Consider the following 368,731-nt stretch of genomic DNA (forward strand, 5'->3'; position numbering starts at 1 on the left):
CCCCGCCCCCCGCCGCCCGCCCCCCCCCCCCCGCCCCCCCCCCCCCCCCCCCCCCCCCCCGCGGGGCCCCCCCCCGCCCCGGGGGGGGGGGGGGCCCCCCCCCCCCCCCGCGGCCGCGGACCCGAGCGGGGTCCGCGGCAGCCGTTCCCGGGAAGCGCCCGAGGTTTCTCCGAGGGCGTTCCCGGGGGCGGTGACTCGTGCCACTGCTTGGCTGGAACGGTTTGGGCGAATCGTTTCCGCACCTCCTGAGCAACACGCAACCCCCTCCACCCACCACAACTCCATACCGGCTCGACTCGCACAGCTTTCGCACCACCTCCAAGACACCCACGTCCATGCCGACGTGTTACCCGACCGGAGGAAGCCGTGGCCCACACGCCCAGGTTTCGCAAAGATGCAGTCGCAGTACCGGAGGAGAAGCACCCGGTCGACGAGACCCTGCCTCCTCTGAAGATGTTCACGAGCGGCCTCCAGCACGTGGCCGCCATGTACGCGGGTGTCGTCGCCCCGCCCATGATCGTCGGCCCCGCCGTCGGACTCTCCGCCACCGAGACGGCGTTCCTGATGGGCGCCTCGCTCTTCACCGCCGGCCTCGCCACCCTCCTCCAGACCCTCGGCTTCTGGAAGATCGGCGCCAAACTCCCCTTCGTCAACGGCGTTTCGTTCGCCGGTGTGACCCCGATGATCGCCATAGGCAAGGGGGAGGGCGCGGACGCCATCCCCGTCATCTTCGGCGCGATCATCGTCGCGGGGATCGTCGGCTTCTTCGCCGCCCCGTACTTCGGGAAGCTCGTCCGCTTCTTCCCGCCGGTCGTCACCGGTACGGTCATCACCCTGATCGGCGTCTCCCTGCTGCCGGTGGCCTTCAACTGGTCCCAGGGCGGCAACCGCACCGCCACCGACTACGGCTCGATGAAGAACATCGGCATGGCGGCCGTCACCCTCGTCATCGTGCTGCTGATGCGCAAGTTCCTGCGCGGCTTCCTGCAGCAGATCTCGATCCTGCTCGGCCTGGTGGCCGGCACGCTGATCGCGCTCCCGCTGGGGATGACCAGCTTCGACGCCGTCAAGAACGCCTCCCTGGTGGGCTTCCCCACCCCGTTCCACTTCGGCGCCCCGCAGTTCCAGGTCGCCGCCATCGTCTCCATGTGCATCGTGATGCTGGTGTGCATGACCGAGTCCACCGCCGACATCCTGGCGCTGGGCAAGATCGTCGGCCGGCCGGCCGACGCGAGGACCATCGAGGGCGGACTGCGCGCGGACACGCTCGGCAGCGCGCTCAGCCCGCTGTTCAACGGCTTCATGTGCAGCGCCTTCGCGCAGAACATCGGGCTCGTGGCGATGACCAAGGTGCGCAGCCGGTTCGTCGTCGCCGCGGGCGGCGGCATCCTGATCCTGCTGGGCCTGTGCCCGATGGCCGCCTCCGTCATCGGAGTGGTCCCGCTGCCGGTGCTCGGCGGCGCCGGGATCGTCCTGTTCGGCTCGGTCGCCGCCAGCGGCATCCAGACCCTGGCGGGCGCGGCCATGGAGAAGGGCGAGAACGCCCTGATCGTCGCCGCCTCGGTCGGCATCGGCCTGATCCCGATCGCGGCGCCGGATTTCTACCACGCGTTCCCGAAGGACCTGCTGGTCGTCCTGGACTCCGGCATCAGCACCGGCTGCGTGGTGGCCATCGTGCTCAACCTGGCCTTCAACCACTTCGGTGTCCGGCGGTCCGCCGCCGCCGTACCGGAACCGGTCCCGGCACACTGACCCGGCCCCCGGGGCCGCCCTCGGCCGGTGCGTACGCCACCCACTGCGGGTGTGGCGTACGCACCGGCCGTTCTCCCGTCAGCGGGCGGGATCTCCCGTCAGCCGGCGGGGCCGTCGGTGGACGGAGGGGTCCAGAGCATGAGGTTGCTCATCAGCTCCGCCTGCTCGATGGCGTCGTCCAGTGCGTGGTGGGTGTGCCTGCGGGCGGAGAGCAGTTCGCGCGGCATGCGGCCCTTGACCGCCGCCCGCAGCGGGACCCGCGCCTTGGTCGCGTACAGGGTCTTCATGTCCAGGCAGCCGGAGTGCCCGAAGGGGCTGTCGCCGCCGAAGGTCATCAAGTACCAGTACAGGAAGGTCCAGTCGAAGGAGGCCGGGTAGCCGCACATCACGGGCTGCGCCCCGGCCTCGGCGGAGACCTCCCGTACCCACGCGCGGAACTCCGCCATGGCCGCCGCCGGTTCGGCGCCCTCCCGGAGCAGCCGGTCCCGGTCGAGCCCGCTGACGGCGAGCGCCTCGGGTACGTACTGCTCGCTGATCGGCCGGAGTTCCCGGTAGAAGGTGTCCCGTTCGGGGTCCGCGGCCGTATACGAAGCGCCGTCCTGCCGTCCCGCGACGGCGGCCCCGAAGCTGATCATCGAGTACGGGCCGGGGATCGGGCCGTCGGCTTCGATGTCGACGGAGATGTAGAGGCTGGGGCGTGCGGTACGGGCCGGCATGAGCGCGATCATGCCAGCCCGCGCCGCCGCGCTCATCCGGTTTTGCCGGCGGACGGCACCGCTACGCGGCGGCCTTCGGCCGCGCGGGGGTCCGGGGCGAGGACATCCGGTCCACCACGCGCACGACCATGCGGCGGCTCGCGAACCGCCCGCTCAGGGTCATGATCCGGTTCATGGCCCCGGAGACCACGCTCGGCGGCGGGTTCCTCCGGTCCAGCGCCTTCAGCGCGGTGCGCACGACCTGTTCGGAGGTCTGCATCTTGGTGCCGCCGGCGGCGTTCTCCGTGCCGACCACGTCGAAGAACTCCGTCCTCGTCGCGCCGGGCGACAGCGCCATGACGCGCAGGCCGGTGCCCCGGGACTCCTGCCAGAGGGCCTCGGTGAAGCTGAGGACGAAGGCCTTGGTGGCGCCGTAGACGGCCATGTTCGGGACGGGCTGGTAGGCGGCCGCGCTGGCGAGGTTGACCAGGACGCCCTCGCCGCGGCTGCGCAGCGGGCCGATGAAGGCCCGGCTGATGTCGACGACGGCCATCACGTCGAGGGCCACCTCCTGGCGGACCCGCTGCGGATCCTCCTCGTGGAAGCGCCCGTACGTGCCGAAGCCGGCGTTGTTGACGACGCTGGAGACCGTGATCCCGCGCCGCTCGACCTCGGCGGCCAGCAGCTCACCGCACCCGTCGACGGCCAGGTCCATGGCGAGCGGCTCCACCCTGACGCCGTGCGCCGCGGACAGCTGCGCGGCGAGCGCCTTCAGGCGGTCCTCCCGGCGGGCGACGAGCACGAGGTCGGATCCCCGCGCGGCGAGCTGGCGTGCGAACTCGGCGCCCAGGCCCGAGCTCGCGCCGGTGATCAGGGTGGTCCTGCCTCGGTAGTCGACCGCGTTCACAGTGGCTCCTGCCCATGGATGACAACGTCTGTCTTCACTGTATGCCCGCTTGGCAGTGACTGCCAAGCGGGCAGTAGAGGCCAGCCTGGCGGTCCGCCTATATGCTGGCCCGATGGGGACAACCGCAACGCAGTCGAGCCTGTGGGACCGCTCCCGGCAGGCCGTGGTCGCGAGCATCTTCGACACGGCCATGCGGCTCTTCGCCGAGCAGGGGTACGAGGCCACGACCATCGCGCAGATAGCCAAGGAGGCGGGCATCTCGCAGCGGTCGCTGTTCCGGTACTTCGGTACCAAGGAGGACATCGTCTGCGGCGAGCAGGAGGAGCTCGGCGAGCTGCTGCGTGCGACGGTGGAGGCCCAGCCGGCGGCCGCCACTCCGTGGGAGGCCCTGCGCGCCGGTTTCGAGGTGCTCATGGAGGCGCACGGCGACCCCGGCCGGCTGCTGGAGATCACGACGCTGATCTTCGACACCCCGCCGCTGCGCGCCCGCTACACGCAGAAGCGGCTGCGCTGGCAGGAGTTGGTGCAGCCCGCGGTCACGGCCCGGATGGCCGCCGGGCAGGGCCCGGTGCCGCAGGTGCGCGCCGCGGCGGTGACCGCGACCGTCTTCGCCTGCGTGGACGCGGCCACCGAGGTCTGGGTCCGCAGCGGCGGCAGCGCCGACCTGACCGTCCTCTACGACGAGGCGCTGGCCGCCGTACGGGGCTGACGGCGGCCGCGGGGACGGCAGGGCGGGGACGGAAGTACGGAAGTACGGAAGTGCGGAGACGGGTGCGCGGAGACGGGAAAGGGCGCCCGCGGAGTCTCCGCAGGCGCCCCGGACCCGGAACGCACCCGTCAGGGGGCGGACGTCAGGAACATGCCCGTGTGGTCCGCTCCGGCGGTGTTCTTGCAGCTGGACGCGGAGTCCGCGGGCTGGGCGACGGCGAGGTTCAGGCAGCGCCCGACCGCCAGCTGGCCGAAGTAGTTCGGGTGCATGGACTCCTGGACCAGCCCCTGCGTCTCGCTGCTGTCGATCCAGCGCGCCCACTCGCTCGTCTTCGCCGACGCGGGCGCCGAGCTGCTCACCTGCTTGCTGGCCTTCGCGCACACCTCACGGCCCTGCATCATGTCCCGCAGGTCCAGGAACTGCACGCCCTTGGCGGCGGCAACCGCCTTGAGGCGGCCCGCGATCTGCGGCACGAGCGAATCGCGCGCCCAGTCGGAGTCCCGGTTCCAGAACGGGCAGCCGCCGGTGTTCAGGCGGCTCCAGTCGCTCTGCGTGTACCGGTTCTCGGCCCCGCGCGGGATCGGTGAGGGGTAGGACTGGAGCACGATCCGGTACGAGGAGTCGGTGTACCCGGCGGCCCGCATCACGGCCCGGACCTCGTCGACGGACTTGCCGACGTTCGCCATCACGGCGTCCATCTTCTGGTCGACGCCGTACTGCTGGTCGTCGTAGCAGTAGGAGCCCCACAGGACGAAGTCGAGGGCGCAGTCCTTGATGATGTCGGCGAAGCCGAGGTCGTTGCCGCCGATGGACAGCGCGATGACCTTGACGTTGTCGGTGCGGGCCACGGTGGCGAGCTGATCGGCCTGCGGGGCCTCGCCCTTGAAGGCCACGCCTCCGCTGGAGGCGCGGAAGACGTTCTCGGAAGTCGCCCCGGAGCAGGCCAGGTTCACGGCCACGTCGGCGATGGCCCCGGCGCTCTTGACCTCGGCGGAGTCGGAGCGGTGGCAGCCCCCGGCGGTGCTCCCGTACACCTTGGCGGGGTCGTAGGTGCTCCCGGAGACCCAGGCGCGGTCCGTCCCGGTGCGGTTCCCGCTGTTGGTCAGGCTGTTGCCCTTCCAGCGGCCGGCCTCGCCGGAGATGTAGCTGTCGCCCATGGAGACCACGGCGGTGGGCCCGGTCCCGGGACCGGCCACGGCGGTCCCGGCGGAGCCGGCGACCAGAGCACTGACGGCGAGCGGCAGAACCATCCCGGCCCCCGCGAGTCGTCGCACTCGACTACGGGCCCGGTCCTTGCTGGCGTTGCGGAATCCGATCACGGCGGAACTCCTGCGGTCGGCCATGCCCAAGCCGGAGAGAACTCCGGTGCATGGCTGGGAAAGTGGGGGTACCGCCGGCCGGTGGCATCGGAAAGGTGACACGGCGCGCGTTGTTACCGCTAGGTACAGGAAAGTTACGATGGAGTAACAACCGATCGATCGGTCGGTTCCGGATACGACCACGCCCCCGGCGTCGTGCGACGGCGGGGGCGCAGTGGCGTCGGGAGAGGTGACTACACGGAAGCCAGGGTCAGTTGTTCGCCCACGAGTTCACGGAGGCGATGCCGGGTCTCGGCGTCGGTGGAGTAGATCACCGTGCCGACCATGCCTCGGGTCAGCAGGACCTTGTACGTGTTGCGGATCAGTCGGTCCACGTCGGCATCGCTCGTGGCCTTCTTGAACACGGGATCCTTCGACGCCGTCCGATCGGTCACCCACCGGTCTCCCCGCCACACGAGGTCCGGGCCCAGGATGACGCCGCTCCAGTCGTACTCGAACCCCTGGGCGGTGTAGACGCAGCCGATCTGGCCGAAGCCGGCCGGATCCGTGGCCCACAGGGGCGCCGGGGGAGCGCCGTCGACCGACCGGTCGCCGTATACGTTCCACGGTCGCGCCCAGTCCCCGATGGCCACGTCGGCGGGCAGGGGCCGGCCCGGGACGGTCTTGGTCGTCCACTTCCAGCAGTAGCCGGCCGAGATCCTCGCGCCGTAGTCGTCGCGGCGCCGGGATTCGAGGAACTCCTCCATCTCCCGCGGGCTCTCGGCGACCAGCAGGCTCATCTTGCCGTCCGGCTCCCACCTGACCGGCCCGCCGGCTTCGAGGCCGAGCAGCCGTACCACCCAGGTGAGGTAGGCGTCGCTGCCGCCGCAGCGGAACTGGCTGTCGAGGGGTACGACGCGGCATTCGAGCCCCTTGGCCGCGGCCGCCGCCCGGATGTCGGCCACGGTCCCCATCTCGCCCGGACGCACCACCTGGTGCTCGTCGAGAAGGAAGACGGGGACGCGCGCCACGTCGATCAACTCCGCCACCTGAGGCCTGCCGGTGCGGTGTTCGGCGCGGGTGTAGCGGTTGGCGGACGTCTCCCGGATGCGGTGAGCCTCGTCGCAGATGAGAACGTCGAGGCTGTTCTTCTCCGCCGTCATGAAGCTGTTGAAGTACTTGAAGAGCTCCTGCACCTCCCGCTTGCGTGAACCGGCTACCTTGCGCATCGTCTTGGTGAAGGATTGTGATCCCGTGGCGTGCAGGGTGGGGACGCCCTGCCGGTACATCTCGCCCAGCAATGAGAGCGCGATGACGCTCTTTCCCGTTCCCGGACCGCCCGTGACGATGACGACCTCCTTGTGGTCGGAGCGTTTCGCCCGCTCGACGGCGCCGATCACGGTCCGGTAGGCGACCTGCTGTTCGTCCAGCAGGACGAACCGCTCCCGCTCCCGTACCTCCTCGGCGGCGACCGTCATGAGCTGTACCGACGGACGCGTCTTCCCGGCGAGCAACTCGTCCGCCGCGCGTGCTCCCGACTCGGGTGACAGCCTCGCGCGCAGATAGTCGAGGAATGCCCCGCGGCGGTCGGCCGAAAAGAGCTGTCCGAATCGATCCTCGCCGATCTCGGTGAGGCCCGCCGCGCCGAATTCCGTCGCGTTGTGGAGATACGCCACCCCGTGCAGCCGTTCAGGATGACCGGACAGCGCAGCATTGAAATCCGCGAGATAGCGGCAGTACCGACGGACCTGCTCGATCGGATTGAGCTTCGGGCGGGAATGGGAATCGATGCGGCACAGCATGGGATCGTCGTCGTCAGGGGCGGCCTGGCTCCACTGCTTCAGCTCGACCACCACGTACGAGGGCTCGCCGGTGCTCGGGTGCAGGCCGGCGAGCACGACGTCCGCTCGCTTGCTGGTCAGCGGCAGGCCGTACTCGATCAGCATCTCTACCTGTCCGAGCCCGGCGTCGTTGAGCGCATGGGCGATGACCGGAAGGCTGCGCTCCCACGACCTGGCCTCCGCGGACCCGGGTTTGTGGCCGTGTACGTGGACGAATTGCTCGGTCAGCCGGAAATAGAGAGAGCTGGCGAGAATCTCGGCGGCCACCCCGGCAGCGGAGTCGCGGAACAGCACGGAAAGCCCCCAAGGCAGCACGAAGTACTCGTGCGGGTGGGGGCGTGTCCTTCGGAACTCCGAGGGCGCGGAGCGGAAGCCCGGCGGGCCGCATGGATGTCGAGGCCAACAGTATCGCGGGCACCGAACGTCAGGCCAAAGCCCTCCGGACAGCGAGGGTGCACGTTCTATGATCACCGGGTCATAGCGGATCGACGGGCTTCCGGCCGGACACGCCCCCACCGCGCGGGATTTCTCGTGCCCTGGGGACCTACGTGCTCTTGCTGCAACTCTCCGCCCAGCACCTGCTCCGACTTCATGCCGGTGGTCGGCTGTTGCCGCACATGGCCGCGCGCTGGTTCGAGTTCCGCAAGAAGGAAGCCTCGCCCGGGGAACAGGAGGCCTGGAAGGAGAGCCTGGTCCGCCTCGCCGAGGAACTCGTGGACGCGGGACACGGCGGGGTCCACATGTTCGTGGAATGCCAGCCGGACGGCGTGGACGCACCCGCCGACGTCATCCTGGTCGGAACGCACCCTGAAACGCGTGGGGACTCGCTGCTGATCGTCGAGCTCAAGCGGTGGAATTCCGTGTCCGAGACGGACGATCCGGAGAAGGTGGGCGTTCGCGGATACAAGAAGCCGAAGAAACACCCGAGCGCCCAGGTCCGCGTCCTCGTCGACTATTTCGAGGCCGACTCGGCGGCCCGCGGACTCGCCGTCTCCTACGCGGGGCTCACGTATCTCCACAATGCCACCGATGCCTCGGTGGAGCCGCTGCTCGGGGCCGGCGCGCCGAGAGGGGCGCACGCCCTCTACTTCACGGACGACACCCGCCAAGACCTGCTGGAGGAAGTGGCCGACCGGTTCGCCCGGGAGAGCGGGGCCGCGGCAGCGGGACGCCTGCTCCGGCAACTGGGCCTGCGCAACGCGCCCCTGCTGGAGGCCGTGGCCTTTTCGGAGGGCACCGACACGACCTTCACCCTGAGGGGCGAGCAGCGCACCGTCTGGCGTGATGTGAGCCGGGCCGTGACCCGCGCGAGCGCATCGTCCGACACGTCCGCCGGGCAGGCGGTCTTCCTGGTGAGGGGAGGCGCGGGGACGGGGAAGAGCGCCATCGGGCTCCAACTGCTGCGGCATTTCACCAAGTGCGGGCTGAAGGCCCGGTACGCCACGGGGTCGTACGCCTTCGACGGCTCCCTCAGGGATCTGTTCCGTAAGGACGACGTGCTCTCCGAGGACCAGCTCGCCTACTTCCTCAACTTCGTCGAAGCCCCCGAGCCCCCTCTCGACCTGCTCATCTGCGACGAGGCGCACAGACTGCGGGCGAGATCGGAACGGCAGCACTGGACGGCCGAGCAGCGGGGCAAGCAGCCCCAAGTGGACGAACTGATCCAGGCCGCTCGTGTCACGATCTTCCTCCTCGACGAGAATCAGTCGCTGCGCCGCGACGAGGTGGGCAACAGCGCCCTCATCGCCGAGGCTGCGCACCGGCACGGCCTCGTTCTCGACCCCTACGATCTGCACACCGAGTTCCGCTGCGGAGGAAGTGACAGCTACCGCAACTGGGTGCTGGACCTCTTGGGCATCTCGGGCGAGGCCCCGCAGCCGTGGGCGCCGGACGGACTGATGCACGTCGAGGTCGTGGACAGCGCCGAGGAGCTCGAAGAGATCGTTCTGCGTGAGGAGCGCGACGGCGCCACGGCCCGGATGGTCGCCGGATACGCCTGGCCCTGGAGCGAACCGCATCCGAAGACCAGAGCGCTGCACAAGGACGTCCGCATCGGCGGCTGGCACCGGGCGTGGAACGCCAAGGGAGAGCTGTCCAAGTACGCGGAGGGTGAACCGCCGGCCAAGTACTGGGGGGTGAGACCGCAGGGGATCGGGCAAGTGGGCTGCGTCTACACCGCGCAGGGTCTCGAATGGGACTGGTGCGGCGTCATCATGGGCGACGACATGGTGTGGCGTGAGGGGCGTTGGGTGTTCCGGAAGGGGCGGGCCACGGACCAGGACAAGGAAACCGGGTTGCGGGAGACGAAGAAGCGAGGGTCGATGGACCCGAGGCTTCCCGCGGACCCCGCCGAGTTCGCGCGGCGCGTCCAGAACGCCTATCACGTCCTGCTCACCCGAGCGAGCCGGGCCACGGTCATCCATTCGACGGACGGGCCCACGCAGGACTACCTCAAGGGGCTCGTCGGGACCGTCGACGAACAGGGGCTGAGGCCGACGATCACGGCGCTCTCCGCGGAGGAGCGCTTCGAGCGCATGATGCGGGCGCACGCCGCTCAGCGGGACAGGCGTCGGAGCGGCACCGCGAACACGGACCAGCCGGATCTCTTCGGGTTCTGAAGAGGAGGAAGTGGGCGGCGGGCCGCACGGGCCCGCCGCCGTCCTCACCGGAGTCCGGTGAGGGACGCCGCCAACTGGCCGATCCGGAGCACCAGTTCCGTGGCCAGACCGCCCGCGATACTGAGGGCGAGGTCACGCAACCAGGTGCGCCGGGGGGTCGTGTACTTGACGGGCTCCATGCCTGGCATCTCCTTGAGGGAGTCGGAAGCGGCGGGAAGTCCCCAACCGGGGCACCGGACGTTCCGAGGAACCACGAGCAGCACACCCTCCCGTGAGGGAGGCGAGGCAGCGCCCGCTGACGCTATCTCAAAGTCGGTGGTGGGCGCATCGGTTTTGGCCCCGAACCGGTGCGCGCGCATGCGAAAACACCACCGCCCCCGAGGCCTGGGGCCTGGGGGGCGGTGGTGGGGTTCGGCTGCTGTGCGGGTCAGCCGACCAGTTGGTCGTAGGCGGGGAGGGTGAGGAAGTCCGCGTAGTCCGCGTCCAGGGAGACCTGGAGGAGGAGGTCGTGGGCCTGCTGCCACTTCCCGGCCGCGAAGGCTTCGTCGCCGATCTCGGCGCGGATCGCGGCCAGTTCCCCGGCGGCGATCTCGCGGGTGAGGTCGGCGGTGGCGGTCACGGGTGCGCCGTCGTGCTCGAAGACGACGCCGGCGTTGATCCACTGCCAGATCTGCGAGCGGGAGATCTCGGCCGTGGCCGCGTCCTCCATCAGGCCGAAGATGCCGACGGCGCCCAGGCCGCGCAGCCAGGCCTCGATGTAGCGGATGCCGACCTGGACCGCGTTGCGCAGGCCCTCGTACGTCGGCTTCGCGTCCAGCGAGTCGATCGCGATGAGCTCGCCGGGGGCCACCGAGACGTCCTCGCGCAGCCGGTCCTTCTGGTTCGGCTTCTCGCCGAGGACCGCGTCGAAGGAGGCCATCGCGATCGGGACCAGGTCGGGGTGGGCCACCCACGAGCCGTCGAAGCCGTCGCCCGCCTCGCGGTCCTTGTCGGCCTTGACCTTCTCGAAGGCGATCCGGTTGGCCTCGGCGTCCTTGCGGGACGGGATGAAGGCCGCCATGCCGCCGATGGCGTGCGCGCCGCGCTTGTGGCAGGTGCGGACCAGGAGTTCGGTGTACGCCCGCATGAACGGGGCGGTCATCGTCACCGCGTTGCGGTCCGGGAGGACGAACTTCTCGCCGCCGTCGCGGAAGTTCTTCACGATCGAGAACAGGTAGTCCCAGCGGCCCGCGTTCAGGCCCGCCGCGTGGTCGCGCAGCTCGTAGAGGATCTCCTCCATCTCGTACGCGGCCGTGATGGTCTCGATCAGGACGGTCGCGCGGACCGTGCCCTGCGGGATGCCGACGTAGTCCTGCGAGAAGACGAAGATCTCGTTCCACAGGCGCGCCTCGAGGTGCGACTCCGTCTTCGGCAGGTAGAAGTACGGGCCCTTGCCGAGCTCGATGAGGCGCTTGGCGTTGTGGAAGAAGTACAGGCCGAAGTCGACCAGCGCGCCGGGGACCGGGCGGCCCTCGAACTGGAGGTGGCGCTCCTCCAGGTGCCAGCCGCGCGGGCGCATCACGACGGTCGCCAGCTGCTCGGCGGGCTTGAGGGCGTACGACTTGCCCGTGCGCGGGTCGGTGAAGTCGATGCGGCGCTCGTAGGCGTCGATGAGGTTGAGCTGGCCGAGGACGACGTTCTCCCAGGTGGGGGCGGAGGCGTCCTCGAAGTCGGCGAGCCAGACCTTGGCGCCCGAGTTCAGGGCGTTGACGGTCATCTTGCGGTCGGTCGGACCGGTGATCTCCACACGGCGGTCGTTCAGCGCGGCCGGCGCCGGCGCGACCTTCCAGTCGCCCTCGCGGACCTGTGCGGTGTCCGGGAGGAAGTCGAGGTGGGAGGTGCGGGCGATTTCGGCGCGGCGCTCACCGCGGCGGGCGAGGAGCTCGTCGCGGCGGGGCGTGAACCGCCGGTGGAGCTCGGCCACGAACGCGAGGGCCGCCTCGGTCAGGACTTCGTCCTGCCGGGGCAGGGGCTCGGCGTCGACGATGGCCAGCGATGACGGCGCTGGTGCGGACATATCTGTCACTCCTTCAGCGGCGGTGCCTGGCGGCCGCGGGGAATGCTCGCGCAGGACGGCACGCAGTGCCGTCGGGTGTGGAGAGTTCCGGGATACGGTCGCGGGCGCCGTCTGGGGGTTCAGGGCGCTTCTGACCAGTGGATAGTAATTTCCTTATGGTGGAAGTTCAATGGTTTGTTGATGTCGAGATTCTCTGAGTCGACAGAGTCCTGCCCCCGGTGGCCCTCAGTGCCACCTTCGTCACAGCCCGCTCAACCGCCGCGCGGCCGCCGCTCAAGCCAGTCGTGCCAGGTCGGGCGGGGTGTCGATGTCGAAGGCCTCGGCGATGTCCCCGCACTCCACCAGAGTGAGCTCGTCCGCGTGATCTGTCAGGTGCACCCGCGCGCCCTTGTCTCCCTTCGCCGTCGCCGCGATGTCCGCCCAGCGGTCCGCGCCGAAGAGCACCGGATGCCCGCGCTCCCCGCCGTACGCCGCGGCCACCAGGCTCGCGGGGGAGCGGTACGCCTCCCGGACCCGGGCCACGGCCGCAGCGCCGATCCCCGGCTGGTCGACCAGCGAGACGAGGGCCGCGGCGGCGCCCGTACCGGCGAGGGAGGCGAGCCCGACGCGCAGGGACGAGCCCATGCCCTGCGCCCAGTCCGGGTTGTCCACGACCACGCAGCCGGCCAGGTCCGCCCGCTCGCGGACCTCGGCCGCGGATGCGCCGAGCACCACGTGGAGCGGACCGCAGCCCGCCTCGCGCAGCACCCGTACGGCGTTCTCGACCAGCGGGCGGCCGCGGTACGGGAGCAGCGCCTTGGGGCGCCCGCCCAGGCGCCGGCCGCCGCCGGCGGCGAGGAGCAGGCCCGCGATCACCGGGCGTGCGGTGGAGTGTGTGGTGGGTGGCATGTCAGTGATTCTCGCCCCTGCGGTGCGCTGCGCGGGCGGCGCGCCAAGAGGCGCCGTACGGCGGCCAGGGCGGGCCGAAGGCGCAGCGGCTCGGAGATCCGGTTCTCCGCCGCCGCCGCGAAGGCGCGTTCGTCTCGGTCGGTCAGCTGGGTGTTCATGGCGCTCTCCTTGCCAATCAGGGGCCAATACCGCGAGTCTGGACCCCGATTGGTCTGGTCGGCAGAGCCAATCAGGGGAGGTTGGCATGGCAAACGGGCGAGTCGTCCAGACCGCGGACAGAACCCTCGGCAGTCGCCAGCTCGCGGCGCTGCTGCCCGCCGAGCTGCTGGCCCGCCCCGGCTACCGGTCCCTCGCCGACGCCGTGCGGACGCTGATCCTCGACGGCCGGATCGCCCTGCACGTGCGGCTGCCCGCCGAGCGCGAGCTCGCCGAGGCGCTCGGAGCCAGCCGGGCCACCGTCACCGGGGCCTACGACCTGCTGCGCGAGAGCGGCTACGTCCGCAGCCGGCGCGGCTCCGGCACCTGGACCGAGCTCCCCGAAGGCCACGGCCCGGTCGGCGCGCACCTGCTGGCCGGCTCCGGCGGGTACCTGGCCGACGGGGAACCCGGGATCGACCTGGCCATCGCCGCCCTCGGCGCCCCCGAGGACAGCCTCACCGAGGCCCTCGCCTGGGCCGCGCCCCGGCTCCCCGCCCTCGCCCGCACCCCCGGCTACCACCCCTTCGGGCTGCCCGACCTGCGCACGGCCGTGGCCGAGCGGTTCACCCGGCGCGGGCTGGCGACCCGCCCCGGGCAGATCCTGGTCACGGCCGGGGCCCAGCAGGCGTTCTCGCTGGTCGTGAGCCTGCTGTGCGGGCCCGGAGACCGGGTGGTGACCGAGAACCCCACGTACGCGAACGCCCTCGACGCGCTGCGGCAGGCGCGGCTGCGCACCGGGTCGATCGCGGTCTCCGACGCGGGCTGGGACATGGAGATCGCCGAGTCCACGCTGCGCCAGACCGTGCCGAGGCTGGCCTACGTGGTCCCGGACTTCCACAACCCGACGGGTCTGCTGATGCCGCAGGAGCAGCGGCTGCGGCTGCTGGCCGCGACACGGCGGACCGGGACGTGGCTGGTGGTCGACGAGACCATCGCCGACATCGCCCTGGACGTACCGGCGCCCGCGCCGCTCGCCTCGCTGGCGCCGAGGGGCGGGGCGGAGCACGTGGTGACCATCGGTTCGCTCAGCAAGACCCACTGGGGCGGGCTGCGGGTGGGGTGGGTACGGGCCACCGCGAAGATGATCACGGAGCTGGCGGCGGTGAAGGTGGCCGCGGACATGACGGGCTCGGTGCTGGACCAGCTTGTGGCGCTGCCGCTGCTCGAGGGGCTGGAGCGGACGCTGCCGGCGCGGCTCGCGCAGTTGCGGGGGCAGCGGGAGGCGCTGGAGCGGGCGCTGGAGCGGCACACCCCGGAGTGGTCCTGGGAGCGGGGGCCGGGCGGGCTCTCGCTGTGGGTGGATCTGGGGGAGCCGGTGAGCTCGGCGCTGGCGGAGCGGGCGGGCGCCTGCGGCGTGCACATCGGCAGGGGGGCGCGGTTCGGGGTGGACCCGGGGACCTTCGAGCACCGGCTGCGGATTCCGTACACGCTGGCCGCCGACCGCCTGGACGAGGCCGTACGCCGCCTCGCCGCGGCCTTCCACGACGGGGTCCCGCTGGCTCCGGCGGTGGAGCGGCCGCACTGGGTGGCGTAGCGGGTGTCGTGCGAGCGGGGCGAGGCGCGGCGCGGCCGCACCCCGTAGCGGGGCCCGGCTACGGAGTGCGGATCAGGCGGCGGGAGGTGGCCGCGGCCACGGCCGAGGTGCGGGAGTCGACGCCCAGCTTCGCGTAGATGTGGACCAGGTGGGATTTGACCGTGGCCTGGCTCAGGAAGAGCTTCTTCGAGATCTGCTGGTTCGACAGGCCGTCCGCGACCAGCTGGAGCACCTCCAGCTCCCGCTTCGTCAGCGCCTCCGCCGGCATCCGCATACGGTCCATCAGGCGCAGCGCCACCGCCGGGGCCAGCGCCGACTGGCCCGCCGCCGCCGTGCGGACCGCCGCCGCCAGTTCCTCCGGCGGGGCGTCCTTCAGCAGGTAGCCCGACGCCCCCGCCTCCACCGCCGCCAGGATGTCCGCGTCCGTGTCATACGTGGTCAGGACCAGGACCCGGGGCGCCCCCGGCCGGGCCGTGATCTCGGCCGTGGCCGCCGAGCCGTGCATGCCCGTACCGAACTGGAGGTCCATCAGGACCACGTCCACCGGCTCGGAGGCGGCCAGTTCCACCGCCCGCTCGGCGGTGGCGGCCTCCGCTACCACCGCGAAGTCCGGCTCGGTGTCCAGCACCGCGCGCAGCCCGGCGCGGACCACCGGGTGGTCGTCGGCCAGCAGCAGGCGGATCGTCATCGGGATGCCTCCAGGGACAGCGGCAGGGTGACGGCCACGGCGGTGCCCTGGCCGGGGGAGGACTCGACCGTGAACAGGCCGCCGAGGGTCTCGGCCCGCGAGCGCATGGCGGGGAGTCCGAAGCCCCCCTCGCCGGAGGGGGCGCAGGCGGGGTCGAATCCGGTGCCGTCGTCCACGACGTCCAGCGTCACGGAGGCGTCCATGAAGGTCAGGGTGATCTCGGCGCGGTCCGCGCGGGCGTGGCGCACCACATTGGCCAGCGCCGACTGCGCGATGCGGAGCAGGGCGACCTCGTACGGGGTGGGCAGAACCCGCGGCGCGCCGCTCAGGCAGAACCGCACGCGCGGCCCGGGAGCCGCCGTGCAGAGCCGCTCCAGGGCGGCGGCGAGCGACCCGTGCTCCAGGTCGGGCGGGGTGAGCGCGCGTACGAAACGACGCGCCTCGGCGAGGTTCTCCTGAGCCGCCTCCCGGGCCCGGCCGATGTGCTCCAGGGCCGGGGCGTCCTGCGGAAGCGACCGCTCCGCCGCGCGCAGGAGCAGCTGGATCGAGGAGAGGCCCTGGGCCAGGGTGTCGTGGATCTCGCGGGCCAGGCGTTCGCGTTCCGCCAGGATCCCGGCGTCCCGCTCGGCCGCGGCCAGCTCCGCGCGGGTGGCGATGAGCTCCTCGATCAGCTCGCGGCGGCGTTCGCTCTCGCGGTAGACCGCCTGGTAGCCCAGTACGGTCGCCACCGCCACGGCCCCGCCGAGCAGCGGACCGAGGAAGGCCCCGGGGGAGACCGCGCCGCCCGGCGCGTGCGCCAGGAAGCCGCCGATCGCCGCGCACGCGGTCACCGCGACGGCCGTGACCGCCCAGCGCAGCCGCAGCAGGTGCAGCTCCAGGAAGTACAGCGGGAACGCGATCCACAGCCCGTCGGGGGAGACCACCAGCAGCCCCGCCCACGCCGCGCCGAGCCCGGCCAGCCACACCGCCCCGGCCCGCGGCGAGCGGCGCACCGAGGGGGCCAGCACCCCGGCCGCGTACACGGCGGCCAGCACCGCGCAGGCGGCGACCACCCAGCCGGCGTGCGGCGCGGAGTCGGTGACGGCCCGCCCTGCGGCCAGCGCGAGCAGCCCGCACAGCAGCGCGTGCAGGCACAGGCGCAGCACGCGCGAGACGGGGGTGAGGGGGCGCGGAGCGGGGTGTCGCGGGGTGTGGGCCATGGCCTGAACAGCCTAAACGGGCTCGGGCGGCATCCGGTCAATCGAAAGTTTGATGTGCGGATGCGTCCTTCGATACCAGGATCGCCACCGTGGCGCGATGCCTTGTGCCCACGCGGAAGACCAGGGTGGGGATCATGTTCGTCGCATGGAGAGATCTACGGTTCGCGAAGGGCCGCTTCGCCCTCATGGGCTCGGTCGTACTGCTCATCACACTGCTGGTCGGCCTGCTGTCCGGGCTCACCGCCGGCCTGGCCCGGGAGAACATCTCGGCCGTCACCGGACTGCCCGCCGGCCACCTCGCCTTCGCCGCGCCCGCCGGGGACCAGAAGGTGTCCTTCACCAACTCGCAGGTGTCCGAGAAGGCCTGGCAGGCCTGGCGGGCGCAGCCCGGCGTGAAGTCGGCGCAGCCGCTCGGCATCCGCACCACCAACGCCTCCGCGGGCGCCCGCACCGCCGCGGTCTCCGTCTTCGGCGTCGACCCCGCCGGCCCCCTCCCGCCGCGCGGCGCCGGCCTGTCCCAGGGGCAGGTGGTCCTCACGGAGAAGGCCGCCGCGGAGCTCGGCGGGCTCGCCGCCGGCGGCAAGCTGAAGATCGGCCCGCTGGAGCTGACCGTGGCCGCCGTCTCGGGCACCGCCGCCTACAGCCACACCCCGGTCGTCTGGATGGACCTGGCCGACTGGCAGCGCATCGGCAACCCCGGCACCTCCCTCGACACCCTCGCCACCGTGATCGCGCTCGACACCGACGGATCGGCGGACCTCGCCGCCGGCGACAAGGCGGCGGCCACCAAGGCGCAGACCATCGACGAGGCCCTCGGCGCCATAGGCTCCTACCAGGCCGAGAACGGCTCGCTCCAGCTGATGCTCGGCTTCCTCTTCGCCATCTCCGCCCTGGTCATAGGCGCCTTCTTCACCGTGTGGACGATCCAGCGCAGCGGTGACATCGCCGTGCTGAAGGCCCTGGGCGCCTCCACGCCCTACCTGCTGAAGGACGCCCTCGGCCAGGCCGTCGTCATGCTCGCGATCGGCACCGGGCTCGGCACGGGACTCGCCGCCGGGTTCGGCGCGCTGATCAGCGGGGGCGACGTGCCCTTCGTCCTCGACACCGCGACCGTCCTGGCCCCCGCCGCGATCATGATCGCGCTCGGCGCGCTGGGAGCGGCCCTGTCCATCCGGCGGATCACCGCCGTCGACCCCCTGACCGCCCTCGGGAGCGCCCGATGACCCTGCTCGTGCACGACGTCACGCTCACCTACCCGGACGGCGAGAGCCGGCTCACCGCCCTGGACCGGGTCCGCCTGGAGGTGCCCTCGGGCACCCTGACCGCGGTGATAGGCCCCTCCGGCTCCGGCAAGTCCAGCCTGCTGGCCGTCGCCGCCACCCTGGTCACCCCGGACTCCGGTCAGGTGGTGGTGGCCGGCCAGGACACCGCCCGGCTGAACGCGGCCGAGAAGTCGGCCCTGCGCCGCGAGAAGATCGGCATCGTCTTCCAGCAGCCGAACCTGCTGGCCTCGCTCACCGCGGCCGAGCAGCTCCAGGTGATGGCCCACCTGTCGGGCCGCCCCTCGCGGACGCTGCGCCGCCGGGCGCTGGACCTGCTGGACGCGGTGGGGCTGGCCGACAAGGCCGACAAGCGGCCCCACCAGCTCTCCGGCGGCCAGCGGCAGCGGGTCAACATCGCCCGCGCCCTGATGAACGAGCCGGCCGTGCTCCTGGTCGACGAGCCCACGAGCGCCCTGGACCACGAGCGCGGGGCGGCCGTCCTCGACCTCCTGGTCACCCTGACCCGCGAGCGCTCCACCGCGACCGTGCTGGTCACCCACGACCACGCCCACCTGGAGCGGATGGACCGGACGGCGACGATGACGGACGGCCGCCTGACGCAGGCGGCGCAGCGGGAGTCGGCGTCCGAGGCGGTCCGGGCCGTCTGAGCGCCGTACGCCCACGGCCGGGACCCCGGCCGTACGCGAAGGCCCCGGCCCCCTCGCACCAGAGGGGGCCGGGGCCTTCGTACGTACAGTGCTTCGCGTCCGTACGGTCCTACGCGGGGTTCTGGCTCTGCAGCGCCACGGACAGCTCGGCCGCGACGTTCTGCAGGATCGGCACGAAGGACTCGGCCACGGCCTCGGTCACCCGGCCCGCCGGACCCGAGATGGAGATCGCGGCGGCGGTCGGCGAGTTCGGCACCGACACGGCCAGGCAGCGGACCCCTATCTCCTGCTCGTTGTCGTCGACCGCGTAGCCCGCCTTGCGGACCTGCTCCAGGGCCTCCAGGAAGCCCTCCGGCGTGGTGATGGTCTTCTCGGTCGCGGCCGGCATTCCGGTGCGCGCCAGCAGCGCCCGTACCTCGTCGGCGGGGGTGTACGCGAGCAGTGCCTTGCCCACGCCGGTGGAGTGCGGCAGCACCCGGCGGCCGACCTCGGTGAACATGCGCATGGAGTGCTTGGAGGGCACCTGGGCGACGTAGACGATCTCGTCCCCGTCGAGCAGGGCCATGTTCGCCGTCTCGCCGGTCTCCTCGACCAGGCGGGCCAGGTACGGCCGCGCCCAGGTCCCCAGCAGGCGCGACGCGGACTCGCCGAGGCGGATCAGGCGGGGGCCGAGGGAGTACCGTCGGTTGGGCTGCTGCCGGACGTAGCCGCATGCCACGAGGGTGCGCATGAGGCGGTGGATGGTGGGCAGCGGCAGACCGCTGGCGGTGGAGAGCTCGCTGAGGCCGACCTCGCCCCCGGCATCGGCCATGCGTTCAAGCAGATCGAAGGCGCGCTCAAGGGACTGAACGCCACCGCTGGCGGCGGTGGGCTTCGAGGAAGCGTCGGTGGTGCTGGCGCTGGACGTCGGCACGGCGCGGTCCTTTCGGTGCTGGCAGGCAAGGAAGCAGCCTACCGGTCGGTCGGCGTCGGCCCTAGAGCCGGGTCGAAGCCGTCCCCGCCGGTCAGAGGGGGTTTGTCCGGGTCGCGGACGTCCTCGGGAAGTTACCCGCCCGCCCCCCGGTGGTGGTAGCTACATTCTGGATAGTGAAATCTTAATTCCATCCTGTGGAAACATCCAATTGCGGTACCGGTGTGTCGGTGCTCTGTCCGGTGGCTCTTGACTGGCCCCGGATCGGCGGCGAGACTCCGTCAACAGAACGTTGAATTTCGCTCTGTGGAAGTAGATGGGGAGGTTCCGGCGTGTCCGACGACGTGGAACTGGTACTGCGCTCGACTCGCGTCATCACCCCCGGGGGGACGCGCGCCGCTTCGGTCGCCGTCGCCGCCGGGAAGATCGTCGCCGTACTGCCGCACGACGCCGAGGTGCCGGCCGGCGCCCGGCTGGAGGACTTCGGCGACGACGTCCTGCTCCCCGGCCTGGTCGACACCCACGTGCACGTGAACGACCCGGGCCGCACCGAGTGGGAGGGCTTCTGGACGGCCACCCGCGCCGCCGCGGCCGGAGGCATCACCACGATCCTCGACATGCCGCTGAACTCCCTGCCGCCGACCACCACGGTCGACAACCTCCGCGTCAAGCAGGAGGTCGCCCGCGCCAAGGCGCACGTGGACGTCGGCTTCTGGGGCGGCGCCCTGCCGGACAACGTCAAGGACCTGGCGCCGCTGCACGACGCGGGCGTCTACGGGTTCAAGTGCTTCCTGTCGCCCTCCGGCGTCGACGAGTTCCCCGAGCTCGACCAGGAGCAGCTGGCCACCTCCCTCGCCGAGATCACCGGCTTCGGCGGCCTGATGATCGTGCACGCCGAGGACCCGCACCACCTGGACTCCGCCCCGGTCGTCCCCGGTCCCAAGTACGCCGACTTCCTCGCCTCCCGCCCGCGCGACGCCGAGAACACCGCGATCGGCAACCTGATCGCGCAGGCGAAGCGGCTGGACGCGCGCGTCCACGTCCTGCACCTGTCCTCCTCCGACGCGCTGCCGCTGATCGCCGCCGCCAAGGCCGAGGGCGTCAAGATCACCGTCGAGTCCTGCCCGCACTACCTCACCCTCACGGCCGAGGAAGTGCCCGACGGCGCCAGCGAGTTCAAGTGCTGCCCGCCCATCCGCGAGGCCGCCAACCAGGACCTCCTGTGGGACGCGCTCGCCGACGGCACCATCGACTGCATCGTCTCCGACCACTCGCCCTCCACCGCGGACCTGAAGACCAGCGACTTCTCCACCGCGTGGGGCGGCATCTCCTCCCTCCAGCTGGGCCTGCCGGCCATCTGGACCGAGGCGCGCCGCCGCGGCCGGACCCTGGAGGACGTGGTGCGCTGGATGTCCGCGGCCCCGGCCGCGCTCGCCGGCCTGGCGCAGAAGGGCGCGATCGAGGCCGGCCGCGACGCCGACTTCGCCGTGCTCGCCCCCGAAGAAACGTTCACCGTGGACCCGGCCGAACTCCACCACCGCAACCAGGTCACGGCGTACGCGGGCAAGACCCTGCACGGCGTCGTGAAGTCCACCTGGCTGCGCGGTGCGCGGATCGCCGACCACGGCACCCCGACCGAGCCCACGGGCCTCCTCCTCGAAAGGCAGAACTGACCAGTGGCGATTGAATCCTTCACCGGCAACGCGAACCCGTACGGAGGCGGCGACCCGTACGCGGACTACCGCACCGCGGACTTCCCCTTCACCCAGTACGCCAACCTCGCCGCCCGTGAGCTGGGCGCCGGTGTCATCGCCGCCAACGACGAGTTCTTCGCCCAGCGCGAGAACCTGCTGATCTCCGAGGCCGCGCACTTCGACCCCGAGGACTTCGGCCACAAGGGCAAGGTCATGGACGGCTGGGAGACCCGCCGCCGCCGCGGCGTCTCGGCCACCCAGCCCTGGCCGACCCCCGAGGACCACGACTGGGCGCTCGTACGCCTGGGCGCCCCCGGCGTCATCCGCGGCATCGTCGTCGACACCGCCCACTTCCGCGGCAACATGCCGCAGGCCGTCTCCGTCGAGGCCACCAACTGGGAGAGCGCCCTCGCGCCGACCCCGGAGGAGCTCCAGGGCGACGGCGTGAAGTGGACGACCATCGTCCCCCGCACCCCGGTCGGCGGCCACGCGGCCAACGGCTTCGAGGTGGACGTGGAGCAGCGCTTCACGCACCTGCGCGTCAACCAGCACCCCGACGGCGGCATCGCCCGCCTGCGCGTCTACGGCGAGGTCCTGCCCGACCCGAAGTGGCTCGACGCGCTCGGCTCCTTCGACGTCGTCGCCCTGGAGAACGGCGGCTCCGTCCAGGACGCCTCCAACCGCTTCTACTCCCCGCCGACCAACACCATCAACCCGGGCCGCTCCCGCAAGATGGACGACGGCTGGGAGACCGCCCGCCGCCGCGACAACGGCAACGACTGGATCCGCTACCAGCTGGTGGCCGACTCCGAGATCCGCGCCGTCGAGATCGACACCGCCTACCTCAAGGGCAACTCGGCCGGCTGGGCCTCGCTGTCCGTCAAGTCCGGCGAGGAGGGCGAGTGGACGGAGTTCCTGCCGCGCACCCGCCTGCAGCCCGACACCAACCACCGCTTCGTCCTGGACACCCCGGCGGTCGGCACCCACGTGCGGATCGACATCTTCCCGGACGGCGGCTTCTCCCGCCTGCGCCTGTACGGCTCGCTGACGGAGGCCGGCGCGGCCGCGCTGACCGCCCGCCACCAGGAGCTGGGCGGCTGATCCCGCCCCCGCGACCGCCCCGGGGGCCGACACCCCCGGGGCGTGCACAACAGGCCCGCAGGGGTGCGCCGTTCGACGGCGCGCCCCCGCGGCGTTCCCGGCCGCCGGGCCGCTACCCTTCGGCTGTCGCAGTCACCCGGGGGAGGGCGAGGGCATGGCAGCCGAAGGGCCGCGCACGAGGGAGCAGCGCCGCGAGGACACGCTGAGCCGGTTCGAGAAGGACGTCGACGTCTGGGTGGCCACCGCGGACGCCGAGGGGGTGCCCTGCCTGGTACCCCTGTCCTTCCGGTGGGACGGCGCGACCTTCCTGATGTCGACCGGCCGCAACCTGCCGACCGGACGGAACCTGGCCTCGAGCGGACGGGTGCGGCTGGCTTTCGGCGCGACCCGCGACGTGGTGCTCGCGGAGGGCGCCGTGACCCGGCTGGAGGCTGCGGAGCTCGGGCCCGGCGAGATCGAGGCCTTCGCGGCCCGCACCGGCTTCGACCCGAGCGGCCTCAAGACGCCCTACCCGTACTTCCGGGTCGTGCCGGTGTGGATCCAGGCCTGGCGCGAGGCCGACGAGATCGAGGGCCGTGACCTGATGAAGGACGGCCGCTGGCTGGTCTGAGCACCGCGGGGGCCGAGGACCGCGGCTGTCGGCGGGCCGCCGGGCCGGCGGCCCGCCGCGGGCCGGACCCGGCCTACGCCGCGTGCCCGCCGTCCACCGCGAACTCGGCGCCCGTCACATAGGCGGCGTCCGGGCCCGCGAGGAAGGACACCAGGCCCGCCACCTCCTGTGCGGTGCCGAAGCGACCGAGGGCCGTCAGCGCGCTCTGCGCGGCGGCGTACGGGCCGTCCGCCGGGTTCATGTCGGTGTCCACCGGGCCCGGGTGCACGAGGTTCGCCGTGATGCCGCGCCCGCCGAGCTCCCGCGCCAGCGCCTTGTTCAGGCCGATCAGCGCGGCCTTGCTCATCGCGTACAGGGCGCCGCCGGGGCCGGGGACCCGCGCGGCCATGCAGCTGCCGATGGTGATGATCCGCCCGCCCGAACCCATGCGGGCGGCCGCGGCCTGCGTGGTCAGGAACGCGCCGCGCACGTTGACCGCCAGGACCCGGTCCACATCGGCCAGGGTCAGGGCCTCCAGCGGCCCGAGCACACCGATGCCCGCGTTGTTGACCAGTGCGTCGATCCGCCCCAGGCCCCGTACGGTCTCCTCCACCGCCGCGACCGCCTGCGCCGGATCGCCCACGTCGGCCCGGACCGCCAGGGCGCGCCCGCCGAGCGCCTCGATCTTCCCCGCGACCTCGGCGGCGGCCTCCGCGCCGTGGACGTACGTGAGGGCGACGTCGGCCCCGTCCCGCGCCAGCCGCAGGGCGGTGGCCGCCCCGATCCCCCGGCTGCCGCCGGTCACCAGTGCCACCGTGCCGCTGCTGCCCATGGTCTTCCCCTTTGCTCTCGCCCGACAAGTGGTTGCGGGTTCAATGAAACGAGCGGCGGGGCGAGAGCGCTGGCGGGAATCGGACGTCGCGTTCGTGCGCGTCGCCCCGATGAGTTCCGGGGTGCCCGGGAGTCTGAACACGTGCAGCAGGCACCGGACACAAGGAGCGCAGAGCCATGGGCAAGCTGACCCTCACCACCTTCGTGACCCTCGACGGCGTCATGCAGGCCCCCGGCGGGCCGGAGGAGGACCCCAGCGGCGGGTTCGCCTACGGCGGCTGGCTGGTGCCGTTCAGCGACGAGGGCATGGGGGTGTTCATGAACGAGGTGTTCGACCGGGCCGGGGCCTTCCTGCTCGGGCGCCGCACGTACGACATCTTCGCCGACTACTGGCCGAAGGTGACCGACCCCGCGCACCCGATCGCGAGCCGGCTCAACGGGCTGCCGAAGTACGTCGCCTCGACCACCCTCGAGGAGCCGGCCTGGGCCGGGACCACGGTCATCGACGGCGAACACCTCCAGGCCGAGATCATGCGGGTCAAGGACGCGCTGGAGGGGAGCCGGGAGCTCCAGGTGCACGGCAGCGGGGCGCTGGCCCAGTGGCTGCTGGTGCGGGACCTCGTGGACGAGCTGAACCTGCTGGTGTTCCCCGTCTTCCTGGGCGCCGGGCAGCGGCTGTTCCCCACGGGCGGGCTGCCGACGGCCTTCGAGCTGGCCGCCTCGCGCACGACGCCGAACGGCACGGCGATCCTCACGTACCGCCCGACGGGCCGGGCCACGTTCGGCACCTTCGTCTGACCTCTGACCTCTGACCTCTGACCCGGCGACCGCCCGCCGGGCCCGGGCAGGGGCGGCCCGGCGGGCGGCGGCGCGCCGTCCGCCGGCCGTCCGGGGTCGCCGAGCCGTGAGCGCATGACATGTGTGTGAATTCATGATCACGAATGACCTTGAATGGCTCTCGATGTCCTCCAATGTCGGGCGCATGACCGGAAATTGATGGTTCCAGCACGCAGTGGTCGCAATTAATCTGACCGCATGCCACAACCGGACATCAGCGTGAACGACGCCGACTTCCACGCGGACCCCTACGCCTTCTACGCCCGGCTGCGGGCGACGGGCCCGGTGCACCGGGTCGAGGTCACCGCCGCGGAGTACGCGCCCACGTTCCTGGTCGTCGGGTACGAGGAGTCCCGCCGGGCGCTCAACCACCCGGGTCTGCTGAAGAACTGGACCGGCAGCGGGGTCCTGCCGGGCGTCGCGACCACCGCTGCCAACAGCAACATGCTGGAGGCCGACCCGCCGCACCACACCCGGCTGCGCCGCCTGGTCGCCCGCGAGTTCACCTCCCGCCGCGTGCAGGCCATGCGCCCCCGCGTCCAGCGGATCACCGACGAACTGCTCGACGCGATGGCCGCCCGCCCGCAGCGCGGGGCCGACCTGATCAAGGCCCTCGCCTTCCCGCTGCCCATGACCGTCATCGGTGAACTCCTCGGCGTCCCCGACCTGGACCGCGAGCGCTTCAGCCACTGGTCGAAGGAGGTCCTCGCCCCCACCTCCGTGACCCCGAGCACCACCGCGCACCAGAAGCTCGGCGACTACCTCGCGGAGCTCGTCGAGGCCAGGGCCGAGGAGCCCGGCGAGGACCTGCTCAGCGCCCTCATCCGGACCCGCGACGAGGACGGCGACGCGCTGTCGCCCGACGAGCTGATCGGCATGGCCTTCCTGCTGCTGATCGCGGGCCACGAGACCACCGTCAACCTCATCTCCAACGGCACCCGCGCCCTGCTGGCCCACCCCGACCAACTCGCCGCCCTGCGCGCCGACTACGACGGCCTCCTCGACGGCGCCATCGAGGAGATGCTCCGCTACGACGGGCCGGTGCAGAACACCACCTACCGCTACGCCCGCGAGGACATGGAGCTCGGCGGCACCGCCATCCCGGCCGGCGCCACCGTCCTCGTCTCGCTGGCCGGCGCGGACCGCGACCCCGGGCGGTACGAGGCCCCCGACACCTTCGACATCCGGCGCGCCCCGCAGGGCCACCTCGCCTTCGGGCACGGGCTGCACTTCTGCATCGGGGCCCCGCTCGCCCGCATGGAGGGCCGCATCGCGCTCCGCGGGCTGCTGGAGCGCTTCCCGGACCTCGCCGAGGACCCGGCCGAGGAGGCGCCGACGTACATCGGGGGCAGCCTGATCCGGGGCGTGACCCGGCTCCCGGTGCGCTGGTAGCCGCCGCCCGTGACCGCTTCCGTACCGCCGCCGCCCGCGCCCCCGGCGCCCCTACAGGTCCGGGAGCTCCGTTATCCGCACGGGGCGGCGCTCCCGCCGCGAGACCTCGCACGCCTCCGCGATCCGCAGCGCGACCAGGGCCTCCCGGCCGTCGCACGGGTTGGGCCCCTCCCCGCGCACCAGCTTGACGAAGGCCGCCAGCTCCGCCTCGTAGGCGGGGGCGAACCGCTCCAGGAACCCGGTCCAGGGCTTGCTCGCCGGGGGCGGGCCGTGCGGTTCGGTCGAGGCGATCGGCGTCCGGTCGTCCAGCCCCGAGGAGACCTGGTCGAGCTCCCCGGCCAGCTCCATCCGCACGTCGTACCCGGCGCCGTTGCACCGGGTGCCCGTACAGGTGGCCAGGGTCCCGTCGTCCAGGGTGAGGAGGGCCACGGCGGTGTCCACGTCGCCGAGCTCCCGGAAGACCGGCGGACCCGCGTCGGAGCCGGTCGCGTACACCTCGGTCACCTCGTGCCCGGTCACCCAGCGGACCATGTCGAAGTCGTGCACCAGGCAGTCCCGGTACAGGCCCCCGGAGGTCGCCAGGTACGCGGCGGGCGGCGGCGCCGGGTCGGCGGTCATCGTCCGTACGGTGTGCAGCCGGCCCAGGGCCCCGGAGCGCACCAGCTCCCGCGCGGTGCGGCAGCCCGCGTCGAAGCGGCGCATGAAGCCCAGCTGGAGCACCCCGTGGGCGGCGGACACCTCGCGCAGCACGGCCAGCGTGCGGGAGAGATCGGTGGCCAGGGGCTTCTCGCAGAACACCGGGAGCCCGCCGCGGACCGCCCGCAGCACCAGCTCGGCGTGCCCGTCGGTGGCGCAGGCCACGACCACGGCGTCCACGCCCCAGGTGAAGACCTGCTCCACGGAGGGCGCGGCGGTCGCCCCCAGCCGGTCGGCGAGGCGGGCCGCCCGCGCCGGATCGGCGTCGGCGAGCAGCAGCGAGCCGGCGTCCCGGTGGCGGGCCAGGGCCGCCGCGTGGAAGGAGCCGATCCGGCCCGTTCCGATCACCCCGATGCGCATGCAATCAACGTGACCCCGTCACCGGAGGCTGTCAATCTGTCCGGAGAGGCGATCGATGGCGCAGTTGGCCCGGATGGGCTCGAAGGCCCCGATGGCCGCACATGGTCCACTGTGGCGGATACTGAGCGGCTGGAACCGTAATGACCGCTTTGGCGGCAGCGGATCGCAGAAGACGCAGGACGAGGGAAGGGCACGCAGACGTGGCTAGGGTTCGGACAGGGGTACGCGTCGTGGGCGCCGTGCTCGCGGCGGTACTGGGAGCCTCGCTCGTGGGCTGCAGCAGCACGGGCGGCAAGCGCGCCGAGGACCGGGCGAAGGCCGCGCAGGCGGGACGTCCCGCCGTGTCCACCCCGCGCTGGACCTTCGCGATGGTCACGCACGCGGGCGACGGCGACACCTTCTGGGACATCGTCCAGAAGGGCGCCAAGGAGGCCGCGGCGAAGGACAACATCAACTTCGTCTACGCCCACGACGACCAGGCTCAGCAGCAGGCCCAGTTCGTGCAGAACGCCATCGACCAGAAAGTCGACGGGATCGTGGTGAGCCTCGCCAAGCCCGAGGCGCTCAAGGACGTCATCGGCAAGGCGGTCAAGGCCGGCATCCCGGTGATCACGGTCAACTCCGGATCCGCGCAGTCCGCCGAGTACGGCGCCCTCACGCACATCGGCCAGGACGAGCAGATCGCCGGCGAGGCGGTCGGCACCGAGCTGACCAAGCGCGGCCGGAAGAAGGCCGTCTGCGTCCTGCACGAGCAGGGCAACGTGGGCCACGAGCAGCGCTGCGCCGGGGCCAAGAAGACCTTCGGCGGAACGATGGAGAACCTGTACGTCGAGGGCACCAACATGCCCTCCGTCCAGGCGGCCATCCAGGCGAAGCTGCAGGCCGACCCCTCCGTCGACGCGATCGTCACGCTCGGCGCCCCCTTCGCCCCGACGGCCGTCAAGGCGAAGGACGCGGCGGGCAGCAAGGCGGAGGTCGACACCTTCGACCTCAACGAGTCCGTCGCCCGGGACCTCAAGTCCGGAGCGCTCGGCTTCGCCGTGGACCAGCAGCCGTACCTCCAGGGCTACGAGGCCATCGACCTGCTCTGGCTCCACCGCTACAACGCGGACGTGCTCGGCGGCGGCCGCCCGGTCCTGACCGGCCCGCAGATCGTGACCGCCGACGAGGCGGCCAAGCTGGAGGAGTACATCAAGCGGGGCACCCGATGAGCACGGCAACGGCCGCCGACGAGCGGCTCGCCCCCACCTCCCTGGTCCGCAGGCTGCTCGGCCGCCCCGAGCTCGGCGCGGTCGTCGGCGCGGCCGCCGTCTTCGTCTTCTTCTCCTTCGCGGCCCCGAGCTTCCTGCAGGCCTCCAGCCTCAGCACGATCCTGTACTCGGCCTCCACCATCGGGATCATGGCCTGCCCGGTGGCCCTGCTGATGATCGGCGGCGAGTTCGACCTCTCCGCCGGCGTCATGGTCACCACCTCGGCGCTGGTCAGCTCGATGTTCAGCTACCAGATGACCGCCAACGTGTGGGTGGGCGTCGGGGTGTCCCTGCTGGTCACCCTGGCCATCGGTTTCTTCAACGGGTTCATGCTGACCCGCACCCGGCTGCCCAGCTTCATCATCACGCTCGGCACCTTCCTGATGCTGACGGGTCTGAACCTCGGCTTCACCAAGCTGATCAGCGGCTCCGTCTCGACCAAGACCATCGCCGACATGGAGGGCTTCTCCTCCGCCCGCGCGCTCTTCGCCTCGCAGTGGAACGTCGGTTCCGTCACGCTCAAGGTCACCATCCTGTGGTGGCTGGCCCTGGTGGCCGTCGCCACCTGGATCCTGCTGCGCACCCGCGCCGGCAACTGGATCTTCGCGGTCGGCGGCGGGGCGGACGCGGCCCGCGCGACCGGCGTCCCCGTCGTCAAGACCCGGATCGGCCTGTACATGGGCGTCGCCCTGTGCGCCTGGATCTCCGGGCAGCACATCCTCTTCTCGTTCGACGTGGTCCAGTCGGGCGAGGGCGTCGGCAACGAGTTCCTGTACATCATCGCGGCCGTCATCGGCGGCTGTCTGATGACCGGCGGCTACGGCTCCGCGATCGGCTCGGCCGTCGGCGCCTTCATCTTCGGCATGACCAGCAACGGCATCGTCTACGCCCAGTGGAACCCGGACTGGTTCAAGTTCTTCCTCGGCGCCATGCTCCTGCTGGCGACGCTGCTCAACGCATGGGTCCGCAAGCGGGCGGAGGCGAAGTGACCGTGGGCGCAGTGACCAAGACCGAGGGCCCGGCCCTCGTGGAGCTGACCGACGTCAGCAAGTTCTACGGCAACATCCGCGCGCTCCAGGGGGTCTCCCTGGAGGTCCACGCCGGCGAGATCACCTGCGTCCTCGGCGACAACGGCGCCGGCAAGTCCACCCTCATCAAGATCATCGCAGGGCTGCACCGGCACGACGCCGGCCGCTTCGAGATCGAGGGCGAGGAGACCGTGCTCGCCAACCCGCGCGCCGCCCTCGACCACGGCATCGCCACCGTCTACCAGGACCTGGCCGTCGTCCCGCTCATGCCGGTCTGGCGGAACTTCTTCCTCGGCTCCGAGCCCACCAAGGGCCGCGGTCCCTTCCGCCGCCTCGACGTGGAGCTCATGCGGGAGACCACCCGCGCCGAGCTGCTGCGCATGGGCATCGACCTGCGCGACGTCGACCAGCCGATCGGCACCCTGTCCGGCGGCGAGCGGCAGTGCGTGGCCATCGCCCGCGCGGTCCACTTCGGCGCCAAGGTCCTGGTCCTCGACGAGCCGACGGCCGCCCTCGGCGTCAAGCAGTCCGGGGTGGTCCTCAAGTACGTCGCCGCGGCCCGTGACGCGGGCCTGGGCGTGGTCCTGATCACCCACAACCCGCACCACGCCTACCTGGTCGGCGACCGGTTCGTGCTGCTCAAGCGCGGCACGATGGCGGGCAGCCACACCCGTGACTCGATCACCCTGGACGAGCTCACCCGCCAGATGGCGGGCGGCTCCGAGCTGGACGAGCTGAGCCACGAACTGGAGCGGGTGGCAGAATCAGGACCGGACCACCCGTCCGGAGCAGCCGATCCGGCATCCGGAACCACCGCACCCTGAGGGACGACACGACTCGATGAGCACGTACCGGGACTTCACGCTCACCCACCGGGGGTCGGCGCGAGGCACCGTCCTGCGGACCATCGGGACCCGTGAGCGCCGGTCGCACCTGACCGCCCCGCGCGTCCCGACCGTCGGCATCGACATCGGCGGCACCAAGGTGATGGCCGGCGTCGTCGACGCCGACGGGGTCATCCTGGAGAAGATCCGCACCGAGACCCCCGACAAGTCCAAGAGCCCCAAGGTCGTCGAGGACACCATCGTCGAGCTGGTGCTCGACCTGTCCGACCGGCACGACGTCCACGCCGTGGGCATCGGTGCGGCCGGCTGGGTCGACGCCGACCGCTCCCGGGTGCTCTTCGCACCCCACCTGGCCTGGCGCGACGAGCCGCTGCGCGACGCGCTCCAGTCCCGGCTCGCGGTCCCGGTCATGGTGGACAACGATGCCAACACCGCCGCCTGGGCGGAGTGGCGCTTCGGCGCCGGCCGCGGCGAGGACCACCTCGTGATGATCACGCTGGGCACCGGCATCGGCGGTGCGATCCTCGAAGGCGGCCAGGTCAAGCGCGGCCGCTTCGGGGTCGCCGGCGAGTTCGGCCACATGCAGGTCGTCCCCGGCGGCCACCGCTGCCCGTGCGGCAACCGCGGCTGCTGGGAGCAGTACAGCTCCGGCAACGCCCTGGTCCGCGAGGCCCGCGAGCTGGCCGCCGCCGATTCCCCGGTCGCGCACGACATCATCGCCCGGGTCGGCGGCAACGTCTCGGAGATCACCGGACCGCTCATCACCGAGCTGGCCCGCGAGGGCGACGCCATGTGCGTCGAGCTCCTCGATGACATCGGCCAGTGGCTCGGCGTCGGCATCGCCAACCTCGCCGCCGCCCTCGACCCCTCCTGCTTCGTCATCGGCGGAGGCGTCAGCGCCGCCGACGACCTGCTGATCGGCCCGGCCCGGGACGCCTTCCGGCGCCACCTCACCGGCCGCGGCTACCGCCCCGAGGCCCGCATCGCCAAGGCCCAGCTCGGCCCCGAGGCCGGCATGGTCGGGGCCGCCGACCTGGCCCGGCTCGTCGCCCGCCGCTTCCGCCGCGCCACGCGCCGGCGCGTCGAGCGGTACGAGCGCTACGCGCAGTGGGGCCTGATCGACTCCCCGGCCACCGCGGAGCGCAAGGCCGCGGACCTCAGGGCCGCCGAGGCCGAGGCGGCGGACACCAAGCCCGCGGACACCAAGCCCGCGGACACCAAGCCCGCGGACACCAAGCCCGCGGACACCGGGCCCGCGGACCTCACGGACGGGGAGACGCCGTGACACCGCCCTCCCTGCCCCGCCAGGCGCCCGCCCCCGACGAGGGCGGCGCCCCGCTCCCGGCCGAGGACCGAAAGCACGTCGTCCGGCGCCGCTGGATCACCGCGATCATCATCCTGCTGCTGGTCGGCGTGCCCGCGGGATACCTGGCCGTATCCGCCCAGCAGAGCCGCGAGAGCGGCCGGGACAAGGCCGCCAAGGTCGGCGCGACCAAGGTGCGCCCCGGCTGGCCGTCCAAGGTGCAGCGCAGCATCTACGAGGTGCCGATCCCGCCGAAGGCCTGGCGGGTCGGGTTCCTGGAGACCAACAACTGGCGCACCAGCCGGCTGTACGTGCAGTTCGCGGTCACCCCCGCCGACCTGGACACCTTCCTGGCCGACGTCGGCACCAGCCGGTCCGAGCTGACCCGCGAGGTCTCCATCGGCGCCCACGACGCCGCGATCGCGGGCTGGAGCTGGGGCCCGAACAACGCCTGGTACGGCACCACCCTGGAGCAGCCGAACCCGCGCCCCACCCGGGACGTCACGGTCGACCTCACCGACCCGGCCAAGCCGAGGGTCTACGTGGTGTCAACGGCGACCCCGTAGGTGGCTAGCCTGCTGCCATGAAGCTCACCAAGCGGCTGCACTCCTGTGTCCAACTGGAGAAGGACGGGCGCGTGCTCGTCATCGACCCGGGCGCCTTCAGCGAGCCCGACGCCGGGCTCGGGGCGGACGCCCTGCTCGTCACCCACGAGCACCCCGACCACTTCGACGAGGGCCGGCTGCGCGCCGCCCTCGACGCCAACCCGGCGGCCGCGCTCTGGACCCTGCGCAGCGTCGCGGAGCGGCTGGCCCCCGCCTATCCCGGCCGGGTGCACACCGTGGGCCACGGGGACGCCTTCGCCGCCGCCGGTTTCGAGGTCCAGGTCCACGGCGAGCTGCACGCCGTGATCCACCCGGACATTCCGCGGGTCACCAATGTCGGCTACCTCGTGGACGGTTCGCTCTTCCACCCCGGTGACGCGCTGACCGTGCCCGAGGTGCCCGTGGACACGCTGATGCTCCCGGTGCACGCGCCCTGGAACAAGGTCTCCGAGGTGATCGACTACCTGCGCGAGGTCAAGCCGCGCCGGGCCATCGACATCCACGACGCCTACCTCTCGGACATCGCGCGGCCGATCTACGACAACGCCCTCGCGGCCCTGGGCGGCACCGACCACGGGCGGCTCGCCGCCGGGGACGCCGCCCAGCTGTGACTGTCGGTGCCGGGCGGTAGGTTGGACGGCATGCGTATCGCCACGTTCAACGTCAACTCGATCACCGCCCGGCTGCCCCGGCTGCTGGCCTGGCTGGAGAGCTCCGGCACCGATGTCGTGTGCATCCAGGAGACCAAGTGCTCCGAGGAGCAGTTCCCGCACGAGCAGCTGCGCGAGCTGGGATACGAGTCGGCCGTCAACGCCACCGGCAGGTGGAACGGGGTGGCCCTGATCTCCAAGGTCGGCCTGGAGGACGTGGTCAAGGGCCTGCCCGGCGGCCCCGGCTACGAGGGGGTCGAGGAGCCCCGGGCGATCTCCGCCACCTGCGCGGGGGTGCGCCTGTGGTCGGTGTACGTGCCGAACGGCCGTGAGGTCGAGCACGACCACTACGGATACAAGCTGGACTGGTTCCGCGCGCTGACCGCCGCCGTCGCCGAAGACGCGGCCGGCCCGCGCCCGTTCGCGGTGCTCGGCGACTACAACGTGGCCCCGACCGACGAGGACGTGTACGACCCGGCGGTCTTCGCGGGCCTGACCCACGTGACCCCCGCCGAGCGCGCCGCCCTGGAGGCACTGCGTGCCGCGGGGCTCAGCGACGTGCTGCCGCGCCCGCTCAAGTACGACCGGCCGTACACGTACTGGGACTACCGCCAGCTCGCCTTCCCCAAGAACCGGGGCATGCGCATCGACCTGGTCTACGGGAACGAGCCCTTCACCAAGGCCGTCACCGACGCCTACGTCGACCGCGAGGAGCGCAAGGGCAAGGGCGCGTCGGACCACGCACCGGTGGTCGTCGACCTCGCGCTGGAGGCGTAGCCGGGCGTCGCCCACCGCCGCGGACGGATCCCGCGCGCCCTGTGGCCAGCGCGGGATCCTGGTGCCAGGCTGGTCGGTATGAACATCCCCTTCCTGGACCACTGGCTGAACCGGCACGAAACGGAACGGGGTGCGGGACTCGCCGCCGCCCTCGCGGACGACCCCGAGGGCGTCAACGAGTTGTTCTCGGAATGCGAGATGCTGCGCGCCCAGGCGCGCGCGGCCGGGCTGGAACTCGACGAGAGCCCGGCCTCGTTGGAGGCGCTCGACCAGCTGATGCCCCGCTGGCGCCGGGACCCCGAGGCCGTGCCCTGGCTCGGCAACGACGCGGGCTTCTACCTCGGAACGGTGATCATCCGTACCAAGCTGGGCTCCGCCTGGCAGGTCTGGCCCAACGGCCAGCCGGTGATCCGCCTGGCCTCGGGCCGCGAGCTGAACGTGGTGGAGTCGGGGGTGTCCTGGGCGGTGACCGGCTCCCCGGAGCTCTCCCAGGCCTACGCCGAAGCCTCCGAAGGCTGACCCGTTTGAGGTTTATGTCGCCTTTAGGCGTGTCGAGCGGAAGTGCCCTTCCGCCGCTGGATAGTTTGCGCTGACCTCGACACTCCGACACGTGGGCAGGGCAGCGTATGGCCGTCGATCCGTTGATCGAGCTGCGGGACGTCAACAAGCACTACGGGGCGTTGCACGTCCTCCAGGACATCAACCTCACCGTCGGCCGCGGGGAGGTGGTGGTGGTCATCGGGCCCTCCGGCTCCGGGAAGTCGACCCTGTGCCGGACCATCAACCGCCTGGAGACCATCGAGTCGGGCACGATCCGGCTGGACGGCAAGCCGCTGCCCGACGAGGGCAAGGAGCTGGCGGCCCTGCGCGCCGACGTGGGCATGGTCTTCCAGTCCTTCAACCTCTTCGCGCACAAGACCGTCCTCGCCAACGTCTCCCTCGCGCAGGTCAAGGTCAGGAAGCGCAAGAAGGACGAGGCCGACAAGCGCTCCCGGGAACTGCTCGACCGCGTGGGCCTCGCCGACCAGGCCCCCAAGTACCCCGCCCAGCTCTCCGGCGGCCAGCAGCAGCGCGTCGCGATCGCCCGCGCCCTCGCGATGAACCCCAAGGCGCTGCTGTTCGACGAGCCGACCTCCGCCCTCGACCCGGAGATGATCAACGAGGTGCTGGAGGTCATGCGCCGGCTCGCCGCCGACGGCATGACCATGGTCGTGGTCACCCACGAGATGGGCTTCGCCCGGTCCGCCGCCAACCGCGTCGTGTTCATGGCCGACGGCAGGATCGTCGAGGACCGCACGCCGGAGGAGTTCTTCACCGCCCCGGAGAGCGAGCGGGCCAGGGACTTCCTCTCCAAGATCCTCAAGCACTGAGGGCGGGCCGATGAAGCGCACCCACGGCGCGCGCCCCCGCGCCCGCCTCCGTCTCCTGCCCCTCCTGCTCGTCGCCGCCCTGCTGGCGCTGCTCACCGGCTGCGGCAAGGAGGGCAGTCCTCCGGTCAAGGGCCCGCAGCCCGAGGACCTGCCCGTCTACAAGGTCGCGACCGGCTTCGACCTGCCGCAGTCCCGTACCTGGGAGCGCGCCAAGAAGCGCGGCCGCCTGGTGGTCGGGGTCAAGGAGGACCAGCCGTACCTGGGCGAGAAGGACCCCGCGAGCGGCCGCTACTCCGGATTCGACATCGAGATCGCCAAGATGACGGCGGCCTCGCTCGGCTTCGACCCGAAGGCGATCGAGTTCAAGACCATCGCCTCGGCCAACCGCGAGACGGCCCTGCAGAACGGCCAGATCGACTACTACGTCGGCACCTACACGATCAACGACAACCGCAAGAAGCAGGTCGGCTTCGCCGGCCCGTACTTCATGGCCGGCCAGTCCCTGCTCGTCCGCAAGAACGAGAAGGACATCAAGGGGCCGGGCGACCTCGCCGGCAAGAAGGTCTGCTCCGCCGCCGGCTCCACCCCCTACCAGCGGCTCCAGCGCGAGTACCCGCAGGCGGTCCTCGTCGCCTACGACACCTACTCGGTCTGCGTGGACAACCTGCTGACCTACCAGGTCGACGCCGTCTCCACCGACGACTCCATCCTCCTCGGCTACGCGGCCAAGGTCCCCGAGGAACTGAAGGTCGTGGGCACGCCCTTCTCCAAGGAGCCCTACGGCATCGGCGTCCCGCGGGGCGACAACGCCCTGCGCTTCGCCCTCGACGACGCCCTTCAGGAGCAGGAGGCGAACGGGAACTGGAAGAAGGCGTACGAGGCCACGCTCGGCCTGTCCGGCGTCCCCGCGCCGAAACCGCCCGCCATCGACCGCTACCCGGCGAGCTGAGGGGAGAGCCCACCACCATGTACGTGCTCACGCAGAACTTCTCGCTCTACTGGGAGGGCTTCGTCGGGACCGTCGAGCTCACGGTCTACGCCTCGGTCCTCGCCCTGGTCCTCGGCTTCGTGATGGCCTCCTTCCGCGTCGCGCCCGTCGGCTCCTTCCGGGTCTTCGGCACGGTCTGGGTCACCGTGCTCCGCAACACCCCGCTCACGCTGCTCTTCTTCGCCGTGTTGCTTGGCCTGCCGCGCTTCGGGCTGGTCCTGCCCTTCCAGGTGTTCGCGGTCCTCGCGCTGGGCTGCTACACCTCCGCCTTCATCTGCGAGGCCCTGCGCTCGGGGATCAACACGGTGCCCAAGGGCCAGGGCGAGGCCTCCCGCAGCCTGGGCATGAGCTTCACCCAGACCCTGGGCTCGGTGATCCTTCCGCAGGCCTTCCGCTCCGTCATCCCGCCCATCGGCTCCACGCTGATCGCCCTCGCCAAGAACTCGGCGATCGCCGGCGCCTTCAGCGTCACCGAGCTGCTGGGCACGTACAAGACCCTCAGCGAGCTGGGTTACAACATCATCTGGACCTTCGTCTGGATCGCCGTCGGCTACCTGATCATCACCTTGTCCATCAGCGCGCTCTTCAACGTGCTGGAGAAGCGCTGGGGGATCGCCCGATGACCGCGCACGCGCTCCACGGGGACGTCGAGTCCACCGCCCTCTACGACCTGCCCGGCCCGCAGGCCAGACGCCGGCACTTCTTCTACGGGGTCGCCTCCACGGTGGTGATCCTCGCCCTGCTCGCCTGGATCCTCTACCTCCTCTTCGACACCGAGCAGTTCACCGCCGCCAAGTGGAGCCCCTTCACCTACCAGGGCATCCAGGAGCTGCTGCTCAAGGGGCTGGGCAACACCCTCAAGGCCTTCCTGTACGCCTCGGTGTTCTCGCTCGTCCTGGGCGCGGTGCTCGCGACCGGGCGGCTCTCGGTGCACCGGCCCGTCCACTGGGCGGCCACGCTGTGCGTGGAGTTCTTCCGGGCCATGCCGGTGCTGGTGATGATCTTCTTCATCTTCGTCGCCCTGAAGGTCCAGCCGCTGCCGGCGCTGGTGGCGGGGCTGACCCTGTACAACGGCTCGGTGCTCGCCGAGGTCTTCCGTACGGGCATCAACTCCGTCGACCGGGGCCAGCGCGAGGCTGCGTACGCGCTCGGCATGCGCAAGGCCCAGGTGATGACCTTCGTGCTCGCCCCCCAGGCGGTGCGGGCGATGCTGCCCACGATCATCAGCCAGCTGGTGGTGGCGCTGAAGGACACCTCGCTCGGCTACCTGATCACGTACGAGGAGTTCCTGCACGCGGGCAAGCTGATCGCCTCGAACCTCGACTACGACCTGCCGTTCATCCCCGTCGTCATGATCATCTCCCCGATCTACATCGGGATGTGCATGCTGCTCTCCTGGTTCGCCGGCTGGGTGGCGCGGTTCGAACGGCGCAGCCCGAAGACCGAGGCGGTCGACGTCGCCGAGGCCGGACCCGGAACGGTGCTGCCGGGCGAGCCGCGGTAGCTCCGAAGAGCCGCCCCGCCCGGCAGCAGCCGCAGATCACTGCTCGCGCAGCGGCACCGAGACGTACGAGGGATCGGTGCGCGGCGAGGAGAAGGTCAGCTGTGCGCCGGTGGGGTTGTGCTCGATGTAGAGGGGATCGACGGTGTCGATCACGAGGGCGAGCCGGTGGCCCTCGGGCACGTCGTAGGCGGTGGAGAACAGCTCCAGGTCCACCCCGAAGGCCTGGCCCCGGGGCTTGCCGTGGAAGGTGTACGGGGCGTGGCTGACCAGCTTGCCGATGCCGAGCGGGCCGACGTCGTAGAGGTACGCGACGAACGTGCCGTCCGAGGCGGTGGGGGTGACCGTGGTGTGCAGCCTCACCGTGCCGCGGACGCGGCGGTCGGCGTCTTGGCGCGGGGACTGCCAGACGGCGGCGAAGGCGCGGGGGAGGAGCGGGACGGAGGCGGTCGGGGGCGCCTTGACGAACTGGTCCAGGAGGCTGGACAGGAGGACGACGCCGCCGTCGGCGCCCGAGTCGACGTTCGCGAACAGGTGCTCGCCGTCGGAGAGCGGGAGCTTCTCGGTGCCGCCGGAGCCGACCGACTTCCAGTCCGGGTAGCCCTCGTAGTCCCCGCCGCTGCGGGACTTGATCTGCACCGGGGCCTCGGTGTCCACGCCGTTGCGCTCGCCCTTGAGGTAGCGGTCGAACCAGCGGTGGGCGTTGGTCCAGGTGTCGTTCGGCAGCCCGAGCAGGCCGGTGCCCTCGGCGGTGGCATGGTCGCCGGGGCGGAACTCCAGGCGCTTGGGGCCGGTCAGCTTCTCGTAGAAGGCCGCGTACTGGTTGGGCGGGAAGATGGAGTCGCCCCAGGCGTTGCCCAGCATGATCGCGGCGCCGTTGGCGTTGATCCCGTCGATCTGCTCCGCGGCCGAGCGCTCCTTGCCCCACTCGATCATCTGCGGCTCCCGGTCCAGCCGGGAGCCGAGGAAGTCGCCCAGGATCCGCTCGAGTTCGGGGCCGGGGCGGCCGGTGAGGTAGCCGGAGCCGCCGAGCAGGGCGGCGGCCTGGAGGTGCTGGGTGCGGCCCGAGTAGATCGACTCGATGATGTCGGCCCAGCCGCTGAGCGCGACCACGGCCTTGATCCGCGGATCGTGCGCGGAGGCCAGCAGGCTGATGCCCGCGCCGTACGAGACCCCGCCCAGGCCGATGTGCTGCGCGTCGGCGGGGGTGTTGGCCAGCGCCCAGTCGATGACGGCGGAGACGTCGGCGGTGTCCGGCGGGCCGGCCACCTCGATCTGTCCGCCGGAGAGCCAGAAGCCGCGGGAGGTGTAGCTGACGACGACGTAGCCGTCGTCGGCGAGCTTCTTGGCCTGGGCGACGTATTCGATCTGCGGCACGCCCCAGCTGGTGGGCAGCACGATGAGCGGGTACGTCCGGCCCGCCTGCGCGCCGGCCGGGGTGAAGACGTTGCCCTTGAGGGTGATGCCGCCGGAGCCGGGGATGTCGTGGAAGCGGAGGTCGGACGGGGCCGACGGAGCCGCTGCCGCGGCGGGGGCGGTCGCCGCCCGGGCCTGGTGGGGGGCCAGGCCCAGGGCGGTTGCCGCGAGTACGGCCGCCACGGCGGCCGCGGTGCTGGTGGTGCGGGCGGTGCGGACCATCGATCGCTCCTCGCGTGCGCCGGTGTCAAAGTGACCCGACGGTAACGGGAGGGACTTACCGGAGGTAACCCGCCGGTAAGTTACGCGGTGGTAACGATTGAATGTGCGTCAAGTGCGCGGATCAGCCGTTCTGGGGAGCGGCGCCCGCGCCACCCGCCAGGGCGCTCTTGGCCTTCCACTCGTCCCAGGACAGGTTCCACTCGCCGTAGCCGTTGCCGATGTCGGCCTTGCCCTTGGAGCCGTCGCCCGTGACCTCGACCAGGTCGCCCGGCTGGGTCTCGGCGAACAGGTCCTTCGCGTTGGCGTCGCTCATGCCCACGCAGCCGGAACTGGTGTTGGCGCGGCCGAAATTGCCGGAGTTCCACGGCGCGGCGTGGATGTACATGCCGGACCAGGTGACCCGCATCGAGTAGTCGACCATCTTGTCGTAGGAGTCGCCCAGGCCCACCGTCTGGGAGTCCATCCGGATGGTGCCCTCCTTGGCCATCAGCACCATCTTCCCGGACCAGGAGGCCTTCTGGCCGCCCGGCGTGCCCGCCGAGACCGGGATGGTCTTCACCGTCTGGCCGTCCTCGGTCACCGTCATCTTGTGGGTGTCGAGGTTCACCTGGAGCCGGCGGTCCTTGCCGATCTTGAACTCGGTGTTGTAGTCCTTGACGAACATCCCGCCGCCCTGGCCCGAGTCCACCCCGTTGAGGTTCATCTCGACCTTCACGTCGGTACCGGACTTCCAGTACTCCTTCGGCCGCCAGTCCACCCGGTCGTTCCCGCTGTAGTCCTTGAACCAGCCCCAGGAGCCCTCGGTGTTGTTCGAGGTGGTCACCTTCAGGTGCTTCTCGACCTCGGCCTTGTTCTTCACCGGGTTGTCGAAGACGATCGAGACCGGCTGGGCGACGCCCACCACCGGAGTGGCCTTGCCCGGGTTGATCGTGACCTTGTTCACCTTGTCCGCGGCGACCGTCTTGAACTGGGCGCTCGCGTTCTGGCTGTCGGTGTTCTGCGCCTCGACCTTGTAGTCCGTGCCCGGCGAGGCGTTGCGCTCGGAGGTCCAGGACTTGCCGTCGTCGGCTATCTTCCCGGGCAGTTCGCCGCCCTTGCCGTCGGAAACCTTCACCAGGGCCAGCTTCCCCTCGGTGAGGGTCACCTTCACCGGCTCGCCGGGCTTGGCCTGATCGCCCGTGAGGTTCACGGATATCGCCATGTCCGGCTTCTTCTTCGCGTCCGCCGTGCCGGAAGCGCTCGCGCCGCCGCCCGAACCGCCCCCGCAGGCGGTCAGCGCGGCGGCCATGAGTGCGGTCCCGGCCAGCATGGCGTGGCGACTGCGTGCGATACGGCGTGTGCGGCTCAACGAAACCCCTCCAAGTAATGATCGTTCGCAAATGGAGATGCGGACGGCACGACTTTAGGTTGCACAAACCGCCGAAAAGATCCGACTTTCGGTTGTGACGTGGACCGCAGCGAAACGGTCATCGTCCGGTCACAATCGCCGCGCACGCCGGTCACGGACTCCTGTGAGAGTCCTGTGTGTCCCGCATCCCCGGACGTACAGGAAGGCCGATTTGCCGTGTGCGCACTGCTCGTGAACCCCGCCCAGCGACACCAGTCCCCGGAGCGGGAGCTGAGTGTGCGTCCGATGTCGGTACCGGAATACCAGGGCTTCCTTTTGCGTAACCGGAACGCGAGCTTTCTGCAGTACCCGTCCTGGGCCGAGGTAAAGGACCTCTGGCGCTCGGAAAGGGTCGGATGGCACTACCCCGACGGGCAGATCGCCGGTGCCGGACTGGTCCTCTACCGCCAATTCCCCGGCACCCGGAAATACTTCGCCTACCTCCCCGAGGGCCCCGTCGCCGACTGGTCCGACCCGCACATCGACCGGTGGCTGGACCCCCTCAAGCGCCACCTGCGCGCCGCCGGCGCCTTCGCCGTCCGGATGGGGCCCACGCCCGCCTACCGCCGCTGGGACGCCGCCGCCGTCAAGGCCGCCACCGGAGCGGGCCGGCAGATATCCGACGTGCTCGCCACCGAGGTCGACCCGGTCGGCGCCGCGCTCGCCGACCGGCTGCGCACCCGCGGCTGGAAGCGCTGCGGCGGCGAGGACGACGGCGACGCCCAGCCCCGCCACGTCTTCCGCGTGCCGCTCGCCGGCCGCACCCTCGAAGACCTCTGGTCCGGCCTCAACCAGGAGTGGCGCCGCAACGTCCGCAAGGCCGAGAAGGCCGGAGTGCAGATCGTCCTCGGCTCCGCCGCCGACCTGCCCGAGTTCTACCGGCTCCTGCGCATCACCGAGGAGCGCGACGGCTTCCGCCTCGGCCGCTCGCTCGCCTACTACGAGCAGCAGTACGAGGCCCTCAACGCCGAGGCACCCGGCCGGATGCGCCTCTACCTCGGCGTCCACGAGGGCGAGATCCTCGCCGCGCACACCATGATCGTGGCCGGGAAGCGGGTCTGGTACCAGACCGGCGCCTCCGCCGACCACCGCCGCGAGGTCCGCCCCAGCAACGCGCTCCAGTGGCACATGATGTGCGACGCCCACGACCTGGGCGCCGACGAGTACGACATGCGCGGGGTACCCTCCACCCTTGACCCCGACGAACGTTCTTTCGGGCTGCTGCGCTGGAAGCTCGGCACCGGCGGGCAGGTCGTCGAAACGCTCGGCGAGTGGGAGACCCCCATGGACGGATACGCCAACACGGCGCTCCACAAGGCATTCCAGGCCTACCTGGCCCGCCGGTGACCACCACCGACACCAGAGACGCCACGGGCCCCTCCGCCGGCGGCGCGGTCGGCGCGGCACCGGCGAAGAGCTCGGTGCTGCGCAGCGGCGCCCTCATGGCGGCCGGCTCGATCGTCTCCCGCGCCACCGGATTCGTCCGCTCCGCCGTCGTCGTCGCCGCGCTCGGCACCGGGCTGCTCGGCGACGGCTACGCCGTCTCCAACACCGTCCCGAACATCCTGTACATGCTGCTCATCGGCGGCGCGCTCAACGCGGTCTTCGTCCCCGAGCTGGTCCGGGCCGCCAAGGAGCACAGCGACGGCGGGGCCGCCTACACCGACCGGCTGCTGACCGCCTGCACCGCGGCGCTCCTCGCGCTGACGGCCGTCGCCGTGCTGGCCGCGCCGCTGATCGTCTCCGCGTACACCCCGTACACCGGCAGCCAGGCGAGCACCACCGTCGCGCTGGCCCGCTACTGCCTGCCGCAGATCCTCTTCTACGGGCTCTTCACCCTGCTCGGCCAGGTGCTGAACGCACGCGGCCGGTTCGGCGCGATGATGTGGACGCCCGTCCTCAACAACATCGTCATCATCGGCGTCTTCGGGCTCTTCCTGTACGTCTCCCACGGCGCGGCGGACGGCCTGACGGCCGGCGAGACCCGCCTCCTGGGCCTCGGCACCACCGCCGGCATCGTCGTCCAGGCCCTCGCGCTCATCCCCTCGCTGCGCGCCGCCCGCTTCCGCTGGCGCCCCCGCTTCGACTGGCGAGGCCAGGGCCTCGCCCGCCCGCTGCGCAACGCGGGCTGGCTGGTCATGCTCGTCTTCACCAACCAGATCGGCTACTGGGTCGTCACCCGGCTCTCCACCGCCACCGGGCACCGGGCCGTGGAGGCCGGGCTCGCGGGCGGCGCCGGGTACACCGCCTACAGCAACGCCTACCAGCTGTGGATCGTCCCGCAGGGCATCATCACCGTCTCCCTCGTGACGGCCCTGATGCCCCGGATGAGCGCGGCCGCCGCCGACGGCGACCTCGGGGCACTGCGCCGGGACGTGTCCTACGCGCTGCGCTCCAGCGCCGCGCTCGTCGTCCCCGCCGCCGCCCTCTTCGCGGCCCTCGCGCCCTGGGTGATGGGCAGCGTCTTCGGGTACGGGCGCACCGGCGCCGCCGACACCGAGGTCATGGCGGGCATGCTCATGGCCTTCGCGCCCGGGCTGATCGCCTTCTCCGGCCAGTACGTCCTCTCGCGCGCCTTCTACGCGCTCTCGGACACCCGGACCCCCTTCTTCCTGAACCTGGTCATCGCCGCCCTGAACGCCGGACTGTCGGCCGCCGCCTACCTGCTGCTGCCCCCGCGCTGGGCGGTCACCGGCATGGCCGGCGCCTACTCCGTCGCCCTGTTCGCGGGCCTCGCGGTGACCGCGTACACCCTCGCCCGGCGGCTCGGCCCGCGCGCCGGGACCCGTACCCAGCGCCGCGCCACCGCCGTCCGCACGCACCTGCGGCTGCTGACCGCCTGCCTGCCCGCGGCCGCCGCCGGATACGCGGCCGCCCGGGCCGCCGACGGGCTCGGCGACTTCGCCTCCGTCGGCGCGGGAACCGCGGCGCTCGCGCTCGTCGTCGTCCTCCTCGCCAGGCCGCTCGGCCTCACGGAGATCACCGACCTGCTGGACTCCCTGCGGCGCAAAATCAGCCGTTAGCAGGAGACGGACCCCCGAACCACCTTGGACAATGACCGGATGCCACGCGTACTGCTGATCGAGGACGACCCTTCCATCCGCGAAGGGGTGGGCCTCGGCCTGCGCCGGCGCGGCCACGAGGTGGCCGCCGCCGAAACGGGCGAGGCGGGCCTCGCGCTGATGGGGACCTTCCTCCCGGAGCTGGTCCTGCTCGACCTCATGCTGCCCGGGATGAACGGCGTGCAGGTCTGCCGCCGCATCCGCGAGACCAGCCAGCTCCCGATCATCATGCTGACCGCCCGCGGCGACGACTTCGACATAGTCGTCGGCCTCGAAGCCGGCGCCGACGACTACATCGTCAAACCCGCCCGCACCGAGGTCATCGAGGCCCGCATCAGGGCCGTGCTGCGCCGCCTCGGAGCCCCGGCGGGCAGCCGCCCGGAGGTCGAGTTCCACGGCGAGCTCGCCATCGACCGGGCCGGGCTGGCCGTCGCCAAGAACGGCGAGCGCGTCCCCCTCGCCCCCAGCGAGATCAAACTCCTGCTGCACCTGTCCGCCTCGCCCGAGCAGGTCTTCTCCCGCCAGCAGCTCCTGGAGTACGTGTGGGAGCACAGCTACCACGCCGACGCCCGCCTCGTGGACGCCTGCGTACGCCGCCTGCGCACCAAGGTCGAGGACCCCGACGGCAGCCCCCGCTACATCCAGACCGTGCGCGGCTTCGGCTACCGCTTCGGCCCGCTGTGAGGCGCATCGCGCCGCTCGGGCTGCGCACCCGGCTGATCGCGGCCTTCCTGCTGGTCGCCGCGATCAGCGCGGTGACCACGGCAACGCTGACCTACCAGCAGGCCCGCACGGCGGTGCTCAAGCAGAGCCAGGACACCGCGGTCAGCACCCTGCGCGACCAGATCGAGACCCAGCCCCTCGATCTGCCGCTGGACCAGGCACAGCTCCAGCGGATCGTCACCGATCTGGGCAAGAGGGGAAAGCCGAACCCCTGGAACGTCTTCGGCGAGTACGGCACCCTGCGGGCCTCCAGCACCAGCGCGCCCACCTCCACCGTGGTCACCGAGGAGCTCCGCCGCCAGGTGACGGCCCATCCGCACGGCGCCTTCCAACGGGTGACCGATCCCGCGGGCCGACCGTACCTGGCCGTCGGCATGCCGGCCGTATGGCTCCACCACGACGTCCGGGAACCCACCGGCCTGGTCCTCTTCGCGACGATGCCGCTGACCACCGAGGGCAAGACGGTCGACGCCATGGTCGAAGCCGCCAAGCGCGGCGCCGTCCCGGGCCTCGCCATCGCCGTCATCCCCGCCCTGCTCGCCGCGCGCAGCGTGCTGCGCCCCGTACGGGACATGCGCCGCGCCGCCCAGAGCATGGGCCGCGGACGCCTCGACACCCGGATCGAGGTCCGCGGCTCCGACGAGCTCGCCGGACTCGCCCGCACCTTCAACGAGACCGCCGGCGCCCTCGAACAGTCGGTGGACGAACTGCGGGAGGCCGAGGCCCGGGCCCGCCGCTTCGCCTCCGACGTCTCCCACGAACTGCGCACCCCGCTGGCCGGGATGCTCGCCGTCACCGAGGTCCTGGACGAGGAGGCGGAGCGCCTCGACCCCGACACGGCCGCCGCCCTGCGGCTGGTCAGCGCCGAGACCGGCAAGCTGGCCGTCCTCGTCGAGGACCTCATGGAGATATCCCGCTTCGACGCCCGCGCGGCCGAGCTCAACCTCGACGACGTGGACGTGGCCGAGGCGGTGCGCAAGACCCTCGAGCGCCGCCACTGGGACGACGAGCGGGTGCGCACCGACCTGCCCTCGCAGGTCCGCGCCCGGCTCGACCCGCGCCGCTTCGACGTGGTCCTCGCCAACCTCGTCGGCAACGCCCTCCGGCACGGCGGCGCCCCGGTCCGCGTCGGCGTGCGCACGCAGCCGCGGCCCGACGGACCCCGGCTGCTGATCGAAGTCGCCGACAGCGGGCCCGGCATCGCCCCCGAGGTGCTGCCGCACATCTTCGACCGCTTCTTCAAGGCCGACGCCGCCCGCACCCGCTCCGCGGGCAGCGGCCTCGGACTCGCCATCACCCTGGAGAACGTCCGGCTGCACGGCGGCACCCTGCGCGCCGCGAACGGGGCCGCCGGGGGAGCGGTGTTCACCCTCGACATGCCCCTGGAGGCCGACGCATGACCCGGACACGCGCGGCCGCGGCCGCCACCGCCGTCCTGCTGCTGGGCGGGCCGCTGCTCGGCGGCTGCGGGATCAAGCCCACCGGGGTCATCGAGAGCGGGGCCGCCGGGAAGGTCGTCGTGCCCGGACCCGGGACCAAGGGGACGGTGTACCTCGTGGCGTCCGACGGGCGGCTCTTCCCCATACCCGAGAGGGAGCAGCCCGCGGTGTCGGAGACCGCGCTCCTCATGCGGCTGCTCGTCGGCCCCACCGAAGCGCAGAGGGCCGCGGGCCTGGACACCCGGCTGCCCGTGCTGGACATCAAGAAACAGGGCGCCAGCGCCGGGACGACCATGATCTCGGCGGACACCATCGGGGTCGGCCTGCCGTTCAAGGTCGCCACCCTGTCCGAGACGGCCCGCCAGCAGCTGGTGTGCACGGTGGCCTCCACCGACGCGCGGTACCAGGTGGTCCTGCTCGGCCCGGACGCCGACATCGGCCCCGCCCGCTGCGAAGTCGGCGACTAGGCGGTACAGGCGGTCCAGGCCGTACCGGCCGCCCGGGCGGTCCCCTTGCGGCGGGGCGCGGGCTCGCGCCACCGTGGCCCCATGGACCCCGCCGCGTACGTGCCCGACGTGTTCGACCCCCGGATCTACGGGGCCGGGATCCCGTACGAGGGCTACCGGCTGCTGCGCGACCACCACCCGGTGGCCTGGCAGGAGGAGCCGGAGATCGCCGGCTGGCCCGCCGGCCCCGGATTCCGGGCGGTCACCCGGCACGCCGACGTGGTCCGGGTGCTGCGCGACCACGCCACGTACTCCTCCTGGCTCGGCGCCACCCAGATCCGCGATCCCGACCCGGCCGACCTGCCGTTCCTGCGGCGCACCATGCTCAACCAGGACCCGCGCCGCGCGGCGGGCGACCACGGGCGGCTGCGCCGGCTGGTCTCCCGCGCCTTCACCCCCGCCCGCGTCGACGCCTTCGCCGGCCGGGTCCGCGAGCGGGCCCGTACGCTGCTGGCCGCGGCCCGGGACGGGGCCGAGGACGGCGCCGCCGACCTGGTCGCCGCGGTCACCGACGAGTACGCGCTGCTCAACCTGACCGACCTGCTGGGCGTTCCGGAGGCCGACCGGGGCCTGCTGCTGGAGTGGACCGTACGGATCATCGGCTACCAGGACCCCGAGGACGCGCCCGCGCCCCTGCTCGGCCCCGACGGCAAGCCCCTGAACCCGCGCTCCCCGGCCCTGCTCGGCGAGATGTTCGCGTACGCCCGGGAACTGGCCGCCCACAAGCGGGCACACCCCGGCGACGACGTGATGACCGCGCTCGCCGAGGCCGGACTGGACCCGGCCGAACTGGAGATGTTCTTCTTCCTGCTCACCGTCGCGGGCAACGACACCGTACGCAGCGCGGCCCCCGGCGGGCTGCTGGCCCTGGCCGGCGATCCGGACGCGTACCGGCTGCTCGCCGACGGCCGGGTGCCGGTGCAGGGCGCGGTGGACGAACTCCTGCGCGTCCACCCGCCGGTGCTCAGCTTCCGCCGCACCGCCGCCGTCGACACCGAGCTCGCCGGGCAGCCGATCCGCGCGGGGGACAAGGTGGTGGTCTTCCACGCCTCCGCCAACCACGACGAGCGCGTCTTCACCGACCCCGGGCGCCTCGACCTCGGCCGGACGCCCAACCCGCACGTGTCCTTCGGCGACGGCCCGCACGTCTGCCTCGGCGCCCACTTCGCCCGGCTCCAGCTGGGCGTGCTCTACGAGGAGTGGCGCGCGGCCATGCCGGCTCCCGAACTCGCGGGTCAGCCGCGCCGGTTGGTGTCGAACTTCATCAACGGGATCACGCGGCTGCCGCTGCGGGTGTCCGCGCCTGCCGGGTGACGTCCGCCAGCAGGTCGACCACGTCCGGGCCGTAGGCGTCGGAGTTGTTGACCTTCAGCACCACGCAGAAGGAGTCCCCGCGGTAGCGGCGGGCCAGGTCCTTGTGGTGGCGGGCCAGGTAGCGGGCGCCCGCCTGGTTGCTGATCGCGGTCTGCCCGGAGACGAGGAACACCGGGCGGCTGCCCGGCCCGGCCGTCAGGCGGGCCAGCAGCACGTGGTCGATCTGCCCCTTCTGCCAGCGGTACGTCTCCTCGCCGACGTGGATCGCCCCGCGGTCGGGACCGGGGTCGCGGGACAGGTCGACCCGGACGCCCGGCAGCATGGAGGCCAGGTGGGCCGCCGTCCGCGCGTTGGACACCGGCCCGCCCACGCAGAACTCGGCGCGCTCGCCGAAGCCTTGGCGGACGGAGTCGTGGGAGACGATCTGGAGATTGGCGCCGCAGTCCTTGATCAGGGCGGATATCTCCAGCAGCGCGAAGGCGTCGTTGCGGTGCACCGACCCCTCGGTGCCGCCCATCTGCCGGTTGACCACGAACAGGCAGTCGGAGCCGGTGGGCAGGCCGAAGAAGGCCTGCTTGCGGCGCAGGGTACGGCGCCACAGGTAGGTCCGGGTGAACCAGCCGAAGCCGCCGCTGATCGCGGTGGCCACCACCCCGAGCACGATGTTGCGCACGTCGTCGTTCATGCGCCGGATGCTAGCCCGCACCGGGTCTTCCTGACGCGGGGGGTGCCGTGAAGTTACAGTGCCGAGTTCAGGGTTCAGGCCTGTCCGGTGGGCTGTGACAGGCCGTCGACTGGAGGTTCGGATGCGTCGCTCGGCCACACGTCAGTTAGCGCTCGTCGCCCTCGCCGGAGCACTGGTGTCCACCGGCGCGGCCGCCCCGCCGTCGGCGCCGGCCGGCGGCGGTCCCGGTGCTCCGGCCAAGGTGCCGGTCGCCGCCGGGTACGGAGGGGCCGTCGCCAGTGTCGACGCCGACGCCTCGGCCGCCGGCATCGCGGTCCTGCGCTCCGGCGGCAACGCCGTGGACGCCGCCGTCGCGACGGCCGCCGCGCTCGGGGTCACCGAGCCGTACTCGGCCGGCATCGGCGGAGGCGGCTACTTCGTCTACTACGACGCCAAGTCCCGCCGCGTGCAGACCATCGACGGCCGCGAGACCGCGCCCGCGACGGCGACGGAGACCCTGTTCCAGGAGAACGGCGTCCCCATCCCCTTCGACCAGGGCCAGACCAGCGGCCGCAGCGTCGGCGTCCCCGGCACCCCGGCCACCTGGAAGAGCGCCCTGGACGCCTGGGGCACCCGCTCGCTCGGCCAGATGCTCAAGCCCGCCGAGAAGCTGGCGCGCGACGGGTTCACCGTCGACCCGACGTTCCGGGCCCAGACCGAGCTCAACCGGGACCGGTTCAAGGACTTCCCCGACACCGCGAAGCTGTTCCTGCCGGGCGGGGCCCTGCCGGTCGTCGGCTCCACCTTCAAGAACCCCGACCTGGCGGCCACGTACGCCGAGCTGGGCCGCAAGGGCACCGGCGCGCTCTACCGGGGCCCGATCGGCGAGGACATCGTCCGGGCCGTCCGCAAGCCCCCCGTGGACCCGGCCGCCACCCGCGTCGTCCGCTCCGGCGACCTGACCACCGGCGACCTGCGCGCGTACGCCACCAAGCGGCAGGCCCCGACCGAGGTCGGCTACCGGGGCCTCGACGTCTACAGCATGGCGCCCTCCTCCTCGGGCGGCACCACGGTCGGCGAGGCGCTCAACATCCTGGAGCGCACCGACCTGTCGAAGCTGTCCGAGACGCAGTACCTGCACCGGTTCATCGAGGCCTCGCGGATCTCCTTCGCCGACCGCGGCCGCTGGGTCGGCGACCCGGCCGCCGCGGACGTGCCCACGCGGGAACTGCTCTCGCAGCGGTTCGCCGACTCGCGCGGCTGCCTCATCGCCCCGGACCGTACGCTGACCAGCCCGCTGGCCCCCGGCGACCCGCGCCACCCGGCGGCCTGCGGCGGCTCCGGCCAGGCCGCCCCGACCACCTACGAGGGGGAGAACACCACACACCTGACGGTCGCCGACCGCTGGGGCAACGTCGTCTCCTACACCCTGACCATCGAGTCCACCGGCGGCAGCGCGATCACCGTCCCGGGCCGCGGGTTCCTCCTCAACAACGAGCTGACCGACTTCTCCTTCGCCCCGGCGGCCCCCGGAGTCCCGGACCCGAACCTGCCCGGCCCCGGCAAGCGGCCGCGCTCGTCCATGTCCCCGACCATCGTGCTGGAGCACGGGCGGCCGGTGCTCGCGGTGGGCTCACCGGGCGGGGCCACCATCATCACCACCGTCCTGCAGACCCTGATCGGGCACCTGGACCGGGGGCTGCCGCTGGTCGACGCCATCGCGGCGCCGCGCGCCAGCCAGCGCAACCAGACCACCACCGAGCTGGAGCCGGGCCTGTGGAACAGCCCGCTGCGCGCCGGGCTGGAGGCGCTGGGCCAGGGCTTCCGGCAGAACCCGGAGATCGGCGCGGCGACCGGGGTCCAGCGGCTCCCGGACGGGCGCTGGCTGGCCGCGGCCGAGACGACCCGGCGGGGCGGGGGTTCGGCGATGGTGGTCCACCCGTACGGCAAGCCGTAGCGCACGGCCCGGGACTCAGAGGGCGGTGAGGATCCTGGGACCGTCGGCGGTGATCGCGACCGTGTGCTCCACGTGCGCGGCGCGACTGCCGTCGAGGGTCCGCAGGGTCCAGCCGTCGCCGTCGCAGCGGTACTCGTCCGTGCCGCCCGCGATCAGCATCGGCTCGATCGCGAGGACCATGCCGGGGCGCAGCTGCATGCCGCGCCCCGGCCGGCCCTCGTTGGGCACGCCCGGGTCCTCGTGCATGCTGCGGCCCACGCCGTGGCCGCCGAAGTCCTCCATGATCCCGTACCCGGCGGAGCGGCAGACCGTGCCGATGGCGTGCGCGATGTCGCCGATCCGGTTGCCGGGCCGCGCGGCGGCGATGCCGGCCGCGAGGGCCGCCTCGGCGGTCTCGATCAGCCGCAGGTCGGCGGGGCGGGGTCGGCCGACGGTGAAGCTGACCGCCGCGTCCCCCACCCAGCCGCCCAGCTCGGCCCCGCAGTCGATGCTGACGAGGTCCCCGTCGCGGAGCCGGTAGCCGTCGGGGATGCCGTGCACGATCGCGTCGTTGACCGAGGCGCAGACCACCCCGGGGAAGGGCACCGGCGCGAAATGCGGCCGGTAGCCGAGGAACGGCGAGCTCGCGCCGGCCTCGGCGAGCACCGCGCGGGCCGCCCGGTCCAGGTCCAGCAGGGACGCCCCGACGGCCGCCGCCTGCCGCGCGGCGGCCAGGGCGCGGGCCACGACCCGGCCCGGGGCGCGCATCGCGTTGATCGATTCTTCTGTCTTCAGTTCCACCATGCCAATAACTATACCGGTATAACTTTAACGGGATAGTTATTGGGGGGCGGGGTAGGATGGGGCCATGGTCCGTACCCCCCTCACCCCCGAAGAGCGCGAGCGCGGCGAGCGCCTCGGCGCGTTGCTGCGCGAAGCCCGCGGCGGCCGCAGCATGGTCGAGGTCGCGGCGAGCGCCGGACTGTCGGCCGAAACCCTCCGCAAGATCGAGACGGGCCGCGCGCCGACCCCGGCCTTCTTCACCGTGGCCGCCCTCGCCGAGGCGCTCGGACTGTCCCTCGACGATGTGCTGCGCCGCTGCGCGTTCGTGCCGGTCTGACGGTTTCCGCGGGGCGGCCCGAGGTCCTGCCGGGGCCGCGGACCTGCGGTTTCTTTCGGGCGGGGCCGACGGGCCGAACGGCCCAATCGGCGGTGGCGCCGGGCGGGAGCGGGGCAAGCGTGAAGGCGTGTCGACCTCGAACGCTTCCCAACGGCTCGGTTTCGCGCTCCTCGGCGCCCTGCTCGCGACCGGTCTGCTGCTCGCCGCGTGCGCGGCGCCGGACGGGCGCGCGTCCGCCAGGGATCCGGGTACGCGCCCTGCCGCGCCCCGGGGGCCGTCGTAGGCTCCGGGGATGACTCTCGAAGAGCTGAACCGGGGCAAGTACGTCAGCCTGACCACCTTCCGCAAGGACGGCACCCCCGTCGCGACGCCCGTGTGGGCGGTGGCCGACGGGGGTGAGTTGTACGTATGGACGCGCAGCGACTCCTGGAAGGTGAAGCGGATCCGCAACAACGCCCGGGTGGCGGTCAGCGCCTGCGACGTGCGGGGGCGGGTCGCCGAAGGGGCGGCCGTACTGGAGGGCGAGGCGCGGCTGCTGGACGAGGCGGGGCTGGCGCGGGTGCGCAAGCTGATGTCGCGGAAGTACACGTGGCAGTTCTGGGCCGTGGACGTACCGGCCGCGGTGGTCCGGCGCGGGAAGCGCCCGCACACCGCGATCGCCGTCAAGCTTTGAGATTCCCGTAGCCCGCCCGTAACACCGGTGGGATCCAATGCGGGCATGGAGACCGCGACTTCGCAGGCGATCGGTCAACTCTCGGGCTATTTACGCGGGTTGACGCAGAGACTCGATCCGGGGACGGGCTGGTACGGGGAGTTCCTGCGCCGGGATCCGCAGGGCCTGCGGGCCTGCCTGGACGGTGCGGCGATGCCCCCCTGGGACGTGGTGGAGTCGCTGCTCGGGGACCTCGCGGGGGCCAGGGGAGCGGAAGTCGCGGCGCGGGAGAGGGGGTACGCGGTCCGGCTGCGGGCCGTGGCGGTCGCGGTGTGGGACCGGCTGCCGGGCGGGGCGCAGGAGCTCCGGACCCTGCTGGCCGCCGCCGCCGACCAGCGCTCCGTCTCGGAGGCGGCGGCCCGTACCCTCACGGCGCGCCTGGCCGCCGCTGCGGACCCGGCGGAGGCGGAAGCCCTGACCCGGGAACTGGCCTGGATCCAGGACGACACCGCCAGGGCGGCCTCCCGCCACGAGGACCTCGTGTCCCGCCTCGGTGTCCTGCAGACCCCGCCCGGACCGGACTGGTCCGGCGCCCCCCGGCCCGCCGGGGCCGAGCCGTCGGCCGGGGCGTGGGCCGGGGCGGAGGAGGGCGGGACGGTGTCCGGGGTGCCGCGGCAGCGGGAGGCCGGGGAGGAGCGGGTCGATCCGCCCGTCGGACGGGCCGAGGGCCGGTGGCTGCGCGGTGCGCGCCGGGCCGGCGGAGCCCGGTACGCGGGAGCCGCGGCCGCGGCCCCCGCGCCCTTCACCCTGCCGCCCGCCCGGCCGGACGGGGCCGCCGCACCCCGCGGCGCCCGCTTCGCCCACTCCGAGACCCACGCCGAGGCCCGCGCCGAAACCCCCGCCGAGCCCCGCTCCGAGCCCCGCCCCGGGACGCGCGCCGACCCCCGCCGGTCCCGCTCCGGAACGCTCGGCCGCGCCCGCTTCGCCCCGCCGGAGCCGCAGATGCCCGCCGCCGCCCCGGAGCCCGAGGCGCCGGCCGCCGCACCCGCCGTGGACGGGTCGGGCCCCGGCGGGATCGCCGCGGTGATCGGGGAGTTGCTGGGGCTGCGGGCCCAGGGGCGCGGCGGGGAGGCCCACGCGCTGCTCTGCGAGGCCGCCGCGTGGCCCGCCGCCCGGCTGCCCGGGTTGGCCGACGAGTTGGTCCGGGCCGGGCTGGCGGCCGACTGGGCCACGCTGCTCTGGGAGGCGGCCTCCCTCCCGCCCGAGCGGCTCGCCGCGGCCGCCGCCGCCCTCGGCGAGGCCGGCCGGCGCGCCGACTGCGAGGCGCTGCTGCGCCAGGGCGCCGCCCGCCCCGCCGCCGAGATCGCCGAGGCCGCCCTGGCGCTGGCCGGGACCGGCCGCACCCGCGAGGCGGACGCCCTGCTCGGAGCCTTCGTCAAGGTCCGCACCGCCGAGGAGGCGGTCCGCCTCGCCCGCCGCGATCCGCAGTGGTTCACCCCCCGGCTGCTCCGGGCCGCCGAGGCCCTCTCCACCGCGCACCACCGTGACCTCGTACACGCCCTGCGGGTTGCGAAACCGCCCGTCCAATGAGCGGATTCGACCATCGGCTGTCATAACTTGATCGACTCACCCAACCGCGCACGGCGGTCTTGCCCCACGGTGTGACGAGGCCTACGTTCTACTCCCTACGCACACCGTCTACGTGCGTAGAACTCGGCGTTCCCGTCGCGAGGAGCAGCTCATGGCCCAAGTCGTCCGCGCCGCACTCGTCCAGGCCACCTGGACCGGAGACACCGAGTCGATGATCGCCAAGCACGAGGAGCACGCCCGGCGGGCCGCCGCCGACGGCGCGCAGATCATCGGCTTCCAGGAGGTGTTCAACGCCCCCTACTTCTGCCAGGTCCAGGAACCCGAGCACTACCGCTGGGCCGAGCCCGTCCCCGACGGCCCCACCGTCCAGCGGATGCAGGCGCTCGCCCGCGAGACCGGCATGGTCATCGTCGTACCGGTCTTCGAGCTCGAGTCCGAGGGCTTCTACTACAACACCGCCGCCGTCATCGACGCGGACGGCAGCTACCTCGGCAAGTACCGCAAACACCACATCCCCCAGGTCAAGGGCTTCTGGGAGAAGTACTACTTCCGCCCGGGCAACCTCGGCTGGCCCGTCTTCGACACCGCCGTCGGCCGCGTCGGCGTCTACATCTGCTACGACCGCCACTTCCCCGAGGGCTGGCGCGCGCTCGGCCTGGCCGGAGCCCAGCTGGTCTACAACCCCTCCGCCACCCACCGGGGCCTGTCCTCCTACCTCTGGCAGCTGGAGCAGCCCGCCTCCGCCGTCGCCAACGAGTACTTCATCGCCGCGATCAACCGCGTCGGCCGGGAGGAGTACGGCGACAACGACTTCTACGGCACCAGCTACTTCGTCGACCCCCGCGGCCAGTTCGTCGGCGACGTCGCCAGCGACAAGGAGGAGGAACTCCTCGTCCGCGACCTCGACTTCGACCTGATCAAGCAGGTCCGCGACCAGTGGGCCTTCTACCGCGACCGCCGCCCCGACGCCTACGGAGGGCTCGTTCAGCCGTGACCAACCCGATCCCCCTGCACAGCCGCCACCAGGCCGTACTGCCCGACTGGCTCGCGCTCTACTACCGCCGCCCCATCGAGCTCACGCACGGCGAGGGCCGCCACGTCTGGGACGCCGACGGCAACCGCTACCTCGACTTCTTCGGCGGCATCCTCACCACGATGACCGCCCACGCCCTGCCCGAGGTCACCAAGGCCGTCTCCGAACAGGCCGGCCGGCTCATCCACTCCTCCACCCTGTACCTCAACCGCCCGATGATCGAGCTGGCCGAACGGATCGCCGCACTGTCCGGCATCCCCGAGGCGCGGGTCTTCTTCACCACCTCCGGCACCGAGGCCAACGACACCGCCCTGCTGCTGGCGACCGCGTACCGCCGCTCCAACCAGATCCTGGCGATGCGCAACAGCTACCACGGGCGGTCCTTCTCGACCGTCTCCATCACCGGCAACCGCGGCTGGTCCCCGACGAGCCTCTCGCCGCTGCAGACGTACTACGTCCACGGCGCCGTCCGCACCCGCGGCCCCTTCGCGCACCTCGACGACACCGCCTTCACCGCGGCCGCCGTCGCCGACCTCGAGGACGTCCTCGGCCAGGCCCGCGGCGGGGTCGCCGCCCTCATCGCCGAGCCGATCCAGGGTGTCGGCGGGTTCACCGCCCCGCCCGACGGGCTGTACGGCGCCTTCCGCGAGGTCCTGGACCGGCACGGCATCCTCTGGATCAGCGACGAGGTGCAGACCGGCTGGGGCCGTACCGGCGACAACTTCTGGGGCTGGCAGGCCCACGCCCGGAGCGGCCCGCCGGACATCCTCACCTTCGCCAAGGGCATCGGCAACGGCATGTCCATCGGCGGGGTCGTGGCCCGCGCCGAGATCATGAACTGCATCGACACCAACTCCATCTCCACCTTCGGCGGCTCCCCGGTCACCATGGCGGCCGGGGTCGCGAACCTCGCGTACCTGCTGGAGCACGACCTGCAGGGCAACGCCCGCCGCGTCGGCGGCCTGCTCCTGGAGCGGCTGCGCGCCGTCTGCGCCACCGTGCCCGCCGTACGGGAGGTCCGCGGCCGGGGCCTGATGGCCGCACTGGAGCTGACGAAGCCGGGCACCGACCAGGCCGACCCGGACGCGGCCGCCGCCGTACTGGAGGCCGCGCGCGAAGGCGGCCTGCTGCTCGGCAAGGGCGGCGGGCACGACACGAGCGTGCTGCGCATCGCGCCGCCGCTCTCCCTCACCGTCGCCGAGGCGGAAGAGGGCGCCGAGATCCTCGAACGGGCCCTGCACAGCATCGTGTGACCGGAGGCGCCGCACATGTCCATCCGCACCCTCATCCGCGGCGGCCTCGTCATCACGGCCGCCGACGAGCTCCACGCCGACGTCCTCATCGAGGACGGCCGCGTCGCCGCCCTCGCGGCCCACGGCTCGGCCGCCGCCGAGGCCTGGACGGCCGACCGCACGATCGACGCCAGCGGGAAGTACGTCATCCCCGGCGGGGTCGACGCCCACACCCACATGGAGCTGCCCTTCGGCGGGACCGCCGCCTCGGACACCTTCGAGACCGGGACCCGGGCCGCCGCCTGGGGCGGTACCACCACCATCGTCGACTTCGCCGTGCAGAGCGTGGGCCAGGCCCTGCGCCAGGGACTCGACACCTGGTACGACAAGGCCGACGGCAAGTGCTCCGTCGACTACGCCTTCCACATGATCCTCTCGGACGTCAACGAGGGGACCCTGAAGGAGATGGACCACCTGATCGGGGAGGGCGTCACCTCCTTCAAGCTGTTCATGGCCTACCCCGGGGTGTTCTACAGCGACGACGGGCAGATCCTGCGCGCCATGCAGCGGGCCTCCGGCAACGGCGGGCTGATCATGATGCACGCCGAGAACGGCATCGCGATCGACGTGCTCGTCGAACAGGCCCTGGCCCGGGGCGAGACCGACCCCCGCCACCACGGCGAGGTCCGCAAGGTCCTCCTCGAAGCGGAGGCCACCCACCGGGCCATCCAGCTCGCGCGCGTCGCCGGCTCCCCGCTGTACGTGGTCCACGTCTCGGCGGACGAGGCGGTGGCCGAGCTCGCCGCCGCCCGCGACAAGGGCCTGCCGGTGTTCGGCGAGACCTGCCCGCAGTACCTGTTCCTGTCCACCGACAACCTCGAAGAACCCGACTTCCAGGGCGCCAAGTACGTCTGCTCCACCCCGCTGCGGCCCAAGGAGCACCAGGCCGCGCTGTGGCGGGGCCTGCGGACCAACGACCTCCAGGTGGTCTCCACCGACCACTGCCCGTTCTGCTTCCGCGGCCAGAAGGAGCTCGGCCGCGGCGACTTCTCGAAGATCCCGAACGGGCTGCCGGGGGTGGAGAACCGGATGGACCTCCTCCACCAGGCCGTCCTGGACGGGCACATCAGCCGCCGCCGCTGGATCGAGATCGCCTGCGCGAGCCCGGCCCGGATGTTCGGCCTCTACCCGCAGAAGGGCACCATCGCGCCGGGCTCCGACGCCGACATCGTCCTCTACGATCCCCACGCCGAGCAGGTCATCTCCGCCGAGACGCACCACATGAACGTGGACTACTCGGCGTACGAGGGCAAGCGGATCACCGGACGCGTCGACACCGTGCTCTCCCGCGGCGAACTCGTCATCGACCGGCGCGAATACACGGGCCGGGCCGGCCACGGGGTGTTCATCCCCCGCTCCACCTGCCAGTACCTCTAAGGAGCCGTGATGGACTTCGGCCTCGTCCTCCAGACCGACCCGCCCGCCTCCCGGGTCGTCAGCCTCATGAAGCGCGCCGAGCGCAACGGCTTCCGCTACGGCTGGACCTTCGACTCGGCGGTCCTGTGGCAGGAACCCTTCGTCATCTACAGCCAGATCCTCGCGAACACGCAGAAGCTGCACATCGGGCCGATGGTCACCAACCCCGGCACCCGCACCTGGGAGGTCACCGCCTCCACCTTCGCCACCCTCAACGACATGTACGGCAACCGCACGGTCTGCGGGATCGGCCGCGGCGACTCCGCGATGCGGGTCGCCGGACGCAAACCCAACACCCTGGCCCGCCTCGGCGAGGCCATCGACGTCATCCGCGACCTCGCCGAGGGCCGGGAGGCCGAGGTCGACGGCAACCCGCTGCGGCTACCCTGGGTCCGCGACGGCAAGCTCCCCGTCTGGATGGCCGCGTACGGGCCGAAGGCGCTGGCCCTGGCGGGGGAGAAGGCGGACGGGTTCATCCTCCAGCTCGCCGACCCCTACCTCACCGAGTGGATGGTCGGCTCCGTCCGGCAGGCCGCCGAACGGGCCGGGCGGGATCCGGACGCGGTCACCATCTGCGTCGCGGCGCCCGCGTACGTGGGCGAGGACCTGGCCCACGCCCGCGACCAGTGCCGCTGGTTCGGCGGGATGGTCGGCAACCACGTCGCCGACCTCGTCGGGCGCTACGGGGAGCACTCCGGCATGGTGCCGGACGCCCTCACCGAGTACATCAAGGCCCGCGAGGGCTACGACTACAGCCACCACGGACGCGCCGGGAACCCGTCCGCCGACTTCGTGCCCGACGAGATCGTGGACCGCTTCTGCCTGCTCGGCCCGCCCGAGACCCACATCGAGAAGCTGCGGACCCTGCGCGACCTGGGGGTCGACCAGTTCGCCGTGTACGACATGCACGACGCGCAGGAGGCCACCATCGACGCGTACGGGCAGCACGTCATCCCGGCGCTCAGAGCCTGATCCGATCCCCGTCCGACCCGAAGGGGCGTGCGCACATGCCGGATCAACCGACCGCCGACACCGGGGACCGCGTCGAGCTCGCCCCCGGAGAGGTCCCCTCCGACGGCCGCTTCGCCAACCCCGACCTGCTCCCCGTACCGGTCGGGGACCGGCGCTGGACCACGTACAACTTCACGGCCCTGTGGGTCGGCATGGCGCACAACATCCCCTCCTGGCTGCTCGCCTCCGGGCTGGTGGCCCTGGGGATGGACTGGAAGCAGGCCGTCTTCACCATCGCGCTGGCCAACGTCATCGTGCTGGGGCCGATGCTGCTCACCGGGCACGCCGGCCCCAAGTACGGGATCCCGTTCCCGGTGCTGGCCCGCGCCTCCTTCGGGGTGCGCGGAGCCAATCTGGCCGCCCTGATCCGGGCGGCCGTGGCCTGCGCCTGGTTCGGGATCCAGACCTGGATCGGCGGATCCGGCATCTACGTCCTGCTCGGCAGGATCTTCGGCGGCTGGGAGGGGGCCGCGGAGATCGGCGGCCAGCCGTGGACGCTGTGGCTCTGCTTCGCCGCCTTCTGGGTCCTCGAACTCGCCATCATCTACCGGGGGATGGAGGCCCTTCGGCGGTTCGAGAACTGGGCGGCGCCCTTCGTCATCGTCGGCGCGTTCGCCCTGCTGGTGTGGATCGGAGTGAAGGCGGGAGGCTTCGGCGAACTGCTCGACCAGCCCTCCCGGCTCGGCTGGGGGCCGGAGTTCTGGTCGGTGTTCTTCCCCTCCCTCATGGCGATGATCGCCTTCTGGTCCACCCTCTCGCTCAACATCCCGGACTTCACGCGCTTCGGCGCCGGGCAGCGCTCCCAGATCCTCGGCCAGACGCTCGGACTGCCGACGACGATGACGCTCTTCGCGCTGCTGTCGGTGTTCGTCACCTCCGGCTCGGAGGCGGTCTACGGGGCCCCGATCTGGGACCCGGTGGAGCTCGTCGCCAAGACCGACAGCGTCTTCGGGCTGCTCTACGCGCTGGTCACCGTACTGATCGCGACGATCTCGGTGAACATCGCGGCCAACGTCGTCTCCCCGGCGTACGACCTGTCCAACCTGGCCCCGCGCCTGATCGACTTCCGCAGGGGCGCCCTGATCACGGGGGTCGTCGGCGTACTGATCATGCCGTGGAAGCTGACCTCCACCCCCGAGCTCTACATCTTCACCTGGCTCGGCCTGGTCGGCGGCCTGCTCGGCACCGTCGCCGGCATCCTCATCGCCGACTACTGGATCGTGCGGCGCACCCGGCTCTCCCTGCCCGACCTCTACCGGGAGGGCGGGCCGTACTGGTACACGGGCGGCTGGAACATCCGGGCACTGGCGGCCTTCGCGGTCGGCGGCGTGCTGGCCATCGGCGGCTCGCACTCGGCCCCCGGCAAGGGCCCCTTCCCCGAGGAGGGCCTGATCCCCTTCCTGAAGCCGCTCGCGGACTACGGCTGGGCGGTGGGCCTGGCCGCGTCCCTGCTGCTCTACACGGCGCTCATGGGCGGGTCGCGCCCCGGTTCACCCGGGGGCCACCGCGAGTACGGCGGACCGACATGACGACCGGTGCGGTTTGTCAGCCCGGCGTGGTGTGATGGAGGCATGATCGAAGAGTTCCTGGCCCAAGACCTGTCCGCAGTGGAAGAAGCGATCCGCAAGGCGGCGGCGGTCGAGATCATGCCGAGATTCCGGCAGCTCGCAGACCACGAGGTGGACCAGAAGAGCGGTCCGCACGATCTGGTGACCGTCGCCGACCGCAAGGCCGAAGAGCACCTGACGGCCTCCCTGACGCACCTGCTGCCCGGCTCCGCCGTCGTCGGCGAGGAGGCGGTCCACGCCGACCCGACCGTGTACGGGGCGCTGCGCGCCGACGCGCCGGTGTGGATCGTCGACCCGGTGGACGGCACCCGGCAGTTCGTCGCCGGAGACCCGGAGTTCTGCACCCTGGTGGCCCTGGCCCACCGCGGCGAGATCCTCGCCTCCTGGACCTTCGCCCCGGCGCTGGAGGAGCTGGCGACCGCCGTGCGCGGGCAGGGTGCGTACGTCAACGGCGAGCGGATCCACAGCGGTTCGCCGCGGCCCGGCGCCGACCTGCGGGTCGCCATGGCCCACCCGCTGTACACCTCCGCCGAGGACAAGCAGCGGCTGGCCCGGCTCGATGTGCCGGGGGTCGCGGCGCGGCCCTGCGGATCGGCGGGCCTGGAGTACCTGAAGGTGGCCCGCGGAGAGATGGACGGGCTCGCCTTCACCTGGCCCTCGGCGTGGGACCACGCGGCCGGACTGCTGCTGGTCGCCGAGGCGGGCGGCGCGCAGAGCACCGTCGCGGGGGTCCCCTTCCGGGTGGACCGGGACAACGAGCTGCCGTTCGCCGTGGGGCGCGACGAGGCCACGGCCGTCCGGATCCGCGAGCTGCTGCGCGGCGCCTGAGCGGCCCCGCCCGGCCTGCCCGGCCCCGTCCCGTCCGCCCGCTCGCCCCGGCTCGCCGGGTCCGGCCGGGTGCGGGCGGCGGCCGGTGTGGACGGGGCGAATATCCTGGGAGCGAAGCCGCCGCCGGACGAAGGAGTCTCAAGGTGCCGTCGATTCTCGATGCGGTCGTGGTGGGGGCGGGGCCCAACGGGCTGACGGCCGCCGTCGAGCTGGCCCGGCGCGGCTTCTCGGTGGCCGTGTTCGAGGCCGCGGAGACGGTGGGCGGCGGAGCCCGCACCGAGGAGCTCACCCTCCCGGGCTTCCGGCACGACCCCTGCTCGGCCGTGCACCCGCTCGGCATCGGCTCGCCGGTGTTCTCCACCATGCCGCTGAAGCGGTACGGGCTGGAGTGGCTGCACGCCCCGCTGCCCATGGCGCACCCCTTCGACGACGGCACGGCCGCCGTGCTCTCCCGCTCCGTCGCCGAGACGGCCGCCTCCCTCGGGCCGCGCGACGCGGGCACGTACCGGCGGCTGGTGGAGCCCTTCCTCGGCAAATGGGACACCCTGGCGCGGGACTTCATGTCCCTGCCGTCGACCGCCCTGCCCCGGGACCCCGTCACCCTGGCCCGCTTCGGGCTCGCCGGACTCCCGCCCTCCACCTGGCTGTTGAACCGCTTCCACGAGGAACGGGCGCGGGCGCTGTTCGCCGGGCTCGTCGCGCACGTCATCGCCCCGCTGGGCGGGATCGGCACGAGCGCCGTCGGCCTGGTCTTCGCCCTCGCCGCTCACGCCGGCGGCTGGCCCATGCCGCGCGGCGGCTCGCAGTCGATCTCCGACGCCCTCGCCGCGTACCTGCGCGACCTCGGCGGCGCGGTCCACACCGGTTTCGAGGTCAAGCGCCTCGACGACCTGCCGCCGGCCCGGGCCTACGTCTTCGACACCTCGCCGACCGCGCTGGCCCGGATCGCCCGGCTGGGGCGCGCGTACGACGGCTACCGGTACGGCGCCGCCGCCTTCAAGCTCGACTACGCCCTGTCCGGCCCGGTGCCCTGGACCGCCGAGGCCCCGCGCCGGGCCGGCACCGTCCAGATCGGCCCGCGCGCCCACGACATCGACGCCGCCCTCCAGCTGGCCACCGGCGGGCGCGCCCCCCGCAACCCCTTCCTGATCACCGCGCAGCCCAGCCTGGTGGACCCCGGCCGGGCGCCCGAGGGCAAGCACGTGTTCTGGGCGTACGGGCACGTCCCCGCGGGCTGGGGCGGCAACCTCACCGAGGCCGTCGAGCGGCAGATCGAGCGCTTCGCCCCGGGCTTCCGCGACCTGGTGCTGGCCCGCGCCACCGCCGGCCCGCCGGAACTGGCCGCCCGCAACCCCAACTACGTCGGCGGCGACATCGCCTGCGGCGCGGCCTCCGGGCTCCAGCTGCTGCTGCGGCCCAAGCCGTCCCTGTTCCCGTACACGACGGCCCACCCGGCCGTGTTCCTCTGCTCCTCCGCCACCCCGCCCGGCCCCGGCGTGCACGGCATGTCCGGGCACAACGCGGCCAAGGCGGTCTGGCGCCACCTGAGAAGGGCCTCCTGATGGTGCGCATCACCCTCGTCCGGGGCGACATCACGGCCGAGCACGCGGACGCCGTCGTCAACGCGGCGAACTCCTCACTGCTCGGCGGCGGGGGAGTGGACGGCGCCATCCACCGGCGCGGCGGCCCCGAGATCCTGGACGCCTGCCGGGCGCTGCGCGCCTCCCGGTACGGCAAGGGCCTCCCGACGGGCCGGGCCGTGGCGACGACGGCGGGCCGGCTCCCGGCCGACTGGGTGATCCACACGGTGGGTCCGGTCTGGTCCCGGGACGAGGACCGCTCGGAGCTGCTGGCCTCCTGCTACCGCGAGTCCCTGCGGGTCGCGGCCGAGCTGGGGGCCCGTACGGTCGCCTTCCCGGCGATCTCCACCGGCATCTTCGGCTGGCCGATGGACGACGGGGCCCGCATCGCGGTGGAAACGGTCCGTGCGGCCGCCGCGGCGCCCGTGGAGGAGGTCCGCTTCGTCCTCTTCGACGAGAAGGCGTACGCGGTCTTCGAGGCGGCGCTGGCGTAGGGGCCCCGGCGGGTCGGGGCCGGGGGATGCGGCGGATGCGTCCGGATGTGTCGGTGGGGGTCGCTAGGCTTCTGGGATGAGCCTTGTCGACGCCCCCACCGAGACCCCCGATGCCCTCGAGGTGCTGCACCGCGTCTTCGGATACGACTCCTTCCGCGGCGAGCAGCAGCAGATCATCGAGCACGTGGCCGGCGGCGGGGACGCACTGGTCCTGATGCCCACGGGCGGCGGAAAATCGCTCTGCTACCAGATTCCGGCGCTGGTCAGAGCCGGTACGGGCGTGGTGATCTCACCGCTGATCGCGCTCATGCAGGACCAGGTGGACGCCCTGACCGCCCTCGGCGTGCGGGCCGGCTTCCTCAACTCCACCCAGGATCCGTACGAGCGCCAGGCCGTCGAGCAGGCCTTCCTCGCCGGCGAGCTGGACCTGCTCTACCTGGCCCCGGAGCGGCTGCGCACCGAGGGCACCCAGCGGCTGCTCGACCGGGGCACGGTGTCGCTCTTCGCGATCGACGAGGCGCACTGCGTCGCCCAGTGGGGCCACGACTTCCGGCCCGACTACCTCGCGCTGTCGATGCTGCACGAGCGCTGGCCCAAGGTGCCGCGGATCGCGCTCACGGCGACGGCCACCGAGGCCACGCACGCCGAGATCGCGGCCCGGCTGGGGCTGGCCGAGGGCGAGGCCCGGCACTTCGTGGCCAGCTTCGACCGGCCCAACATCCAGTACCGGATCGCCCCGAAGAACACCCCGACCCGGCAGCTGCTGGAGCTGATCCGCACCGAGCACGCCGGGGACGCCGGAGTGGTCTACTGCCTCTCGCGGGCCTCCGTGGAGAAGACCGCCGCGTTCCTCGTGGAGCACGGCATCGACGCGGTCGCCTACCACGCGGGCATGGACTCCCGTACGCGCGCGGCGAACCAGGCGCGCTTCCTGCGGGAGGACGGGGTCGTGGTGGTGGCCACGATCGCGTTCGGCATGGGCATCGACAAGCCCGACGTGCGCTTCGTGGCCCACCTGGACCTGCCGAAGTCCGTCGAGGGCTACTACCAGGAGACCGGCCGCGCGGGCCGCGACGGCGAGCCGGCAACGGCCTGGCTCGCGTACGGGCTCCAGGACGTGGTGCAGCAGCGCAAGATGATCGAGGGCTCCGAGGGCGACGAGACGCACCGCCGCTCGCTGGCCGCGCACCTCGACGCGATGCTCGCCCTGTGCGAGACGGTCGAGTGCCGGCGGGTGCGGCTGCTGGCGTACTTCGGGCAGGCGGCCGCCGGGCCCTGCGGCAACTGCGACACCTGCCTGACCCCCGCCGAGTCCTGGGACGGCACGGTCGCCGCGCAGAAGCTGATGTCCGCGGTGTGGCGGCTGGCGAAGGAGCGGCGGCAGAAGTTCGGCGCCGGCCAGATCATCGACATCCTCCAGGGCAAGAAGACGGCCAAGGTCATCCAGTTCGACCACGACGCGCTGTCGGTCTTCGGGATCGGCGCGGACCTGAGCACCGCGGAATGGCGCGGGGTCGTGCGGCAGCTGCTGGCCTCGGGGCTGCTGGCGGTCGAGGGGGACTACGGGACCCTGGTGCTCACCGACGCCAGCGGCGAGGTGCTGGGCGGGCGCCGCAGCGTGCCGATGCGCAAGGAGGCCGCACCGGCCCCCGCCGCCCGCAAGTCCTCCGGTTCGGCTTCCGGCTCCGGGAAGGCCGGGCGGGTCCCGGTCGACCTGCCGGCGGCGGCCGTGCCGGTCTTCGAGACGCTGCGGGCCTGGCGGGGCGCGACCGCGAAGGAGCAGGGCGTGCCGGCGTACGTGGTCTTCCACGACGCGACGCTGCGGGAGATCGCGACCCGGCTGCCGGGCACGGCCGAGGAGCTCGGCACGATCAGCGGGGTCGGCGAGGCGAAGCTGGCCAAGTACGCCGAGGGGATCCTGGCCGCGCTCGCCGAGACCGGAGCCGCCTCTGCCGCTCCGTCCCCGGCCCCGTCGTCCCCGTCGTCCCCGGCCCCGTCCCGGGCGGCAGCGCCGGAGCCCCCGGCCCCGCATGCCGAAGAGGAACCGCCCTTCGACTTCGACGACACCGACCCGCCCTGGGACGACTGGGAGTAGGCCGGCCCGGAGCCGGGGAGGGGGTTCGGGGGGTCACGCCGCGTCGGCGGCGCGGTCCTCGTCCTGATCCTCCTCCTCGGCCTCGTCGGGGTGCGCGGCGCACGGCGGGCACAGGCGGGTGTACTCCGCCATCACCTCCTCGACCGTCTCCCTCTGCTTGCGCTCGCACGCCTTCTTGCGCGTCTCCTCCTTGCACAGCAGCTCGGCGCGGGCGCCCTCCAGTACGGCGATCGCCTGCCAGCCCTTGAGCACGCACAGCAGCGCCCTGCACAGGCAGTCGACGAACTCGGAGACCGTCTCGAAGCCCCGCCACGCCTGTGTGATGCGGCGCAGCAGCACCAGCAGGCGCGCGTAGAGGCGTACGACATCCTTGCCCAGGACCGCGTCGCAGACGTCCGCCAGCAGCTGGACCGCCTCCGTCTTGATCTTCGCGGCGCGTTCGGGCAGCGCGGTCAGCTCGCCGTCCAGCGCGGTGAAGCAGGCCGCGGCGTTCAGGGTGTCCGCCGTGTAGCGGGCGATGCGCGCCGAGAGCGTCGCGACCGTGTCGTCCCGCCCGACCGTGTCGTCGAACTCGCATCCGCAGTCGTCCACGCAGCAGCCCCAGCCGCCCTGGCACCTGCGGATGTCCTCGAAGACCTTGTCGACGGCCTGCTGCAGGCAGTGGCGCTGCTCGTGGGTGACCCGGCAGCGGATCTGCTCGCGGACCTTGCCGAGCGTCGCCGCCGCCTCGTCCAGATCGGTCTTCGCGGCCAGCCGGGCCTTCGTGTACTCGGTCCGGGCGCTGTTGAACTTCTCCTGGAACTCCCGCAGCTGCGGCAGGTGTTCCTGGGTGACCTCGGCCCGGCGCTGGATGCCCGCGGCGACGCAGGCCAGCTCGTCGATCGCGCCGGGATCGCAGCCGCCGGTGCCGGTCGGGGGGTGGTGCGCGGTGCTGCTCATGGTGGGCTCTCCTGGGTGAGGGGGCAGGCGCACCCGAGTGTGGGCCGGGCGGTGTCACCGGTTCGTCGCCCGGTCATCGCCGCCGCGGGCCCGCGCAACGCGCCCGTGACGGGAGGGGCCGCAGCATCGGCCCATGGCTGGATACCGGGCACTCGCCGCCGTGGGGCGCAGCGTCGTCGCGCTGCTCAACCGGCGCTTCGCCGAAGAGCTCCCGGCGGGGCGCCGCCCGGAGGCCGTCCTCGCCGGACCCGTCGACTTCGACAAGGTGGACACCCCGGGCTCCGTCATCCGCAATCCGGCGGTGTCCGTCTACTGCTACCGCCTGAGCATCGACCGCGAGACCCGGCCCGCGCTGGCGGCGATGGCCGCCCAGGACGGGCTGCCCCGGCTGCCGCTGCGGATGCACCTGATGATCGCCGCCTGGGACCAGTTCGTGGAGGCGGAGCTCGAATGGCTGGGGCTGGTCGCCCGGATCCTGGAGAGCGAGGGCCTGCTCACCGGGCCGCTGCTGCACCCGAGCGGGGACTGGCTCGCCGGGGACTCGGTGCAGATCGTCCCCGACGAGCTGGCGATGGACTCGATGAGCGAGGCCTTCCAGGCGATGACCACCGACTACCGGCTCTGCCTGCCGTACGTTGCCCGGGTCATCCGCATCGACGGCCCGGCCGGGCCCGCCGCGGGCGAGGTCACCGTGGTCGCCGCCGGGTCTTCGACGGTGTCCTGCGCGGGGCCGCTCCGATGACGCCGGGGGCGGGCGGTCCCGGTGGGCCGGAGCGGCGGATCGGCGTGGCGGCGGGCCCGGTCGAGGCCCTGCACCGGCTCGCGCTGGCCGTGCGGCCCCTCGACGCCGGGAGCCGCACCGCGGCCGGGCCGGGGCTGCGCGTGGGCCGCGAGAGCGCAGCCGTACCCGGCCGCCGCCGGCGGAGCGCGCAGGACCTGGTCCGCCCGCTCGAAGGACACGGCGCCACGGGGTTCGTACTGCGCCACACCACCGCGGGCGAGCTCCCCGCCGCCGTGACCGTACGGGTGGAGGACCCCGCCCGGCGCTGGATACCGCGTCGCCTGTCCGTACCGCTGTGGACCCGCGCCGAGGTCTCCGGCGCCGACGAGCAGCCTCCCACCGCAGCCCACGTCCGCGCCGACGCCCGCCTGCTGGTCCCCTGGCTGCTGCCCGGTCCCGCCTATCCCGTACCTCAGGGCACCACCGGCCTGCGGCTGCGCGTCGTACGCCCCGACGCCGCCGCCACCCCCGTGCGCTGGCCGCGGGTGGACGCCTTCGGGCCGGGCGGGGTCCCGCTCGGCTGGGCCCACGGCGACGAGCACGGCCAGGTGCTGCTCCTGATCGACGGGGTCGGGGTGCTCCCGTACCCCGTGCCCTCGCGGTTCGCCGTCGCCCTGCGCACCCACGCCCCCGACCCGCCGGCCGACCTCCCCGCGGAGCCGTCCGGCGATCCACTGGCCGGCCTCTGCGCCGAGCCCGTCGTCCGCAGCGCCAACCCGCCCCGGCCGCAGGACCTCGACAACGCGGTGCTGCGCGGCACCGCCCGCCCGGCCGGATACCGCACCGCCGCGGCCGACACCGTCCGCGCCCTCACCGTCGGCCGGGTGGTCCACGCCGCCGACCTGCCGCACGTCCCCGCCTGACCCGTGACCGAGGAGACCCGTACATGCCCGAGTACCTGACCCCCGGCGTCTACGTCGAGGAGACCAGCTTCCGTTCACGGTCCATCGAAGGTGTGCCGACCAGCACGTTCGGCATGGCGGGGCGCACCGAGTACGGACCCGTTCCCTACCTCCTGCCGGGCGGTCCCACCGTGCTGCCCGGACCGTCGCTGGTCACCAGCTTCACCGAGTACGAACGGGCCTTCGGCGGGCTGAAGATCGGCGAGGAGGACTGCCGGCTCGCCCTCGCGGCGCGGGCCTTCTTCGCCAACGGCGGGCGCCGCCTCTACGTCTCCCGGGTCTTCCCGTTCGTCCGTACGGGCGCCGCCGAGGACGCGCCCCCCGCCGTCGACGCCAACTTCGCCTCCCTGGCCCTCCCGGCCACGGGCACCCCGCTGCTGTACTGGCGGGCCCGCTGGCCGGGCTCCGCGGGTGCCCGGATCGCCGTGGCGGTGACCGTCCGGCGCGGCAAGAACATCCTGATCGCCGGCGGCGACGGCGCGCCCCGGCTCACCGGCGTGCAGGCGGGCGCCGCCGTGGAGGTCGCCCAGCTGACCGGCGGGAACCCGCCCACGGCGCCCTCCCTCCCCGACGGCACACCGCCGGTGGCGGCCAACGTCAGGACCGTCGTCCGGCGCGCCGACGGGGTCCTCGGCTATCTGAAGGGCCAGGACGAGTTCGAGCCCGTCGCGGCCGGAACCGCCGCCTTCCACCTGACGCTGGCCGTCACCGTACGCCTGGGCGAGCGCGTCGACGTGTACAACGAGCTGGAGCTCGACGACCGGCACCCGCGCTCGGTGGGCAACGTGCTCCAGGCCGCCGATCCGGCCGACGAGTTCTCCCTCGTCTGGCTGGACACGGTGAAGCCCGCGCCCGGAGCGCCCCCGCCGCTCCCCGGCGCCCGGCTCGCCGCCCTGCTCGCCCTCGGGCAGCCCGGCGTCCACCTGACGCGCGGCGGCGACGGCCTGGAGCCGACCGCGCAGGACCTGGGCGGCAAGGAGGCCAATCCCGACAGCCTCACCGACCCCGCCCGCGGGCTCGGCGCGCTCGCCGAGATCGACGACATCGCCATCGTCGCCCTCCCGGACACCGTCACCCTGGCCGCCGGCGAGCAGAAGACCGCCGTCGACCTCCTCATCGGGCACTGCGAGAAGCTGCGCTACCGGATGGCGATCGTCGACCCGCCCCGCGACAGCTCGATCTCCGAAGTGCGCCGGTTCCGGGCCCAGTTCGACACCAAGTACGCCGCGCTCTACTACCCCTGGGTGCGGATCACCGACCCGGGCCGGCGCCCCGACCCGGGCGCGCCGCCGCCCGTGATCGACGTACCGCCCTGCGGGTACGTCGCCGGGGTCTACGCCCGCAGCGACGCCGAGCGCGGGGTGCACAAGGCCCCGGCCAACGAAGTCCTCCTCGGCATCGAGGGCTTCACCGCCAACGTGACCTACGACCGGCAGTCCGTCCTCAACCCGGAGGGCGTCAACGCCCTGCGCTTCTTCGAGGGCCGGGCCCGGCGGGTGTGGGGAGCCCGGACGATGAGCTCGGACCCGGAGTGGAAGTACGTCAACGTGCGCCGGCTCTTCATCTACCTGGAGCACTCCATCGAGAAGTCCACCCAGTGGGCGGTGTTCGAGCCGAACAACGAGCGGCTGTGGGCTTCCGTACGGCAGACCGTCGAGGACTTCCTGATCACCGTCTGGCGGACCGGAGCGCTGCTGGGCACCAAGCCCGAGGAGGCCTTCTTCGTCCGCTGCGACCGCACCACCATGACCCAGAACGACCTGGACAACGGGCGGCTGATCTGCCTGATCGGCGTGGCGCCCACCTACCCCGCCGAGTTCGTCGTGTTCCGCATCGGACAGTTCACGGCCGACGCGCAGCGAAGCTGACGCCCCGCAGAACGGGAGACACCGCCCATGGCCACGCGCAACAACCCCTACGGGGCCTTCAACTTCCTCGTCAAACTCGGCGACACCGGCGGCGAGGACCAGATCGCCGGCGGCTTCTCCGACTTCAGCGGAGCCGGCAACGAGGTGAAGTTCTCCGAATACCGCAACGGCAACGACCCCGAGAACCACGTCCGCAAGATCGCCAACACCAACACGACCAACGACGTCACCCTCAAACGCGGCATCATCGGCGACCTGCGGCTCTTCAACTGGATCAAAGCCACCCGCGAGGGCGACCACGACGCCCGCACCGTCACCGTCACCCTCCACGACGAGGGCCGCCGGCCGGTCTGCGCCTGGGTGCTGCGCGCCGCCCAGCCCAAGAAGTGGGTCGGGCCCACCCTCACGGGCAAGGGCGGCGGGGAGGTCGCGATGGAGGAGCTCCACCTCGTCGCCGAACGCATCGACTTCCAGTCGCTGTGAGCCCCGCCGGACCGGGCCTCGGGGCCCCCGGGGTCTACCGGGACGCCCGGCGGCCGGCGCCCGCCTTCCGGCCCGTGCGCCTGGACATCGCGGGCTTCGTCGGCGTGGCACCCCGCGGACCCGTCGACGAGCCGGTCGCCGTGGACCGCTGGGCCGACTACCAGCGGTACTTCGGCGGCTTCGAGGGGCCGGGGCTGCTGCCGTACGCGGTACGGGCCTTCTTCGCCCAGGGCGGGGCCCGGGCCCACGTCCTGCGGGTGGCGCCGCTGCCGCGCGCCCCGCATCCCGCCGCCGAGGAGGCCTGCGCCCTGCACCTGACCACACTGGCCCGCGCGGACGCGCCCGGGGCCGACCCCGGCAGCGGCGCGCCCTGCCCGATCGGGCTGCGCGCCCGCAACGAGGGCGGCTGGGGCGGGCGGCTGTCGGTGCGCTGGGAGTTCACCGCGGCCGGGCAGTTCGAGGCCGCCGCAAGCGGCCGGGAACTGGCCCTGCCCGAGGGCCGCACCCCGCCGGCCGGCTCGGTGCTGCGGGTACGGGGGCCGGGACTGCCCGCCACCGGGAGCTTCTTCCGCGTCCTCGAACTGGCCGAACGGCAGGACGCGTCCGGGCCGCGCGTGCGGGTCGCCGTCCTGGACCGGCCGCCGGGCGCAGGCGGGCGGGCCGGCTCCGGGCGCGCCGCCCGCCCGCTGACGGTCGAGGCCGAGCTCGTCACCGCCACCGTCACCGTGGCCGACGGCGATCCGGCGTACCCCCGCCGGGAGCGGTTCGCGGAGCTCGGGCTGGGCCCGGCGCACCCCCGGTACGCCGCCTCCGTACTGGCCGGCGAATCCCTGCTGGTGGCCCCCGACGGGACCTGGCCCGAGGCGCTGCTCCCGCCCGACGCCCACCTCGGCCCCGCCCTCTCCCGCCCCGTCCGCCCCGGCGCCGACCGCCACGGGACCGTCGGCGGCGACAGCTTCCACGGGCCGGTCCCCGCCGAACTCCTGCCCGTCGGCGGGGTGGAGGGCGCCGAGGAGCTCCTGCCGGGGCAGGTCGTCGGCATGGACCGGATGGCGCTGGTCCCGGAGGTGGCGCTGCTGTGCGTACCCGATCTGCTGTGGCAGTACGGCGAGTCCGTCCCCACCACCGAGACCCCGCCGCGGGAACTCGGCGGCCGCTTCGCGCCCTGCCCGCCGCCGACCGCGCCCATGACCCTGCACCCGGCCCGGCCGCGCGCCCTGCTCCTCGACGGAGCGGCCCAACTGCCGGAGATCCTGCGGCGCCAGCAGCGGCTCGTCGCCCTCGCCGAGCGGCAGCGCCGGTTCGTCGCCCTCCTCGACGTGCCGCCGGGGCTCCCCGTCCGGGCCGTCGCCCGCTGGCGGGCCGCCTTCGACAGCTCGTACGCCGCCGCGTACCACCCCTGGCTCGGGGTCGTCGCGCCCGAGGACCCGGACCGGCAGGCGGTACACGTACCGCCCTGCGGGTTCGCCGCCGGCATCATCGCCGAGCGGGAGCGGAGCCTCGGACTGCCCTGGGGCCCGGCCAACGCCCTGGCCGCCGACGCCGTGACCGCCGCGCAGCGGCTCGGCGCGGCCGACTGCGACGAGCTGCACCTGCTCGGCGTCGACGTGTTCCGCGCCGAGCGCGACGGCTACCGCCTCGCCTCGGCCCGCACCCTCTCCCGGGACCCCGACCACCGCCAGCTCAGCGTGCGCCGGCTGATGACCATGCTCCGGCTCGTGCTGGACCGCCAGGCGCAGGGGCTGGCCTTCGAACCGCACACCCCGCAGCTGCAGGGCGCCTTGCGCGCGGCCGTCGTCCAGCTGCTGCGGGGGCTGTACCGCGGCGGGGCGTTCGCCGGCGGCACCGAGGACGAGGCCTTCTTCGTACGCTGCGACGAGCGCCTCAACCCCGGCTGGTCGCAGGGGCTCGGACGGCTCGTCGCCGAGATCGGCGTGGCCCCCGCCCAGCCCCTGGAGTACCTCGTCCTGCGGATCACGCAGGACGCCGACGGCGCCGTGGCGGTGACGTGAGGTGAGCGTGCCCGAACTCGTACAGACCTTCCGCTTCCGGGTGCGGCTCACCCGCAGCGCCACGCCCGGCCGGACCGCCGCACCCCCGCCCGACATCCCCCGCCCGCCGTCCGAGGCCGGTGCGCCCGGCCCCGCCGCCGTCGCCCCCGGCGCCGCGGACGCGGCCCCCGACCGGCTCGGAGACGGAGGGTTCCAGGAGTGCGCCGGGCTGGCCCTGGAGGCCGACGTGCGCGAGTACCTGCAGGGCGGAGCCAACGACGAGGCCGTACGCCGGGTCGGGCGGGTCAGGCTCCAGCCGCTCGTCCTCAAACGCGGCATGCTCATCGCCGCCGACGGCGGGAGCGCCGACACGAGCCTGTGGGACTGGCTGCACGGCATGGTCGCGGGCGGCGCCCCCGTACCCCGCTACGACGGGGACGTGGAGGTGCTCGACCCGGCCGGCCGGCGGGTGGTCGCGCACTGGACGTTCGTCCGCGGGCTCCCGCTGAAGATCACCGGACCGACGCTCAACGCCAGGACGGGGGAGATAGCCGTGGAGGAACTGCACATCGCCCACGAGGGCCTGCGCCTGGAGCGGACCCCGTGACGGCCCTGGTCCACGCCACCCTGCAGCGGCTCACGGTGACCGCCCAGCCGGGCAAGGACCGGCCGCCGCTGGTCAAGGAGGCCGAGGGCAGCAGGCCGCTGGCCGTGCAGTTCAACCCGGCCACGCTGCGGATCAGCCGCAACAACAACGTGGACCGGGGCGGGGCCACCACGAAGAACCAGAAGGTCCAGCACCCGGCCCAGGAGGGCTCCACCCTCGCCTTCGACCTGGAATTCGACACCGCCGAGCAGCGCGGCGGCGGACGGTACGTGGACGTCCGCCGCTGGACCGCCCTGGTACGGCAGTTCGTCGAACCCCCCGCGAAGACCTCCGACCCGCCGCCCGCCGTCCGCTTCGTCTGGGGCACCCTGCGCTACAACGGCATCGTCACGCAGGTCACCGAGGAACTCGACCACTTCGCCCCCGACGGCACCCCGCTGCGGGCCAAGGTCGGGGTGACCATCGTCGAGCAGAACTTCGCCTACCAGGCGCACGGCGAGGGCCCCGGAACCCGCGACGCCCGCACCGCCACCGAGGCCGGCGACCAGCGCACCGGAGCCGCCCCCGGCACGGCGGGCACCAGCCGGCCCCGGCAGGTGGTCCAGGCCCGGGACGGGGAGTCCGCCCAGCAGCTGCTGTCCCGGCTCGGGCTGGACCCGGCGGCCTGGCGCGGCGCGATGAGCGGGCTCGACAGTCCGCTGACCCTGGCGGCGGGCGCCGCCGTCCAACTGGGCGCGGAGGTCTCGGCGGGGTTCGCGGCCGCCGCCGGCATCAGCCTCTCGGCGGGCTTCGCCGGTGACCCCGCGCCGACCTCGGTCGGCGGCCTGGCCGCCGCGCTGGGCGCCGGCGGCGGACCGGGGGCGGACCCGGCGCTCGCCGGATTCGTGCTCGGCGCGGCGGGCGGGATCGCCGCCTCGGCGGACATCGTGGCGGGCGCCGCCGTGGACCGGGCCACCGCGCGGGCCCGGCAGGGCTTCGAGGTGCCGGACGCGGCGGCGGGCCCGCCCGCGGCGGAGCCGGGCCGCCCGCAGGGACCGGCCGGGTACGCCCCGCCGCCCGCGCTCGACCGGCGCTCCCTCGGCTACGGGCGGGGCGTACCGCTGCGGGTCCGCGCCGACCCCGCGACCCTCGCGGAGGTCCGGGCCGGCGGCGCCCGCGGCCTCGCCGGCCGGGCCCGGCACGAGGAGGTCCCGCCGCCCGACCCGGGAGCCGCCCCGTGGGAGCGGCTGCCGCCCGCCGCGCCCGGCCGGGCCGCCGCCGACTGCGAGCAACGCGGCCGTGACGCGGGCCCGACCACCCTGAGGTGGACACCGCGAGGAGGCCCGCCATGAGCGTGTACATCGGAGAGCTGCACACCGACGTGGTGCCGGCGGCGGGCGGCGCCGCCCCGCCCGCCGCCGGACCCGATCCGGCCGGCGGGAAATGGGCGGCCGCCGAACACCACCGCGAGGCCTGCGAACGAGCCGCCTGGCTCGCCGCCCGCGTCGCGGCGGAGGGCTTCGATGACTGAGGCGGCCATCGCGACCGTGTCGCCCGTCTTCGAGGTCGGGGGCTCCCTGGTCAAGGACCTCGCGCGGGACTGCGTACGCCTGGAGGTCGCCGAAGGGGTCGAAGGACTGCGCACCCTGCGCGGGCACTTCCTCGCCGTCGGCGCCGGAGCCAAGGGCCCCCAGGACCGGCTGCGGCACCTCGACGGCTCCACGGTCGGCCTCGGCAGCGCACTGAAGGTGGCCCTCGGGCCGCCGTCGCGCCAGCGGTACGTCTTCGAAGGCGTCGTCTCCGGCCTCGAACTCGTCCTGGGCGACGGCGAACCGCCGCTCGTCCTCGTCCACGCGGAGGACGCGCTGATGCGGCTGCGCATGACCCGCCGGACGCGCACGTACCACGACACCACCGACGCGGGAGTCGCCGAGGAGGTGGCGCGCGAGCACGGCCTCGCCGCCGACGCGGACGCCCCCGGACCCCGCTACGACGTCCTGCAGCAGCTCAACCAGAGCGACCTCGCGTTCCTGCGGGAACGGGCCCGGCTGGTCCAGGCCGAACTGTGGGCGACCGGCCGCACCCTGCACTTCCGCCCCCGCGGCAGCCGCGGCACCACCCCGCAGACCCTCGTCTACGGCGGCGAGCTCATGTCGGTCCGGCTCTGCGCCGACCTCGCCCACCAGCGCAGCGAGGTGGCCGTCACCGGGTACGACGCCGACCGGCGCGACATCGTCGACGAACGGGCCGGCCCCGAGGTCGTCGAGGCGGAGACGGCCGGCGGCCGTACCGGGGCCAGGGTCCTGGCCCGGGCCCTGGGCCCCGCCACCGGCCTGCGCGTCCGCGAGGCCGCTCTGACCGCCGAGGAGGCCGGGAGCTGGGCGCGCGCCGAAATGCTGCGCCGCGGCCGCCGGTTCGTGACGGTCGCGGGCACCACGAACGGCAGCCCCGATCTCGTCGTCGGCGGCAGGCTCACCCTGCGCTCGGTCGGCGCCCCCTTCGAGGGGGAGGGCTACACGGTCACCCGCATCCGGCACACCTTCGACGCGGACCACGGCTTCCGCACCCGCTTCGACGCCGAACGCTCCAGCCTGAACGAGGTGGTGTGATGGCCCTGCCCGCGCCGGCGGACGGCTCCGCCCCCGGATACTTCGGCGTCTACCCGGCGTTCGTCACCGACATCGTGGACGAGAAGCGGCTCGGCCGGGTGGAGGTGCGCTTCCCCTGGCTCGGCACGGACGGGGACCGCGACGTACGCGCCTGGGCCACGCTCTGCTCCCCGTACGCCGACGACGAGCAGGGCCTGCTGGTGCTGCCCGAGGTGGGCAGCCAGGTCGTCGTCGCCTTCGAGGCGGGCAACCCGCGCCGCCCGTACGTCCTCGGCGCGGCCTGGAACGGCCGCACCGCCCTGCCGCACGAGCCGGAGGAGGCCAACAACCTGCGCGCGCTGCGGTCGAGGACCGGCAGCCGGCTGGAGTTCGACGACACCCGGGGCGCGGCCAAGGTGCGGATCACGATGGCCTCCGGCCACGAGGTGACCCTGGACGACGCCGCCCAGCAGGTGACGATCCGGCACAGCGGAGGCTGCGTGGTGCGGCTGACGCCGACCGCCGTGGAGGTGCAGGCGAACGTGTCCGTCGACGTCAAGGCGCCCATGGTGGCCGTGAACGCCCCGCTGTCCACCTTCAGCGGGCTGGTGAAGTGCGGGACGCTGGTCACCGAGCAAGTGGTGATCTCCCCGGCCTACACCCCCGGCGCCGGGAACATCTGGTGACCGGCGCGGGCGCGTCCGCCGGGCACGGCTTCAAGGTCCTCGCCCCCTGGTACGCCTGCGAGCGCGGGCACTTCGACCGCTTCGACCCCTCGGCACACCCCCCGGTGCTCCAGAAGTACGCCTCCGCCGAGTTCGTACGGGACCTGGTGGCCGATCCGCGCGACTCGCTCCGCTTCGACCCCGACGAGGACGTCTGGTCGTACCCGGTGCCCGTCGCCCTCGCCGACCGCGGTCCGGGCCGGGCCCGGTTCGCCACCCACCAGCTGGTCCGCACCCGGCTGCGCAAGCTCTACCAGCCCAGCCACGAGCGCTTCTACGCGGTCGTCGTCGAGCTCTTCTGCGACCGGCCCGGGCTGCCGCGCCCGCAGTCCGCCGAAGGCCTCGAAGTGGGGTTCGTGATGCGCCGGCGGCACGTGGAGATGGACGCGCCGCCCAAGGTGCTGCGCACGCTCTCCCGCAGGCTGACGGCGGAGCTGCTCGCGGCCAAGGGCCAGGGGGGCCCGGACACCGGCCCGTACCTCTCGGAGGCCCCGGACGTGCTGTGGGCCGATCTCGCCCACCGCACGGCATTCGAGGACGCCCACCGCGAACTCCTCGACCAGGTCGACCTGAAGAAGGAGACCCGCGCCTGGATGGCCGGGGCGGCGGGCGGGCAGTGGCGCAGGCTCGGCGAGCCCCCCGCCCCGGGCCGCCCCCAGGACCGGGAGCAGGAGCTGCCGATGTGGCGGCTGCCCGCCCGCTCCGGCGACTGCGCGCACGCGGCGCCGCCGCCGCCCCAGCGGTCGCTGTGGTTCGGGGTGGTGCCGACCGCCTCCGCCGACCACGACGACCAGGGCGCCCCCAAGCTGGACGACCGCTCCGTCTACGAACTGCGCTGCTTCGTCCGCAGCGCCCCGCGGCCGGGCCACGAGCACTGCCCGCCGCGGACCTCCTGGAGCAGGCCCACCGAGCCCTTCCGGCTCGCGTCGTTCTTCGACCCCGAGGGCACCAAGAACCGGAAGACCTCCATCACCCTGCCCGACTTCCGGGCGGTGGCCGCCCGGGCCGCCGCACCCCCCGGCCCCGGCGGGGTCGCGATCACCAGCCCGCCCGGCTCGCAGCTGTCCTTCGACCCGGGCGGCGGTACGCCGAGCGGCGGCTCGGTGGGCGGCACCACCGCGCGGACCTGCACCTTCGCCCTCGAAATCTTCATGATCGTGGCGTTCTTCGTCTTCAGCCTGTTCCTGCCGATCGTGGTCTTCCTGTTCCAGCTGTGGTGGCTGCTCGCCCTGCGCTTCTGCCTGCCGCCCTCGCTGGAGGCGGCCGCGGCGCTGAAGGCCTTCTTCGACGGCACCAGGACCCTCGCCGACATGGGGCGGGCGGAGACCGAGGCCTTCGACGAACTCCTCGGCGCCAAGGGCGCGGGCGCCCGCCTGAAGGACGCGAGCGACGCCTTCGCCCCGGAGGACCTCGACGACCTCGTGGACCTCGTCACTCCGCCCGCCACCGCCCCTGTCCCGCTGCCGCCGCTGCCGGAGCCGCCGGTGGACGACCCGCTGTGCGAGGGGGGATGAGATGGCGGCTCCGGTACCCGCGGCCCGGGAGCCGGCCCGCGCGCCCGTCCCCGCCCCGACCCCGCGGGCACCCGCGCAGGCCCCCGTACCGGCGCCCGTACCGCCCGCGCCGGGAAGGCTCGCGGGCGAGCTGTCCCGTACGGTCCTCGCCCCCGACGTGCCCGGCGAGGAACTGGCCCTCCAAGGCGGGGCGGCCCTCGCCGTGCCCGCGCCGGTCCAGGAGTACCTGGACCGCAAGGGGGCCGCGGGCGGGCCCGTGCGCGTCCGCCTCGGCACGCTCGCGGCCGGCACCCTGCACCTGCGCAACGGCGCCCAGGGGATCACCACCGGTCCCGGGAGCGGCTTTCAGGCCGTCCCGCTGCTGCACCCCCTGCTGCTGCCGCTGCGCGCCGAGGGCATCGAGCCGGTGCTCGCCCTGCGGGTGCGCGACGGCGTACCGGAGGGGCACGCCTCGGCGAGGGTGAAGGGCGTACTGGCGGACGAGCCCCTCGCCCTGCTCCGCCGGATGGAGACCTGCGCCGAGGCGCTGGGCTGGCACGGACTGAGCGGTCTGCGGCTGGCGGGCGTGGAGAACGAACTGCGGGGCCCGACGCTCTTCGTGAGGGCCGCCGGGATGTCCTTCACGCTCGGCGGCTTCCTCGGCGCCTCCGGGAGCCTGGGGCTGGCCAACGACCTCGTGACCTTCAACGCCGTCGCGAAGGGCACGGTGGCCGGGCTCGGCTCGGTGGAGGTGCCGGTGGTCCGCGGGCCGGACGGGACGCTGTCCGGGAAGGCGATCGTGGACGTGGCGCTGCGCGGGTTCACCGGGCAGGTGACGGCCGCGTTCGCGGCCGGGCTCCTCGACGTGCGGGGGACCGTGCGCTACGCCAACGAGAAGTTCGACGGCCAGGTGACGCTGGTCGCCACCGATGCCAGGACCGCGCGAGAGCTGGCGGAGAGCCGGCTCCCGGCACAGGTGGCCTCCGTGACGGCGGCTCCGGCCGAGTCCGCGGGCCCGCGGCCGGGCCCCCGGGTGGTGGCCGGCTGGGGCTCGGTCGACGTACGGCCGGCGGACTGGCTGCGCGGCGAGGCGCTGGTGGTCGTCGACCACCACGGCGACGTGACGGTGGTCGGCAAGATCGAGCCCAAGATGGACAAACCGCTGTTCGAACAGAAGCACCACGTCAAGCAGTTGGCGAGGTTCGAGGTCCGGGCGGCCTACGGCATCCCGCTGGTCGGCAACGTGTTCCTGTTCGCGGGCATCGGCCTCGAAGCGGTCGCGGACCTCGGCCCCGCGACGCTCGACCGGATGGAGCTCACCGGCACCTGGTCGACCAAGCCGGAGGTGCTCAAGAGCTTCGCACTGACCGGCACCCTCAACATCTCGGCCTACGCGGGCCTGCGGCTCAAGGCCGAGGGCGGCGCGGGGATCCAACTCGTGGGACACGACATCAAGGCGGGCATCGCGCTCGTCGCACTCGCCGGAGTGCGCGGGTACGTGGAGGCCACACCGGTGATCGGCTACCGGGAGGTCGCCGACCCGAAGGCGGGCAAGCACGGGGAGTTCTTCCTGGCCGGGCACATGGAGATCGCGGCCCGGCCCTTCCTGGGGCTCGGCGGCGAGCTCTTCGTCGAACTGGACAGCCCGTGGTGGTCCCCGGCGCCGGACAAGCGCTGGAACTGGCCGCTGGGGCAGCTGGAGTACCCGCTGCCCGGGGAGTTCGGCATCGGGGCGGACGTGGAACACGTCCTGGGCTCGGGGAAGGTCCCCGAAATCACCTTCGGCGAGGTGGACTTCAGCCCGGACAAGTTCCTGACGGACCTGGTGGACGACCACGTCCCCGCCAAGTCGTCCAAGGAGGAGCGGAAGAAGGGGGCCTGGAAGGCCCCGGGCGCCGCCGCGGCCGCCCCCGCCGCGCGGCCCCCGGCGAAGGCTCCCGCGCGGGCCGCCCCCGCTCCCGCCCCGGCCAAGCCGGCGGCGCCCGAGGCGGCGCCCCCTTCCCCGGCCGTCCAGCACCGCTGGCTCGGCGGGCTGCAGGCCCTGGGCGCGCTCGCAGAGAAGTCCCACCGCGATCCGCAGGACGCGGCCGAACTGCGCGACGCCCTGGCCGGGATCAGGAGGACGTACGGCTTCACCGTGCTGGACGCCGAGTTGGCCGGCGGGACATGGCAGGTCACGGCCGCCATGAACCCGAAGACGAAGAAGGTCCCCGCCATCGACGCCGACACCTCGGCCCCCGGGGACACCGGCGGCGTGGTGGGCGTGGACCGCCGCGATCCGAAGGAGCTGCCCGCGTACCGCGGCGGCCGGTACGGCGAGCTGAAGAACCCGAAGACCGGCCTCAACCACGCCGGTACCGAGATCAACCACATTCCGCCGCAAGGCGTCACCAAGAAGATCAGGAACCTCTCCGTCGGCCGCGGCCCCGCGATCCAGATGGACAAGCAGGACCACCGCGGACGCAAGGACTCCGAGGGCAACTGGACCGACCACCCCAGGGTGTTGAGCACGGGCAAGTGGAAGGAGTCCGACGAGCACCGGGCCGGCCAGCTCGAACTGATGCAGGCCGAGAAGTTCAAGGCCGCCGTCCAGATGGACATCAAGGACATCCGGTCCAAGTTCAACACCAAGTACGACGCCGCCATCAACGAGATGAAGCCCGCCCTCCGGGAGGAGGGCTGGTGGTGACCCGGGCGGCCACGGTCCGGGGGAGCACGGCCCCGGGGAGCACGCCCCGGGGGAGCACGGCCCGGGGGGAGACGGTGCGGTGACGGTCCCGGCGGAGCATGGACGCCATGGCAGCATCTGACGCCCTGACATCCGCCCCCGGCGCCCGCGGCCCCGCAGCCCTCTCCGCCGCCGAGGCCCGGCTCGGGACCGGGCTCCGCTTCCCGTTGCGGCCCGGCAACGGGAGCGGCACCGGCAGCGCAGGCGCCGGCGGGGGCGGGCTCGGGTGGGTCGCCGGGGCCGCCGCGATCCGGCAGTCCATCGAGACCGTCCTCGACACCGAGCCCGGGGAACGCGTCATGCGCCCCACCTTCGGCTGCGGGCTGCGCCGCCACCTCATGGCCCCCGACACCCCCGCCACCCGGACCGCGATCGCCGCCGAGATCGCGGAGGCGCTCACCGCCTGGGAGCCCCGGATCCGGGTCACCGAGGTCGCCGTGACCCCGGGGGAGGAGCCCGCCCTCGTCTGGATCGACATCGCCTACGTGCACCTGCTCGACCAGCGCCCGGACAACCTCGTCTACCCCTTCTACCTGCGATAGGGGCCGGGTGACGACGGTATGCCGCTGATCGGACCCATCCTCGACGACCGCACCTTCGAACAGCTCCGGGACGAGCTGGTCAAACGGATCCCGGTCTACGCCCCCGAGTGGACCGACCACAACGCGGGCGACCCCGGCATCGCCCTGCTCGAACTCTTCGCGCACCTCGGCGAGTCCCTGCTCTTCCGCTTCAACCAGATCCCCGACGCCACCAAGGTCGCCTTCCTGCGGCTGCTCGGCGTCCGCCCGCGCCCCGCACTCACCGCCCGCGCCCTCCTCGTCCTGCAGACCGAACGCCCCGAGGGCGTCCCGGTGCCGCGCGGCACCGAGGCCATGGCCGGCGCGGTCGCCTTCGAGACCGCCGGCGAGGTCGTCGCCTGGCCCCTGGAGACCCTCGCCGTCGGCAAGACGCCCGCCCCCGAGGCCCCCGGCCCCGCCGAGATCCGGCGCCGGCAGAACGCCGTCGAGGCCCTGCCCAAGGCGGAGCGGGGGCGGGTGGCCTCCGGGGCGCCCGTCTCCTTCTACGTCACCACCGCCGTCCCCGCCGACCCGCTGGACCCCGACCTGCCGCCCCTGGACGTCAGCACCACGCTCGACCGCTCCCTGTGGATCGCCCTGCTGGCCAAGAACACCACCGACCCCCGCCTGCTGGCCGGCCGGACCCTCTTCGTCGGCGTCGTCCCCGACGAGCGGCTCCCGCGCCCGTACGACCTGCGCGCCCGCGACACCCAGGACCCGACCCGGCTGCGGGCGGGCGACCTCGTGAGCGCCCCGCCCGGCTTCCTCTGGGAACTGTGGAACGGCCCCGACGCCCCGACCGCCTTCACCTCCCTCGCCGTCCTCGGCGACACCACCCGCGGGCTCACCACCGCCGGGGTGGTCTCCCTCGAGCTGCCCGCGGCCTTCCCCACCCATCCCCGGGGCCGCACCGCCCCCGGCGACCTGCACAGCCCGCCCCCGCTCGAGGACGAGAAGGCCGCCGCCCGCGTCCTGGGCTGGCTGCGGGTACGCCGCCCCGCCGGCGAGAACGACGCCATCCACCGCATCCGCTGGGTCGGCGTCAACGCCGTCGGCGCCGTCCAGGCCCGCACCGCCGCACCCGAACTCCTCGGCACCGGCACCGCCGACGCCGGCCAGGTGCTGCGGCTCACCCGGCGCCCCGTCCTCGCGGGCAGCGTCCGCCTGGAGGTCGAGGAAGCCGACGGCTGGCGGCCGTGGACCGAGGTCGAGGACTTCGCGGGAAGCGGCCCCCTGGACCGCCACTACACCCTCGACGCCGAAGCCGGACTCGTCCGCTTCGGCACCCGCTGCCGGGTGCCCCGCATCGGCGAGCGCGTCCGCGTCCTCTCCTACCGGTACGGCGGCGGCGCCGCCGGAAACGTCCCGGCGGGCGCGATCGGCGCGCTCACCGGCGTCGCCGGAATCAAGGCCGCCAACCCCCTCCCGGCCTCCGGCGGCGCCGACCCCGCCTCCCTCGCCGACGCCCTGGAAGCGCTCCCCGCCGAGGTGCACCGCCGCGACCGGGCCGTCACCTGCGAGGACTTCCGCTCCCTGGCCCTCGAAGTCCCCGGCGTGCGCCGCGCCGAGACCCTGCCCCTGCTGCACCCCGACACGCCCGCCCAGCCCGCCGCCGGCGTCGTCAGCGTGCTCGTCTTCCCCTCCGAGGACCTGCGCGACCCCGGCGCCCCGCTGCCCGACCTCGCCCTGCTGCGCCAGGTGGCCGCCCATCTCGCCCCCCGGCGCCTGGTCACCACCGAGCTGTACGTCATCCCGCCCACCTACGTGGACATCGCCGTCTCCGTCGGCATCCGGACCCGGGACGGCTACCAGCCCGACGCGGTGCGCCGCTGGGTCGAGCTGATCCTGCGCCAGTACCTCGCCCCGCTGCCCCCGTACGGGCCCGAGGGCGCGGGCTGGCCGCTGGGCCGGGCCGTGCGCCGCGCCGAACTGGAGGCCGTCGCCGTCCAGGTGGAGGGACTGGAGTACCTGGAGGACGAGCTGCTGCTGGCCCGGCGCTCCGGTACGGGCTGGACCCCGCTGCCGCTCGTGCCGCTGAACCCGTGGGAGGTGCCCCGGGTCGCCGCCGTCACCGTCGTCACCGGCAGCCCGCTGCCCGTCGGCGCGGGCCACGGCTCCCCGCCGCCGCCCCCCGGCGACCCCGTCGTCGTACCGCTCCCCCCGGAGGTGTGCTGATGTACGGCGACCGCGCGATCGGCGTCGTGGCCGACCCGGACCAGTGGGTGCGCTGGCGCCACGAGTCCACCGCCCTCCTCGACGAGGGCGGGGTCTGCCTCGCCTGGGAACCCGAGCCGGAGTCCGGGCCCGACCCCGGGACGGCCGTCCACGGACCCGCCGGACTGGCCTTCGACCGCTGGGGCCGCGCCTACCGCTCGTACCCGCGCGCCGGACGCGTGGAGGCCATCGCACCCGGCAGCGGCGGCGCGGGTACGCCCCGGCACCGGCCCGGCCCGCTGTGCGTCCCGCGCGGGCTCGCCGTGGACGGCGCCCAGCGGCTGTTCACCGCCGAGTCCGGGGCCGGCGCCGTCCACGTCGTCGACCTGTGGGGCGAGCGGCCGCTGCGCCGAATCCCGGTGCGCAGCGCGGCCCGCCCGCACCGCCGCCCCCTCGACGTCACCGCCCACTGCGGGGCGGTGGCCGTCCTCGTCACCCGGCCCGCCGGGATCGTGCTCCTCCAGGGCCGCCGCGGACCGCTGCGCGGGCCCGTACTGCGCCACCCGGCGGGGAGCGAGGGCCTGCGCCCCACCCGGATCGCCGGCCACGGCGGCCACCTCCACGTGCTGTGGACCGGGGCGGCAGGCGGGCACGCCGTCGTCGCCCGCGCCGACGGCACCCGGCCGCTCGCCGTACCCGACGCCACCGACCTCGACCTGACCGCCGACGGGGCACTGGTCGTGGCCCGGGGCCCCGGCCAGCCGTTCCGACGGTTCCGCAGGGACGGCGCGGAGTGGGCGGAGATCGAACCCCTGCGCGCCCCCGGCTACGACGGGGGCGCCATGACCGTCGACCCCGACGGCCGCGTCGCGTTCACCACCGCCGAAGGCCTCGCCCGTACCGCCGGCACCGCCGCCCGCCACACGCCCGCCGGGAGCGTCATCGGCTACCGCCTCGACGCGGGCGAGTACCGCACGCGCTGGGGCCGGCTCTTCCTCGACGCCTGCGTGCCGCCCGGCACCGAGGTCCGCGTCAGCTTCCTGACCACCGACGAGGACACGGTCCCCGACCCGCTGCCCTGGTCGCCGCCCGTGCGCGGGCCGCGCTCCGTGCGCCATCCCGAACAGACCCCTCCGCTGCCCTCCCGGGCCCTGTACGCCGACCGGCTGCCGCCCTCCGCCCCCCTGTTCCGGCGCCCGACCGGCCGCGAACTGCCCTGGACCCAGATCGATCCCGAGGACGGGTTCGAGACGTACGAGGCCCCCGTCCAGGCCCCGCCCGGCCGCTACCTGTGGATCGTGCTCCGGCTCGCCGGCACCCCGCGCCTGACCCCCCGCGTCCGGGCCCTGCGCGTGGAGCGGACCGGACACCGGCTGCCCGCCGCGCTCCCCGGGGCCTGGAGCCGGGACGAGGCCGACGCCGCCTTCCTCCAGCGCTTCCTCGCCCCCGCCGAGGGCCTCCTGCACGAGCTGGACTGCCGCGCCGCCCTGCGCACCCTGCTGCTCGACCCCCGCTCCACCCCGCAGGAGGCGCTCGGCTGGCTGGCCGGACTGCTCGGCCTGGCCCTGGACCGGCGCTGGCCGCCGGCCGCCCGGCGCGAGCTGATCGCCCAGGCGTACGACCTGTTCCGCATCCGCGGCACCGTCTCCTGCCTCGAACGCGTCCTGCGGCTCTACCTCCCGCTGCCCGTCAGCGTGGTGGAGCACTGGCGGCTGCGCGGCCTCGGCGGAGCGGTGCTCGGCGCCGGACCCGGCGGGGCCCCCGCGCCGGCCGTCGGCGGCGCGGCGGGCACGGCCGGCGCGCTGGGCCGGTTCACCGTGGGCGGCACCCGGCCGGGGGAGGACGGCTACACCGCCACCGCCCACCGGTTCAGCGTGCTCATCCCCGCGGACCCGAGCCCCGTCCAACTCGACGTGGTCCGCTCCATCGTGGAGGCCCACAAACCGGCCCACACCCTCGTCGACATCTGCCCGCTCGGTGCGGGCATGCGGATCGGCCGCACCCTGCACCTCGGGCTCACCTCCGTCGTCGGCCCCGGCGCCGCCTGGGGCCCCGCGGTCGTCGGCCGGGTCCGGGTCGGCGAGGACGGCATCGTGGGGGTGCCCGCCGGCGGCTCCCGCGTCGGCGAGAGCACCATCACCGGGGCGGTGCGCGTCGGATGAGCGGCCCCACCGTGGTCATCGAGCGGCTGTCGGCGACCCTGCACCACCACCCCGCCGCGCTCCCGCCGGCCCAAGACCCCCTGCGCGGGCCCCTGCGGCACGCGGTCGGCGGCCCGCTGGAAGCCGCCCTGCGGGCCCTGGACCTGCCCCCCGGCCACTGGTGCCTGGCCCGGCTCGACCTCACCCTCGGCCTCGACCTGGACCGCCCCGATCCGGCGCTCGCCCGTGAGTGGTCCGGGGCGGTGGCCGTCGCCATCGAGCGGACCGTACGCGAGGGCGGCGCGGCCCCGGACGCCCTCGTGCACTACCGGCACGACGCGGACCTGCTCGCCGACGCGGTCGCGGGTCTCGCCGCCGGGCGCCGCGAACGGCTCTGGGCCTGGCGGCAGACGGGGATCGTGCGCCCCGCGGACCCGGCTCCGCAGGCATCGCCGGGCCCTGCGTTGCTGGCCGCCCTCGAACGCCACCCGCGGCTCGCCGCGGCCGCCGTCCTGCGCGCGGCCGGGCAGTGCGGACTCGCCGCGCTGGACCGCGCCCTGGGCCGGGAGGGCTGGCAGCGCCTGGCCGCCCTCGCGGCGCCCGGGGAGCCCGCCGCGGGGGTGCCCGGCCCCGGCACCCGGGCGCTCGCCCGCACCCTGCTCGCCGGATCGCCGCTGGCCGGGCTGGTCCGGGCGTCCCGGCTGCGCCCCGTCGAACCGGTGCTCGCCGCCTGGGCCGTGCTGGTCCTGGCGGAGAGCGACCCGGCCGCGTTGGAGCGGCCCGCCGCCCGGCCCGGCCTGCGCCCCCTCCTGGCGGAGGGCCTGCGCGCCCTCGCGGGCGGCCCCGCGTGGCCGGCGCGCGCAGTGGACCCGCGCATCCGGGAATCGGCGGACGGCGGAGGCGGCGGACGCGGCGGGTGCGCCGGGGACACCGGATGCGCCGGATGTGCCGCGCATGCCGGGTGCGACGCAGCCGCCGATGGCGCCGGGTGCGCCGCGTGCGCCGGACGGTGCACGCGTGACGGGGGCGCCGGACGCCCCGTCGACACCGGGCCTGCCGAGGACGCCGGGCGCCCCGGGCGACGCGCCCGGGACGGCGTGCCGGCATCGGGGGCCGACGGCGCGGGAGCCCCGCCTGGCCGGGACGCGCCGGCGCAAGGACCTCCCGCCGCCGGCCCGGGCCGGCGGGACGCGGAGGGCTCCGGTCCCGGCCCGGGCGCCCTCCCGGCGGACGGCACCGGCGCGCCGGGCCCCGTACGGCCCGCGGGGCCGGGGCGCGGACCTGTGGGCGGCGCCGCCACCGACTGGGCCGGGCTGCTGTTCCTGCTCGCCGCGGCTGCCGGGGCCGGACTCCCGGACCGCGCCCTCGGCGAACCGGCCCTGGCCGAGCGGCCGTTGCCCTGGGTGCTGCACGCGGCCGCCCGCGCCCTCGTCCCCGGCATCGCGCCCGGGGACCCCGCCGCCCTCGCCCTCGCCGGACTCGGCCCCGACCGCGCCGCCGTCCTCCTGCGCGCCCCGGCGGCGACTGCGTACGAGCAGGACGCCGTGGACGCCCTCGCCGCCGACTGGGCGCGGGCCACCGCCGTCCGCCTCGGCGACGAGCGGTACGCGGGCGACCCGTTCGGCGCCGTCGCCGCCGTCGCCCGCCGCCCCGGCCGGATCACGGCCGAGACCGGCTGGATCGAAGCCGTGTTCGCCTTCGCCGACACCGACGTGGGGGTCCGCCGCGCCGGGCTCGACCTCGACCCCGGCTGGATCGGCTGGCTCGGCGCGGTCGTGAGGTACCGCTATGCCTGAGCGCGTCAGCCGCGACCTGTCCCGGCGGGCCGCCGAAGTCGCCGTACGCGTGGCCGAGTTGCTGGAGACGCTGTGCAGCGAGGAGGCGGGCGGCGAGTCCGTGGCCTTCCTGCGCGACTGGGCCGCGAGCGCCGCCGAGCGGGCCGCCGCCGCACCCGGCGGGCGCCCCCCGGCCGACACCCCGCTCGACCGGCTCGTGCACCGGTACGGGCTGGGCTCCCTGGAGACCGAACTCGTCCTGTTCGCCGGGCTCCCCGAGGAACACGAGGGCCTGGCCCGGACGTTCCGGACCATGAGCCCCGGCGGCGCCCCGCACCCCAGCGTGGGCCTGGCCGGCCTGCTGACCGACTGCGCGGCCCGTACGGCCGCCCGTGCGGCGGCCCCCGGCGGCGTACGGGGGCGGGCGCCCGACCGGGTCGCCCTGCGCCGGCTGCTCCACGAGGGCCCGGCCGTCCGGGCGGGCGTGCTCGAACTCGCCGGCGACGGCCCCTTCCACGAACGCTCCCTGACCCTCGCCGACGGCTTGTGGGAGGCCCTCCACGGCTACCCCGCCCGGCCGTCCGCCCTGGAGGAGACCGACCCCGGACCCCCGGTCGCCGGACTCGACGACTGGCTCGAACTCCCCGAATCCGTGCGGGCCGTCGCCGCCCTGCGCTCCCGCGAACCCCGCATCCTGCTGGTCGGCGCCCGCGACGAGACCATCGCCCTCAGCCGCTGCGCGGCCCTCGCCCACGCCGCCGGACTCGGCCTGCTCGCCGCCCGGACCCGCTCCGAAGACCCTCGCGCCATGGGGCTGCTGGGACTGCACGCCGCCGTACGGGGAGCCGTGCCGCTGCTGGTGGTGCCGGCCCCGCAGGGCGGGGCGGCCGGCCCGGTCACCCCCGCCGTCGCCCGGATCCCCGGCCCGCTGCTGGTCTGCGCGGCGCCCGGCACCGTACGCCCCGGCCCGCAGCGGCCCGTACTCACCGTGCCGGTCGGGCCGATCGGTACGGCGGACCGGCGCACCGCCTGGCGGGCGGCGCTGCCCCAGGCGCCGGAGCGCGCCCCCGAACTGGCCGCGCGCCACCCCCTCGACCCGGCGCTCACCGCCCAGGTCGCCCTCGACGTGCACAGCCGCGCCGCACTGGCCCCGGGAGCCGGGCAGGGCGGCGCCGGCCCGGACGTCTCCGGCGCCATCCGGGCCCGGGCGGGGGCGCTGCTGCCCTCCGGGGTCGACCTGCTCAGCCCACGGGCCCGCTGGCCGCGCCTCGTCCTCGGCGGGGAGGCGGACGGCCAGCTGCGGGACGCCGTGGCCCGGCTGCGCCACCAGGCGCTGGTCTTGGACGACTGGCGGCTGCGCGAGGCCGCCCGGGCCGCACGCGGCGTACGGCTGCTGCTCACCGGGCCGCCCGGGACCGGGAAGTCGCTGGCCGCCGAGGTGCTGGCGACCGAGGCGGGCCGGGACCTGCTCGTCGTCGACGGCTCCGAGCTGGTGTCGAAGTACATCGGCGAGACGGAGAAGAACCTCGCCGCCTGCTTCGAGGTGGCCGAGCGCACGCAGGCGGTGTTCCTCCTCGACGAGGCCGACGCCCTGTTCGCCACCCGCACCGAGGTCTCCGAGGCCAACGACCGGTTCGCGAACATGGAGACGGCCTACCTGCTCCAGCGGCTCGACCGGTTCGACGGGCTGGCCGTGCTGACGACCAACCTGCGCCAGAACATCGACGCCGCCTTCATCCGCCGCATGGACTTCGTCGTGGAGTTCCCGCTCCCCGACGAGGCCGGACGGTACCGGATGTGGGAACTGCACCTGCCCCGCCCCCTGTTGGACGCCGACGTGGACCTGGCGGGGCTCGCACGGCACTATCCGGTGCCCGGCGGCTGGATCCGCAACGCCGCGATCGGCGCGGCCTTCCGGGCGGCGGACGACGGGGGAGCGGTCCGCCAGGGCCATCTCGTCGACGCGATGCGGCGCGAGTACGGGAAGGCGGGCCGCCCCTTCCCGGGGGAGCCGGCCGGGCCCGCCGGTGCGGGCGCGGACCGGCGGGCCGCGCGGGCCCTGGACGAGGCGTACGACTTCCCCGCCCCGGCGAACGGCCGGCGTACCCAGAAGGAGAGCTCATGACGGCGCTCGGCTCCGGCGGCACCCCGTGCGGCTGCGGCTGCGGGTCCGCCCCGGACCTGCCCACCGACCCCGCGTACGGGGGCGGGCCCTGCGGCCCCGGCCCCTGCGGCGGGGACGAGCTGCCCGTGAACCCCTTCCTCGCGCTGCGCGTGGCCTTCGGGATGCTGCTCGGCGAGGACGACTTCCGCGTCCTGATGGGCAATCCGCGCGGCAAGCTCATGCTGCACAACGCCTGGCTGCACGGTCCCGGGGTGGTCTGGGGGCTCGGGACCGTCCGGGACGGCGACGAGCTCAGGGTGCTCCCCGGGCTGGCCGTCGACGGGCTCGGCCGCGAGCTCACCCTCGAGGCGGCCTGGTGCGTCTCCCTGACCGCGTGGGCGAGGGACTGGATCGAAGCGCATCCGCCGGGGGAGGAGCCGAAGGACGCGGCGGCGGATGCGCCGGCGGCCGAGGGCTCCGAGCCCGGTCCGCCCCGGCGCCACACCGTCGAGGCCTGGATCCTCGCGGAGTTCGCCTCCTGCCCGGACCGGCCGGTGCCCGCGCTGGCCGACCCGTGCGATGTGACACGCCGGCACGACGACTTCTCGCGGATCGTCGAGACCGCGCGGATCACGATCCGCTCCACCGCCCCCGCCCCCTGGCGCCCGTACCACCGCGTACGGGTCCTCCTCGGGCTCGACGAGGCCGCCCCGGGGGACACCGCCGGACAGGAGGCGCTGCGGGAGGCCGTCGAGGTGGCACGGGTCCCCGCGGACCGGCGGGCGCCGGCGCTGCTCGCGGCCTTCCGCCGGCTGGCCGCCGCGGACGCCACCGCGCTGGCGCCGGAGCGCGCCGAGGGCGACATGTGCCCGCCGTGGGCGCCGGTCGCGGAGGACCACGCCCCCGTCGTACTGGCCCGCCTCGCGGTCGCACTCAGCGAGTACGACGGGTGCGTACGGATCGAGGAGGTGCGCGCCGACCCGTCCGTGCGGACGGCGCTCCTGCCCGCCACCACCGTCCAGGAGCTGGTGTGCGGCCTGGCGCCCGGGATCATCGGAGCCGCCGCCGAGGCGGACGCCGGGGGGCCGCGGCTGATCCGCGGCTCCCTCGCCTGGAGCCGCGAGCACACCGTGCTGAGCTTCGAGGTCACCGCCCCGCTCGCGGCGGGCTCCGCGGAACCGGAGGGCATCGAGATCACCTCGCTCTCCGACTCCGGCCGGGGCTGGGCGAGCGACGAGGTCGCCGGGATCAGGGTGTCGGCCGACGGGCTGCGCGTGAAGGTGGACCTCGACCAGCGGCCCGCGTACGAGACGGTCCGCGTCCGCGTCCGCGGCACCGGGCCCAAGCCCCTGTACGGCCGGCATCCGCGCGCGCCCTTCGCCGGGATGGAGGGCGGCCCGCCGGGCACCGCCGACGAGGGGAACGACGCCGTGGTCACCGTCCATCTGCCGCGCCAGGCGGCCCCGGGGAGGACCGAGCGATGACGACCAGCGAAGCCACCCCCGGGACCGCGCCGACGGCCGGCCCCGCGAGCCCGGCCCCGCCCGCCGCCCCGTCCGCGACCGCCGACGGCGGCATCGACCGGCTCAGCGCGTTCGACGGGCTGTTCCTGCGCGCCGAACACCTCAACCGCATCCAGGACTACGCCCGCGAACTCGCCCTGGCCGTCGGCGCGGCGGGCGGCCCCGGAGTGGTCGAGGGCTACGAGGTCAGCGTCAAGGACGGCACCCTCCGCGTCGGCGGCGGTCTCGCCGTCTCCCCCGAAGGCCGGCCCTTGCGCTCGCAGCGCCTCGTCACGCTCCCGCTGGCCGCCCTGACACCCGGGCCGGACGGTTTCTGGTGGGTCGAAGTGGCCCCCGACTCCCGGCCCTACGGCGAAGCCCCGGTACAGGGCAGCTACTGCGACGACCCCTGCGCCGGTACGGGCACCACCCGGCGCCCCTACCTCGCCGAAGGGGTGCGGATCCAGCTGGCCGAGGGCGTCGAGCCGGGCCTCGACAACCAACTACCCTCCGCCCGGCGGAACTTCCTCGCCTCACGCGTCTTCGGTGCCGAGCGCACCGAGCACTCCCCGTGGCCGTACGGGACCGGCCACGCGCACCTGCCGCCGTCCTGGGCCCCGCCGGCCGCGCCCCCGGGCCGGCCGAGGACCGTGCGGATCGCGGTGCTCCTGCGCGATCCCGGGAGCCCCGACGGGTGGGAGGTCGACATCTGGACGGCCCGGCGCGACCGGGCCGCGGCCCCGCCGCAGCGCTACTGGCAGTCACGGCTCGGGATGCGGCCCTGGGACGCGTACACGGCCCAGATCCTCCAGTTCCAGGACCAGTTGGCGCAGGTGCTGGGCGGCGCCGCCCAGCCGCCCGGGGCCGATCTGGGGCCGCTGCTGGAGCAGTTGGCCCTCATCGGTGAACAGGGCTTCCTCAAGAGCCACACCAAGGACCAGCTGGGCGCGGAGGTGGCCCGGATCGTCACGGGCATCGGCGAGGGCGCCCTGATCCGGCCGCGGGCGGCCGGCGGCCCGTACACCCTGGCGGAGCTGGGCATCGCGGAACTCCCGCCCGCCGGGTACCTGCCGTTCACCCCCGAGCCGGAGCAGGGCGCCGCCCCCGGCGGCGCCGCCGGGGTCCGGGCGCTCCTGGGAGCGCAGGTGGACCTCAGGTACTGCACCTGCGCGCTCGCCGACGTCGCCCGGGCCGTGGAGGAGGCGCGGCACCGGGACCGCATCCGGCTCGACGAGCCCGTCGGCGTGGACGTCCTGCTGCCCGTCGACGACCGGGAGGCGCCGGTCGGCGACTGGGTCGCCTTCGTCAGGAGGGATCAGCGCCACTGCCACAGCCCCGGATGAAAAATAGCACTCGGTGACTGATCGGTGACGGTGCGCGCATAGCATATGCGGTCGGACTTCTATGCAGGAGGACCGCCTATGAACCAGCAGTTCCTCGCGTCACCGGTCCGCGTCCCCGGGCAGGGGGAGCCGCCGGCCCTCCACCTCCTGGGCGGCCCGCGCGTCATCCACCAGGGGAGATGGCTGGACGTGCCGGAAGGCGGCAAGCGCCTCCTCGCGTTCGTCGCGCTCAACGGCGGCCGGGTCGAGCGCCGGCACGCCGCCGGGACGCTGTGGCCGTCCGGCGACGACCTGCGGGCGGCGGGGAACCTGCGGTCCGCGCTGTGGCGGCTCAAGGCCGCCGGCATCGACCTCCTGGACTCCGACAAGTGCTCGCTCGCGATGCGCGAGCACACCGTGGTCGACCTGTACGTCCTGTACGGCTGGGCCGCGCGGCTCATCGGCGGTACCGCCACCGCCCAGGACCTGTCCGCCCTGAAATGGCGTACCGACGCGCTCGACCTGCTGCCCGGCTGGTACGACGACTGGGTGCTGCTGGAGCGCGAACGGGTCCGCCAGCGGCTGCTGCACGCCCTGGAGGCGCTCAGCCGCGAGCTGGCACGGGCCGGCCGGCACGCCGAGGCGGTGGAGTCGGCCCTGCTCGCGGTCAGCGCCGAACCGCTGCGCGAGAGTGCCCAGCGGGCCCTGATCGAGGCCCACTTGGCGGAGGGCAACCTCATCGAGGCCATGCGCGCGTACGACACGTACCGCGCCCTGGTGAAACGTGAGCTCGGAGTGGAACCGGGATGCGAACTCTCCGGCCTGATACGGAACTTCTGCCGCTCCGCCACCCGCACCCGGGAGGTGGCGGCCGCCCGGGTGCGCCGCGCCTGATCCGGGGCCAAGCTGGTGGCATGAGCGACGACCGGCCGGGCCGGCGCAGTACGGAACTGCGCCTGGCCCTCGCGATGCGCGGCGGGGTCAGCCTCGCCGTCTGGATGGGCGGGGCCTGCTGCGAGACGGCGGCGCTGCGCGCGGCGGCGGCCCGCAAGGACCCCGCCCCGGAACCGGGCCTCTACAAGGGGCTGCTGGCCATGTGCGGATACGAGGACGTCGACATCGACGTCCTCGCCGGGACCAGCGCCGGGGGGCTCAACGGCGTGCTCCTGGCCTGCCACCTCGTGTACGGGATGCCCTTCGGGCCGGGAGTGCGGGACGTGTGGCTGCGCCTGGGCGACCTCGAAGGCCTGCTGCGCCGCTCGACCCCCTTCCACGTACCGGCCTCGCTGATGCGCGGCGACGAGGTCTTCTACCGGGAGCTCCGCGGTTCGCTGGGCCGGCTCCTCCAGGAGGCCCCGCCCGACTGGCGGCCCCCGGCCTCGCTCCGGCTGATCCTGACGGCCACGCGGTTGCGCCCCCGCCGCGACCGGGTGCGGCCCACCCTCGGCCGGCCGCTGCCCGTCGGCCGCTCGAACGCCTACTTCCGCTTCCGCCACCGCACCTCGCTGACGGACTTCCCCGTCGACTCCACCGGCGCGGCGCGCGAGGCGGCGCTGAACCGGCTGGCCTACGCGGCCCGCACCTCCTCCTCGTTCCCGGGAGCCTTCGAGCCGGCCCGGGTGTACGTCGGCAACGGCCCGCAGCCGGTGGAGGACCCGCCCCGGGTGGACATGCGCGGGGTCAGCAGCGAGACCGGCTACCCCGACGAGAACCTGAACGGCTGCGCCGAGCTCATGGACGGCGGGCTGCTGGACAACATCCCCGTCGCCTGGGCCGTACGGGCCCTCGCCGGGGCCCCGGTGGCCCGCAAGGCCGACCGCTGGCTGCTGTTCCTCCAGCCCGTGCCGCCGTTCCCGCCCCCTCCCGAGCCGGGAACCAGCCGGCGCGTCACCCGGCTGGTCCGGATCGCGGTGAAGTCCCTGACGGTGAAGACCGGCTCGGAGTCCCTGCGCGACGACGACCTCGAACTGCACGCCGCCGAGGCCGCGGCCCAGCGCAGGCACGCCGCGGCGGGGGTGCTTCCCCCGACCCTCGCCGAGCTCCGGGACACGGCGGAGGCCCGGCGCGGGGCCTACGCCGAACGGGCCGGTGCGGCGGAGGCGCTGCGGCTCATCCGGCTCCTGGAGGACCCGGCGGAGGTGACCGGCCCCGACGCGCTGCCCCTGCCCGCGGGCCCGGGGCCGCTGGAGGCGCTGGACGAGTGCGCGGGGGACGGGTCGGCCGCCCTGTTCGCCCGGCTGCGCGCGGCGTCGGACCGCCTGGCGGTGGCGCCCGACGCGTTCCCCGGGCCCGGGTACTCGCCGCTGGCCCTGGCCCGTACCGTACGGCTGCTCATGGACTGGCTGGAGGCGTACGAGTCCGGCCGGAAGGCGGTGGACACGGAGCCCGGCGGCGCGGGGCCGGCGCAACCGGCGCAGGCGGAGCGGGCGAGGGCGGAGGCGGAGGCGGAGCGGGCCGACGCGGAGGCGGTGGAGGGATACCGGCGGCGGCTGTTCGCCTGCCGCTCCGCCATCGCCACACTGACCGCCGCCCGGGACCGGCTGCTCCTCGACCGCTACCGCACCGCCCTCTCGCGGGGGATGCCGCCCAGCGACGCCACCGCCCCCTACGGCGAGGCGACGCGGCTGCTGGGCTCCCTCATGCCGAAGGGGCCCGCGCCCGGGGACCCGCCCGAGGAGTGGGAGAGGTGGGCGGCGGACCTCGCGACGGCCGTCACCGGCGGGACCCTGCCCCCGGTTCCGGAGCCCGACCCCGCCCCGGGCCCGGGCAGGGTGCCGCAGGGCTTCGCGCGCCTGTGGGAGGGGCTGGCGGAACTGGCCGGGGAGATCGGCCTGCACCTGGTGCCCGACGTCGAGGACTACGAGGCGCTGCACGCGGCCGCGCGCGGCGCCGGCCCGATGAGCGGCGCGCTCGCCTTCGCCGAGGTGCTGCTGGGCCCGCTGCGCCCGGACCCGCTGGCCGAGGCCCCCGACATCGGCTTCCACACCGTCTCGGCGGCGAACACCAGCTGGGCCACCCTCAAGGTGCTGAAGGACGTGGACCGCGACTCCCCGAAGGAGCTGGTCCGGGTCAAGCTCAGCGGCAACCAGCTCAACAACTTCGCGGCGTTCCTCAGCGCCCGCTGGCGGGTGAGCGACTGGACCTGGGGCCGGCTCGACGCGGCGGCCTCCCTCGTGTCGGTGGTCGCCACCGACGAGCGCCTGCGGGACGCGTTCCGGGGTACCGACACCGGCGACCCCACGGCGCTCGGCGAGACGCTCGCCGAGCTGACCGGCCTCGGCCCGGTGTTCCTGGAGCACTGGGCGCAGAACGTGGTCGCCAACGGGGACATGGATCCCCACGACCGGGCACGGGAGGTGCTCACCGCCGTACGCCAGCACGAGATCCTCCACGAGGAGCTGCCGGTCCTCGCCGAACTGAACCGCAAGGGCTTCAAGGGCGGCAACAGGCCCCCGGACACCCCGCCGGACCCGCCCGCCCTCGCCACCCCGGACGAGTTCGAAGCCGCGCTGGACTCCTTCCGCAGGATCGGGGCCGAGGACGTCGGCACACTGCTGCGGGCCCGGGACCCGCGCCGGGCGGCCCTGCGGACCGGGCTCCTCGCCTGGCCCGCCCTCCAGCCCACCGGCAAGGCCGGGGCCCGCCTGGTGCAGGTCGTCCTCGGCGTGCTGAAACCGCTGGTCTACCTGCCGTTCCTGGTCGGGGCGCTGGCCCCGCTGTGGGGACTGGCCGCGGCCGTACTGATGTGGACGGGCATCGCCTTCTGCACCGGCCACTGGTCCTCGCTGCTCGCCCACGTCCCGGTCTGCCTGTACGCCATGGTCGCCCTGGCGGCGCTGGTCCGGCAGTGGATCCGGCCGGTCCGGCTGCGCGTCCCCCTCCTCGTGCTCGCACTGGCCGGCCCGCCCGTCGCCCTCTGGCAGCTGCGCGGCACGCCCTTCCCCGAGGTCGGCGACGGGTACCGCACCCTGATCGTCGGAGCCTGCTTCGCCCTCGCGGCCGCGGCCGTGCTGTACGTCGGCACCGACCGGTGGCGGCTGCTGCCGGGGGCCGCCGTGATCGCGGGCGCGATCGCCGCGCTCGTCCAGTTCGGCCGCCCCGGTCTCGGCGGCTGGTGGGCCGCGCTCGCCCTGTACGCCGTCCTGTTCTGGACCACGTTCGTCCTCCCCTGGCTGTATCCGAGGCAGCGATCCGGGCCGACCTGACGCAGCGCCCCGCGCCGAGGGCTCAGATAGGGTGAATCGGTAGGAATCGGACCCCCCGGGGTGAGGTCGGTGCGGTGGACACATACCAGTCGACGAGCGAGGTCCCGGACCAGCCGGCCGCGGCCGTCGGGTACGCCGGCGTACTCAGCGAGCTGCTGCCGATCGCGCTGTGGCGGGAGGACGCCGACGGGATCATCGTCGAATGGTCGCTGGCCGCCCAGGACCTCCTCGGCCACCGCCCCGAGGACATCCTCGGCCTCCCCGGCACCTCCGTGCTCGTCCCCGAGCCCAACCACGCGCTCGCCGACGACCTGACCCGGCGGGTCCAGGCGGGCGAGACGGTGGTCGGCACCCTCCCCGTACGCCACCGCGACGGGCACCGCGTCACGATGGAGATGTGGATCGTCCCCGCCGCCGACCCGCAGGGCCGCACCGGCGCCATGCTGATCGCCGTGGAGACCTCCGAGGTCCTGCGCATGCGGGACTCGCTCGCCGCCCTGCAGAGCCTGTTCACCCAGTCGCCCATCGGCCTCGCCACCCTCGGCCCCGACCTGCGCTTCCTGCGCGTCAACGACGCCCTGGCCCGGATGAACGGCGTATCGGCCGCCGAGCACGTCGGCAAACGGCTCACCGAGGTCGTCCCCGGCGTCAACGCCGCCGCGCTCGAAGCGACCATGCGGCAGGTCCTGGACCGGGGCACCGCCGTCGTCGACGTCCGCCGCACCGGCCGGACCCCGGCCGATCCCGAGCACGACCACACCTGGTCCTGCTCGTACGCCCCCCTCCTCGACGGCTCCGGCCGCCCGCTCGGCGTGATCGCCTCCCTCATCGACATCACCGAGAGCCAGCACGCCCAGGGCGAGGCCGAGCGGGCCCGCCACCGCTTCGCCGTCCTCGCCGAGGCCGGCACCCGCATCGGCACCACCCTCGACCTCAGCCAGACCGCCCGGGAGATCGTCGAGGTCCTCGTACCCCGGCTGGCCGACTCGGCCGACGTACAACTGCTGGAGACCGTCCTCGCCCCCGACGACGCGGCGGCCACCCACGAGGGCGTCCTGCGCCGCATCGCGGTCGAGTTCCCCGACCCCGAGGCCCCCACCGCCCGGCTGGCACCCGGCCAGACCTTCCAGATCCCGCCCGACTCCGTCTACGAACGGGTCATCGCCGAGGGCCGGGCCATGAACCTCTACCGGTCCGACGTCCACGCGCTGCTGCCCGACCCGCGCGCCGCGGAGCTGCGCGACTACCTCGCCACCCTCGGCTCCGCCCGGCTGATCCCCCTCCTCGCCCGCGGCACCGTGCTCGGCGCGGTCACCGTGACCCGGACGAGAGCGCGCGAGCCCTTCGACGAGCAGGACGCCGTACTCATCGACGAGGTGGTCGCCCGCGCGGCACTCAACATCGACAACGCCCGGATGTACACCAACCAGCGCCGGGCCGCCCTGACCCTCCAGCGCAGCCTCAGCAACAGCGCCCTCCCCGAGGTCACCGGCCTCGAACTGACCGGCCGCTACCTGCCCGCCAGCGACCACGACGTCGGCGGCGACTGGTTCGACGTCATCCAGCTGCCCGGCGGCCGCACCGGCCTGGTCATCGGGGACGTCATGGGCCACGGCATCCACGCCGCCGCCGTCATGGGACAGCTGCGCACCGCCGTCCGCACCCTCGCCCGCCAGGACGTCTCCCCGACCCGGCTGCTGCGCTCGCTCGACGAGGCCGTCGCCGACCTGGGCGAGGACGAGATGGCGACCTGCGTCTACGCCGTCCACGACCCGGCCACCGGCGGCTGCGTCATCGCCCGCGCCGGCCACCCCCCGCCGGCCGTCGCCACGGCCGGCGGGGAGGTCGCCTTCCTCGACGGCCCGCCCGGCACCCCGCTGGGCACCGGCGGACAGGAGTTCCGCACCGAGGAGGTCGCCCTGCCGCCCGGGAGCCTGCTCGTGCTGTACACCGACGGGCTCATCGAGTCCCGCGAACGCGACCTCGACCAGGGCATGGCCCAGCTGGGGCGGGCGCTGCGCGACGCCGCACGGCCCCTGGACGGACTGTGCGACGACATCCTGGCGCAGCTGCTGCCCGGTGCCCCGCAGGACGACGTGGCGGTCCTGCTGGCCCGTACGAGGGCCACCGGCGGCCCCTGACCCGGCGCCGGCCCGGCCGCGCCCCGGGCGCGCCCCGGGCGAATCGTCACGCCGGCCCTCCGGGCGGCCCGGTCACCAGGCCAGGTCCTCCAGCGCCGCCAGGTCCGGCGCGGGCGCGGCCGGCTCCGCACCCCCGGTCAGCGGCAGCTCGGCCCAGATGACCTTGCCCCGCTCGGTGTACCGGGTGCCCCAGCGCTCGGCGTACTGCGCCACCAGGAACAGGCCGCGGCCGCCCTCGTCCGTGGTGGCCGCGTACCGCAGGTGCGGCGAGGTGCTGCTGCCGTCGGAGACCTCGCAGATGAGGCTGCGGTCGCGCAGCATCCGCACCCGGATGGGCGTGTTCCCGTACCGGATGGCGTTGGTGATGAGCTCGCTCAGGATGAGCTCGGCCGTGAAGGCGATGTCCTCCAGCCCCCAGGCGGCCAGCTGCGCCGAGCCCGCGCCCCGCACCCGGGAGACCGCGGCCGGATCGGGCGGCACCTCCCACTCGGCGATCCGGTCCGCCTCCAGCCGCCGGGTGTCGGCGACCAGCAGGGCGATGTCGTCGCTCGGCGCCGGGAACAGCAGCGCCGCCAGGAGGTCGGCACAGGCCTGTTCGGGGCTGCGGCCGGGGTGCGCGAGCGTCTCGGCCAGCAGCCCGAGGCCGGTGTCGAAGTCCCGGTCGCGGTCCTCCAGCAGGCCGTCCGTGAACAGCACGAGCCGGCTCGACTCCGGCAGCCGCAGCTCCACGGCCTCGAAGGGCATGCCGCCCACCCCGAGCGGCAGCCCGCTGGGCAGCTGCGGGAACTCCACGGCGCCGTCCGGCCGGACCAGGGCCGGTCCGGGGTGCCCGGCGCTCGCCATGGCGCAGACCCCGGAGACCGGGTCGTAGATCGCGTACAGGCAGGTGGCGCCGGTGACGCCGGCCGCCTCGCCCGCCCCCTCCGCGGGGTCCCCGGAGCTCCCGGCCTCGTTCTGGTCGATCCGGTGGATCAGCTCGTCCAGGTGCCCGAGCAGCTCGTCCGGCGGCATGTCCAGGGACGAGAAGTTGTGGACGGCGGTCCGCAGCCGGCCCATCGTGGCCGCCGCGTGCACCCCGTGCCCGACGACGTCGCCGACGACCAGCGCCACCCGGGCGCCGGCGAGCGGGATCACGTCGAACCAGTCCCCGCCCACCCCGGCCTTCGCGGGCAGGTACCGGAAGGCCACGTCCACGGCGCTCTGGTCCGGCAGCACCCGGGGCAGCAGGCTCCGCTGCAGGGCCACGGCCGTGGCGTGCTCCCGGGTGTAGCGGCGGGCGTTGTCGATCGAGACGGCCGCCCGGGCCCCCAGCTCCTCGGCGAACGACAGGTCCTCCTCGTCGAAGGCCTCCGGGGTGTCGGCGGCCCGCCAGAAGTTCGCCATGCCGAGGACCACCCCGCGGGCCTGAAGCGGTACCGAGATCAGCGAGTGCAGCCCGTACCCCAGGGCCTGGCGGGTGCCCTCCTCGTCCTGGGCCCGCCAGCCCATCGCCGCGTTCAGATCGGGGGCGAGCACCGCGTGGCCGGCGTCCAGGGCGGCCGCCATCGGCGCCGTCGGCACCACGAACCGGATGATGTCGCCGACCGGCTGCAGCGGCTGGTCGGTGCGCACCCCGCTCATCGCCGCCCGGCGCATCTCCGTGTAGACGCCGCTGCCCCGCGAGGGCTCCTCCCCCTTGAGCACCGGCTCCAGCAGCTCCACCGTCACGAAGTCGGCGAACCGGGGGACGGCCACCTCGGAGAGCTCCTCGGCGGTGCGCACCACGTCCAGCGTGGTCCCGATCCGCACCCCCGCGTCGTACAGCATCTGGAGCCGCTCCCGGGCCACCTCGGCGCGGCCGGAGAGCGCGGCGAGCTCGGTGGTGTCGCGCAGGGTCATGACGCTGCCGGACGGGTGCCCGCCGTACGGCTTGGTCGCGCGGACGTTGACGGCCAGGAGCCGGTCTCCGGCCAGGTGCACCTCGTCCGTGGCGGCCCGCCCGGACACCAGCAGCGCGGTGGTCCGCGGGTCGAGGCCGAGCTCGCTCACGTGGCGCTGTTCGGCGTCGGGCGGCAGGTTCAGCAGCCGCCGGGCCTCGTCGTTGGCCAGCAGCAGCCGCTGGTCGGCGTCGATGATCAGGACGCCCTCGCGCACCGCATGCAGGACGGCCTCGTGGTGCTCGTTCATCCGGGCCATGTCGGCCGCCCCGAGGCCCCGGGTCTGGCGCCGCAGCCGCCCGCTGACCAGGGCGGCGCCGCCCGTGCCGAGCAGCAGCGCGCCGGCCGCGGCGCCGAGCAGCAGCGGAAGCTGACCGGCCACCGCGTCGGAGACGGTGGCGACCTCGATGCCGGTGCCGACCAGGCCGACGACCCTGCCGCTCGCGTCCCGTACGGGGACCACGGCGCGGACGGCGTCGCTCGGAGAGCCCTTGAACACCTCGGTGAAGGGGTGCCCGGCCACGGCGCGCGAGAGGTCGCCGGTGGCCCGTTTGCCGATCAGGTCGGGCCGGGAGTCGGTGTAGCGCAGCCCGTCGAGGGTCATCACGGCGATGAAGTCGACGCCGGCGGCCCGCCGCGCGGCCTCGGCCAGCGGTTGCAGCTCCGCCGTCGGATTCGGCGATCTCAGGGCCGCGGGCAGGCCGGGGGCGTGGGCGAAGGCCTCGGCGGCCGCCAGCGAGCGGTGCCGCGCGTCGCGCTCGGTGCCGTACCGCTCCTGGAAGACGAGGGCGAGCGCGGCGGCGGTGATCAGCAGCATCACGATGACCGCCATGAGCGCGAAGACCTGACCGGCGACGCTGCGGGCACCCCGGGGCCGGCGCGCGGGCAGGCCCGGGCCCTGCCCGGGCGGCTGCCGGGGCGGTGATCCCCTGGGTCGACCCAAACGTCCGGTCATGAGCCATTTCTAACACTGTCACCGGGATTTGGGCGGGGCTGCCGATGTGACGGCAGCCGCGACGCGGTACGCCCGGGGGCTGAGGCCCACGTGGGAGGTGAAGTGCTGGCGGAAGGTGACCTCGCTGGCGAAGCCCGCGCGCCGGGCCACCTCCGGCACCGGGTGGTCGGTGCGCTCCAGCAGCTTGCGGGCCGCGTCCAGGCGGTGGCCGAGGAGCCAGCGGTGCGGCGTGGTGCCGGTCGCGGCGACGAAATGGCGGGCGAAGGAGCGCGGGGACATCCCCGCCCAGCGGGCCAGGGCGGCCACGGACAGCGGCTCGTGCAGACGGAGCAGGGCCCGCTCCCGTACGGCCGCCAGGGCCTCGGCGGTCCGGTCCGCCGCGGGGGTGGGCCGGTCCAGGTACTGGGCGTGGTCGCCGGTGCGGAACGGGCCCGTCACCATGGACCGCGCGATGGCGGCGGCGGCCTCCGCCCCGTGGGCCTGCCGTACGAGGTGCAGGCAGAGGTCGATCCCGGAAGCCACCCCGGCGGAGGTCCACAGCCCGCAGTCCTCCACGTACAGCGGGGCGTCCTCGACGCGTACGGACGGGTGGCGCGCGGCCAGCCGCGGAGCCAGCGACCAGTGGGTCACGGCCCGGCGGCCCGCCAGCAGGCCCGCCTCGGCGAGGATGAACGCCCCGGCGCACAGCGCCGCCACCGGAACGCCCCGGGCGTGCGCCTCCCGCAGGGCGGCGAGGACCGGCCCGGGCGTCGGGTCGGACGGCTCGGCCAGCGCCGGTACGACGACCAGATCGGCCTCGGCGAGCCAGTCGAGCCCCCGGTCGGGGGCCAGGGTGAGCCCGCCGGGCAGCGCGATGGGGCCGGCGTCCAGGGCGCACCGGCGCAGCTCGAAGCGGGGGACGCCGAGCGGGCTGCGGTCGGGGCCCCAGACCTCGGTGATCACGGCGAGGTCGAAGCTGCGGATGCCGGGCTGGACGACGACGGCGACACGATGCATGCTGCCATCTTGGCAGGATCCCATCGGTTCGGGTCCCCGGAGCCGCTGTCGGGGGGCCTGTCCGGCGGAAGATCATGAAGCCATGACGAAGAACGAGATCGCACTCGCCCCCAACGCCGCCCTGCTGGTCATCGACGTACAGAAGGGCTTCGACGACGCGTCGTACTGGGGTCCGCGCAACAACCCGGCCGCCGAGGCGAACATCGCCGCCCTGATGGACGCCTGGCAGGAGACCGGCCGCCCGGTGGTCCTCGTGCAGCACGCCTCGCGGACCGCCGGCTCGGTCCTGGCCGCCGACCACCCCGGCCACGCCTTCAAGGACTTCGTGGCCGACCGGGCGGGGAAGGAGGCCCTGCTGGTCACCAAGACGGTGAACTCCTCCTTCTACGGCACCCCCGACCTGGCCGCATGGCTCACCGCCCAGGGCATCGGCCAGCTGGTGGTGTCCGGGATCCAGACCAACATGTGCGTCGAGACCACCGCCCGGATGGCCGGGAACCTGGGCTACGAGGTCCTCGTCCCGCTCGACGCCACCCACACCTTCGACCTCGCGGGCCCGGACGGGCTGAGCCTGACCGCGGACGAGCTGGCCACCGCCACCGCCGTCAACCTCCAGGGCGGCGGCTTCGCCCGGGTCGTCACCACGGCCCAGCTGCTGGGCTCGTAGTCCCGGAGCCGGACCGGTGCGCGAACGCCGAGGCCCGGCACCCCGCCAGGGGGCGCCGGGCCTCGTACGGCCGACCGGAGGTCAGAGCACCTCGGCGGCGATGTTCGCCGCGACCCGCTCCAGCAGGGGACCCGCGTTCGGGATGGACTTGGCCGGATCGGGCTCCAGGTCCGTCAGCGGGTACGCCTTGCGGATGCCGGCCGCCTCCAGCGCCTCCTGGTCCAGCAGCAGACGGCCGCAGACCGCGACGACCGGCTTGCCCGCCGCACGCGCCGCGGCGGCGACACCGGCCGGCGCCTTGCCGTGCAGGGTCTGCTCGTCCAGCGAGCCCTCACCGGTGATCACCAGCGTGGCGCGCTCCAGCGCCGGCGCGAAGCCCAGCACCTCCAGCATCAGCTCGATCCCGGGCCGGAACGACGCGCCGAGCAGCAGCGCCCCGTACCCGATGCCGCCCGCGCCGCCCGCACCCGGGGCGGCGGCCAAGCGGCCGGCCTCCTCGCCGATCGACTTCTCCAGCACCACCGCGAAGTGCGCCAGCGCCGCGTCCAGCGCGGCCACGTCCTCGGGCGAGGCCCCCTTCTGCGGGCCGTAGACCGCGGGAGCGCCCTTCGGACCGGTCAGCGGGTTGTCCACGTCGCTCGCCAGGACGAAGTCGACCTCCGCGAAGCGCGGGTCGACCCCGGACAGGTCCGCGGACGCCAGTGCGGCGAGCGCGCCGCCGCCCGGACCGACCGGTTCACCGTTCGCGTCCAGGAACACCGCACCCAGCGCCGCCAGCATCCCCGCGCCGCCGTCGGTGGTGGCGCTGCCGCCCACACCGAAGACGATCGAGCGCGCGCCCGCGTCCAGCGCGGCCTTCAGCAGCTCGCCCGAGCCGTACGTGGTGGCCGTCAGCGGGGCGAACACACCCGCCGGCAGCAGCTGCAGCCCGGAGGCCTCGGCCATCTCGACCACGGCGGTGCCCTCGCGCAGCGCGAAAGCGGCCGTGACCTGCTCGCCGAGCGGTCCGGTGACCCGTACCTCCCGGCGCTCGAACCCGGCCGCCACGGCGGCCGCGACCGTACCGTCGCCGCCGTCCGCGACGGGGAGGGTCTCGATCTCCACGCCCGGTACGGCCTTGCGAAGGCCGGCCGTCACCCGCTCCGCGACCTGAACGGCCGTGAGCGAGCCCTTGAATTTGTCCGCGGCGATGAGCACGCGCGCGGTCTCAGTTACTGCTCCGTCCGTCACCTTGCTAATCCCTTGCTATCGAACAGTGCAGTCGCGCCCCCATGAGCCTATCCGGAGGATCCTCCTATGCCCATGGGTGGCCTGGGTCACAGGCGGCGCGCCATCCCCCTAAATAGGGATATACGCCTGCATAGTGTGGCCGCATGAGCGCGGAATCACGGGAAGACGCCCGCCCGGAGGGCGCGGAACCCGCACCGGACCCGGCCGTCGTCACCATCGGGGTGATCGCCGTGCTGGCCGTCGTCGCATGGGCCGCGCTCGGCAAGGACTCCTTCGACACGGCGTCGAGCACCGCGCTGGCCTGGGTCCTGGCCAATTTCGCCTGGCTGTTCGTGATCGCCGCCGACGTCTTCCTCGTCATGTGCGTCGTCCTCGCGATCAGCCGCTTCGGCCGGATCCGGCTCGGCGCCGACGACTCCGAGCCCGAGTTCACCAACCTGGCGTGGATCGCGATGATGTTCAGCGCCGGCATGGGCATCGGCCTGATGTTCTACGGGGTCGGCGAGCCGCTCACCCACTACCTGAACCCGCCGCCCGCCTCTGGGGCGGCTCCGGGCTCCGGCGCCGCCGCCCAGGCGGCCCTCGACTACTCGTTCTTCCACTGGACGCTCACGCCCTGGGCGATCTACGGCATCGCCGGACTCGCCCTCGCCTACGCCACGTTCCGCAAGCGCCGCGGCAACCGGCTCTCCGCCGCCTTCGTCCCGCTACTGGGGGAGGAGCGGGCCAACGGCCGGCCCGGCAAGGCCATCGACCTGCTCGCCGTCTTCGCCACCGTCTTCGGAACGGCGACCAGCCTCGGCCTCGGCGCGCTCCAAGTGGCCGAAGGGCTGCACATCACGGCCGGGATCGAGGACTCCACCGGCGTCGAGCTCATCATCATCGCCTCGCTCTCCGCGGCCTTCGTGCTCTCCGCCTTCTCCGGCCTGCACAAGGGGGTGAAATGGCTGAGCACCATCAACATCGTGCTCGCCGCCGCCCTGATGGTCTTCGTCTTCCTGCTCGGCCCGACCGTCTACGTCCTCGACGTGGTCCCCGCCAGCGTGGGCAGCTACCTGCACGAACTGCTGCCCATGGCCACCCGTACCGGCGCCTTCACCGACAGCGCCTGGCTCGGCACGTGGACGATCTTCTACTGGGCGTGGTGGCTGTCCTGGGCGCCGTTCGTCGGCACCTTCATCGCCCGCATCTCCCACGGCCGCACCATCCGCGAGTTCCTGATCGGCGTCCTGCTCGTGCCCAGCGGCGCCACGGTGGTCTGGTTCTGCGTGATGGGCGGCACCGCGATCCGCCTCGACTCCACCGGCGCGGCCGACCTCGCCGCCAAGGTCAAGGACGGGGCCGAGGCCTCCCTCTTCGCCATGCTGGACGCGCTCCCGCTGGGCACCGTCACCTCGTACGTGGCCATGGCCCTGGTCATGACGTACTTCGTCACCAGCGCCGACTCGGCCTCGCTGGTGATGGGCTCGCTCACCAGCCGCGGCTCGCTGAACCCGCCCACCTGGCTGGTCGTCACCTGGGGCGTGCTGATGGCGGCGGTGGCGGCCGTGCTCCTGGTCGCCGGCGGCCTCAAGTCCCTGCAGACCGCCACCATCCTGGTCGCGCTGCCCTTCGTGATCGTCATGATGCTGCTCTGCTGGGCCCTGGTGAAGGAGCTCCGCGAGGACCCCGGCGCCGGCCCCGCCCGCCACCACGCCCTGCACGGGATGCGGGACGCGGTCACCGCGATGGTCGGCGACGCCGTCCCCGACCGGGCTCCGGCCCGCCACCACCGCCTGCGCCGGCTGGCCGACCCCTCCCGCCGCAACCGCGAGGACCCGCCCCCGCCGGCCGCCCCGGAGCCGTGATCCCGTCCGGTGGGGCGGCTGGGTAGGGTTGGCCGCGTGACCACCACGGACGACTACGCCACGTACATCGCGAGCCTGCCCCGGGTGCTGGCCGGCGCCGCCGCCCTCTACCGGGACGCCGAGGGGCGGGTGCTGCTCGTCGAGCCCAACTACCGTGAGGGCTGGGCCCTGCCGGGAGGCACCATCGAGTCCGACACCGGTGAGTCCCCGCGGACGGCCGCCCGGCGCGAGAGCGCCGAGGAGATCGGCCTGGACCTGCCGCTCGGCCGGCTGCTCGCCGTCGACTGGACGCTCGGCGAGGGCCGTCCGCCGCTGGTCGCCTACCTCTACGACGGCGGTGTGCTCGACGAGGCGCAACTCGCCTCGATCAGGCTCCAGGAGGAGGAACTGCTCTCCTGGCGGCTGGTCGAGCCCGCCGAACTCACCGCGTACCTCCCCGGATCGCTCGGCCGCCGCACCCGGGAGGCCTACCGGGTCCTGGAGTCCGGCGAGGGCACCGCGGAGCTGGAGAACGGCAGCCGCCCGGTCTCCTCGTGACACCGGGCCCACTTCGAGCAGGACAGAATCCTCTGATGATCACGATGTACGCCTGGCCCAGCACCGCCGACGGGCCCGACGCCCTGCCCATGGTCCACTTCACCACCGAGCAGCAGGAGGGCGGCGAAGTCACCCCCGAGGGGACGCCGGTGTGGCTGTTCGACACCGCGATACGCGAGGGCGGCTGGGCCTCGTTCACCGACTTCGAGGGCTGGTCCGCCCCCGCCGCCGGCTGGCAGGCCTTCTACCGCCCCGAGGACGACCTCCTCGCCGTCACCGGCCCCGGCGCCTGCGAGGGCTGGTACCAGGGCAACCTCGGAGCCGACGCGGACTGGGTGGCGGCGGCCACCGCCCAGCAGAGCGTGGTCCTGCTCGCCGCCCCCGTCCAGCACCCCTCCCTGTACGCCTACGCGGTGGAGGCGGGGGCCGCGTTCGCCCTGCTCGTCCCCCTCGCGCTGGTCTGAGCCGCGGCTACGGCGTCTCCGCGCCGGCCTCGAAGGCCAGCAGCCGCACCTTGCGCTCGACCCCGCCGCCGTAGCCGGTCATGCTCCCCGACGCACCGATCACCCGGTGGCACGGGACGATGATGCTGACCGGGTTCTTCCCGTTGGCCAGACCCACCGCGCGCGAGGCGTTCGGCTTGCCGAGCTTCGCCGCGAGCTCCCCGTACGACCAGGTCCGGCCGTACGGAATCCGTACCAGCTGCTCCCACACGCTGCGCTGGAAGGCGGTGCCCTCCAGCCGGACGGGCACGTCGAACTCGGTGAGCTCACCGGCGAAGTACGCGGCCAGCTGCCGCGCGACCTCGGGGAACGGCTCCTCGGTGGCGGCGACCCGCTCCCCGAAGGACTCCTCGGCGGGTCGGTGCCGCTGCCCGACCATGTACAGGCCGCTCAGGACGCCGTCGGTGGCGACCAGGGTGAGCGGGCCGTACGGGCTGTCGACGACGGTGTGCTGCTTGGTGTTCGTGGTGCTGACGTGCGCGGTGCTCATGTCGGAATGCACTCCTCAGACGGGCAGGTGGTTGATGGGGTGGGCATCGGTGGCCCACAGGTACTGCACGGCGTACGCGCGCCAGGGCCGCCAGCCGGCCGCCCGGGCGGTGAGCGCGGCGGGCGTGGACGGCAGCCCGAGCTCCCTCGCGGCCCGCCGGACCCCGAGGTCGGACGGCAGGAAGGCGTCCGGATCGCCCAGCGCCCGCATCGCGATCACCTCGGTGGTCCACGGGCCGAACCCGGGCAGCGCGTTCAGCCGCGCCCGGGCCGCCTCCCAGTCGCTGTCGATGCCGAGCGGGAGCGAGCCGTCGGCCAGCGCGCCCACGAGCGTGGTCAAGGTGGTGCGCCGGCTCGCCGGAAGGGCCAGCGACTGCGGGTCCAGGGCGGCCAGCGCCTGCGGCGAGGGGAAGAGGTGGGTCAGCCCGCCCTCGGGATCGGGATCGGCCACCGGCTCCCCGTACGAGGTGACCAGCCGGGCGGCGTGCGTGCGGGCCGCCGCCGTGGACACCTGCTGGCCGAGCACCGCCCGCACGGCGAACTCCGCCGCGTCGACCGTACGCGGCACCCGCCGCCCCGGGGCCTTGTCCACGAGCGGGGCCAGCAGCGGGTCGGCGCGCAGCTGCCCGTCGACGGCCTCGGGATCGGCGTCGAGGTCGAGCATCCAGCGGCAGCGGCTGATGGCGATGGTGAGGTCCCGCAGGTCGGTGAGGGCCAGCTGGCAGCCGATGTGGTCGGGCTGCGGGCTGAGCGCGACGACCCCGGTGCCGTACGGGAGCCGCAGCGTCCGGCGGTAGGCGCCGGCCCGCCACTCCTCGACCCCGGGGACGGCGGTCGCGGCGAGGTGGCCGAAGAGGTTGTCGGGATTGAGCGGGGCCCGGTACGGCAGGCGCAGGCTGATGCTCCCGGGCACCTTCGGAACGTGCCGGTTCGCCTTCTCGGCCCGCAGGCGCAGCTCGCCGGGGGCGAGCGCGAAGACCTCGCGGACGGTCTCGTTGAAGGTCCGGATCGAGGAGAACCCGGCGGCGAAGGCGATGTCGCCCATCGGCAGCTCGGAGGTCTCGATCAGCAGCCGGGCGGTCTGGGCGCGCTGCGCCCGGGCGAGGGCGAGGGGCCCGGCGCCGAGCTCGGCGTTCAGCTGCCGCTCCACCTGGCGGGTGGAGTACCCCAGCCGCGCCGCCAGCCCCGGTACGCCCTCGCGGTCCACCACCCCGTCCTGGATGAGCCGCATGGCCCGGGCGACGGCGTCGGCGCGGGCGTTCCACTCGGGGGAGCCGGGGGAGGTGTCCGGCCGGCACCGCTTGCAGGCCCGGAAGCCGGCCTGCTGGCAGGCGGCGGCGCTGGGCAGGAAGGTCATGTTCTCGACCTTGGGCGGCACCGCGGGGCAGCTGGGGCGGCAGTAGATCCCGGTGGTCCGCACGGCGGTGAAGAACCACCCGTCGAAGCGGGCGTCCTTCGACTGCACGGCCCTCACACAGCGGTCGGTGTCGGTGTACATGGCTCCAGCATCCCGGCCCGGCCCACGCCGGGCTGGCGGTTTTCCGACATCAAGCGTAGCCCTCCGGGGGTGGCGGGTGGGCGGCCGTCGGGGGCGGGCGGGGCCGGTGGCGGGGCGGGGGGTCGTCCGGGGTAGGCATGATTTATGGCCCCCCAGCGGGAGCGTCGACCTCGCTCGGGATACGGGCCACAAATCACGTTTGACACCCCGGACGACCCCCCGCCCCGCCACCGTCCCCGCCCGGGCAGACCACTCGAAGCCGGCAGGCCGGTGCCGGGGGCGGGGTGGGGCGCTGTCCGGGGTGTAAAACGTGATTTGTGGCCCAGACCTCCGGGCACATGACGCGCCCGCTCGGGGGCCATAAATCATGCCTACCCCGGACAGCGCCCCACCCCGCCCCCGGCGCCGGCCACCCGCCCGGCCACCCGCCCCGCCCCCCCCGCGGCGGCCGTGCAGCCGAAGGCGCCCCGGCATGCGAAGGGCCCCCGGGGTGTGACACCTCGGGGGCCTTCGGGGACTGCGTGCGGCTACGGGAGCTGCGACGCCGCTCGCGCCTCGCGGCGGTTGTGGCGGAAGGTGTTCGCGCGACGGGTCGTCGCGAACAGCGGGATGGTCGCCGCCAGAGCGATCTGCAGCGCGCAGCCCGCCTGGAGCAGCAGCTGACCGCCCGGGGCGTCGAACGCCCAGGCCGCCAGGAGGCCCATGGCCCCGATGATCCAGCTCAGCATCGCCACCGCGAGGACACCCCGCGGCTTGGGGTACTCGACCCGGCTCACCATCAGCCAGGCCACCCCGATGATCGCCAGCAGCGTCGGGACGAACGGCAGCTCCAGCAGCACGATCGAGACGACCGTCAGCGCACCGAAGGGGCTCGGCATGCCCTGGAACATGCCGTCCTTCATGGTCACGCAGCTGAATCTCGCGAGTCTGAGCACCACGGCCAGCAGCACCACGATCGCGGCCAGCGCGGACATCTTCTGCACCGCGTCGTCGGCGACCATGCCGTACACGAGCACGAAGTACGCGGGAGCCAGGCCGAAGCTGATCAGGTCGGACAGGTTGTCCAGCTCGGCGCCCATCGGAGAGCTGCGCAGCTTGCGGGCCACGATGCCGTCGAAGAGGTCGAAGACCGCGGCGAGCAGCATCAGTATCACGGCCGTCGCGGCGCTGTTGCGGGCCATGCCCGACTCGCCGCTGCCGGTGAGGTGCGGGATGAGGATCCCGGTGGTGGTGAAGTACACCGCCATGAATCCGCACGTCGCGTTGCCGAGGGTGAGGGTGTCCGCTATCGACAGCCGCAGCGAGAGCGGCATGTCGTCTTCTGCGGACTCCTCCTCCGCGGCCTCGGGCACCCAGCCGCCCGACGGTGTGGTGGGAGTCTCAGGGTCAGTCACGGTCAATTCGGGTCACCCCCGCGGTGGTGGCCTGTCCGACCTCGACCGCGACCTCGACACCCTCGGGGAGGTAGATGTCGACGCGGGAGCCGAAGCGGATCAGACCGATGCGTTCGCCCTGCTCCACCTTGGTACCGGCCGGCAGGTACGGGACGATGCGGCGTGCGACGGCGCCGGCGATCTGCACCATCTCGATGTCGCCGAGTTCGGTGTCGAAGTGCCAGACAACGCGCTCGTTGTTCTCGCTCTCCTTGTTGAACGCCGGAACGAACCCGCCCGGGATGTGCTCCACGGACGTCACCGTGCCCGCGAGGGGCGCGCGGTTGACGTGGACGTTCAGCGGGCTCATGAAGATCGCGACCCGGGTCCGCCCGTCCTTCCACGGCATGATGCTCTGCACCACACCGTCGGCGGGCGAGATGACCCGACCCTGCGTGATCTCACGCTCGGGGTCGCGGAAGAACCACAGCATGCCCGCCGCGAGAGCGGTGGTGGGCACGGCCACCGCGGCCCAGCGTCCGGACTTGCGGGCCCGGGTGAGGCTGAGCGCAGCGGTGGCGACGGTCGGCAGAAGCCACGGCGATGCTCCGCGTGCGAGACGTCCACCGAGGATGCCGACGCGAGGTGCAGAGGTTTGGCTGTGGGGCATGGATGACCTTCGTAGCGGGTGATTGCCGCGCCGCAAACAGGGGGACGGGACGGCGGCTTTACTGGAATGCTATCGGTTGCACGCAACAACTGGGCAAGCCAGAAGCCGAGTCGATGGCCGCCAGCCAGTGACTGCCAGTGATTCTTTTGCGACGAACCCATGGAGGATCCGCCGCAAAAGGGACTTTCAGCCCTGCAGTCGGTACTCCTCGAGCAGGCGTCGACCGATGATCATTTTCTGGATCTCGGCCGTACCTTCACCGATCAGCAGCATCGGTGCCTCGCGGTAGAGGCGCTCGATCTCGTACTCCTTCGAGAACCCGTAGCCGCCATGGATGCGGAAGGCGTCCTCCACCACCTCCTTGCAGTATTCGGAGGCGAGGTACTTCGCCATCCCTGCTTCGAGGTCGTTTCGTTCCCCGGAGTCCTTTTTGCGTGCTGCATTAACCATCATCGCATGGGCGGCCTCGACCTTGGTAGCCATCTCGGCCAGCTTGAACTGGATGGCCTGGTGCTCCGCGATCGCCTTGCCGAAAGTGTGACGTTGCTGGGCATAAGAGACACCCAGCTCGAACGCACGCTGAGCGACGCCGCAGCCACGCGCCGCCACGTTGACGCGGCCGACCTCGACCCCGTCCATCATTTGGTAAAACCCTCGGCCCGTCTGGCCTCCGAGGACCCGATTGGCCGGAATGCGCAGTCCGTCCATGATCAGCTCGGTCGTGTCGACGCCCTTGTAGCCCATCTTGTCGATCTTGCCCGGGATGGTCAGGCCCGGACGGACCTCACCGAAGCCCGGCTCCTTCTCGACGAGGAAGGTCGTCATCGACTTGTGCGGGGCCGTGCCCTCGGGGTGTCCTTCGTCACTCCGGACCAGGACGGCCACGAGCGTCGAGGAGCCGCCGTTCGTCAGCCACATCTTCTGGCCGTTCAGGACGTACTCGTCACCGTCCTTCACCGCCTTGGACGTGATGGCCGACACGTCGGAGCCCAGCCCCGGCTCGGACATCGAGAACGCGCCGCGCACCTCGCCCAGCGCCATGCGCGGGAGGAAGTGGTCCTTCTGCTCCTGCGTGCCGTGCTGCTTGAGCATGTACGCCACGATGAAGTGGGTGTTGATGATGCCCGAGACGGACATCCAGCCCCGCGCTATCTCCTCCACGCACAGCGCGTAGGTGAGCAGCGACTCACCCAGGCCGCCGTACTCCTCCGGGATCATCAGGCCGAAGAGGCCGAGCTCCTTGAGGCCGTCGACGATCTGCTGCGGGTACTCGTCACGGTGTTCGAGCTCGGTCGCGACCGGGATGATCTCCTTGTCGACGAACTCCCGGACGGTCTTGAGGATCTCCCGCTGGACGTCGGTCAGCCCGGCGGTCTGGGCGAGTCGGGCCATGGCTACTTCCCCTGTTCCTTCAGCTGCGGGCGGCCGGGCTGCTCGCCGCCGCGCTCCTTGATGTACGTCTCGGTCGGGACCATCACCTTGCGCCGGAAGACGCAGACGAGGGTGCCGTCCTGCTTGTAGCCCTTGGTCTCCACGTAGACGATCCCGCGGTCGTTCTTCGACTTGGACGGGGTCTTGTCGAGGACCGTGGTCTCGCCGTAGATGGTGTCGCCGTGGAAGGTCGGCGCCACGTGCCGCAGCGACTCGATCTCCAGGTTGGCGATGGCCTTCCCGGAAACGTCCGGCACGGACATGCCGAGCAGCAGCGAGTAGATGTAGTTGCCCACGACCACGTTCTTGCCGAAGTCGGTCGTGTTCTCGGCGTAATTGCTGTCCATGTGGAGCGGGTGGTGATTCATGGTCAGCAGGCAGAAGAGGTGGTCGTCGTACTCCGTGACCGTCTTCCCGGGCCAGTGCTTGTAGACCGCCCCGACCTCGAACTCCTCGTACGTACGTCCGAACTGCATCGGGATCAGGCCTCCGGGATCTCGAACTTGGTGGTGCGCTGCATGCCCGCCGCGCGGCCCTTGCCCGCGATGACCAGGGCCATCTTGCGGCTGGCCTCGTCGATCATCTCGTCGCCCAGCATGGCCGAGCCCTTCTTGCCGCCGGCCTCGGAGGTGCACCAGTCGTACGCGTCGAGGATCAGCTCGGCGTGGTCGTAGTCCTCCTGGGAGGGGGAGAAGACCTCGTTGGCCGCGTCGACCTGGCCCGGGTGCAGCACCCACTTGCCGTCGAAGCCCAGGGCGGCGGCGCGGCCGGCCACCTCGCGGTACGCGTCCACGTCGCGGATCTGCAGGAAGGGGCCGTCGATGGCCTGGAGGTCGTGCGTGCGGGCCGCCATCAGGATCCGCATCAGGATGTAGTGGTAGGCGTCCGCCGGGTAGCCGGGCGGCTGCATGCCCACGACCAGCGACTTCATGTTGATCGAGGCCATGAAGTCGGCCGGGCCGAAGATGATGGTCTCCAGCCGCGGCGAGGCGGCGGCGATCGCGTCGACGTTGACCAGGCCCTTGGCGTTCTCGATCTGAGCCTCGATGCCGATCTTGCCGACCTCGAAGCCCATCGTCTTCTCGATCTGCGTCAGCAGCAGGTCCAGCGCCACGACCTGCTGGGCGTCCTGGACCTTCGGCAGCATGATGCAGTCGAGGTTCTGGCCCGCGCCCTCCACGACCGTGATGACGTCGCGGTACGTCCAGTGCGTGGTCCAGTCGTTGACGCGCACGACCCGGGTCTTGCCGGTCCAGTCGCCGTTGTTCAGCGCGTCCACGATGGTGTGGCGGGCGCCTTCCTTGGCGAGCGGGGCGCAGGCGTCCTCCAGGTCGAGGAAGACCTGGTCGGCCGGCAGGCCCTGGGCCTTCTCCAGGAAGCGCGGGTTCGAGCCCGGCACCGCGAGGCAGGAGCGGCGCGGCCGAAGGCGGTTCACGGGAGACGTGGGCGTGGTCATGCGGGGACCTCCAGAGGGTCGAGCTTGTTCGCTTTCCGGATCTCGTCGACGATACGGCCGATGATCTCCGTGATACCGAAGTCCTTGGGTGTGAAGACGGCGGCCACACCGGCCGCCTTGAGGGCGATGGCATCGGCGTTCGGAATGATGCCGCCGAGGACGACCGGGATGTCACCCGCCCCCGCCGTGCGGAGGCGTTCCAGCACGTCCGGCACGAGCGCGCTGTGCGAACCGGACAGGATGGACAGTCCCACGCAGTGCACGTCCTCGGCCAGCGCCGCCGAGGAGATCTCCTCGGGCGTCAGCCGGATGCCCTGGTAGACCACCTCGAATCCGGCGTCGCGGGCCCGTACGGCGATCTGCTCGGCGCCGTTGGAGTGCCCGTCCAGGCCCGGCTTGCCGACCAGCAGGCGCAGCCGGCCGGAGCCGAGGTCCTCGGCGGTGCGGGCGACCTTCTCGCGGACGAGGGCCATCGGCGTGCCCTCCTCGGCGGTGACCGCGACCGGGGCCGAGGAGACCCCGGTCGGGGCGCGGAACTCGCCGAACACCTCGCGCAGGGCGTTCGCCCACTCGCCGGTGGTGACACCCGCGCGGGCGCACTCCAGGGTGGCCTCCATCAGGTTCTCGGTCCCGGCCGCGGCCTCCTTGAGCCGGTCCAGGGCCTGCATCACCGTCGGGAAGACGAACGGGTCGCCGTTGCCCTGCCGCTCCGAGGACTCCTGCCGCTCGGCCCGCCAGCGGACGATCCGCTCCACGGTCAGCGCCTCGACGGCCGGGTCGACCGTCATGATGGCGCCGTCCAGGTCGGCCGTCAGCGGGTTCTCCTCGGTCTGCTCGAAGCAGTTCACGCCGACGATCTTGTCCTCGCCGGCCTCGATCCGGGCCCGCCGCTCGGCGTGCGAGGAGACCAGCTGGGACTTGAGGTACCCGGACTCGACGGCGGCCATCGCGCCGCCCATCTCCTGGATCCGGTCGATCTCGGCCAGGCAGTCGACGACCAGGGAGTCGACTTTGGCCTCGATGACGTGGGATCCGGCGAAGATGTCCTCGTACTCCAGCAGGTCGCTCTCGTGCGCCAGGACCTGCTGGATGCGCAGCGACCACTGCTGGTCCCAGGGCCGGGGCAGACCCAGCGCCTCGTTCCAGGCGGGCAGCTGCACGGCGCGGGCGCGGGCGTCCTTGGAGAGGGTGACCGCGAGCATCTCCAGCACGATGCGCTGGACGTTGTTCTCCGGCTGCGCCTCGGTCAGCCCGAGGGAGTTGACCTGGACGCCGTACCGGAAGCGGCGCTGCTTGGCGTTCTCGATGCCGTAGCGCTCGCGGGTGACCTGGTCCCAGATGCGGCCGAAGGCGCGCATCTTGCACATCTCCTCGATGAAGCGGACGCCCGCGTTCACGAAGAACGAGATGCGGGCGACCACTTCGCCGAAACGATCCGCCGGGACCTGGCCCGAATCGCGCACCGAGTCCAGCACGGCGATCGCCGTCGACATCGCGTACGAGATCTCCTGGACCGGGGTGGCCCCGGCCTCCTGGAGGTGGTACGAGCAGATGTTGATCGGGTTCCACTTCGGGATGTGGTTGACCGTGTACGCGATCATGTCCGTCGTCAGGCGGAGCGAGGGCCCGGGCGGGAAGACGTGCGTCCCGCGCGAGAGGTACTCCTTGACGATGTCGTTCTGGGTGGTGCCCTGGAGCTGGGCGATGTCCGCGCCCTGCTCCTCGGCGGCCACCTGGTAGAGCGCCAGCAGCCACATGGCGGTGGCGTTGATCGTCATCGAGGTGTTCATCTGCTCCAGGGGGATGTCCTGGAACAGCCGCCGCATGTCGCCCAGATGGGAGACCGGGACCCCGACCCGGCCCACCTCGCCGCGGGCGAGGATGTGGTCGGGGTCGTAGCCGGTCTGCGTCGGGAGGTCGAACGCGACCGACAGGCCGGTCTGGCCCTTGGCGAGGTTGCGGCGGTACAACTCGTTGGACGCCTCGGCCGTGGAGTGGCCGGCGTACGTCCGCATGAGCCACGGACGGTCTTTCTGGCGCTCTGTCATCTCAGGCGATCCTTATGGCCTTTGAGCCGACTCAGACGATTCAGACGGTTCAGATGTTGCGGAAGCGGTTGATCGCCTCGAGGTGCGTCGCGCGCAGCTCGTGGTCGCGCACGCCCAGGCCCTCCTCGGGGGCCAGCGCCAGGACGCCGACCTTGCCCTGGTGGAGGTTGCGGTGGACGTCGTACGCGGCCTGGCCGGTCTCCTCCAGGGAGTAGACCTTGGACAGCGTGGGATGGATCTTGCCCTTGGCGATCAGGCGGTTGGCCTCCCACGCCTCGCGGTAGTTGGCGAAGTGCGAGCCGATGATCCGCTTGAGGGACATCCACAGGTAGCGGTTGTCGTACTCGTGCATGTAGCCCGAGGTGGAGGCGCAGGTGGTGATGGTGCCGCCCTTGCGCGTGACGTAGACCGAGGCGCCGAAGGTCTCGCGGCCGGGGTGCTCGAAGACGATGTCGATGTCCTCGCCGCCGGTCAGCTCGCGGATGCGCTTGCCGAAGCGCTTCCACTCCTTGGGGTCCTGGGTGTGCTCGTCCTTCCAGAACTTGTAGCCCTCGGCGCTGCGGTCGATGATCGCGGTCGCGCCCATCGAGCGGCAGATGTCCGCCTTCTGCGCGCTGGAGACCACGCAGATCGGGTTGGCGCCGCCGGCCAGCGCGAACTGGGTCGCGTACGAGCCGAGGCCGCCGCTGGCGCCCCAGATCAGGACGTTGTCGCCCTGCTTCATGCCGGCGCCGTTGCGCGAGACCAGCTGGCGGTAGGCGGTGGAGTTGACCAGGCCGGGGGAGGCGGCCTCCTCCCAGCTCAGGTGGCCGGGCTTCGGCATCAGCTGGTTGGACTTGACGAGGGCGATCTCCGCCAGGCCGCCGAAGTTGGTCTCGAAGCCCCAGATGCGCTGCTCGGGGTCGAGCATCGTGTCGTTGTGGCCGTCCGAGGACTCCAGCTCGACCGAGAGGCAGTGCGCGACGACCTCGTCGCCCGGCTTCCAGGAGTTGACGCCGGGGCCGGTGCGCAGCACGACGCCCGCGAGGTCGGAGCCGATGACGTGGTACGGGAGGTCGTGGCGCTTGCTCAGGTCGCTGAGCTTGCCGTAACGCTCCAGGAAGTTGAAGGTCGACACCGGCTCGAAGATCGACGTCCAGACCGAGTTGTAGTTGACCGAGGAGGCCATGACGGCCACCAGGGCCTCGCCCGGGCCGAGCTCCGGGACCGGGACCTGGTCGAGGTGCAGGGACTTGCGCGGGTCCTTCTCACGGGTGGTGAGCCCCGCGAACATCTCCGCCTCGTCCTTGTGCACGGTGATCGCGCGGTACGAGTCGGGGAGCGGCAGGGCCGCGAAGTCGGCGGCCGTTGCGGCCTGCGACTGGATCGCGTCCAGGATGTCCTTCACGGTGTGCCTCCGGCGAGCGCTGAGGGTGCGCTGAGGGATACGCGGGTGCGTGGAACGGGTGTGGTGTGGGTGGTGCTGTGGTGCTGCGATTGCCGTCGGTCCGGCGGAGCTGTGGTGCTGGCGCGACGCCCGTGGTGAGGCGTGCGCGCGGGGCCTGGTGACGCAGGCATCCGGGGCGCGGTTCTGCCGAGTGGGCGTGGACCGCGGGGACATCCGGACGAGATTCAACGTATGGCACCCCGTGTCACTCAGCAAGGCACCGCGTGCCAAAACTTTCTCTCATTTGCCTATTGACCTGCGCAGATGAGCGATGATCGATCAGTGTTACCCGCGAGTAGGGGCAAGTCGGACAAACAAAAGCGGCCGCCCCCGGAACGGGAGCGGCCACTGTGATGTGTGCGACTACTGCTTGTTTCTGAGTGCTTCCTCGATGGTCCGCATGACCTCGTCGAGCGGGGCGTCCGTGCGGGCCACCGTCACCAGCACCTCGCCCTGCGTACGGACCTCCGCCGGTGCGGCCGGGGGCGGGGCCGGGGCGGTGCTCAGGGTGCGGCCCGCGCCGATCCCCGTGCCGAAGGTCTTCCGCACGATCGAGAAGGCGTGGTCCAGCTGCGCCTCCACGTCCCCCTGGCCGCCCGCCCGCAGCCAGCGCCGCAGCACGTGGTTGTGGGCCGTCACCACCGCCGAGGCGGCCACCTCGGCCAGCAGCGGGTCGTCGTTGCCGTCGTGGTGGTCGGTCTCGTCGAAGTGGGCCAGCAGGTAGCGGGTGAACAGCCGCTCGTACCGGGCCACCGAGGCGATCTCCCGCTCCCGCAGCGCCGGCACCTCGCGGGTCAGCCGGTAGCGCTCCACCGACACCGCCGGCGAGGCGGCGTACATCTTCATGACTTCCTTGATCCCGCGGCACACGGTGTCGAGCGGGTGCTCGTGCGCCGGGGCCACGTCCAGCACCGCCTCGGCCCGGGTCAGGGTGTCGTCGTGGTCCGGGAAGATCGCCTCTTCCTTGGAGCGGAAGTGCCGGAAGAAGGTCCTGCGCGCCACCCCCGCGGTCGCGGCGATCTCGTCGACCGTCGTCGCCTCGTATCCCTTGGTCGCGAACAGCTCCATGGCGGCGGCGGCGAGCTCGCGGCGCATCTTGAGCCGCTGTGCGGCCGCCTTGGTGCCGGCCGTGCTCTCCGTGCTGTCGGAGGCCGTGGCGGCGCGGGGCGAGGTCTTGGCGGGCTGGGACATAGAGCGAAAGTACTTCATTTGCGCGGGGGAGCGCGCCTGAGGGGGGTGGGGCAGGGGTGGATGCGGGGGAGGGCCCGCACTGGGCTCGGAAGGTACGGCCTGCCGTGAGGGTGCGGCAGACCCGAGCAGCCCTCCCCACGCATCCGGCTCTGGGGGCACCTGGCCGGAGCGCTGATTACCGGCGGGCGTACTCACGGAATCCGCGGCCGGTCTTGCGGCCCAGGCAGCCCGCCGCCACCAGGTGCTCCAGCAGCGGGGAGGGGGCCAGGCCGGGATCGCGGAACTCCTTGTGGAGCACCTTCTCGATCGCCAGCGAGACGTCCAGGCCGACGACGTCGAGGAGCTCGAAGGGCCCCATCGGGTAGCCGCCGCCCAGCTTCATCGCCGCGTCGATGTCGTCGAGGCTCGCATAGTGCTGCTCGACCATCTTCACGGCGTTGTTCAAGTACGGGAACAGCAGCGCGTTCACGATGAACCCGGCCCGGTCCCCGCAGTCCACCGGGTGCTTGCGCACCTTCAGGCAGATCTCGCGGACCGTGGCGTGCACGTCGTCGGAGGTCAGGACGGTCCGGACCACCTCGACCAGCTTCATCGCCGGCGCCGGGTTGAAGAAGTGCATGCCGATCACGTCCTGCGGACGCGAGGTCACGCGGGCCACCGCGATCACCGGCAGCGAGGAGGTCGTGGTGGCCAGCACCGCGCCCGGCCTGCAGACCTTGTCGAGGGCGGCGAACAGCTCCTGCTTGACCGCCAGGTCCTCGGCGACGGCCTCCACGGCCAGGTCCACGTCGGCGAAGGCGTCCAGCGAGCCGGCCGGGCTGATCCGCTCCAGCGTCTGCGCCGCGTTCTCCGCGGTCAGCCTGCCCTTGGACACCGCACGGTCCAAGGACTTGCCGATCGCGGCCTTCGCGGCGGACGCCTTCTCCTGGCTGCGGGCGGCGAGCACCACCGCGAAGCCGGCCTGCGCGAAGACCTGCGCGATGCCGCTCGCCATGGTGCCGGAGCCGGCCACGCCGACCTTCGCGACCGGGCGGCCCTCGCCCAGCCGGGCCCCGTCCAGCGGGGTCTGCGCGTCGCGGACGATCGTGGAGCTGCCCGGCTCGGCGTACGTGTAGAAGCCGCGCCCGGACTTCTGCCCGGTCAGGCCGGCCTCGGCGAGGTGGCCCAGGATCGGGGCCGGGGCGTGCAGCCGGTCGCCGGAGGAGGCGTACATGGCCTCCAGGACGGTCCGGGCGGTGTCCACGCCGATCAGGTCGAGCAGCGCGAGCGGGCCCATGGGCAGACCGCAGCCGAGCCGCATCGCCGCGTCGATGTCCTCGCGGGAGGCGTACTTCGACTCGTACATCGCGGCGGCCTGGTTGAGGTAGCCGAAGAGCAGGCCGTCCGCGACGAAGCCGGGGCGGTCGCCGACGGAGACGGGCTCCTTGCCGAGCTCGCGGGCCAGCACGGTGACCGCCTCGACGGCCGGCGGGGCGGTCAGGACGCTGGAGACCACCTCGACCAGCTTCATCGCCGGGGCCGGGTTGAAGAAGTGCAGGCCGAGGACGCGCTCGGGGCGCTGCGACTCGGCGGCGAGCCGGGTCACCGACAGGGCGTTGGTGCCGGTGGCCAGGATCGTGTCGGGGCGGACGATCGCGTCGAGCTCGCGGAAGAGGCGCTGCTTGAGCTCGTAGCTCTCCGGGACGACCTCGATGACGAGGTCGGCGTCGGCGGCGGCGGACAGTTCGGTGAAGGTGCGGAAGCGGGCGAGGACCCCTTCGCGCTCCTGCTCGGTGAGGCGCTCGCGGGCCACCGAACGGGCCGTGGCGGCCGCGAGGGCGGCGGTGGCCCGGCGGGTGGCGGCCTCGCTGATGTCGATGCCGATGACCTCGCGGCCTGCCTGGGCGAGGACCTCGGCGATGCCGGTGCCCATGGTGCCGAGGCCGACGACGGCGATGGTCTGGAAGGCGGGCCGGCCGGTGGACTGACTGGACGTGGACGGAAGGTCCATCGCGGGACTCCAGTGGAAGAGGGTGACGACTGAGGGCGCCGCACGGCGCACGACGCGCGACGGGAGAGCCGGCCCGCGAAGAAGCGCGGGGCGGAGAACGGCGGACCCTGTCCCGGGGCCGCGCCGTACACGAAAGGCAGCAGGGGTAGCTGATGCACGGGAGTCGTGGAGCTACCGGACCGACTGATACGGGGCGGCTGCGTCACCAGGCCGGCCTCGTACGTTGGAAGGAGCGTAACCCGCGGGTAACTGCCGCGCCAGAGCGCGGAGATGTGACCTGTACCGCCCAAATGTACCGATCATCGATCATCGATCAGCCATCTGTGGAAACCCGGCGTGGCGGCGGCCGGGCCGCCCTAGGGTGGCCGGGTGAACGACGTGCTGGAGCGCCTGCGAACGGAATCCGGGCAGTCCCCGCGGTACGAGGAGCTGCTCGCGGCGGACCCCGACGCGCTGGCCGCCTCCCTGACCTCCGCCGGCCTGCCCCTGTGGGCCCGCGAACTCGCCGCGTACCGGCTCGGCCTGGCCGGGGACCGGCGGGCCTTCGAGCCGCTGGTGCTGCTCCTCAACCACCGCGACCCGCCGCGCTGCGCGGCCGCCGCCGAGGCGCTCGCCGCCCTGGGCGACCCGCGCACCGCCCGGGCGGCGGCGGCCCTGGCCACCAACACCCTGCGCACGGCCTACGCCCTCCAGCCCGTACGGCTCCTCACGACCCTGCGCGCCCCCGAATCGGCGCCGGTCCTGATGGCCACGCTGTCCCGGCTGCTGTCCCCGCACGAGCCGTACTGGCGGGTGGCCCTGGCCTGCGTGGAGGGCCTGGGCACCCTCGGCGACCCGCGGGCCCGCGAGGTCCTCACCCGGGCCCAGTCCCACCCCCGCCTCGCGGTGGCGGCGACGGCGGCCCTGCGCCTCCTGCGCAGACCGCGCTGAGCCCGCAGGGGCTGCCGAGCCCGCTGAGCCCGCTGAGATGATCAGCCGCATGAGCGACCTCACGAGCAGGCCCGACGACCACCGCGACCACCACCACATCACGCGCGTGTCCGCGCCGGAAGGCGTCTACCCCGGTACGGGCTACAGCCACGTCGCCTGGGGCACCGGGCGGTTCGTCGCGGTCTCCGGCCAGTGCGCCTTCGACGCACAGGGCCGGGTCGTCGGCGCGGGCGACGCCGCCGCGCAGGCCCGCCAGGTGTTCGAGAACCTCCGGCGCTGCCTGGCCGCGGCCGGAGCGACCTTCGACGACGTGGTGAAGCTGACGTACTTCGTCACGGACATCGCCCACCTCCCGGCCGTCCGGGAGGCACGCGACGCCGTCATCCCCGCCGACCGGCTGCCGGCGTCCTCCGCCGTCCAGGTGGCCGCCCTGATCCGCCCCGAGCTCCTGCTGGAGGTGGAGGCCTTCGCCGTCCTGCCGGCCCGGTCACTCGCGGGACACTGAAGCCGCCCCGTCCGGCGTGCGGACGGCGACGGTCTCCCGGCTCCCGCCCTCCGCCCGCCGCGGCGGGACCCCCTCGGGCGCGGCGGCCGGTCGGCGGCGGTTCGCCGCCTGCTGGACCCGCTTGCCCAGGCGCTGCGCGGGCAGCTCGACCAGGCGGTACATCAGGTGGCTCGCCGCCATCAGCACCGTCAGGAAGACCACCGTCCAGGCGATCTTCCCGAGCGTCGACTCGGGCACCGGCGGGACGCCCAGCGGCGGACCGACCGTGCGCAGCAGCGGGAAGTGCAGCAGGTACATCGAGAAGCTGATCGCGCCGAGCCAGGTCAGCGGCTTCGGGAAACGCCGCCCCCGCAGCAGGAAGAAGAGACCGAACAGGATCCAGGCAGCGAGGTAGGAGAGCGACCAGGCCTTCCAGCCGGAGGTCCAGGTGCTCTCCTGGACCCCGTCGCGGTTGTACAGCCATCCGACGAGCACGCCCGCGGCGACCACGGACCCGCAGGCGAGCAGCGCCGGAATCCGGCGGACCCTGCCGTGCTGCGCCCGGTACACGACGGTGCCGGCGAACATCGTCGCGAAGATCATCAAGGTCTCGAACGCGACGGCCCGGCTGTTGAGCACGGCGAGAACCAGGCCCAGTCCGCCGAGCACCAGGGCGCCCGCCGCGGTCGCCCTGCGGTTGCCGCTGAGCACACCCCAGAAGCCCAGGAGCACGATCGGGGTGACGATCAGCAGGAGCAGTCGGACCGAGTCGAGCTGCGCCGACAGGACCTGGGGGGCGAGGGCGGTGCCCATCGCGAGCGCGGCACCGGCGAAGCCGACGGCGATGGGGGCGCTGTGCCGGTGCAGGCCCCGGGTGAACAGGGCGGTGACGAGGAAGTAGAAGACCATCTCGTAGCAGAGCGTCCAGGTGACGTTCATACCGTTGACGACGCCGAGCAGGTCCTGGAGCATCAGGCCGTTCGCGACGAGTGAGGCGAGGTCGTCGCCGGTGCGCAGCAGGGCGACCGAGCCGTCCCCGGCCGGGAGCATCAGGAGCGCGGCGACGAAGGCGACGATGACGGCGGGGTGGATCCGAAAGAGCCGGCCGATCCAGAAGCCCCGGACGTCGCCCCGGCGCTCCAGCGAGGCCGGGATGATGTAACCGCTCACGATGAAGAAGAGCATGACCCCGAACAGGCCGAGGTCGAAGTTCTGCCGGACCGTCTCGCCGAAGGGCAGCATCCGCAGCACCTCGAAGTGGTGCAGGACCACGACCAGGGCGGCGATGCCGCGCAGCGCGTCAAGCCAGCCGAGCCGGCCGCCGGCGGCAGCGGAGCCCGGGGCCGCGGCGGCCTTGCGCCGGCCGAGTGGGGGTACCAGCTTGTTCACCGCAGGGACCCTAGCCCATGTCCGCGCGTCCCGTCCCCGTTCACGAAGGATCGGGGACGGGACGGGCGGAACCTCGGCAAAACGGTATATGCCACTAAGGTCCGATGCCTAGCCGCGGAAGCCCAGGAGGCCGTGGAGGGCCGTGCCGCCGGCCGTCGGGGGGACCGCGCGGGTGGACGTGGTCGGCTTCGGGCCCGGCTGCGCGGGGCAGGTCGCGTCCGAGGCACCGCCCGTCCGCAGGTACGCCGCCACCTTCTCGTCCAGGCACTTGTTGCCGCTGAGCGCGACCCCGTGGTTGCCGCCGCCCTCTTCGACCACCAGCGCCGAGCCCTTCAGCTTCCCCTTCATGCTCAGTGCCCCCTCGAACGGGGTCGCCGCGTCCTCCGTCGCCTGGAGCAGCAGGGCCGGCGGGAGGTCGGCGTTGGTCACGTCCGGCGCCGCGAGCGGCTCCGTCTTCCAGAACGCGCAGGGGGCGTTGTACCAGGCGTTGTTCCAGGTCATGAACGGGGCCTTCGCGTGGGTGCGCCACATGTCCGCGCGCCACTGGTTCCAGTCCTTCGGCCAGGCCGAGTCCCGGCACTGCACCGCCGTGTACACGCTGTAGCTGTTGCCCGCGGAGGGCTCCACCGCCCCGAACCGCTCGTACGCCGCCACCAGCGGCTTCGGGTCCGCCTTCTGCGCGTACGCGGAGAAGGCCTCGGCCAGCACCGGCCAGTAGCCGTTGTAGTAGCCGCCCGGCATGTAGGTGTCCTCCAGCTCCGCCGGACCCACCTTGCCGCCCGCCGGCGCGGCGCGCAGGGCCTCGCGCATCGCGTACCAGCGCTCCTCGACCCCCGCCGGGTCGGTGCCCAGCCCGTACTTCTCGTCGTACTGGGCCACCCACGCCAGGAACGCCTTGTGCCGGGCGTCGAACGCCTGGTCCTGCGCGAGGTTGTCCTCGTACCAGACCCCGCCCGGGTCGACCACGGAGTCCAGGACGAGGCGGTGCACCCGGTCCGGGTGGAGCTTGGCGTACACCGCGCCCAGGTAGGTCCCGTACGAGTAGCCGAAGTAGCTGAGTTTCGCCGCGCCCAGCGCGCCGCGCAGCACCTCCAGGTCGCGGGCGGCCGAGACGGTGCCGATATAGGGGAGCACGTCCGCGTGCTTGGTCTGGCAGGACTCGGCGAAGGACTTCACCCGGTCCAGGTTGGCCTGCTCGGTCTGCGCGTCGAGCGGTACGGAGTCCGGGCGCACGGGGGTGAAGTGGCCGGGCCCGCAGTCCAGGACGGGCTCGCTCTTGCCGACGCCCCGCGGGTCGAAGCCGATCACGTCGTACTGGGCGGCGACGTCCTTCGGCAGCGCGGAGGCGATGAACCCGGCCAGGCTCCGGCCGCTGCCGCCGGGCCCGCCGGGGTTGACGAGCAGCGGGCCCTGCGAGGTGGCGGCGGTGTGCGGGACCCGGGTCAGGGCCAGGGAGATCTGCCGGCCGGCCGGGTGGTCGTGGTCGAGCGGGACCTTGAGGGAGGCGCACTGCAGCGTCGGGTAGCGCGGGGTCGCACAGCCGGTCCAGCGCAGCGCGGCGGGCGCGGCGGGCGCGGCGGCCGGCGCGGCGGCCGTCGGTGCGGCACCCGCCGGGCTCGTGACGACGGCGGCCGCGGTCGCGGTGGCGACCGACAGCAGGACGGCGGCGCGCTTCGTCAGCGGGCCGCGCTTCTTCGCGGGGGTCGCAGGGTTCGCGGGGTGGAGCATGGGGCCTCCCAGCCGAGGGTTCTGGGCGGAATCGTCCCGGAAACCACGCCCGGAAGGCGGGATTGGGCCGCTGATTGGCCCGATGTGATGAGCGTTCAGGGGCCGTACGAGGTCACAGCAGGCTGAGCTGGACCGGCTCGGCGGGCACCGGCCCGGCCGGGTGTTCGGGGACGGGGATCCCGCGGGCCGCGCCCCGCCGGGAGGGGCCGATGCCGAATTCGGCGGCGAGCTCGTGGACTTGCCGGGTGATCTGGCGCTGGTACCAGGTGGGGGCGTACGAGCCGCCCGCGTACATCCGCTCGTACCGTTCGACGAGGTGGGGGTGGTGGGTGCCCAGCCACGCCGTGAACCACTCGCGGGCGCCCGGCCGCAGATGGAGTACCAGGGGTGTCACGGAGGTCGCGCCGGACTCGGCGACGGCCCGGACCGTGGCCCGCAGCTGCTCGGGGGAGTCCCCGAGGAAGGGGATCACCGGGGCCATCAGCACCCCGCACTCGATCCCGGCGTCGGTGAGGGTCCGTACGGCGGCCAGCCGGGCGGCGGGGGAGGGGGTGCCGGGCTCGACGGTGCGCCACAGGGCGGTGTCGGTGAAGCCGACGGAGACGCAGATGCCGACGTCCGCGACCTCGGCGGCCTGCCGCAGGAGGGGGAGGTCGCGCAGGATCAGGGTCCCCTTGGTCAGGATGGAGAAGGGGTTGGCCCGCTCGAGCAGGGCCTCGATGATCCCGGGCATCAGCCGGTAGCGGCCCTCGGCCCGCTGGTAGCAGTCGACGTTGGTGCCCATGGCGATGTGCGCGCCGGCCCACCGGCTCGATGCCAGTTCGCGGCGCAGCAGCTCGGGGGCGTTGGTCTTGACGACGATCTGGGAGTCGAAGCCGATGCCGGTGTCGAGGTCGAGGTAGCCGTGGGTCTTGCGGGCGAAGCAGTAGACGCAGGCGTGGCTGCATCCGCGGTACGGGTTGACCGTCCACTCGAACGGCATGCGCGAGGCGCCGGGCACCCGGTTGAGGACCGAGCGGGCGCGCACCTCGTGGAAGGTGATCCCGCGGAACTCGGGGGTGTCGAAGGTCCGCGTGACGACGGAGGCCGCCCCGAAGAGCGCCCCCGCCTGCTCCGGGGCCCCGGGTCCGTCCGTCAGATTGTCCCAGCGCATGAGCGCCTCCCTCGGTGTCTCGGGGCCCGAGAATAGAACATGTGTTCCCATGATCGTGCGAAGGTCGCCGGGTCGGGAACCGGACAGCCGCGCGTGCGGGGGGTGGGGCGGGGTCCGTGGGGGCGCCGAACGCACCCGCCCCATGACCCACACGCCACGCGGAACCCGTCACCGGCGGAAGCTCCCGGTCGCCGAAACGGACATGTCCGATCAGAACGTGCATCCAGCGCGACGCGAGGCCTGCGGATCCCCTCGCGCGTGACTGTCCGTATCCGATCTAGTGCATGGAGTGACGAATTCCGTATGGTCGTAGCGCTGCCAACGCCCTATCTCTGGAGGATTCGTGGCGAGCTTCCGCATTCGTCTGGCCCTGCTCGGTTCTGCCACCGCTCTCACCGCGGGGGCGCTGGTCCCCGTACAACTCGCCGGGGCGCAACCCGCCGCCGCGGCGAGCTACGAATGGGTCGCCCTGGGCGACTCGTACACCGCCGGGGTCATCCCGGCCGCCGGTGACGTCTTCGAGTACCCCCGCGACGGCTGCGAGCGCACCGACCAGTCGTACCCGCAGGTCATCGACCGCGACTTGGGCTCGCTGATCGAGCTGACCAACGTCAGCTGCGGTGCCGCCACGATCCAGGACGTCACCTTCAGGGCCCAGGAGCCGATCGGGCGGCACCTGCCGCCCGTGTCCGAGGACCCGGACTACCCCTTCCCCCCGGTTCCTCCGCAATCCGAGGCGGTGCGGCCCGGCACCGACGTGATCACCGTCGGCGTGGGCGGCAACAGCCTCGGCTTCGCCGACATCCTCCTCAAGTGCCTCGAACTGGGAGGAGGCAGTGGCGGCGTGGACACCCCGTGCAGGGACGAGCTGGCCGCGAGCATCCCCGGCAAGCTGACCAAGGTGGGCAAGGAGTACGGCGAGATGCTCGCCACGCTCCACGAGAAGGCCCCGCACGCCAGGATCCTGGCCGTCGGCTACCCCACGATCATTCCCGCGGACACCTCCAAGTGCAGCTACAACGATCTGCACCAGTTCCTCTCGATCACCCAGGGCGACCTGGACTGGCTGCGCCGGGACGTCCTCGAACCCCTCAACAAGACCATCGAGAAGTCGGCCGGCGCGCACGGGTCCGCCGACTTCGTCGACCTCTACGACTCCACCCGGCACCACAGCGTCTGTGACGCCGGCAAGTGGGTCGAGGGCGTCTTCGACCACGACAACCGGCCGGCCCTCGTGCACCCCAACGCCAAGGGCCACCGCAACGCCGCCGACCACGTCACATCGGCGATCCTGGACGCCATCGCGCCGCGCTGACGAACGACGCCCCCCGCCCACGGTCCTCCACGGGCCGTGGGCCTACGTCGGCGGGCGCATGCGGAAGTTGTACGTCGCCGGGAGCGGCCGGTGCGTTATGCGGGACCAGACCTCCGACAGGATCTCGTCGCCCTCGCGCAGGTCCGCCAGCTCGAAGCCGTCCTCGAACACCCGGCGGGCCGCGCCCACATGGCCCTCCGCCGCCAGCAGCCGCGCGGCCAGCAGGCGGAACCGCCCCTCCTCGCGGAGCGCCGGCCGCAGCCGGTCCCACACCGCACGCGCCGCCGGCAGGCGGCCGGCCGCCAGCAGCGTCGCCATCGCCTCCCGCCCCAGCGCGGACTCCGCGGCCGTCCACGGCTCCCCGCCCCGGCTCTCCTCGGCCAGGTCCCCGAAAGCCTCGGCGTACCGCTGCGCCGCCCGCGCCGGGTCGCCGGCCAGCGCGTCCGCCACGGCCAGGCAGCGCAGCAGGGGCCACCGCGAGGGCGCCAGCGCCAGCCCGCGCTCCCAGCTGCGCACCGCCTGCGCCACGTCCCCCGCGTGCCACTGGGCCACGCCCAGGTGGTACTCGGTCAGCGGATCCGCCGGAGCCGTCTCCAGCATGTCCCGCCAGTGCGGGGCGACCAGGCTGGGCCCCGGCGGCGCCACCCGCCGCGGGGCGGGGAAGACCCCGGTGCGCCACAGCTCCAGCCAGGGCGCCTGGTCCTCGCCGAGCCCGGCCTCCTCGAACGGGGTGCCGGGCAGTTCGTGGCCGCCGCACAGCACCTCCAGCGCGCCCCAGCCCGAGCCCGCCGCCAGCCGCTCCCCGGGTTCGGTGTCGGCGGACCCGAGCCACGCCCCGTACGCCTCCTCCACCCGCTCCCGGGGCAGGGCGGCCGCCAGGGCCGCCTCCGCGGCGGAGCGGGCCGAGGCCCAGTCGGGGCCGTGCACCGGCCCCGGGTCCGCGGTCAGCGGTCCGTACGCCTCCAGCCAGCTGAACTCCGCCCCCGCCTCCAGCCGTACGTGCTCCAGCTGGGTCCGCGCGAGCCCGGCCTGGATCTCGGCGTAGCCACCGGTGCCGGGCTCGGTCAGCCACTCCTGCCAGCGCCGGCCGCCCTCCCCGGAGCCCCAGACGAACAGCTTGCGCCCGCGCAGCCGGGCCGTGGAGGTCTGGACGAGCCCGCGCCCCTGCGCGTCGAGCGAGGCGATCCACGGCCGGGCCCCGTCCTGGACCTCGTAGAAGAAATCGGCCGGGTACTCGCTGCGCAGCGGATACGTGCGGTCCTCGTCCTCCCAGCGCGGCACGGGGATCCGCCGCAGCGCCCGCTCGTACCCGAAGTGCCAGGCCTCGTCGGCGGGGGCGAGCACGCGGGTGCCGGGATCCTCCGGGACGGCGATGTTGGACCACCAGTACACGGGGGCGGTCCGTTCGTGCGGGTTGCGGACGCGGACGCCGACGTAGAGGAACTCCGAGTCCTCCGGCAGCCACAGGTCCACCTGGAAAGGCAGGTCGCGCAGCCGCTCCCACTCCCAGAGCCGGACCATCACACCCCCGTCGGGCGCCGGTACGAGCGCGGCGTGCAGCGGAGCACAGGAGAGGGTGGTGTGGCCGGTGGCGCCGATGTTCCACTCGATGCCGCCCGAGAACCACGCGCCGTTGAGGGCGAAGTTGGCGGGCTGGAACACCGGGTTGCGGTAGAGGAGTTCACGACCGGTGGGCACGTGCACGAGCGAGTGGACCCGGCCGCCGAGTCCGGGCAGCACGGTGACCCGCAGGTGTGCGTTCTCGATGACCACGGCCTCGAACTCGCGCTCCTGCCTGCGCCGCCGGTACCCGTCGCGCAGCCGTACGGGCAGCAGGGAGCGCAGCGGCTCGTACCCGACCTGCCGGGCCATGTCGCGCGGCAGCCCCTCGCGCGACCGCTCGTCGAGGGTGTGGGCGTCGGCGGGCGCGCGCAGTACGGGCAGCGGGTTCTCGGGGCCCAACGGGGCTGCGGGCAGGATCAGTACGGCGCGGCGGACGGTGGTGGCCATGCAGGAAATGGAACACGCAGGGACGGCCGGTGCACAGGGGTTCCGCGGATCACCACCGGTCAGGATTACGCAAAGCCCTGGCCGGAGCGCTACGCGCCGGGCATCTCGGCGGTGATCGCCCAGCGTTCATGGTCGCGCCAGGACCCGTCGACGAAGAGGAAGTCCGGCGAGAACCCCTCCTTCCGGAATCCGGCTCCGCGGACCAGCGCGAGGGAGGCCGCGTTGCCCGGCTGGATGTTGGCCTCCAGGCGGTGCAGTCCAAGGCCGCCCTCGTCCCCTGCGGCGAAGGCGTGCGCGACGACGAGCCCCAACGCCTCGCGGAACAGGCCCCGCCCGGCGGCGTGCGCGAAGGCGCCGTAGCCGAGCGCGCCGCAGTCGAAGGCCCCGTAGACGATGTTGTTGATGTTGACGAAGCCCGCGATGGCCCCGGTCCCGCGCTCGCAGACCAGGAAGCCCACCCGGCCGGCGCCCTCGATGAGCGGTGTCGCGTACGCCTCGTACTCCTCGGCCGTCGCCGGCGGGGACAGCCAGGGGTGGTGGAGGTGCCGGCTCTCGTGCACGCGTGCGGTGAACTCGGGGCCGTCGGCGAGCCGGAAGGGCCGCAGTCCGACGTGCTCCCCCTCGCGCAGGTACGTGGAATATGACATCCGCCCAGGCTATGAGCTGTGGCAGGCTACCCCGCGTGATCATCGACACGGACACCGAAGAACTGCTGCGCGCGGCGGTACGCAACAACGCCGAATGGTGCGCGGCGGTGAGCGGAGGCGGCACGTTCGCGGCCGACGCGTGGACCAGCGCCCGCCGCACCCCGCCGTACTACCCCGACGGCGTGACCCTGACCCGGTCGGCCCCGGCGGACGCGCTGCTGGCCGGGATGGACACCGCTTCCCCCGGCTGCTCGGTCAAGGACAGCTACGCCGCGCTGGACCTCGCCCCGGCGGGCTTCGAGGTGCTGTTCGGCGCCGAGTGGATCCACCGGCCGGCGCAGGCGCCGGCGCCGGCCGCGTCCGCCCTGGCCTGGACCCGCGTGGCCGATGCCCGGGAACTGGCCGCCTGGGAGGCGGCGTGGGGCGGCGGGGAGGGCACCGGCCTGTTCCACCCGGGCCTGCTCACGCCGGAGATCGCCTTCCTCGCCGGGCGGTCGGCGGACGGGCGCGTCCTCGCCGGGGCCGCGGCCAACCGCACGGGCGCGGTCGTCGGCCTCTCCAACGTCTTCACGGCGGAGGGGACCCCCGACGACGAGGCCTGGGCGGGCGCCCTCACGGCCGTGGCCGAGCTCTGGCCCGGCCATCCCGTCGTCGGCTACGAGTCCGGGGAGGACCTGGACACGGCGCTGCGCCACGGCTTCGCACCGCTGGGCCCGCTCCGCGTCTGGCTGCACACGGCCTAGGCGAACGGCCCGCAAGCCCTGGGGCGGCCCGCCGCCAGCCGCGCTGCTAAAATTGGGTGATTCTGCCCAAATCGGGTTGGGGTGAGTGCATGAGGACCTCCCGAGCGCGCCGCCGCACGGCCCTGCTGGCGCCCTGCGTGGCCCTCCTGATCGCGGGGGGCGGCATTCCGATCGGTGCGGCGGCCCTCGGGATGCCGCGCGCCGACCCGTCGCCCACGCCCGCTCCCGCGCCGACGATGACCGCCCCCGCCCCCACCCGGATCCCCCCGCCCCTGAAGCCCATCCGGCCGGCCGCCTTCCAGGCCGCCGTCGACCGCGCGGCGAAGAAGCTGACGGTGCCCGGCGCGGTGGTGGTGCTGCGTACCCCGCAGGGCACCTACCGGGCGATCAGCGGCACGTCGGAGCTGGGCAAGGCCGAACCACCCGCCACGGACGACCACTTCCGGATCGCCTCCAACACGAAGACCATGACGGCGGCGCTGATCATGCTCCTCGCCCGGGACGGCAGGCTCCGGCTCACCGACCCGGTGTCCGCCTACGTCCCGGGAGTGCCGAACGGCGAACGCATCACCCTCGCCGCACTGCTGAAGATGCGCAGCGGGCTCCACGACTACACCGGCGCACCCGAACTCGCGGCGACGCTGGACGCCGACCCGGGCAAGGCCTGGACCCCGCAGGAAGTCCTGGCCATCGCCTTCCGGCATGCGCCGGACTTCGCGCCCGACGCGTCCTACGCGTACAGCAACACCAACTACGCCCTGCTGGGCCTGGTCGCGGAGAAGGCCGGCGGCCGGCCCCTGGCCCGGCAGTTCCGGGACCGGCTGTTCGCCCCGCTCGGACTGAAGGGGACGTTCCTGCCGGCCGCCGGAGACCGCTCCCTGCCCGAACCCGCCGCGCACGGCTACATGTACGGCGGTTCGGTCTACGCCCTGGGCGACGACCCGTACCCGGCCGCGATGCGCGAGGCGGCGCAGACGGGGAAGCTGCGGCCCGTCGACTACACCCGCCAGAACCCCTCCTACGCCACCGCCGCGGGCGGGGCCGTCTCCACCGCCGACGACCTGGCCACCTGGATCCGCTCCCTGGTGCGGGGCGAGGTCCTGGACCCCGCCTCCCAACAGCGGTGGCTCCGCAGCCCGCAGGCCGAGGACCCGGCGGCGCCCGACGGCCGGACGTACGGCTACGGCATCGCACGGCAGCGCTTCGGCCCGAACGCCGCGATGTACTACCACGGCGGTGAACTGCCGGGCTTCAACTCCTTCATGGGCCACGACCCGGCCAACGACGTCACGCTCGTCATCTGGACCAACCTGACCGTGGCCCCGGACGGCCGCACCACCGCCCAGGCCCTGCTGCCCACCGTGCTCAACCAGATCTACACGGGGCTCGACCTCCCGACGGGCTAGGGGGTGTCCGCAAAGTCCCGCCTGCCCCGCGGCGCTACTTTGCGGACACCCCCTAGGGCCGTTCAGGCTCCGTCGCCGGGTCCGGCTCCAGTGCCAACCGCGGGACGTCCGTCCGCTCGATGCCGAACACCTGCGCGTACAGGGAGAGTTCCGCCTCCAGTGCCCGGACCATGGTCTCCGCCCGCCGGAATCCGTGCCCCTCGCCCTCGAAGGCGACGTACGCGTGCGGCACCGGCCGCCCCCGCAGCGCGGCCAGGAACCGCTCCGCCTGGGCCGGCGGGCACACCGGGTCCTCCAGGCCCTGGAGCAGGACGAAGGGTGCGGTGATCCGCCCGGCGCGGGCCAGCGGCGAGCGCTCCCGGCACCGTACGGCCAGGGTCTGCGGGGGCCCCGCCAGGCCGTCGATGTAGTGGGACTCCAGGTCGTGGGTCTCCTCCGCGAAGCCCAGCAGGTCCAGCACGGGGTAGATGACCGTGCCGCAGGCGTACAGGTCGGTGGCCGCCAGCGAGGCCGCCGCCGTCCAGCCGCCCGCGCTGCCGCCGCGGATGGCCAGCCGGGCCGGGTCCGCGGTGCCCTCGGCGGCCAGCGCCCGGGCCACCGCCGCGCAGTCCTCCACGTCGACGACGCCCCACTGCTCGCGCAGCCGCTCCCGGTAGGCGCGCCCGTAGCCGCTGGAGCCCCCGTAGTTCACCTCGGCCACGCCGATGCCGCGGGAGGTGAAGTACGCGATGTGCAGGTCGAGTACGGGGGGCACGTGGTCGGTGGGGCCTCCGTGCGCCCACACCACGTACGGGGGCAGCTCGTCGGCGGGGGCCCGGCGCGCGGGGTGGTGCGGCGGGTAGACGTGGGCGTGGATCTCCCGGCCGCCGGGGCCGAGGAAGGTCCGGCTCTGCGGTTCCGGGTAGTACGCGGGGTCGACCGGGTCCACACCGGCCGCGCCGACCACCCGCGCGTGCCCGTCCTCGACGTCGAGCTCCACCACCTCGTAGGCGCTGCGGGGGCTGGCCGCGACCCCGTAGACGCGGTTGCCGTGCGCGGCGAGCGTCGGCTGCCAGGCCGTCCACGGCCCGGCGGCGTCCACCAGGTCGCCGCTCTCCGGGTCGAGGACGCCGAGCACGGAGGAGCCCTGGCCGTGCAGGACGGCGACGAGGCCTCCGGGGAGCGGGGCCAGCCAGCTCAGCCCGGGCTTCCACAGCGGGCCCCCGAACTCCTCCTCGCGCGGGCACAGGTTGACGGCCTCTCCGGTCGCCGGGTCCACCCGGTACGGGTTCCACCAGCCGCTGCGGTCGCTGACCGCGAGGAGCTCCCCGCCCGAGGTCCACTCCACCTGGGCGACGGCCTCCTCGGGGCCCCCGAGCACGGTGCGGGCCCCGGTCAGCGTTCCGTCGGGCTTGACCTCGGCGAGGCGCACCTCGGTGCCGTCCCACGGCATCCGGGGGTGGTCCCACACCAGCCAGGCCGCCCGCAGCCCGTCGGGGGACAGCCGGGGTCCGGTGGTGAACCGGTACCGGTCGTCGGTGAGTTCGCGTACGAGGGACCGGTCCTCGGCGGCCGAGCCGTCCAGCGGTACGGCGGCCAGCACCCGGCGCACGTCGGTCGGCGCCGGTCCGGTGAACTCCTCCAGGACGCACCAGACTTCCCCGTCGCGCAGGACGGGGTCCGCCCAGCGCAGCCCGCCGCCGACCGCGGAGACGGGGGTGAGGGGGCGCGGGGCGCCGCCGCCCCCGGGCGCGTCGGGCTCGTACGCGTACATCCGCTGGTCGGCGAAGTGGACGAACACCAACAGCGGCCCGCCCGCAGCCCGTTCGGTACCCGCCCAGGGGCGGCCGCCGTACTCGGTGACCCGGCTGCGGACGTTCCACGGGGCCGGCAGCACCGAGGCCTCCGGGCCGCCGTCGGCGGGCCGGCGCACCAGCGTGCGCCGGCCGCCCTCCGCCGGCCGGGGCTCGGTCCACCACACCTCGGGGCCGACGGTGCCCACGTACTCGGGCCGCCCGTCGAGCGAGGCGGCGACGGCCGCGTCGAGGGGCGAGGGCCAGCTGCCGTAGGGCCCGGTCGGCACCGCCATCACCGGATCACCATCACAGAGTCACCATCACGGGGTCACCATCACAGGGTCCGCAGTGCGTGGTCGAGGACGCGTACGCCGAAGTGCAGGGCGTCGACGGGGACCCGTTCGTCCACGCCGTGGAAGAGGGCCCAGTAGTCGAAGCCGGGCGGCAGCTTCAGCGGGGAGAAGCCGTATCCGGTGATCCCGAGCCGGGAGAACTGCTTGGCGTCGGTGCCGCCCGCCATGCAGAAGGGCACCACGTGCCCCTCGGGGTCGAAGCGCTCCACCGACTCGCGCAGGATCCCGAACGTCCGCCCGTCCACGGGGGCTTCGAGGGCCACCTCGCGGTGGTGGAACTCCCAGGTGACATCGGGGCCGGTGAGCTCGTCGAGGGTGGCGATGAACTCGGCCTCGGTGCCGGGCAGCATGCGGCCGTCGACGTACGCGGTGGCCGTACCGGGGATGACGTTGAGCTTGTAACCGGCGCTGAGCATGGTCGGGTTGGCGCTGTTGCGCACGGTCGCCTCGACGAGGAGGCCGGCCGGGCCGAGCTTGCCGAGGACGGCGTCGAGGTCGAAACCGCGGGCGCGGGGGTCGACCGACAGGCCCTGGAGGGCGGCGAGCCGGGTGATGCACGCGGCGACGGTGGCGGTGAGCCGGACCGGCCAGCGGTACTCGCCGATCCGGGCCACGGCGCCGGCGAGCCGGCTGACGGCGTTGGCGCGGTTGGGCTTGGAACCGTGGCCGGCGGTGCCCTGGGCGGTCAACTTCAGCCAGGCGGTGCCGCGTTCACCGGCCGCGATCGGGTAGAGCGCCTGGCCCGGGCCGTTGTGCACGGTGAAGGCGCCGGATTCGCTCAGGCCCTCCGTACAGCCCTCGAAGAGGTGCGCGTGCCGGTCGGCGAGGAAGCCCGAGCCGTCGACGGCGCTGTCCTCCTCGTCGGCGGTGTAGGCGATCACGATGTCCCGCCGCGGCTTGACGCCCGCCCGCGCCCAGGCCCGTACGACGGCCAGCACCATCGCGTCCATGTTCTTCATGTCGACGGCGCCGCGGCCCCAGACCACCCCGTCGCGGATCTCCCCGGAGAAGGGGTCCACGCTCCACTCGGAGGCCTCGGCGGGGACCACGTCGAGGTGGCCGTGGACGAGGAGGGCCTCGGCCCCGGGGTCGGTGCCCTCGATCCGGGCCACCACGTTGGTGCGGCCGGGCGTGCGCTCCAGCAGGACCGGCTCCGCCCCGGCCGCGGCGAGCCGTTCGGCGACGTACTCGGCGGCGGGCCGCTCGCGGCAGTCGCCGCCGCCCCGGTTCGTGGTGTCGATGCGGATCAGGCCGGAGGTGAACTCGACGGCTTCGTCGAGCGCGAGCCGGTCGACGGGGGACCTCCGGTCCGCCGGGGACTCCTGGGTGACTGCGGGCATGTCAGCCATACTGCTCCTCCACGGCGGCCGAGACGACAGTCGTGACCGCCTTGAAGGTCCGGATCCCCTCGTACATCGTCTCGGTGGTGTACGCGACCCTGCGTTCCCCGAAGCGTTCGACGCCCGGGACCACGGTGGCGGACATCGCCAGGTGCGCGGCGTCGAACTCCAGCTCCACGGTGTACGGACCGCCGCGCACGGGGTCCCGGCGTACGGCCAGGGCCGTGGCCTCCTTGGCGGCGGCCCGGATCTCGGCGGCGGTACGGGCGGGGGTGCGGCACACGGCGGCGTAGCGGGAGACGTGGTCCTTGACGGCGACCTTCATCGCGTCCGGCGCGTAGCCGTCGGCGTCGACGCAGGTCAGGTCGTCGCCGGTGACGAGGATGACGGGTACTCCGTACTCGGCGACGACGTGCGCGTTGAGCAGTCCCTCGCTCGCCCGGGTCCCGTTCAGCCAGACCCCGGTGATGGAGTTGGCGAGGTAGGTGTGCGCGAGGACCCCCTCGGAGCCGGCGCCGGTGTGGTAGCCGACGAACGCGATGCCGTCGACGTCGCCGTGCTGGACCCCCTCGACCATGGTGAGGGTCTTGTGGCGGCCGGTGAGCAGCTCGGCCCGCTCGTCGAGCCGTTCCAGCAGCAGGTTCCGCATGCTCCAGTGGGCCTCGTTGATGAGGACCTGGTCGGCGCCGCCGTCGAGGAAGCCGAGGACGGCCGCGTTCACGTCGGAGGTGAACATGGGGCGGCAGCGCTCCCACTGGGGGGTGCCGGGCAGGACGTCGCCGGGCCAGGTGACGCCCGTGGCGCCTTCCATGTCGGCGGAGACGAGGATCTTCATCGGGCCCCCCGGGCGGTCGGCTGCGCACGACGCGTCACCGCAGGGCGGCCGGCACGGACCAAGGCACCCGGGCGAGCCTGCACGCTGCTTCCGCGCAGGCTTCCAGCCTAGCCGCCGGGGCCCGCTCCGGCCCGGGGCCACGCCCGGGCCGGGGGCTCGCATCGCTCGGGAAATCCACCCGATCCGGTGAGCCGCCCGGCGCGGGAGGCGGGGCGTGCGGCAGGGCCGGCGGAAGGTCCGGCGGCAGATCCGGCGGCAGATCCGGTGCGAGGCAACCGCCTTGCTCAGCCCTCGACTTCGGTGGCCAGGTTGGCCAGCAGGGTGTCGTAGATGCGGCCGAGGCCCTTGGGGGCGAAGGTGCGCTCGAAGAAGCCGCCGATGCCGCCGGCGCCGTTCCAGACGGTGGTGACCACGGCCTTGGACTTGCCCTCGCCGGCCGGGGTGACCACCCAGGTGGTGACCATGGTGGAGTTGCGGTCCTTCTCCACGAGCTGGCCGTCGGTCGGCTCGGTGACCTCCAGCAGGCAGTCGCGCACGCGCTTGCTGGTGGCCTGGAGCTTCCAGTGGACGAGGGTGCCCTCGCCGTCGCCGCCCTCGCGCACCTCGTACTCGCTGAAGTGCTCCGGCAGCAGCTTCCCCCGGGTCCCGGTGTAGTCCGCCAGCGCGTCGAACACGGTCTCCGCGTCGGCCGCGATGATCCGCTCCGTGGTGGCCTCGACCTGCGCCATAGCTGTTCCTCCAGCAGTTGTTTCCGCTCGTCGCGGCAAGCCAACCACCTCCGGGTCACGCGCCCAAATCCGGGGGGCTCCCCGCCCTCCCCGGCGCGACCCGCGGCCTCACTCCGGGAAAGGCTCAGGCCCGGGCCAGGATTTCGCCGTTCAGGACCGAGAACCAGGCGTCCGGGGAGGCGGCCCAGCGGTGCCAGGACCCGGCGATGGCGTCCAGGCCGGCCGCGGTCGCGTGGCCGCCGCGCGTCGCGACGGAGGCGTACGACGAGGCCGTCGTGCGGTCCGCCCAGAGGGAGGACCACCACGCGGTCTCCTCCGCCGTGGCGTAGCACCAGGCCGTCGCCGACGAGGCGACCTCCGTGAAGCCGGCCGCCCGCGCCCAGGACAGCAGGCGGCGCCCGGCGTCCGGTTCGCCGCCGTTCGCGCGGGCCACGCGGCGGTACAGCTCCAGCCACTCGTCCAGGCCCGGCTCGGCCGGGTGCCAGGTCATCGCCGCGTAGTCCGCGTCCCGGGCGGCCACGATGCCGCCCGGCCGGCACACCCGGCGCATCTCGCGCAGCGCCCGTACGGGGTCGCCGACGTGCTGGAGCACCTGGTGGGCGTGGACCACGTCGAAGGAGTCGTCCGGGAAGTCCAGCGCGTGGACGTCCGCGGTGGCGAAGGTGACCGCGTCGGCCAGGCCGCGCCCCGCCGCGTACTCGGCCGCCTGCTTAAGGACGTCCCCTGCCGCGTCGACCGCCGTCACCCGGCCGCCCGGCGCGACCAGTTCGGCCAGGTCCGCCGTGATGGTGCCCGGACCGCACCCCACGTCCAGGACCGACATCCCCGGCCGCAGCTCGCCGATCAGGTACGCCGCCGAGTTCGCGGCGGTGCGCCAGCGGTGCGAGCGCAGTACGGATTCGTGGTGCCCGTGCGTGTAGACGGCGGTTTCCTTCTTCTCCCCGGTGCTCATGAGCCGACTCCTCCTCGTCGTTGAAGCGTTGTGATCACCGTAGGGGATTCGTTCGATGGATGAGATATGCGTTTTGACATGTGGACAACACCCTTGTGGGGCAAGGAGGCCGGGCAGGTCGGTGGCAGGGGGCGGGAGGGGCGAGGACAGTGGGCTCCAGAGATCCGGCCCCCTGGCAGAGGACGGTGAGAGCCATGCCGGACACGCTGCTCGAACAGCACGCCGAGGCCCTGCGGCTCTTCGGCGAGCGGGTGCGTGCCGTCGAGGACGGCCAATGGGGAGCCCCGACCCCCTGTACGGAATGGACCGTTCGCGACCTGGTCAACCACGTCACCGGCGAGCAGCTCTGGATCCCGCCGATGGTCACCGACGGGCGGACCGTCGAGGAGATCGGCGACGCGTTCTCGGGCGACGTGCTCGACGGGGACCCGGCCGCCGCCTGGGAGCGGGCGTCGGGCGCCGCGCACGCCGCGTTCACCGAGCCCGGGGCGCTGGACCGCACGGTCAGGCTCTCGTACGGGCCCGCGCTGGGCCGGGCCTACTGCGCGGAGCTGACCGCCGACTGCGTCGTGCACACCTGGGACCTCTCGCGGGGCATCGGCGCCGACGACCGGCTCCCGGACGGGCTGGTCGAGTTCGCGCTCAAGGAGGTCATGCCGTACGCCGACGGGCTCGCCGCCAGCGGCCTGTTCGCCGCGCCGCTGGACATACCGGCGGGCGCGGACGCCCAGACCCGGCTGCTGGCCCTGGTGGGCCGGAAGGGCTGAGCCACTGCGCCGACCGCCGGGGACGACAACAGGCGTGCCTGCACGAATCGCCGTATAAAGGGCATGGCCGAGCGGGTCGGCGTCACGGGTACGCAACGGGGAAGGCGGGGCGAGGTGTCGGGGATGCAGCGCACGGCCGAGGGCCGCGGTCCGGTCCGCTACGGGCCGCCCGCGCCCCAGCCCGGCCTGCCCGTGCTCCCCGAGCTCACCGCCGCGATCGCCGCGGCCGCCGAGCGGTCCGCCCCCGAGCCCCCGGGCGGCGGGGAGCCCGTACGCGAGGCCGCCTGCCGGCACTGGGGGCGGCGCGGGCTGCCCACCGCGCCGGAGAACGTGGCCGCCGGGCCCGGCGCGCCCGCCCTGCTGCTGGCGCTGCTCGGCGCGTACGGGGGCGACGTGATGCTGCCCCGGCCGTGTCCCGCGTGGTGGACCCCGCAGGTCCGGCTGCTGGGACGGCGGGCCTACCACGTGCCGACCCCCGCCGAGTGCGGGGGCATCCCGGATCCGTACGCCCTGCTGGAGACCGTACGGCGGGTGCGTGCCGAGGGCGGCGATCCGCGCGTGCTGCTGCTGTCGGTGGCCGACGATCCCACGGCCACCGTGCCCCCGCCCGAACTGCTGCGGGAGGCCTGCGAGGCCGCCGGGGACGCCGGGCTGTTCGTCGTCAGCGACGAGAGCTGGCGCGACACCGTCCACCGGCCGCACGAAACCCTGGTCCTGAGCCCGGCCGAGATGCTGCCCGACCAGGCCGCCGTACTCCTCGACCTGTCCGGAGCGCTGCTGCCCGCCGGGTGGCCCGCGGCCGTGGTCCGCTTCCCCGGCACCCCGCGCGGCACCTGGCTGCGGGCCCGCACCCTCGACGTCCTCACCGCGACCGGGGCCCTGGTCGCCGGACCGGTCGCCGGGGCCGCGGCGTACGCGCTCGACGAACCCGACGCCGTCGCCGGGCGCGCCTACGCCGCGGCGGCGCTGCACGGGGTGGTCGCCGCGGCGGCCCACCGGGAGCTGCTGGCCGTCGGCGCGCTGGCCCGGCCGCCGCGGGCCGGGCGCCACCTGTACGCCGACCTGACCCCGCTGCGTGCCGGGCTGGCCCGGCACGGGGTCCGCGACGCGATGGAACTGGAGGACTACCTCGGCGGCCGGCTCGGCGCGCCCACCCCGGGCGGACAGCGCTTCGCCGACGACCTGGGCGCACTGCGGGTCCGCCTCTCGACGGGCCCGCTGCTCGGCGCCACCCCGCAGGAGCGGCTCGCCGCGCTCACCGCGCGCGACCCCCTCGGCCTCCCGCACGTACGGCGCTCCCTGGACCTCCTCGGATCGGTCCTGGCCGGACTGAGCTCCTGACCTGACCGAAACGAGCCCGCTGTGCGGTGAACGGAGAGCTCTTGATGAGGGATCGGACGCAAACCCCCGCACACCCGGGCCACGCGGACGCGGCGCGCCGGGACACCGCGGCCCGCGACGACACCGCGGCCCATGGCGACACCGCGGCCCATGGCGGTACCGCGGCCCATGGCGGTACCGAGGCCCGCGGCGGCACCGCGCCCCGCCCGACGGCCCGCCCGCCCCGCCCCGCCCCCGGCCGTCCGGGCCCCGCCCCCGCCGCGCCGCGGGCGCTGGGGGAGGCGCGGAGCTGGCCGCGGTCCTTCGCCGACCGGCTGACCACCCCGCTGCCCGGGGTGCGGGCCTTCGCCCGGCTCGCGCGCGAGGGCGCGTTCCGGCCCGGCCCCGACGGGCTGCGCGGCATCCCCGACCTCCCGTACGACCCCGCCCCGCTGCCCGCGGCCGGCCCCGGGACGCTCTGCGCCACCTGGGCGGGCCACGCCAGCTGGGTGCTGCGGATCGGCGGTCTCACCGTACTGACGGACCCCGTCTGGTCGCGGCGCATCCTCGGCACCCCGGCGCGGATGACCCCGGTCGGCGTGCGCTGGGAGGAGCTGCCGCCGGTGGACGCGGTGGTGATCAGCCACAACCACTACGACCACCTCGACGCCCCCACCCTCAAGCGGCTGCCCCGGCACACCCCGCTCTTCGTCCCGGCGGGCCTGGCCCGCTGGTGCCGGCGGCGCGGCTTCAGCCGGGTCACCGAGCTCGACTGGTGGGAGTGCGCCGAACTGGGCGGCGTACGGTTCGACTTCGTCCCGGCCCACCACTGGTCGAAGCGCTCGCTGCTCGACACCTGCCGGACGCTGTGGGGCGGGTGGGTGCTGAGCGACGTGCGGTCCGCGCAGACACCGAAGAAGGTGTACTTCGCGGGGGACACCGGATACGGGCACTGGTTCGGCGAGATCGGGCGGCGCCACCCGGGGATCGACCTGGCGCTGCTGCCGATCGGGGCGTACGCGCCGCGGTGGTGGCTGAGGGACGTCCACGCCGATCCGGAGGAGGCCGTCCAGGCCTGCCGGGACGTGGGGGCGCAGCGGATGGCGCCGATGCACTGGGGCACCTTCGTACTGTCGGCGGAGCCGGTGACGGAACCGCTGGAGCGGGTCCGGGCGGCCTGGAATCGCGCCGGTCTGCCCCGCGAGGACCTCTGGGACCTCCCCGTCGGCGGCTCGCGCGCGCTCCGGGCCGTGTGACCCGGCCCCGGCCACCGGGTCCCGGTGCCTACTTGCTCTGCAGGCTCCCCAGCGGGTCGGGGTCGGTCGCCAGGGCGGTGACCGCCGTCTGCCAGCCGGTGTCCGCGGGGTCGAGGGCGCTGCGGAGGTAGGCGGTGGTGAGCCGCTGCAGCAGGGCGACGCGGGCCGGGCTCTCGTCGGTCGTCTCGGCGACCTCCGTCCCCGGGATGCCGCCGAGGGAGTGTTCGGCGCCGAAGAGGGTGAGCAGGCTCTTGTCGGCCGGGCTGTAGGTGTAGGGGTCGGTGAACCAGTCCGGTCCGCGGGTGGACAGCGCGGAGTCGTCCTTGTCGCCGGCGACGATGAGGGCCGGGGCGGTCATCGTGTCGAAGGACGGCTTCAGGAAGGGCAGGTTCTCGGCGGCGAACGGGGTGAGGCTGTCGCCCAGACCGGTCAGGGCGAGCAGGACGCCCGCCGTGACGCGGGGGTCGGACATGTCCTCGCCGGGAACGCCGTCGGCGTCCAGGACCCGCGCGCCGAGCAGCACGCTCGCGCTCTGGGCCCCCCAGGAGTGGCCGGCCACGGCGACGCGGCCGTGGTCCACGCGGCCGCCGAGGCCCGGTACGGCCGCTTCCAGGACCTCGAGTCCGTCGAGCACGAGCGTGAGGTCCTCGACGCGGGTGCGCCACATCCGCGGCGTACGGGGGTCCTCGTGCGGGATGGCGAGCGTCCGGGAGTCGAGGTGGGTGGGCTGGACGACCACGAAGCCCTGGGCGGCCCAGTGGTCGGTGAGCGGGGCGTAGCCGTCCATCGACCAGCCGAAGCCGTGCGAGAAGACGATGACGGGCAGGTCGCCGCCGGTGGCGGGGGCGCTGACGCGGACCTGGAGGTCCTCGCCGCGGCCGTCCGGGGCCGGCAGGAGGACCGGCTTGGCGGACACCACCGTGACGGGCGCGTCCGCGGTCCGGCGGGTGTTCGCGGAGTTCGATGGGGACATGGGAGTGCCTTCCGTTCGGTTCTGCGCGCTCGGGTGCGAGGGGACCGGCCGTCCGTCGCGGACGGCGGGCTGCCTGGTGGGCACCGCCCCGGTCTGCCATCATGGCTGAACCGGAACCTCGCTCCGCTAACGATACGGAGCGCTGTTCCGCTTTGCAAGCCACCGGTTCAGGGAAGGAGTGCCGCGTGAACGACAGCGGCCAGAACACGGGCGGCCCGGCCGCGTCCAAGCGCAAGGACGCCCGGCGCAACCAGCAGACCCTGCTGGACGCGGCCGCCGCCGTCTTCGTCACCTCGGGCGTCGAGGCGCCCGTACGGGACATCGCGGCCGAGGCCGGGGTCGGGATGGGCACGATCTACCGGCACTTCCCCACCCGGGCGGACCTCGTCATCGCCGTCTACCGCCACCAGGTCGAAGCCTGCGCGGAGGCCGGACCGGCCCTCCTGGCGGCGGGACCGACCCCGCACGCCGCCCTCGGGCGGTGGGTCGGGCTCTTCGTCGACTTCCTGGTCACCAAGCACGGGCTCGCCGCCGCGATGCAGGCAGACAACGCCGGCTTCGAGACGCTGCACGCCTACTTCCTCGACCGCCTCGTGCCCGTCTGCACCGAGCTGCTCGACGCCGCCGCCGCGGCGGGCGAGATCCGCTCCGACCTCACCGCCTACCAGCTCATGCGGGGCATCGGGAACCTCTGCATCGGCGCCGAGACCGACTCCCGCTACGACGCGCGCCGACTGGTCGAGCTCCTCGTCGCGGGGCTCCGCGAGCCGCACCGGCCCTGACCGGCCGCTAGCGGCCTCGGAGGCGGCGCCAGAGCGACGGGGCCGCGCTGATCAGCAGGGTCACGGCGACCGCCAGCGCCACCCCCTTCCACGGCTCCGAGAACAGCGAGCCGCCCAGGATGCCGATCAGACCGTACGTCGCCGCCCAGGCGAGGCAGGCCGGGGCGTCGCCGCGGGCGAACCGGCGCAGCGGGAGCCGGGCCAGCAGGCAGGCCAGCATCACCGGGATCCGGCCCGCCGGGACCAGCCGGGAGACCACCAGGACCAGCACCCCGTGCTCGTCCAGCTTCCGCTGCGCCCGGGCCAGCCGCTCGGGCGTCGCCCGCCCCCGCAGCGCCTCCAGCCACCGCGAGCCGCCCCGGGACCGCACCCCGCGCTGCCCCAGCCAGTACAGCGCCAGGTCCCCGACGAATGCGGCCACCGCCGCCACGCCGAACACCAGCAACACCCCGAACGGCAGCGACGGCTGATGGAACGCCACCACTGCCGCCGTGCTCACCAGCGCCCCCGTCGGGATCACCGGCACCAGCGCCCCCAGCGCCACCAGCACGAACAGCGCCGGGTACCCCACCGCCTGCCGGGTGGTCTCCGGCGGCACCTGGCCGGCCGCCGCCGCCACCGCGACCCCGATCCCGTGCCCGATGCCGCGCCCCGGCCCGTGCCCCGTCACGGCAGCCGGACCCGTTCGCCGTGGCCGGGCACCCGTACCGTCACCTTCGGCGCCAGCTGCCGGGCCCGCCGCACGAACTCCTCGCCCGGCGAGTGGAATTCGTGCGGCCGCACCGCGTCCAGCCCGATCGGCCAGTACGTCCCGTAGTGCACCGGCACTGCCGCCGCCGGTGCCAGCGCGGCCAGTGCCCGCGCCGCCCCGCCCGGGTCCAGGTGCCCCGGCCCCAGGTACGGGCCCCAGCCGCCGACCGGCAGCAGGGCCACGTCCACCGGCCCGACCTCCTCGGCCATCGCCTCGAACGGCCCGGTGTCCCCGGCGAAGTACGTCCGCGCCGAGCCCTGGACCACGTACCCGAGCGCCGGCGCGAGACGCGGCCCGAACGGCAGCCGCCGCCCGTCGTGCCGGGCGCTGACCGCCCGCACCCGTACGCCCGCCCGTACGCCGACCTCGTCGCCCGGTGCCACCTCCGTGACGGGCAGTCCGCGCGCCGCCGCCACCCGGGCGAGCCCCGGCAGCGCGCGGGGCGCCCCGCGCGGCACCAGCAGCCGGGTCCCGGGCGCCAGCCGGGCCAGCGAGGGCAGGTGCAGGTGGTCGGCGTGCAGGTGCGACACCAGCACCACGTCCGCCTCGGCCGCCTCCGGCGGGGGCGGCGCCCCGCGCCGCCGCCGCAGGTGCGCGAGGCGCCGGGCGAACAGCGGGTCCGTCAGCAGCCGCACCCCGGAGTCCTCGACCGTGCAGGTGGCATGGCCCCACCAGGTGATCTCCACCGGCACCCGGCCTCCCCGTCGCTCGTGCGTACCCCTGGATCCTGCCCCGCCCGATCGCCCCGAAGCGAAGTCCGCAGCCCCCTCCTCCCGGGCCGCGGATCGGAGTAGGGTCGGGCGGCATGGATGAGCTGCGCGTGGCCGCTATCGCCAGCCTGGCCCCGCTCGAGGATCTGGATGCCGACCCCTTCGCCGTCGACACCCGCAGCCAGCAGGCCATGTGCGCCCGCTGGGCGGCCGAGCAGGGCTACGTCGTGACAAGGACGCTGCTCTTCTACGGACTGCGCGCCGACCACTGCGGGCTCTGGTGCGACGTCGACGCCGGGCAGGTCGACCTGTTCGTCGTCCCCAACCGCCGGGTCCTGGCCCGCGCGCTGCGCTCCGTCGGGGAGTTCACCGCCGAGTGCGAGCGGCGCGGCGTACGCCTGGAGACCGCCGGCCTCGCCGAGCCGCAGTACACCTCCGCCATGAAGGCCGAGGTGCACCGCCGCCTGTCCATGCCGACCGCCGGCTACGACGGCACCTAGCGGGTGTCCGGCGAGCGCGAGCGCCCCGCGCTCCCGGCCGGCTCCGTTCGCACCTCCGTGCGCCACCCCCGCCACCCCGCCGGGTCCGCCGCGCTGTGCGACGCTGGAGGGTGCGGCCGGGACCGCGGGCGGGGCGCGGATCCGGGGGAGACACGAGGCGGTACGGCGTGTGGCGAGGACGGTGGCGGACCACGGGCAGCGCCCTGGTACGGGTGATCCTCGTCTGGGCGGTGTCCACCCTCACGATGCTCGCGCTCGCCGGCATCCTCCCCGACTTCCGGCTCCGGTCCGGCGACGGCGACAGCGTCACCGAGATAGGGCTGACCGCCGCCTGGGGCGCCGGGGCCTTCGGCCTGCTGAGCGCGCTGGTGTGGCCGGTGCTGGTCCGGGCGCTGCTGCTGGTGCCCGCCCTGGTGCTGGGCCTGCTCGTCTTCTTCCTCAACGGCTCGCTGCTCCTGCTCGCCCTCAGCCTGATCCCGTCCGGCCGCGGAGAAGTCGCCCCGGAGACCGCCGTGGTGGTGGCCGCCGTGATGTCCGCCGTCGCCTCCGCGACCTCGACGGCTCTCGCCGTGCGCGACGACGAGGCGTACCGGCGCCGGCTCTACCGGCTCGCCGACCGGCGCCGCCGGCGTACCCGGCTCAAGGGCGCCCCGGGTGCCGGCCCCGGCGCCCCCGGCCTGGTCTTCCTCCAGCTCGACGGGGTCGGGTACGAGACGCTGCGGCACGCGGCCGGCAACGCTCTGATGCCCACGGTGGCGGGCTGGCTGGACGGCAGCCACCGCATCACGGCCTGGCGCACCGACTGGTCCAGCCAGACCGGCGCCAGCCAGCTCGGCATCCTGCACGGCTCCACCTTCGACGTGCCCGCCTTCCGCTGGTACGAGAAGGACACCGGCGAGGTGGTGGTCTGCAACCGGCCCACCAGCGCAGCCGAACTCCAGCGCCGGGCCGTCGCCCGCACCGGGGACGGGGGACTGCTCACCCTCGACGGGGCGAGCCGGGGCAACCTGTTCAGCGGCGGCGCCGACCAGCTGGCCCTCGTCCTGTCGGTCTCGGCGCGGCGGGGCCGGGCCAACCGGTCCCGCGCGGGCTACTTCGCGTACTTCTGCGACCCGGCCAACGCCGTCCGCACCGCGCTGTCCTTCGTCGCCGAGGTCGCCCGGGAGATCGGCCAGTCGCTGCGGGCCCGGCTGCGCGCGGAGCGGCCGAGGGTGGCCCGCGGCGGGCTGTACCCGCTGATCCGCGCCTTCGCGACGGTGGTCGAACGGGACGTCGTCGTGGCGGCGGTGATCGGTGACATGCTCGCGGGGCGCGCCGCGGTCTACGCGGACCTGGTGGCCTACGACGAGGTGGCCCACCATTCGGGGCCGCACGGCCGGGACACCGAGCGGGTGCTGGCCCGGCTCGACCGCAGCCTCGCGCTGATCGCCCGCGTCGCCGAGCACGCACCCCGGGAGTACCGGATCGTGCTGCTCTCCGATCACGGCCAGAGCCCGGGGGAGACCTTCCTCGGCCGGTACGGGCTGACCCTGAAGGACCTGGTCCGCGCGGGCTGCGGGCTGCCGGTCTCCCGCCGGGCCGGCCGCACCCGCAGCGGCGCCGAGGCCCGCGCCGCGGTGCTCGCGGCCCTGCACCGGCCGGTGGAGGAGGGTGCCGGGGCCCACCCGGAGCGGGGGCCGGACCCGGTGGTGCTCGCCTCGGGCAACCTCGGGCTGATCTCCTTCCCGGACGTACGGGGGCGGGCCTCGCGGGAGCGGATCGAGCGGGCGCACCCGGCCCTGCTGGCGACCCTGGCCAACCACCCGGGCATCGGCTTCCTGCTGGTGGACGGGGAGGTGCTGGGCCCGGGCGGGGCGGTGGCCCGCCTCGACGAGCCGGGAGCGGCGCAGGAGCTGCTGGCCCGGTTCGGACCGGGCGCGGAGCAGGCGGTCCGGCGGACCGATGCCTTCCCGCACGTGGCCGACGTCATGGTGAACTCGGCGTACGACCCGCTGACCGGCTCGGTGCACGCCTTCGAGGAGCAGATCGGCTCGCACGGCGGCCTGGGCGGGGAGCAGGGGCGTCCGTTCCTGATGTGGCCGACGGAGCTGTCGGAGCCGGAGCCGGACCTGGTGGGCGCGGAAGCGGTGCACGAGGTGCTGCGGCGCTGGCTGCGGGAGGCGGACGGCCCCCAGGTGCCGCTGGCCCCGCAGGTGATCGCGGCGGCGGGGAACCTCCCGGCGGACCCCGCGGGGCAGTCGGTGGAGGAACCCCGGCCCGCGGGCGGAAATGGCGGAAGCCTTCCTTCCGCAGGGGTGCCCTCACGGGACGAAATCCGCTGATTTTGTGCCGTCTTCACCCTGGTCAACCATGTGTTGACCCTGCCCAGCATGTGAGACATTCCGAGGCGCACCACCGATGACCAGCACCGCAACCCTGCCCGCCGAGACCGCCGCACCCCCGGAGCAGGGCCGCGACCCGCACGCCCGGCGCTTCGGCCTGCCGATCGCGACCTGCCTGGTCATGGGCAACATCATCGGCGGCGGCATCTTCCTGCTGCCCGCCTCGGTGGCGCCCTTCGGCACGATCAGCCTGGTCGCCTTCGGCGTGCTCACCGTCGGCGCGATCGCCCTCGCCCTGGTCTTCGGCCGGCTCGCGCAGCGGCTCCCGCAGACCGGCGGCCCCTACGTCTACGCCCGCGCCGCGTTCGGCGACTTCGCCGGATTCCTCGCGGCCTGGAGCTACTGGATCACCGCCTGGGTCTCCAACGCGGCCCTCGCGGTGGCGGCCGTCGGCTACCTCACCGTGCTCTTCCCGGCCATCGGCGGTCACAAGGCCGCGATGTGCCTGGCGGCCCTCGCCGTGCAGTGGCTCCCGGCGCTCGCCAACCTGGCCGGTACCCGGTACGTCGGGGCCGTCCAAGTGGTCGCCACCGTTCTGAAGTTCGCCCCGCTGCTGCTGGTCGCCGTCGGCGGGCTGTTCTTCTTCGACCCGGCCAACCTCGGCCCGTTCCGGGCCACCGGCCAGAGCCCGGTCGGCGCGGTCTCCGCGGCCGCGGCGATCCTGCTCTTCAGCTACCTCGGCGTGGAGTCGGCCGCCGTCAGCGCGGGCGAGGTCCGCGACCCCGCCCGCAACGTCGGCCGGGCCACGATCCTGGGCACCGTCGGCGCGGCCGCCGTCTACCTGCTGGGCACCCTCTCCGTCTTCGGCCTGGTCCCCCACGACCAGCTGGTCGCCTCGGAGGCGCCCTTCAGCGACGCCGTGAACGCCATGTTCTCCGTGGACGGAGGGGCCGGAGGCACCTGGGGCGGCACCCTCGTCGCCTGCGCGGCCGTGGTCTCGATGCTCGGCGCCCTCAACGGTTGGACCCTGCTCAGCGCGCAGACCCCGTACGCCGCGGCCCGCGACGGGCTCTTCCCGAAGGTCTTCGAGACGAGGAAGCGGGGCGTCCCGGTGGTCGGCGTGATCGTCACCGTCGCCCTGGCCTCCGGCCTGACGATCTACAACTACACGGCCGGCTCGGACGGGGTCTTCGAGATCCTCGTCCTGGTCACCACCTTCACGGCGACCGTGCCGTACCTGCTCTCCACCGCCGCGCAGATCCACTTCCTGCTCTCCGGGCAGGCCGAGCGCGTCCACCGCGGCCGCCTGGCCCGTGACGGGATCCTCGCCGCTCTGGCCTTCGGCTTCTCGATGTGGCTGGTCGCCGGCTCCGGCTACGCGGCCGTCTACCAGGGCGTCCTGTTCCTCTTCGCCGGCGTCCTCGTCCACGCCGCGATGTCCGCGCGCAAGCAGCGGGCCGAGCACCGGGCCGAGAGCGGTGCCGAGCACCGGGCCGCCGCCTGACCTGCGCGGTAGCGTGGAATGGGAGGACACGCAGGGGGCAGTAAGGGGTCGCCATGTCCGCGATCAGAGAGAGCATCGACATTTCCCGCAGTCCCGAAGACGTCTTCGACTACGTGACGGACCCCACGCACCTGCCGGAGTGGCAGGACAGCGCCGTCTCCGCCCGCCCGCTCGACGGCGCACCCGTCCACGTCGGCTCCAAGGTCGTCGTCACCCGGCGCATGGGCAAGCGGGAGTTCCCGATGACCATGCAGGTCACGGAGCTCGACCGGCCGCGCAGCTGGCACATCCAGGGCATCGGCGGACCCGTACGCGGCGATGTGCGCGGCACCATCGAGTCCCTCGAGGGCGGCAGGCGCTCGCGCGTGACCCTGGACCTCGACTTCGAGGGCCACGGCATCGGCAGGGTCATCGCCCCGCTCGTGGTCAAGCCGTACGCCCGCAAGGAGATGCCGCGCAACGAGGAGAAGCTGAAGCACCTCCTGGAGAACTGAACGCGTCCCCCGGGCCGGTCTTGAGACTGGCCCGGGGGACGCGGACGGACTTGCGGACGGTTCGGTCCGGTTTAGTCGAGGTAGTCGCGCAGCACCTGCGAACGCGACGGGTGGCGCAGCTTCGACATGGTCTTGGACTCGATCTGGCGGATGCGCTCACGGGTGACCCCGTACACGCGGCCGATCTCGTCCAGGGTCTTCGGCTGGCCGTCGTTCAGGCCGTAGCGCATCGAGACGACGCCCGCCTCACGCTCGGAGAGCGTGCCCAGGATCGACTGCAGCTGCTCCTGGAGGAAGGTGAACGACACCGCGTCGGCCGGCACGACCGCCTCGGAGTCCTCGATGAGGTCACCGAACTCGCTGTCGCCCTCCTCACCCAGGGGGGTGTGCAGGGAGATCGGCTCGCGGCCGTACTTCTGGACCTCGATGACCTTCTCGGGGGTCATGTCGAGTTCCTTGCCCAGCTCCTCCGGAGTGGGCTCCCGGCCGAGGTCCTGGAGCATCTGGCGCTGGACGCGCGCCAGCTTGTTGATGATCTCGACCATGTGGACGGGGATGCGGATCGTGCGCGACTGGTCGGCCATGGCACGCGTGATCGCCTGCCGGATCCACCAGGTCGCGTACGTGGAGAACTTGAAGCCCTTGGTGTAGTCGAACTTCTCCACGGCGCGGATCAGACCGACGTTGCCCTCCTGGATCAGGTCCAGGAAGAGCATGCCGCGGCCGGTGTAGCGCTTGGCCAGGGAGACCACGAGGCGGAGGTTGGCCTCCAGCAGGTGGTTCTTGGCACGGCGGCCGTCCTCGACGAGGATCTCCAGCTCGCGCTTGAAGGCGGGCTTGTGGTCCTCCTCCTCTTCGAGCTTGTACTCGGAGAAGAGACCCGCCTCGATGCGCTTGGCGAGCTCGACCTCCTGCTCGGCGTTGAGGAGCGGCACCTTGCCGATCAGCTTCAGGTAGTCCTTGACGGGGTCGGCGGTGGCACCGGCCACCATGACCGTCTGCGCCGGGGCGTCGTCCTCGTCGTCGTCGGACAGGACGAAGCCCTGGGAACCGCCGGCCTTGGGGGCCTCTTCCTCGACGTCGTCGACGAGGTCCTCGGCGGCCCAGTCCTCGCCCTCGGCGGCCGGGGTCTCGCCCTCGTCGGCGTCCTTGGCGCTGGTCTTCTTGGCCGCGGCGGCGGTCTTCTTCACCGCGGTCTTCTTCGCGGCGGTCTTCTTGACCGTCCGCTTCTTCGGCTCGGCGACGGCGTCGGCCGTCACCTCGTCCTCGGCGGCCGCGGCCGGCGAAGCGGATATCGCCGCCGCGGTGGCCGGGACCGGGCTGGTGGCCGAGGCCTTGCGCGCACCGATGGGGCGCGGCGCGGCGGCCGCCTTCTTGGTCACGGTGCGGGCGGGCGCGGCGGCCGCCTTGCGGGGCTTCTTCGCGGCAGCCTTCGTGGCGGGGGCGGCGCTGACGTGCAGCGCGACACCCTCCTCGTCCAGGACCTGGTTCAGGCTGCGCAGGACCCGCTTCCACTGGTCCACCGGGATGCGGCCGGCCTCGAAGGCCTGGCGCACGTCGTCACCGTTGATGTGACCCTGCTCGCGGCCGCGCTCGACGAGCGCGACGAGGGCCTCCGATTCGGCGATCTCCGGAGGGAACGTACGGGACGGGCTGAGCGACACAAGGAGCCTCTCGTTGCGAACAGATAGGGAGTGGGCGGGAAATCATCGCGCGGACTCGGGAAACAGACCCGAGGGGGGTCTGTATTCCGGGGCCGCGCGAGGACACCTGTCGGTTCATCGCATGCCCGAGTCGATTCGTTACGCGCTGAATTGAGTGACCTGCGCCACGCTGTGGGCGCGCAACCATTCGGCCGTGGATCCGTCCGCGTCCGCACGCCCTTCTCCGTCAGCCCGTTTTGCGGGCCTCGATGAGGAAACGGGCGGTGTGCGCCACGAACGAGCCGTCACGTTCGATCTGTTCATGGAGCTCGTGCAACCGGTCCCGGTACTGCCCGACCGTGAAGCCGGGCACCATCCAGATCACCTTCCGGAGAAAGTAGATCACGGCTCCGATGTCGTGGAACTCCGTTCGCAGCCTTTCGGAGCGCAGATCCACCACTTCGAGGCCCGCCTTGCGGGCGTCGGCGACCGCGTCGTCGGGGTGCCGGGCGCGCCGGACGTCCTGCGGCTGGGGCCCGAGGAAGTACTCGACCAGCTCGAAGACGCTCGCCGGCCCGACCTGCTGCGAGAGGTACGTGCCGCCCGGCCGCAGGACCCGCGCGATCTCCTCCCACCAGATGGTCACCGGGTGGCGGCTGGAGACCAGCTCGAAGGCCTCGTCGCCGAACGGCAGCGGCGGCTCGTCGGCGTCCGCGACCACGACCGCGCCCAGCGGGTGCAGGAGCCGGGTCGCCTTGTCGATGTTCGGCGGCCAGGACTCGGTGGCCGCCGTCAGCGGGGGCAGCGGCCCGGCCCCGGCGAGCACCTCTCCGCCGCCGGTCTGGATGTCGAGGGCGGAGCGGACCCGGGCGAGGCGCTCGCCGAGCAGCCGCTGGTAGCCCCAGGAGGGGCGCTGCTCGGTGGCCCGGCCGTCGAGCCAGGAGAAGTCCCAGCCGTCCACCGAAACGGACTCGGCTTCCGCGATGAGGTGGTCGAAAGTGCGCGTCATGTCTCGATCGTCCCAGGCGCGGCGCCGGTGATCCACCGGTTTGACCGGATCCACGCACGGGGGGCCGCCGCGGACCACCGCACCCGCCGACGGGGTCCATTAGAGTGGAGGCGGGCCGTGACTGGCGTTCGGGTGGATCACCACCGGGGAGCGGCCCGGCGTACGTCCCCGCACGTACGTCTCCTGCCGCGCGCCTGGGCGAACCGCGAACCCGCGAACCGCGATCCGCAGCGACGCTCAGGAGACCCCGTGACGACTGCCCAGACTGCCTCTGCCCCCGTCTCCGCCGCCGGCCGCGCCCGGCTGATGGACGGCACCGCCCTCGCCCGCCGCATCTCGGAGCGGACCGTCGCCCTTGCGGCGAAGATCACCGAGCGCACCGGCACCGCGCCCTGTCTCGCGACCGTGCTGGTCGGCGAGGACCCGGCGTCCGTGACGTACGTGAAGATGAAGCAGAACCGCTGCGCCAAGGCCGGGATCACCTCGCGCCACGTGGAGCTGCCGGCCGAGACCACCACCGAGGAGCTCGTCGCCGCCCTCACCGCCCTCTCCGAGGACCCGGAGATCAGCGGCATCCTGCTCCAGCACCCCGTCCCGCACCACATCGACGAGCGCGCCGCCTTCGAGGCCATCGCCCCGGGCAAGGACGTCGACGGCGTCACCATGCACTCCTTCGCCGCCATGGGCTTCGGACTGCCGGGCTTCGTCTCCTGCACCCCCGGCGGCATCATGCGCCTGCTCGCCGAGTACGAGGTGGACCTGACCGGCAAGCACGCCGTGGTCGTCGGGCGCAGCGCGATCCTGGGCAAGCCGGCCGGCATGCTGCTGCTGGAGCAGAACGCCACCGTCACCTACTGCCACTCGCGCACGGCGGACCTGCCCTCGATCGTGCGCCAGGCCGACGTGCTGGTCGCCGCCGTGGGCAAGGCCGAATTCATCCGCGGCGAGGACATCAAGCCCGGCGCCGTGGTCCTGGACGCCGGCTACAACGAGGGCAACGTCGGCGACGTCCACTTCGAGTCCGCCGCCGCCCGCGCCTCGCTGATCACCCCGGTCCCGGGCGGTGTCGGCCCGATGACCATCGCCGTGCTGCTGGAGCAGACCGTCCAGGCGGCCGCCGCCCAGGCCGGTCTGGAGCTCGCGGACCTCTGACCCGTGCGCCGCACGCCGCGTACGGACACGCCCCGAGCCCTTCGGCCCGGGGCGTTCCGCGTTCCGGTGGTGTCCGGATTCTTGCGGCCGGAGCCTGACGGGTGCGGGGGAGCTGGCGGTATCTTTGCGCCGGGGCGCGGGATGACACGTGCAACACGTTTCCTGGGGGGAACTGCCGATGGACTTGTTCACGCCACTGGAACTGCCGGGCGGCGCCACCCTGCCGAACCGCCTCGCGAAGGCGGCCATGGAGGAGAGCCTCGCCGGGGCCGGCCAGCTGCCGGACGAGCGGATCGAGCGCCTCTACGGCCGCTGGGCGCGGGGCGGCGCCGGCCTCCTGATCACCGGGAACGTGATGGTGGACCGCCGGGCGCTGACCGCGCCGGGCACGATCGTCCTCGACGCCAGTTCCCCGCTCGACCCCTTCCGCCGCTGGGCCGCGGCCGCCTCCAGCGGCGGCGGCCGGGTCTGGATGCAGATCAACCACCCGGGCCGGCAGGTCGGCTCCGAGATGCCCGGCACGGCTTGGGCGCCCTCCGACATAGGGGTGAGCCTCGGCAAGCACACCAAGCGCTTCGCCCGCCCCACCGCGATGACCGAGGCCGACATCGAGGCCACCGTCGCCCGCTTCGCGGTCACGGCCCGGCGGGCCGAGGAGGCCGGTTTCGACGGGGTGCAGATCCACGCCGCCCACGGCTACCTGCTCAGCCAGTTCCTCTCCCCGCTGGTCAACCGGCGCACCGACCGGTGGGGCGGCAGCCCGGAGAACCGGGTCCGCCTCCTCACCGAGGTCGTCCGGGCCGTCCGCGCGCGGGTCGCCCCCGGCTTCGCGGTCGGCGTCAAGCTCAACACCGCCGACTTCCAGCGCGGCGGCTTCGACACCGAGGACGCGGCGCAGGTCCTCGCGGCCCTCGGCGGCCTCGGCGTCGACCTGGTCGAACTGTCCGGCGGCAGCGTCGAGAGCCCCGCGACCCTGGGCCGCACCGCCGATCTGCGGACCCTCGAGCGGGAGGCGTACTTCCTCTCCTTCGCCGAGCAGTTCCTGGACGCGGCCACGATGCCGCTCATGCTGACGGGCGGGATAGCCCGGCAGGAGACCGCGCGGAGGGTCCTGGAGCGCGGGGTGTCGGTCGTCGGGCTCGCCTCGGCGCTGGCGTTCCGCCCCGACCTGCCGGCGCGCTGGCGCGCCGGGGAGGACGTACGGGTGACGGTGGAGCGGCTGCGCTGGAAGGACCGGGACCTGGCCGGAGCCGCGCTGCTGGCCTTCGTGCGGTTCCAGCTGCACCGGCTGGCGCGCGGACTGGAGCCGCGCCCGGCGGCCTCCCCGCGGGCCACCTTCGCCCTCGACCAGCTCCAGCACTGGCGCCGGGTGCGGGCGTACGGGGCCTGGCTCGCCCGCAACCCCGTCCCGGAGGACCTCCTCGTCGGCTGAGGCCGGCCCGCGCCCGCCGCCGGGCCTTCAGAGCGCGGCCGGGTCCCGGCGCACGGCCGCCACGATGGGGGAGGTGCGGAACTCCCGGGCCAGCGCGGCCAGCGGCCGGGAGTCCAGCCGGTACGGCTCGGGCAGCCCCTGGTCCGCCTCGGCCGTCCGGTCGGCGGCCGCCGCGGCCTCGGTGGCGGCCGCCTCCCGGCGCCGGCAGGCGGCGGCGAGCATGGCCGCGTCGGCCACGACGGAGGCCCGCGCGTCGCACATGCCCTGGCCGAGGGCGGCCTCGTACGCGTCGCCCCGTACGGCCGGGTCGAACCAGCAGGCCAGGGCCAGGATCCCGTCGTCGATCACCGATTCGCGGTGGATCAGCCGGATCCCGATCGGAGACCACCAGGTCAGCGGCACCGTCGTCACGCTCGACGCGGCGAAACCGCGCAGCGCCTTCCACAGCGGGTGCAGCCGCCGGTACCGGCTGAAGTCCCGCCAGGCAGCCGAGCCGCCGACCAGCGGGACGATGAACCCCGAGCCCACCATCAGGGCGGCGGCGGAGGCGAACGGCGGGGCCACGTAGGTGGACAGGCCGTCCCAGTCGCGGCCCGCCCAGCGGGCGCCCACCGCCGCCCATTTCGCGACCAGGTAGCCCAGGTCCAGCGCCCCGCCGAGCACGATCAGGGCCAGTCCGGTGCGCAGCGGGCGCAGCGAGGGGCGCACGCGCAGCAGCCACTTCCAGCACAGCAGGGTCAGCGTGGAACTGCCCACGGTGTGCGCGAGCAGGTAGCAGACGATCATCTCGCGCAGCCAGGGCGTGTTGGCGTAGTACGTGTCCAGGTCGCGCAGGCGCTCCACGGGCGCGTCGCCGATCGCGAACAGGACGACGATGAGCAGGGTGACGGCGCCGAACACGGCCACCGTCAGCCGGGTGGCGCGCCGTACGACGGCGGGCGGACCGCCGCCCCACTGCAGGACCAGGACGATGCACGACCCCGAGAACGCCGTCAGCACGCTGTACACCAGCGGGGCCGAGAAGTTGACGATCCCGGTGACCCGGTTGACGGCGGAGATCGTCGGCGGCGCCGCTAGGAACATGACGAGGCAGCCGACGACGAGCAGGGTGCACACGGCCCGCATGAGCGGCTGGTCCCAGCCCCGGCGCAGGGTCGGCGCCTTGATCAGCAGCGCCAGGATCATCACCGACCCGGGAACGTAGAGGATGAGACCGTCGTTCATCGCGCCTGTCCGACGGGGCCCACCGGGTCGACGGGATCAGCGGGGCCGGCGGGGTCGGCCGGGTCGACGGGGTCGGCCGGTCCGGACGTCCGGTCGAGCCCCGCGACGGCCCGCTCGGCCGCGGTCAGCGGCGGCGCCTTCAGCGCGCCCCGGTCCGAGGCGCGCAGCACGCGCCAGACCACCGAGGGGCGCAGCCAGTACGCGGGCGTGCTGCTCATGGTGATGACCTGGAGGAACGCGGCGGTCAGCGCCTCACGCGTGGTGGCCCCGGTCATCAGCCGGTTGACGTACGCGTTGAGCAGCCCGACACCGGCCCGCGGCTTCATGCCGGTGGCCCCCGGGTACAGGATGTCCTGCGAGGTGGCGAGCTCCCAGGCGGTGGACACCTGCGGGACGAGCGCGCGCTGGGCCTCGCGGCCGAAGGAGGGATGGGCGAGGCCCTGGGTGCGCAGCAGGGTCCGTACGGCCAGCAGCCCCTGCGCGGCGACGGTCATGCCCTGCCCGTACAGCGGGTTGAAGGTGGCGACGGAGTCGCCGACGGCGAAGAACCCGTCGGGCAGGTCGGCCTTCTCGAAGTAGACCCGGCGGTTGGCGGTGCCCTGGGTGACGGCTATGTCGGTCAGGGGCTTCCTGCCGTCGAGGAGCTCGCCGACGATCGGATCGCGCAGCCCCTTGGCGAACGCGACGAACTGCTCGGGGTCCCCGGTGGGCTGGCCGCCGCGGGTGCCGGACAGGGTGGCCTGCCACTGGCCGTTCTCGATGGGGACGATCGTCGCGGTCTGGCCGGGCACGTACACCCGCGGATCGGACTGCACGTTGACGATGGGGAAGCCCATCTCGTGGGCCCCGGCGGGGGCTTCGAAGATGCGGGTCGCGTACACCAGGCCGGAGTCCACCTGGGCCTGTCTGATCCCGCCGACCCCCAGCTCCTGCAGCCAGGCCCGGGCCCGGGAGCCGCGCCCGCTCGCGTCGACCACGAGGTCGGCGGTCACGAGCCGGTTCTGCTCCCCGGGGGCGTCGACGCGGACGCCGGTGACCCGGGCCGCCGTGCCCTCCAGGGCCCGTACGCGGCTCTGCTGGAGCGTGGTGACACCGCGCAGACCCGTCACCCGGGCGCGGACCACCGCGTCGAGGAGGTCGCGGCTGCACGAGATGTTGAACTGCTTCTCCCCGCACCGCGGGATCCAGCCCTGCGCGGTCATGGTGACCAGGTCGGTGGGCAGGCTGCGGCGGATCGCCCCGGCCGCCGTCCACGCCTCGGTGATGCCCGGCAGTATCTTCTCGATGGCGCGCGCCCCGCCCGACCACATCACGTGGACGTGCCGGGCCTGCGGGAGTCCGCGCCGCGGCGCCGGGCTGTCGGGCAGCGTGTCGGCGTCGATGATCGTGACCGTCGCGTGCTCGGCCAGCACGGCCGCCGCGAGCAGGCCGGCCATGCTGCCGCCGATGACGACGGCGTGGCGGGGCGGGGAGGACTGGGTCATCGTGGTGCTCTCTGTCAGGGCCGTGCGGGGGCAGCGGCGCGCGTGAGGTGCGTCGGGAGGGGGAGCGCCGGTCACCGGGGCGTCATCGGTACGCCGCGGGGGCGTGCACTCAACGGCCCCAGCCCAGCGAGGACTTGATGCGCTCGATCGCCTCGGGGAACCGCTCCTCGCGGGGCCCGGGCAAGTACGCCTTCAGGACTTGGCCGAGGTACAGCCCGAAGGTCTCGGCCCGGATCTCCGCCGGGTCCTCCCGGTCGGCGCGAGCGGCCGCCTGCCGGACCACGCTGCCCAGTCCGGTCTCCGAGTGCAGCAGCTCCGCGAGGTCGCCCCGGTCTCCGGTGAGCCGGGCCGCCACGGCCATGCCCGGGCCGTGGCTGTCGCAGGTGCCCTCCTCCAGGTGCCATAACTCGTGGCAGGCGATGACGAGTTGGTGCTCGGGCCGGGTGCGCTCCTCGATGACGAGCAGGTCGCGCTCCTCCATCTCCAGCCACAGCCCGCTGGCCGTGTCGGGCGGGAACCCGGCGAACCGGAACTCCACCGGCCGCCCGCCGCGCCGGCGTCCGTACGCCGCGCACAGGCCCCCGATGATCTCGGCGGCATCGGCCGGCTGCGCCAGACGCGCTTCCGCCAGCAGCTCCCCGCCGAGTTTCCGCATGGTGCGTGTGGTCCTCATGGCGCTCCCCCCTCGGCAGCCTTCCGGTCGTCCGGCACCGCCACGCGGCCCGCGCTCTCGCGTGTCAGCTGCCCCTCACGGGCCAGCAGGTCGTCGAGGTGGTCGGCGAGCGACTTCCAGCCCGCCGGGGAGAGCCGCCCGGCGCGCGTGACGATGCTGCGCACATCGTGCGCCCGCAGGACGGCCAGCATCGGGTTCCCCGTGCTCCGTTCGGCGGTTTCCAGCTCCTGTTCGATCCCGGCCAGGGCGGTGGTGAGCGCCTCGGTGTCGTCGGCGAGCAGGAAGCCGCCGTCGACCCCGTAGAAGCGCTGGATGCCGGCGGCCGCCGCGAGGTTGGGCAGGCCCTCGCCGCGCGCGAGGCGGGTCAGCGACTGCCCCGAGGCGTAGAAGGACTGGGCGATGGCGGCGAGCGAGTGGGCCTGGCCGTCCGGCCGCGGCCGGGTGCGCCGCAGGTGCTCGAACCGCTGGCGGACCTGCTCCTTCAGCGGGAGCCGGGGCGGCGCGCCGTCGAGGGTGAGCCGGATGTCCTGCGGGGGCATGCCCGTCAGGTACGAGAGGTGCCCGAGGTCGGCCGGGGCGCCGGCGCCCGTGGTGGCGAGGGCGTGCTCCACCGCGCACTGGCTGTCGGCGAGGAGGAAGCCGGCGTAGACCCCGAAGAACCGCTGCACGCCCGCCGCGTGGCCCAGCCGGGGCAGTCCGGTGCCCGCGTTGAGGGGGCCGAGGGAGGCGCCCGGCGCCCGGAAGTCCTCCGCGATGGCCGCCAGCGACCACTCCCGGCCGTGCTTGTCGCGGCGGGTGGCCCGCAGCCGCAGGAAGCGCCGGTGCACCCGTATGCAGAGCGGCACTTCGGGCGCGGTCCCGGCCACGACCTGCGGGATGAGGGCGGGCTCGACGCCGGTCAGGCGGCTCAGCCGCTCCGGGCACAGCACCTCGGCGGGGTCCCGCCCGCTGCGCTCGGCCAACGCCGCGACACGGGCCCAGGCGGAGGCCAGGACGGGTCGGTCGGCGGCTGGCACCGTGAGGTTCTCCGTATGTCGAGAGGACGTTCGAGAGCTTCGGCTGGGTGCAGCGTAGCCCTCCGGCCCCCGCCGAAACAGGAGAATCCCAACCTTTCTTGCGATGTGAGTCAAAGAAGGTTGGCAAGCCCGCCCGGCCCCCCAGGGCCATGACTTCGGAGGTAAGCGCAGTGGGAGCGGGCACACGGTGTTGCCCCCAGGTCAGCCCCCAGTTTCAGGGGAGGACCTGCCACAGGGGAGCCAAACTGGGGGCCACGCAGCCGGATTCAGCCCTGGGCGCCACCGGAGGGCGCCCCGCCCCTACCATCTCCGAAGATCTCGTCCATGGCCTGTGCACCATCCCTGATGATTGGCTGAAGCTGCTTGCGGTACACCCGTTCGGTCGTCTGCGTTCCGCTGTGCCCGACCACGAGGGCGATCACCTCGGTTGGAACGCCGTGGGCGGAGAGATGCGATACGCAGCTCGTCCGGAGCATTCGGGTCGTCCACTTCTTGGGATTTTTCACACCGGCCTCACGGAGCAACGAACGGAAGTTCCTCAAGACGTTGGTCGACGTGCGCTGCTTCCCGTTGTCGTCGGGGAAGACCAGTCCTTCCGGACTCCAAACGAGCCCCGCCGCCTCGAACTCTGCCTGCTGCCGACTGCGGTAGTCCCGCATGACCTGGGCGACCTGAAGGGGCATGGCCAGGGACCTGCGGCTCCGTACGGTCTTGGTGTCGCCGCGGCGACGAACGGAACGCCAGACATCGACATGGGGCTTCGCGCCTTCCGGCACCTCCGTGTGTACATGAGCCCAGGTGAGGGGGCGCTCTTCTTCGGTACGCACACCCACCAACAGCGCTAGAACCACGTATGCGTGGATCCAGGTGCCCCTTCTGGCCCGCAGAACCGACTCGGCCTCAGCCATGGAGAGGGAGTTACTCGGCCTCCCCGGACGGCCCTCAGGGAGGTCGACCAGCTCGACCACGTTGCGGTTGGCGCGTCCGCGCTTCCTGGCGTGATTGATGGATCGTCTCAAGATCGAACGAACCTTCTTCAGGGCTTCATCGCCCAGCACTTCAGCTCGCCCCACGAGCCAGTCGTCGACCATGTCGGCGTCAAGCTCTTGCAGCTTGGCGTGCCCAAGCTGGGGGATGACATGGTTCTTCGCCAGGCTCCGGTATGTGGCGAGACTCGACTCATCTCGCCCTCGGAGGCCCTTGGCCAGCCACTCTTCAACGGCCTGACGGACGGTGTAATTCGCGGGAGCCTTGCCCTCCGCGGCCAGTTCGCTCCTCAGCTTTCGGATCTTGGCCCGTACTTCGGTCTTGGTCTTTCCCGACACCTTGGGCCGCCTGCGCTTGCCCGCAGGAGTGAAGCCAAGGGAGACCGCACCGATGTACCGGTTCTTGGACTTGTCCCAGTAGATGGAGTCCGCGCCGTTGGCTGCCTTGCGGGCCGGCGCTCGTTCGTTGTCCATCCGGCACCCTTCGTGCATGACGGAGGGGCCGCACCGACCTCGATGCGGCCCCTCTGTGGGTTCGTTGCTGCTATGCGGCGGCTTCCGCCTCACGCTTGAGGAGTTCGACGTACTCGTCGACGTATTCGGTGGGAACCAGCCGGCGGCGGCCGGAACGCACGGTGCGCAGGCGACCCAGCCGGATCTCCTCGTAGGCCGTGGAGCGTCCGACGCCGAGCAGCTCGGCGGCTTGTTGAACGCTGTGAAGTCGTCTCTCTGGTACGACCATCAATGCCACGTGAAGCGGCTCCTCTCCAGATCGCCGACCGGACGGCTCACCCTCGCCGGACTGGCTGGTGGGCCTCCTGTCCGAGGCTGGGATTTCTGCGTCACCGCGTCACTTGTGTCATCCGTGCGCCTGACCTGGGGTTTTGGGTGACGTAAGGGGTGGGCGTGCGTCATCGGCCTGCGTCACCTGTGTCAGTGGGTGACGCAGGTTGGTGACGCAGGTGACGTGAGGTGACTCAGCCGTGGGCCGTCTGCGTCACCCGCATATTGGCAGGTCAGCGGTGGTTTTCAGGTCGTCGGTGACGCGGGTGACGCAACATCTCCTCTCTTAGGAAAAAGAGAGGGGTTTCTGTTGTGGTGCGGTGCGTTTTCAAGCGAAGTGAGGGGCCGCTGCGCGGCACGTCCTTTGCAGCGGCGGCAAGCCGCCGGACAAGCAAGAGGAGCACGCCGCGCCCGGGGACGGGGTGCTCTTCTTGCCTGTGCAGGGGCCCGGTGGTCGCGCGGGTTAGAACGCTGCTTCCTGCTCGTGAGGCGCCGAGGCGGCCGGCCGTGCCATCTCGATGTAGCGGGCGGCCTTGGTGCGGCCCCAGTCGACGAGTACGCCGCGGGCGGCGAGGGTGGGCTGTAGGCGCTTGAGGCGGTCGGAGAGGACTTTCCCGGTGGTGGGCCACCCTTTGGGCAGGGGCCGGAAGTCCTCGCCGGCGTAGAGCTGGGTGAGAGCGTGCAGCCACTCCGCGGAGGCCATCCGCACTTCCTCGCCCGCTTCGAGGCCGGCGGCGTGCTTGAGGACGGTCTGGGCGAGGAGGTCGCCTTCGATGACGTCGTCGTTGAGGTCATCGAGGCTGGCCCGGTAGGCGGTCAGCGCGCTGAGGCCGGTGGCGGTATCGAGCTGGGCGCAGAGATGGGCGAAGTCGGCCATGCGCAGGTCGGTGGGAGTGTCGGCTTCGGTGGCTCGCACCTTGACGGTGAGGTCGAGCAGGGAGCCGAGGATGACGGGCAGGGCCGGCTTGTACTCCGCCCACAACTCAGCCTCCGTCCGGCGCACCTGGGGCCGCACAAGACGGAGGGGCAGGAGGCGTTCGGCGAGGTCGGGACGGATGACGCCCACGTCGATGCCGGTCAGGAGCAGCGGACGACGGTAGCGGGATCGGACGACGTCGCCATCGGTGAACAGGGCGCGTTTGATGCTCTCGGCGCCGGTGACGATGCAGCACATCAGGTCCGACAGATCCGGCGGCAGGTGCGAGAGGTTGTCCAGGGCAGTAACCCAACCAGCGGCCACGGCCGTGATCAGGTTCTCCTCATCCTTCGGCGCACGGCGCAGGTCACCGGTCATGCCCTCGATGATCCGCACCAGCATCCGCCCGGCGGTCGACTTCCCGGCGCCCTGGGGGCCGGTGAGGAAAGGCGCGGGCACGGGCACGGAAGGCTCCAGGCAGCCGATCAGCCACGCGATGGCGAGGCACTCGCTCTCGGCGTTGGCGAAGTTGCACAGCCGCAGGAGAGCGTCGATGCCCTTGCCGTCGGTGTCCTTCTCTGGAAGGGGGAGTTCACCGGTGAGCTGGGTGCGTCGCCAGCACACCTCTTGCGGGTCGGGCACGCGGATGTCCCAGCCGGTGGGGTGGATGCGTACGGACCGGCCGTCGTCGCGACCGAGGTCGAGCCAGGTCACGCCGTCGAAGCCGGGCGCTACGCGGATGTGGGTGGGCTGTACGTCCTGGCTGAGGGCAAGTGCTTCGATCAAGTCGAGTGCCTCCTTGAGTGCGCTGCCGTTGAATGAGCCGCGGCCGTCGTTGTAGAGGCCGACCATGAGTTCCTGGCGGTGGCTTCCGGTCGTGCCTTGGGAGCGGATGGGGCGGGCGACGGGGTGGCTGTTCTTCTGCGCGTAGACGGTGCCTTCGGTGGTGCGGAAGTACCGGAAGTGGTCCTGCGCGTATTCGGTGATGATCTGGCGGGCCGGGTTCTTCTCTTCCTCGGGCATCGCTACATCCCCAGCGTTGTGCGGGCGTTGGTCCAGGCGTCCTCGCAGTTGCGCAGGGATTCGCCCTTGGCCTGCGCGGCGGTGAACAGCCGCTTGACGTGCGCGTCGGTGAGGCAGCCGCACCCGCCGTGCACGGAGAGCACGGCGAGGAAGGTCCGGTACACGGTGTTGTGGATGCCTTCGGCTGCCTCCTTGATGCGCTGCTCGGCCATGGCGATGCCCCGCTCCAGGTAGGCGGGTGACCGGTGGCGGCACTCCCCGCCCCCGGCCGGCGCGGTCGCGGTGACGATGCCGGGCTGGGTCCGGACCACGCTGGGCTGCTTTACGGCGAGCGCGCGCACGATCTCCGGCAGCGCGGCCATGGTGCCGGTGCCGGGGCTACGCCACTGGGCGTAGGCCATCGTGGACTTCAGGTCGACCCCGGGCCGTACGCCGTTGACGGAGCGGAGGGTGCCTCGGTAGATCCAGTGCTCCCCGCGGGTGGTCGGGACGGTCGTGGTCGTGGGGAGGTTCTGTCGGGCCCAGGCGATCGCGTCGGCGTTGTCGAGGTCCACGACGGTGAGTCCGGCGCCGCCGGGGTGGTAGGCGACGGCCTGAGCCTGCCTCCAGGCGCCGGCCCAAGCCGGGGAGGTGAGAACGTCCGGGTCGGTGGTGGCGGCGGCCCAGGCGTGGCACGGCGCGGCGCACGCGCAGGTGCCCGGGGTCTTCATGTTCGGTCGGCCTCCGCAGGCGTTCTTTCGGCAGGCCCGGCAGTTACCCATGGGGCCTTTGCCCTCCCGTAGCGGCATCACGGGCATTCCCTGCCCGGCGAGCCGGAGCGCGGTGGACAGGAGCCCGGTCGCGGTGATCACGCGGCCACCGCCCCGGACATCGTGCGGGCGAGGAACGCGCGGCCGAGCCACTCGCTGAACGCGGGCGGGATGGCCTCGGTGAGTTCCTCCCGGAGGTCGGTCCAGTGGATGCCCATCGCGGCCTGCATCTCGGGGATGGTGGCCTTGCCGCCGCCGTTGCCGTAGGCGGCGACGTACGGTCCGTCGCGGTACTCGCCGTGGCGCCAGCCGCGTACGTAGCCGCGGTGGCGAACGTGCTTGGGCTTTGCTGTGGTCCAGCCGCCGAGTTCGAAGTTCCGGTGCCTCAGGACGCCAAGGCCGAACATCTCCCCGCACAGGGTGATGTCCTTGCGGACGTCGGCCTTGCCGTCGGGCTGCTCGATCACGTACGGCAGTCCGGACGCGTCCAGGAGCTGGCGGGTAGGGGCGACGAGGTCGATGTGCTTGCCGCCCCAGCCGCGGGACCGGTTGGTGCCCACGGTCAGCGCGCACCTCTTCTGGCAGGGCGGGGAGGCGTGCACCATCGCGTAGCGGCGGATCTCGCCGGACGTGATCAGGTCGGCGAGGACGGTCAGGGCGTTGCCCTGGCGGAAGGTGAAGGGGTAGTTCGGGCGGGGGCGGATGTCGACGCCCTCGACCTCGAACCCGGCCCGTTCGTAGCCCATGCCAGCGCCGCCGGCGCAGGAGTACAGATCGAGGAGTAACGGCCGGTCGCCGTTCGGTGCTCGCCGGATGTCGGTGGGGTGGGTCATGCTGGTCTCTCCAGTTCTCATGGGTTCTGGACGAGAGCAGCCCCGGACTTTGCCGAGACGGGGGCCGCTCTCCTTTTCTGCGGTCAGAGGTTGGGGATGGCCTGGACGATCGCGGTGGCCATCTGGTTGATGGGGCCTGCGGCGCCGGTGGAGGCGAGGAAGAACCCGAACCCGATGGCGGTGAAGGCACTGCCGTAGCTGAGGGATCCGTTGCGCAGGAGGAAGTACAGGACGAGTCCGAAGAGCGCGACGAGCGAGACGGTGATGGCCATGCCGGAATCTCCTTTGACGGTGCTCGGGGTGTGCTGGGAGGCTGCGCGTACTTCGGGCGCTGACAAGCTCGGGGTGTTACCGGTGGCCGTGTCCGCCTGTCGTCAGCTAGACGAGGGGCCCGCCTGATGGCGGACGGCCACCGGCTTTGTGCTGTCCGGGGTCAGCGGGTGCCGGCGCGGTGGATTGCGCGGCTGTGGTTGTGCAGGCGACGGCCGACGCGTAGACGCTTGCCGTGGCCCTTGCAGCGGCGGCAGGGCTTGACCCGCTTGATCTTCCCGGCGCGGTTGACGGTGAGCTTGGCTCCGGCGCCGTCGCACTTGCGGCAGGTGCCGAAGGGGCTGGCCATGCACAACAGGGTGTAACCGGCGAGGGTGGCGAGGATGAGGGCGGTGCTAGCGATGAGCATGCGGGTCTCCTCCCATGGCTGGGGCGTTTCCGGGGCTTTTCGCAGGTGAGCTGCTAGACGCTAGTTCCCTGGTCAGTGGCCTGTTGGGGTGCTAGCGGGGGTGCTAGACCTAGCAGCGGCGGGTGCTAGGTCTAGCACCGTTCCTGGGGGTCAGGCGGCGGCCCGGTCGGCGTCACGGCGGGTGATGGCGGTGGTGATGTCGGCGCGCTTGATGCCGCGCCGGTTCTTGCCCTCGCCCTCGTCGGTCTGGCCCCAGACCTGGCCGGGCTTGATGCCCCAGGGCTTGAGGGCGGCGGTGACGTTCTCGCCCTTCCACCCCGCGTACGCGTCGGGGCGAAGGCCGGTGAGGCGGGCGGCGATCCGCTCGCACCACACCGCGTCCTCGTCGGCCGGGATGACGGTGAGGACGTCGGTGAGGATGTCGAGGCCTGCGGTCGCTTCGGGGCCCTTGCCGATGGCGTGGCCGGTGACGTTGCCGTACTCTTCGCGCATCTTGCGGGCGCGGGCGACGACCTGCTCGGCGGCGACCGCATCCACGAACGCGGAGGCGACGATGCGGGGGTCGTCGCCCTCGCCGGCCATCCAGCAGATGCCGCGGTCGGAGCGGGAGAACATCGTGGCCCGGTACCCGGCCTTGTACATCGAGGTGCCGAGGATCATGTCGTTCGCGGGCTGCCCCATCACCTTGAGAGCGAACCGCAGCACCGCGTTCGCACTGATCCCGGTCGGCAGGGACTTGGCGTCGGGTCGCTGGGTGCCGAACATCCCGACCATGCCGAGGGCGGGGCCGCGCTTGGTGATGTCGGTGCAGATGTCCTCAATCTCCTGGCCGTACTTCTCGTGCTCGAACGGCACCTGACACTCGTCCAGACCGACGATGATCGGATGCAGCCCCAGCGTCTTGTCCGAGGCCAGCTCGGGCGTGACCTTCGACTCCGGGCACCGCGAGCGCGGCAGGGACTTGATGACCTTCGCCCGGCGGCGCAGTTCGTCCTTCAGTTCGCGCAGGGCCTGGACGACGTACTCGATGTCCTCGTCTTCCTCGCCGGCCCGGTAGCGGTGGCAGACCGGCTCCAGCGCGGAGAAGTCGCCGGTGCCCTTGAAGTCGAACGCGTGGATCTCGGCACGCGGGTCGAGGGCGGCGATCAGCAGGAGCAGCCGCATCAGGAACGTCTTGCCCATACGGGGGATCGAGCCGACGACGACCGCGGCGAACATGAGGGTCACGGTCACGTCCCGCATGCGCTGGTCGTTGCCGAACACGACCGGCTTGAACAGGTCGACCTGCCCGGACTTCAGGAGCGGCCAGGCGGGTTTGGTGGTCTCGTTCATCGGCTTGTCCCCGACCCACAGGATCAGCCGTCCCTCGTGCTCGGCCGGATCCGGCGCGGGCCACACGCAGCCGACCTTGCGGCGCAGGCCGGAGGCGAGCGGCTTTCGGGCCTCCATGATGTCCTCGGGGGTCACGCCGTACGGGAGGTCGAGGTCGGCGCGGTAGCCGGGCCCGTCCCTCACGATCTCGGAGGTGAAGCGGAGACCGTTCATGTCGCCGCCCTTTTTGATGGCGGCGGAGATCTTCGCGTTGCCGATGCTGTCCAGCCCTCGCAGGACGATCGAGCCGGTCATCTTCTGCAGCTCGGTCTTCAGCACCGCGGGGCCGATGACCGGGGCATCGGGCTGCTGCCCGGCCAGCCCCAGCAGGAGAACACCCCCGGCGGCGAACGCGTACAGGTAGGCAGGGGCGAGGACGTAGAGCCAGAGGGCGAAGCCGAGACCGAACACGGCGGCGACAAGGGTGACCAGGCCGCGCAGGGCTATGCGGCCCTGGCGGAGCTTGGCCAGGCGCATGTACTGGTCGACGTCTTCGGTACGGACGGCGAAGTCCCGCAGGGGTGCGGCCTCGCGGTCCCACACCCACCGGTTGGTGGAGGCGATGAACCGGCAGGCGCCCAGAGGGGAGCGGATGCCGAGCCGGGCCGCGTAGACCGGGATGCGAACGCCGTGGAAGAGGGCGGCGTAGCCGAGGTTCGCGCTGGCGTGCCGGGCGGTCGCGGCGAAGTCCCGCCGGTTGGTCAGCCATCCGGCCAAGACGGGCTTGCGCTTCTCGTCGCGGACCTTCGGGTCGGGCAGGTTCGGGTTGTCGACCATCTTCGGGATCACCGGCTCGACGTCCTCGTCCGGGACGGCCCGCAGGTGCGTGGTCGGGGAATCGGTCATGCTGTGAACTCCTGCTCTGCCTGACTGGCGGGGTGGGTAGGCCCGGGGCGGCCGGCGTTCTTTGGCGAGAGGGCGGCCGCCCCGGGGCACAGCTACTTGCGGCTCTTCGCCGCCTTGGCGGCGGCGTGGGCATTGCGGGCGGCCTTCGCGGCCGCGGCGACCTCGGCCGCCTGACGGGCCTCGCGTTCACGGGCGCCGTCGATGACCTTCTCGACCTTGCGTTCCAGGTCACCGAGGTGAACGGTCTGGCTGGCGATGCCGCGCTTGGCCATCCGGGCCGTGTACCAGCCGATCTGCGCGACCTCACGAGCGGTGAACTTCGGGTCCTTCGCCACGGTGGGCTCCCTTCGGCGGGCCGGTCTGTCCGGCTCCCCTCACCACCCGGCACGTTGGCCGGGTGGATCGGGCAGCCGTCAGCGCTCCAGCGGCCGCCGCCAGGCGTAGGGCGGGAGCTTGGCAGCTGCCTGGTGCGTGCGGATGGCCGCGTCGTTGGGGGCGTCGGGCAGGGCGTAGACGCGGGCGCCGGTCAGGCTGGCGAGCATGCGGGCACCGTGGTGCTTGCAACCGTCGATCCCGGCACCCGACCGGTCCACCACCGTCACGGCGACCGGGCCAGCACACGGGCTCGGGTCGGAGGGGTGCGCGGCCGGGCAGCGGCCCCCGCTGGTCTCTGCCTCCACCTGGCGGGCGTACCTGGCGGCGAGCTGCTGGCGGAAGGCGTCGGCGACGATCTGGGCGTGGTCGAAGGCCAGCTCCCCGGGCGCCGCCAAAGGCAGCCATCGCACGGCCGCCGCATCGTCGCCGGCCCGGGCGACCGTCCCTGCAGCGACGGTGGCGGCGTAGGCCACGCTCACGTACCGGCCGCGCGGATCCCTGCCCACTCGGTCGTAGACGCCGACCAGCGTCAGCGCATCCGCGTCGACGCGGACTCCGGTCTCTTCGAGCAGCTCCCGAGCAGCAGCGGCCAGGGACGTCTCGCCCGCATCGACGTGTCCGCCGGGCAGGGCGAGCTTCCCCTGGTGGGGCGGCCAGCTCCGCTCGATCACCAGGACCTCATCGCACCGGATGACCACCACATCGGCCGTGTAGCGGATGGTCTCGAACGTCTCACTCATCTCTTCTCCTTGGCGCTGATCGAGGTGGTCAGCCACGCCGGCGGCGGGCAGCGGTGCGGATGTTCTTGGCGGCCTGCGTGCCCTCGGAGCCGCCGACCGACTTCACGACCGTGTGCACGCCCCAGCCCAGTACCAGGGCGAGGAAGGCCAGGAACGCGAGGCTCGCGGCCATCGAGGCCAGGGCGGCCACGAGCAGCGGGCCGAAGTACACCCCGGCCGCGACCGCGCCAGCGCCGACACCGGAACCGAGCGCGATGCGCTGGACGGTCTTGTCGGGCGGGGCCTGGTGGATGTGCTGATGGACGACCTGCGGCCCCGTGTAGGTGGCGGGCAGGCTGTCGGAGTAGATGTGGGTCCCGTCCGGGAGCTGTACGACGCCGGGAGGGCGGACGGGTTCGGGCAGGTAGTTCACGATCGCCTCCCTTCAGGAGGCTTCGAGGTAGGCGCACGGGACGCACATGCCAAGCGAGGTCGGGATGACATATCCGGCGTCGGTGCGGCAGGAGGGGCAGGTGCGGCGGGCGGCGTTCGCCCGGTCCAGGGCTGCCTGTTTGGCCGGGGTCATCGGCCGGACCGGCTTCGCCTGGTCCACGCGGTACAAGAACGCGGCGAGCGGGCCACGCCGGTAGCGGGGGCGCAGAACCTGACCGGCGATGCCCTGACCACCGGGCCGCAGGCCCAGGGCCCGTAACTGCCGGCGCGTGGCGAGTCCGTCCGGGGCGAGCCGCCAGGGGAAGGTGGGGATCCCGTAGCGGGCGCCGGTCGGATCGAGGCAGAGGGTCATCCGGCCACCGCCTCAGCGGCGGCGTTCGCGGCCCGCTCGCCCTTCAATGTCTCGCGCAAGAGGCGGGCCTTGGCCGGGGAGGTGCGCAGGGCCTTGCGGATCCGCTCACCGGTCAGGTCCTCGACCGGCCACGCCTCGGTGATGCTCCGAGCCTCGGAGAGCAACTCTTCCGGGGTGCGGACCGGTCGGGTCGATCGAGCCGACTCCGGTACCCGACCGGTCGCCCGACGCTGCCTCGGCGCTTCGGCCGCAACAGCGACCGGCACCCGGACCTCAATCGGGTTGGCCGTCTCGACAACATCGACCTGCGCCGACTCCTGCACGGGGGGTGGCGTGGGCTCTTCGATCGGAGGTTCGCCCTGCTCAGCCATCGACCGATTTACGGCGATCTGGGCCGATTCTGTGGTGTCGGATTGGATCGGGGGCCGGTGGTGCAGGACCTTGGCGACCAGATCGGAGCCGAAGTAGATCGAGCCGACGGGCAGCGACGTGGCGAGCAGGACCAGGGCCCAGTTCGCCGGATTCCAGTCAGTCAGTCGACCCCAGTCGACCGACCCGCCATGCAGCTCCGGCACCAGACCGTGCACGTAATTCAGGGCCAGCGAGGCGACCGTGTATCCGGCGAGCACCCGCAGCGCGAAGTCACGGGCCTTGCCGGTCAGGACGAGGGCCGCAACCAGCGCGAGGGCCATCAGGCCGTCGACCACGAACGGGTACAGCGTCGCAGCGATGTCGTCGGCGCCGATGGCCCTGGCGATGTCCCGCAGGGCGTTCCAGGAGACCCGGAATGCCATGCCGACCACGACCACCAGAGCGAGCACGAGCAGGCCTTTGGCCTTGCGGTTCACCGGCCGCCCTCCTCGTCGTCGAGGTCGCCCGGCTCCCAGATCCACGACGGCCCCCACCAGTCGCCCTCGTCCAGCGGCTCGGCCGGGGCGGGCGGGGGTGCGGGCGGGGCGCATCGGAAGAGGTCGGCGAGGCGGCGAAGGATGCCCTTCACGCTCCGACCTCCGGGTGGGAAGAGGACGCCGTCTTGGCGGCCAGGTCCAGGCGGGCGGCGAGCAGGCGCCGGCGGGCCCGGCGGATCCGCCGCTCGTCCAGTTCCGTGACCGGACGGTCCAGCAGGGCAATCCGTACGTCGAGCAACTCGACCTCGGCGGAGATGACGGGCATCTCCGTCTCGATCGCGTTCAGTTCCGCGTCCGACGGCTGCAGGCCATCCGACCACGGGGTAACACGGTTCTGAAGTGCAGCGATGGACTCCACGGGTCTTGCTCCTTCGGTAGAGGAACGGGACCCAACAGCAGCCCCGGTGTTCCAGCACCGGGGCTGCACTGCGTTGGGGTGAAGCGGGAGAACTCCGGCTCCCCTCGACCCCGCCCGTACACCGCCGTAGCGGCGGACGGGCAGAGGAGGCAACCGACCGCGGTAAGCGCGGGTGGCATCAGGTGACGCGAGGGGCAACGCCGCTACGCCGGTCCAGCAAGGCGACGGCCCCGGGTCTTAACCGGATCACTTGGAACCTCCAGGGTTGATGGGCACAGGACTCGCACTGCAAGGGGGACTTCGTCCCCACACGCCGGCCGTTGCTCGCGGTCGCCGGGCCACCTCGCCAGTACGGGCCGAACCCCTGTTCCACCTGGCCTTTAGCGGGATTGCAGCGTCCCCGCCCTGATCTCACATCGCGTCGCCCAGCCGTTTCAGGCAAGGCGAAGTGGAGCCCTGTTCCGCGTTCCCCGCAGAACCGATGCAGTACCTCTATTACAGGTACTGCATCGAGTGGCGTCAAGCGGGCCTGCGGAGGTTCATCGCTTTCACGCCGGCACTTCCTGGCGCACCATCAGCATCGGGCCAGGTCAAGGGCGTTGTTTACCCCGCGCGTGGACACGTCGGGGCCTTCTGGCTACCGTCAAGAGCTCCCAAGACGTCCCACTGGGGGGTGTAGATGCCCAACGAACGCTTACGGTCGACCCTGCTCGCGAAGGGGATGACCATCCAGCAACTCGCGGACGCCATCGGCGTCAACGCGAAGACCGTCGAACGCTGGATCACGCAGAGCAAAGTCCCGTACCGGCGCCACCAGTACGCCGTAGCAGCTGAGCTGGACGTCGGCGTCACCACTCTTTGGGACGACGGGCGGGCAGTCGAGTCGTCCGCCGACCTCAGCAAAGCCGAGATCGTGACCATCTACCCCCACAGGCACATGGTGCCGGCGGGGCTGTGGCGCGAGATGTACGACCGCGCCCAAACACACGTTGACGTGCTCGTTTACGCGGGCCTCTGGCTGTCGGAGGACCCGGGATTCCACAAGATCCTGAAGGGCAAGGTGTCGAACAACGCCCAAGTCCGACTCCTGCTTGGGGATCCCGCATGCGATGCCGTCCGACAGCGGGGCATCGACGAGGGACACAGGATCATGGATGGCAAGATCCGCAATGCCCTCATGAACTACCGGCCGCTGCTCACCAGCCACCCGGATATTGGGATCCGGCTACACGACGCGACGCTGTACAACTCGTTGTTCCGAGCCGACGACGAGATGCTCGTGAACACCCATGTGTACGGCATCGGCGCCTACTTGGCCCCGGTTCTTCATCTACGGCGGCTCCCTGGGGGCGGCCTCTTCGACACGTACGCGAATAGCATCGAACAGACCTGGGGACGGGCGCGCCAGGTGACCGACCACGACTTCACTGGAGCATGATCATGGGACGCATCGACTACCTCCACGACCCCGACGCACCGCCCGCCAACAACGTCGTCCCTTCCGTCGTGGCCTTCGTCCAGAACGATGCCGGCGAGGTGCTGATGATCCAGCGCTCCGACAACGGCCGCTGGGCCCTCCCCGGTGGAGGGCACGACGTTGGCGAGTCCATTAGTGACACCGTCGTACGAGAGGTCTGGGAGGAGACAGGCATCAAGGCCGAAGTCCTCGACCTGTCCGGCATCTACACCGACCCCGGGCACGTGATGCTCTACGACGACGGCGAGGCGCGACAGCAGTTCAGCATCTGCTTCCGCGCGCGACCGATGGGCGGGGAGATCCGCACGAGCAACGAGACGACGCAGGTCCGCTGGGTGCCCCCCGCAGACCTGGCCGACCTCGACATCCACTCCACGATGCGGCTCCGCATCCAGCACGCCCTGGACACGACCCGGAGCGTGCCCTACATCGGCTGACCTGTGCCGGCCTTCGCCTCGGAGACCCTGGTGAGTACGCGAACCGTACACAGCAGGATCTCCGGCTCGGCGCGCCGGATGAATTGCCCGATCAGGCTGTCGGGTCCGTAGCGGCCTGCGATCTCATTGATTCGGTCCACGGGGTTCGTAGGGGTGCCGTCCGGCGTGGTGTTCATGTCGCAGAAGCAGAGAGCGTCCGCCAGGTGCTCCTCCTCACGCGGGAACTCGGCTTCCAGTTCCTCCCGCAGGCCTCGCGCTTCCGCCTCCATCCAGGCACAGGAGTGGTGGGCGACGAGCCGTACGACGCGCTCGTCGGCGCCGACGTTCCGGAGGTAGCGGGCGCCGTCGAGCGGGTGGAACCCCGTCTTCGCCAGATCGGGTGCGTACCCGATGTCATGCAGAACGGCCGCGGCCTCCAGCAGCTCAGCATCCGGCCCCAGGATCTCCGCAATGGCTCGCGCTCGCTCGGCGACACCGAGGCAGTGGTTCCAGCGGCGGGGTAGCGGCTCGGCCAGCAGCGATTCCGCGAGTGGATAGGCCCATTCCGTGAGCGTGGCGGTGGTCAAGACTTCGAGTCCTCCTGTGGCGACGGCACGGCCCGGACGGACCGCCGCTTGCCCTGCCCCCCTTCGGTGAGCAGGCCGGCGGCTTCCAACTGAGCCAGTGCCTTGGTGATGGTGGGGCGTGACGCTCCGAGGCGGGCGCTTAGCTCCCCTGTGCTGAGGAAGGGTGCCCCCACTTCCAGGCCCTCAGCTGAAATGAGCTCGGCGATCCTTTCGGAAAGCGGTCGCCGATCCAGGCGCTCCCCAGCACGTACGACGCGCCAACGCGCCCCGGGCACCGGCTCGGCTAGCCCTTCCTGCTGGAGCACTCTGAAGGCGCGGAGGGCTACGCCTCGGCTCACGGCGTACTCATCCATGACTTCCGCCAGCGAAGGCAGCTCGACCACGGCCGGTTCAGCAGCAATTCGCCCCTTGATGCGATCAGCGATCTTCAGGAAGGTCCCGCGAGGGCTGGCCTGGTCCGTCACTCGATCTCCTTGTCTGCCGACAACTGACCCCAAGCGTCGCACGACGAAGGTTCCCAGGGATGCGAGGTCCACCCGTCCAAGGTGGTGGGCAGGTACATACCAGATGCAAGAGGCCCTGAGGCAAGAGTTTCTCTACTTCATCAAGCACCCGGCTGCGCTCCGCTCCGCCGGGCGGGCTTCCCGGCGCCGCTCTGCGCGACGCTCCAGCCTTCGGCCCGCTCCGCGCACGCTCCGCCGACGCCCGCCCCTGCGAGTGGGATAGGCCCAAAGGCATGAGTCGAGCCCTGCGCGCCGGCGCTTCATCGCTCACCGACATGCCTCCGGCGGGGGCGCTCCGACTCCGGGATGGCGGGGGCGCCACTCACGAGTGCCGGCCGAAGGGGGCTGAGGCGGGGGAACTCCCATCCCGTCTGTCATCGACCCAGGGCAAGCCGAGCAGCCACGGCACCGGGCGTCCAGGTCGTACGTCCAGTTGGGCGCTCCACCTGGACGCCCGGCACCGCGGCCGCTCCACGTGCGTGTGGGTCGACGGCAGACGGGATGGGAGTTGGGGGGCTTACTGTCCGGATAACCTGCTGGAGCTTCTCGCGAGTTAACGCGCGAGTGGAATCTTGCTAACCACGCAATGGTCGCACCAGAACGCCTCTTCGGGATCCAGGGTTTCCAGCAGCTCATTTCGATAACAGCCGAGGCAGCGCGCAAAGATGTGGAATTTAACCCGCGCCCGTTTTCTTCTGATCCTCTTCGCCCTCCTTTGTTCCGCAACCTTTTGGCGCTTTTCCCAGTTTCGCCATCCGGATGCCCGATTCCATGCGAACTCCCAGAGCTTAAGCTTCTCCTCCCCGCGGACGCCGCAAGCCTCCACAAAGGACAAAGTAAAGTCCATGCTGGGAATGGAACCCTTTGAGAAGAAGCGGCTCAGGGTGGATTTCGGCAACCTGCCATTTCCGCCCGCGCGTTTATCCAGCTCCGCATAGGAGGGGCTTCCTGCGCGGCGATATAGCGACTGCATTGCATCGTGCAGACTGGCGAAATCGGTCACGTAAGCGACATGATATTCCCGGTGAGGGCCGCCTGCCTCGCGTCTTGCGGATTTCCACAGCCCCTCGGCGACATGCTGATCCGCACCACATGCCTCCGCAAAGGCTAGGAGGACCTTCAGGGTTGGGATGCGCCGGCCAGATGCTGCCCGCCTCATAGTGTCGGGGCTGTAGGCCGCCCCCGCCGCCAAGCGCTCATAGGAGAGCCCGGCACTCTCACGCTGGGATCGGAGCCAGAGCGCGAGAGTGTACCGAGCCGGTCCCGTCTTGGCGATCGGGCTTTCCGACCGCGCCACGGTCAGTTCGAGATCTTGCGCTGGGAACGCCTACTTACGCAGCAGCACGGGATGATGCAGGCGCCCAGCGCGAGGACCTGCGCAGCCAGCTGGGCGGTGTCATAGAGCGCCGGCGATTGGGACGAGTAGAAGCACAGCACGACGACGACCAGCACAAGGATGGCCGTCGACCAGGGAAAGGCACGCAGCCAGGGGCCAACTGACCGTCGGATTGATTTCGTGCGCGGCATGAGAGGTGCTCCTTCGAGGCTGTGGGCTTCAGTCAACTTGGCTGGCACGCAGGGAGGTTGCCGTCTCCCTCGGGCTAGGACTCATTCTGCCAAAGGGCCCAGGTCCGAGGGGCAGAGATCGTCGCCAATCCGCAGATTTGTTCCAGAGTTGGGGGTTGCCGGCTAGCGGCTGGATGACCTCTCACCTTGCCCGAGCCCCAGTTGGCGCCCTCTGCGGCGCCAGGTTTCACGCAGATTCGTTCCATTGCGAGTTGACCGGCGTCCCGTGCTGCGTCAGGCTGGGTCACAGTTGACCGAGGTTGGGCTTCATCTCACCTCGATCCCCGAGGCTGTGGGCTATTCAGACGTCGGGGAACAGGAGGGCAGCGCGTTGCCGCGAGGCTGTCCCCGCTTGGCGGTGCATGCCAGAGGCTGCGGGTGTGCACCGTTTTGCTTTGTCCTCTCTGAGGCGCTGCAGACGTGCACGCGAGACCGCGGACACCAACTGTCTGCTGGAGGAGTCCCTGCTGGGCCTGGCCGCATGTGGCCCATTCGTGGGCTGGGTATCCCCGTTCAAGCCACAGCAACCCCCTGAACTACTGCTACGCCGCGAGCACACGGGGCCTCCGGATCCGTGTGCTGCTCAGCTGGTGCTGTCGGGTGAAAGCACCGTGGATGTGGCGGCGTGATCCGCACAGGCGGCCCACCAGCTGTCGCCGCTGGTGCTGGTGACCAGCACGCTCCAAACGGCGGGGTGGGAGCAGGGAGCCGCCCAGGTGTACTCGCCCCGTGCGGAAGCCGTGCCGACCCTGTGGTGGTCGGATGCCCAGGGGTACTTCTCGCGGAGTTTCATGGCGGACATTGAGGCGGAGGTGCGTACGGCCTCGCTGCCGAACGGGCTGATTCACCCGGGCCGTCTGTGGGCCGGCAGAGGGTGGCTGGGGGTGGCCGGCGACGACCATTGACGGCCCCGCCGGTGCTGGTTGGCGGGCCGGGGGACCGGGGTTTGGCCGGTGGGCCGAGGAAGGCGTGACTTCCTGCGCAACAGGAAGCAGTGGAGGTATAGGCCGGGAGCCAATCGGGGAGCCACCGTAGGCAGCCCAGGGCGGATCTGGGTGGACTGGCATGGACGGTTGGGGCTCGAAACTAGCGGGCGGCGGGGCTTTCCGTGCACGTCCTCGGAGGGGGCTCGTTACTTCGGAGGTAATCGACCCCGGCGCGGTGCGGCGCGACAGTGGGTCCATCGGGTTCCGAGACCGCGCACTCGGCCTCGGAACCCGTCCCACCAGCGCGTTCGACCGTGGGACCGCGATCGCGGCCACGCGAGCGTCCCGACCTCATGGAGGCCGATCCTCATGTCCGCGACCCTGCTCGGCAGCATCGCCCGTACCACCGTCCCGCAGACCGCGCTGCGCCGCTTCCTCGCCCTCGACTGCGTGGTCACCGGCGGCAACGGGCTCGCGTACGCCGTCTTCTGCGCCCCGCTCGGCCGGCTGCTCGGCGTCGGGCAGGGCACCCTGTTCGGAATCGGCCTGTTCCTGATGGTCTACGGGGCCGGCGTCGGCCGGCTGGCCTGGCTCCGCCGGCCCCCGGCCCTCGCGGTGAAGTTCGTCATCGAGGCCAACTGGGCCTGGGCGGCCGCAAGCCTCGTCTCGCTCTTCCTCTGGGCGGCCCCCACCGCCGCCGCCCTGGTGTGGATCCCGGCCCAGGCCCTCGTCGTCGCCGCCTTCGCCTGGTTCCAGCGGCTGGCGCTGCGGGCAGGGGCCTCGGGGGCCTCAGGGGCCCAGTGAACGCAGGTACTTCGCCGTGGCCGCGTCGGCCGGGAGCAGCGTCTCGACGGCCAGCTCGGCGACGGTCACGTCCATCGGTGTGTTGAACGTGGCGATCGAGGACACGAAGGAGAGCAGGTGCCCGTCGTGCTCGATCAGCAGCGGCAGCGCGATGTACGGGACGGCCTCCTCGGGTTCGGCTCCGGCGCCCCCGGGCCGCCGCCCGGCGACCGGGTAGCCGGACACCTCCTCGTACAGCGCGCGCAGCTGCGCCGAGCGGGACAGTGCGATCTGCCGCTCCATCTGGGCCAGCAGGTGCCCCCGCCACTGCGCGAGGTTGCGGATCCGCGGTGCCAGGCCCTGCGGGTGCAGGGTGATCCGCATGGCGTTCAGCGGCGGGACCAGCAGGTGCTCGGGCAGCCCGTCGAGGAGCATCGCGATGCCGCGGTTGGCGGCGACGACGTCGTAGGCGGCGTCCACGACCAGCGCCGGGTACGGCTCGTAGCCGGTCAGCAGCCGCTCCAGGCCCTCGCGCAGGGTCCCCATCGAGGGGTCGTCCAGCGGGGTCTGCGCGTAGTGCGGGGCGTAACCAGCCGCGAGCAGAAGTGAGTTGCGCTCGCGGACCGGTACGTCGAGGTGGTCCGCGAGTCGCAGGACCATCTCCTTGCTCGGCCGGGACCGGCCGGTCTCGATGAAGCTGATGTGCCGGGACGAGGAGTCGGCGCGGCCCGCCAGCTCCAGCTGGCTGATGCCGCGCCGCTCCCGCCAGGTGCGCAGCAGGGCTCCGACGGACGGGGTGGAGGTCATGCCCACGACGTTAGCCGAGGGGCGCACGCGCCGGCTCAGCCCAAGTCGAAGGCGTTGCGCAGGCCGAGCCGGTACCGCCACAGGTCGTGCCGCTTGAAGGACTCCAGCTCAGGGGCCCGGTACATCTCAAGCACCGCGCACCGCGCGGCCGTCGAACCGTCGCGCTCCAGAAGGGCGTTGACGGCGGCCCGGGCGGAGGCGTTGGCGCCCTCCATGGTCGCGAGGTCGATGTCCACGGCCACGTAGTCCCCGCTGAGGAAGAAGTTGGGGATCCGGGTGCCGGCGCCGGGCCGGTTGTGGAAGGTGCCGGTGGGGTGGATCAGCAGCTGGTCCTGGTTGGTCGGGTCCGGGGTGCCGAGCCCGTCCACCCCCGGGTCCAGGAACCACGAGTGCAGGGTGCGGTCCGTCAGCAGGGTCTTCCCCGTGTCGTTGAGGGAGGCCTTCAGCTGCGCCCACACCTCGCGGGCGACCTCCTCGCGGGTGCACTGCTTGGCCGTCTTCCCGTACAGGATCCCCGGCTTGTCCCAGTCCGAGACGTCCACCGACAGGCAGTCCACCGCGACCCCGTCCCCGTAGTCGGCCGGGAAGTCGCGGGACGGCCAGTGCTCGGCCTGCTGGATCGCGGTCAACGACCAGGGGGAGTCGATGCAGTTGAGGTGGCCGTGGACCAGGGGCGCGCGCTCGGTGAGATAGAACTGGATGCCGGTCATCCAGTCGGTCTCCAGCCGGTCGCAGCGGCCCAGCATCGGATCCGCGGCCCGCAGCGCGGCGCTCCAGGTGCGCCGGGCGTGCTCGACCGGCAGCGCGCTGACGTAGTGGTCGGCGGTGACGGTCTGCCGGGCCCCGGCCGGGTCCAAGGCCGTGAACCCGCTCACGCGGCCGTTGCCGTACTGCACCTCCTGTACGGTCCAGCCGATCTTGAACTCCACGCCGAGCGAGCGCAGATGGGCCTCCCACGGATCGATCCACGCCTCGTTGGTCGGCAGGTTGAGGATGCGGTCCGGGGGCCCGTCCGCGCCGCGTCCGAGGGCGTTGAAGACGAAGGCCTCGCCCAGGGTGCCGACGGTACGGGTGGAGGCTTCCTCGGCCTTGGTCGCGACGATGTTGCGGGTGATGCCGACGGCGAGGATCCGCTGGTACTCGTGGGACATCTGTGCGGCCCGCACGAACTCCCACCAGGGGGTGTTCTCCCAGACCTGCTCGCGCCGCTCGTCGCAGCTGGTGAGGAAGACCAGTACGCGGTCGACGAAGTACGCCGTCTCGTGCGGCGGCAGCCGGACCAGGGACTGGAGGATGCCGGTCAGGGCGCGGCGGATCTCGTCGGGCGTCAGCGCGGCGGGGGAGTGGCCGGGCCAGGGGATGGGGGCGCGCAGGTCCTCGCGGCCGGCGGACCGGGCGAACATCATCTCGGGCGGGGCGACGAGGTTGTCCCACACCCCGCGGGCATTGCCGGGGAACGGGATGCGCCGCATCGTGTCGGGCAGGTTGTGGTAGATGCCCGGGATGAAGCGGAAGCCGTGCTCGGCGGGGAGCGGGCGGCGCCCGCCGCGGGCGCTGCCGGGGACGTCCATGCTGCGGGCCTTGCCGCCGAGCGCGCGGCGCTCGTACACGGTGACGGCGTAGCCCCGCTCGGCGAGCTCGTGGGCCGCGGTGAGCCCGGCGACCCCGCCGCCGAGGACGGCCACGCGGCTCCCCGCGGCCTGCTGGGGACGGGCCCGGTCCGGGGCGGGGGCCTGGGCCCGGGCGGGTGCGGCCAGGGCCCCGCCGGCCCCCAGCGCCCCGGCGGTGGCCGCGGCTCCCGCGCCCGCGATGAACGTACGTCTCGAACTGCCCGTGCGCGCCATGAGGAAGCCCCTTCGTCCGGGACGCGTTCGCCCGGCTATGCGTTACCGGCGGTAACTGTCACGTCCGGCGCAGGAGCATAGGGGCGTCGCGGCCGACCCGGAAGGCGCGGAAGTACCCGCACGCACTATGGCGCGAAACCTTCCCTCCACCCTGCGCTGTGGGAACCTTGACCCCACGTCAGAAGTCGGGTCCGAACGGTGAAGGAGCATGCCGATGGCAGACGAGCCGCTTTCGCAGAAGGAGATCGAGGACCGGTTGCGGGAACTCCCCGGCTGGGCCTTCGAGGACGACCGGATCACCCGCACCTACCGGCTGGGCGGCCACTTCGCGGCGAGCGCGCTCGTCGCCCACATCGCCTCGGTCCAGGAGGAGTTGAACCACCACTCCGACCTGACCCTCGGCTACAACACGGTCCGGGTGTCGGTGAACACGCACAGCGCGGGCGACTCCGTCACCGGCGCCGACTTCGCGCTCGCCGAGCGCGTCGAGGCCCTCGCCCCCGCCCACGGCGCGAGCTGACCCACCCGGCGGGCCCCCGCCCGGCCGCGGGCCCGAGTCCGCCGAAGACGTACCGCTGAGGGGCCTCAGGCGGGGTCCAGGCGCCACCACTGGGCGGGGGAGTCGGTGTCCTCGCACTGGCGGACCCCGCCCTCCGCGTCCGCTTCCAGCGGCAGTCCGCTGATGCAGGCGACCAGGGACACCACCCCGGGGTCGTCGAGGTGCTCCTCGACGATCCACTCCTGCGCCCCGAACGCGTTCGCCCGCCACACCTGGACCCGGGTGCCGCTCTCCGTCGACGCGTTCGCGACGTCGAGCCGCTTGTCGTTGTGGAGGCTGACGATGTGCACGATCCCGCCGCCGCTGTGCACCGGCGAGATCCGCCACTGCCGGGCGGCCGGCGGCGCCGGCGGGCCGTCCGGGCCCACCCCCACCCGGCTACTGCCCTCCAGCCGGAGCAGCAGGCCGCTGGCGACGTTGCGGATCCGGTAGACCCCGTCGGGCAGGCTCATCCGCGGCTCAGGCGTCGAAGACGGCCGGGTCCGGGCCGATCCGCCCGGCCGAGGCACCCCGGCCCAGCGCGTCCAGCGAGGCGAGGTCGGCGGCGTCCAGCTCGAAGCCGAAGACGTCCAGGTTCTCCCGGATCCGCGACGGGGTCACCGACTTCGGGATCACCACGTTCCCCAGCTGCAGGTGCCAGCGCAGCACCACCTGGGCGGGGGTGCGCCCGTGCCGGGCGGCGGCCTCGACGACGGCAGGGAGCGTCAGCAGCTCCTTGCCCTGGCCGAGCGGGGACCAGGCCTCGGTGGCGATGCCGAGCGTCGAGTGCACGGCGCGCAGCTCGGCCTGCGGGAAGAGCGGGTGCAGCTCGATCTGGTTCACCGCCGGGACCAGCGGGCTCTCGGCTCCGAGCCGCTCCAGGTCGGCGGGGCGGAAGTTGGACACGCCGACGGCGCGGGCGCGCCCGCTCTCCGCGATCTCCTCGAAGGTCTTCCAGATCGTGAGGAAGTCCTCGCGCATCGGGCGCGGCCAGTGGATCAGGTACAGGTCGAGGTGGTCGAGGCCGAGCTTGCCGAGGGAGTCGTCGAGCGCGCGCAGCACGTCGTCGCGCCGCCAGGTCCGGGAGCGGTCGTTCCACAGCTTGGTGGTGACGAACAGGTCCTCGCGCGGGACCCCGGACGCGGCGATCGCCCGGCCGGTGCCCGACTCGTTGCGGTAGGCGGCCGCCGTGTCGATGCTCCGGTACCCCGCCTCCAGCGCGGCCCCGACCGCCTGCGCGGCCTCGGAGTCCGGGACCTGGAAGACGCCGTACCCGAGCTGGGGCATGAGCGTGCCGTTGTTGAGCCGGATGGCGGGGACGTCGTTCACGTCTGGCTGTTCCCTCGGTTCGACGGGCTGTACGGGCGTACGAGGGGCGACAACCGGCCGCCCCGGCGAGCGTATTCCCGCCGCGGCGGCCCACCCGGACCGGACACACCGTCAGGACGCCCCCAGATAGGCCTCCCGGACCAGCGGATCGGCCCGGATCTCGGCGGGCGCGCCCTCGGCGAGGACCGTTCCGAGGTCCAGGACCACCACCCGCGCGCAGAGCTCCATGACGAAGGCCACGTCGTGCTCCACCAGCAGCACCGCGCACCCCTCCTCCTCGGCCAGCCGGCGGACGACCGCCGCGAGCTGCTCGCGCTCGGGCGCCGACAGCCCCGACGCGGGCTCGTCCAGCAGCAGCACGCGCGGCGGATCGGCCACCGCGCGGGCCAGCTCGACCATCCGGGCCCGGCCGACCGGCAGCCCGCCCGCGTACGAGGCCCCCAGCGCGCCGATCCCGCAGGACTCCAGCACCCGCTCGGCCCGCGCCCGCCGCTCCCGCTCCAGGCGGCGCCGCGCCGGCGTCCCCAGGAGGTCGGCGGCCGGCCCGCCCCCGCCGCCGCGCCACTCCTGCGCGACCAGCAGGTTCTCGGCCACGCTGAGCTGGCCGAACAGCTGCTGCCGCTGGAACGTCCGGCGCATCCCGTGCCGGGCCCGCCAGACCGGGGAGCGGCGGGTGATGTCCGCCCCGTCGAGCAGCATCCGCCCGCGGTCGGGCCGCCGGATCCCGGACAGCACGTCGAACAGGGTCGTCTTCCCGGCCCCGTTCGGCCCGATCAGGCCGCACACCTCCCCGGCCCGGACCCCGAGGTCCACACCGGTCAGCGCCCGCACGCCGCCGAAGCGGACGCTGATGCCCGAGCCCTGCAGCACGTACGGCGGCGCGGTCATGTCGCCCTCCCCAGGTAGGCCGCGGTGAGCAGGTCGGCCTCCACCTCGGCGCGCGGCCCGCACCAGGTGACCCGCCCCCGGGAGAGGTACGCGACGGTGTCGGCGACCCCGAGGATCCCCGCGGCCTTCTCCTCGACCAGCAGCAGCGCCGTCCCGGCGTCCCGCAGCTCGGTGAGCAGCGCGTACACCTCCTCCACGACCCTCGGCGCCAGCCCCATCGAGGGCTCGTCGGCGATCAGCACCTCGGGCGGGCGCTGCAGCAGCGGAGCGAGGGCCAGCATCTGCTGCTCGCCGCCGGACAGGGCCCCCGCGGCCACGCCCCGACGCTCCCGCAGCCGGGGGAACCGCTCGTAGACGCCGTCCCGCGCATCCGCTTCGCGGAGGTACAGCGCGAGGTTCTCCTCGATGGTCAGCGCCGGGAAGATGCCGCGGCCCTCCGGGGCGAGCAGCACCCCGCTCCGGGCCCGCCGCACGGACCCGTCCCGGGTCACGTCCCGCCCCCGTACGAGGACCGCTCCGCTCTGCACGGGCAGGAGTCCGGCCGCCACCCGGCAGGCGGTGCTCTTCCCGGCCCCGTTCGGCCCGAGCACGACGAGGACCTCCCCCTTGCGGACGGCGAGGTCGACCCCGTGCAGGACGAGCCCGCCGTCGTACCCGGCGGTGACCCCGCGCAGCTCCAGGGCGGGCCCGGCGGCGCCCTCCCGCGCCCCGCCGCCTCGCCGCTCCCCCTGCTCCGCCCGGACCACCCGCGCCCCGGGCTCCGGCGAGGCCGGAGCCCCGCCGACGGAGGCCGCGGCCCGCCGCCTCGCCAGCCGCACCGGGACGGCGGCGCAGTACCCGTCGGGATCGTTGGCGAGCGCCAGCCCCGCCAGGCCGAACAGGATCACCGGCAGGTGCGCGGACTGCGTGACGTAGTCCGCCAGGACCCGCGGGGCCACCGCGAAGACCACCCCCGCCACCACCGCGTACTGCGGCCGCCGCACCCCCGCGGCCACCACCACCGCCAGCCACACCAGCCCCGTCATGGCGGTGAAGTCCGTCGCCGTGATGCGGGTGTTGTACGAGGCGACCAGCACGCCCCCGAACCCCGCCAGCCCCGCCGACACCGTGAACAGCAGCAGCTTCGTCCGCAGGACGGACACCCCCGAGGCCATCGCCGCCGCGGGCGCCGACCGCACGGCCAGCATCGCGCGCCCCGAGGGCGAGTTCCGCAGCGCGCTCAGCCCGGCCGCGCACACCGTGACGAGCGCCACCAGCGCCACCCCCAGCGCCCGGTCGTCGCCGAGGTCCACCGGCCCGATCACCGGCCGCGGGATCGACCACCCGGAGTCCCCGTTGCGCAGCCACCGCATCTGGAACAGCACCTGGTCCGCGAGGAACGCCAACGCGAGCGTGGCCAGGGCCAGCGTCCGCCCGCCCAGCCGCAGCGCCGGCAGCGCGACCAGCGCCCCGAGCACCGCCGCCACGCAGGTGCCCACCGCCAGCGCCGCCACGAACGGCCAGCCCCGGCTCATCAGCAGCCCCGCCACCAGCGCGGCCCCCGTCACGAACGTGCCCTGCGCCAGGGAGACCATCGCCCCGAGCCCGGTCACCACCGTGAAGGACATGAACACCAGCCCGAGGGCCAGCCCTTGCGCGAGCAGCCCGCTCCAGAACGGCGTGGTGACGGTGTAGAAGGCCACGGCCAACACCCCGGCGGCCGCCGCCCACACCCCCCAGCGCCGCCCCCACGAAGCCCCCGCCGGATGGTCCACGGGCAGCGGACCCGGGGCGGAGTCCGCCGCCGCGGTCCCCGCCGTGCGCCCCCGCCGGGCCAGCACCAGCAGTCCGCCGAACAGGATCAGGAACGGCACGGCCGTCCGGAACCCGGTGATCCCCGCGGCGAACGAGGCGTATCCGGCCACCAGGTTCTGCAGCACCCCCAGCCCCAGCCCGCCCGCGAACGCCAGCGGCACGGAGGCGAACCGCCCGATCACCGCCGCCGTCGCCGAGACGAACAGGAACAGGGTGAAGTCGTGCGCCGACAGCCCCAGCAGCGGCGTCGCGAGCACCCCCGCCAGCCCCGCCAGCGCGGACGAGATCATCCAGGCCACCGAGGACAGCCGGTCGGCGCTGATCCCGCGCAGCTCGGTCAGCGAGCGGTTGTCCACGGCCGCCCGCAGCTGCAGCCCCAGCCGCGTGTGCCGCATCAGCACCCACAGGCCCACCGCCACCACCGCCGTCACCACCCAGGTGATCAGCTGGTCGGAGTCCACGCCCACCCCGTCGAGCGGCTGCCAGCTCCGGGCGGGGCTCGGCCCCACCCCGGGCAGCCCGAACTGGTTCTCCGCGGGCTTCACCGGTGCGCCCGCCTCCCCGAGCAGCTCGACGGCCCACAGCCCGGCCGCCGGCAGGGCCACGAGCAACCCGATCGTGGCCACGATCTGCGCCGTCTCGCCGACCCGCGCGAGCCGCCGGAACATCAGCCGGTCCAGCCCCCACCCGAGCCCGGGCGCCAGGACGCACACCACCAGCAGGGCCGCCCAGACCGCCGGCCAGCCCAGACCGGAGTGCACCTCGTAGAAGGTCAGGGCGCACAGGTAGGCGGTGGCCCCGTGCGCGAAGTTGAACAGCCCGGACGCCGAGTACGACAGGACCAGCCCGGTGGCCAGCAGTGCGTACAGGGCCCCGGAGACCAGGCCGCTCAGCACGAAGACGAGCAGATCTCCCATACCGCGTCCCCTACTTGAAGGGGATGGGCTGACGGCACGAGAAGGGTACGGAGACCTCGTACGCCCCGCCGCGCAGCTGGACCAGCGCCCCGCAGCCGAAGCTGTCCTTCTGCCCCTTGGGCTCCGAGCGGTCGCCGACGAGCGTGCCGGTGTCGGAGAAGCCCTGCGCGGCGGCCTGGAAGGACTCGACGGTCAGCTCCTTGCCCGCCTTCTGCGCGATGGAGACGAACAGGTCGGCCGACATGTACCCGGTGAGCGTGTGCATGCTCAGCGGGACGTCCTGCCCGCCCGCGGCCGCCTTCACGTCGGCCTTGAACCGGGCCATCTTCGGGTCCGCCGACTCGAACGGCTGGAACTGCAGCAGCACGTGCACCCCGTCGAGCGCCTGCTTGGTGGCGTCCTTGGCGAGCAGCCCGGGGTCGTAGTCGGTCGGGTCGGACAGCAGCCCCTGGTAGCCGGCGCGCTTGAGCGCCGTGAACAGGCCGATGTTGTTGGGGGTCTGCATGACCGAGACGACGGCGTCCGGGGCCTTGCCGTCGTTGCTCTCCAGGATCTCCTTCACGTACGCCGACCAGTCGCTGGGCACCGCCGTCGCGGGTACGGAGGCCTTGGCGTAGGCGACCTTGAACCCGGCGGCGGCGAAGCCCTGCCGGAAGGTGCGGATGCCGAACTTCCCGGCGTCGCTGTCGTTGGCGATGACCGCGACCGACTTGCCCTGCGCGCCGCCGAGGAGCTGGCCGATGCCCTCGGGCCAGGTCTGGTTGAGGGTGCCGCCGGGGGAGGGGACCAGGCAGCCGTTGAACCCATAGATGTACGTGGGCCCGCAGAAGGAGGGCAGGGTGCCCCAGCCGAAGGTGGGGACCTTCTCCTGCTGGAGGAAGTCGGCTCCGGAGAAGGTGACCGAGCTCATCGGCGCGACCGCGAAGACCTTGTCCTGTTGGACGAGCTTGCGGGCGGCGGCCATGTTCTTGCCGGGGTCCTGCCCGTCGTCCTCCGCACCCAGGTAGTCGATCCTGCGTCCGTTGATCCCGCCCTCGGCGTTGGCCCTCAGGTACCGGGCCTTGGCGCCGAGGTCGGTGTCCTTCTTGCTGTAGCCGCCGGCGGAGGTCATGGAGACGATCCCGCCGACCTTGATCGAGTCCGCGGTCACGCCGCGGGAGTTCCCCGCGGCCCCGGGCTTGCCGGGGGAGGAGCCGTTGGAGGCGGAGTTGCAGGCGGAGACGAGCGCGAGCGCCGCCGCCGCGGCGGCCAGGGTGCGGATCGGTCGCAGCATGTGTGGGATCCCCTCCGGTCGGAATCCCCGCATTCTGTGCGTGACCTGACGGATCGTCAATATTCTCGGCGAGAAGAAATGACGGATCGTCAGCTGATTGTCGGCGGGGCCGTGCCGGGCCCGTCAGGGCTGGTAGAGGGCCGCCACCTCCTGCGCGTACGCCTTCTCGATCGCCCGCCGCTTCAGCTTCAACGAGGGCGTCAGCAGCCCCCGTTCCTCCGTGAACTGCTCCGCCAGCACCCGGAAGGTACGGATCGCCTCGGCCTGCGAGACCAGCGTGTTCGCGGCCACCACCGCCCGGCGCACCTCCGCCGTCAGATCCGGGTCGTGGACCAGCTGCGCCGCCGGCAGCTGCGGGCGCCCGCGCATCGACAGCCAGTGCGCGATCCCCTCCATGTCCAGCGTGAGCAGGGCGGCCACGTACGGCCGGTCGTTGCCCACCAGCACGCACTGCGCGACCAGCGGATGCGAACGCACCCGCTCCTCCAGCGCGGTCGGGGAGACGCTCTTGCCGTTCGACGTCACCAGGATCTCCTTCTTGCGCCCGGTGATCGTGAGGTACCCGTCCTCGTCCAGCCGCCCCAGGTCCCCCGTCGCCAGCCAGCCGTCCCGCAGGACCTCCTCCGTGGAGCGCGGGTCGTTCAGGTACCCGGCGAACACGTGGCTCCCGTACAGCCACACCTCCCCGTCGTCGGCGATGTGCACCGTACTGCCCGGGATGGGCCGCCCCACCGTGCCGTACTTCGTCGCGCCCGGCGGGTTCGCGGTGGCCGCCGCGCACGATTCGGTCAGGCCGTAGCCCTCGAACACCGTGATCCCGGCCCCGTCGAAGAACAGTCCGAGGCGGCGGGACATCGCCGACCCGCCCGACATGGCGTGCCGCACCCGGCCGCCCATCGCCTCGCGGACCTTCCCGTACACCAGCTTCTCGAAGAGCTGGTGCTCCATGCGCAGCCCCGCCGAGGGGCCCGGACCGGTCCCGAACGCCTTCTGCTCGCGCGCCTCCGCGTACCGCACGGCGGTCTCGACCGCCCGGTCGAAGGGGCCCGTGCGCCCCTCCGCCTCCGCCTTGCGGCGGGCCGCCGCGAAGACCTTCTCGAAGACGTACGGGACCCCCAGCACGAACGTCGGCCGGAACGCGGCGAGGTCCGGCAGCAACTCGGCCGCCGCCAGCACCGGCTGGTGCCCCAGCTTCACCCGCGCCCGGACCGCCGCCACCTCCACCATCCGCCCGAAGACGTGGGCGAGCGGCAGGAACAGCAGGGTGGAGGGCTGCTCCCCGGGCCCCGCCTGGAAGACCGACTCCCAGCGGGCCACCATCGTGTCGGCCTCGTACATGAAGTTGCCGTGCGTGAGCACGCAGCCCTTGGGGCGTCCGGTGGTCCCCGAGGTGTAGATCACGGTGGCGACGGCGTCGGGCGTCACCGCCGCCCGGTGCCGGTGCACCAGGTCCTCGGCGACCCCGCGGCCGTCCGCGACGAGCGCGTCGACGGCCCCGGCGTCGAGCTGCCACAGCCGCCGCAGGTGCGGCAGCCGCTCGATGACGGACCCGACGGTCATGGCCTGGTCCTCGTCCTCGACGACGCAGGCGGTGCAGTCGGAGTCCTGGAGGATCCAGTGGACCTGCTCGACGGAGGAGGTCGGGTAGACGGGCACGGGCTGGGCGCCGATCGCCCACAGGGCGAAGTCGAACAGGGTCCACTCGTACCGGGTCCGCGACATGACGGCGACCCGCTCCCCGAACCGGACCCCCTGGGCCAGCAGTCCCTTCGCCAGCGCGAGCACCTGCGCGGCGAGCTCGCCGGAGGTCACGTCCCGCCAGACCCCGTCGGCCTTGCGCCCCAGCACCACCCGGCCGGGATCCTCCTGGGCATGGCTGAACACCACGTCGGCGAGCCCGCCGACGGGCGCCGCACCAACGACTGGTGGGACGGTGATCTCGCGCATGCCCCGCTCCTCTCCGCGCAGCGCGGCGACGCTACCCCCACACCCCACCAGGGTTGATCACCGAGCGAAGACCTCCACAAGACCTCCCCAGGGAGGCGCGCAGGCCCGGCGGAAGGGAGACTCCCCGTCCCACCACCCCGGAAACACCGAACGCGGCGCCGATCTTGCGCCGGGCGGGGCGCGGCGGCGCGCGAGCTCAGCGGCCCGGGGCGGCCGGACCTCCCGCGGCGAAGGAGTCCAGCGCCGCGTCGAAGTGGCTGCGGGCCTCCGGGAGCCGGCCGACGGGCGCGGACACCCAGACGTCGTACATGCGCCCGTTCTCCTCCCAGCAGAGGTCGAAGGTGTGCCGGGCGCCTTCGGCGGCGGTGAAGCCGTTCCAGGTGAACTCCCACAGGGCGGCGGGCAGTCCGTTGTGCGTGGTCGGTACGACCGTGCCGTCGCGGTAGCCGGGGTTGGTGGCCGGGCCGCTCGCGTGCGAGAGCCGCATGACGGTGACCGGCCCCTCCGAAGCCGCCGGCTTCGCCTTGACGCCGATCCGGAAGGCCCCGTCCGGGGACACGTAGAAGACGCGCTGGTCGTCGGTGCTCCGCTGGAAGCCGTTCGGCACGGCGAGGCTGAAGCCCTCGGCCTCGGACACCGACCGGTACCCGGCGGGTGCGGGCTTGGCGGACGCGGGCGAGGGCGCGGGCGCCGACGCTGACGCCGTACGGGCTGGCTTGGCGTCGGCGGGGGCGGCCTCGGCGGAGGGGGTGGCCCGGCCCGAGGCGGACGCGGCGGCCGGCGGCGCCTGCCCGGCGTCGTCCTGCGACCTCCCGCCGAGCTGTGAGGTGACGGCCACGGCACCGGCCACCGCGACCGCGAACAGCGCGGCGATCAGCCCCGCCCGCAGGGCCGGCCGGGCCCGCCGCACCGGGGCGGACGGCTGCGCGGCGTGCCCGGCCGGCGAGTGGCCGACCGCGCCACCGGGTCCGCCCGCGCGCCCGCCCGCGTTCGCGCCGGCGTTCCCGGGCGCGTTCCCGTCCGCGTTCCCGGGCGCCGGGGCGCTCTCCCGGGCGCTCTCCGGGCCCGGCCCGGGCACCCGGTCGGCCACGACGGGGACCGTACCGGTGCTCGCGCAGGCCGACAGCAGCCGCTCGGCCGCCGCCGCGTCCATCCGCCGCTCCGGGAGGCGCTCCAGCAGGCCGCGGATGACCGGCGTCAGCGGCCCCGCCTGCGCCGGAGGCCTGATCTCGTCGTACACGACGGCGTGCAGGACCCCGCCGAGCGAATCACGGTGGAAGGGCGACTTCCCGGTGAGCGCCGTGCACAGCAGTACGCCCAGCGACCACAGGTCGGATTCGGGTCCCGCGGCGGATCCCTGCATGCGCTCGGGCGACGTGTACTCGGGCGAGCCGACGAACGCGCCGGTCTCGTTGATGGTGGTGGACCCGGCGAGGCTCGCGATGCCGAAGTCGGTGAGCACCACCCGGCCGGTTCCCGCCTCCAGGAGGACGTTGGCCGGCTTGACGTCCCGGTGCAGCACCCCGCGGGCGTGCGCCGCGCGCAGGGCGCCGAGCAGGGCCAGCCCCGTCCGCGCGGTCTCGGCGGGATCCAGCGGCCCTTCGGCGCCGAGCCGGTCGGCCAGCGAGCCGCCCTCGACGAGTTCCATGACGATGTGGGGGCGCCCCTCGTGCTCCACGACGTCGTGCACGACCACCACGTGCGGATGCCTGACCTGCGCGACGGCCCGGGCTTCCCGCAGGGCGCCCCTGGTCTCCGCGCCCCCGTCGACATGGAGCTCCTTGACGGCGACCGGACGCCCGAGGAGCTCGTCGGAAGCCTGCCAGACGGTCCCCATGCCGCCGCGGCCCAGCCGCCTCTCCAGGCGGTACCGCCCGGCGATCGCGATGCTGCTGCCCGGCCCGTCGTGCGACACGATGTTTCCCCTCCGACCCCGTGCGCCCATGATGCCGCACCGCCGGATCGGCCCCGGCGAACGCGTGCCGGAAACGCAAAAGAACCCCACCGGAGTGGGGTTCCTGCTGGTGTCCGAGGGGGGACTTGAACCCCCACGCCCGATAAAGGGCACTAGCACCTCAAGCTAGCGCGTCTGCCATTCCGCCACCCGGACCAGGTGGTCGGCCCCGGTTTCCCGCGGCGACAAGGACAACAATAGCAAAGGATCGGCGTGCCTCCGACCAGGTATTCGGGCCGGGCCGCTCGCTGACCTGCGGGCATGTCCCCGCGCGGTCGGCGAGACCCTGCGTCTCGCGCGTCAGCGGGCCGGTTCGGCGCGCTCGGCCCTCAACCAGTCGTCGTTGTCCTGCCAGGCATAGAGGGTGGTGCCGTCCATGTAGGCGTAGTAGAGGCCGCAGCGGGCGGTCGCCTTCCCCCGGGCGTCCTTCGGGAACCAGTCCTCCTTGAGCGGGACCTCCTGCGCCTTGGGCCGCGGCTCGGTCGTGCACTCGGCCGGGAGCCGGTCGTCCGGCAGGGTGGCCGTCAGCAGGCGGTCGCCGCCGGTCGTCCGCATCGAGTACCGCACCGACTCCGCCTCGTCCGCCAGCCAGCGCGGGACCGAGGCCCGCGCCGACTTCGCCTCCGCTCCCGTCGCGTACGCGTTCGTCTCCTGGTGGCGGTTCCCGTACCAGTCGGCCGCGGCCGGGAGGGCGACCACGATCGCGAGCCCCACGGCCGAGACGACTGCTGCGGTGGTCAGGATGACGGACCTGCGGATCATGGGGCTTTCGCTTCCCTCGGCGGCGGGCTGACGGCGTTCCCTCATCCTCCGCCCCTGCCCGGGGGCGGCGCGTCCTTCCACCGGGCGGGATCCGCGTACGTCTCAGGTTGTACGGGACGGGGCGCCGCCCGGATGCCGATACCCGCTGGACACCGGGGCCGGCGAGGCGGTCGGATGAGCGCCGCACGTCCGCATCCAGGGGGAGTCACACATGGAAACACCGCAGCGCGTCAGCACGTTGGAGCTCTTCTTCGACCTCGTCTTCGTCTTCACCATCACCCAGCTGACGGTGCTCCTCGCGGACGACATCAGCCTCCGGGGCGCCGGCCAGGTGCTGGTGATCTTCACCGTGCTGTTCTGGATGTACGGGGGCTACGCGCACCTGACCAACCAGGTGCCGCCCGACCGCACCGTGCGCCGGGTGTTGCTCATCCTGGCCATGGGGGCGTTCCTGGTCTGCGCGCTGGCGGTGCCGACCGCCTTCGGGGCCGGCGGGGTGGCCTTCGGGCTCGGGTACCTGTTCGTCGTCCTCGTGCACAGTGCGCTCTACACGCAGGCGCACGGGTCCGGCGTGCTGTGGTTCGCACTGCCCAACGTCCTGTGCGCGCTGGCGGTGCTGGCCGCCGGGTTCTTCGACGGACCGCCCGCCTGGGCGCTGTGGGCGCTCGCCCTGCTGATCCAGTTCGTCGTACCCCAGGTGGTGCAGCGGGCCGCGGCGAGCCGGGTGGAGCCCGACGAGGGGGTGACGACCGTCAGCGACCAGCTGGGCGGCATGAGCGCCGAACACCTCGTCGAGCGGCACGGACTGCTGCTGATCATCGTCTTCGGCGAGTCCGTCATCGCGATCGGCATCGGCACCGGCTCGCTGCCGCTGTCCGCGGGCATCGCCGGGGGCGCCTTCCTCGCGCTCGCCGTCGCGTCGGCGCTGTGGTGGATGTACTTCGTGCGCGACGAGGGCCGGGCCGAGGAGGTCTTCGCCGAGACCGCCCCGGAGAAGCGTTTCAAGCTGGCGATGCTCGCCTACTACTACGCCTTTCTGCCCATGCTGCTCGGGATCGCCGCCTTCGCGGCAGGCGTCAAGAAGACCATCGGGCACCTGGGCGAACACCTGCACACCGGCCCGGCGCTCGCCCTCGCGGGCGGGGTCGCCGTCTACCTCGCCGGGGACCTGGCCTTCCGGGCCGTGCTCGGCATCGGCCCGGCCCGGTTCCGGCTCGCGGCGCTGGTGCTCGTCCTGGCGACGGTCCCGGTCGGTACGGGCGTCGCCGGGCTCTGGCAGCTCGTGGCGCTGGTCGTCGTCCTCCTCGGGACGCTGGGCGCCGAGGTCCGCTGGACCCCCGGCTGCTCGGCCGCGGCTACGGGCAGCGGATGACCTGTCCCGCGTACGAGAGGTTGCCGCCGAAGCCGAACAGGAGGACCGGGGCGCCGGTCGGGATCTCACCGCGCTGGACCAGCTTCGAGAGGGCCATCGGGATGCTCGCGGCCGAGGTGTTGCCGGAGTCGACGACATCGCGGGCGACGACCGCGTTCACGGCGCCGATCTTCGCGGCGAGGGGTTCGATGATCCGCAGGTTCGCCTGGTGCAGGACGACGGCGGCCAGCTCCTCGGGGGCGATGCCGGCCTTCTCGCACACCTTGCGCGCGAGCGCCGGGAGCTGGCTGGTGGTCCAGCGGTAGACGGACTGGCCCTCCTGGGCGAAGACCGGCGGGGAGCCCTCGATGCGGACCGCGTGGCCCATCTCCGGGACCGAACCCCACAGGACCGGGCCGATGCCGGGGTCCTCGCAGGCCTCGACCACGGCCGCGCCCGCGCCGTCACCGGTCAGCACGCAGGTGGTCCGGTCGGTCCAGTCGGTGATCTCGGTCATCTTGTCGGCGCCGATCACCAGGGCGCGGGTGGCGGAGCCGGCGCGGATCGCGTGGTCCGCGGTGGCCAGCGCGTGGGTGAAGCCCGAGCAGACGACGTTGAGGTCCATGACGGCCGGGCTGCCGCCCATGCCCAGCTTGGCGGCGACGCGGGCGGCCATGTTGGGCGAACGGTCGATGGCGGTGGAGGTGGCCACCAGGACGAGGTCGATGTCGTCGGGGGTCAGGCCGGCGCCGGCCAGGGCCTTGCCCGCGGCGTGGAAGGCCAGCTCGTCCACCGGTTCGTCGGGGCCCGCCATGTGCCGGGTCTTGATGCCGACCCGGGAGCGGATCCACTCGTCGTTGGTGTCGACCATCGCCGCGAGGTCCTCGTTGGTGATCACTTTCGCGGGCTGGTAGTGCCCTAGTGCCACCACGCGTGAACCGGTCATGGGCGGGGTCCCCCTTGCTGCGGATGTCAGGATCACCCAGCTTGACCTGCTACTGGTGGGTACAGGTGCACGTGACCCAACAGGATTACCGCCCCTTAATTTGGAGATTCCGGAGGATCTTCCTGCCGGGAGCGCCGGACGACGGCGATCCGCGAGAATGGGCTCGTCAGCTGCACGACGGGGTGCGCGACGAGGACGGACAGAACGGGCGGGCTGATCACCATGGGACGGGTCACCGAGCGCCGTCGTGTCATCCGGGTACGGGGCGGGGCGGCCGGTGTCCGCCCGGACACGCTGGTCGCCGAGGAGCCGCTGGAGATACGGCTGAACGGCAAGCCGCTGGCCATCACGATGCGCACCCCCGGCGACGACTTCGCGCTGGCCGTGGGCTTCCTGGTGAGCGAGGGCGTACTGGGCTCCGCGTCGGACGTACGGGCCGTGAACTACTGCGAGGGGGCCGCGGAGGACGGCACGAACACCTACAACGTCGTCAACGTGCAGCTCGCCCCGGGGGTGGAGGTGCCGGACATCACCCTCGAACGGAACGTCTACACCACCTCCTCCTGCGGTCTGTGCGGAAAGGCCAGCCTGGACGCGGTGCGCACGGCGACCCGCTTCCCGCTCCGGCCGAGCGCGGCCGAGGACGCCGTACGGATTCCCGCCCGGCTCCTGGGCGAGCTGCCGGACCGGCTCCGCGCGGCGCAGAAGGTGTTCGACCGCACCGGCGGCCTGCACGCGGCCGGGCTGTTCTCGCCGGAGGGCGAGCTGCTGGACGTACGGGAGGACGTCGGCCGGCACAACGCCGTCGACAAGATCGTCGGCCGGGCGTTCCGGGCCGGGCTGCTCCCGCTGGCGGGCGCGGTGCTGCTGGTGTCGGGCCGGGCCTCGTTCGAGCTCGCGCAGAAGGCCGTGATGGCGGGCATACCGGTCCTGGCCGCCGTCTCGGCCCCGTCCTCGCTGGCCGTGGACCTGGCCCTGGAGTCGGGCCTGACGCTGGTCGGCTTCCTGCGCGGGCAGGACATGAACATCTACGCGGGCGAGGAGCGGATCGCGCTGTAGCCGGCGGCCGCAGCGGCCGCGGTGGCCACGGCGGTCAGCGGCTGCGCCGGGCGCGGGTCCGCCCCTTCGCGGCGGGTTCGGCCACCGGCTTCGGCGGGTCGATGCGGTGCAGGTCCAGGGTCGCCGGGACCGGCGTGACGCCCGGACCGCCGGACTGCGCCCAGGCGATGACCTCGTCGGTCGCGGTGTCGTCCAGCGCCCAGCCGAACCAGGCCGCCCGGGCACCTCGGCGGCGCGCCTCGGTGGTGGGCTGGACCACGATCACATTGGCCTGCGCGCACGGCCCGAGGCAGTCGCTCGTACGGACGGCCAGCCGGCCCCCCGAGGCCGCGGCGGCCTCGCGCAGCCGGGCCAGCTGGCCCGCGTGGTCCGAGCCGGGGTTCTTGCGGGGGTCCCCGCAGCAGCAGCCGCGGCAGACCACCAGGGTGCAGGGGCGTTCGGCGTGGGCGGCGAGCGGGCGTATCCAGGTCACCGCCGCACGTTACCGGCCCTGCGGTGCGGGGTGTTGGAGCGTCGACGAGACCTCCACCACATGTCCGGCGGGCAGTTCGGGGCCCGTCGCGGGTTCGGCGTCCCCGGCGCGGCGCCGCGCCAGCACCGCGCACACCATCAACTGCATCTGGTGGAAGAGCATCAGCGGCAGCACCGCGAGGCTCGCCTGCGCCCCGAACAGCACGCTGGCCATGGGCAGCCCGGCCGCCAGGCTCTTCTTCGACCCCGCGAACTGGATCGCGATCCGGTCCGCCCGGTCGAACCCGAGCCGCTTCGCCCCGTACCAGCTCACCAGCAGCATGACGGCGAGCAGTACGGCCTCCACCGCCAGCAGCGCGCCCAGGCGCGCGGCGCTGACCTGGTGCCAGACCCCGGCGGCCATGCCCGCACTGAAGGCGGCGTACACGACGAGCAGGATCGAGCCGCGGTCGACGCGGCCGAGGACCTTCTTGTGCCGGACCAGGAAGCCGCCGACCCAGGGGCGCAGGACCTGGCCCAGCAGGAAGGGCAGCAGGAGCTGGAGGACGATCTTGAGGAGGGAGTCGAGGGAGAACCCGCCCCCGCTCCCGCCGAGCAGGCCGGCCGCGAGGAGCGGGGTGAGGACGATCCCGGCGAGGCTGGAGAAGGAGCCCGCGCAGATCGCGGCCGGCACGTTGCCGCGGGCGATCGAGGTGAAGGCGATCGAGGACTGGATCGTCGAGGGGACCAGGCAGAGGAAGAGCAGTCCGCTGTACAGCGGGGGCGTCAGGAGCGTGGGAACGAGTCCGCGAGCGGCCAGGCCGAGCAGCGGGAACAGGACGAAGGTGCAGGCCAGCACGGTGAGGTGGAGCCGCCAGTGGCGCAGGCCGTCGAGGGCCTCGCGGGTGGAGAGCCGGGCGCCGTAGAGGAAGAAGAGCAGGGCCACGGCCCCGGTGGCGACGCCCTCGGCGACCGTGGCGGCGAGACCGCGGGCCGGCAGGAGGGCGGCGACGGCGACGGTGCCGAGGAGGGTCAGGATCCACGGGTCCAGGGGCAGCCGGGCGGGTATCTGCGGGCGGCGCATGTGCGGGGCTCTCCGATGGGTGGCGCGGCTGGGGCCCCCTCATCGTCGCGGGTGCGCGGTGATCGGGAAACCTGCACACCACACTGACTGTCATCTCGTTCCATGATGACAGTGGCACCATGGCAGTCATGGCAGCCATGTACGACCCGGTCCAGCTGCGCACGTTCCTCACCGTGGCCCAGACGCTCAGCTTCACGCAGGCCGCGGGCCGGCTGGGCGTACGGCAGTCCACGGTCAGCCAGCACGTACGGAGGCTGGAGGAGGCGACGGGCCGGCCGCTGTTCCTGCGGGACACGCACAGCGTGGAGCTGACGGAGGACGGCGAGGCGCTGCTGGGCTTCGCCCGGACCATCCTGGAGGCGCACGAGCGGGCGGCGGCCTATTTCACCGGGACGCGGTTGCGGGGCCGGCTGCGGTTCGGGGCCTCGGAGGACTTCGTGCTGACCCGGCTGCCGGAGATCCTGGAGGGCTTCCGGCACGAGCATCCCGAGGTGGACCTGGAACTGTCGGTCGAGCTGTCCGGGACCCTGCACGAACGGCTCGACGCGGGGCGGCTCGACCTCGTCCTGGCGAAGCGGCGGGGGCCGGGGGACGAGCGAGGCCGGCTGGTGTGGCGGGACCGGATGGTGTGGATCGGGGCGGAGGGGCTGCGGGTGGACCCGGACCGGCCGGTCCCGCTGATCGTCTTCCCGCCGCCGGGGATCACCCGGGCCCGGGCGCTGGAGGTGCTGGAGCGCAACGGGCGGGGCTGGCGGATCGCCTGTACGAGCGGCAGCCTGAGCGGGCTGGTCGCCGCGGCCCGCGCCGGGCTCGGGGTCATGGCCCACACCCGGGGGCTCATCCCGCCCGGGCTGGTCCGGGTGGCGGGGCTGCCGGACCTGGGGTCGGTGGAGTTCGCGCTGCTGCGGGGCGCGCGGAGCTCTCCGGAGGCGGAGGCGCTGGCCTCCGCGATCCTCTCCGGCGCGGACCGCCTGACGCGCCCCGCGTGACGGCCGGTGCCGGCGGTTCCGGCGCGGCCGCGGTCAGGTGCTCAGGACCACCAGACCCTTCGCCGTGGGCAGGGCGCCCGGGATCAGCGGGGCGAAGGTGACCGGGAGGGACAGCCGGGGCTCCTCGGATTCCGGCAGGGGGTCGAAGAAGTACGCCGCCTCCGATGCCGTGTCGCTGACCAGGTGGGGATCGGCCGGCGAAGCCGTCGAGCGGGTCAGCGGGGTGCGGAAGAGCATGCGCAGGTGGCGCAGGGTCTCCGGGGCGACCCCGGACGGATGCGGTGCGGGCGCGGCGTCCGCGGCGGCCGGGACGCTCGGGGCGTCCGGCGGGATCGCCCCCGACAACAGCAGCGCCAGGAGGACCGGGACGGCCTTGCGGCGCAGGGCCTCCGTCGCCTCGTGCAGCCGGTGGGCGTGCGTCGCGGGCAGCGACAGCGCGAGGCTCCCGGCGGCGTCGCCGGTCGAGATCGGGACCGCCGAGCAGACCACGCCGGGGGAGTACTCGCGCAGGTCGAAGACCGGCGCCCCCGGAGCCACCGCGTCGAGGGCGGTGAACAGGGCCCGGCTGTCGGTGATCGTCTGCGGGGTCAGCCGGGCCGGCCGGTACCGGGCGACATGGTCGCGCCGCCGGTCGGCGTCGAGCTGCGTCAGCAGGCACTTGCCGACGGCGCTGGCGTGTGCGGCGGCCTTGAAGTCCACCCACTCCCGCACCGGCGGCGTCCCCGGCCCGTCCGCCATCTGGGTGATCCGGACCTCCCCCTCGGCGTACCGGCTCAGGTACACCGCGGCGCCCGCGCTGTCCCGGGCCAGTGCCAGGGTGCGCTGGAGCTGCCCCGGGAGCCCCCCGGCGCCGGAGGCGGCGAGCCGGTCGAGGGCGGGCCCGCGCGCGAAGACCCCCGCGCCCGGCCGGCAGGCGTACTCCTCCTCGCAGAGCATCGCCAGCAGTGGTCGCAGCTCCGCCTCGGCCAGGCCGGACTCCCGCCGCAGCTGGGCGGCCCGGACCCCCAGCGGATGCCTTTCGAGGACCCGTACGACGGCCAGCGCGCGCCGCGCCTGCGCCATGGCCTCGCTCGTCCCCGGGGAGCGGACCGGCTGCCCGGGCCCCGGCGCCACGCGCTGCCTCGGGACGGCGCGCTCCGGCTCCGCCTCCACCGGGGGCGCCGGCCGGAACGCGGCCAGCGCCGAGGGCAGTCCGGGCCTGGGCAGCGGCACCGGGCCCAGATCGGGATCGTCGAGCTGGTCGACGTAGCGCAGCACGGTCGCCTGCGCGCACAGCCGGACCTCGCGCAGATCCCGCCGGCCGCCGGGCCGGTAGCCGCGCCGGCCCAGCTCGCGCGCCCAGAACCGGGCGTCGTGGTGCTCCCCGCGCCGGGAGTGGTCGAGGAAGAGGCAGTACGCGGCGGACGAGGTCCGCGCCCGGCCGGAGCCGGCGGCGAACTGCCACCAGAAGCGGGCCCCCTCGCGCAGCCCGGCCAGGTGCAGCAGGCAGCCGAAGACCACGGCCCCGGCCAGGTCCGTGTGCCCGCTCTCGACGAAGGCCGTGAGCTGCGCCTCCGCCTTCGGGGCGCACACGGCGGCCAGGCAGACGGCCTTGAGGTCGCGCCGGGCGCGTTCGGAGTCGAGCGGGCAGTCCCGCGCGGGATCGCTCCACCCGTACGCGGCCCGGCGGCGCGAGGGCGGCGCGGAGGCCCGCCCCCGGGAGGCGCGCAGCAGCCGGGCCTCGGCCGCGCCCAGGTCGTAGTGCGGGTACCGGTCGCGGACGCCGGCCCGGGTCAGGAACTCGGCCAGGGAGCGGCGGCCGGCCTCGCCGCCGCGCTCCTCCTTGCCCTCACGGCGCCTCATGACTCGGGTGATTCGGCTGAGTCGGGTGCGTCGGGTGATCGCGCCGGGTCGGTGCGGTCCGCGGGGCCGGCCGGTTCCGCGGAGGCGTCGAGCATGCGCGCGAGCCGCCGGTGGGCCTGGCCGAGCTGCGAGCGGACGGTGGCCTCGTCGACCCCCATCACGGAGGCGGCCTCCCCGGGGGTGCACTGGAGCCCGTAGCGCAGCAGCACGGCGTCGCGCTGGCGCTCGGCGAGCCGGGACACGGCGGAGTAGAAGCGGATGGTGTCGGTGAGCACCTCGCACTGCTGATCGGCCCGGGCCTCCTTGAGGGCCGCCTCGAAGGCGCTGATGTCCATCGGCTCGGGTGCGGTCGGTCCGGGCGGCCGGGCGCCGTGGCCGCCGCGCCGCTGCTGCCGGTCGACCAGGCGCTGCTTGAGGATGGTCCAGGCGTAGGCGTCGAGCCGGTCCATGTGGAGCATGCGTAACCACTCGTTCATGATCGAGTCGAAGGTGGCGTCCACCGCGTCCTCGGCAGCCGCGTCGGAGCCCAGCTGCAGGTACGCGAAACGCATGTACGAAGGCCGCCGGTTCGCGTGGAAGGCCCAGTACGACAGGCGTGCCGTCGGGTCCCACTGGCTCATGGGCGTCGGCCGCCGCTGTCGGCTGGGCAGTGGCAGTCCCACGGCCCCACCGGACTCCTCTGGTCCGCCATCGCTCACCGTTCCACCTCACCTCGTCCCCTGTGCGCGGACAGCCTGGCAGTGCGGGCGCACCCGGGGAGCGGAAGAGAGACGTCGAGGGATTACGTTCGGTGATGATCGGCGGGTGACCGACTTCGACCACGCGCGCGCCCACTCCGTGCGTACGCATATGCCGGGGCCAAGGCGGGCCGCCGTGCACCGGCGTACGCCCCGTGGACCGGTGTCCGCGATGATCCGGACCGGCTGTAGCATGGGCCCATTGCGAGGGCCGTGACGCAGAGGTCACCACCCTCGCTTTTGCGTTACACCCACTGACGTCCACCCCACGAAAATGCGGCACGTGGCCTTTCGGCGGTTCGATACGATGAACCGCATCACAATCCGTCACGTCACGTTGTCACCGCATAGATGAAATGGAGCATCCGAGGATGGCTCGACACCTGATCACCAGCGCGCTTCCCTACATCAACGGGATCAAGCACCTGGGCAACATGGTCGGGTCGATGCTTCCGGCGGATGTGTACTCCCGGTACCTCCGCCAGCGCGGCCACGACGTCCTGTACATCTGCGCCACCGACGAGCACGGCACCCCCGCCGAGCTCGCCGCGAAGGAGGCCGGCCTGTCGGTCGCCGAGTTCTGCGCGCAGGCCCACGACGCCCAGAAGGCGGTCTACGACGGCTTCGAGCTGTCCTTCGACTACTTCGGCCGCAGCTCCTCGCGGCAGAACGCCGAGATCACCCAGCACTTCGCGCGCCAGCTGCAGGAGAACGGCTTCATCGAGGAGCGCGCGATCCGGCAGGTGTACTCGCCGGTCGACGGCCGCTTCCTGCCGGACCGCTACGTCGAGGGCACCTGCCCGCACTGCGGCTACGACAAGGCGCGCGGCGACCAGTGCGAGAACTGCACCCGCGTCCTGGACCCCACGGACCTGATCGAGCCCCGCTCGGCCATCTCCGGCTCCACCGAGCTGGAGGTCCGCGAGACCAAGCACCTCTTCCTCCTCCAGTCCAAGCTGCAGGTCGAGGTCGAGGCCTGGGTCGCGGAGCACGAGGAGGAGTGGCCGCAGCTGGCGTCCTCCATCGCCCGCAAGTGGCTGACCGAGGGCCTGCACGACCGCGCCATCACCCGCGACCTGGACTGGGGCGTGCCGGTACCGGCCGACACCTGGCCCGAACTGGCCGCCGAGGGCAAGGTCTTCTACGTCTGGTTCGACGCGCCGATCGAGTACATCGCCTCCACCAAGGAGTGGGCGGACGCCGACCCGGAGAACCGCGACTACAAGGCGTGGTGGTACGAGGCCGAGGACGTGCGCTACACGCAGTTCATGGCCAAGGACAACGTCCCGTTCCACACGGTGATGTTCCCGGCCACCGAGATCGGCACCCGCGAGCCGTGGAAGAAGGTCGACTACGTCAAGGCCTTCAACTGGCTGACGTACTACGGCGGCAAGTTCTCCACCTCGCAGAAGCGCGGCGTCTTCACCGACCAGGCGCTGGAGATCCTCCCGGCCGACTTCTGGCGCTACTTCCTCATCGCCAACGCGCCCGAGTCCGACGACTCGTCCTTCACGTGGGAGCACTTCACCACCACGGTCAACAAGGACCTCGGCGGCACCCTCGGCAACTTCGTCAACCGCGTCCTGACCTTCTCCCGCAAGAAGTTCGGCGACGAGGTCCCTGCGGGCAGCCCGGCCGGCGAGGTCGAGGCCAAGCTGGGCGAGCAGATCGCCGAGCTGCTGGCCGAGTACGAGGGCCACATGGACTCCCTCCAGTACCGCAAGGCCGCGGCCGCGCTGCGCGCCCTGTGGTCGGCCGGCAACGCCTACCTCGACGAGAAGGCCCCCTGGCTGGAGGTCAAGACCGACCTGGACGGCGCGGCGCTCACCCTGCGCACCGCGATGAACCTGATCCACCTGTACTCGGTGGTCTCGGAGCCGTTCATCCCGGCCTCGGCGCGCACCATGCGCTCCTCCTTCGCGCTGGCCGACGACACGACGACGTGGATCAGCCCGGAGCAGGCCAGGTCGCTGGACGCGGTCCCGGCGGGTACGCCGTTCACCGTGCCGCCGGTGCTCTTCGCGCGGATCGCCGAAGAGGACCTGGAGTCGTACCGCGAGCGCTTCGGCGGCACCGAGACCGCCTGACCCTCCGGCTGAGCCAAGGGGCGCGACCTTCCGTGGTCGCGCCCCTTCGCCGTACCCCTTTCGCGTCCCCGCCCCCGCCCCCGTTTCCGCCCCCGTTTCCGTTCGCGGGCGTGCCGGGGTAGGGAAAACCCGACCGCGAAGTGTCCACCTGGATGGGCAGACCCGGCCCGCCGGCGCGGATGGAATGGGCCCATGACCCCTTCCCCTTCCGTGTGCCGGACCGCCGGCTGGTCGGCAGCGGCCGCCTGGGCGCTGTCCTTTCCGCTCGTCTCCTCGCTGGGGCCGCACCGGCTGTGGGGCTGCTGCGCGGCCGTCGGCTACCTGTGCGCCGCCGTTCTCGAATCCCGACGGCCGCGCGCCGCCCTCGCCGCCGCCCTCACGGGCGCGATCGCCGTCCCCCTGCTGTGGCTCGTGCTGAGCGGGCAGGGCCAGTCGGAGGTGATGGTCATCGAACGCTCCGGCCGGCTGCTGCTGGAGACCGGGCGGATGTACGTGGACCGGCCGGCGGGGGTGGCGCAGTACACCCCGTACCTGCCGGCCATGGCGGCCTTCGGCATCCCGCACGCCGTGCTGGGCGGCCCGCTGGGCGATGCCCGCCTCTGGTGCGCGGCCGCGCTGTTGGGCGGCATGTGGGCCGGGCGCCGGCTGCTGGGCGGGCCGCGCTCCCCGTGGCTGCCGCTGCTGGTGGCCTCGCCGGTGGTGGCCCTGCCGCTGGCGGTGAGCGGGGTGGACCTTCCGCTGGCCGGGCTGCTCTGCCTGGCGCTGGCGGCCGCGGGGGCCGGGCGGCCGGTCCTGGCCGGAGCGGTGCTCGCCGGAGCCTGCGCGCTCAAATGGACGGCGCTGCCCGCGGTGGCCGTGGCGGTGGCCCTGCTCGCCGCCTGCCGCGGCCGCCGAGCGGCGTTGCGCTGCGCTCTCGTGGCCCTGCTGGGCTCGGCCGGACTGATCCTGCCCAGTGCGCTGCTCCAGCCGGCGGAGCTCTGGCGGCAGGTCTTCGCCTTCCCGACCGGACGGGCCGAGGTCCCCACCCCGGCGAGCAGTCCGCTTCCCGGGCATCTGCTGGCCGGGCTGGGCTCGTGGGGCTGGTACCTGACGGTGGCCCTGCTCGCGGTGGGCGCCCTCGCGGTGGCGCTCTCCCTGCTGGTGCGTCCGCCGCGCACGGTGGTGGCGGCCGCCGACCGCCTCGCGACCGGTCTCGTCCTGGCCTTCGCCCTGGCCCCCGCGGGCCGCTTCGGATACCTCGCGCTGCCGGTGCTCCTGTCGGTCTGGGCCCGGTCGGCGGCCGTCGCCGCCTCCCCGCGGCAGCGCTCCCTGGTCGTGGCAGGTTCCGCAGGCCGCGATCCGCGAACGGGCCGGCCGGTCAGCCCTCCTCGCCCCGCAGATGGGCCAGCACCGCGAGGACGCGCCGGTTTCCCTCGGTCGGGTCGAGGTCCAGCTTCATGAAGATGCTGCCGGCGTGTTTCACGACGGCGGCCTCGGTGACGAACAGCCGGGCCGCCAGGGCCTGGTTGTTGAGGCCCTCGGCCATCAGGGCCAGCACCTCGCGTTCGCGCGGGGTGAGCCGGGCGAGCGGCCGGTCCGACGCCTGCCGCCCCAGCAGGACCCGTACGACCTCGGGGTCGATGACCGTCTGGCCCGCGGCGACCCGCTCGAGGGCGTCGAGGAACTCCGCCACCTCCCCGACCCGGTCCTTGAGCAGGTAGCCCAGCCCGGCCGGACCGCCCGCCGCCGCACCGGCCGTCAGCAGCTGGGTCGCGTACGCCGTGGCGACGTACTGCGAGAGCACGAGGACGGGCAACGCGCCGTCCCGGGAGCGCAGTTCGAGGGCGGCGCGCAGGCCCTCGTCGCGGAAACCGGGCGGCATCCGGACGTCGGTGACGACGGCATCGGGCCGCTCGGCCTCCACCGCCCGTACCAGTGCGTCGCCGTCGCCGACGGCGGCGAGGACGCGGTGGCCGCCCCGGGTGAGGAGTTCCGTCAGCCCGGCGCGCAGCAGGACCGAGTCCTCCGCCAGGATCAGCCGGAGCACGGCACCTCCACCCGGAGTTCGGTCGGACCGCCCACCGGACTGGACACCACCAGCCTGCCCTGCAACATCGCCACCCTGTCCGCGAGACCCGCCAGGCCCGCACCCGCGCCGGGATCCGCCCCGCCGCGGCCGTCGTCGGTGACGGAGAGAGTCAGCCGGCCCCCGTCGACCCTACCGGCGATTGCGATGCAGGAGGCGCCGCTGTGCTTGGCCGCGTTGGCCAGGGCCTCCGTGACCGTGAAGTACGCCGTGATCTCGACCGGTTCGGGCAGCCGCGGCACGTCCAGGTCGACGGTGACCGGTACGGGATGGCGCAGCGCGACCTCCGCGACGGCCGCCGCGAGCCCGTGGTCGGTGAGCACCTGCGGATGGATCCCCCGTACGAGGTCCCGCAGTTGCTCCAGCGCCCGGCGCGCCTCACCGCGGCCCCGGGCCACCAGCGCGGCCGCGTCGGCTGCCTGCGGCACGCGGCGCAGCTCCAGCTCGGCGAGGCCGAGGGTCATGCTGAGGGCGACCAGCTGCTGCTGCGCCCCGTCGTGCACGTCGCGTTCGATGCGCCGCCGTTCGGCCTCGAACGCGTCCACGAGGCGCACCCGGGAGCGGGTCAGCTCCAGCACGCGGGGGTCCTCCTCGCGTGCACCGAGCAGCAGGCGCGCGGTCTTCACCTGAGCTCCGGCGAGCAGCCCGGACGCGTACGCGGCCAGCACGAGCCCGAACAGTCCGACGGCGGTGCCGCCCAGAGCTTCCAGCGGGCCGGAGACGGCCCTGCCGGGGATCAGCATCACGGTCTCGGGGGCGAGGGCCCACACGACGACCGGGCTCGCGACGAGGATCAGCGAGAAGGCGAGCAGGGCGACGACCCCGAAGCCGGCCGCCCCGAACGCGGGCCCGAGCAGGGCGGCGTACCCGAGCTCCCGCCAGGTGGCCCGCTCGCGCAGCCGGGTCCGCAGCCAGGCGGCCGGGCCGGCCCCCGCGAGCGAGGTGTGCGGATCGGGCACCGGGACCGGCTCCACCCACCGCAGCCGCCACCGCTCCAGGGCGCCGAGCGGCACGCTGCCGGCGACGGCCCCGAGCAGCAGGAGCAGCCCGATCCCGGCCACCGCCAGCACCACACCCAGCCCGACGAGCACCGCCAGCGCGAGCAGGACCCCGTACCCGAGGACCGTCCCGCCGGCGAGGTACGCCCAGCAGCGCCACGGCCACCAGGAGGCGAGGAAACGGACCGGCGTCTTCAGTACCGCCCAGACGGCGACGGGCGGTTCGGCGCCCCGCGGTTCTTCGCACGGCTCCCCGGGGGCGGCGGGTTCGGACATGCGGGACATGCGACCAGCCTAGGGGGTGGCCGATGAGGCCCCCCGGGGGGAGGGCCCGCCGTCCGCGGACAGGGCGTCAGATCGTGGCGCCGAGGACCAGGAAGCCGCAGATCAGCACGAGCAGGACGGCGAGCAGCGGCCATACGAAGCGCAGGTACGTGTCGTAGCCGACCTTGGCCAGGGCCACCCCGCCGATCGTCACGGCCGTGGTCGGGACCCAGAGGTTCATCCAGCCGCTCGCCGACTGCCAGGCGGTGACCACCAGTGCCCGCGAGACCCCGGCGAAGTCCGCGAGCGGGGCCAGGATGGGCATGGCCAGCGTGGCATGGCCGGAGGTGGAGGGGATCAGGAAGGCGAGCGGGAGGTTCACCAGGAACACGATCACCGCGAACAGCCCTGACGAACTGCCCTCGACCACACCCTCGATGGAGTGCAGGACCGTGTCCGTGATCTTCGAGTTGTTCATGATGACGGTCACCCCGCGCGCCAGCATGATGACCAGCGCCGGAGAGATGAAGTCCGCGGCGCCCCGGATGATCGTGGAACTGAGCTTCGCCTCTCCCATCCGCGCCACCAGGCCCACCAGCACCGACGCGCAGATGAACAGCGCGGACAGCTGCGGGAAGGACCAGTCCAGCTCCCAGGAGTACGGGACCGCGTCCGCCTCGCCGGTCAGCGCACCGGACCAGGGCACCACCGAGAAGATCATGAAGGCGAAGACGAGGACGAGCAGGCCCAGCACCGTCCGGTGGAGGCGGGTCAGTTCCGGCTCCACCGCGTCGGCCCCGGTCGCCTTCTGCTCGCGGTCGCCCGGCAGGAACCCGCACAGGGACCTCGCCGGGTCCTTCTGGACGCGCCGCGCGTACCGGACCACGTAGAGGATCGTGACGGGGGTGAGCACCAGCCACATCGCGAAGCGCAGCGCGATGCCGTCGCCGAGCGAGATGCCGGCGGCCGAGGAGGCCACGCCGGTGGCGAAGGGGTTCACCGTGGAGCACAGCACCCCGATGCCCGCGCCCAGCACCGCGGAGCCGACGGCGACCAGCCGGTCGTAGCCGAGGGCCAGCATCATCGGCACCAGCAGCCCGTAGAAGCCGAGGGTCTCCTCCGCGAAGCCCTCCACCGTGCCGAGGACCGAGAAGACCAGCATCACCGCGGCGATCAGCAGCGCGCCCCGCTCGCGCAGCCGGTGGGCGAGGACGGCGATGCCGCGGTCCAGCGCGCCGGTGGCGAAGACGACCGTGATGAACGCGCCGATGGCGAGGACGAACAGGAACACGCCCGCGCTGCCGTAGAGGGCGCCGGTCAGGCTCGGGCCGACCTCGTGGGTCCTGAGGTCCTGGATGCCGTACAGGCCGTTGACGGGGGAGAGGAACAGGTCGTTCAGGCGGTCGGTGAAGCTCTGCGTCCCCTGGACCCGGTGGTAGGTGCCGGAGACGGGAGCGCCGCTTTCGTCGCGGTCGTACTCGCCCGCCGGGACGAGGAACGCCACCGCCCAGATCGCGACGGTGACCAGGGCCAGGATCGTCAGCGCGCTCGGGAAGGCGAACTTCTTCGCGGGCGGCGACTCCTCCTCGGGGACCGGGGGCGCGGTGGGCGGCGTCGTCACCGGGAACCTCCCTCCGCACTCCCGGGCCGATCCTCGGCCGGGTCCGGTTGCGGGCGCCGCCGAGCCGCGCGTCCGCTGCTCCGATCATGGGGCGGGGGCGCCGGGGGTGCGGTGGCGGGATGGGCCGGGCGGGTGAATGATCTCTAAGAGGGGGCGGGAGCCCTTACGCGGACACCTGGTGCTCTACGGAGGTCATCATGGATGTGCTCGTGCTCATCGGCCGTCTGCTGTTCATCGGCCTCTTCGCCTCTTCCGCGGTGAACCACCTGACCAACACGAAGGCGATGGCCGGATACACGGCATCGCGCGGAGTCCCCTTCCCCGCCCTCTCCGTCGTCGTCAGCGGACTGGTCCTGCTGGTCGGCTCGGTGAGCGTGGCGGTCGGTCTGTGGGCGGACATCGGGATGCTCCTGCTGGCCGCGTTCTGCTTCCCGACGGCCTTCCTGATGCACGGCTTCTGGGCCGAGAAGGATCCGCAGGCCAAGATGGCGGACCAGATCCACTTCTTCAAGGACGTGGCGCTCGGCGGCGCGGCACTGGTCATGTTCGCGTTCTTCGCCTACGCGGGCCACGATCTCGGGCTCATGGTCACCGGACCGGCGCTCTCCATCGGCTAGACCCTCTCCGCCGGCCGGTGCGGGCACCGGGCGCTCCTCGTGCCGATGGCTTGAATCAGCCCCTCTGTCGAAGATCTTGACGCGTCTGCGGCGTATCGAACCGCCCTTGTGATCGTTTCTTCAGCCGAAACCCTCACAACGGGAGGACGCGCGGTGACGGCTTGGCAGTACCTCGCCGGAGCGGGCATGGTGGCGGCACTCTGCCCGCTGTACGGCCACGTGGCGATCGCGGACGACGGGACGGGACCCGAGCCCGTGCGCGGCCACGGGGCCCGGCTCGACGTCTGTGTCCCGGGCGGGAAGCCGCGTCCGCCCGCCGCCGTGCCCCCGGCCGCCGTACCGCCCGCCGTGCCGCCCTCGGCGCGGCCCCCGGTACGGGTCCTCGTGCCCGGCGCCGAGCGGCCGACCGTGCACCACCCGGGGCGGGGGCCCGCGCCGGCCGTCGCGGCGCCGGGGGCGGCGCCCTCGCCGACGGCGAAGGCCCGGGCCGGGGAGGCGGAGCCCGCGCCGCCCGCGCCGGATCCGGAGGTCGCTGCCGGGCCGGATCCGGCCGCAGCCGCCGCCCCGCCCCGGGGCGCAGCGGTGGCCGCGCCCGCGACCGCCTTCCACGTGCGTCCGTACCGCTCGATCGCCCTGGAGCGGCGTACCCCGGGCGGGATGTCCACCGTGATGCTCATGGTCGTCGTCACCACCCCGGCCGTGCTCGCCGCCGCCGCGCTGCGGCCGCGTTCCAAGAGCAGCCGCAGCTGAGCCCGACCGATCCACCCGATCCACCCGATCCACCGAACCGTCAACGGGAGAACCCTCGTGTCCGAATGGCTGGTCCTGGCCGTCGCCATGGCGCTCGTCTGCGCCCTCGTCCTCGCCTGCACCGCGCTCCGGCACCGCCGGGTCGCGGAGGACGAGGACACCAGCGAAACCCCCGACGTCATCGAGTACATGACGATGATGGTGGGCGTGGTCTATGCCATCGTGCTCGGCCTGGCCATCGCGGGAGTCTGGGAGGCGCGCGGCGCCGCCGAGGACAGCGTGCGCCGCGAGGCCCAGTCGCTGTACGAGGTCACCCAGCGCGCCGACGTCTATCCGGCCGCCGTCCGCGACCGGATCCGCGGCGAGGTCGACGCGTACGTCTCCCACACCGTCGCCGTGGACTGGCCGCTGCTCACCTCGGGCCAGGGCGCCTCGGCCCAGGGCGCCGACCTGCTCGGCAAGCTGCGCACCGACGTCACCCACCAGAGCCCGGCCAACGAGCTCCAGGCACAGGCCTACCAGCCGCTGCTCGACCACATCGCGGCCGCCGACGACGCCCGGCACTCGCGCATGCAGGCCGACGAGTCCACCCTGCCGAGCGTGGTGTGGTTCGGGCTGCTGGTCGGCGGACTGGTCACGGTGGGGCTGATCTTCACCCTGCAGATCCGCCGGTCCGGGCGGGAGCTGCTGCTGGCCGGGCTGTTCAGCGCGCTGATCGTGTTCCTGCTGTTCATGGTGTGGAGCTTCGACGCACCGTACGGCCGGGAGGGCATCGATTCCGCCGGCCCGTTCCAGGACCTGTTCCCCAAGGTGGCGCTGGCCGCGGCCGAGCGCTGACCGGCCCGGGTGCAGCGGCGGCGTCGGCGAGCCGGCTCAGGCCGGTCCGCTCCCCGACAGCGCCACCTGCCGCCGTACGGCCGCCACCACCGGCGAATGCCGCAGCGCGTGCGAGATCCGTACGAGGTCGCGCGGCCCCCCGAGGGTGTCGAGGACGCTCTCCTCGCTCTCCCCGATGACCGCGCCCTCCGGGTCCGCCGAGCGGGCCTGGACGGCGGCCGCGACCATCGCCGCGTCGGCGACCGCCCGCGCGGTCTCCTCCTGCGCCCCCGCCGCCAGGGCCCGCGCGTACGCGTCCTCGCGGCGGCCGGGGTCGAAGTAGGGGCCGAGGTGCAGGAACCCGTCGTGGATGTCCGACTCGCGCTGGATCACCCGCAGTTCCGCCGGGGCCCACCAGGACATCTGCACGACGTGCGTGCCGCTGGGGGCGCCGATCTGCACCTCGTGCCAGAGCGCGCCGAGGCGCCGGTACGTCGTCCAGGTCTGCCAGCTGTCGGACAGCCGCTGGCACAGCAGCGGCAGGACGAAGCCGATCGCGCTGATCAGCGCGCCGACGGAGGCGAGCGGCGGGGCGATGTAGGTGCTGAGGTCGTCGAGGTCGTGGCCGGCCCAGCGGGCGACGACCGCGGAGATCTTGGTGGCGTCGTAGCTGAGGTTGAAGACGTAGCCCGAGACGATGATCATCAGGCCGATCCGCAGCCAGCCGTGCACCTGGAGGGACCAGCGCCAGCACATGGCCACCATCACGACGGCCGCCACCAGGTGCGCCGTCAGGTAGAGGGCGATCATCTGCTGGATGTAGGGGGTGTTGGCGTAGTACGTGTCGAAGTCGCGCAGCCGCTCGACCGGGGTGTGGCCGAGCGCGAAGAGCACCACCAGCACCACGACGACCCCGCCGTAGCCGAGCATCCAGCGGCGCGAGATGCGCCGGGTCTCCTCGGGCGGGCCGCCGCGCCAGTTCACGATCAGCACCAGGCAGGCGGCGCTGAACAGGGTGATCAGGCAGTAGACGAGCGGGGCGGAGACGTTGGTGATGCCGGTCCACTCGTTGACCGCCTCGATGGTGGGCGGGGCGGCGAAGGTGAACACCGATCCGGCCAGGATCAGCAGGGCGCAGACCGACCGCAGGAGCGGGTCGCGCCAGTTGTGCCGTAGCGCCGGCAGCTTGAAGGCGAGTGAGACCGCCAGGGCGGCTGCCGGTATGTAGTAGTCCTGGCCGTTCAACGGTCGTTCCTGTGCCCCCGGTATCCGAGCGAGGCCTCGATGCGGCCCGCCAACTGATCACGCTGTGCGGGCGCCCGATGGCCGCCGGAGCCGGCGAGCCAGGTCCGGCACCGACTGCCCAGCAGTAAACCGAACGTCTCCGCCTCGGTCTCCTCCGAGACGTCGGCGCGCGTGCGCGCGGCGACGCTCCGGACGGTCTCGCCGAGGTCGGCCCCGTCCGACAGCAGCCGGGCGGCGACGGCGGCTCCGTCGACGTGGTGGCTGCAGTGGCCGGCCTTCATGTGCCACAGCTCGTGGCCCAGGATGACCAGCTGGTGGTCGGGTGCGGTGCGTTCCTCGATGACCACCAGATCGCGGTCCGCCATGTCGAGCCACAGACCGCTGGCCGTCCCCGGCGGGAACGAGGCCATCCGGAAGTCCACCCGGCGGCCGCGGTGTCTGCTCATGCCCTCGCAGAGGGCGGCGTAGAGGTCCACGGGTTCCGCGGGCGCGGTCAACCGGAGCCCGGCCACCAGTTCGCCGCACAACCGGCGCTGCTCTCTGCCTATGCTCACCGTTCTCCCCGTCGGCGCGGATCCGGATCAGGACTCAAGGATCAGACCCAGACTCTCGACCGGGTCATCATTCATTCGGTTTGACGCTTTCGAGAAGCATGTCCAGCCACTCGGTCACCTTGTCCCGGTGTTTGTCGCTGGGCAGTTGGGCCGCGCGCCAGGCGATGCCGCGGACACCGTGGTTCTGCAGGAGTCTTGCCAGCGGATCGCCGGTCGAAGCCGCCGGGGCGGGTACGGTTTCGCGCGTGCGGCCCGCGTAGTCCTGGAGCAGCTGCTGCTCGGTCCGCTGGAGGGCGTCGGTGAGCGCCTCGGCGTCGTGGGCGGTGAGGAAGCCGGCGTGGACGCCGAAGAAGCGCTGGATCGCGTCGCAGTGCTCCATGGTGGGCCGGCGGTCGCCGTTGATCAGGGCGCCCGCCTGCTGGCGCGACATGCCGGCGCCGTCCGCGATCTCCTGCTGCGTGTAGCGGCGTCCGTTCGGTTTCAGCCGGGTGCGCCGGAGCAGGTCGAGGCGCTGGAGGAAGCGTGTCTGCAGGCAGGGCTCGACGGCGGGGCGTCCGTCCAGCAGGGACCTGACAACGTCGGCGGGTACACCGGAGGCCTCGGAGAGGCGGCGCAGGTCGAAGACCTTGTTCAGGTCGTGGCCCATCTTGCCCGCGAGTTCGGCGACGCGCGTGACGGTGGCTGCCAGGGGCGCGTTGGCCACCGCGACGGGAGCCGGGAAGCCGTCTGTCACCAGTGGTTCTCCTAGATCGCGGCGGGGTCGGTACGGGCACATGGTCGGCTTTTGGAATCTAGCCGAGGAGCCGCCGCAGGGCCAGAACTTGCCACAGCTGTGGCGGGAATGAGCTGTCAAGAGGCTGGAATTGCCACGATAGTTGACACTCGAATGAAGTCGGTAGCAGGATCGCCAGAGGAAATTGAAGATCCAGACCGTGAAGAGGGGGAGCTCTCGGTGCCACATCTCGCAGCGGTGCGCCCGTCCGATGGGCTTGCCCGAGCCGGTGAGGAGCGCCTCGCGGGCGAAGAGTCCGCACGCGGCGCAGTGCGGTCGGAGCGACGCAAGGAGATTTTGCGCCAGCGGCGCGAGGAACTGGGCCTGAGCCAGGAAGACCTCGCCGCCCGGCTGCGCATCAGCGTCCGCGCTTACGGCAACTGGGAACGCGGCCTGGTCAAGGAGTGGACCGACCGCAAACTGCTCGCCCTGGCCGAGGCCTTGGAGATGAGCGAGCGGCAGTGCTTCTGGCTCTTCCGCGTCATGGTCGACCGGGACCCGCCGCCGACCTGGCGGGCGGCCGAGGAGAGCCGGCTGCCCCAGGACCCCGCCCAGCGGGACTACCTGTGTGACTACGCGGCGCTCATGGAGTCCGTGCCGTACCCGAGCTTCCTGGTGGACCACCGCTGGGACGTGGCGCTGACCAACTCGGCCTTCGACAAGCTCTTCCAGTCGGTGCGCCCGCATCCGACCGCCCTGCCGGACGACAACTTCCTGCGCTTCGTGCTGTTCCACCCGGACGCCGCGGCCGTGCTGGAGGACCACGAACCGGCCTGGTGCGTACCGCTGCTGGCCCAGTTCGCCGGCGCGCTCGCCGCGGCCCCCGACGACGAGGGCCTGAGCAGCATCCGCCAGGAGGTGGCCCGCGATCCGTTCATGGAGGCGGCCTACCGCTACGGGGTGCCGCACTGGCTGAGCACCCACGGGGCCGACGCCGCCGAGCGCGACGGGGCCGTGCGGACCGTCCGCCACTGGGATCCGCGCTGGGGGCACGTGCGCTGCCGGATGGTGGCCGAATCCAGCCGGATGCTCGACGCGATGGGCCTCACCCGGATCACCATGATCCTCTCGACCCCGCAGGGCGCGGCGGCGGGCCCGGCCGGCATCGGCGCGACCGCCCCGCTCCACCAAGGGCCGCGGCTGCGCGCCGTGCCGTCGCTGGACGACTAGTCGGGCGAGGGACACTGGAGCCCTCCAACACGGGTCGATCACGTGTAGCGGATCGGATGCCACGGATCGTGGCACCGATCGTGGCACGGGCGAAGGGCGGTAGGGCGTGCGGCTGACCATCCTCGGCGGGGGCGGATTCCGGGTACCGCTCGTCTACGGTGCACTCCTCGGCGACCATGCCGAGGGCCGGGTCTCCCAGGTGACCCTGTACGACGAGGACCCCGCCCGGCTCGGCGCCATGGCCCGGGTGCTCGCCGACCAGGCGGCCGCCTCCGGGGCCCCCGACGCCCCGGCCGTCACCGCCACCGGGGACCTCGACGAGGCCCTGCGCGGGGCCGACTTCGTCTTCTCCGCCATCCGCGTCGGCGGCCTCGAAGGGCGCGCCGCCGACGAGCGGGTCGCGCTGGCCGAGGGCGTGCTGGGCCAGGAGACGGTCGGCGCGGGCGGGATCGCCTACGGCCTGCGGACGGTGCCGGTCGCCCGCGAGATCGCCCGCAGGGTGGCCCGTATCGCCCCCGAGGCCTGGGTCATCAACTTCACCAACCCGGCCGGGCTGGTCACCGAGGCCATGGCCGAGGAGCTCGGCGACCGGGTGATCGGGATCTGCGACTCCCCGGTGGGGCTCGGCCGACGCCTCGCCCGGCTGCTCGGCGCGAGCCCCGAGGAGGCCTGGATCGACTACGTCGGCCTCAACCACCTGGGCTGGGTGCGCGGTCTGCGCATCGGCGGCCGCGACGAACTGCCGCGCCTGCTGGCCGACACCGAGGCGCTGGAGTCCTTCGAGGAGGGCAGGCTGTTCGGCGCGCAGTGGCTGCGCTCGCTCGGCGCGATCCCGAACGAGTACCTGCACTACTACTACTTCAACCGCGACACCGTACGGGCGTACACGCAGGCCAAGCAGACCCGCGGGGCCTTCCTGCGCGACCAGCAGCGCGCCTTCTACGCCGAGGCGGGCCGCACGGACCGGCCGGCCGGGGCGGCGCTGGCCGCCTGGGACCGGACCCGGGCCGAGCGGGAGGCCACGTACATGGCCGAGAACCGCGAGGCGGCGGGCTCGGGCGAGCGCGACGGGAGCGACCTGGAGTCGGGCGGGTACGAGAAGGTGGCGCTCGCGCTGATGCGGGCCATCGCCCGGGACGAGCGGGCCACGCTGATCCTCAACGTGCGCGGTCGCGGCGTGCTGTCCGCGCTCGACGCGCAGGCGGTCATCGAAGTGCCCTGCCTGGTCGACGCGAACGGTGCGCACCCGGTGGCCGTGGACCCGCTGCCGCTGCACGCGGTGGGCCTGGTGACCTCCGTCAAGGCCGTCGAGCGGGAGGTCCTCGCGGCCGCCGCCAGCGGCTCCCGGGCGGATGCGGTCAAGGCCTTCGCCCTGCACCCGCTGGTGGACTCGGTCGGGGTGGCCCGACGGCTGCTGGACGGGTACGTGGCCGAGCATCCGGGCCTGTCCTACCTGCGCTGATCCCGCGCCGGCCGGGCCGCCGGGGTCGCCCGTACGGCCCAGTGCGCATGCGGTGGGGCGGGGGCGCTGTGAGAGTGCGAGATGTGACCACTGCCCCCGCCGAAGCCGCCCCCGAGGCCGCGGTGCCTCCCGTGCTCGACCGGCGGCGGCGCAACGTCGTCTTCGGCACGATCATGCTGGGCGTGCTGCTCGCGGCGCTGGACCAGACGATCGTCGGCACCGCGCTGCCCACGATCGTGGCGGATCTGGGCGGCGGGGAGCACATGTCGTGGGTGGTGACCTCCTACCTGCTCGCGGAGACCGTCGCGACGGTGCTGGTGGGCAAGTTCGGCGACCTCTTCGGCCGGAAACTGATCTTCCAGATCTCCGCGATCGTCTTCATCACCGGCTCGTTCCTGTGCGGCCTGGCGAGCAACATGTCCCTGCTGATCCTGTGGCGGGGCGTCCAGGGGGTCGGAGCCGGCGGGCTCATGGTCACCTCCATGGCCCTGATCGCCGACGTGGTGCCGCTGCGTGAACGCGGCAAGTACCAGGGCGCGATCGGCGCCGTCTTCGGGGTCGCGACCGTCATCGGCCCGCTGCTCGGCGGGCTGTTCACCGACCACCTCAGCTGGCGCTGGGCGTTCTACGTGAACGTCCCGATCGCGATCCTGGTGGTGATCGCGGCGGCGCGGACGATCCCCTCGGTGCGGGCGGCCGGCGGAACCCGCATCGACTACCTGGGCATCGCGCTGGTCGCGGTGGGCTCCAGCGCGCTGATCCTGGCCACGAGCTGGGGCGGCAACGAGTACGCCTGGGGTTCCGCGACGATCATCGGGCTCTTCGTGCTCGGCGTCGTGGCCCTGGCCCTGTTCTGCCTGGTCGAGACGCGGGCGCCGGAACCGATGCTGCCGATGCGGCTGTTCCGCAACCCGGTCTTCACGGTCTGCTCGGTGCTCAGCTTCGTGGTCGGCTTCGCCATGCTCGGCGCGATGACCTTCCTGCCGACGTACCTGCAGTTCGTGGACGGGGACTCGGCCACGGTCTCGGGCGTACGGACCCTGCCGCTGGTGATCGGCCTGCTGATCGCCTCCGTCTTCAGCGGGAACGTGACCAGCAAGACGGGGCAGTACCGGATCTTCCCCATCGTCGGCTGCCTGGTGATGGGGGTCGGGCTGTACCTGCTGTCGCGGATGGGCCCGGAGACGGGCGCCTGGCTGGAATCGCTGTACATGTTCGTGCTCGGCGTCGGGATCGGCCTGTGCATGCAGGTCCTGACGATCGCCGTGCAGAACACCGTGGACTACGCCGACCTCGGCACCGCCACATCCGGCGTCACGTTCTTCCGTACGCTCGGCAGCTCGTTCGGCACCGCCGTGTTCGGGACCATCTACGCCAACACCCTCGGCCCCGAACTGGAGAAGGCCGTCGCGGAGGCCGCGCGGGCCACCGGGGAGGACCCGGCGCAGCTGGCGAAGGCGGCCCAGAGCCCGCAGGGGGTGCACGGGCTCGACCCGGCGGCGGCCGCCCCCGTCATCGAGGCGTACACACACGCCCTGCACACGGTGTTCCTGTGGACCGTGCCGGTCGCCGGGGTCGGTTTCGTCGTCGCGCTCTTCCTCAAGCAGGTCCGTCTGCGGGACTCCGCCCGCGCGGCGTCGACGGACATGGGCGACGGCTTCGCCTCACCCGCCACGGCCTCCGGGGACTCGGCCAAACTGCTGGAGCTGGCGGTCGGCAAACTCGTACGGAACATGGGGCCGGAGACGGCGCGGGCGATCGTCAACGCCTCGGACACCCGGCTGGACATCGCCGGCGCCTGGGCGGTGATGCAGGTGGAGATCATGACCCGCACGGTCGGCCACGCGAGCCTCGGGCTCATCGCCTCGCGCCGCGCCCTGCCGCCGGAGGTCCTGATCCCGGTCTTCGACCGGATGGAGCAGGAGGGGTACGTGACCCGCGAGGGCGCCTTCTTCACGCTCACGCCGGCCGGGCAGCGGGAGGCCGCGACGATCTCGAAGGCGTGGGGGGACTGGCTCGGCGACCAGCTGGAGAAGGACCGCGGCCGGCCGCGGAGCGAGGAACTCCGGGCGGCGGCCGACGCGATCGCGAAGCGGCTGCTGGTGGAGGACCTGGGCGAGGGCTACTTCGCGCAGAAGACCCCGGTCGGGGTCTGATGCGGGGCCGGGGCCGGGGCCGGGGCCGGGTCCGGGACCTGGGCCGGGGCCTTGGTCGGGGCCGGATTCCGGCGGACCGCGGCGTCAGTGTCCGGCCGGCCGGCCGCTGGTGATCCGGCTCCACAGGGAGCGGGTGGCGCCGAAACCGCTCTCGTGCACCCAGACGTGGGTGCAGGAGGGGCACTGCAGGTGCAGCAGGCTGCCGGTGTTGGTGAGCAGGTAGCGCCAGTGCGAGGAGCAGGTGCGCCGCTCCTCGCAGGGCGCGCAGCCGCGTGCGTCGTCGCAGCTCGGGCAGGCCACCCAGGCGCGTCGCCCGGGGTCCGCCTGCGGGTCAAGCGGCAGCATGGCCGTCCCCGCGCGGGGCGAGCACACCGGCCTCGACCAGGGCGTCGTGGATCCGCTGCTGCTCGGCGTCGAGGCCGGAGTAGAGCAGGTCGTACGCCGCCTCCTCACCGCGCAGTACCTCGATCGGGTCCCAGTCGGGGCCGAGGGCAGCCATGACCTGGGCCCTCCGGAGGACCTCCTGGGCGGTGAGGTCGACGGTGAAGTCGACCAGCCCGGGGGTGCCCGGGTCGCTGGGGGGTGTGGGGTGGTGTGGGGCCATGCTTCTGAACTTAGGTATGCCTTCCTTCCCCTGGCAAGAGGGGGTGGGAGATGTCACAGCGGGCCGGCGGCTCCCTCGCGGCGCTACGGGGTCGGGTAGTCGTACGAGGGGACGGGCGGCAGGGTCGGGCCCAGCTCGGGGCGCCAGGCGCGCAGGACCGCCACCGAGGGCCCGTAGAGGGCCTCCGGGATCCCGTCCGGGGCGAACCACTGCCAGCGCAGGATCTTGTGCGGCTCGGTGACCTCGGGCGTGCCCGCGGCGGCGCCGGTGACGGCCCCCGCGGTCAGGCGGGTCGTCCCGGCCTCCGGGGAGAGCTGGACGACCAGGATCCGGACGTCCTCGGGGGCCACCCTCAGATCGGTCTCCTCGGCCAGTTCGCGGGCCGCGGCCTGCTCGAAGCTCTCGCCGGGGTCGACCTTCCCGCCGGGCAGCTCCCAGCGGCCGTCGTGCGCCTGGCCGAGCAGTACCCGCCCGTCGGCGTCGGTGACGACGAGGCCGACGCCGACGACGGCGTTGGGCCGGGGGACGGCCCGTACCGGGTGGCCGGGCCGGTCGTCGGGTGTGGTCATCGCTGCGCTCCGCTCTCGTCGCTTTGCCGGTTCGGCAACAGAGTTTGTCAGCCCGGTGGGACGGCCACACCCTCGGCGGTATGGACAACGCAAGGGACGACATGCAGACCGGCTCCTTCGACGTGGTGGTCGTGGGCGGCGGGACCGCCGGACTCGCCGGGGCGCTGACCCTGGCCAGGGCGCGCCGTGCGGTGCTGGTGCTCGACTCCGGCAGCCCCCGCAACGCCCCCGCCGCCCACCTGCACGGCTACCTGGGCCGGGACGGGGCGAGCCCGGCGGAGCTGCTGGCCGTGGGACGGGCCGAGGTCACCGGGTACGGCGGCGAGATCCGCTCCGGTGCGGCCGGCACCGTGCTCGCCGCCGACCGGCTGCCCGGCGGCGGCTTCCTGCTCCGGTGCGCCGACGGGTCCGCGGTCCGGGGCGGCCGGCTGCTCATCGCCACCGGGCTGGTGGACGAGCTGCCGGAGCTGCCGGGACTGCGGGAGCGCTGGGGGCGGGACGTGCTGCACTGCCCGTACTGCCACGGCTGGGAGGTCCGCGACGACCCGGTCGCGGTGCTGGCCACCGGACCGCTCGCGGTGCACCAGGCGCAGATGTGGCGGAACTGGACCGACCGGGTGACCCTGCTGACCCACACCCGGCGGCTCACCGGCGAGGAGCGGGAGCTGCTGTCCGCGCTCGGCATCGCGGTGGCGGAGGGCGAGGTGACCGGCCTGGGCACGGCCGGCGACCGGCTGGCCGGGGTGACCCTCGCCGGCGGCGCGGCCGTGGCGTGCAGGGCCCTCGTGGTGGCCCCGCGGTTCACCGCCCGCGCGGGGGTGGCGGCGAGCCTCGGGCTGCCGGTGGCCACCGTGGAGCGGGCCGGAGCGGCGATCGGCACCTGTCTGGAGGCGGATCCGGCGAGCGGGGCCACCGCGCTGCGCGGCGTCTGGGCCGCGGGGAACGTGGCCGGGCCCATGGAGCAGCTGGCCGGTGCGGCCGCGGGCGGGGTGCGGGCGGCCGTGGCGATCAACACCGACCTGATCGAGGAGGAGGGGCGGCGCGCCCTCGAAGCCCACCGCGCCGCCGGCGGCCCGAGCGTGGACAGGGCCTGATCCGAAGGGCGCGGCCCGGTCCGTCGGACGGGTGTGCGGGTTTCGGCCGGGGCGGGTCCGTGCAGGCTCAGAGCGGTCTGATCTTCGTACCGTTCATCGGCTCAGAGGCTCGGGGGGCTCGCAATGGCACATGTGCTGGTCATCGGCGGAGGTGTCGGGGGGCTGGCGACCGCGCTGCTCGCCGCGCGGTACGGACACACCGCCGAACTGTTCGAACGCGATACGCGCGCACCCGGTGCCGCCCTCGACCGGGACTTCTTCGGCTGGCACCGGCCGGGCGTCCCGCAGGCCGCGCAGCCGCACGCCCTGCTCGGCGCGGCACGCACCGTCCTGCGGGAGGAACTGCCCGACGTCCACGCGGAGATGCTGCGGCTCGGCGCCCGCGAGCGGCACGAGCTGGACTGGTTCGACGTGCGCCCGCCGGCCCGGCCCGGCGACGAGGACCTGGTGATGCTGCAGGCCCGGCGCATCGTGCTGGAGAGCGCCCTGGCCACCGCCCTGCGCGCGGAACCGGGAGCCGTCATGCACCACGGGGAACCGGTGACCGGACTGCTGGCCGAGCCGGCGGGGTCCGCCGTACGGGTGAGGGGCGTGGTCACGCCGGCGGGCGCGTACGGGGGAGACCTCGTCGTGGACGCGGGCGGACGGCGCGGCGGCGTCGAGCGCCTGCTGCCCGCGGTGGGCTGCCGGCCCGCGGTCGTGGAGCGCCACCGCACGGGGCTTGCGTACTTCTGCCGCTGGTACCGGCTGCCGGAGGGGACGCAGGAGGGGCCGCGCCGGCCCTGGGCGGTGACCGGCGGCACGTTCGCCGGGTGCGCCGTCTTCCCGGCGGACAACCGGCTGTTCGCGGTGACCCTGTTCGTCCACACCCGGGACGCCACCCGCTCCGCACTGCGCGATCCCGCCGTGTTCGAGGCGGCCGCGCGTGCCTTTCCGCCCGGTGCGGCCTGGCTGGAGCCGGGCGCCGAACCGCTGTCCGGGGTCCTGGCCACGGCGAGCCTGGACAACCGGTGGAGCGCGCTGGTCGACGGGCGGGGGCCGGTGGTGACCGGGCTGGTGCCGATCGGGGACGCGATCACGCACACCAACCCGACGCTGGGGCAGGGCATCTCGCTGGCGCTGTGGGCCGCGCGCAGGGTGGCCCGTACGGCGCACCAGGACGCGGGCTCGGCGCGGTTCGCCGCCGCGTACCACGCGTGGGCCGTGCGGACCCTGAAGCCGTGGTTCGACTTCCAGGTGGTGGCCGACGCGGCCATCGGGGAGCGGTTCGCGACGCGGCCCGGGCGGCGGACGGAGTCGGCGCGCGCGGTGGCCGCGCTGTTCGAGTGCGCCCTGGAGGACCCCGAGGTGATGCGGGCCCGGGCGCGGGTGCGGCACCTCGTCGAGCCGCCGGAGCGGGCGTACGCGGACCCGCAGGTGCGGGCCCGGGTGGAGCGCTGGCTGGCGGCCCGGCCCGGATACGCGCCGCACGCCGTGGGGCCGGACCGGCGGGAGTGGGAGAGGCTGGTCTACGACCCGGCGGTCGGGCCGAGGACCTCGGCGAGGTCGTAGCCGACGACCTCCTCGAGCTGGGCGTACGTACAGCCCTGCGGTTCGCGGTCGGGCCGCCAGCGGCGGAACTGGGCGGTGTGCCGGAAGCGGTCGCCCTCCATGTGGTCGTACGCGACCTCGCAGACGCGCTCGGGGCGCAGCGGCACCCACGAGAGGTCCTTCTTGCCGGTCCAGCGGCTCTGCGCGCCCGGCAGCCGGGCGCTCTCGTGCGCGGACTCCTCGGCCCAGGCGGCCCACGGATGCCCGGTGGCGTCGTCCATCCGCAGCGGCGCGAGCTCGTCCACCAGCTCGGCCCGGCGCTTCATCGGGAAGGCGGCGCACACCCCCACGTGCTGGAGGGCGCCGTGGGCGTCGTACAGGCCCAGGAGCAGCGATCCGACAATCGGACCGCTCTTGTGGAAACGGAAACCCGCGATGACGACGTCGGCCGTACGCTCGTGCTTGATCTTGAACATGAGACGGGCATCGGGCCGGTAGGGGAGATCGAGCGGTTTGGCGACCACCCCGTCGAGCCCGGCGCCCTCGAACCGCTCGAACCACTCCTGCGCGAGCGCGGGGTCGGTGGTCGCGGGCGCGAGGTGAACGGGGGGCCGAGCGGTGGACAGGGCGTCGGTGAGGGCGGTACGGCGGGCTGCGAGCGGGGTGTCGAGGAAGCCCTCGTCGCCGAGCGCGAGCAGATCGAAGGCCACGAAACTGGCGGGGGTCTTCTGCGCCAGCATGTCGACACGGGAGCGCGCGGGATGGATCCGCTCGGTCAGCCGGTCGAAGTCCAGCCGCCCGCCGTGGACGATGACGATCTCGCCGTCCACCACGCAGCGCGCGGGGAGGTTGTCCTTCAGGGCGGTCACCAGCTCGGGAAAGTACCGGGTCAGGGTCTTGCCGGTGCGGCTGCCGATCTCCAGCTCGTCCCCGTCGCGGTGCACGATGGCCCGGAAGCCGTCCCACTTCGCCTCGTACTGCATACCCGGCGGGATCTTGGCCACCGACTTGGCGAGCATCGGCTTCACGGGCGGCATCACGGGCAGATCCATGTCTTAGATTCTGCGGTGGTACGTCCCGCACCGCCCGGTATGCGCACCGGGCGGGGGCCGCCTACCGTGGCGCACATGGGTGCATCCGGTAATGCCATCGAGCTGGACGCGGGCGGGCGGACCGTGCGGCTGTCCAGCCCGGACAAGGTCTACTTCCCCGAGCGCGGCCTCACGAAGCTGGACGTGGCGCGGTACTACCTGTCCGTGGCCGACGGGATCACGCGCGCCCTGCGCAACCGGCCCACCACCCTGGAGCGCTACCCCGAAGGGGTGGAGGGCGAGTCCTTCTTCCAGAAGCGCGCCCCGAAGAACCTGCCCGACTGGATCCCCACCGCCCACATCGAGTTCCCCAGCGGGCGGTCGGCCGACGAGATCTGCCCGACCGAGCCGGCCGCCGTGCTGTGGGCCGCCAACCTGGGCTGCCTGACCTTCCATCCCTGGCCGGTGCGGCGCGATGACACCGACCGGCCCGACGAACTGCGCATCGACCTGGACCCGCAGCCGGGCACCGACTACCACCACGCGGTGATCTGCGCCCACGAACTGCGCGACGTACTGGAGGACCTGGGCCTGCGCGGCTGGCCCAAGACCTCCGGCGGGCGCGGTCTGCACGTCTTCGTCCCGATCGAGCCGCGCTGGACCTTCACCGAGGTACGGCGCTGCGCGATCGCGATCGGCCGCGAGCTGGAACAGCGGATGCCCGGCAAGGTGACCACGGCGTGGTGGAAGGAGGAGCGCGGCGAGCGGATCTTCGTCGACTACAACCAGACCGCCCGCGACCGCACGATCGCCTCCGCGTACTCCGTGCGCCCGCGCCCGCACGCCCCCGTCTCGGCCCCGCTGCGCTGGGACGAGATCGACTCCGCCGAGCCCCGCGACTTCGACATCACCACGATGGGGGCGCGCTTCGCCGAAGTCGGGGACCTGCACGCGGACATGGACGAGCACGCCTTCACCCTGGACGCGGCCCTGGAACTGGCCGACCGCCACGAACACGACCACGGTCTGGGCGACATGCCCTACCCGCCGGACTACCCGAAGATGCCGGGCGAGCCGAAGCGGGTCCAGCCGAGCCGGGCGAAGCACGAGGACGCGAAGAGCAAGGACGCGAAGAGCAAGGGCGCGAAGGACAAGGGCACGGAGCGCGAGGACTGAGCGCTGTCGGTGGCGGGTGCCATGCTCGTGGGGAGGACGGAAGGAGTACGGGTCATGCTCACGACGGACTACAGGGACGGCTCCCCGAACTGGGTCGACCTCGGCACGCCGGACCTCGACGGCGCCGCCGGGTTCTACACCGCACTGTTCGGCTGGGACTACCGGCCGGGCGGCGAGGAAGCCGGCGGATACGCGATGTTCCAGCGCGACGGCAAGATCGTGGCCGGCGGCATGGCCGTCGCGCCGGAGGAGGTCCGGACGGCCTGGACGCTGTACTTCCAGAGCTCCGACGCCGACGCCACCGCGGCCGCCGTGGTCAAGGCGGGGGGCTCGGTGGCGGTCGCACCCCGGGACGTCCTGGGCCTCGGCCGGATGGCGATCTTCGCCGACCCGGCGGGGGTCACGTTCTCCGTCTGGCAGCCGGGCCGGATCGAAGGCCTCGGCGCGGTGACCGACGTCGGCACCCTGTGCTGGACGGAGCTGTACACGGGCGACGTGCCGGCGGCCGCGGCCTTCTACGGCTCGGTCTTCGGGTGGGAGATCGGCGAGATGCCCTTCGAGGGCGGCTCGTACACGGTGGTCAAGGCCGCGGGCACGCCCGACGAGGCGGCCTTCGGCGGCCTGGTCCCGATCGGGTCCGACCCGGTGGAAGACGCCGAACGGCCCTACTGGACACCGTACTTCGAGGTCGCCGACTGCGATGTGACGGCGGCCAGGGCGGAGGAGTCGGGCGGCAAGGTCCGGCTGTCACCGGTGTTCATGGAGGGGGTCGGCCGCTTCGCGAAGCTGGCGGACCCCTACGGCGCGCGGTTCGCGGTCATCGCCAGCGCTCCCGCACCGGGGGCCTGAGGCCGCACGGCCGGGCGCGGAGCGGTGTTGATCAGTCGTTGATCGGACGTCCATCGGCGGCGATGAGTATCTCCGGCATGTCGATGAACACCGCCACCACTGCAGCGCCCGCCTGGTACGACCTCGCCCTCTGCGCCCAGACGGGCCCGGGCTTCTTCTTCCCGGAGCCCGGCTCGTCCCTGCGGGACGCGAAGCGGCTGTGCGGGGCGTGCGAGGGACGCGCGGCATGCCTGGAGTACGCCCTGGCCAATGACGAGCGCTTCGGCGTCTGGGGCGGCCTCTCGGAGTCGGAGCGTCTCGCCCTGCGCCCGCGCGGCTGACCGGGCCCGCCACCACCGGGCCATCACCACGGGAAACGCGAAACCCTGGCAGGGCGGGGGCCATGCCAGGGTTTCGAGGCGTTGCGGGCCGGTCAGGCCTTGCGGGCGGCGAGACGCGCGGCGCGGGCGGCCAGGCGCTCGTCGAACTTGCGGGCCTCGGAGTCCAGGCCGTTCATGAAGAGCCCGAGCTCCTCCTGGGCCATCCGGCCCTCGGGGCCGAGACCGTCGATGTCCATGATCTTCAGGAAGCGGATCACGGGGCTCAGCACGTCGTCGTGGTGGATCCGCAGGTTGTAGACCCCGCCGATCGCCATCTGCGCGGCCATCCGCTCGAAGCCGGGCATGCCGTGTCCGGGCATCCGGAAGTTGACCACGACGTCCCGCACGGCCTGCATCGTCAGGTCCGGGGCGAGCTCGAAGGCCGAGCCCAGCAGGTTGCGGTAGAAGATCATGTGCAGGTTCTCGTCCTGCGCGATGCGGGCGAGCATCCGGTCGCAGACCGGGTCACCGGACTGGTGGCCCGTGTTGCGGTGCGAGATGCGGGTCGCGAGCTCCTGGAAGGCCACGTACGCCACCGAGTGCAGCATCGAGTGCCGGTTGTCGGACTCGAAGCCCTCCGACATGTGCTGCATGCGGAACGCTTCCAGCTTGTCCGGGTCCACGGCGCGCGAGGCCAGCAGGTAGTCGCGCATCACGATGCCGTGGCGGCCCTCCTCGGCCGTCCAGCGGTGCACCCAGGTGCCCCAGGCGCCGTTGCGGCCGAAGAGCGTGGCGATCTCGTGGTGGTAGCTGGGGAGGTTGTCCTCGGTCAGCAGGTTCACGACCAGCGCGATCTTGCCGATGTCGGTGACCTTGGACTGCTGCGGGTCCCAGGCCTCGCCGTCCTCGAAGAAGCCCGGGAAGTTCCGGCCGTCGCTCCACGGGACGTACTCGTGGGGCATCCAGTCCTTGGTGACCTTCAGATGGCGGTTGAGTTCCTTCTCGACCACCTCTTCCAGCGCGTACAGCAGCTTGGCGTCAGTCCACGCCTCCGAGCTGCCGAGGTGGGGAGAGGTGATTGTCACGGGTGCTCCTGAGGACAAAGCGAAATACCTACGGTTCCGTAGCCTACGAACCCGTAGGTTAAGCGGAGCGTGAGGACCAGCCAAGCCCCAGGCGTTCATATGACCGGTTACGTCCGGTTATCTGCGCAGTTTGAGGGCGCGCGGAAGGGACCCGACGGAGCGAAAGTCGCCCCGGCAGGTGGCCCGCGACACCCGCCTTGACGGCGTTCACCACCAGGACGGGCGTCGCGGCTGCGGAGCCGGCCGCGACGCGGTCCGGCCGCCGGCTCACTCGTGCCAGAGGGCCTCACGCACCTCCTCGGCCGTGGTCGGCTTCAGCTCGCCGTCCAGCAGCAGCCACCGGGTGATCCCGATCGACTCCAGGAACGGCACGTCGTGGCTGGCCACGAGCAGCGCACCCTCGTACGACTCCAGCGCGCCCGTGAGCTGCCGCACGCTCGCCAGGTCCAGGTTGTTCGTCGGCTCGTCCAGCATCAGCAGCTGCGGAGCCGGCTCCGCCAGCAGCAGCGCCGCCAGCGCCGCCCGGAACCGCTCGCCGCCCGACAGGGTACCGGCCGGCCGGTCCGCCCGCGCGCCCCGGATCAGGAAATGCGCGAGCCGCGCCCGGATCAGGTTGTTCGAGGCCTGCGGAGCGAACCGGGCCACGTTCTCCACCACCGAACGGCTCTCGTCGAGCACGTCCAGCCGCTGCGGCAGGAACCGCGTCGGCACGTGCGTGATCGCCTCCCCCGACACCGGCGCGAGCGCCCCCGCGATCGTGCGCAGCAGGGTCGTCTTGCCCGAGCCGTTGCGGCCCACCAGCGCGATCCGCTCCGGACCGCGCAGCTCCCACTCGCCCGCGGCCCGGGCCCCGTGCGCCAGGTGCAGGTCGCTCAAGGTCAGGACCCGCCGGCCCGGCGGGACCTGGGTGGCAGGCAGTTTGATCCGGATCTCGTCGTCGTCCCGGACGGCCTCCGCCGCCTGGTCCAGCCGCTCCTTCGCCTGCGCCAGCTTCTCCGTGTGCATGATGCGGTGCTTGCCGGCCGACTCCTGCGCCGCGCGCTTGCGGGCACCCATGACGATCTTCGGCTCGCGCTTCGAGTCGTACATCTTCTGGCCGTACCGCTTGCGCCGCGCCAACTTCATGTGGGCGTCCGACAGTTCCCGCTTCTGCCGCTGTACGTCGGCCTCCGCGACCCGGACCATCCGCTCGGCCGCGTCCTGCTCGGCGGCGAGCTGCTCCTCGTACGCGGAGAAGTTCCCTCCGTACCAGCGGACTTCGCCGTCGTGCAGGTCGGCGATCTGGTCGACCCGCTCCAGTAGCTCCCGGTCGTGGCTGACCAGGAGCATCACCCCGGACCAGGACTCGACCGCCGCGTACAGCCGGCGCCGGGCCCGCAGGTCCAGGTTGTTCGTCGGCTCGTCCAGCAGCAGGACGTCGGGGCGGGCGAGCAGCAGCGCGGCGAGCCGCAGCAATACGCATTCGCCGCCCGACAGTTCGCCGACGGTGCGGTCCAGGCCGATCCGGGCGAGACCGAGCTGGTCGAGGGTGGCCAGGGCCCGCTCCTCCACGTCCCAGTCGTCGCCGACCGCGGCGAAGTTCGCCTCGGTTGCCTCGCCCGCCTCGATGGCGTGCAGGGCGGCGCGGGTGGCGCGGATGCCGAGTGCCTCGTCGACGCGCAGGGCGGTGTCGAGGGTGACGCCCTGCGGGAGGTACCCGAGGGTGCCGGCCACGGACAACTGACCCTCGGACGGGGTCAGTTCACCCGCGATCAGCTTCAGCAGGGTGGACTTCCCGCAGCCGTTGACCCCGATCAGGCCGGTACGGCCGGGGCCGACGGCCAACTGGAAGTCCTCGAAGACGGGAGTGCCGTCGGGCCAGTCGAAGGACAGGGCGGAGCAGGTGATGAAAGCAGGGGCATGGCTCATGGAGGCCTCCAGGTTGCGTGAGTGGTGCGTGCAACGCGGGGAGACAGCCGACGGTCGGATCCGACGCACAACGGGTCGGATCGGCGGGATCGATGGGATCGGTCGGTGTCTCGAACCTCAGAAGAGCAACGTCCTGCTCCGTTTCGACGGCAATGGGGCGTCTACGAAGCTACGGGCGGCCGGGAGCCGCCCGCAAACGAATTAACCGGGGGAGGACGGGAGATCCGGATTCAGCGCGGGTCGCGCATCAGCTCGGCCAGGCTGTGGTCCATGTCGAGGTACAGGTGCTCCAGCCCCGGCGGCACGACCGTCGCGGCCCGCTCCAGGAACCGGTGCAGCTCGGCCGTCAGCACCAGCACGATCGCCACGCCCTCGGGCGCGTGGAACTCGATCGTGGTCCGGTCGATGTCGTACGGCCGCACCCGCACGTCGCCCCACCCCGTCGGGCGGTCCAGCCCCGATTCGAGGAGCTCGCGGGCGAAGGTCCACGAAACCTCGACGCCCTCCAGGGTGGCGGGAGCGGGGAAGGCCATGCGCACGGCGAAGGGATCCGCGCGGTCGTAGCAGAGCGTGACGGGCACGGTCTCGACCTTCGGGGCGGTGGCGACCAGACGGGCCTGCACGGCCTGCTCGATGACAGTGATCAAGGCTCGCTCCCTTGCGGCGGATCTGCTGCCGGGCATGGGGTGAAGCCCGGCAACCGGATAGACGCCGGAATCGGCAAATCCGTGCATGCGAACTGACGTGAGCTGTGTCACCGATTGGCTGGAACGCGTCCGTTTGATCGCACAGAGTGACGGGTGGAGGGGTGTGGGTGAAGGGGCCTCAGTCGTTGCCGCAGGCCCCGGAGTGGTCGCAGAACGGCTGGTTCCCGCTCACTCCACAGGCGCAAAGCATCGCCCTGCTCTCCCGTCGGACGGTCCCCTCGGGGGTCGTCACGCGCAGATCGCCGCGCATCACCAGCTGGCCGGCGGCTGACCGTACGACCGTGGTCGGCCGGTCCGGCTCCTCGGCGGGCCCCTCGTCGGCGAGCCGGTACTGGAGCGCACCCGAGGGGCATCGGCGGATCACCTCCGCGACCCGCTCCGGCTCGGCGCCGTCCGGCTGTACCCACGGGCGCTTCCCCGAGTCGAACACCTCGGGGAGCCCGCTCACGCATTCGGCGGCGTGCAGGCACCGCCCGGTGTCGTAGGTGACGGTGATGCGCTTGCCGTCGTAGGCCTTGGGTTCCTTGGATGGCATGGCCTCAGCCTAGGAACGCGGGCACCGGGACGCACCCTGGACGCCGAATCCGGTGTGCATTAGCTTCCGGCGCCATGAGACTTCTGGGAGTTGGCATGTGCGCGGCGGCTTTGGCGGTGGGCCTGCTGGCCGCCCCGGCGCACGCGGAGGAACCGGGCGACGTGCAGGGGTTACGGGGCGGGGGCGTGGGCTGGGCCCTGAAGGACACCGGCAAGGACGCCCGCTTCCGCGGGCTGGCGGCCGTCAGCCGCTCCACGGCCTGGGTGGCCGGCACCAAGGGAACGGTGCTGCGCACGGTGGACGGGGGCCGCAGCTGGCGTGACGTCTCACCGCCGGGCGCGGTCGCGGACGGCCTGGAGCTCCGCGACATCGAGGCCTTCGACGCGCGGCGCGCGGTGGCCCTGTCCATCGGGGAGGGGGAGGCCTCGCGGGTGCTGCGCACCGAGGACGGCGGCGCCACCTGGACCGAGACCTTCCGCAACCCCGACCCGCGGGCCTTCTACGACTGCCTCACCTTCTTCGACTCCCGGCACGGGCTGGCCATGAGCGACCCGGTGGACGGCGCGTTCCGGATCCTGTCGACGGAGGACGGCGGCCGGAACTGGGCGGTCCTGCCGAGTGAGGGGATGCCGGCCGCCCTGCCGGGCGAGGCGGGCTTCGCGGCCAGCGGCCAGTGCCTGGTGAACGCCGGACCGCGCGACGTCTGGCTGGCCACGGGCGGCGGCGCCACCGCCCGGATCCTGCACTCGGCGGACCGCGGCCGCACCTGGCGGGTCGCCGAATCGGGCATCCCGGCGGGCGACCCGGCCAAGGGGGTCTTCGCGCTGGCCTTCCGCGACCGTACGACGGGCCTCGCGGTGGGCGGCGACTACCGCACCGGCGAGGCCTCCCCGAAGGCCGCGGCGGTATCGGCGGACGCGGGCCGCACCTGGCGCCCGGCCCCGACCCCGCCACCCGCGTACCGCTCGGGCGCGGCCTGGCTCCCGCACCTGCGCACGGCGGCCCTGGCGGTGGGCCCGACGGGCACGGACGTGACGACGGACGCCGGCAGGACGTGGCGGCCCCTGGCCCCGGGCTCCTTCGACACGGTCGACTGCGCGAGCGACGGCGGCTGCTGGGCGGCGGGCGAGAAGGGCCGGGTGGGGAGGCTGGAGGGGGCCTGAGGGTGCGGGGCTTGCGTAGGCGGGGTCGGGTGAGTCGGGTGTGCCAGCGGAGCGGGACTCGATGACTCGGGGTCGGTGGTGTGTCCGGGGGCGTCCCGTCAGTCCACTGTCCTTCCGTGTCGGGTCGGTCCGTCAAGGGCGCTCCCTGCGGTCGCGTCGCTCCGCGATGGCCTTCGGCCACCCTTGACCGACCGCCCCGCCCCGGAATGCCATAAGACTGCCGGGAAGCCCCCGAAGGAATGGCCGGGAGGTTCACGTTCCAATAGAGGCCCCTGGAGATGCCGACCAGCACACCCTGGGGTCAGGACATCCCCTTCCCGGACCACCATCCCCGGCCATGACCGGGGGCGCCCCAGATCGCTACGCGCTCCACTCGGCCTAGCGTCCGACGACCGCCTGTGGCCGGGCATAGGCCGCCCACGACCGGGATGGGCGTCAGCGGCAGTCGGCTCGCGGCCGAACGGGTCGACGATGGGCGCCGAAGACGTTGCGGCCGGGTCGTCGTGGCGGAGCGTCATAGGGTGGCCGTCGCTCACCGGCGACGGAAGAACGGACGTTCATGGTGTACGAACGACGGGACCGCGCGATCTTTGGTGCCACCTCCGCCACGACCGCCACCCATGACATCGGCCTGCTCGTACTCCGGCTCGTCGTCGGCCTCACCATGGCCGCTCACGGCACGCAGAAGCTCTTCGGCTGGTTCAACGGTCCGGGCTTCACCGCGACCGGCAAGGGCTTCTCGATGAGCGGCTATCCCGCAGGGAATGCCATGGCCGCGATCGCGGGTCTCTCCGAGACCCTGGGTGGCCTCGGGCTCGCCCTCGGCCTGCTCACTCCGCTCGCCGGCGCGGCCCTGACCGGAACCTTCATCAACATCCTGGCCGTTCGGGGCTTGAGTACCTTCTTCGCCCCCAAGGGCGTGGAACTGGAGTCCGTGCTCTTCGCAAGCGTCATTGCCCTCACGCTGACCGGACCGGGCCGCTACTCCGTCGACCACCTGCTCCCCGTCCTACGCGAGTCGCGACCCCGCTACTCCGTGCTCGGACTGGTGCTGGGAGCCGTGGTCGGATTCATCGTCCTGCTCATCCGCGACTGACCCGACCACCTGCGCTCGCGTCTCCAGGGACGCCCATCCCGGTCCTGGGCGGCCTATGTCCGGCCACAGGCGGTCGTCGGACGCTATGCCGAGTGGAGCGCGTAGCGATCTGGGGCGCCCCCCGGTCATGGCCGGGGATGGTGGTCCCGGGAGGGAGGTGTCCGGTCGCCGGGGCTTGGCCGCGTATCGCTGAGGGCCCGTCCCTGAACATGTTCCTCCCGGCCATTCCTTCGGGGGCTTCCCGGCAGTCTTATGGCATTCCGGGGCGGGGCGGTCGGTCAAGGGTGGAGCGCAGCGACATCGCGGAGCGACGCGACCGCAGGGAGCGCCCTTGACGGACCGACCCGACACGGAAGGACAGTGGACTGACGGGACGCCCCCGGACACACCACCGACCCCGAGTCATCAGGTCCTGCCCCGGTGGCCCGCCCCACTCAACCGACCCCGCCCGTGCAAGCCCCGCCTCCCGAAGCCCCCCAGCCCCCTACGCCGCCAAGTTCTCCCGTACCGCCGCCAAGTCCCCCGACGTCTTCGTCGCGATGAACTCCGTGATGCGGTACTCGCAGACGCCGGCCAGGGTGAAGGGGTCCTCTGCCGCGATGCGCTCGATCTCCCCGCGGGAGACGCCCGCGGCCAGGATGATGCCGCCGTCGCGAGGGACCTTGCGGCCCGAGGCGAGGAAGACGCCCGAGGCGTAGTAGCCGTCCAGCCACGCGATGTGGGCGTCCAGCTCGTCTTCGACGGCTTCGATGGGTGCGATGTAGCTGAGCTCCATGACGAACATGATCGCCAGGCTACTCTCGCACCATCATGACGAGTGTGAAGACCCCCGCCGATGAGGCCGAGGCCCGGGCGATACAGGACGAACTGCGCAAGAGTGTGGTGCTCGACGAGGCCGGTCCGCCGCCCGGGCGCGGGCTGGTCGCGGGCGTGGACGTCGCCTACGACGACGAGCGGGACCTGGTGGCCGCCGCGGCCGTCGTCCTCGACGCCGCCACCCTGGAAGTGGTCGAGGAGGCGACCGCCGTCGGGCACGTCAGCTTCCCGTACGTGCCCGGACTCCTCGCCTTCCGCGAACTGCCCACCGTGCTGGCCGCGCTCGACTCGCTCACCGCCACCCCCGACCTGGTGGTCTGTGACGGTTACGGGCTCGCCCACCCCCGCGGCTTCGGCCTCGCCTGCCACCTCGGGGTCGTCACCGGACTGCCGAGCATGGGCGTCGCGAAGAACCCGTTCACGTTCACGTACGAGGAGCCCGGCGCCCGGCGCGGCGACGCCGCCCCGCTGCTGGCGGCCGACGGCGCCGTCGTCGGCCGGGCCCTGCGCACGCAGGACGGGATCAAGCCGGTGTACGTCTCCGTGGGCCACCGGGTCTCGCTCGACACCGCTTGCGCCCACGCGCTCGCGCTGAGCCCGCGCTTCCGGATCCCCGAGTCCACCCGGCACGCCGACTCGCTCTGTCGGCGTGCCCTGCGCGAAGCCTCCTGACCACCCGGCCGGTTCAGCGGGCCGAGGCCACCCGGAACCGGATCCCCGCCTTCTGGAGCCGGTCCAGCAGGGCGTCGCCCATCGCCACCGCCGTGGTGAGCTGGCCGGCCCGCTCCGGCAGGGCGTCGTACGCGAGGCACAGCGCCGACTCCGCCAGCATCTTGGCGGTCTCCCCGTAGCCCGGGTCGCCGCCCGAGACCTCGGTGAACACGCGGCGGCCGCCGCCCTCGCCCACGAAGCGGACGGTGAACCAGCTGCGCGCACGCCGCTCCGCGTCCGGGCCCTGGCCCGCCTCCCAACGGCCCATCAGCCACCGCCGCGCCGCCGGGAGCTGGGCCAGGGCCACCGCTGCGCCGACCGCCGCCGCACCGCCCACGGCGACCGGGAGGTGCTTGACCGAGGCGTACTGCCGATAGCGGAAGTCCGGCCCGTACCGTTCCAGCGCGGCCGCCGAGCGGGTCACGATCCGGTGGTCCAGCGTCGGCAGCGGCAGCGCCCAGGTACCGGTCTCCCGGCTGAACCGCGGCGCGCCCAGGGGCCCCCGTACGCGGCGGTGGAGCAGCCGGGGCTCGTGCAGCCGGCGCTCCTGCGCCGCGGCCAGGGTCTGCGGCCCGCGGCCCATGGCGGTCAGCGCCGAGGCCAGGGTTCCGCCGGAGAAGGTCGCGTTGGAGCGCATGAACCCGTCCACCCGAAGCGGGACGCCCTCCGGCAGCCGTCGCACGGTGAAGTAGGCGCCGAGGTCGGCCGGGATCGAGTCGAAGCCGCAGGCGTGTACGAGCCGCGCGCCGGTCTCCCGGGCCCGGGTGTCGTGCTCGACGTACGTCCGGTCCACGAACTCCGGCTCGCCGGTGAGGTCCACGTAGTCCGTGCCCGCCGCCGCGCAGGCGGCGACCAGCTCCGTCCCGTACAGCACGTACGGCCCGACGGTCGTGGCCAGGACCCGGGTGGAGGCGGCCAGTTCCCGTACGGCCCGGGGGTCCGCGGCGTCCGCGCGCAGCAGCGGCAGCGAGGCGCAGCCGGGGTCGAGCGCGGTCAGCCGCTCGCGCAGCCTCTCCAGCTTCCCGAGGTCGCGCCCCGCGAGGGCCCACCGGCAGTCGGCGGGGGCGTGCGCGGCGAGGTACTCGGCGGTGAGGGCGCCGACGAATCCGGTCGCGCCGAACAGCACCACGTCGTAGGAGCGTTCCCGTTCCCGCTGCCCTCCCTCTTCCACTTCCCCTTGCCCGTGCCGATGCCCGTCCCGTCCGTGCTCCGCTGCCCCGTCGGCGTGCCGAACCTCTTCGTTCATCACGGCTCCTCCCGCTCCTGTCGGTGGCTGAGGCTAACCCGCACGCCCCGAACGCGGAGCAGCGCCCCGGGGGCGGCCTGGACGGCCGTTCCCGGGGCGCTGCGAGTGGCGCGGGGCCGCGGTGGGTCAGTTCTCCTGGTACATCCCGAAGACGTCCACGATGAGGTCGGTGTTGCCGTCGCTCTGGTTCCAGAAGTCGACGACGCCGGTGCCGCCGGTGCTGGCCTGGACCAGGTTCGGGACGGTCTTGCCGGTCGTCCAGTTCAGGGTGGAGGAGGTGGGCGGCGGCGGCGGGCCCGCCGCGTTGTTCTCGTACTCGTCCAGGGTGTTCGGGTCCGGGGAGACCGCGAGGAAGCCGCTGTCCCTGGTGTTGGTCACGGTGGCGTTCAGCACGAAGCCCGTGATGCCGGAACCGGGCTCGGACATCGGCGCGTAGATGTAGTCGCGGCCGCCCAGCGGCCCGTGGACCGGGCTCTCGGGGTCGCGGGTGTCGAGCATCCGCTCCGGGGCGAACGGCAGGTAGGAGCCCTTGCTCTGCGGGCTGTAGTAGCCGACGACGTCGACGATGACGTCGGCCGGGTTCCAGCCGCCGTTGCGGACGCTGATCTTGCCGTCGGGACCGACCGGGACGATCACCGAGTTGGCGATGGTCTGCCCGGTGGTGAAGTTCACGTTGGACGCGGTCGGGGCCTGCTGGCCGCTCGGGAAGACGGTCAGGTGGCCGTCGCTGCGCGGGTTGGTGACGGTCACGTTGAGCGCCACGGCGGTGACGCCGGAGGCCGGGACCTTGCCCAGGCCGGTGATCTGGGTGCTGAAGGACCCGTACCCGGCGAGCTGGCCCTTGGGGGTGCCGGTGCCGCTGCGGGTGTCGACGAACCGCTGCGGCGCCAGCGGGGTGTAGCCGCTGGACGCGGTCTGCGTGAAGTAGCCGGTGACGTCGGCGATGAGGTCGACCGACTCCCAGCCGCCGTTGTAGAGGTTGACGTAGCCGTTCGGGCCGACCGGCACGATGACCAGGTTCGGGACCGTCTGCCCGGGGACGAAGTTGACGTTCGAGGTGCTCGGCTTCTCGTCGCCGTCGGCGAAGGCGGTGACGTGGCCGCCGCTGGTGGTGCCGGTGACGGTGACGTTGAGGACCACCGCGGTCACGCCGGCGGGGATGGAGCCGTTCCCGCCGATCTTCAGGTGCGCGGAGGCGTACGCGGGGACCTTGCTCTTCGGGGCGCCGGTGCCGTTGCGGGTGTCCAGCAGGCGGGTCGGGCCGTACGGGGTGTAGTCCGAGCCCGCGGTCGTGAACGCCACCTCGTTGGTGACCGTGGTGTTGGCGGCCTTGTCCGTCACGGTGACCTTGACGGTGTAGGTGCCGAGCTCCGCGTAGGTGTGCTCGGAGGAGACGATCTGGGTGCCGGAGGCCGAAGCGGTGGTGGTGGCCCCGTCGCCCCAGGCGATGGTGATGTCGAGCGGGGTGGCGGCGCTGGTGACGGAGCTGTCCAGCTCGATCGCGTGCGCGCTCATGGCGAAGGCGTCCAGGCCGACCGCGAGGGTCGGGTTGGCGGCGCCGGCGGTCTCCGCCATGGGAGCGGCCGCGAGCTTGCTCTTGGGGGCCGGTGCGCTCTGCCGGACCGACCGGTCGGCCGGGCTGGAGACCTTGGCGGTGTTCTTCAGCCCGGCCTGCGCCAGGTCGGGCTTGCTGATGCCCTGGGTGTCTCCGGAGTCGGTGCCGGCCGCGTGGGCCATGCCCGGTATGAGAGAAATGCCGGCCGCGAAGACGGCCGCAGATGCTGCGAGTCGGCGGTAGGACACCGAGCCCCCTATGTTCCGTGAGCCCTTGGCCAGGGCTGAAAGCACGCTCAGATTACATAGCTCCTGAGCTTCCGCTTAACGCCCCCCGGGCTCATTTCGCGCGCCTGTGGGAAGCGTCTCGAAAGCGGCACGGAAATCCCGTCTGGCCGCTGTGATCAGGCATTTCGTGTTCTCTGGTCAGTTGTCCGGGTAGGCCCCGAAAAGGTCGTCGGCGAGGCTGATGTCGCCGCCATTCTCATTCCGCTAGGCAGTGGCGCCGGTGGCGCGGTGGCGGGATCCGATGGGTCTGAGGGAAAGGGCGGTTGCCCGCTTACCGGTCCCTGTCGGGGGGCGGCGCTAGCGTGAGGGTCGGGTGTCCGTGCGAGCGGGTGGCTGTGCTGACGGGAGGCGTCGATGAAGGCTGCGGTGCGCAAGTGGGAGGCGGTGCGGGAGTTTGCCCGTGGGCTGCCGGAGGCGGTGATGGAGTTCCCCTGGGGGCCCGAGGACTGCGTCGTGAAGGTCAACAAGAAGATCTTCGTGTTCCTGGGCAGCGTAGACGGCCCGCGACCGCCCGGGCTCTCCGTGAAGCTGAAGGACGAGGCGCTCCACGGCCACGCCATGACCGCGCCCGGGGCGGAGCCGACCGGATACGGGCTGGGGAGGGCGGGCTGGGTCTTCGTACCCCTGGGGGAGAAGGGGGCGCCGGCCCTCGACGTGCTGTGCGAGTGGGTGGAGGAGAGCTATCGGACAGTCGCTCTCAAGCGGCACCTCAAGGAACTCGACGCACGGATCGAGGCGGGGACCGGCGCCGGCCCTGGCGCGCGAAACGAGTCAACCGGCTAAGCGGTTGCTCTTGTGCTGAGTGGAGCGCGTTCCTAGCATCGCTGGTGTTACATCAGTTGTGTCACACAATGGCGCGCGCCACGGATGCTACGGACGCTGGGGGCTCGATGGCAGTGACAGGGAACGTGCCCGGCGGGCCAGGCGGAGGCCCCGGCCCGCTCGCGGGCGTGCGCGTCGTCGAACTGGCGGGCATCGGCCCCGGCCCGTTCGCCGCCATGCTCCTCGCCGACCTCGGGGCGGACGTCGTACGGGTGGACCGGCCCGGCGGCGGCGGGCTCGCGGTGAACCCCGCGTACGACGTCACCAACCGCGGCAAGCGCTCCGTCCTGGTCGACCTGAAGTCCGCCGAGGGCCCCGCCCGCGTGCTGGACCTCGTCGAGCGGGCCGACGTGCTCATCGAGGGCTTCCGCCCCGGGGTCGCGGAACGGCTCGGCGTCGGCCCCGCCGACTGCCACGCCCGCAACCCGAAGCTGGTCTACGGCCGGATGACCGGCTGGGGCCAGGACGGCCCCCTCGCGCACACCGCCGGGCACGACATCGCGTACATCGCCGTCACCGGCGCCCTCGGCATGATCGGCAACCCGGGCGAGCCGCCGGCCGTCCCCGCCAACCTCGTCGGGGACTACGCGGGCGGCTCGCTCTACCTGGTGATCGGCGTGCTCGCGGCCCTCCAGCACGCCCGCACCCCCGCGGGCGCCGGCCAGGTCGTCGACGCGGCCATCGTCGACGGCACCGCCCACCTCACCGCCATGATCCACGGGATGATGGCGGCCGGCGGCTGGCAGGACCGGCGCGGGGCCAACCTCCTCGACGGCGGCTGCCCCTTCTACGGCACGTACGAGACCTCCGACGGCGGGTACATGGCGGTCGGCGCGCTGGAGCAGCAGTTCTACGACACCTTCGTCGAGCTGCTCGGCATCAAGGAGCAGGCCCCCGCCCGCAAGGACCTGGCCCGCTGGGGCGAGCTCCGCGAGGCCGTCGCCGCCCGCTTCAAGACCCGTACGCGCCAGGAGTGGACGGAGGTCTTCGAGGGATCCGACGCCTGCGTGGCGCCCGTACTGTCCCTGCGCGAGGCGCCGCTCCACCCGCACCTCGCCGCCCGCGCCACCTTCACCGACTTCGGCGGGATCACCCAGCCCGCCCCCGCGCCCCGGTTCTCGGCCACCCCGGCCGAGGTCACCTCGGGCCCCGCCCTGCCCGGCGCCCACACCGCGTCCGTGGCCCGCGACTGGGACGTACCGGCCCTGCTCCCGAAAGAGGTCTGATGGAACTGTCCATGATGCTCGACTACGCCGGGGACCCGCGCCGGGCCGCCGACGAGGCGGCGGCGCTGGAGTCGGCCGGGCTCGACGCCGTCTGGGTCGCCGAGGCCTGGGGCTTCGACTCCCCGACGATCATGGGCTACCTCGCCGCCCGCACCGAGCGGATGAAGATCGGCTCGGCCATCCTCAACGTCTACTCGCGCACCCCGGCCCTCGTCGCCCAGACGGCCGCCGGACTGGACGCGATCTCCGGCGGCCGGGCGCTGTTGGGCCTCGGCGCCTCCGGCCCGCAGGTCGTCGAGGGCTGGCACGGCAAGCCGTACGACAAGCCGATCGGCCGGACCCGCGAGACCGTCGAGCTGTGCCGCCGGATCTGGCGCCGCGAGACCATCGACCACCACGGCATCACCGACATGCCGCTGCCGCCCGAGAAGGGCGGCCGGCACGGCAAGCCGCTGAAGATCCTCACCCGGCCGGTCCGCGACGCGGTCCCCGTCTACATCGCCTCGCTCGGGCCCGCCAACGTGCGGATGACCGCCGAGATCGCCGACGGCTGGCTGCCCACCCTGTTCCTGCCCGAGAAGGCCCACGCGGTGTGGGGGAGCGCCCTCGCCGAGGGCGCGGCCCTGCGCTCCCCGGAGCTCGGCCCGCTGCAGACCGTGGCGGGCGGGCTGCTCGCGATCGGCGAGGACGCGGCCGCCGTACGGGACCTCGCGCGCCCGCAGATCGCGCTGTACGTCGGCGGGATGGGGGCGGTCGGCAAGAACTTCTACAACGACCTCGCCGTCGCCTACGGATACGGGGAGGAGGCCCGGAAGATCCAGGAGCTCTACCTCTCCGGCCGCAAGCGCGACGCCGCGGCCGCCGTACCGGACGAGTTCTGCGAGCTCATGACGCTGTGCGGGCCGGAGGGCTACGTACGCGAGCGGGTCGAGGCCTTCCGGGAGGCGGGCGTCACCATGCTCAACGTCACACCCGTCGGAGCCGAGCCGGCCCGGCTGATCGAAACCGTCAAGAGCTGGTTGTAGGGGGTGTCTTGCCGATCAGGCCGGGCTCGTGGTGTCTGGCACGCGCGCTCGCCGCGTTCTCGTCACTCGCCGACGCTCCGCGTCGACTCACTCCTCGGCCTTGCGATCACACGCACCAGACACCGCTCCCTGATCCGGCCCGATCGGCAAGACACCCCCTAGGAGGCCCCGATGCAACGCCGCATCTTCGACGCCGACCACGAGGCGTTCCGCGAAACCGTACGCACCTTCCTCACCAAGGAGGTGCTGCCGCACTACGAGCAGTGGGAGAAGGACGGGATCGTCAGCCGCGAGGCCTGGCGTGCCGCCGGCCGGCAGGGCCTGCTGGGCCTGGCGGTCCCGGAGGAGTACGGGGGCGGCGGGAACACCGACTTCCGCTACGCCGCCGTGATCGCCGAGGAGTTCACCCGGGCCGGGGCGGCCGGGCTCGCGATCGGCCTGCACAACGACATCATCGGCCCGTACCTGACCTCGCTCGCCACCGAGGAGCAGAAGCGGCGCTGGCTGCCCGGCTTCTGCTCCGGCGAGACGATCACCGCCATCGCGATGACCGAGCCGGGCGCGGGATCCGACCTCCAGGGGATCCGGACCAGCGCCGAGGACCGCGGCGACCACTGGGTGCTCAACGGCTCGAAGACCTTCATCTCCAACGGCATCCTGGCCGACTTGGTGGTCGTCGTCGCCAAGACCACCTCCGAGGGCGGGGCGCACGGCCTGTCGCTGCTGGTCGTCGAGCGCGGCGCGGAGGGCTTCGAGCGCGGCCGCAACCTCGACAAGATCGGCCAGAAGGCGCAGGACACCGCCGAGCTGTTCTTCCACGACGTGCGCGTCCCCAAGGAGAACCTGCTCGGCGAGCTCAACGGGGCCTTCGTCCATCTGATGACCAACCTCGCGCAGGAGCGGATGGGCATCGCGATGGCCGGCATCGCCGCCGCCGAACACCTGCTGGAGATCACCACCACGTACGTGAAGGAGCGCGAGGCCTTCGGGCGGCCGCTCTCCAAGCTCCAGCACATCCGCTTCGAGATAGCGGAGATGGCCACCGAGTGCGCCGTCACCCGCACCTTCCTGGACCGCTGCATCGTCGACCACTCCAACGGGGAGCTGGACCACGTTCACGCCTCGATGGCCAAGTGGTGGGCGACCGAGCTCCAGAAGCGGGTCGCGGACCGCTGCCTGCAACTGCACGGCGGGTACGGCTACATGAGCGAATACCGGGTCGCACGGGCCTTCACCGACGGCCGCATCCAGACCATCTACGGCGGCGCGACCGAGATCATGAAAGAGATCATCGGCCGCTCCCTCCTCGGCTAACGCCCGACTTCTCCCCGAAAGGCTTGACCAGTGAGCACCGAAGCGTACGTATACGACGCGATCCGCACGCCGCGCGGCCGCGGCAAGGCCAACGGCGCCCTGCACGGCACCAAGCCGATCGACCTGGTCGTCGGCCTCATCAACGCCCTGCGCGAGCGCAACCCCGGCCTGGACCCCGCCACCATCGACGACATCGTCCTCGGCGTCGTCGGCCCGGTCGGCGACCAGGGCTCCGACATCGCCCGGATCGCGGCCATCGCCGCCGGACTCCCGGACACGGTGGCCGGCGTACAGGAGAACCGCTTCTGCGCCTCCGGCCTGGAAGCCGTCAACATGGCCGCCGCCAAGGTCCGCTCCGGCTGGGAGGACCTCGTCCTGGCGGGCGGCGTGGAGTCCATGTCCCGCGTCCCCATGGCCTCCGACGGCGGCGCCTGGTTCAACGACCCGATGACCAACTGGGACACCGGCTTCGTCCCGCAGGGCATCGGCGCCGACCTCATCGCCACCATCGAGGGCTTCTCCCGGCGCGACGTCGACGAGTATGCCGCGCTTTCCCAGGAGCGCGCGGCCGCCGCCATCAAGGACGGCCGCTTCGCCAAGTCCGTCGTCCCGGTCACCGACCGCAACGGCCTGGTCGTCCTGGACCAGGAGGAGTTCGTCCGCCCCGGCACCACCGCCGACACCCTCGCGAAGCTCAAGCCGTCCTTCGCGGACATCGGCGACCTCGGCGGCTTCGACGCCGTCGCCCTGCAGAAGTACCACTGGATCGAGAAGATCGACCACGTCCACCACGCGGGCAACTCCTCCGGCATCGTCGACGGCGCCTCGCTCGTCGCGATCGGCACCCGCGAGGCGGGGGAGCGCAACGGCCTGGCGCCCCGTGCCCGGATCGTCTCGGCCGCCGTCTCCGGCTCCGAGCCCACCATCATGCTCACCGGCCCCGCCCCGGCCACCCGCAAGGCCCTCGCCAAGGCCGGCCTGACCATCGACGACATCGACCTGATCGAGATGAACGAGGCCTTCGCCGGCGTCGTCCTGCGCTTCGTCAAGGACATGGGCATCTCCCTCGACAAGGTCAACGTCAACGGCGGCGCCATCGCGCTCGGCCACCCGCTCGGCGCCACCGGCGCGATGCTCCTCGGCACCGTCATCGACGAACTGGAGCGCCAGGACAAGCGCTACGGGCTCGTCACCCTCTGCGTCGGCGGCGGCATGGGCGTCGCGACCATCGTCGAACGCCTCTGAACGCCGTCCTGATCCCCCCGACCTCCTCCCCGACACGGAAGCAGCGAGAAACATGAGCGAGTCCACCACGATCCGCTGGGAACAGGACGAGACCGGCGTCGTCACCCTCACCCTCGACGACCCGGGCCAGTCCGCCAACACGATGAACCAGGCCTTCAAGGACTCCATCGCGGCCGTCGCCGACCGCGCCGAGGCCGAGAAGGACTCCATCCGCGGCATCATCTACACCTCCGCCAAGAAGACCTTCTTCGCGGGCGGCGACCTCAAGGACATGATCCGGCTGCGCCCCGAGCACGCGCAGCTCGCCTTCGACACCGGCACCGAGATCAAGCGCTCCCTGCGCCGCATCGAGACCCTCGGCAAGCCCGTCGTCGCCGCCATCAACGGCGCTGCCCTCGGCGGTGGTTACGAGATCTGCCTCGCCTCCCACCACCGCGTCGCCCTCGACGCCCCCGGCTCCAAGATCGGCCTGCCCGAGGTCACCCTCGGCCTGCTCCCGGCCGGCGGCGGCGTCACCCGCACGGTGCGCCTGATGGGCATCGCCGACGCACTGCTCAAGGTCCTGCTCCAGGGCACCCAGTACAGCCCGCAGCGCGCCCTCGACAACGGCCTCGTCCACGAACTGGCCGCCACCCCCGAGGAGATGCTGGCCAAGGCCCGCGCCTTCATCGACGCCAACCCGGAGTCGAAGCAGCCCTGGGACGTACCCGGCTACCGGATCCCGGGCGGCACGCCGTCGAACCCGAAGTTCGCCGCCAACCTCCCGGCCTTCCCGGCCAACCTGAAGAAGCAGCTGAACGGGGCCCCGTACCCGGCCCCGCGCAACATCCTGGCCTGCGCCGTCGAGGGCGCCCAGGTGGACTTCGAGACCGCGCTGACCATCGAGGCCCGCTACTTCACCGAGCTGGTCACCGGGCAGACCGCCAAGAACATGATCCAGGCGTTCTTCTTCGACCTCCAGGCCGTCAACGCCGGCCGCAGCCGCCCGCAGGGCATCGCGCCCCGCAAGGTCACCAAGGTCGCCGTCCTCGGCGCCGGCATGATGGGCGCGGGCATCGCCTACTCCTGCGCCCGCGCGGGCATCGAGGTGGTGCTGAAGGACGTCACCGCCGAGGCCGCCGCGAAGGGCAAGGCGTACTCCGAGAAGCTGCTCGACAAGGCCGTCTCCCGCGGCCGCAGCACCGAGGCCCAGCGCGCCGAGCTGCTGGCCCGGATCACCCCGACCGCCGACGCCGCCGACCTGGCCGGCTGCGACGCCGTCATCGAGGCCGTCTTCGAGGACACCTCCCTCAAGCACAAGGTGTTCCAGGAGATCCAGGACGTCATCGCCCCCGACGCGCTGCTCTGCTCCAACACCTCCACGCTGCCCATCACGGGCCTCGCGGAAGGGGTTTCGCGCCCCGGGGACTTCATCGGACTGCACTTCTTCTCGCCCGTCGACAAGATGCCGCTGGTGGAGATCATCAAGGGTGAGCGCACCGGGGACGAGGCGATCGCCCGCGCCTTCGACCTCGTACGGCAGATCAACAAGACCCCGATCGTGGTCAACGACTCGCGGGGCTTCTTCACCTCGCGCGTCATCGGGCAGTTCATCAACGAGGGCGTGGCGATGGTGGGCGAGGGCGTGGAGCCCGCCTCCGTCGAGCAGGCCGCGGCCCAGGCCGGCTACCCGGCCAAGGTGCTCTCCCTGATGGACGAGCTCACCCTCACCCTCCCGCGCAAGATCCGCAACGAGACCCGCAAGGCCTTCGAGGCCGAGGGCCGCGCGTGGACCGCGCACCCCGCGGACGCCGTCATCGACCGGATGGTCGACGAGTTCGACCGCCCCGGCCGCAGCGGCGGGGCCGGCTTCTACGAGTACGACGAGAGCGGCAAGCGCGCCGGCATCTGGCCGGGGCTGCGCGAGCACTTCGCGAAGCCGGACGCGGAGATCCCCTTCGAGGACATGAAGGAGCGGATGCTCTTCTCCGAGGCCCTGGACACCGTCCGCTGCCTCGACGAGGGCGTCCTGACCTCGATCGCCGACGCCAACATCGGCTCCATCATGGGCATCGGCTTCCCGGCCTGGACCGGCGGCGTGATCCAGTACATCAACGGCTACGAGGGCGGCCTGGCGGGCTTCGTCGCCCGCTCCCGCGAGCTGGCCGCCCAGTACGGCGAGCGCTTCACCCCGCCGGCCTCGCTCGTGGCGAAGGCCGAGCGCGGCGAGACGTACGCCGACTAGCGCGGTGACGCGGAAGGCGGGCCGGTTCCTTCCCGGCCCGCCTTCCGGCCTGCCTTCCCCGCGGCGGCAGCGGGATCACGGCAGGGTCCAGAACTGCCGTGTCACGAGGTAGAAGACGAGAGCCCAGAAACCGAGCGCCGCCGCGACGATGCCGAGGCCGACGAGGTTGGTCCGCAGTGGCGGTGCCTCCGGTGCGGGCCACAGCCACCGCTTCAGGATCCGGTTCACGTAGTAGGGCATCGTGAAGAAGCTCATGACGACGCTCGACAGCAGGTTGCCCACGAGCAGCCCGAGCCAGATCGGCAACTTCAGCGGGGACAGGGCGAGCGCCAGCAGCACGACGGTCGGGTAGAGGCCCACCCAGACCGCGATGGCGGTCTTCGTTTCCGATGGTGGTGGGGGCGCTTCCCTGCCGTTCTCCTCGAAGGCGAACCAGCTGCCGAACGAGTTCTCGATGGTGCTCAGTTTGAAGTCGCTGAACTTCTCCCCCTCGGTGAGCATCCGCCGCCGTTCCTCCGACGTCAGCCAGGCATCGAGGTGTTCGGCGCTGTCGTACCGGTACAGCGTGGTCCATTCGTCCTGAAGGCCCTCGATCGGGCGGAAGATCTCCGTGCCGCGGAAGCCCGGGAACTTGGTCTCCTCCTCGCTCATGGCCCGCTGCCATCGGAGGAAGTCGTCGACGTGGTCCGGGTGGACCCGGTGGGTCACCACCACGGTGACGAGCGGGTCCATGGGCTGGGTGCCGCCGCTGATCACCTGCTGGGTCCCGGGGCCGTCGAAGAACTTCTCCCCGATGTCGAGGAGCCGTTGCCGGGTCGATCCGTTGATCCACGCCTGCAGATGGGCGAACGAATCGAACCGGTAGACGACGACCCAGTCGGGCTGCAGGTCCGTCGGCGGGGTCACCTCGGCGCCCAGGTGCCCGGCGTACCGGGCGGCGGCGGCGTTGACGCCCTCCTGCCACTTCTCGTACTCCTGGTCCATGCCGGGCAGGACCTTGTGGCCGATGATGACCGTGGCCGCGGCATCCGCCTGCTGTCCGGTGGTCATCGTCTCGGGCCCGATCGGGCCGACTGGCTCTCACCCAGCCGGCTGTAGATCCGCTCCGGAGTGAGGGGCAGCTCGCGGTAGCGGACGCCCGTGGCATCGCGGAGCGCGTTCGCCAGCGCGGGCGCCACCGGGTTGATGCAGCACTCCGCCATCCCCTTCGAGTGCATGGCCCCGACGGAGTCGGCGGAGCCCACCAGGAGCAGGTCGGTGCGCGGGACGTCCGCGTAGGCGGGGATCCGGTAGTTGCGCAGGTTCGGGTTGACCACGGCCCCGTCCGCGTCGACGCGGAAGTTCTCCGTCAAGGCGAACCCGATGCCCTGGGCGACACCCCCGTCCACCTGACCGCGGACCTGCTCGGGGTTGATCAGTACGCCGGCGTCGGCCGCGTGGACGCTGTGGAGGATGCGGATCTCACCCGTGATGCGGTGGACGGCGATGCGGAACCCGTGGGTGTTGGAGGTGACGCTGCGCGGTGACCCGTAGGCCTTGCGGGCGGCGGTGAACCGGATGCCGCTGGCCCGGGCCAGGGCGACGAGCTCGGCCAGTGGGACGCGGTCGTCCCCACAGACGACGTGCTCGTCGTCCATCGAGCACATCACGACGTGGACACCCGTGTGGGCGGCGGCGAACTCCAGGATGCGGTCGCGCACGGCGTTGGCCGCCCGGAGGACGGCGTTGCCCGCCACGAAGAGTCCCGCGCTGGCGAAGGCCCCGGTGTCGAATCCCGTGCGGTCGGTGTCCGACTGCACCAAGCGGATCCGCGACGGTGTGGTACCCAGCTGGTTGGCTGCGATCTGGACGTGGGCGGTCGACGTGCCCTCGCCGAACTCGACGGTTCCGACGGCGAGTTCGTAGACGAGGTCGTCGCCGAGGGTGAGCCAGGCTTCGGAGATGTGCTCGGTCGGGGGAGCGGTCTCGTGCATGGAACTCGCCACGCCGGTCCCCACGAGCCACCCGGGGCCGGGGGAGGGCTGGTCGGCCGTCCGGGCGAGCTCGCCGGCCACGAGGTCGATGCACTTGGCGAGCCCGTCCTCGTTGAACATCACGTCGTCGGGGCCGTCGTGCATCCCGACGAGCGGATCGCCGGGGCGCACGATGTTGCGGCGGCGCAGTTCGAGCGGATCCATGTGCAGGGCGATGGCCAGTTCGTCCATCGCGCACTCCACGGCGAAGGCCGGCTGGGTCATGCCGTACCCGCGCAGGGCGCCGCTCGGCACGGTGTTCGTGTAGACGGAGAAGGCGTCGTACTTCTTGTTGGGGCAGCGGTAGATCATGACGGCGGAGCCGCCCGCGTACAGTGTCTCCCCGCCGTGGTTGCCGTAGGCGCCCGTGTCGGACAGGTTGCGGACCTGGAACGCCGTGAGCGTGCCGTCGTTCTTCGCCCCGAGCTTGACCGTCAGCTTCATCGGGTGCCGGGGCGAGGCCGTGGTGAACTCCTCCTCGCGCGTGAACTCGAGACAGGAGGGCCGCCCGGTGTCCAGGGTGGCGAGGGCGACGAGGTCCTCGGAGATGACCTCCTGCTTGCCGCCGAAACCGCCGCCGACGCGCTTGCAGAACACGCGGAGCTGGTCCGGGCGCAACGCGAACAGGTAGGCCAGCTTGACCTTCGCGATCGAAGGCGACTGCGAACTGGTGCGCACGTTCAGCCGGCCGTCCTCCATCCAGGCGATCGAGCCGTGCGTCTCCAGGTGCGCGTGCTGCACGCGCGGTGAGAAGTAGGTGCCCTCGTGGATCACGTCGGCCGCCGCGAACCCCGCGTCGACGTTACCGATGTGCGAGTGGATCTCCAGCAGGAGGTTGTGGACGGAATCCCGTACGAACGGATCCTCCGAGCCGTGCAGTTGGGGCGCCCCGTCGGCCATGGCCTCCTCTGGGTCGAAGACCGCGGGCAGCACCTCGTACTCGACGTCCAGCTTGCGGCAGCCCTCCTGCGCCGCCCCGACCGTGTCGGCGAGGACGACGGCGACGCGCTGTCCGACGAAGCGGACGGTGTCGTCGAGGATGTAGGTGTCGTCCGGATCGACGAGGTGGTCGGTGTGGATCGCCGTGGTGAACCGTTTGCGCGGCACGTCCCGCCAGGTGTAGACGCGTTGCACGCCGGGGACCGCGAGCGCGGCGCTCTTGTCGACCGAGACGATCCGGGCGTGGGCGTGGGGCGAGTGCAGCACCTTGAGGTGCAGCATTCCTTCCATGCGGGTGTCCATCGTGAACTCGGCCCGACCGGTCACCACGTCCTCGGCCGCGGGCGCGCCGACGCTCGTTCCGACGGCCTTGCCCGGAGCGGCCGTCTGCACGTTGGTGACGCCCTTGACGGCGTCCTCGATCGCCCGGTAGCCGGTACAACGGCAGAGGTTGCCCTTCAACGCCCGGGGCAGGTCCGCCTTCTGCTCCTCCGTGAAGGTTGCCGAGGTCATGATCATCCCTGCGGTGCAGAAACCGCACTGGAAGCCGGGGGCGTCCCGGAACCGGCGTTGCACGGGATGCAGGTCGCCGGGCGATCCGAGACCCTCGATCGTGGTCACCTCACGGCCTTCCGCGCGGAAGGCCGGGGTGATGCAGCTGTGCACCGGGATGCCGTCCAGCCATACGGTGCACGCCCCGCAGTCGCCCGCGTCGCACCCCTTCTTGACGCCGAAGTGGCCGAGCGCGCGCAGGAAGGTGCGCAGGCACTGGCCGGGTTCCGGTTCGGCGTCGCAGCTCCGTCCGTTCACGAGGTAGGTCATGCCGGGCCCCCAGCGATGAGTTCGCCGCGGATCTCTTCGGCGAAGTGCCGTGTCAGGTGACGGCGGTGGTCGGGTGTCCCGTTGGGGTCGGCGAACCACACGTCGGCGGGGATGGCGTCGATGCTCTGCCGCAGCGTGTCGGCATCGGGCATGGTGTCGAAGGCGAACCGCACCGGCCGCGTGGTGCCCGCGGTGACGGTGAGCAGCAGATCGGTTCTTCCGGGAGTGCGCGTGCCGATGAGGAACACGGTCGAACGGCCGAGATGGGTCAGGGCGAAGCGGCGGTGCGCGGCACGTTTGCGCAGGGCGTGTGCCGGAATGTCGATCCGCCGCAGTACCTCCCCGGGCACGAGGACGTTGCGGTTGTTCCCGGTCACGAAGTCGAGGGCGTCGACGGTGCGTACGGACCCGCCGGGGGCCCACAACTCGTACCGTGCCTCGAGAGCGACCGTGAGCGTGATCATCGGGCCGGCCGGCAGGGACATGCAGATGTTCCCGCCGACGGTCGCCGCGTTCCAGACCTTGAACGAGGACAGGAACGCCTCGCAGGCCGTCGGGATGAGGGTGCCCGCGGTCCACCCGGCCGGCGGTGCGAAGGCGTACAGGTCGCGGATGGTGCACGTGGCACCGATCTCCAGGCCCGCGTCGCTCGGGACCAAGGGGTCCCACGGCAGCGACGTCAGGTCGATCAGGCGACGCAGGTCGGGCTGCTCCGCGGAGTACAGCCAGGTACCGCCCGCGAGCCAGGCGTCCCCGTCGTGCCAGTCGGAACCCGGCTGGTCGGCCGGCCGCCGCACGACTTCGGTGATGGTGTTGAGGTCCACGGGAACACAGCTCCCTCACGAAGGCGATCGTGAACTGCTCACGGGTGGACCGGCCCGGTACGGAGCTTCTCTTTCACCGTACCCACAACGGACCGGACCCGCTCGGCGGGGCCCGGTCCCCGTCCGGGGTGCACTACGCGCGGGGCTGCTCGTCCGAGACGAACGCCGCCCGCAGCTCCTCCTTCAGCGACCGCTGGAACGCTGTCACCAGCGCCTGCACCACCATCGGCTGCATGTGCGCGGACAGCGCCTTCATCGACTCCACCCGCTCCGGATCGCTCTCGCCCCGCGTGAACGGCCCCCACACCTCGTCCCGGAACAGCGCCGTCAGCTCGTGCGCGGCCGTCCGCGCGTGCTCCAGCAGCACCTTGCGCGCCGCCAGGATCGTCTCGTGCGCGATCGGCACGTCCAGCAGCGCGACCCCCAGCCGCAGCAGCCCCACGTCCACCCGGAACCCTCCGGCGGCCGGCGCCAGTACGTTCATCGCCGTCAGCCGCCGCACGTCGGCGTCCGACAGGCTCCGCCCGGCCCGCTTCTCCAGCTCCTCCCGCGAGACCTCCTGCGGCGCGTCGGGAGCCCAACTGGACACCATCGCCCGGTGGATCGCCAGATCGTGCGCGCTCAGATCGTCCGGCAGCGCGTCCAGATAGCGCTCGATGGCCGACAACGTCATGCCCTGGTGCTGGAGTTCCTCGATCAGCGCCAGCCGGGACAGGTGCTCCGGCCCGTAGTGCCCCACCCGACGAGGGCCGATCACGGGAGGGGGCAAAAGCCCGCGCGTGCTGTAGAAACGAACGGTGCGCACGGTGACGCCCGCCCTGGCCGCCAGCTCGTCGACGGTGAGCATCGGCTCGGGTGCCTGGTCGGCCATCGTCTGCGCCTCGCTCTCTGCTCCACAGCTTGGGTTCAACAGTATTGCTGTCGCACCAACGATGTGAAACGGCCAGGAGCTGCCCATGACCATGAAACTGCGACTGCCCGGACGACCCGAAGAGCTCACGATCCCCGCCCTGCTGGCGCGCAACGCCGCCGAGCACGGCGCTCTCCCCGCCCTCTCCTGGCGCGAGGGCGATGGCTGGACGACCCTCGACTGGACCGAGGTCCGCCGCAAGGTCGCCGTCCTCGCCTCCGGATACGCCGCCCTCGGCATAGAACGCGGCGAACACGTCCTGATCATGATGGGCAACCGTCCCGAGCACTGGCTGACCGACCTCGCCCTCGTCCACCTCGGCGCCGTCCCCGTCACCGTGTACGGGACCTCCGCGCCCGAGCAGATCGCCCACATCGCCCGGCACAGCCGGGCCCGGGTCGCCGTCCTCGAAGGCGCCGGCGAGCTGGCCCGGTGGGAGCCGCTGCTCGCCGACGCGCAGGTGCCTCTGGAGCGGCTGGTCGTGGCCGAGGCCGGCGAGGCGGGTCCGCACCGCACGTACGGATCGCTGCACGCGAGCGGCGCCCGTACGCACCGCCCCGAGGACTTCGAGAAGGCCTGGCGGGAGACCCGCCCCGAGGACCCGCTGACCGTCGTCTACACCTCCGGCACCACCGGCGACCCCAAGGGCGTGCGGCTGACGCACCGCAACATCATGCTCCAGGCCGTCCGCATCGACGGGCGCACGGACCTGCCCGAGCACGCCGAACACATCTGCTACCTGCCGTTCGCGCACATCGCCGAGCGGATCCTCGGCATCTACCTGCCGCTGCTGCGGGCCGCGCACGTCCGGCTCGTCGCCGACCCGGCCGCCGTGGGGGCCGCCGTGCGCGAGCTGCACCCGGTGCAGTTCTTCGGCGTGCCCCGGGTCTGGGAGAAGCTCGCCGCCTCCGTACGGGCGGTGCTCGCCCAGCTTCCGGCCGCGCAGCGGGAGTCCATCGAGGCCGCGAACGACCTCGCCCGCGCGCGGGCCGGGCACCGGGAGCGCGGCGAGCGGATCCCGGCCGCGCTCGAAGCCTCGTACGGCCGGGCGAAGGAGCAGGTGCTGGACCCGCTGCTGGGCCTGGCCGGGCTGGACCGGCTGGTGTGGACGGCCAGCGCCACCGCGCCGATGCCCATCGACGTCGTCCGGTTCTGGGCGGGCTGGGGGATCACCATCATGGACGCGTGGGGGCTCACCGAGACCTCGGGCGTGTGCACGATCAACAGCCCGGACGGCTTCCGGCTGGGCTCGGTGGGGCGGCCGATCGAGGGGCTGGAACTGCGGCTCGCCGAGGACGGGGAGATCCTCACGCGCGGCGCGACCGTCTTCGCCGGCTACCTGCGGCCCGACGGATCGGTGGAGAGCGCGCACGACGCCGACGGCTGGTTCCCGACCGGGGACGTCGGCCGGCTCGACGAGGACGGGTTCCTCTGGCTGACCGACCGCAAGAAGGAACTGATCATCACCTCGAACGGCAAGAACGTCTCGCCGGCCCTGGTGGAGAACACCGTCAAGGAGCACCCGCTGATCGGCCAGGCCCTGGTGCACGGCGACGGCCGTTCCTACCTCGTCGCCCTGCTGGTGCTGGACGGCGAGGTGGCCCCGGCGTGGGCGGCGGCCCGCGGCATCGAGGCCGGCCCGCTCGCCGGGCTCGCGGAGCACCCGGCCGTACGGGAGGAGATCGCCGCCGCCGTCGCGGCGGCCAACGCCCGGCTCAACCGGACCGAGCAGATCAAGCGGTACCGGCTGCTGACCGAGGAGTGGGGCCCCGCCTCCGGCGAGCTCACCCCGTCGCTGAAGCTGCGCCGCCGGGTCGTCCGGGAGAAGTACGGCGCCCTCATCGACGCGCTGTACGCCGACCCGTACGAGGACCCGCACGCCGACCCGTACGAGGGCCCGCACGAGGACCCGCACCGGGCCGGGGAGCAGTAGCCCGAACGGCCCCGTCCGGCGGGCGCGCGGACGCCCGCCGGACGAGGCTGGGAAGATGCCGGAGACCCGTTTCAGCCGCGAGGAGATCCAGTCCCTCGCACGGCTCAGCCCGTTCGAGCTGAAGGACAGGTTCATCCAGCTCGCCCAGGCGGCCCAGGCCGACGAGCCGGGCCAGAAGGGGACCGCCGCCCGCGCCATGCTGAACGCGGGCCGCGGCAACCCCAACTGGATCGCCACCGGCCCCCGCGAGGCCTTCCACGCCCTCGGCTACTTCGCCCTCGACGAGTCCCGGCGCGTGTGGACCGCGGACCACCTCGGCGGGATGCCGGAGCGCCGCGGGATCGGGGAGCGGTTCGACTCGTGGATCCGCCGCCACCAGGCGCTGCCCGGCACCGAGCTGCTCTCCGCGTGCGTCGCGTACGCCCTGTCGCGGTGGGGGTTCGACAAGGACGCCCTCGTCCACGAGCTGGCCGACGCCGTGACCGGCGACAACTACCCGGTGCCGGACCGGATGCTGGTGCACGCCGAGCAGATCGTCCGCGGCTACCTCGACTTCGAGATCTTCGGCGAGCGGCCGGCCGTGGACCGCCTGTCGCTGTTCGCCACCGAGGGCGGCACGGCCGCGATGTGCTACGTCTTCGACTCCCTCGTCCAGAACGGGATCCTCCGCAAGGGCGACAAGATCGCCCTGATGACCCCGGTGTTCACCCCGTACATCGAGATCCCCGGGCTCGACACCTTCGAGTTCGAGGTGGTGAACGTCCGGGCGAGCCTGTTCGCGGAGACGGGCGTGCGCCAGTGGCGCTATCCGCCGGAGGAGGTCGCCAAGCTGGCCGATCCGGAGGTCAGACTGGTCTGCCTGGTCAATCCGAGCAACCCGCCCTCGCTCGCGCTGAGCGACCGGGTGGCGCGCCAGATCAAGGAGATCGTGGCCACCGCCAACCCGCGCCTGCTGATCGTCACCGACGACGTGTACGGCACGTTCGTGCCCGGCTTCCGCTCGCTCGCCGCCGAACTGCCGCGCAACACCGTGCTGGTGTACTCGTACTCCAAGCACTACGGGGCCACCGGCTGGCGGCTCGGCGTCATCGGCCTGCACGAGGACAACCTCGTCGACGAGATGATCGCGGAGCTCCCGCGGGAGGAGAAGGAACGGCTCGCCCGGCGGTACGGCTCGCTCAGCCTGGAGCCGGAGCGGATCCGCTTCATCGACCGGATGGTCGCGGACTCCCGCTCCGTGGCGCTCAACCACACGGCGGGGCTCTCCCCGCCGCAGCAGGCGCTGATGGTGCTCTTCTCGCTGTTCGACCTGCTGGAGGAGGGCCAGGCGTACAAGGAGCGCATCCGCGGGATCGTCCAGCGGCGGCTCGGCCTGCTGCTGGAGGGCGCCGGCATGAAGATCGCCGAAGACGACCGGCGGGCCGGGTACTACGTCGAACTCGACCTGCTGGCCGAGGCGGAACGCGTCCACGGCAAGGGGTTCGCGGAGTTCCTGGAGAAGAACTACGAGCCCGTCGACCCGCTGCTGCGCCTCGCGGAGCAGACCTCGGTGGTGCTGCTGAACGGCGGCGGTTTCGAGGGACCCCAGTGGTCCGTCCGGGTCTCCCTGGCCAACCTCGACGACCTCGACTACCTCAAGGTCGGCCACCACCTGCGGGAGATCTTCGAGGAGTACGCGGCGCAGTGGCGGCGCTCGCAGGCCGACTAGGGCCCTCCCTCGGATCAAGGGAGGACTTTGTACTTCAGCTTGTAGAGGGCCCCTGCGCCTTCGAACTGCTTCTGCAGTTCTCCGTGATTGGCTTCATCGGCCCGGAGGAACACCGTCCCCAGAGAGAAAGAAGTGCCGTTCTTCACCGCGTGCAGGGCGACCTCGACGTCGCCGTCGGCCTCGGCGAACGGCAGGAAGATCTCCATGTCGTCCAGGTTCCACACTTCGCCTTGCTGCACGGTGACCGTGCCCTGGTCGGGCAGGAATTGGACGCCCCCCACTCGGCTCATGACGATCCGGTCCTCCCCGTCCGAGTCCTGGGACTTCACCACGCTGAGCTCGGTGAGCTTGCCGAGGGGAAACGACATGGGATCCTCCAACTGACGTGTAGCGGTACCAGAATCACGGACTCGGCATGGCGAACCGCAGTTCGAATTTGCCTTCGTGGCCCGAAACGTGACTCCGGAAGAGGGCGGGGCACGGAATGTGAGGAAGATGTGCCGGGCGGGGGCGGGGGCGGTTGCGGTGGGCGCCGAGGCACCTGGCAGCTCGTGAGCACCGTCCAGCGCCGTGCCGTGACGATACCGGCCTCCGAGGCGCGGCCGTCGGCTTCGCTCCTCTCCCCATGTTCCCTCTGCAAGACCCTCTCGGCAACCCGCCATCGGCCTGAGGGAAGGGGCGGAGGGAGCCGGCGCTCCCACGCGGGAATTGCCCATCATGTGCAGTGAGTTGCGGGCCTGCCCGCACGGCGTTCATGCCGGTGTTCGTTCTCGTGCAGGCCGTCGGTCAGGTCCGCCCGCCCGGCCCGGGGTGCACCGTGCCGGGTGCCGAACAGGGCTGCCGCGGCTACTCCTTGACGATGTCGACGAGCTCGTGCAAGGAGTCGATCGACCAGTCGGCGGCCGCCCGGACGGCCGGGTCGTCGGCCCACCAGAACCCCCACGGCCCGCGGCGCAGGTGCGCGGTCCGCAGTCCGGCGGCGCGCGCCGGCAGGATGTCGTTCGCCGGGTGGTCGCCGACGTACAGGGTCTCCTCCGCGGGCGCGCCGCTGACCTGCAGCACCCGGGCGAAGAACTCGGGCGAGGGCTTCGCCGCACGCCACTCGCCCGAGGTCGCGACCAGATCCGCGGGCAGGTCCAGGGCGCGCAGCAGAGCCCCCGCGCGCACCGTCTGGTTCCCCGCGACGACCACCCGGACCCCGGCCGCCCGGAGCGCCGCGAGCGCGGGCCGGACGTCCTCGTACAGGTCGGTGTCGTCGAGCCGCTCACCGCGGCCGGCGGCCTCGCGAGCGGCGTACTCCGCGCCCACGTCCAGGCCCGGCCGCAGGAGGCGCAGCGCGTCCGCGTTGTCCCTGCCGTCCACGACGACCGCTCCGACGAGCGCGGACAGGGTGTGTCGCGGCACGCCGAGCCAGTCGGCCCAGGACGCCCAGTAGCGGTCGTCGCGGGTCAGGGTCTCGCCCACGTCCAGGACCACGGTACGCATCACCCGGCCCAGCCTACGGGCCGCCGGGCCCCGGGTGCCGTCGTCCGGCGGCACCTGGGGGAGTGTGGCCTAGCGGCCGATCAGCGGGTAGTGGTCGCTGAGGTTGGTGTACGTGTACGAGGTGCCCCAGCTGGAGACGGTCCAGGGCGCCGACTCCTCCTTGACCACGTTGTTCTCCCAGCCCGCCGGGCGCGCGTTGCCCTTGCGGTACAGGACGTAGTCCAGGTCCTCGCGCGGGTCCGTCGGGTAGCGGTAGTTCGCGATGGAGTTCTGCGCGGTGTCGAACGAGTACGGGTGGCCCGTGCGCGAGTCGGAGTTCGCCAGGTCGGCGTTGGCGAGCATGGACGCGAACTCGGGGGAGCGGGAGTCGACGTTCATGTCGCCGGCGACGATGACCTGCTCGCTCGCCGGGATGTTCTTGCCGTCCAGGAAGGCGTCTATCGCCTTGAACTGGCGGGCGCGCATGTCGGCCGCCTCGCCGGAGCCGCAGCCCGGGTCGGTGGACTGGGCGTGGGTGCCGACCACGTGGACCTTGGTGCCGTTCACGTTCAGCACGACGTAGGCGAAGCCCTTGTTGGACCACCAGTCGGCCCCGCAGGCGTCCTTGTAGACGACCTGCTCCTTGCGGACGATCGGCCACTTGCTGAGGATCGTGACCCCGCCGTCCTCGGGGGTGGTCGAGGAGTACGCGCCGCCCGTGGCGTCCCAGCCGCTCTTGCTGCGGCCGACGATCGGGGTCTGGTACGGGTACTGCGCCGAGGCGTTGGACTTCAGCGCGTCCGAGGCGCCGTTGTCGAAGGCCTCCTGGAGCACGACCACGTCGTGGCCCTGGAAGAAGGACGCCTTGGGGATCTCCGAAGCCCGGTGGTCCTGACCCCAGTTGGGGTAGAGGTTCTTGCTCATCAGGAACGTGTTGTACGTGAGGACGCTGAGCCGGGGGGCAGCGGCGCTCTCCGCGGCCGAGGCGGCCGGCGCACTGGTGGCGGCCAGTGCGCCGACGGCGATCGCCGCAACGGCCGTGGCGGCGGCACGGTTGCGGCGGAGCTTGGTGTGCAGCATGAGGTCTCCATCATTCCTGCAGGGGGGAGATCGACTCCGTCATCCAAGCAGCCGCGGTTACCTCTGGGTAACACCCGTGACAAGACTTTCTGTCCGGGAGCGGACGTCTGGCATTCGCGACCCGAACCTTCAGCACTCGCATACTGGAACCATGAGAGAAACAGAGCTCCCCGCATCCGGGCCGAAGGCCGCGCGCCGCCCCGACCCCGAGCCGCCGGCCCCCGGCGGGGTGCTCTGGACCATCTCCGGCGACATCCGCGCCCTGCTGATGCTCCCCGCCGCCTTCACCATGCAGGTGGCCCACCCCGCGATCGGCGCCGGGGTCGACGAGCACTCCGTCTTCCGCACGGACCCCTGGGGGCGCGGCGAGCGCTCGCTGCGCTCCGTCCAGCTGTGGGTGTACGGCGGGGAGCAGGCCGCCGAGGAGGGCCGGCGGGTACGCCGCCTGCACAAGGAGATCCAGGGCATCGACACCCGGGGACGGCCCTACCACTCCCTCGACCCGGCCTGCTACTCCTGGGTGCACGCCACCGGCTTCCCGATCTACCTCTACGCCGGGCGGTACCTGCTGCGCCGCTTCACCCCCGCGCAGGAGCGGCAGCTGTACCGGGAGTGGCTCCAGGTGGGCCGGATCCTCGGCATACGCGACCGGGACATGCCGCAGAGCATCGAGGAGTACTGGGTCTACTACCGCCGGATGCTGGCCGAGGAGATCGAGCCGACCAAGGTCGCCCGCGAGCTGGTCGCCACCGATGCGCCGCTGCCGAGGCCCGAGGGCGGCTCCCTGCCGGTGCGGCTGCTGCTGCGGCTCACCTGGCCGGTGCTGCGGGCGGCGTTCCTGCGCTTCCGGGCGTTCGTCACCGTGGGGTACATGCCGCCCGAGGCCCGCGCCGCGATCGGGCTGGAGTGGAGCCCGGCCCAGGAGCGCAGGCTCCGGCGGCTCAGCACGGCCGTGCGGCTACTCGTACCGCTGCTGCCGGAGCGCTTGCGCTACCTGCCCATCGCGCGCGCGGCCCGGGCCCGGTGGCGCGCCGGCACCCCCTGAGGGGCGCCGGCGCGCGGGTGTCCGTGCGTACGCAGACCGGTACGTACGCGGATCAGTGCTCGTGGATCGTGTTCGTCTCGGCGATCTTCTTCCAGGACTTCGGCTCCACCGGCTTCGCGGCGGGGGCCTTGAGGGACCGGGCGGCCGGGGCCGCGGCGGCCGGCGGGGCGAACGCCGGCTTGCCCGGGGTGTAGAGCCAGGTCTCGAAGAGCTGAGCCAGCGGCTTGTTCGAGACCTTCTCCGCGTACCGGACGAAGTCCCCGACCTTGGCGTTCCCGTAGGCCCGCTCGGTCGGCCAGCCCTTGAGGATCTTGAAGAACTTCTCGTCGCCGACCTCGTTGCGCAGCGCCTGCAGGGCGATCGCACCGCGGTCGTACACGGCTCCGTGGAACTGGTTGTCCGGGCCCGGGTCGCCCGGCTTGACCTGCCAGAACGGGTCCTCGGCCGGGCGCAGCCCGTACGCCCAGTCGGCGAGCTCCTGGGCGGTGCCCTCGCCCTCCTTCTCCGACCACAGCCACTGGCTGTAGCGGGCGAAGCCCTCGTTGATCCAGATGTCCTTCCAGCCGTCGACGGAGACGCTGTCCCCGTACCACTGGTGGGCCAGCTCGTGCACGACCACCGAGACGTTGGCGCCGTTCGCGAACTGCTTCGGGCTGTAGAACGGCCGGGTCTGCGTCTCGAGCGCGAAGCTGGAGGGCACGTTCGGCACGTACCCGCCCAGGGCGTTGAAGGGGTACGGCCCGAAGACCCCCTCCAGCCACTCGGCGACCTCGCCGGTCCGCTCCACGCTCGCGCGCGCCGCGCCCGCGTTGTCGCCGAGGTCCTTGCTGTACGCGTTGAGGATCGGCAGCCCGTCCGCCGTCGTGCCGGTGGTGACGTCGAACTTGCCGATGGCGAGGGTGGCCAGGTACGTGGCCTGCGGCTTGTTCGAGCGCCAGTTGTAGCGGGTCCAGCCGAGTCGGGAACTCTGCGACTGGAGCACGCCGTTGCTGATGGCCTGCGTGCCGTCGGGGACGTTGACCGAGATGTCGAAGGTGGCCTTGTCGAGCGGGTGGTCGTTGCTCGGGAACCACCAGACGGCCGAGTCCGGCTCCTGCGCGGCGACGCCGCCGTCCGGGGTGCGCTGCCAGGCCGACCAGCCGTCGATCTTGAACTCCGAGGGCTTTCCCGCGTACTTGACGACGACCGACGCCGGCGTGTCCTTCTTCAGCGGCTGGGCGGGGGTCACCTCCAGCTCGTGGTCCCCGGACGTGGCGAACTTCGCCTTGGCGCCGTTGACCCGGATCTCGCTGACCTTCAGGCCGAAGTCCAGGTTGAAGCGGGAGAGGTCCTGCTTGGCGGTGGTCAGGAGGGTGGCGGTGCCCTCCAGCAGGTCCGTCTTCGGCTGGTACTGCAGGCGCAGGTCGTAGTGGGAAACCTCGTACCCGCTGTTGCCGCTGGCCGGGTAGTAGGGATCGCCGATACCCGGGGCCCCTTGGACGGAACTCGCCGCCGACGCCGGGATCACCAGCAGGAGGGAGGCGGCGAGGACGCTCGGGGCGATGACTTTGCGGTGCACGAAGAGCTCCAAGGGGTAGGGAGGCAGTTCTGTTCAACGGCGTGTCGTCCGACCGTATTCACGCCCGTCCCCCTACGTCATGTCCATGGCCCCCGGTGTCACACGATCGCCATTCGGCCGTCACAGGCCGGGGTCCGTACCCCGCGGTCACCGCCCCGAAGAGCCGCGTTCCGATACGCCGACGGCCTTCCTCCGCGTGGTGCACCGCGGAAGAAGGCCGGAAACCGGAGGCCGGCCGGACGCGGCCGGCCGGTCCATGCCGTGTGGCCAGGGCCGTGCGGCTTGGGCCGCAGCCTGGGCCGTGTGGCCTAGATGCCGTTCAGCTTGGACTGCGTGGCGAGGAACTGGGTGCCGATGCCGGTGTCGTTGCTGGAGAAGAGGCCCGACGCGCCGCGCAGGCTGGTCTTCTCCGCCGCCAGACGGCCCATCAGGGTCTTCACCTGCTGGTCCCAGGTGTCCGCCACCTTCTTCAGGCCGGCGGCGGTCTCCCAGCCGTCGAAGCCCTTCTGCGCGGTGCCGGTGTCGGCGTCCGCGTGTTCCGCGGCCTTCTTGGTGTTGGGCTCCAGCTCGGTCTCGATGGTGTTCGCCGCGGCCTTCTTCTGGGCCGGGGTCGAAGCGAAGTCCCCGGAGCCGCCCGGAACGAACGGGCCCATCGGGCCCTTCGGGTTGCCCGGCGCGGCCGGTCCCGTCGGAGCTGTCGGGCCGCTCGGCTCGACCGGCACGTGGTTCAACCGCATGCCGACCTGAAGGTCCGCCACCTGGCCGCCATCCTCTGACATGTTCACGCCTCCCCGTTGAATGTCGGCTCGATCATATGCATGGCGGCCGGGACTCGGTCTACCCGACATACTGAGCGGTCGGTAATCTGACCGGCATGACGATTCCTCCGCGCGCCGCCCGTCACTGTTGGCATGCTGCGATCAACCCGCTGCACGCGACCATCTACTTCTCTCCCGACCTGGGCAAGGAGTTCGCCGCCCTCGGGGTCACCGAGCGGCCCGCCGTGAACCTCGCCTCCCGCTCCGCCGCCATGGGCGCCGTCGGACCCGGCACGGTGACCGCCACCTTCTACAACTACCGCCACGACTTCGTCGCCCGGCACCTGCCCGCCGTCTGGGACACGATCACCCCCGAACAGGCCCTCGACGCCCGGCTGCGCGCCGCCGACGGCACCCTGCGCCGACTGCTCGGCGCGGAGGCGATCGAGTCCCCCGAGCTCGCGGAGGCCGCCGACCTCGCCCTGCGCGCCACCGAGGGCTGCACCCGGCACGCCCGTCCCCTCTACGCCGCCCACGCCGACCTGCCCGTACCCGAGGAGGCGCACCTGCGCCTCTGGTACGCCACCACCCTGCTGCGCGAGCACCGCGGCGACGGCCACCTCGCCGCCCTGCTGCTCGCCGGGCTGGACCCGCTGGAGGCGCTCGTCAGCCACACCGCCACCGGCCGCGGCATGACCCCCAAGTGGATCAAGGCCATCCGCGGCTGGGAGCAGTCCGACCTCGACGCCGCCGCCGACCGGCTGCGCGAGCGCGGGATCCTCGACGCGGCGGGCGAGCTCACCGAGGAGGGCGCCGCCGTACGCGAGCGCCTGGAGGCCGACACCGACCGCCTCGACGCGGCCCCGTACGAGCACCTCGGCGCCGAAGGCCTGGCCCGCCTCGCCGAGCTCGGCGGCGGACTCGTCCTCAAGGCCGTCACCGCGGGCGCCTTCCCCGCGGACGCCTTCGGCAAGGCCTGACGGGTCCGGCGCGGGTCCGGCGCGGGTCCGGGCGGGGTCCTGGCGGGGTCCGGGCGGGGTCCGGGCCCGGCTCCGGGCGCGGGTCTCCCGGCCCCCGTCACCGCCACCTGCCACAATTGGCAGCCTTCCAGTGCAAACGAAGGCAGGCGGGACCCGATCGTGACGATGTCCATCGAAGGCAGGATCGCCGAGGAGCTCGGCGTACGGGAGCGGCAGGTCAAGGCCGCCGTCGAGCTGCTCGACGGCGGCTCCACCGTGCCGTTCATCGCGCGCTACCGCAAGGAAGCGACCGAGATGCTCGACGACGCCCAGCTGCGCACCCTCGAGGAGCGGCTGAGGTATCTGCGCGAGCTGGAGGACCGGCGCGCGGCGATCCTGGACTCCGTACGGGAGCAGGGCAAGCTCGACGCCGAGTTGGAGGCCCGGATCAACGCGGCCGACACCAAGGCCCGGCTGGAGGACATCTACCTCCCGTTCAAGCCCAAGCGGCGCACCAAGGCGCAGATCGCCCGCGAGGCCGGCCTGGAGCCGCTCGCCGACGGCCTGCTCGCCGACCCGTCGGTGGAACCGGCCGCCGCCGCAGCCGCGTTCGTCGACGCCGGCAAGGGCGTCGCCGACCCGGCCGCGGCCCTGGAGGGCGCCCGCGCCATCCTCACCGAGCGCTTCGGCGAGGACGCCGACCTGATCGGCGAGCTGCGCGAGCGCATGTGGGGCCGGGGCCGGCTCGCCGCGAAGGTCCGCGAGGGCAAGGAGGAGGCGGGCGCCAAGTTCGCCGACTACTTCGAATTCGCCGAGCCCTTCACCGCGCTGCCCTCGCACCGTGTCCTCGCCATGCTGCGCGGCGAGAAGGAGGACGTCCTCGACCTCACCCTGGAGCCCGAGGCCCCCGAGGACGCGGCCGCCCCCGGCCCGTCCACGTACGAGGGCATGGTCGCCCGCCGCTTCGGCATCAACGACCGCGGCCGTCCCGGCGACAAGTGGCTGGCCGACACCGTCCGCTGGGCCTGGCGCACGAAGATCCAGGTGCACCTCGGCATCGACCTGCGGATGCGGCTGCGCCAGGCGGCCGAGGACGAGGCCGTACGGGTCTTCGCGTCCAACCTGCGCGACCTGCTGCTCGCGGCGCCCGCCGGCACCCGCGCCACGCTCGGCCTCGACCCGGGCTTCCGCACCGGGGTGAAGGTCGCCGTCGTCGACGCCACCGGCAAGGTCGTGGCGACCGAGGTGATCTACCCGCACGTGCCCGCCAACAAGTGGGACGAGTCCCTCGCCAAGCTGGCCCGCCTCGCCAAGGAGCACGCGGTCGAGCTGATCGCCATCGGCAACGGCACGGCCTCGCGCGAGACCGACAAGCTCGCCGGCGACCTGATCACCCGCCACCCCGAGCTGAAGCTCACCAAGGTGATGGTGTCCGAGGCGGGTGCCTCCGTGTACTCCGCCTCCGCGTTCGCCTCGCAGGAACTCCCGGACATGGACGTGTCGCTGCGCGGCGCGGTCTCCATCGCCCGCCGCCTCCAGGACCCGCTCGCCGAGCTCGTCAAGATCGACCCCAAGTCGATCGGCGTCGGCCAGTACCAGCACGACCTGTCCGAGGTGAAGCTCTCGCGCTCGCTCGACGCGGTGGTCGAGGACTGTGTGAACGGCGTCGGCGTGGACGTCAACACCGCCTCCGCGCCCCTGCTCTCGCGGGTGTCGGGCATCAGCGGCGGGCTCGCCGAGAACATCGTGTCCCACCGCGACGCCAACGGCCCCTTCCGCAGCCGCAAGGCGCTCAAGGACGTGGCCAGGCTCGGCCCGAAGGCGTACGAGCAGTGCGCGGGCTTCCTGCGGATCCGCGGCGGGGACGACCCGCTGGACCTCTCCAGCGTGCACCCCGAGTCCTACCCGCTGGTCCGGGGCATGGCCAAGACGGCCGGCAGCGACGTGGCGGCGCTGATCGGCAACACCGGCGTGCTGCGCTCGCTGCGGCCGGAGCAGTTCGTCACCGAGGCCTTCGGCCTGCCGACGGTGACGGACATCCTGCGCGAGCTGGAGAAGCCGGGCCGCGACCCGCGGCCGGCCTTCAAGACGGCCACCTTCAAGGAGGGCGTCGAGAAGATCGGCGACCTGGCCCCCGGGATGATCCTGGAGGGCGTGGTCACGAACGTGGCCGCGTTCGGCGCCTTCATCGACATCGGCGTCCACCAGGACGGGCTGGCCCACGTCTCGGCCCTGTCGAAGAACTTCGTCAAGGACCCGCGGGACGTGGTCAAGCCGGGCGACATCGTCCGCGTGAAGGTCCTGGACGTGGACATCCCGCGCAAGCGGATCTCGCTGACGCTCCGGCTGGAGGACGAGGCCGACCGCCCGGCGGGCGGCGCTCCCCGACAGCGCGAGGACCGTCAGGAGCGGCGCGGCGGCCGTCCCCCGCAGCAGCGCGGCGGCGGCCAGGGCGGCCAGGGGCAGGGCCAGGGACAGGGCGGCGGCCAGGGCCGGGGTCAGGGCGGCGGCCAGGGCCGGCAAGGACAGCGTCAGCAGGGACAGCGCCAGGGCGGCAGCGGCTCCCCGGCCCCGGCCAACAGCGCGATGGCCGACGCCCTGCGCCGGGCGGGCCTCACCGGCGGCCCCGAGGAGCGCCGCAAGCGCTGAGCAGGGTGCCTCCCGCGGCGTCGCACGCCCGGTTTCCAGGATGGCCGAATAGCCACCCCACCTGGAGACACACCTTGCGAACTGCCGTACATGATCTGTAGGCATGGTGGAACGCCCGTTCGCCGAATGGCGAACGGGCTTCCGTTTCTCTCCTCAGGACCCCACTCCCAGAGGCCGCCTTGAAGGCACAGGACGCCATGCCCACGCCCACGCACGCCTATCGACGCTGCCCGCGAAAGGGTCCGAAGAGGGATCACATGCCCCACTCGCAACCCAGCCTCCGTAAACGGTGCGAGAAGATTCTCAGCCATCTGGAGCTGACACATCCCTTCTCCATCGAAGGGCTGTGCAACCGGATCGCCGAGCAGCGGGGCCGCCCCATCCACCTGCACCCCCTCCCCAAGGAGGCGGCCGAATCAGGGGTGTGCGGGCTGTGGGTGGGCACCGACAGCGTCGACTTCGTCTTCTACGAGGCACAGACCACCGCACTGCACCGCGAGCACATCGTGCTCCACGAGCTCGGGCACATCCTGTTCGGCCACAACTCCCTGGAGGCCGAGGACAACGACGGGCAGGTCCCGGTCGTCCTCGGGCGCACCAACTACACCACCAGCCAGGAGCAGGAGGCGGAAATGCTGGCCAGCATGATCCGCATCCGCACCACGAGCCCCTGCCCGCAGTCGGCCGCCGGGCCCCGCTCCACCCTCGCCTGGCTGGAATCCGCCATGGGCTACGGGCGGGGGAGCCATGGACGCCGCTGACCTCACCGCCTTCGGCGACTCGCTCGCCGTGCCCAGCGTCGTCTGCCTCTGGGCGGCCGTCCTGCTGCGCGCCCCGGCAGCCCTGCGCTCCCCGCAGCAGCGCGGCCTGTGGCTCGCCGTCGCGACCGCCGCCGCCGCGATGACGCTGAACCTCCCGGACATCGTCGCGTACGCGATGCGCGACCCGGACTACGCGCACACCGTCGGCCTCGTGCGCAACCTGATCGGCGTGCTGTCCGCGGGCACCGTGCTCTACTTCGTCGCCGCCGCCACCCGCGGCCGGGCCCTCCAACTCGCCTCCTGGGTGGGGACGGTGGTCTGGCTGACGACCCTGGTGGTGCTGGACACGGCCGCCCCCGCGCACACCGTCCACACCATCCCCCCGCACGGCGACCCTGCGCCCTCCCTCGCGTACTGGCTGCTGCTGATCTCCGCGCACCTCCTCGCCAACACCACCTGCGTCTCGCTCTGCTGGCGCTACAGCCGCCGCACCGAGAGCCGGGGACTGGCCGCCGGGCTGCGGCTGTTCGGCCTGGGCACCGGGCTCGCCGGCGTGTTCTGGTTCGTGTACCTGCTCAAGGCCCTGTTCGGCAGCACCTGGGCGGTGCCCGCCCTGCCGCTGATGATGAACCTGCACGGGCTGCTGCGGGCCGCCGCGATCCTCGTGCCCACCCTGTTCACACTGCGCCGCACCTGCGCCGACATCGCCACCGCCTGGCGGCTGTGGCCGCTCTGGCACGACCTGGTCCAGGCGGTCCCGCACGTCGCCCTCACCAAGCCGCGGGCCGGCCGGGTCGTGGAGCTGCTGTGGCCGCCCGTCCCGCGCAACCTGCTGGTGTACCGCAAGGTGATCGAGACCCGCGACGCGATCCTGATCCTCGGCGAGTACGTCGCCCCGGGCGTTCCGGAGCTGGCCCGCAGCCACGTCACGGGGCACGGGATCCCCGAGCAGCGGCGCACCGCGGCCGCGCTGGCCTGCGTACTGAAGGAGGCGCGGCAGGCGAAGCTCGCCGGCCGGCCCGGGCAGCCGGGGGAGGACGCGGCGTGGGAACTGCCCGCCGCGATGCAGACCTCCGCCGAGGGCGGCGACCTCGACGACGAGGCCCGGTTCCTGGTCGACGTGGCGCAGGCCTACGGAGCGGCGTCGACCTCGGACTTCACCCCGCAGCGCCCGAGCCCGCAGCGCCCGAGCCCGCAGGGCCCGCACACCCCGTAAGGAAGTGACCCTCTCTTGACCACCGTTCTGATCACCGGGGCCAGTGCCGGACTCGGCGCCGCCTTCGCCCGCGGCTTCGCGGCCAAGGGCTGCGAACTCGTCCTGGTCGCCCGCGACAAGGACCGCCTCGAAGCCGTGGCCCGGGAACTCGGCCGGGAGTTCGGCACGGCCAGCGAGGTGCTGCCCGCCGATCTGCTGGACCCGGCGGACTGCGCGGCCGTCGGCGAGCGGCTGGCCGACCGCGAGCGGCCCGTGGACATCCTCGTCAACAACGCGGGCTTCGGGCTGCCCGCGCCGTTCCCGTACAGCCCGGTCGAGGACGAGGAGCGGCTGCTCGACCTGCTGGTGAGGGTCCCGCTGCGGCTCACCCACGCCATGCTGCCCGGGCTGCGCGAGCGCCGCCGGGGCGCGGTGCTGAACGTCTCCTCGGTGGCCGGGCTGCTGCCGACCGGGACGTACGGGGCCGCCAAGGCCTGGGTCACCGCGTTCAGCGAGTCGCTGAGGGTGGACATGGAGCCGTACGGGGTCCGGGTGCTGGCGGTGGTCCCGGGGTTCACCCGCACCGAGTTCCAGGCGCGCGCCGGGATGGACGTCAGCTCCCTGCGCGAGGCCGTGTGGCTGGAGCCCGATGCCGTGGTGGCCAAGGCCCTGCGGGACCTGGCCCTGCGCAGGCCGGTGAGCATCACCGGCCTGCGCTACCAGGCGTACGCGCTCGCCGTCCGGCACCTGCCGCGCGGCTTCGTGGCCGCCCGGCTGGCGCGCAAGCGGCGCGAGCCGCAGCGGTAACGGCTCGCCCCTAGGGGGTGTCGTCAAAGTAGCTTCGTCCGCCCGTGAGGGCGGGGCCGGCGGGGTCTGGTGCGTGCGATCGCAAGGCGGAGGAGAGAGGCGACGCTCGCGTCGTCGACCGACGACAACGCGGCGAGCGCGCGTGCCAGACCCCGCCGGCCAGAAGGGACTTTGACGACACCCCCTAGAGCTCGGTGACCTTGCCGTCCGCGACCTCCAGGCGGCGGGTCACGTGCACCGCGTCCAGCATCCGGCGGTCGTGGGTGACCAGGAGCAGAGTGCCCTCGTACGCGTCCAGGGCCGACTCCAGCTGTTCGATCGCCGGAAGGTCCAGGTGGTTCGTGGGCTCGTCCAGCACCAGCAGGTTCACCCCGCGGCCCTGGAGCAGCGCCAGGGCGGCCCGGGTTCGCTCGCCGGGGGAGAGCGTGGCCGCCGGGCGCAGGACGTGCGCCGCCTTCAGGCCGAACTTGGCCAGCAGGGTCCGTACTTCGGCCGGCTCGGTGTCCGGGACCGCCGCGCAGAAGGCCTCCAGCAGCGGCTCGTCCCCGAGGAAGAGCCCGCGCGCCTGGTCCACCTCGCCGACCAGCACGCCCGAACCGAGCGTGGCCGCACCGGAGTCGGGCACCAGCCGGCCGAGGAGGACGGCGAGGAGCGTGGACTTGCCCGCGCCGTTGGCGCCGGTGATCGCCACCCGGTCCGCCCAGTCGATCTGGAGGCTGGCCGGGCCGAAGGCGAAGTCCCCGCGCCGCACCGCGGCCTCGTTCAAGGTGGCGACGACCGAGCCGGAGCGCGGCGCCGCGGCGATCTCCATCCGCAGCTCCCACTCCTTGCGGGGCTCGTCGACGACGTCCAGCCGCTCGATGGCGCGCTGCGTCTGGCGGGCCTTGGCGGCCTGCTTCTCGCTGGACTCGCCGCGCAGGTTCTTGCCGATCTTGTCGTTGTCGCTCGCCTTGCGGCGGGCGTTGCGGACGCCCTTGTCCATCCAGTTGCGCTGCATCTGGGCGCGGCCCTCCAGGGCCGCCTTCTTGCCCGCGTACTCGTCGAACTCCTCGCGGGCGTGCGTACGGGCCCGCTCGCGCTCCTCCAGATAGGCGTCGTAGCCGCCGCCGTAGAGGTTGATCTGCTGCTGCGCGAGGTCGAGTTCGAGGACCTTGGTGACGGTCCGGGTCAGGAACTCGCGGTCGTGGCTGATGACGACCGTGCCCGCGCGCAGGCCCTTCACGAACCGCTCCAGGCGCTCCAGACCCTCCAGGTCCAGGTCGTTGGTCGGCTCGTCGAGCAGGAAGACGTCGTAGCGGGAGAGCAGCAGCGAGGCCAGACCCGCGCGGGCGGCCTGGCCGCCGGAGAGCGCGGTCATCGGCAGGTCCAGGCTCACGGCCAGCCCGAGCTCGTCGGCGACCTCCTGGGCCCGCTCGTCGAGGTCGGCGCCGCCGAGGTTCAGCCACTGGTCCAGGGTCGTCGCGTACGCGTCGTCCGCGCCCGGGGTCCCGTCGACCAGGCCCTGGGTCGCCGCGTCCAGCGCCGCCTGGGCGGCGGCGACGCCCGTACGCCGGGCCAGGAAGTCCCGTACGGACTCCTCGGGGCGCCGCTCCGGCTCCTGGGGGAGGTGACCGACGGCGGCGGTGGGCGGGGAGAGCCGCAGTTCACCGGTCTCGGGCGTGTCCAGGCCGGCGAGCAGGCGCAGCAGGGTGGACTTCCCGGCGCCGTTGACACCGACGAGGCCGATGACGTCGCCGGGGGCGACGACGAGGTCGAGATCGGCGAAGAGCGTGCGCTCACCGTGCGCGGCGGTGAGGTTCTTGGCGACGAGGGTTGCAGTCATGGTCCGTCGATCCTATCCGCGCCGCGGGCCATGGCCGTAAAGGTGGGATGAGCGTCATTGCGGCCATCGGCGCCGCGTCACACCATGGGGTCATGTCGGTGCGAAACGTGCTCGTCGTCCTCTACGACGGCCTGCAGAGCCTGGACGTGACCGGGCCCGTGGAGGTCTTTGCCGCGGTCGGCCGCTTCCCGGGGCGGGCGGGGGCCGGGTACGCGATCCGTACCGTCTCCCCGGGCGGGGCGCCCGTACGGACGAGCAGCGGGCTCACGCTGGTGCCGGACGGGGACCTGGAGGGCGAGCGGCCGGGCGCGGGCACCACCCTGCTGGTGCCGGGCGGGCAGTACCGGGGGGACTTCGAGCCCCGGCTGACCGAGTGGCTGCGCGCCTACGGGGGTGGCGCGCAGCGGCTGGTGTCCGTCTGCACGGGCGGGCTGCTGCTGGCCGAGGCCGGGCTGCTGGACGGGCGGCGGGCGACGACGCACTGGTACGTGTGCGAGCAGATGGCCCGGGACTACCCCGAGGTGACCGTCGAACCGGACCCGATCTACGTACGGGACGGCCCGGTGGCCACCTCGGCCGGGGTCACGGCGGGGATCGACCTCGCGCTGGCGCTGGTGGAGGAGGACCACGGGAGGGAGGTGGCGCTCGCCATCGCCCGGCACCTGGTGGTCTTCCTGCGCAGGCCCGGGAACCAGTCGCAGTTCAGCGCGCAGCTGGCGGCGCAGACCGCGCAGCGGGAACCGCTGCGGGAGGTGCAGCAGTGGATCACGGAGCATCCGGGCGCGGACCTGAGCGTGGAGGTGCTGGCGGCGCGGGCCAGGCTCTCCCCGCGCCACTTCGCCCGAGCCTTCCAGCGGGAGACGGGGGTGACGCCCGGCCGCTATGTGGAGCGCGTGCGCGTGGAGCACGCGCGGCGGCTCCTGGAGGACACGGGGGACGGGGTGGCCCAGATCTCCCGCGCCTGCGGCTACGGCACCCCGGAGGCCCTCCGCCGCGCCTTCGTGAAGACCCTGGGCCAGCCCCCGGCCGAATACCGGCGCCGCTTCGGCCCCGACCCCGCGTAGACCGCCGCTCGGCGGTCAGACCACCCACTCAGGAGGAAACATGCAGATCGCAGTCCTGCTCTACGACCGGTTCACCGCGCTCGACGCCATCGGGCCCTTCGACACCCTCGGGCGGCTCTCCGGCGCCGAGGTCGTGTTCGTCTCGGAGCGGCCCGGGCCGGTGCGGACCGACAGCGGGGCGCTCGCGCTCGTCGCCGACAAGGGGCTCGACGAGGTGACCCGGCCCGACATCGTCATCGTGCCCGGCGGGCCCCACCCCGAGCTGGAGATGGAGAAGCCCGCCGTCCTGGACTGGCTGCGCTCCGTCGACGCGACCACCACCTGGACCACCTCGGTCTGCACCGGATCGCTCCTGCTGGCCGCCGCCGGTCTGCTCAAGGGGCGGCGGGCGACGAGCCACTGGCTCTACCTGGACCGGCTGCCCGCCTTCGGAGCCGAGGCCACCGGCGAGCGCGTCGTGTACGACGGCAAGTACGTCACCGCCGCCGGGGTGTCCTCCGGCATCGACATGGGCCTCGGCCTCCTCGGCCGCATCGCCGGCGACGAGTACGCCCAGACCGTCCAGCTCATGACCGAGTACGACCCCCAGCCGCCCTACGACGCCGGCTCGCCGGACAAGGCCCCGGCCGAGATCGTGGCGCGGCTGCGCGCGGTCAATCCGCTGGGCGGCCGGTAGTCCGCCCGGCAGTCCTCGCTGTCGTCGCCGAGGCGGTCGCCGCGGCGGTCCAGCCGAAGGACGGCGTACGGCGCTCCAGGAACGCGGCGACGCCCTCCGCGGTGTCGCCGCTCCCGGCCGCCTGCTCCGCCCAGTAACCGTCCCGGTCCGTGCGCCCGTCCGCGAACTCCTTGGCCGCCGCCTGCGTCAGCTGCGAGCGGGTGGTCAGGATGCGGGCGAAGTCCGCGACGCGCTTGTCCAGTTGACCGGCCGGCAGCAGCTCGTTCAGGAAGCCGGCCCGCAGGGCGTGCTCGGCGTCGATCAACTCCGCCGAGAAGAGCAGGTACTTGGCCACGGCAGGGCCGACCAGCGCGGCCAGCCGGCGGGTCGAGGACGCGGGGTAGACGATGCCCAGCTTCGCCGGGGTCACCCCGAAGGAGGCCCCCTCCTGCGCGAAGCGCAGATCGCAGGCGGCGGCCAGCTGGCTGCCGCCGCCCACGCAGAATCCGCGGATCGCCGCGAGCGTCGGCTTCGGGAAGGCGGCCAGGGCCTCCTCCGCCGCCACGGCCAGCGCCTGCGGGTCCTCGTCGCCGGTCAGCGAGGAGATGTCGGCCCCCGCGCAGAAGGTCGGCCCGGCCCCGGTCAGGACGAGCACCCGTACGGCCGGGTCGGCCGCGAGCCCCTCCAGAACCTCCGGGAGCGCCCGCCACATCGCCGCCGTCATGGCGTTGCGCTTGGCGGGATGCGAGATGACGACCGTGGCGACCCCGTCGGCGACCGTGTGCCGGAGGGCTGCCTCCTGCCCCGCTTCCTGCACCTCTCCCGGCGCTGCGTCCTGGGCTGCTTCCTGGGCTGCGTCCATGCGCCGGATGCTATCCCGGCCGGTCGGCCCTGTGATCAAGGGGACTCGGTCCGGGCGGCGCCGGGGGAGGCGGCGCGACCACGGGCGCGACGGCGTTCGCCGCGCCGTTCCTCCTCCGCGTGATCGGAACGTTCTGCTCGCCCGCCCTGTTGTTCGACGGGCCGAGCCCGCTCCTCCGGGCGCGCGGACCCGGCGCATTCCGGGCTTGGTCAGGGAAGACGAGGTCCCGGCGGGCGCGGCCGCCGCGACCGGGCCCGGACATCGCGGCCGAGAAAGGTCCCACAGAAGATCAGGAACGGTCGCACAACTGACGCTGTCATACGCCAACGGTCAGAAAGCGCCCGATTGACGCTGACTTCTGGTCAGGGGTCCGGTCCGGACCAGTCCGCTCCCCACTCTTGACGCGTGGAGACGATCGAGCGTGAAGACGGGGGCCGGAAGATGGATGTCAGCGGGAGCGTCCCGCCAGCCAAGGAGGGGGAGCCGGCGGCCGCCCCGGCCGACCCCCTCGCGTACGAAGGCGTGTGGCGGTTCACCGTGCCCGCTGTAGAAGAATCCGTTCCGCAGGCCCGCCGGGCCGTCCGCGACCTGCTGGGCCGCCAGGGCGTGCCGGCCGACCGGGACCTCGTGTACTCGCTGCTGCTGATCGTCTCCGAACTGGTGACGAACTCGGTCCGGCACGCGGCCCTGCTCTCGCCGGAGGTCGCGGTCGAGGTCGCCATCGGCCGGGAGTGGGTACGGGTGGCGGTCGAGGACAACCACCCGTACCGCCCCAAGGCGCTGGAGGCGGATTTCGGCCAGACCGGCGGCCGGGGCCTGCTGCTGGTGCGCGAGGTCACGCGCGAGTCCGGCGGGGTCTGCGACGTCGAGCACACCTCGACGGGCGGCAAGGTCATCTGGGCGGCCCTGCCGCTCGCCGCACCGGCCCCGCGGTCCCCCGCGGTCTGAAACGACGTACGGGCGGCTACCAGCCCGCGGCATCCCCGGTCAGTTCGCGGATCGCGGGCCGGGCCGCGTCGAGCACGGTCATGAACCAGGCGGAGAACGGCACCTCGGCGTGGCGCTTGGCCAGCTCCTCGGCGGTCACGAACGCGGTGTCCCCGACCTCCTCCGGATCCGGCCGCAGCCGCGACTGCGCGAGTCCCACGAAAAGGTGGTTGTACTCCTGCTCCACCAGGCCCGACGCGGGGTCCGGGTGGTTGTAGCGCACGGTTCCCGCCTCCGCGAGCAGCGAGGGCGACAGGCCCAGCTCCTCGTGGGTGCGCCGGGCCGCCGCCGCGAACGGCGACTCCCCGGGGTAGGGGTGACCGCAGCAGGTGTTCGACCAGACGCCGGGGGAGTGGTACTTCCCGAGGGCGCGCTGCTGGAGCAGCAGGCGGCCCTGCTCGTCGAAGAGGAACACGGAGAAGGCCCGGTGCAGCAGACCGGGCGCCTGATGGGCGGAGAGCTTCTCCGCCGTGCCGATGGTGTTGCCGGACTCATCGACCAGTTCGAGCATGATCGGTTCCTGAGTGCCGGTGCCGGGGGACGCGGTGTTCGCGGCGGTGGCTGGTGTGGTCGGCATACCCATCCTTCGCTTCGGACTTCGGCCTTCAGTCTGCCGTACAAAAGAGGCTTGTCCCCACTTCGGCCATCCGCGCATGTCCGCCCTTGGGGCGTGGTAAGCGGCGGGGGCGGAGCACCCCCGCTCCCCGGGTTTGTGGTATCTCGCCGTGATCGTCAATGATGATCGCGCCGGGGCCGGAAGCCCCGGAATATTCGGCTTATCGGGGAGTAAACGGGTGGTGAACCCCCGCTTCCATTCATCCGATAGCCTCTGCCGACGTGCCGCCGCCCCCGCCGGGGCGCCCGTCCAGTGTTCGCTGCAAGGAGTGAGTCCGTCTGTCGACCGTCATCCTCACCGGCCTGCCGGTCCCCGGATCACCGCTCACCGACGGGCTGCGCTCCCTCGGCTTCGACGTCCGCCCGGCCGCCGGCCCCGAAGAGGCAGCCGCGGCGCTGGCCGGCGTACCCGCCGACCAGCGCGTCGCCGTCGTCGACAGCGCCTTCGTCGGACACGTCCACGCCCTGCGGCTCGCGCTGACCGACCCGCGCTTCGACGCCTGCGCCGTGACCGGCGCCTTCGCCGTCCAGCCGGCCGCCCGCGCGGCCCTGGACAAGGCCGCGGCCCTCCCGGCGGAGGGCGACGGCCCGTACGCGGACCGGCTCGCCGCCGCCGTCGAGGCCGCCGGGACCGCCGTCCAGCACCCCGAGCTCGGCACCCTGGTCGCCGCCGTCCCCGCCACCGAGGCCGAGCGCGCCGCGGCGGACGCCGCCGTCGCCGCCGTGGACGACGAGGCCGTACGCCTGCGCACCGCCGTGAAGTCCCGCGACGGGTTCTTCACCACCTTCTTCATCAGCCCGTACTCGCGCTACATCGCCCGCTGGTGCGCGCGCCGCGGCCTGACCCCGAACCAGGTCACCACCGCCTCGCTGATCACCGCGCTGATCGCGGCCGGCTGCGCCGCCACCGGCGAGCGCGGCGGCTACGTCGCGGCCGGCGTGCTGCTCCTCGTCTCCTTCGTCCTGGACTGCACGGACGGGCAGCTCGCCCGCTACTCGCTCCAGTACTCGACGATGGGCGCCTGGCTCGACGCCACCTTCGACCGCGCGAAGGAGTACTCCTTCTACGCGGGCCTCGCGCTCGGCGCCGCCAGGAACGGCGACGACGTGTGGGCCCTCGCGCTCGGCGCGATGATCCTCATGACCTGCCGCCACGTCGTGGACTTCGCCTTCAACGAGGCCAACCACGACGCCACGGCGAACACGAGCCCGACGGCGGCCCTGTCCGACAAGCTCGACAGCGTGGGCTGGACGGTCTGGATCCGGCGGATGATCATCCTGCCGATCGGCGAGCGCTGGGCCATGATCGCCGTGCTCACCGCGGCCACCACCCCCCGGATCGTCTTCTACGCCCTGCTCATCGGCTGCGCCTTCGGCGCCCTCTACACCACCGCCGGCCGCGTGCTGCGCTCGCTGACGCGCAAGGCCGAGCGCACCGACCGGGCCGCCCGGGCACTGGCCGACCTCGCCGACTCCGGCCCGGTCGCCGAGCTCGCGGGCCGTCTCGTGGGCCGGATGGCGCCCGGGGCCGCGATCGCCGCCGCCGTGATCGGCTCGGTGGCCCTGCTGTGGACGGCCTGGGCGTACGAGTTCGGCGCCCGCCAGGTGGTCATCGCCGCCGTCTTCTACGCCGTGCTGGCCGGAGCGGCCGTCGCCCGCCCCCTCAAGGGCGCCCTCGACTGGCTCGTCCCGCCCGTCTTCCGGGCCGCCGAGTACACCACCGTGCTGATCCTCGCCGCCAAGGCGGACGTGCCCGGGGCCCTTCCCGCGGCATTCGGACTGGTCGCGGCGGTCGCCTACCATCACTACGACACGGTCTACCGCATCCGCGGTGGATCGGGCGCGCCCCCGCGGTGGCTGGTGTGGACGATCGGCGGTCACGAGGGCCGGGTCCTGCTGACCGCGGTCCTGGCCTCCGCCCTGGCGACGCGCGCCGCCGACTTCCCCGTCGCGCTCACGGCCCTGGCCGTGTTCGTGGCACTCGTGGTGCTCGTGGAGAGCATCCGCTTCTGGGTCTCCTCCGGGGCACCCGCCGTACATGACGAAGGAGAACCAGCATGATCGGCCTTGTACTCGCTGCCGGTGCCGGACGCCGCCTGCGTCCCTACACCGACACCCTGCCCAAGGCCCTCGTGCCCGTCGGTCCCGAAGGCGCCGAGGACAGCCTGACCGTGCTGGACCTCACCCTCGGCAACTTCGCCGAGGTCGGCCTCACCGAGGTCGCGATCGTCGTCGGCTACCGCAAGGAGGCCGTGTACGAGCGCCGCGAGGCCCTGGAGGCCAAGTACGGGGTCAAGATCACGCTGATCGACAACGACAAGGCCGAGGAGTGGAACAACGCCTACTCCCTGTGGTGCGCGCGTGACGTCCTGAAGCAGGGTGTGATCCTCGCCAACGGCGACACCGTCCACCCCGTCTCCGTCGAGCGGACCCTGCTCGGCGCCCGCGGCAACGGCCAGAAGATCATCCTCGCCCTCGACACGGTCAAGAGCCTGGCCGACGAGGAGATGAAGGTCGTGGTCGACGGCGCCAAGGGCGTGCAGAAGATCACCAAGCTCATGGAGCCCTCCGACGCCACCGGCGAGTACATCGGTGTCACCCTCATCGAGCCGGAGGCCGCCGAGGCCCTCGCCGAGGCGCTGAAGACCACCTTCGAGCGCGACCCCGACCTGTACTACGAGGACGGCTACCAGCAGCTCGTCAACGACGGCTTCGTCATCGACGTGGCCCCCATCGGCGACGTCAAGTGGGTCGAGATCGACAACCACGACGACCTCGCCAAGGGCCGGACGATCGCATGCCAGTACTGACGAGGCTCATCCCCTCCCCGGTCGTCGTCGACATCAGCCGCGGCGCCATGGACGACCTGGCCGGCCTCCTGGCCGACCAGCGGATCTCGGCGTCCGGCAAGCTGGCGATCGCGATCAGCGGCGGCTCCGGCCAGCTGCTGCGCTCCAAGCTGGAGCCCGTACTGCCGCACGCCGACTGGTACCCGGTCGCCGACGGCACGATCGACTCCGCCGTCAAGCTGGCCGACGACATAAAGGGCCGTCGCTACGACGCCGTCGTCGGCCTGGGCGGCGGCAAGATCATCGACGTGGCGAAGTACGCCGCGGCGCGGGTCGGGCTGCCCATGGTGGCCGTCGCCACCAACCTGGCGCACGACGGCATCTGCTCGCCCGTGGCCACGCTGGACAACGACAACGGCCGCGGCTCCTACGGTGTGCCCACGCCGATCGCGATGGTCATCGACCTCGACGTGATCCGCGACGCCCCGGTGCGGTTCGTCCGCTCCGGCATCGGCGACGCGCTCTCCAACATCTCGGCCATCGCCGACTGGGAGCTCTCGCACAAGATCACCGGGGAGCCCGTGGACGGCCTGGCCGCCGCCATGGCCCGTACCGCGGGCGAGGCCGTCCTGCGCCACCCCGGCGGCTGCGGCGACGACACGTTCCTCACCGTCCTCGCCGAGTCCCTGGTGCTCACCGGCATCGCCATGTCGATCAGCGGGGACACCCGGCCGGCCTCCGGCGCCTGCCACGAGATCAGCCACGCCTTCGACCTGCTCTACCCGGGCCGCTCCGCGCTCCACGGCGAGCAGGTCGGCCTCGGCGCCGCCTTCGCGATGTTCCTGCGCGGCGCCGACGAGCAGGCCGGACTGTTCGTCGAGTCGCTGCGCGGCCACGGGCTGCCCGTACTGCCCGCCGAGATCGGGTTCAGCGTGGACGAGTTCGTCGCGGCCGTCGAGTACGCCCCCCAGACCCGTCCGGGACGCTTCACGATCCTGGAGCACCTCAATCTGTCCACAGCCGAGATCAGGGACGCTTACGCCGACTATGCCAAGACCATCCGTAGCTGAACTCCGGCCCGTCGTTCACCCGCCGGGCGTCAAGGACCGGCGCAGTGGCGAGCACTGGGGCGGTCGCCTCTACATGCGCGAGATCTCCCTGCGCATCACCCGGGTCCTGGTGAACACCAAGGTCACGCCCAACCAGCTGACCTACCTGATGACCCTCGCCGGTGTCCTGGCGGCCCCGGCACTGCTCGTGCCGGGCATCTGGGGCGCCGTACTCGGCGTGGTCTGCGTCCAGCTGTACCTGCTGCTCGACTGCGTCGACGGCGAGGTCGCCCGCTGGAAGAAGCAGTACTCGCTGTCCGGCGTGTACCTGGACCGGGTCGGCGCCTACCTGTGCGACGCGGCCGTCCTCGTCGGCTTCGGCCTGCGCGCCAGCGACCTGTGGGGCACCGGGCGGATCGACTGGCTGTGGGCCTTCCTGGGCACCCTCGCGGCCCTCGGCGCCATCCTGATCAAGGCCGAGACCGACCTGGTCGGCGTCGCCCGGCACCAGACGGGCAAGGAACCCGTCGCCGAGGCCGCCGCCGAGCCGCGCTCCTCCGGCATGGCGCTGGCCCGCCGGGCCGCGTCCGCGCTCAAGTTCCACCGGCTCGTCCTCGGCATCGAGGCCTCGCTGCTCATCCTGCTGCTGGCGGTCTTGGACCAGGTCCGCGGCGACCTGTACTTCTCCCGGCTCGGCGTGGCCGTGCTGGCCGGCATCGCGATGCTCCAGACGGTGCTGCACCTGGTGTCGATCCTGGCCTCCAGCAGGCTCAAGTGACGACGCCGATGCGGCTGGGCGCCGTGATCATCACCATGGGCAACCGCCCCGACGAGCTCAAGGCGCTGCTCGACTCCGTGGCCCGCCAGGAGGGCGACCCGGTCGAGGTCGTCGTCGTGGGCCAGGGCGTCCGGCTCCCCGGTCTGGAGGGTTCGCTGCCGGGCCTGCGCGTGGTCGAGCTGCCCGAGAACCTGGGCATCCCCGGCGGCCGCAACGTCGGCATCGAGGCCTTCGGCCCCGGCGGCAGCGAGGTCGACGCCCTGCTCTTCCTCGACGACGACGGGCTGCTGGAGCGCACCGACACCGCCGAGCTGTGCCGGCAGGCCTTCGCCGAGGACCCCCGGCTCGGGATCGTCAGCTTCCGGATCGCCGATCCGGAGTCCGGCGAGACCCAGCGCCGGCACGTGCCCCGGTTGCGCGCCTCCGACCCGATGCGCTCCTCCCGCGTGACCACCTTCCTGGGCGGCGCCAACGCCGTCCGCACCTCGGTGTTCAAGCAGGTCGGAGCCTTGCCGGGAGAGTTCTTCTACGCGCACGAGGAGACCGACCTCGCCTGGCGGGCGCTCGACGCAGGGTGGTTGATCGACTACCGGGCGGACATGGTGCTGCTGCATCCGACGACCGCCCCCTCCCGGCACGCGGTCTACCACCGTATGGTGGCTCGTAACCGGGTGTGGCTCGCCCGCCGCAACCTGCCTGCTCCGCTGGTCCCGGTCTACCTGGGCGTCTGGCTCCTGCTGACGCTGCTGCGCAAGCCCTCGGGGCCGGCGCTCAAGGCCTGGTTCGGCGGGTTCAAGGAGGGGTGGACCACCCCCTGCGGTCCCCGGCGCCCCATGAAGTGGCGTACGGTCTGGCGGCTGACCCGGCTGGGCCGACCGCCTGTCATCTGACAGGCTCGCGTCTGAGAACATACGTGATCCCGGGACGTACGCGGTCACGGAACATGCATGATCACGGGCCGAGCGCCCCAGGCCCGATGCCACCTTCTGCCGCATCTTGAAGACGGAAAGTTTCAACTTGTGAGTGACACAACCCAGGATGGCGCCCTCGCCACGAGCAAGCCGCCGTCTGAAGACGCCGGGCTGACCCCGGCGGAGCTCGCCAGGAAGTACGGCCTGTCCGTCAGCGGTGCCCGGCCGACCCTGCCCGAGTACGTGCGCCAGCTCTGGGACCGGCGCCACTTCATCATGGCGTTCTCCCGGGCCAAGCTGATGGCCCAGTACAGCGAGGCGCGGCTCGGCCAGATCTGGCAGGTGGCCACCCCGCTGCTGAACGCGCTGGTGTACTACCTGATCTTCGGCCTGATCCTGAACGCGGGCCGGGGCATGGAGAAGGGGGTCTACATCCCCTTCCTGGTGACGGGCATCTTCGTCTTCACCTTCACGCAGAGCTCGCTGATGGCGGGGGTCCGGGCCATCCCCGGCAACCTCGGCCTGGTCCGCGCCCTGCACTTCCCGCGCGCCTCCCTGCCGATCTCCTTCTCGATGCAGCAGCTCCAGCAGCTGCTGTACTCGATGATCGTCGTGGTGGTCGTCACGGTCGGCTTCGGCAACTACCCGAGGCTTTCGTGGCTGCTGGTCATCCCGACCCTGGCGCTGCAGTTCATCTTCAACACCGGTCTCGCGCTGGTCTTCGGGCGGATGGGTTCCAAGACCCCCGACCTCGCGCAGCTGATGCCGTTCATCACGCGTACCTGGATGTACGCCTCGGGCGTCATGTTCTCGATCAGCGGGGCGCTCAAGGAGAGGGACGTGCCCGCGTGGGTCTCGGACGTGCTCCAGTGGAACCCGGCGGCGATCTACATGGACCTGGTCCGGTTCGCGCTGATCGACGACTACGGCCGGGAGAACCTCCCGCCGCACGTCTGGGCCTTCGCCGTCGGCTGGGCCGTCGTGATCGGCCTCGGCGGATTCGTGTACTTCTGGAAGGCTGAGGAGCGTTACGGCCGTGGCTGAGAACTACCGGGGCAACGTCCCCACCGTCATCGCCGACGACGTGCACATCGTCTACCGCGTCAACACCGGCAGCTCCGGCAAGGGCAGCGCCACCGCCGCGCTGAGCAAGATAATGCGCCGGGGCAAGGGCGATGCCCCCGGCGTCCGCCGGGTCCACGCCGTGCGCGGCGTCTCCTTCACGGCGTACCGCGGCGAGGCCATCGGCGTCATCGGCTCCAACGGCTCCGGCAAGTCCACCCTGCTGCGCGCCATCGCCGGCCTGCTGCCCTGCGAGTCGGGCAAGGTCTACACCGACGGCCAGCCCTCGCTGCTGGGTGTCAACGCCGCACTGATGAACGACCTCACCGGTGAGCGCAACGTGGTCCTCGGCGGTCTCGCGATGGGAATGAGCCGGGAGCAGATCCGGGAGCGCTACGACGACATCGTCGACTTCTCGGGCATCAACGACAAGGGGGATTTCATCTCCCTTCCGATGCGCACGTACTCCTCCGGTATGGCGGCGCGCCTGCGCTTTTCCATTGCCGCGGCCAAGGACCACGACGTTCTGATGATCGACGAGGCCCTCGCCACCGGTGACCGCAAGTTCCAGGTGCGTTCCGAGGAGCGCATCCGCGAACTGCGCAAGCACGCCGGAACCGTTTTCCTGGTGAGCCACAACAACAAGTCCATCCGCGACACCTGCAGCCGCGTGCTGTGGCTGGAGAAGGGTGAACTGCTGATGGACGGGCCCACCGAGGAAGTCGTCTCGGCCTACGAGAAGGCGACCAGCGCCTGACCGCGGTCCTCGCCGGCCCCCGTCGCTCCCGAGCGGCGGGGGCTTCGGCATGCCGGCCGACATTCGGTAGCCGAGTGAATACCCGAGAGGCTGCCGCGGCGTTGTACAGCGTAAGCTGGAGCAGTCCTGAATCACGCCAGAGGGGACGATTCCCCGCAGGTGAACGGCCTGGGGTACCCCGGGGAAAGTCCGGCGGCGTGTCCGAAATAGGATGTATTGGGTCCGCAGTGTAGAACGGGAGACGTGACGGCAATGGCTACGGGAATTCTCCGGCCCCCAGGCATTACGGCCGTCCCCCGCGCGGGCGGCGGGCGGTGACCCCCGGGCACGGTATCCGGCCACGGCGGGACGCGGCCCCCTCAGCCCCAGACGCCCGAGCCCAGGCGTACGCCACCCTCGGCAAGGCGCGCTCGGAGAACTTCCCCGTCGCCCCGTCCTTCCTCCCGCGCGCCTGGCGCGACGGCCTCATGGCGGTGTACGGGTACGCCCGCCTGGTCGACGACATCGGCGACGGCGACCTCGCCCCCGGCGGGCACGACGCGGTGCTCCTGGGCCTCGACCCGGCCGCGGCGGACGAACCGCTCGCCATGCTCGACGCCCTCGAAGCCGACCTCCGGCGCGTCTTCGGCGCTCCGGGCGGCCCCCCGCGCCACCCCCTCCTGCAGGCGCTGCGGCCCGTCGTCCGCGCCCACGGCCTCACCCCCGAGCCCTTTCTCGGGCTCATCGAAGCCAACCGCCAGGACCAGCGCGTCACGCGCTACGCGACGTACGGGGACCTCCTCGCGTACTGCGAGCTCTCCGCGAACCCCGTCGGCCGCCTCGTGCTCGCCCTCACCGGCACCAGCACCCCCGAGCGGATCCGCCGCTCCGACGCCGTCTGTACCGGCCTGCAGATCGTCGAGCACGTGCAGGACGTCGCGGAGGACCTCGGCCGCGACCGGATCTACCTCCCGGCTGAGGACATGCGCCGCTTCCACGTGGCCGAAACCGACCTGAAGGCCCACCGCGCCGGCGCGTCCGTACGCTCCCTGGTCGCGTTCGAGGCGGAACGCGCCCGGGACCTCCTGAATGAAGGCACCCCGCTCGTGGGTAGCGTGCACGGCAGGCTCCGGCTGCTGCTCGCGGGCTTCGTGGGAGGAGGGCGTGCCGCCCTGCGAGCCGTCACCGCCGCCGGCTTCGACGTACTTCCCGGCCCGCCCAAGCCCACCAAGAGCGGCCTGATCCGCGAGGTGGCCGCCGTCCTGCGCACAGCGCCGAGAAAGGGGTGAGCCCGACCGTGGAGGGTTCCGCACACACGTCCGCACCGTCCCCGGCGGTCCTGGCGGCGTACAGCTACTGCGAGGCCGTCACCGGCTCCCAGGCGCGCAACTTCGCGTACGGCATCCGGCTGCTGCCCTCCGACAAGCGGCAGGCGATGTCCGCGCTGTACGCGTTCTCCCGGCGCGTCGACGACATCGGCGACGGCACGCTCGCCCCCGAGGCCAAGTTCGCCCGGCTCGAGGAGACCCGCTCCCTCCTCGGCCGGATCCGGGCCGAGGAGATCGACGAGGACGACACCGACCCGGTCGCCGTCGCCCTCGCCCACGCCGCCCGCCGCTTCCCGATTCCGCTCGGCGGCCTCGACGAGCTCATCGACGGGGTCCTCATGGACGTCCGCGGCGAGACCTACGAGACCTGGGACGACCTCAAGGTCTACTGCCGCTGCGTGGCCGGGGCCATCGGGCGGCTCTCCCTCGGCGTGTTCGGCACCGTGCACACCGGCGGCCTCGGCGCGGCCGACGCCGCGCGGGCCGGCGACTACGCCGACACCCTCGGCCTCGCCCTCCAGCTCACCAACATCCTGCGCGACGTCCGCGAGGACGCCGGCAACGGGCGTACCTACCTGCCCTCCGAGGACCTCGCCAAGTTCGGCTGCTCGGACGGGTTCGGGAGCGAGCGGCTGCCCGCCGGAGCCGACTTCGCCGGGCTCGTCCACCACGAAGTCCGGCGCGCCCGCGCCCTGTTCGTCGAGGGCTACCGGCTGCTGCCCATGCTCGACCGGCGCAGCGGCGCCTGCGTGGCCGCCATGGCCGGCATCTACCGGCGCCTGCTCGACCGCATCGAGCGCGAGCCCGAGGCCGTGCTCCGCGGCCGCGTCTCGCTGCCCCCGCACGAGAAGGCGTACGTCGCCGTGCGCGGCCTGTCCGGCCTCGACGCCCGGACCATCTCCCGACAGAGCACGCGGAGGCGGAGCTGATGGGCCCGACGCAGACGCCGCACACCCCGGCGGCGCATCGCACCAGGCCGACGGCCGCCGCGCGGGCCCGCGGCCGGCAGGCAACCCCGGCGCGGGCCGCCGCGTCTCACCGTGCGGGCTCCGCCCGGACGGCCGCCCCGGCGGGCAGTGGGCGTACGACGGGGGAGGCCGCATGAGCGCGACCGAACAGCGTGCCGTCGTCGTCGGCGGCGGGCTCGCCGGCGTGAGCGCCGCGCTCGAACTCGCCGACGCGGGGCTGGAGGTCACCCTGCTCGAAGGCCGCCCGCGGCTCGGCGGGCTCGCCTTCTCCTTCAAGCGCGGCGACCTCACCGTCGACAACGGCCAGCACGTCTACCTGCGCTGCTGCACCGCCTACCGGTGGTTCCTCGACCGCGTCGAAGGCGCCGCCCTCGCCCCGGTCCAGAACCGGCTCGACGTCCCCGTGCTCGACGTCGCCCACCCCGCCGGCCCGCGCCTGGGCCGGCTGCGCCGCAGCGCCCTGCCCGTACCCCTGCACCTGGCGGGCTCACTCGCCCGCTACCCGCACCTCTCGCTCGCCGAGCGGGCGGCCGTCGGCCGCGCCGCCCTCGCGCTGCGCCGGCTCGACCCCGCCGATCCGGCACTGGACGGCGTGGACTTCGCGACCTGGCTCGGCCGGTACGGCCAGAGCCCGCGCACCATCGAGGCCCTGTGGGACCTCGTCGGCATCGCCACCCTCAACGCCACCGCCGCCCACTCCTCGCTGGGCCTGGCCGCGATGGTCTTCAAGACGGGCCTGCTCTCCGAGAACGGCGCCGCCGACATCGGCTGGGCCACCGTCCCGCTCGGCGAGCTGCACGACACGCTCGCCCGCAAGCAGCTCGACGCGGCCGGCGTGCGCACCGAACTGCGCACCCGCGTCACCTGTATCTCCCGTACGCAGGAAGGGAACTGGCGGGTCGACACCGACGGCGAGTCCATCGACGCGGGCACGGTCGTCCTCGCCGTCCCGCAGCGCGAGGCGCACGGCCTGCTGCCGCCCGGCGCCCTGGCCGACCCGGACAAGCTCCTCGACATCGGCACCGCGCCGATCCTCAACGTCCACGTCGTCTACGACCGCAAGGTGCTCAAGCAGCCCTTCTTCGCCGCGCTCGGCTCCCCGGTCCAGTGGGTGTTCGACCGCAGCGACGCCTCCGGGCTGGCCGACGGCGGCCAGTACCTGGCGCTCTCCCAGTCGGCCGCCCAGGACGACATCGACGAGCCCGTCTCGGTGCTGCGCGCCAAGTACCTCCCCGAGCTGGAACGGCTGCTGCCGGCCGCCCGGGGCGCCAAGGTACGGGACTTCTTCGTGACCCGGGAGCGGACCGCCACGTTCGCCCCCACCCCCGGCGTCGGCCGGCTGCGCCCCGGGGCGCGGACCGACACGCCGGGCCTCTACCTCGCCGGTGCGTGGACCGCCACCGGTTGGCCCGCGACCATGGAGGGCGCTGTCCGCAGCGGACTGAGCGCGGCGCACGCCGCACTCGCCGCACTCGGCCGCCACCGGGAGCACCCCCTGCAGGAGGCGGCATGACGACCACCAGCACGACCGCAGCAGCACGTACAGGACACAGAGGAGAGCCAGTGAACCCGGGGAATCCGGCTGTCGAGAACACGGACGCCGGCAACGGCGCAGCCGGGGCGGGCGTCGAGAAGGCGGACACGCTCGCGCTCCTGGAGCGCGGCCGCGCGCTGTCGACCCCCGTGCTCCGCGCCGCCGTCGACCGGCTCGCGGCGCCCATGGACACCGTCGCCGCGTACCACTTCGGCTGGATCGACGCCCAGGGCAACGCGGCCGACGGCGACGGCGGCAAGGCCGTACGCCCCGCCCTCGCGCTGCTCTCCGCCGAGGCGGCGGGAGCCTCGGCCGAGGTCGGCATCCCGGGCGCGGTCGCCGTCGAGCTCGTCCACAACTTCTCGCTGCTCCACGACGACCTGATGGACGGCGACGAGCAGCGCCGCCACCGCGACACGGTGTGGAAGGTGCACGGCCCGGCGCTGGCGATCCTGGTCGGCGACGCGCTGTTCGCCCTCGCCAACGAGGTCCTGCTGGAGCTCGGCACGGTGGAGGCCGGCCGCGCCGCGCGCCGCCTGACCACCGCCAGCCGCAAGCTGATCGACGGCCAGGCCCAGGACATCTCCTACGAGCACCGCGAGCGCGTCAGCGTCGAGGAGTGCCTGGAGATGGAGGGCAACAAGACCGGCGCCCTGCTGGCCTGCGCGGTCTCCATCGGCGCCGTGCTCGGCGGCGCCGACGACCGTACGGCCGACAAGCTGGAGGAGTACGGCTACCACCTCGGCCTCGCCTTCCAGGCCGTCGACGACCTCCTCGGCATCTGGGGCGACCCGGAGGCCACCGGCAAGCAGACCTGGAGCGACCTGCGCCAGCGCAAGAAGTCCCTGCCGGTCGTCGCCGCCCTCGCGGCGGGCGGGCCCGCCTGCGAGGAACTCGCGAAGCTGCTCGCCGCCGACGCCAAGAGCAACGACTTCGAGAACTTCTCGGAGGAGGAGTTCGCGGCGCGCGCCGCGCTCATCGAGGCCGCGGGCGGGCGCGAGTGGACCGCCGAGGAGGCACGCCGCCAGCACGCGATCGCCATCCGCGCCCTGGACGACGTGGACATGCCCCAGCGGGTGCGCGAACAGCTCGTCGCCCTCGCCGACTTCGTCGTCGTGCGCAAGAGGTGACCGCCACCCGAGCAGGGATATGACGCGCGAGTCGCCGGCCGGCGCCGCCTGAGAGCAGCGCCCGGCCGACGGCATACCCCAGCACAGCAGAGGACCACTGCCACGTAAGGGGAAGCCATGACAGCGACGACCGACGGCGCCGGTGCCCCCGGCGCCGATCCGGATTTCACCGCGCCGGACACGGTGCGGGGTGCGCAGGAGGCCGCCGCGCGGGCGACCCGGCACCTGCTGGCCCGTCAGGACGCGGCCGGCTGGTGGAAGGGCGACCTGGAGACCAACGTCACCATGGACGCCGAGGACCTGCTGCTGCGGCAGTTCCTCGGGATCCGGGACGAGGCCACCACACAGGCGGCCGCCCGTTTCATCCGGGGCGAGCAGGGCGCGGACGGCACCTGGGCCACCTTCCACGGGGGACCGCCCGAACTCTCCGCCACCATCGAGGCGTACGTCGCCCTGCGGCTGGCCGGCGACGCGCCCGACGCCCCGCACATGGCCCGCGCCTCGGCCTGGATCCGGGCCCACGGCGGGATCGCCGCCGCCCGCGTCTTCACCCGGATCTGGCTGGCCCTGTTCGGCTGGTGGAGCTGGGACCACCTGCCCGAACTCCCGCCCGAGCTGGTCTTCCTGCCGCCGTGGGTGCCGCTGAACATCTACGACTTCGGCTGCTGGGCCCGCCAGACCATCGTCCCGCTGACCGTGGTCTCCGCGAAGCGGCCCGTCCGCCCCGCCCCGTTCGCCCTGGACGAGCTGCACACCGACGCGCGCCGCCCGTACCCCGCGGCCAAGCGCCCGGCCCCGCTGGCCAGTTGGGAGGGCGCCTTCCAGCGGATGGACAAGGCGCTGCACGTCTACCGGCGGTTCGCCCCGCGCCCGCTGCGCAAGGCCGCGATGGACACCGCCGCCCGCTGGATCATCGAGCGGCAGGAGAACGACGGCTGCTGGGGCGGGATCCAGCCACCGGCCGTGTACTCCGTCATCGCCCTGCACCTGCTCGGGTACGACCTCGGCCACCCGGTGATGCGGGCCGGGCTGGAGTCCCTCGACCGGTTCGCGGTGTGGCGCGAGGACGGTCCCCCCGGGCCCGACGGCCGAGGAAGCGCCCCCGTCCGGATGATCGAGGCCTGCCAGTCCCCGGTCTGGGACACCTGCCTCGCCGCCATCGCCCTGGCCGACGCGGGCCTGGCGCCCGACCACCCGGCGCTGCTGAAGGCCGCCGACTGGATGCTCGGCGAGGAGATCGTGCGCAGCGGGGACTGGGCCGTGCGCCGGCCCGGACTCGCCCCGGGAGGCTGGGCGTTCGAGTTCCACAACGACACCTACCCCGACATCGACGACACCGCCGAGGTGGTGCTCGCGCTGCGCCGGATCAAGCACCCGGAGCCGGCCCGGGTCGAGGCGGCCATCGCCCGCGGGGTGTCCTGGAACCTCGGGATGCAGTCGAGGAACGGCGCCTGGGGCGCCTTCGACGCCGACAACACCAGCCCCTTCCCGAACCGGCTGCCGTTCTGCGACTTCGGCGAGGTCATCGACCCCCCGTCGGCCGACGTCACCGCCCACGTGGTGGAGATGCTCGCCGTGGAGGGCAAGGCGGCCGACCCGCGGACCCGGCGCGGCATCGCCTGGCTGCTCGCCGAACAGGAGCCCACCGGAGCCTGGTTCGGCCGCTGGGGCACCAACTACGTGTACGGGACCGGGTCGGTGGTCCCCGCCCTGACGGCCGCGGGCTTCGCCCCGGCGCATCCCGCGATCCGGCGGGCCGTGCGCTGGCTGGAATCCGTACAGAACGCGGACGGCGGGTGGGGCGAGGACCAGCGCTCCTACAAGGACCCCGAGTGGGCCGGGAAGGGGGCCTCGACCCCCTCGCAGACCGCCTGGGCGCTGATGGCCCTGCTCTCGGCGGGGGAGCGGGAGGGCAAGGCCGTCGAGCGGGGAATCGCGTACCTGGTGGAGACCCAGTGCGGGGACGGCTCCTGGGACGAGCCGTACTTCACCGGCACCGGCTTCCCGTGGGACTTCTCCATCAACTACCACCTGTACCGGCAGGTCTTCCCGCTCACCGCGCTCGGCCGCTACCTGCACGGTGAACCCTTCGCGCCCGGGGAGGCCTGATGGCCGCCGCCGGGGCCGAGGGCCCCGGACCGCCCGCCCCGCTGCTGGTCGCCTGCGCGCTGCGCATCGAACAGGCCGCCCTGCGCAGCGGCGGCGGCCGCGGGGCCGCCCGCCCCGAACCCGGCTGGGCGGTCCTGCGTACGGGCATGGGCCCGCGCGCCGCCGAGCGGGCCGTCGGCCGGGCCCTCGCCGCGCCGGGGATGGGCCGGGCCCCGGTCCTGGCCACCGGGTTCTGCGCCGGGCTGGTCCCGGGCATGAGCCCCGGCGACCTCGTCGTCGCCGAGGAGACCCGGGATCCCCGGGGCACCGTCGCGTGCGAGGGCACCGCCCTGCTCGCCGAGGCGCTGGCCCGGGCCGCTCCGGGCCGGACCGTGCACACCGGCGCACTGACCGGATCCGACCACGTCGTCCGCGGCCAGGAGCGCGCCCAGCTGCGCGCCACCGGCGCCATCGCGGTCGACATGGAGTCCGCGGCCACCCTGTGGACGGCCGTGGGGGCCGCCGCCGATGGCTGGAACCGTCCGGTTGCGGCCGTCCGGGTGATCGTGGACGCTCCGGAGCATGAGCTCGTCCGCATCGGCACGTTCCGCGGTGGAATATCGGCCTTCCGCGTATTGCGTGCCGTACTGCCCGCGTTTTATGACTGGCACCGTTCTTTGCTGCTCCCCAGGAGGTGAGCCAGATGGCCATGCCGCTGCGACAGTCCATCAGGGTCGGGACGTATCTTCTCGAACAGAAGCTCCGCAAGCGTGAGAAGTTCCCGCTGATCGTCGAGCTGGAACCGCTCTACGCCTGCAATCTGGCTTGCGAGGGGTGCGGGAAGATCCAGCACCCGGCGGGCGTGCTCAAGCAGCGCATGCCGGTGGCCCAGGCGGTCGGCGCCGTCCTGGAGTCCGGCGCGCCGATGGTGTCCATCGCGGGCGGCGAGCCCCTGATGCACCCGCAGATCGACGAGATCGTTCGGCAGTTGGTGGCCAAGCGGAAGTACGTGTTCCTGTGCACCAACGCGATGCTGCTGCGCAAGAAGATCGAGAAGTTCACCCCGTCCCCGTACTTCGCCTTCGCGGTGCACATCGACGGGCTGCGCGAACGCCACGACGAGTCCGTGGCCAAGGAAGGCGTCTTCGACGAGGCGGTCGCCGCCATCAAGGAGGCGAAGAGGCGGGGGTTCCGGGTCACCACCAACTCCACCTTCTTCAACACCGACACCCCGCAGACGATCATCGAGGTGCTCAACTACCTCAATGACGACCTCAAGGTCGACGAAATGATGATCTCGCCCGCCTACGCCTACGAAAAGGCCCCCGACCAGGAACACTTCCTGGGCGTCGAGCAGACCCGCGAACTCTTCAAGAAGGCCTTCGCGGGCGGAAACCGGCGGCGCTGGCGGCTCAACCACTCCCCGCTGTTCCTCGACTTCCTGGAAGGCAAGGCGGATTTCCCCTGCACCGCCTGGGCCATTCCGAATTACTGCCTCTTCGGCTGGCAGCGCCCCTGCTATCTGATGAGCGACGGCTACGTGGCGACGTACCGGGAGCTGATCGAGGAGACCGACTGGAGCAAGTACGGCCGCGGGAAGGACCCGCGCTGCGCGAATTGCATGGCGCACTGCGGCTACGAGCCCACCGCCGTCCTCGCCACCATGGGCTCCCTCAAGGAATCCCTGCGCGCCGCCCGCGAGACGGTCTCGGGGAACCGGGAGAAGCAGTGACCGGCTTCGACCTCCGCGCCCTGCTCGACGAGCGGGGCGGGGAACGGTACGAGCTCCACGCGCGCCACCTCAACCACCAGCTGCCCCGCATGCTGCACACGATCGGCTTCGACAAGGTCTACGTACGGGCCGAGGGTGCGCACTTCTGGGACGCCGAGGGCAACGACTACCTGGACATGCTGGCCGGGTTCGGGGTCATGGGCCTGGGTCGGCACCACCCGGTCGTCCGCCGGGCGCTGCACGACGTCCTGGACGCGCAGCTCGCCGACCTGACCCGCTTCGACTGCCAGCCGCTGCCCGGGCTGCTGGCGGAGAAGCTGCTCTCGTACAGCCCGCACCTGGACCGCGTCTTCTTCGGCAACAGCGGCACCGAGGCGGTGGAGACGGCCCTGAAGTTCGCCCGCTACGCCACGGGGCGGACGAGGGTCCTCTACTGCGACCACGCCTTCCACGGGCTGACCACGGGCTCGCTGTCGGTCAACGGGGAGGGCGGCTTCCGGGACGGCTTCGCGCCGCTGCTGCCCGATACGAAGATCGCCCTCGGGGACCTGGCCGCCCTGGAGCGGGAGCTGAAGCGCGGCGACGTCGCCGCCTTCGTCGTCGAGCCGATCCAGGGCAAGGGCGTGCTCGCGGCCCCGCCCGGATTCCTGCGCGCGGCGCAGGAGCTGCTGCACCGGCACAAGGCGCTGCTGATCGCGGACGAGGTGCAGACGGGCCTCGGCCGGACCGGCGATTTCTACGCGTACCAGCACGAGCCGGGCGTGGAGCCGGACCTGGTGTGCGTGGCCAAGGCCCTTTCGGGCGGCTACGTGCCGGTGGGCGCGACCCTGGGCAAGGACTGGATCTTCAAGAAGGTCTACTCGTCCATGGACCGGGTGCTCGTGCACTCCGCCAGCTTCGGCTCCAACGCGCAGGCGATGGCGGCCGGACTGGCGGTGCTCTCCGTCATGGAGGACGAGTCGGTGGTCGCGAACGCGCGCGCGACGGGCGACCTGCTGCGCGGGCGGCTCGCGGCGCTCGTGGACGAGTACGAGCTCCTCCACGAGGTGCGGGGGCGCGGCCTGATGATCGGCATCGAGTTCGGGCGGCCGTCCTCGCTCGGGCTGCGCAGCCGGTGGGCCATGCTCCAGGCGGCCCGCAAGGGGCTCTTCGCGCAGATGGTCGTGGTGCCGCTGCTGCAGAAGCACCGGATCCTGACGCAGGTCTCGGGCGACCACCTGGAGGTCATCAAGCTCATCCCGCCGCTGATCGTGGACGAGGGGGACGTCGACCGCTTCGTCGGGGCCTTCCGCGAGGTCATGGACGAGGCGCACGGCGGCGGCGCCCTGATGTGGGACTTCGGCAGGACATTGGTGAAGCAGGCCGTCGGCGGCGGCTGACGGCCTGCTCCACCTCGCGGGGCCGGCTCAGTCGAGCAGCCGGTCCCGCAGCCGGTCGAGGGTCTCGGGCGCGAGTCCGAGGCCTTCGGCGAGGTACCGCTCGAGCCCGCCCCAGTGTCCGTCGATGGCGTCGAAGGCGGTCGTCAGGTACTCGGCGCGGGCGTCGAAGAGCGGCGCGAGCAGCTCCATCACCTCGGCGGAGCGGGCCTCGGGCACGTCGCTGCCGCGGCGCACGCGGTAGCGGCGGTGCGGGGCGTTGGACTCCAGGTAGTCCGCCACGATCGCCTCGCGCTCGACGCCCAGCGCGAGCAGGGTGACGGCGATCGACAGGCCGGCCCGGTCCTTGCCGGCCGCGCAGTGCATGAGCGCCGGAACGCTGTCCTGCGCGAGGGCGTGCAGGACCCGGCTGTGCTCGGCGGTGCGGTTCTCGATCATCGCGCGGTAGGAGTTGGCCATCCGGGCGGCGGCCTTTCCGTCGCCGAGGAGCCCGCGGAGCTGTTCGACGTCACCGTCGCGGACCATCTTCCAGAATTCCTTGCCGTCGGCCGGATCCGACAGCGGGATGTTGACGTTCCGTACGCCGGGGAGCTCGACGTCGAGCCCCTCCAAAGCGTGGTCGGCGCCGTTGCGGAAGTCGAAGACGGTGTGCAGGCCGAGCGATGCGAGGAATTCTGCATCGGTTTCGGTGGCATGTGCCAGATGTCCGCTACGGAACAGTTTTCCCGGCTTGACCCTGCGCCCGTCGGCGGTCGGGAGGCCGCCCACGTCACGGAAGTTGCGCACTCCGGCGAGCTCGGGCTCCGGTACGGGCTCCGTCCGCGGGGGCCGGGGTATCTGCTGGGTCACGGGAACTCCTCCGCATCGTCATGGTGTGTCCGAATTACACTACTTGGGGCCAACTTGCCATCACCGGAGGCGAGATCGGGCGCGGCCCCGTGAGCCAGATCATACGGTGACCGTGAGTGCCTGATCGTCAAAGTCGAATGGCCCGGCCGGAGGGGTTGTTGGCACCCGGGAATGGACGCAGGGTGACCGGAATTCCGGTGGATTCCCGCTCCTGTGAATCCGTCAGGAAATTCGTGGCTTGTTCGGTGTGGCTCAACTCGATTACCTTCACGATCGATCCGGATGGACCGCCGAATCCTGCCGCCGTCCGGAAACCGCACCCGACTATTCACGCGCGCGGCAGGAGCGGGGGAACCAGGTAGGCCGCTGTTCCCGATCATTCGCATCGGAGCAGCTCGGGGTGAAGCCGTTCATGCTCTGTTCATGTGCGGCCGGACATCTCCAGTCCGAACCCGACAGCTCACCTCGCAGGCGACGGAGAGGAATTCGCCATGCCTGCAAAGGGTAAGCACCGACGTCCCAAGTCCCGTTCCGTGGCGCGCGGCTTCGCCGTCGCGGGCACCGGTGGCGCGGCCCTCGCGCTGCCGCTGCTGGGTGCCGCCGGCGCCCAGGCGGCCGGCGCCCCGGCCGCCGCACCCGCCGCGGCTCCCGTGCAGGCCCCGCAGCTTCCGGCGGCGCTCCAGGCCGCGCCCGCCGCCGCCGAGCAGGGCTCGCCGGCCACGTCGGCCGTCTACACCGTCGTGCCGGGCGACTACCTCTCCAAGATCGCCCAGGAGCGCCACCTCTCGGGCGGCTGGCAGCAGCTGTACGCCGACAACCGCGAGGCCGTCGGCGCCGACCCCTCGCTGATCCACCCCGGGCTGAAGCTGACCCTCGCCGCGAAGGGCGGGGCGGCTCCCGCTCCGGCCAAGGAGGCGGCCCCGGCCCCGGCGAAGAAGTCCTCGGCCTCGGGTGCGGCTTCGGGCTCGGCCTCGCAGGCCAAGGACTCCGCGGACGCCGCCCCGGCCCAGGCCCCCGCCGCCGCGCCCGCCAAGAAGGCCGCCGCCAAGCCCGCGGCCGGTGCGGTCAGCGCCGCCGGCTTCGTCGCCCCCGTCGGCGGCGGCGGGATCTCCACCCAGTACAAGACCCCCGGCGCCATGTGGTCCAGCGGCTACCACACCGGTGTCGACTTCATCGCGAGCTCCGGCACCACCGTCCGCGCCGTCGGCGCGGGCACCGTGGTCTCCGCCGGCTGGGGCGGCGCGTACGGCAACGAGGTCGTCATCCGGCACGCCGACGGCAAGTACTCCCAGTACGGCCACCTGTCCCAGCTCTCCGTCTCGGTCGGCCAGAGCGTCGCCGGCGGCCAGACCATCGGCCTCTCCGGCTCCACCGGCAACTCCACCGGCCCGCACCTGCACTTCGAGATCCGCACCGGGCCGTCCTACGGCTCGGACATCGACCCGCTGGCCTACCTCCGCTCGAAGGGCGTGAGCATCTGACGGCTCCCGCCGTCGGAGAGGCAGCCGGACACGTGGGGCCGGGACCCGAGGGGGGTCCCGGCCTCACGCGCTGTTATTCCGTACCGACCGGGTGGTATAGATCACGGTCCGTCAACCCCTGCCTACGGTGGCGTAGGTCACGTGCCGGGGTGAAGGATGTGTTCTCGTGGCAGCGACGAAGACGACACTCAAGACCATCGGCTCGTACGCGGCGATCGGGGACAGCTTCACCGAGGGTGTGGGGGACCCGGGGCCCGGGGAGACCTTTCTCGGCTGGGCGGACCGGCTGGCCGTACTCCTGGCCGATCAGCGCGAGGAAAACGAATTCAGGTACGCGAACCTGGCCGTGCGGGGGCGCCTCCTCGACCAGATCGTGGCGGAACAGGTCCCCCGGGCCAAGGAGCTCGCACCGGACCTGGTGAGCTTCTGCGCGGGCGGAAACGACATCATCCGGCCCGGCAGCGACCCGGACGCCGTGGCGGAGCGCTTCGAGGCGGCGGTCGCCGACCTCACCGGAGCCGTCGGCCGGGTCATGATCACCACGGGCTTCGACACCCGCGGCGTTCCGGTCCTCAAGCACCTGCGGGGCAAGGTGGCGACGTACAGCGCGCACGTGCGCGCCATCGCCGACCGCTACGACTGCCCGGTGCTCGACCTCTGGTCCCTGAAGTCCGTGCAGGACCGGCGGGCTTGGGACGACGACCGGCTGCACCTCTCGCCCGAGGGGCACACCCGGGTCGCGCTGCGCGCCGCCCAGGTGCTGGGGCTGGAGGTGCCGGCCGACCCCGACCAGCCGTGGCCGCCGCAGCAGCCGCGCGGCTCGGTGGACGTGACCCGGGACAACATCCAGTGGGCGCGGGAGTACCTGGTGCCGTGGATCGGGCGCCGGCTGCGCGGGGAGTCCTCCGGGGACCACGTCGAGGCGAAGCGGCCGGACCTGCTGCCGCTGTAGGTCCCGGCGGGGGACGTGGCGGACGCGAGGGAAGAAGGGGGGCGGGGGGAGGGAAGGGGAGCGGGCGAGAACGGGGGCGCGCGGCGGAATCCTTCGGGGCCGGTGCGCGTTGGCATGGTGGTAGACCGGTATTCCCTACGGCCTCACGACCATCCGCCCCACCCTCCCAGGAGGCGCTTTGACCGGCTCCCGTCCCCTGCGTCCCCGGCTGCGCGCCCTGCGGCCCGAAGCCTTCGGCGCGGATCCGTCCGGCGCCCGCCTGGAGCGGATCCGGCGCTCGCCGAACTTCGCCGACGGCGTCTTCCAGAACCCGGTCGGGGCCCGGACCAGGCCCTCCGGCTCCATGACGGAGTTCGCCAAGATCTACTTCCACAAGGAGCAGCGGACCCGGCGCAATCCGGGTGCGCCGATCCCGGTGTATCCGACGACGCTCGCCGAGCTGGCGAAGCCGCCGGTGAGCGGGTTGCGCCTGACCTGGATGGGGCACTCGGGCGTGCTCGCGGAGATCGACGGACGGCGGGTCCTGTTCGACCCGGTGTGGGGCGAGCGGTGCTCCCCGTTCCCGTTCGCCGGGCCCAAGCGGCTGCACCCCGTGCCCGTACCGCTGGCCTCGCTCGGGTCGGTCGACGTCGTGGTGATCTCGCACGACCACTACGACCACCTCGACCTGCCGACGATCAAGGAGCTGGCCGGGACGGACACCGTCTTCGCCGTCCCGCTCGGCGTCGGCGCGCACCTGGAGCGCTGGGGCGTGTCGCCGGACCGGCTGCGCGAGCTCGACTGGAACGAGGCCACCGAGGTCGCGGGGCTCACGCTGACGGCGACCCCGGCGCGGCACTTCTGCGGGCGCGGACTGCGCAACCAGCAGAACACCCTCTGGGCCTCGTGGGTCGTCGCGGGCGACGAGCACCGGATCTTCCACAGCGGTGACACGGGGTACTTCCCCGGGTTCGCGGAGATCGGCGCTGCGCACGGCCCCTTCGACGCGACGATGATCCAGATCGGCGCGTACTCGGAGTACTGGCCCGACATCCACATGACTCCCGAGGAGGGCATGCGGGCCCACCTCGACCTGCAGGGCGGGATCCCGCACGGCACGATGCTGCCGATCCACTGGGGCACCTTCAACCTGGCCCTGCACCCCTGGGACGAGCCGGGCGAGGGCACCGTCGCCGCCGCCGAGGCCACCGGGGCGGCGATCGCGCTGCCGATCCCGGGCCAGCCGTTCGAGCCGGGCGACGCGGACGCCCCGAGCGAGGCCTGGTGGCGCCCGTTCGTGGCCTCTGCCGCGCCCGTACCGGCGAGTCCGGCCCGGCCGGTCGCGACGGCGCGTCCGCCGGCCGCGGCGCACGAGGAACCGGAGGCGGTCGGCTCGTAGCAGGCGGTCGCGGGGGCGGGAGCGGGGCGCGCGCGGCGGACCACCGCACGGGGTTGTGCGTCCCGTCCGGTCGTCGCGAACGTGCGCCCCCGGCGGATTCGGGCTGTCGTACGAGCGCTCCATCGGGAGCGGGAAGCACCCCGGTGAAGTTCCCCAACTGGCTGTCAGGGGCGGGATCCTGCGGTCTAGCGTGGGTATCCGGTGATCAACACCGTGATCCACACCGGGCCCCGGACAGCTGGGGGCCCGGGCCCCACGTAGAGGACGCCGATGTCCGGACTCCGCGCCGCCCGCCACGCCCCGTCGAGACACGCCGTCACCGGTCCCGGGCGGCAGATACGCCCCCAGCTGCTGCGCGCCGCCCTGCTGCCCACGCTCGCCGCCGGGTTCAGCGGGGCCGCCGCGGTGATCTTCACGCTCCAGCTCGGCGGGGGCGCCGGTGAGCGGGACGCCCGGCTGTGGCCGGTCCTCGCGGGCTGCGCCCTGCTCGTCGTCGGCGCCCTGGCCGCCGCCCTGCTCGGGGCCCAGCGCTCCGCCAAGGCCGTCCGCGACCGCTGCGAGGCCCTGCGCCGCTCCAGCGTGCGCGGACGCCAGGAGCTGCGGGCCGCCGCCGAGCGGCTGGAGCGGGGCGAGCCGCCGGTCCGCCCGGTCCGCGGCGGCCCGACGGCGCCGCCCGCCGGAGGCGACGCCGACCGCGTGGACGAGTTCTGGCTGCTCTCCCAGGAGCTGCGCGGCGCCCGCGAACACGCGCACACCACCCTCGTACGGGTGGCCGGCCCGGCCGCGCCGTCCGACAGCGACCGCAAGGTCGAGGTCTTCGTCAACCTCGCGCGCCGTCTCCAGTCCCTCGTGCACCGGGAGATCTCGCTGCTCGACGAGATGGAGGACACGGTCGAGGACCCCGACCTCCTCAAGGAGCTCTTCCACGTCGACCACCTCGCCACCCGGATCCGCCGCCACGCCGAGAACCTGGCCGTGCTCGGCGGCGCCGCCTCCCGGCGCCAGTGGACCCGGCCCATCGACCTGAGCGAGGTGCTGCGCTCCTCCGTCGCGGAGGTCGAGCAGTACACGCGGGTCAAGGTGGTGCCCCCGGCGGGCGGCACCGTACGCGGCCACGCCGTCGCCGACGTCGTGCACCTGCTGGCCGAACTGGTCGAGAACGCCACGGTGTTCTCCGCCCCCGACACCGACGTGGTCGTGCGTGCCGAGCGGGTGACCGCGGGCATCGCCGTCGAGGTGGAGGACCGGGGGCTGGGCATGCCGGCCGCGGAGCAGCACCGGATGAACGCCCTGCTCGTCGACCCCGACCAGATCAGCGTCCGGCACCTGCTGGCGGACGGGCGGATCGGCCTGTTCGTGGTGTCGGCGCTGGCCCGGCGGCACGGGATCGCCGTCGAGCTGAAGTCCAACATCTACGGCGGCGTGCTCGCGGTGCTGGTGCTGCCGCAGGAGCTGCTGGGGGCGGAGGCGCCGAGCGCCGCCGATGCGCTCGGGGGCTCCCGGGCCACGTCCTGGGGGACCGGGGACGGGGGCGCCGGAATGCCGCCCCTGGAGCCCGTACGGGTGGCCGTGCCGAAGCCGCAGCCGGAGGTACGCAGGGTGCCGGAGCCGGCCGCGCCGACCTGGGCGGCCCCGCCGCCGCCCGCGCCGCGCCCGCAGCCGCAGCCGCAGCCGCGTCCGCGGCCGGATCGCACGGGACCGCATCGCCCGGGCCCGGCGGAGGCGCCGGCCGTCGAGACGACCCTGGACCTCGGCCTCGACCTCGGGCTGGACGCGCCCTCGCCGGACCGGCCCGCGGGCGCGGCCCCGGGCGCGGGGGCCGCCGGACGGTCGGCCGCGAGGCAGGTCGTACGGGAGCCGCTCGTACGGGAGCCGGTCGTACGGGAGCCGCTCGTACGGGAGCCGCTCGTACAGGAGTCGCTCGTACGGGAGCCGGCGCCCGCGGCGCCCGCCCCGGCCTGCGCGTCGGTACCGCCGGCCCCGCCGGCCTTGGCGGTGGTCTCCGTACCGGCTGCCCGGACGGATCCCGACCGGCCGCCCCTGCCCCGGCGCCGGGCCCAGCACCACCTCGCCCCGCAGCTGCGGGACGCCCCCGCCCCGAGGCCCGCCGACACCCCCGAGCAACCCGTGCACGACCCCGGCCTGATGGCCGCCTTCCAACGGGGCTTCGGCCTCGCCCAGTCGGAGAACCAGCCATGACCCCGACCTCTCACCTCAGCAAGGAGCGCACCACCATGGGCGGCGAAGCGGCGACCAAGACCAGCCGGCTCTCGGACCTCGACTGGCTGCTCAGCGGCCTGGTCCAGCGGGTCCCCTACACGCGCAGCGCGGTCCTCCTCACCGCCGACGGCCTCGTCACCTGCGTCCACGGCCTCGACAACGACAGCGCCGACCACCTTGCGGCCCTGGCCTCCGGGCTCTACTCCCTCGGGCGGAGCGCCGGATCCCGGTTCGGGGACGGGGCGGAGGTCCGGCAGGTGGTGGTCGAGCTCGACACCGCCCTCGTGTTCGTGTCGGCCGCCGGGGCGGGCACCTGCCTCGCGGTCCTGGCCGACCGGGAGGCCGACGCCGGCGTACTCGGCTACGAGATGGCGATGCTGGTCAAGAGCGTCCGGCCGTACCTGGCGGCCCCGCCGCGGCGCCCCGTCGGCGACCCGGAGTGATGCGCGCCCGCGCCACGTACGGCATGGGGGGCCCGCGCGACACGCCCTGGCTCGACGATTCGGCGGGCCGGGTGATGCGCCCGTACACGGCCAGCGGCGGGCGGACCCGCCCGGCCGCCGCACTCGACCTGCTGTCCCTGGTGACCGCGACGGGGGTGCGGCCGCGCGGCCCGCTCGGCGCGGAGCACACGCTCGCGCTGCGCCTGTGCGCCGGCTCCGCGGCCGTCACCGTCGCCGAGGTGGCCGGGCAGCTGCGGCTGCCGGCGGTGGTGGTGAAGGTGCTCCTGTCCGACCTGATGGAATTCGGGGCCGTCACGGCGCAGGCGCCGCGGTTCCCGGGCGGCGGATACGTCGCCGCCGACGACCAGAACCTGCTCCGGGCGGTGCTCGATGGCCTACGCCGACGACTGTGACACCCGTCCCGCCCCCGTCCTGCCCGCGACGCTGAAGATCCTGGTCGCGGGCGGTTTCGGGGCGGGCAAGACGACCTTCGTGGGCGCGGTGAGCGAGATCGAGCCGCTGTGCACGGAGGAGCTGCTCAGCGGGCTGAGCGAGGGCCCGGACCCGCTGGAGGGGGTCGAGGCGAAGACGTCGACGACCGTCGCGCTCGACTTCGGGCGGATCACCCTGGACGAGCGGCACGTCCTGTACCTCTTCGGCACGCCGGGGCAGCAGCGGTTCTGGTTCCTGTGGGAGGAGCTGTGCGCGGGCGCGCTCGGCGCGGTGGTGCTCGCGGACACGCGCCGGCTCGCCGACTGCTTCCCGGCCGTGGACTTCTTCGAGCGCCGCGGCATCGGGTTCATCGTCGCCGTGAACGAGTTCGACGAGGGCCACCGCTACACCCCCGGGGAGGTCCGGGAAGCGGTGGGGCTCGGGCCCGAGGTGCCGGTCGTACGGTGCGACGCGCGGCTGACCAGCTCCGGGACGGGGGCGCTGGCCGCCCTGGTCCACCACCTGCTCTTCACGGCGGCGACCGACTCGAGGGACCCGAGGGACCCGAGGGGCTCGACGGGCTCGACGGATTCGGCGGGCTCGACGCGATCATGGAATCTGGACGGGGGAGAACCGAGATGACGTACTACGAGTCGACCGGACACCTGCTGCTCACGCCGGTGGACCGGGAGGCGCCCGCGCGCACCGTCCGGCTGCGCGAACTGGGCCTGGGGGAGCGGGCGGACACGGAGCTCGACGCCTTCGCCCGGCAGGTCGCGGACGTGCTGGCGGCCCCGTACGCGGGGGTCAACTTCATCGGCGAGGAACGGCAGTTCTTCGCCGGGCTGCACCACGCGCCGGACGCCCCGGCGAGCGGCTACCCGGCGCGGGTGCTGCCCCGGGACCACGGGTACTGCCCGCACGTCGTGGTGCGGCGCCGGGCCCTGGTGCTGGAGGACGTACGGGACTTCGCGCGCTTCGCGGGGAACGCGGTCGTGGACGAGAGCGGGATCCGGTCGTACGTGGGCGCGCCGCTGACCGACCGGACGGGGGTGGTCCTGGGCACGGTGTGCGCGGTGGAGCTGGAGCCGCGCCGGTGGGGGATGCAGGGGCTGGCGACGGTCAAGTCCCTGGCGGCGGAGCTGGTGGAGATCATCCACGCGCGGGAGGACGGGCTGCGGGCGGGGTGAGGGGCGGAGCCGTCGCCCGGGGGCGGTTGTCGGTGCCGGGCGCTACGGTCGACGACATCAGCCCGACCGGTTGCAGTGGTGGGAGAGGAGCCGCGGGATGGCCGTGACCGCCGAGGACGTCCGTACGGCCGCGCTGTCGCTCCCGGAGAGCAGCGAGAAGCTCGCCTGGGGCATGCCCACGTTCCGGGTGGGCGGGAAGATCTTCGCCGCGCTCGGTGAGGACGACGCCTCGATCGGGGTGAAATGCCCGAAGGAGGACCGCGCGGAGCTGATCGCCGCCGAGCCGGCGAAGTTCTTCCTCCGGGAGGGCCACGACGACAACTACGCCTGGCTCCGGGTCCGGCTGGCGGCGCTGGAGAGCGCCGCCGAGCTGCGCGCGATCCTGATCGACTCCTGGCTCCAGGCGGCCCCCGAACGCCTGGCCGCGACCCATCCGGAACTGGCCGGTGACGCCGCCCGGGGTGCGGACACCTCCTAGGGGTGTCCGCCCAGGGGTGTCTGCCTAGGGCCGGCGGAACGCGCTGATCCGCTCGCGGAGGGAGTGCGGGTCCAGGCCGTGCGCGGCGGTGTGCTCGTCGATGGTGCCGTAGCGGCGCAGCTCGGCGCGGCCGACGCCGAGGCCGAGGATCCGGTGCGGGACCTCCGTCAGGGCCCTGGCGGCGGCCCCCGTGGAGGTGCCGGCCAGATACGGCTCGACGAGCACGACGTCCGCCGTGCCCCGGCCGACGGCCGCGAGCAGGGCCGCGTCGTCGAAGGGCCGCACGGTGGTCGCGTACAGCACGGTCACGTCCAGCCCCTCCGTCGCGGCGAGCACGTTGTCCAGCAGCGGGCCGACGGCGATGACGACGGCGGCTCCCGGGCCGCCCTCCCGCACGGTCAGGAAGCTCGCGCCGTCCACCGCGCGCGGGGCGGCGTTCGACTGCTGCGAGAGGCGTACGTAGACCTTGTCGTCCCCGGCTGCGTAGGCGTGCCGCAGCAGCGCCTCGGCCTCGTCCGGATGCCCCGGCACATGGACCGTCCAGCCGTCGAGGGTGTCCATCAGCGCCACGTCGCCCGGCGCCATGTGCGTGAACCCGCCCGTCGGCCAGTCGTAGCTGGCGCTCGCGCTGACCAGGACCCCGCCCGTGCCCTGGTGCCCGAAGTCCAGCTTGACCTGCTCGAACGGCCGCTCCACCAGGAAGCTGGCGAAGGTGTGCACGATCGGCCGCAGCCCGGTCAGCGCCAGCCCGCCGCCGACCCCGATCAGCAGCTGCTCCCGGATCCCGACATTGATCACCCGCTCCGGATGGCGCTGCTGCCCGGGCCGGAACCCGTCCATGGTGATCTCGGCGAGCACGAGCGCCAGCCGCGGGTCCTCGTCGAGCGCGCGCGACGTGACGGAGACGAACCGCTCCCGCATGGTGTCCACGATCTTCCAACCCCTCTGCTGCTCTACTGCTTCTTCTCGACGCGGGCGATGACGGCGTGCGGCCGGCCCGGATGCGGTGTGGTGAAGGCGGCGTGCAGCGCCGCGTGGTCCCGGCCGTCGACGGTCACCGCCGACCAGCCGGCGGCCTCGAAGCGGGAGGCGATCCCGCCGCGCCAGCCGTGGGTCGCGGAGTCGTTGTCGATCACCACGGTGTGCAGCCGCTCCAGCCCGGCCGCGCCGGCATAGGCGATGGCCTCGTGGTTGCTGCCCTCGTCGAGCTCCGCGTCCCCGATCAGCACCCACACCGCCGGCTCGTCCAGCCCCTGCGCCCGCAGCCCGAGCGCACTGCCGACGGCGAGCGGCAGCCCGTGCCCGAGCGAGCCGCTGCCGATCTCCACCCCGGGGATCAGGGTGCGGTCCGGATGGTGCCCGAGGGGCGAGTCGTACGCACCGAACCCGCTCAGCCAGTCCACCGGGAGGAACCCCTTGGCGGCGAGCACGGCGTAGTACGCCATCGGCCCGTGCCCCTTGGAGAGCAGGAACCGGTCCCGCCCGGGCTCCTCGGCCCCCTCGGGCTCCACGCGCAGCACCCGGTCGTAGAGCACCCACAGCACGTCGAGCGTGGAATGCGCGGCGGGCGCGTGTTTCTCGGCCCCGGTCATGAGCCCGATGAGCCGGCCCAGATCCTCGTAGCGGAACCCCGTGTCCGCGGTTGCCTGTGTCATGCACCGATCGTGCAACCTCAAGCCCGCTTGAGGTCAAGCACGCCCCGACCCCGCGAAAGGTGCGCGCGACCACCCCGCGAAGTGCGGTATTGTTCTCCTGCGCGTTCACCCCGGGGAAACCCCAGGTCAGCGCGCATCGGGACGTGGCGCAGCTTGGTAGCGCACTTGACTGGGGGTCAAGGGGTCGCAGGTTCAAATCCTGTCGTCCCGACTGTGCTTTACGCACATCGGAGGCCGTTCTCTCATCCGTGAGGGAACGGCCTTTCCCGTGTGTCGGTCCGGGTGGCCGGGTAGGGTCGTGCCACCTGGCGGAGGTGGGAGTGCGACGACGGCGTGACGTCACCCGGTACCGGTACTGGTCCGAGCGCCAGGTCCGCGCGCTCGAGCTGGACAACGGCCTCCGCCTCGCTCGCTCGTGGCGGGTCACCGCGCTCAGGACGCCGGAATCGGCCTTCGGCCTCCCCCTCCCGACGATGGAGCTCGCGGGCTCGGAGGTTCGAGAGCGCAGCCGTCGTCAGGTGGCCGACCGGTTGGCGGCCGCCACGCGACGGCAGACCGCGGTGACCTATCAGGAGCCGCAGCCGGTGTTGTTCGCGACAGGTGTGGGCGCGGTGGCCTTCTCGGCGTTCACCGACGGGCCCGCGAGGGACAAAGGGGTCGTGCTTCACACCCGGACCCGGAGCACTGACGGCCGGCGGGTCGACCTGTGCCTCTTCGGCAGCCTGGACAACACCCTTGACTTCCGCCCCGGCGAAGCGCTGGAAGGAAGCTCGTCATCCGCCTGGTACGCCGTCGCCGAACTCCTGGAGAGCCGCGGCCGACGGAACACCTCGCAGTGGGACGACCACGGCCTCGCCGTCGAGGCGCTGAAGATCGCCCTCAACGACAGGGAGCGTGCGGAGAACCCCGACCACGACGACGCCCCCTGGACGCGCCCGCTCGCGCTCGGCCGCGCCGTCGATGCCGAGTGGTTCGCGGTGATCTACTCCGACATCACCCTCGACCCGGCGCGGTGGCATCTCGACCGCACCGGCCTCGCCGGCACCCGGCGCATCATCGTCGGCGCACCGGTGTGGGTCCGCTCTGCGAGTCCCGACGCCCTGGTCCGGTATGCCGAGGGCCGGCGGTCGGCGCCCGGTCGACGGCCCCGGTGGCGGCGCTTTCTGTCGTCAGGCCAGGATCTCGAAGGTCTGTAGGGCCTGTGGGGGTTCCTCGTGGACTTCCACTCGGGTGACCTTGGCCGTGGGCGGGCCCTGGTGGGTCCAGGCGATCAGGTGGGCCACCGCTTCCGCGGGGCCCTCGAAGGCCGCCTCGACCGTGCCGTCCGGGAGGTTGCGGACCCAGCCCGATACGCCGTACTCGAGGGCCGTGCGGCGGCAGGTGTCGCGGAAGAAGACCCCCTGCACCTCGCCGTGGACGATCACCCTGCTGTGCACCCGTTCCATGGTCCGACCATAGCCGGGCGGAGGCCGGACCGTACGGACCGTGATCGCGTCGTCACGGGACGCCGCTCCCGGGAATCTTCACCCGGTGAAAGTGGAGTGGGCGCGTCCTGTTACATCTCCAGCGGATCTTTGGGTGGTTTTGGTGGCGTTTGGCGGTTCGGGGTGGCGGGGTGCCCGGATCTGTTACTCGATCTTGTGGAGGGGGTGTGGTGATCCGCCGGATTGATCGGAGAGTTCGTGGTGCGCCTTCCCGAATCCCCTCCTACGGGGCGTCAATGCGGTTCGCTGCGTTGGTTGTTCGCGTGCTTTCATCTGTCCGGCGTGGGTCGGGATCCGACCGCGTATTCGAGGAATGATCAGACGACTGAAAGGGTGCGCACATCATGCGTAACGACATCGAGACCCGTGAGATCGCCGACGACGAACTGGACGCGGTTTCCGGCGGTGTCAGCATTTCCGGTGGGCTGCTCGGCGCCGTCACCGGCGACGTCTTCCACGTGGTGAACACGGTCACCTCGCTTCACACGGTCCAGGGCGTGCAGGCCCTGCCCGGCCAGGTCGAGGGCATCGCCGGCGTCCGCGCCGGTGTCGCCGGCCTCTGAGTCGGATGTCCGTGTGAGTGGACCCCGGAGCGTATTCACCGTTCCGGGGTTCGCCGTGTGAACAAGGGGAGTTCGTGCAGTTTCGTCGAAAGGCACTCTCCAAGCTGCAATCGGGTGACGAGCTCGATCTGCCCGTGCGCTTTGCCCGGCCGCAGGGGAAGTTCGTGCTCGGTGTGACCGTTCTCGTCATGGCCGTCCTCGGTGCGTGGACATTCGGCGGATCCGTTTCCGCAAAGCTCAGCGCGCCCGGCATCCTGACGCGCGCCCAAGGCAGTTATCTGCTCCAGAGCCCCTTCTCCGGCCAGATCACCACCGTGCACGCCAAAGAGGGGCAGCTACTCTCCCCCGGGGCGCCCCTGCTCCAGGTCGCCACCGAGCAGGGCGAACGGACCGTGCGCGCCGTGGCCGGGGGGCGGGTGACGAGCCTGGTCGCCAAGACGGGCGCCGTCGTCGCGACGGGGGCGGACCTCGCCGTCCTGGAGCGGGTCACCGCAGCGGACGAGCCGCTGATCGCGGTGTTGTACGTGTCCGGGGGCGGTGGCGCGGAGATCCGCGTCGGGGCCCCCGTCGACCTGGACGTCCAGTCCGTCCCCCGGGAGCGGTTCGGCGTACTGCGCGGGCGCGTCAAGGAAGTCGGGCGGGCGCCCCAGACGCAGGCGCAGATCGGCGGTTTCCTCGGCGACGCCCGCCTCGCCGCGCACTTCGCCCGCCAGGGCAACCCCATCGCGGTGCTCGTGCAGCTCGAACCCGCCACCGCCACCGCCACCGGCTACCGCTGGTCCACCGCGGGCGGGCCCCCGTACCCCCTCGACTCCACGACGCCGGTCACCGGAGCCGTCCACCTCCCGGCACAGCGCCCCGTCGATTGGCTGCTCCCGTGACCACCTCCAACCGCGGCCGCCCGCGCCCCCCGCGCCGCCCGCCCCGTCCCGTACGCACCCCCACCGTGCTCCAGATGGAGGCCGTGGAGTGCGGGGCCGCCGCGCTGGCCATGGTGCTCGGCCACCACGGCCGGCACGTACCGCTGGAAGAGCTGCGCATCGCCTGCGGGGTGTCGCGGGACGGCTCCCGCGCCGGGAACCTGCTCAAGGCCGCCCGCGGTTACGGGCTGACCGCCAAGGGCATGCAGATGGACCTGGCCGCGCTCGCCCGCCTGAGCCCGCCTGCCGTCCTCTTCTGGGAGTTCAACCACTACGTCGTCTACGAGGGCACCGGCCGCCGCCTCGGCCGCCGGGGCGCGTACGTCAACGACCCCGCGAAGGGGCGCCGGTTCGTCCCCATGGAGGAGTTCGACACCGCCTTCACCGGTATCGCGCTCGTCTTCGAGCCCGGCCCGCGCTTTCGCCGCACCGGCCGCAGACAAGGCGTCATGAGCGCCATGCCGGCGCGCCTGCGCGGCACCTCGGGCACCATGCTCGCCGCCGTGCTCTCCAGCCTCCTGCTGGTGGCCGTCGGGGCGACGGTGCCCGCGCTGAGCCGCACGTACATCGACATGTTCCTCATCGGCGAGCAAACCTCCCTGCTGGGCGTGCTGTTCGCCGCGATGGCGGCCGCCCTCCTGCTCACGGGCGTACTCACCTGGCTGCAGCAGGCCAACCTGCTGCGCGGCCGGATCATCTCCTCGACGCTCGGCAGCGCCCGCTTCCTGCGCCACCTGCTCCGGCTCCCGGTCGCCTTCTTCACCCAGCGCAACCCGGCCGACCTCGTCCAGCGCCTCCAGTCCAACGACGCGGTCGCCGAGACCCTCGCCCGGGACCTGGCCGCCGCCGCAGTGGACGCCGTCGTGGTCGTGCTCTACGCGGTCCTGCTGTGGACGTACGATCCGCAACTCACCGTCGTCGGGGTGCTCATCGCCCTGCTCAACCTCGTGGCCCTGCGGATCGTGATGCGGATGAGGGCCACCGGCACACAGAAGCTGCGCGCCGAGAACGCCCGGCTCACCAACACCTCGTACAGCGGCCTCCAGCTCATCGAGACGATGAAGGCCACCGGCGGGGAGAACGCCTTCTTCCGCCGCTGGGCCGGCCAGCACGCCGTCACCCTCGACGTGCAGCAGCGGCTCGGTGTCCCCAGCGCCTGGCTGGCCGTGGTGGCGCCCACGCTCGCCGCCCTCAACAGCGCGCTGATCCTGATGATCGGCGGCCTGCGGGCGGTGGAGGGCCACCTCTCGGTCGGCCTGCTGGTCGCCTTCCAGGCCCTGGTGACCAGCTTCACCGCTCCGATCACCCGCCTGGGCGGCGTGGCAGGGCGCATCCAGGACTTCGCCGCCGACGTCGCCCGGCTCAAAGACGTCGAGAACTTCCCCGTCGACCCCCTCTACCTGCGCCGCGAACCGCTCTCGGGCACCCGCCGCCTCAAGGGACACGTGGAGCTGGACGGCATCACCTTCGGCTACAGCCCGCTCGACGCGCCGCTGCTGAAGGGCGTCTCGCTCGCGGTCGGCCCCGGCCGGCAGATCGCGCTCGTCGGCGGCTCCGGCAGCGGCAAGTCGACCGTCTCCCGCCTGATTTCCGGCCTCTACACCCCCTGGGAGGGCGCCATCCGCATCGACGGGATGCGGCTGGAGGACATCCCGCGCGGCGCGCTGGCCGCCTCCGTCGCCTTCGTCGACCAGGACGTCTTCCTCTTCGAGGGCACCGTCCGCGACAACGTCGCGCTGTGGGACCCCTCCATCACGGACGAGGCCGTCGTCGCCGCCCTCCAGGACGCCGCCGTGTACGAGGTGGTCGCGCGCCGGGCGGGCGGCATCCACAGCCGCGTCGAGCAGGACGGCCGCAACTTCTCCGGCGGCCAGCGCCAGCGCCTGGAGATCGCCCGCGCCTTGGTGCGCCGTCCCAGCGTCATGGTCCTGGACGAGGTGACCAGCGCCCTGGACGCGGCGACCGAGCAGATCGTGATCGACAACCTGCGGCGCCGCGGCTGCGCCTGCGTGGTCATCGCCCACCGGCTGAGCACCGTGCGTGACAGCGACGAGATCGTCGTACTCGACCGGGGCACGGTCGTGGAACGCGGCCGGCACGAGCAACTGCTGGCCGCGCAGGGCGCGTACGCCGCACTGGTCAAGGAGCACTGACGTGGCGACCCCGCAACGGGCCCATCAGGGCCACGCCGTATCGGATCCCGTCGTCGCGGCCCTCGGCGGGCTCGGTTCCGCCGTCGACTGCACGGGCCTGCGCAGCCTGTCCCTGGAGGGGCCGCTCGTCCTGTGGCTCGTCGTCCGGGGCGAGCTGGACCTGTTCGCCGTCGACGCCGCGCAGGCGGGCCACTGGCACTTCCTCGGCCGGCTGGAGTCGGGCGCGCTGCTCCTCGGCCCGGTCGACGGCCCCGCGCACACGCTGACCGGGCGCCCGCTGCAGGGCTGCGTACTGCGCCGCATCGAACTGCGCGAGCTGCACCGCCCGGCGCACGGCGGAGACTGGGCCTGGCCCGGCGAGTACGCCGACCACACCGAGGCCTGGCAGCCCGCGCCCAGCCCCCTGGAGGACGCCTTCGCCCGCGGCATCGGGCGGGGCCTGCGCGTGCTGTACCAGGCCCCGCTGGACGGCGGCCCGGACACCGCCGGCCGGGGCGGCGCCGACGAGGACATCCTCTGGATGCAGATCCCGCCGGGGAGCGTGCAGTACGGCGCCGTGTACGAGCCGTACGAGTCGTACGGCTCGTACGGCTCGTACGGCTCCGGCGAAGGCGCGGCGGGCGCGGCCGGCGCGCTCCTCGTCGACGAGGCCCTGTGGCAGGGCATGGTCGACCGGCAGTACCGGCTGCTGTCCGCGCTGGACCGCCGCATCGAGCAGGACGAACGCGCCCACGCGGACCGCACCGCGGCCGGCATCGAGGCCGGGGAGGCCGCCCGTACCCAGGCGGACCGCGCCCTGCTCGCCTCGATCGGGCGCTCCCCCCGGGGCTCCCGCCGCGCCGCGGGCGACGACGCGACTTTCGCCGCGTGCCGTCTGGTGGCCGCCGAGGCGGGCATCGCCCTGACCGAGCCCGCGGGCGCGGCCCCCGGCGCCGCGCGCACGGACCCGGTCGAACGCATCGCCCTCGCCTCCCGCATCCGCACCCGCCCCGTGAAGCTGGCCGGCCGCTGGTGGCGGGAGTACGGCGGCCCCCTGGTCGGCCGGCGCGCGGACGACGAGGCACCCGTCGCGCTGCTCTGGCGGCGCGGCCGGTACGAGGCCCTCGACCCCGCCACCGGCACCCGCGAGCGTGTCCGCCGGCGCAACGCCGCCGCCTTCGCACCGCACGCCGTCATGTTCTACCGCCCCCTGCCCGACCGGAAGCCGGGCCTGCTGCACCTCCTGCGCTTCAGCGTCCGCGGCAGCGGCCAGGACCTGCGCGGGCTCATCCTGGGCGGGCTCGGAGCCGTCGGCCTCGGCGCGCTCGTCCCCGTGGCCACCGGCCGCGTGCTCGGCACGTACGTGCCGCACGCCGAGGACGGACTCATCGCGCAGACCGCGCTCGCGCTCATCGCGACCAGCGTGGTCTCGGCCGCCTTCATGCTGCTGCAGAACGTCTCGGTCCTGCGGATGGAGGGCCGCATCGAGGCCACCTTGCAACCGGCCGTGTGGGACCGGCTGCTGCGCCTGCCGGTGACCTTCTTCGCAGGCCGCTCCACCGGGGAACTCGCCGCCGCGGCCATGGGCATCAGCTCCATCCGCAGCGTCCTGTCCGGCATCGTGGCGGTGTCCCTCCAGGCGGGCACCGTCGGCGCGATGAACCTGGTCCTGCTGCTCGTCTACAGCGTGCCGCTGGCACTGGCCGCGCTCGCCATGCTGCTCGGCGTCGCCGCCGTCTTCCTGGGCCTCGGGCTGTGGCAGCTCCGCTACCAGCGCCGGCTGATCAGGCTCGGCAACAGGCTGGACAACCAGGCGTTCCAGACCCTGCGCGGACTGCCCAAGCTGCGCGTGGCCGCCGCCGAGAGCTTCGCGTACGCGGCCTGGGCGCGGGAGTTCGCCCGCACCCGCGAGCTGCAGCAGCGCATCGGCCGGATCAAGAACGTCCTCACCGTCCTCAACGCCGTCTACCTGCCGCTCTGCACGCTCGCGATGTTCATGCTGCTGGCCGGACCGGCCCGCGGCAGCATGTCGGCGGCCGAGTTCCTCACCTTCAGCACCGCCGTGACGATGATGCTGGCCTCCGCCACCCAGCTGACCGGCGCACTCCTCTCGGCCGCCGCCGTGCAGCCGATGTTCGAGCAGGTCAAGCCGCTGCTCCAGGAGGCTCCGGAGGTACGGACCGCAGGCATCGGTCCGGGCGTTCTCAGCGGAGCCGTCGAGGTGCAGAACCTCTCGTACCGGTACGCCGACGACGGGCCGCTCGTCCTGGACGGCGTGTCGTTCGCGGTGCGGCCGGGGGAGTTCGTCGCGGTCGTCGGGGCGAGCGGCTGCGGCAAGTCGACGCTGCTGCGCATGCTCATCGGCTTCGACCGGCCGGCCTCCGGCAGCGTGCTGTACGACGGCCAGGACCTGGCCGCCCTCGACCAGGCGGCCGTACGCCGCCAGTGCGGTGTCGTCCTCCAGAACGCGCAGCCGTTCTCCGGGTCGATCCTCGACTGCATACGCGGCTCCGGTGCGTACTCCCTCGAGGAGGTGGCGGAGGCCGCCGCGCTCGCCGGCCTCGCCGAGGACATCGAGGCGATGCCGATGGGCCTGCACACCGTACTGTCCGACGGCGGAGGCACCGTCTCGGGCGGCCAGCGCCAGCGGCTGATGATCGCCCAGGCCCTCATCGGCAAGCCGCGCATCCTCTTCCTGGACGAGGCGACCAGCGCCCTGGACAACGAGGCCCAGCGCGTGGTCATCGAGTCCACCCGCGCCCTGCGCGCCACCCGCATCGTGATCGCGCACCGGCTCTCCACCGTCATGGACGCCGACCGGGTGATCGTCATGGCGGACGGCCGTATCGCCCAACAGGGCCCGCCCGCAGACCTGCTCGCCGATCCGACGGGCCCCTTCCGCGAACTGGTCCGCCGCCAGGTCGGGTGAGCCGCAGGATCGACGGCATCCTCCGCAAGGGCGGCGGCTGATTCCTCGGCTCCGGGCTGATTCCTGCGCCCCGGGCCGATGGCTCAGCCCCGGGCTGTTGGCTCAGCCCCGGGCCGTTGGCTCAGCCCCGGGCCGGTTCCTCAGCCCCGGGCCGGTTCCGTGGCCGCCTGCGCCGGGGTCGGGGTCTGCGGGGTGTGTGCCGGTTCCGCGGCCTGCGCCGCCTCCGGGGACCGCACGCCGCCCCGGCCGGCCACCCGGCCGCCGGCCGGGGACCCGGCCTCCTCCGGGAGGGCGAAGACGCGGAGGAAGAGCTGCGAGAGCGGGCCGATGGCCAGCGCGTACGCCACGGTGCCCACCCCCGCGGTACCGCCGAGGAGGACTCCGGCGGCCAGGACCGTGAGCTCGATCCCGGTACGGACCAGCCGCAGCGAGCGCCCGGTCCGCCGGTGCAGCCCGGTCATGAGGCCGTCGCGCGGGCCCGGCCCGAAGCGCGCGGCGATGTAGAGGCCGGTCGCGACCCCGTTGAGGACGATGCCCGCCGTCAGCAGCGCGGCCTGCGGGGCCGCGCCGTGCACGTCCGGCAGCACCGCGAGCGTGGCGTCCATGGTCAGGCCGACGGCGAACACGTTGGAGACGGTCCCGAGCCCGGGCCGCTGCCGCAGCGGCACCCACAGAAGCAGGACCAGCGCGCCGACGGCCACCGAGACCGTGCCGATGCTCCATCCCGTGAGCTCGGCGAGCCCCTGGTGGAAGACGTCCCACGGGTCCAGCCCCAGACCGGCGCGGACCAGGAACGCGGAGCTCGCGCCGTACAGCGCGAGCCCGACGTAGAGCTGCAGGAGCCGGCGGGGCAGGCGTCGCGCGGGGCGGACGGGGGCGAGGGACACCGGTGGAGCCTTTCGGGGGAGCCAAAGACCGACAGGTCTTACCGTGTGGCATCCCCCGAACGGCCCAACAGGGCCAATCCGAACCAAGTGGCCTTACTTTCGCCGGTTCACTCCGGTGGCGCCCCGGCCTACCGCCTCTCGTGAGAACAGGCACATTTTCGTCCCTTTTAGTCCGAATTGATGAATGCTGGGTTCCGGTCCACACCGACCCACCAGCGCCACCGGCACCGGGAGAGACGAGAGACATGCGACGCGTACACCGCCTGACGATCAACCGGCGGACGGCCCTGCCCCTCGTCGGCGGAGCCGCCGTCCTCGGCTTCGGCGGCCTCTACCTCACCGGTCTGGCCGTGGCGGGCGACGCCATCGCCGACGGCACCCACGTACGGGGCGTCGACATCGGCGGCATGAGCCGTACGCAGGCCACGGCCGCGCTCGACCACGCGCTCGGCCCCGCCGCGGCCGCCCCGATCGAGCTGCGGATCGGCGACCGCGCCGAGAAGGCCGTACCCGCCGCCTTCGGGCTGTCCCTGGACACCGCCGCCACCGTCGACCGCGCCGCGCAGGCCGGATCCGACCCCTTCACCGTGATCGGCCGGCTGCTCACCCCGGCCGAGAACCGCGAGGTCGAGCCCGTGATCCGTACGGACGGCCCCACGAGCACCGCCGAGGTCGACCGGATCACCGCCGCCGGCCGCGACGCCCGCGACGGCGACATCACCTTCGAGGGCGGTACGGCCCGGGCCACCGCCCCCGTGACCGGCATCGCCGTACGGGCCGACCAGGCGGCCGACACCGTACGGGCCGCCTACCTGCGCCCGCAGGCCGGGCCGGTCGCCCTCCCCGTGGACCGCAAGCCCCCGGCCGTGGGGCAGCAGGAGACCGCGCGGGCCCTGAAGGAATTCGCCCAGCCCGCGATGTCCGGCCCGGTCACGCTCAAGGTGGCCGGAAAGACGGTCACGCTCACCCCCGCCGTACTCGGCAAGCACCTGTCGGTCGCACCCGACGCGCAGGGCCGGCTGGTGCCGAAGCTCGACGCCAAGGGGCTGATGGCCGAGCCCGCCGTCGCCCGGCAGGTCGCCGCGGCCACCACCCCTTCCCGCGGGGCCGCCTTCCGCCTGGACTCCGCCGGCCGCGCGGTCGTCGCCCAGGACGGGCGCTCCGGGGTGCAGGTCACCGAGAAGGCCTTCGCCGACGCCGTCGTCCCGCTGCTGACGCGCACCGGCGCCGCCCGCACGGGTGAGGTCGCCGTGACGACGGTCCACCCGCGGCTGACCGCCGAGAACGCCCAGAGCCTCGGCATCAAGGAGAAGATGTCCTCCTTCACGGTCAAGTTCCCGGCCGCGCCGTACCGCACCACCAACATCGGGCGGGCCGTGGAGCTGATCAACGGCTCCGTCGTGATGCCCGGCGAGACGTGGAGCTTCAACAAGACGGTCGGCGAGCGGACCAAGGAGAACGGCTTCGTCGACGGCATCATGATCAACGACGGCCAGTTCGTGAAGTCGCCCGGCGGCGGTGTCTCGGCGGTCGCGACGACCATGTACAACGCCATGTTCTTCGCGGGCGTCAAGCCCCTGGAGCACGGGGCCCACTCGTTCTACATCGAGCGCTACCCCGAGGGCCGCGAGGCCACCGTCGCCTGGGGCACCCTCGACCTGCGCTGGAAGAACGACTCCGGCCACGCGATCTACGTCCAGGCCCAGTCCACCGACACCTCGGTGACCATCAGCCTCCTCGGCACGAAGAAGTACGACGAGATACGCGCGACCCAGGGCCCGCGGACGAACACCACCCCGCCGGCCAAGCGCACGGGCTCCGGTCCGACCTGCGAGGTGCAGACCCCGCTGGAGGGCTTCGACGTCGCCGTCGACCGCGTCTTCGTCCAGGGCGGGCAGGAGGTCAAGCGGGAGACCTACCGCACGCACTACACCCCGCGCGACGAGGTCACCTGCGACGAGCCGCAGGCCTCGAAGGCCCCGGCGGGCCCGGCGAGCCCGAGCCCCTCGCCGGCCCCGACGGGCCCGGCCGCCGCACAGCCGGGCCGCGCCGCCTGACAGCCGGCCGAAGGCGGGGGCCTCCGGTCGGAGGCGTGGGCCTGCGGCCGAAGGCGGGTACCCCTAGACGAAGCCCGCGGGCGGGCGCGCCCGCCAGGAGTGGGCGGGACAGTGCACCACCGACGTCACGTTGCGGTCCCAGTGGGCCCGGTGGCGCCGGGAGGAGTGGGGCGCGCACGGCACGGGAGCCGTGCGCGCCAGTATGAGCAGGGCGGCCGTGAGGGCCGCCAGTTCTATGTGGTCCGGGGCGCCCCGGACCACCTTGATCCGGTGCCGGCGTATCACCAGGTCACCGGCAGGGTCTTGGGCCCCCGGATCAGCGCCCCGGCCTGCCATTCGAGCTGCTCCGGCGGCACGGCCAGGGCGAGCCGCGGATAGCGTTCGATCAGCGTGCTGATGATGATCTCGGACTCCATACGGGCCAGCATCGAGCCGACGCAGTGGTGGGGCCCGTTCCCGAAGGCCATATGGGCGATCGGCCCGCGGTCGAAGTCCAGCGCGTCGGGGTTCGGGAAGACCTCGGGATCGCGGTTGGCCGCGAGGTACGAGGAGTACACCGTCTCCCCGGCCTTGATCGTGACCCCGGCGATGTCCACGTCCCGCGTGGCGATCCGCGGCAGACCGACCCCGCTGCGGTGCGGGATGAACCGCAGCAGCTCGTCTACGGCCTGGGGGATCATCTCCGGCTCCCTGCGCAGCCGTTCGTGGTGCTCCGGATGGGTGAGCAGGGCGTACACCATGTTCGCGCTGTTGTTGCGGACGGCGTGCGCACCGCTCACGAGGATCGCGGTGGCGATGGAGACGGCCTCCGGCTCGGTGATCTCGCCGGCGTCGGCGGCCCCGGCGAGGACTCCGGCCAGGTCGTCGCTCTGCTTCTCCCGCCGCATGGCGAGCAGGGCGACCACGCATTCGCGCACCGTCTTCAGGGCGTCGGTGCTCTTGTCGGGGGCCGGGCCCGGGGTCATGATCACGTTCGCCCAGGAGGTCATGTCCTTGCGCATGTCCTGTGGCATCCCCAGCAGGTCGGCGACGGCCGCGAGCGGGAACGGGCCGTGCAGGTGCTCGACCAGGTCCGCCGGCGAGCCGTGCCGCTCCATCTCGTCCAGGAGGCTGTCGGCGGTCTGCTGCACGGTCGGCCGGAGCTTTTGCATGCTCTTGCCGGTGAAGGCCCGGGCCACCACGCGGCGCATGTCGTTGAGGCGCGGCGGATCGGCGTAGTTCATCGAGGCCTGCTGCGAGGCGATCGCGTGCGGGGAGGAGGCGGTGATCGTGCGGCCGACCAGTTCCGAGCGGCTGAAGCGCGGGTCGGTGGTCGCCGCCTTCACATCGGCGTAGCGCGCCATCAGCCAGGCGGTGCCCTGGCCGAACGGCAGCCGGATCCGGGTGGCCTGTTTGTCCCGCAGGCGGTCGTGCAGGAACGGGTCGAAGTCCAGCGCCTCGAAGTCGTCCAGGTTCCAGCAGTGCACCGGTTCGCCCGAGGCCGGGTCCACCCCGGCGTCCATCTCCGGGTCCATCTCCGGCTCCGGCCTGAGGGCGGTTTGCGGGTCTGACGTCATGGTTCATCTCCCTGCGTGGATGGCACCCCCCAAGGCGCGATTCCGCGGGAAATCGGCACAGCCATCCCTTCCCTCTCGTCACACGCTCCGCTGCCTCCTCCGCGCAGCGTCACCGGATTGGCTCATGGCACCAACGCCGTAGTCCCGCGCGCGCATCCGGCGGAGGTCGATGAGGCTGTGTCAGACACGAAAGGAGAGCCACCCATGGCGACTCTGTGCAGGCCAACGGTGTGCGTGCCCGAGCACGTGATCACGATGGAGCAGACCCTTGATCTGTGCCGGTCCGTGCACGCGGATCATCCGCAGCTCGACCTGGCGCTGCGCCTGATCCGCAACACCGGCGTCGCGAAGCGGCACATCGTGCAACCCATCGAGGAGACGCTCAAGCACCCCGGTTTCGAATCGCGCAACGCCGTGTACGAGGCCGAGGCCAAGGCGCGGGTCCCGGCGGTGGTGCGGCAGGCGCTGGAGGACGCCCAGCTCCGGGCCAAGGACATCGACATGATCATCTACGTGTCGTGCACGGGCTTCATGATGCCCTCGCTGACCGCCTGGATGATCAATGCGCTGGGCTTCCGGACGGACACCCGGCAGCTGCCCATCGCCCAGCTGGGCTGTGCGGCGGGCGGCGCGGCGGTCAACCGGGCCCACGACTTCTGCATCGCCTACCCCGAGGCGAACGCGCTGATCGTGTCCTGCGAGCTCTGCTCGCTCTGCTACCAGCCCGCCGACCTGGAAGTCGGCAACCTGCTCTCCAACGGCCTGTTCGGCGACGGAGTGGGCGCGGCCGTCGTCCGCGGCAGGGGCGGAACCGGCATGGAACTCCACCGCAACAGCTCGTACATCATCCCCCAGACGGAGGACTGGATCATGTACGACGTCAAGTCCACCGGATTCCACTTCAAGCTCGACCGGCGGGTCCCGGGGACCATGGAGCCGCTCGCGCCGTCCCTCAAGGACCTGGCCAAGCTCCACGGATGGGACGCCGCCGCGCTGGATTTCTACATCATCCACGCAGGCGGGCCGCGCATCCTGGACGACCTCAGCAAGTACCTCGGTGTGGCACCCGAGGCATTCCGCTTCAGTCGGGCCACACTGACCGAGTACGGCAACATCGCCAGCGCCGTCGTCCTGGACGCACTGCGCCGAATGTTCGACGAGAACGGTACCGCTGACGCCGCGCGGGGCCTGCTGGCCGGTTTCGGCCCGGGCATCACCGCAGAGATCTCACTGGGCAGCTGGACCTCGGAATGAGGGACCGGGTGAGGGAGGAATCCGAAGAATGCTGAAGGACGGCCCCGCTACCGCAAGGCCACCCATCACGCACTGGCCCACCCCGGCCCTGGACGGGGTCGATTTCGACCCCGTCCTCGCCGAGCTGATGCAGGCGGGTCCGATCACACGGATCCGCATGCCCAACGGAAGCGGGTGGGCCTGGCTCGTCTGCCGCTACGACGACGTGCGCATGGTGGCCAACGATCCCCGGTTCAGCCGCAAGCTGGTCGTGGAACACGATGTCACCCGGCTGGCCCCGCACTTCATCCCCGCACCGGGTGCGGTCGGGTTCGAGGACCCGCCCGACCACACCAGGCTGCGGCGCACGGTCGGCGCGGCCTTCACCACCCCCGGGGTGGAGCGGCTGCGCAGTCGCGCGAAGGAGATGCTCGACGGCTACGTCGACGGGATCCTGCGCGACGGCCCGCCCGCGGACCTGACCGAACGCCTGCTGGCACCCTTCCCGCTCGCCGTCGTGTGCGAGCTGATGGGCGTCCCGGAGGAAGACCGGCCCATGGTCCACGAATGGACCACGCTGATCCTCTCCTCGGCCCAGGGCGTGGAACGCAGCGAGCAGGCGAAGAACGACATGTGCGCCTACCTGGGCGGGCGCATGGGCACCGGGGAAGTGGCCGGCGGCGACAGCGTCATCGGGCTCCTGGTGAAGGCCATCGAGGCGGGCGAGGTCACCGCCGAGGAGGCCACCGGCCTCGCCCTGCTCCTCCAGATCGGGGGCGAGGCCGTCACCAACAACGTGGGCAACATGGTCTACATCCTGCTCACCCGTCCGGACCTGATGGACCGGATGCGCAGCGACCCCGGCCTGCGGCCCTCGGCCATCAACGAGCTGCTGCGCTACATCCCGCACCGCAACGCGGTCGGGCTCTCCCGGATCGCCCTCGAAGACGTCACCGTGGCCGGCCAGCTCATCCGGGCGGGTGAGGCGATCTACGTCTCCTACCTCGCGGCCAACCGCGATCCGGAGATCTTCCCCGACCCCCACGAGCTGCAGCTGGACCGCAGCCCCAACCCGCACGTCTCCTTCGGGTACGGACCCCACTTCTGTCCCGGGAACATGCTGGCCCGCCTCGAATCCGAGCTGATGGTGGACGCCCTGCTCGACCGCTTCGCGGACTTGCGCTTCAGCGTCCCCGTCGGCGAACTGCGCTGGCGGCCGGGGGCCCTCATCCGCGGGCCCGAAGGTCTGCCCGTGACCTGGTCATGACCGCGCACGTCGCCCGCGACGGGCTGCTCGTGCCACCGGGTCACGGCCGCACACTGCACACCGAAGCCCAGCAGGTCACGTTCAAGGTCACCGGGGAGCACTCCACGGTGGCCTCGAGCTTCGAGGTCGTCGTACCGCCGGGGTTCGACGTCGGGGCGCACCTGCACACCCGGAGCGAGGAGCTCTTCTACGTCCTGGAGGGTGAACTCGACGTCATGGCCTTCGAGCCGCGCGTCCGTTCCGGGGACGACTGGCGACACTGGGAGGCGCTCGACGGACGCCAGGTCGTCCGTGCCACGCCCGGAACCGTCATCGTGGTTCCGCCCGGTTGCCCGCACGCCTTCGCGAACCCCACCGGCGAACCGGCCCGGATGTTCTTCCAGGCCTCCCCGCCCCCCGATCACGAGCGGTACTTCGAGGAGCTCCTCGAACTGCTCGACACGAGCGCCACCCCGGATCCCGCGGCGATCCACGCACTCCGGAAGCGCTACGACATCGAACAGCTCACGCCGCTGCGCCACGAGCTGTCCTGACCCCCCCCGCAACACCCCCACACAAACGCACACCATTCTCGGGAGAATTCATGCTGCGCACGCGCCGCAAACTTCGCACGGCCACCTACGTCCTGGCGACCGTGATCGCCGCCAGTGCCTCGATCGCCGCGGCCCCGGCACAGGCCGCCCGCTCCCTGCCGTCCTACTGGTGCTACCTCAACGGTGTCGAGGTGAGGTCCGGTCTGACGGTGGTGAGAGGCACGGAGGGCGTCGACACCATCACGTGCGAGAACGACGTCGAGAACGTCATCATCGACGGCGGCGGCGGCAACGACAACATCCGCGTCAAGGGCATGCTGATCGACGCCCAGGTGCTCGGCGGCGAGGGCGACGACACCCTCCAGGTCAACAACCTCGCCCCGAAGAACGGCAACTCCTCGGTGCGCGGCGGCGCGGGCAACGACACCATCATCACTGCGCTCGTCGTGGGCACGGCCGACCACGGCTCCAGCGTCTACGGCGACCACGGCGACGACAAGATCACCACGGGCAGCGTCATGGGTCAGCCGGGCGAGTACGAGCGCGGCGGCGGCCAGGTCTTCGGCAACGACGGCAGCGACCTGATCCGCACCGGCAACATCGACCTCGGCGGCCGGGTCCTCGGCGGCAGCGAGAACGACGTCATCGAGCCCAAGTCGGTGGGCGCGGAGTCCGCGGGCATCGTCCAGGGCGGTCCCGGCAACGACACGGTCCGCGGTCTGAACGACACGGTCCTGACCATCGGACCCGGCTACGGCCAGGTCGACGGCGGGATCGGGACCAACGCCTGCCGGGTGCGGCACTTCTCGACCGGCGACCGGGTTCGCAGCTCGCTGTCGAACTGCGCGAACACCGAGGCGAGCCCGGCCGTTCCTGCCAAGCCGGCCGACTCCACCGCCCCTGCCAAGCCGGCCGACTCCACCGCCCCTGCCAAGCCGGCCGACTCCACCGCCCCCGCCAAGCCGGCGACCCCCGTGGCCGCCGGCGGCCACTCACCGCGCTGACGGGCGGCGGCCCCCGGGAGCGCCGTGCCGGCGCTCCACGGACAGGCCGCCGGGCAGCATGAACAGGGTCAGCACCGCGCCGACGGCGAAGATGGCCGCCGCTGCCGTGAAGACCGTGTGGTAACCCTCCAGGGCAGCCCGCGCCATCAGGTCCGGCGTGGGCTGCCGGCCCGCCAGTGAGCGGGCGACGGCTCCGGCGGCAAGGGTGCTCATGAGCGCCGTGCCGACGGAGCCGCCCGTCTGTCGCATGGCGTTGACCGTCGCGGAGCCGACCCCCGCGTCCCGCGGGTCGATGCCGGCCGTACCGAGGTTCATGGCGGCCGCCGTGATCAGGCCCATGCCCAGCCCCGTCGCCACCTGACCCGGCAGCACGTCCACGACGTACGGGCCGGTCGCCGTCAGGTTCGTCATCCAGGCCATGCCGCACGCCGAGAGCAGCATGCCGGTGACGATGCGCGGGCGCCCGCCGATCCGGCCGAGCAGCCCCATGTTGCTGCCGATCGCGCCGATCATCGTGCAGCCGGACATCGGCATGAAGGCCAGCCCGGTCCGGGCCGGGCTGTAGCCGCGGGTGTGCTGCAGGTAGTACGTGAGGAACAGGAACACCCCGAACATGCCGACCCCGGTGATGAACACGGCGATCAGCGCCGCCCCCCGGACCCGGTCGAGCACGATCCGCAGCGGCAGCAGCGGGTGCGCGCTGCGGCGCTGCCACCACACGAAGGCGGCGAGCAGCAGCGCGGCCGTGGCCAGGAAGACCGGGCTGTGCCCGGACTCCCAGCCGCGGGGGCCGGCCGTGGCGAGGCCGTAGACCAGGCAGAAGAGTCCGGCCGAGGCGAGGACCGTGCCGGGCAGGTCCAGCCGGGGCGGCGTGGTGGGCGCGGGCCGCTTCAGCAGCAGTGCGCCGCCGGTGACGGCGACGGCGGCGAACAGCAGGTTCACGTACATCGTCGAGCGCCAGCTCAGGTGCTCGGTGAGGAACCCGCCGAGCAGCAGCCCCACGGCGCCCCCGGAGGCGGCGAGCGACCCGAACACGCCGAACGCCTTGGCGCGTTCGGCGGGCGCGGAGAACGTGGTGGTCAGCAGCGAGAGCGCGGCCGGAGCCAGCAGGGCCGCGAACACCCCTTGCAGGGCGCGGGCCGTGACGAGGACCCCGAAGGTGGCCGCGGCGCCGCCCAGCGCGGAGGCCGCCGCGAAACCGATCTGCCCGATGAGGAAGGCCCGGCGCCGCCCGAACTTGTCGGCCAGCCGCCCGCCGAGCAGCAGGAGGCTGCCGAAGGTGATCGCGTACGCGGTCACCACCCACTGCCGCTGGTCGTCGGAGAACCCGAGACCCGCCTGGGCGGAGGGCAGGGCGATGTTCACGATGGTGGCGTCGAGGACGACCATGAGCTGGGCGAGGCCGATGACGCCGAGGATCCACCAGCGGCGCGGATCGGGCGGCGCCGCGGCGTCGGGGGCGGCGGAAGCGGTGCTGGTTCCGGGACGGGTCGGCTCTGCGGACATGGTGGCGCTCTCCATGGGTTCCGCGCGTTCTCGCCGGCGAGAGGGCGTACGCGTATGCGTGGACTGTCTGCTCCGACGATGCGTGAGAGCGCCCCGTCACCCGTGCGCCACGCCATGACGCCGTCCGGATGGACCAGTGCAGCGTTCGTTTCTTCTGCCGTTCTCCTACCGTTTCCCCTTCTTCTTCCCCCTCTTGCGCGGGGCGTCGGCCGGGCGCCCGGCGTGGAGTTCCAGCGGGCCCGTGCCCTCGGCGCGGGCCCGCAGGCAGGCCTCGATCTGGCGCCGCAGGGAGGGTTTGACCAGGGCGCGCAGCTCCCCGGCGGGCACCATCCGCCAGCGCAGCAGCTCGAAGGGGGCGAGCCGGATCCGGCCCAGGGCGGCGGCGTCCAGCACCCCGCCGTCGTAGAGGAAGCGGATGCGGGCCGGGTAGCCGGGCTTGTGGGCCCAGTTGACGCCGAGCAGCCGGCCCGGTGGGAGGTCGAGGCCGAGTTCCTCCAGCACCTCCCGGCGGGCGGCGGCGCGCGGGGTCTCGCCGAGGTCGCTGTCGATCCCGCCGCCCGGCAGGTTCCAGCGCCCGGAGTCGCCGTACGAGGGCTCCACCAGCAGGACCCGGCCCGCCCGGTCGGTGAACACCACGCTGGCCGCCGTGATGGCCTTGGGGCGTGAGGCCCGGTGGCTCGCGGCGTCGAAGGACCCGGCGTGCTCCAGGGCGGTGCGCCGCCGCGGGTCCAGGCCGGCCGGGGAGCCGGGTTGGGGCACGCCGTCGACGAGGTGCGCGAGGGACCCGGAGTACAGGGCGGCCAGACCCGCGCGCAGCCGGGGCGCGATCCGGGCGGGCAGCACCTCGTACGCCTCCTGCGGCGCGAGCCAGCGGGCCGCGGCGGCCTCGTCGTCCGCGGCGGCGAGTGCGCCGGCCTGCTGCGGCGGGAGCGGCCCGACGAGGTGGACGTGGGTGATGAGGGAGCGGCCGAGGGAGCCGGGCCGCCGGGAGTCCACGGCGAGCAGCCGGCCGACCGGCACGGACAGGCCCAGCTCCGCCTCCAGCTCCCGGGCCAGCGCCTCCTCCGGGGTCTCGGTGTCCTCGACGGTGCCGCCCGGCAGTTCCGCGGCCCCCCGGTGCGAGGGCGCCCGTACGAGGACCCGTCCGGCCGCGTCCAGCACGATCGCGGTGGCGGCGACGAGCGGGGACGGCCGGGCGGCGTAGTACAGGCGCGCCTCGTCGGGGGAGGGGGCGCCGGAGGGCCGGCCGGACGGGTCGTCGTACGGCCGGTCGGTCGGACGGTCGGACGGGCGCTCGGGCACTGCGGACTCCCAGGGTCTGGTCGTGCCACCGTACGGGGCGGATCCGCACCCCGCGCGGGCCCGCCGCGCTCGCCGCTCAGGCCCGGGCCAGGAGCATCCCGCCCATCGTGACCATGGTCGCCGCGACGAGCCCGTCCAGCACCCGCCAGGCCGAGGGGCGCGCCAGCACACCGCTCAGCAGCCGGGCGCCGTAGCCGAGGGTGGCGAACCAGACGAGGCTGGCCAGCCCGGCCCCGATGCCGAAGGCCCAGCGCAGGTCGCCGCGGTCGGCCGCCAGGGAGCCGACCAGCAGGACGGTGTCCAGGTAGACGTGCGGGTTGAGCCAGGTCATGGCCAGACAGACCAGCACGGCCCGGCGGCGGGACCCGGCGGTGGCCCCCTCGGTGGCCAGGGCGGCGCCGGGGGTGGGCCGCAGCACCCGGCGGGCGGCGAGGAATCCGTAGGCGATGAGGAAGGTGCCGCCGGCGATGGCGACCACGGTCAGGGCGGCCGGCCAGGCGGTGACGAAGGCGCCGACCCCGGCGACGCCGAGGGCGATGAGGAGCGCGTCGGAGACCGCGCAGATCGCGACCACGGCGAGGACGGCGTGCCGGCGCACCCCCTGCCGCAGGACGAAGGCGTTCTGCGCGCCGATGGCGACGATGAGGGAGAGTCCGGTGCCGAAGCCGGCGAGTGCCGCCGTGATGATGCCGTGTGTCATGCCTCCGACCGTAGGCAGCGGCGTGGTTTCAGTACAGCTAAAGATTTTTACGTACCCTTAGCGTTCGTGATGGACGAGCTACCCCTGGACCAGGTGCGGACCCTGCTCGCCGTGGTCGACGAGGGAACCTTCGACGCGGCGGCCGCCGCCCTGCACGTGACCCCGTCCGCCGTGAGCCAGCGGGTGAAGGCGCTGGAGCAGCGGACCGGGCGGGTGCTGCTGATGCGGACGAAACCGGTACGGGTGACCGAGTCCGGACAGGTGGTGGTCCGCTTCGCCCGGCAGCTGGCCCGGCTGGAACGGGACGCGCGCGCCGAGCTCGGCATGGCGCAGGAGGCGGGCGGACCGGTGCGGCTTCCGATCGCCGTCAACGCGGACTCCCTCGCCACCTGGTTCCTGCCGGCGCTCACGCGGGTGCCGCAGGATCCGCCGGTCTTCTTCGAACTGCACCGGGAGGACGAGGGGCACACGACGGCCCTGCTCCGGGAGGGCCAGGTGATGGCGGCGGTCACCTCCTCGCCGGACCCGGTGGCCGGGTGCACCGTACGCGGGCTGGGGCTGGCGCGGTACCTGCCGGTGGCGAGCCCCGCCTTCGCGGCCCGGTACCTGGCCGGGGGCCTCGAACAGGGCCTGCGCGACGCCCCGGTGATCGTCTTCGACCGGCGGGACGAGCTCCAGGACGGGTTCGTACGGTCGCTGACCGGCGATCAGGACGCCGGGGCCGGGCCGCTGCGCCACCACGTGCCGACCTCGGAGGGGTTCCGCGACGCGGTCGCGGCCGGGCTGGGCTGGGGGCTGGTGCCGGAATCCCAGGCGGAACCGCTGGTGCGCGCGGGAAGGCTGGACCTGCTGCTCCCGCGGCGGCCGCTGGACGTCGCGCTGTACTGGCAGCAGTGGAAACTCGACTCCCCGGCGCTGTCCACCGTGGCGGAGGTGGTCGCGGCCGCGGCGGCCGAGGCCCTGCGCCAGGGCGGCGCCGGCCACCCGGCGGGCCGGGGTCGGTCCTGATCGCCACGGACACCCCCTAAGCTGCGGGTATGGAGTCCTACACGATCGGCCAGGCCGCCCGGCTGCTCGGCGTGAGCGTCGACACGGCCCGTCGCTGGGCCGACGCGGAGCGCTTCCCCACCCGCCGGGAGGGCACGCGGCGCATGGTGGACGGCCCGGATCTGGCCGCGTTCTGCGTCCAGGCCGCCCAGGAGGCCGCCGAGGGCGAGGACGCCCCCTACACCTCGGCGCGCAACGCCTTCCCCGGCATCGTCACCGCCGTGAAGCTCGGCACGGTCGACGCCCAGGTGGAGATCCAGGCCGGCCCGCACCGGGTCGTGTCGCTCCTGACCCGGGAAGCGGTGGAGGAGCTCGGCCTGGAGGTCGGCGCGCAGGCCGTGGCCCGGGTGAAGTCGACGAGCGTCTTCATCGACCGGCTCTGACGGAGCCGGCCGGCGGCGGTGGCAGACTGGCCGCTGATCCGCCGAAGGGAAGTACCTCGTTGTCCATGTTCAGCAACCTGCGCCGGGCCGTGCGTCGCGGCTACCGGCGGGCCGTCGACCTCAGCCACCCCTCCCGCTCCCCGCTCGGCAGCGCGGTGGTCAACTGCGTGGTCTACGTGGACGGCGCGCGGCAGGACGGCTGCGCCGAGGTGGAGGAGGCGCTGCGGCGGGTCCGCAAGACCGGCGACGGGTTCGTCTGGATCGGCCTCCACGAACCGACGAGGGAAGAGCTCGCCGGGCTCGCCGAGCTGTTCGGCCTCCACCCGCTCGCCGTCGAGGACGCGGTGACCGCGCACCAGCGGCCCAAGGTGGAGCGGTTCGACGACATACTCTTCTCCGTCTTCAAGACCGTGCGCTACGTGGAGCACGAGGAGCTCACCGCGACGAGCGAGGTCGTGGAGACCGGTGAGTTGATGGCGTTCACGGGCGACGACTTCGTCATCACCATCCGCCACGGCGGCCACGGCACGCTGGGCCCGGTCCGCGAGAGCCTGGAGGCCGCCCCGGACCAACTGGCCAAGGGGCCCGCCTCGGTGCTGCACGCCATCGCCGACCACGTCGTCGACGACTACGTGGCCGTCACGGACGCGGTGCAGAACGACATCGACGCCGTCGAGACGGCGGTGTTCAGCGAGTACGGCGGCCGGGGCGACGCGGGCCGGATCTACCAGCTCAAGCGCGAACTGCTGGAACTGCGCCGGGCGGTGGCCCCGCTGAGCCGCCCGCTCCAGCACCTGGCCACGCAGCCGATACCGGTGATCCCGGCGGAGGTCCGCGCGTACTTCCGCGACGTCTCCGACCACTTGACCCGGGCCACCGACCAGATCAACGCGTACGACGCGCTGCTCGACTCCATCCTCCAGGCGCACCTGGCGCAGGTGACCGTCGCGCAGAACGAGGACATGCGCAAGATCACGGCGTGGGCGGCCATCGTCGCCGTGCCGACCATGGTCTGCGGGGTCTACGGCATGAACTTCGACAACATGCCCGAGCTGCACTGGACGTACGGCTACCCGATCGTGGTCGGCGTCATGGCGCTGGCCTGCTTCGTCATCCACCGGGGCTTCCGCCGCAACGGCTGGCTCTGACCCGCCGGCATCCCCGCATTCCCTCGCAACACACGTGCCGTGCACGGGTATTGAGCTGTCGCGACCTCTGGTAGTAAAGTTTCCTAACGAAGTCGCCCAAGCCTCAACTTCCCCATGGAGGACTTGTGTTCGCCCCCCACCGCAAGAGAATCGCCCTCAGCGCCCTGCTCGGCGGCGCTCTCCTCGCCGTACCGGTGACCGCCCACGCGACGGCGGCGCCCGGGTCCGCGCCCGCCTCCGCGTCCCCCGCCGCGGCATCGGCGAAGGCCGTCGGCCTCGACGACCCGGCGAAGAAGGACATCGCCATGCAGATCGTCTCCAGCGCGGAGAACTCCTCCCTGGACTGGAAGGCGCAGTACAAGTACATCGAGGACATAGGCGACGAACGCGGCTACACGGCCGGGATCATAGGCTTCTGCTCCGGCACCGGCGACATGCTCGACCTCGTCGAGTACTACACCGACGTCAAGCCCGGCAACGTGCTCGCCAAGTACCTCCCCGCCCTGCGGAAGGTCAACGGCAGCGACTCGCACCAGGGCCTCGACCCGAACTTCACCAAGGACTGGGCGAAGGCGGCCCAGGACGGCGAGTTCAAGAAGGCCCAGGACCACGAGCGCGACCGGGTGTACTTCAACCCCGCCGTGAAGCAGGGCAAGTCCGACGGGGTCGGCGCGCTCGGCCAGTTCATCTACTACGACGCCATCGTCATGCACGGCGACGGCGGCGACTCCACCAGCTTCCGCAACATCCGCAAGCGCGCCCTGTCCAAGGCCAAGCCCCCGGCCCAGGGCGGGAACGAGACCACCTGGCTGAACGCCTTCCTCGACGCGCGCGTCTGGGCCATGAAGCAGGAGGAGGCGCACAGCGACACGAGCCGCGTCGACACCGCGCAGCGGGTCTTCCTGAAGAAGGGGAACCTGAACCTCAACACCCCGCTCGACTGGAAGGTCTACGGGGACTCGTTCCACATCGGCTGAACGGGCCGGTGAGTTCAGGGTGAGTCCGCGGCGTCCCGCGCCGGCCCCAGGGCCCGGCGCGGGACGCCGGCGCGGGACGCCGGCGCGTGTACGTGACAGCGTCTGACAGGGTCGCAGAGCCGTAACGATGTGGGTGTGGATGAGTGCGCTCCGCCGGGGGAGAGGGCCTGCGCGGGTTGCCGCCGAGCGGCTCGGAAGGCTCTCCCGCATCACGAATCGGTCCCTATCGCCCCCGTTTCGTCACCGCGCGTGACCCGGTACGACCAGTGGGTTCCAAGTGGCGCTCGCGGCAGGTGATTTTGGTCCGTGAACCCGGGAAAAGCGGTGATTCCGGCGTGTTGTGAACTGGCTTGACCACCACATAAGCGGGGCATAAGTTCTGCCTCGGCTTGCTCCAGCAGGACGGGCCGACGAACCGTCCTCAGGGGGGACTCATGAACTACTACACCGACGTCCTGAAGAAGTACACCGTCTTCTCCGGCCGCGCCCGCCGCCAGGAGTACTGGATGTTCTTCCTGTTCAACATGGCCGCCGCGATCATCCTCGCCATCGTCGACGGCGCGCTCGGCACCTACCCGCTGCTCTACGGGATCTACGCCCTCGCGGTCTTCCTCCCGAGCCTCGCGGTCGCCATCCGCCGCCTGCACGACACCGGCAAGTCCGGCTGGTGGCTGTTCATCGCCCTCGTCCCGCTGATCGGCGGCATCTGGCTCATCGTCCTCATGGCGACCGAGGGCCAGGCCCAGCCGAACGAGTACGGCCCGAACCCGAAGGCCGTCCACGCCTGAGCAGGCGCGCACGCCTGATCGCCTGAGCGCCGTCCCCCGGCTGGAAACAGCCGCGGGGCGGCGCTCTCGCCGTTTCCCGGGCCCGTCGGGCCGCGGCCGGCCCGGGGGTGACGCGCGTCTCCCCGGGACTCGGGCAGGGGGCTGTCCGGACCGGCCCGATCACGAGATATCTTGATGTCGAGCAATGTTGCAGACGAGAGACGCAGACTGTGGAGCGGAGCATCCGGTGACTGACTCGACCATCATCTACACGCACACTGACGAGGCCCCGGCCCTCGCGACGTATTCCTTCCTGCCTGTGATCCAGGCCTACGCGTCGACGGCCGGTGTGAATGTCGAGACCCGTGACATCTCCCTGGCCGGTCGGATCATCGCCAGCTTCCCCGAGCACCTCGAGGAGGGCCAGCGGATCGCCGATGCCCTCGCCGAGCTCGGCGAGCTGGCGAAGACGCCGGAAGCGAACATCATCAAGCTGCCCAACATCTCGGCTTCGATCCCGCAGCTGAAGGCCGCGGTCGCCGAGCTCCAGGGCCAGGGCTACGCGCTCCCGGACTACCCGGACGACCCGAAGACCGACGAGGAGCGCGAGATCCGCGCCCGCTACGACAAGGTCAAGGGCAGCGCCGTCAACCCGGTCCTGCGTGAGGGCAACTCCGACCGCCGCGCCCCCGCCTCGGTCAAGAACTACGCCAAGGCCCACCCGCACCGCATGGGCGCCTGGACCCCCGAGTCGAAGACGAACGTCGCGACCATGGGCGAGAACGACTTCCGCTCGACCGAGAAGTCCGCCGTGATCGCCGAGGCCGGCACGCTCCGCATCGAGCACGTCGCCGCCGACGGCACCGCCACCGTCCTGCGCGAGTCCGTACCGGTCCTCGCCGGCGAGGTCGTGGACGCGTCCGTCCTGCACGTCGACGCGCTGCGCACCTTCCTGAACGACCAGATCGAGCGCGCCAAGGCCGAGGACGTCCTGTTCTCCGTGCACCTCAAGGCCACGATGATGAAGGTCTCCGACCCGATCATCTTCGGCCACGTGGTCCGCGCCTTCTTCCCGAAGACCTTCGCCCGCCACGGCGAGACCCTGGCCGCCGCCGGCCTGTCTCCGAACGACGGCCTCGGCACCATCCTGAACGGCCTGGGCGCGCTGCCCGACGCCGACGCGATCAAGGCCTCCTTCGACGCCGAGATCGCCGAGGGCCCGGCCCTCGCGATGGTCGACTCGGACAAGGGCATCACCAACCTGCACGTCCCGTCCGACGTCATCGTCGACGCCTCCATGCCGGCCATGATCCGCACCTCCGGCCACATGTGGGGCCCGGACGGCAACGAGGCCGACACCCTGGCCGTCCTCCCGGACAGCAGCTACGCGGGCGTCTACCAGGTCGTCATCGACGACTGCCGCGCCCACGGCGCCTTCGACCCGTCCACGATGGGCTCGGTGCCGAACGTCGGCCTCATGGCCCAGAAGGCCGAGGAGTACGGCAGCCACGACAAGACCTTCGAGATCGCCGCCGCGGGCACCGTCCGCGTCGTCGACGCCGAGGGCAAGACCGTCCTGGAGCAGCAGGTCGCCAAGGGCGACATCTTCCGCGCCTGCCAGACCAAGGACGCGCCGATCCAGGACTGGGTCAAGCTCGCCGTCACCCGCGCCCGCGCCACCGGCGTCCCGGCCGTCTTCTGGCTCGACGAGGGCCGCGCGCACGACGCGCAGCTCATCGCCAAGGTCCGCACGTACCTCGCCGAGCACGACACCGAGGGTCTGACCATCGAGATCCTCTCCCCGGTCGAGGCCACCCGGTACTCCCTGGAGCGCATCCGCCGCGGCGAGGACACCATCTCGGTGACCGGCAACGTGCTGCGCGACTACCTCACCGACCTCTTCCCGATCCTGGAGCTGGGCACCAGCGCCAAGATGCTGTCGGTCGTCCCGCTCATGAACGGCGGCGGTCTCTTCGAGACGGGCGCCGGCGGCTCCGCCCCGAAGCACGTCCAGCAGCTGGTCAAGGAGAACTACCTGCGCTGGGACTCCCTCGGTGAGTTCCTCGCGCTGGCCGTCTCCTTCGAGCACCTCGCGACCACCACCGGCAACGCCCGTGCCCAGGTGCTGGCCGACACCCTGGACCGCGCGACCGGCACCTTCCTCAACGAGGACAAGTCGCCGAGCCGCAAGCTGGGCGGCATCGACAACCGCGGCAGCCACTTCTACCTCGCCCTGTACTGGGCGCAGGAGCTGGCCAAGCAGACCGACGACGCCGAGCTGGCCACCGCGTTCGAGGCGCTCGCCAAGACGCTGGGCGAGCAGGAGCAGACCATCGTCGGCGAGCTCGTCGCCGTCCAGGGCTCCCCGGCCGACATCGGCGGGTACTACCAGCCCGACGCCGCGAAGGCCTCGGCGGTCATGCGGCCGTCCGCGACCTTCAACCAGGCCATCGCGACCCTCGCCTGAGGTCCGATCGTCTTGAGCGATTCCGCCCCGGTCGGCAGCAGTCGACCGGGGCGGACCCGTATGCCGGGGCCCGCGCGCGCGGGAAACCCGGTTGCGGGGAGGCTCGGCCGAGGGCTAGGAAGTCCCCGTGATCCAGGGAACCCTGGCCGGGCTGCGCGCCCGGCACGCCGATGACGTAGCCGTGCTCCACGCCGGGCTGTACGAGGACGTGGCGACGCGCTCGCGCGCCGAGGCCGGGCCGTGGCGTCCGATAACCCCGAGCACCGGCCACTCCCCGTACGAGCCCTCCGCCCCCTCCGAGACCGCGTCGTTCTTCTCGGTGTTCGAGGTCGCCTCCGGATCGCTCGCGGGCGACGCCGCGCTGTGGGGCATCGACACCCACAACCGCAGCGGCCACCTCGGGATCTCCCTGCTGCCCGGCTCCCGCGGCCGCGGCCTGGGCGCGGAGGTCGTGCAGCTGCTGTGCCACTACGGGTTCACCGTGCGCGGGCTGCACCGGCTCCAGGTGGAGACCCTCGCCGACAACGCCGCCATGATCGGCGCCGCGACCCGCGCGGGCTTCACCCTGGAGGGCACCCTGCGGCGCTCGGCCTGGGTGGCGGGGGCCTTCGTCGACGAGGTGATCCTGGGGCTTCCGGTCGGGGAGTGGAAGCGGGTGGCCGAACCGCGCCCGTGACCCCGGGCGGACCCTGGCGTGCCCGGGACGGGTGGGTTGGCGTGCCGCCGGGGATCTGGGGGGAGTACGGGTGGCGCGTCGCAGGAACACGTCCCGGGTGGCCGCCGTGCTCGCCGCCGTCGCCGCCCTGGTGGGCTTCGTCGAGGGGCGGGTCGCCGGGCAGCCCTGGAACGTCCGGATGACGGGCGAGGCCTGCGCCGCCGGGTTCGCGGCGCTCGTCGTGTACCTCTGCGTGCGCTGGTGGGACAGGGCGTTCGGCGCGCGCCCGCGGCCGGGCGAGGTCTGGCTGGCCATGGTGCCGCTGCGCGAGGACCCCGGGCGGCAGCTGCGGCACTACTGCGTGGTCCTGGAGACCGGCTCGGGCGCGGCCCGGGTCGCCCAGATCACCAGCAAGGACAAGGACGGCCGGCGCGACCACATCCGGATCCCGAACCACGGCTGGGACGAGGTCTCGGGCCGCTCCCACTGGGTGGAGATCGGCCGCGAGCCCCGGGTGGTGCCCTACCGCGGGTTCCTCAAGTCCCGGCCGCAGGGCCCCTGCCCGCCGACCGTGTGGGACCAGCTCCGGGCCCGCCTCCCGGCGGCCGTGCCGGCGGCCGTCCCCGCGGCCGCCGGGACGCCCCTGCTGCTGCGGGTCCTGCGCAAGTACCGGGGCTGACGCGCGCCTTCGCGCGTCCCGCCGCCCGGTCAGAGGCGGTGGACGCGTTCCCCCGCGAAGGCCAGCGGGGACCGGCCCGCGGCCAGGATGCGCAGCCCCGGGGCCGCCGTGAGCAGGCGCCGCAGCCAGGCCAGGGCCTCCGGCGCGAGGTGTTCGCTGCCGTCCAGGACCAGCAGCATGTCCCGCTCCGCGAGCCATGAGACGGCGTCCGTCGTCCCGTACGGCGGGAACGGCATGCCCGGTACGCAGCCCAGCGCGGCCGTCAGCTCGCGCACGCCGAAGGGCCGGCCCAGCGCGACGACGGCCGCACCGTCGTAGAAGTTGGACGACAGCCGCTCGGCGATCTCCCGCACCAGCAGGCTCCGGGGCTCCCGGAACCGCCCCGTGATCGTCAGCACCCGCCCCCGCCGGACGGCGGTCAGCAGACGCGACAGTTCGTCGGATGTCGCCGGCAGCGTGCCGGCCCGGCCCGGATCCCTCATCGGCACGATGCCCCCCATTGCATGCGTGTCCCATGCGCGGCCAAGGGTTCTTTCGAGCCGCGTAGCGATGATTATGCGCCAGTTCTGCCGGAAGACCAGGGGAATGTCGGATTCCGGAGAATTCCGGGGGAAGGCCCGCGCCGCCCGCCGGGTGGGCGACCCCGGCGGGCGCGGGCGGCCGTCCTGTGGTCGGATGGTGATCATGGGCCATGATCACGGAGCTCCCTCGGCGGCGGCCGGGACCGTCAGCGGGACCTTCCGCGCCCGGCTGCTGTGGACCATCGGCATCAGCGCCTCGATCACCCTCATCCAGGTCGTCGGCTCCCTGCTCTCCGGGAGCCTCGCCCTCCTCGCCGACGCCGCGCACAGCCTCACCGACGCCGTCGGCGTCTCCCTCGCGCTCGGCGCCGTCACCCTCGCCCAGCGCGCCCCGACCCCGCGCCGCACCTTCGGCTTCTACCGGGTCGAGATCTTCTCCGCCGTCCTGAACGCCCTGCTCCTCCTCGGCATCTTCGTCTGGGTGCTCTACACCGCCATCCGCCGCTTCAGCGAACCCGTCGAGGTCAAGGGCGGGCTGATGTTCGGCGTCGCCGTGCTCGGCCTGGCCGCCAACGGCGTCGGCCTGTGGCTGCTGCGCGACGCCAAGGAGCACAGCCTCAACCTGCGCGGCGCCTACCTGGAGGTGCTCGGCGACGCCCTCGGCTCCGTCGCCGTCATCATCGGCGGCCTGGTCATCCTGCTCACCGGCTGGCAGGCCGCCGACCCCATCGCCTCCATCGTCATCGGCCTGCTCATCGTCCCGCGCGCGTTCGGACTGCTGCGCGAGGCCGCCCACGTCCTGTTGGAGGCCACCCCGCAGGACATGGACCTCGCCGACGTACGGCGCCACCTCCTGGAGGAGCCAGGCGTGCTGGCCGTGCACGACCTGCACGCCTGGACCGTCACCTCCGGCATGCCCGTGCTCACCGCGCACGTCGTGGTCGCCGCCGAGACCCTGCGCGGCGAGGACCACGGCAAGCTGCTCGCCCGGCTCCAGGCCTGCGTGGGCGAGCACTTCGACGTGGCCCACTCCACCCTCCAGCTGGAACCGGAGGGGCACACCGAGGACGAACGGGCCCTGCACGCATGACCTCCGGAGCGGGCGCCCTCACGCCCACCCGGCCCGGTGCGGAGCCCGGGGGAGCGCACCGGGCACGGCGGCGGCCACCACCACCGTCTCCGTCCGACGCGCGCGGTGGCGCTTCAGGTCCTCCTCCCGGTAGCGGCGGGTCTGCGCGTGCCACGTGGCGAGCGCGGCCATCCACTGCTTGAGCTCCTCCGCGTACCGGTCCAGCGCCGCCCGCGCCGCCGCGTCCAGCCCGAAGTCCCGGTACATCGCGGGGAACTCGTTGGCCAGTACGTGCTCGAACTGCTTCATCCGCGAGGTCATCAGGTCGTTCACGACCCCGAGCGCCGTCGGGTAGTCGCAGCCGAAGAAGGTCTCCGTGACCACCAGGATGTTGAGCAGCTCGCCCTCGTACTCCACCTCCTTCTGGTACGAGTACACGTCGTTCATCATCCCCGAGTAGTCGAAGGCGGCCGCCTCCAGCGACTGCATCGCCGCACTCCCGTACACGGCCTCCGGCACGACGTCCATGTGCGCCATCCGGGCCAGCGAGGTCGTCATCGGCGAGCCGAAGGTCACCCGGCGCATCTCCAGGTAGTCCACCGGGTCGGGCACCCGGTGGGCCGCCTGGTTCTCCACCTCCCACAGCCAGCCGTCCAGTACCGCGTCCATCGCCGCCCGGAACATGCGCCGCCCGGCCGGGGCCATCGGCGTGATCGTGCGCAGCCAGACGTCGGCGAGCCCCCGTTCCACCGCGTTCACCGGGGCGGGAGCGGGCGCCCCGGGCTCCAGGGGCATGAGCGCGCGCAGCCGGGCGTCCTGGGCCCTGGCCCCCGCCAGGTCGCGGGTGGCGCCGAAGCGGAGCGGGTAGAGGTCGTCCGCGTACGTGCCCCAGCTCAGCCAGGCCGCGCTGACGTCCAGGTCCTCGGCCGAGGCCTTCGGATCGATGCCCGCCGAGCACAGCGCGAAGTCGTAGTCGACGGCCTTCTCCTCCCACCACAGCCCCTCGTCGAACATCCCCATCGCGCGGTTCCACTCCACCAGCCGCCCGCGGGCGCCCTCCAGGTGCGGGTTGAGCCGCGTCGGGTACGGCAGGTGGAAGTCCGGGATCACCGACGGGCCCACCGGGCGCGGGGCGCGGGTGTGCCGCCGGCGGCGGTCCGCGCCGCCGGTGACCCCCAGCAGCGCCTTGAGGCCGCAGACCGCGCTGCCCAGCCCCGAGGGCCCGGAGGGCAGGCCGGCCCGCCGGTTCATGTAGCGGCTGGAGCGCAGGTGCCACTCGTGGCCGCCGGACTGCCAGTCCTGGAGCCCGCGGGCGTACGTGAGCACCGCGGCGACCTGCTCCGGGGGCAGGCCGGTCCGTACGAACATCGGGGGCAGCTCGGCGAAGAAGGTGTGCTCGAACTGCTGCAGCCGCGAGGTCAGCAGCCGGTTCAGCTGGTCGGCCGCCTCCTGGGTGGAGCACCCGAAGAACGTCTCCAGCACCAGCACCCCGTTGCTGAGTTCGCCCTCCTGGCCGACCTCGCGCTCGTAGGAGAAGAGGTCGTTGCGCAGGTGCACCGAGTCGGCGAAGCAGTCGCGCAGCACGCGCAGCGGCCGCTCGCCGGAGACGGCGGCGGGCACCTCGGCGCCCACCGCGTGCTCGATGAGCCCCGCCGACCAGGGCGCGCCGCCGACCTTGCGCCGCTGCTCCACGTACTCGACCGGATTGGCGACCCGGCCGATGCTGATGTTGTCGAGCTCCCACAGGGACTCCACCAGCAGATTGCGGGTGCTCAGCGAGAAGCGGGCGATCCAGTCCGGCGAATGCCCGGGGACGGTACGGGCCCACAGGTCGGCGAGCCCCGCCTCGACCGGGTTGGCGGGCTCCGGGGCGGGCTCCGGGGTCCGCGCCGCCGCTTCGCGTGCGGGCGCCGCCGCGGGCATGAACAGGGCCAGGCGCTCCAGCGCCGTGCGCCCGCCCTCCCGGTCGCCGCGCCGCTTGAACACCTCCAGGAACCAGTCGTCGAAGAAGAACACCCACACGTACCAGTCGGTGACCAGCGAGAGCATCGCGGCATCGCATTCGGGGTGCGTGTAGGCGCACAGCAGCGCGTAGTCGTGGGCCTCCAGGTCGGCCCGGTCCCAGACGCCGGAGCCCTCCAGCATGCCCATGGAACGGGCCCAGTCGAGGGCGTGGGCGCGGGCGCGGGCCAGGTGGGGGTTGAGGCGGGCCGGATGCGGGACGTAGAACTCGGGCAGTTCGAAGGGCTGCCCGCTCCCTGTGCTGCTGCTCATGCGTCCGCCGCCCTCAGTCCTCGAAGCGCGAGATCTCTACGTTCTCCAGCACCCCGACGGCATCGGGAACCAGGATGGCCGCCGAGTAGTAGGCGGTGACCAGGTAGGAGACGATCGCCTGCTCGTTGATGCTCATGAACCGGACGGACAGCCCCGGCTGGTACTCGTCCGGCAGGCCCGGCTGGTGCAGCCCGATGACCCCCTCGTTGTCCTCTCCGGTGCGCATGACGAGGATCGAACTGGTCCGCTCCTTCGTGATCGGGATCTTGTTGCAGGGCAGCAGGGGCACCCCCCGCCACGCGGGCATCATGTGCCCCTGGAACTCGACCGAGGCCGGGTACAGTCCGCGCCGGCTGCACTCGCGGCCGAACGCGGCGATCGTGCGCGGGTGCGCGAGGAAGTACTGGGAGCCGCGCCGCCGGCTGAGCAGGTCGTCCATGTCGTCGGGGGTGGGCGGGCCGGTGCGGGCGTAGATCCGCTGCTCGTACTCGGCGTTGTGCAGCAGCCCGAACTCCGGGTGGTTGACCAGCTCGCTCTCCTGCCGCTCCTTGAGGGCCTCGATGGTCAGGCGCAACTGCTGCTCCGACTGGTTCATCGGCTGGTTGTAGAGGTCGGCCACGCGGGTGTGGACGCGCAGCACGGTCTGGGCGACGCTCAGTTCGTACTCGCGGGGGCTCAGGTCGTAGTCGACGTACGTGCCGGGCAGCATGACCTCGCCGGTGTGGCCGGCGGACAGGTCCACGGCCTCGCTGCCCTTGCGGCCGACCCGCTCCGCCTCCAGATACGCCTCGGCGTGCCGGCGCAGGGCGGGGGAGCGGCTCAGCGCCTCGTCCCAGTTGCCGCGGTTGTACGTCATGGTCACCACGTCGGTCTGGGCCCGGGCGGTGAACTCCCAGCGGGCGTCCGGCAGCGGGTGGTGGCCGAAGTGGTCGCCGTCGCTGAGGACGCCGAGGCTCGCCTCCTCCCCGTACGCGCTCTCGCCGAGCCGTTCGATGCGGCCGTGCGCGATCAGGTAGATCTTGTCGACGGGCTCGCCGCGGCGGACGATCACGTCGCCCTTGCGGAACTCCTCCTTGACGAACCGGTCCGCGATCGCCTTGACGACCGCGTCGTCGGGGAAGTGCCGCAGCATGCCGAGCTCGCGCAGCATGGGCGGGATGACCCGCAGTTCGGAGCCGGTCTTGACGAAGCTGATCCGCCCGTCGCCGAGGGTGTAGCTGACCGTGCGGTTGACCCGGTACGTGCCGCCGCTGGTCTGGACCCACGGCAGGATCTTCAGCAGCCAGCGGGAGCTGATGCCCTGCATCTGCGGGGCGGACTTGGTGGTGGTCGCCAGGTTCCGCGCCGCGTCCGTGCTGAGGCTCTGGCGGGCGGAGCGGGTCCGCGGTGCGGCGGCGCTGTCTTCGGTCGTCGGGTCGACAGACATGACGGAACGTCCTCTCGGTCGGTCTTCCTTGGTCGGTCTTCCTTGGTCGGCCGGCCTTCCTGGCTCCGGATGGGGCGTCGGTGCCGGTGGCGGCGGTCGCGCACGTCGCGCACGTCGTGTACGGGGTCGATCGGAAGGAGCGGCCCCGCTTGTGCGTGATCCGCCGTGCTCCCGCACGCCACGCTCACCCGGTGTGACCGGGTGCCACCGTGTGCACACGTCTTAGTTAGAGGCAGGGCGGCCCCACCCGGTACACGGGCCCCTGTCCCACCCTGTTGAATCTCCGCACGTGTTGAAGCGCTGGACACACGTACGAGTTGGGCGGTTCTGGATGGCGAAGCGTGACCCCAACGGACGACTCCGCACCCTCCTCACCGAAGCCCGCTGGAGCGGGCAGGACTTCGCACGGGCCGTCAACGGCGTCGCAGCCGAGGCAGGCCTCACCCTGAACTACGACCGGACCTCCGTCTCCCACTGGCTGGCGGGCACCAAGCCGCCCGCGCACGTCGTCGCCCTCGCCGCCGAGGCCCTGAGCCGGCGCACCCGGCGCCGGATCGCCGCCGCGGACACCGGGCTCGCCCGGCCGTCCGCCGGTACCCGCACCGGCGGACGGCCATCCGACGGCGGGCCGGATTTCGGGGTCGGCGCACTGGGCGAGGTGCCGGTGTACTCCTCCGCCTGGCGGCCCCCGCAGGAGCGGCCGGACGGCCCGGAGGCGGCGGGCGCACGGACCGCCGGGCGGATCGGGCAGGACCACGTACGGGCCGCCGAGGCGGTGCTCCCGGTCTTCCGCAACGCCGACATGATGTTCGGCAGCGGCCTCGCCCGGCCCGCCCTGACCGCCTACCTCGCCACCACCGTCGCCCCGTGGCTGCGCGCCGGCGCGCCGCCCTCCGTACGCCACCGGCTGCTGGGCGCCACCTCCCGGCTGGCCTACACCGCGGGGTTCCTCTGCTTCGACAGCAACCAGCACGGGGTGGCCCAGGCCTACTACCGGGCGGCCCTGCGGCTGGGCCGGGAAGCCGGCGATCCGCAGTGCCACGCGCCGGTACTGCGGGCGATGAGCGTGCAGGCCCACCACCTCGGCCACCGTACGCAGGCGCTGGAGCTCGCCCAGGCGGCGGCGCGGGAGGCGGGGCGGCTGCCGACCCTCCAGGCGGCCTTCGTCACCGGGCAGCTGGCCGTGGCGGAGGCCGCCTGCGGGGACCGGCGGGCCGCGGTCTCCCATCTGGCGGGCGCCCAAAGGCTGTTGGAGCGCTCGCAGGGACAGAGCGCGCCGATCGGGGACTACCACCAGGCCGCGCTCTGCCACCAGGAGGCGGAGGCGCTGGCCGCGCTGGGCGACGGCCCGGGCGCCATCGCCGCGCTCGGCGCCTCACTGCGCCACCGGCCGGCCGCGGAGCGCCGGGCCCGGGCCGTCACGGCGGCCCGGCTCGCCGAACTCCACCTGGGCCAGGGGCACCTGGAGCGGGCCTGCGCCGCCTGGCACGAGGTGCTGGACGTCGTACCGCAGCTGGAATCGGCCCGGGTGACGGACGCGCTGCGCCGGATGCAGGGGCGGCTGAGGGCGGTCCGGGCCAGCGGGGTCGTACGGCCGCTGCTGGAGCGGGTGGCCGCGGGGACGTGACGGGACGGGGCGGAACGGGACGTGACGGGACCCGCCGTCGCACACCCGTCCAGAGCTTCAACCGCGCGGGATTTTCAACAGGGCCGCCGCCGGCACGGCTACCCGGACGCCCGGCCCGCGACGCACTGTCGTGCCATGCAGAAGCATCCGCCCGCTGCCTGCCCCGCCCACCCGCCCGACCCCGCCGACCGGTCCCGCGCTCCCGCCCCGTCCGTACCGCCGGCCCCTCCCGTCCCGTCCCGTACGGCGCTGCTGGCCCGGCTGCGCGGGGGGCCCGGCGGCCCCGGCACCGGCAGCCTGCGCATCCGGCCCGCCCTCGCGGCGCCCGCTCTGCCGGTGACCGCACCGGCGGCCGTACCCGCTCCGGGCCCCGCCCGCGGGCCGGCCGCGGGGAACCCCGCCGTCCCCGAGCTGTACTGCCCGCCCCCGCAGCGCGACGACCCGGCCCTCGCGGAGGCGGTCGAGGACCGGCTCATCGCGTGGGCCGAGCAGACCGGGATCTACGCCGGCCGGCCGGGCGACGTACGGGCCCTGTCGATCGGCCGGTACACCATGCTCACCTACGCCCACGTCGAGGACCCGGACCGGCTGCTCGCCCCCGCCAAGTGCACCCTCGCCCAGTGGGCCACCGACGACTACTACTGCGACGACGAGAGCGCCGGCGCCGTCCCCCTCCGGATCGCCACCCACCTGTCCCAGGCCCTGGCCGCCATCGACCCGGCCCACCTCCCGGCCGCCTACGCGCCCCTGCTGGAACAGGCCATGTGCGCCGACCCGGTCCTCGTGGCGCTGCGCTCCAGCACCGAGCACCTGTCCCGGTACGCCACCCGCTCCCAGCTCACCCGCTACCGGCACGAGATGGCCGCACTGTTCTCCGGCTACACCGCCGAGGCGGGCTGGCGGGTATCCGGACGCACCCCGCCCGTCTGGGAATTCCTCGCCGTCCGCCAGGACAACAGCTTCATCCCGACCATGGTGATGCTCGATCCGGCGGGCGGCTACGAGCTCCCCGTCGAGGTGTACGCCGATCCGCGCGTGCGGGGCGCGGTCCTCAAGGCCGCCTCCGCCAGCGTCATCGTCAACGACCTCTACTCCATGCACCGCGAGGACGAGGGCGCCGCCGTCAACTACAACCTGCCCGCCCTGATCGAGGCCGAGGAGGGCTGCTCGCGCGCCGAGGCCGTACGCCGCTCCGCCGACCTCCACGACGAGCTCGTCCACGCCTTCGAGGAGGAGTCGGCCCTCCTGGCCGCGGCCGGATTCCCGCCGCTGGTGCGCTTCCTGGCCGACGTATGGGCCTGGCTCGGCGGAAACCTCGAATGGCACCGCACCACGGCCCGCTACGACCCGGCGGGCCGGGCCCGGGCCGCACCCCCGGCCCCGGACAGCACCCGCAAACCCGGCCCGACACACGGAGGGACCCCGGCATGACCACCCCCGAAGCCACCACCCCCGAGGCCGAAGCGGCGGCCCGGCAGGCCGCCCTCAGCACCGCGGCCGCCCGCAACCTCGCGACCACCACCAAGTCCGTCCCCCAGATGCAGGGCATCAGCTCCCGCTGGCTCACCCGCGTCCTGCCCTGGGTCGACGTCAGCGCCGGCACCTACCGCGTCAACCGGCGCCTGAGCCACGCCGTGGGACGGGGCAGGGTCTCCTTCGTCCAGTCCGGCGCCGACGACGTACGGATCCTCGCGCCCACGCTGAGCGAACTCCCCACCCTCAAGGGCTTCCCCGACCAGGCCGTCTTCGAGGACCTCGCCGTGCGCTTCGTCAAACGCGACCTGCGCGCCGGCGACGTCCTCGTCGAGGAGGGCGCGCCCGTGGAGGAGGTCTTCATCATCGCCCACGGCCGGCTGGAGAAGCGGGCCCAGGGCAAGTACGGGACGACGGACGTCCTCGGCGTCGTCGCCGACGGCGACCAGCTCGGCGACGACGCCCTCGGCCGCCCCGAACCGCGCTGGGACTACTCGGTGCGGGCCGCCACGGCCGGCACCGTGATGGTGCTGCGCTGGCGCGCCTTCCAGGAGGTGCTGGAGCGCTCCGCCGCCCTGCGCGCCCACCTCGAACAGTACGTGGAGAACGGCCGCCGCCCGGTCAACCGGCGCGGCGAGGCCGACATCGAACTCGCCTCCGGCCACACGGGCGAGGCCCTGCTGCCCGGCACCTTCGCCGACTACGACCTCAGCCCGCGCGAGTACGAACTCTCCCTCGCCCAGACCGTCCTGCAGATCCACACCCGCGTCGCCGACCTCTACAACGACCCGATGAACCAGTTCGAGCAGCAACTGCGGCTGACCGTGGAAGCGTTGCGCGAGCGCCAGGAGTGGGAGCTGCTCAACAACCGGGAGTTCGGGCTGCTCCACAACGCCGCCTACGACCAGCGCGTCAACACCTGGTCAGGGCCGCCGACCCCCGACGACCTCGACGAGCTCGTCACGATGCGCCGCGGCACGAAGGTGCTGCTCGCCCACCCCAAGGCCATCGCCGCCTTCTTCCGCGAGTGCAACAAGCGCGGGCTGATCCTCGACAACGTCGAGGTGCAGGGCAGGTCCGTGCCCGCCTGGCGCGGGATCCCGCTGCTGCCCTGCGGCAAGATCCCGGTCGTCGGCGGCCACACCAGCTCGATCCTCGCCCTGCGCACCGGAGAGGAGCAGGAGGGCGTCATCGGCCTGCGCCCGACCGCGATCCCCGAGGAGTACGAACCCGGCCTGAACGTCCGCTACATGGGCATCGACCAGCGCTCGATCATGTCCTACCTGGTCAGCGCCTACTACTCGGCGGCCGTCCTGGTCCCCGACGCCCTCGGGATCCTGGAGAACGTGGACATCGCGGCCCCCCGCTCCTGACGGTTGTCCGGGAGCCGCCGATCGGCTGTACTGCTCTCCAGTCCCGCACTCGGGGCGCCGTGCAGGGGAGGGCACCCACGATGAGTTCACACCGCCGCCGTCGGGGTTTCCGGGGCCGGCCGCTGCCGACCCTGCTCGCCACCGCCTTCCTGCTCGTCGGCGTCTGCGCCGCCGCCGGCATCGCCTGGCACCCGTTCACCGCCGACGCCCGCCAGGGCGCCGCGTCCGCCCCCGTGATCGGCACGCCCTGGTCCGCCGGGCCCGGCACGGGCGCGGGGAGCCCGGAGCCGGCCGCCACCGGCCCGAACCCGACCGCATCCGGCGGGAGCCCGGGCGTCCCCGGCGCCGGCAGCACCCCCGGCGCCGGGGACACCGGAGGCGGACGGTCCGCCGGCGCCCTGCCGTTCGACCTGCCCGGGCCGGCCGCCCTGCGCACCGGCGCAGCCGCCAAGAAGCTGGTGTTCGCGCACTACTTCACCCCGTACCCCCTCTCGCTGGACAACGCGAGCGCGGACGCCGACTACTACACCCGCAACTACCTGAACCCGGCCGGGGAGAACGGCAAGCACGAGCGGTACGGCGGCCTGCTGCGCGACCGGCCGCTGCCCGTCCAGCCCAAGGGCGGCAACTGGGAACGCGCCAACCTCGAACAGGAGGTGCGCACCGCCCGCGCCGCGGGCCTCGACGGGTTCACGCTCGACATGCTCTCCCTGTCCGGGCCGAACCGGGACCGCGCCCAGCTCCTGATGGAGGCCGCGCACGCCGTCGACCCCGGTTTCAAGATCATGCTGATGCCGGACATGACCTCGCTGAACACCGACGACCCCGCAGTGCTCGCCGACGCCGTCGCGGCCCTGGGCAAAGCCCCCGCCGCGCACCGCCTCGGCGACGGCCGGCTCGTCGTCTCCCCCTTCAAGGCCGAGGCGAAGAGCGTCGCCTGGTGGACGCAGGCCCTCGACCTCCTCAGGACCCGGCACGGCATCGGCACCGCCTTCGTCCCGACGTTCCTCGATTACGACGCCAACAGCGCCCGGTTCGCGCCGATCAGCCACGGCTTCTCGGAGTGGGGCAGCCGCAGCTACGTCGGCCAGGAGAGCGCCACCCGCGACGTGCAGCGGGCCCACGGCATGGGCAAGATCTGGATGCAGCCCGTGTCGGTCCAGGACGCCCGCCCCAACCAGGGCGTCTACGACGAGGCCGGCAACACCGCCACCCTGCGCTCCACCTGGACGCACGCCATCGAGGACGGCGCCGACTGGGTGCAGCTCACCACCTGGAACGACTACTCGGAGGGCAGCCAGTTCGCGCCCTCACTGCACAACGGGTACGCCTACCTGGACCTTTCCTCGTACTACCTGACCAAGTTCAAGACGGGCAGCTGGCCGAAGATCGTCCGCGACACGCTGTACGTCTGCGCCCGTACCCAGTTCGCCGCGGCGGACCCCACCGGCGCCCAGTCGCTGGTGATGTCCCTGCGCAAGGGCAGCGCCGCGCCCCGCGACGCGGTGGAGGTACTCAGCTTCCTGACGGCCCCGGCCACCGTCCGTACCGTGGTGGGCGCGGGAGAGGACACGCACGAGGCCCCGGCCGGCCTCCACTCCGAGCTGCTCCCGCTGCGCCCGGGCACCAGCTCGGCGGCGGTGGTACGCGACGGGAAGACCGGCACGGAGGTGGAACTGCCCTACCGGGCGGACCGTACGGTCGACGTCCAGGACCTGCAGTATTACGCCGTCACCAGCGGGCGCGACTAGAGACCGACCGCGGTCGCGGGTGATGATGCGGGCGTCCGCCGCGCCGCACACCCGGAGGTCCCGTGAACCCGACCACGCCGATACACCCCGCCGAGTTCCCCGGCGGGCGGGCCCTGTTCCGGCTCGATCCCGCCGTCTCCCATCTGAACCACGGGTCGTTCGGCGCGGTGCCGATCCCCGTGCAGGAGGCCCAGGCCGCCCTGCGCGAGGAGGCGCACGCCGATCCCGACGCCTTCTTCATCGACGCCCCCGACCGGATCGCCGGAGCCCGCGCCCGCGTCGCCCGGCACCTGGGCGCCGACCCCGACGGCATCGCCTTCATCGCCAACGCCACCGAGGGCGCCAACCTCGCCCTGGACGCGGTCCCGTTCGCCGACGGCGACGAGATCCTGGTCACCGACCACGGATACGGCACCGTCGTCGCGGCCGCGGCGCGCCGCGCCCCGATCACCACGGTCGCCCTCGACCCCCGCCTGCCCGACGAGGACGCCGTCCGCGAGACCGTGCTGGCCGGGCTGACGCCCCGTACCAAGGCGGTGGTGCTCGACCACATCAGCTCGCCCACCGCCCGGCTCATCGCCTCGCCCCGGCTGCTCGCCGAGCTCGCCGCGCGCGGGATCACCACCCTGGTGGACGGGGCGCACGCCCCCGGCATGCTCGCGGACCCGCTCGCCGCGGGCGCCGACTTCTGGTTCGGCAACCTGCACAAATGGGGGTACGCCCCCTCCGGCAGCGCCGTCCTCGCCGTCGCCCCCGCACACCGCGGCCGGGTCCGCGCACTGGTCCCGTCCTGGGAGGACGCGCACGGGTTCCCCCGCTCCGTCGAGAACCGGGCCACCGCCGACTACACCGGCTGGCTCGCCGCCCCCGAGGGCCTGGCCCTGCTCGACGGGCTGGACGCCTCGAAGGTACGGGCCCACAACGCCGCCCTCGCCGCACACGGGGCGGCCCTGCTCGCCGAGCTCCCCGGGCTCACCCCGCTCCCGTACACCGAGGGGCTCGCGATGCGCGCCCTGCGGCTGCCGCCCGGCACCGCCGAGACCCAGCCGCAGGCGAGCGCCCTGCGCGAGCGGATCGCGGCGGACCTGCGCATCCGGGTGCTGATCTGGGCGTGGCCGGGCGGCGGCGGCATCCGTGTCTGCGGGCAGATCTACAACCGGCCCGAGGAGTACGAACGCCTCGCCGCGGAGCTCCCGGCCTACCTCTAGGGGGTGTCGTCAAAGTCCCTTCTGGCCGGCGGGGTCCGCCCTCACGGGCGGAGCTAGCTACTTTGACGACACCCCTAGGGAGCCCCTCAGCCGCGCCGGAGCAGGTACGTGTCCATGATCCAGCCCTTGCGGGCGCGGGCCTCGGTCCGCAGTTCCTCGATCCGGCCGGCGACCTCCGCCAGCTTCCCCGAGACCAGGATCTCGTCCGGGGTGCCGACGTAGGCCCCCCAGTAGATGAAGAGGTCCTGGTCGAGGTGGGCCGTGAAGGCGTGCCGCGCGTCCAGCATCACCACCACGTCGTCCACGTCCTGCGGCCAGCCCGCGGCGAGGCGCCGCCCGGTGGTGATCTGGACGGGCCGGCCGACCCGGTTCAGATTGGTCCGGTGCCGGGCCAGCAGTGCGGAGATGCTGCTGATGCCGGGTACGACCTCGTGCTCGAACGCCACCCGGCCCCGCTCCAGCACCTCGTCGAGGATGGCGAGGGTGGAGTCGTACAGCGAGGGGTCGCCCCAGACCAGGAACGCGCCCGTCTCCCCGTCCGCCAGGTCCTCGGCGACGAACCGCTCGAAGATCTCGGCCCGCGCGCTGCGCCAGCCGTCCACGGTGGGGGCGTACTCGGCCGGGGTCCGGTCGCGGTCCGGGTCCCGGCCCTCCACGAGCCGGTGGCCGGGGCGGGCGTGCGCGTCGAGCATCGCGCGCCGCAGCCCGGTCAGATCCGCCTTCTCCTCGCCCTTCTCCAGGATGAGGAATGCGTCCGCCGCGCCGATCGCCTTGACCGCCTGGAGGGTCAGGTGGTCCGGGTCGCCCGCGCCTATGCCGATCACTGAGAACTTCTTCACGCCGCTATTCTGCCCGTCATGCGTGCCGCCCTGTTCGTCACCTGCGTCAACGACGCGCTGTACCCGCGGACCGGCGTCGCCGTCGTACGCCTGCTGGAGCGGCTCGGCGTCGGCGTGGACTTCCCGGCGGCCCAGAGCTGCTGCGGGCAGCCGCAGTACAACACCGGCTACCGGCGCGAGAGCGAGCCGCTGCTGCGGCGCACCGCCGAAGCCTTCGCGGGCCACCCGTACGTGGTCACCCCGTCGGGTTCCTGCGCCGCGATGGTCCGCACCCACTACCCGCGCATCGGCCGCCAGGCGGAGAGGGAGGGGCGGGGCTCCGGGCTGGCTGCGCTGGCCGAGGACCTCGTACCGCGCGTGTACGAGCTGACCGAGTTCCTGGTGGACGTCCTCGGGGTGACCGACGTGGGCGCGTACTTCCCGCACACCGTCACCTATCACCCCTCCTGCCACGGCCTGCGCGGGCTCGGGCTGGGGGACCGCCCGCGGCGGCTGCTCGCCGCCGTCAGGGGCCTGGAGCTGGTCGAGCTGCCCGGCGCCGAGGAGTGCTGCGGTTTCGGCGGCACCTTCGCCGTGAAGAACCCGGACGTGTCGGCGGCCATGGGCACCGACAAGGCCGCCGCCGCGCTGGGGACGGGCGCGGAGGTGCTCTGCGGGGCGGACAACTCCTGCCTGGCCCACCTCGACGGGATCCTGCGCCGCCGGGGCGACGCGATGCGGGCCCTGCATCTCGCCGAGATCCTGGCCTCGACCGAGGAGGAACCGCTGACATGACCGGCACGTTCGTGGGCATGCCCGCCTTTCCGGCCTTTCCCGCCTTTCCCGATGCGGCCCGGCAGGCCGTGGCGGACCCGGTGCTCCGCGCCAACCTCCACCACGCCACCCACACCATCCGCGACAGACGGGCCCGGGCCGTCGCCGAGCTGGCCGACTGGGACCGGCTGCGCGCGGCGGGCAAGGCCGTCAAGGACCACACGCTCCGCCACCTCGACCGCTACCTCGTCCAACTGGAGCAGGCGGTCACGGCCGCGGGCGGCACCGTCCACTGGGCGGCCGACGCGCAGGAGGCCAACCGGATCGTGACCGGGCTGGTGCTGGAGACGGGCCACCGGGAAGTGGTCAAGGTCAAGTCCATGGCCACCCAGGAGATCGGCCTCAACGAGGCCCTCGAAGCGGCCGGGATCGCCGCGTACGAGACGGACCTGGCCGAGCTCATCGTCCAGCTCGGCCACGACCGGCCCTCGCACATCCTCGTCCCGGCCATCCACCGCAACCGGGCCGAGATCCGGGAGATCTTCGCGGCGGAGATGGGCCGCTGGGGCCGCCCCGCGCCCGAGGGTCTCGGCGACGACCCGCGCGAGCTGGCCGAGGCCGCCCGCCTCCACCTGCGCGAGAAGTTCCTGCGCGCGAAGGTCGCGGTGTCCGGCGCCAACTTCATGGTCGCCGAGACGGGCACGATGGTCGTCTTCGAGTCCGAGGGCAACGGCCGGATGTGCCTCACGCTCCCCGAGACCCTCATCTCGGTGGTCGGCATCGAGAAGGTGGTGCCGACCTTCCGGGACCTGGAGATCTTCCTCCAGACGCTGCCGCGCTCGTCCACCGCCGAGCGGATGAACCCGTACACGACGATGTGGACCGGACTGGGCCCTTCGAGAGGGGCGGACGGCGACGGGCCCCGCGCCTTCCACCTCGTCCTCCTCGACAACGGCCGCACCGACACCCTCGCCGACGAAGTGGGCCGCCAGGCCCTGCGCTGCATCCGCTGCTCCGCCTGCCTCAACGTCTGCCCGGTCTACGAACGCGCCGGCGGCCACGCGTACGGCTCCGTGTACCCCGGGCCGATCGGCGCCATCCTCAGCCCCCAACTGCGGGGCACGGGCAGCGAGGTCGACGCCTCGCTGCCGTACGCCTCCACGCTGTGCGGGGCCTGCTACGAGGTCTGCCCGGTCGCCATCGACATCCCGGAGGTCCTGGTCCACCTGCGCGAACGGGTGGTCCAGGGCGGCCCCGTGACCCGCGAGGGCATCCGCGTACGGATCCGCCCGGCGCGGGGGCACGCCGCCGAGCGGGCCGCGATGCGGGCCGCCCGGCTGCTCCTGGACCGCCCCGGCGCGCTGCGCGCCGGGGAGCGGCTGCTGGCCAGGGCGCGGCGGCTGCGACCGGGCCGGCTGCCGGGGCCCGGGCGGGCGTGGACGGACAGCCGCGCGCTGCCGCAGCTCCCGGCGGAGCCGTTCCGGGACTGGTGGGCGCGGGAGCGGGGAGGGCGGGCATGAGCAGCAGGGACCGCATCCTGGGCCGGATCCGCCGCGCGGTCGCCGACGGCGGCCCCGACCCGGCCGTGCCCCGGGACTACCTCCGGGTCCACGGCGACCGCACCCCGGCCGAGACGGCGGAGCTCCTCGCCGCCCACCTCGCGGAGTACCGCGCGAAGGTCCACCGTACGGACGGGGCCGGGATCGCGCCGCTCCTCGGGCGGCTGCTGGCCGAGCGCGGCGCCCGGACGGTCCTCGTCCCGGCGGGCCTGCCCCCGCACTGGCTCGGGTCGACGGAGGCGACCCGCGTCGAGGACCGACCCGACGCCACCCCGTACGAACTGGACACGGTGGACAGCGTGGTGACCGGCTGCGCCCTGGCGATCGCCGAGACCGGCACGATCGTCCTGGACGGCGGCCCCGCGCAGGGCCGGCGCCGGATCACGCTGGTCCCGGACCACCACGTCTGCGTGGTCCGGGTCCCCGGGCAGGTGGTGGACTCGGTCCCGCAGGCCCTGCCCCTGCTGGACCCGACGCGGCCGCTGACCTGGATCTCCGGCCCCTCCGCCACCAGCGACATCGAGCTCGACCGGGTGGAGGGCGTACACGGCCCGCGCACCCTGGAGGTGATCCTGCTGACCGGACCAGCAGAATGAGTGCCATGTCCGCATACATCGCGCTCACCGCCCTCGTCGTCCGCGACTACGACGAGGCCATCGACTTCTACACCCGTGCCCTCGGCTTCACCCTCGTCGAGGACACCGCGCGCCCCGACGGCTCCCGCTGGGTCGTGGTCCGCCCCGACGGAGCCACCGAGGCGGCGCTGCTGCTGGCCCTGGCCAAGGACGAGGCCCAGCGCTCCCGGGTCGGGGACCAGACGGGCGGCCGGGTCGGCTTCTTCCTCTACACCGACGACTTCGCCCGGGACCACACCCGGATGACGGCGGAGGGCGTCCGCTTCCTGGAGGAGCCGCGCCACGAGGCGTACGGCTCGGTGGCGGTCTTCGAGGACCTCTACGGCAACCGCTGGGACCTCCTCGAGCCCGCGTAGGCCCGGACGGCGCCGGCGCCGGCCCGCCCGCGGTCAGGGGGCGGCCGGCCGGTCCGGCGGGGAGGCGAGCCGCGGCGCCTCGGCTGCCGCGTCGACGGCCGCGCCGGACTCCACCCGCCCGGCCAACTCCCGGGCCCAGCGGACCAGCTCCGGTACGTCGATCCCGTACGAGACCCCGGCCTCTGCCCCTGTCCCCGCCCCGGTCCTGGCCACCGCCCCGCCCGCCGCCCCGGCGCTGGCCCCCGCCCCGGCGCCCGCGTCGGGCCCGGCCAGGGCCGTGGCCCCGCGGCGCAGCAGGCGCGCCCCGCCGACGGCGTTCCCGCGCGCGGCGTGGGTGAGCCCGACCGCCAGCTGCGCGAGGGCCCGCCACAGCGGGGCCTCGGCCTCGGGCCCGGACTTCCAGGCGTCCTCGAACACCTCGTGCGCGTGGAACGGCATCCCGGCGTCCAGCAGCCGCTGCGCCTCGGCCACCGTCTCGGCGGGCGTCCGTACGACCCCCTCTGGCTGCCGCTCCACGCCCGGCTCCCCGTACGCCAGCGGCCGCCCCAGCCCGTCCCGGGGCCGCGCGCTGCGCGCCCGCCCCTCACCGTCCCGATCCCGTGCGTTCACCCCGCCATCCTCCCTGCCTCCGGAAACCCGTGCATGCGCACCCCTCTACGTGGGGTAATGTTCTGCATGTGCCGCCGGGACGGGGAAACCCCAGCTCAACGGCACAACGGGACGTGGCGCAGCTTGGTAGCGCACTTGACTGGGGGTCAAGGGGTCGCAGGTTCAAATCCTGTCGTCCCGACTTTGCTTCATGCAGGTCGGAGGTCGTTCTCTCATCAATGAGAGGGCGACCTTTCGTGCGTCCGGGAGGGCCCCCGTCCGGCTGCGGCTGCCGTCGATGATCACCTCGCGGGACGACGGCGAGTCTGCGTGTGCGAGCCGCCTCGGCCTTCAGCCGGCTCAAGGCCTCCCTCTCCTTCCATCCCTCTCCCTTCCGTCCCTCGTCCGCCGCCTCCGACCGGCTGGATCCGGCCGTTTCGCGGGATGCGGCCCACGGCCTCGCACGGGGCCCGCGGACGGGTGCCGACAACGGTGGCCGGGGACCCGGCGTGGCCGCGCCGGAGAGCACGGACCTGCTGGTTTCGGCCATATTCCGGAGCGTCAACCTCCAAGCGCCGTCCGGATCATGACCTGCTGTCAAGAGCCGCGCGTATAGACGCTAAGATTCCGGGCCGTTGTCATATGATCATTCGCTTTCGATCGTTTGAGGGTTCTGATGGTTCGCGTGGGATCGTCGCCCGGAAGTCCAGGGCCCACCTCACCCGTCGTTTGGGCGCTGCCCGCCCTGCTGACCGCCGCCGCCGCGGTGATCGCCGTGGTGCAGGTGTCCGCACCTGCCCGCACCCCCGTCGCCTGGATGGGAGCCGTCGCCTTCGTGGCCGTCGCGCTGTCCTGCGGTGAGGCCGCCCGGCGCGGCAAGGCGGTCGCCGCGCTGCGGGCGACGGTCGCCGCGCAGGAAGCGGCCCTGCACCGGCAGCAGGCCGAGACCGTACGACTCGCGCAGGAGCTGCTGCCCGACGTCGTGGAGCGGCTGCGCAAGGGCGAGTTCCCCGAGGAGGTGCTCGCCTCCCTGGAGGAGCTCGAAACTCACGGGCCAGGCCTGGCACCGGAGTTCAGGGCGGCCCACCAGGCCGTGCTGCGCTCGGTGCTCGAAGCCGTCGTCGCCGAGGAGGACCTGCGCGACTCCGCCCAGCGCGCCTTCGTCAACATCGCCCGCCGCGTCCAGGCCATCGTGCACCAACAGGCCCAGGAACTGCGGGAGATGGAGGACCGCCACGGCCGCAGCCCCAAGGTCTTCGGCGACCTCCTGCGGCTCGACCACGGCACGGCCCTCATCGGCCGCCTCGCCGACTCCATCGCCGTGCTCGGCGGGGCCCGGCCCGGCCGCCAGTGGAGCAAGGCCGTCCCGCTGTACAGCGTGCTGCGCGGCGCCATGTCGCGGATCATCGACTACCAGCGCGTGGAGCTGCACTCCGTCTCGCAGGTCGCCGTCGTCGGCCCCGCCGTCGAACCGCTCATCCACGCGCTCGCCGAGCTGCTGGACAACGCGACCCGCTACTCCCCGCCGCAGACCCGCGTCCACCTGACCGCCGTCGACGTGAACTCGGGCATCGCCGTCGAGATCGAGGACGGCGGCGTGAGCATGAGCGAGGAGGCCCGCAAGCGGGCCGAGCGCATGCTCCGCCAGGCCCAGCAGGGCATCGACCTCACCGACCTCGGGGAGACCCCGCGCCTGGGCCTCGCCGTGGTCGGCCGGCTCGCGCAGGCGTACGACTTCCAGGTCTCGCTGCGCGCTTCGGCGTACGGCGGCGTCCGCGCCGTGCTGATCATCCCGCAGTCGCTCATCACCACGGCCGCCGCCGCCACCGGCGTCGCCCACGGCATCGGCACCGCCTCGGGCCCCCGTGCCGCCCTGGCGCCCGCCACCGGCCGGGCCGGCGCCGAGTCCGCCGCCCCGGACGTACGGCCGGAGCCGGCGCGCCCGGTCACCGGCCCCCGGATTCCGGCCGCGCCCGACGAGGTACCCGCCGTGACCGAGCGGACCCCTGGCGGCCTGCCGCAGCGCCGTCGCAAGACCCGCGCCGTGGCGCCCGAAGCACCCGCGCCCGCAGCGGGCACCGGCACGGCCGCCGGCGACCGGATCGTGGCGGCCGCCGAGGCGGCCGCGGACCGCGCCGGACACGGGTACGCGGAGGAGACCGGGTACGCGTACGGATCGGGACGCGCGCCCGATCCCGCGCCGGAGCCGCAGCCCGAGGTACAGCCCGGGATGTGGCTGGCCGCCTTCCAGGGCGGCCTGTCGGGGGACAGCCAGACCGCCGCGACGCGGAGCGGCGCAGCAAGCCAGAACACGGATGCCTCGCCGGCCTCGGCGAGCAAGGGGGAACAGCCATGAGCCAGCAGCAGACCAATATGGACTGGATGCTCAAGGACCTGGCCGAGGGCGTTCCGCAGACCCGCCACGTCATCGTGCTGTCCGCGGACGGCCTGCGCATGGCGCAGTACGGGGCGGAGACCGACACCGCCGACCGGCTCGCCGCGGCCTGCGCCGGACTGCAGAGCCTGGCCGGCGCCGTGGCCACCGAACTCCCGGGCAGCAGCGGGCGGATGCGGCTCGTCGTCATCGAGATGGACGGCGGCTTCTTCTACCTGATGGCGGCCGGGGCCGGCGCCTTCCTCGCCGTACTGGCCGACGAGGGCGTCGACGCCGGACTGATGGGCCAGCGGATGCGCGACCTCGTCGCCCGGATCGGAGAACACCTGAGCAGCCCGCCGCGCCGCGACGGGCAGCCGGCGTGAGCAACCCGGGCGGGGACTGGGAGGACGGCACTCCCGAGCGGCTGTACGTGATCACCGGCGGCCGCAGTGGCGATTTAGAACCCAGCCACCTCGACCTCGTCACGCTGATCATCGCCAAGTCGGGGCCCAAGCCCGGGATGCAGCCGGAGCACGCGGCGATCATGCGGTTGTGCCAGTCGCCGCTCTCGCTGGCCGAGATCTCCGCGTACCTCGGCCTGCCGGTGAGCGTGGTCACCGTACTCCTCGGTGACCTGCTCGCCGCGGGCCACGTGCTCTCCCGCCCACCCGTCGCCCCCGCCAAACTCCCGGACCTGGCACTGATTGAGGCAGTCATCGATGGACTTCGAAAGCTCTGACCGGGCCACCGTGCCCCGGCGCGAGGACGCGCTGCCGGCCACGGCCGCCGCCGCAGTCAAGGTGGTGATCGTGGGCGGCTTCGGGGTCGGCAAGACGACCCTGGTCGGCTCGGTCAGCGAGATCCGGCCGCTCACCACCGAGGAGACGATGACCCAGGCCGGGGTCGGCGTCGACGACACGGCGGGGGTGGAGCGCAAGACCTCCACCACCGTGGCCATGGACTTCGGCCGCATCAGCATCAACCAGGAGCTGGTGCTGTACCTGTTCGGCACCCCCGGCCAGGAGCGCTTCTGGTTCCTGTGGCGCGGCCTGTTCGAGGGCGCGCTCGGCGCGGTGGTCCTGGTCGACACCCGCCGCCTGGAGGTCAGCTTCGACGTGATCGGCCGGCTGGAGGAGCGCGGGGTGCCCTTCGTGGTCGCCGTCAACTCCTTCCCCGACGCGCCCGAGCACCCCCTGGAGGAGCTGCGCACCGCCCTCGACCTGCCCGCGTCCGTACCGCTCGTCTTCTGTGACGCGCGCCGGCGCGATTCCAGCCGCGACGTCCTGATGACGCTGATGCGCTACCTGCACTCCCTCGCCGCGACCCCGGAGGCATCGTGAGCACCACCCCCACCCACCAGCCGGGTCCGGCCGCCCCGCCACCCGGCTGCCCCGCCCACCGGCTCTACGGCCCCGAGGCCGAGGCCGACCCCATGGGCCTGTACGAGAAGCTGCGCGCCGAGCACGGCGCGGTGGCCCCCGTCCTCGTCCACGGCGACCTCCCCGCCTGGCTGGTCCTGGGCCACCGGGAGAACCTGGACGTGGCGCGCACCCCGTCCCGGTTCACCCGCGACCCGCGCCACTGGCGGGACCAGCAGGAGGGCAACGTCCCGCTGGACCACCCGCTGACCCCGATGACCGCCTGGCAGCCGGTGTGCCACTTCGTCGACGGCGTCGAGCACGAGCGGCTGCGCGGAGCCCTCACCGAGTCGCTGGAGCGCTTCGACCGGCGTGGTGTGCGCCGGTACGTGAAGCGCTTCGCCGACCAGTTGATCGACGCCTTCGCCCAGTCCGGGAAGGCCGACCTGGTCGCGGACTTCGCCGAGCCCCTGCCGATGCTGGTGATGACCCAGCTCGTCGGGGCGCCGGAGTCCTACGGACCGCGCCTCGTCGAGGCCGCCCGCGACATGATCCGGGGCACCGAGACGGCCCTCGCCAGCAACGAGTACGTCGTGGTCACCCTGCGCGAGCTGGTCGCCGCCAAACGGGAGCAGCCCGGGCGGGACTTCACCACCTGGCTGTTGGAGCACCACACCGCCCTCGGCGACGAGGAGATCGTGGAGCACCTGCGGCTGGTGCTGATCGCCGCGTTCGAGACGACGGCGAACCTGATCGCGAACACCGTGCGCATGGTGCTCACGGACCGCCGCTTCCGCGCGAACCTCTCCGGCGGGCACATGACGCTCCCGGACGCGCTGGAGCAGGTCCTGTGGGACGAGCCCCCGCTCATGACGGTCCTCGGACGCTGGGCCACCGGTGACACGGAGCTGGCCGGGACGCCGATCAAGGCCGGGGACATGCTGCTGCTCGGGCTCGGGGCCGCCAACCTCGACCCCGAGATCCGGCCGGACGCCACCCTGCCCGTCCACGGCAACCGCTCGCACCTGGCCTTCAGCAGCGGCCCGCACGAGTGCCCCGGAGCGGACATCGGCCGCGCCATCGCGGACACCGGCATCGACACCCTGCTGACCCGCCTGCCCGACCTGGAGCTGGCCGTCCGCGAGGACGAGCTCCGGTGGAATTCCTCGCTGATGTCCCGTCACCTGACGGCGCTCCCCGTACGGTTCACCCCGCGCGGCGCCACCGTCACCGGGTCCACGCCCGTTCCCGGCGCCGAGCGGCCGGCCTCCCGGCCGCCGTACGCGCCGCCGCCGGCCTCCCCCGTCGCGGGGGAGCGGCCGGCGGGCCGGGGCTCCTGGTGGGCCCGGCTGCTCGGCCGCCGCTGACCCCGGCGGAACCGGCGGCGCCCGGCAGGGGCCCGGCGCCGCCGCCCTCAGCGCGAGGGCGCGTCGAGCTGCTGCCACCACCAGGCGAGAGCCGGGATCGGCAGCGGCTCGAGGCTCGGGTCGCTGGGTGCGTCGCTCCAGGTGATGTCGAACGAAGCCCCCTCCACGGGCAGGGCGTTGCGGTTGCGCGGGCTGGCGTAGCGCAGGGCGCCGTTGTGGTAGGCGGTGTCGCCCGAGACCCAGTGCTCCACCGAGTCGAGGTGGCGGGCGAGCTGCTCGTCGGCGCCCCGCGCCAGCTGCTCGCGCAGCCGGGCGAACAAGGTCACCGACCGGTCCCGCAGCCCGTACACGGCGGGCAGCGCCTCGGCGGGCGTACAGCCGTGGTGCAGGGCCAGTACGTTGACCAGGTTCTGCTCCAGCGGCTCCTGGTGGTCGTCCTTGTTGTACGAGAACACGTCGTTGTCGCAGGCGACGATGAACCCGGCGGCGTCCGTCAGGGCCTGGACGGGTGCGGAGTACAGCACTTCGCCCGGTACGTGGATCCCGTTCGCCACATCGCACCAGGTCAGCAGGAACCGGGTCGCGCCGACCGAGACGCGGGTCGCCGCGAAGTCGTTGAGCCCGGGCATGACGCCCTGCTCCTCGGCGGCCGTCCGCGCGGCGGCGCCGAGGATCCAGTCCCGGAGCCCCTCGACGAGGCGGTGCAGCTGCTCGGGGGCGAGCATCTCCCGGGTGCGCGCCACCAGGTCGTCCAGCGCCGCCGTGTACGGCCCGGGCGGCAGCAGGCCGGAGCCGGGCACCTCCAGGGTGCGGATCATCCGCGCTCCGTGGTCGGCGACGGCCGCCGTCCGCGCGGGGCCGGAGCCGGAGTCCTGCCAGTCGTCGGCGGCGAAGGCCCAGTAACACCACTGCGAGAAGAGCAGCATCGGCTCGACGTCGCCGAAGGGGACGATCCGGCTGACCATGTCGGCGCTTCGCGTGGCCAGCCCCCAAGCGCGCTCGGTGGCGTCCGGGTAGAGGCCGAAGGCGTCGATCCACGCGACGGACCGCTCTTCGAGCTCGGCCGCCTTGGGATGGATCAGATCCCTCTCGAACGGCCAGTAGAAGGGCGGCAGCGGCCAGCCGATGCGGGAGGGGCGGGTGTTGTCGCCGTACGCGGGGGGCATCGGTCAGCTGCCCCCGCCCAGGCGGAACATCAGCAACCGGGTCTCGAGCGCGTGGTCGCGCCAGATGCGGAACAGCTTGCCGTGCGTGATGGTGGACTCCTGGAGTCGTTCGCGCGACCAGGCGGAGGGGACGCCGGTGCTCTCGACCCGGTCCAGCTCGGCGGTGTTCCAGGCCATGGACTGCACCCAGAACTCGGCGACCCGGTCGGTGACGTCCTCGTCCTGCTCCAGCTCGAAGCCGGCCGCCTCGGCGGCGGTGAGGTACTCGGTGAGGGTGCCGAGGCGCGTCTTGTAGTAGCCGTCGATGAACTCGGTCCACTCGGGCCGGCAGATGAAGTGCTCCTGGATGCCGAACCAGCCGCCCGGCTTGAGCGACTGCGCCACGACCTGGAACAGCCGCCCGCGGTCCATGTAGCCGGAGCTCTCGTTGGCGTACGCGGCGTCGTACTTCCGGTCGGCCGTGAAGGCGTGCACGTCGGCCAGGAGGGGGGTGACGCGGTCGCCGACGCCGGCCTGGCGGGCGAAGTCCTGAATCACGGGTATGTGATCGGCCGCGACGGTGAGCCCGGTCACCGTCGCGCCGTGCTCCTGAGCCCAGTAGAGCGAGCCGCCGCCGACACCGCAGCCGATGTCGAGGACGCTGCCCGGCGGGGTGGCGTACGCGCCCCAACTGCGGGCGGCGTGTTCGACGATGGCTTCCTGGGACTCCACGATGCGGCGCTTGAGCACGCGTTGGGAGACGGTGGTGTTCGGCGTGGCGCCCGGGCCGAACAGGCCCATGTGGAAGTGGACCCGGGGGCCGGGGCCGTACTTGTGGAGGATGTCCGCGGTCTTGCGGCTGTAATAGAGCGGCACTTGGCTCTCGTCGAACTCCTGGCCACCAGCGGGGGTCTGGATGACAAGGTTCCTGTCCATCGATTCTCCGGTCCTGCGGTCGCGTGGGGGTGTTTATCGGCCGCCCCACTCTGCCCGTAAGCGATCGATAAAAGTCATCCATCGCTCGGGTGATGAGCATAACCACAGCTGAAACGGCAACAATTCCGGCCATTTGATGTCACGTCAGGTGTGATCCAGGCGGGTAAGCGGAATACATGTCGCGCCGTCAGGCGGAATGCGGGCAAGGAAGTCGGGTTTGGCGGTGGCCGGACGGCCGACGCGCGCGGAATGGGAACGTGAGTGCGAATTTCGCGGAATCCCGGCCCGAACCGAATGCGCGCTCAGGCGCCCGGCGTCGGCGCCGGCTCCGGCAGCCGCCGGGCCAGGGCCCACGCCAGCAGGGGGAGGACGGCCAGCGGGAGCAGGGCCGTCCGTACGGAGGTGGCGTCCGCGAGGGCGCCGATGAAGGGGCTCGCCAGGCCGCCCACGCTGACCGTCAGGCCGAGCGTGACCCCGCTCGCCGTCCCCATCCGGGTCGGCAGGTAGTCCTGGCCCAGGGTGACCTGGAGCGAGAACGGCACGTACAGGGCCGCGGCCGCCAGCGCCGCGCAGACGTACACCAGGGGGAGGGGCAGGCACAGCACGCCCACGACGGCGGGAGCGGCCGCGGCGTACGCCCGGCGGACGGTGGCGACCCGGCCCCGGCGGGCGGCCAGCCGGCCGCCGAGCAGCGTGCCGCCCGCGCTGCCCGCGAACAGGGCGGACAGGGCCAGTGCCCCCGCGCTCTCGCCACCGCCGCGCTCGCGCACGTACAAGGCGATGAACGTGCTCAGCCCGATGAACGCCACGGACCGGACGACCACCACCAGGCAGAGCCGCAGGAACGCCCGCCGGTCCTCCGGCCCGCGCGCCGCGGCCGACGCCGCCCCCGGTCCCCCTGCCCGCTCCCGGACCGGCTCGGGGCGGTTCAGTACGACGCCCAGCGCGGCCGGGACCGCCAGCAGCCACCAGCCCGCCGGCCCGGGCACCGACAGGGCCCCGAGGACCAGCAGCGGGGCGCAGGCGAAGCCGATGTTGCCGCCGAGCGCGAACCAGCTCATCGCCGTGTGCCCGGGGCCGCCCGCCGCGGTGCGCACCAGCCGGGCGGCCGCCGGATGGTAGGCGGCCACGCCCAGCCCGGACAGGGCCACCGCGGCGACGGTGGCCGGATAGCCCGCGTCCGCGCCGACGAGGGCGATGCCCAGCCCGGCCGCGGCCGTGCTCAGCGGGATCAGCCACGGCATCGCCCGGCGGTCGGCCAGCGCCCCGAACAGCGGCTGGACCACCGAGGACAGCAGCGAGGCGGCCAGCACGATGCCGGACGCGGCGGCGTAGCCGTACGCACGCTCGGAGACCAGGAAGGGGACGAGCGCGGCGACGGCCCCCTGGTAGACGTCCACGCAGGAGTGTCCGGCCGCGTAGGCGGCGATGCGGCGGCGCCGCACGGGGGGTGTCCCCGTGGCGGCGGGCGGCTCGGGAACGGTCTTCGATGAGTTCACCGGTCGAGAATCGCCCGTACCGCGAGCGGCCCGCTTCCGATAAATTGCCCGGTGATGCAGAAAATCCGCCACACCCCCAGGGCTGCGACGAGCATCCGCGCGCTCGACACCCACGTCGGGATCGATCCGCACCGGCACGACGACCACCAGATCGCCTACGCCGGTTCCGGGGTGCTGTCCGTCACCACCGACGCCGGAACCTGGGTGGCCCCCACCACCCGCGCCCTGTGGATCCCGGCCGGGACGGTGCACGAGCACCGCGCCTACGGCCGCACCGACCTGCACTCCGTCGGCCTGCCGACCCGGCTCAACCCGCTCTCCCTCGACACCCCCGCCGTGATCGCCGTGGGCCCGCTGCTGCGCGAGCTGATCCTGGCCTATACGCGGGCCCCGGAGGACGACGGCCCCGAGCGGCGGCGGATGCTCGGGGTCCTGCTCGACCAGCTGCGCGCCGCGCCCCTGCAGCCCCTGCACCTGCCCGCGCCCGCCGACCCCCGGCTGGCGGCGGTGTGCGCCCTGCTGCACGCCGATCCCGCGGATTCCCGCGGGCTGGCGGCGCTGGGCGCGGCCGCCGGTGCCGGGGCGAGCGAGCGGACGCTGAGCCGCCTCTTCCGCTCCGAACTCGGCATGACCTTTCCCCAGTGGCGCACCCAGCTGCGCCTGCACCAGGCGCTGCGGCTGCTCGCCGTCGCCACCCCGGTCACCGCCGTCGCGCACCGCTGCGGCTGGTCCTCCGCGAGCGCCTTCATCGACGTCTTCCGCCGCGCCTTCGGCCACACCCCCGGCAACCACCCCGGCCGGCTGCCGTGAACCGGGTAGGTCGGAATGATCTTTCGCATGCCGGGCCACGCCCCATACTGGCCGGTGTGAAGACCGAAGACGGCGCAGACGACACGGCCCTGTTCACCACCGAGGGCCACACCGGGGTGATCACCCTCAACCGCCCCAGGGCGCTCAACGCCCTCACCCACCCCATGGTGCTGCGGATCACCGAGGCGCTGACGGCCTGGGAGCAGGACCCCGCCGTCGTCCAGGTCCTCATCCGCGGAGCCGGCGAGCGCGGCCTGTGCGCCGGCGGGGACATCCGTGCCATCCACGACGACGCGAAGGCCGGCGGCGACGCCTCCGAGGGCTTCTGGCGCGACGAGTACCGGCTGAACGCGCGGATCGCCCGCTACCCGAAGCCGTACGTGGCCCTCATGGACGGCATCGTCATGGGCGGCGGAGTCGGCCTCTCCGCCCACGGCGCGGTGCGCGTCGTCACCGAACGCTCCCGCGTCGCCATGCCCGAGACCGGCATCGGCTTCGTCCCCGACGTGGGCGGTACGCACCTCCTGGCCCGCGCCCCCGGGGAGCTCGGCACCCACCTGGCCCTGACCGGGGCCGCCGTGGGCGCGGCCGACGCACTGCAGTGCGGGCTCGCCGACCACTTCGTACCCGCCGCCCGGCTCCCGGAGCTGAGCGCGGCGCTCGCCGGCGCACCCGCCCGCGAGGTGCTGCCGCGCTTCGCGCAGCCGCCCGCGCCGGGCGAACTGGCCGGGTGGCGTGCCTGGATCGACCGCTGCTACGCCGCCGACACCGTCGAGGAGATCGTCGAGCGGCTGTCGGCCGAGGGCGATCCGGCCGCCAAGGAGGCCGCCGAGACGATCCTGGCGAAGTCCCCGACCTCGCTCAAGGTCACCCTGGCCGCCCTCCGCCGGGCCCGCGGACTCCGCTCTCTGGACCGGGTACTGGAACAGGAGTTCCGCGTCTCCTGCCACGCCCTGCGCACCCCCGACCTGGTGGAGGGCGTACGGGCGCAGGTCGTCGACAAGGACCGGAGCCCGAGCTGGTCCCCGCCCGGGCTGGCCGACGTCACCGACGCGGACGTGGAGCGGTTCTTCGCCCCGCTCGGAGAGGACCGCGAACTCCGGCTGCCCTGAAGGCCGTCGGCTGCCGACCCGGTCAGCGGTAGCCGCTCACGTCGGCCGGAAGGCCGCGGTCCTGGACCTCGACCAGGTACCGCCAGGCGTCCGGCCGGCTCCCGTCGAGGTCCGTGAACCCGTACGCGCGGGCCAGCTGCGCGCTGGACACCGACTGCCCGTTCCAGCGCGCCACCTCCGGGTCCGCGGCGAGCGCGGCCACGGCCCGCCCGACGTAGGAGGGGGTCTCGGAGATGGCGAAGTGCGGCATCCGCTCCAGCGCGTCCCGCCAGTTCGCCTCGGTCACCCCGAAGTTGTCCAGCATCATCTCCGAGCGCAGCCAGCCGGGCGTCAGCGCCACCGCCGTCGCCCCGCGCGGCCCCAGCTCGTGCCCGAGGGCGAACGCCATGCGCAGCACCGCCGACTTGGCGAGGTCGTAGAAGAACGAGACGCGGTAGTTGGCCGCGTTGTACTCGGCCGTGCCGTCCGTCATCTCCACCACCAGCCCGCCCGGCCGGCGCAGGAGCAGCGGCAGCGCGAAATGGCTGGTGATCGCGTGGGTGTCCACGGCGAGCCGCAGGATCCGCAGCCCGTTGTCCAGGTCGTGCCCCCACACCGTGCCGTCCCACTCGAACAGCTTCTCGCCGCCCCAGATGTCGTTCACCAGCACGTCCAGGCGCCCCTGCTCGGCGTCGATCCGCCCCACCAGCGCCTCCACCTCGGCGGGCACGAGGTGGTCGGCGACCACGGCGATGCCGCGCCCGCCCGCCGCCGTGACCAGCTCGGCCGTCTCCTCGATGGTCTCCGGCCGGTCGTACTCCGAACGGCTGCCGCGGGTGCTGCGCCCCGTCGCGTACACCGTCGCGCCCCGCGCGCCCAGCTGGACCGCGATGCCCCGGCCCGCGCCCCGCGTCGCCCCGGCCACCAGGGCGACCTTGCCTTCGAGAGTCCGCCGCTCATCCGCCATGCCCCGACCCTATGCCGCCGCCGCACGCCGGGCACGGCGCCACGCGCGCCCGGACGGCCCGCGCGAGGGCCCCGCCCATGGCCGGATCGGCGGCCTTTCGACGCGGCCCCGCGGGTGGGTACGACTGGGGTCCCGGACCTGCCCCTGACCCGCGGAGGCGTACGCCCGATGACCACTGCCGGCATGACGAGCTTCGACGAGATCTACGCACTCCCCGACCCGCGGGGGTACTTCGCCCGGCTGGCCCCGTACGCCTACCAGACCCCGGGCCACGCCCAGCCGGTGTTCCGCGCCCTGGCCGGCGAACTCCCCCCGGAGCGGCGTACGGTCCTCGACGTGTGCTGCTCGTACGGGATCAACGCCGCGCTCCTCAACCACGACCTGACCCTCGGCGAGCTGTACGCGCGCTACACCTCGCCGGCGGCGGCCGGGCTGACCACGTCCGAACTCGCTGACCGCGACCGCGAGTTCTACGCCGCGCGGCGCCGCCCCGACGCCGTGCGGGCCGTCGGCACCGACGTCTCGGGCCCCGCCCTGGAGTATGCGGTGGCCGTCGGACTGCTCGACGAGGGGCACCGCGTGGACCTGGAGGCCGAAGAGCCGGGGGAGCGGCTGCGGCGCTCGGCCGCGGGCGCCGGCCTGATCACCGTCACCGGCGGCACCAGCTTCCTCACCGGACGCACCTTCGCCCGCCTGTTCGCCGCCGTAGGCGGGCCCGTACCGGTGGCCGCCTTCGTCCTGCGCACCCACGACTACCGGCCGATCTCCCGCTGCCTGGAGTCGTACGGACTCACCGTCGAGCGCTCCGCCGCCACCCGGCCGCAGCGGCGCTTCACCGACGCGGGCGAGCAGCGGCGCGCGGTGGCCGCCGTCACCGCGCTCGGGGAGGATCCGGCCGGCAAGGAGGCGGCGGGCTACTTCCACACCCGTCTGCACCTGGCCCGTTGACCCTCCCCGACCGGCCGCCCGAGGGCGCTGCCGGAACGGACTTGTCCAACCCGCCCTCCAGGCCGCACTGTTGCCCGAGTCCCGCCCACTCGCCCAGACGGTCAGGAGACCCGGCTTGTCACCCGACAGCGCATCCGCGCCCGCGTACGCCATCGATCCCGCGGGCGGCTGCCCGCACGCCCTCAACGCCCGGCTGCGCGCCCGGGGCGCCGTCGCGGACGTGGTCCTGCCCGGCGGGGTGCCCGGGGCCGTCGTCCTCGGACACGAAGCGCTCAAGGAGTTCCTCGCCCACCCCGACGCGGCCAAGGACGCCCGGCACTTCCCCGCACTCCACGACGGCACCATCGCCCCCGACTGGCCGCTGCGGGTGTTCGCCAACGCCCAGGGCATGCACACCGCCGACGGGGCCGACCACCGCCGGCTGCGCTCCCTCGTCGGCAACGCCTTCACCGCCCGCCAGGTGGAGCGGCTGCGGCCGCGCGTGGAGGAGCTGACCGCCGGACTCCTCGACGACCTCGCCCGGGCGGCCGCCGAGGCCCCCGACGGGGTGGTGGACCTGCGTTCCCGCTTCGCGCTGCCGCTGCCGATGAGCGTCATCTGCGAGCTGCTCGGCGTCGACCCCGAACACCGGGAACGGCTGCACCACCTGTCCCACACGGTGATCATCGCCACCGACACCACCCCCGCCGAGGTGATGGCCGCCGTACGCGAGCTCGTCGAGCTGATGGGCACGATCGCCGCCACCCGCCGGGAGGCCCCCGGCGAGGACCTGACCAGCGCGCTGATCGCCGCCCGCGAGGACGACGGCGACCGGCTCAGCGAGGCCGAACTCAGCGGCACCATGCGGCTGATGCTCGTCGCCGGCCACGAGACCACCCTCAACCTGATCGGCAACGCCGTGCGCGCCCTGTGCACCCACCGCGACCAGCTCGCCCTGGTCCTGGAGGGCAAGGCCGGCTGGTCCGACGTGGTGGACGAGACCCTGCGCTGGGACGCACCCGTCAGCTGGTTCCCCTTCCGGTACGCCGCCCGCGACCTCACCGTCGACGGCACCGTGATACCCCAGGGCACCCCGGTCCTCGCCGCCTACACCTCGGCCGGCCGCGACGAGGCCTTCCACGGCCCGGACGCCGACCGGTTCGACGTCACCCGCCCCGGCGCCGCCCGCCACCTCTCCTTCGGGCACGGCGCGCACTACTGCGTGGGCGCCCCGCTCGCCCGGCTGGAGGCCACCATCGCCCTGGAGCGGCTCTTCACCCGCTTCCCCGACCTCGACCTCGCGGTCCCCGATCCCGAACTGCCGCACCTGCACAGCTTCATCGGCAACAGCGTCGAATCCCTCCCGGTCCGGCTGGCCTAGGGGGTGTCGTCAAAGTAGCTTCGTCCGCCCGTGAGGGCGGGGCCGGCGGGGTCTGGTGCGTGTGATCGCAAGGCGGAGGAGAGAGGCGACGCTCGCGTCGTCGACCGACGACAACGCGGCGAGCGCGCGTGCCGGACCCCGCCGGCCAGAAGGGACTTTGACGACACCCCCTAGGCCGTGTCTTTCGGATCATGCCGGGCCCGCGGCCTTCGGATCGGGCCGGCCGCGGCCCCGGCGTCAGCCGCGGCCTTCGCCGGGCGGCGAGAGCTCCGTGCTCAGCCAGGCCAGCGCCTGCGGATACATCGACGTCCAGGTCTGGAAGTTGTGGCCGCCGGACGGGCGGACCAGGGTCTTGACCCGGACCCCGGTGCCCGCCGCGGCCCGGCTGAAGGCCTCCAGCTGCGCCGGCGGGCTGTCCTTGTCCTGCGCCGAGGTGGCCAGGAACAGCCCGACATCGGCCCCCTTGGCCTGCCGGACCAGCCACAGCGGGCTGTTGCGCTCGCGCAGCACCGGATCGGGCAGCACCTCCGGGTCACCGGCCAGCGGATCCGGGTCCAGGGCCGCCCCCGCCCGGAACACCTTCGGGTACTGGAGCGGCAGCTTGACCGCGCAGAACGCCCCCGTCGAGACCCCCATCAGCCCCCAGCCCCGGGGCTCGCGCAGGGTACGGAAGTTCTTCGCGACGAGGTCCGTGACGTCCTCCGCGAGCCAGCCGGCCACCTTCCGCGTCGGCGTGTTGCTGCAGTCGGTGTTCACCCCGCCGGGGTACACGTCCGGGATCACCACGATGAACGGGTGCGCCGCGCCCAGCCGGACCAGCTGGTCCAGCGTCCCCGGCATGCCGCCCAGATCGATCCAGGTCCGCGGTGACCCCGGATACCCGTGCAGCAGCATCAGCACCGGGAAGCGGGTCTTCTCCGCGCCCGGCGCCCGGTACTCGGGCGGGGTCCACACGATCACCTGCCCGGCGAGTTTCGAATGCGAGCCGCGGAAATAGGTGCTCTGCGTACCGTCCCCGCCCTGGGTGAACTTGGCCCGACCCGGCGGCGGCCCGGTCATCGCCGACGCGTTCTGCGCGTTCTCCGTGCCCAGCAGGTCGTTCCACGAGGAGTAGAGCCCGTAGCTGCCGTTGATCCACGTCGCGATCACCGCGATCGACGTCAGCTGGCACAGCGCGATCATCAGGACCCGCACCGGCCAGCGCACCCACCCCGGCCCGGGGATCCGGTTCCACAGCAGCAGCGCGGCGAGCATGGCGAGCACGGTGACGCCGATGAGGGTGACGAGGAACGACGTACTGGTCAGCTCCACGAGGGCCGGCTCCTGACGTGCGGGTCGGTTTCCCAGGGTGTCCGCATCATGCCTTCCTCCCGGGCCCCGGACGGACACGCACCGGCACCGAGTGCCACCCGGTCGCCCCGTCGGGCACGGTCCCCCTGCGCTCACCCGTCTGCACGGCGCCCGTACCGTCCGTGGCCCGGACCTCCAGGGTGTGCTGCCCCGGCGTCGCCTCCCACACCCAGACCCACTGCCGCCAGGTGTCCTTGCCGTCCGCCGCCCCGAGCCGGGCCTCCTGCCACGGGCCCCCGTCCACCCGCACCTCCACCCGGGCGATGCCCCGGTGCTGGGCCCACGCCACGCCCGCCACCGGCACCGGCCCCTCCTGCGGTGCGGCGCCCGGGCGCGGGGTGTCGATCCGGGACTGCGTCTTGACCGGGCCCTGCTGGGCCCAGGACCGGCGCACCCAGTACGCGTCGTACGCCGCGAAGGTCGTCAGGCGCAGCTCGGTCAGCCACTTGCACGCCGAGACGTACCCGTACAGACCCGGTACGACCATCCGTACGGGAAAGCCGTGCGCGAAGGGCAGCGGCCCGCCGTTCATCCCGACGGCCAGCAGCGCGTCCCGGCCGTCCATCACCGTCTCCACGGGCGTGCCGATCGTCATCCCGTCCACCGAGCGCGACACCAGCTGGTCCGCCGGACCGCCCTGCGAGGGCGGCCGGACCCCCGCCTCGCGCAGCAGGTCGGCCAGGCGCACGCCGAGCCAGCGGGCATTGCCCGCGTACGGGCCCCCCACCTCGTTCGACACGCAGCACAGGGTGATGTCGTGCTCGACGAGCGGGCGGGCCAGCAGCTCGCGGAACCCGAATTCGAGCGGGTTCGAGACGCCCTCGCCGTGGATGCGCAGCCGCCAGGTGTCCGCGTCCACCCGGGGAACCACGAGGGCCGTGTCCACGCGGTAGAAGTCCCGGTCGGGGGTGATGAAGCGGGAGATCCCGGGGACCGGCAGCTGCGCGCCCGGCGGCACCGGCGGCGCGGGCACGGCCGGCTCCGGCAGGACCAGATCCGACCGCGAGGCCGTCGCCCCGGCCGAGCCGTAGGCGCCGAGCCGCCGCCCCGCGTACCCGATCCCCGCCGAGGCCGCGAGGGCCACGGCGACCAGCCGCCCGAAGCCGCGCCGGTCCATCGACCACGCACCGCCCGGCGGCGCGCCCACCGGGCGCGGTCTGGTCAACGCGCCGACCAGCAGGTGGAGCACCGCGGCCGCGGCTGCGCCGCCGACCAGCGAGGGCAGTGCGTCGTGCCAGGTCGCCCCCGGCCGGCTGAGCGCGGCCGCCGCCCCGACCAGCCCGAAGCTGCCGGCGAGCGCGATGCCGGCGGGCAGGTGCCGTACGGCGAGCACCCCGGCGGCGACGGCCACGGCCCCCAGGACGAGGACGATCCCGAGGGCCAGCAGCAGCTTGTCGGCGGTGCCGAACTCGCGGATCGCCCATTCCTTGACGCCCACCGGCGTACGGTCGACGACGGCCCCGCCGACCGCGGTGACCGGAGAGGCCTCCGGGCGGACGGCCGCCGAGGCCAGTTCGGCCACGGCCAGTCCGGCGCAGGCGGCGACCAGTCCGCAGACGGCGCCGCCCAGGACGCGGCGGCGGCGCCCCGGGTCCGCCTTCACACGGGTGGTCATGAGCAAGTCACCGTCCGCCGGGAAGCTGGGCTTCCAGTGTGACTCCGGCCGGGGCGGACCCGCGGCCGGCCACGCCGGTTCGGGTCAGCGCACGGTTTCGGACCGGTGCACCGGCGCCGGCGGCGGCGGCACCCAGCGCCCGGTGCGCGGCGCCTTCACCCCGTACTCCGCCTTCAGCTCGGCCGGGATGGCGTGGTGCATGACCCGCCCCCGGGTCAGCGAGGACAGCTCGAAGCCGGCGAGCAGCGAGCCCGCCTTGTCCAGCGCCCACTCCGCGAGCGGGCTGCTGTCCTCGAGGGTCTCCAGCAGCCCCAGCACCACGGGGACGGCCCTGGCCGCCGAGTCCCAGGGGCTGCGGGGGACCTCCAGCCAGTCGCCGATGGTGTCGCCGACCAGGAAGCGGACGGTGGCCGGGACCATCGGGTCGAAGAGCGTGCCGGGGACCACGTCCTCGTACAGCCGCAGCAGCTGGGAATTGAGGACCACGCCCTCGGGGGAGGGGCCGAGGTGGCGCCGCAGGTAGAGGTCGCAGTACGCGCGGGCCTCGGCGAGGTCCTGCGGTACGGCCGCCATGTCGCAGCCCAGCAGGGCGGCCACGACCCGCCAGGCGTAGTAGTAGGCCTCCGCGCCCTCCTCGCTCATGTGGATGCCGAGCCGGTGCATGGCGTCGAGCACCAGCAGCGAGAAGAAGGTCTGCCCGGCGATCATGTCCTCCTGGCAGATGGGCATGCCGTCCCGCTCCACGTCCCAGTGGCCGCCGTGGCGCAGGTGGTGGCGGACCGCCGCGTGCAGCAGTCGGACCTTCTGGGCGGCCGGGACGAACTTGCTGCCCTGGGCGAAGGAGTCCGTCCGCATGAGGTACGTGACGAACTGGCCGGTGTTGGCCATCCGGCGGGAGGGATACGCGAGCGAGTGCGTCGAGGACAGCAGCCGGGCCATGCGGGGGACGGCGTAGCTGACGGGCATCGCGGCGAACGACAGGCCGGTGTTGATGTGGGCGGCGTTGTCCATGAAGAACAGCCGGGCCTGCTCCATGACGTCCCAGTCGACCCAGGCCGGGGGCAGGGCGGTGGCCTCGAAGTAGCCGCGCGCGGAGGCCGGGAGCCGTTCGGGGAGCGGATCCCCGGCGGTGGTGAAGAACCGCATGAGCGTGTTGAAGTCGCCCACCTCGCCGCGGCGGAACAGGGCGGCGACCGTCTCGTCGGCGAGCGGGTCGCCCTGGGCGGACAGGGCGTCGAGGGCGTCGTCGTCGTAACGGGGGCACGGCGGGGCGGAGGGGTTCTCGGCGGTGGTCACGTGACTCGTCCTTCTCGTGTGTACGGTCGGGCGCCGCGGCTACAGCGAGCGCTCGGCGGCGGTGCCGGCGAGCTCGCGCAGCGCGGACCGCGCCTCCGCGGGCATCGGTACGGCGTCCAGCGCGTCGGCGGCCCGGGCGATGCGCTCCCGGATCATGTCCTCGACCTGCTGCCGGGCCCCGCAGCGCTCCATCAACGCCCGTACGGAGGCGGCCTCTTCGGGGCCGAGGTCGGGCCGGCCGACCAGCTTCGCGAGCAGTCGCCGCTCGTCGGCGTCGGCCGCGGCGACGGTCAGGGCGAGCAGCGCGGTCGGTTTTCCGTCCCGCAGGTCCTCCACGTTCGACTTGCCGGTCCTGGCGGGGTCGCCGAAGGTGCCCAGCAGGTCGTCGCGCAGCTGGAAGGCCTCGCCGAGCGGCAGCCCGTACGCGGAGAAGGCGTCGAGCAGGGCGCGCGGGCCCCCGCCGAGGGTGGCGCCGAGGTGCAGCGGTCGCTCGACCGTGTACTTGGCCGTCTTGAAGCGGGCCACCTCCAGCGACTCCGCCACCCGCGGGAGCGGCTCGGCCCGGGTGCGGAGCACCTCCAGGAACTCGCCCGCCATCGTCTCGCGCAGCAGGGTGGCCCACAGGGGGACGGTCCGGGCCAGGTAGGCGCCGGGCAGCCCGCAGGAGCTGAAGACGTGACCGGCGTAGCCCATCAGCAGATCGCCGAGGATCATCGCGAGGGAGGTGGAGCGCCGCCCGGCGGACGTACGGGCGGCGAAGGCGGCGTGCGCGGTGAGCCGGCCGTGCCGCATCAGGCTGTCGTCGATGATGTCGTCGTGCGTGCACGCGGCCGCGTGCACCAGCTCCATCGCGGCCGCGGCCCGGATCGCCCCCTCGCAGTCGGGCTGCCCCGCCGCCCGCCAGCCCCAGTACAGGTAGGCGGCCCGGATCCGCTTCCCGCCCGCCAGCGAGCGGCGCAACTGCTCGGACAGCGGGGAGAGTTCGACGTGCAGTCCGAGCAGAGCCCGCTCCTCCTCGTCGACCAGCCGGACCAGCACCTCGTCGATGCGCTCCTTGAAGCCGGTGTGGTCATGCACGGGGGTGGCCCTCGGAGGCGACCCGCTCGGCGGCCCGCCGGGCCACGGTCTCCAGGTGGTTCTCCGTGGCCGCGCCAGACCGGCGGGTGGCCAGCTCGCCGCGCTTGCGCAGTTCCACGACCCCGTCGGTGAGCAGTTCCCGCAGGTCGGAGCGGCGCAGTACCTCCTGGGCCCGGTCGGCGGACTGCCGTAACTGGTCGAGGGCCAGATCGGCGACCCCGGCGGCGAGGAGCGCCAGCAGCTCAAGGGTCACGGGCGGGGCGGCGGGTTCGCCGCCCTGTTCCGGTGCGGGCTGCGCGGGCTGCTGCGGGCGTTCCGGCTGTTCGTGCCGTGCGGACTGCCCGGGCTGTGGGGGCCGTTCGTGTCCGGTGTGGGACATGCGCGGTGCACTCCTGTTGGCGTCGGGCCGTGTGAGGGCGTCGGAAGGGGCGGCCGCCGGATGTTCCGACGGCCGCCCCTGGTGGTCGCTCCGGGCCAGTCAACCGAGTGCGCGTCCCGCGCGTCGAACCACCCGGTGGTTTCTCCCTCGCACGGGTCGTGGGATTCCCACGGCCGGGTGATGATCGGCGCATCGTCCGAACGCCACCGTCCGGGGTGGTGTAGGAGGTCAGCGGGCGGCGCCCTCCGAGGACTTGAGGGCCGCCGCGATGTCCGCCGCCAGGGCGTGCGGATCCCCGCTCGGACCGTCCGCCCCGCTCGGGTGCCGGGTGGTGCGCCGGGCCCAGTCCTCCTCGAAGGCGTGCCAGTCGATCTCCCGGGGCGCCGCCCGCCGGACCAGTGACTCCTCCAGGCTCTCGAAGTAGGCCGCCCAGCGGGGCGCGTACAACTCCGAGACCAGGCCGCTCCATTCGCGGTTCGCGTAGTCGTGGAGGAAGCCGCCCTCGCTGGTGCTGCGCCGGCCCCACACGCTGAGGATCGAGCGGGCGTCGTACTCGTACCGGTCCTGCTCGGCCTCGTCCGCGCCCCAGGAGCGCGCCGCCGCCAGCCAGTTGCCGAGCAGGAAGTCGGGATCGCAGCCCGTGATGGCGTCCAACCGGCGCTCGCCGTCGGCCCATTCGGAGGTCAGCGTGCGGAACCGGGCCAGGTCCTCGGCCTCGTACGCCGCCTTGATCTTCGGGAGCAGTACCCGCGAGTGGTTGGCCAGGGCCTGCCGGGCCGTGTCCACCAGGTCGAAGCGGTAGGCGCTCGAGCCGCGCAGCTTCGGATCCACCTTGAGCAGGTGGTCCAGGGCCCGGCGCACCCCGTCGGCCGGGTACCGCATCGACTTGGGGCTCCAGTACGCCGCGCCCACCGCGGTCAGGCTCGGCCGCGCGGTGAACAGGCTGTCCTGGGACTCCGACCACAGGCCCGAGGAGGTGCTGTACGGGCCCGTGCGCAGCTCCTCCCAGGCGGCCGCCGCCTCCTTGTCGGCCCGCCCGTAGCGGCGGGCCGCGAAATCGGCGAACCACTTGCGCTGGTCGATCGGCGAGGGCTCCCAGGCGAGATCGGTGAAGAGGTCGAAGGCGGCCGGATTGGTGCCGGTGGCCTCCGGCAGATAGGCGATGCCCTTCAGCGCGCTGCCGGCCTTGGCCCGCCAGGGGCCGAACCGCTCGATCCACACGGAGGTGTTCGCGCCGATCGTGGTGTGCCCGCCGAAGTTGTAGATCGTGCCCATCGCGTACGGGGCCCCGCCCCAGCGGGCCTCGCGGTCCAGGCGGTTGTACCGGTCGGACAGCCCGTCCAGGATCAGCAGCTTCGAGGTGTCCACCCCGGCGAGCAGCTCCGGCTTCGGACTGTCCTGCCAGCCCAGCACCGCCCACATCGCGCCGGGGTGCGCGGTGTGCAGCGCCTTCTGGACGGCCCCCGCGGCCGCCTTCACGTCGACGGTGCCCACCGTCCCGCCCTCGTGCAGCGGGCTCATCCGGTACATGCCGCTGTCCCCGAACACGGCCCGCTGCTCGGCGTAGTACGAGGCGGCCAGCTTCCCGAACACCGGGGAGGTCGGGTCCAGCCAGTCGGGCCGGTCGAAGCCCGCCCAGTCGCCCTGCGCCACCGTCTTGGCGCCCGCGTTGCGGGCGGCGAAGCCGGGCGGCACCGTCCCGAAGTAGCCGGGCAGCACCGGGGTCATGCCGAGCCCGCGCAGCTGCTCGGCGATCTGCCCGCCGAGCTCGGCGCGCTCCCGCATCAGCCGCTCCGAGACCGGGCCGCCGAAGCCGCTCAGGTTCTGCAGCAGCCACCAGCTCTGGTGGCCGGGGCCGGGGATCCACTCGCGCAGCTCGTCGGCGGAGTAGCCGAAGCCCTGGAGCGCCCGGTAGTAGGGGTACTCGGCGCCGGCCTGGACGAACACCTCGTTGATGCCGTGCAGGGCGAGCAAGTCGATCTGCCGCTGGTGCTGCTCGAAGGTGCGGTACGCGCCCGAGTAGCCGTCGTCGGTGTCGTTGAGGGCGTACCGGTGCGGGACGAGCGCGCTGCGGGTGACCGGCGCGGGTACGGCGGGCAGCCGCGCGGGCAGCATCCCGATGCTGTCGCCGGGCCAGCCGATGTCCGCCCCGGCGACGTGCTGGAGGTACCAGCCGACGCCGGTGAGCAGGGTGGCCCCGGTGGACCCGCGCACGGTGATCGCGCCGGCCGACCCGGACACGGTGAACCGGTCGGCCCCGGCGGCCGGATCGGGTACGAGGGTGAACTGGTCGGCGTGGCGCGGCAGCAGCCGCCGCAGCGCCTCCCGCGCGGGCCCGACGTCGAAGGCCCGGGGCCTGGACGCACCGGGGGAGCCGGGGGAGCCGGGGGAGTCCGGTACCGGTACGGGCGCGCGGCCCCGTACGTCTGCCACGTCGTCGGCCACGTCGGCCAGTGCGGGGGAGCCGGCGCCGAGCAGGGCCACCAGTGCGGCCAGGGCGGCGCGGCGGCGCAGCTGCGCGCGCCGCCGGCGCGGGGGCGGGGAGTTCGTCATCCGATGAGTCACCGATCCGTGGTGTGGCTCGGGTCCCGTGCCGGGGCCCGTGGGTCCGGGTCCGGGCCGTGTCTCTCGGATCGTGGCGGGCCGGCCTGATCCGAGGGACACGGCCTGGTCGTGCTGGGGCGCGGGCCGGGGGCCCGACGGGTGATCGGGGCTGCCGGCCCGGCCCGGCATCAGACGGGCAGGGACCAGGCCTGGTCGACGCGGTGCTCGCCGCAGTCGGCCAGGCGCAGCCGCTCGGCCGGGGCGTCGGGGGTGGCGGCCGCGGCGGGAGCAGTCAGGCACAGCCCGCTCACGTCCTCGACCAGCGCCCCGTCCCGGCGGTGCGTCCAGCGCTGGCCCGGCTCACCGGACGCGCAGCCGGCCAGTTCCACCACGCCGTCCTCGCCCGCCGACAGGCACTTGCCGGTCAGGCGCAGGGTGGCCTCCGGCCCTAGCACCCAGCGCTGGTCGCCGGCCGCGGTGCACGGGGAAAGGACCACCGCGCCCACCCCGGTGGTGTTGACCCCGTCCGCGCACTGCGCCCCGTTGCCGGTGATCTGCCCGGTCGGCCGGGCCTCGCCGCACCCCTCGTGCGGGGTGAGCCGGAAGACCGCGGTGTCGTGCGCGGCCACCTTCCCCGTCAGGGAGGTCGAGACCTCGGTGCTCTTGCCGCTCCACAGGTCCTTGGCGTCGACGGTGCAGGAGTAGAGCCCGATGTCGGTGAGCGGTACGGAGATGTCCCGCGCGGCGGCGGACCGGTTGAGCACGGCGACGGCGCGGTCGCCGTTCGCCAGCGGCCGGGCCAGCACCTCGAAGGTGGCGTTGGCGGAGAGCACCGCGCCCTGGCGGCCCATCGGGTCCTGGTCCAGCGCGATCAGGTCGGTGTTGCCCAGGGCGGCCAGTCCGGCCGGGGTGAGCTTGGAGACGTCGGAGGACAGGATGAACGGGGCCGCCATCATCGCCCACAGGCCCACCTGGCTGCGGCTCTCGGCCGCGGTGAGCCCGGGGGAGCCCGCGATCAGGAAGTCGGGGTCGTTCCAGTTGCCGGGGCCCGCGTACCGGCCGAGCCAGCGGTTGTACCCGTAGTTGCCGAGCACCGAGCTCCACCGGGAGGTCGCGGGCGCGGCGGCGTTGTAGACCTTGATGTCCTTGCCCTCGCGCCACAGCTGGCCGGTCTCCCCGACCCAGCCGAGGACCTTGTGCCAGTCGGAGCCGCCCCACTCGCCCTGCTGGAAGTAGGCGGGTGCCGAGGCCGAGAGCACCATGGCGCGGCCGCTCGTACGCAGGGCCTCGGCGACCGCGTTGTACGCGTCGCGGTACGCCTGCTCCTTCGTCGTCCCGGGCGGCACCCACAGGTTGCAGCCGTCCATCTTGACGTAGTCGACCTTCCAGGACGCGAACTGCCGTGCGTCCCGGGCGTAGTGGTCCGGGCCGCCGCCGTCGGGGGAGCCGCTGCCGGGGTAGCGCTCGCAGGTGAGGGAGCCGGCGTCCTCGTAGATGCCGAACTTCAGGCCCTTGGCGTGCAGGTACTCGCCGAGCCAGGCCATGCCGTGCGGGAACTTCTGCGTGTCGACGACCAGGCTGCCTTCCGCGTCCCGGCTCTTGGTCATCCAGCAGTCGTCGACGGTCACCGTGTCGTAGCCCTTGGCGGCGAGGCCGCTGGAGACGAGCGCGTCGGCGTTCGCGACCACCTTGGCCTCGTCGATGTCGCACATGTAGTGCGCCCAGTTGTTCCAGCCCATGGGCGGGGTGAGCGCGAGCGGGGCGTCCGAGGTCGCGTAGGGCTCGGCCGCCGCGGGGGCGGGGGCGAGGCAGAGGGCCAGCAGGGCGGCTGCGGTCAGGCAGGGGAGCGACGCACGCAGGCGAGGCGGCACGGAGACTCCTTGAGGTGGGGCTGCAGTGCGCTCAGTGCAGCGGTGCGACTACCCTCTGTCAACATAAGTCGATGGTTATGGCTCAATGACCAGCAATATGGCCGTAGTCGACGTCACACGATCGGGGAGGGGTGCGGGCGATACGCCGTCTGTTACAGCGTCTGATACGGTGTATCTCATGCCGAGGAGATCAGCAGCCCTGGACCGTGCGACGCCCGAGGCGATCGCCGTCGCCGCCCTGCGCCTCATCGACGAGGAAGGGCCGAACGCGCTGAGCTTCCGTGCCCTGGCCGACCGGCTGGAGGTCTCCCACGCCACCGTCCAGCGCCGCTGCACCGACCTCGCCGGGCTCCTCGACCTCTGCACCGAGCACCTCGCCGGGCAGCTGCCCGAGATCCCGGCCGGGACCGGCTGGGCCGAGGCCACCGAGGCGCGCTTCACCGCCCTGTACCGGCTGCTCGTCGCGCACCCCGGGCTGCTCGTGCTCCGGGGCGGCCGCCCCTGGCTCGGCCGCCAGCTGCTGGCCCGGCTGGTCGAGCCGGCGCTCGCCGACAGCGTGGCCGCCGGAATGACGCCCGCCGAGGCGATGACCGCGTACCGCCGCATGTACCTGCTCACCCTCGGCAGCGCCGCCTTCGTGGACCACCGGGATCCGGCCGGAGCCACCGCCGCCTCGCGGGCGGCCCTGGCCGCGCTGGATCCGGAGCGGTTCCCCGTGCTCGCGGGCGGGCTGGCCGACGTACTGCCCGCCCTGACCGACCACGAGGTGTACCACGGCGCCCTGCGCCAGCTGATCGAGGCCAACCGGCCCGCCGCCGCCTGAAGCCGCCCGAAGGGGACCCCGTCATGGAACAGCAGCTCGACTACGCCGCCGTACGCGCCGCCGCCGACCGGATAGCCGGATCGGTCCGCCCCGTCGCCGTCGTACCCGCCGCCGAGGGCCTCTGGTACGCGCTGGAGCACCTCCAGCACACCGGGTCCTTCAAGGCCCGCGGCGCCCGCAACTTCCTGGCGGCCCACCGCGACGCCGGCACCCTCCCGGACGCGGGCGTCACCATCGCCTCCGGCGGCAACGCGGGCCTCGCCTGCGCCTGGGCGGCCCGCGCGCAGTCCGTGCGCGCCACGGTGTTCCTGCCCGCCAACGCGCCGCGCGTGAAGGTGGAGCGGCTGCGCGGGTACGGGGCCGACGTACGGCTCGTCGGGGACCGGTACGCCGAAGCGCTGGCCGCGTGCGAGGAGTTCGCGGCGCACAGCGGCGCGCTGAGCAGCCACGCGTACGACCACCCGCTCATCGCGGCGGGCGCGGGCACGGTGCTGGACGAGATCCGGGCCGGGCTGGCGGGGCTGGACACCGTGGTCGTCGCGGTGGGCGGTGGCGGGCTGTTCGCCGGGGTCGCGGCGGCGGCCCGCGAGCACGGCGTACGGGTGGTGGCTGCCGAGCCGGAGAACTGCCGGGCCCTGAACGCGGCCCTGGAGGCGGGCCGGATCGTCGACGTGGCGGTGGACTCGGTCGCCGCCGACTCACTGGGCGCCACCCGGGTCTCGGCGGCCGCGCTGGCCGCCGCGCGGGACGAGGGCGTACGGTCCGTCCTGGTCCCGGACCCGGCGATCACGGCGGCCCGGCGCGCGCTGTGGGAGGAGCACCGGATCGTGGTGGAGGCGGGCGCGGCCACGGCCCTGGCGGCCGTCCGGACCGCCCCGGAGCCGCTGGGTGAGCGCGTGGCCGTCATCCTGTGCGGCGCGAACACCGACCCCGGTGACCTGACGGCCCCCGCGGCCCGGCCTTCGTCCTCCTCTTAGACGTCGTTTCTCTTGGTCAGCTGTCCTGCTGGCGCCCGAGCAAACGGCCCTGCTCCTGCTTCAGGCCCGCGAACCGGTGCCGCGCGTATGCGG

At 73.0% G+C, this 368,731-nt stretch carries 323 protein-coding genes, 3 tRNA genes, 5 pseudogenes and 2 riboswitches; of the genes and pseudogenes, 188 read left to right on the forward strand and 143 right to left on the reverse strand.

Annotated elements, in window-relative coordinates; genetic code table 11:
• The first annotated feature begins 366 nt into the window (after positions 1-366).
• Positions 367-1,752, forward strand: coding sequence for a nucleobase:cation symporter-2 family protein (locus ACFYZS_RS19010; RefSeq protein WP_389013488.1), 1,386 nt, complete (start codon positions 367-369; stop codon positions 1,750-1,752).
• 98 nt (positions 1,753-1,850) lie between these two features.
• Here the strand turns inward: ACFYZS_RS19010 and ACFYZS_RS19015 are convergent, their stop codons facing one another.
• On the reverse strand, positions 1,851-2,468 hold the full coding sequence (locus tag ACFYZS_RS19015) for a 3'-5' exoribonuclease domain-containing protein (protein WP_389013491.1): 618 nt from the start codon (positions 2,466-2,468) through the stop codon (positions 1,851-1,853).
• Positions 2,469-2,529: 61 nt separating this feature from the next.
• Positions 2,530-3,354, reverse strand: a complete 825-nt coding sequence (locus ACFYZS_RS19020; RefSeq protein WP_389013494.1) for an SDR family NAD(P)-dependent oxidoreductase — start codon at positions 3,352-3,354, stop codon at positions 2,530-2,532.
• Positions 3,355-3,466: 112 nt separating this feature from the next.
• On the opposite strand from ACFYZS_RS19020, the gene ACFYZS_RS19025 reads away from it, so the two are divergent.
• Positions 3,467-4,063 carry a TetR/AcrR family transcriptional regulator gene (locus tag ACFYZS_RS19025; RefSeq protein ID WP_389013497.1) on the forward strand — a complete coding sequence of 199 codons (597 nt, stop codon included), beginning with the start codon at positions 3,467-3,469 and terminating at the stop codon, positions 4,061-4,063.
• A 128-nt stretch (positions 4,064-4,191) separates the two neighbouring features.
• Here the strand turns inward: ACFYZS_RS19025 and ACFYZS_RS19030 are convergent, their stop codons facing one another.
• Both ACFYZS_RS19030 and ACFYZS_RS19035 read right to left on the reverse strand, forming a co-directional pair.
• Positions 4,192-5,382, reverse strand: a complete 1,191-nt coding sequence (locus tag ACFYZS_RS19030) for a GDSL-type esterase/lipase family protein (protein ID WP_389013500.1) — start codon at positions 5,380-5,382, stop codon at positions 4,192-4,194.
• A gap of 233 nt (positions 5,383-5,615) precedes the next feature.
• Complete coding sequence (locus ACFYZS_RS19035; protein WP_389013502.1) at positions 5,616-7,496, reverse strand: DNA/RNA helicase domain-containing protein; 1,881 nt, start codon at positions 7,494-7,496, stop codon at positions 5,616-5,618.
• 254 nt (positions 7,497-7,750) lie between these two features.
• Here ACFYZS_RS19035 and ACFYZS_RS19040 point away from each other — a divergent pair, with 254 nt between their 5' ends.
• Complete coding sequence (locus ACFYZS_RS19040; protein ID WP_389013505.1) at positions 7,751-9,820, forward strand: DUF2075 domain-containing protein; 2,070 nt, start codon at positions 7,751-7,753, stop codon at positions 9,818-9,820.
• Between the two features lie 44 nt (positions 9,821-9,864).
• On the opposite strand, the gene ACFYZS_RS19045 is transcribed toward ACFYZS_RS19040, so the two are convergent.
• The 3 genes from ACFYZS_RS19045 to ACFYZS_RS19055 form a co-directional block, all read right to left on the reverse strand.
• On the reverse strand, positions 9,865-9,999 hold the full coding sequence (locus ACFYZS_RS19045; protein ID WP_389013507.1) for a DUF6408 family protein: 135 nt from the start codon (positions 9,997-9,999) through the stop codon (positions 9,865-9,867).
• A gap of 248 nt (positions 10,000-10,247) precedes the next feature.
• Entirely contained in the window at positions 10,248-11,876 is a 1,629-nt protein-coding gene (gene aceB / locus ACFYZS_RS19050; protein WP_389013510.1) for a malate synthase A, read from the reverse strand.
• Positions 11,877-12,149: 273 nt separating this feature from the next.
• Entirely contained in the window at positions 12,150-12,764 is a 615-nt protein-coding gene (locus ACFYZS_RS19055; protein WP_389013512.1) for an NTP transferase domain-containing protein, read from the reverse strand.
• Positions 12,765-13,008: 244 nt separating this feature from the next.
• On the opposite strand from ACFYZS_RS19055, the gene ACFYZS_RS19060 reads away from it, so the two are divergent.
• A complete protein-coding gene (locus ACFYZS_RS19060) occupies positions 13,009-14,496 on the forward strand; it encodes a PLP-dependent aminotransferase family protein (protein ID WP_389013514.1) in 1,488 nt (495 codons plus the stop codon).
• A gap of 58 nt (positions 14,497-14,554) precedes the next feature.
• Here ACFYZS_RS19060 and ACFYZS_RS19065 read toward each other — a convergent pair whose 3' ends face one another.
• Complete coding sequence (locus ACFYZS_RS19065) at positions 14,555-15,184, reverse strand: response regulator (protein ID WP_389013517.1); 630 nt, start codon at positions 15,182-15,184, stop codon at positions 14,555-14,557.
• Entirely contained in the window at positions 15,181-16,383 is a 1,203-nt protein-coding gene (locus ACFYZS_RS19070) for a sensor histidine kinase (RefSeq protein ID WP_389013519.1), read from the reverse strand. Before ACFYZS_RS19070 ends, ACFYZS_RS19065 begins: the two co-directional genes overlap by 4 nt.
• Before the next feature lie 134 nt (positions 16,384-16,517).
• Between ACFYZS_RS19070 and ACFYZS_RS19075 the strand changes: the two genes are divergently transcribed.
• Both ACFYZS_RS19075 and ACFYZS_RS19080 read left to right on the forward strand, forming a co-directional pair.
• The gene (locus ACFYZS_RS19075; protein WP_389013522.1) at positions 16,518-17,606 is read left to right on the forward strand and encodes an ABC transporter permease; all 1,089 of its coding nucleotides are present in this window, start codon (positions 16,518-16,520) and stop codon (positions 17,604-17,606) included.
• Positions 17,603-18,313 (forward strand): ABC transporter ATP-binding protein, encoded by a 711-nt coding sequence (locus tag ACFYZS_RS19080; protein WP_389013525.1) that lies wholly within the window; start codon positions 17,603-17,605, stop codon positions 18,311-18,313. The genes ACFYZS_RS19075 and ACFYZS_RS19080 overlap by 4 nt, the downstream gene beginning before the upstream one ends.
• A 109-nt stretch (positions 18,314-18,422) precedes the next feature.
• On the opposite strand, the gene ACFYZS_RS19085 is transcribed toward ACFYZS_RS19080, so the two are convergent.
• Complete coding sequence (locus ACFYZS_RS19085) at positions 18,423-19,226, reverse strand: IclR family transcriptional regulator (RefSeq protein ID WP_389013528.1); 804 nt, start codon at positions 19,224-19,226, stop codon at positions 18,423-18,425.
• A gap of 329 nt (positions 19,227-19,555) precedes the next feature.
• Here ACFYZS_RS19085 and allB point away from each other — a divergent pair, with 329 nt between their 5' ends.
• The 3 genes from allB to ACFYZS_RS19100 all read left to right on the forward strand — a co-directional run bounded on the left by allB (position 19,556) and on the right by ACFYZS_RS19100 (position 22,628).
• The gene (allB, locus tag ACFYZS_RS19090) at positions 19,556-20,896 is read left to right on the forward strand and encodes an allantoinase AllB (protein WP_389013532.1); all 1,341 of its coding nucleotides are present in this window, start codon (positions 19,556-19,558) and stop codon (positions 20,894-20,896) included.
• A gap of 3 nt (positions 20,897-20,899) precedes the next feature.
• On the forward strand, positions 20,900-22,018 hold the full coding sequence (alc, locus tag ACFYZS_RS19095) for an allantoicase (RefSeq protein WP_389013534.1): 1,119 nt from the start codon (positions 20,900-20,902) through the stop codon (positions 22,016-22,018).
• A 154-nt stretch (positions 22,019-22,172) separates the two neighbouring features.
• Positions 22,173-22,628, forward strand: a complete 456-nt coding sequence (locus ACFYZS_RS19100) for a pyridoxamine 5'-phosphate oxidase family protein (protein ID WP_389013537.1) — start codon at positions 22,173-22,175, stop codon at positions 22,626-22,628.
• Between the two features lie 73 nt (positions 22,629-22,701).
• On the opposite strand, the gene ACFYZS_RS19105 is transcribed toward ACFYZS_RS19100, so the two are convergent.
• The gene (locus ACFYZS_RS19105) at positions 22,702-23,439 is read right to left on the reverse strand and encodes a 3-oxoacyl-ACP reductase family protein (RefSeq protein ID WP_389013540.1); all 738 of its coding nucleotides are present in this window, start codon (positions 23,437-23,439) and stop codon (positions 22,702-22,704) included.
• A 176-nt stretch (positions 23,440-23,615) separates the two neighbouring features.
• Between ACFYZS_RS19105 and ACFYZS_RS19110 the strand changes: the two genes are divergently transcribed.
• Both ACFYZS_RS19110 and ACFYZS_RS19115 read left to right on the forward strand, forming a co-directional pair.
• Entirely contained in the window at positions 23,616-24,236 is a 621-nt protein-coding gene (locus tag ACFYZS_RS19110) for a dihydrofolate reductase family protein (protein WP_389013543.1), read from the forward strand.
• A gap of 237 nt (positions 24,237-24,473) precedes the next feature.
• Entirely contained in the window at positions 24,474-25,667 is a 1,194-nt protein-coding gene (locus tag ACFYZS_RS19115) for a cytochrome P450 (RefSeq protein ID WP_389013546.1), read from the forward strand.
• Between the two features lie 51 nt (positions 25,668-25,718).
• Here ACFYZS_RS19115 and ACFYZS_RS19120 read toward each other — a convergent pair whose 3' ends face one another.
• Together ACFYZS_RS19120 and ACFYZS_RS19125 are read right to left on the reverse strand one after the other, a co-directional pair.
• Positions 25,719-26,369: a Gfo/Idh/MocA family oxidoreductase gene (locus tag ACFYZS_RS19120; RefSeq protein ID WP_389014299.1), complete on the reverse strand. Its 651-nt coding sequence runs from the start codon at positions 26,367-26,369 to the stop codon at positions 25,719-25,721.
• A 12-nt stretch (positions 26,370-26,381) separates the two neighbouring features.
• Positions 26,382-26,723, reverse strand: a pseudogene (locus tag ACFYZS_RS19125) (Gfo/Idh/MocA family oxidoreductase); the annotation flags it as partial.
• 230 nt (positions 26,724-26,953) lie between these two features.
• Between ACFYZS_RS19125 and ACFYZS_RS19130 the strand changes: the two are divergent.
• The 12 genes and pseudogenes from ACFYZS_RS19130 (at position 26,954) to ACFYZS_RS19185 (ending at position 37,043) form a co-directional block, all read left to right on the forward strand.
• Positions 26,954-27,934: a sugar ABC transporter substrate-binding protein gene (locus tag ACFYZS_RS19130; RefSeq protein WP_389013549.1), complete on the forward strand. Its 981-nt coding sequence runs from the start codon at positions 26,954-26,956 to the stop codon at positions 27,932-27,934.
• Positions 27,931-28,962, forward strand: coding sequence for an ABC transporter permease (locus ACFYZS_RS19135; RefSeq protein ID WP_389013551.1), 1,032 nt, complete (start codon positions 27,931-27,933; stop codon positions 28,960-28,962). The genes ACFYZS_RS19130 and ACFYZS_RS19135 overlap by 4 nt, the downstream gene beginning before the upstream one ends.
• Complete coding sequence (locus tag ACFYZS_RS19140) at positions 28,932-29,825, forward strand: ATP-binding cassette domain-containing protein (protein ID WP_389013554.1); 894 nt, start codon at positions 28,932-28,934, stop codon at positions 29,823-29,825. The genes ACFYZS_RS19135 and ACFYZS_RS19140 overlap by 31 nt, the downstream gene beginning before the upstream one ends.
• Positions 29,826-29,841: 16 nt before the next feature.
• Positions 29,842-31,017 (forward strand): annotated as a pseudogene (locus tag ACFYZS_RS19145) (ROK family glucokinase); the annotation flags it as partial.
• Between the two features lie 110 nt (positions 31,018-31,127).
• Complete coding sequence (locus ACFYZS_RS19150) at positions 31,128-31,715, forward strand: hypothetical protein (protein ID WP_389013557.1); 588 nt, start codon at positions 31,128-31,130, stop codon at positions 31,713-31,715.
• A gap of 17 nt (positions 31,716-31,732) precedes the next feature.
• Positions 31,733-32,365 (forward strand): MBL fold metallo-hydrolase, encoded by a 633-nt coding sequence (locus ACFYZS_RS19155; RefSeq protein ID WP_389013560.1) that lies wholly within the window; start codon positions 31,733-31,735, stop codon positions 32,363-32,365.
• A 30-nt stretch (positions 32,366-32,395) separates the two neighbouring features.
• Entirely contained in the window at positions 32,396-33,181 is a 786-nt protein-coding gene (locus ACFYZS_RS19160; RefSeq protein ID WP_389013562.1) for an exodeoxyribonuclease III, read from the forward strand.
• Between the two features lie 78 nt (positions 33,182-33,259).
• Entirely contained in the window at positions 33,260-33,700 is a 441-nt protein-coding gene (locus ACFYZS_RS19165; RefSeq protein WP_389013564.1) for a DUF6278 family protein, read from the forward strand.
• 107 nt (positions 33,701-33,807) lie between these two features.
• Positions 33,808-34,551, forward strand: a complete 744-nt coding sequence (locus ACFYZS_RS19170; protein WP_389013567.1) for an amino acid ABC transporter ATP-binding protein — start codon at positions 33,808-33,810, stop codon at positions 34,549-34,551.
• Positions 34,552-34,561: 10 nt separating this feature from the next.
• Positions 34,562-35,500 carry a glutamate ABC transporter substrate-binding protein gene (locus ACFYZS_RS19175; protein WP_389013570.1) on the forward strand — a complete coding sequence of 313 codons (939 nt, stop codon included), beginning with the start codon at positions 34,562-34,564 and terminating at the stop codon, positions 35,498-35,500.
• Between the two features lie 17 nt (positions 35,501-35,517).
• Positions 35,518-36,162 carry an amino acid ABC transporter permease gene (locus ACFYZS_RS19180; protein WP_389013572.1) on the forward strand — a complete coding sequence of 215 codons (645 nt, stop codon included), beginning with the start codon at positions 35,518-35,520 and terminating at the stop codon, positions 36,160-36,162.
• Positions 36,159-37,043, forward strand: coding sequence for an amino acid ABC transporter permease (locus tag ACFYZS_RS19185; protein WP_389013575.1), 885 nt, complete (start codon positions 36,159-36,161; stop codon positions 37,041-37,043). The genes ACFYZS_RS19180 and ACFYZS_RS19185 overlap by 4 nt, the downstream gene beginning before the upstream one ends.
• A gap of 36 nt (positions 37,044-37,079) precedes the next feature.
• Here the strand turns inward: ACFYZS_RS19185 and ACFYZS_RS19190 are convergent, their stop codons facing one another.
• Together ACFYZS_RS19190 and ACFYZS_RS19195 are read right to left on the reverse strand one after the other, a co-directional pair.
• Entirely contained in the window at positions 37,080-38,678 is a 1,599-nt protein-coding gene (locus tag ACFYZS_RS19190; RefSeq protein ID WP_389013578.1) for a CocE/NonD family hydrolase, read from the reverse strand.
• A gap of 121 nt (positions 38,679-38,799) precedes the next feature.
• Positions 38,800-40,026: an Ig-like domain-containing protein gene (locus ACFYZS_RS19195; protein WP_389013581.1), complete on the reverse strand. Its 1,227-nt coding sequence runs from the start codon at positions 40,024-40,026 to the stop codon at positions 38,800-38,802.
• 285 nt (positions 40,027-40,311) lie between these two features.
• On the opposite strand from ACFYZS_RS19195, the gene ACFYZS_RS19200 reads away from it, so the two are divergent.
• From ACFYZS_RS19200 to ACFYZS_RS19225, 6 genes are all read left to right on the forward strand, one after another.
• Positions 40,312-41,412 (forward strand): lipid II:glycine glycyltransferase FemX, encoded by a 1,101-nt coding sequence (locus ACFYZS_RS19200; protein WP_389013584.1) that lies wholly within the window; start codon positions 40,312-40,314, stop codon positions 41,410-41,412.
• Positions 41,409-43,088, forward strand: a complete 1,680-nt coding sequence (gene murJ / locus ACFYZS_RS19205; protein WP_389013587.1) for a murein biosynthesis integral membrane protein MurJ — start codon at positions 41,409-41,411, stop codon at positions 43,086-43,088. The genes ACFYZS_RS19200 and murJ overlap by 4 nt, the downstream gene beginning before the upstream one ends.
• A 39-nt stretch (positions 43,089-43,127) precedes the next feature.
• Positions 43,128-43,811, forward strand: coding sequence for a response regulator (locus tag ACFYZS_RS19210; protein WP_389013590.1), 684 nt, complete (start codon positions 43,128-43,130; stop codon positions 43,809-43,811).
• Positions 43,808-45,250, forward strand: coding sequence for an ATP-binding protein (locus tag ACFYZS_RS19215; RefSeq protein WP_389013593.1), 1,443 nt, complete (start codon positions 43,808-43,810; stop codon positions 45,248-45,250). Before ACFYZS_RS19210 ends, ACFYZS_RS19215 begins: the two co-directional genes overlap by 4 nt.
• The gene (locus ACFYZS_RS19220; RefSeq protein ID WP_389013596.1) at positions 45,247-45,756 is read left to right on the forward strand and encodes a hypothetical protein; all 510 of its coding nucleotides are present in this window, start codon (positions 45,247-45,249) and stop codon (positions 45,754-45,756) included. The genes ACFYZS_RS19215 and ACFYZS_RS19220 overlap by 4 nt, the downstream gene beginning before the upstream one ends.
• Positions 45,757-45,837: 81 nt before the next feature.
• Complete coding sequence (locus ACFYZS_RS19225; RefSeq protein ID WP_389013599.1) at positions 45,838-47,109, forward strand: cytochrome P450; 1,272 nt, start codon at positions 45,838-45,840, stop codon at positions 47,107-47,109.
• Here ACFYZS_RS19225 and ACFYZS_RS19230 read toward each other — a convergent pair.
• Positions 47,069-47,794: a hypothetical protein gene (locus ACFYZS_RS19230; protein WP_389013602.1), complete on the reverse strand. Its 726-nt coding sequence runs from the start codon at positions 47,792-47,794 to the stop codon at positions 47,069-47,071. The two genes, ACFYZS_RS19225 and ACFYZS_RS19230, sit on opposite strands and share 41 nt — an antisense overlap.
• A 121-nt stretch (positions 47,795-47,915) precedes the next feature.
• Here ACFYZS_RS19230 and ggt point away from each other — a divergent pair, with 121 nt between their 5' ends.
• On the forward strand, positions 47,916-49,730 hold the full coding sequence (gene ggt, locus ACFYZS_RS19235; RefSeq protein WP_389013605.1) for a gamma-glutamyltransferase: 1,815 nt from the start codon (positions 47,916-47,918) through the stop codon (positions 49,728-49,730).
• Between the two features lie 15 nt (positions 49,731-49,745).
• On the opposite strand, the gene map is transcribed toward ggt, so the two are convergent.
• Positions 49,746-50,513 (reverse strand): type I methionyl aminopeptidase, encoded by a 768-nt coding sequence (gene map, locus ACFYZS_RS19240; protein WP_389013609.1) that lies wholly within the window; start codon positions 50,511-50,513, stop codon positions 49,746-49,748.
• 64 nt (positions 50,514-50,577) lie between these two features.
• On the opposite strand from map, the gene ACFYZS_RS19245 reads away from it, so the two are divergent.
• The 12 genes from ACFYZS_RS19245 to recQ all read left to right on the forward strand — a co-directional run bounded on the left by ACFYZS_RS19245 (position 50,578) and on the right by recQ (position 64,388).
• Positions 50,578-50,829, forward strand: a complete 252-nt coding sequence (locus ACFYZS_RS19245) for a helix-turn-helix domain-containing protein (RefSeq protein ID WP_389013612.1) — start codon at positions 50,578-50,580, stop codon at positions 50,827-50,829.
• Positions 50,830-51,121: 292 nt separating this feature from the next.
• Entirely contained in the window at positions 51,122-51,502 is a 381-nt protein-coding gene (locus ACFYZS_RS19250; RefSeq protein ID WP_389013615.1) for a PPOX class F420-dependent oxidoreductase, read from the forward strand.
• Positions 51,503-51,601: 99 nt separating this feature from the next.
• Positions 51,602-53,071, forward strand: coding sequence for a hypothetical protein (locus tag ACFYZS_RS19255; RefSeq protein WP_389013617.1), 1,470 nt, complete (start codon positions 51,602-51,604; stop codon positions 53,069-53,071).
• Positions 53,072-53,222: 151 nt separating this feature from the next.
• Positions 53,223-54,065 carry a nitrilase-related carbon-nitrogen hydrolase gene (locus ACFYZS_RS19260; protein ID WP_389013620.1) on the forward strand — a complete coding sequence of 281 codons (843 nt, stop codon included), beginning with the start codon at positions 53,223-53,225 and terminating at the stop codon, positions 54,063-54,065.
• Positions 54,062-55,357: an aspartate aminotransferase family protein gene (locus tag ACFYZS_RS19265; protein ID WP_389013622.1), complete on the forward strand. Its 1,296-nt coding sequence runs from the start codon at positions 54,062-54,064 to the stop codon at positions 55,355-55,357. Before ACFYZS_RS19260 ends, ACFYZS_RS19265 begins: the two co-directional genes overlap by 4 nt.
• 15 nt (positions 55,358-55,372) lie before the next feature.
• Positions 55,373-56,773: a dihydropyrimidinase gene (gene hydA / locus ACFYZS_RS19270; RefSeq protein WP_389013625.1), complete on the forward strand. Its 1,401-nt coding sequence runs from the start codon at positions 55,373-55,375 to the stop codon at positions 56,771-56,773.
• Between the two features lie 9 nt (positions 56,774-56,782).
• A complete protein-coding gene (locus ACFYZS_RS19275; RefSeq protein WP_389013628.1) occupies positions 56,783-57,784 on the forward strand; it encodes a TIGR03842 family LLM class F420-dependent oxidoreductase in 1,002 nt (333 codons plus the stop codon).
• 35 nt (positions 57,785-57,819) lie between these two features.
• The gene (locus ACFYZS_RS19280) at positions 57,820-59,352 is read left to right on the forward strand and encodes an NCS1 family nucleobase:cation symporter-1 (RefSeq protein ID WP_389013631.1); all 1,533 of its coding nucleotides are present in this window, start codon (positions 57,820-57,822) and stop codon (positions 59,350-59,352) included.
• Between the two features lie 42 nt (positions 59,353-59,394).
• Positions 59,395-60,219 (forward strand): inositol monophosphatase family protein, encoded by an 825-nt coding sequence (locus tag ACFYZS_RS19285; RefSeq protein ID WP_389013634.1) that lies wholly within the window; start codon positions 59,395-59,397, stop codon positions 60,217-60,219.
• Between the two features lie 143 nt (positions 60,220-60,362).
• Positions 60,363-61,781: a phytoene desaturase family protein gene (locus ACFYZS_RS19290; RefSeq protein WP_389013637.1), complete on the forward strand. Its 1,419-nt coding sequence runs from the start codon at positions 60,363-60,365 to the stop codon at positions 61,779-61,781.
• On the forward strand, positions 61,781-62,293 hold the full coding sequence (locus tag ACFYZS_RS19295) for an O-acetyl-ADP-ribose deacetylase (protein ID WP_389013640.1): 513 nt from the start codon (positions 61,781-61,783) through the stop codon (positions 62,291-62,293). Before ACFYZS_RS19290 ends, ACFYZS_RS19295 begins: the two co-directional genes overlap by 1 nt.
• A 76-nt stretch (positions 62,294-62,369) precedes the next feature.
• On the forward strand, positions 62,370-64,388 hold the full coding sequence (gene recQ / locus ACFYZS_RS19300) for a DNA helicase RecQ (protein ID WP_389013643.1): 2,019 nt from the start codon (positions 62,370-62,372) through the stop codon (positions 64,386-64,388).
• A 33-nt stretch (positions 64,389-64,421) separates the two neighbouring features.
• Here recQ and ACFYZS_RS19305 read toward each other — a convergent pair whose 3' ends face one another.
• A complete protein-coding gene (locus ACFYZS_RS19305) occupies positions 64,422-65,327 on the reverse strand; it encodes a hypothetical protein (protein ID WP_389013646.1) in 906 nt (301 codons plus the stop codon).
• Positions 65,328-65,460: 133 nt separating this feature from the next.
• Between ACFYZS_RS19305 and ACFYZS_RS19310 the strand changes: the two genes are divergently transcribed.
• The 22 genes from ACFYZS_RS19310 (at position 65,461) to ACFYZS_RS19415 (ending at position 97,376) form a co-directional block, all read left to right on the forward strand.
• The gene (locus tag ACFYZS_RS19310) at positions 65,461-66,069 is read left to right on the forward strand and encodes a DUF4255 domain-containing protein (RefSeq protein ID WP_389013648.1); all 609 of its coding nucleotides are present in this window, start codon (positions 65,461-65,463) and stop codon (positions 66,067-66,069) included.
• The gene (locus ACFYZS_RS19315; protein WP_389013651.1) at positions 66,066-66,971 is read left to right on the forward strand and encodes a hypothetical protein; all 906 of its coding nucleotides are present in this window, start codon (positions 66,066-66,068) and stop codon (positions 66,969-66,971) included. Before ACFYZS_RS19310 ends, ACFYZS_RS19315 begins: the two co-directional genes overlap by 4 nt.
• 23 nt (positions 66,972-66,994) lie before the next feature.
• Positions 66,995-68,878, forward strand: coding sequence for a phage tail sheath family protein (locus tag ACFYZS_RS19320; RefSeq protein WP_389013654.1), 1,884 nt, complete (start codon positions 66,995-66,997; stop codon positions 68,876-68,878).
• Positions 68,879-68,905: 27 nt separating this feature from the next.
• Complete coding sequence (locus ACFYZS_RS19325) at positions 68,906-69,361, forward strand: phage tail protein (RefSeq protein WP_389013656.1); 456 nt, start codon at positions 68,906-68,908, stop codon at positions 69,359-69,361.
• Positions 69,358-71,373 carry a hypothetical protein gene (locus ACFYZS_RS19330; RefSeq protein WP_389013658.1) on the forward strand — a complete coding sequence of 672 codons (2,016 nt, stop codon included), beginning with the start codon at positions 69,358-69,360 and terminating at the stop codon, positions 71,371-71,373. Before ACFYZS_RS19325 ends, ACFYZS_RS19330 begins: the two co-directional genes overlap by 4 nt.
• Position 71,374: 1 nt before the next feature.
• A complete protein-coding gene (locus tag ACFYZS_RS19335) occupies positions 71,375-71,959 on the forward strand; it encodes a phage tail protein (RefSeq protein ID WP_389013661.1) in 585 nt (194 codons plus the stop codon).
• Entirely contained in the window at positions 71,956-73,290 is a 1,335-nt protein-coding gene (locus ACFYZS_RS19340; RefSeq protein ID WP_389013664.1) for a hypothetical protein, read from the forward strand. Before ACFYZS_RS19335 ends, ACFYZS_RS19340 begins: the two co-directional genes overlap by 4 nt.
• On the forward strand, positions 73,287-73,469 hold the full coding sequence (locus ACFYZS_RS19345; protein ID WP_389013667.1) for a hypothetical protein: 183 nt from the start codon (positions 73,287-73,289) through the stop codon (positions 73,467-73,469). The genes ACFYZS_RS19340 and ACFYZS_RS19345 overlap by 4 nt, the downstream gene beginning before the upstream one ends.
• Positions 73,462-74,547, forward strand: a complete 1,086-nt coding sequence (locus ACFYZS_RS19350; protein ID WP_389013670.1) for a phage late control D family protein — start codon at positions 73,462-73,464, stop codon at positions 74,545-74,547. The genes ACFYZS_RS19345 and ACFYZS_RS19350 overlap by 8 nt, the downstream gene beginning before the upstream one ends.
• The gene (locus tag ACFYZS_RS19355; RefSeq protein ID WP_389013673.1) at positions 74,547-75,212 is read left to right on the forward strand and encodes a phage baseplate assembly protein V; all 666 of its coding nucleotides are present in this window, start codon (positions 74,547-74,549) and stop codon (positions 75,210-75,212) included. Before ACFYZS_RS19350 ends, ACFYZS_RS19355 begins: the two co-directional genes overlap by 1 nt.
• Entirely contained in the window at positions 75,209-76,765 is a 1,557-nt protein-coding gene (locus ACFYZS_RS19360) for a hypothetical protein (RefSeq protein ID WP_389013676.1), read from the forward strand. The genes ACFYZS_RS19355 and ACFYZS_RS19360 overlap by 4 nt, the downstream gene beginning before the upstream one ends.
• 1 nt (position 76,766) lies before the next feature.
• A complete protein-coding gene (locus ACFYZS_RS19365) occupies positions 76,767-79,433 on the forward strand; it encodes a hypothetical protein (RefSeq protein ID WP_389013679.1) in 2,667 nt (888 codons plus the stop codon).
• 107 nt (positions 79,434-79,540) lie between these two features.
• Positions 79,541-80,014: a GPW/gp25 family protein gene (locus ACFYZS_RS19370; RefSeq protein ID WP_389013682.1), complete on the forward strand. Its 474-nt coding sequence runs from the start codon at positions 79,541-79,543 to the stop codon at positions 80,012-80,014.
• A gap of 18 nt (positions 80,015-80,032) precedes the next feature.
• Positions 80,033-82,207, forward strand: a complete 2,175-nt coding sequence (locus ACFYZS_RS19375) for a putative baseplate assembly protein (RefSeq protein WP_389013685.1) — start codon at positions 80,033-80,035, stop codon at positions 82,205-82,207.
• Entirely contained in the window at positions 82,207-84,348 is a 2,142-nt protein-coding gene (locus tag ACFYZS_RS19380) for a phage tail protein (RefSeq protein WP_389013686.1), read from the forward strand. Before ACFYZS_RS19375 ends, ACFYZS_RS19380 begins: the two co-directional genes overlap by 1 nt.
• On the forward strand, positions 84,345-86,123 hold the full coding sequence (locus ACFYZS_RS19385) for a hypothetical protein (RefSeq protein WP_389013689.1): 1,779 nt from the start codon (positions 84,345-84,347) through the stop codon (positions 86,121-86,123). Before ACFYZS_RS19380 ends, ACFYZS_RS19385 begins: the two co-directional genes overlap by 4 nt.
• Positions 86,116-88,227: an ATP-binding protein gene (locus tag ACFYZS_RS19390; RefSeq protein ID WP_389013692.1), complete on the forward strand. Its 2,112-nt coding sequence runs from the start codon at positions 86,116-86,118 to the stop codon at positions 88,225-88,227. Before ACFYZS_RS19385 ends, ACFYZS_RS19390 begins: the two co-directional genes overlap by 8 nt.
• Entirely contained in the window at positions 88,224-89,690 is a 1,467-nt protein-coding gene (locus tag ACFYZS_RS19395) for a hypothetical protein (protein ID WP_389013695.1), read from the forward strand. Before ACFYZS_RS19390 ends, ACFYZS_RS19395 begins: the two co-directional genes overlap by 4 nt.
• Positions 89,687-91,051 (forward strand): hypothetical protein, encoded by a 1,365-nt coding sequence (locus tag ACFYZS_RS19400; RefSeq protein ID WP_389013698.1) that lies wholly within the window; start codon positions 89,687-89,689, stop codon positions 91,049-91,051. Before ACFYZS_RS19395 ends, ACFYZS_RS19400 begins: the two co-directional genes overlap by 4 nt.
• A gap of 78 nt (positions 91,052-91,129) precedes the next feature.
• A complete protein-coding gene (locus tag ACFYZS_RS19405) occupies positions 91,130-91,924 on the forward strand; it encodes a BTAD domain-containing putative transcriptional regulator (RefSeq protein ID WP_389013701.1) in 795 nt (264 codons plus the stop codon).
• A gap of 20 nt (positions 91,925-91,944) precedes the next feature.
• Positions 91,945-95,235 carry a patatin-like protein gene (locus ACFYZS_RS19410; RefSeq protein ID WP_389013704.1) on the forward strand — a complete coding sequence of 1,097 codons (3,291 nt, stop codon included), beginning with the start codon at positions 91,945-91,947 and terminating at the stop codon, positions 95,233-95,235.
• 74 nt (positions 95,236-95,309) lie between these two features.
• The gene (locus ACFYZS_RS19415; RefSeq protein WP_389013707.1) at positions 95,310-97,376 is read left to right on the forward strand and encodes a SpoIIE family protein phosphatase; all 2,067 of its coding nucleotides are present in this window, start codon (positions 95,310-95,312) and stop codon (positions 97,374-97,376) included.
• Between the two features lie 72 nt (positions 97,377-97,448).
• Here ACFYZS_RS19415 and ACFYZS_RS19420 read toward each other — a convergent pair whose 3' ends face one another.
• A complete protein-coding gene (locus ACFYZS_RS19420; RefSeq protein WP_389013710.1) occupies positions 97,449-100,247 on the reverse strand; it encodes a SpoIIE family protein phosphatase in 2,799 nt (932 codons plus the stop codon).
• Positions 100,248-100,265: 18 nt separating this feature from the next.
• Positions 100,266-101,243 carry a GlxA family transcriptional regulator gene (locus ACFYZS_RS19425; RefSeq protein ID WP_389013713.1) on the reverse strand — a complete coding sequence of 326 codons (978 nt, stop codon included), beginning with the start codon at positions 101,241-101,243 and terminating at the stop codon, positions 100,266-100,268.
• Positions 101,244-101,325: 82 nt separating this feature from the next.
• Between ACFYZS_RS19425 and ACFYZS_RS19430 the strand changes: the two genes are divergently transcribed.
• Entirely contained in the window at positions 101,326-101,910 is a 585-nt protein-coding gene (locus tag ACFYZS_RS19430; protein WP_389013716.1) for a cysteine hydrolase family protein, read from the forward strand.
• 81 nt (positions 101,911-101,991) lie between these two features.
• Here ACFYZS_RS19430 and ACFYZS_RS19435 read toward each other — a convergent pair whose 3' ends face one another.
• Positions 101,992-103,140: a glycerate kinase gene (locus ACFYZS_RS19435; protein ID WP_389013719.1), complete on the reverse strand. Its 1,149-nt coding sequence runs from the start codon at positions 103,138-103,140 to the stop codon at positions 101,992-101,994.
• Between the two features lie 143 nt (positions 103,141-103,283).
• On the opposite strand from ACFYZS_RS19435, the gene ACFYZS_RS19440 reads away from it, so the two are divergent.
• Genes ACFYZS_RS19440 through ACFYZS_RS19450 form a run of 3 tightly spaced genes read left to right on the forward strand, consistent with a single transcriptional unit; the run spans position 103,284 to position 105,988 of the window.
• A complete protein-coding gene (locus ACFYZS_RS19440) occupies positions 103,284-104,987 on the forward strand; it encodes a BCCT family transporter (RefSeq protein WP_389013722.1) in 1,704 nt (567 codons plus the stop codon).
• Between the two features lie 36 nt (positions 104,988-105,023).
• Positions 105,024-105,524 carry an NUDIX domain-containing protein gene (locus ACFYZS_RS19445; protein WP_389013724.1) on the forward strand — a complete coding sequence of 167 codons (501 nt, stop codon included), beginning with the start codon at positions 105,024-105,026 and terminating at the stop codon, positions 105,522-105,524.
• A gap of 35 nt (positions 105,525-105,559) precedes the next feature.
• Positions 105,560-105,988, forward strand: coding sequence for a hypothetical protein (locus ACFYZS_RS19450; RefSeq protein WP_389013727.1), 429 nt, complete (start codon positions 105,560-105,562; stop codon positions 105,986-105,988).
• A 7-nt stretch (positions 105,989-105,995) separates the two neighbouring features.
• On the opposite strand, the gene ACFYZS_RS19455 is transcribed toward ACFYZS_RS19450, so the two are convergent.
• The 11 genes from ACFYZS_RS19455 to ACFYZS_RS19505 all read right to left on the reverse strand — a co-directional run bounded on the left by ACFYZS_RS19455 (position 105,996) and on the right by ACFYZS_RS19505 (position 119,599).
• Entirely contained in the window at positions 105,996-106,517 is a 522-nt protein-coding gene (locus ACFYZS_RS19455) for a methylated-DNA--[protein]-cysteine S-methyltransferase (RefSeq protein WP_389013730.1), read from the reverse strand.
• A gap of 15 nt (positions 106,518-106,532) precedes the next feature.
• Complete coding sequence (locus ACFYZS_RS19460; protein ID WP_389013733.1) at positions 106,533-108,014, reverse strand: AlkA N-terminal domain-containing protein; 1,482 nt, start codon at positions 108,012-108,014, stop codon at positions 106,533-106,535.
• A gap of 527 nt (positions 108,015-108,541) precedes the next feature.
• Entirely contained in the window at positions 108,542-109,366 is an 825-nt protein-coding gene (gene pssA / locus ACFYZS_RS19465) for a CDP-diacylglycerol--serine O-phosphatidyltransferase (protein WP_030155141.1), read from the reverse strand.
• A 34-nt stretch (positions 109,367-109,400) separates the two neighbouring features.
• Positions 109,401-110,057: a phosphatidylserine decarboxylase gene (locus ACFYZS_RS19470; RefSeq protein ID WP_030868027.1), complete on the reverse strand. Its 657-nt coding sequence runs from the start codon at positions 110,055-110,057 to the stop codon at positions 109,401-109,403.
• Positions 110,058-110,243: 186 nt separating this feature from the next.
• Positions 110,244-111,449 (reverse strand): acyl-CoA dehydrogenase family protein, encoded by a 1,206-nt coding sequence (locus ACFYZS_RS19475; protein WP_030868030.1) that lies wholly within the window; start codon positions 111,447-111,449, stop codon positions 110,244-110,246.
• A 2-nt stretch (positions 111,450-111,451) separates the two neighbouring features.
• Complete coding sequence (locus tag ACFYZS_RS19480) at positions 111,452-111,964, reverse strand: MaoC family dehydratase (protein ID WP_030155134.1); 513 nt, start codon at positions 111,962-111,964, stop codon at positions 111,452-111,454.
• 5 nt (positions 111,965-111,969) lie between these two features.
• On the reverse strand, positions 111,970-112,944 hold the full coding sequence (locus ACFYZS_RS19485; protein WP_389013738.1) for an HpcH/HpaI aldolase/citrate lyase family protein: 975 nt from the start codon (positions 112,942-112,944) through the stop codon (positions 111,970-111,972).
• On the reverse strand, positions 112,941-114,992 hold the full coding sequence (locus ACFYZS_RS19490) for a protein meaA (RefSeq protein WP_389013741.1): 2,052 nt from the start codon (positions 114,990-114,992) through the stop codon (positions 112,941-112,943). The genes ACFYZS_RS19485 and ACFYZS_RS19490 overlap by 4 nt, the downstream gene beginning before the upstream one ends.
• 49 nt (positions 114,993-115,041) lie before the next feature.
• The gene (gene ccrA, locus ACFYZS_RS19495) at positions 115,042-116,379 is read right to left on the reverse strand and encodes a crotonyl-CoA carboxylase/reductase (protein ID WP_389013744.1); all 1,338 of its coding nucleotides are present in this window, start codon (positions 116,377-116,379) and stop codon (positions 115,042-115,044) included.
• Positions 116,380-116,781: 402 nt separating this feature from the next.
• On the reverse strand, positions 116,782-117,609 hold the full coding sequence (locus tag ACFYZS_RS19500; RefSeq protein ID WP_389013747.1) for a TetR family transcriptional regulator: 828 nt from the start codon (positions 117,607-117,609) through the stop codon (positions 116,782-116,784).
• A 175-nt stretch (positions 117,610-117,784) separates the two neighbouring features.
• Positions 117,785-119,599, reverse strand: coding sequence for a 3-hydroxyacyl-CoA dehydrogenase family protein (locus ACFYZS_RS19505; RefSeq protein ID WP_389013749.1), 1,815 nt, complete (start codon positions 119,597-119,599; stop codon positions 117,785-117,787).
• A gap of 369 nt (positions 119,600-119,968) precedes the next feature.
• Here ACFYZS_RS19505 and ACFYZS_RS19510 point away from each other — a divergent pair, with 369 nt between their 5' ends.
• Together ACFYZS_RS19510 and ACFYZS_RS19515 are read left to right on the forward strand one after the other, a co-directional pair.
• A complete protein-coding gene (locus ACFYZS_RS19510) occupies positions 119,969-120,529 on the forward strand; it encodes a HEAT repeat domain-containing protein (RefSeq protein WP_389013751.1) in 561 nt (186 codons plus the stop codon).
• Between the two features lie 49 nt (positions 120,530-120,578).
• Positions 120,579-121,034 carry a RidA family protein gene (locus tag ACFYZS_RS19515; RefSeq protein WP_389013754.1) on the forward strand — a complete coding sequence of 152 codons (456 nt, stop codon included), beginning with the start codon at positions 120,579-120,581 and terminating at the stop codon, positions 121,032-121,034.
• On the opposite strand, the gene ACFYZS_RS19520 is transcribed toward ACFYZS_RS19515, so the two are convergent.
• The 3 genes from ACFYZS_RS19520 to ACFYZS_RS19530 form a co-directional block, all read right to left on the reverse strand.
• A complete protein-coding gene (locus tag ACFYZS_RS19520) occupies positions 121,017-122,402 on the reverse strand; it encodes an acyltransferase family protein (protein ID WP_389013757.1) in 1,386 nt (461 codons plus the stop codon). The genes ACFYZS_RS19515 and ACFYZS_RS19520 overlap by 18 nt on opposite strands.
• 108 nt (positions 122,403-122,510) lie before the next feature.
• A complete protein-coding gene (locus ACFYZS_RS19525; protein ID WP_389013760.1) occupies positions 122,511-124,130 on the reverse strand; it encodes an alpha/beta hydrolase in 1,620 nt (539 codons plus the stop codon).
• Between the two features lie 112 nt (positions 124,131-124,242).
• Complete coding sequence (locus ACFYZS_RS19530) at positions 124,243-125,283, reverse strand: Rv2578c family radical SAM protein (protein ID WP_389013763.1); 1,041 nt, start codon at positions 125,281-125,283, stop codon at positions 124,243-124,245.
• A 343-nt stretch (positions 125,284-125,626) separates the two neighbouring features.
• Between ACFYZS_RS19530 and ACFYZS_RS19535 the strand changes: the two genes are divergently transcribed.
• On the forward strand, positions 125,627-126,598 hold the full coding sequence (locus ACFYZS_RS19535; RefSeq protein ID WP_389013766.1) for an SGNH/GDSL hydrolase family protein: 972 nt from the start codon (positions 125,627-125,629) through the stop codon (positions 126,596-126,598).
• 42 nt (positions 126,599-126,640) lie between these two features.
• Here ACFYZS_RS19535 and ACFYZS_RS19540 read toward each other — a convergent pair whose 3' ends face one another.
• Together ACFYZS_RS19540 and ACFYZS_RS19545 are read right to left on the reverse strand one after the other, a co-directional pair.
• On the reverse strand, positions 126,641-128,608 hold the full coding sequence (locus tag ACFYZS_RS19540) for a DUF5107 domain-containing protein (protein WP_389013768.1): 1,968 nt from the start codon (positions 128,606-128,608) through the stop codon (positions 126,641-126,643).
• 89 nt (positions 128,609-128,697) lie between these two features.
• A complete protein-coding gene (locus ACFYZS_RS19545) occupies positions 128,698-129,255 on the reverse strand; it encodes a GNAT family N-acetyltransferase (protein WP_389013771.1) in 558 nt (185 codons plus the stop codon).
• Between the two features lie 35 nt (positions 129,256-129,290).
• On the opposite strand from ACFYZS_RS19545, the gene ACFYZS_RS19550 reads away from it, so the two are divergent.
• Positions 129,291-129,998 carry a hypothetical protein gene (locus tag ACFYZS_RS19550; protein ID WP_389013774.1) on the forward strand — a complete coding sequence of 236 codons (708 nt, stop codon included), beginning with the start codon at positions 129,291-129,293 and terminating at the stop codon, positions 129,996-129,998.
• A gap of 89 nt (positions 129,999-130,087) precedes the next feature.
• A complete protein-coding gene (locus ACFYZS_RS19555) occupies positions 130,088-131,404 on the forward strand; it encodes a serine hydrolase domain-containing protein (RefSeq protein WP_389013777.1) in 1,317 nt (438 codons plus the stop codon).
• Between the two features lie 52 nt (positions 131,405-131,456).
• On the opposite strand, the gene ACFYZS_RS19560 is transcribed toward ACFYZS_RS19555, so the two are convergent.
• The 5 genes from ACFYZS_RS19560 to ACFYZS_RS19580 all read right to left on the reverse strand — a co-directional run bounded on the left by ACFYZS_RS19560 (position 131,457) and on the right by ACFYZS_RS19580 (position 137,387).
• Positions 131,457-133,472 carry a prolyl oligopeptidase family serine peptidase gene (locus ACFYZS_RS19560; RefSeq protein ID WP_389013780.1) on the reverse strand — a complete coding sequence of 672 codons (2,016 nt, stop codon included), beginning with the start codon at positions 133,470-133,472 and terminating at the stop codon, positions 131,457-131,459.
• 41 nt (positions 133,473-133,513) lie between these two features.
• On the reverse strand, positions 133,514-134,872 hold the full coding sequence (locus ACFYZS_RS19565) for a M20/M25/M40 family metallo-hydrolase (RefSeq protein WP_389013783.1): 1,359 nt from the start codon (positions 134,870-134,872) through the stop codon (positions 133,514-133,516).
• A gap of 1 nt (position 134,873) precedes the next feature.
• The gene (locus ACFYZS_RS19570) at positions 134,874-135,707 is read right to left on the reverse strand and encodes a M55 family metallopeptidase (RefSeq protein WP_389013785.1); all 834 of its coding nucleotides are present in this window, start codon (positions 135,705-135,707) and stop codon (positions 134,874-134,876) included.
• Between the two features lie 284 nt (positions 135,708-135,991).
• Positions 135,992-136,435: an SRPBCC family protein gene (locus ACFYZS_RS19575; protein WP_366104841.1), complete on the reverse strand. Its 444-nt coding sequence runs from the start codon at positions 136,433-136,435 to the stop codon at positions 135,992-135,994.
• 124 nt (positions 136,436-136,559) lie between these two features.
• Positions 136,560-137,387 carry a methyltransferase domain-containing protein gene (locus ACFYZS_RS19580; RefSeq protein WP_389013788.1) on the reverse strand — a complete coding sequence of 276 codons (828 nt, stop codon included), beginning with the start codon at positions 137,385-137,387 and terminating at the stop codon, positions 136,560-136,562.
• 194 nt (positions 137,388-137,581) lie between these two features.
• Here ACFYZS_RS19580 and ACFYZS_RS19585 point away from each other — a divergent pair, with 194 nt between their 5' ends.
• The 3 genes from ACFYZS_RS19585 to ACFYZS_RS19595 all read left to right on the forward strand — a co-directional run bounded on the left by ACFYZS_RS19585 (position 137,582) and on the right by ACFYZS_RS19595 (position 140,730).
• Positions 137,582-138,154 carry a TIGR03086 family metal-binding protein gene (locus ACFYZS_RS19585; RefSeq protein ID WP_389013791.1) on the forward strand — a complete coding sequence of 191 codons (573 nt, stop codon included), beginning with the start codon at positions 137,582-137,584 and terminating at the stop codon, positions 138,152-138,154.
• Between the two features lie 123 nt (positions 138,155-138,277).
• Positions 138,278-139,495, forward strand: coding sequence for an aminotransferase class I/II-fold pyridoxal phosphate-dependent enzyme (locus tag ACFYZS_RS19590; RefSeq protein ID WP_389013794.1), 1,218 nt, complete (start codon positions 138,278-138,280; stop codon positions 139,493-139,495).
• A 44-nt stretch (positions 139,496-139,539) separates the two neighbouring features.
• The gene (locus ACFYZS_RS19595) at positions 139,540-140,730 is read left to right on the forward strand and encodes an MBL fold metallo-hydrolase (RefSeq protein WP_389013797.1); all 1,191 of its coding nucleotides are present in this window, start codon (positions 139,540-139,542) and stop codon (positions 140,728-140,730) included.
• A 28-nt stretch (positions 140,731-140,758) separates the two neighbouring features.
• Here ACFYZS_RS19595 and ACFYZS_RS19600 read toward each other — a convergent pair whose 3' ends face one another.
• Positions 140,759-141,703, reverse strand: a complete 945-nt coding sequence (locus ACFYZS_RS19600) for an alpha/beta hydrolase family protein (RefSeq protein ID WP_389013800.1) — start codon at positions 141,701-141,703, stop codon at positions 140,759-140,761.
• Positions 141,704-141,888: 185 nt separating this feature from the next.
• On the opposite strand from ACFYZS_RS19600, the gene ACFYZS_RS19605 reads away from it, so the two are divergent.
• Complete coding sequence (locus tag ACFYZS_RS19605) at positions 141,889-142,485, forward strand: TetR/AcrR family transcriptional regulator (RefSeq protein ID WP_389013803.1); 597 nt, start codon at positions 141,889-141,891, stop codon at positions 142,483-142,485.
• 7 nt (positions 142,486-142,492) lie between these two features.
• On the opposite strand, the gene ACFYZS_RS19610 is transcribed toward ACFYZS_RS19605, so the two are convergent.
• Positions 142,493-143,104 (reverse strand): DedA family protein, encoded by a 612-nt coding sequence (locus tag ACFYZS_RS19610; protein ID WP_389014302.1) that lies wholly within the window; start codon positions 143,102-143,104, stop codon positions 142,493-142,495.
• A gap of 47 nt (positions 143,105-143,151) precedes the next feature.
• Positions 143,152-143,928 (reverse strand): MBL fold metallo-hydrolase, encoded by a 777-nt coding sequence (locus tag ACFYZS_RS19615; protein ID WP_389013806.1) that lies wholly within the window; start codon positions 143,926-143,928, stop codon positions 143,152-143,154.
• Positions 143,929-144,041: 113 nt separating this feature from the next.
• Here ACFYZS_RS19615 and ACFYZS_RS19620 point away from each other — a divergent pair, with 113 nt between their 5' ends.
• The 4 genes from ACFYZS_RS19620 to ACFYZS_RS19635 all read left to right on the forward strand — a co-directional run bounded on the left by ACFYZS_RS19620 (position 144,042) and on the right by ACFYZS_RS19635 (position 148,765).
• Positions 144,042-144,446: a hypothetical protein gene (locus ACFYZS_RS19620; protein WP_389013809.1), complete on the forward strand. Its 405-nt coding sequence runs from the start codon at positions 144,042-144,044 to the stop codon at positions 144,444-144,446.
• A gap of 167 nt (positions 144,447-144,613) precedes the next feature.
• A complete protein-coding gene (locus ACFYZS_RS19625; protein ID WP_389013812.1) occupies positions 144,614-146,767 on the forward strand; it encodes a phage holin family protein in 2,154 nt (717 codons plus the stop codon).
• A 76-nt stretch (positions 146,768-146,843) separates the two neighbouring features.
• Positions 146,844-148,271: an amino acid permease gene (locus tag ACFYZS_RS19630; RefSeq protein ID WP_389013815.1), complete on the forward strand. Its 1,428-nt coding sequence runs from the start codon at positions 146,844-146,846 to the stop codon at positions 148,269-148,271.
• A 53-nt stretch (positions 148,272-148,324) separates the two neighbouring features.
• Positions 148,325-148,765 (forward strand): SRPBCC family protein, encoded by a 441-nt coding sequence (locus ACFYZS_RS19635; RefSeq protein WP_389013818.1) that lies wholly within the window; start codon positions 148,325-148,327, stop codon positions 148,763-148,765.
• 71 nt (positions 148,766-148,836) lie between these two features.
• Here ACFYZS_RS19635 and ACFYZS_RS19640 read toward each other — a convergent pair whose 3' ends face one another.
• Entirely contained in the window at positions 148,837-150,429 is a 1,593-nt protein-coding gene (locus tag ACFYZS_RS19640; RefSeq protein ID WP_389013821.1) for an RNA polymerase sigma factor, read from the reverse strand.
• 226 nt (positions 150,430-150,655) lie between these two features.
• Complete coding sequence (locus ACFYZS_RS19645; RefSeq protein ID WP_389013823.1) at positions 150,656-151,417, reverse strand: class I SAM-dependent methyltransferase; 762 nt, start codon at positions 151,415-151,417, stop codon at positions 150,656-150,658.
• A 107-nt stretch (positions 151,418-151,524) separates the two neighbouring features.
• A riboswitch (ZMP/ZTP riboswitch) is annotated at positions 151,525-151,624 on the forward strand.
• Between the two features lie 99 nt (positions 151,625-151,723).
• Between ACFYZS_RS19645 and ACFYZS_RS19650 the strand changes: the two genes are divergently transcribed.
• Positions 151,724-152,569 (forward strand): bifunctional 5,10-methylenetetrahydrofolate dehydrogenase/5,10-methenyltetrahydrofolate cyclohydrolase, encoded by an 846-nt coding sequence (locus ACFYZS_RS19650; RefSeq protein WP_389014305.1) that lies wholly within the window; start codon positions 151,724-151,726, stop codon positions 152,567-152,569.
• Between the two features lie 178 nt (positions 152,570-152,747).
• A complete protein-coding gene (locus ACFYZS_RS19655; protein WP_389013826.1) occupies positions 152,748-154,001 on the forward strand; it encodes an NADH:flavin oxidoreductase/NADH oxidase family protein in 1,254 nt (417 codons plus the stop codon).
• A 27-nt stretch (positions 154,002-154,028) separates the two neighbouring features.
• Here the strand turns inward: ACFYZS_RS19655 and ACFYZS_RS19660 are convergent, their stop codons facing one another.
• The 19 genes and pseudogenes from ACFYZS_RS19660 to ACFYZS_RS19750 form a co-directional block, all read right to left on the reverse strand.
• Complete coding sequence (locus tag ACFYZS_RS19660; protein ID WP_389013829.1) at positions 154,029-155,225, reverse strand: MAB_1171c family putative transporter; 1,197 nt, start codon at positions 155,223-155,225, stop codon at positions 154,029-154,031.
• A complete protein-coding gene (locus ACFYZS_RS19665) occupies positions 155,222-156,709 on the reverse strand; it encodes an NAD(P)/FAD-dependent oxidoreductase (RefSeq protein ID WP_389013832.1) in 1,488 nt (495 codons plus the stop codon). Before ACFYZS_RS19665 ends, ACFYZS_RS19660 begins: the two co-directional genes overlap by 4 nt.
• A gap of 109 nt (positions 156,710-156,818) precedes the next feature.
• A complete protein-coding gene (locus ACFYZS_RS19670; protein ID WP_389013835.1) occupies positions 156,819-157,382 on the reverse strand; it encodes a toxin-antitoxin system, toxin component in 564 nt (187 codons plus the stop codon).
• Positions 157,379-158,398: a hypothetical protein gene (locus tag ACFYZS_RS19675; RefSeq protein WP_389013838.1), complete on the reverse strand. Its 1,020-nt coding sequence runs from the start codon at positions 158,396-158,398 to the stop codon at positions 157,379-157,381. Before ACFYZS_RS19675 ends, ACFYZS_RS19670 begins: the two co-directional genes overlap by 4 nt.
• 266 nt (positions 158,399-158,664) lie before the next feature.
• On the reverse strand, positions 158,665-159,858 hold the full coding sequence (gene xerC / locus ACFYZS_RS19680; RefSeq protein WP_389013840.1) for a tyrosine recombinase XerC: 1,194 nt from the start codon (positions 159,856-159,858) through the stop codon (positions 158,665-158,667).
• Between the two features lie 70 nt (positions 159,859-159,928).
• Positions 159,929-160,126, reverse strand: a complete 198-nt coding sequence (locus ACFYZS_RS19685; RefSeq protein WP_389014308.1) for an excisionase family DNA-binding protein — start codon at positions 160,124-160,126, stop codon at positions 159,929-159,931.
• A gap of 504 nt (positions 160,127-160,630) precedes the next feature.
• Positions 160,631-162,106 (reverse strand): ATP-binding protein, encoded by a 1,476-nt coding sequence (locus tag ACFYZS_RS19690; RefSeq protein WP_389013843.1) that lies wholly within the window; start codon positions 162,104-162,106, stop codon positions 160,631-160,633.
• Between the two features lie 2 nt (positions 162,107-162,108).
• The gene (locus ACFYZS_RS19695) at positions 162,109-162,903 is read right to left on the reverse strand and encodes a bifunctional DNA primase/polymerase (protein WP_389014310.1); all 795 of its coding nucleotides are present in this window, start codon (positions 162,901-162,903) and stop codon (positions 162,109-162,111) included.
• Between the two features lie 50 nt (positions 162,904-162,953).
• Positions 162,954-163,688 carry a DNA methylase gene (locus ACFYZS_RS19700; protein ID WP_389013846.1) on the reverse strand — a complete coding sequence of 245 codons (735 nt, stop codon included), beginning with the start codon at positions 163,686-163,688 and terminating at the stop codon, positions 162,954-162,956.
• An 83-nt stretch (positions 163,689-163,771) separates the two neighbouring features.
• Complete coding sequence (locus ACFYZS_RS19705; protein ID WP_389013848.1) at positions 163,772-163,960, reverse strand: hypothetical protein; 189 nt, start codon at positions 163,958-163,960, stop codon at positions 163,772-163,774.
• A 161-nt stretch (positions 163,961-164,121) separates the two neighbouring features.
• Positions 164,122-164,367, reverse strand: coding sequence for a hypothetical protein (locus ACFYZS_RS19710; protein ID WP_389013850.1), 246 nt, complete (start codon positions 164,365-164,367; stop codon positions 164,122-164,124).
• A 150-nt stretch (positions 164,368-164,517) separates the two neighbouring features.
• Positions 164,518-166,584, reverse strand: a complete 2,067-nt coding sequence (locus tag ACFYZS_RS19715; RefSeq protein WP_389013853.1) for a cell division protein FtsK — start codon at positions 166,582-166,584, stop codon at positions 164,518-164,520.
• A gap of 92 nt (positions 166,585-166,676) precedes the next feature.
• Positions 166,677-166,919, reverse strand: a complete 243-nt coding sequence (locus tag ACFYZS_RS19720) for a DUF6257 family protein (RefSeq protein ID WP_389013856.1) — start codon at positions 166,917-166,919, stop codon at positions 166,677-166,679.
• A gap of 375 nt (positions 166,920-167,294) precedes the next feature.
• A pseudogene (locus tag ACFYZS_RS19725) lies at positions 167,295-167,699 on the reverse strand (NUDIX domain-containing protein); the annotation flags it as partial.
• Positions 167,700-167,727: 28 nt separating this feature from the next.
• A complete protein-coding gene (locus ACFYZS_RS19730; protein WP_389013859.1) occupies positions 167,728-168,111 on the reverse strand; it encodes a DUF6251 family protein in 384 nt (127 codons plus the stop codon).
• A gap of 12 nt (positions 168,112-168,123) precedes the next feature.
• On the reverse strand, positions 168,124-168,483 hold the full coding sequence (locus tag ACFYZS_RS19735) for an RRQRL motif-containing zinc-binding protein (RefSeq protein WP_389013862.1): 360 nt from the start codon (positions 168,481-168,483) through the stop codon (positions 168,124-168,126).
• Entirely contained in the window at positions 168,480-169,331 is an 852-nt protein-coding gene (locus ACFYZS_RS19740; RefSeq protein ID WP_389013864.1) for a DUF2637 domain-containing protein, read from the reverse strand. The genes ACFYZS_RS19735 and ACFYZS_RS19740 overlap by 4 nt, the downstream gene beginning before the upstream one ends.
• Entirely contained in the window at positions 169,328-169,483 is a 156-nt protein-coding gene (locus tag ACFYZS_RS19745) for a hypothetical protein (RefSeq protein WP_389013867.1), read from the reverse strand. Before ACFYZS_RS19745 ends, ACFYZS_RS19740 begins: the two co-directional genes overlap by 4 nt.
• Positions 169,480-169,749 (reverse strand): DUF6284 family protein, encoded by a 270-nt coding sequence (locus tag ACFYZS_RS19750; RefSeq protein ID WP_389013870.1) that lies wholly within the window; start codon positions 169,747-169,749, stop codon positions 169,480-169,482. The genes ACFYZS_RS19745 and ACFYZS_RS19750 overlap by 4 nt, the downstream gene beginning before the upstream one ends.
• Before the next feature lie 679 nt (positions 169,750-170,428).
• Between ACFYZS_RS19750 and ACFYZS_RS19755 the strand changes: the two genes are divergently transcribed.
• Both ACFYZS_RS19755 and ACFYZS_RS19760 read left to right on the forward strand, forming a co-directional pair.
• Entirely contained in the window at positions 170,429-171,187 is a 759-nt protein-coding gene (locus ACFYZS_RS19755; protein ID WP_389013873.1) for an XRE family transcriptional regulator, read from the forward strand.
• Positions 171,188-171,189: 2 nt separating this feature from the next.
• Positions 171,190-171,663, forward strand: coding sequence for an NUDIX domain-containing protein (locus ACFYZS_RS19760; protein ID WP_389013876.1), 474 nt, complete (start codon positions 171,190-171,192; stop codon positions 171,661-171,663).
• On the opposite strand, the gene ACFYZS_RS19765 is transcribed toward ACFYZS_RS19760, so the two are convergent.
• The 6 genes and pseudogenes from ACFYZS_RS19765 to ACFYZS_RS19790 form a co-directional block, all read right to left on the reverse strand.
• Complete coding sequence (locus tag ACFYZS_RS19765) at positions 171,651-172,229, reverse strand: HD domain-containing protein (protein WP_389013879.1); 579 nt, start codon at positions 172,227-172,229, stop codon at positions 171,651-171,653. The genes ACFYZS_RS19760 and ACFYZS_RS19765 overlap by 13 nt on opposite strands.
• Positions 172,226-172,693, reverse strand: coding sequence for a GntR family transcriptional regulator (locus ACFYZS_RS19770; RefSeq protein WP_389013881.1), 468 nt, complete (start codon positions 172,691-172,693; stop codon positions 172,226-172,228). The genes ACFYZS_RS19765 and ACFYZS_RS19770 overlap by 4 nt, the downstream gene beginning before the upstream one ends.
• A 592-nt stretch (positions 172,694-173,285) precedes the next feature.
• Positions 173,286-173,735, reverse strand: a complete 450-nt coding sequence (locus tag ACFYZS_RS19775) for a hypothetical protein (protein WP_389014348.1) — start codon at positions 173,733-173,735, stop codon at positions 173,286-173,288.
• Positions 173,736-173,816: 81 nt separating this feature from the next.
• Positions 173,817-174,029 (reverse strand): annotated as a pseudogene (locus ACFYZS_RS19780) (helix-turn-helix domain-containing protein); the annotation flags it as partial.
• Between the two features lie 2 nt (positions 174,030-174,031).
• A complete protein-coding gene (locus ACFYZS_RS19785) occupies positions 174,032-174,259 on the reverse strand; it encodes a hypothetical protein (RefSeq protein ID WP_389013884.1) in 228 nt (75 codons plus the stop codon).
• Positions 174,260-174,881: 622 nt separating this feature from the next.
• Positions 174,882-175,091: a hypothetical protein gene (locus tag ACFYZS_RS19790; protein ID WP_389013887.1), complete on the reverse strand. Its 210-nt coding sequence runs from the start codon at positions 175,089-175,091 to the stop codon at positions 174,882-174,884.
• A 502-nt stretch (positions 175,092-175,593) separates the two neighbouring features.
• Here ACFYZS_RS19790 and ACFYZS_RS19795 point away from each other — a divergent pair.
• Entirely contained in the window at positions 175,594-176,028 is a 435-nt protein-coding gene (locus tag ACFYZS_RS19795) for a hypothetical protein (protein ID WP_389013890.1), read from the forward strand.
• On the opposite strand, the gene ACFYZS_RS19800 is transcribed toward ACFYZS_RS19795, so the two are convergent.
• Complete coding sequence (locus ACFYZS_RS19800; RefSeq protein WP_389013893.1) at positions 176,014-176,814, reverse strand: helix-turn-helix domain-containing protein; 801 nt, start codon at positions 176,812-176,814, stop codon at positions 176,014-176,016. The genes ACFYZS_RS19795 and ACFYZS_RS19800 overlap by 15 nt on opposite strands.
• 35 nt (positions 176,815-176,849) lie before the next feature.
• Positions 176,850-178,658 carry an FAD-dependent oxidoreductase gene (locus tag ACFYZS_RS19805; RefSeq protein WP_389013896.1) on the reverse strand — a complete coding sequence of 603 codons (1,809 nt, stop codon included), beginning with the start codon at positions 178,656-178,658 and terminating at the stop codon, positions 176,850-176,852.
• Positions 178,659-178,872: 214 nt separating this feature from the next.
• Here ACFYZS_RS19805 and ACFYZS_RS19810 point away from each other — a divergent pair, with 214 nt between their 5' ends.
• On the forward strand, positions 178,873-179,178 hold the full coding sequence (locus ACFYZS_RS19810) for a 4a-hydroxytetrahydrobiopterin dehydratase (RefSeq protein WP_389013899.1): 306 nt from the start codon (positions 178,873-178,875) through the stop codon (positions 179,176-179,178).
• A gap of 65 nt (positions 179,179-179,243) precedes the next feature.
• On the opposite strand, the gene ACFYZS_RS19815 is transcribed toward ACFYZS_RS19810, so the two are convergent.
• The 9 genes from ACFYZS_RS19815 to ACFYZS_RS19855 form a co-directional block, all read right to left on the reverse strand.
• On the reverse strand, positions 179,244-179,669 hold the full coding sequence (locus tag ACFYZS_RS19815; protein WP_389013902.1) for an RICIN domain-containing protein: 426 nt from the start codon (positions 179,667-179,669) through the stop codon (positions 179,244-179,246).
• A 7-nt stretch (positions 179,670-179,676) separates the two neighbouring features.
• Positions 179,677-180,525: an aldo/keto reductase gene (locus ACFYZS_RS19820; protein WP_389013905.1), complete on the reverse strand. Its 849-nt coding sequence runs from the start codon at positions 180,523-180,525 to the stop codon at positions 179,677-179,679.
• A gap of 111 nt (positions 180,526-180,636) precedes the next feature.
• On the reverse strand, positions 180,637-181,413 hold the full coding sequence (locus ACFYZS_RS19825) for an ABC transporter ATP-binding protein (protein ID WP_389013908.1): 777 nt from the start codon (positions 181,411-181,413) through the stop codon (positions 180,637-180,639).
• Entirely contained in the window at positions 181,410-184,124 is a 2,715-nt protein-coding gene (locus ACFYZS_RS19830) for an ATP-binding cassette domain-containing protein (protein WP_389013911.1), read from the reverse strand. The genes ACFYZS_RS19825 and ACFYZS_RS19830 overlap by 4 nt, the downstream gene beginning before the upstream one ends.
• Before the next feature lie 10 nt (positions 184,125-184,134).
• Positions 184,135-185,397 (reverse strand): ABC transporter substrate-binding protein, encoded by a 1,263-nt coding sequence (locus ACFYZS_RS19835; RefSeq protein ID WP_389013914.1) that lies wholly within the window; start codon positions 185,395-185,397, stop codon positions 184,135-184,137.
• Positions 185,398-185,520: 123 nt separating this feature from the next.
• Complete coding sequence (locus tag ACFYZS_RS19840; RefSeq protein ID WP_389013917.1) at positions 185,521-187,344, reverse strand: AMP-dependent synthetase/ligase; 1,824 nt, start codon at positions 187,342-187,344, stop codon at positions 185,521-185,523.
• Positions 187,345-187,540: 196 nt separating this feature from the next.
• Positions 187,541-189,181, reverse strand: coding sequence for a serine/threonine-protein kinase (locus ACFYZS_RS19845; RefSeq protein ID WP_389014313.1), 1,641 nt, complete (start codon positions 189,179-189,181; stop codon positions 187,541-187,543).
• A gap of 185 nt (positions 189,182-189,366) precedes the next feature.
• Positions 189,367-189,454: transfer RNA gene (locus tag ACFYZS_RS19850), tRNA-Leu, on the reverse strand.
• A 144-nt stretch (positions 189,455-189,598) separates the two neighbouring features.
• Complete coding sequence (locus tag ACFYZS_RS19855; protein WP_389013920.1) at positions 189,599-190,060, reverse strand: hypothetical protein; 462 nt, start codon at positions 190,058-190,060, stop codon at positions 189,599-189,601.
• A gap of 211 nt (positions 190,061-190,271) precedes the next feature.
• Here ACFYZS_RS19855 and ACFYZS_RS19860 point away from each other — a divergent pair, with 211 nt between their 5' ends.
• Positions 190,272-191,432, forward strand: a complete 1,161-nt coding sequence (locus ACFYZS_RS19860; RefSeq protein ID WP_389013923.1) for a low temperature requirement protein A — start codon at positions 190,272-190,274, stop codon at positions 191,430-191,432.
• Here ACFYZS_RS19860 and ACFYZS_RS19865 read toward each other — a convergent pair.
• On the reverse strand, positions 191,416-192,357 hold the full coding sequence (locus ACFYZS_RS19865) for a beta-ketoacyl-ACP synthase III (protein WP_053689626.1): 942 nt from the start codon (positions 192,355-192,357) through the stop codon (positions 191,416-191,418). The genes ACFYZS_RS19860 and ACFYZS_RS19865 overlap by 17 nt on opposite strands.
• Positions 192,358-192,579: 222 nt before the next feature.
• Here ACFYZS_RS19865 and fdhD point away from each other — a divergent pair, with 222 nt between their 5' ends.
• Positions 192,580-193,416 carry a formate dehydrogenase accessory sulfurtransferase FdhD gene (gene fdhD / locus ACFYZS_RS19870; RefSeq protein ID WP_389013926.1) on the forward strand — a complete coding sequence of 279 codons (837 nt, stop codon included), beginning with the start codon at positions 192,580-192,582 and terminating at the stop codon, positions 193,414-193,416.
• Positions 193,417-193,450: 34 nt separating this feature from the next.
• On the opposite strand, the gene ACFYZS_RS19875 is transcribed toward fdhD, so the two are convergent.
• The gene (locus ACFYZS_RS19875) at positions 193,451-193,888 is read right to left on the reverse strand and encodes a (2Fe-2S) ferredoxin domain-containing protein (RefSeq protein ID WP_389013929.1); all 438 of its coding nucleotides are present in this window, start codon (positions 193,886-193,888) and stop codon (positions 193,451-193,453) included.
• 9 nt (positions 193,889-193,897) lie between these two features.
• Positions 193,898-194,950, reverse strand: a complete 1,053-nt coding sequence (locus tag ACFYZS_RS19880) for a bile acid:sodium symporter family protein (RefSeq protein ID WP_389013932.1) — start codon at positions 194,948-194,950, stop codon at positions 193,898-193,900.
• 137 nt (positions 194,951-195,087) lie between these two features.
• On the opposite strand from ACFYZS_RS19880, the gene ACFYZS_RS19885 reads away from it, so the two are divergent.
• The gene (locus ACFYZS_RS19885; RefSeq protein WP_389014316.1) at positions 195,088-195,939 is read left to right on the forward strand and encodes a LysR substrate-binding domain-containing protein; all 852 of its coding nucleotides are present in this window, start codon (positions 195,088-195,090) and stop codon (positions 195,937-195,939) included.
• A gap of 342 nt (positions 195,940-196,281) precedes the next feature.
• Here the strand turns inward: ACFYZS_RS19885 and ACFYZS_RS19890 are convergent.
• Both ACFYZS_RS19890 and ACFYZS_RS19895 read right to left on the reverse strand, forming a co-directional pair.
• A pseudogene (locus ACFYZS_RS19890) lies at positions 196,282-197,001 on the reverse strand (IclR family transcriptional regulator C-terminal domain-containing protein); the annotation flags it as partial.
• Between the two features lie 776 nt (positions 197,002-197,777).
• A complete protein-coding gene (locus ACFYZS_RS19895) occupies positions 197,778-198,443 on the reverse strand; it encodes an RNA polymerase sigma factor (RefSeq protein WP_389013934.1) in 666 nt (221 codons plus the stop codon).
• A gap of 446 nt (positions 198,444-198,889) precedes the next feature.
• Between ACFYZS_RS19895 and metG the strand changes: the two genes are divergently transcribed.
• The gene (gene metG, locus ACFYZS_RS19900) at positions 198,890-200,605 is read left to right on the forward strand and encodes a methionine--tRNA ligase (protein WP_389013937.1); all 1,716 of its coding nucleotides are present in this window, start codon (positions 198,890-198,892) and stop codon (positions 200,603-200,605) included.
• Between the two features lie 192 nt (positions 200,606-200,797).
• Positions 200,798-202,045 carry a glycosyltransferase 87 family protein gene (locus tag ACFYZS_RS19905; RefSeq protein ID WP_389013940.1) on the forward strand — a complete coding sequence of 416 codons (1,248 nt, stop codon included), beginning with the start codon at positions 200,798-200,800 and terminating at the stop codon, positions 202,043-202,045.
• Here ACFYZS_RS19905 and ACFYZS_RS19910 read toward each other — a convergent pair.
• The 3 genes from ACFYZS_RS19910 to ACFYZS_RS19920 form a co-directional block, all read right to left on the reverse strand.
• Positions 201,963-202,631 (reverse strand): response regulator, encoded by a 669-nt coding sequence (locus ACFYZS_RS19910; RefSeq protein WP_389013943.1) that lies wholly within the window; start codon positions 202,629-202,631, stop codon positions 201,963-201,965. The two genes, ACFYZS_RS19905 and ACFYZS_RS19910, sit on opposite strands and share 83 nt — an antisense overlap.
• The gene (locus ACFYZS_RS19915) at positions 202,619-203,944 is read right to left on the reverse strand and encodes a sensor histidine kinase (RefSeq protein WP_389014319.1); all 1,326 of its coding nucleotides are present in this window, start codon (positions 203,942-203,944) and stop codon (positions 202,619-202,621) included. Before ACFYZS_RS19915 ends, ACFYZS_RS19910 begins: the two co-directional genes overlap by 13 nt.
• Positions 203,945-204,020: 76 nt before the next feature.
• On the reverse strand, positions 204,021-205,553 hold the full coding sequence (locus tag ACFYZS_RS19920; RefSeq protein ID WP_389013946.1) for a YfcC family protein: 1,533 nt from the start codon (positions 205,551-205,553) through the stop codon (positions 204,021-204,023).
• Between the two features lie 197 nt (positions 205,554-205,750).
• On the opposite strand from ACFYZS_RS19920, the gene ACFYZS_RS19925 reads away from it, so the two are divergent.
• The 3 genes from ACFYZS_RS19925 to ACFYZS_RS19935 all read left to right on the forward strand — a co-directional run bounded on the left by ACFYZS_RS19925 (position 205,751) and on the right by ACFYZS_RS19935 (position 207,757).
• The gene (locus ACFYZS_RS19925; protein ID WP_389013948.1) at positions 205,751-206,170 is read left to right on the forward strand and encodes a DoxX family membrane protein; all 420 of its coding nucleotides are present in this window, start codon (positions 205,751-205,753) and stop codon (positions 206,168-206,170) included.
• A gap of 153 nt (positions 206,171-206,323) precedes the next feature.
• On the forward strand, positions 206,324-206,920 hold the full coding sequence (locus tag ACFYZS_RS19930) for a hypothetical protein (RefSeq protein ID WP_389013951.1): 597 nt from the start codon (positions 206,324-206,326) through the stop codon (positions 206,918-206,920).
• Between the two features lie 57 nt (positions 206,921-206,977).
• Entirely contained in the window at positions 206,978-207,757 is a 780-nt protein-coding gene (locus ACFYZS_RS19935; RefSeq protein WP_389013953.1) for a hypothetical protein, read from the forward strand.
• A gap of 36 nt (positions 207,758-207,793) precedes the next feature.
• Here the strand turns inward: ACFYZS_RS19935 and ACFYZS_RS19940 are convergent, their stop codons facing one another.
• From ACFYZS_RS19940 to ACFYZS_RS19950, 3 genes are all read right to left on the reverse strand, one after another.
• A complete protein-coding gene (locus tag ACFYZS_RS19940) occupies positions 207,794-208,981 on the reverse strand; it encodes an MAB_1171c family putative transporter (protein ID WP_389013955.1) in 1,188 nt (395 codons plus the stop codon).
• The gene (locus ACFYZS_RS19945; protein WP_165937371.1) at positions 208,978-209,535 is read right to left on the reverse strand and encodes a toxin-antitoxin system, toxin component; all 558 of its coding nucleotides are present in this window, start codon (positions 209,533-209,535) and stop codon (positions 208,978-208,980) included. The genes ACFYZS_RS19940 and ACFYZS_RS19945 overlap by 4 nt, the downstream gene beginning before the upstream one ends.
• Positions 209,536-209,602: 67 nt before the next feature.
• Complete coding sequence (locus tag ACFYZS_RS19950) at positions 209,603-210,268, reverse strand: helix-turn-helix transcriptional regulator (RefSeq protein WP_030162198.1); 666 nt, start codon at positions 210,266-210,268, stop codon at positions 209,603-209,605.
• Between the two features lie 336 nt (positions 210,269-210,604).
• Between ACFYZS_RS19950 and ACFYZS_RS19955 the strand changes: the two genes are divergently transcribed.
• The 3 genes from ACFYZS_RS19955 (at position 210,605) to ACFYZS_RS19965 (ending at position 215,095) form a co-directional block, all read left to right on the forward strand.
• Positions 210,605-211,477 (forward strand): helix-turn-helix domain-containing protein, encoded by an 873-nt coding sequence (locus tag ACFYZS_RS19955; RefSeq protein WP_389013958.1) that lies wholly within the window; start codon positions 210,605-210,607, stop codon positions 211,475-211,477.
• 106 nt (positions 211,478-211,583) lie between these two features.
• Positions 211,584-212,939 carry a 6-phospho-beta-glucosidase gene (locus ACFYZS_RS19960; protein ID WP_389013960.1) on the forward strand — a complete coding sequence of 452 codons (1,356 nt, stop codon included), beginning with the start codon at positions 211,584-211,586 and terminating at the stop codon, positions 212,937-212,939.
• A 47-nt stretch (positions 212,940-212,986) separates the two neighbouring features.
• Positions 212,987-215,095: an MDR family MFS transporter gene (locus ACFYZS_RS19965; RefSeq protein WP_389013962.1), complete on the forward strand. Its 2,109-nt coding sequence runs from the start codon at positions 212,987-212,989 to the stop codon at positions 215,093-215,095.
• Between the two features lie 84 nt (positions 215,096-215,179).
• On the opposite strand, the gene ACFYZS_RS19970 is transcribed toward ACFYZS_RS19965, so the two are convergent.
• The 3 genes from ACFYZS_RS19970 to ACFYZS_RS19980 form a co-directional block, all read right to left on the reverse strand.
• Positions 215,180-215,440: a hypothetical protein gene (locus ACFYZS_RS19970; protein WP_389013965.1), complete on the reverse strand. Its 261-nt coding sequence runs from the start codon at positions 215,438-215,440 to the stop codon at positions 215,180-215,182.
• Positions 215,427-215,699 carry a DUF6400 family protein gene (locus tag ACFYZS_RS19975; protein WP_389013968.1) on the reverse strand — a complete coding sequence of 91 codons (273 nt, stop codon included), beginning with the start codon at positions 215,697-215,699 and terminating at the stop codon, positions 215,427-215,429. Before ACFYZS_RS19975 ends, ACFYZS_RS19970 begins: the two co-directional genes overlap by 14 nt.
• Positions 215,700-215,782: 83 nt before the next feature.
• Complete coding sequence (locus ACFYZS_RS19980) at positions 215,783-216,268, reverse strand: NUDIX hydrolase (RefSeq protein ID WP_389013970.1); 486 nt, start codon at positions 216,266-216,268, stop codon at positions 215,783-215,785.
• 80 nt (positions 216,269-216,348) lie between these two features.
• On the opposite strand from ACFYZS_RS19980, the gene ACFYZS_RS19985 reads away from it, so the two are divergent.
• The gene (locus ACFYZS_RS19985; protein WP_389013972.1) at positions 216,349-217,362 is read left to right on the forward strand and encodes an NAD(P)/FAD-dependent oxidoreductase; all 1,014 of its coding nucleotides are present in this window, start codon (positions 216,349-216,351) and stop codon (positions 217,360-217,362) included.
• Between the two features lie 123 nt (positions 217,363-217,485).
• Complete coding sequence (locus ACFYZS_RS19990; RefSeq protein ID WP_389013975.1) at positions 217,486-218,913, forward strand: NAD(P)/FAD-dependent oxidoreductase; 1,428 nt, start codon at positions 217,486-217,488, stop codon at positions 218,911-218,913.
• Here ACFYZS_RS19990 and ACFYZS_RS19995 read toward each other — a convergent pair.
• Positions 218,871-219,944: an ATP-dependent DNA ligase gene (locus ACFYZS_RS19995; protein WP_389013978.1), complete on the reverse strand. Its 1,074-nt coding sequence runs from the start codon at positions 219,942-219,944 to the stop codon at positions 218,871-218,873. The genes ACFYZS_RS19990 and ACFYZS_RS19995 overlap by 43 nt on opposite strands.
• 75 nt (positions 219,945-220,019) lie before the next feature.
• Here ACFYZS_RS19995 and ligD point away from each other — a divergent pair, with 75 nt between their 5' ends.
• From ligD to ACFYZS_RS20010, 3 genes are all read left to right on the forward strand, one after another.
• On the forward strand, positions 220,020-221,099 hold the full coding sequence (gene ligD, locus ACFYZS_RS20000) for a non-homologous end-joining DNA ligase (protein ID WP_389013981.1): 1,080 nt from the start codon (positions 220,020-220,022) through the stop codon (positions 221,097-221,099).
• A gap of 54 nt (positions 221,100-221,153) precedes the next feature.
• On the forward strand, positions 221,154-221,948 hold the full coding sequence (locus ACFYZS_RS20005) for a VOC family protein (protein WP_389013984.1): 795 nt from the start codon (positions 221,154-221,156) through the stop codon (positions 221,946-221,948).
• A 77-nt stretch (positions 221,949-222,025) separates the two neighbouring features.
• Positions 222,026-222,268: a WhiB family transcriptional regulator gene (locus tag ACFYZS_RS20010; RefSeq protein ID WP_389013987.1), complete on the forward strand. Its 243-nt coding sequence runs from the start codon at positions 222,026-222,028 to the stop codon at positions 222,266-222,268.
• 92 nt (positions 222,269-222,360) lie between these two features.
• Here ACFYZS_RS20010 and ACFYZS_RS20015 read toward each other — a convergent pair whose 3' ends face one another.
• From ACFYZS_RS20015 to ACFYZS_RS20030, 4 genes are all read right to left on the reverse strand, one after another.
• Positions 222,361-223,332, reverse strand: a complete 972-nt coding sequence (locus ACFYZS_RS20015) for an acyl-ACP desaturase (RefSeq protein ID WP_389013991.1) — start codon at positions 223,330-223,332, stop codon at positions 222,361-222,363.
• Between the two features lie 267 nt (positions 223,333-223,599).
• On the reverse strand, positions 223,600-225,240 hold the full coding sequence (locus ACFYZS_RS20020; protein WP_389013994.1) for an ABC-F family ATP-binding cassette domain-containing protein: 1,641 nt from the start codon (positions 225,238-225,240) through the stop codon (positions 223,600-223,602).
• A gap of 230 nt (positions 225,241-225,470) precedes the next feature.
• Positions 225,471-225,923, reverse strand: a complete 453-nt coding sequence (locus ACFYZS_RS20025; protein WP_389013997.1) for an SsgA family sporulation/cell division regulator — start codon at positions 225,921-225,923, stop codon at positions 225,471-225,473.
• Between the two features lie 142 nt (positions 225,924-226,065).
• The gene (locus tag ACFYZS_RS20030; RefSeq protein ID WP_389013999.1) at positions 226,066-226,482 is read right to left on the reverse strand and encodes a (4Fe-4S)-binding protein; all 417 of its coding nucleotides are present in this window, start codon (positions 226,480-226,482) and stop codon (positions 226,066-226,068) included.
• Positions 226,483-226,556: 74 nt separating this feature from the next.
• Here ACFYZS_RS20030 and ACFYZS_RS20035 point away from each other — a divergent pair, with 74 nt between their 5' ends.
• Complete coding sequence (locus tag ACFYZS_RS20035; RefSeq protein ID WP_389014001.1) at positions 226,557-227,645, forward strand: WD40/YVTN/BNR-like repeat-containing protein; 1,089 nt, start codon at positions 226,557-226,559, stop codon at positions 227,643-227,645.
• A 559-nt stretch (positions 227,646-228,204) separates the two neighbouring features.
• Positions 228,205-228,741: a DoxX family protein gene (locus tag ACFYZS_RS20040; protein WP_389014004.1), complete on the forward strand. Its 537-nt coding sequence runs from the start codon at positions 228,205-228,207 to the stop codon at positions 228,739-228,741.
• Positions 228,742-229,225: 484 nt separating this feature from the next.
• Here ACFYZS_RS20040 and ACFYZS_RS20045 read toward each other — a convergent pair whose 3' ends face one another.
• A complete protein-coding gene (locus ACFYZS_RS20045) occupies positions 229,226-229,525 on the reverse strand; it encodes a YciI family protein (RefSeq protein ID WP_389014007.1) in 300 nt (99 codons plus the stop codon).
• A gap of 26 nt (positions 229,526-229,551) precedes the next feature.
• Here ACFYZS_RS20045 and ACFYZS_RS20050 point away from each other — a divergent pair, with 26 nt between their 5' ends.
• On the forward strand, positions 229,552-230,229 hold the full coding sequence (locus ACFYZS_RS20050) for an endonuclease V (RefSeq protein WP_389014009.1): 678 nt from the start codon (positions 229,552-229,554) through the stop codon (positions 230,227-230,229).
• 13 nt (positions 230,230-230,242) lie between these two features.
• Here ACFYZS_RS20050 and ACFYZS_RS20055 read toward each other — a convergent pair whose 3' ends face one another.
• A complete protein-coding gene (locus ACFYZS_RS20055; RefSeq protein WP_389014012.1) occupies positions 230,243-231,514 on the reverse strand; it encodes a saccharopine dehydrogenase family protein in 1,272 nt (423 codons plus the stop codon).
• 126 nt (positions 231,515-231,640) lie between these two features.
• Positions 231,641-233,251 carry a PKD domain-containing protein gene (locus ACFYZS_RS20060; protein WP_389014014.1) on the reverse strand — a complete coding sequence of 537 codons (1,611 nt, stop codon included), beginning with the start codon at positions 233,249-233,251 and terminating at the stop codon, positions 231,641-231,643.
• 459 nt (positions 233,252-233,710) lie between these two features.
• Between ACFYZS_RS20060 and ACFYZS_RS20065 the strand changes: the two genes are divergently transcribed.
• From ACFYZS_RS20065 to ACFYZS_RS20090, 6 genes are all read left to right on the forward strand, one after another.
• The gene (locus ACFYZS_RS20065; protein WP_389014017.1) at positions 233,711-234,139 is read left to right on the forward strand and encodes an MmcQ/YjbR family DNA-binding protein; all 429 of its coding nucleotides are present in this window, start codon (positions 233,711-233,713) and stop codon (positions 234,137-234,139) included.
• Between the two features lie 107 nt (positions 234,140-234,246).
• A complete protein-coding gene (locus tag ACFYZS_RS20070; protein WP_389014020.1) occupies positions 234,247-235,404 on the forward strand; it encodes a CaiB/BaiF CoA transferase family protein in 1,158 nt (385 codons plus the stop codon).
• Positions 235,404-236,429: an LLM class F420-dependent oxidoreductase gene (locus tag ACFYZS_RS20075; protein ID WP_389014023.1), complete on the forward strand. Its 1,026-nt coding sequence runs from the start codon at positions 235,404-235,406 to the stop codon at positions 236,427-236,429. Before ACFYZS_RS20070 ends, ACFYZS_RS20075 begins: the two co-directional genes overlap by 1 nt.
• A 171-nt stretch (positions 236,430-236,600) precedes the next feature.
• On the forward strand, positions 236,601-237,743 hold the full coding sequence (locus ACFYZS_RS20080; RefSeq protein WP_389014025.1) for an acyl-CoA dehydrogenase family protein: 1,143 nt from the start codon (positions 236,601-236,603) through the stop codon (positions 237,741-237,743).
• A gap of 30 nt (positions 237,744-237,773) precedes the next feature.
• Entirely contained in the window at positions 237,774-238,988 is a 1,215-nt protein-coding gene (locus ACFYZS_RS20085; RefSeq protein WP_389014028.1) for an acetyl-CoA C-acetyltransferase, read from the forward strand.
• A gap of 52 nt (positions 238,989-239,040) precedes the next feature.
• A complete protein-coding gene (locus ACFYZS_RS20090) occupies positions 239,041-241,212 on the forward strand; it encodes a 3-hydroxyacyl-CoA dehydrogenase NAD-binding domain-containing protein (RefSeq protein ID WP_389014031.1) in 2,172 nt (723 codons plus the stop codon).
• Positions 241,213-241,287: 75 nt separating this feature from the next.
• Here the strand turns inward: ACFYZS_RS20090 and ACFYZS_RS20095 are convergent, their stop codons facing one another.
• The 4 genes from ACFYZS_RS20095 to ACFYZS_RS20110 all read right to left on the reverse strand — a co-directional run bounded on the left by ACFYZS_RS20095 (position 241,288) and on the right by ACFYZS_RS20110 (position 246,680).
• Positions 241,288-242,262: an antibiotic biosynthesis monooxygenase gene (locus ACFYZS_RS20095; RefSeq protein ID WP_389014034.1), complete on the reverse strand. Its 975-nt coding sequence runs from the start codon at positions 242,260-242,262 to the stop codon at positions 241,288-241,290.
• On the reverse strand, positions 242,259-244,985 hold the full coding sequence (locus ACFYZS_RS20100) for a molybdopterin-dependent oxidoreductase (protein ID WP_389014037.1): 2,727 nt from the start codon (positions 244,983-244,985) through the stop codon (positions 242,259-242,261). The genes ACFYZS_RS20095 and ACFYZS_RS20100 overlap by 4 nt, the downstream gene beginning before the upstream one ends.
• Positions 244,982-245,809, reverse strand: coding sequence for an FAD binding domain-containing protein (locus ACFYZS_RS20105; protein ID WP_389014040.1), 828 nt, complete (start codon positions 245,807-245,809; stop codon positions 244,982-244,984). Before ACFYZS_RS20105 ends, ACFYZS_RS20100 begins: the two co-directional genes overlap by 4 nt.
• Before the next feature lie 133 nt (positions 245,810-245,942).
• A complete protein-coding gene (locus ACFYZS_RS20110; RefSeq protein ID WP_389014043.1) occupies positions 245,943-246,680 on the reverse strand; it encodes a MerR family transcriptional regulator in 738 nt (245 codons plus the stop codon).
• Positions 246,681-246,765: 85 nt separating this feature from the next.
• Here ACFYZS_RS20110 and ACFYZS_RS20115 point away from each other — a divergent pair, with 85 nt between their 5' ends.
• Positions 246,766-248,652, forward strand: coding sequence for an AMP-dependent synthetase/ligase (locus ACFYZS_RS20115; RefSeq protein WP_389014045.1), 1,887 nt, complete (start codon positions 246,766-246,768; stop codon positions 248,650-248,652).
• 55 nt (positions 248,653-248,707) lie between these two features.
• Positions 248,708-250,360: a bifunctional aspartate transaminase/aspartate 4-decarboxylase gene (locus tag ACFYZS_RS20120; RefSeq protein ID WP_389014047.1), complete on the forward strand. Its 1,653-nt coding sequence runs from the start codon at positions 248,708-248,710 to the stop codon at positions 250,358-250,360.
• Positions 250,361-250,374: 14 nt separating this feature from the next.
• On the opposite strand, the gene ACFYZS_RS20125 is transcribed toward ACFYZS_RS20120, so the two are convergent.
• The 3 genes from ACFYZS_RS20125 to sph all read right to left on the reverse strand — a co-directional run bounded on the left by ACFYZS_RS20125 (position 250,375) and on the right by sph (position 252,904).
• Positions 250,375-250,728: a hypothetical protein gene (locus ACFYZS_RS20125; protein ID WP_389014050.1), complete on the reverse strand. Its 354-nt coding sequence runs from the start codon at positions 250,726-250,728 to the stop codon at positions 250,375-250,377.
• A 478-nt stretch (positions 250,729-251,206) separates the two neighbouring features.
• Positions 251,207-251,845, reverse strand: coding sequence for an HAD family hydrolase (locus ACFYZS_RS20130; protein ID WP_389014322.1), 639 nt, complete (start codon positions 251,843-251,845; stop codon positions 251,207-251,209).
• A gap of 69 nt (positions 251,846-251,914) precedes the next feature.
• Positions 251,915-252,904: a sphingomyelin phosphodiesterase gene (gene sph, locus ACFYZS_RS20135; protein WP_389014052.1), complete on the reverse strand. Its 990-nt coding sequence runs from the start codon at positions 252,902-252,904 to the stop codon at positions 251,915-251,917.
• 151 nt (positions 252,905-253,055) lie between these two features.
• On the opposite strand from sph, the gene ACFYZS_RS20140 reads away from it, so the two are divergent.
• A complete protein-coding gene (locus ACFYZS_RS20140; protein ID WP_389014055.1) occupies positions 253,056-253,949 on the forward strand; it encodes an oxygenase MpaB family protein in 894 nt (297 codons plus the stop codon).
• A gap of 52 nt (positions 253,950-254,001) precedes the next feature.
• Here the strand turns inward: ACFYZS_RS20140 and ACFYZS_RS20145 are convergent, their stop codons facing one another.
• Positions 254,002-255,507 carry a M1 family metallopeptidase gene (locus ACFYZS_RS20145; protein ID WP_389014058.1) on the reverse strand — a complete coding sequence of 502 codons (1,506 nt, stop codon included), beginning with the start codon at positions 255,505-255,507 and terminating at the stop codon, positions 254,002-254,004.
• A gap of 308 nt (positions 255,508-255,815) precedes the next feature.
• Positions 255,816-256,286, reverse strand: coding sequence for a hypothetical protein (locus tag ACFYZS_RS20150; protein WP_389014061.1), 471 nt, complete (start codon positions 256,284-256,286; stop codon positions 255,816-255,818).
• Between the two features lie 95 nt (positions 256,287-256,381).
• Here ACFYZS_RS20150 and ACFYZS_RS20155 point away from each other — a divergent pair, with 95 nt between their 5' ends.
• The 5 genes from ACFYZS_RS20155 to ACFYZS_RS20175 all read left to right on the forward strand — a co-directional run bounded on the left by ACFYZS_RS20155 (position 256,382) and on the right by ACFYZS_RS20175 (position 262,636).
• Positions 256,382-257,245 carry a hypothetical protein gene (locus ACFYZS_RS20155; RefSeq protein ID WP_389014064.1) on the forward strand — a complete coding sequence of 288 codons (864 nt, stop codon included), beginning with the start codon at positions 256,382-256,384 and terminating at the stop codon, positions 257,243-257,245.
• A gap of 159 nt (positions 257,246-257,404) precedes the next feature.
• On the forward strand, positions 257,405-259,873 hold the full coding sequence (locus ACFYZS_RS20160; RefSeq protein WP_389014066.1) for a Tex family protein: 2,469 nt from the start codon (positions 257,405-257,407) through the stop codon (positions 259,871-259,873).
• A gap of 257 nt (positions 259,874-260,130) precedes the next feature.
• Positions 260,131-260,634 (forward strand): hypothetical protein, encoded by a 504-nt coding sequence (locus ACFYZS_RS20165; protein WP_389014069.1) that lies wholly within the window; start codon positions 260,131-260,133, stop codon positions 260,632-260,634.
• Positions 260,621-261,850 carry an MAB_1171c family putative transporter gene (locus ACFYZS_RS20170; protein WP_389014072.1) on the forward strand — a complete coding sequence of 410 codons (1,230 nt, stop codon included), beginning with the start codon at positions 260,621-260,623 and terminating at the stop codon, positions 261,848-261,850. The genes ACFYZS_RS20165 and ACFYZS_RS20170 overlap by 14 nt, the downstream gene beginning before the upstream one ends.
• A gap of 15 nt (positions 261,851-261,865) precedes the next feature.
• Complete coding sequence (locus tag ACFYZS_RS20175) at positions 261,866-262,636, forward strand: SDR family NAD(P)-dependent oxidoreductase (RefSeq protein ID WP_389014075.1); 771 nt, start codon at positions 261,866-261,868, stop codon at positions 262,634-262,636.
• A gap of 184 nt (positions 262,637-262,820) precedes the next feature.
• Here ACFYZS_RS20175 and ACFYZS_RS20180 read toward each other — a convergent pair whose 3' ends face one another.
• The gene (locus ACFYZS_RS20180; protein ID WP_389014078.1) at positions 262,821-264,458 is read right to left on the reverse strand and encodes an ABC-F family ATP-binding cassette domain-containing protein; all 1,638 of its coding nucleotides are present in this window, start codon (positions 264,456-264,458) and stop codon (positions 262,821-262,823) included.
• Positions 264,459-264,550: 92 nt separating this feature from the next.
• Here ACFYZS_RS20180 and ACFYZS_RS20185 point away from each other — a divergent pair, with 92 nt between their 5' ends.
• Both ACFYZS_RS20185 and ACFYZS_RS20190 read left to right on the forward strand, forming a co-directional pair.
• Positions 264,551-265,522: a GlxA family transcriptional regulator gene (locus ACFYZS_RS20185; RefSeq protein ID WP_389014081.1), complete on the forward strand. Its 972-nt coding sequence runs from the start codon at positions 264,551-264,553 to the stop codon at positions 265,520-265,522.
• Positions 265,523-265,562: 40 nt separating this feature from the next.
• A complete protein-coding gene (locus ACFYZS_RS20190; protein ID WP_389014083.1) occupies positions 265,563-266,198 on the forward strand; it encodes a DJ-1/PfpI family protein in 636 nt (211 codons plus the stop codon).
• Here the strand turns inward: ACFYZS_RS20190 and ACFYZS_RS20195 are convergent.
• The gene (locus ACFYZS_RS20195) at positions 266,176-267,039 is read right to left on the reverse strand and encodes an enoyl-CoA hydratase/isomerase family protein (protein WP_389014086.1); all 864 of its coding nucleotides are present in this window, start codon (positions 267,037-267,039) and stop codon (positions 266,176-266,178) included. The genes ACFYZS_RS20190 and ACFYZS_RS20195 overlap by 23 nt on opposite strands.
• Positions 267,040-267,480: 441 nt before the next feature.
• On the opposite strand from ACFYZS_RS20195, the gene ACFYZS_RS20200 reads away from it, so the two are divergent.
• Positions 267,481-267,987 (forward strand): ATP-binding protein, encoded by a 507-nt coding sequence (locus ACFYZS_RS20200; RefSeq protein WP_389014324.1) that lies wholly within the window; start codon positions 267,481-267,483, stop codon positions 267,985-267,987.
• 16 nt (positions 267,988-268,003) lie between these two features.
• On the opposite strand, the gene idi is transcribed toward ACFYZS_RS20200, so the two are convergent.
• Positions 268,004-268,603 carry an isopentenyl-diphosphate Delta-isomerase gene (gene idi, locus ACFYZS_RS20205; RefSeq protein WP_030159799.1) on the reverse strand — a complete coding sequence of 200 codons (600 nt, stop codon included), beginning with the start codon at positions 268,601-268,603 and terminating at the stop codon, positions 268,004-268,006.
• Positions 268,604-268,920: 317 nt separating this feature from the next.
• On the opposite strand from idi, the gene ACFYZS_RS20210 reads away from it, so the two are divergent.
• The 15 genes from ACFYZS_RS20210 (at position 268,921) to ACFYZS_RS20280 (ending at position 286,125) form a co-directional block, all read left to right on the forward strand.
• The gene (locus ACFYZS_RS20210) at positions 268,921-270,702 is read left to right on the forward strand and encodes a DUF5941 domain-containing protein (RefSeq protein WP_389014327.1); all 1,782 of its coding nucleotides are present in this window, start codon (positions 268,921-268,923) and stop codon (positions 270,700-270,702) included.
• Positions 270,699-271,451 (forward strand): sugar phosphate nucleotidyltransferase, encoded by a 753-nt coding sequence (locus ACFYZS_RS20215; RefSeq protein ID WP_389014089.1) that lies wholly within the window; start codon positions 270,699-270,701, stop codon positions 271,449-271,451. The genes ACFYZS_RS20210 and ACFYZS_RS20215 overlap by 4 nt, the downstream gene beginning before the upstream one ends.
• Positions 271,439-272,500, forward strand: coding sequence for an iron-containing alcohol dehydrogenase family protein (locus ACFYZS_RS20220; protein ID WP_030870806.1), 1,062 nt, complete (start codon positions 271,439-271,441; stop codon positions 272,498-272,500). The genes ACFYZS_RS20215 and ACFYZS_RS20220 overlap by 13 nt, the downstream gene beginning before the upstream one ends.
• Entirely contained in the window at positions 272,478-273,257 is a 780-nt protein-coding gene (locus ACFYZS_RS20225) for a CDP-alcohol phosphatidyltransferase family protein (RefSeq protein ID WP_389014093.1), read from the forward strand. The genes ACFYZS_RS20220 and ACFYZS_RS20225 overlap by 23 nt, the downstream gene beginning before the upstream one ends.
• Before the next feature lie 8 nt (positions 273,258-273,265).
• The gene (locus tag ACFYZS_RS20230) at positions 273,266-274,147 is read left to right on the forward strand and encodes a glycosyltransferase family 2 protein (protein WP_389014330.1); all 882 of its coding nucleotides are present in this window, start codon (positions 273,266-273,268) and stop codon (positions 274,145-274,147) included.
• Positions 274,148-274,276: 129 nt separating this feature from the next.
• The gene (locus tag ACFYZS_RS20235; protein ID WP_389014096.1) at positions 274,277-275,212 is read left to right on the forward strand and encodes an ABC transporter permease; all 936 of its coding nucleotides are present in this window, start codon (positions 274,277-274,279) and stop codon (positions 275,210-275,212) included.
• A complete protein-coding gene (locus ACFYZS_RS20240; RefSeq protein WP_134069770.1) occupies positions 275,205-275,987 on the forward strand; it encodes an ABC transporter ATP-binding protein in 783 nt (260 codons plus the stop codon). The genes ACFYZS_RS20235 and ACFYZS_RS20240 overlap by 8 nt, the downstream gene beginning before the upstream one ends.
• A gap of 332 nt (positions 275,988-276,319) precedes the next feature.
• Positions 276,320-277,255, forward strand: a complete 936-nt coding sequence (hpnC, locus tag ACFYZS_RS20245; protein ID WP_389014333.1) for a squalene synthase HpnC — start codon at positions 276,320-276,322, stop codon at positions 277,253-277,255.
• Entirely contained in the window at positions 277,252-278,223 is a 972-nt protein-coding gene (hpnD, locus tag ACFYZS_RS20250) for a presqualene diphosphate synthase HpnD (protein WP_389014099.1), read from the forward strand. The genes hpnC and hpnD overlap by 4 nt, the downstream gene beginning before the upstream one ends.
• A 172-nt stretch (positions 278,224-278,395) precedes the next feature.
• The gene (hpnE, locus tag ACFYZS_RS20255; RefSeq protein WP_389014102.1) at positions 278,396-279,775 is read left to right on the forward strand and encodes a hydroxysqualene dehydroxylase HpnE; all 1,380 of its coding nucleotides are present in this window, start codon (positions 278,396-278,398) and stop codon (positions 279,773-279,775) included.
• A gap of 50 nt (positions 279,776-279,825) precedes the next feature.
• Positions 279,826-280,926: a polyprenyl synthetase family protein gene (locus ACFYZS_RS20260; protein ID WP_389014105.1), complete on the forward strand. Its 1,101-nt coding sequence runs from the start codon at positions 279,826-279,828 to the stop codon at positions 280,924-280,926.
• A 117-nt stretch (positions 280,927-281,043) separates the two neighbouring features.
• A complete protein-coding gene (shc, locus tag ACFYZS_RS20265; RefSeq protein WP_389014108.1) occupies positions 281,044-283,035 on the forward strand; it encodes a squalene--hopene cyclase in 1,992 nt (663 codons plus the stop codon).
• Positions 283,035-283,712, forward strand: coding sequence for a 1-hydroxy-2-methyl-2-butenyl 4-diphosphate reductase (locus tag ACFYZS_RS20270; protein ID WP_389014111.1), 678 nt, complete (start codon positions 283,035-283,037; stop codon positions 283,710-283,712). The genes shc and ACFYZS_RS20270 overlap by 1 nt, the downstream gene beginning before the upstream one ends.
• A 5-nt stretch (positions 283,713-283,717) precedes the next feature.
• The gene (gene hpnH / locus ACFYZS_RS20275) at positions 283,718-284,746 is read left to right on the forward strand and encodes an adenosyl-hopene transferase HpnH (RefSeq protein ID WP_389014114.1); all 1,029 of its coding nucleotides are present in this window, start codon (positions 283,718-283,720) and stop codon (positions 284,744-284,746) included.
• Complete coding sequence (locus tag ACFYZS_RS20280) at positions 284,743-286,125, forward strand: aspartate aminotransferase family protein (RefSeq protein WP_389014117.1); 1,383 nt, start codon at positions 284,743-284,745, stop codon at positions 286,123-286,125. The genes hpnH and ACFYZS_RS20280 overlap by 4 nt, the downstream gene beginning before the upstream one ends.
• Positions 286,126-286,152: 27 nt before the next feature.
• Here ACFYZS_RS20280 and ACFYZS_RS20285 read toward each other — a convergent pair whose 3' ends face one another.
• Positions 286,153-286,971 carry a tyrosine-protein phosphatase gene (locus ACFYZS_RS20285; protein ID WP_389014120.1) on the reverse strand — a complete coding sequence of 273 codons (819 nt, stop codon included), beginning with the start codon at positions 286,969-286,971 and terminating at the stop codon, positions 286,153-286,155.
• 278 nt (positions 286,972-287,249) lie between these two features.
• Positions 287,250-287,458: riboswitch (cyclic di-AMP (ydaO/yuaA leader) on the forward strand.
• 4 nt (positions 287,459-287,462) lie between these two features.
• Here ACFYZS_RS20285 and ACFYZS_RS20290 point away from each other — a divergent pair.
• From ACFYZS_RS20290 to ACFYZS_RS20330, 9 genes are all read left to right on the forward strand, one after another.
• A complete protein-coding gene (locus tag ACFYZS_RS20290) occupies positions 287,463-288,452 on the forward strand; it encodes a peptidoglycan DD-metalloendopeptidase family protein (RefSeq protein WP_389014123.1) in 990 nt (329 codons plus the stop codon).
• 166 nt (positions 288,453-288,618) lie between these two features.
• Positions 288,619-289,404, forward strand: a complete 786-nt coding sequence (locus tag ACFYZS_RS20295) for an SGNH/GDSL hydrolase family protein (protein ID WP_389014125.1) — start codon at positions 288,619-288,621, stop codon at positions 289,402-289,404.
• Positions 289,405-289,582: 178 nt separating this feature from the next.
• Entirely contained in the window at positions 289,583-290,782 is a 1,200-nt protein-coding gene (locus ACFYZS_RS20300) for an MBL fold metallo-hydrolase (RefSeq protein WP_389014128.1), read from the forward strand.
• Between the two features lie 270 nt (positions 290,783-291,052).
• The gene (locus tag ACFYZS_RS20305) at positions 291,053-292,981 is read left to right on the forward strand and encodes a sensor histidine kinase (protein WP_389014130.1); all 1,929 of its coding nucleotides are present in this window, start codon (positions 291,053-291,055) and stop codon (positions 292,979-292,981) included.
• A gap of 35 nt (positions 292,982-293,016) precedes the next feature.
• Complete coding sequence (locus ACFYZS_RS20310; RefSeq protein WP_030159759.1) at positions 293,017-293,445, forward strand: roadblock/LC7 domain-containing protein; 429 nt, start codon at positions 293,017-293,019, stop codon at positions 293,443-293,445.
• A 23-nt stretch (positions 293,446-293,468) separates the two neighbouring features.
• Positions 293,469-293,858 (forward strand): DUF742 domain-containing protein, encoded by a 390-nt coding sequence (locus ACFYZS_RS20315; RefSeq protein ID WP_389014336.1) that lies wholly within the window; start codon positions 293,469-293,471, stop codon positions 293,856-293,858.
• Positions 293,836-294,519, forward strand: a complete 684-nt coding sequence (locus ACFYZS_RS20320; RefSeq protein ID WP_389014133.1) for an ATP/GTP-binding protein — start codon at positions 293,836-293,838, stop codon at positions 294,517-294,519. The genes ACFYZS_RS20315 and ACFYZS_RS20320 overlap by 23 nt, the downstream gene beginning before the upstream one ends.
• The gene (locus tag ACFYZS_RS20325) at positions 294,516-295,067 is read left to right on the forward strand and encodes a GAF domain-containing protein (protein ID WP_389014136.1); all 552 of its coding nucleotides are present in this window, start codon (positions 294,516-294,518) and stop codon (positions 295,065-295,067) included. The genes ACFYZS_RS20320 and ACFYZS_RS20325 overlap by 4 nt, the downstream gene beginning before the upstream one ends.
• Before the next feature lie 97 nt (positions 295,068-295,164).
• Positions 295,165-295,545 carry an MmcQ/YjbR family DNA-binding protein gene (locus ACFYZS_RS20330; RefSeq protein ID WP_389014139.1) on the forward strand — a complete coding sequence of 127 codons (381 nt, stop codon included), beginning with the start codon at positions 295,165-295,167 and terminating at the stop codon, positions 295,543-295,545.
• A 24-nt stretch (positions 295,546-295,569) separates the two neighbouring features.
• Here ACFYZS_RS20330 and ACFYZS_RS20335 read toward each other — a convergent pair whose 3' ends face one another.
• Together ACFYZS_RS20335 and ACFYZS_RS20340 are read right to left on the reverse strand one after the other, a co-directional pair.
• Positions 295,570-296,466: a transketolase family protein gene (locus ACFYZS_RS20335; protein WP_389014339.1), complete on the reverse strand. Its 897-nt coding sequence runs from the start codon at positions 296,464-296,466 to the stop codon at positions 295,570-295,572.
• Between the two features lie 32 nt (positions 296,467-296,498).
• A complete protein-coding gene (locus ACFYZS_RS20340) occupies positions 296,499-297,200 on the reverse strand; it encodes a transketolase (protein WP_389014141.1) in 702 nt (233 codons plus the stop codon).
• 137 nt (positions 297,201-297,337) lie between these two features.
• Between ACFYZS_RS20340 and ACFYZS_RS20345 the strand changes: the two genes are divergently transcribed.
• Both ACFYZS_RS20345 and ACFYZS_RS20350 read left to right on the forward strand, forming a co-directional pair.
• Positions 297,338-297,411, forward strand: a tRNA-Pro gene (locus tag ACFYZS_RS20345).
• A gap of 262 nt (positions 297,412-297,673) precedes the next feature.
• On the forward strand, positions 297,674-298,396 hold the full coding sequence (locus ACFYZS_RS20350; protein WP_389014144.1) for a hypothetical protein: 723 nt from the start codon (positions 297,674-297,676) through the stop codon (positions 298,394-298,396).
• Here ACFYZS_RS20350 and ACFYZS_RS20355 read toward each other — a convergent pair.
• On the reverse strand, positions 298,370-298,645 hold the full coding sequence (locus ACFYZS_RS20355) for an acylphosphatase (protein ID WP_389014147.1): 276 nt from the start codon (positions 298,643-298,645) through the stop codon (positions 298,370-298,372). The genes ACFYZS_RS20350 and ACFYZS_RS20355 overlap by 27 nt on opposite strands.
• A gap of 383 nt (positions 298,646-299,028) precedes the next feature.
• Between ACFYZS_RS20355 and ACFYZS_RS20360 the strand changes: the two genes are divergently transcribed.
• The 4 genes from ACFYZS_RS20360 (at position 299,029) to ACFYZS_RS20375 (ending at position 305,228) form a co-directional block, all read left to right on the forward strand.
• Positions 299,029-299,247 (forward strand): hypothetical protein, encoded by a 219-nt coding sequence (locus tag ACFYZS_RS20360; protein ID WP_389014149.1) that lies wholly within the window; start codon positions 299,029-299,031, stop codon positions 299,245-299,247.
• 74 nt (positions 299,248-299,321) lie between these two features.
• A complete protein-coding gene (locus ACFYZS_RS20365; RefSeq protein WP_389014152.1) occupies positions 299,322-300,128 on the forward strand; it encodes an HlyD family efflux transporter periplasmic adaptor subunit in 807 nt (268 codons plus the stop codon).
• Positions 300,125-302,320 (forward strand): NHLP family bacteriocin export ABC transporter peptidase/permease/ATPase subunit, encoded by a 2,196-nt coding sequence (locus tag ACFYZS_RS20370; protein ID WP_389014154.1) that lies wholly within the window; start codon positions 300,125-300,127, stop codon positions 302,318-302,320. Before ACFYZS_RS20365 ends, ACFYZS_RS20370 begins: the two co-directional genes overlap by 4 nt.
• A gap of 1 nt (position 302,321) precedes the next feature.
• Positions 302,322-305,228, forward strand: a complete 2,907-nt coding sequence (locus ACFYZS_RS20375; protein ID WP_389014157.1) for an NHLP bacteriocin export ABC transporter permease/ATPase subunit — start codon at positions 302,322-302,324, stop codon at positions 305,226-305,228.
• A gap of 140 nt (positions 305,229-305,368) precedes the next feature.
• Here the strand turns inward: ACFYZS_RS20375 and ACFYZS_RS20380 are convergent, their stop codons facing one another.
• Positions 305,369-306,115: a YitT family protein gene (locus ACFYZS_RS20380; protein ID WP_389014160.1), complete on the reverse strand. Its 747-nt coding sequence runs from the start codon at positions 306,113-306,115 to the stop codon at positions 305,369-305,371.
• Between the two features lie 245 nt (positions 306,116-306,360).
• On the opposite strand from ACFYZS_RS20380, the gene ACFYZS_RS20385 reads away from it, so the two are divergent.
• Positions 306,361-308,172 carry a VanW family protein gene (locus tag ACFYZS_RS20385; RefSeq protein WP_389014162.1) on the forward strand — a complete coding sequence of 604 codons (1,812 nt, stop codon included), beginning with the start codon at positions 306,361-306,363 and terminating at the stop codon, positions 308,170-308,172.
• Positions 308,173-308,235: 63 nt separating this feature from the next.
• Here ACFYZS_RS20385 and ACFYZS_RS20390 read toward each other — a convergent pair whose 3' ends face one another.
• Positions 308,236-308,457, reverse strand: coding sequence for an acyl-CoA carboxylase epsilon subunit (locus ACFYZS_RS20390; RefSeq protein WP_389014164.1), 222 nt, complete (start codon positions 308,455-308,457; stop codon positions 308,236-308,238).
• A complete protein-coding gene (locus ACFYZS_RS20395) occupies positions 308,454-309,728 on the reverse strand; it encodes a cytochrome P450 (RefSeq protein ID WP_389014166.1) in 1,275 nt (424 codons plus the stop codon). Before ACFYZS_RS20395 ends, ACFYZS_RS20390 begins: the two co-directional genes overlap by 4 nt.
• Before the next feature lie 204 nt (positions 309,729-309,932).
• Here ACFYZS_RS20395 and ACFYZS_RS20400 point away from each other — a divergent pair, with 204 nt between their 5' ends.
• The 4 genes from ACFYZS_RS20400 to ACFYZS_RS20415 are packed head-to-tail and all read left to right on the forward strand — an operon-like array spanning position 309,933 to position 313,765.
• Positions 309,933-310,982, forward strand: a complete 1,050-nt coding sequence (locus ACFYZS_RS20400; protein WP_389014169.1) for a type III polyketide synthase — start codon at positions 309,933-309,935, stop codon at positions 310,980-310,982.
• A gap of 28 nt (positions 310,983-311,010) precedes the next feature.
• Positions 311,011-312,228 carry a cytochrome P450 gene (locus ACFYZS_RS20405; RefSeq protein WP_389014172.1) on the forward strand — a complete coding sequence of 406 codons (1,218 nt, stop codon included), beginning with the start codon at positions 311,011-311,013 and terminating at the stop codon, positions 312,226-312,228.
• Positions 312,225-312,761, forward strand: a complete 537-nt coding sequence (locus ACFYZS_RS20410; RefSeq protein WP_389014175.1) for a cupin domain-containing protein — start codon at positions 312,225-312,227, stop codon at positions 312,759-312,761. The genes ACFYZS_RS20405 and ACFYZS_RS20410 overlap by 4 nt, the downstream gene beginning before the upstream one ends.
• A 50-nt stretch (positions 312,762-312,811) precedes the next feature.
• Positions 312,812-313,765 carry a hypothetical protein gene (locus tag ACFYZS_RS20415; RefSeq protein ID WP_389014178.1) on the forward strand — a complete coding sequence of 318 codons (954 nt, stop codon included), beginning with the start codon at positions 312,812-312,814 and terminating at the stop codon, positions 313,763-313,765.
• Here ACFYZS_RS20415 and ACFYZS_RS20420 read toward each other — a convergent pair.
• The 3 genes from ACFYZS_RS20420 to ACFYZS_RS20430 form a co-directional block, all read right to left on the reverse strand.
• Positions 313,754-315,271, reverse strand: a complete 1,518-nt coding sequence (locus ACFYZS_RS20420) for an MFS transporter (RefSeq protein ID WP_389014181.1) — start codon at positions 315,269-315,271, stop codon at positions 313,754-313,756. The two genes, ACFYZS_RS20415 and ACFYZS_RS20420, sit on opposite strands and share 12 nt — an antisense overlap.
• A gap of 165 nt (positions 315,272-315,436) precedes the next feature.
• On the reverse strand, positions 315,437-316,573 hold the full coding sequence (locus ACFYZS_RS20425) for an NUDIX domain-containing protein (RefSeq protein WP_389014184.1): 1,137 nt from the start codon (positions 316,571-316,573) through the stop codon (positions 315,437-315,439).
• A gap of 76 nt (positions 316,574-316,649) precedes the next feature.
• A complete protein-coding gene (locus ACFYZS_RS20430; RefSeq protein ID WP_389014187.1) occupies positions 316,650-317,273 on the reverse strand; it encodes a LysE/ArgO family amino acid transporter in 624 nt (207 codons plus the stop codon).
• Positions 317,274-317,342: 69 nt separating this feature from the next.
• On the opposite strand from ACFYZS_RS20430, the gene ACFYZS_RS20435 reads away from it, so the two are divergent.
• From ACFYZS_RS20435 to ACFYZS_RS20470, 8 genes are all read left to right on the forward strand, one after another.
• Complete coding sequence (locus tag ACFYZS_RS20435) at positions 317,343-318,281, forward strand: LysR family transcriptional regulator ArgP (protein WP_389014189.1); 939 nt, start codon at positions 317,343-317,345, stop codon at positions 318,279-318,281.
• A gap of 29 nt (positions 318,282-318,310) precedes the next feature.
• Complete coding sequence (locus ACFYZS_RS20440; protein ID WP_389014192.1) at positions 318,311-318,703, forward strand: molybdopterin-binding protein; 393 nt, start codon at positions 318,311-318,313, stop codon at positions 318,701-318,703.
• 65 nt (positions 318,704-318,768) lie between these two features.
• Positions 318,769-319,851 (forward strand): magnesium/cobalt transporter CorA, encoded by a 1,083-nt coding sequence (gene corA / locus ACFYZS_RS20445; protein WP_030869593.1) that lies wholly within the window; start codon positions 318,769-318,771, stop codon positions 319,849-319,851.
• Positions 319,852-319,976: 125 nt separating this feature from the next.
• Positions 319,977-320,828, forward strand: coding sequence for a chitosanase (locus ACFYZS_RS20450; protein ID WP_389014195.1), 852 nt, complete (start codon positions 319,977-319,979; stop codon positions 320,826-320,828).
• 434 nt (positions 320,829-321,262) lie between these two features.
• Positions 321,263-321,616, forward strand: coding sequence for a DUF805 domain-containing protein (locus ACFYZS_RS20455; protein ID WP_389014197.1), 354 nt, complete (start codon positions 321,263-321,265; stop codon positions 321,614-321,616).
• A 226-nt stretch (positions 321,617-321,842) separates the two neighbouring features.
• On the forward strand, positions 321,843-324,062 hold the full coding sequence (locus tag ACFYZS_RS20460) for an NADP-dependent isocitrate dehydrogenase (protein WP_389014200.1): 2,220 nt from the start codon (positions 321,843-321,845) through the stop codon (positions 324,060-324,062).
• Between the two features lie 127 nt (positions 324,063-324,189).
• Positions 324,190-324,738 carry a GNAT family N-acetyltransferase gene (locus ACFYZS_RS20465; protein WP_389014202.1) on the forward strand — a complete coding sequence of 183 codons (549 nt, stop codon included), beginning with the start codon at positions 324,190-324,192 and terminating at the stop codon, positions 324,736-324,738.
• Positions 324,739-324,808: 70 nt separating this feature from the next.
• Positions 324,809-325,396 carry a hypothetical protein gene (locus tag ACFYZS_RS20470; RefSeq protein ID WP_389014204.1) on the forward strand — a complete coding sequence of 196 codons (588 nt, stop codon included), beginning with the start codon at positions 324,809-324,811 and terminating at the stop codon, positions 325,394-325,396.
• Positions 325,397-325,425: 29 nt separating this feature from the next.
• Here ACFYZS_RS20470 and ACFYZS_RS20475 read toward each other — a convergent pair whose 3' ends face one another.
• Positions 325,426-325,896 carry a hypothetical protein gene (locus tag ACFYZS_RS20475; protein WP_389014207.1) on the reverse strand — a complete coding sequence of 157 codons (471 nt, stop codon included), beginning with the start codon at positions 325,894-325,896 and terminating at the stop codon, positions 325,426-325,428.
• A 175-nt stretch (positions 325,897-326,071) separates the two neighbouring features.
• On the opposite strand from ACFYZS_RS20475, the gene ACFYZS_RS20480 reads away from it, so the two are divergent.
• Positions 326,072-327,007, forward strand: coding sequence for a cation diffusion facilitator family transporter (locus ACFYZS_RS20480; protein WP_389014342.1), 936 nt, complete (start codon positions 326,072-326,074; stop codon positions 327,005-327,007).
• 18 nt (positions 327,008-327,025) lie between these two features.
• Here ACFYZS_RS20480 and ACFYZS_RS20485 read toward each other — a convergent pair whose 3' ends face one another.
• Positions 327,026-329,260 carry a germacradienol/geosmin synthase gene (locus tag ACFYZS_RS20485; protein WP_389014211.1) on the reverse strand — a complete coding sequence of 745 codons (2,235 nt, stop codon included), beginning with the start codon at positions 329,258-329,260 and terminating at the stop codon, positions 327,026-327,028.
• A 13-nt stretch (positions 329,261-329,273) separates the two neighbouring features.
• The gene (locus ACFYZS_RS20490; protein ID WP_389014214.1) at positions 329,274-330,686 is read right to left on the reverse strand and encodes a family 2B encapsulin nanocompartment shell protein; all 1,413 of its coding nucleotides are present in this window, start codon (positions 330,684-330,686) and stop codon (positions 329,274-329,276) included.
• A 331-nt stretch (positions 330,687-331,017) separates the two neighbouring features.
• Between ACFYZS_RS20490 and ACFYZS_RS20495 the strand changes: the two genes are divergently transcribed.
• The 5 genes from ACFYZS_RS20495 to ACFYZS_RS20515 all read left to right on the forward strand — a co-directional run bounded on the left by ACFYZS_RS20495 (position 331,018) and on the right by ACFYZS_RS20515 (position 338,118).
• The gene (locus ACFYZS_RS20495) at positions 331,018-332,313 is read left to right on the forward strand and encodes a hypothetical protein (protein ID WP_389014217.1); all 1,296 of its coding nucleotides are present in this window, start codon (positions 331,018-331,020) and stop codon (positions 332,311-332,313) included.
• A gap of 135 nt (positions 332,314-332,448) precedes the next feature.
• On the forward strand, positions 332,449-333,744 hold the full coding sequence (locus ACFYZS_RS20500; RefSeq protein ID WP_389014220.1) for a family 2 encapsulin nanocompartment cargo protein terpene cyclase: 1,296 nt from the start codon (positions 332,449-332,451) through the stop codon (positions 333,742-333,744).
• Positions 333,741-335,159, forward strand: coding sequence for a family 2B encapsulin nanocompartment shell protein (locus tag ACFYZS_RS20505; protein WP_389014222.1), 1,419 nt, complete (start codon positions 333,741-333,743; stop codon positions 335,157-335,159). Before ACFYZS_RS20500 ends, ACFYZS_RS20505 begins: the two co-directional genes overlap by 4 nt.
• An 80-nt stretch (positions 335,160-335,239) precedes the next feature.
• On the forward strand, positions 335,240-336,910 hold the full coding sequence (locus ACFYZS_RS20510) for an endo-1,3-alpha-glucanase family glycosylhydrolase (RefSeq protein WP_389014225.1): 1,671 nt from the start codon (positions 335,240-335,242) through the stop codon (positions 336,908-336,910).
• A 62-nt stretch (positions 336,911-336,972) separates the two neighbouring features.
• On the forward strand, positions 336,973-338,118 hold the full coding sequence (locus ACFYZS_RS20515) for an aminotransferase class V-fold PLP-dependent enzyme (protein WP_389014227.1): 1,146 nt from the start codon (positions 336,973-336,975) through the stop codon (positions 338,116-338,118).
• A gap of 86 nt (positions 338,119-338,204) precedes the next feature.
• Here the strand turns inward: ACFYZS_RS20515 and cobF are convergent, their stop codons facing one another.
• Positions 338,205-338,957 carry a precorrin-6A synthase (deacetylating) gene (gene cobF / locus ACFYZS_RS20520; RefSeq protein WP_389014230.1) on the reverse strand — a complete coding sequence of 251 codons (753 nt, stop codon included), beginning with the start codon at positions 338,955-338,957 and terminating at the stop codon, positions 338,205-338,207.
• Positions 338,958-338,975: 18 nt separating this feature from the next.
• Here cobF and ACFYZS_RS20525 point away from each other — a divergent pair, with 18 nt between their 5' ends.
• The 4 genes from ACFYZS_RS20525 to ACFYZS_RS20540 are packed head-to-tail and all read left to right on the forward strand — an operon-like array spanning position 338,976 to position 342,260.
• Positions 338,976-339,731, forward strand: a complete 756-nt coding sequence (locus tag ACFYZS_RS20525) for a (Fe-S)-binding protein (RefSeq protein ID WP_389014232.1) — start codon at positions 338,976-338,978, stop codon at positions 339,729-339,731.
• Positions 339,728-341,230 (forward strand): lactate utilization protein B, encoded by a 1,503-nt coding sequence (locus ACFYZS_RS20530; protein WP_389014235.1) that lies wholly within the window; start codon positions 339,728-339,730, stop codon positions 341,228-341,230. The genes ACFYZS_RS20525 and ACFYZS_RS20530 overlap by 4 nt, the downstream gene beginning before the upstream one ends.
• Positions 341,227-341,865 (forward strand): lactate utilization protein C, encoded by a 639-nt coding sequence (locus ACFYZS_RS20535; protein WP_389014238.1) that lies wholly within the window; start codon positions 341,227-341,229, stop codon positions 341,863-341,865. Before ACFYZS_RS20530 ends, ACFYZS_RS20535 begins: the two co-directional genes overlap by 4 nt.
• A gap of 5 nt (positions 341,866-341,870) precedes the next feature.
• The gene (locus tag ACFYZS_RS20540) at positions 341,871-342,260 is read left to right on the forward strand and encodes a VOC family protein (protein ID WP_383510606.1); all 390 of its coding nucleotides are present in this window, start codon (positions 341,871-341,873) and stop codon (positions 342,258-342,260) included.
• A gap of 33 nt (positions 342,261-342,293) precedes the next feature.
• Here the strand turns inward: ACFYZS_RS20540 and ACFYZS_RS20545 are convergent, their stop codons facing one another.
• Entirely contained in the window at positions 342,294-342,869 is a 576-nt protein-coding gene (locus tag ACFYZS_RS20545; protein ID WP_389014241.1) for a DUF309 domain-containing protein, read from the reverse strand.
• Between the two features lie 107 nt (positions 342,870-342,976).
• On the opposite strand from ACFYZS_RS20545, the gene ACFYZS_RS20550 reads away from it, so the two are divergent.
• From ACFYZS_RS20550 to ACFYZS_RS20575, 6 genes are all read left to right on the forward strand, one after another.
• Positions 342,977-343,050, forward strand: a tRNA-Pro gene (locus tag ACFYZS_RS20550).
• Positions 343,051-343,524: 474 nt separating this feature from the next.
• Entirely contained in the window at positions 343,525-345,204 is a 1,680-nt protein-coding gene (locus tag ACFYZS_RS20555; protein ID WP_389014244.1) for a sensor histidine kinase, read from the forward strand.
• Positions 345,201-345,608: a roadblock/LC7 domain-containing protein gene (locus ACFYZS_RS20560; RefSeq protein WP_030161090.1), complete on the forward strand. Its 408-nt coding sequence runs from the start codon at positions 345,201-345,203 to the stop codon at positions 345,606-345,608. The genes ACFYZS_RS20555 and ACFYZS_RS20560 overlap by 4 nt, the downstream gene beginning before the upstream one ends.
• Entirely contained in the window at positions 345,605-345,964 is a 360-nt protein-coding gene (locus ACFYZS_RS20565) for a DUF742 domain-containing protein (RefSeq protein WP_389014247.1), read from the forward strand. Before ACFYZS_RS20560 ends, ACFYZS_RS20565 begins: the two co-directional genes overlap by 4 nt.
• A complete protein-coding gene (locus tag ACFYZS_RS20570; protein ID WP_389014249.1) occupies positions 345,945-346,565 on the forward strand; it encodes an ATP/GTP-binding protein in 621 nt (206 codons plus the stop codon). Before ACFYZS_RS20565 ends, ACFYZS_RS20570 begins: the two co-directional genes overlap by 20 nt.
• Complete coding sequence (locus ACFYZS_RS20575) at positions 346,562-347,950, forward strand: cytochrome P450 (protein ID WP_389014252.1); 1,389 nt, start codon at positions 346,562-346,564, stop codon at positions 347,948-347,950. Before ACFYZS_RS20570 ends, ACFYZS_RS20575 begins: the two co-directional genes overlap by 4 nt.
• 47 nt (positions 347,951-347,997) lie before the next feature.
• Here the strand turns inward: ACFYZS_RS20575 and ACFYZS_RS20580 are convergent, their stop codons facing one another.
• The 3 genes from ACFYZS_RS20580 to ACFYZS_RS20590 all read right to left on the reverse strand — a co-directional run bounded on the left by ACFYZS_RS20580 (position 347,998) and on the right by ACFYZS_RS20590 (position 351,461).
• Positions 347,998-349,116, reverse strand: a complete 1,119-nt coding sequence (locus ACFYZS_RS20580; protein ID WP_389014255.1) for a terpene synthase family protein — start codon at positions 349,114-349,116, stop codon at positions 347,998-348,000.
• Between the two features lie 3 nt (positions 349,117-349,119).
• On the reverse strand, positions 349,120-350,031 hold the full coding sequence (locus ACFYZS_RS20585; protein WP_389014258.1) for an SAM-dependent methyltransferase: 912 nt from the start codon (positions 350,029-350,031) through the stop codon (positions 349,120-349,122).
• Between the two features lie 302 nt (positions 350,032-350,333).
• Positions 350,334-351,461: an MFS transporter gene (locus tag ACFYZS_RS20590; protein WP_389014345.1), complete on the reverse strand. Its 1,128-nt coding sequence runs from the start codon at positions 351,459-351,461 to the stop codon at positions 350,334-350,336.
• A gap of 123 nt (positions 351,462-351,584) precedes the next feature.
• On the opposite strand from ACFYZS_RS20590, the gene ACFYZS_RS20595 reads away from it, so the two are divergent.
• Positions 351,585-352,340 carry an AraC family transcriptional regulator gene (locus ACFYZS_RS20595; protein ID WP_389014260.1) on the forward strand — a complete coding sequence of 252 codons (756 nt, stop codon included), beginning with the start codon at positions 351,585-351,587 and terminating at the stop codon, positions 352,338-352,340.
• A gap of 56 nt (positions 352,341-352,396) precedes the next feature.
• The gene (locus ACFYZS_RS20600) at positions 352,397-353,452 is read left to right on the forward strand and encodes an enoyl-CoA hydratase/isomerase family protein (RefSeq protein WP_389014263.1); all 1,056 of its coding nucleotides are present in this window, start codon (positions 352,397-352,399) and stop codon (positions 353,450-353,452) included.
• A gap of 22 nt (positions 353,453-353,474) precedes the next feature.
• Here the strand turns inward: ACFYZS_RS20600 and ACFYZS_RS20605 are convergent, their stop codons facing one another.
• Positions 353,475-354,398: an SDR family oxidoreductase gene (locus ACFYZS_RS20605; RefSeq protein ID WP_389014266.1), complete on the reverse strand. Its 924-nt coding sequence runs from the start codon at positions 354,396-354,398 to the stop codon at positions 353,475-353,477.
• A gap of 168 nt (positions 354,399-354,566) precedes the next feature.
• Here ACFYZS_RS20605 and ACFYZS_RS20610 point away from each other — a divergent pair, with 168 nt between their 5' ends.
• Positions 354,567-355,346 (forward strand): hypothetical protein, encoded by a 780-nt coding sequence (locus ACFYZS_RS20610; RefSeq protein WP_389014269.1) that lies wholly within the window; start codon positions 354,567-354,569, stop codon positions 355,344-355,346.
• Between the two features lie 115 nt (positions 355,347-355,461).
• Complete coding sequence (locus ACFYZS_RS20615) at positions 355,462-356,706, forward strand: cytochrome P450 (RefSeq protein WP_389014272.1); 1,245 nt, start codon at positions 355,462-355,464, stop codon at positions 356,704-356,706.
• A 237-nt stretch (positions 356,707-356,943) separates the two neighbouring features.
• Here the strand turns inward: ACFYZS_RS20615 and ACFYZS_RS20620 are convergent, their stop codons facing one another.
• The 7 genes from ACFYZS_RS20620 to ACFYZS_RS20650 form a co-directional block, all read right to left on the reverse strand.
• Complete coding sequence (locus ACFYZS_RS20620) at positions 356,944-358,017, reverse strand: alpha/beta hydrolase (RefSeq protein ID WP_389014275.1); 1,074 nt, start codon at positions 358,015-358,017, stop codon at positions 356,944-356,946.
• A gap of 46 nt (positions 358,018-358,063) precedes the next feature.
• Complete coding sequence (locus tag ACFYZS_RS20625; protein ID WP_389014278.1) at positions 358,064-359,671, reverse strand: molybdopterin-dependent oxidoreductase; 1,608 nt, start codon at positions 359,669-359,671, stop codon at positions 358,064-358,066.
• Between the two features lie 84 nt (positions 359,672-359,755).
• Positions 359,756-360,967, reverse strand: a complete 1,212-nt coding sequence (locus tag ACFYZS_RS20630; protein ID WP_389014280.1) for an oxygenase MpaB family protein — start codon at positions 360,965-360,967, stop codon at positions 359,756-359,758.
• Positions 360,968-361,006: 39 nt separating this feature from the next.
• Positions 361,007-362,044 carry a polyprenyl synthetase family protein gene (locus ACFYZS_RS20635; protein WP_389014283.1) on the reverse strand — a complete coding sequence of 346 codons (1,038 nt, stop codon included), beginning with the start codon at positions 362,042-362,044 and terminating at the stop codon, positions 361,007-361,009.
• Complete coding sequence (locus ACFYZS_RS20640) at positions 362,037-362,423, reverse strand: hypothetical protein (RefSeq protein ID WP_389014286.1); 387 nt, start codon at positions 362,421-362,423, stop codon at positions 362,037-362,039. Before ACFYZS_RS20640 ends, ACFYZS_RS20635 begins: the two co-directional genes overlap by 8 nt.
• A 228-nt stretch (positions 362,424-362,651) precedes the next feature.
• Entirely contained in the window at positions 362,652-364,976 is a 2,325-nt protein-coding gene (locus ACFYZS_RS20645) for an alpha-N-acetylglucosaminidase (RefSeq protein WP_389014288.1), read from the reverse strand.
• A 179-nt stretch (positions 364,977-365,155) separates the two neighbouring features.
• Positions 365,156-366,838, reverse strand: coding sequence for a ricin-type beta-trefoil lectin domain protein (locus tag ACFYZS_RS20650; RefSeq protein ID WP_389014291.1), 1,683 nt, complete (start codon positions 366,836-366,838; stop codon positions 365,156-365,158).
• Positions 366,839-367,016: 178 nt separating this feature from the next.
• On the opposite strand from ACFYZS_RS20650, the gene ACFYZS_RS20655 reads away from it, so the two are divergent.
• Positions 367,017-367,661 carry a TetR/AcrR family transcriptional regulator gene (locus ACFYZS_RS20655; RefSeq protein ID WP_389014294.1) on the forward strand — a complete coding sequence of 215 codons (645 nt, stop codon included), beginning with the start codon at positions 367,017-367,019 and terminating at the stop codon, positions 367,659-367,661.
• A gap of 23 nt (positions 367,662-367,684) precedes the next feature.
• Positions 367,685-368,638 carry a serine/threonine dehydratase gene (locus ACFYZS_RS20660; RefSeq protein ID WP_389014297.1) on the forward strand — a complete coding sequence of 318 codons (954 nt, stop codon included), beginning with the start codon at positions 367,685-367,687 and terminating at the stop codon, positions 368,636-368,638.
• The last annotated feature ends 93 nt before the right edge of the window (positions 368,639-368,731 follow it).

The sequence above is a fragment of the Streptomyces sp. NPDC001903 genome, assembly GCF_042891345.1.
GTDB lineage: Bacteria > Actinomycetota > Actinomycetes > Streptomycetales > Streptomycetaceae > Streptomyces.

Excerpts from the sequence above, each read along its gene's own strand:
- ACFYZS_RS19015 (WP_389013491.1), bottom strand. The coding sequence starts at position 2,468 with ATGCCGGCCCGTACCGCACGCCCCAGCCTCTACATCTCCGTCGACATC.
- ACFYZS_RS19025 (WP_389013497.1), top strand. The coding sequence starts at position 3,467 with ATGGGGACAACCGCAACGCAGTCGAGCCTGTGGGACCGCTCCCGGCAG.
- ACFYZS_RS19045 (WP_389013507.1), bottom strand. The coding sequence starts at position 9,999 with ATGGAGCCCGTCAAGTACACGACCCCCCGGCGCACCTGGTTGCGTGAC.
- aceB (WP_389013510.1), bottom strand. The coding sequence starts at position 11,876 with ATGTCCGCACCAGCGCCGTCATCGCTGGCCATCGTCGACGCCGAGCCC.
- ACFYZS_RS19055 (WP_389013512.1), bottom strand. The coding sequence starts at position 12,764 with ATGCCACCCACCACACACTCCACCGCACGCCCGGTGATCGCGGGCCTG.
- ACFYZS_RS19060 (WP_389013514.1), top strand. The coding sequence starts at position 13,009 with ATGGCAAACGGGCGAGTCGTCCAGACCGCGGACAGAACCCTCGGCAGT.
- ACFYZS_RS19065 (WP_389013517.1), bottom strand. The coding sequence starts at position 15,184 with ATGACGATCCGCCTGCTGCTGGCCGACGACCACCCGGTGGTCCGCGCC.
- ACFYZS_RS19070 (WP_389013519.1), bottom strand. The coding sequence starts at position 16,383 with ATGGCCCACACCCCGCGACACCCCGCTCCGCGCCCCCTCACCCCCGTC.
- ACFYZS_RS19075 (WP_389013522.1), top strand. The coding sequence starts at position 16,518 with ATGTTCGTCGCATGGAGAGATCTACGGTTCGCGAAGGGCCGCTTCGCC.
- ACFYZS_RS19080 (WP_389013525.1), top strand. The coding sequence starts at position 17,603 with ATGACCCTGCTCGTGCACGACGTCACGCTCACCTACCCGGACGGCGAG.
- ACFYZS_RS19100 (WP_389013537.1), top strand. The coding sequence starts at position 22,173 with ATGGCAGCCGAAGGGCCGCGCACGAGGGAGCAGCGCCGCGAGGACACG.
- ACFYZS_RS19105 (WP_389013540.1), bottom strand. The coding sequence starts at position 23,439 with ATGGGCAGCAGCGGCACGGTGGCACTGGTGACCGGCGGCAGCCGGGGG.
- ACFYZS_RS19110 (WP_389013543.1), top strand. The coding sequence starts at position 23,616 with ATGGGCAAGCTGACCCTCACCACCTTCGTGACCCTCGACGGCGTCATG.
- ACFYZS_RS19115 (WP_389013546.1), top strand. The coding sequence starts at position 24,474 with ATGCCACAACCGGACATCAGCGTGAACGACGCCGACTTCCACGCGGAC.
- ACFYZS_RS19120 (WP_389014299.1), bottom strand. The coding sequence starts at position 26,369 with ATGCGCCGCTTCGACGCGGGCTGCCGCACCGCGCGGGAGCTGGTGCGC.
- ACFYZS_RS19135 (WP_389013551.1), top strand. The coding sequence starts at position 27,931 with ATGAGCACGGCAACGGCCGCCGACGAGCGGCTCGCCCCCACCTCCCTG.
- ACFYZS_RS19140 (WP_389013554.1), top strand. The coding sequence starts at position 28,932 with ATGGGTCCGCAAGCGGGCGGAGGCGAAGTGACCGTGGGCGCAGTGACC.
- ACFYZS_RS19155 (WP_389013560.1), top strand. The coding sequence starts at position 31,733 with ATGAAGCTCACCAAGCGGCTGCACTCCTGTGTCCAACTGGAGAAGGAC.
- ACFYZS_RS19160 (WP_389013562.1), top strand. The coding sequence starts at position 32,396 with ATGCGTATCGCCACGTTCAACGTCAACTCGATCACCGCCCGGCTGCCC.
- ACFYZS_RS19165 (WP_389013564.1), top strand. The coding sequence starts at position 33,260 with ATGAACATCCCCTTCCTGGACCACTGGCTGAACCGGCACGAAACGGAA.
- ACFYZS_RS19170 (WP_389013567.1), top strand. The coding sequence starts at position 33,808 with ATGGCCGTCGATCCGTTGATCGAGCTGCGGGACGTCAACAAGCACTAC.
- ACFYZS_RS19175 (WP_389013570.1), top strand. The coding sequence starts at position 34,562 with ATGAAGCGCACCCACGGCGCGCGCCCCCGCGCCCGCCTCCGTCTCCTG.
- ACFYZS_RS19180 (WP_389013572.1), top strand. The coding sequence starts at position 35,518 with ATGTACGTGCTCACGCAGAACTTCTCGCTCTACTGGGAGGGCTTCGTC.
- ACFYZS_RS19185 (WP_389013575.1), top strand. The coding sequence starts at position 36,159 with ATGACCGCGCACGCGCTCCACGGGGACGTCGAGTCCACCGCCCTCTAC.
- ACFYZS_RS19190 (WP_389013578.1), bottom strand. The coding sequence starts at position 38,678 with ATGGTCCGCACCGCCCGCACCACCAGCACCGCGGCCGCCGTGGCGGCC.
- ACFYZS_RS19200 (WP_389013584.1), top strand. The coding sequence starts at position 40,312 with ATGTCGGTACCGGAATACCAGGGCTTCCTTTTGCGTAACCGGAACGCG.
- ACFYZS_RS19210 (WP_389013590.1), top strand. The coding sequence starts at position 43,128 with ATGCCACGCGTACTGCTGATCGAGGACGACCCTTCCATCCGCGAAGGG.
- ACFYZS_RS19220 (WP_389013596.1), top strand. The coding sequence starts at position 45,247 with ATGACCCGGACACGCGCGGCCGCGGCCGCCACCGCCGTCCTGCTGCTG.
- ACFYZS_RS19225 (WP_389013599.1), top strand. The coding sequence starts at position 45,838 with ATGGACCCCGCCGCGTACGTGCCCGACGTGTTCGACCCCCGGATCTAC.
- ACFYZS_RS19230 (WP_389013602.1), bottom strand. The coding sequence starts at position 47,794 with ATGAACGACGACGTGCGCAACATCGTGCTCGGGGTGGTGGCCACCGCG.
- ggt (WP_389013605.1), top strand. The coding sequence starts at position 47,916 with ATGCGTCGCTCGGCCACACGTCAGTTAGCGCTCGTCGCCCTCGCCGGA.
- map (WP_389013609.1), bottom strand. The coding sequence starts at position 50,513 with ATGGTGGAACTGAAGACAGAAGAATCGATCAACGCGATGCGCGCCCCG.
- ACFYZS_RS19245 (WP_389013612.1), top strand. The coding sequence starts at position 50,578 with ATGGTCCGTACCCCCCTCACCCCCGAAGAGCGCGAGCGCGGCGAGCGC.
- ACFYZS_RS19250 (WP_389013615.1), top strand. The coding sequence starts at position 51,122 with ATGACTCTCGAAGAGCTGAACCGGGGCAAGTACGTCAGCCTGACCACC.
- ACFYZS_RS19260 (WP_389013620.1), top strand. The coding sequence starts at position 53,223 with ATGGCCCAAGTCGTCCGCGCCGCACTCGTCCAGGCCACCTGGACCGGA.
- hydA (WP_389013625.1), top strand. The coding sequence starts at position 55,373 with ATGTCCATCCGCACCCTCATCCGCGGCGGCCTCGTCATCACGGCCGCC.
- ACFYZS_RS19275 (WP_389013628.1), top strand. The coding sequence starts at position 56,783 with ATGGACTTCGGCCTCGTCCTCCAGACCGACCCGCCCGCCTCCCGGGTC.
- ACFYZS_RS19280 (WP_389013631.1), top strand. The coding sequence starts at position 57,820 with ATGCCGGATCAACCGACCGCCGACACCGGGGACCGCGTCGAGCTCGCC.
- ACFYZS_RS19285 (WP_389013634.1), top strand. The coding sequence starts at position 59,395 with ATGATCGAAGAGTTCCTGGCCCAAGACCTGTCCGCAGTGGAAGAAGCG.
- ACFYZS_RS19295 (WP_389013640.1), top strand. The coding sequence starts at position 61,781 with ATGGTGCGCATCACCCTCGTCCGGGGCGACATCACGGCCGAGCACGCG.
- recQ (WP_389013643.1), top strand. The coding sequence starts at position 62,370 with ATGAGCCTTGTCGACGCCCCCACCGAGACCCCCGATGCCCTCGAGGTG.
- ACFYZS_RS19305 (WP_389013646.1), bottom strand. The coding sequence starts at position 65,327 with ATGAGCAGCACCGCGCACCACCCCCCGACCGGCACCGGCGGCTGCGAT.
- ACFYZS_RS19310 (WP_389013648.1), top strand. The coding sequence starts at position 65,461 with ATGGCTGGATACCGGGCACTCGCCGCCGTGGGGCGCAGCGTCGTCGCG.
- ACFYZS_RS19315 (WP_389013651.1), top strand. The coding sequence starts at position 66,066 with ATGACGCCGGGGGCGGGCGGTCCCGGTGGGCCGGAGCGGCGGATCGGC.
- ACFYZS_RS19320 (WP_389013654.1), top strand. The coding sequence starts at position 66,995 with ATGCCCGAGTACCTGACCCCCGGCGTCTACGTCGAGGAGACCAGCTTC.
- ACFYZS_RS19325 (WP_389013656.1), top strand. The coding sequence starts at position 68,906 with ATGGCCACGCGCAACAACCCCTACGGGGCCTTCAACTTCCTCGTCAAA.
- ACFYZS_RS19345 (WP_389013667.1), top strand. The coding sequence starts at position 73,287 with ATGAGCGTGTACATCGGAGAGCTGCACACCGACGTGGTGCCGGCGGCG.
- ACFYZS_RS19350 (WP_389013670.1), top strand. The coding sequence starts at position 73,462 with ATGACTGAGGCGGCCATCGCGACCGTGTCGCCCGTCTTCGAGGTCGGG.
- ACFYZS_RS19355 (WP_389013673.1), top strand. The coding sequence starts at position 74,547 with ATGGCCCTGCCCGCGCCGGCGGACGGCTCCGCCCCCGGATACTTCGGC.
- ACFYZS_RS19365 (WP_389013679.1), top strand. The coding sequence starts at position 76,767 with ATGGCGGCTCCGGTACCCGCGGCCCGGGAGCCGGCCCGCGCGCCCGTC.
- ACFYZS_RS19370 (WP_389013682.1), top strand. The coding sequence starts at position 79,541 with ATGGCAGCATCTGACGCCCTGACATCCGCCCCCGGCGCCCGCGGCCCC.
- ACFYZS_RS19375 (WP_389013685.1), top strand. The coding sequence starts at position 80,033 with ATGCCGCTGATCGGACCCATCCTCGACGACCGCACCTTCGAACAGCTC.
- ACFYZS_RS19380 (WP_389013686.1), top strand. The coding sequence starts at position 82,207 with ATGTACGGCGACCGCGCGATCGGCGTCGTGGCCGACCCGGACCAGTGG.
- ACFYZS_RS19385 (WP_389013689.1), top strand. The coding sequence starts at position 84,345 with ATGAGCGGCCCCACCGTGGTCATCGAGCGGCTGTCGGCGACCCTGCAC.
- ACFYZS_RS19390 (WP_389013692.1), top strand. The coding sequence starts at position 86,116 with ATGCCTGAGCGCGTCAGCCGCGACCTGTCCCGGCGGGCCGCCGAAGTC.
- ACFYZS_RS19395 (WP_389013695.1), top strand. The coding sequence starts at position 88,224 with ATGACGGCGCTCGGCTCCGGCGGCACCCCGTGCGGCTGCGGCTGCGGG.
- ACFYZS_RS19400 (WP_389013698.1), top strand. The coding sequence starts at position 89,687 with ATGACGACCAGCGAAGCCACCCCCGGGACCGCGCCGACGGCCGGCCCC.
- ACFYZS_RS19405 (WP_389013701.1), top strand. The coding sequence starts at position 91,130 with ATGAACCAGCAGTTCCTCGCGTCACCGGTCCGCGTCCCCGGGCAGGGG.
- ACFYZS_RS19410 (WP_389013704.1), top strand. The coding sequence starts at position 91,945 with ATGAGCGACGACCGGCCGGGCCGGCGCAGTACGGAACTGCGCCTGGCC.
- ACFYZS_RS19420 (WP_389013710.1), bottom strand. The coding sequence starts at position 100,247 with ATGACCGGACGTTTGGGTCGACCCAGGGGATCACCGCCCCGGCAGCCG.
- ACFYZS_RS19425 (WP_389013713.1), bottom strand. The coding sequence starts at position 101,243 with ATGCATCGTGTCGCCGTCGTCGTCCAGCCCGGCATCCGCAGCTTCGAC.
- ACFYZS_RS19430 (WP_389013716.1), top strand. The coding sequence starts at position 101,326 with ATGACGAAGAACGAGATCGCACTCGCCCCCAACGCCGCCCTGCTGGTC.
- ACFYZS_RS19440 (WP_389013722.1), top strand. The coding sequence starts at position 103,284 with ATGAGCGCGGAATCACGGGAAGACGCCCGCCCGGAGGGCGCGGAACCC.
- ACFYZS_RS19450 (WP_389013727.1), top strand. The coding sequence starts at position 105,560 with ATGATCACGATGTACGCCTGGCCCAGCACCGCCGACGGGCCCGACGCC.
- ACFYZS_RS19455 (WP_389013730.1), bottom strand. The coding sequence starts at position 106,517 with ATGAGCACCGCGCACGTCAGCACCACGAACACCAAGCAGCACACCGTC.
- ACFYZS_RS19460 (WP_389013733.1), bottom strand. The coding sequence starts at position 108,014 with ATGTACACCGACACCGACCGCTGTGTGAGGGCCGTGCAGTCGAAGGAC.
- ACFYZS_RS19470 (WP_030868027.1), bottom strand. The coding sequence starts at position 110,057 with ATGCCCCACAGCCAAACCTCTGCACCTCGCGTCGGCATCCTCGGTGGA.
- ACFYZS_RS19475 (WP_030868030.1), bottom strand. The coding sequence starts at position 111,449 with ATGGCCCGACTCGCCCAGACCGCCGGGCTGACCGACGTCCAGCGGGAG.
- ACFYZS_RS19480 (WP_030155134.1), bottom strand. The coding sequence starts at position 111,964 with ATGCAGTTCGGACGTACGTACGAGGAGTTCGAGGTCGGGGCGGTCTAC.
- ACFYZS_RS19485 (WP_389013738.1), bottom strand. The coding sequence starts at position 112,944 with ATGACCACGCCCACGTCTCCCGTGAACCGCCTTCGGCCGCGCCGCTCC.
- ACFYZS_RS19490 (WP_389013741.1), bottom strand. The coding sequence starts at position 114,992 with ATGACAGAGCGCCAGAAAGACCGTCCGTGGCTCATGCGGACGTACGCC.
- ACFYZS_RS19500 (WP_389013747.1), bottom strand. The coding sequence starts at position 117,609 with ATGTCCCAGCCCGCCAAGACCTCGCCCCGCGCCGCCACGGCCTCCGAC.
- ACFYZS_RS19505 (WP_389013749.1), bottom strand. The coding sequence starts at position 119,599 with ATGGACCTTCCGTCCACGTCCAGTCAGTCCACCGGCCGGCCCGCCTTC.
- ACFYZS_RS19515 (WP_389013754.1), top strand. The coding sequence starts at position 120,579 with ATGAGCGACCTCACGAGCAGGCCCGACGACCACCGCGACCACCACCAC.
- ACFYZS_RS19525 (WP_389013760.1), bottom strand. The coding sequence starts at position 124,130 with ATGCTCCACCCCGCGAACCCTGCGACCCCCGCGAAGAAGCGCGGCCCG.
- ACFYZS_RS19530 (WP_389013763.1), bottom strand. The coding sequence starts at position 125,283 with ATGCGCTGGGACAATCTGACGGACGGACCCGGGGCCCCGGAGCAGGCG.
- ACFYZS_RS19540 (WP_389013768.1), bottom strand. The coding sequence starts at position 128,608 with ATGGCCACCACCGTCCGCCGCGCCGTACTGATCCTGCCCGCAGCCCCG.
- ACFYZS_RS19545 (WP_389013771.1), bottom strand. The coding sequence starts at position 129,255 with ATGTCATATTCCACGTACCTGCGCGAGGGGGAGCACGTCGGACTGCGG.
- ACFYZS_RS19555 (WP_389013777.1), top strand. The coding sequence starts at position 130,088 with ATGAGGACCTCCCGAGCGCGCCGCCGCACGGCCCTGCTGGCGCCCTGC.
- ACFYZS_RS19560 (WP_389013780.1), bottom strand. The coding sequence starts at position 133,472 with ATGGCGGTGCCGACCGGGCCCTACGGCAGCTGGCCCTCGCCCCTCGAC.
- ACFYZS_RS19565 (WP_389013783.1), bottom strand. The coding sequence starts at position 134,872 with ATGCCCGCAGTCACCCAGGAGTCCCCGGCGGACCGGAGGTCCCCCGTC.
- ACFYZS_RS19570 (WP_389013785.1), bottom strand. The coding sequence starts at position 135,707 with ATGAAGATCCTCGTCTCCGCCGACATGGAAGGCGCCACGGGCGTCACC.
- ACFYZS_RS19575 (WP_366104841.1), bottom strand. The coding sequence starts at position 136,435 with ATGGCGCAGGTCGAGGCCACCACGGAGCGGATCATCGCGGCCGACGCG.
- ACFYZS_RS19580 (WP_389013788.1), bottom strand. The coding sequence starts at position 137,387 with ATGAGCACCGGGGAGAAGAAGGAAACCGCCGTCTACACGCACGGGCAC.
- ACFYZS_RS19585 (WP_389013791.1), top strand. The coding sequence starts at position 137,582 with ATGCCGGACACGCTGCTCGAACAGCACGCCGAGGCCCTGCGGCTCTTC.
- ACFYZS_RS19590 (WP_389013794.1), top strand. The coding sequence starts at position 138,278 with ATGCAGCGCACGGCCGAGGGCCGCGGTCCGGTCCGCTACGGGCCGCCC.
- ACFYZS_RS19595 (WP_389013797.1), top strand. The coding sequence starts at position 139,540 with ATGAGGGATCGGACGCAAACCCCCGCACACCCGGGCCACGCGGACGCG.
- ACFYZS_RS19600 (WP_389013800.1), bottom strand. The coding sequence starts at position 141,703 with ATGTCCCCATCGAACTCCGCGAACACCCGCCGGACCGCGGACGCGCCC.
- ACFYZS_RS19620 (WP_389013809.1), top strand. The coding sequence starts at position 144,042 with ATGGATGAGCTGCGCGTGGCCGCTATCGCCAGCCTGGCCCCGCTCGAG.
- ACFYZS_RS19630 (WP_389013815.1), top strand. The coding sequence starts at position 146,844 with ATGACCAGCACCGCAACCCTGCCCGCCGAGACCGCCGCACCCCCGGAG.
- ACFYZS_RS19635 (WP_389013818.1), top strand. The coding sequence starts at position 148,325 with ATGTCCGCGATCAGAGAGAGCATCGACATTTCCCGCAGTCCCGAAGAC.
- ACFYZS_RS19645 (WP_389013823.1), bottom strand. The coding sequence starts at position 151,417 with ATGACGCGCACTTTCGACCACCTCATCGCGGAAGCCGAGTCCGTTTCG.
- ACFYZS_RS19650 (WP_389014305.1), top strand. The coding sequence starts at position 151,724 with ATGGACGGCACCGCCCTCGCCCGCCGCATCTCGGAGCGGACCGTCGCC.
- ACFYZS_RS19655 (WP_389013826.1), top strand. The coding sequence starts at position 152,748 with ATGGACTTGTTCACGCCACTGGAACTGCCGGGCGGCGCCACCCTGCCG.
- ACFYZS_RS19660 (WP_389013829.1), bottom strand. The coding sequence starts at position 155,225 with ATGAACGACGGTCTCATCCTCTACGTTCCCGGGTCGGTGATGATCCTG.
- ACFYZS_RS19665 (WP_389013832.1), bottom strand. The coding sequence starts at position 156,709 with ATGACCCAGTCCTCCCCGCCCCGCCACGCCGTCGTCATCGGCGGCAGC.
- ACFYZS_RS19670 (WP_389013835.1), bottom strand. The coding sequence starts at position 157,382 with ATGAGGACCACACGCACCATGCGGAAACTCGGCGGGGAGCTGCTGGCG.
- xerC (WP_389013840.1), bottom strand. The coding sequence starts at position 159,858 with ATGGACAACGAACGAGCGCCGGCCCGCAAGGCAGCCAACGGCGCGGAC.
- ACFYZS_RS19685 (WP_389014308.1), bottom strand. The coding sequence starts at position 160,126 with ATGGTCGTACCAGAGAGACGACTTCACAGCGTTCAACAAGCCGCCGAG.
- ACFYZS_RS19690 (WP_389013843.1), bottom strand. The coding sequence starts at position 162,106 with ATGCCCGAGGAAGAGAAGAACCCGGCCCGCCAGATCATCACCGAATAC.
- ACFYZS_RS19695 (WP_389014310.1), bottom strand. The coding sequence starts at position 162,903 with ATGCCCGTGATGCCGCTACGGGAGGGCAAAGGCCCCATGGGTAACTGC.
- ACFYZS_RS19700 (WP_389013846.1), bottom strand. The coding sequence starts at position 163,688 with ATGACCCACCCCACCGACATCCGGCGAGCACCGAACGGCGACCGGCCG.
- ACFYZS_RS19705 (WP_389013848.1), bottom strand. The coding sequence starts at position 163,960 with ATGGCCATCACCGTCTCGCTCGTCGCGCTCTTCGGACTCGTCCTGTAC.
- ACFYZS_RS19710 (WP_389013850.1), bottom strand. The coding sequence starts at position 164,367 with ATGCTCATCGCTAGCACCGCCCTCATCCTCGCCACCCTCGCCGGTTAC.
- ACFYZS_RS19715 (WP_389013853.1), bottom strand. The coding sequence starts at position 166,584 with ATGACCGATTCCCCGACCACGCACCTGCGGGCCGTCCCGGACGAGGAC.
- ACFYZS_RS19735 (WP_389013862.1), bottom strand. The coding sequence starts at position 168,483 with ATGACCCTCTGCCTCGATCCGACCGGCGCCCGCTACGGGATCCCCACC.
- ACFYZS_RS19755 (WP_389013873.1), top strand. The coding sequence starts at position 170,429 with ATGCCCAACGAACGCTTACGGTCGACCCTGCTCGCGAAGGGGATGACC.
- ACFYZS_RS19760 (WP_389013876.1), top strand. The coding sequence starts at position 171,190 with ATGGGACGCATCGACTACCTCCACGACCCCGACGCACCGCCCGCCAAC.
- ACFYZS_RS19785 (WP_389013884.1), bottom strand. The coding sequence starts at position 174,259 with ATGCCGCGCACGAAATCAATCCGACGGTCAGTTGGCCCCTGGCTGCGT.
- ACFYZS_RS19790 (WP_389013887.1), bottom strand. The coding sequence starts at position 175,091 with ATGAAACTCCGCGAGAAGTACCCCTGGGCATCCGACCACCACAGGGTC.
- ACFYZS_RS19795 (WP_389013890.1), top strand. The coding sequence starts at position 175,594 with ATGTCCGCGACCCTGCTCGGCAGCATCGCCCGTACCACCGTCCCGCAG.
- ACFYZS_RS19800 (WP_389013893.1), bottom strand. The coding sequence starts at position 176,814 with ATGACCTCCACCCCGTCCGTCGGAGCCCTGCTGCGCACCTGGCGGGAG.
- ACFYZS_RS19805 (WP_389013896.1), bottom strand. The coding sequence starts at position 178,658 with ATGGCGCGCACGGGCAGTTCGAGACGTACGTTCATCGCGGGCGCGGGA.
- ACFYZS_RS19810 (WP_389013899.1), top strand. The coding sequence starts at position 178,873 with ATGGCAGACGAGCCGCTTTCGCAGAAGGAGATCGAGGACCGGTTGCGG.
- ACFYZS_RS19815 (WP_389013902.1), bottom strand. The coding sequence starts at position 179,669 with ATGAGCCTGCCCGACGGGGTCTACCGGATCCGCAACGTCGCCAGCGGC.
- ACFYZS_RS19825 (WP_389013908.1), bottom strand. The coding sequence starts at position 181,413 with ATGACCGCGCCGCCGTACGTGCTGCAGGGCTCGGGCATCAGCGTCCGC.
- ACFYZS_RS19830 (WP_389013911.1), bottom strand. The coding sequence starts at position 184,124 with ATGGGAGATCTGCTCGTCTTCGTGCTGAGCGGCCTGGTCTCCGGGGCC.
- ACFYZS_RS19835 (WP_389013914.1), bottom strand. The coding sequence starts at position 185,397 with ATGCTGCGACCGATCCGCACCCTGGCCGCCGCGGCGGCGGCGCTCGCG.
- ACFYZS_RS19840 (WP_389013917.1), bottom strand. The coding sequence starts at position 187,344 with ATGCGCGAGATCACCGTCCCACCAGTCGTTGGTGCGGCGCCCGTCGGC.
- ACFYZS_RS19845 (WP_389014313.1), bottom strand. The coding sequence starts at position 189,181 with ATGGGGACCGTCTGGCAGGCTTCCGACGAGCTCCTCGGGCGTCCGGTC.
- ACFYZS_RS19855 (WP_389013920.1), bottom strand. The coding sequence starts at position 190,060 with ATGATCCGCAGGTCCGTCATCCTGACCACCGCAGCAGTCGTCTCGGCC.
- ACFYZS_RS19860 (WP_389013923.1), top strand. The coding sequence starts at position 190,272 with ATGGAAACACCGCAGCGCGTCAGCACGTTGGAGCTCTTCTTCGACCTC.
- ACFYZS_RS19865 (WP_053689626.1), bottom strand. The coding sequence starts at position 192,357 with ATGACCGGTTCACGCGTGGTGGCACTAGGGCACTACCAGCCCGCGAAA.
- fdhD (WP_389013926.1), top strand. The coding sequence starts at position 192,580 with ATGGGACGGGTCACCGAGCGCCGTCGTGTCATCCGGGTACGGGGCGGG.
- ACFYZS_RS19880 (WP_389013932.1), bottom strand. The coding sequence starts at position 194,950 with ATGCGCCGCCCGCAGATACCCGCCCGGCTGCCCCTGGACCCGTGGATC.
- ACFYZS_RS19885 (WP_389014316.1), top strand. The coding sequence starts at position 195,088 with ATGTACGACCCGGTCCAGCTGCGCACGTTCCTCACCGTGGCCCAGACG.
- metG (WP_389013937.1), top strand. The coding sequence starts at position 198,890 with ATGGCTCGACACCTGATCACCAGCGCGCTTCCCTACATCAACGGGATC.
- ACFYZS_RS19905 (WP_389013940.1), top strand. The coding sequence starts at position 200,798 with ATGACCCCTTCCCCTTCCGTGTGCCGGACCGCCGGCTGGTCGGCAGCG.
- ACFYZS_RS19915 (WP_389014319.1), bottom strand. The coding sequence starts at position 203,944 with ATGTCCGAACCCGCCGCCCCCGGGGAGCCGTGCGAAGAACCGCGGGGC.
- ACFYZS_RS19925 (WP_389013948.1), top strand. The coding sequence starts at position 205,751 with ATGGATGTGCTCGTGCTCATCGGCCGTCTGCTGTTCATCGGCCTCTTC.
- ACFYZS_RS19965 (WP_389013962.1), top strand. The coding sequence starts at position 212,987 with ATGCGGTGGGGCGGGGGCGCTGTGAGAGTGCGAGATGTGACCACTGCC.
- ACFYZS_RS19970 (WP_389013965.1), bottom strand. The coding sequence starts at position 215,440 with ATGCTGCCGCTTGACCCGCAGGCGGACCCCGGGCGACGCGCCTGGGTG.
- ACFYZS_RS19975 (WP_389013968.1), bottom strand. The coding sequence starts at position 215,699 with ATGGCCCCACACCACCCCACACCCCCCAGCGACCCGGGCACCCCCGGG.
- ACFYZS_RS19980 (WP_389013970.1), bottom strand. The coding sequence starts at position 216,268 with ATGACCACACCCGACGACCGGCCCGGCCACCCGGTACGGGCCGTCCCC.
- ACFYZS_RS19985 (WP_389013972.1), top strand. The coding sequence starts at position 216,349 with ATGGACAACGCAAGGGACGACATGCAGACCGGCTCCTTCGACGTGGTG.
- ACFYZS_RS19990 (WP_389013975.1), top strand. The coding sequence starts at position 217,486 with ATGGCACATGTGCTGGTCATCGGCGGAGGTGTCGGGGGGCTGGCGACC.
- ACFYZS_RS19995 (WP_389013978.1), bottom strand. The coding sequence starts at position 219,944 with ATGGATCTGCCCGTGATGCCGCCCGTGAAGCCGATGCTCGCCAAGTCG.
- ligD (WP_389013981.1), top strand. The coding sequence starts at position 220,020 with ATGGGTGCATCCGGTAATGCCATCGAGCTGGACGCGGGCGGGCGGACC.
- ACFYZS_RS20005 (WP_389013984.1), top strand. The coding sequence starts at position 221,154 with ATGCTCACGACGGACTACAGGGACGGCTCCCCGAACTGGGTCGACCTC.
- ACFYZS_RS20010 (WP_389013987.1), top strand. The coding sequence starts at position 222,026 with ATGTCGATGAACACCGCCACCACTGCAGCGCCCGCCTGGTACGACCTC.
- ACFYZS_RS20020 (WP_389013994.1), bottom strand. The coding sequence starts at position 225,240 with ATGAGCCATGCCCCTGCTTTCATCACCTGCTCCGCCCTGTCCTTCGAC.
- ACFYZS_RS20025 (WP_389013997.1), bottom strand. The coding sequence starts at position 225,923 with ATGCCCGGCAGCAGATCCGCCGCAAGGGAGCGAGCCTTGATCACTGTC.
- ACFYZS_RS20030 (WP_389013999.1), bottom strand. The coding sequence starts at position 226,482 with ATGCCATCCAAGGAACCCAAGGCCTACGACGGCAAGCGCATCACCGTC.
- ACFYZS_RS20035 (WP_389014001.1), top strand. The coding sequence starts at position 226,557 with ATGAGACTTCTGGGAGTTGGCATGTGCGCGGCGGCTTTGGCGGTGGGC.
- ACFYZS_RS20040 (WP_389014004.1), top strand. The coding sequence starts at position 228,205 with ATGGTGTACGAACGACGGGACCGCGCGATCTTTGGTGCCACCTCCGCC.
- ACFYZS_RS20045 (WP_389014007.1), bottom strand. The coding sequence starts at position 229,525 with ATGTTCGTCATGGAGCTCAGCTACATCGCACCCATCGAAGCCGTCGAA.
- ACFYZS_RS20050 (WP_389014009.1), top strand. The coding sequence starts at position 229,552 with ATGACGAGTGTGAAGACCCCCGCCGATGAGGCCGAGGCCCGGGCGATA.
- ACFYZS_RS20055 (WP_389014012.1), bottom strand. The coding sequence starts at position 231,514 with ATGAACGAAGAGGTTCGGCACGCCGACGGGGCAGCGGAGCACGGACGG.
- ACFYZS_RS20060 (WP_389014014.1), bottom strand. The coding sequence starts at position 233,251 with ATGGCCCACGCGGCCGGCACCGACTCCGGAGACACCCAGGGCATCAGC.
- ACFYZS_RS20065 (WP_389014017.1), top strand. The coding sequence starts at position 233,711 with ATGAAGGCTGCGGTGCGCAAGTGGGAGGCGGTGCGGGAGTTTGCCCGT.
- ACFYZS_RS20070 (WP_389014020.1), top strand. The coding sequence starts at position 234,247 with ATGGCAGTGACAGGGAACGTGCCCGGCGGGCCAGGCGGAGGCCCCGGC.
- ACFYZS_RS20075 (WP_389014023.1), top strand. The coding sequence starts at position 235,404 with ATGGAACTGTCCATGATGCTCGACTACGCCGGGGACCCGCGCCGGGCC.
- ACFYZS_RS20080 (WP_389014025.1), top strand. The coding sequence starts at position 236,601 with ATGCAACGCCGCATCTTCGACGCCGACCACGAGGCGTTCCGCGAAACC.
- ACFYZS_RS20090 (WP_389014031.1), top strand. The coding sequence starts at position 239,041 with ATGAGCGAGTCCACCACGATCCGCTGGGAACAGGACGAGACCGGCGTC.
- ACFYZS_RS20095 (WP_389014034.1), bottom strand. The coding sequence starts at position 242,262 with ATGACCACCGGACAGCAGGCGGATGCCGCGGCCACGGTCATCATCGGC.
- ACFYZS_RS20100 (WP_389014037.1), bottom strand. The coding sequence starts at position 244,985 with ATGACCTACCTCGTGAACGGACGGAGCTGCGACGCCGAACCGGAACCC.
- ACFYZS_RS20110 (WP_389014043.1), bottom strand. The coding sequence starts at position 246,680 with ATGGCCGACCAGGCACCCGAGCCGATGCTCACCGTCGACGAGCTGGCG.
- ACFYZS_RS20115 (WP_389014045.1), top strand. The coding sequence starts at position 246,766 with ATGACCATGAAACTGCGACTGCCCGGACGACCCGAAGAGCTCACGATC.
- ACFYZS_RS20120 (WP_389014047.1), top strand. The coding sequence starts at position 248,708 with ATGCCGGAGACCCGTTTCAGCCGCGAGGAGATCCAGTCCCTCGCACGG.
- ACFYZS_RS20125 (WP_389014050.1), bottom strand. The coding sequence starts at position 250,728 with ATGTCGTTTCCCCTCGGCAAGCTCACCGAGCTCAGCGTGGTGAAGTCC.
- ACFYZS_RS20130 (WP_389014322.1), bottom strand. The coding sequence starts at position 251,845 with ATGCGTACCGTGGTCCTGGACGTGGGCGAGACCCTGACCCGCGACGAC.
- sph (WP_389014052.1), bottom strand. The coding sequence starts at position 252,904 with ATGCTGCACACCAAGCTCCGCCGCAACCGTGCCGCCGCCACGGCCGTT.
- ACFYZS_RS20140 (WP_389014055.1), top strand. The coding sequence starts at position 253,056 with ATGAGAGAAACAGAGCTCCCCGCATCCGGGCCGAAGGCCGCGCGCCGC.
- ACFYZS_RS20150 (WP_389014061.1), bottom strand. The coding sequence starts at position 256,286 with ATGTCAGAGGATGGCGGCCAGGTGGCGGACCTTCAGGTCGGCATGCGG.
- ACFYZS_RS20155 (WP_389014064.1), top strand. The coding sequence starts at position 256,382 with ATGACGATTCCTCCGCGCGCCGCCCGTCACTGTTGGCATGCTGCGATC.
- ACFYZS_RS20165 (WP_389014069.1), top strand. The coding sequence starts at position 260,131 with ATGCCCCACTCGCAACCCAGCCTCCGTAAACGGTGCGAGAAGATTCTC.
- ACFYZS_RS20170 (WP_389014072.1), top strand. The coding sequence starts at position 260,621 with ATGGACGCCGCTGACCTCACCGCCTTCGGCGACTCGCTCGCCGTGCCC.
- ACFYZS_RS20180 (WP_389014078.1), bottom strand. The coding sequence starts at position 264,458 with ATGACTGCAACCCTCGTCGCCAAGAACCTCACCGCCGCGCACGGTGAG.
- ACFYZS_RS20185 (WP_389014081.1), top strand. The coding sequence starts at position 264,551 with ATGTCGGTGCGAAACGTGCTCGTCGTCCTCTACGACGGCCTGCAGAGC.
- ACFYZS_RS20190 (WP_389014083.1), top strand. The coding sequence starts at position 265,563 with ATGCAGATCGCAGTCCTGCTCTACGACCGGTTCACCGCGCTCGACGCC.
- ACFYZS_RS20195 (WP_389014086.1), bottom strand. The coding sequence starts at position 267,039 with ATGGACGCAGCCCAGGAAGCAGCCCAGGACGCAGCGCCGGGAGAGGTG.
- ACFYZS_RS20200 (WP_389014324.1), top strand. The coding sequence starts at position 267,481 with ATGGATGTCAGCGGGAGCGTCCCGCCAGCCAAGGAGGGGGAGCCGGCG.
- idi (WP_030159799.1), bottom strand. The coding sequence starts at position 268,603 with ATGCCGACCACACCAGCCACCGCCGCGAACACCGCGTCCCCCGGCACC.
- ACFYZS_RS20215 (WP_389014089.1), top strand. The coding sequence starts at position 270,699 with ATGATCGGCCTTGTACTCGCTGCCGGTGCCGGACGCCGCCTGCGTCCC.
- ACFYZS_RS20220 (WP_030870806.1), top strand. The coding sequence starts at position 271,439 with ATGCCAGTACTGACGAGGCTCATCCCCTCCCCGGTCGTCGTCGACATC.
- ACFYZS_RS20225 (WP_389014093.1), top strand. The coding sequence starts at position 272,478 with ATGCCAAGACCATCCGTAGCTGAACTCCGGCCCGTCGTTCACCCGCCG.
- ACFYZS_RS20230 (WP_389014330.1), top strand. The coding sequence starts at position 273,266 with ATGCGGCTGGGCGCCGTGATCATCACCATGGGCAACCGCCCCGACGAG.
- hpnE (WP_389014102.1), top strand. The coding sequence starts at position 278,396 with ATGAGCGCGACCGAACAGCGTGCCGTCGTCGTCGGCGGCGGGCTCGCC.
- shc (WP_389014108.1), top strand. The coding sequence starts at position 281,044 with ATGACAGCGACGACCGACGGCGCCGGTGCCCCCGGCGCCGATCCGGAT.
- ACFYZS_RS20270 (WP_389014111.1), top strand. The coding sequence starts at position 283,035 with ATGGCCGCCGCCGGGGCCGAGGGCCCCGGACCGCCCGCCCCGCTGCTG.
- hpnH (WP_389014114.1), top strand. The coding sequence starts at position 283,718 with ATGGCCATGCCGCTGCGACAGTCCATCAGGGTCGGGACGTATCTTCTC.
- ACFYZS_RS20290 (WP_389014123.1), top strand. The coding sequence starts at position 287,463 with ATGCCTGCAAAGGGTAAGCACCGACGTCCCAAGTCCCGTTCCGTGGCG.
- ACFYZS_RS20305 (WP_389014130.1), top strand. The coding sequence starts at position 291,053 with ATGTCCGGACTCCGCGCCGCCCGCCACGCCCCGTCGAGACACGCCGTC.
- ACFYZS_RS20310 (WP_030159759.1), top strand. The coding sequence starts at position 293,017 with ATGGGCGGCGAAGCGGCGACCAAGACCAGCCGGCTCTCGGACCTCGAC.
- ACFYZS_RS20315 (WP_389014336.1), top strand. The coding sequence starts at position 293,469 with ATGGGGGGCCCGCGCGACACGCCCTGGCTCGACGATTCGGCGGGCCGG.
- ACFYZS_RS20320 (WP_389014133.1), top strand. The coding sequence starts at position 293,836 with ATGGCCTACGCCGACGACTGTGACACCCGTCCCGCCCCCGTCCTGCCC.
- ACFYZS_RS20325 (WP_389014136.1), top strand. The coding sequence starts at position 294,516 with ATGACGTACTACGAGTCGACCGGACACCTGCTGCTCACGCCGGTGGAC.
- ACFYZS_RS20330 (WP_389014139.1), top strand. The coding sequence starts at position 295,165 with ATGGCCGTGACCGCCGAGGACGTCCGTACGGCCGCGCTGTCGCTCCCG.
- ACFYZS_RS20335 (WP_389014339.1), bottom strand. The coding sequence starts at position 296,466 with ATGCGGGAGCGGTTCGTCTCCGTCACGTCGCGCGCGCTCGACGAGGAC.
- ACFYZS_RS20340 (WP_389014141.1), bottom strand. The coding sequence starts at position 297,200 with ATGACACAGGCAACCGCGGACACGGGGTTCCGCTACGAGGATCTGGGC.
- ACFYZS_RS20350 (WP_389014144.1), top strand. The coding sequence starts at position 297,674 with ATGGAGCTCGCGGGCTCGGAGGTTCGAGAGCGCAGCCGTCGTCAGGTG.
- ACFYZS_RS20355 (WP_389014147.1), bottom strand. The coding sequence starts at position 298,645 with ATGGAACGGGTGCACAGCAGGGTGATCGTCCACGGCGAGGTGCAGGGG.
- ACFYZS_RS20360 (WP_389014149.1), top strand. The coding sequence starts at position 299,029 with ATGCGTAACGACATCGAGACCCGTGAGATCGCCGACGACGAACTGGAC.
- ACFYZS_RS20385 (WP_389014162.1), top strand. The coding sequence starts at position 306,361 with ATGCGACGCGTACACCGCCTGACGATCAACCGGCGGACGGCCCTGCCC.
- ACFYZS_RS20395 (WP_389014166.1), bottom strand. The coding sequence starts at position 309,728 with ATGACGTCAGACCCGCAAACCGCCCTCAGGCCGGAGCCGGAGATGGAC.
- ACFYZS_RS20400 (WP_389014169.1), top strand. The coding sequence starts at position 309,933 with ATGGCGACTCTGTGCAGGCCAACGGTGTGCGTGCCCGAGCACGTGATC.
- ACFYZS_RS20405 (WP_389014172.1), top strand. The coding sequence starts at position 311,011 with ATGCTGAAGGACGGCCCCGCTACCGCAAGGCCACCCATCACGCACTGG.
- ACFYZS_RS20410 (WP_389014175.1), top strand. The coding sequence starts at position 312,225 with ATGACCGCGCACGTCGCCCGCGACGGGCTGCTCGTGCCACCGGGTCAC.
- ACFYZS_RS20415 (WP_389014178.1), top strand. The coding sequence starts at position 312,812 with ATGCTGCGCACGCGCCGCAAACTTCGCACGGCCACCTACGTCCTGGCG.
- ACFYZS_RS20420 (WP_389014181.1), bottom strand. The coding sequence starts at position 315,271 with ATGTCCGCAGAGCCGACCCGTCCCGGAACCAGCACCGCTTCCGCCGCC.
- ACFYZS_RS20430 (WP_389014187.1), bottom strand. The coding sequence starts at position 317,273 with ATGACACACGGCATCATCACGGCGGCACTCGCCGGCTTCGGCACCGGA.
- ACFYZS_RS20435 (WP_389014189.1), top strand. The coding sequence starts at position 317,343 with ATGGACGAGCTACCCCTGGACCAGGTGCGGACCCTGCTCGCCGTGGTC.
- ACFYZS_RS20440 (WP_389014192.1), top strand. The coding sequence starts at position 318,311 with ATGGAGTCCTACACGATCGGCCAGGCCGCCCGGCTGCTCGGCGTGAGC.
- corA (WP_030869593.1), top strand. The coding sequence starts at position 318,769 with ATGTTCAGCAACCTGCGCCGGGCCGTGCGTCGCGGCTACCGGCGGGCC.
- ACFYZS_RS20455 (WP_389014197.1), top strand. The coding sequence starts at position 321,263 with ATGAACTACTACACCGACGTCCTGAAGAAGTACACCGTCTTCTCCGGC.
- ACFYZS_RS20475 (WP_389014207.1), bottom strand. The coding sequence starts at position 325,896 with ATGGGGGGCATCGTGCCGATGAGGGATCCGGGCCGGGCCGGCACGCTG.
- ACFYZS_RS20480 (WP_389014342.1), top strand. The coding sequence starts at position 326,072 with ATGGTGATCATGGGCCATGATCACGGAGCTCCCTCGGCGGCGGCCGGG.
- ACFYZS_RS20485 (WP_389014211.1), bottom strand. The coding sequence starts at position 329,260 with ATGAGCAGCAGCACAGGGAGCGGGCAGCCCTTCGAACTGCCCGAGTTC.
- ACFYZS_RS20490 (WP_389014214.1), bottom strand. The coding sequence starts at position 330,686 with ATGTCTGTCGACCCGACGACCGAAGACAGCGCCGCCGCACCGCGGACC.
- ACFYZS_RS20495 (WP_389014217.1), top strand. The coding sequence starts at position 331,018 with ATGGCGAAGCGTGACCCCAACGGACGACTCCGCACCCTCCTCACCGAA.
- ACFYZS_RS20500 (WP_389014220.1), top strand. The coding sequence starts at position 332,449 with ATGCAGAAGCATCCGCCCGCTGCCTGCCCCGCCCACCCGCCCGACCCC.
- ACFYZS_RS20505 (WP_389014222.1), top strand. The coding sequence starts at position 333,741 with ATGACCACCCCCGAAGCCACCACCCCCGAGGCCGAAGCGGCGGCCCGG.
- ACFYZS_RS20510 (WP_389014225.1), top strand. The coding sequence starts at position 335,240 with ATGAGTTCACACCGCCGCCGTCGGGGTTTCCGGGGCCGGCCGCTGCCG.
- ACFYZS_RS20525 (WP_389014232.1), top strand. The coding sequence starts at position 338,976 with ATGCGTGCCGCCCTGTTCGTCACCTGCGTCAACGACGCGCTGTACCCG.
- ACFYZS_RS20530 (WP_389014235.1), top strand. The coding sequence starts at position 339,728 with ATGACCGGCACGTTCGTGGGCATGCCCGCCTTTCCGGCCTTTCCCGCC.
- ACFYZS_RS20535 (WP_389014238.1), top strand. The coding sequence starts at position 341,227 with ATGAGCAGCAGGGACCGCATCCTGGGCCGGATCCGCCGCGCGGTCGCC.
- ACFYZS_RS20540 (WP_383510606.1), top strand. The coding sequence starts at position 341,871 with ATGTCCGCATACATCGCGCTCACCGCCCTCGTCGTCCGCGACTACGAC.
- ACFYZS_RS20555 (WP_389014244.1), top strand. The coding sequence starts at position 343,525 with ATGGTTCGCGTGGGATCGTCGCCCGGAAGTCCAGGGCCCACCTCACCC.
- ACFYZS_RS20560 (WP_030161090.1), top strand. The coding sequence starts at position 345,201 with ATGAGCCAGCAGCAGACCAATATGGACTGGATGCTCAAGGACCTGGCC.
- ACFYZS_RS20570 (WP_389014249.1), top strand. The coding sequence starts at position 345,945 with ATGGACTTCGAAAGCTCTGACCGGGCCACCGTGCCCCGGCGCGAGGAC.
- ACFYZS_RS20580 (WP_389014255.1), bottom strand. The coding sequence starts at position 349,116 with ATGCCCCCCGCGTACGGCGACAACACCCGCCCCTCCCGCATCGGCTGG.
- ACFYZS_RS20585 (WP_389014258.1), bottom strand. The coding sequence starts at position 350,031 with ATGGACAGGAACCTTGTCATCCAGACCCCCGCTGGTGGCCAGGAGTTC.
- ACFYZS_RS20595 (WP_389014260.1), top strand. The coding sequence starts at position 351,585 with ATGCAGAAAATCCGCCACACCCCCAGGGCTGCGACGAGCATCCGCGCG.
- ACFYZS_RS20605 (WP_389014266.1), bottom strand. The coding sequence starts at position 354,398 with ATGGCGGATGAGCGGCGGACTCTCGAAGGCAAGGTCGCCCTGGTGGCC.
- ACFYZS_RS20610 (WP_389014269.1), top strand. The coding sequence starts at position 354,567 with ATGACCACTGCCGGCATGACGAGCTTCGACGAGATCTACGCACTCCCC.
- ACFYZS_RS20625 (WP_389014278.1), bottom strand. The coding sequence starts at position 359,671 with ATGACCACCCGTGTGAAGGCGGACCCGGGGCGCCGCCGCCGCGTCCTG.
- ACFYZS_RS20640 (WP_389014286.1), bottom strand. The coding sequence starts at position 362,423 with ATGTCCCACACCGGACACGAACGGCCCCCACAGCCCGGGCAGTCCGCA.
- ACFYZS_RS20645 (WP_389014288.1), bottom strand. The coding sequence starts at position 364,976 with ATGACGAACTCCCCGCCCCCGCGCCGGCGGCGCGCGCAGCTGCGCCGC.
- ACFYZS_RS20655 (WP_389014294.1), top strand. The coding sequence starts at position 367,017 with ATGCCGAGGAGATCAGCAGCCCTGGACCGTGCGACGCCCGAGGCGATC.
- ACFYZS_RS20660 (WP_389014297.1), top strand. The coding sequence starts at position 367,685 with ATGGAACAGCAGCTCGACTACGCCGCCGTACGCGCCGCCGCCGACCGG.